The following is a 337277-nucleotide window of genomic DNA, read 5'->3' as shown; positions in this document are numbered from 1 at the left end:
ACAGACCCGCAAGCGGTTTTTTCAAAAAACATACCAGACCACCAAAGTTTTTTCCAAAACCCCTTATTTTATGGGCATTCACGACAAAACTTTCTGCGCAAACACCGACAAAAATTCCAAAATCGCAGGGAAAGAGCGTGAATCACCGCGCCAAAACCCGACTCGAAATCGCGATTCCGCACCCCAAGACAGACAAATCGCCAAAAAGAACCCCCGCGAAGATCAAAAATATCCCAAAAAGACAGCGCAACAGCCAGAAAAGCCACAGCCAGACAAGGCAAAGACAACGCGCAGCGACATGCAGGGCTTGGCGCATCTTGGCGGGGACCCGCCGGAAATAGCAAAGGGCGGGGTCTCCCCCGCCCTTTGCCACTTATCGCATCAGCCTCATCGCTTCGGCCTCATCACATTGGCGCTCAGCCAAGAGAGCGCCGGCGGTCAGGCGTAGCGCACGTCTTCGCCTTCGCTCTCAATCGGCTTCAGCGCTTCGATCGCATCATCCAGAGACACCGCCCCCAAAGCCTCGCCCTTGGCCGAGATCACCGGACAGGTGTGATCTGGCGCCTTGGTCAGATGCGGCAGCGCTTCTTCGATCGACATGCCGCCCCTGAGCGGTGCCCCCTCGCCCGTCGCGCCCTTGCGGGCAATCGAGCGCAGACGCACCACCTTGGCGCGGTTGATGTCCTTGATGAAGTCGGTGATGTAGGCATCGGCCGGCTTCATCAGGATATCCTGCGGATCGCCGGACTGGATGATCTCGCCATCGCGCAGGATCGCGATGGAATCGGCGATATTGAGCGCCTCATCGAGATCGTGGGTGATGAAGATGATGGTCTTGTGCAGCTCTTCCTGCAACTCGAGCAGGATCGACTGCATATCCGTGCGAATGAGCGGATCAAGCGCCGAGAAGGCTTCGTCCATCAAGAGGATATCCGCGTCCGTCGCCAGCGCCCGGGCCAGGCCCACGCGTTGCTGCTGACCGCCCGAGAGCTGCGAGGGATATTGATCCTCGAAACCTGCAAGACCGACCCGGTCGAGCCATTTGCGGGCCCGCTCGTCGGCCTCCCTGGCGGCGACGCCCTGGATCTCCAGACCGTACATGGCGTTCTCCAGCACCGTGCGATGCGGCAAGAGGCCGAATTTCTGGAACACCATGGACATCTTGAAGCGGCGCAGATCGCGCAGTTTCGTGGCATCCATCGCCAGCACATCCTCGCCATCGATCCAGATCTCACCCGAGGTGGGTTCGATCAGGCGGTTCAAATGGCGAATGAGCGTCGACTTGCCCGAGCCCGACAGGCCCATGATCACCTGAATTCCCTTGGCCGGGATATCCAGGTTGATGTTGTTGAGGCCCAGCGCATGGCCGTGCTGATCCATCAGATCGGGTTTCGACATGCCGTCTCGGACATGGCCCAGCGCCTTGCCCGGGTCATCGCCGAAAATCTTGTACAGATCGCGGATCGAGACTTTGACGTCAGGATTTATCTCAGTCATGTCCGCTCTCCCGATAGGCTTGCAGGCGTTTGCCGTAGGTCTGGCTGACCCGGTCGAAGATGATCGCGAGCGCGACAATCGCCAGACCGTTCATCAGGCCCAGCGCCAGATATTGGTTGGAAATGGCGCGCAACACCGGCGTGCCGAGCCCCTTGACGCCGATCATCGAGGCAATCACCACCATGGAGAGCGCCATCATGATCGTCTGGTTCACCCCGGCGAAGATATTCGGCAGCGCCAGCGGGATCTGAACCCCGAAGAGCTTTTCGCGCGGGCTGGCGCCAAAGGCATCAGCGGCCTCCATCACATCCTTGTCCACGAGACGAATGCCGAGGTTGGTCAGGCGCACGATCGGCGGCAGCGCATAGATGCACACGGCCAGCAGCCCCGGCACCTTGCCGATGCCAAGAAGCATCACCACCGGGATCAGATAGACGAATGACGGGATGGTCTGCATCACATCAAGGATCGGGGTGACGATCCTCTGCGCGATATTCGACCGCGCCATCAGGATGCCGATCGGAATGCCCACCGTGATACAGAGCGCCGTGGCGACCGAGATCATGGCGAGCGTCGCCATCGTGTCTTCCCACATGCCGAGATAGCCGATGGCCAGAAAGGCCAGGATCGTGCCCAGGGTGATTTTCCAGCTGCGCGCGCCCAGCCAGGCCAGAAGCGCCACCGCCCCGACGACCAGCGGCCAGGGCGCATTGGTCAAGAGATGTTCAAACCAGATGAGAAATTTGAGAAGCGGTTGGAAGAACGCTTCAAGTTCGTCGCCAAAGGCCCGCGAGAAGGCACGAAACCCTTCATCGATCATTTGGCGGAATTCCGACAGGTCTCGGCGACCCATCGACGGAAAGTCTATCAGCCAGTCCATAAAGATGTCCTTGTGCTATAATGAGGGCCACGCCATAGGCGCAGCCCCCTTTTCATGATGCTCAAGGCCACCCTTACAGAGCGTCTTTCACTTTTTCCGCGACATCGGCCGGCACCCAGGCGCCCCAGATGTCCTCACGCGTGGCGAGGAACTCATAGGCCGCATCTTCGCCGGTGGCCTGGTTTTCATTCATGTAAACCAGCATGGCGTTCATCGCGTCACCCGGGAAGACCCGCTTTTCGAGATAGCCCATGGTCACGGCGTTGTTCTTGGCGAAATCTGCGGTGACAATGGAATGCACCTCGGATTTGGTCCAGCTCGACGGCTGCGGATCGGCGCATTCGTCCACCGATTTCACCATGCAACCGTCCCAGTTGTCGGCCCCGCCCCATTCGGCTTCGAACGGCAGCATCTGCAGGTCGTATTTGCCGATGATCGCAGTCGGGGACCAATAGTAGCCGAACCACGGCTCATCGCGGTCTACGGCCTTGGCAATCGAGCCGTCGAGACCGGCGGCAGAGCCCGGGTCGACCAGCGTCCAGCCTTTTTCTTCCATCTCGAAGGCGCGGAACATATTGGCGTTCACCAGCTGGCAACCCCAACCCGCCGGACAGCCCATGAAGGCGCCCTTGCTTTCGTCCTCGACATAGGGGACCAGCTCCGGATGGGCGAGCATCTTCTCGACCGTATCGATCTCCGGGTGGTCTTCCTTGAATTTCTTCGTCACCCACCAGCCTTCGCCAAGCCCGGTGATCGGACCATCGATGGCGGAGACCAGACGGCCCTCGTCCATCGCCTTGAACAGCGGCTCACGCACCGCGTTGATCCAGAGCTCGGGCGCCAGATCCGGTTCGCCCTTTTCGTTCATCGAGGTAAAGGTCGGTGTGGTGTCGCCGGTGATGATATCCACATCACAGCCGTAGCCTTCTTCCAGGATGATCGCATCGACATTCGCGAGCAGCGAGGCCGAGGCCCAGTTCATCTCGGCAATCTTGACGCTGCCGCAGTCCTCGGCAAAGGCGCTTCCGGCCGCGCCTCCGAGCACCAGAACGCTGGCCGCAAATAGTTTCGTAGTGTTCATAAGGGGGACTCCCGCTTACTTCGTGTGTGTGTCTGCCGGTCAAGGTCTCTGTGCGACCTCTCGCTGACCGGTCACCACCCCGAATTGGGCGATTTCTCCGCGCTTGCCGTTCGCCGCCCTCGAAGGGCGCCTCAGTGCGCTCTTACACATGTGAAAACACAGGCTGAGGCACGATCCGGCGGAGCGTGGCCATAACCCATCATATTGCCTCCCGCGATGCAAGGAAGTTCCTGCCAAGCGCGACGAAGAACCACCCCACACCGAACTTACCCCACGTCACCCGAAGATGTGCCAACAGTTGCGCGCGCGAGCCCGTCCGACTATCTGTCATCTCAGCTTCAAGACATGACATCTATATAAGGACGGACCATGGCCGCTGACCGCACCCTTCAGGACGCCGCCGAGCGCGAGAAATCGAAACGCATCGGCGCGCTCAGAGAGCTCTGGCCCTTCATCCGTCCCTATAAACGCCTGATGCTCGCGGCCTTCGTCGCGCTGGTGGTCACCGCCTGTATCTCGCTGATCCTGCCGCTCGCGGTGCGCCGCGTGGTCGACGGGTTTCAGGGCGCAGGCGTCGTGCTTCTCGACAAGTATTTCGGTGCCGCCCTGATGATCGCGGCGGCCTTGGCCCTGGGCACCGGCATGCGCTATTACCTCGTCACCCGTCTGGGCGAACGCGTCGTCGCCGATATCCGCAAATCCGTGTTCGACCGAATGATCCGCATGTCGCCAGCCTTTTACGAACGCATCATGACCGGCGAAGTACTCTCAAGGATCACCACCGACACCACACTCATTCTCTCGGTGATCGGCTCCTCGATCTCGGTCGCGCTGCGCAATGCGCTGATCATGATCGGCGGGCTGGCCCTGATGCTTTTCACCTCGGCCAAGCTCACCGGGCTGGTGCTGTTGATCGTGCCGGTGGTCATTGTCCCGATCATCACGCTCGGGCGACGCCTGCGCAAACTGTCGCGCGAAAACCAGGAATGGATCGCCTCATCCTCGGGCTCTGCCTCCGAGGCGCTCTTGTCGGCGCAGACCGTTCAGGCCTTTACCGGCGAGGCGCAACAGGCCGAACAATTCGACGCGGTCACCGAGAAGAGCTTTGTCTCCGCCCACACACGGATCAAGACCCGCGCGGCGATGACGGTGATCGTGATCGCGCTGATTTTCTCCGGCGTGGTCGGCGTGTTGTGGATCGGTGCCCGCGATGTGCGCACCGAGGTCATGACCATCGGCGAGCTGGTGCAATTCGTGATCTACGCCATCATGGTGGCCGGCGCTGCCGGCGCGCTGTCGGAAATCTGGGGCGAATTGCAACGTGCCGCCGGCGCCACCGAACGTCTGGTCGAGCTTCTGCGTGCCGAAGACCCGGTCAAGGACCCCGCCAATCCGAAACCCTTCCCGGAACCGGCCAGAGGCGCGATCCGGTTCGACAATGTGCGCTTCTTCTACCCGTCGCGGCCCTCGGTGCCGGCGCTCGATGGCGTGTCTTTCGAGGTGCAGCCGGGCGAGACCGTGGCGCTTGTTGGACCCTCGGGCGCCGGAAAATCCACCATCATCCAGCTGTTGCAACGGTTCTACGATCCGCAGGAAGGTATGATTTCGGTCGATGGCATGGCGATTTCCGAGATGGCGCGCGGCGATTTCCGGCGTCATCTGGCGCTGGTGCCACAGGACCCGGTGATCTTCGCCGCCTCCGCCGCCGACAATATCCGCTTCGGCCGTCCCGAGGCCTCGATGGAGGAGGTGATTGCCGCCGCCAAGGCCGCCGCGGCCGATGAGTTCCTCACCAAACTGCCCGAAGGTTACGACTCCTATGTCGGGGAGCGAGGCATCATGCTCTCGGGTGGCCAGAAGCAACGCGTCGCCATCGCCCGCGCGATCCTGCGCGATGCGCCGATCCTGCTTCTGGACGAAGCCACCTCGGCGCTCGATTCCGAATCCGAACTGGCGGTGCAAAAGGCGGTCGAGGACATGGCCCGCACCCGTACCACGCTGATCGTCGCGCACCGGCTCGCCACGGTGAAAAAGGCCGACCGCATTCTGGTCTTCGAAGACGGCCAGATCGTCGCCACCGGCAGCCATGACGAGCTGGTCGCCCAGGACGGGCTCTATGCCCGCCTGGCACGCCTGCAGTTCAGCAATACCTGAGACGGCCGCGGCAAGGGGGCGGGGGGCACAGCTTTTCCCCTTTTCATTTCCGTCACGTCCCGCTGTTATGACAGGTGAAACGAGACCGTTACATAAGGAGACACGGGATGGGGCTGTTCAGCTTTGTGAAAGACGCGGGTAAAAAGGTCTTCGGCAAAAAGGCCGAGGAACCGAATGCCGATGACCTTCTGGCCGAGATCAAGGCCCTGGGGCTCGAGGCCGAAGGCGTCGAAGTCGCCGTGGAGGGCGACAAGGTGGTGCTGGGTGGCACCGTGGCCTCGCAGGAAGTGAAAGAGAAAATCATCATGGCCGCCGGCAATGTCGAAGGCATCGCCTCCGTTGAGGACACGCTCGAGGGCAACGATCCGGTGTTCCACGAGGTCAAGAAGGGCGACACGCTCTGGGCCATCGCCAAGGACGCGCTCGGCGACGGCAACCGCTACAACGAGATTTTCGAGGCCAACAAGCCGATGCTGTCGCATCCGGACAAGATCTACCCGGGCCAGATGCTGCGCATCCCGCAGAACTGAGACGCGCTGAAACATCCAGAACAAGAGGGCGCCCCGGCGATGGGGCGCCCTTTTTCGCTCAAATGCGGCCCTGTGATGCGTTGCCGATGGAGCTCCCCCCGGCAAGCGGCTAATCTTTTGCAAGAGCGAAATGGGAATCGGGCCGCGATACGTGGGTGCGAACGAGAAGAAACAGACCGAATTGGAAGAACGGATCGTCGAGCGGCTGCTTGTCGACCGTCAAGCGCCTGTCGATGTGCTGCGCGATGTGATGGCCGGACCGGATGCGCCGGACCCGCTCGAAGCGGTCTTCGCCCTGACCACGGTCGCCAGCGACATGAGCACCTGGCACGAGGAAGATCTGCGCGAACTCTCCGAACATTGTTTTCAGGATGCGGCGCTGTTCATCTGCGAGCTTTGGGCCGCGGGCTATGAGCTCAAGGCGCCGGAAGGCGTAAGGAGGGCGATGCCCTCCCCCGCCTCAGATCCGGATCAGAGCTTTTCCAGCACAACAGAGCCGACCGAGTAACCGGCGCCGAAAGAACAGATCAGCCCCAGATCGCCTGGCGCGAGCCCCTCGCCATGCTGGGCAAAGGCGATGATCGACCCGGCCGACGAGGTATTGGCGTAATCCTGAAGAATATTCGGCTGTTCTTCCGGTTTTGGTTCGCGACCCAAGACCTTCTTGCCGATATAATCGTTCATCGACTTGTTGGCCTGATGCAGCCAGAGACGCTTGAGCGCGGTCGGGTCCTGTCCCTCCTCTTCCATATGTCCGGCGATATGTTTCGCGACCAGCGGCAGCACCTCTTTGAACACCTTGCGGCCGTTCTGCATGAATTGCATGTCGCGGCGGTCGTCCATCTGGTCATGGGCGCGACGCAGGAAACCGTTGTTGTTGCGGATATTGTTGGAGAATTGCGTGGCGCAGCGGGTCGAGAGCACCTCGAATTGCGGGTTTTGTGCAATGTCTTTCGCCTCGAGCAGAACCGCGGTTGCCACGTCGCCGAAAATGAAATGACAATCGCGGTCGCGCCATTCGAGATGGCCTGAGGTGATCTCCGGGCACAAGACCAGCGCGCGTTTGATCGAACCGGCGCGGATCATGTCCGTCGCGGTCTGGATGCCGAAAGTGGCCGAGGAACAGGCGACATTCATGTCGAAGGCAAAGCCCCCTGCCCCCAGAAGATCCTGAATCTCCACCGCCATCGCCGGATAGGCGCGCTCCATATTGGAAGCGGCGCAAAGGATGAGATCGACATCGGCGGCGTCGACATCGGCCATGGCCAGCGCCTCTTGCGCCGCTTTCACGCCGATCTCGGCCATCATCGACGGCTCATCATCGGCGCGCGGCGCGTAGTGCGGGCACATACGGGTCGGGTCGAGAATGCCATCCTTTTCCATCACATAGCGGCGCTCGATGCCGGAGGCGGCAAAAATGAACTCCGAGGAGGAATGCGCCTTGGGCGCCACCGTCCCGGCCTCGATCTCGGCGGCATGCTCCGCGTTATACAGATCGACATAGGCGTTGAAGGACGCCACCAGCTCATCATTGGAAATCGAGTAAGGCGGGGTGAATACACCGGTGCCACTGATTACGACATTCTTCATCTCACCCATCCTTTTCTTGCATCCGCACTTGCGGCAGAGGTGGAGGCAACCTAATCCGGTCCCAGGCGCAGGTCCACAGCCCGCGAAGCGCGGGCACAGGTGCTGACGTGGCGTCGAAGCGGGAAAATTGTCCCGTGACGCTACGTTGCGCGCCCCCCGCATGACCTTGCGCGGGTCTGGCTTTGGCCGCATCATGACCGCCGAGGACGCGAGGAGGCCGGGCCCAACCGGTCCTTCGACATGGATTGGGAGGAAGACATGGCATCCGATTTCAGCTCGCTCGAGGCGCGCAACAGGATTGACGCGGAAATGCCGTGGGAGGACCGCGACCTCCCCGGTACGATCTATGCCCGGCTGACGCAGACCGCGCAGTCCTATCCGGACCGTCCGGCCTTTTCCTATCAGATCACCTCGGGCCCCAAGGACAAGGCGGAGACGCTGACCTGGCGGCAGACCCATGAGATGACCACCCAGGCGGCGAATATGTTCCGCGCTCTGGGCATCCATGAGACAGACGTGGTCGCCTATATCATGCCCAATGCCAACGAGACGGTGCTGGCCTTTCTCGGCGGCATGGTCGCGGGGATCGTCAACCCGATCAACCCGCTTCTGGAACCCGAACAGATCGCCGCCATCCTGCGCGAGACCAATGCGAAAGTCGTGGTGACGCTGAAAAGCTTCCCGAAAACCGATGTGGCGCAAAAGGTCGCCGAGGCGGTGCGCCACGCGCCCAATGTCAACACGGTGCTCGAGGTCGATCTGCTGCGCTACCTGACACCGCCCAAGAAATGGATCGTGCCGTTCATCCGGCCGAAAAACCCCACCGCTGTGGCGCATCACGCCGATCTTCTGGATTTCAACACGGAGCTGGCGAAATACCCGTCGGACCGGCTGACCTTCGAAGACAGCAAGGGCGACCGGGTCGCCGCCTATTTCCACACCGGCGGCACCACCGGCATGCCGAAAGTGGCACAGCACAAATATTCCGGCATGATCTATAACGGCTGGCTCGGCGCGCGTCTGCTCTTCTCCGAAGAGGACACTATCATGTGCCCGCTGCCGCTGTTTCACGTCTTTGCCTGTCAGGTGATCGTGATGAGCCAATTGGCCTCCGGTGCGCATGGCGTCTATCCGACACCCGCGGGCTATCGCGGCGAGGGCGTGTTCGACAATTTCTGGAAGCTCTGCGAGCGCTGGAAGATCTCTTTCATCATCACCGTGCCGACCGCCGTTTCGGTCCTCATGCAGCGCAAGGTGGATGCCGATATCTCCTCCGTCCGCATGGCATTTTCCGGCTCCGCGCCGCTGCCCGTCGAGCTTTACAAGCGCTTCGAGTCCGCCGCCGGCGTCGAGATCGTCGAGGGCTACGGGCTCACCGAGGCCACCTGTCTGGTCTCCGTCAACCCGGTCGGCGGGATCAAGAAAATCGGTTCGGTCGGCATTCCCTTCCCGCATACCGATGTCAAAATCCTGCGCGCGACCAAGGACGGGCCGGTGGAATGCGCCATCGACGAGGTCGGTGAGATCTGTATCGACAGCCCCGGCGTGTTCGAAGGGTCGACCTACACGGAGCAGGACAAGAACCACGACCTCTTCCATCACGACATCTATCTGCGCACCGGTGATCTGGGCCGGATCGACGAGGATGGCTATCTCTGGATCACCGGGCGCGCGAAAGACCTGATCATCCGCGGCGGTCACAATATCGACCCCGCCGAGATCGAAGAGGCCCTGGCCGGTCACGAGGCCGTCGCCATGGTCGGCGCCATCGGCCAGCCGGATGCGCATGCGGGCGAGATCCCCTGTGCCTATGTCGAGCTGGTTGAGGGCGCCAGTGTGAGCCCGGAAGATCTCATGGCCTATGCCAAGGTGCATATCCACGAGCGCGCCGCGATCCCGAAACATGTCGAGATCATGGACGAGCTGCCGAAAACCGCCGTCGGCAAGGTGTTCAAACCCGATCTGCGCAAACGCGCGATCGCCCGCATCTACAACGCCGCGCTCGAGAAAGAGGGGCTCACGGCGCGTGTGCTCGAAGTCATCGACGACAAGAGGCGTGGTCTCGTGGCCCGGGTCGACCCGCGCGCCAAGGCGGAGGCCGAGCAGATCGGCCATGTGCTCGGCCGCTTCACCAACCCGTGGGAATGGGTCGAATAACGCCCCGGACCCTTGCCAATCCCCTTGCCAATCGTTTTGAAACCCCGCCACTCCGGCGGGGTTTTTCATGCGAACACCCCCTGTGAAGACGTCGTGAGGCTCCGGCCTGCGCGCCCTGCCCAGCGCCTTCCCCGGACTTTTCCGGGCTTTCCCCAGCGTCCGGGTCATTAAGATTTAAAGAAAAGCCGACTCTCTTAACAGATCAGCAACTTTCGAATGCCACGTTTGTGCCTGAATTCGGGCCCAGCAAAGGAAACAGCCGCTTCGCGTCCGATGCATCAAATGCGCATATAAACGCGCTTGTGTTGGATCATGGCTGGTCTGGCCGCTGCGGCCTAGGATGCAGTTGGTTCAGGGAATGAAACCCCGGAATTGAGAGGATGGGACATGATTGTCGGATTGCTTTTCATCTCTACACTCGCCGCCGCACTGGCCACGGCCTTCGGGATTGCTCTGGGCATGCCCGTCTGGCTTGGGCTGATCACCTTTCCCGCCGTCGGCTCTGCCACATTGCTTGTGTCCGCCGCCGCGATCTACATCCTGCGCAGCCCGGCGTCGCCACCCGAGGCCAACGGCTCCGACATGTCCCGCGAGGACCATGTGACGGCCTGAGCCGTTGCACCCTCCAATAGATCAAACACCGCCAAGCCCCGCTCAGCGGGGCTTTTTCATGCCTGAAAGCTGCGCCAAACGAGTTGCACCAGATGAACTGCGCCAGGTGAGCTGCGCGCTTCGCCGGATCAGCCCCTCTGCTGGTCGAGATAACATTCCGCCATGGCTTTGGCGGTGCGGGCAAAGCTCGGATCGCGCGCATGTTGCGCCGCGACGATGGCGCCATCGAACAAGACCGCGATCGAGCGCGCGGTCTCGGTCACATCCGGGGCCTTCATTTCCATCGCCTGGGCTTTCAGCCAGGTCAGCAGATGCTGCTTGTGCAGATCGGCAGCCTTGCGCACTGCATCATTGCCGGTGTCGAATTCCGCCACCGCATTGATGAAGGGACAGCCGTAAAACCCGGGATCGGCAAACCAGTCCTCAAGAATATCGAAGACCGCGAGGATACGATTGCGTGCCGGGCCCTTGACCTCGGAAAGCCGACCAAAGAACCAGCCGCGCCAGGTTTCGCCCTCCGCCTCGAGCACCGCGGCGATCAGCTCTTCCTTCGATTTGAAGTGATGATAGAGCGTGGCTTTCGCCGTGCCCGCCCGGGTCAGGATCGTATCGATGCCGGTGGCCGCAAATCCGTGATTGCAGAACAGGTGCGAGGCCGCCGACATGATCTTGTCGCGGGCATTCTTCGGCGGGATCGCGGCAAAGCTCCAGCCCGATCCGTCCAGCGGGCAAAACTCCTGCACATTGTCTTCCATTGCTTGCACTCCCGCAGTCCTCATTCACGTCATCAATACCTTGGCCCGAGCCGCCCACGCCGTTCTTGCGGGGCGCCTTCACACCACTACGTCCGACCGGGTCAGGATCTATCCTCTCCAAAAGGAATCGACCTCCCCGTCGGGCTTCAGAATCTGAGTCACATATATATACCCAAAAAACAAGACCGTTCTGTCTATAGTTTTCGAGATGCAGATTCTCGGCGACAGGGCCCAGCTCAGGCCTGCCCGCGGCCCATCCAAAATCCGGATTCGCGGCAAATCTCACCGCCTTTCGCCCGGATACGGGCAGTCTACCTCAAATTTTGCTGAATATTTGGACGCAAATATAAGTTTTGTCATTTTGGACATTTGCCCATTGCCCGACCATTGACGGATCGCGCCCCATGTCGCTCGATAAGACAGAACGGTTTGTACAGTTCGATAATTTCAACCCGGAGCGAGAAGAGATGTCCGTGACCAGAATGAAAGATCAGACCCCTTCCCCGACGCCTCACAACGGCGCTGCGCCGCGGGTTCTCTCGGGGGCGCATGTGGCGGTGAAAGGGCTGAGCCATTCCTATCGCAAGGCCGATGGCCACGTGCTCGAAAACATCGATTTCGAGATCCATCAAGGCGAGGTTATCGCGCTTTTGGGCCGCTCGGGCTGTGGCAAATCCACGCTCCTGCATATGCTCGCCGGGTTGACCCACCCCTCCGAGGGCGAGGTGGTGATCAATGGCAATGTCATCGAACATCCGTCACCGAAATGGGTGATGATGTTTCAGGCGCCGTCGCTCTACCCGTGGATGAGCGTGGCGCAGAATGCCGGCCTCGGGCTGAAATTCACCCGCCGCAGCCATGAGATCGGCAAACGCGTGCCCGAGGTACTCGAACTCGTCGATCTCGCAGCTTTCGCCACCCGCAATGCCCAGGAGCTTTCCGGCGGCCAGCAACAACGCGTCGCTCTGGCCCGCTCGCTGGCGCCGCGGCCCGAGATGCTCCTGCTCGACGAACCGTTTTCCGCGCTCGACGCCTTTACCCGCCGCGCCTTGCAGCAGGACGTACGCAAGATCGCCAAGGATCTCGGCCTGACGCTGGTGATCGTCTCTCATGACGTCGGCGAAGCCGTGCGTATGGCCGATCGGGTGCTGGTGCTGCAAGCCAACCCGGGCCGGATCGCCGAGGATATCGAGATCCCCCTGTCCGACGAGGACCGCAGCGGCGGCAGCGAGGCTTTCAGCCGGGAACACGCCCGGTTGATGAGCATCTATTCCCGCGTCGCCGATCAGGACGACGCGCCGGTCGAAAACGATTTCACCCAGCTTTGACAGAACAAGAACCAACAGGGACCTGCCATGACTGACACTCACAAGAAGACCTGCGGCCACGGCCATCACGACCTCCACGCCAATCTTCATGGCGCTTGCTGTGGCGGCGAAACCGACTTTGATGCCGGGCGCCGCTCGACGCTCGATCTTCTCGCCAAGGGCGGTCTGGCCGCAATGCTGGGCGGATTGCCCTCGCTCCTGCCGCGCGCGGCGCAGGCCGCGGACGACGATGTGTTGCGCATCGGTTATCTGCCAATCACCGACGCCACGCCGCTGCTGGTCGCCCATGCCATGGGCTATTTCGAAGAAGAAGGCATCAAGGCCGAGAAACCGACCCTGATCCGCGGCTGGTCGCCGCTGATCGAAGGCTTCGCCGCCGGCAAGTTCAACCTCGTGCATTTCCTGAAACCGATCCCGGTCTGGATGCGCTACAGCAACAATTTCCCGGTCAAGGTCATGGCCTGGGCCCATACCAACGGCTCGGCGCTGGTGGTCGGACGTCACACCGATATCGAGAATTTCGCCGGTCTCGGCGGCAAACAGGTGGCGGTGCCCTTCTGGTATTCGATGCACAACATCGTGCTGCAATATGCGCTGCGCGCCAATGGCATCAAAGCCGTGATCAAACCGCAGGGCGAGCCGATCGCCGCCGATGAATGCAACCTTCAGGTTCTGCCGCCGCCGGAAATGCCCGCCGCCTTGGCCGCCAAGAAGATCGACGCCTATATCGTCGCCGAGCCGTTCAATGCGCTTGGCGAACTCAAGGCCGGCGCCCGGATGCTGCGTTTCACCGGCGACATCTGGAAAAACCACCCCTGCTGCGTCGTGTGCATGAACGAGGAAACCACGGCGGCGAAACCCGAGTGGACCCAGGGCGTGATGAACGCGGTTGTGCGCGCCTCGATCTATGCCTCGCAAAACAAGGAAGAAGTGGCGGAGCTCCTGTCCAAGGATGGTGCCGGCTACCTGCCCGCCCCGGCGCCCGTCGTGAAACGCGCCATGACGCTCTACGAGCAGGACGCGGAGTATATCGCGACCGGCGCAATCAAGAACCAGGCGGAATACAAGAACGGCCGGATCGATTTCCAGCCCTGGCCCTATCCGTCGGCAACCAAGCTCATCGTCGAGGCGATGAACGAAACGGTGGTTTCGGGCGAGACCACCTTCCTCGACGGGCTCGACCCGGAATTCGTGGCCAATGACCTCGTCGATTACGACTTCGTCAAATCAGCACTCGAGAAATACCCCGAATGGAAGGCCGATCCCTCGGTGGCCACTGGCGGTGACCCCTACACCCGTGAGGAGATCTTCAAACTATGAGCGATGCACCCCAGTTTTCCGGCCAGCTTTCGACCCGCGGGTCGGGCATGAGCTTTTCCCTGCCAAATCTGGGCCGGTTCCGCGGCCTGATGAACGCGGGCCTCGGCATCGCCCTGTTGCTGGCGGCATGGTGGGTCGGCGGCTGGGTCGTGCAAAACAGCGACGATCTCTATGCGTTTGCCGATTTCGCCCCGGCGCCGACACTCTCGCGGCTCTGGCAGATGATCGGTGACGGCGAGGTGATCGCCATGTCCGGGCCGTCGCTCGGCCGGGTCGGCATGGGGCTGGTCTATGCCATCGCCATCGGCGTGCCGGTGGGGATCATGATCGGTCGGATGAAACGTCTCAACGAGGTCACCAATGTGCCGTTCCAGTTCCTGCGGATGATCTCGCCGCTGTCCTGGATGCCGATCGCGGTCATGGCCTTTGACAGCTGGGACGGGGCGATCGTGTTTCTGATCTCCATGGCGGCGATCTGGCCGATCCTGTTCTCCACCGCCGGTGGCGTGCGCCGGATCGATCCCGCCTGGCTCAAGGTGGCGCGCAACCTTGGCGCCAACCCGCTGCACATGCTGTTCTCCGTGATCCTGCCGGCCATCGCCGTGGACATCCTCTCGGGCATTCGCCTCGCTCTTGGGGTGGCCTGGGTGGTCTTGGTGCCTGCCGAATATCTCGGCGTCACCTCCGGGCTTGGCTACGCGATCAACGATGCGCGGGACACGCTCGAATACGACCGGCTGGCCGCCACGGTGGTGGTGATCGGGGTGATCGGTTTCGCCCTCGACGCCCTCGCCGGCCAGCTCATCCGCAAATTCAACTGGGTGCGCTCAGACGGGCACTGAGGCCCTGCGCTCCCGAACCTCTCAACCCACCAGACGAAAGGAATTCTTATGTCTGACTCCGCAACCGCCCCGGCAACGGCCCTCACCGGCTGCCTTGCGCCGGACACCGACGGCCTGGACCCGATCTCGAAAGAGGGGCTCGAGGCGCTCATCGCCTCCGGCAAGGCCGATCCGAAAGCCGTCAAAACGCTGAAATGCAAAACCGTTGCCGAAGGCCGGTTCCGTCACGCCAACTACATCCGTGACCTGCAACCCTACATCGTGGACGAGCCGCCGGGGCTTCTGGGCGACGACACCGCGCCAAACCCGTCGGAGGCCTCGCTGGCCGCTCTGGGCTCCTGCGTCGCCGTCGGTCTGCACGCCAATGCCGTGGCCCGTGGCATCAAAGTTCAGAAGCTCGAGCTCGAGCTCGAAGGCGATCTGAACATCACCGCCGTCTGGGGCACGGGGGACGTGTCCGAAAAACCGGTGGGCTTCACCGATGTGCGCATCGTGGTCGACATGGAGGGCGACTGCCCGAAAGAAGAGATCGACGCGCTGGTGCAGCATGTCATCCAATGGTCGCCGGTGTTCAACACCTTCTCGCGCCCGGTGAACATGGTCGCAGAAACCAAATAAGCCCAAACACTCCCTTTTGGCGGGGCCGGCACTGCTACGCGCACGGTTTCGGCCCCGCCTTCCCCCACACACCAATTCAGGAGATATGAGATGAACGTCGCAACGTCGCTCACAGGTTTTGATTTCGACGAAATCGACCGAATTTCCCGCGAAGACCTCGCCGCCATCGTCAACAAGATCGATGACGAGCGGATCTACGCAGAAGACATCATGCGCGCATATGGCAAGGCGGGCGCTTATGGCACCCATGTCGGCGGTCTCGACGGCAATGTCGATCTGAGCTCTGCCGTGCTGTCCATGGCCCGCACCTCCGAGGAGTGCCTTTCGACCGGCTTCTGCGTCTGGTGTCAGGACACGCTGGCCTGGTATATTTCCTCCTCGGACAATGAGTTTCTAAAGACCGAGATCCTGCCCAAGGTCGTGAAAGGTGACGCGCTCGGCGGCACCGGCATGTCGAACCCGATGAAAGCCATGGGCGAGATCGAAAAGATGCGCCTCAAAGGCACCAAGGTCGAGGGCGGCTATACCGTCAAAGGCCTCCTGCCCTGGGTCTCCAACCTGGTGGACGACGGCTATTTCGGCACCATGTTCCATGTCGATGTCGAAGGCGAAGAGACCCCGAAACGCGTCATGGCGATTTTCCACGCCGGCTGGGAGGGGATCAAGCTCAAGCTCGACCACGAATTCGTCGCCATGGGCGGCACCGCGACCTGCAATGTGCAATGCCGTGACGTCTTCGTCCCCGATGAATATATCCTCGGCGATCCGGCGATGGATTTCGTCAAACGCATCCGCCCCGGCTTCACCATCCTGCAATGCGGCATGGCCGCTGGCATCATCAAGAATTGCATCGATCTGATCAAACAGGTCGAAGCGCCGCTGGGCCATGTGAACCAGTATCTCGACAAGCAGGCCTCCGATCTCGAAGCGGAATATGACGCGCTGGTCGGCGAGGTGCTCGAGCTTTGCAAAACGCCCTACGATCTGTCGGACGACTTCTACATCCGCGTGCTCAAGGCCCGTCTCGCCGGTGGCGAACTGGCGATGGAGGCCGCCCATTGGGCCCAGCTCCATATGGGGGCGCGCGGCTATGTCACCCATGGCGCCGCCCAGCGCCGCCTGCGCGAGGCCTATTTCGTCGGCATCGTGACCCCGGCGACCAAGCATCTCAAGATGCTGATCGCCCAGATGGAAAGCTGAATTTCCCCTCGGGGGAGAGATGCCTCTCCCCCGCAATAACCAAAAACTGACGACATGACTTGAAACGGAACCAACAAAGGGAGCCGAGTGATGGACTCTGCGCTGATTACGCCAACTGAATTGAAAACGCTCGCCGAGGCCGATCTGGCCGTCATCATCGACACGCGCGATCCGGAAAGCTTTGCCGCCGGGCATATTCCGGGCGCGGTGAACATGCATGACATCTTCACCTTCCTCGCCACGTCGGATGCCTCCGGCATGGCGGCGCTGAAGGAAAAATTCGCCGCCGAATTCGGTGCCGCCGGTCTCGACGGCGCAAAAACCGCGGTGATCTACGAGGCCGCAATGGACGGCGGTTTCGGCCAGTCCTGCCGTGGCTTCTACCTTTTGTCCTTCCTGGGCTATCCGAAGGTCAAAGTGCTGCACGGCGGCTATGCCGCTTGGGCCGCCGATGATTTCCCGGTCTCCACGGCTGCGGTCGCCCCGACACCCGCCAGCTTCGAAATCGATGCGGCCGCGGGCGCGATCATGATGGATGTCGAGGACATGAAGGCCGCGATCGAGGACCCCGCCGCCGTGATCCTCGACGTGCGCGACATCGACGAATGGATCGCCACTTCGTCCTCGCCCTATGGCGTCGACTTCTGCCCGCGCAAGGGCCGCATCCCCGGCGCCGTCTGGATCGAATGGTACCGGATGATGAAACCCTCCGCCCATGGCAAGATGATGAAATCCAAGGAAGAAGTGCTCGCCGAATGCGCCACGGTCGGGATCACCCCGGACACGCCGGTGAAGCTCTACTGCTTCAAGGGTGCGCGCGCCTCGAACACCTTCCTCGCGCTCAAGGAAGCCGGGATCAAGGATGTCGCGATCTATTTCGGCTCCTGGAACGAATGGTCGCGCGACATGTCGCTGCCGATCGAAGAAGGCCTGCCATTCGGCGCCTGAGCCTAGCCCTCACATACCAAGCATCTGAACATACGGAGAAATACAGATGACCACCCGTGCAGAACTCACCGAGAAAATCGTCGCGCACAAGACCTATCACGGCAAGAAATGGGTCGATGTCGCCGCCGCCGTCGGCCAGTCCAAGGAATGGACCACCGCAGCGCTTCTGGGCCAGCTCTCGCTGTCCAAGGAACAGATCGCTGCCGCCTCCGGTGCCTTGGATCTCGAATTTTCCGAAGAGGAAATCGCGCTCCTGATGACCCCGCCCTATCGTGGCTCGCTGCCGACCGCGGTCCCGACCGATCCGCTGATCTATCGGTTCTACGAGATCACCAATGTCTTCGGCTCGACCATCAAGGCGCTGATCGAAGAGGAATTCGGCGACGGCATCATGTCGGCGATCGATTTCACCATGGATATCGAGCGCAGCAAGGACCCGAAAGGCGACCGGGTGAAAGTCACGCTCGACGGCAAGTTCCTGCCCTACAAAATGTACTGATCCGGACGGGCGCGGGATCTTCTCGCGCCCTCATTCCATCTGCAAGACCGCCTGATGAGGTTCTCATGACACATATCGCCGTGATCGGCGCCGGCCAGGCCGGCTCCGCGCTTGCCGCCAAGCTTCGCGCCCTGGGCTTCGATGGCCAGCTGACGCTCATCGGGTCGGAACCCGTACCGCCCTATCAGCGCCCGCCGCTGTCGAAAAAATACATGTCGGGCGAGATGCAGCTCGACCGGCTCTTCCTGCGCCCGGAAAGCTTCTACGAAGAGCATCAGATCACGCTCCTGACCGGCACCCGGGTCATCGGCATCGCTCCCGACACGATGACGCTCGCCATGGAGAACGGGCCGGAGATCTCGGTCGATCAGATCGCGCTGACCACAGGCGCCGATCCGATCTGCCTGCCGCCTGCCATGGGCGGCGGCGCGCCTGGTATTTACACGATGCGCAGCCTCCGGGACGCCGATGCCATGGCGCATGAGTTCACTCCCGGCCGGCATGTGCTGATCGTGGGCGGTGGCTATATCGGGCTCGAAGCCGCCGCCGTGGCCGCCACCAAAGGCTTGCAGGTCACGCTGGTCGAGATGGCGCCGCGCATCCTCGCCCGTGTCGCCGCCGAGGAGACCTCCGACTGGGTGCGCGCACTGCATCGCGCACATGGCGTCGATATTCGCGAGGGCTGTGGCCTCGACAGCCTCACCAGGCCCAACCTGACCACGTTCAGCGCTGGGCTCAGCGACGGCAGCATGCTCGAGGTGGATTTCGTGATCTGTGGCATCGGCGTGCGCCCCGCTACGGCGCTGGCCGAGATGGCCGGGCTCGAGATCGACAACGGCATCAAGGTGGACGCATTCGGTCAGAGCTCGCGTCCGTTGATTTTTGCCGCCGGCGATTGCGCCTCTTTCCCGTGGAAAGGCACGCGCATCCGGCTCGAAAGCGTGCCCAACGCCATCGATCAGGCCGAGGCCACGGCGGCCAGCATGCTCGGTCAGGGCGCGCCCTATGTGGCCAGGCCGTGGTTCTGGTCGGATCAGTTCGACGTCAAGCTGCAGATCGCCGGGCTCAACAGCGGGTATGATCGCGTGATCACCCGCCCCGGCGAAAAGCCCGGCACCCAGAGCCATTGGTATTTCGCCGGCGACAGGCTTCTGGCGGTCGACGCGATGAACGATCCGCGCGCCTATATGATGAGCAAACGCCTCATCGAGGCCGGCAAATCGCCCAGAACCGATGCCGTCGCCGACCCGCAGGTGCCGCTCAAATCCCTGCCACTCGTCGAAGACGCTGCGGCCTGACACCCTTTGCAAGCCATCCCTCAGGACACCCCATGATCAAAGCCATTTTCACGGCGCCCGGCGGCACCACGATCGAAACCGACGCCCGCGACGGGCTCTCGCTGATGGAGGCCGCGCGTCTGGCCAATGTGCCCGGCATTCTCGCGGAATGCGGCGGCGCCTGCAGCTGCTCGACCTGCCATGTCTATGTCGATCGCGATTGGATCGGCAAATTGCCGGAAAAGGACGAGATGGAGACCGATCTGCTGGATTTCGCCGATGAGGTCGACGAGGCAACCTCGCGCCTGTCCTGCCAGATCAAGCTCAGCCCCGAGCTTGACGGCATCCGCGTTACCGTCCCCACCCGACAGGGCTAAACGACCAGGGCCGCAACGAAGGTCCGCAACGGTCAGCCCTTCTCAGCAACGCGCCGGCCTCAGCCGGCGCGGCTTTCTGTGCATCCGGACGCCGGCGCCGACGCGCCAGAAGAAACACAGCCACGCAGGAGCTGTGCCAGACATCATGGGTATTGGGGTGAAAATGGTGCTGCTGGAGGGCATTGAATGCCACAATATATAGAAATCAGCCTCTATCAAACATTATCGCAGCCTCTTGAATACTTTGTGTTTAGAGCCTTATATCCAATCAAGCCCCATCACCCGAAATCACGCCATACTACATCTAGTAGGGGGACCAAAGCGGGGACTGGGATATTGAGCCGCAAAGGTGGACCGGAATATGAGGACCAGAAATCGACTGAGCGCAAAGGGAGCCGCATCGCTAGGCGCGGGTAAGTTTGCCGATGGGGCGGGCCTGTGGCTTTACAAGCAAGAGCGTGAGCGCGGGAAATGGGTGTTCCGTGTCACTGTGCATGGAAAGCGCCGCGAAATGGGCCTTGGGGCCTTTCCTGACGTATCCCTTGCCGATGCCCGCAAGAAAGCCGATGACGCCCGCGCCATGGCGCAAGACGGGCTGGACCCAATCAAGGAACGCGAAAAGGCCAGACGCAAGGCAGAGCGCAACATGCACTTGCTCAATGACATTGCCTTGGATGCCTTCGAGGCACGCAAGGCCGAACTCAAGGGCGATGGAAAGGCGGGCCGCTGGTTTAGCCCTCTGGAAATCCACGTCCTTCCCCGCCTTGGCAAAATGCCCGTGGCCGAGATTGACCAGATTGATATTCGCGACACGCTGGCCCCGATCTGGCACGACAAGGCCCATACGGCAAAGAAGGCCCTAAACCGCCTAAGCCTGTGCCTGAAACATGCCGCCGCGCTGGGCCTTGAGGTTGATCTGCAAGCCCCGGAGAAAGCCCGCGCCCTTCTCGGCAAACAACGCCATGAGACAAAGAACATTCCCGCGATGCCATGGCCGGAGGTTCCTGCCTTTTACAAATCCCTGAATGACGGGACCGTAACGCACCTTGCCTTGCGGCTGCTCATTCTGACCGGATTGCGTTCTGCCGCGATCCGCTTTGCCCGTCTGGATGAAATCGAGGGTGATGTTTGGACCGTCCCCGCCGAGCGCGTCAAAGGCCGCGTGGGGGCAACTCAGCCTTTTCGGGTCCCTCTATCTGGTGAAGCCCTCGCCGTGATTGAACAAGCCAAGCGCCACGCCCGCGACGGGTTCCTGTTTCCGAGTGTGCGCAAGGGCGTCATCTCGGGCGCGACCATGAGCCGCCACATGGAACGGCTGGGCATGGAATACCGCCCACATGGGTTCCGGTCATCGTTTCGCGACTGGATTGCCGAATCCACGAACACGCCGCACGATGTGGCGGAGACCGCAATCGGGCATACCGTGGGCGGGGCTGTTGAACGCGCTTACAAGCGCACGGATTTTCTGGAACAACGCCGGGCGCTGCATGAGCGTTGGGCGGGATATTTGACCGCGAAGGCGGATAATGTGGTGAGGATTGGATAATTGTCAGATTCGTGGGGGACATGGGGCTATGGCGTAGGGCTTTCACAAGAGGACTTGTGGAGACTATCGGATAGTCTTTCGGTAATTGACGCAGCCATATTGATTACTGGCAACAACCCGGAAGAAAAATCGGCAGACTACGACGATTATGGCGATGCCATAGGCCAGTCACAGCGTCGAGACTATGCTGGCTATGAGGCCGTATTTAAGGCACTTCGAGCTGCAATACTCTCTAACAAGCTGAGAGCAGATGTGCGCCACTCAATGCGAGGCACTCGTTACGGTACAGATACCGATTACGATGGGGTTCCATATGAAATCGTCCAAATGCCCCATGAAGAACAATTGTCATACGAATATTTAATTGCGCGGCAAGAAACATCAGACAACGGACGGCACCCGCTAAATTACGGTGGCAAAACACGCTTAAATTTCAGTGTTGATGATATTCGTCAGGATAGATTTTTCTATATCCATAAAGAACCAAACTGGGAGCAAACACTTATTGCCGTGGACGACCTGAAAGACTGGCTATCAGAGCGCGGCATTCATCCCCCGTTCTTTTTCCCTCAAGGCAAATCCGAAGGCTTTCGGGACAAAAACCATCCGCGCTATGCGCCTAAATTGGCAACCGCTGTGGCGGCGTGGGAGGCAGTTACTACAGCCTCAGCAAACGCAAGTGTGAAACAAACACTTGCAACATGGATACAAAGCAACGGCGTAAAATACGGGCTAGGGGATGAAAAGGAGATTGTTTCTGCGACCGCCGCCGATGAAGTTGCCAAAATTGCAAACTGGAATCTAAAAGGTGGAGCTAACCCTACCGCAGTTAACGAGGACCTACCCAAAGACGAAAAGCGCGAACCCATAGAGAACTATAAATTTGGCTATCCCGAATATAAAAAGGATGATGATAGCGCCTATGACGAAGGGGGAGAAATACCCTTCTAGGCAAGTTGCCCAAACCCACCCCATAGTTATTAGCGCAATGTTATTAAAGATTTTTTTCCAAGATTTGATGACTTTTGTCTCCCACGCGCCATTAGAAACCCGGCGACATTCTCGGTAATCCAAGGATATATTTTCTTTACCTGCCCGCCTATTTGTTTGCGTTTCGTTCTCGCACTCTCTCAGCCAATGTTAAACCAAACACAGGCTGAGAAATGACCATCACCGACCCCCTCTTGAAAGCCCGCGAAGCCGCTGCGCTTCTCGGCATTTCCGAACCGACCTTCTGGCGTCACGTGGGCAAAGGCACCTTGCCGAAGCCCGTCAAGCTGGGCGCATCGTCTCGCTGGCCGCAGTCGGAACTTCTCGAAGTGATTGAAAAGGCAAAGGCAGACCGCAACGCCGCCTAACGAAACCGCCACCCTTGGGCATGAGGGCGGCGGCGGTATTCGTTTGCGGCTGTATGGATAGCCCAAACATAGCCCCCAGCGCCCCGGCTCGCAAGAATTGAGGCCGAGCAATGGCACAGAAGAAATGGGGACCACACCCCTACCAAATCACCGACAAGACCGGGGACCGCCGCACAGTCATCTTGAATGGCCGTGTGCGCTGGGCAATCGAGGAATTGCGCAAGGCGGGCCGCACCGGGCGCGAAGCCTTGGGGCCACGTTGGGCCGCGTATATCTTTGACGCAATCCACGTTCACGGCATTCCGATCCGCGACGAATGGGAAAAGCACGAAGGCGAACACCCCGGACGCCACAAGCGTTGGTGGCTTGATTGTGAAATCCACCCTGTCGCTCTGACGGAAGGAGGTGAAGCATGATCCACCCCGCCCGACTGACCGCGCATCGCATCGCCTATCTGGCGCATAAATGGGGCGTGACGCCCGACACCGCCGCCATGCTGGCCGCTCTGATTTTCGGGGAGGGCTGCGCATGACAGATGCAAAGACCATCACACACGCAAATGCCGCGTCCATCGTCTTGGGGAACTATTGGCGCGGCATTCACGGAACATATCGGGACAATATGAAGTGCTCCCGACTTTGTAGAAAAGCTTACCCTGCGTCAACATTTTTCCGGGATGCTCTCTCCAATTGCATCACGCCACTTTCAGACATGAAGGGGAGCTTGCAATGAGCGCGGATGCAAAGACCCTAACCGTTGCGTTGAATGGCGTCTGGCATGGCTCTTACGGGCTATGCCGCTGTCCGGCACATGGCGACCGTAACCCGTCCCTGAGCCTCAAAAACGGGAATGACGGGCGCTTGCTGGCGCATTGCCATACCGGGTGCAGCTTCACCGACATTCTGGATGCCTTGCGCGGCATGGGATTGATCGAAGGCAACGGAACCGTGCCACGCATGGACCCTGCCGAGATTGCCCGCCGCGAAGCCGAGGCCAAGGCCCAAGCCGAGAAGAAGGCCCGCCAAGCCTCCGCGCTCTGGAAAGAGGCCGTGCCGATCTGTGGCACCTTGGCCGAAACCTACCTCAGAGGGCGCGGCATTACCTGCGACTTGCCCGACACGCTGCGTTTTCACCCCGAAGCATGGCACCCGACCGCCAAGCGGTTTCCGGCGATGTTGGCGCGTGTGCATGGAGGGCAAGGTTTTGCTGTGCATCGCACCTATTTGGCAACAACAAAAGGCGGCTCAAAAAAAGCGAGTGTGACACCGGACAAAGCCATGCTGGGAGCCGTCAAAGGCGGCGCTGTGCGGCTTACTGAGGCACAGGGGCCGCTTGTGGCGGCAGAGGGCATAGAAACCGCCCTGAGCCTCGCCTGTGGCCTTCTGCGCACCCCTGCGACCATCTGGGCCGCTCTCAGCGCGTCCGGCATTCGAGGGTTGAGCCTTCCCGCCAAGCCGCACCGCCTGACCATCGCCACGGATAGCGACGACAACGGCGCGGGAAAAGCGGCGGGCCTCGCCCTTGCCGAACGCGCCACATCTCTTGGCTGGACTGTCTCGCTTTTGCCCGCGCCAGACGGGCGCGACTGGAACGATATTCTTTGCATGAAAGGGGCCGAAGCATGAACGCGCCCACAAACACACCCGTGACACCGATTCCTTTCAATGCCGAAGGGCCGCAGCCGCTCTTGCGTGAAATCCCGAAGGGGGAGCCGTATCCTGTTGAGGCTCTGGGGCCGCTCAGGGAGGCCGTGGAAGCCGTTGCCGACATTACCCAAGCCCCTGTGGGTCTGGCCGCGCAATCCGCGCTCTCTGTGGCGTCTCTGGCCGTGCAAGGGCTGGCCGATGTGGAAACCTTGGGCGGGGATGCCCCTTGCTCTCTGTTCTGCCTCACCATCGCAGAAAGCGGGGAGCGGAAAAGCACATGCGACCGCCTCTTGATGAAGGGTGTTCGGGACTTCGAGGCCGAGCAGGAAACCGAATATCGCGAAGAATATGAGGCTTTCGAGGTTGCCCATAAGATCTGGACCGAGAAGCGAAAGCGCCTGATTTCTGAGGCCGCCGGAGCAAAGCGGGAAAAGGCAACCGCCGCCGAAGCCGATTTGCGAGCGATGGGACCAGAGCCGCGCCCGCCGCTCTTTCCAAAACTGACCGCGATGGACCCGACCTTTGAAGGGCTGATGAAACTTTACGGTATCGGACGCCCTGCGCTGGGCCTGTTCTCGGATGAGGCGGGCGGATTTATCGGGGGCCACGCCATGAACTCTGACAACCGCCTGAAAACCATGGCGGGCCTGTCGAACCTGTGGAACGGGGAACCGATCGACCGCACCCGTGCCGGGGATGGAGCCAAGACCTATCGGGGCCGGAGGCTGGCCGCACACCTCATGGTGCAGCCTATCGCCGCCGCGCCCCTTCTTTCTGACCCGGAGGCACGGGGCCAAGGCTTTCTCGCACGCTTCCTGATGACCGAGCCGCCCAGCGCGATTGGCACACGATTGCGCCGGGACCACGCCCCGCACAGCCGATCTAAAGTAGAGGCATTTAGAAACTGCGCCTTGGACATTCTGGCGATGGATTTGCCGACCGATGCCCACCCGCAAGAACTGACACCGAAGCGGCTCACCCTCTCACCCGCAGCCCGTGAATTGCTATTCCGGTTTCACGATGCTGTAGAAGCCTCTCAGGGCCGTGGCGGGGAGTTTGAAACCGTCCGGGCCTATGCGAGCAAGTCAGTTGAACAAGCCGCTAGAATTGCAGGAGTATTCGCGCTTTGGGCGGACCCTCTGGCCGATCTGATAACGCCGGAGAACATGGCGCACGGGATTAGCCTGTCTCAATTCTATCTTGGGGAAGCCAAGCGCCTTTCGGATGCCGGAGCCATTACCGCAGACACCGCGAAAGCCGAGGAGCTGCGTCTCTGGCTTGTCGAGAAATGGACGCACAGCGAAATCATGCCGCGTGAGATTGTCCAATTCGGGCCGAACCCTCTGAGGGAAAGCAAGGCGGCAAGGGCAGCTCTGGCCGTTCTCGAAAAGCACGGCTGGCTTACCCGCCTTCCTGAAGGTGTCGAGGTGAGAGGAGCGACCCGCAAAGAAGCCTATCAAATCGTGAGGCCGCAGCATGTTCTTTGATGTGAAAGCCAATCTGGCAGAGGTTCTAAAACAAGAGGCTACCCCTGCTACACCCGCTACATCCGCTACACAGGGGACCAATGTAGCAAGTGTAGCGGATGTAGCAGGGGGACACCCTGAAATTCAGAAAACCGAAAGCCCGCCCCGCGCCGTTGTTTCCGCAGCCGATCCGCACGACACCGCCCAACCTGCACGGCTCTCTGTGGGAGGCTCACCCTGCACATGGACAGGCAAGGTTGTCTCACTTGAGGAATGGAAGCGCCTGACCGACTGGGAGCGCCACGGGCCAAACGGGCGGCACTGGAACGCGCTTTCTCGGAAATGGGAGTATCCCGCATGACCGGAACCGAACTCGCAGCAATCCGCAAGGCTGCTGGCCTTTCACAAACCGAACTCGCCCAGCGCGTCGGGATTGGTCGCCATGCTGTCAGCTATTGGGAGAACAAGCCGGATGTGGATTTACACGCTCATGCGGTGAGCCAAATGGCGCGGGTTCTGCCCCTGCCTGAGCCACCAAGCTATTCACGCGAAAGCGCGTCATGGGATGAAAGCTACGCCGAACGCTTGCGGGAGAGGGACCGCCAACACCGCGCCCGCCTCATGGCTCAATATGCCGCCGTAATGGAACGCGCCCGCGCAAGGGCCGAAGCCATGGCCGCAACGCGCCGTGTGACCTGTGGCGCAAAGACCCGCAAGGGGACGCCGTGCCGGATGAAATCAGAGCCGGGAAAACGCCGCTGCAAATTCCATGGCGGCAAAAGCACGGGGGCCAGAACGCCAGAGGGTATAGAGCGTATCAGAGAGGCACAGAGAAGGCGCTGGGCAAGGTGGCGGGCAGAGAGAGACGCCGAGCGCGACTGAGGCCCTTGCCGCAAAGAGGTTGATAAAACATGACATTGCCAAGCCTTGTGCGCGTCATGGGCTGTTAGGGCGTCTCTTGGAAAACAATGAAGATATTCAAGCTGCCCTGCCGCTTTGGAGCGCAATACCCGCGCGCGTGGGGAGAGGGGGGCTATCAAATCTCTGAAAGCCTGCCCTGAGAACTGGCGCTGTTCCGTGAATTTTTCATGCGGACGAAATCAAGACAGTTTTCTTGAGGCCACGGAGAGCGGGCAATGTTGCGCTTTCTCGGACCAATACGCGCCCGCGTGGGGATGGGCTGTTAGACTTGCCGCCAACCACCCTAAGATTACCCTAATGCGCTCGGCGGGCCTGATGGGCTGTTACTCTGGCTTATTCGGCGGCGTGGATTACGGGCGCAGCGGTAAGGCGCAACCCCATGGCGGACAGCACTTTGAGCACAGTGGAAAGCTCAGGGTTTCCCTTGTCGCTGAGGGCTTTGTATAGGCTTTCACGGGAAAGCCCTGCATCTTCTGCAATTTGCTTCATACCTTTTGCGCGTGCCACAACGCCCAGCGCGTCCGCGATGAAGGCAGAGTCGCCCGTTTCGAGAGCGTCAGAGAGGTAATCCGCAATAGCCTCGTCATTGTCGAGGTATTCGGCGGGGTCAAAGAGTGTGGTTTCAAGTGCCATTTCTAACCCTTCCATTCCTGCGCAAGTGCTTTTGCGTTCTCTATATCCGCTTGCTGGCGCTTTTTGGTTCCGCCACAGAGAAGCACAACAACAACCTTGCCGCGCTGGATGAAGTAAACACGGTATCCCGCGCCTTCATCTATGCGCATTTCACTAACGCCAGCCCCCACGGGCTTCACATCCCCCATGTTTCCAAAAGCCATACGGCGCACACGGGTGGCAATCTTCTGTTTGGCACGGGCATCTTTCAAACCCGTTAACCAGTCGTGAAACTCATTGGTTTGGCGAATTTCAATCATGCTGTCATGTAGCCTGTAGGATACACCATTTCAAGGGGAATGACACAGCATGAAGCCGCGCGATATGCCCCGCCCAGCGCGGGGTTTTCCATTTGCGCTTTCCTGAAGGCAGGAAAGAGAGGACAACCCAGCCTGTAAATCGCTGTATTAACAGAGCCAAGTGCAGGGTTTGCGCTGTCTCAAAGCGCCCAGACCCCCACCCCCTATTTTCTCAAAAGATATTGCACACGGAGGGGAGCGCGGTTTTCCAGATCGAAAAGCCCCGGAGACTGACCTACCCCCTACCTCTGCAACCCGTTCAATGCCACGTCACAGAAAAATTCGAGACTGCAAGCAAACGCCCAAAAGGGGACTAATAGGGGGACTGGCGCACAAGTCATCCGCATAAGCACATGATTTTTATGGATAATTTGATTTTAAGTGGTGCTGCTGGAGAGAATTGAACTCTCGACCTCTCCCTTACCAAGGGAGTGCTCTACCTCTGAGCTACAGCAGCGCCGCGGTGCGGTGGTGAGCGGTGTCACCGTCGCCGTGGGCGGCTAATTAGACGTGATCGCGGCGCGGTGCAAGCGCATTTTCGAGAAAAATTTCACCTCGGCCAAAGTTTCTTTCCCCGAGCCCTCCGCCCGTCATCTTTCCGTTGCCGCATAATCGCGTGAAACCCCAGCACGGCTTGGCTCCACGGCTGAACTCTCAGGCTGGACGCCAAGACTGGGCGCTAAGACTGGACTGGGCGCGGCGCTTTGGCTACACGGAGCTTTATGGACAACAAGACCGATCCCAACCGGAAATCTGCGAAACCCGCCCCCAAAAGCCGAGATGATCGGCTGAAAGCCGCGCTGAAGGCCAATCTTCAGCGTCGCAAGGCGCAGGCGCGCGCCCGCAGTGCTTCGGACAAGGGGGTCGCAGAGGACGAGTGAGGCGAGCATATGGATTCGATTCTGGTACGGGGCAACGGGCCTCTCAATGGCGACATCGAGATCGCGGGGGCCAAGAACGCCTGCCTGGCGCTGATGCCGGCGACGCTTCTGTCGGATGAACCGCTGACGCTGACCAATGCGCCGCGGCTCTCGGACATCAAGACGATGACCGCGCTTCTCGCCTCTCTGGGCGCCGAAGTCACCGCGCTGCAGGACGGCAAGGTGCAGGCCATGTCCTGCCATGGCGAGATCAACCCGGTGGCGGATTACGAGATCGTGCGCAAGATGCGCGCCTCGAATCTGGTGCTCGGCCCGCTTTTGGCGCGTCTCGGCCATGCGGTGGTGTCGCTGCCGGGCGGCTGCGCCATCGGCGCCCGCCCGATGGATCTGCACACCACCGCGCTCGAGGCCTTGGGCGCCGAGATCAGCCTCAAGGACGGCTACCTGCACGCCAAGGCCGCAGGTGGTCTCAAGGGCGCGGTGCACAAGATGCGCTTTCCTTCCGTGGGCGCGACCGAGAATTTCGTCATGGCGGCCTCGCTCGCCAAAGGCACATCCGTGCTGGAGAACGCCGCGCGCGAGCCGGAGATCGTCGATCTCTGCGACTGTCTCAACAAGATGGGCGCCCAGATCGAAGGCGCCGGCACCTCGCGGATCGAAATTCAGGGCGTCGACCGGCTGCATGGCGCCACCCACCCGGTGGTCACCGACCGGATCGAGCTTGGCACCTTCATGCTGGCGCCGGCGATCTGCGGCGGCGAGGTCACTTGTCTCGGGGGCAAGCTGTCGCTGGTCGAAAGCTTTGTCGCCAAGCTCGAAGAGGCCGGGATCTCGGTCGAGGAAAACGCCCGAGGCCTGACGGTGTCGCGCAAGGGCGACCGGGTGAAAGCGGTGGATGTAACCACCGAACCCTTCCCCGGCTTCCCCACCGATCTGCAGGCCCAGATGATGGCGCTTCTGTGCACCGCCGAGGGCACCTCCGTTCTGGAAGAGACCATTTTCGAGAACCGCTTCATGCATGCGCCGGAGCTCATTCGCATGGGCGCGGATATCGAGGTGCATGGTGGCCACGCCAAGGTCCACGGCGTCGAAAAGCTCAAGGGCGCACCGGTGATGGCGACCGATCTGCGCGCCTCGGTGTCGCTCATCCTCGCAGGTCTTGCCGCCGAGGGCGAAACCGTGGTGTCGCGGGTCTATCACCTCGACCGCGGCTATGAGTTCATCGAGAAGAAACTCTCCGGCATCGGCGCGCAAATCGAAAGGATCCAATCCTGATGGTGGAAGATGCAAAGTTCGAAGACGGCGGCGAACGCCCGGTCTATCTCAAAGCGCTCGACAGCGACGATCTGACCGTGATTTCGGCGCTCTGTCAGGATGCCGTGGTGCCGATGGGTGAAATATCCTATGACACGAGCCGGCGCCGCTTTGCGCTTCTGATCAACCGCTTCCGCTGGGAAGATGTCGAAGCCGCCGAACGCCGCCAGCGTCCGGTCGAACGGGTGCAGGCCGTGCTGGTGTTCGACGATGTGCTGGCGGCGCGCTCCTCGGGTGTGCCGGCGGACGACAAGGAGATGATCCTGTCGCTTCTCGCCCTCACGTTCACCCCCACGCAGGACGGCATGGGCCAGATCGAGATCACGCTCGCCGGCGACGGCGCGATCGCGCTCGAGGTCGAGACCTTGGATGCGACCCTGAAAGACGTCACCCGCCCCTATGTGGCGCCGTCGCATCACGTCCCGAGCCACGACGACTGACGAAGGCGCCCGAGGCCTCAGGCAATTTCCCGTTGCAAATTGCGCGGAGCGACTGGCGCTTGAGACCTGCGCTTAGCCGCGCTATGTCGGTCTCATCAAGGAGACCGACATGCCCCATTTCCTGTCCACCACGGATGCCGATTTCGAGACCCGCTTTGCTGCGCTTTTGACGATGAAGCGTGAGGACAGCCCGGATGTCGACGACGCGGTGGCCGCGATCATCGCGGATGTGCGCAACCGCGGCGACGCGGCGGTGCTGGAGCTGACGGCGAAGTTCGACCGGATGGAGCTCACCTCTGAGGCGCTGCGGTTCTCGGATGCCGAAATCGACGCACTCTGTGCCGAGGTGTCCAATGCGGACCGCGTCGCCCTCGAATTGGCCGCCGAGCGCATCCGCGCCTATCACGTGCGTCAGATGCCCGAGGACCAGATGTGGACCGATCCCGATGGCGCCACCCTCGGCTGGCGCTGGACGCCGGTGTCTGCCGCCGGGCTTTACGTGCCGGGCGGTCTCGCCTCCTACCCGTCCTCCGTGTTGATGAACGCCATTCCGGCCAAGGTCGCAGGTGTGCCACGTCTTGCCATCACCGTGCCGACCCCCGACGGCATCGCGAACCCGCTGGTCCTGATGGCGGCGCGGATCGCCGGCGTCGATGAGATCTACCGTGTCGGCGGGGCGCAGGCTGTGGCCGCGCTGGCCTATGGCACCGAGAGCATCGCCCCCGTCGACAAGATCACCGGCCCGGGCAATGCCTTTGTCGCCGCCGCCAAACGCCGGGTCTTCGGCAAGGTCGGCATCGACATGATTGCCGGCCCCTCCGAGATCCTTGTGATCGCCGACAAGCACAACGATCCGGACTGGATCGCCGTCGATCTGATGAGCCAGGCCGAACATGACGAGAGCGCGCAGTCGATTCTGATCACCGATGACGCCGCCTTTGGGCAGGCCGTGGCAGACGCCGTCGAAAAACGCCTCGAAACCCTCGAACGCCGCGCCATTGCCGGCAAGTCCTGGGAAGAGTTCGGCGTGGTGATCACCGCGCGCGATCTCGACGAAGCCGCCGCCCTGTCGGACCGTTTCGCCCCCGAGCACCTCGAGCTCTGCGTCACGGAGCCGGAGGCGCTCTCCGCCAAGGTGCAGCATGCCGGCGCGATTTTCATCGGCGCCTGGACACCCGAGGCGATCGGCGACTATGTCGGTGGGCCGAACCACGTCTTGCCCACCGCCCGCTCGGCGCGGTTTTCCTCGGGCTTGTCGGTTTTGGACTTCCTCAAACGCACGACCTTGGCCAAGATGTCTCCAGAGGCGCTCAAGGCCATCGGCCCGGCGGCGGAACGTCTGGCGAAATCCGAAAGCCTCGAAGCGCATGGTCTCTCCGTGCGTGCCCGGCTCGACCGGTTGAACGAGGCCACTGGCGAGGACATGTGATGAGCAAACTGGTTTCCGTCACCATCGACGAGAAGGGCCTCGCGCCACCGACGCCCGAGATCGAACAGGAGCGCAAGGTCGCGATCTTCGACCTGCTCGAAGACAACAGTTTCACCCTGCCCGCCCGCGATGACCGCGATGTTCCAAACGGACCATTCAAACTCGGCCTGGCGATCCGTGAGCGGCGTTTGGTATTCGATTTGTCTACGGAAAAGGATGAGAAGGCCGCCGAGTTTCACCTTTCGCTCGGGCCGTTCCGGCAGGTGGTGAAAGACTATTTCCAGATCTGCGAGAGCTATTTCGACGCGGTGAAGAAAATGCCGCCCAGCCAGATCGAAGCCATCGACATGGCCCGCCGCGGCATCCACAACGAGGGCGCACGGGTGCTGCAGGAACGGCTCGAAGGCAAGGCCGAGGTCGATATCGACACCGCGCGGCGCCTGTTCACCCTGATCTGCGTCTTGCACTGGGGGTGACGGGTTTGGCGACAGGTATCCCGCATTCGATCCTGTTCTGCTGCGACCATAACGCGGTGCGTTCGCCCATGGCGGAAGCGCTGATGAAGAAATTCTACCCCGGCCAGGTCTATGTCCAATCCGCCGGGGTGCATTCCGATCTCGATGTCGACGGGTTTGCCGTCGCCGTCTGTGACGAATTGGGCATCGAGCTGCACCGCCATCAGGCCCGTTCTTTCGACGATATGAAAGAATGGGGCGACGATATTTCCTCCTATGATCTGGTGATCGCGCTCTCACCCGCCTCACAGAGACAGGCCCTTGAGCTGACCCGCTATTACCATCTCGAGGTCGAATATTGGCCGATCATGGACCCCACGGGCATCGGCGAGAGCCGCGAGGCCAAGCTCGACGCCTATCGCCAGGCCCGCGATCAGATTATCGCCAAGATGCAGTCCCGCTTCGGCACCCCCAAAGACTAAGGATATCCCATGAGCCAGACCCGCGCGGAAACCCTCGCCCTGTTGAGCCGCTATTACGACGCTTTCGCCGAGCACGACCATCAGGCCATGCTCGATTGCCTCTCCGACAATGTCGAACACCGGATTAACCAGGGCCCCGTGGAGCATGGCAAGGCGGCTTTTACCGCCTTCATGCAGGCGATGGACACGGCTTATGAAGAGACCCTCACCGAGATGGTGCTCTTTGCCAATGACGCCGGCAGCCGCGCCGCCGCCGAGTTCCGCGTCCTGGGCAAATATCTCAAGACCGCCGAAGGCTATCCGGAAGCCCATGGCCAGCGCTACAACCTGCCGGCGGGCGCGTTTTTCGACATCAAGGACGGCAAGATCGCCCGCGTCTCGGTCTATTACAATGCCGAGGACTGGGTGGCACAGGTCTCGTGAGGCGGACCCGATGACACTCTCCTTCCGCACCCTGCGCGGGGCCGATGTCGAAAGCGCGCTCGACGATCTGGCAAATCTCCGGATCACCGTGTTCCGCGACTGGCCTTACCTCTACGATGGCGATCTCGAGTACGAGCGTCGCTATATGGCGAGCTACGCAGGCAATGAGAATGCCGTTCTGGTCGCGGCGTTCGACGCGGACAGGCTGGTCGGCGCCGCCACCGGATCGCCGCTCCTGGGCCACGCCGAGGATTTCGCCGAGGCCTTCTCGCATCACCACTGGCCGATGGAAGAGATTTTCTACTGCGCCGAATCCGTGCTTCTGCCCGCGTATCGTGGCCTGGGCGCGGGCCACGCGTTCTTCGACGCGCGCGAAGACCATGCCCGTCGGCTCGGGCTGACATATTCCGCCTTCTGTTCGGTGATCCGGCCCGAGGATCATCCGCTCCGCCCCGAGGGCGCACGCAGCCATGACCGGTTCTGGCGCGGCCGCGGCTATCACCCGCTCGCCGGCGTCATCGCCCGCTTCGGCTGGAAAGACGTGACCGAAGACAGCGCCTCTGAAAAAGAGTTGCAATTCTGGGGCAAACAATTGTGAGACTGATCGCCGCGACCTGGCAGCCGATCTGGCACGACACGCCCGAAGGTTGGCTCACCCGTTACCGCGAGGCTCTGACCGCGCTCGAAGCCGATCGCGACACGCTGATGGTTTTCCCCGAATATACCGCGCTTGAGGCCACGTTCTACGGCGAGGTCACGCGCGATGCCCCGCTTGATGCAAAAGCCTGGATGGCCCGCGGCGCGGATCATTTCGACGCCTATTGCGCGGGGATTCGCAGCCTCGTGCAAGACACCGGAGCGACCATCCTCGGCGGCTCGGGCTTTGCCCGCAAGGGCGACGCTTTCGTCAACCGTGCCCTGTTCTGCGCCCCCGAGGGGGAGGCCTGGCTCGAAAAGCAAATGCCGACGCCATATGAGCGCGCGCTCGACATGGTCGCTGGCGACGCGATGCCGGTGCTCGACACCCGCTTTGGCAAGGTTGCTGCGGTGATCTGTTACGACAGCGAATTCCCCTTGATCTCAAGGCGCTGCGCCGAGGCCGGGGCCGAGATCCTTCTGGTGCCGTCTTGCACCGACACGGAACAAGGCGCCAGCCGGGTCGAGATCGGTTGCCGCGCCCGGGCGCTTGAGGGCCAGATGATCGTCGCCATGGCGCCGCTCGTTGGCGAGGTGCCGCAATGCGAGGTGATCGATGTCAATCTCGGCCAGGCCCGCGTGTTCTGTCCGCCCGACGGCGCCGCGCCCGCGGACGGGACCCTGGCCCGCGGACCCCGCAACGCGCCCGGCTTCGCCATTGTCGATGACCTGAGCGAGTCGCTCGCCATGGCCAAGGCCAGCGTCGAAGTCAGCGTCTCCCGGCATTGGCCGGAGAGCGAAACCGATGCAAACCCGGGCGTTTTGCCGGTACTGTGTCTGAAATAACGCGAAATCCACCTTGAAAATCGGCCATTAAAGGCGCATTTACTAGCGCGCCCCGTACATCAGGCGGGTGAAACCAACTATGGAGTGACCATGGCCAAGGAAGAAATGCTCGAATTTCCCGGTGTCGTTAAGGAACTCCTGCCGAACGCGACATTCCTGGTCGAGCTGGAAAACGGCCATACGATCATCGCGCACACGGCAGGCAAGATGCGCAAGAACCGCATCCGCGTTCTCGCTGGCGACAAAGTGCAGGTCGAAATGACCCCCTACGATCTGACCAAAGGTCGGATCAACTACCGCTTCCGCTAAGAGCGCAAGCGACCCTATGAAACTGATCCTCGGTTCAGGCAGCCCGCGCCGGAAAGAGCTTCTGGCGCAGCTGGGCCTCACCCCCGACGAGATCCGATCTCCCGACATCAATGAGGACCCTTTGAAGGGCGAATTGCCCCGGCCCTATTGCGCGCGCATGGCGCGTGAAAAGGTGCTGGCGGTGCCGCGCGCCGAGGACGAGATCGTGCTCTGCGCCGACACCACGGTGGCCCTTGGCCGCCGTATCATGGGCAAACCCGCCGATGAAAAGGAATGCGCCGAATTTCTTTTGGCCATGTCCGGGCGTCGCCATAAGGTGATCACGGCTGTGGCCGTCGCCCATGGCACGCAGGTCTGGGAGCAGGATGTCGTCACCACGGTGAAGATGAAGCGGCTCTCGGATCTGGAAGTGAACAGCTACCTCGCCTCGGGCGATTGGCACGGCAAGGCCGGGGGCTATGGCATTCAGGGCCCGGCGGGCGCCTTTATCCCATGGATTCAGGGCAGCTACACCGCCGTGATGGGCCTGCCGGTGGCGGAAACCGCGAACCTGCTCTTGGCGGCGGGATATCCCGTGTACGGAGACGGGTCATGAAAGGCACACGATGAAAGGCACTGTCATTGCATTGGGCGAAGTTCAGGGCAAACGCGCTGCGGCGCTGATCCGCGACGGCCAGCTCGACGATCTTCTGGTGGATGCCCTTGATGACGCCCCCGCCGCCCCCGGTGCGATCTACCGCGCCAAGGGCGGGCGCAGCCTCAAGGGCATGGGCGGTGCGCTTCTCGATCTGCCGAATGGCGAGCAAGCCTATCTGCGTGGCAACAAGGGGCTCAAACCCGGTGCGCCGATGCTGGTGCAGGTCACCCATATTGCCGAGGATGGCAAGGCGGTGCCGGTGACCACGCGGCTCCTGTTCAAATCGAAATACGCCATCGTCACCCCGGACGCCCCGGGGCTGAACATTTCGCGCCAGATCAAGGAAGATGACGCACTCATCCGCCTGCACGATCTGGCGGAAGACGGCATGGAGGGCGCCGATGAAAGCCTGGGGCTGATCCTGCGCTCGGCCTGCGAAGGCGCGTCCGACGCGGATGTGGCCGACGATATCGCCGCCATGCGTGGCCTCGCCGAAGCGGTGCTCGCGGATGTGAACGGCGCGCCGGAATTGCTGGTCGACGGGCCCGATGCCCATGAGGCCGCCTGGCGTGACTGGGCTGATGCGGATCTCTTCGATGACAGCGAGGCGGCCTTCGACAATCACGGCGTTCATGAGCTGATCGATGCCGCGCTCGACAGTCGCGTTCTGCTCAAGGGCGCCGGCTCGGCCTTTATCGAACCCACCCGGGCCTTTGTCTCCGTCGATGTGAACACCGGCGGGGATTTCTCGCCTGCGGCCGGGCTCAAGGCCAATATCGCGCTCGCCCGCGACCTGCCGCGACAGCTGCGCCTGCGCGGGCTGGCCGGCCAGATCATTCTCGATCTTGCCCCGATGGCGAAAAAAGACCGGCGCCAGTTCGAACAGAGTCTCAAGGCCGCCTTCAAACCCGAGGGCCAGGACGTGGTTCTCGCCGGTTGGACACCCTTGGGCAATTTCGAGATCCAGAAAAAGCGCGTGCGCACGCCGATCTCCGATATTCTCTCGCCAGAGGTGCTCTGATGGCCTGTCCGATCTGCGGCAATGAGGCCGTGCAGAAATACCGTCCCTTCTGTTCCAAACGCTGTGCCGATATCGATCTGGCGAAATGGATGAACGGATCTTACGCCGTGCCGAGCGGCCGCGAAGAGGACCCGGAAGAGATCGCCGAGGCCTTTGAAGAGGCGATGCGCGAGCAGTTTGAAGCCGCTCCGAAAAAACCTCACTGAAGGGGCAATTTTCCTCTGGACACTCCCGCCCCCCCCGACTAGAAACCCGCTACCCGAACGAGATGTCGTTCAGCGAGAAATCGCTCCCGGTGCCCGGGTAGCTCAGGGGTAGAGCAGTGGATTGAAAATCCTCGTGTCGGTGGTTCGATTCCGCCCCCGGGCACCATTTAAACAACTGAAAAGTAAATGGATTTTAGTCATCTGATAAGCTCCTCTTGTCAGGGTTTGACGCTTTTTTCTGTGGGTTTGACACTTTTGCCTGCTTGGCACGTCGTTCGTATTCCTCTTCCCAGACCTGCATCGTCTTCCGGTTCTTACGGGCCAGCGCGGCATTCTTGGAATAATGCAACCCCATGACCTTCGAGTCCTGAGCCAGCAGATCGGAGATTTCACGTTCGTCCCTCCCGGCCTCCCTAAGCCATGTCGCCATTGTGTGCCGCAGCCCCTTCGGGGTTAGGCCAGGTGCGACTTTGCCATCCTTTTCAAGCTTTGTACGAAGTCGCTGCCAGGCGCTCGCGAAACCGTCGTAAGTCCATGGCGTACCTTTCGAGCTGGCGAGAAGCGTGGGCGCATCATGCGCAGGCACCCTTGCCAGTTCAGATATTAGGACGTTGCTGATCGGGATTGCCGCGCCGACATTGGTTTTATTGCGGCCTTTCCAAATCACGCCATCGCCCACCTGATCCTTGCGAAACTCCAAGGCATCGGTCGGATCCTGCCCGGTGCAAAAGATCGTAGCCAAAGAGGCTCTTAGCTGAGGTGAAGCTGCATCGAGGACGGTTTGCACCTCTGCGAATGCCCATGTCCTATATGCCTCTGGAGCGTCCTTTGGCCGGGGTTTTTTGATAACGTCTTCGGCGAAATTCTTCGATATCAATCCCTTTGGGATGCAAAATTTGAACACTTGGATGAGGAAGTTGCGCACACGGTTCGCCTTGTCCCAGCTGTACTTCCTCGCCAATTTGTCATGGATGGCAGCGAGCAACGGTGTATCTATGGATGAAACTGGTGTGTCTTTGATGGGCTCTAGTATTCCGGCACACATTCGATATTCACGTTTCGTCGCGCGTGAGCGCTCCAAAAAATGCTCTTCGGAAAAATACACTGACATGAGCCCTCCAAGAGTTCCGGGCTTTGGTTCCTGCTGTTTGAGGGCTTCTGCCACTGCCGAAATTCTGGCGCATTCAGAAAAGAACTCAGCCGACCCAATCGGAGTTTTTTTCAGGTCAATTTTCCGACCGGTTTGGCGATGATAACACCTCATCTGTCCATGCCTGTCAGAGAAGATTTTGAAGCCTTTCACGCGAACTAAAGTCATCAAAGTCGATCCAGGATGGCGTTTTGTGAAGCGTTATCAACATCAGCTTTCAAATTATCCAACCACTTGTCTAAGTCGATTCTGTCGTATTGTTTGTACTTCGGTGGCATCAATACGGGTCGCACAGGACAGAGTGTCTTAAAGTGCTTAACGGCAATGCCACAGTAATGAGCGGCTTCAGTCGCGTTCATCATACGCTTTTCGATCACGCTTATATTCAGGCTGGTTGTGCTCATCTAACGAGTCTCTCAAATCTAAAAGGGGCTTTGCCGGAGCTATAGGAGTGCGCAGGTTCGGTTCGTTGTTTTAGGATCCAGAGTTTTCCCGACCACTTGTCGCCAACGGTTCGATCATGTTTCGCTCGACGTATTCAGAGATCGCGCTACTGGGCAAAAGATAACTTGTACCGACACGTACATGGCGCAGATGACCCGAGCGAAGTAGGTTGCGGATGCGGCGTTCCGGCCAGCCACTAATTTTTGCGAGTTCTTTCGGGGAATACAGGTCTGGTGTGTTCATTTTGGGCCTCTGGTCTTGCCAACTTCGCCACGAATGTGGGAAGAATTAGTGCGCATAGGTACGGGAACGACTGTATTGGAACATACGTGTCAAAATCAACACGAAAATGAAACTATCGCTGAGCGCCTGCTCATAGTCAGGCGACGCGCGGGGCTTTCGCAGAGTGATTTTGCCAAAAGTGTAGACGTGATTCCTCGCTCGTACCGGAACTACGAAGCGGCTGTCCGTGACGTTCCGCTCGCACTCGCTATCAATGTCCATCGAAAGTTTGACGTGGACCTAAATTGGCTGCTCTTGGGCATGTCTCCATCGGTTACACTTCCGGCACCCGATGTGTACGAGAAGATCTTGTTGGCTATGGAAGGCTTCCAGAGAACAAGGGCAATCGAATTCTCACCTCATAAGAAGGCAAAGCTGATCAGCTTCTTGGTCGGGCAATTCGCAAGTGGTCGTGAGATGTCTGAAGCCGAAATTTTTGACTACCTCGAAACAACTGTGTGAAGAGAAATGGATAAAATCATTGTGTTGGAAAGAAATGTCATGATCCGCGTATTGCCGATACTGACAGCGCTACTTGTCCTTGGCGCAGCTTCCTATTTTGCAGCAATATTTACTGAATACGGTACCGTCCTCCAAGGCATATCTGCGATAGCCAGCCTGATCTCTATGTCAGTGCTTATCGGAGCTTCAGTCGCGTTGCTTATCCTTCAATTTGGCCTGCAACGTCTGCGCTATGGTCTCTAAAATACAAAAACTGGTGCTTCCCAAGTGATTACTGGCAATATCAAATCTCAAGTCGACCAAATCTGGAACGCCTTCTGGTCGGGCGGTGTCTCCAATCCGCTCTCTGTGATCGAACAGATCACCTACCTGCTCTTTATCAAGCGGCTCGACGAAATCCACACGCGGGAAGAGGCCAAGGCCAACATGCTGGGCACAGCGATGGAGCGGCGCATCTTCCCAGAGGGCACCTTCACCTACAAGGTCAGCGACGATCCGAAAGATGACGAAACCATCGAACGTCCTTACGACGATCTGCGTTGGCAACGGCTGATCAACTTTGAGAACCGCGAGAAGATGAAGCTGATGGATCAGCACGTCTTTCCCTTCATGCGGACGATGGCGGAGGAAGGAACAGCTTTCGCCACCCACATGAAAGACGCGCGTTTGGGTTTTTCTAGCCCGGCTCTCCTCGACAAAGTCATGCGGTTGCTCGACGGCATCCAGATGGACGACCGCGACACCAAGGGCGACGTCTACGAATACATGCTCGGCAAGATCGCCAGTGCCGGGCAAAACGGCCAGTTTCGCACCCCGCGCCACATCATCGAGCTGATGGTGCGCCTGATGGCCCCCACACCCAAGGACACGATCTGCGATCCTGCGGCGGGCACCTGCGGTTTCCTTGTCACGGCAGGGGAGTATCTGCGCGAAACACATTCTGAAATGCTGCGCAACCCCGAACAGCGCCAGCACTTCCATAACAACATGTTCCACGGGTTCGATTTTGACCCGACCATGCTGCGCATCGGGTCGATGAACATGGTTCTGCACGGGGTCGAAAATGCGGATGTCGCTTATCGTGATAGTCTGGCCGAAGAACATGGGGCCGACACGGGCGCTTACTCCCTGATCCTTGCCAACCCGCCCTTTGCCGGGTCGCTCGACTACGATGCGACGGCCAAGGACCTCCAGAAGGTCGTGAAGACCAAGAAGACGGAACTGCTGTTTCTTGCCCTCTTCCTGCGCCTCATGCGCACGGGTGGGCGCGCGGCGGTGGTCGTGCCGGACGGGGTGCTGTTTGGCTCTTCCAAGGCGCACAAGGACATCCGCCGGATCATCGTCGAAGAACAAAAACTCGACGCAATCATCAAGCTGCCCTCGGGCGTGTTCCGCCCCTATGCCGGGGTGTCCACCGCTATCATGATCTTCACCAAGACCGAAAGCGGCGGCACGGATAATGTCTGGTTCTACGACATGGAGGCCGACGGGCTGAGCCTTGATGACAAACGCACGGAGCTGTTGCCGACTGAGAAGCTGGGGCCGGTGCCTGCCGAGGCGCTGACAGAGGACGAACATGCCAAGAACAACCTACCGGACATTCTGGCCCGCTGGGGTGCGTTAGAGGCAGAGGCCGAGCGCCCCCACACTGCGCAAAGCTTCATGGTGTCTCTGGCGGATATTCAGGCCACGGGCACATGGGACCTATCGCTCAACCGCTACAAGGAAGTGGCCCATGAGGAGGTCGACCATCAACCCCCAAAAGAGATCATCGCCGAACTGCGCGCGATTGAGGCCGAAATTGCCGAAGGGCTGGACCGGTTGGAAGGGATGCTCGGATGAATTCGGAGTCTGTGGCGATTGGCGAAGTTTGTGAGTTGTTTACTGGAGGCACACCTGACAGGAAAAATGACGCGTTCTATGAGGGTGGGGACGTACCTTGGCTTGTGTCCGGCGATATTCACAACCCAGAGATTAAGTCGTGTGAGGGTCGGATAACGGATGCTGGCTTGCAAAGCTCTGCCGCAAAATACTTGCCCGAAGACTCTGTCTTGATTGCGCTTAACGGCCAAGGGAAGACGCGCGGAACGGTTGCTAGGCTCAAGATGAAAGCGACTTGCAATCAGTCTCTTGTGGCTATCCATCCAGTGGACTGCAAACGGCTAGATTCCAATTTTTTGTTTCGTAATCTTCAAGCACGCTACCAGGAAATTCGACACCTGACGGGTTCCCAAGGTAACGAGCGACGCGGACTCAACATGGGTCTGATCAAGGGCATCAAGATCCCCCTCCCGCCGTTGGAGGAGCAGAGGCGGATTGCGGGGATACTGGATCAGGCGGACGCGCTCCGCCGCCTCCGCACCCGCGCCCTCGACAAACTGAACACCTTCGGCCAGGCGATCTTTCATGAGATGTTTGGTGATGTGCGAAGTGAGCAAGCATCAAACGCATTGCTTGGCGATTGCGCTGATTTTTTCTCTGGGAACACTTTGCCCGAAGGAGAGGAATTTGTTGACCAGAAAGACGGCTACCTGATCCTCAAGGTCTCAGACCTTAACCGCCCAGGAAACGCCCGAGAAGTACACGAAGCGGCGTTGTGGAGCTCTGTTCCGGGTTCCAAAGCAGCAACGTGTCCGGCCGGTGCGATTGTGTTTCCAAAGCGGGGCGGAGCCATTGGTACAAACAAAAAACGCACCTTGATGCGTCCTGCCATTCTTGACCCAAACTTGATGGGAGTGCTGCCCAGATCAAACGTCATCAACACGGACTTTCTTGCTGGTTGGTTCTCATTGTTCACGCTGTCAGACATCGCTTCGGGGTCCTCCGTACCCCAGTTGAACAAGAAAGACCTTTCTCCACTCCGTTTGAGGGTGCCTGAGATGACCCTTCAGGAACAGTACGGCGTGCAACGTGAGAAGTTACAACACGTTTGGCAAAGAGCAAATGCTGACTTGGCAGCTCAAGAATTTCTGTTTGCCTCCCTTCAACATCGCGCTTTTCAGGGGGAACTCTGAGATGCGGGGCGAGATCATAGGTGTCTGGTCCGAAATGTGGCGGCAGGTTTGGAGCAAATTGGCCAAACATAACGATGCGCCAGAAGACCTGTTTTGCGAGCTTTACCGCGAACTCAACAAGTCTTTCGTCGTAAAGCTGGACCCGGCCACATCCCTTGCTGCGATTGTGGATGACAAGGACGAGGCCCGCATCGCCTTCCGCGACACCAAAGTAACCGCGTTGAACGGAGAGCTATCAGCCGTCGAATTTCTCGAGCGCGCCCACACAGTCATCGAAGACTTCGGCAGCGAGGCCCTGACCAACAGATATTTCCTGCTGATCCGCGATTTTCTCGACAAGTACAGCCTCCGCTATGACCTCCGCCGCCCCTTCAGCCTGCACCCGACCCTCCCCGGCGTGTTCGCCCGCCTGATGCGCGACTTACGGCATGTCACTTCTCAGGACGCAGCTCTTGCGGCGCTCATGCATGATTTCGAGGAATGCGTTCGCGATCTGAAAGGTGATCAGTCTCCGAGAAAGGTAAAACAGTGCATCTCCGCGCAGTTTAATCTTCTCGAGGCGCTGTTCAAACAACACCCTGATGTGGTTGCCTTCAACGCTACGGCTCGCCGCGAAGCTAATACCTTCGGCGCGATGTGTGATCGAACATCCGTTTGGCCGCACGAGCAGATCAAGGAATCTGCAAAAGGCATCTATCGCTTTGCCAATGACTATCCCGGCATCCGTCACGCAGGCACAGCCGCCAGCCAGTTGCGCGAGATTGAAATGCGCGATTTGGTCTCTGTGACCATCATGCTTGCTGGTTTCACACCCTATTTCACCGATGCCCTGGACGCCGGGCACGCCTATTCAGATTAATTCCAATATCGAGTTCGTTACCATGAAAGCTACCGATGCCAACCTCCTGAACTTCATCAACAGCGCGCCGCAGTTTGTCATTCCGATCTATCAGCGGACCTATTCCTGGACCGAGCGCGAGTGCCGCCAGTTGTGGGAGGACATCCGACGTGCGGGACGCAGTGGGCATATCCCGGTACATTTTCTTGGCTCGGTCGTTTATATCGAAGAGAGCCTGTCCAACACGTCCAGCCGCGCGCCGCTGCTTGTCATCGACGGCCAACAGCGCCTGACCTCGGTCACGCTGCTCCTCGCCGCGCTGTCGCGCAAGGTAGGCGACGATGAGCCGGTCGACGGCTTCTCGTTCAAGAAAATCCGCAACCGATACCTGATGGACCCGGACGAAAGCGGGGAACGTGCTTTCAAGCTGTTATTGTCCAAGACCGACCGCACGACGCTGAACGCGGTGGTGTCGGGCGATGACCTGCCCGAGCCGCATTCGATGCGTGTCGCCGAGAATTTCAAGATGTTCTCACGTTGGCTCGACCAGGACGATGCGGCTGTGTCGGAGGTTTGTTCTGGCCTTGCCAAGCTGATGATTGTGGACGTGGCGCTCAGCCGGGAACATGACAACCCTCAGCTGATTTTCGAAAGCATGAACTCGACGGGCAAGGAGCTGTCGCAGGCCGATCTGATCCGCAATTTCGTTTTGATGGGGTTGGAGCCGAAACTGCAAACGCGGCTCTATGAGCAATACTGGCGGCGCATGGAAGAAGGTTTTGGTCAGGCTGCCTATGCCTCGCACTTCGACGGTTTCATGCGGAATTATCTGACGGTCGTGACCGGGTCGATCCCTAGGCTTGATGATGTCTACGATGCGTACAAGGCGTATTCCCAGGAACAAATTGGCGGTGGCCGTGAGGTGGAAGACCTCGTGCGGGAGGTCTGGGAATTCTCGCAGTACTACGGGGCGCTCGTACTGGGGCAAGAGAAAGATAAGGCCTTGGCGCTCGGCTTCAGGGATCTGCGAGAGCTGAAAGTTGATGTCGCCTACCCATTCCTTCTGGAGGTCTACAAAGACTATAAGACGGGCGCATTGAGCGCTGACGATTTCCTTGAAGTGGTCCGCTTGGTCGAGGCCTATGTCTTCCGTCGCGCGATCTGTTCCGTGCCCACGAACTCACTCAACAAGACTTTCGCAACGTTTGGCCGGGAGCTGAAAAAAGACCGCTACCTGGAAAGCGTCAAAGCACACCTGCTCAACATGAAGTCATATCGCCGGTTTCCGCGTGACGAAGAGTTCATTGCGCGCATTCAAGATCGCGACCTCTACAACTTCCGTAGCCGCACTTACTGGCTTCGGAAATTTGAGAACTTCGGAAGAAAAGAGCGCGTCGAGGTCGACGATTACACGATTGAGCACATCCTGCCGCAGAACGAGAACCTATCAACAGAATGGCAAGCCGCCCTTGGGGCTGACTGGGCTGCCGTGCAGGAGAAATGGCTTCACACGTTGGGGAACCTGACGCTTACCGGGTATAATTCCGAATACAGTGACAAGAGTTTCGCTGAGAAGCGCGACATGGCCGGCGGTTTCAAAGAAAGCCCGTTGCGGGTCAATAAAGGGTTGGGTGTGTTGGATACATGGAACGAAGCTGCGATCGAGTCGCGAGCCCAACAGCTTGCGCAGCAGGCTGCTGAAGTCTGGGCCGCACCTTCTCTGAGCGCCGAAATCCTGGCGACCTATCGCACCCCGACTGAAGAGGCCAACGGTTATACCATCGAAGATCATCCCCATCTAACATCAGGCAAGATGAGAGACCTCTTCGAGCAGTTTCGTCGCGAAGTGATGGCGCTGGACCCGAGTGTAAGCGAACAGTTCCTCAAGCTTTACGTGGCTTACAAGGCCGAAACAAATTTCGCGGATGTCGTGCCACAGGCCAAGGCGCTCAGGATTTCTATCAACATTGAACCTTATGAACTCAACGATCCGCGCGGGATGGCGGTCGATGTCACAGATGTAGGTCGATGGGGCAATGGAAATACCGAGGTCAAGCTAACGGACCACGAGGACCTACCATATGTTTTGGGGTTGGTGCGGCAAGCACTGGACCGTCAACTCGGAGCGGATGAGCCAGCATGACCCAATTCGTTTTCTTGACTGCCGATTTCCCCGACCTTCTAGCCCACGCGAAAAAGGCTGAGAGTGCGGCACTATCCGACCCACGAGGCGCATGCTTCTGGGCGCGGTTGACCTTGGAAACAGCGATAAAATGGATTTATCGCAACGACCCGTCGATGCGCTCGCCCTACCAGGACACTCTAGCGGCGTTGATTGCTGAGCCGTCGCTCGGCCAACTCACTGGCCCGGCTATCGTCACCAAAGCGCGATTTATCAAAGATCATGGCAACCGGGCGGCGCATGACAGCGGTAAGCCGATCAAGCCTCAGGACGCCGCCGCTGTTGTACGTGAGCTGTTCCATGTCTGCTATTGGATGGCGCGGACCTATGCAAAGGATGCGAAGCCAGACTCTTCGTTGCAGTTCGATGCCTCAAAGTTGGAAAAAACCCTGACGATTAGTGCCAGCACAGTTGCACAAATCCAGGCATTGAAAGAGAAGCACGACGCCCATGCCAAAGCGCTAAAGGACGCTGAAGCCGCCGCGTTCGCATCTGAGGAAGGTCGAAAGAGGCTCGAGGCTGAACTCGCGCAAGTGCGGGCTGAAATCAAAGAAATTCGCCAGGCCAACACTGCGGTACAAGATGACCACGACTACAATGAGGCCGCGACGCGCGATGCTTTCATTGATCTGCTGCTGAACGAGGCTGGGTGGCCGCTCGACCAGGACCGCGACCGGGAATTTCCGGTATCAGGCATGCCTAATGACAAAGGCGAAGGCCTTGTCGACTATGTGCTTTGGGGAAACGATGCCAAGCCACTCGCCTTGGTCGAAGCAAAACGAACCAAGAAGGACAGCCGGATAGGGCAGCAGCAAGCCAAGCTTTACGCCGATTGCCTTGAAGCGATGTATGGGCGCCGTCCGGTAATTTTCACGACGAACGGCTATGAACATTGGCTCTGGGACGACCAGATGTATCCTCCGCGTCGTGTATCGGGCTTCCTGAAGAGGGATGAACTCGTCCTGCTCCACCAACGTAGAGGCACCAGAAAATCGTTAGATGGGGTGTCCGTAGACCAGGGTATTGCTGGGCGCTTTTACCAGCAGCGAGCCATTCGCCGGGTAGGAGAGGCTTTTGAACGAGACCGGCAGCGGAAGGCCCTGCTTGTAATGGCGACTGGCAGCGGCAAGACGCGAACTGTCATTGCGCTGATCGACCAGCTCATGCGAGCGAATTGGGTGCGGCGTGTTCTCTTCCTCGCGGATCGCGTGGCCCTGGTGAAACAGGCGCATAATGCCTTCAAGACACACTTTCCGACGGCGGCAAGTGCAAACCTGCTGAAGAAGCATGACCCGGCCAGGAACGATCATTCTGGTGCTCGTATTTTTCTATCGACCTATCCCACGATGATGGGGCTGATCGACGACGTCAAAGGCGGTGAAAAGCAGTTTGGCCCCGGCCACTTTGACTTGATCGTGATCGACGAAGCGCACCGCTCTGTCTATCGGAAGTACCGTGCCATCTTCGACTATTTTGATGGACTCTTGGTCGGCCTCACGGCGACGCCGCGCGAAGAGATTGACCGTGACACATACTCACTCTTTGAGCTGGAACGCGGAATACCAACGGACAGTTATGACTTAGAGGATGCGGTTGCGGATGAATATCTCGTGCCGCCTAGGTCGATCTCGGTCCCTTTGAAGTTTCAACGCGACGGTATCGACTACGATAGCCTTTCTGACGAAGAAAAAGCCGAGTGGGACGCGATCGAGTGGGATGATGATGGCACGGTTCCAGATCGGGTGGAGTCGGCTGACTTGAACCGCTGGCTGTTCAACAAGGATACAGTGGACAAAGTCCTTGAGCATTTAATGACCAACGGCATTAAAGTCGCCGGAGGCGACAGACTTGGGAAGACCATCATTTTCGCTAAGAACAGCGATCATGCGAAGTTCATTGTCGAGCGCTTCGATGCCAATTACCCAAATTACATGGGTCAGTTTGCACGTCTCATCGACTATAGTGTCACCTATGCCCAATCGTTGATCGACGATTTCTCAGAAGCGGAGAAAGCCCCCCATATCGCGGTCTCCGTCGATATGTTGGACACAGGCATTGATGTGCCGGAGGTCGTGAATCTTGTCTTTTTCAAGATTGTTCGTTCTAAAACGAAGTTCTGGCAAATGGTTGGTAGAGGCACCCGAACTTGCGAGGATCTGTTCGGGCCAGGGCAAGACAAAGAAGAGTTCATCATCTTTGACTTCTGCCAAAACTTAGAGTTTTTCAATGAGAACCCCCAAATCACGGATGGCCCCGCAGCGCGACCAATCGGTGAACGCCTTTTTGTCTCGCGTGTCGACTTGGTAAACACCTTGGTCGAAAGCGGAAACGAGAGTTCATTGGCTGGCGATATCAAGGACCGTCTGCACCAAGAAGTTCTCGGGATGAACCTTGAGAACTTCATTGTGCGTCGAGTGCGCCGATCCGTCGAACGCTTTCAAAGGGCTGACGCATGGGACGTGCTTGACCTCGATGCACGTCTTGCCCTGACTGAGGAGGTTGCAGGGCTTCCCACAGCCTTCGAAGATGGCGGTCTGGCAGCAAAGCAGTTTGATCTTCTAGTGCTCAATGCTCAGTTGCTTCTGCTTCACGGCGACGCCGCCTTTGCCAACCTTCAGCGGCGGATTGTGTCATTTGCCTTCGCTTTGGAGGGCCTTTCCAACGTTCCGGCGGTCGCACAGGAGCTTGAGCTTGTGTTGGCAATCCAAACGGACGAGTTTTGGCAGGACATCACGCCTGAAATCCTCGAAGACATCCGTCGGCGTCTGCGAAACCTTGCTGAACTGATCCAGCCTAAAGAACGAAAGAATGTTATAACGGATTTCGAGGACAGTATTGGTGAAGCGACGACCATCGACATGCCCGAAGTTGGGAGTGGTGTGGATAAGGTACGGTTCAAGGCGAAAACGCGGAAGTTCATAGAGGCCCACTTAGACCACATAGCGATCCAGAAAATCAGGCGCGGTGAACAACTGACGCCTGCTGATCTTGAAGAACTAGAACGGATGCTGATTTCTGAAGGTGTTGCCGATCAGGAAATACTAGACGGGCTTCAGAACGAAGGCGGTCTGGGGGTATTCCTGCGCTCTCTGACTGGTCTAAGCCGATCTGCCGCAAAAGACGTATTCAGCAATTTCGCGGCAACCAACCAGCTTTCGGCAAATCAAACCGAGTTTATCGAGCTGATCATCAACAGTCTCTGTGAAAACGGTGTGGTCGATCCCAAAAGCTTCTATGAGAGCCCATATACTGATCTAGACGACATGGGCATTAATGGACTTTTTGATCCGACACAAACAGCTCAAATCGTCTCATTAGTTCGGAGCATCAATGAAACAGCTGCTGCTTGACCAGCTTCATAAAAGCATTCGCAGTGGTAGTATTTAAGGTTTGAAATGATGACTAAAATTGTTGTGCGACCGCCAAGTGGCAGGAGCATCCCAACATCGACAAAGCACACCTCTTCAGGCCAACGAGAAACGCTTGAGTCGATTCTGGCCAACTTGGGCGCTGCCTTGGGTATAGCTGAGATCGAAAAGGCGACCAGTGCGCGAGGCTCAGATTTCTATCGGCCCATGGGCACGACAACCTTTCAAAGCGCAACAAACACTATTCTGGAACTGTCCGAGAAGTTAGCCAACCGTAGCGGGTAGCTGCTTTTTACCGTGGTCTGAAATCCCAAAACAGTGCGTCTATTGATCGGTGTTTTCTGGCTTTACCAACTCAACATGGCTGACATCAAGCGCCTGAGCAAGTTCGTAGAGCGTGATCACGGTAGGGTTGCGCTTTCCTCGTTCCAGACCGCTCAGATACTGCTGGCTAAGGCCTGAACGCTCCTCAATCTGCTCCTGTGTCAGGCCTTTTTCCCGACGCAGGCGTGCAAAATTTCGACCGACCAGTTTGCGCATATCCATGCGCGCCAAGGTCGCGGTTTACATACTTTAATGTTATCAACTATAATATGTAATTGATTGATTTTCTCGTTTATAGAAAGGCCGCCACATGATCCTCAAACATCTACCCGTGAGCCTGATTGCTGCTCTAGTCACCTTACCAGCCCACGCAGAGGACTCACTGGCGGTCATGCCAGCGCCTGCCGAACGCCCGTATCCATACGAAATCCTCGGCCTGCAACCGGGCGATCCTCTGGACGATGTTCTGGCCGTTTACGCAGAACGCAGCGACGCTGCCCCAACAAGCGAGAGCGAAGTTCTGCGGGTGCAATCTCCGGATGGCTCTGTGTTCGAGTTTACCTATCAGCTTTTCACACGTATTGGGGATGTCGGCATCAATGGGCGGCTCGCCAAGGTCGCACAGGATCAGGTGACTGCCACGCTGTCGTCGGATGTCATGGAGCAACGCCCGATGGCGATCCATCGCAGCATTCGCCAGCCAAGCGAAGAGTTGCCGGAGCCGCTGGCGCTCAAGGCACAGATCGAAGAGACTTATGGTCCGCCTTCGCGCGTCGAGATCAATGGGCGCGAAATGGTTCTCTCTTACGCTTGGAGCACAGAGGGCTTTATCGCTGATCTTGATGCACTTGGTTCGATCACCCACGAGGAAACAACGTCCTCAGGTGGCAAGAGCATCACGGAATACGAACTTTGCGGCTCAGCCAGTCACTATCGCAACACCGTCGAATATCGCTTTGAGTATCCGCGCGACAAGCTCATCAAACCGGGCTGCCTCGCCACATTCACCGTCAGCTATCACGGCGATCCCGGCATGACCTCCATCGGCTTTTCACTGGTGGATTACGAACTTGGCCGTCAGCACATGGCAGAGCTGGATCGTCAGATCGTCGAAGCCCTAACCGGCAAGACAGTCGAAGCCTCAGATATGGACCTGTAGTCGTGGATGGCCAAATCTCTCCATCTGCGCTATGAAGCCCACATGATCACAGCACGCGCACATATCACCCTGATTTAGCGCCCGCGAAACGGCGGGCGGCTTCGAGCTGTTCGCCGATAGATGATCTGACATCACCGCAACACCTCCGACGCCGCCGCCATCAGGCTTGACGGAGACAAGGACATGACCAACTGGTATACGGCGGACACCCATTTCGGACATGACAAGGTCATCTCGCTTTGCGGGAGGCCCTTTCGCAATGCCGGTCACATGGACACGGTGATGATCGAGAACCTGTGGTCCAAGGTTCGTCCAGAGGATGACCTCTGGATCATTGGTGACTTTGCTTTTGGCCCCAAAGCCAAAGAGGCAAGCTATCTTGAAGCTATCTTCGGGCAGCTTCCGGGCGGGCGTAAGCACTTGGTGATCGGTAATCACGATCTGGAACCGACTTTGGCTTTGCCATGGGATAGCATTTCGCACCTGGCGGAGGTCAAGGATGGCTCCGACAACCTAGCGCATACTCTGTGCCATTACCCCATGATCACCTGGAACCGCGCCCGGCGTGGTGCTCTTCAAATCTTCGGGCACGTCCATGGGCAATGGAAAGGGTCGCGCAACAGCGTCAACGTGGGCGTCGATGTCTGGGACTTCATGCCAGTTCGCTTCGAAGATTTCGTCCGACGTGCCAAAACCCTTCCCGTGAACAAACACTGGATCGATGTCGAGCACAATGCGAGGGAGATCTGAAATGTTCCGGCCACATGTTAGTACAGCGATATGAGGGGGATCTTCGCTGTTCAATAGTTTGCAATGCGAAACGCCTTGGTGAACCAAAACCTGAACAGTATATTTTGCCATGCCAAGTATCTTGCGATAAGTAACACTTACATTTGTTCTAAGGTGATGTAGCGACGATATGAGCTCGAAATCTGTTACCCTGAAAGATGTTGCCGCAGCGGCAAACGTATCGCGGGCGACAGCTGCACGGGCGTTGAACGGGTATGGATATGTCGGGAAAGAAGCTGCGGAACGCGTGCGTGTGGCTGCTGGTAAGCTTGGCTATCGTGGTAACCGTATTGCGCAGGCACTTCGGCAAGGGGAGCTACCTCTGATTGCTTTCGTGCCTGGAGATATTTTAAACCCTTTCTTCAGCCAAATCGCTCATGACCTCGAAACAGAATTGAGAGCCTATCAGTCCAATCTGATTATTGCCTCCAATCAGGAGGATGTGGAACTCGAACAGCAGGTGCTGACCAATATTCTGGCACTTAATGTAAAAGGCATAATTGTTGCGCCAGCTAGCAATGAGAAAACTCCACAGCTGTCCAAACTGATCGAGGATAAATACCCACTCGTCGTGATCGACCGCGTTCCGGAAGGTCTGCTCTGCGACAATATCACCGTAAATAACCAGCAGGGTGCGGAGGAGGCCGTCGAGTTTCTGATCGAGCATGGGCATCGGCGTATCGCTGTCATCCACGATGATTCTCGCATCGCCTCAACGCGTGACCGCTTGGCCGGGTACCGGCTGGCCTTGAAGAATAGGTCGATCAGCTTTGATGAAACGCTTGTTGTCGAATCAAAATCGACTATTTCGCATGCAATTGATGCAACAATTAGACTTTTTCATCAGGAAAACAAACCAACTGCGATCTTCACAACTGATAGCTTGATGACCAAAGGCGCACTCCTTGCGCTGCGCACACTCGGCGTTAAAATTCCTCATGAAGTTTCGATCATTGGCTTTGATGACTTCGATATGGCAACCTTTTCAGATCCCCAAATTACTGTTTTATCCCAACCGGTTGATAAGATAGGTCCGCTTGCAATTAAGATGATTATGGAGCGCATTGCGGGCAGTCAGGCGCCCGTGAAATCCATTCAGTTTCCAACGCAGTTAATCGTCCGCGGATCCGTCTTGAACATTTAAAACGGCGTCGGAAGTTCCGTGGGTACCCCGCACATTTTAGTCTTGTCAGGTATTTTTTAATATGGCTTCATGGGTGTGAGATCGATCTCACTTCTTGCTCAAGGGGATATTCCCCTTTTCTTTTGGACGAAATGTGAGATCGATCCCACAAAAACACGTGCCGCGATATTTTCTGCGTTTCGCGGCAAAAAGGAGACAAAGAAGTGAATGTAAGTGTGGAAACCAAGAGCACTAAAATGCTGAATTTTGATCGCGACCGGTTTGTAAAAATTCAGGCAGGCGCTGCAGCGATTTCTGAAACAGCGCGTTCGATGATGAAAGAGTTCCTGGAAGACGGTGTTGAACGCATCTACTTCATGGGGACCGGGGGCGTGCAGCTTTTGACACAACCCGCCATCGATCTGGCAAAAAAGTACAGCAATTTTCCCGTTGAGGCCTGCTATCCAGCGCAGGTCGTTATTGATCCGCCGTACGGGCTTGATGAAAAGGCACTGGTGATCCTGCCGTCACTTTCCGGGACGACAAAGGAAAGTGTTGCACTTTTGGAATTTCTTAAATCGCGAGAAGTCAAAACCCTCAGCCTCACTGGGCATGCAAATACGCCTCTCGCAAAGCAGGCCGATAAAACCTACACGAATTTTGCCGAGGATGATACATCGTCTGAATCGTTCTATCTGCAGACGATGACGCTTGTTCTTGCGTTGCTAGCTGAGACGGGGGCAATTTCGAATTACGACGAGATCGTTGATGAATTCGCTAAACTCCCTGAGCTCCTAGCCGATGCGAAGGCAGCATATGAGGCCGAGGCCGCAAGGCTTGCCGATGAAATTCAGAATGAAAAATATCACATTTTCACAGGTGCGGGTTCTGTATGGCCAGAAGCCCATTATTACGGCATGTGCATTCTCGAAGAGATGCAGTGGATCAGGACGCGACCTGTTCATGGCGCAGATTTCTTCCATGGCACGCTAGAGTTGCTGGAACCCGGTGTAAGCCTCTTCCTGTTCAAAGGGGAGGACGAATTCCGACCTCTCGGCGACCGTGTCGAAGCCTTCGCAAAACGTTACACCGATAAGCTGCATGTTCTGGATGCGGCATCTGTGGATCTGCCGGGGATTTCTAACAGCATTCGAGCCATGATCTCGCCTGTCATCCTTGCAACCTTGCTGGAACGACTGAGCGCGCATCTGGAAGTGCTGCGAGACCATCCACTGACGACCCGTCGCTACTACAAACGCGTTGAATACTAAAAACTAAAAGCGTGTCACCAACAGGAAAAGGAGAAGAAAATGGAAGTGTTTTCAAAGACAACTGCTCTGGCGCTGATCTTCGGATGTGCATCGTTGCCTCCCATGGCAGCACAAGCCGAAATGGCTGATCCGAATGCAACCGTCGAATATTCTGGAGAGCTCAGCATTCTGACTAAGTTCGGAATGCAGCGCCTACAGCCCTATTTCATTGAAATGGCTAAGAAATACGAAGCGTTGCACCCTGATGTCAGCATCAGCTTGATTCAGGAAGATGACGACAGTGTTAAAGGGAAAACCAAAACGCTGGTGGCTTCGAATTCGCTTCCTGACATCTTCTTTTCCTGGACGGGGACTTGGGGCGGGAACTTCGTTCGGGGTGATCGGGCCGTAGACCTTAGCCCGGTCATTGGACCAGACACGGACTGGGGGAAGACATTTGCCCCGGCTGCGGTCAGCGCCTTTATGTATAACGACAAATACTACGGCATACCGCTCTATCTCGATGCCAAGTTCATGGGCTACAGCAAACCGATTTTTGATGAACTGGGCATTGATGTTCCGAAATCACATGCCGAACTCATTGAAGCCTGTAAAACCATTGATGCTGCAGGATACTTGCCTGTTTCTTTCGGCAACAAGGAGCCATGGGCTGGCTTGCATTATCTCGGTCAGCTTCTTGCTTACAACGTGCCCCAGACTGTTCTCGAGGCCGATTATGATCCGGCCACTGCAACATTCGACGACCCGGGCTATGTAGCTGCCCTTAACCAATTTCGTGAGTTTCAAGACGCCTGCACGATTGGTGCCGATGTAAACGCCATCTCCTACAAAACAGCGATCCAACAGTTCAGCGATGGTGTGTCGGCAATGTATTATCAGGAGATTATCGAGTTCGATTCCTCAGCAAAACCGACCACAAAATTGACGCCTGATGATTTCGGTTTCTTTGTTCTACCTCCTGCGGAAGATGCTGCAGGGGATCACATGGCACTGGAAGGTGCCCCCGAAGGATACATGATTTCCTCTGCATCGGAGAATATCCCGCTTGCCATCGATTTCATGAAATTCGTCACGAAACCGGAAAATGCACGAATCCTTTCTGCACCACCTTTTGGTCAACCGCCGGCAGTTCAAGGTGGAGCTGATTCCGAAAACATGAACCCGTCCGTGGTTGAAGGGCTCGATGATATTGCTGAAGCGTCCTACTTGATCCAGTGGCTGGACACGGTCAATCATCCTCGTGTGGCATCAGAATGGCTGTCCTCTTTTCAGGCATTCGTTGGTGGGACAAAATCGGCCGAAGACGTTGTGGCTGATGTTCGCACTACTGCCCATTCCATCCGGAACTAATTGGAATGGCTTGGTTGAATGTTCATGAGACGAGTGGGGCCAGCTATGCTGGCTCCACGCCTTACTCACGATACAAACATCTTGCCGCAATGATGCTTGAATGGCGGTGGGTGCTACCGGCATTCATTATCGTGGGTTGGTTCGTCTATTATCCGATTATCGAGAACTTTCGTGTCAGTACGACAATGCAGGACATCTTTACGGGTGAAGTCGAAAACGTCGGGCTTGAAAATTACACACGCCTTTTCTCGGATAAGGTTGTCTGGAGCGCGCTAAGGAATAACCTCCTGTATGCAATAATCTCCATTGTTTTTCAGGTCTTCGGCGCCTTCATCGTCGCGGCGATCATCGAGGATCTATCCTCCAGAAAAATGCGGAATTTTTGGCGTGCAGTTTATTTCGTTCCATCCGCGATATCTACGACCGTAACGGGGCTTCTGTTTTACTTCATCTATCAGCCCGATATTGGCCTGTTGGAAGAGGTCATGAAAATACTTGGCCTCGGGGCCTACGCAAAGGCGTGGTTGGGCGATGAAGATACCGCGATTTATGCGATCATCGGGATGAGCCAATGGCAAGGATTTGGCTACTCCGCCCTACTGTTTACCATCGCAATCCAAAAAATTCCAAAAGAACTCTATGACGCCGCCCGCATGGACGGCGCCGGGGCCCTACGTCAACTCTGGTCGATCACTCTACCGATGACCCGTGAGATGACTGGTATGATGATCATTGTCACGATCACCGGTGCATTTCAGGTGTTCAACGAGATCATGGTCATGACGGGCGGCGGTCCGAACAATTCCTCTCAGGTGCTTGGGACGTGGCTTTACGAGATGGGTTTTACACAAAATGACATGGGCTACGCTGCGGCAATCGGATCCTTGATCTTTGTTGTCACCACGATGTGTGGCCTTGCCCAGCTTTGGTACACAAAACGGAAAAGGGTGAACACATGAGCACTCAGAACATCATTCCGGAAGTCGCGCACAAACCGAAACCAAACCCTTGGGTCATTGTCGGACGGGGTGTTTTACAATCCTTTCTGGTTTTGTTGGGCATTGTCGTGCTCTACCCGCTCCTTTGGATGGCGTTAAGCGGCTTCAAAAGTAACACCGAAATTTTCAACAGTCCGTTTGCTCTGCCACAAAACTGGTCATTCAGTTCCTATGTTGACGCCTGGAATAATGGTGTCAGCCAGTTTGTCGTGTCGAGCCTCATCGTGACTGCGATGTCAATTGTCGCAACAGTGCTGATCAGTGCATGGACCGCTTTTGGCCTGACGCGAACCAAAATCCCAGGAAAGCCGCTTCTCGTGGGCTTTGTGTTGGGGGGGATGATGCTCAGCCCGACCGTGGCTCTGGTCCCATTGGTGCGCATGATGCAAAGCTTTGGGATTTATGACACGCACTGGGCTTTGATCCTGCTTTACACCGCGTTTCGCATCCCATTTACGACCTTCTTAATCCGGGCCTACATGCTTGATTTGCCCTATGATTTGGACGAGGCCGCCCGCATGGACGGGGCAACTGAGGGCCAGATTTTCCGAAAAATAATCCTGCCCTTGTGCCAACCGATCATAGTATCTTGCGTGATCCTGCATGTTCTATTTGCATGGAACGAATATCTCTTTGCTATGATTTTCACGAGTTCGGCAGACACCCAGACATTGCCTGTTGGTCTGACATCGCTGATGTCGAAACATGGGACAGATTTTGGACAGGTCTTTGCTGCGATGACCATCTCGGCACTGCCGATTGTGATCATTTTCTTCCTGACCCAACGCTACTTTATACGCGGGCTAACTGACGGGATGGGAAAATGAAGCATCGTTTATCTGATGTCCCGTTCTCGCGAATATTGGGTTCAAATTTCTCGTTCCAACATGCGCCTTTTGAACTCTTCGCGAAGGAAATGCACCGCAGTGGTATGACGCGCATAGAGCTCTGGGCCGTGGCACCGCATCTTCATGTTTCGACGGCGAACAAATACCGGATCAGACATCTTAAAAACTGTCTGAGGGAAAATGATTTGTCGGTGCATTGCCTGACGCCAGAACAGGTCATGTATCCCGTCAATATCGCGTCGAAAGATCCGGAGTTGCGTGCAAATAGTATCGACTATTTTTGCAAAGCAGCCGAATTCTGTGCTGAGCTCGGGGGAGAATATCTTTTTCTGACCTCAGGGCGCGGTTGCGAGACCGAAAACATTGAAGAGGCATGGTCCCGGTCCCTCGAAAGCCTGTCGCAGATTACAGAATTTGCCGCATCTCTTGGGCTGAAATCTCTGCTCGAGCCGCTACAGCGCTGTGAAAGCAATCTGGTCATATCTGCGGCGAGTGCTCTGCAAATGCTCAAGCAACTGTCGCGGGACGACATCGATGTTGTGCTTGATTTTGTGGCAATGGCGACGGCGGGGGATGACATTGCCACGTATATAGAACTGTTCGGAGATAGGTTGGCGCATGTCCATCTTGTTGACGGCAAGCCCTCTGGTCACCTCGCACTAGGCGATGGTGAACTCAATATCCCTCAATTTATGCATGAACTTACAGACGGAGGATACACAGGCACGTTTTCCTTTGAGCCCTTCGGCGACGGATCCTATGCGCTTGATCCCATTGCCACATGGCGCAGGAATCTGTCTGCGATTTCTCCGTGGATCAACATGGAAGAGAGTTTCCAATGAATTCCGATATATCTCATCGCGATCTGATCGCCGTTGGCGATAATTGCCTTGATGTTTACCTGACACAAAACCACATGACCGTGGGAGGTAACGCACTGAATGTAGCTGTAAACTGGCATTTGTCCGGCTTGTCCGCAAGTTATTTCGGGAAAATTGGTTCGGACCCGGAAGGCCAGATCGTGGCAAATGCGCTTGCCGAGGTTGGTCTTGATATCTCCTCCCTTGAAGTTGCACAGGGAAGCACGGCGGTCACTCTTTTAACGGATGAGGAAGGGGACCGGAGTTTCCTTCTCGAAGATTTGGGCGTGGGGGCAGAGTATATTCCGGCGCTTGCGCAATATGAGCGTTTGCTCGAAGCGGATTGGGTCCACCTCGGAACCAATAGCAGCCCGGAGCTGCTGAGGCGTTTGCGCCGGGACAACGTGGCTTTCAGCATCGATGTTTCGACACAGCATGATGCACTGGACTTGCAAGGTATCCCTTTGGTTTTCGCGGCAGGTTCCGAGAGACCGGATGTGACCCCAGAGGAGCTTTTGACGATATTCATCTTGAAGGGAGCCCAACAAGTCGTGGTGACCTGCGGCAATAAGGGCGCCTGGTTTCACGATGGGCGCAACATCCATCATTGTCCGGCAAAAAACATTCAGGTTGTGGACACCTGCGGTGCCGGAGACAGTTTTATCGCCGCCTTTCTCAAGGCCTATATCATTGAGCAAATTGCAGCGGAGGCAGCGCTTCGACAGGCGACAAACGCAGCGGCGATCACCTGCAGCTATCCTGGCGGCTTCCCACAGGAGATGGCCCCAATCCCGAGTTGGCTGATCGAAAAATACGCAGACATTATTGAAAAGGCGGAGATCTGAGATGAAGAAATACCGACTCGCGGCACCGGAAATTTGTGCTCCTGAGCAAAGATCTTTCTGGCTGCAAGATGCTGGTGGCTCTGTGGCGACACAAGCCCTTGTTGGCAACGAAGAGACGGATGTTGCGATCGTCGGAGGCGGTTTTTGCGGACTATGGACTGCATTGCGTCTGCGCGAAAGGGATCGCAATTTGAAGATCACGATCCTTGAAGCGGACTTCTGTGGCTCTGGCGCGTCCGGGAGGAATGGCGGACAGGTCCACAGTTGGTTTGCTGAGATCGATCTTCTGGAGAAACTCGTCGGTCCCGAAGAAGCACGTTCTTTGTGTAACGCGAGTGTTGATGCAATCGATGAACTGGCAGAGCTCCAAATGTCAGGACGTATCGATATGAAGCTGCGTCTCGACGGTTGGTACTGGACTGCAAGTTCGAAAGCGCAGGAGGGCGCATGGCAAAACGCCGAAGGGTTGTGTGCGGCGCAGGGCATCAAACCTTTCGAAACGTGTGATGCCGCGACTCTTCACAAAGAAACGGGGTCTTCTGCATCTTATCAAGGCATTGTGGAAAAACATGCTGGAACGGTTCAGCCGGCGTGTCTGGCGTTGGGGTTGCGCGATCTTGCCTTGTCTCAAGGGATTTCGATCCACGAAGCAAGTCCCGTCCTTTCACTGCTGCAAGGTGAAACGTGGCAGCTCTCATGCCCTCAAGGGCAGGTGCAAGCTAAGAAAGTTGTCATCTGCAACAACGCATGGGCCTCGGCGATCCCCGAATTGAGACGATATCTTTATGTTGTTGCCAGTCAGGTGATCGCGACAGAACCGGCGGCAGATATTCTGGACCGACTTGGGTGGAAGGATGGAAAAGCGATCTGCGATTCTCAGGCGAATGTCCTATATTATCAGCGAACCCAAGAGGGGCGCGTCATCTTCGGCCGCGGAAGCGGCGAAGTGGCGTACAAGGGGCTGATGGGCCCCGAATTCAATCAAAGCCCAAATCATGGAAGCGACAATAAGAAGGAATTGAGGCGCGTCTACCCAGAGCTTGCCAATCTCTCCGTGACACATGATTGGGCTGGACCGGTTGATTGCATGGTAGAGCATTTGCCGGTTTTCGGAGAAATGGAAGATGCCCCCGGACTTTTCTATGGCGTCGGGTTCAATGGTACGGGAATAGCTCAAACACCTGTTGCTGGCCACATCCTCGCAAGCCTAGTGCTTGGAGCCGATGACAAATGGAGCCGAAGTGGTCTTGTTGGATTAACCCGCCGAACAGCTCTGCCGCCGGAGCCTCTGCGCTATCTGGGCGCACGTGTTGTCCGACATGCAATCTGCAAGCGCAACGATCTGGAAATTCAAAACAAAAAGGTCGGCTGGATAAATCGAAAAATATCGGAACTCGCGCCGAGTGCGTGACCTGACGGTAAATCCAACAGAAGTGAGAAAAACATGGCTGAAATTAAACTAAGAAATATTCGAAAAAACTATGGCACAGTGGAAGTGTTACATGGTGTTGATCTCGACATCGAGTCCGGTGAGTTTGTTGTATTCGTTGGGCCATCAGGTTGTGGGAAATCGACGCTGCTTCGAACGATTGCAGGTTTGGAAGAGATTTCATCAGGTGAATTCCATCTTGACGGAAAACTGATGAACTACGTGAAGCCCGCTAATCGTGGAATTTCCATGGTTTTTCAGTCATATGCGCTCTACCCTCACATGTCCGTTTTCGATAATATGGCATTCGGATTGAAGATTGCCGGGGTTTCAAAAGATCAAATTCAGAAACGCATCGAGAAAGCTGCCGCGAGTTTGCATCTTACCCCTTTCCTTCAACGTCATCCGAAGGCTCTGTCTGGCGGCCAAAGGCAGCGGGTCGCGATCGGACGGGCCATTGTACGCAATCCGAAAGTCTTTCTGTTTGACGAACCTCTTTCAAACTTGGATGCAGCATTGCGCGTGGCCACTAGAATTGAAATCGCGAAATTGAAACAGTCTATGCCTGATACAACAATGATCTATGTAACACATGATCAGGTTGAAGCGATGACCCTTGCAGATCGTATTGTTGTCTTGAAAGACGGCAAAATCGAACAGGTGGGGACGCCTATTGAGCTGTATAGAGAGCCAGCGAGTCTTTTTGTGGCTCAGTTTATTGGTTCTCCAGCCATGAATCTCATACCAGCTCGCCTCACCAAAGCAGGTAATGAAACAGAGGTTTGTACCAAAGATGGCAATACCATACGCATTCCAGTGTCCTCAGGGGGGGAACTCATTGATTCATCTGTCATGCTAGGAGTTCGCCCAGAAGATGTCTGGCTAGCTGAAGCTGGCTCTGGCTTTTTGAAGGGGTGCATTTCCCTTATTGAGCAGCTGGGAGAGGTTCAATTAGTATATCTCGAAGGTACATTCTTTGACCAACCCCTGATTGCAAAATTGCCAGGGACTACGGAACTCGAAGTTGGCATGGAGATTGAACTGTCTGTAAAACCGGAACTTCTACATGTTTTCGATCAAAATGAAGCTCGTTTGAAACGGGCGGATTTTACCCAGCATTCCGAACCCGCTGTCTACGCATGATACCATGGCTGTAGTGTGGAGGGGCTTGTCAGAAGAAATTCGGCAAGTACAGGCAGAGACGTCTCATAACCATGGTCAATCCCTCGTTCATACTTAAAGACCGAGTACGGCTCTATAACGCAATAGTTTCATACCTTGATAGCTCTGTTGCGTTTCGCAGGCCCGCCGGAAACCCCACAATCGCTCGATACATGGCGTCTCGCTCATGTGGATTTTCCGGCTACCGTCGCACTTCCGGCCTCGCCTGACATCGCCTCCCCACAAGGCAGGGGAGGGCGTGGCCGAAAGTTGACAGTGAAGGAATATCCGCTTCACGACTTGTCATGCGAGCGGTCCGTATCCTTCGGCGCCTCCGTTTCCTGTGCCTGCGGCGTTTCCGCCTTCTCTGGCGCTTGGGCAAGCTCATCCAGAAATCCAGAATCTTCCATGTCTCGCACGGTGTCCTGGATTTGCGCCACGATCTGATCGATGAAGCTCTTTTCTGTGCTCATGGTCATGTCCTTTCGTTTGCTTAGAATTTCGGGTCATAAGAGAAGGGCGCGGATGCCGTGCCTCTCCGCTTAGGTTTGCTCTGCTTAACTTCGTTCCGCTGCGCAGATCGCCGGGTCAGCCAGCCTCCAACAGACGCCGCAATTCCGCCTGCTGCCGCTCCAAGACGGTCAAGCGTTTCTCCAAGTCGGTCGCGAAGCGATTGAATGCGTGATGCAAAGTCTCGAACTCGTTCGGCGAGGCGCTGGCGCTCTTCAAACCAGCCTCGAATGTCGTGTTCAGTCCTTCGACAGCGCGCAGCAATGCGGTCTCGAATGGCGTCAGTTGCGGGTGTGACATGGTCTACCTCGTGGTTGCGGTCTCGACGCAAACTTCGCCGCCGTTCAGGTTTGGGATCGGACAATCGGCCAGCGTGACGCCGCGCGGCAGGCTCAGCACCTGGCCAAGGCCGCCAGGGCCACGGCTCACCCTCGCCCTTTCGAGACCGAACAGTGCCAGCCCCGGCTTCGCCGTCGTGTTCTGTGGTTCGGGAAAGGTCAGCTGCACCGCCATCAAGAGCACCCAGAAGGTCAGCAAGACCCCGATCAGGTAGGTCGGCAGCATGGTTTTCCACGTCACAGTGCGCCATTCCTTCCGGCTGGCTTCCAGCTCGACTGTCGCCTGCCGTATCTTGCGGGCCTGTTCCTCGACCTGGGTGGCCGTCCGGTCGTGGATCAGCTCGCTCAGCTTTTCGAGGTCGTGCATATCGCGCATGATTTTTTGCTGCGCGGCGTTCAACGCTTGCGACAAACGCTGCTCGAAGTCGTTCAACATCTCCTGGGTTTGCGCTTCGGTCGTCTGGTTTTGTGTCTCGACCTTCGCTTGCAGGCTTTGCAGCAAAGTATTCATCTGCGGTCCAGTCTTCATGGAATATCCTGTCTTCAAGGCGGAATGTGTGCAGGCTGTCCGAGGTGCCAGTGACGCGCATGGTGATGCGGCTGTCACGCCTGCGGCGCTTGCCGCCTCGGGCCTCCTCCGCATCGGCCTTGCGGCGTTTCTCAAGCTGTTTGTCAGTCAGTGGTTTGAATTCGAGGCCGTCCAGTTCGGCGAGCGCGGCTCGGACATGGGCGTGGTTGCTGATCTCACCGGCTTCGATCCGCTGGATGATCAGCGTTTGGATCGTTTCCTTGATGCCCTGCCGGTCACCAAAATCGAACACCGGCTTCACCATGCGCTTACGGGAGGGGGCCTCCGGGCTGATCCAGCACGCGCGGGCATTCCAATAGTCTCGAAAGGCGTTGAAATATGCCTCAGACTTCGGGGGAGCCGGGTTGAACGAGCGGTTGCCGTAAAGTTCGACGCGCGGGATCAGGAAATGCAGCTCGACATTGCCCATATGCCGATGGCGCACCCAGAGGATATTCGCCTGATCCCTCTCCAACCCTGCAAAGGCGGCTTTCTCGAAATCAGCCATCACAGCCGCCTGATCCGCTTCGGAGGGATCATCCTCCGCATGGAAGGCCACGACACCGCTGGTATAGCGCCACTTCCGGGTGTTGCTGTCGATCAGGGCGCGTGTCAGATCCGGATCGCCTGACAGCACCTCTGGCAACACATCACGGCGAACGGTCTGGCCTGCGATGCGCTCGCGGTCTTCGGTATAGGCCGCGACCTCCTCGGCCAGCAGGTATTCCACTGCCGCACGCCCCGAGCCATCACCATGTGTAAAGAAGCGCACCATCATCGGGAATGCTCCGCGACGATCTCGGCAAGCTGTCGGTCCAGCGCCATCAAGAGCGTGCGCACCGCGATCAGGTCGATAGCGCGCCCCGCCTTGCGGTCTGTGTTGATGGCGCGAGCGATCTGGTTGAGATTGTTGCCCGCACGTCCGACGGCCGCCAGCAGCACGGGATCGACCTCCGGCGGTCGCGCCCGTCTCTGCGTTGGTGCATCCGACAGAAGATGGCGGGCGTAATCCGACAGGGATCGCTCCTGAGCGCGGGCTTTACGCAGCCACGCAGAACGCTCCTCCTCCGTGCAGCGCACCCGCAAAACCAGCTTCCGCACCACACGCGGTTTCGGCTCTCGCTTACTCATGCCAGCCACCTGACGCGCGCCGGGCTTGGGGTGAAGGGGAAAGGGCTTGCCCATTCCCTTCCAAGGTGCATGTCGCGTAGCTACATGCGTAACCTTGCTCTCTCTCAACAGGCATCGCGTTCTCCATATTTTGATGCTGCGAGCAACGTCCAATCGTCAGCTATCAGCCAGTTGCGCCAAGCAGCCCAATCATTTTTGTTGGTTGGGGGGAACTTGGCAGGCAGCCAATAGCCGCGCTCACCGTTTTCAATGACTTCGGGGAGTATTCGGTCGATCCAATCACCAAACATTCGTTCGGTGAATTTCTCCCATTGGCGGCAACCAAAGGACTGGCGAGCAACAAAAACGGTTTCCGTAGCACGGCCCTCGCGCGCCGAGCCGGATGGCCCTCCATCCGGTATATCCGGCTCAAGCGCGTTTTTTTGTTCTTTGGATTGTTCCTTCCTTATATTGGAAAGATCACCCATGCTCCCTTTGTCTGTCACGAATGACCCCTTTCTCTCTTCGGAAAGGCTCATCGGCGCACCCTTTTTCTTCGGACGAAACGGGATAATTTTTGCAGGAGCGCGAAGGTCGTATTCGGTATGATTGCCCGCGCCGCGTCCCTCAGTACGAAACAGCCAGCCCAACTCAACAAGCTGCTTCAAGCAACGTTTGATGGTAGCAAGCGACATACCAGCCAGGAACTCGTCTAACGTCTTCAGGGAGGGGTTCAATTGCCCTGTCTTGTCATTTGCAAACTGGACTGAGAGCGCGGAAGCAACAGCTTTTGTTGACGAGTTGAGTTCAGCGCATTGCAAAACGGCCTTCAGCCATTCGAAACGATTAAGCTTAGGCATGCGCACCTCCCCCGTTTGCGGTTCGGTCGTTTTTTTGATACATAGAGAAGGCAGATAGAATTGCATTACCGTTGAGGTGGGTGGCAGCCCCCTCAGCGGTTTTTCTTTGGGTGGGTAACCCCGAGGATAGGTTTGACAAATGGCGGCTAAGTCTTTGATGCTTGGTTGCCGGTTTGACAATCTCAACTGAGCTAAGCAGCTGAATATTATTATTTAGTTCTGGATTGAAAATCCTCGTGTCGGTGGTTCGATTCCGCCCCCGGGCACCATCCTTATTTTTTATTGTTACTTGTCAGCTACTTAGGTTGCGATTTTGTCCCACCGGGAACAACCGCCATCGAAAGTGGGACACTTTTGTCCGGCTTTTGTTCTCCTGAGAAACGGCGAAGCGCGCTTTCGGCACGGGTCTTTTGACTCGCTGCGCGGGTGTATCTGGTGACTTCCTTACTGGTGGTGTGGCCAGTGATTGCCATGATCTCCTGTTCCGTGCAGCCCAGTTCGGCCAGACGCGCGGCTGCCGCCTTTCGCAATCCGTGGACAGAGCAATTCGGAAGGCCCGCTTCGTCGCACCATTTGCGGAAGCGATTGCCAAACCCGTTGGACGTGAAAGGCCGATTGAAGGCGGTGACAAGGAACGTCAGATCGCCCGTAGGGGTGGCGTCGATAATCTTCTGCAATTCGGGGATGACGGGGATCTCCATGCGCACGGGCTTGTGATTTCGCCCCTTGTGCTGCGTGAAGGTCAACCACCCATCCCTGACGTGTTGCTTTCCAAGCGTGACCAAATCGGCGCGGCGCTGTCCCGTGTAGAGGGCCAAAGCCAAAGCGAGGCGCGCCGGGGTCCCTACCGGGTGGGCGTCTTCATATTTCTCGATTTCGCCCAGAGACCAAGAATGGAAGCCGTCCGGGTTGCCCTTCAGGTATTCGACCTTTTCAGCGGGGTTGTCGTCGTGGTGGTCATAGCGCAGCGCATAGCGGTAAAGCTGGCGCAAGGCTTTCACCATGCCGTTGGCCGCCTCGGGACGGTCTGCCATCTCATCGCGGCGCACGCGGATGTGACGCGGCAACAGAAGTGCGAACGGCTTGTCGCCATCGTTCTTGTGCTGGCAAAACCGTTCCAGAATGGAGCGCCGGACCTTTTGTGTCCGTGGGTCCAGTTCGGTGAACATGGCGCTTTTGTAGTATTGAACGCAGAGCCATTTGACGCTGCGCGGCACCACGCGCCCCGGCTTGGCGGTCGTGGTCTTTTTCTCTTTTTGTGGGTTCGCCGCACGGCGGTAATCGGCCAGAAATTCAGGCGACCCGACAGGCCCGCGCAAGCGGATCTTGCTGCCGTTGTGCCGGTAATAGAGCCGGACGTTGCCGTGCCGGTCGGTGTCTTCGACCACGTACTTCAAACGAAATTTCATCGAATCCTCGGGCATCTATTCATCCCACGGATTGTGGTCTGAGTCGTCACCACCGGGCAAGGCATCAAAAAAGCTGTCCAAAGCCCGCACATCCCAGACCCTTCGCCCGTCTATTTTCTTAGGCTTAGGCATCCTTCCGTCCGTGACCATCGCGTCAAATTTCGATGCGCCTACGCCGATATATTCCGCAGCCTCCACGCGCGACAGGCCACGCCGCGTGGGCGGCGGTAGCACAGTGCGCATATGGGGAGAGGCTGCGGGCATCACATCAATCTCAGAGCTGAATCAGCTTCACAGCCACAGAGCCCACCGACGCGCCTGCGGCTTCGGCCGCGGTCCCGAGTCGGGTGTTGTCGGTTGCCGTGATCGTCACCAGTTCCGCGCTGTCGTCCCAGTAGAGCGGTGCGCCAAGCTCAATGTCATCAGCGCCCACCTTAGAGAGCGTCCAGACGCCCGAGGTTTTCACGTCGAGGTCAGCGCCGGCCAAAGCATCGCCTTGCGCAATGCCCACGATATTGCCAGCGATCACGATGCCGCCGGAAAGCACATCAAACGGGGCAGGAATGGTGAGCGTGTCACCGGGTTGGATAAAATTGGTAGCCATTTTCAAAGCCCTTTCGAAGTTTGGAAGTGAATTGTCGAACTTGCGGGCTTGCTGAGCCTGCGGATTTCCGAGTCGATCGAGGCCAGGGCGGCGCGCATCTCGGAATCGGATTTGTAGGTGACTTCCTCGCCATTGGAGTCGCGCACGGTTCTCACACCTGAAAAACGAGCGTCTTGTAGGTCGTCACGCCATGTCTGAAGTTGAGCGAGCGTTGCCATCGTTATGCACCGGCACTGTGATAGACGCCGCGCCAATCGAGCCAGCCGCAGCCAAAATCAAGGAAGGCCCGGTATTTCAATCCCAACGTATCCCAAGCCTCAGCACGTTGAATTTGGACGCCTTGCGCACTGGCAAGATAGCCGTACTGGATCGACGGCACAGACGCCGGGTCGGCCGCAACAAACCAAGCGTTGCCTTCAATGCGAGGTTCGACAACGAGGGTCAGCTTGCCCGCGAAGGCGTTCACATCATCGGCAGTGGCGGCATAGATCGCAGCCAGCAATTTCTCAGCGGAGGTTTCGAGATCCGGCCCCACAACAAGATACTTGGGCTTCACTGCGATGATGGTTTTGCCATCGAGCCCCTTCACCGTCCGTAGGTGTTTGCGGGCGTCAGAAATCGCGGTTTCGGACAAGGCCACCGATACAGTGTTCGAACGGGAAGCATCAAACACCGGCGTGCCGTCAGACAGATCGGGATTGCCTGTGAAGAGTGCCACAAGTTCTTCCGCTTCGGTCTGCGCCGCAGCCTGCCCCATTGCAGAGGTCATATCGCCCAACAGGCCAAGATCATCGTCGATAATCAGCTTGCGGGAAACATTGATCGCGCGCCCAAAGGTGCTGAGCGCCATAGACTCGCCCGCTTCGGCTCGCGAGGTGTGTTTAAACTCGCCGTGTTCATTCATCTCTTCGAGGCGGCCCATTTCGCCCAAGCGGATTGCCGTCGACTCTTTGAAGTTCGAGAGGGTGCGCTTGCGGGCCAGAGCCTTGAGCGGCGACTCCGCAGCCTGATAAGCCTGAGCCGCCACTTTGCCCATCGCATTGGACACAAGAAGCGGAAAATCAGAGCTGCCGTTAGACCGTTGCAAAACGTCGTCCGCAGACATGCCGCGAATAGAAACGCCCGATCGGGTCAATGCGTCCTTGGCGTGATCGACAAGAGACATGCCGACAAACTCGCGGGAGGCTTCGGGCAGATCGCCGCCAGCCATGCGGAAAGCCAGCGCGTCGGCAGCGCGGGTTTGAATTTCGGCGGGGTTGGTATGATCGCGTGTAATGCGGATCTGAGGCGCGTTGCGTTTGAGCATCGCTTCACGGGCTGCTTCGCGAACTTCGGTGTCCGTTACAGCCTCTTCGGTGAGGTCTTCGCCCCAAGTGTCAGGCAGGCCGCAAGCGGTGCGCAGCGTATCAACCAACGCCATGCGGGTTTCGAGGTCAAAAGGCATATCATTCTCCATGCTTCTGTGAATAGTGGCGTTTTGATCGGCAGGAATTGGCGTCAAAGAGACTTCGCGCAGACGCCAGCGGATTGCCGTCTTGGTCCGTTGGCGGGTTTCAGGGTCGATGGTTTCGCGCCATTCGAGGACGGCATAGCCTGCGGAAACGTGCTTGAGCACATCGTCGCGAATGCGTTGCACAAGGGGCTCCACGTCATCGACGTTGGCGAGGCGCAGCGAGGCAAGAACCCTGTGGCCATCCACTTCCAAGCCATGCACACGCCCGACAGTCTCGCGCGCGGCGGGGCGGTGATCAGTCAAGAGCGGGAAATCGGCACCGGCTTCAATCTCAAGGCCGTTCGGGTCCAGCACTTCCAGAAATGGCCCCTTTGCATCCCGGCGTTGAACCGGCGTAGCGGTCGCAATGGTTGCGCGGAACGTGCGGGAGGCTTCGTCAAACGCGCCCTCGCGCGGCATGGCGCGATTGAACCGCTCACCCAAACTCCGATCGGGTCGCGTTGGGCTAATTTTGCTTGCGTTTGCAAGGTTTCCCGTCAGTCGTTTGTTCATGATTTGGATTCCATTTGTTCTTTCAGAGGCACGCTAAATTCCAAACCAAGGGTGGTTTCCCGCTCCCGGTCGGCTGCAATCTCGGCGTCCAACTGTTCGATCGAATAGCCCAGCTCTGCCACGGCCTGCCTTCTCGACATGAGCCCATTCTCAATGAGCGAGATTGTGGCAGAACTGTCCTTTTGTGGGTCAACCCAAGGCTGTTTTGGCGCGATCCACTCCACCTCAAAAAGCGCGTCATCGAGTTCAAGCCCGAGATCCAGCGCGGTCAGGGTCGCAACACGGTTCCAAACAGGATTCAGGAATTGCGGCACAAGCGTTTGCCACTGGTAACGCTCAATACGCTGCCTGTAGGCCACCATTGCGGCCCGCAGGCTAGAGTAATTTGCGTCCGACACGTTAGCGTTGACGAGATGCACAGGAACACCAACCCCGGCGGCAATGCGTCTGGATAGGTGCTGCAAGAAAGCCTCTGCCTGTTGAGTTTGCTGGGGCGCGATTGCGTCAACTTTCCAATTCCCGGCCATGCGGATCATTGCGCCCGGCTCAAGGGACTGCCCTTCTGTGAAAGGGTCTTCGGCTGTGATGTTGTTTTGATCGCTCAAGATCACAGAAAGCAGCGCCGCCACCTTCGATTGCGTCAAAAGCGCGTCTTCCAGCCCATCGAGTTCGGACAGGGTGAGCAACACAGGCGAAAGAGCCGACACGCCCCGGATTTGGCCCGGTCCTCGGGTCTCGAAAATATGCAGCATCTCGGAGGCAGCAACGCGGACAGGTGGCGCATAGGTGGCTTGAATGCCATCGGGGCGGCTTGGGTGCACATGAAAAGCAATGGCTTGGCTGTCGTCGCCCAGTTCCACGCCTGCGGCGATGGTGTCTGTTGTGAGATCAGCAAGTTGTTCGGGCGGCAGGTGCAAGAGCTTCCCGCCCTGCCACATCACAAAGGCTTCACCGTCGATCCGTTCGGCCCGCACGACTGCGGCTTGGATGCCCGCGAAATCTGAGCGGCCAGAGGCATCAGCCCGCTTCGCCCAGTTGCGAAAGCCTGTATCGAGTGCGGTACGAATTGCAGGGTCCGGGTGCTGGCTTGTGGGCATCAGCCCCGGCCCGACGGCGGAATCTGTCCAAGCGGCAATGGCTGCGGCTGCAAGGGCATTGTTCTCTGCGGAATATCGAGCCCGACTACGAATCATGGGGCCAGCCGCTACGGTTTCCGGGCCGTAGGCAGAAAAGCGCGATTGCCCAGCCTGAAACCGACGCGGGGAAGAGGTTGCAGCGTCATATGAGCGCGTTTGCGGCGCTTGTTCAGAGCGGCGGAAGAGGCGGGGCAGCTTCATGGGTTAATCTTCCTCGGGAATCAGATCGAGAAGCGGGCGGATCAGATCAGAGGCGGGAATGATCACCATTCCGCGCGGGATTTCGCTGTAAAGAAGATCCACAGCTGCGGAGGCTCTGCGGGACTCCTCCCACTTTTCCCACCGCACCCAAGGTGAGATGCGACGTTTCCCGTCTTGGGTGAGCGTGAAGCGAACACGAACGTCCCAGTTCTCACCAGCGCGCGTCCCCCGGATCAGCGTCCGAAGGCCATTCTCATAAAATGTGCCACCGTCAACTTTCGCGCTCGGAGGTGTGAGAATACCGGCTTTAGGGGGCTCATTGAGAGCATTGTTGAATGTTGCGAGTTCAGGACCCGTCAAGCCGCAGTCGCGTGCAGCCAAGAGCAAGCGCGCCCGTGCAAGTTCTTCTGCGGCATACTCGGCGGCGCTGGTGCGGCCTCGCCCAGGCTGTGCAGAAAAAAGAACCTTAACCGCTGGCCCCCGAAGGACGTTGTGGAGGGCATCGGCTTCCATTGCCTCATGGGCTGCAAGTTTGTTGGCGATCTCTGCGAGGCGCATGGTTGTCTCCTGTAATTTTCTCTCGAATAACACACTAGCACAAAGTTGTGCAACAAATATCTTGCACAGAGTTATGCAAGAGTGTTAGTAAGGTTCTATCGAAAGCTCAAATCGGCTATCTGCATCCTTCTCTGAGCCGACGATGATGGTGGAAAATTGCGACTGGGCGGCACGTTCGGCCAGTCGTACACACCCGAAACAGAGTTGGCGTATGAGGATTTCGGCCTCCTCGCACGCCCGGCCGGCCATCCTTTCTGAGAGTGGGGTGGTCGGCTATTTTGTTAAAGGAGGGTTCCGATGACAGACGAACCTAAGACATACGTTCTCTTGAAAGCTGCGGCAGAGCACCTGGGGTGCAGTCAGTCTGAATTAGGCAGACCCATTCGTCGCAAGCCTTGGCGACATGGCAAAATGCGGCAAGCCTTCATTCCCTATTCGAAGTATGTGGAAGCGTGCAGTGCCAGAGGGATTACGCCAGCGGCTCTAACGCGGCTGTACTGGGAGGACGGTCGATCCTATGCTGTCACCGATTGATTCATTGTTTTGAAGGGGATTTGTGAAGATGCAGGAATTCGAGAGAATACGAGAAATCGTACAGCAACCGGTGGAAACTCTAGACTTCAAATCGTCAAACAACGAATTGGAAATGCTTTGCGGCACCTTGTACGAAAAGTATGATGACGCGTTCGCACGCCTGAGCGATGACACCAAATGCGTCTCGGTTGAATATTTCTATGGCAAGCTCTTCACCATGAAAGATGCAGCACAGAAATACCTGAAATGCCGTTCTAACTTTGGAAATGATTGCGAGCGCTATTATCTCACCTTTGACGACTTCGCATACCAATCTGAGGGAATTCTCAGAGATTGCGTTTAAGCGCCGGAGAGCCAGCGACTCCGGATAACCCGTTCCTGTTTCTTCGGTGCGGCTGCGCTGGCAAGTTCTTCCGCCCGCAGATCAAGCCTTTGGTTGATCAGTGATCGAACTGCCAACGCGTAAACTGAAGCGTCCAGCGACTCCGCGCGTTTGCCTTTGATCCTTTCGAAGCGTGGTTGCGGCTTCCCGTGCGCGTATCTGAGAACCCGCTTTTCCGAAGCGAATTGCTCGAAAAATACAGGAGAAAGGTCCTCGGAAAAGCGGATTCCCTCTTTCCGGGCTACGCGGGTAAACAACTGCGATTTTGCAGCATCTACGCCACAAAGCCACAAGTGCTGGCCTCTCGTGCCGGACTTTTGCAGCAACGCGCGAGAGAACCCCGGAACACCTTTAATCGGCACGACACGCCGCGAAAACCGGGGTTTTGCGAACCCCATTACAGTTTCCAAATGGCCACCGTCCCCACTGTCGATTGCGCAAGCATCAACTCGAATTGTTCCGCCCTTGGGATGCGGCCAGCTTTCACGCAACAGGGAATCGAGGTCCTGCCAGACGGCTTCTCCATCAATAGGCCCCCAAAACACTCTGTGATCGAGGATAAGCCAATCTGTTTCCGTGTGGCCCATCAGAACCAGTTCGAGTCTATCGTCCTGACAATCTACGCCAAGAGTCAAAAACAAAAGTTCGGGCGGCAGGTTTTCTATACTGAACGATTCCCGACGCCCGAAGAGTTCGTGCTCGTCGAAATCCTCACCCTCTGTTTTCCAAGGCTCGCCCAATATGGTGTTGGTGAACACTTGCAGCGTCTCGGGGCTCTTTTTCGCTGTCAGAAACTCAGCGGCCAGATTGCTCCAGCGGGCGTTGTGGTGCGGGCTCACAAGGCAATTGATCTTGAAACCAGCGTGACCTTTTACCTCGGGCTTGGTTGCGCGCCAACGTCCATTTGCCACCATTTCGGGCTTGTGTCGTTCTTCGATCACGCAGCCGTTATTAGGGCACACCCAATGCGCGGACTCTGGATCGCCTTCGCGCCAGCGAATATCGGCCCATTTGATCTCGGAATACTCCCCGCAACTCGGGCATTTGCATTCAAACACCCGTTGATCGGATTCACTGTAGAGCCGGGTAATCGGGCCATAATCGAAGACAGGTGTTGAGCCTGCCAAGATTTTTCGGTCACGAAAGGTAAGTGTCCTCATCTCCGCTAACTTGATGGGATCGCCCTCTTGCGTGATCTCATAGCCATCGACCTCATCCATCGCGAGGAAGCGCGTTGTGTGGCGCCGCAGATTGCGAGGCGACTTGGCCGCTAGAAATTTGAGCGAGCCACCGGGGAACCGTCTCGCGAGCATCGTGGAGCGCCCATTCGCATCATCATCGGTCAGAAGGCCCCGCAGTTCGGGCGAGGCTTCAAACATAGATTCAAGTTCCACGCTGAAATCCCGCGCATCGTCGCTGGTGGGTTGTAGGGCAATGATCGGAGCGGGCGCGTTCGCCACGAAATGAGCCAGCGAGGCGGAAAGCCATTGCGTGTACCCAATGCGAGCGCCCTTGGCGATGGTGATGCGCTCAATCTCGGGATCTTCGAGGGCTTCGCACCAGCCGCGCTGGAACGGCCACAGCTTCATTTTCCCCGGCAAGGCCGATGCACTCGCGGGAATATAGACGTTGGACTCGATCCAGTCCGCAAGCGGCACGTTGGGTGACGGTAGTAGAGCTTTCAAGGCTTCGCGGCGAACCTGTTCAATCTGCATCGGCCAAGCCCTCCAAGGCGATTCTGATTTCCTGTTCCATTGTGGAAATGTCTGTCGCGGTGAGATGAGGCAGGCTGGCGCCGCAGCGGCTGGGAACGGCCAGGAGAGCGTTGCGCAGGTCTCGGAGCAAGCTGGCCCATTCTCGCACCACATCGGCGATCGGGACCACCTCTCCGCGCGCCTGCGAGGCTTTTAGTTCTGCAAGGTCAGCTTGCGCGGCTTTGAGCCTCGCCGCAGCGGCCTTCACTTCATCCGATTGCAAAGACGGGCGGCCAGCCCGTTCGGCGGCCTCTCGCAGCCGGGCGCAGTAGGCTGTCACGCTCGCGGCAACGTCATACCAGCCGCGCCGCGATCTAACGATTGCGCCATCCTGCGCCAGCGTGCGCACTCGGCTACCCGTTACCCCTAACAGGGTTGCCAACTCACCTTCGCGCATTTCAACCGGCAATCCTTGCTGCGAGGTTGCGGGCTCGTCGGAAGAGAGGAGTGCAGTTAAATCAGAGTGCATTTCTGACTCCCATCATTTGAAAATTTTGAATCGGCTAAAGAGTCGCGGTTCCGAGTCTCCGCGATGCACCGGCCCCTAAAGGGACCCAATGTGTGACCGAGTATATATGCCCAGCCTTTTGCCCGCTTGATCTGAGCGCGGCTGTGCACCCTTGCACCCTGTGCACCCACTTTTCCATACTTTTCATAGGCGAGCCCGAGACACCCAGTAGCACAGTCTCTGTTCTCTCCCGAAACTCTTAGGGTTTTTAGGGTGCACAGGGTGCACAGGGTGCACATTGCTATCAAAGCGTTGGTATTTAACAGTTTTCGTGTGCACCCTCTGAGAATTTCTAGGGTGCACAAGGCTGCACAGGGTGCACAGATCATGACGTGGGCCTCCTGTGTATTATCTGTTGCCCGTATTCAGGATGACGTTTGCGCCCTTCCTTGATCCATCCAAGCGAAGCAATGGCTCTGCCGATCTTGGTGAGTTCGGACTGAGGGGGCACACCTTTATTGCCAAGCATTTCGCGCCATACAGCCAGCCCGCACACTTCGTCCCTGTATGTCGGTTGCATCGGCGCTGCGTCCAAGTCGTCAAACCCGTCGCCAAGTGGCGTGTTGAGCCAGTGTTCGATTTGCCCGGCCAATACATCGCTCTCGCTCTCTTTGCGCCGAGATTTTTGAAGCCTGCGGGCGTGGCTCTCTGCATCACCGGTTAAATGGAGGGGTAACGGCCCTTCGGGTTGCTGCGTCCGCATCTGCTTATAAATGGCTACAGCTTCGGCCCAGATTGAAGGTATCTCTCTAGCAAGTTTCTCGGTGTCCGTCTGTTCGACCTGAGCCGGTATCGGCCAAAATCTGCGGTTCTCATCGTCGACCAAGTAATCACGATCATTCGTGGTGCCGATCATGACGAACTGTCGCGCCACCCGTTGACTTTTGCGCCCATACGCCTCTCGTGCTTTATCGTGTGTCCGTGAAATGGCAGCTTTAATCACGTTCACCTCGGCTTTGCGCAGCCCGGTGAGCTCTCCTAGCTCCAAAAGCCAGATACCTTGTGTTTGCTCTAGGACGTGCTTGTCTTCGGACCAGTCAATCTGTGGATCGCCGTACCAATCCGCCCTTGGACACAGCGTCTTCACAAAGGTCGATTTCCGAATACCTTGGGCACCTTCAATGATCGGGGCGAAATCGAACTTGTGGCCCGGTTCAAAAATCCTTGCTACAGCCGCGACAAGTAGCAGTCGGGCGGTGTCTCTGAAATAAGGCGTATCCGGGCAACCTAGGTAATCAATGAAGAGCGTTTCAGCCCGTCGCTGCCCGTCATGATGCAATGAGGAAAGCCAGTCGCGAACAGGGTGATGAGGGTGCTTTCTCGATAAAGCGGCAATTGCGTCATTGGCGTCTGATTTTGAAACGCTGTGCAATGGGCAGGAAGCGTACGTAATCCCAGCCTGTTCGATCCAGATTTTGATTTCAGTTTGATCGGCGTCTGTGACTTCACCGCGCAGCCATTCCTCATTCCGCAAAAATTCATTGAACTTTAGGCCCAGATTCCTCTCAGCGTTCACCTTGATCAGAAAGAACATGGTTGCCGAAAGGGAGGGCTTCATATTGCCATTGGCGAAAGTTGCAAGATTTAGTTTTTCGCCTGCCTCGAAGGCTGGGCTTTGCACTTGCAAATCGTCGAAGTCGTCTGCGGTGTAGAGCAGCGGGAAATCGGAAACAGGCTTGCGCATTCCGTCATTCCAGGCGCGGTCAAAGGTTGCCTCAAATTCACTCTCGGGCAGCCCGTTCGCAAAACAGGCTTCCAGTAGAAGCTCGCGCGTCTCTTCGCGATCAAGCATACCATGCGCACCAACCCCGCCCGCCCAGAGTACGGTCTCATTTAGAGTCGACTGGCGCGACCCTTCCGAAAGGGCGGCAAGGTCATCGGCCAGCATTGTGAGCCTGTCCGCAGCCCATTGGCACTGATCTGGGGAAGCTACTGTGAGAAGTTCAATTGTGGGCCGCTCAGGTTCCGGCTCAGGGATCAGTGATTCAGGAAAGGGTGGCAGCTCAGTCTCACCCAAAGGGGCGCCCATCTCGGCATATTGAGTTGAATCCTTGTATGAGCCAGGTGCGATGACAAACTGTCTGTTGTTTCGAATGTCCAAACCTTCGCCCAGCCGTCCCACTGTGCCTTTGAGTCCAGGCTGGTATTTAAAGAAGAGGTGCCAGCCACCGGAAGGCGATCGGCTGCGAACCGGCGTCATCTTGTCCAGATCAGCGAAGCCCAGCTCAGCAAGAGAGGCGACACCATCCTTTCCGTTCTTCATATCTACGTCGATCACGGTTAGCCCGTTAGCTTCACCGGTCAGAAGGCCCACGCGCGCATCAGGCCACATCGCCCACCAAGCACGGATCTGGTCGAGATCGCGTGTAGCCTTCTCTGGAAATCCCTTAACCGGTTTCCATGCTTCACCATCTCCCCAATTGCGGACAGGAAAGACAGAGAAGCCGCGCCTAGCGAGGTCTGCGGCTGCCATAAGATTGCTGGGCAGGTCGGAAAGCAGGCCTGTGAGGTTGCCTGTAGAGGGTTGATTCTTTGGGATATCGAGGGTATCTTTCATCACATCACGCCTATTTTGGACCCGCTAGGAATTGCCGTTCCTGCGGGTCTTTTCGTTTGAGGTTTTGAAAGGATGTGCTGGCAGCCTGTGCAGTCGGAATCCCACCCAAAATGGTGGGACAATTTTCCCGAAAAACCTAATGAAACTATGGGAAGATCAAGTGTCCCACTTTTCACTAAGTCTTTGTTTTAAGAAACTTTATGCACTCCGCCCCCGGGCACCATTTTATACCCCCTGAAATTCACCCCTCGCCTCTCTTTTGTGGGTTCACTCCGCTGGCTGTGGCTGCCATCCGCTGGTCCGGGTAGGTCCCCTGCCCCTTTGTCCGACGACATCCCAAAGAGAAAGCGGGCGCCGTTTCCGGGCGCCCGCGTGTTTGCTTCTGCAGTCAGATGAGCTCAGGCGAGATCGAAGCGATCTGCATTCATCACCTTGGTCCAGGCGGCGACGAAATCACCCACGAATTTCTCCGCATTGTCATCCTGCGCGTAGACCTCGGCATAGGCGCGCAGGATCGAGTTCGAGCCGAACACCAGATCGGTGCGCGTCGCGGTGTATTTCACCGCGCCGGTCTTGCGATCGGTGATCTCGTAGATCCCGCCCTTGGCCGGCACCCAGGTGTAGGCCATGTCGGTCAAGGTGACGAAGAAGTCGGTGGTCAACGCACCGGGCCTGTCGGTGAAGACGCCGTGTGTGCTGCCGCCGTAATTGGCGCCCAGCGCCCGCAGGCCGCCGACCAGGACGGTCATCTCATTGGCAGTGAGCCCCATGAGCTGGGCCCGATCCAAGAGCATCTCTTCCGGCGCCACCACATAGTCCTTCTTGAGCCAGTTGCGGAAGCCGTCCGCCAAGGGTTCGAGCACGTCGAAACTCTCGGCATCGGTCATCTCCGCTGTGGCGTCGCCCCGGCCCGGTGCAAAGGGCACGGGGATGTCGAAACCGGCGGATTTGATCGCCTGTTCGACGCCCAGGTTGCCCGCCAGCACGATCACGTCGGCAATCGAGGCACCGGTCTCTGCGGCAATCGGTTCGAGCACCGAGAGCACCTTGGCCAGACGGGCCGGTTCATTGCCTTCCCAATCCTTTTGCGGCGCCAGGCGGATACGGGCGCCATTGGCCCCGCCGCGCATGTCGGAGCCACGATAGGTGCGGGCCGAATCCCAGGCCGTGGCCACCATCTCGGCAACCGAGAGGCCGGCCGCGGCGATTTTCGCCTTCACCGCATCGACATCGTAGGCAGTCGAGCCCGCGGGCACCGGGTCCATCCAGATCAGATCTTCGGCGGGCACATCCGGGCCGATGTAGCGGACCTTCGGCCCCATGTCGCGGTGGGTCAGCTTGAACCAGGCGCGGGCGAAGGTCTCGGCGAAATAGTCGGGATCGGCGATGAACTTCTGACAGATCTCATTGTAGATCGGGTCGACCTTCATCGCCATATCGGCGTCGGTCATCATCGGGTTGTGACGCTTCGTCGGATCGGAAGCGTCGAGCGGCTTGTCCTCTTCCTTGATGTCGACCGGTTCCCATTGCCAGGCGCCGGCAGGAGATTTGCGCAGCTCCCAGTCGTGACCGAACAGCATGTCGAAGAAGCCCATGTCGAACTTCGTCGGTTCCGAGGTCCAGGCGCCTTCGAGACCGGAGGTCACGGCATTGGCGGCCTTGCCCATCTGGTTCGGGTTGGACCAGCCAAGCCCCTGCATTTCCGGGCCGGCGGCTTCCGGGTCGGCGCCCAGCACCGAGGCGTCGCCATTGCCGTGGGTCTTACCGACCGTGTGGCCACCGGCGGTAAGCGCCACGGTCTCTTCGTCATTCATCGCCATGCGGGCAAAGGTCTCGCGCACCTGCGCCGCCGTCTTCATCGGGTCGGGTTTGCCGTTCACCCCTTCCGGGTTCACGTAAATCAAGCCCATCTGCACGGCCGCCAGCGGGTTTTCCATCGAGGCCGGGTTTTCGACATCCTCATACCGCGCGTCGGACGGCGCCAGCCATTCCTTTTCCGCGCCCCAATAGGTGTCTTTCTCCGGCTGCCAGATGTCGGGACGACCAAAGCCGAAACCAAAGGTCTTCAGCCCCATGTTCTCATAGGCGATGGTGCCGGCCAGAGCCAGAAGATCGGCCCAGCTGACCTTGTTGCCGTATTTCTTCTTGATCGGCCACAACAGGCGCCGCGCCTTGTCGAGCGAGACGTTGTCGGGCCAGGAGTTCAGAGGTGCAAAGCGCTGGTTGCCGGTGCCGGCCCCGCCCCGCCCATCGGCCAGACGATATGAGCCCGCAGCATGCCAGGACATGCGGATCATCAGACCGCCGTAATGGCCCCAGTCGGCCGGCCACCAGTCTTGGCTGTCGGTCAGAAGCGCATGCATATCCGCCTTGAGCGCGTCGAAATCGAGGCTCTTGACCGCATCGGCATAGTTGAAATCCGGCCCCATCGGGTCGGTTTTCGTGTCATGCTGATGCAGGATGTCGAGATTGAGCGCATTCGGCCACCAATCCATGACCGAGGCCCCGGTCTCGGTATTGCCGCCATGCATGACCGGGCATTTGCCGGTTGTTTTTACATCGTTTCCGTCCATGAGATCCTCCGCTGAACAGGTCTTTCAAAATTGCGATCCGCTTATGGCGGACCGACCGGCGCCCGGGGGTGTCTCTGCCCCGGAACCAGGCTTCCCTGAAAGAGCTATCAGGCGGAGGTGATAATTATAAATTCTATTAATTACTGTATGTGATAATAAAAATTTATACCAAGCCGCGCCTTGCCCCGAAGGGGCAAATACCGCCCGCCCCCAATCCCGTGACCGATCCAGATGACCTAAGTGTTTCAGGAGGTCCGGATGATCCGGGTCCTATTGGGCGCATTCCATATGGCGCGATACATTGCCGGAGGCCGAGGACAGACAGGTCGGATCCGGCACATCGACCCCCACCGTCTCGAGATAATGTTCAATCGCCCCCAGAGCGATTTCGCCATGCAGGATCGGGCGCAGCTCCGCCAGCGGGTCTTCGGGGGTGCCGATCTTGCGCTTCAGCCGCTCGATCTCGGCCTGATCCCCAATCATCGCCGCCGCCGCCAGAAGCACGATCTCATATTCCGGCTGTTTCTGGCCCGCGTAATGGTGCCGCGCCATATCGACCAGACGGGCGTTCTTGTGGACCAGCCCGGAGACCATGAGCGGAAAATAGAGATAGGGCGCGGGATCGGCGCTCAGACGCACCGCCGTCTGCGCGGCCTCGCGCGCCTCGTTGAGCAGATCCGCCGACAGGTAGGCATAGGCCAGAACCCCGTGTGCGGTCGGGTTCGCCGGGTTCAGCTCGACAGCGGTTTGCAGGCTGCGGATCGCCTGCTCGGTTTCGCCACGCACATTGCGCATCGCTCCCAAGAGGATGAAGCTCGCATCCAGAGACGGGTAGAGATCTGCCAAAGTCTCGGCATAGCGCATCGCCTCATCTGCCGTGGACAGCATCTCCTTCGGCAAGCCGGAGACATCCATGAAATGGAATTCCGGCACGGAATGCATCATCAGCGTGCCCAAAGCCGCCTGCGCCGCAGGATCATCGTCGAATTCTCCCTCGAACCGCTCGAAACAACGATAGGCGGCTTCGAACTCCGCCGGGTCGTAATCCGTCAGAAAGACGTCGGTGAGCACGACGCAGCGAAACACACCGAGCCGTTCCTGATCCGGGCGACCGGGGCTCCGGGCAAACATTTCCTGATTGAGCGCGCTGAGGAGACCGCCCTGCGCGGTCAGGTTGCCGGTCACGATCTGCGAGATCTTACGCAGCGCGGCATCGTAATCGCCGTCCTGGTCATCGCGGGTGATCCGCGTTTTCATCAACACCGCACCGCTTGCGGCATCCGAGAACACAAGCGCCAGATCGACCGACCCTTCCAGACTCAGGATCGACCCGCGCAGCAGGTAATCGGCGCCGGCGGCCTCCTCTTTCAGATCGGCGGAAAGGATGTGCACCCGCGCCCGGCCGAACCGCTGGAAATCCCCGGCGATCTGCCGCGGAATACTTTTTTCGAACACGTCATTGGCCGGGTCCTTGGTCAGGTTGGTGAAAGGTGCGATCGCCACGATCGGATACCCGGACGGGGTCCGGGTCTGCGCGGTCTCCGGCACCGGCGACGATCGCATCCAGAACACGGTTGCGATCAGGGCAATCGCGGCGATCGACAGCAGGCCGAGCGCGGCAAACAGCGCGCGTCGAACCAGACGCCCTGTGGCCGGGCCCTTACCAGCCCCCTTGCCCGCCGGATCGTCTTCTCCGCTCGCAATCTGTGTCCCGGCCTCATCGGTCGCTCCACCAGCCTCCCCGGCCCCTCGATCGGTCGTCACCGCCGCCACCTCCAGAGCCGGCTCGGAGCCCTCCGGGGGCGCCACGGCCATCTGCTCCGTGGCGACGGCCTGTCCGGTTGCCCCCCCAGGACCGGTGAGCGAGAGCATATAGGAGCCGCGCGGCAGGGCGATCTGTGAGGACCGTTCGGGATGGGCGCTGTAAAAGCTCGCGATCGCCTCGCGCAGGCGCCGCATCCGCACCCGTACGATCGGGTCAACGGAAGGATCGAAACTCTCCGTACGCCCCAACAGATCCTGTGCAATCGAATATTCGCTGATCGCGTCGCCCCGCCCGGCCAGATCCTCATCCGCCAAATATTTCAGGAGCGAGCGATTGGCTTTGGAGCGTTGAAAGGCCGGACTTTCAAGAAGTGCTTCGACTTCTTGCTGCATCCTCGCAGTCCGTTCCGCGCCAATCAACATGGACGCCCCCCTCACGCATCAGTAATTGCTGACCTCGCGACTGTAACATGTTTCATTTGCAAAAAAAGAAGAGCGTGCAAAAACAGCAGCTCAGAGGCGGAAATCGCAATAAAATTGCGCAAATTTCGCACATAACGCTGAGATACCCTCACCTGTTACCAGATGTTACATGACCATGGCCGAACGTGTCGCGCGAAACATCGCGTGATACGGCGCCATGAAACCCTTTGTTTCTGCCCTTCGAAATTCCGGCTTGTAAACAGCAGGCAGAAAAGGAGCAGACCATGTCCATCTCATCTCGTCCCACGTCAGATTTCTCGCTCGCGCGAGATTCAAAGCGCTTTGATGTCGCGCGCCACATAATGCACCCCGCCACGACGCCTTCCAATGCGCCGCATGCCAGCGCACATCGCCCGCTTCCGCGGGACACCTCTTCCGACGGCAGTTTTGCCGATGCGGCGGAACATGAGGCAGAGACCGCGCCCGGCGCGACGGCCTCGAAAATGCGCAAACCCATATCGGAATACGATATCTTGTTGCTGAGCCGGGTTTCGCCGGAAGAAAGCCTTGCACGGCGCGCCGCAGAAGGGTTGAATCCGCGTATTGCAACCTGCACGGAGGAGCTCTGCGCCCATCTGGAAACCGAACGGTTCAAGCTTGTCGTGGTGGAATGCGAACAAGGGGACACCGACATGGTGCGTCTTGCGCTTGAAACCCATCGTCAACTGCCGTCTGATGACAGAACGGCCCTGATTGCCTTTGTCCCGACGCCGGAAGGAGGGCTGGACTTGCTGCGCTACACACCCGATGCCACCGCTTTCGCCTTTCTCGCTGCGCAGGAACATCAACTGCGGGCACATTTCCTGAAACTCCTCAACGCCTGAGCCTGCGGCTCGGGTTCACCCACGAATGTCTCCCCCAAGGATTTCTCACTCAAGGATTTCTCATGGCACACGACGGATCGGATCAAACGGGCCCCCGCGACAAAGCGCTCTCCGCCCTGCGGCACGGCCGGAAGCGGCGGGTCGAGATTGCCCTCCCTGCGGAGGTCTGTTCGCTGGCCTTCACCCGCGACATGCCGGTTCAACCGGTCCCCGGCAACATCCCGAGCGCGCCCTTTACGGAGGCCCGGAACGGCAAGACCGCAGGGCGCAAGATCCGCAGAACGCCACAGGCCGGAGAGAATCGGCAGACGCACCAGCCCCTGCCCGCGCTTTCGGCACAGGAACACAAGACGATCCAGAACCTGCTGGACGCCTGTACCGATCTTGAGCGTCAGGGGGAAAATCAGATGTCGCAATTGGTCGACCGGATCGGCATGACCATGATGCGCTCCTATCTCGACCGCGCCCGCGACGGCCGAGGCGCGCCCTCCAACGGGTAAACTCACGCGGATAGGCTCACACGGGTAAATTCACACAGGTCTCAGACATGAAAGCCCCGACCCGAGGCTGCGCAGGAAGGGACGATCCGCGCAGCCCCCTGGCCGGGGCTTTTCCTGTTTATCCTTTTCCTGTCTCGCCCTGTTTCCTGTCTCGCCCTATATTCGGCGCCCAGTGGTCCGCAGCCTGTGTTCGGCGGCCTCTGGCCCCGATCCGAGCAAAGGGGCGATCAGTTCGGGATCACCTCCTGGCGCGGGCGCGGTGTGCTGGCCGTTTCGGCGGGCAGCACCGGCGTCGTGATCTCGGGCATGCTGCCGGTGAGCGCGCCCAGAAAGGCCACGATCTGATCGGTATCTTCCTCCGAGAGCGCCTCGCCGAGCTGGCTTTCGGCCATGATCTTCACCGCCACATTCAGATCCCAGACCTTGCCGGAATGGAAATAGGGGGCGGTGAGAGCGATATTGCGCAGCGGCCCGGCACGGAAGACATATTCGTCATCCACGGTCGCGGTCACGGCAAACCGGCCCATATCGCCTTCCGGCAGGATGTCGGAGCCCGGTTTTTCGATCAGGCCGAAGGGATAATAGCCCTCTCCCCCGACATTGACGCCGGAATGACAGGCCACGCAGCCCTTGTCCATGAACAGCGCAAGCCCGGCCAGTTCGTCGGAGGACATCGCATTGTCATCGCCATTGAGCCAGGCGTCAAACGGCGCCGGCGTCAGCAAGGTGGCTTCGAAGGCTTCGATCGCCTTGGCCATATTGTCGAAGCTGACCGGGTCGCCCTCTTCCGGGAAGGCCGCGGTGAACCAGTCGACATATTGCCCCATGGAATTCAGCGTCGCGACGACATTCTCCGGCGTATTGGCCATCTCGACACCGGCCTGAATCGGCCCTTTGGCCTGGGCTTTCAGATCCGCGGCACGCCCGTCCCAGAACTGCGCCTCGTTGAACACTGCATTGAACACGGTCGGCGAGTTCCGCGGACCTTTCTGCCAGCCATGGCCGACCGAGGTTTCCATATTGTCATCCCCGCCGGTGGTCAGGTTGTGGCAAGAATAGCAGGAGAACACGCCGGAGGCCGACAGGCGCGGATCGAAGAACAACGCCTTGCCGAGGTCGATCTTCTCCTCGGTGATCGGATTGTCGGCCACGGCCGGAACCGTGGAAGGCAGCGGTCTGAAATACTCTAGCGCGGTCTCGCGCAGCTCGCTGGCCGAAGCCCCCACGCCCATGGCCCCGAGGCTCATGGCTGTCGCGCTGGTCAAAAATAGAAAGCGGGCAAATTTCATCTGTCTCTCCCTGGCATCGATGATGCTGTTGAAATGTCGCGCGCACCCCCGACCCTAGGACAGCACCGCGGACAGGCTATGATTTAGATCAATTCTAATTCTAAGCCTTTTCTTGATCAGCAGAGTCTTGCCAAGCCCCCGGCCAAACGCGTAAGCCCAAAGACAAACTTGTCCGACCGGGGCCGCACGCTTGTTCCTCTATCGCTTTCTCCTGACCTGTCTGAGCCCGCTCTTCGCGCTTGTCCTGCTGCGCCAGATCCTGCGCGGGCGCGAGCGCCTGTCGGATCTTGCACAACGGTTCGGCGCAGACCTTCTCAAACGCCCCCCCTCTGCTGCTCCGGTGCTCTGGGTGCACGGGGCCTCGAATGGCGAGTTGACGGCCGCCCGCGGCATGATCGAAGAGGCGCTCCGCCGTGCCCCCGGGATCGAAGTGCTGGTCACCGTCAACACCGTCTCGGCCCGGCGCATGGTGCGCAAATGGAAGCTGCCCCGGCTCACCGTGCGGCTGGCGCCGATGGATCTCCGCCCGGTGCTGACGCGTTTCATCGACACGATGCGGCCGGCGGTTCTGGTCTCGCTCGAGAACGAGATCTGGCCCAACCGGTTCACGCTTCTGGCCAAGCGCGGCATCCCGGTCGTCGTGGCCGGCGCACGGATGTCGGAAAAGACCGCTGGTCGCTGGGAAAAACTGAGCCCCCTCTTCGGCGGCGTGACCCGGCGCACGATCACGGCCATCAGCCATCTCGCGGCACAGGACATGGCCTCGGAACAGCGCCTGTTGCAGCTCGGCCTGCCCGCAGAGGTGCTGTTGCCGCGGATGAACCTTAAGAGCACCGTGGAGATCGATGAGACACCTTCGGCCGAGTTTGACGCGCTGGTGCCGCAGTTCGCGCGCGAGACGACCTGGCTTGCCGCCTCGACCCATGCCGGTGAAGAACGGCTGATCTGCGATGCCTTTCAGGCGCTGCGGCGGCAGAACCTCTCGGCCCGGTTGATCCTCGCTCCACGTCACCCGGCCCGGGCGGATTCCGTGATCACCGAACTGAAACAGGCCGGGCTCACCTTTGCCCAGCGTTCGAAGGGCGAGGCACCCGGCTCCGCGCCGGTCTATCTGGCCGACACGCTGGGCGAAATGGCACTGTGGTATCGTCTGGCCGGGATCTCCTTCATCGGTGGCTCGCTGGTCGAACGCGGAGGCCATACCCCCTATGAGCCGGTGCAATTCGACACCGCGATCCTGCACGGGCCGCATGTCTCCAACCACCATGCCGCCTATCGCGCCCTCGACGAGGCCGAAGCCGCGCGGCTGCTCACCGATGCCGACGGGCTGAGCGCCGCGGTCGCCGGGCTGATGGCCGATCCGAAAGCCGCTGCGGAAATGGCGCAACGCGCCCATGCCGCGCTGGCGCCGCTGCGCGAAGACCAGATGCGTCAGGAAGCCTTCTGGGCGGCGCTGGCGGATCTGCCGAAATTACAGGCGCTGGCCTGAGCCTTCGCGACCGGGATCAGTCCCTGAACGTCGAATTTTCTTTCCAGCTGTCACATAGCTTTGATACGGATCATTCAGTCTGATGCGATCATCGGGTTTGGGAGGAGCCGGAAATCGGTCGGACGCAGGAGGGTCAGGACACGTGTCATTGCTGAGAACCAGACAGCACCCGGTCAAACTCGGACCCGGCACCAAAACCGGTGTCCGGACGCAGTTCGGCGCGCTGGTCTGGCGCTGGCGCAAGGACAAGCTGCAAGTTCTCCTGATCAAATCGCGCCGCCGCAAACGCTGGATCATCCCCAAGGGCTGGCCGATGGACGGTCAGACGCCGGTTCAGGCTGCGGCCACCGAGGCCTGGGAAGAGGCCGGCATCAAAGGCCGTCCCGCCCCGATCTGCATCGGGCTCTATTCCTATCTGAAATATCCGCGCGACGGCGATCTGCCGATGCCCTGCGTCGTCGCGGTGTTTCCCCTGAAAGCCCGCTGGGTCTTTGACGAATACCCCGAAGCCGCCGAGCGCAAACGCAAATGGGTCTCCGCCAAGAAGGCCTCGAACATGGTCGATGAACCGGAACTAGCCCAGATCATCCGCCATTTCGACCCGCGGGCCTATCGTCTCTGACCCCATTCCGTGATTTGCAAAGGATTCCGAGCGAGGCTATGCTGTGCCTCTGCACATTTGGAACACCCTCTCGATGATCCGCTACATGCTCAAATGCTCCGAGGAGCACCAATTCGAAAGCTGGTTTCGCTCCGCCGAGGCCTTCGAGAGCCTCAAGGCCTCGGGCCAGGTAAGCTGTCCGGTCTGCGGCTCGTCCGAGGTGCAAAAGGCAATGATGGCGCCCCGCGTCAGCACCGCCCGCAACCGCGCCGAAGGCACGGGGGCATCCGTCGAACAGCAGCATCAACATGCCTCGGAACATCACGGGGCGCCCCAGCCGCCGGATCTTCCGAAACCCGAGCACGGTCTCCCGATGACCGCGCCGGTCCCCAGCGCCAAAGAGGTCGAACAGGCGGTGGCAAAGCTGCGCGCCGAGGTCGAGGCCAACTCGGATTACGTCGGCGTCGAATTTGCCAAGGAAGCGCGCAGGATCCACGAAGGCGAGACCCCCGCACGTTCGATCTATGGCGAGGCCAAGATCGACGAGGCCAAGGCCCTGCTGGAAGAGGGCGTACCGCTCCTGCCCCTGCCCTTCACACCGAAGCGGAAGATGAACTGAGCCAAATAAGCGCCACACACGTCCCACGGCTTCGCGCCTGTGGCTGATGTCAGGCGTTGAAGGCGGGGGTGCGTTGTTCGAAAGCCCCATCCGTTCGCGCACATCGGGGTTTCACAGACGGGCGCCCTGCCGCGCTTGACCTGCAGACCGCTTTCCCACGACCATGCGCACAAACATGTTCTCCGGGAGACCACATGATGCCCACAGCTCTGATCACCGGTGCCTCGCGTGGCATTGGCGCCGCCATGTCCGTTGCCTTGACGACCCGAGGCTATGAGGTGATCGGCACCTCGACCAGCGGAAGCGACACCCTCCATGCGCTCGATGTCAAAGATCCGGCGGCGATCAAGGAGCTGGCGGAGAAACTGTCCGACACGCCGATCGATCTGCTGATCTGCAATGCCGGACTTTATCTCGACAGGGGGCAGTCGCTCGAGAGCGATTATCCGGCAGACATGTGGGCCGAGGAACTCGCGGTCAATGTCACCGGCGTGTTCCTGACCATTCAGGCCTTTCTGCCGGCGCTCCGAGCCGCGCAAAATGCCAAGATTGCGATCATCTCCTCGCAAATGGCCTCGCATACCCGTGCCCCGGGTGGCAGCTATATCTACCGCGCCTCGAAAGCCGCCGCGCTCAATCTCGGGCGCAACCTCGCCACGGATCTGAAACCCGAGGGCATCGCCGTCGGCATCTACCACCCCGGCTGGGTCAGGACCGACATGGGCGGGAGCGCCGCCGATATCACGCCGGAACAGGCGGCAGGCGGGCTCTGCGACCGTTTCGAGGGGCTGTCGCCCGCCACCACCGGCTGTTTCGAGACCTGGGACGGAAAACCCCACGCCTATTGAGCGAAAAACACCGTCAAATCCCTTTGGAAAGCCCGCGCACCCTTGCGCTTTGGGCCCAAGCCTCTTAGGAAGCCGGAACCAATCTGTTGACGGGGGAACAGGGCAAAAGATGCCAATTCTCGTGATGAAATTCGGCGGCACATCCGTCGCCACGCTCGACCGCATCCGTCGCGCCGCCAAGCGCGTCGGCCGCGAGGTTGCCAATGGCTATGATGTGATCGTCATCGTCTCCGCCATGTCCGGCGAGACCAACAAGCTCGTGGGCTATGTCTCCGAGACCTCGCCGATGTATGACGCGCGCGAATATGACGCCGTTGTTTCGTCGGGCGAGAACGTGACGGCCGGGCTGATGGCGCTCACATTGCAGGAAATGGACGTGCCGGCGCGCAGCTGGCAGGGCTGGCAAGTGCCCTTGAAGACCAATTCCGCCCATGGCGCCGCCCGGATCGAAGAGATCCCGACCGACAATCTCATGACCAAATTCGGCGAAGGCATGAAAGTGGCCGTGGTCGCGGGTTTTCAGGGCATCAGCCATGAGGGCCGGATCACCACGCTGGGCCGCGGTGGCTCCGACACCACCGCCGTCGCCTTTGCCGCCGCTTTTGGCGCCGAGCGTTGCGACATCTACACCGATGTGGACGGGGTCTATACCACCGACCCGCGCGTCGAGAGCAAGGCCCGCAAGATGGAGAAAGTCTCCTTCGAGGAAATGCTCGAACTGGCCTCTCTGGGCGCCAAGGTGCTGCAGACCCGATCTGTGGAACTGGCCATGCGTTTCGGCGTGAAACTGCGCGTGCTTTCGTCTTTCGAGGAATATGACCCCAATGCCGGCACCCTGATCTGTGCCGAGGAGGAAATCGTGGAAAACAAACCTGTTTCGGGCATCGCCGCCTCCCGCGAAGAAGCCAAGATGACCCTGGTCTCGATCGCGGACCGTCCCGGCATCGCCGCCAGCATCTTTGGCCCTCTGGCCGAGGCCGGTGTCAATGTCGACATGATCATTCAGAACATCTCGGAAGAGGGTCGCACCGACATGACCTTCTCCTGTCCGGTGGATCAGGTGAACCGCGCCAAGGCGGCGCTCGAAGAGGCCAAGAGCGCAGGCAAGTTCAACTTTGAAGAGCTGATCTCCGACACCGATGTGGCGAAGATCTCGCTGGTCGGCATCGGCATGCGCTCGCAATCGGGTGTCGCCGCCAAGATGTTCCAGGTGCTCTCCGACGAGGGCATCAACATCAAGGTCATCGCCACCTCCGAAATCAAGATTTCCGTGCTGGTGGATCGCAAATACACCGAATTGGCCGTGCAGGCGCTGCATGACGCATTCGAGCTCGACAAAGCCTGATCGAGACAGCCGCCGGGCTCCGGCCCCGACAAATCTGCAAACCCCGGTCCTCGCGGATCGGGGTTTTCTTTTGCCCGGCCTCTTCGCATATCCGAGAGATGATTTAACGGAAGGAATTTGAACCATGATCCTCTGGCAGCGTTTCGAAGGCGGCGTTATATTTTTTGCGACATCGATCGCGCTGTGGCAGATCGGTCTGCCATTGCCGCTCTGGGCAGCGGCGCTGCTGTTCTTCACACCCGACCTGTCCTTTGCCGCCTATGGGGCCGGCCCGCGTGTCGGGGCCGTCGTCTACAACCTCCTGCATCTCTATGCCTTCGGAGCCTTGGTCGCCCTGATCGGCTGGCTCACCGCCGCGCCTGTCGCGCTCTGTCTCGGGCTGTTGTGGATTGCGCATGCCGGTTTCGACCGGGTGCTGGGATATGGGCTGAAGTCCTCGGAAGGCTTCGGCGTGACCCATTTGGGACGGATCGGGCGCAAGCCTGCCTGAGCCGCCTCAGCGGGTATCTTTCTGCACCTGCACAATCAAGCCACGGATTTTTCTGCACTTTTTCCACGCAAATATCGGCTCATGACACAGCCGATGGTTGATTTTCTCTGGGCAAACCCCACATCGGTGCTCTAAAGCGTTGCATAAGAGAAGACGCAAACAACGCCAGCAAGGCGCGTGATCAGGACCGGCGGGGACATGCCACAGCATTTGGAGAGCGAAAGCCGGAAGCTTCTGGGCCGGCTCAGGGACACTCTGGCCGAGGACAGTGCCGGCCAGACCCGTCTGGATCGCATCACCCATCTGATCGCCGACAGCATGCACACCGAAGTGTGCTCGATCTACCTGTTCCGCGACGAGGAAACCCTCGAGCTTTGCGCCACCGAAGGTCTCAAGTCAGAAGCCGTGCACCAGACTAGGATGCGGATCGGCGAAGGCCTCGTTGGCCGTGTGGCGCGCACCCGCTCCATGGTCAATACCGCCGATGCGCCCTCCGAGCGCGGTTTTCGCTACATGCCGGAAACCGGCGAAGAGATCTTTTCCAGCTTTCTGGGCCTGCCGATCCAGCGGCTGGGCGAGATCCTCGGCGTCCTGGTCGTGCAATCGAAAGAGGCCCGCGCCTTTACCGGTGACGAGGTCTATGCGCTCGAAGTGGTCGCCATGGTGCTGGCCGAGATGACCGAGCTGGGCGCTTTCGTCGGCGACGATGGCGGCATTCCGGCCCTGCATCAGCACCCGGTGATGTTCCGCGGCGCCACCGGTCAGGAGGGCGTCGCCGAGGGTCATGTCTACCTGCACGAGCCGCGCGTGGTGATCACCAACCCGGTGGCGGACGATCCGGAGGCCGAAACCGTCCGGCTGCGGGACGCGGTCGATCACCTGCGGATCTCGGTGGATGACATGCTGGCCAATGTCGAACCCTCCGAGAAAGACCAGCGCGAGGTTCTGGAAGCCTACCGGATGTTCGCCAATTCGCGCGGCTGGATGCGCCGGATGGAAGAGGATATCGCGAGCGGTCTCTCGGCCGAGGCGGCGGTGGAAAAGGAACAGGGCGCAGCGCGCTCGCGCCTCGCCACCGTGCCCGATCCCTATATGCGCGAGCGGCTGCACGATCTCGACGACCTGTCGAACCGGCTGCTGCGCATCCTCACCGGTCAGGGCAAGGAAACCGGCGCGGCGATGCCCGAGAATCCCATTCTTGTCGCCCGCAATATCGGTCCCGGCGAATTGTTGGACTATGGCAAGGATCTCAAGGGCATCGTGCTTGAACAAGGTTCGGTCGGCTCGCATGCCGCCGTGGTGGCGCGCGCCTGGGCGATCCCTCTGGTGATCCATGCCGAGGGCATCACCACCGAGGCGCTCAATGGCAATGCCATTCTGGTCGATGGCGATCAGGGGGTCGTGCATCTGCGCCCCGAGGACACGGTCGCCACGGCGTTTCGCGACAAGATCGCGATGCAGGCCGAGGCCCAGAAACGCTTTGCCGGTCTCGTCGGCCTGCCCGCGACGACGCAATGCGGCCGACGCATCGCCCTGCATATGAACGCCGGTCTGATGGCCGACCTGCCCTCGCTGGCCACCTCGGGCGCCGAGGGCGTCGGGCTGTTCCGCACCGAGCTGCAATTCCTCATTCGCAACAAGGTGCCGCGCCGGGGCGAGCTGGCCTCGCTCTATGCCCGGGTGATGGATGCGGCGCGCGGCAAGCGCGTGGTGTTCCGCACCCTCGACATCGGGTCCGACAAGGTGCTGCCCTATATGAAGCCGCAGGACGAACCGAACCCGGCGATGGGCTGGCGCGCGATCCGCGTCGGGCTCGACAAGCGCGGGGTGATGCGGATGCAGTTGCAGGCGCTCATCCGCGCCGCTGCGGGCCGTCCGCTGACCGTGATGTTCCCCTTCGTGGCCCAGTTCGACGAATTCCGCGAAGCCCGGGAGATGATCGAGGACGTGATGGAGAGCGAACGCAAGCTCGGCCATGTCGTGCCTTCCAAGCTGGAAGTCGGCGCCATGCTCGAGACCCCGTCACTGGCCTTTGCCCCCGACCTGTTTTTCGAGCAGACCGATTTCATCTCGATCGGCGGCAATGATCTCAAACAGTTCTTCTTTGCGGCCGACCGGGAAAACGAGCGCGTGCGCCGTCGCTACGACACGCTCAATTATTCCTTCCTGAGTTTCATCCGCCAGATCGTCACCCGCTGCGATCAATTCGACACGCCGGTGTCGTTTTGCGGCGAGGATGCCGGGCGCCCGCTCGAGGCCGTGGCGCTCGCGGCCATGGGGGTGCGAACCCTGTCGATGCGGCCCGCGTCGATCGGACCAGTCAAGGCATTGTTGCGGCGGCTGAATCTGGATGAGGTGGCCAAGGTCATCGACAGTGCGGCCAACGACGGCGCGCAATCGGTGCGCGGCGAACTGTCGACTTACCTTGCCAGCCAGGGCTACATTGCCTGATCGACGAGCCCGCTAGCGCTGCATTTCCTGACGCAGCATCTCTCTGAGCTGCTCGAAGCCGAGATCGCTGTCCTCGGCCATGCGCATCATCGCGAAACTGACATGGGCCATGTCCTGATAATAGGCGGTATAGGCGTAATTCGTCGCCGCCCCGGCAAAGGCCCCCAGAACCGGCACGGTCTGCGCCGCGAGTTTCTGACCGAGCACCACCGAGAGCCGTGGCGCCACCTTGGCGATGATCGAATTCAGCGTTGCCCCGGTGACCGTCGTCCGGGCGGCGAGAAAGCCGAGATCGGCGCCGTCATCGTCGGCCAGCGGCCCGGCAGCGGCAAAGACCTGGATACAGGCCTTGCGCACGTCTTCGCGTTCGGGATCGAAACCGTGATCTTCCGCGACGCTCTGAATGGCGTGCAAGAGCACGGTGGTGGTGACCGGCAGTTCCGCCAGCGCCGTGGGCAGCCCCCCTGCCCCACCGACCGCACCCAGCCCCGAGGTCACCGCCCGCGACAGCCATGTGCCGCCCCGGACCGTCCGGCGCCCGCGCGCCGCGCCGTCAAAGGCCAGTTCCAAAGCCGAGAGCGTCGCGCTCTCCAATTGCCCCCGCACCGGGCCGGGCAGCTTGCCGAACAAGCCGTCGGCGGTGCCGCCCACCATGTTCAAAAGCTGCATGCCGGGATGATTGGCGCGCTTGAGGCGCCGTGCCAGCGCCCGGATCGCCGCGGGCGTCGGGGCCTGAAGAATGGCATTGGTGCCATCCTCAAGAGGGGGCAAGGGTCTGGTCATGAGGCATATGTGGGGGCTTGAGGGTGATCGGACAAGGTGACGGATCTTCGGGACAGGGGGTGTGGGGGCGGTCCGGCGCACGCCCGGGCCACTTCGCGGCGCTTCCGGGCAAGTATGCGACGTTGCGGACGCGCCAGAGGGCTCTGAACCACCACATGCTCCACACCTCTCTCCATAGCTCCCCAGACGTAAAACGCCCTGACCGGGGGGGGTGGTCAGGGCGCGATATGATCACTCACATGTGGCACAAACAGCGTCCCTCTCCGGGGGACGTAGCGACACTTAGCTAAGGATCCTTTCGAAAGGGGTCATGCCCCTTCGAATTCGCAAAGCGCGTGGATTTCATATCCGAGCGCATCGAGCTTGGCGCGGCCACCCAGCTCCGGCAAGTCGATGATGAAGGCACAGCCGACAATCTCGCCGCCCAGACGCTCCACCAGCTTGATGCCCGCCTCCGCCGTGCCGCCGGTCGCCAGCAGGTCGTCGACCACGAGGATCTTTTCGCCCGGCTGGATCGCATCATCATGGATCTCGACCACCGCCTCGCCATATTCGAGCTGGTAATCCTCGGAGATCACCGCGCCCGGCAGCTTGCCCTTTTTGCGGATCGGCACGAAGCCAATGGACAGCTGATGCGCGATGGCGCCGCCGATGATGAAGCCACGGGCCTCGAGCCCCACCACCTTGTCGATGCGCTGCCCGACATAGGGATCGAGGAGCTGATCGATCGCCAGCCGCATGCCGCGCGGATCGGCAAATAACGTGGTGACATCGCGGAACATGATCCCCTCATGCGGGAAATCGACGATGGTGCGGATATAGTCTTTGACGGTTTTCATAGGTCTTTCCTTGAGGATTTTCCGGTCTCAGGCACGGCGCAGCGTGGCGGTCACGGCGCTCATGCCGAGAAGCGCGATACCACCCGCCCGCGTCATGTTGCGCAACACCCGCGGACGCTGGATGCGCTGGCGCATCCGATTGGCAAGGAGCGCATAGGCCAGGGCATTGAGGGTGGCGAGGGTGACGAAGGTTGAGATCAGCACAGTGAACTGAGGGGCGATGGGAGTGCCCGGCGTGATGAACTGTGGCACGAAGGCAATGAAGAAGCCGATGGATTTCGGGTTCAGCGCAGTGACGGCGGCGGCATGTGTGAAAACCTGTTTCGAGCTGACATGGCCCATCTGTTCGACAGTGCCGAGAGAGGCGTGGGGGGCGGATTTCAGCATCTTGACCCCGAGGTAGAAGAGATAGACGGCGCCGACCCACTTGAGTGCGGTGAACGCTGTGGCAGAGGCCATCACCAGCGCACCGAGCCCCAGAAGAGAGGCGGTCATGGCGATGAAATCGCCCAGGGCGACACCGAACGCTGTGGCGACGGCGACGCGTTTGCCTTGGGTCAGTGCGTAGGAAAGCACCAGGAGGATCGTCGGGCCGGGGATCATCAGCAAAGCGGTGGAGGCGGCGACAAAGGCCAGCCAAAGTTCGAAGGGCATCGGATTATCCTTTCAGAACACGACCCGCGACGGTCGAGAGCTTTTCGATCAGCGCCGCATCGCGTTTGTCGGGCGCGGTCATGATGGCGTATTCCAAGGCTCTGTCACAGCCATGTTCACAGGGGGCATAAGCGGCTTCCAACAGCCCGGGCAGCGCCGCGACCAGAGATTTCGCATGGGCCGTATTGGCCTTCAGCGTCGCGATGATATCGGTGATCTGCACCGCGCCGTGATCCGGGTGCCAGCTGTCGTAATCGGTGACCATGGCAATCGAGGCGTAACAAATCTCCGCCTCGCGGGCGAGTTTCGCCTCCGGCATATTGGTCATGCCGATAACATCGCAGCCCCAGCTTTCGCGATACATCTTGCTCTCGGCAATCGACGAGAATTGCGGGCCTTCCATGGCCAGATAGGTGCCGCCCTTATGCACGGTCACCCCGGTCTGACGCGCCGCCTCATAGGCCAGCCCCGAGAGCCGCTCGCAGACCGGGTGGGCGACCGAAACATGGGCGACGCAGCCGGTGCCGAAGAAACTCTTTTCGCGCGCAAAAGTCCGGTCGATGAACTGATCGACGATGACGAAATCCCCCGGGGCCATTTCCTCGCGGAAACTTCCGACGGCAGAGACGGAGACGAGATCGGTGACCCCCGTCTGTTTCATCGCATCGATATTGGCGCGGTAATTGACGGTCGAAGGCGACTGCACATGGCCGCGGCCGTGGCGCGGCAGAAAGACCATTTTGACGCCGTCGAGCGTCCCTGTGAGCAAAGCGTCCGACGGATCGCCCCAGGGCGTCGTCACCTCTTGCCATGTGGCATCTGCCAGCCCGTCGATCTCATAGACCCCCGATCCGCCCATCACGCCAATGACCCGCTGTTGTTCCGCCATGTTCTGCCTCATTCTCTGATTTGCCCGCGCCGACTTTGCGGCGCTGTGGCATGTGGTGCAAGGGGCAATACGCTGCGGCAGCGTCGCGGCCTGTTGCGTCATCGCAACTGACCTTTTTCTGATCATCTCCTTTCACCTTTCGCCATTTGGGCATTCAGGCTATGAGGGGCCAAACGCATTTCCTGACATCTGGGAGTTCCCCGTGATCCAATCCGCACTCGCGTCCTTCGCGAAGAACATGTCTATTTCGTCATCCTCCTCCTATCCGCTGACACCGAAGCAGGCAAAGACGGATCTTTTATCGGGGCTGACCGTGGCACTGGCGCTGGTGCCCGAGGCGGTGGCTTTCGCTTTCGTCGCAGGCGTCAACCCGCTGGTCGGTCTCTATGCCGCGTTCATCATGGGCTTGGTCACCGCTTTGATCGGCGGTCGTCCGGGGATGATTTCCGGCGCCACGGGCGCAATTGCCGTGGTACTGGTGAGCCTCGTCGCGGAACATGGCGTCGAATATCTCTTCGCCACCGTGGTGCTCATGGGCGTGTTGCAGATCCTCGCGGGGATTTTTCGCTTGGGCAAATTCATCCGGCTGGTGCCGCATCCGGTGATGCTCGGCTTCGTCAACGGCTTGGCGATCGTGATCTTTCTCGCTCAGATGACGCAGTTCAAAGTGCCGGGCGCCGATGGCACTCAGACCTGGATGGCCGGCGGCCAGCTTGTGATGATGCTGGGCCTCGTCGCACTCACCATGGTCGTGGTGCATTTCCTGCCCAAGGTGACCAATATCATCCCGGCACCCTTGGCCGGCATTCTGGTCACGGCGGGCGTGGTGCTGGCCTTTAATATCGATGTGCCTCGCGTCGGCGACATGGCGGCGATCAAGGGCGGCTTGCCGCAGTTCCATATCCCGATGGTGCCGATGTTCGAGAGCACGGATCAGTTCATGGCGGTGCTGACGATCATCTTCCCCTATGCGCTGATCGCGGCCTCTGTCGGCCTGATCGAGAGCCTTTTGACCCTCAACCTCGTGGGCGAGATCAAGGGCGAACGCGGTGGCGTCTCGCAGGAATGCATCGCCCAGGGCACGGCCAATGTGATCACCGGTTTCTTCGGTGGCATGGGCGGCTGCGCGATGATCGGCCAGTCGATGATCAACGTGAAATCCGGCGGCCGCACCCGTCTGGCGGGGATTTCTGCCGCGATCTTCCTTCTCCTGTTCATCGTCGTCGCCTCGCCGCTCATCGAACAGATCCCGCTCGCCGCGCTCGTTGGCGTGATGTTCATGGTGGTGATCGGCACCTTTGCCTGGAATTCGTTCAACGTCATGCGCAAGGTGCCGCGGGTCGATGCTTTCGTCATCGTGCTGGTGACCGTGGTGACCGTGTTCGAGGACTTGGCGGTGGCCGTGGTCGTCGGTGTGATCGTCTCGGCGCTGGCCTATGCCTGGCAGAACGCCTCGCGCATCCACGCGAAGAGCTACGAAAGCCCGGAAGGCGCCAAGGTCTATCAGGTGCAAGGCCCGCTGTTCTTCGGCTCGGCCGAAGGCTTTCTGGAACTCTTCGATCCGGCCAATGACCCGTCGATGGTGATCGTCGATTTCGCCGACAGCCGTGTCGCCGATCAGTCGGCTTTGAACGCGATCGAGAGCCTCGCCGCGAAATACGAGGCGCAGGGCAAGGAAATCCAGCTGCGTCATCTCAGCCACGACTGTCATGCGCTGTTGAAAAACGCCGGTCACCTGATGGTCGACAGTGACGATGACCCGGATTACCAGATCGCCACCGATTACGGCGTGCGCACCGGGGTGCTCGGCGCCGGGCATTGAGATCGCAAAAGTTGTATTTTGAAAAGAAAAGGGGCCTGAGCGGCCCCTTTTTGCTATGGTGAGAGCAGGAAACGGCAAGGAATTGCATGGTCATGATCACCGAGATCGAAGAGTTTTTCAACCTGGGATGCGGGCGTTGTAAGCGCTTCGCCACGCCCGAGTGCTCGGTGCAACTCTGGTTGTCGGGGCTTCTCGCGCTGCGTCGCATCTGTCGCGAGGCGGGGTTGGAGGAGCATGTGAAATGGGGACATCCTTGTTATATGCATGCCGGGCGCAACATTGCGCTCATCGGGGCGTTTCGAGGTAATTTCCGTCTGAGCTTCATGAATGCCGCGCTGCTCAAGGACCCGGAGAATGTCCTGCGCCGGCAAGGGGCGAACACGGCGCATCCGGATATGCTCTGTTTCGAAGAAGCCGGGAAGGTCGATGAGATGGCGCCGGTGATCCGGGCCTATCTGAAAGAGGCGATGTCCTATGCCGAACGGGGGATCAGACCCGACGCGACACCGCGCGAGGTCGCGCTTCCGGATGAGCTGATTGAGGCGCTCGACGCCGATCCGGAACTGGCCGAGGCCTTTTGGACCCTGACGCCGGGGCGCCGCAAAAGCTACGCGATCAATCTCAACGCAGCCAAGACATCAGCGACCCGCTGCGCACGGATAGCGAGGTTTCGCGATAAGATTCTCGCCGGCAAAGGCGCAACGGAGCGCTAGCTCCGTTTCATGGTCAGTCGTTCGGGCGGGTCAGTTCGAACACCTCGGTGACCTCGGCATAGTCGCGATAGCCCAGCCGGCTGAGCATGCGGGCATGAACCACGTCAAAGCGGCCGTCGATGATACAATCCGGGCGGATGTGAATGCCGACGACCTCGCCGAAAATGGCAAAATTCTCCTGACCCTCGAGTTTGACGATCTGGGTCATCCTGCATTCGAGAGAGGCCGGCGCATCTTCGACGCGGGAACAGGCGATTTCGCGACAGGGCGCACGCAGGGCACCGGAATGGGAAAATTCGTCCTCATGTCCGTCGAGCGCGGCGGAGGTCGCATTCATCACCGACACCAGATCCGCCCCCACCAGATTGACACAGAATTCCCGGGTCTCGCGAATATTGGAGAGGGAATCCTTGTCACCGACCGAGGCAAACATCACCTGTGGCGGCGTATAGGCGACGGCGTTGAAAAACGAATAGGGCGCCAGGTTTTCGTGACCGGAAGAGGAACGGCTGGAAATCCAGCCGATGGGACGCGGCGACACGATGGCGTTGAACGGGTTATGCGGCAGACCATGTCCGTCGCTCGGGCGATAATACATCTTCGGCTGTGTCCTCTACTTCGCGTTGCCCCTCATTTAGAGCCGTGATAGCAGAATTTCGAGCCAAAATCCGCATGGGGAACACTGCGGTGAGAAAGGGATGGGCGTGTATCAACTCGAGGTCGAAACAGCGGAGGATCTGTGGGAGGTCGAAGCCCTCTATGACACCTGTTTCGCACCGGGTCGGGAGCTTCTGTCCTCTTACCGTCTGCGCGACGGGGTGCCGAAGGTCGCGGATCTCTGCCTGATCGCCCGTGACGAGACCGGTGTGCTGGCCGCCGCGATCCGGTTCTGGCCGATTCGCATCGGTGCAGGCGAACATCGCGCCTTGCTTTTGGGTCCCATTGCCGTGCACCCGACCCGTCAGGGTGAGGGCCTGGGCGGCTTGTTGATGACCGAAGCCATGGCCGAGGCGGTGCGCCTGGGCTGGCAGCGGGTCATGTTGGTGGGCGATGCGCCCTATTACAGCCGGTTCGGCTTCGAGAAGCTCCCCCATGTGGAAATGCCGCCGCCCACCAACCCCGACCGGGTGCTGGGCGTGGCGTTGCGCCCGGGCGCCTGGGACGGGGTCGCAGGCCTCGTTCACAAGGACGATTGAGCCGGGGCTTCGCGCCCTCAGCCGCGCAACACCGCCCCCGGGTTCATGATGCCCTTGGGATCGAGCGCCGCCTTGATCGCCCGCATCGCCGAGAGTTTCGCCGGATCGCCATAGCGTTCGAGATCCTCGGCCTTGAGCCGCCCCACCCCGTGTTCGGCCGAAAACGACCCGTCATAGGCCGCCACCAGATCATGCACCACACGCTTCACCTCGGCGCGGATGTTTTCATAATCCGACCGATCCCGCCCTTTGGCCGGAAAGACATTGTAATGCAGGTTGCCGTCGCCCAGATGGCCAAAGGCATTGACCCGCACATCGCCCAGTTCGGCAAGCCGCGCGACCCCGTCCGGGATGAACTCCGCGATCCGTGAGAGCGGGATGGAGATATCATGCGACGAGATCGAGCCGACGCGTTTGTTGCCCTCGGGAATGCTTTCGCGCATGGCCCAGAAGTCCTGACGCTGCGTCTCGCTTTGCGCGATCACCCCGTCGGTGACCAGCCCGGCCTCGAAAGCGTGTTCGAAAAGGTGCGCCAGCATCTCGGCCGGGTCGGCCCCACCGGAGACACCGAGATCGATCAGCACGGACCACTCGGGCGGCACATCGAAAGGCTGGCGCAGATCCGGCATCTTCTCGGCCAGAAAGTCCAACCCGACGCCGGAGATCAGCTCAAAGGCGGAGATCCCCTCCCCCGCGATCCCCTGCGCCAGGTTCAGAAGCTGTAGCGCCGCCGCCGGCGAGGGGACCGCAAGCACCGCCGCCGCCTCCTGTTCCGGGCGCGGGTAGAGCCGCATCGCCGCCGCCGTGATCACCCCCAGGGTGCCCTCGGCACCGATCAGCAGGTTCCTGAGATCATAGCCGGTGTTGTCCTTGCGCAGACGTTTGAGCCCGTGGAAAATCTGCCCGTCCGGCAGCACCGCCTCGATGCCGAGGCACAGCTCGCGGGCATTGCCGTAGCGCAGCACGTTCAAACCGCCGGCATTGGTCGAAAGATTGCCGCCCAGCCGACAGGAGCCTTCGGCCCCGAGCGACAGCGGGAACAGCCGATCCGCCTCGACAGCGGCCTCCTGTACAGAGGCGAGAATGGCGCCGGCCTCGGCGACGATGACATTTTCCTCAGGGTAGACCCCGCGAATGCGCGTCATCCGTTCGAGCGAGAGCACCACGGGCGCCGGTCCCTCATAGGCCACCTGCCCGAGCACCAGCCCGGTGCCGCCGCCCAGGGGCACCACCCCCACGCCTGCCGCGTTGCAAAGCCGCAGGATGGTGGCGACCTCCTCCACCGTCCCGGGCCGGGCCACCGTCGCGGCCTGTCCGTGATGGCGGCCACGCGGGTCTTCCAATTCGCCTTCGCGCCGGGCGCGCAGCGTGACCGGCGGCAGGGCGGCCTCAAGTGTGGCAAGGAATTCGGGCGTGGCAGGTTGGGTCATCGGCGGCTCCTTTGGCCAAGATGTAGCCCATCCCCGCGCCGCTCCTCAATCGGAAAGCCACTCAGGCTCCAGAACCATGATCGTCGGTTGTCCCGGCAGGCGATCGAGCGAGACCAGAAGCTCGGCCCCCTGGGTTTCGACCACCGGGAACTCGTCTTCCATCTGCGTGAGAAAATCATCGAGCCCATAGCGCGAGAACCAATGCATCGGGATGATGATCGAGGAGCGGAAGCGCTCGACGATCCTGACCATGGTCGCGCGCGGCACGGTATAACCACCATCGACCGGCGCCATGACCACGTCGAGCCGTCCGATGGCGGCATATTGTTCCTCGGTCGGTTCATGATGCAGATGGCCGAGATGACCGATACAGAGCCCGCCCGCCTCGAAAATGAAGATCGAATTGCCATTGGGCTCGCGCCCGTCGCCCAGCCGGATATCGGTCGGCACGTTGCGGATGCGCATGGCACCAAGATCGAGATCGTGGCGGACACCTTCGCCGAAAGCCCCCCAGCCCTCGAGGATATGCGCGACATCACCATGCACATTGTTGGTGTAATGGCTGGTGTGCGCCTGATTCATCGTCACGACATCGGGGGACCAGAGGGTCTCGCCGATAAAGCCGTTGTAATCGGTGACAACGGAGACATCGCCAGCCTCGAGAGCGAACATCGCATGACCGATGAAATGGAGGCGTACAGTGTCCTTGGGCAGGGGCGCCCCGACCGAGGCCTTCCAGAGCCGCTCCGGCGGCTGGGCCTGCACCAGAGACCGGCAATGGCTGGGAATGCGCTCCGCCTCCTGCGCCAGAGCGCCCTCTGCACCACCCATGCCCGTCAAAACGCCCAAAAACCCGCTGAACACCATCGGTTTCATCGCCATATCTCCAAAATCTTCGGATCAAATCGCGATCAGGATAGGGGCGAATCCCCCATTCGCCGCATCACAGAACCGTGCGCCCGGGATCGGCCGTTGACCGCCCCGCATCTTGGGCGACCTGCTAAGGAGTGTCCTGGCAGCCAAAGCGCGCCCGACACGCTTGCCTTTTCGTCACGCCTGTCCGAGCCGAACCAGGCGTTCAGCACCGCACGAGCGAAGGTCCGGAGAGCGGACGGAGGGGACATTGGCCACTCTGTCGCTGAGCTGTGACCAGCCTGCCCGTGGGGTGGCGCTCAAACAATTGAGCGGAGCACTTTATGGCGCGAATACGTCCATGATTTGAGGTCTATGCGCGGAGGACAATGCGCCTCCCCGCCGAGACGGGCAGGCGCAGGCGCGGCGGCCCTCGGCCTTGTTCCGCGCCAAGTAGGTGAATGTCCCCAAAGGGCTCTTTCCTGCCCTTCGCCGCACAGAGCAAGAACGTCCCATCTTTGATCACATGAAATCTGGCTGCGGATCTGAGGACGCGGGTCAGGCGAGACCGATCGACGTCGGACCACGCCGGTCCGGATGCAACGCGGAATAGAGCACATGGTTGCGCCAGCGGCCGTTGATCTGCAGATAGGCCTGCGCCACGCCTTCGTATTTGAAGCCGGCCTTTTCGAGCGCGCCGCGCGAGGCGACGTTTTCAGGAAGGCAGGCCGCCTCGATCCGGCTGAGCCGCATATGGGTGAAGGCGTGATGCACCAGGGCGGCGATCGCCTCTTTCATATAGCCCTGACGGGCATAGCGCGCGCCGGTCCAATAGCCGATGGTGCCGGCCTGTGCCGGGCCGCGACGGATATTGTCCAGCGTGATCGCCCCGACCAGCTCACCGGTCTCCCGGTTGATCATGAAGGCCGGCAGGCCGGTATCGGCCTTGTAGGTCCGTTCGGCCCAGAGCACCCGGTTGGTGAAAGCCTTGCGCGTCAGGTGATCGCGCGACCAGGTCGGCTCCCAGGGTTGCAGGAACCCGCGGCTCTCGGCGCGCAGGCCCGACCAGGCACGGTAATCCGAATGCTGCGGCAGCCGCAGCGTCATCCGCTCCGTCTCGATCCTCACCTTCGGACGACGCAGGAGCATCAGGCGGCAAACCTCTCGCGCAGATGTTCCAGCTCGGGCGCGGCTTTCACCGGGCCGTAGAGCGCCATCGAGGCCTTGCCCATGCCGGTGTTCATCAGGAAATGACGCACATTCTCGAGCGTCACCGCATCGATCCGCTCGACCGTTTCCTCGAGCGGCGGAATGCGGTCCCAGATGCCGATCATGCGCGCGTTGCGCTCGGCCCGCGACGAGGGGCTTTCCAGGCCCATCAGCAGGCCCGCCTTGATCTGTGCCCGGGCCCGATCGACCTCTTCCACGGTCATCTCATCGGCGGCGCGTTTCAGCTCGTCGATGGTGACCTCGGCCAGTTCGGCCACCTGATCGCCGGAGGTGCCGGCATAGATCGTGGTCAGGCCGGTGTCGGAATAGGCGCTGGTCTGGGAATAGATCGTGTAGCAAAGCCCGCGTTTCTCGCGCAGCTCCTGGAACAATCGCGAAGACATGCCGCCGCCCAGAGCGGTGGTCGCGGTCTGGGCGATATAGATGTCCTCATCACGATAGCCCGGGCCTTCGAAGGCCAGAGTGAAATGCGCCTGTTCGAGTTTCTTGACCTTGCGAAACTCACCGCCCTCGAAACGCGCCGGATCGGCATGATCGCGGCCGTGCGGCTTGAGCCCGCCGAAAATTTCGGAGGCCTCGGCAACGATCCGATCGTGATCGATATTGCCGGCGGCCGACAGGATCATCCGTTCCGGGCTGTAATGCTCCTCGACAAAACCGGCGAGATCGTCGCGACCAAAGCCGCGCACCCGATCGGCCGGGCCGAGAATGGTGCGGCCAAGCGCCTGCTTCGGGAAGGTCGCCTCTTGCAGCCAGTCGAAAATCACGTCGTCGGGCGTATCCAATGCCTGGCCGATCTCGGACAGGATCACGCCGCGCTCAAGCTCGAGCTCCTGCGGATCGAAAATCGGATTGAGGACGATGTCGCCGATCACATCGAGCGCCAGCGACACATCGTCTTTCAGCACACGGGCATAATAGGCCGTGGTTTCCTTGGTCGTATAGGCATTGAGATAGCCACCGACATTCTCGAGCGCTTCGGCAATCTCCAGCGGGCTGCGCCGATGGGTGCCCTTGAACGCCATATGTTCCAGAAAATGCGCGATGCCATTCTGTTCGATGCGCTCGTGACGCCCGCCGGCCAGCACCCAGACACCGATCGACGCGCTCTGCATCGAGGGCTGCATCTCGGTGACGATACGAAAACCGTTGGGCAGGGTATGAATACGCGGGCTCAAGCGAGACGCTCCTTGATCAGGCTTTTCAGGCCTTCGAGATCGTTGGGCACGACGGTGAAGCGCTCGTCGCGCTCGAACAGATCGGCCATGTGCGGCGGAAGCTCCGGATGCACGCCACAGGCCGCTTCGACGGCGGCCGGGAATTTCGCCGGATGCGCGGTCGAAAGCGAGATCATCGGCACCTCCGTGAGGTTCTCTTCGCCGACCTTCACCGCCACCGCCGTGTGCGGGCAGAGCACCTCATTCGTGCGCGCGAACATGTCCTTGATCGTCGCCGTGGTTTCCTCTTCCGAGGCCCGGCCCGATTTGAACGTGTCACGCAGACGGTCCATTGCGCCTTGGGAAATGGCGAAAGAGCCTGCTTTCAGCTCGTCCATGAGCTGGGCAATCGCGGGACCTTCGCGGTCATAGACATCGAACAGCGCGCGTTCGAAATTGGAGCTGACCTGAATGTCCATCGACGGCGAGATCGAGGGGGTCACCCCCTCTTTCGTGTAGGCGCCCGTCACCATGGTGCGGTGCAGGATGTCGTTCTGGTTGGTGGCGATCACCAGATTCTCGATCGGAAGCCCCATGCGCTTGGCGATATAGCCCGCGAAAATGTCACCGAAATTGCCGGTGGGCACGGTGAAGGAGACCTTGCGATGTGGCGCCCCCAGCGAGACGGCGGAGGTGAAATAATAGACCACCTGTGCCAAGACCCGCGCCCAGTTGATCGAGTTCACGGCGGCGAGCTTCACGCCCTCGCGGAAATCATGATCGGCGAACATCTCTTTCAGAGCCGCCTGACAATCGTCGAAATCGCCCTCGACCGCCAGCGCATGCACATTGCTCTCGGGCGGCGTGGTCATCTGACGCCGTTGTACGTCGGAGACGCGGCCATGCGGGAACAGGATGAAGACATCGACATTCGACAGGCCTTTGAAGGCCTCGATGGCGGCCGAACCGGTGTCGCCGGAAGTGGCGCCGACGATGGTCACATGTTTGCCGGAGCGCGACAGCGCGGCCTGAAACAGCTGGCCGATCAGCTGCATGGCGAAATCCTTGAACGCCAGCGTCGGACCGTGGAACAATTCGAGCAGGAAATGATTGGGACCCAGCTGCACCAGCGGCGCGCGGGCGTCGTGTTTGAAGCCCTGATAGGCCTTGGCGATGATCTCCTCGAACTCCGCGTCGGTGAAGGTGTCGCCGATGAACGGCTTCATCACCGTGAATGCCACCTCTTCATAGGACAGCCCGGCCAGCGCCGCGATCTCTTCTTCGCTCATGGTCGGGATGGTCTCGGGCACATAGAGCCCGCCGTCAGAAGCGAGGCCGGTCAGCATGGCCTCTTCGAAATTCAGCACCGGCGCTTGGCCGCGGGTCGAAATATAGCGCATTATCTTCGCTCTGTGTCCGCTTTTACTCTGTTCGGGTCCAGATACGCCAAAGAAGGAACAGAGTCATCCCAAACCAGACAAGGCACAGCGAAAACCATGTGAGCGCATATTGCAGGTGATCGTTGGGAATGCCCTCTATACCGACGGGGATCGGATCGATGCCTTCCCCGGTGCTCTGCCGCGCGACGATCAGGACAGGTTCTGTGTGAAGCGCGGCGGCCATCGCCGGGATGTCACGCCCGAACCAGATGTTGCGGCCCAGATCCGGCGCCGGTGTTGAGCTGTTCATATCATCAGGCCAATGCAGATTGCCGACGATGGTGGCGGGGCCTTTGGCGCGCGGCGCGTCCTTTTCCATGTCGCGCACGAAACCGCGGTCCAGAAGCACCCGGCGCCCGTCCTCGGTCTCGAAGGGCGCGATGATCAAAAAGCCCGCACCGATCTGTTTGCGCGACACAAGAACGTGCAGTTCTTCGGCGCCAATCCTGCCCATCGCCGTCACCGGCAGGTATTTCATCGACGGGTCGATTTCGGCGGGGAGCGGCACCGGGGTGGCGGCGATTTTTGCCTCGATCTCCGACAGGATGCCCTGTTTCCACTCGAGCCGCGCGAGCTGCCATGTGCCGAGCCAGATCAGGATGGCGCAACCGGCAAGACCGATCACGATGGGGAAGATCATCCGTTTGAGCATTGTGCCTCCGCTCGCCATGAAAAAGGGCGCGACCCTGCGCGCCCTTCTATCCGGTCTTTCCTGTCGTGGGAATATCGCGGGAGCTTACTGGCCCCAGATATAGACCACGACGAAGAGGAAGAGCCACACCACGTCGACGAAGTGCCAGTACCAGGCGGCCGCTTCGAAGCCGATGTGATCGTCCGGGGTAAAGTCGCCCTTCATCGCGCGCACCAGACAGATGGTCAGGAAGATCGTGCCGATGATCACGTGGAACCCGTGGAAACCGGTCGCCATGAAGAAGGAGCCATAGAAGAAGTCGCCGCCGAACGTGTAGCCTTCGTGCACGAAGAGCTCGTAATATTCATAGGCTTGGAACACGGTGAAGAACGCGCCGAGACCGATGCCGATGGCGAGGCCGGCGACCAGATCCTTGCGGATATTGCCATGCACCAGCGCGTGGTGCGCCCAGGTCACTGCGGCGCCGGAGCACAGCAGGATCAGCGTATTGATCAGCGGCAGATGGAAGGCGTCGATCGGGATGATCTCCGGCTTCACATATTCCGTGCCCTGATAGGTCCACATCGGGTAGAGCGCGTTCTTGAAGAAGGCCCAGAACCAGGCGGCAAAGAACATGACTTCGGACATGATGAACATGATGAAGCCATAGCGCAGGCCGATCCGCACCACCGGGGTGTGATCGCCGACCTTGTTTTCCTTGATCGTATCGCCCCACCAGCTCCACATCACGTAGAGCACGCCGATCAGGCCGATCAGGAAGATGAAAGGCGTGCCGGAGGCTTCCGGCGACATCCAGTGCACCGCACCGAACAGCATGACAAAGGCCGAAGCGGCCCCCATCAGCGGCCAGGGCGACGGCTGAAGGATGTGGTAATCGTGGTTCTTTTCATGCGCCATTTTCGTGCGTCCCTCTCCCTAGGAGTGCCCGTTCGGGCTTAGTTTAAACTGCGATCCGAGGCGCTGCCGTCGTCCAGCGCGGCGTAATCCTCGGGCAATTCGGTTTCGTGAAACGTGTAAGACAGGGTGATGCGATGCACGTATTTGGCATCCCTGTCGGTGGTGATTTCCGGATCGACATAGAAGGTCACCGGCATCAGCACCCGCTCGCCGGGCTGCAGCACCTGTTCGGTGAAACAGAAACAGTCGATCTTGGTGAAGAACCCGCCGGCCTCGAAAGGCGCGACATTGTAGGAGGCGGTGCCCGCGATCACCCGGTCGGTGGGGTTATAGGCCTCGTAGAAGGCCAGCCCGGTCTCGCCGATCCGAAGCTCCATGACATTGGCCACCGGCTTGAAGATCCAGGGCATATCCGGGTCGGTATTGGCGTCGAAACGGATCTTGATCGTCTCGTCGAGAATGACATCCGAGCCTTCGCTGGCGACATCCGTGGTGCCGCCAAAGCCGGTGACGGCACAGAACCAGCTGTAGAACGGCACCGACGCCCAGGCCAGCCCGCCCATGACGGTGACCACCGTCACGAGTTGCAGCACGGTTTTCTGGGCACCCTTGATGGCCATTACTGCTGTGCCTCCCGGGCTGCGGCGGCGCGCGCCGGATCGAGCACGGTCACCTTGACCACGGTCAGGCTCAAAAGCAGCAGGACGAAAACGCCCAGCGCCAGCCCGAGCCCGACATTGCGGGACCGGCGCCGGTCATGAATGTCGTGAAGTTTGGTGATCGCCATCTCAGAACGGCCCTCCCACGCCATAGGCAAACAGCGCCTTGTCGGCCATCAGCGCCATGAAATGCAGGAACGTATAGGCCAGTGACAGTTTGAAAAACGCCCGTTCCGCCTTGTAATTGTCCGCCTCGGCCTGGGTCTCGTCGCGGCGCCAGAGCGTGATCGCGCCTTTGACGAACAGCGCGTTCATCACCACGGCCACCACGAGATAGGCCCAGCCCGCCAGCGGCGTGGCGAACATCGCGGCGGCAAAGCCCGCCAGCAGGAGCGTGTAGATCAGGATATGGTTGCGGGTCGCGCGCTTGCCGTGCGTCACGGTCAGCATCGGCACTTTCGCCTTGTCGTAATCCGCGTTCATGAACAGCGCCAGCGACCAGAAATGCGGCGGCGTCCACATGAAGATCAGCATGAACATCAGAACCGACGACAGCGTGATATCGCCGGTCACCGCGGCCCAGCCGATCATCGGCGGCAACGCGCCAGAGGCACCGCCGATCACGATATTCTGCGGCGTCGCGCGCTTGAGCCACATGGTATAAACCACGGCGTAGAAGAAGATGGTAAAGGCCAGAAGCGCCGCCGCGACCCAGTTGGTAGCGAGCCAGAGCATCACCACGGCAAAGCCCGAGAGCGTCAGCCCGATGCCGAGCGCCTCTTCGCGACTGACCTTGCCGGCCGGGATCGGCCGCGACTTGGTGCGTTTCATCACCATGTCGATGTCGCTGTCATACCACATGTTGAGCGCGCCCGAGGCGCCGCCGCCGATGGCGATACAGAGAATCGCGAAGAAGCCAAGGAACGGGTGAATGCCGCCCGGGGCGACGATCAGCCCGGCAAAGGCGGTGAACACGACGAGAGACATGACGCGCGGTTTCAACAGCGCGAAATAATCGCCGAAACCGGCGTCACGGCTGTCCTCCAAAATGATCGTCGCGTCAGTCATTCGCGTATCTTCCAGTCATAGGGCTTGCGCCCGTGGGTCTTCCGGTGGGTCGTCCGGTTGTGAGTGTGCCCCCCGTCGGGCATTTTTGCCTCTTTGGGGGGCGCTTTCGTGCGTGGTCTTACGTGGTCTTGCGTGCGTGGGTCTTAACGGATGAGCGGGGCGGTTGATCCGCCCTCGCCCGAAAACTCTTACTCGGCAGAGGCCAGTTTGATCAGGCTCGGCGCGGTGTCGTTGGAGGCGTAGAGCTCCTTAGCGGTCTCGAGCCAGGCGTCATACTCGTCCTGTTCCACCACCTGCACCGTGATCGGCATATAGGCGTGGTCCTTGCCGCAAAGCTCGGAACACTGGCCGAAGAAGGTGCCGGTTTTCTCGGCCTTGAACCAGAGCTCGGCCACGCGGCCCGGCACGGCGTCCTGTTTCACGCCAAAGGCCGGGATGGTCCAGCTGTGGATCACATCGGCACCGGTCACGCCCATGACGATGGTCTTGCCGACCGGCACGACGACCTTGGTGTCGGTGGCCAGCAGGAACTGATCCTCGCTGTACCCGGCTTTCACCAGCTTGGCGCGCATCGCATCGTTCAAAACGTAGTTCTTGCCGCCGGCGTCATAGTCCTCATCGGTCATGGTCGCCGGGTGGCCAATCAGATAGCTGTCGAAGGCGATGCCCTCGTCGACATATTCATAGCCCCAGAACCACTGATACCCGGTCACCTTGATATAGATGTCGCCTTCCGGGATTTCCTGTTGCTTGAACAGAACCGGCAGCGAGAAGGAGCCGATGACCACGAGGACCAGCAGCGGAACCAGTGTCCAGGCCACCTCGATCGGAGTGTGGTGGGTGAATTTCGCAGGCGTCTTGTTGGTCTTGGAATTGTACCGGACGATCACCCAGAGGATCAGGGCACAGACCAGGGCGACGATCACCGTGATGATCACCAGCACCATATGATCGAGGCCGTGAATGTCGCGGGCCAGTTCGGTCGCGGCCGGCTGAAAGCCCATCTTTCCGGACACCGGCGCGCCAAGAAGCTCGCCCTTATCCTGAGCCTGGGCTCCCGCCGAGGCGAATGTTGCGAAAACGGAGGCCGCAAGGGCAGCCCAGAGGGTATGTGTGCGCATTGTCTCTTCCCATCGTTGCAATCAGGCGTTTGCCAGCTGCCGCCCCGGTATTCCGGGTGCATTTTCATTGAGTCTTCCCTATCAAAAACCATATTAGGCGTGATGGGACAAGAATTCCCAACCGCATTGAGCGGTTTTTTTGATCTAGATCAAGCCCAAAGGGAGAAAATCTGTGTCTTCGCGACGTTTTGACCCATTTACAAATACGCTAGAGCTTGAAAATGCCCTCGCGACTCTACGTGGCGCCGTTCAGGGCGCCGATGACGGCGAACTGTTTTTGGAACGTCGCACCTCCGAAGGTCTGGTTTTGGACGACGGCCGGATTCGCACCGCCTCCTATGACGCCTCCGAAGGCTTCGGGCTGCGCGCCGTGCGCGGCGAGACCGCGGGCTTTGCCCATTCGACCGAGATTTCCGAACAGGCGATCCGGCGCGCCGCCGAGACCGCACGGCTCGCGGTCGGCGATGGCGGCGGCACCCTGGCCGAGCCGCCCCGTCCAACCAATGTGCATCTCTACACCGAGGACAACCCGCTCGAAGGCGCGGCCTTCGACGTCAAGATCGAGACGCTCAGAGAGATCGACGCCTATCTGCGCGATCTCGACTCGCGTGTCGTTCAGGTCACCGCCTCGCTCGCCGCCTCGCATCAGGAGGTCTATATCCTGCGTCCCGAGGGCGGGCTCGTGTCCGACATCCGGCCGATGGCGCGGCTGTCGATCTCGGTCATCGTCGAACAGAACGGTCGGCGCGAGAGCGGCAGCCATGGCGGCGGCGGGCGGTTCGGCCTCACCGGCCTCATCGCGCCGGACCATTGGCAAGGGGTGGCGCGCGAGGCGCTGCGCATTGCCGTGGTCAATCTCGATGCCGTGCCGGCGCCGGCGGGCGTCATGGATGTGGCGCTCGGACCGGGCTGGCCCGGGGTGTTGTTGCACGAGGCGGTGGGTCATGGGCTCGAAGGTGACTTCAACCGCAAGAAAACCTCCGCCTTCGCCGGGCTGATGGGCCAGCAGGTGGCCGCGAAAGGCGTCACCGTGCTGGACGATGGCACAATCCCCGACCGGCGCGGTTCGATCTCCATCGATGACGAGGGCACGCCCTCGGAAAAGACCACGCTGATCGAGGACGGTGTGCTCGTCGGCTATATGCAGGACCGGCAGAACGCCCGGCTCATGGGGGTTCCCCCCACCGGCAATGGCCGCCGCGAAAGCTACGCCCATGCGCCGATGCCGCGGATGACCAACACCTATATGCTGGGTGGCGATACCTCTCCCGACGAGATCATCGCCGATATGAAGGACGGCATCTATGCGGTCGGCTTCTCCGGCGGTCAGGTCGATATCACCAACGGTAAATTCGTCTTCAACTGCACCGAGGCTTATCGCGTGGAGAATGGCCAGATCGGCGCGCCGGTAAAAGGTGCCACCCTGATCGGCGACGGCGCCACGGCGATGAAACATATCCGTGCCATCGGCAATGACATGGCGCTCGACCCGGGGATCGGCAATTGCGGCAAACAAGGCCAATGGGTGCCGGTCGGCGTCGGTCAGCCAACCCTGTTGATCGGCGGGCTGACCGTTGGCGGCTCTGCCACCTGAACGTCGGAGCGACTTCTCTGCGACAGATGAATCAGGGGCGGAGACGCCCCCGATTCAGCGCCAAGTTGCATTGTGAAAAGGCCACAAACGGCGCGCGGTTAAACTTGATGACCGCAACAGCAGCGAATTCGGCCGAAAATTCAGTGTGGTTTTGGAAAAACTTACATCGAAAACGTATAAATTTGTATCTTTTCGGGCCTCAGTAACGGCTCATTAACCATTCTGGGCGAGAGTAAAGGGGCAAGAGACGGAGAGAGTTGATCCCTTGGAGTTCATCCCTTCCCACCACCCCCTCACCCCACCCCACCCCGTGGAAGTTCGGGCCGACTGGCTCCGCCTCTTGCGCTCTCGCCGTGTTGGCATCTCCACCTTTTACCGATTGTTGCGCGAGCACGGCACCGCTGCGGCCGCGCTCGAGGCCCTGCCCGCGATCGCCCGCAAGGCCGGTGTTTCCGGCTATCAGATCTGTCCCGAAAGCGTGGTCGAGGCCGAAATGGCCGCAGGCCGCAAACACGGTGCGACGCTGATCCTGCGCGGGGAGCCCGATTACCCGCCACTTCTCACTCTGATTGACGATGCGCCCCCCGCGATCTGGGTCAAGGGGGATCTGTCGCTGATCGAACGTCCGACCCTGGCGCTTGTGGGCGCCCGCAACGCCTCCTCGCTGGGCGCGCGCTTTGCCCGCAGCCTGACCCGCGATCTCGGAGCGGAAGGTTTTGCCATCGCCTCCGGCCTCGCCCGCGGCATCGATGCGGCGGTGCATGAGGCCGCGCTCGAGACCGGTACGCTCGCCGTGCTCGCCGGCGGGCTCGACATGATCTATCCGCAAGAGAATGAGGCGCTCTATCATGCGATCGCCGAACGGGGTCTGCTGATTTCCGAGCAACCTTTCGGCATGAAACCGATCGCGCGGCATTTCCCGATGCGCAACCGCATCATCTCAGGTCTGGCGCGGGCGACCATCGTCATCGAGGCGGCGGCGCGCTCCGGCTCGCTTCTGACCGCCGGCAATGCGCTCGATCAGGGGCGCGAGGTCATGGCCGTGCCGGGACACCCGTTCGATGCCCGCGCCTCCGGCTGCAATATCCTGCTCAGGGACGGGGCGACGCTCATTCGCGGCTCTCGCGATGTCCTGGACGTGCTGGCGGCCGCCTCGCCGCTGGCCCGCACCGCGTTGGAAGTCCCCGACGAGGCGATCGCCATTCCCGAGGCGGCGCCGGAGACCCGCAGCCTTGCCGATCATGCGGCCCTGCATCGCGAAATATTGTCGCGCCTTGCCGGCAGCCCGCTGCCCGAGGACGATCTCATTCGCGATCTCGGCGCACCTGCCGACCGGATCAGCTCGGAAATCCTGACACTCGAACTCGAAGGACGCATTGCCCGCAAACCCGGCGGCATGCTGTCCCTCGAATGAGCACCCCGCATCGAGAGGGCCGCTCAGTTGGGACAATAGTCCGCGAGGATCGCGGGGAATTCCCGGCAAAACGGCTGGGCGCCGAACCAGACGTCGGTCGCACCGATCGAATACTCGACAATGCCCCATTGATCGCCTTCGCGGATCATCAGCGCAATGAAATCGAGACCGCCGACCTCTTTGAAATACCATGGATCGTCACCGAGATCGCGGACCATCGGGGTGGTATCGATGTCGATCTCTCCGCCGCCGGGGCGCTGTGGCGAGACGATCGCGAAAGCGTGATCGGATGTCGCACGCAATTCATGCACGACGAATTCCACCGGTGCACCCAGATGCCATTCCACCAGCGGCCGCATGGCATTCATCAGCCGCGCCCGCTCCGCCGTGCCGCGCGCCGGCTCATGCCAATCCTGCGCCAGCACTGGCATCGGAAGCCCCAATACGCCCACCAGTGTCCCCACCAGTACACCCGCCGAAATCACCCTCCGAATTCTGGCCCACATGATGACCTCCTCCTGCCTCCGGCATCTGCCCGATCCTTGCTCACTCAGCGCCTCGAGACAACAATAATAGCGTTGACGCATTGACAATCCGGCCTTCGTCAGCCCATTTTCCGCCGCCATAAGACCCTGTTTCCAGAAATCCAAGGACCTTCCATGCCAGTTGTTGTTGTCGAATCCCCGGCCAAGGCCAAAACGATCAACAAGTATCTTGGCAAGGATTACACGGTCCTGGCGTCTTACGGCCATGTGCGCGACCTGCCGGCCAAGGACGGTTCGGTCGACCCGGACAACGAATTCGACATGACCTGGGAAGTGGGAACGGATTCGCGCAAACATGTCAAAGCCATCGCCGATGCGCTGAAAGACGACGATGAACTGATCCTCGCAACCGACCCCGATCGCGAAGGCGAAGCCATCTCGTGGCACCTGCAGGAGGCGCTGACCAAGCGCCGGGCGATCAAGAAATCGACCGCCGTGTCGCGCGTCACGTTCAACGCCATCACCAAGCCGGCCATTCTCGAGGCGATGAAACATCCGCGCCAGGTCGATGTGCCGCTGGTCGATGCCTATCTGGCGCGCCGGGCGCTCGACTATCTCGTGGGCTTCAACCTCTCGCCGGTTCTGTGGCGCAAACTGCCGGGCGCGCGTTCGGCCGGGCGTGTGCAATCGGTCTGCCTGCGGCTCATCGTCGAGCGCGAGCAGGAAATCGAGGCTTTCAACCCGCAGGAATACTGGTCGGTGCGGGCGATGCTCGAGACCCCGCGCGGTCAGAGCTTTGAGGCGCGTCTGACCCAGCTCTCCGGCAAGAAGCTCGACAAATTCGACCTGAAGGACCGGATGGCCGCCGAGATGGCGGTGCAGGCAGTCTCCTCGCGAGCGCTCAAGGTGGCGTCTGTCGAGGCGAAACCCGCCTCGCGCAACCCCTCTGCCCCGTTCATGACCTCGACCCTGCAACAGGAAGCCTCGCGCAAATTCGGCATGGGGGCACGTCAGACGATGAACGCGGCGCAGCGGCTCTATGAGGCCGGCCTCATCACCTATATGCGGACCGACGGCATCGACATGGCGCCGGAGGCAGTGACCCAGGCGCGTGACGCGATCAAATCCCGCTATGGCGACAGCTATGTGCCGTCGAGCCCGCGGATCTACAAGAACAAGGCCAAGAACGCCCAGGAGGCGCACGAATGTATCCGTCCGACGGATATGTTTGCCGCGCCGGACAAGGTGAACCTCTCCGAGGCCGATCAGCGCAAGCTCTATGACCTGATCTGGAAACGCACCATCGCCTGCCAGATGGAAGGCGCCAAGCTCGAGCGCACCACGGTCGATATCGCCTCCGACGACAGTGAAGTGGTGCTGCGCGCCACCGGTCAGGTCGTCGTCTTCGACGGGTTCATGGCGGTCTATACCGAGGGCCGCGACGATGTCGAAGAGGATGACGAGGGCCGCCTGCCGCAGATCATGCAGGGCGAGGCGCTGAAGAAGGTTGCGGGCGGGCTCAAGGCGCAGGCCGCCGAGAAGGAAGCCGTGCTGGGTGGCGAAGATGCCGTCCTGGGGCTTCAGCACCACACCAACCCGCCGCCGCGCTACACCGAGGCCACCCTCGTGAAACGCATGGAAGAGCTCGGCATCGGCCGTCCCTCGACCTATGCCTCCGTGCTCTCGACCATCGTCGAGCGCGAATATGTCCGCAAGGAACAGAACCGTCTGATCCCCGAGGACAAGGGCCGGATCGTCACGATCTTCCTGATGAATTTCTTCCGCAAATACGTGGGCTATGAATTCACCGCCAATCTCGAGGAAGAGCTCGACGAGATCTCGGCGGGCGATCTCGATTACAAGGCGGTTCTGGCGAAATTCTGGCGCGATTTCCATGCCGCGATTTCCGGGACCTCGGATCTGCGCATCTCGGAAGTCCTGGACAAGCTCGACGAGGCGCTCGCACCGACGCTCTACCCGCCGCGCGAAGACGGCTCCGATCCGCGGATCTGTCCGAAATGCGGCACCGGGCAATTGCACCTCAAGACCTCGCGCACCGGCGGTTTCGTCGGCTGCGGCAATTACCCGGAATGCACCTACACCCGGCCGATTGCCGGCGAAGGCGCCGAGGGGGACGAGCGGCTTTTGGGCGAGGATGCAGGCGATGAGATCTGGCTGAAATCCGGTCGCTTCGGCCCCTATGTGCAACGCGGTGAGCCGACGCCGGAGAACAAGAAACCGCCGCGCGCCTCCCTGCCGAAAGGCTGGTCGAAGGACGATATGGATCTCGAGAAGGCGCTGACGCTCCTGAGCCTGCCACGTGAAGTGGGCGAACATCCCGAGGGCGGCATGATCAAGGCCAATTTCGGGCGGTTCGGCCCCTATCTCATGCACCAGCTGCCCGACGAGGCAAAACCCGTCTATGCCAATCTCAAGGACCCCAACGATGTCTTTGAATGCGGCATGAACCGCGCGGTCGAGCTGATCACCGAGAAACGCAACAATCCGGGGCGCGGCCGGGCGGCTGCGGCGAAACCGCTCAAGGAATTGGGCGAACATCCGGAGGAAGGCGGCCCGATCCAGGTGCTCGACGGGCGCTATGGCCCCTATGTGAAATGGGCCAAGGTCAACGCCACCCTGCCGAAAGAGATCAAGCCCGAAGACGTGACCATGGAACAGGCGCTGGACCTCATCGCCGCCAAGGCCACGAAGGGCGGCAAGAAGAAGACCGCCGCCAAGAAGGCACCGGCAAAGAAGACCACGGCCAAGAAAGCGCCGGCGAAAAAGACAAGCGCAGCCAAGAAGACCGCGGCGGATTGATCCGAAGAGACATCGGCTTGAAATACGAAAGGGCGCCACAGCGGGCGCCCTTTTTCGTTTTGCTTCGCGTCAGAGCCGCTCGGCTCAGAGCCATTGGACGGTGTCAGGCGGATTCAAGAAAAGGCGCCTCGAGCACCCGTACCGGGAGAATCCGACCGCCCTCATTGCGGATCGCCCCGCCGACGGTGGCATCGAGATAGACAAGGGCGCCGCGTTTGACAACGAGGTTGCCGCCGACAACGCCCTGAAGCCGCAGCTCGACGCCTTCCTGCACGACCGCGTCCCGCGCGATCAGCCCGTCGTAGCTGCCGCTTTCGGAGAATACGCGATCCTCGTCCATCACTCGTCTCAGATTGATCATTTCAAATCTCCTCCCGCAAAAAGATTGTGCCTTTAGCCTACACGATTTCGGATCATTTTCGAAGTCACATCGTGGCGACAGCGTTTCACGAAAGTCACGGAAAACAATTTAAAGTTGCATTTTCGACCGCAAACTCTCCGCCCTAAAACCATGATTAACCCGGTATTAATAACATATTAGGCAGGGGTTCTTTTCGCCTCCGCGAGCGAACGAAATATCGCGCACGATCACAACTCAACTTAAAAGTGTAAACTCTGAATTGACGTTTCTCTGTCTCACAGCGCTTTTAAAGCCGTGAAATTTGATCGCCCCCAGCAGAGCCGCCGCCCCGGGCCAGATGCAGCGGGCCGATCTCGCGCGGTGAATCCGCTGCCGGAGAGTGGTGCGAGCGAGACCGAGGACCTTGCGCTCTCCATTCCGAAACGTGGTTTCGTCGGGACGTCGCCCCGGCGGACCGGCCCGCGACAGGGGCGCATTCCGGTGGCGCATTTTTGAGCAATAACGTGCCACAGACACGGCGGGACGCGTCGCAGGACATGCCGCGTTCCGTCGCGCAGCAAGAATCACCTGCCAGAGATTACCCGCGGAATCTCACTTGGCCGACATCTTCGCAGACCAACGGGCCCCGCTTGTCGCGAGGCCCGTTTCAGTCCAGATTCATGTCAGTTTCAGACCAGTTCAAGGCCAGTTTCAAACCGGTTCCGGGTTCTTCTTCGAAGCCGCTCCCGGCGCGGGAAGCTCCACAGGCTCCGGCGAGATCAGCAACTCATCAATCAGCGCCACCACGAGTTGCGTGCGGTTGCTGACCCCGGCTTTCTTGTAGATCGTGCTGTTTTGCGACTTCACCGTGCCCTGACTGGTGGAGCGCGCTTGGGCGATCTCGGCCACGGTGAGCCCTTTCGCGGTCAGAAGCGCGATGTCGCGCTCGGCCGCGCTGAGGCCCCATTGGTCGAACTGGGTCTGGATCATCGCGGAGAACTCGCCGCGTGCCGCGCTCAGCAACCGCTCGACCTCGCCATTGCGCGCCTGCACAAGACGATGGCCGCGCCAGATGAACAAACCGCCGATCACGAAACCGACGAGGACCGCCAGCTCCGTGATCTCATGCACGATCCAGGTCGATCGATAGAAACCGATGCCGAAGATCTCCCGCATCAGCTCATGCAGGAAGACGAGGGCGGAAACGAGGTAGAGCACGAGCCCCAGACGGATCAGATATCTCAGGGTCACGCGCTCTCCTTCCGTTGCAGGGTCTTCACAGGTTGTGACCGACCGGCTCAGTCATCGTCGCCGTCGTCGCCATCATCATCGCCGCCGTCATCACCATCGTCGCCGCTGTCGTCATCCCGATCATCATCGCGGTCATCGTCCCGATCATCGTCCCGGTCGTCGTCGCTGCTGTCGTCGTCGCTGCTGTCGTCATCGGAGGAATCATCATCCCTGTCATCGTCACGATCATCATAGCTGTCGTCATCGCTTTCGTCGTCATCATAGCCATCATCATAAGACGTGCCATCGGAGTATTCGGCCCCATCCCCGTCCTCATCGTCATTCTCTTCATAGCGGTCGCTGAGCACGTCACCGCGTTTGCCCAGAACGATGCTGCGTTCGCCCTGCGGGCCTTCGGCGTCGATGATCGTGTTGCCGAGCAGCGAACGACGGATATGGATTTCACGATAGCCTTCGCCGGCCAGCATCTCGATCACCTCGTCCTTGGTGACCTCTGCGGCGGCGGGCAGCGCCAGAACGGCCAACAGGCTCGCGGCTTTGAGTGTCTTGAATGTCATGTCTTGGCTCCTTGGGCATTGCGTTTCGCAGATGTGCGTCAGATGCCGGTAACCTGGGTTGCCAAATCTTAACAAAACATTCCCATTTGGATGAAACGGCCCCAATCCATCCAAAGTGGTAAGGCCTTTTTCGAGAAAATTGGGCGCAATCCCGCGTTGAAACCGCGTGTTGCAGTTTGCGACCCCCGAATGCCGGCCCGATTGCCCGTCAGAGTTCGCCCCGGCGCCGGCACCAGGCGCACATATTGTGCGCAATGCGAACAGGTTTCGTTGCACCGCAGCATTCCGTTGACAGCCACCGGCTGTTCCCGGTTAATCGTGCCAAAGAATTCGCGGAGGAGTGATATGAAGAAAGTATACGGATCGGCCAAGGAGGCGCTCGACGGGTTGCTCGAGGACGGCATGCTGATCGCGGCGGGCGGTTTTGGCCTGTGCGGCATCCCCGAGCTGTTGATCGACGCCATTGTCGAGAGCGGCGTCAAGGATCTGACGGTGGCATCCAACAATGCCGGCGTCGACGGGTTCGGTCTCGGCAAGCTGCTGGAAACCCGCCAGATCAGGAAAATGATGTCGTCCTACGTGGGCGAGAATGCCGAATTCATGCGGCAGTATCTCTCGGGCGAGCTGGAGCTTGAATTCAACCCGCAGGGCACGCTGGCCGAGCGCATGCGTGCCGGTGGTGCCGGCATCCCCGGCTTCTACACCAAGACCGGCGTCGGCACGGTGATCGCCGAGGGCAAGGACCACAAGGACTTCAACGGCGAGACCTATATCATGGAGGAAGGCATCTTTGCCGATATCTCCATCGTAAAGGCCTGGAAAGCCGATGCGACCGGCAATGCGGTGTTCCGCAAGACCGCGCGCAACTTCAACCCGCCGGCGGCGATGTGCGGCAAGATCTGCATCATGGAGGTCGAGGAAATCGTGCCCACCGGTTCGCTCGACCCGGATTGCATCCATCTGCCCGGCGTCTATGTGCACCGTGTGATCCAGGGTGAGCACGAAAAGCGCATCGAGCAGCGGACCACGCGCCCGCGCCCGGCCGCGTAAAGCGCCCTCGCGCATTGGGCTCGCCCTACGATCACCTGCCAAGCTCCGCCTTCTGGCGCAGCGGCGTTGCCGAACAGGATCCGGCAGCGATCGAGACGTTGTATGTCCCGAAATTTCCGGTCACGCCGGACATGCGGATCATGACGGCGGGCAGCTGTTTCGCCCAGCATGTGCATCGCAATCTCGCGGCGCGCGACTGGGCGGTGGTCGATACGGAACCCGCGCCCGCAGAGATGGCGATGGAGGATCGGGCCAGACATGGCTACGGGCTCTATTCGGCGCGTTACGGCAATGTCTACACGGTGCGGCAGATGTTGCAGCTCCTGCGCGAAGCCGCGGGAGAGGTGACACCCGCCGAGCCGGTCTGGCAGCGCGACGGGCGGTTCTTTGATGCGCAGCGGCCCAATATCGAACCGACGGGATTCGAAAGTGCCGAGGCGGTCATGGAGGCACGCAACTCGCATTTGCGGGCGGTGCGTGAGGCGATTGGCCAGGCGGAGGTTCTGGTCTTCACCCTCGGGCTGACCGAATGCTGGCAACATCGTGACAGCGGCACGGTCTACCCGACCGCGCCCGGGACTTTGGCTGGGACCTATGATCCGGACATATACATGTTCCGCAATTTCACCCTGCCGGAGGTCCGCGACGATCTGATCGCGCTGCGCGATCATGTCACCGCCTGCGCACCGGGGATCAAGATGGTGCTGACCGTCTCGCCGGTGCCGCTCACGGCGACCGCGACCGGAGGACATGTGCTTCCCGCCGCGGCCTATTCCAAGGCGGTGCTCAGGGGCGCTGCGGGCGAGATGGCCCAGCGGTTCGAGGATGTGGATTATGTCCCCTCGTTCGAGGTGATCACCAACCCGGCCGCCAAGGGCCGTTATTACAAGGCCAACCTGCGCTCGGTCACCGAGGAGGGCGTGGCCGCCGCGATGCGGATGTTCTTCGCAGCGCATGAGACAGACACCACCGAGGCTGCAGATCCTGCGGCCCGGATGACACATTGATTTGGAGATGATCGAGGCCGCGCCCCGCATATGCGCGGAGGCCTCGAGAAAAACGGAGGAAGATATGGCTTGGGATCGCAATCAGATGGCGGCACGCGCCGCCCAGGAACTTGAAGACGGCACCTATGTGAACCTCGGGATCGGCATCCCGACCTTGGTGCCGAATTTCATTCCCGAAGGCGTCACCGTGACGCTGCAATCGGAGAACGGCATGCTCGGCATGGGCCCGTTTCCCTATGAGGGCGACGAGGATGCGGATCTCATCAACGCCGGCAAACAGACCATCACCGAATTGCCCAACACGGCCTATTTCGACAGTTCCTTCAGCTTTGGCATGATCCGCGGCGGCAAGATCGCCATGGCGATCCTTGGCGCGATGGAAGTCGATGAGAAGGGCGATCTGGCGAACTGGATGATCCCCGGCAAGCTCGTCAAGGGCATGGGCGGCGCGATGGATCTCGTCGCCGGCGTCGGCCGTGTGGTGGTGGTGATGGATCACACCAACAAGCACGGAGACTCGAAGCTTTTGCACGAATGCACCCTGCCGTTGACCGGTCAGGGCGTGGTGGATCGGGTGATCACCAACCTCGGTGTGCTCGATGTGGTCGAGGGCGGTTTGAAGATCGTCGAACTGGCCGATGGCGTCACCGAAAACGAGCTCCGCGCCGCCACCGAGGCGACGATTGTGGGCTGAGCCTGACCCAAACCGATCAAACCGAAACGCGGCTCCCATCGGGGCCGCGTTTTTTCGTCCGGATCTGACCTTCCGCTTTTGGTGCCAATTGTCTCGAAAACCGAAACAGCATCATATTCTTGCCCAAATTGTTTTTTAACCCTTACGGCGAACAGATCGAGTCATGAGACGTCAGAGAGAATGATCACCGTGCCGTTTCAAACTGAGAACAGCAGACAGGACCTTTGCGATGGCCTGGAATAATCTCACCTATGCCGGCTGGGGGCGCGCCCGCAGCGCCAGTGGCAAGGTCGCCCGCCCGGAACGCCAGTCGGCGCTGAGCCGCGATGTGGCCACGACCCCTGCCCCCGCCTTCGGGCTTCGCCGCTCCTACGGCGATGTGGCCTTGAACGATGGCGGCACGGCCTATGATATGTCCCGGCTCGACCGGGTGCTGTCTTTTGACGCCGAGACCGGCGTGGTCGAGGTCGAGGCCGGGATGCCGGTCGGCGCGCTCGCGCGCAGCTTTGCCAAGCACGGCTGGCTGCCCGCGGTGATGCCCGGCACCGGATTTGCCACGGTCGGCGGTTCGATCGCCAATGACGTGCATGGCAAGAACCACCATACAGAGGGCACTTTCGGCCAGCATGTGACCGAGATCACCCTGTTGCAGGGCAATAGAGTCGAGATCATCACACCCGAGAGCGGGACGATCTGGCAGGCGACAATCGGCGGCCTCGGGCAGACCGGCGTGATCGCCAAGGCGAAATTGCAACTGATGCCCTGCCCCGGTGAACTGATGAAACTCAGGGAAACCCGCATTGCAAACCTTGATGCCTTTCTCAAGGCCTTCGACGACAGCGACGCGCCCTATGCGGTCGGCTGGATCGACGCCACGGCCACCGGCGACAGGCTCGGCCGTGGGATTTTCGAGGAAAGCGAACTGGTCGCGGGGCGAGATGCCGGCAAGGAACACAGCCGCGCCGTGCCGCTGAATGCCCCGGGCTGGGCGCTCTCCGCTCCGATCGTGCGGCTCTTCAACGAAGCCTATTACCGCCGCATCCCGGCACGCGGAAAGACCTCTGTCAAACCGATCTGGGATGTGCTCTTCCCACTCGATGCCATCCATGACTGGAACCGGCTCTACGGCAAGCGCGGTTTCAACCAGTTCCAATGCGTGATCCCGCCCGAGCGCGTCGACATGTTGCGCACCATGCTGGAGCGGATCGGCGCCTCGCATCTCGCCTCGCCTCTGGCGGTGTTGAAAAAGATGGGCGCGGCGCGCGGCGGCTACATGTCCTTCCCGATGGCGGGTTACACGCTGGCCGTGGACTTTCCCAATCGCGACGGCGCAACAGAGCTGATTTCGGACCTCACCGACATGACCCATGACGCCGGCGGCCGGATCTATTTCGCCAAGGATGGTGTGGCCGAGGCGGCGCAGGTCAAAGGCATGTATCCGGAGCAAGGGGACTGGGTCAAAGCCGCGGCCAAGGCCGATCCCGGAAACCTGTTTGAGACCGATCTGGTGCGCCGGCTCGAGCTGCGCGACATCGCGCATATGGCACAAGACGAGACGGGAGCCTGAGATGACACAGACATGGATCATTCTCGGCGCCACCTCGTCCATGGCCCGCGCCATGGCACGCCGGTTGGCGAAAGACGGCGCAAGACTGCTGCTCTGTGGCCGCGACATGGACGATCTTGCGGCCTCCGCCGTCGATTGTCTCGCGCGCGGGGCGGCGAGTGCCGAAGCGCTGCGCTTCGATGCCCGCGACCACGCCACATTCGCGCCGATCATCGACAAGGCGGCCTCTGAGGAGGGCGAAATCAACTGTGCGGTTTTCGTCGGCTCCATGCCGGACCAGGCGGAGATCGACGCCGACCCGGCGCTCCTCGACGGGGTGGTGCAGGACAGCTATATCGGCCCGGCCACCTTCCTCACCCTGCTGGCCCCGCATATCGAGAGCCGCGCCCGCGGCACCGTCGTGGGCGTCACCTCGGTCGCCGGGGATCGCGGTCGCATCGGCAATTACGTCTACGGATCTGCGAAGGCCGGCTTTGCCACCTATCTCTCCGGACTGCGCAACCGGCTCACCCGCGCGGGCGGCCATGTGGTCACCGTGAAACCGGGGTTTGTCGACACAGCGATGACCTGGGGGATCGAGGGCATGTTCCTCGTCGCCACACCGGATGCCGTGGCGAAAGACATCATGCGCGCCGTGGCGAAGAAGCGAAACGTGATCTACACACCCTTCTTCTGGCGCTACATCATGCTGATCATCCGGCATATCCCGGAGTTCATCTTCAAGAAAATGTCGATCTGAGGTGATTGGCGACGGCGACTTTGAGCCATGTCGGCATTGCCCCTTCAGCTTCAGCCGTGACAAGCCTGCCTGTAGGTTGGCGCTCTGACGACCGGACTGCGCAGTTTATGGTGCAAAAGACCTCCATGATCTGAGGGGCTTTGCATGATCAGAGTGCGCCAGCCTGCGGGGACAGGCAGGCGCAGGCGCGGCGGCTTCGCCTTGTTCTGCGCCCGAGAGTGGTTTGTTCCAAAGGCCGCGAGGTCCGTCAAGCCGCCTCAAGTCCTCACTTCTCCGCCCGCACCGCGTTGGTGGCAAAGACACAGCCGTCATAATAGAGTTCCGGCGGCGTGAGGCAGAGCCCGCGGGCGACCTGCCAGGCGGCCAGAACTTTCGGCACATAGGCGCGGGTCTCGGCATAGGGCGGCGGGCCGTCATTGCTGCGCACCGCGTTTTCACCGGCATTGTAACCGGCCAGGGCCAGCGCCAGATCGCCGTTGAACTGTTTGAGCAGCCAGTCGAGATAGGCGATGCCGCCTTTGATATTCTGCTCCGGCTCCGTGGCATCGACCCCGAAACGCTCGGCGGTGGCCGGAATGAGCTGCATCAGCCCCTGTGCCCCGGCCTTGCTCTCAGCCGTCGCCTCGCCCGAGGATTCCACCGCGATCACCGCCAGAGCCAAGGCCGGGCTGACCTGTGTGCCGACGGAATTCAACAGGATCGCCGTGCCGTAATGGTTGGCGATATCGGTCAGGTTCTGAAATGTCGGGCGGGGAATGGATTTGCCCTGCTCCAGATCCAACGCCGCGAGCGCAGCGGCAAAGCGGCTCGGCGCAGCGCCGGCCAGATCGTGCGGCACCGCCTCCCAGTACCAATCGAGCAAATCGACCGATACCGCCTCCGCCAGCGGGTCCGCATCGGACGCGTCTTTCGGCGGGACGGACACCGTTTTCTGCGCCGAGCGGATCTGAATGTCGATCAAACCTCCCGCGCCGCCGTCCGGCACACCGATTCTTTTCGTCCGCACCTCGGGCCAGGGGCGCGGATCTGCCGGCTCCTCCGCCCGCAGGCCGCCCGCAGGCCCCAGGGAAAAGCTCAGGCAGAGCGCCAAAGCCAAAACGCGCATCGCAACCCCTGCGCCATGGGCGCGACACCCCGGAACAGGCCGGACGGGAGAGACAGGAGGGATCAGAAACATGGTTAAGCTGCTCTTTAGCTCATTTTGTGACCGGCTTTGCCGTGTCGATTGCCGCCATTTTCGCAAAAATACCCGCTTTCTTCCAGTCACTTGATCCGTTTTCGAATAAATCGACTTTGAGTATTAACCGATTAAGTCGATCAAAAGCATTTTCTCCAAAAATAGTTAAAATTTTTTAAGACTTAAAATCAAACGGTTAACCGGCAATATCGTTCAAATTTTTGCATTTCCAAAATCGTACCAATGCTGCCCAACTCTTGCCCCAGTTCACAGGCCATATAGCCACATCGAAAGCGCGAGAGGGCGATACACGGTGAGGGAAACGCCGCGCTCTGACCGCCAAGACGTGGAAACTGAACCGATATATCTCCTTGGAGGGACCTCTGATGAAATTTTTCAAACTTGCTAACAAATTCTCCCGCGACGAAGACGGTGCCGTGACCGTTGACTGGGTTGTGCTCACCGCAGCCGTCGTCGGCCTCGGTATTGCCGTTCTGACCTCCGTCTCCGGTGGCGTCAAAACCCTCGGCGGGAAAATCTCTGACGACCTGGCTTCCCGCTCCGTCGTTTCCTACTAAGCCCTATTTCAGGAGAAATCTGATGAAATTCTTCAAACTTTCCAACAAATTCTCCCGCGACGAAGACGGTGCCGTGACCGTTGACTGGGTTGTGCTCACCGCTGCCGTCGTCGGCCTCGGTATCGCCGTTCTGACCTCCGTCTCCGGTGGCGTCAAAACCCTCGGCGGAAAAATCTCTGACGATCTGGCCTCCCGCTCCGTGGTTGCTTACTGAGCGAGCTCGGGTCACGGGCGATCTCAAATCGCCTAAGCCTTTCAAAACCGCGCTTCTGTCCGGAGGCGCGGTTTTCCTTTTGGCTCGTCTCAGCCCCAGCACCAGCCTTCGCGACGCCCAGTTGCACTCGAGGCGAAGCTGAGCGGCTTGCGGCGCCAGGACCACGAACAGATTCTCGCAAATGCGCGGTTTGTCGCGATACCGGCATAAATTCACATGTATGCCGGGGAAAGACCACCAAACCGCCGCATTTCAACGACAGATTGGCAAGGTGTTCGCAGAGGGGTGAGGCGCGAAGCGGCTTTGCAGACCCCGAAAGCAAGGGAACGGAACTATGCGTATCATTTTCGGATTGGTGCTCGTGATTGGTGTCGCTCTGGCCGGCTTTGCCGTCCATATGACCCGCGGGTATCTTTCAACTTATCAAGCCGAGCTGGACCGCGAAAAGTCCATGCGCGCAAACGCCATCCGCACCGAAGAGATCTTCATCGCGACCAAACAGATCGGCTATGGCCAGCCGATCCTGCCGGATATGGTCAAGAAGGTGCGCTGGCCGGTGGAAGCCATGCCAAAAGACGCCTTCCACAGCGAAGAAGAGATTTTCCCCGAAGGCCCCGAGACCCCGCGCGTGGCGCTTCGGAGCATCGAACCCATGGAACCCCTGATGGCGGTCAAGGTGAGCGATCCCGGCGAGGCCGCCGGCGTGGCTTCTCTGCTGTCGAAAGGCATGCGTGCCTTTGCCATCCGCGTCGATGTCACCAGCGGCGTATCGGGGCTGTTGCGCCCGGGCGATCGCGTCGATGTCTACTGGTCGGGCCGCCTGCCCGGCTCGGGCGTGGAAGTCACCAAGCTCATTCAACCCGCAATGTCGCTGATCGCCGTCGACCAGACCTCGGACACGGAACGCCGGTCTTCCTTCATCGCCCGCACGGTGACCGTCGAGGCAACCCCGACCCAGGTGGCCGCGCTTGCGACGGCACGGAACTCCGGGCGTCTGTCGCTCGCCCTCGTTGGCCGCAACGATGACACCGTGGTCAGTGGGGTCGAGGTCGACAAACGCGCTTTCCTTGGCATCGAGGAGCAAACCGTGGCAATCGTTCCGAAGGAAGAGGTCTGCACCGTCCGGACCCGCAAGGGCGGTCAAATCATCGACACGCCGATCCCCTGCACCGACTGAGCCAGGATCGAGCCGCGCGCCCACACGTGCCCCCACACCGGGCGGCCACACTGGGCGACCCCGCAAAACATGAACAGGCGCACCTCCCGCGGGTGCGCCTTTTTCGTGTCGCAATCAAGGGCTTGCCGCTCTGCGCACCTCTCTCATGCCATCTGCGGCTGTGACTTATCCACATCATCAACACCGGCCAAGAGATTGATTCTTGCAAAAAAAGTAAATTTAACGCATCCTCTCTCCAAATGGGCCGAAAGAGCCCGGTTTTGAGGCGTGGTCGACAGAGGCAGGATCACATGAAAATGTTGAATATCGTCAAAGCGGCCCTGATCGGGGTCGCGGTAATGAGCGTAACCCCATACGGGGCCTATGCAGAGAAACTTCGTGTCATGACAGGGTCCCCGTCCGGGGTTCTGAACGTGCCGATGAACCGCGCCGTGGTGGTCGAGAGCGATGAGCCTTTCGCGGAAATCTCGGTTGCGAATGCGGATATCGCGGACATCTCCACCCTGTCGGATCGCTCGATCTATGTTCTGGGCCGGTCTCCGGGTCTGACCACGATGACGCTTCTGGCCCCCGATGGCTCGCTGATCACCAATGTCCAGGTTCAGGTCACTCCGGATGTCACCGAGTTCAAGGAACGCCTGCGGCAGATCATGCCGAATGAAAAGATCGAGGTGCGCACCGCCAATGACGGTATCGTGCTCTCCGGCGTGATTTCTTCGATCACCATGATGGAACGCGCGGTCGAGCTGGCCAATCGCTATGCTCCGGACCGGGTGTCCAACCTGCTGAACATCGGCGGCACCCAACAGGTGATGCTGAAAGTACGCTTTGCGGAAATGTCGCGCTCGGTGTCGAAGAACCTGTCGTCCTCGCTGGGGTTTGTGACCTCTGGTGGCACCAACTGGAGTGGCGGCGAAACCGGCACCTTCCTATCCGGCTCAAACTCCCCGACCGGTGCGATTACCACCCAAGATGGTGCGCTTGGCGCCCTGAAGCTCGGCGGCTCCATCGGCGGCACAGAACTCTCCATCCTGCTCGAAGCGATGGAACAAAAAGGCGTTGTCCGCACCCTGGCGGAACCGAATCTCACCGCCCTGTCCGGTCAGCAGGCGAAATTCCTCGCCGGTGGCGAATATCCGATCCCGGTTTCCGACAATGACGGCATCACCATCGAATACAAACCTTTCGGCGTCGAGTTGGAATTCGTGCCCCGTGTGGTCAATGGCGATCAGATCAATCTCGAGATGCGCGCCGCCGTGTCGGGCGTCGATTCCTCCGTCAACTATTCTCTGGACGGTTTCACCGTCAGCTCTTTCAAACGTCGCGAGACCTCGACCACCGTCGAGCTGCGCGATGGCCAGAGCTTTGCCGTCGCCGGCCTGTTGCAGGACGATTTCGAAGATCTCGTGGGCCAGGTGCCCTGGCTCGGAGATATCCCGGTGCTGGGCGCGCTGTTCCGCTCCACGGATTACAGCCGTCGGCAATCTGAGCTGGTGATCATCGTCACCCCGCATCTGGTCTCCCCGACCAACGGTCTGGCGCTCAGCCTGCCGACCGACCGGGTGAAAATCCCCACCGAGGCCGACCTGTTCCTGTTCGGCAAGACCTTTGGCGGCACCTCGGCGCCGAAATCCGGCGCCGCGGCGGAAGTCGCGAAACAGGATTTCTCCGGCTCCTATGGCTATGTGATGGAGTAAGACCATGCGCAGCACTCTGAAACTCACCCTCGCTGCCTCGGCACTTCTCGCCCTGGGCGCCTGTTCCGACCAAAAGGCCTTCTCGTCCTGGTATCAGGAAGCCGGCGGCTATCTCGACGGCGGCACCTTCGGCAATTCCACGATGAACAACACGCTGGTGCACACCGGTCAGCTGAACTACGTGATCGATCTGAACGAACGTTTCGCCTCTGCCGTGCCAGCGACGGTAAATTTCGAGTTCAACTCGGCCATTCTCGATGGCGTGGCCCGTGACGCGATCCGCAAACAGGCGCATTTCATGGCGCAATTCCCGGAAGTCCGCTTCCGCGTCTATGGCCATACCGATCTCGTCGGTTCCAACGCCTATAACAAATCGCTCGGTCTGCGCCGCGCCAAGGCCGTGGTCGCCGAACTGGCCCGCAACGGCATCTCGCGTTCGCGTCTCGAAGCCATGGTGTCTTATGGCGAGACCCAACCGCTGATCGTGACCCAGAACCCGGAACGCAAGAACCGCCGCACCGTGACCGAGGTCTCGGGCTTCGTGGAGAATTCGAAACTGGTGATGGACAGCCGTTACGCCGAAATCATTCACCGCGAATATATCGAAAGCGCCACAGCGGAATCGGCCCTGGTCAGATTCGGCGCGCGTGAAATCGGCAACTAAGGCCGCAGCCCGCACTGCGGCAGGGAGCATCGTCCCGATTTAGCGAATTATTACGCGATTTCGGCCCTATTGTTGCCCCACTTGCCCGGCACCTTACCCCCAATGGGAGCAGTATGTCCGACGAAAGAGTCGGTCACACGCGCCAGGGGAAAAAGGGCCGGGCAAGTGTTTTTAGTGCTTCAGGTCACTTTGTAAGCCTGGCGTTCGATGAAAAGGACGCTTTGAGCAATGACGAGTGAAGCTCAGTTGCAATCAGAACCGGCGCCGCTTGCGGCCTGTACGATCAGCCGGGATGTGCAGAATTTCGATCTCTTGATCGAGGATATGGAAACCGAACTGGGCGAAGCCTGGGGGGACCTGTCCTTTGACGATGCACGCCAGTTCTTTCGCCAACCGGAGAGCGGCGGGTTGAAATTCGTTGCCCTGGCGCTGGACCACGAGGACGAGGGTCTGTTGGCGATGATCGCCGACCTGATCAAATCAGCCAAGGTTCAGGGCATCAAGGTGATCCTGGTCGCCGATGAGATCTCCCCCATGGCGCTGCACCAGCTGTTGCAGATGGGCGCGGAGGATTTCATCCCCTACCCGTTGCCTGAAAACGCGCTGCACGACGCCATCGAACGGCTGGACCAGCCGAACAAAGCCCCGGCCGTCGACTTTCTCGACACCGCGACCACTCCCGCCCCGAAACAGGGGCGCAACGGCATCGTCCTGCCGGTTCAGGCGATCTCGGGGGGGGCAGGCGCCACCACCGTCGCGGTCAACCTCGCCTGGGAATTGGCAAATGTCGAGAAAAAGGGCCCGCAACCCCGGGTGCTGCTGGTGGACATGAACCTGCAATACGGCTCGGTCTCCACCTATCTCGACCTGCCCCGGCGCGAAGCGGTCTATGAGCTCTGGTCCTCCACCGAGATGATGGATGACGACGCGTTCAAGAGCGCCCTGATGAATTTCAACGACAAACTGTCGGTTCTGACCGCCCCGCCGGAAATCCTGCCTCTGGATTTCATCGAGCCGGCCGATGTCGAGCGGTTGCTGGAAAAGGCGCAGGCACATTTCGACTATGTCATCATCGATATGCCGACCACGCTGGTGGCCTGGACCGAAACCGTTCTGATGGCCGCCGAATTCTACTTTGCCCCGATTGAGCTCGATCTGCGCTCGGCCCAGAACATCCTGCGGCTGCGTACCGCGCTGCGGGCCGAGGATCTGCCCTTCGAGAAACTGCGTTTCCTCCTGAACCGCGCTCCGAAAGGCATGGATCTGGCGGCCAAGGCACGCACCAAGCGCATGGCGGAAAATCTCGAGATCGCCATCGATGTGCAATTCCCCGATGGCGGCCGGCCGGTGCGCGAGGCCTGCGACCAGGGCGTGCCCTTGGGCATCGAAGCCACGAAGAATCCGCTGCGCAAGGAAATCCAGAAACTCGCGGCCAGCATCCATTCACGCCAGACGGAACAACTCGAAGCGGCACAATAGGGCCGGAAACCGGGGAAGAGGTGAGGGAAAAACATAATGTTTTCAAGATACAAGAAATCTGACGCGCGCAAAGCCGATCCCGTCAGCGCGCCACAGGCCTCGCCCAGAGCCGCCACGACCGCGCAACCGCAGGCCACGGCTTCGGCCGCGCCGTCAGCGCCGCCGCCTCAGCCCAAGGCCAAGCTGGCCACGCCCGCCCCGAAAGCCGTGCGGCGGGAAGGCCGCGCCGCGCAGGCCGCGCCGATGGACAAGGAGCGCCGTCGCAAGGAGCGTCTCAGCGAGATCAAGGTCGAGATGCACAAGCGTCTGCTCGAGGACCTGAACCTGTCCGCCCTGGAGACCGCGCCGGAAAAGGAACTGCGCGCGGAGATCACCAATATCACCGCCGAATTCCTCGCCGAACAGGGCCAGGTCCTGAACCGCGACGAACGTATCGCGCTCAATCAGGATCTCTATGACGAGGTCCGCGGCCTCGGCCCGCTGGAGCCGCTTCTGAAAGACGAGAGCGTCAACGATATTCTGGTCAACGGACCGCAGCAGATCTTCATCGAGCGCGCCGGCAAGCTGGAGCTGTCGGACATCACCTTCAAGGATGAGAAACACCTGTTGCGGATCATCGACAAGATCGTGTCCGCCGTGGGCCGACGGGTCGATGAATCGAACCCCTATGTCGACGCCCGTCTCGCCGACGGGTCGCGTTTCAACGCCATGGTGCCCCCCGTCGCGGTGGATGGCTCTCTGGTGTCCATTCGTAAATTCAAGAAAGACAAGCTCGGGATCGACGATCTGGTGAAGTTCGGCGCCTTTACCGAGGAAATGGCCGCCTATCTCCAGGCCGCCGTCTCGACCCGGCTCAACGTGATCGTCTCGGGCGGGACCGGCTCCGGTAAGACCACGACGCTCAACGCCTTGTCGTCGTTCATCGACAATGACGAACGCATCCTCACCATCGAGGACACGGCGGAACTTCAGCTGCAACAGACCCATGTCGGTCGGATGGAAAGCCGCCCGGCCAACGTCGAGGGCAAGGGCGCGGTGACCCAGCGCGATTGTTTGCGCAACGCGCTGCGGATGCGCCCCGACCGCATCATCGTCGGTGAAACCCGCGGCGAAGAGGTGATCGACATGTTGCAGGCGATGAACACCGGTCACGACGGCTCGATGACCACGATCCACGCCAACTCGGCGCGCGATGGCGTGTCGCGTCTCGAGAACATGATCGCCATGGCCGGGATCGAAATGCCGCTGAAGGCCGTGCGCTCTCAGATCGCCTCGGCCGTGAACCTGATCGTCCAGGCCTCGCGTCTGCAGGACGGCTCGCGTCGCATGGTGTCGATCACCGAGGTGACCGGCATGGAGGGCGACGTGATCTCGATGCAGGAAGTCTTCCGCTTCCAGCGCACCGGCCTCACCCCCGACAACAAGATCATCGGTCATTTCACCGCCACCGGTGTGCGCAGCCATTTCTCGGAACGCTTCCGGATGTGGGGGTATGACCTGCCGCCGGCGCTGTTCGAACCGACCAACCCGCGCTGAGACAGGAGCATCATCTCATGATCATTTCCATGGAACCGATCATCTACGGCGCGATTTTCGTCGCCGTGTTGCTTCTGGTCGAAGGCATCTACCTGACCGTGTTCGGCAAGTCGATCTCGTTGAATTCGCGGGTGAACCGGCGGTATGAGCTGTTGGAAAAGGGTTCGGGCGACCGCGAAGAGGTGCTCAATCAGCTGCGCAAGGAGATGAGCCAGCACCTCAAATCGCGGCAGATCCCGCTCTATTCGATCCTGGCCGAGAAAGCCCAGAAGGCCAATATCGCCTTCTCTCCGGTACAGCTCCTGATGATCATGGCGCTGCTCGGGATGGTGGCCTTTGTCGGGCTGTCCATCGGCACCTCCGCCTCGGTGCCGATCCGAATCGCGGTGGCGGTCGCCATGGGGATCGGCGGGGTCTATGTCTGGATTCAGGGCAAGGCCAAGAAACGCCTCGCGCTGATCGAGGAACAATTGCCCGATGCGGTGGAACTCATGGTCCGAAGCCTGCGGGTCGGCCACCCGTTCTCCAACGCGCTGACCATCGTCGCAAAAGAGGTCCCCGATCCGCTGGGCACGGAAATGGGCGTGATCGCCGATGAAAGCGCCTATGGCCGCGATGTCGGCGAGGCTCTCAAAGACATGGCCGAGCGGCTCGACATGCAGGATTTGCGCTTCCTCGCCGTCGCCGTGTCGATCCAACAGCAATCGGGCGGCAACCTCGCCGAGGTGCTCGACGGTCTGGCCAAGGTGATCCGCTCCCGGTTCAAACTGTTCCGCCGGGTGAAAGCGATCACCGCCGAGGCGCAATGGTCCGGTAATTTCCTCTCGGGCTTCCCGCTTCTGGCGCTTTTGCTGATCTCGCTGATGAAGCCCGACTATTACGATTCCGTCAAAGACACCGCCGCTTTCATCCCCGCCTGCCTGGTGGTCGCCGGCTTTCTCACCGCGAATATCTTCGTGATGAAATCGCTCGTGAACATCAAGGTCTGAGCCGGAAAGGACGACAGATATGCAAGAGATCTTTTCCTCCATTCTCGGCGATCAGCTGGGTCCGTTCGGCCCGCTGATCGTGATCGGGACCCTCGGCGCGGTGCTGATCCTTGCCGCCCTGCCGGCATTGTTGAAGCGCAAGGCCGATCCGATGGAGCGGCTGCGCAAACAGACGCAGTCCAAGGGCGGAGGCAGATCCCCGGCGCGGCTGCGTCAGGAAAACAGCAAAAGCGGCGCCAAGCTGGAAAAATATTCGGCCTTTCTCGAACCCCAGAGCGAAGAAGAATATTCCGCCGCCCAGCTGAAAATGATCCAGGCCGGCTACCGGACCAAAAACGCCGTGCGCATGTTCCATTTTGCGCAATTCGCCCTGGGGCTCGGCGCGCTTGCGATCGGTCTGCTCTTGGCCTTGCTGAAATCCTCGCAACAGGAAATGACGCCGAAATCCCTGATCCTGACCGTGCTCCTGCCGGCCTGTATCGGCTATATGGCGCCAAAATACTGGATCACCCGCCGGATCGAGAGCCGCAAGGAAGAAATCACCAACGGCTTTCCGGACGCGCTCGATCTCATGCTAGTCTGCGTCGAGGCCGGGCAATCTCTCGATCAGGCCATCATTCGCGTCGCCAAGGAAATCCGCTCCGGCTTTCCGGCGCTGGCCGACGAGTTCGAAATCGTCTCCTTCGAGATCAAGGCCGGCAAGGACAAGACCGTGGTGCTCAAGGACATGGCCGAACGCTGTGGCGTGCCCGATGTCGCCTCTTTCGTCACCGTGCTGATCCAGTCGCAGCAATTCGGCACCTCGATTGCCGACGCGCTCCGGATCTATGCCGCCGAAATGCGGGACAAACGGGTGATGCGGGCGGAAGAGGCCGCAAACAAGTTGCCTACCAAGATGACCCTTGCCACAATGATGCTGACCGTGCCGCCGCTTCTGATCATCCTGATCGGTCCTTCGGTCTATGACATCTACGTGCTGCTCAGGGAGACGAAGTTCTAAACCGTCTGCCGCGGGGAGCCCCAGACCACAAGGGACACCATGTCTCATCCAGGATTGCGCCGGGGCCTGGGCCCCGCGCTGCTTCTCTCTCTTCTGGCCGCCTGTCAATCGGGCGGCCTCAAACCTTTGGCCGAGGACGGCGCCTATGCACCGCCCGGCATCGACACCCACGAGCGCTCGGTGGACGGGCTGATTGTCGGCCACCGGCTGATGGCCGCGGGCGAATTCGAGCTGGCGCTCAAGGCCTATTACCGCGCGGCGGCACAACAGGGCATGACGGTCGACACGCTTTCGGCCATCGGCTCGGCGAAGCTCAGGCTCGGACGTCTGGGTCAGGCCGAGCGCGATCTGCGGCAGGCGATCGAGCTCGATGACACCTTCGTCCCGGCCTGGAACAATCTCGGCGTGGTGCTGATGGAAACCGGCCAATACGGCGAGGCCGAACGGGTGTTCCGCACCGCCTTCGCATTGGACAGTGGCCAATCTGCCGAAATTCGCGACAATCTGCGCTTGGCACTCGCAAAACTCGAAAATCCCGCGTATATTGACGAAAACAAGAGCGATTTCACCTTGGTGCGCCGCGGAACCGGAGAGTATCTCCTGCTGTCGCGCTGAAACGGTCAAAGACCCGGAGCAAAGACCCGAAAACGGGCGAGCGCTCGGAAACGAACCGTCAAAGAGGTGTGTAGAGTGAGGCAAGACGGGGCAAAGAGGCGCAAAGCCCGACGCCCCGAGCAGATATGAGGCGACAGGCACCATGACCACCATTTCCGTGCGCAACATTCATGTGATCACCCTGCTGTTGGCGGGCACCGTCGGCCTTTCGGCCTGTCAAAAGCCCTTTGGCGGCGATGTGCGCCGGGCCGACACCTCGGTCAATGCGATCGATGGCACCGGGCTCTCGGACATCATGCTCAACGCCGCCGATCCCAGGGAATCCGTCTCCTATTTCTCCCGGGCCGTCGGTGAGAAACCCGAACGCACCGATCTCAAACGTGGCCTGGCGAAATCGCTCATTCGCGCCGGGGAGCCTGATGCTGCGGTCGCCGCCTGGAAGACAGTGGTGGCGCAAGAGGATTCCAGCCTGGATGACAAGGTGGATTATGCCGACGCGCTGATCCGCACCGGCGACTGGAAAACGGCCGAACAGGTGCTCGATTCCGTGCCGCCGACCCATGAGACCTACAAGCGCTACCGGCTCGAGGCCATGGTCGCCGACAGCAATCAGGAATGGAAGAACGCCGACAGCTACTATCAGACTGCCGTCGGCCTCACCACCCGCCCTTCCGGCGTCTTGAACAACTGGGGCTATTCGAAACTGACCCGCGGCGAATATGCCGAGGCTGAAAAGCTCTTTGCCCAGGCGATCACCTACGATCCGTCGCTGTTCACCGCCAAGAACAACCTCATTCTGGCGCGCGGTGCGCAGGGAAAATACGACCTGCCGGTGATGGAAGTGACCCAGACCGAACGGGCGCAGCTTTTGTACACGCTCGGTCTGGCGGCGGTGAAAGCCGGCGATGTGAGCATCGGCAAAGGCCTGATCAAGGAAGCGATCGACGCCCATCCGCAGCATTTCGAAGCCGCCGTGCGCAGCCTGCGCGCTCTGGAAGCCAACGTGTCGAACGGCTGATTTTCCGATGCTCGCCCTGCCCGCTCAGGCCGCGATCTGGTTTCTCGGCCCCGTCGCGCTGGTGTCCTTCCTCGCCGCGTTCAATGATCTTAAGCGGATGAAACTGCCCAATCCGGTGGTTCTGCTGCTTGCTGCGATCTACCTGGTGATGGGGCCGTTTCTGTTGCCCTTCGCGCAATATCTCTGGGGCTTTGCGCATGCGTTCGTGATGTATTTCGTCGGCATGTTCGCCTTTGCCTATCTCGGCGTCGGCGCTGGCGATGGCAAATTCGCCGCCGCCATGTCGATGTTCATTCCCTTTGCCGATCTGGGCGCGGTCCTGACGCTCTTTTCCGCCTTCCTGCTCGGAGCCTTTCTGGCCCATCGGGCGCTCCGGGCCCTGCCCCTTATCCGTCGGGCAACGCCGGATTGGATCTCCTGGGAGGCCAGGAAATTCCCCATGGGTCTGGCGCTTGCCGGCACCATGGTCAGCTATCTCGGACTGGCCGCGGCCTTTTGAGCCATCCCTCCAATGAGCCCCCCTCTCCGAGCGCGGCCGGGCAAGACCGCGATCACTCGCGGATGATCGGATAGACCAGCATCATCGGATCTCTGAGCGGCGGGCGCAGTTTCAGCCCCGCCATCTCCAGAGCCGCCAATGCATTGCGCTCGATCTCGGTGTCCAGCGGGCAGGTCGGCACGATGATGGCATCGGCATGTTCGATCCCCGGCGTGCCCGAGTAATACCAGGGCGCACCGCCCTCGAGCGGCTCGAAGCCGCCGAGAATCCACACCGCCGAGGCGATATCGGCCATGAAGAACTGACTCTCCGGCGGGAAGTTGAACGGCGGTTCCTTCAACCGGTCCGCCATGTAGCGATGCAGCGCCAGATCACCGGCCTGCAGGCTGCAGCGCGGCAGGGTCTCGCCCAGAAATGTGACCGGTTCAAACCGTTCATCCTCGATCACATAGGGTTTCAACCCCTCGTAGCGATCCGCCAATGCCGTGCGTCCGAGCACCATGCCGCTGCGTTGCGACATGACGAAAAGATCCCCGAGCTCCGGCACCTCCGCGAATTGCGGCACATAGTCCTCGGTCTCGAGCGCCATATGCCGAAACGGGCTGGTGACGATATTTTGCAGAGACGGCACGATCAGGGCAAAGGCCACCAGCGCCAGCGCCGCGATGGCGTTGCGGGCATCGGCGTTGAACAACACCCGCGCGCCACGATCCGGGCGCTGCGTCATCAGGAGAACGCACAGCAGAAACAGCCATTTCGGATCATTGCCGAAATTCTGATAGGTGACATAGACAAAGCCCGGCGCCAGCAGGAAAAGCAACAGGCCGAGACGCTCGGCGCGGGCCTGGCGCAACACGATGACCGAGAACACGAGGGTGAGCGTGGCGACCAGAAAGCGCGGCGCGTTGAGAACCTTCAAGAGCGGCAGCCCCGGTGCCGCCCGGGTCTCGGAGCGGGTCACGCTCAGCAGATCCCCGACATAGGCGGGCAGGAAGTCGATGCCATAGATCCCGATCATCGCCAGCGCGACGAGCAGCCCCGCAAGCACCCCGGCGGAGAGGCTGCGCCAGGCGCCACGGGTGGCAAATCCAAACGCCACGGGAAGCACGAAACCCACGAAATAAGTGGGTTTGCTCAGCGCCAGCAGCGCCAGCATCACACCCGCGATGATCCCGTCGAGCCGGGGCGCCGCACGCTCCGGCACCGGCGGCAGGACTGCCAGCAGGATCGCGACATAGGCGGCGGCCCAGGCCCAGCGGTTGTAATACATCGACACGGAGATCGCGGTGATCGCCTCGCCATGGACCAGCGCCAGGATCATCGCCACGCTCACCGCCCCATAGGCCCAGGCCCCGAGCCCGGTGAGCCGTGAGGTGCCGACCCGCCAGATCGGCAGGGCAAAACACAGCGCGACGAGGATCTGCCCCGCGATGAAGGCTTCGCCGATGCCGAGCCCCAGCTTGCTCATCGCAACGATCGGCAGAAAGGCGAAAATCCCGATCGGGGTCGAGAAATCGAGATGCGGCAGCTGGCCCTGCACCATACGCAGAATGATCTCGACCATATGCGCGGCGTCGCCCTCGTGGCGGTCGATGTAAAGCCCGCCCCTGGCAAGCCCCAGACCGCCGAACAACAGGATCAAAACCAAAAGAAATCCGGCATACCTGCCCAATGAAATCTTATTCATACTGCCCGCCTCGAAATTTTCCGAAAGCCTAGGATCAAACAGTCCTGATTGCAAAGGCGGCGCGGAGAAATTTGTCGAATTTCTTGGCTTTGACCACAAGCCTCCATAGACTTGCCGCAAACTGGCCTTAACCACGGATCAAACGACCGGCGGGAGGCGCAGAGCCGCCCGCAGCCGGCGCGGACCAACACGCCTGTACACGCATGGAAAAGAGCAGAGCCACATGACCCTGGACAGCACCCCGAATGTGATCGCCCCCGTCACCCCCCGTCACGCCGAAGACACCGGGCTGTCCCCCGTGATGATGCGCGACATCGTGTTGAAGACCATGTTCCGCACCAATCTCGAACAGGTCTCGCGGCTGTCAGAGGTGCTGGCCATTCCGGTTTCCGTCACCCAGGATCTGATCGACCGGGCCCGTGAACAGGGGCTCATCGAAGCCACCGGCACGCTGCACGCGGGCGCCGGTTCCGAGATGGGGTTCCGCCTCTCCGACAGCGGCAAATCCCGCGCCCTCGATGCGCTCAGCCAATCGGAATATTACGGCGCCATGCCGGTGCCGCTCGAGATCTATGCCGAACAGGTGAAACGCCAATCCGTGCGCAATATGAAAGTGACCCGTGATGCGCTCCTCGGCGCGATGGGACATCTCATCCTGCCGCCGGATCTTCTCGATCAGCTCGGACCGGCGGTGGGCGCCGGGCGTTCGATCCTGATGTACGGCCCGCCGGGCAACGGCAAATCCTCGATCTCCAACGGCATCCGCGATGCGCTTGGCGATCTGATCTATGTGCCGCGCGCGGTCGAATACAACGGCTCGGTGATCACGGTCTACGACCCGCTGATGCATGTGAAACGCGAGGATGTCGAGGATGACGCCATGGCGCTCAGAAAGACCGCCAACCGGTTCGATCGTCGCTATGTGCGTTGCGAACGCCCCTCGGTGGTGACCGGCGGTGAGCTATCGCTCGACATGCTCGATCTGGTCTATAACCCCACCGCGCGCACCTATCAGGCGCCGTTGCAGCTCAAATCCACCGGCGGGATCTTCATCGTCGACGACCTTGGCCGTCAGGAAGAGCCGCCGCAGAAACTCGTCAACCGCTGGATCGTGCCGCTGGAAGAGAGCAAGGATATTCTCGCGCTCCAGTCCGGTGAGAAATTCGAAGTGCCGTTCGATACGCTGGTGATCTTCTCCACCAACTTCCATCCGAACAAGATCTTCGATACCGCCGCGCTGCGCCGGATCTTCTACAAGATCAAGATCGACGGCCCGGATCAGGAGGGCTTCCTGAAAATCTTCGCCATGGTGGCGCGCAAGAAGAAGATGCCGCTCGATGAGGCCTCGCTGGTCTATCTGTTGAAAGAGAAATACCCGACCATCGACAATGTCTACGCCAATTATCAGCCGGTCTTCCTGATCGATCAGATCATCTCGATCTGCGAATTCGAGGGCATCCCCTATCAGATGACCCCGGATCTCATCGATCGGGCCTGGGCCAACATGTTCGTCGAGGAAAGCGAATTCGCGCATTGACGCGATGCCCCGAATGAGGGGCTTTCCAAAGCTTCGCGCACCCGGCATCCTCCCGATCAAAAGGGAGGACTATCATGCACAATACCGAACAGGCCAAGATGGGGCTGACCACGATTGGACTGGCAGGCGTCGGCCGGATGGGTCGCGGCATGCTCGCCAATATGCTCAAAGCCGGGATCGAGGTCGCCGGGTTCGACATTCGCCCGGAAAGCGATTTTCCCGGTCTGCCGGTCACCTCGGATGCGGATCGCTTTGCCGAGCGGCTCGAGACGCTTTTCACCGTGGTGCGCGATGCCGATCAGACCGACGAGGTGCTTTTCGGCACGCAGGGCTTTGTCACCCGCGCCAAAAAGCTCAAGACCGTGGTGATCTGTTCGACGCTGTCGCCCAATTACGTGCGCGAACTGCGGGCGCGGGTGCCGGATCATATCGCGCTCGTCGATGCGCCGATGTCCGGCGCCCAGGTCGGCGCCCGCGAAGCGACACTGGCCTTCATGATCGGTGGTGCGGAGACGGATGTCGCCGCCCTCATACCGATGTTTCAGGCCATGGGCACGAATATCCACCATATGGGCGGGTTTGGCGACGGCATGCAGAGCAAGGTCTTGAACAACCTGCTCTGTTCCTCGCATACCGCCATGGCGCGGCTGGTACTTGATTGGGCCGACAAGACCGGGGTCGACCGGCAGAAGCTTCTGAACCTGATCGAAACCGCCACCGGTCAGAACTGGTTCACCTCGCGCTTCGACCAGATCGAGTTCTCCCGCCACGGGTTCGAACCGGACAACACCATCGGCATTCTGGTGAAGGATGTCACCTGTGCTCTGGATGCCGCGCCCGAAGGCGCCGATACATCTCTGCCGGAAGTGGTGCGCGAGGCGATGCGAGACCTCAAGCCGATTGCATAAATCACACGAAAAAGGCCCCTGTGCTGCACGCGGGGCCTTTTGACATGTAGGTTTCCAACATGCGCCGATTTAAGGTTTCAGGCGGTCAGCCCCTCGGGTTCCGCCAGCCCATGCACCCGGCAACAGGCGGTGAGCGTATTGGCCAACAGACAGGCGATGGTCATCGGCCCGACCCCACCCGGCACCGGGGTGATCGCGCCGGCGACGTCTTTTGCGGCCTCGAAATCGACATCCCCCACCAGCCGGGTCTTGACGCTGCCATCTTCATGGCTGCCCTTCTCCGGCGCCGGGATGCGGTTGATGCCGACGTCGATCACGCTGGCCCCCGGTTTGATCCAGTCGCCCTGCACGAAATGCGCGCGCCCGACGGCGGCCACGACGATATCGGCACGTTTCACCACCTCGGGCAGATCCTTGGTCCGGCTATGCGCCACGGTGACCGTGCAACTGTCGCCCAGAAGAAGCTGTGCCATCGGCTTGCCGACAATATTGGAGCGCCCGATCACCACGGCGTTGAGCCCGGACAGGCTGCCATGGTGATCGCGCAGCATCATCAGGCAGCCCAGCGGTGTACAGGGCACCATGGCCTTTTGCCCGGTGCCCAAAAGCCCGACATTGGAGATATGGAACCCGTCGACATCCTTGGCCGGATTGATCGCATTGATCACCAGCGCCTCGTCGAGATGCGCCGGAAGCGGCAATTGCACAAGGATGCCATGCACATCCTTGTCGGCATTGAGCCTCTCGATGAGGGCCAGAAGGTCTTCTTCGGAGGTTTCCGCCGGCAGCTTGTGCTCATAGGAGTTCATCCCGACCTCGACGGTCTGTTTGCCCTTGGAGCGCACGTAGACCTCGGAGGCCGGATCGTCGCCGACCAGCACCACGGCGAGGCCGGGTGTGATGCCCTGTGCCTCCTTGAGCCGCGCCACATGGGTTGCCACCTTGCCGCGTACGGTCGCGGCGAAGGCCTTGCCATCGATCAGGGTTGCCGTCATGTCCGTCTCCACTTCCCAGCCTATCCTATGCGTCGCGCCCGAGCACCCGGTCCTCGCGGGCAATCATCTCTTCGATCATCAGGGCCCACATCTGGCGGGCCAGAACCGGTTCGAAACCTTTGTCTTTCGCCTCGGCCTCGACCTTGTCGAGAACATCGAGCACCCGGGCTTCGATCCGCGCCGGCAGACCTTCGCCGGGTTTCAGCTCGGCGGCGCGGTCGATATGCGCCTGGCGCAGCGACAGAAGCGCGATGAGCTCGCGGTCGAGCGCGTCGATCTGCAGCCTGAGATCGGCCATGGTGGTGATGTCGGCTGGCGGTTTGAGCGTCATGCGAGTCCCCTTTGCGGCGGCTTTAACATGCGGTCGCGCCCGGGAAAAGCTCCGGCTTTGCTCCTCAGGTTTTCCTCAGGGTCAGGAAAAGCCGTTTGAACGGGAACCAGACGCCGCCGCCCTCCTCCAAAGGATAGGCCTCACCCAGCGCAGCATCATAGGCGGCGAGATACTCTGCCTCGCGCCCCTCGGCCTCGAAATGCGCGAGATAGGGCCGCAGATAAGTCGACCGGGTGAACTGGCGCACCGGATGGCCTTCGGCTGCGGGTGGCAGGTTCTGCATATACTCCGTCATCCAGACCCGGACCTCTCCCAGAGGCGCCAGCAGCGCGGCATAGGTGCGAGGCGCGCGCACATGAGGTTTGGCCCTGGTCTCCGGGAAGGCCTTGGGCGCGAGATCATGCGCCACCTGACGCGCCAGCGCATGCGAGGGGGCATCGTGCTGATACGGCACCTGCGTGGCGAGCCAACCGCCGGGAACAAGCCTCTCGATCAGCCGCGGCAGCAAGGTCTTGTGATCCGGCAGCCAGTTGAGCGCGGCATTGGTGAAGAGAAGCGCATTTCCTTCTCCGAGATCATGGCGGGCGATATCACCGCCCTGCACCTCAGTGTAAAGCGACAGCGCACGGGCCTTGGCCCGCATCGCCTCGGACTGTTCCACCCCGATCAGGACCCGCTCGGGAAAGCGCGCCCGGAGCAGCGGGGCCACCGCCCCTGCCCCGCAACCGAGGTCGCGGATCTCGCCTTGGGGCAGCTCCCCGACCGCGTTCAGCAGGTCCAGAGCCGGCCGCAGGCGCAGATCGGTGAAACGCGCATATTGCTCCGGGTTCCAATCGCTCATGCCGGCTCCTCCCTGTGGCACGTCAAAGAAAAACCGCGCCGGTGAGGGCGCGGTTTCATGTTTCTGCCGATCAGGCCGACGGTTCCGGGTTCAGCCCGCCGTCCGATTTGGGCTTTTTCTTGGTCTTCGGAATGGCCGTGACCGAGGCGCTCTCATCCTTGCCGGAGGCACCGCCGTCGCCATCCTCGCCCGGATGCGGCGGTTCGCCCTTGATCACCCGCATGATCTCTTCGCCGGTCAGGGTCTCGTATTCCAACAGCCCCTGGGCCAGACGATCGAATTCCTCGGCATTCTCGGAAATGATCCGGTAAGCCTCGGCATAGCCTTCGTCGATGAAGCGTTTGACCTCTTCCTCGATCAGCTCCTTGGTATGGGCCGAGACCGAGAAACCGGCAGTGTTGCCCGAATAGCCCTCAGCAGCTTCCGCGTAGTCGATATTGCCGACCTTGTCGGACATGCCGTAGCGCATGACCATGGCGCGCGCCAACTGGCTGGCCTGCTGGATGTCGCCGACCGGGCCGGAGGAGACTTCGTCCTCGCCATATTTGAAGATCTCGGCCGCCTTGCCCGCCATGGTCATGGCGATGCGTTGACGGGCCTCGTCCTTGAACATCTGCAGCTTGTCCATCTCCGGCAGGCTCATCACCATGCCCAGAGCACCTCCGCGCGGAATGATCGTGGCCTTATAGACCGGATCGCATTTCGGCAGCTTGAGCCCGACGATGGCATGCCCCGCCTCGTGATAGGCGGTCTTTTCCTTTTGCTCGTCGGTCAGGACCATGGACCGGCGTTCCGCGCCCATCATCACCTTGTCCTTGGCCTGTTCGAAATCGTCCATCGTCACCTGACGACGCCCGATCCGGGCGGCCATCAGCGCAGCCTCGTTGACGAGGTTCGCCAGATCGGCGCCGGAGAAACCTGGTGTGCCGCGGGCGATCACGCGCAGATCGACATTCGGGCCGAGCGGCACCTTGCGGGCGTGGACGTTGAGGATTTTCTCGCGGCCCTTGATATCCGGATTCGGCACGGTGACCTGACGGTCGAAGCGGCCCGGACGCAGAAGCGCGGGGTCCAACACGTCACGGCGGTTGGTCGCGGCAACGATGATGATGCCCTCATTGGCCTCGAACCCGTCCATCTCGACCAGAAGCTGGTTGAGCGTCTGTTCACGTTCGTCATTGCCACCACCGTAGCCGGCGCCACGGGCGCGGCCGACGGCGTCGATCTCGTCGATGAACAGAATACAGGGCGCATTTTTTTTCGCCTGTTCGAACATGTCGCGCACGCGGCTCGCACCGACACCGACGAACATTTCGACGAAATCAGAACCGGAAATGGTGAAGAAGGGCACGCCCGCCTCGCCCGCAATGGCGCGGGCCAGGAGCGTCTTACCGGTGCCCGGAGGGCCGACCAGCAGAGCGCCTTTCGGGATCTTACCGCCCAGCGCGGAGAATTTCTGCGGGTTGCGCAGGAACTCGACGATCTCTTCGAGCTCTTCCTTGGCCTCGTCGATGCCGGCGACATCGTCAAAGGTCACGCGACCCTGTTTCTCGGTCAGGAGTTTCGCCCGCGACTTGCCAAAGCCCATGGCCCCGCCTTTGCCGCCGCCCTGCATCCGGTTCATGAAATAGATCCAGACCCCGATGATCAGGAAGATCGGCAGGAAGGAAATGATGAACGGCATGATGCCGCTCTGTTCCTGCGGCTTGCCCTCAACCGTCACGTTCTTCGCCAGAAGCTCGGAGACGAGCGCGTTGTCGCCCGGGTTGATCGTATATTTACGGCGATTGTCGGCGCCGGTGAAATAGACTTTCTCCCCGTCGATGTCGACCGAGGTGACGGTGCCGTCATCCACCTGCGACATGAACTGGGAATAGGGGACGACTTCCGACGACATCGTGTTCTGATTGCCGCCCAGCACCTGAAACAGCGCCAGAACCAGCATCAGAAGCACGAGCCAGAAGGCGAGATTACGTGCATTGCCCAAGGGGGGTTCTCCTCGAAATAATCATGCCCACGCATGGGAACGCGAGCTTTCCCTCTAAAATAGGCATGAACGGGCTAAGTTCAATGCGATAAAAGCGCCGTAAAGAAACCACCTTTCGGATGGATCAACCGCGCGCTTGCCCCGCCCATGCCCGCGAGCGGCGCAGAGATCAGGGTGTTTCCGTCAAACACAGCGGGCGAGGCGGCGAGCGTTTCGCGGGACGGCGCATCCTTGTCGCGCTCGCCCAGTTGCAACAGCCCGTCTTCGCCCAGAGCGCGAATGACAAAATCTTTATTCTCAACACCTTCAACGATCCAGCGCCGGTCCCAGAGACTGCCCACCGTGGCCGTGACACCGGCAACGGCGGCATGTTCACGGGTCAGACGAAACGTATCCTTTCCGCCCAGAAGCCGCACCCCGTGCAGCGTCGCATCGCGGCCGCGCATCATTGCCGAGAGAAATTCCTGCAGCTTCATGCCGCGCGGACCGTAATCGGCCGAGGCAATCCACCGCAGGGCCTGGGCGACAAGCCGCCTGTTCACCTCGGGCGCCGCCTCGGTGAAGCGCCGACGATCGATGACCAGATCACCACCATCCTCGCGCACGCATTCGAGCGCATGATCATGCGTGGCGAAATCCAGCGCCGAGCGCACCTGGCTCAGGTGATCCATCACCCGCCCCACCACATGCACGTCGATGCCGAGTTTCGACAGTTCCTCCATGGCGCGGCGCGCCTTGACGCGCTCGAAGGCCTCATCGTCATTCGACGGGTCGTCGATCCAGGGTTCGCGCAGCTCGCGCAGATATTGCCGGAGCTCGAAACGCTCCTGCATCAACAACGGCCGCACCCAGGTGATACCATCGGAGACCCGACGCCGCTGCATGCCGGTGAGCCCGTCGATGCCGGAGGTCCGCGCCAGGCGCATGAAGAAGGTCTCCGCCTGATCGTCGGCGGTATGCGCCAAGGCGATGGTCGAAATCTCCCGCACCTTGGCCCAATCGGCCATCAGCCGGTAGCGCGCGCGTCGGGCGGCATCCTGAAGATTGCCCTCGCCCTTGTAGCCGGTCCAATTGAGCGTGGTGTGTTTGACCTTCAGCCTCTGCGCCACCTCTGCGGCGAACCTGGCCTCCTGTGCCGCTTCCGGCCGCAGCCCGTGATTCACCGTCACCGCCTCGAGCCGGACCTTTTCCTCGGCCGCCCATTCCGCCATCAGGTGCAAAAGCGCGATACTGTCGCCACCGCCGGAGACCGCCACGGCCAGATGGTCGGGCTTGTCAAAGGCAAAGGCGGTCGCCACGAAATGGCGCAGCATGGCGTGGCTGGCGAGTTTTTCATCCATGGGCGCGGCGCCTTTCTCGGGCATACATCTCAGGCAAACGGATCAGGGACAGTTTAGCTTCTGGGCCTCGATCACGGACTGCGCAGCCGCCTCGGAGCCCGGGAAACGCGCGCCCACTTCGCCGAACATGACACAGGCCTTGTCGCTCTGCCCCAGCTCCCCCAGAGAGCCCGCCAGTTTCAACAGCGCATCCGGGGCCCGGTCGCCTTCGGGGCTGCCGGAGAAACTGTCGAGATAGGCCCGGGCCGCATCCGCGGTCTGGCCCATCGCGTGCAACGCTTCGCCGCGCATGAAATGCGCCTCGCCGGTGAGATAGCCGCCGGTGTAGGTCTGGGCGAATGTGGCAAAGGCCGTGGCCGCCTGTTGATAATCGCCGGCCTCATAGAGCACCTTGGCCGCATCGAAATCGCCCTGTTCGGTCATGGCGAATTCGCCATCGCCTTCCAGCGGCACATCCGTCGCCGGCCCCGTCACCACCAGATCGGTGGCGCCCATGTCACCGCCGATCGGCTTCAAAGGCGGCAGGTTGCCGATGTCACAGCCTTCTTCCAATTCGCAGAGCCGGAAATTCAGGTCGTCGAGCTGGTTGGTGCCGTCCTTCACCACCCGGTCGACGCGGAACTCGAGATTTTCGATCTTTGCCGTCAGCTTGGCGAGCGCCGCCTCCAGGAGATCGACCCGCTCCAGCGTGCCGGTGCCGGCAAATTGCGTGTTCGGCGCGCCGGTGGTCGAGAGCTCCTGCTTGAGCTTGCCCAACTCGACCGAAAGCACCGCGGCCTGTTGCCGGATATCCGCGAGCGTCTCGGCGTCCTGTGCAAAGGCGGCACCGGAGCCCAAGATCAGGGAAAGGGCCAGCACAGAGCCCCGGATCATCGCTTTCATCGCTGGTCTCCCCTTCGCCTCTTACATGCCGGCGCCGGCGGCCAGCACGGTCACGGCACGGCGGTTCTGACTATAGCAGCTCTCGTCGGAACAGATCGCGATCGGGCGTTCCTTGCCATAGGGAATGGTCTTGAGCCGCGACGGGTTCACCCCCTGGCTGATCAGATATTCCTGCACCGAGGCGGCACGACGGGCCGAGAGCGCGAAGTTGTAGTCGCGCGTGCCCTGCTCATCCGCGTGGCCTTCGATGATCGCGGTATAGGCCGAATTGTCCAGAAGCCAGCTCGCCTGACCGGCAAGAATGGTGCGTGCCTCATCCGAGAGCGTGCTCTGATCCACGGCAAAGAGCACGCGGTCCCCCACGGTCTGGTTGAAATAGGCAACCGAGGTCGGATCGGAAGCCGATCCGGCCACCATCGCGTCGGCGCCGGTCGCGCCCGCGCCGGCTCCCGCGCCGAAACGGCCCGGGTTGGTACAGGCCGAGAGGCCCAGAGCCGCGACCAGAAGAAGCGCGCGGGAGGCGGAAGAGGTGATGAATTTCGACATTGAGAAGGTCCTTTACGGAAGCTCGATACTGCTCAGGCTTGATTTGGTTAACCGGACTATAGCATCCTCCCCGCGGCTTGGGGAGGTGCCCTTCGTTGATTTCGCGGCGCTATTTCAACAGCGGCGACCAGGCCGGATCGGAAGCGCCGGCATTGGTCGGCACGCGTTTGAGATTGCGACCGGTGATGTCCACCGTGTAGAGCGCGCTCTCACCGCCTGCGCCCTGGCTTTCGCGGGCGAACATGATCACCCGGCCATTCGGCGACCAGCTCGGGCCCTCGTCCAGGAAAGACGCGGTCAACAGCCGCTCTTCCGAACCATCGGTGCGCATCACGCCAATGTGGAAGCGGCCCTGGTTCTGCTTGGTGAAGGCGATGAGATCGCCGCGCGGCGACCAGACCGGCGTGCCGTAGCGGCCCATGCCGCTGGAAATCCGGCGCGCCTCACCGCCCGACGCGGGCATGATATAGAGCTGCTGGGTGCCGGACCGGTCGGATTCAAAGACGATCTGAGAGCCATCGGGAGAGAAGGACGGTGCGGTCTCGATCGCCGGCGTGTTGGTCAGGCGCGTGATCTGTCCGGAGCCGATCTCCATGCGGTAGAGATCGGTATTGGTGCCGGTCGCCATCGAATAGACGATGGCCTGGCCATCGGGCGAGAACCGCGGCGCAAAGGTCACGGCCTCGGCCGGCACCGGCAGACGACGGCGCGTCACCGTGCCGACGTCGAGCATCATGATCTGCGGCGTGCCGCTCTCATAGGAGGTGTAGAGCACCCGGTCGCCGGTGGGCGAAAACCGCGGCGCGAAGACGATGAAATTGTCGTCGGTCAGATATTGCAGCCCGGCGCCATCGTAATCCATCACCGCGAGGCGTTTCTTGCGGTCATTCTTCGGCCCGGTCTCGGAGACAAAGACCACACGGCTGTCGAAATAGCCGCCTTCACCGGTGATCCGGCTATAGACCACATCGGAAACCTTATGGGCGATCCGGCGCCAGCTTGCGGTCGAGCCGCCAAGTTGCAGCCCCGAGCCCAAAGGCGCCTCGGCATAGACGTCGAACACGCGGAATTTCACCGCCAGATTGCCCGAAGCATCGAGCCCCACGGCGCCGGTCACCAGACCCTGGGCATTGATCGCTTTCCAATCGGCATATTGCACCGGAGTGGTGAAATTCGCCACTTTGGAAATATGCGCCGAGGGCGGGATTTCCCGGAACAGCCCGGTGCCCACGAGATCGGCGGCGATCACATCGGAGATCTGTTTGGCGAACTCTTCCGCCTGTGGCGTCTCGGCGATGAAATCCGGGATCGCCAGAGGCAGGGGTTCGATCACGCCGCGGGTGATGTCGAGTTTCAGGGGGCCCGGGTCCTGCGCCAATGCGGGCACCGCCACTCCAAGAGAGAGCGCGGTCGCACAGGCACAGACCAGAGAACGGACCAAAGCAGTCGGGCGTGTCATTTGAACCTCATTTGTTCAGGATCGAACGTCATTTCGATATTGCGCCAATGGGCGAATTTTTCCACCGGCAATGGGAAGCCGCGGGCGCCGCAGCGGATAATCGCCCGCCGGGCCACGGCAAAGGCCTGATCGGCGGCGGTTTGCGAGCCGCCATCGAAGGACAAAAGCTTGATCGAGCCGTTTTGCGGCGTGCCATCTTCGTTCATCGCGACACCGACCGTGATCGTGGTGCGCATCGCCTCCGACGACATGGCGCCGACGTTCCAGCATTGCGACACCGCAACCCGCATGCCTTCGCGCTCGCCACGGGTGAGCGGCGGGCCGGCGGGGCGTTCGGGGGCCGCGGGTTTGGCAGCGGTTTCGGCGGCCAGAGCGGCAGCCGCAGCGGCAGCGGCTTCGGCCACGGCGTCGGAACTCTCCGGTTGCGGCTCGGGCTTGGCCTCCGCCGCCTGTTGCGCCGCGCGCTCGGCCTCGCGCTGCTGCTCGGCCAGAGCGGCGAGATTGGCCGGTCGCGCCTTCGGGCGCGGCGAAGAGGACAGGCCCGACGGCTTCTCGGCCTCGGTCACGATCTCGGTCGTGGTCTCTTCCGGGGCGGATTGTTCCACTTCCTCTTGCACCACCTCGGGGGTCTCGGCCTCCGGATTGGCGGCCTCCACGGGCGCGTCGGAAATCTCCGGCTGCGGCTCCGGCGTGTTGACCACCTGATCGGCGATGCGCGGCACCGGGCGCGGTGTCGGCGGTGTGTCGGCCACATCCGGCAACTGGGCGCCCGGATCTTCGAGCGAGATTTCCGGATCGACCTGCGGTTCCGGCGGGGTGGGATCGAGTGCAACCGGCGGGATCAGCGTGGCCGGGGTCTCGGGCTGCGGTTCGGCGGCCTCTGCGGGCGGCGCTTCGGGCGTGACCGTTTCCGGCGCAGCCTCTTCGACCGGACGCAGCACCGGCGCCGTGTCGCTCTCCGGGGCCTGCAGGGTCGGAGCCTCATCAAAGGTCTCCGGCGCGGTGCTTTGGTTCACCATGGCGTTGAACTCGGCCTCCGAGATCAGCGCAACCTCCTGTACAGCCTCTTCGCGCGGCTTTTGCGGATGCAAGAACAGCCCCCCGAAGAGCATATAGGCGATCAGCGCCAGATGGCCGCCACCAGAGATATATTGGCCCGCGTTCACGCTGCCTGCCCTCAGTTCCCGGAGCCGTCGAGACGCGGCCCGCCCTGTTCGGTCACCAGACCGATCTTGCGAAACCCGCCGGCATTGAGCGCGCCCATGACCTCGGCCACCTTGGCATAGGGCACGGCGCCATCGGCGCGCAGGAAGATCTTGTCATCCTGACGTTCCTCGGCGATGGCGCGAAGCTTCGCGACCAGATCCTCTTCCGGCGTCTCGTTCGACATCAACAGCACCTGCCCCTCGGCGGTGAGCGTGATGGTCAAGGGTTCCTGTTCTTCCTGCGGCAGCGCGGTCGCGGCGGTTTCCGGCAGTTCGACCGGCACGCCGACGGTCATCATCGGCGCCGCCACCATGAAGATGATCAGCAGCACCAGCATCACGTCGACGAAAGGCGTGACGTTGATCTCGCTCATCGCGGCAGGGCGACGGCGGCGACCTCTGCGCCCCCCGCCCCCTGATTTCTGTGCAACTCCCGCGCCCATGTCAGCTGTCCAATTCGCGCGAGAGAATGGTGGCGAACTCGTCGGCGAAAGCCTCGTAGCCGCCAAGGATGCGATCACTGTCGGCGTTGAGCTTGTTGTAGAAAATCACCGCCGGGATCGCGGCGAGAAGACCAAGCGCGGTGGCCAGCAGCGCCTCGGCGATGCCCGGCGCCACAACCGCGAGGTTGGTCGATTGCGCTATGGCGATGTCTTCGAACGCGGTCTTGATGCCCCAGACGGTGCCAAAGAGGCCAATGAACGGCCCGGTCGAGCCGACGGTGGCGAGGAAGGAAAGTCCCGAGGTCATCTCTTCGCTTTCCTTGGCAATGGCCACGTCCATCGAGCGGTCGATCCGCGATTGCGCGCCGGCAATGAGCCCGCCATCGGCCTTGTGCGAACGCCGCCATTCGGTCATGCCGGCGGCAAAGACCCGCTCCGGCGCGCTCATCGCGCTGCCCTGGATCTGATCGTAAAGCTCGTCCAAAGGCTCGCCGGACCAAAAGGCCTGATCGAACACCGCAGCTTCGGCGCGGGCCTTTTTATAGGCGATGAATTTCTGGATGATGATCGACCATGACCAGAACGAGGCCACGATCAAGAGGATCATCACGATTTTCACAATGAAGGTTGCGCGCATGAAAAGCGCCAGCAAGGAGAAATCGATCTCCTGCGCCATCGCAAGGGTTGTCTGGTCCATGAACCTGCTCTTTTAATCGCCTGTCGGCCGCATCTACACGGCTCTATCATTACGCAGGATTCTATCGCATCGGCAGCCCACACGCCAACACGAACATGTGAAAGACACGCGAATTTTTCCGGTTTTCGGCGATTTCGGGGCGGCTCAGTGCAGATTTCGGCGGAGAACCGCCGGAAGACGCGCCGGATGACCGGTCGCGGTGAGGGCGACAAGGGTGACTTGCGAGGTGAAAAGCAGCTCTTCCCCGCGTTTGACCACCTGAGCGAGCACGATCCGGGCACCGGTCATCGCCTCGAGCGCGGTCTCGACGGTGAGATCGTCGTCGAACTTCGCGGGGCTGAGGTAATCCGCCTCGACCCGGCGCACGGCGAAAACCACGCCCTCTTCTTCCTTCAGCTTCACCTGATCGACGCCGAGATCGCGCACCCATTCGGTGCGCGCGCGTTCGATGAACTTGAGGTAATTGGCGTAATAGACGATGCCCGCGAGATCGGTGTCCTCGTAATAGACATGAACGGGAAATCTGTGGGTCATCTGCGCTCGCCTTTTGCTTCGGGCCGGTTTGCGCCAAGCCTATTTGCTCAACGGATAGCTCGCAAGCACCTCATATTGCGCGCCTTCCTGGGTCAGCAGGGATTCGACCATCTGACAGGCCTCGGGCCGGAACCCCGGCCATTGAAACCCGCCCTGAAGGGTGAGAAAGCGTTCCAGTTCATCGCGCTCGAAAGGCGCGAGACGGTTGAACCGGCGGAGCGTCACATGCGGGCGAAACCGTTCGTGCGGCAGGGTGATGCCAACCCGTTGAACCGCCTGCCGCACCTTGCGCCGCAGCTCTGTGAGCGCCTCATGCGCGGTGACAGAGGCAAAGAGCAGACGCGGTTTCGCGCCCCCGAACAGGTCCAGGCCTTCAATCGCGATCTCCGGTTGTGGCAGGGTCATGGCGCTCAGCGCCTCATGCAGTTCCGCCAGAACCTCTTCGGGTTGATCGTCGAGAAAGGCCAGCGTGACATGCATATTTTCCGCCGGCACCGCGCGGCCCAAGCGCAGGCCACTCGCCAGATCTTCGAACCGGTCACTCAGGTCTTCCGGCAGGGGAATGCCGACAAAGGCGCGCATCTCACCCCGCAATGACCCGGGCATAGAGCCTGAGCGCATGGGAGGCGTCGCGGGCCGCGGCGGGCAACATCGGGTCATAGGCGGCCCGCAGCACATTCGCCACATCCGGGCGCACCACCGTGCCCTCGGCAGTCTCTGCCAAGGGGCTGTCTTGGGTGAATTCGACGTCCGACCACAGAAGCATCGCCTGCACCGCCTGACTCAATGCGATCACCTCGGCGGGCACATTATCCATGGCCCCGCCCATGCGCACAAAGGTAAAGCACGCCTTGATCGCGCCCTGATCGTCGAACCGGAAGGCCCGATATTGATGCGCATTACGCTCCTGTAGCTTGGCGACCTTGGCCTCCAGATCGGGGATCAGATCGCCCATATGCGGCACGTCCAGAAGCTCCGCCCAGTCGGACAGGAAGAACACCATCAGGTTGGTGCCCAGTTCCGGGTCCATTTCCTCGATCCGGTGTCCGGCGATGGCGACACAGGCCTCGATCGCCGATTTCACCGTCACCAGCGTCTCGTCCTCGACACCGAACACGACGGGCGCGATCGGGCGCCCCCAGCGGGCAAAGACATAGTCGCCATTCGAGCGGGTAAAAAACTCTTCGATGTGTTCCGGTGTGATCTCGCTCATGTCGCCCTCTCGCGTCCTCGTCACCTTTGCCCGCCCTTTTGCAACGCAACGCCTTGCGCGGCAACCCCCGCTCCGCGTAGCTTGGCCGCAAAGACACATGAGGCGCATCATGAGCAAGACGATTTACATCCTGAACGGCCCCAACCTGAACCTTCTGGGAAAACGCCAGCCGGAGATCTACGGCGCCGACACGCTCGAAGATGTCGAGGCGCTCTGTGCGACCGAGGCCTCCGCGCAGGATCTCGACATCGTTTTCGCGCAGTCGAACCATGAGGGCGAGATCATCGATCTGATCCACGAAGCGCGCGACAAAGCCGCTGGGATCGTCATCAACCCAGCGGCCTATACCCACACGTCTGTGGCCATTCTCGATGCGCTCAACACATTCGAAGGCCCGGTGATCGAGGTGCATATCTCACAGGTCCACAAACGCGAAGCCTTCCGCCACCATTCCTATGTCTCCATGCGCGCGGATGCGGTCATGGCCGGCTGTGGCGTCAATGGCTACAAGCTGGCCGTCGCGCAGATGGGGCATCTGCTGGGGTGACTACTCGTCCTGCGCCTCATACATGCGGATGAATGCTTGGATCACGTCATTGTCCTCGCTAGCCATAAGCAACATCGGTTGCTGTATATTACCATTCTTTCGCTGAACCGCCGCTGATACCCGATCACCATCCTTGTGGAGCATGAGAACGCCACGAAGCTCGTCGCAAGCGTCAGCTTTGCAGCCCTCCGCAACCAACCAGTCGCCGTCCCAAAAGAAGAGGCTGGCCTGCTCGAACAGTCCGCGCAGCTCCAGCAGCCCGACGGGACCAACGCGTTTCAAGAACCATGCCTCCCACGCCGGATCGTCGACCAAACGCTTTGGATGCATCCCCTCCCATTGGGTCACTTGGGTAAAGCCCAGTGATTTCAACGGCGCCTGCGCCTCATGGACCTCATGCCCTTCGAGCCAGTAGCGCACATCCCCGCTCTGCCCCAGATCGGTCGCAGGAGAGATGACCTCGATCCCCCGCTCCGTCCTAAAAGCCTGCGCATCGTCGTGGCATGTCCCGAATGGTTCCGACACCCAAAGGGGGTCGGCCCCGGCATCGAGATAGACCCACATCTTTGGACAGGCCGTCCCGCCCGAAGCCAAGAGGATCAGCAACAAATCCTCGTCCTGTGCGGCAATGTCGAGATGATCCACGGCAAGCGGCAAAGCCACCGCCTCATCGGCAATCCAAAGTGCATTCGTCTCAAGGGGCCCAAGCGGCAAAATCTCGGCCACGCCCGCCGAGGTCTCCACCCGGTCCGCCGCAAGAGCACCAAACGAAAGGGCGCTCAAAACGAACGACAAACAGAAGCGCCAAACAGGCACACGCCTCATAGATACTTGCCCCATTTGCGCGCAAAAGCCTCTGCCAAATCAACGCCTTCTGTCTCCGCCAAAACGGCCAGAAACCCCAAAAGGTCCGCCAGTTCGTCCTCAAAATCGCGCCGCAAGGCCTCCGGGTCGCCAGCCGCGCCCCGCGCGCGTCCGTGGAGTTTGAGATAGGCCGACGCCACTTCCCCCATCTCCTCGGTCATCTTGCCGATCAGCATAAGCCCGTCCCGGGTGAGATCGAAAGTCTCGACATAGATGTCATTCACGACCTTCGCCTGCCGCTGCAACTCTGTCAGCTCCATCGCGATCTCATCTCCTGCCCTCTACTTTCCGAACAGATCGCTTTGATCCGGCGCTTTCGGCGCCTCCAGGCCGAGATGTTTCCAGCTCTTCTGGGTCAGCATCCGACCACGCGGGGTGCGCTGAATCAGACCTTGCTGCAACAGATAGGGCTCGATCACATCCTCGATGGCGTCGCGGCTCTCGGAGAGCGCCGCCGCCAGCGTCTCCACCCCGACCGGTCCACCACCGTAATTCTCGGCGATCATGCTCAAATACCGCCGATCTGCGCCGTCGAGGCCCAACAGGTCGACGCCCAGACGAGTGAGCGCACCATCGGCCAGCGGCTTGGTGATCCGCCCGTCGCCCTCGACCACGGCGAAATCGACCACGCGGCGCAGGAGACGCCCGGCGATCCTTGGCGTGCCACGGGCGCGTTTGGCGATCTCATGCGCCCCGTCGGGATCGGCGGGCACCCCCAAGAGGCGCGCACCCCGGGTGACGATCTCGTGCAACTCTTCGGTGGTGTAGAACTGGAGCCGCGTCGGGATGCCGAAACGGTCGCGCAAGGGCGTGGTCAACAGCCCCAGACGCGTGGTCGCGCCGACCAATGTGAACGGCTGCAACTCGATCCGCACCGTGCGCGCGGCGGGGCCTTCACCGATCACCAGATCGAGCTCGAAATCCTCCATCGCCGGGTAGAGCACCTCTTCGACCACCGGGTTCATCCGGTGAATCTCGTCGATGAACAACACGTCGCGGGCCTCGAGATTGGTCAGGATCGCCGCCAGATCGCCGGCTTTCGCCAGAACCGGTCCCGAGGTCATCTTGAAATTCACGCCCAACTCACGCGCCATGATCTGCGCCAGCGTGGTTTTACCGAGCCCCGGCGGGCCGTGGAACAGCACGTGATCCATCGCCTCTTCGCGCATCTTGGCGCTCTCGATGAAGACCCGCAGGTTGGCGCGGGCCTCGTGCTGGCCGATGAATTCCTCGAGCGCCTGCGGTCGCAACGCGCGGTCGGCATCGGCGCGCTCATCTTCCGGGCGACGGTCCGGGCGCAGGGTCGGATCGGGGCTTTCCATTCACTTACCCTTTCGGTGCCAGAAGGCGCAGCGCGGCCTTGATCAGCGCGGAGGTGTCGGCCTCGGGCGCCTCTTGTGCGGCTTGTGCCACGGCCTGCGCCGCATCGGAGGGAGAATAGCCGAGGTTCTGAAGCGCGGACAGGGCTTCGGCCTCGGCACTTGCATTCGCCTTCGGAGCAGCTTTCTTTGGCGAAGATTTCGCGGTGGGTGCAGCGCTTTCGATCACCTCACCCGTCTCCGGCGCTTCCAAAGTCTTTGACAGCGATCCGCCCATGGACATCACCGTGGGCGCCTTGTCCTTCAGCTCGTTGACCACGCGCTGCGCAATCTTCGGCCCGACGCCCGGCGCGGCCTTGACCGCGGTCCAGTCGCCCAGCGCGATCGCCCGCCCCGTGGCTTCCGGCCCGAGCGTGCCCAGGATCGCCATAGCGGCTTTCGAACCGATGCCCTGCACCGAGATCAACAGGCGATACCATTCCTTTTCCAGGCGTGAGGTGAAGCCGAAGAGCTGCAGGTTGGTCTCCTGCACCAGCATATCGGTGTAGAGCGCCACCGGCGCCCCCTGCCCCGGAAGCGCCATGCGGGTGCGTTCGGAGATATAGACGATATAGCCGACCCCGCGCACATCGATCATCACGTGATCCGTGCCGATATAGTCGATGACACCGGTGAGCTTTCCAATCATAGGCGTTTCCCGATCATGAGGCGGCTTTCCTGATCGCATCCTGCAAACGGCTTGCGGATTGCGCGTGGTAAGAATGGGTGATGGCGATGGCCAGCGCGTCGACCGCGTCCGGGCCTTCGAGCCTGGCGCCCGGCAATTGCAGCTTGATCATATGCTCGACCTGTTGCTTGGCGGCGTGCCCAACCCCGACGACGGTCTTTTTCACCGCATTGGGGGCATATTCCCCGATCGGCAGCCCGGCACGGGCGGGCACCAAAAGCGCGACGGAGCGCGCCTGACCGAGTTTCAGCGTCGCCACGGCGTCCTTGTTGACGAAAGTCTGCTCAACCGCGGCGCAATCGGGGGCGTAGGTTTTGACAATCTCGGTCAGCTGATCGAACAGCGACAACAGCCGGGTGGCCAGATCATCGGAGGAGGCCGAGCGGCAAATGCCATTGGCCACATGGCTGATCCGCGGCCCGGCGACATCGATGATGCCCCAGCCCATATTGCGCAGCCCCGGGTCGATCCCCATCACACGCATGCTCTCACCTGCTCGTTTATTCGTTGCAACCGAGTTAGCACGAAACGAGAACATTTGCCAAGCGGAGGTTTCATGCCATCGTGGCCCCGATCGCAATTCGCCCCGGCCGCGGCCACGGCGCGGGCCAAACCAAAGAAAAACCCGCACCGGCGAGGCGGTACGGGTTTCGACGTGGACGGGTCCGGGCGGCCTAGAGGGAAAAGGCCATTCTCACGGAGCCCAAAATTTCCGACAACTCACTTCAGGAGCATCTTCCCCTGCGTGGCAAGCCAGACGGTCAGACCATCGGCATGCATGAGCCAGCCACCAGCGCGTTCGATCGCCGTCCCTTCGGACAGGGTTGCGACCCGGGCGTTGTAGGTGCCTGCGCCGATCGAGGCAAAGAGCATTGCCTTGAACAGCAAGACCCCAACGAGGGCCACGATCACGAGATGCAGCGGACGCCGCATGCCACGCCGACGCGGACGGGCAATGATCAGGCCATCCTGGTTCACCGAATACACGGCACCATGAGACAAGGCGCGACGCCGCGCTTCGATCTTGGTCAGCCTTTTTTCCAATTGCTGCGAGCCGGCATATGCCATGGCAGCCTCCTTGTACGCCGGCCCCCACCGACCATGACAAGATTGCGGCAAAATGTGGCGCAAATGTGGCAAACAAGGCATTTTTGGGTGTTTTCAGGCTTCCCGCGCCATAGTCAGCGTCGTCCAGTCAACAATCTCTTGGCGGTCAACGAGATTGAACCCGTTGCGTGTATAAACCTCGACAACCTCATCGGCCTGCGGATTGAGAATCCCCGAGAGAATCACATACCCACCGGGCTTCACATGCGCCGCCATGTCGGGGGCGAGCGCCACCAACGGCCCCTTGAGGATATTGGCAAAGACCAGATCGAACGGCGCCACTTCGGCCAGCACAGGATGGTTGAAGCCCGCCGCTTCGAGACAGTTCACCTGCCCGGTCAGACCATTGGCATCGACATTCGATTGCGCCACCTCGACCGCCACCTCGTCGATGTCGGAAGCATAGACCAGCTGATCGGTGAATTTCGCCGCCGCCATCGCCAGCACCGCGGTGCCACAGCCGATATCGGCCACCTTGTCAAAAGAGAGCCCGTCGCCCAGCAACCGGTCGAGCGCCTTGAGACAGCCCAGAGTGGTCCCGTGATGACCGGTGCCAAAGGCCATCGCCGCCTCGATCAACAGACCGATCTTGTCAGAGGGCAGCTTGTCCGCGTCATGCGAACCATAGACAAAGAACCGCCCGGCCTCGACCGGCGCCAAGTCGCGACGCACCTTGGCAACCCAATCGGTCTCCGGCAGTTCGGAAATGACGAAATCCGGCGCGTCATGCGCCTTCGACAGAAGCGCCAGCGCGATCTCGTCGGGGGCTTCGGTGAAATAGGCGCCGACTTCCCAGAGCCCGGAGCCGTCTTCGATCTCGAAAACACCCACGCCCGTCGGTTCGGGCTCGAGAAATTCAAGCGCCTCGCCAATGGCCTCGGCGGGGGCCTTGCCCCGGGTCTTGGTGAAAGCAGTAAATGTGGGCATGGCGGCGCTCCTGATAGGTTTGTCCCCGCTTACCCCTCCGGCGCGATTTACTCAAGCACAGGCTCGCAGGAGACAGACCGAAGCAGTCAAAGGCAAAGGGCGCCCAAGAGCGCCCTTTCAAACCCCATATCATGACAATGATCCTGCCTGTGCTTTACGGCGCGTCGGATTCGCCGCCGAGTTTCGCGAAAGGCTCGACCTGATCGGTCCATTTGACCTTGGCGCCCATGACCAGACCTATGGGACAGGACACTCCCGTGCCGCCGATGCCGCAATAGCCCGCAGGATTCTTCGCCAGATATTGCTGATGATAAGCTTCCGCGAAATAGAAGGCGCCGGCCGGCAGGATCTCCGTGGTCACGGCACCAAAGCCTGCGTCCTGCAACAGGAAGTCATAGCCCGCGAGACAGGCCTCGGCGGCCTCGTGCTGGGCCTCGTCCATGTAATAGATGCCGGAGCGGTATTGCGTGCCCTGATCGTTGCCCTGGCGCATGCCCTGGGTCGGGTCATGATTTTCCCAGAACAGCTTGAGCAGCTCCTTGTAGCTGACCTTCGCCGGGTCGAACACCACGCGCACCACCTCATTATGTCCGGTCTTGCCGGTGCAGACCTCTTCATAGGTCGGATTGGGGGTGTAGCCGCCGCTGTAGCCCACGGCCGTGTTCACCACGCCCGGCACCTGCCAGAAAATCCGCTCCACACCCCAGAAACACCCCATGCCAAAGATCGCCTCGTCGCAGCCCTCGGGCACCTCCGCCTCGAGCGGCACATGCAACACGAAATGCTCCGCCGCCGTCTCGATCGGTTCGGCGCGTCCGGGCAAGGCCTCATCCGGGCGGGGCATGGTCAGTTTCTTGGTCAGGCTCATGGTCAGTGCTCCGAACATCCGCAACTCTCCTCCAGATCGCGTTTCACACGCAATATAGGACAGATTGTCGCAATCTCCAAACTTGCTCTTTACAGTCGACGCGCGGGATCAATCCGCCCGTTCACTCCGCCGGGGTCGCGCTGCGCGCCAGCGGCAGGAGCCGCCATTCATTGCCCTTTTCCGGATGGCGCGGGATCAGCGCGGCAAGCGCAAGCGACGCCATCGCCATCCCCGCCGCCAGGGCAAAGACCCCGCCCGGCGACACCACCCAGAGATAGCCCAGAAGCGCCGGCAGAAACACCGCGGCGATATGGTTGATGGTAAAGGCCACGGCAGCGGTCGGCGCGATATCCTCGGGGTCCGCGATCTTCTGGAAATAGGTCTTGAGCGCAAAGGCCAGCCCGAACAGCATGTGGTCGATCACATAGAGGCCAGCGGCGATCACCACGCCCCAGCCCAACCAATAGATCCCGCCATAGGCCAGGAACACCAGTGTCAGACCGACATATTCGAGCATCAGAACAAAGCGTTCACCCTTACGGTGCACCACTTTGCCCATGAAGGGCGCAATCACCATATTGGCCACATAGTTGATCAGGAACAGCGCCGTCACCTGATGCACCTGGAACCCGAATTTCTCGACCATCATGAAGGCCGCGAAGACGACAAAGATCTGGCGCCGCGCCCCGGACATGAATTGCAGCGCATAATAGAGGCCATACCGACGTTTCAGAATGATCTTCTTGACCTGCGGGTTGGGCGCCTCGAATTGCGGATAGGCCATCAACGCAAAACCGGCGACCACCGCGGTGAACCCGCCGGAGATCACATAGACCAGCGCATAGGAGAGATCGAATGTCTTCCAGGTCAGCACCAGCACGCCATAGGCGATGAGCGAGGCGGCAGAGCCCGCCGCCATCAGCCGCCCGATGACGATCGGCGCACGGTCCTTGGACAGCCATTGCAGCTGCAGCGACTGGTTGACCGTCTCGAAATAGTGAAAGCCGATGGAGGACAGCATGGTCACGGTCAGAATACCGCCCAGAGACGGGAAAAACGCCGTCACCGCGGTCGCCACGCCCAAAAGCAGAAGCGACACCACGCCCAGAACCTGCTCGCGGATCACCATGATCAGAGCGATCACCCCGATGGCGAGAAAGCCGGGGATCTCCCGGATCGTGTGCAGCCAACCGATCTCGACGCCGGTGAAGCCCGCCACCTCGATGACGAAATTGTTCAACAGCGCGTTCCAGGTGGCAAAGGCCACCGGCATGGCGAAAGCCATCAGGAACAAAAGCGACTCGGGCCTGCGCCAACGCGGCAGGTGCGAGACCTCGGCGAGAGGGGTGGGTGCATGTCTCATAATTCGCCTTTAGGTGAGAAAAACGATATTGAATAGCCGGAATTCCCGCACAGCCGCTGCGCGGAGGACACGACGGGCTGGACCGCACGCCCGGCGCCTTCGGCTTGTTCCGGGCAAAATGGCGCTTGGTGCAAACGTCCTCTCCGTTCGCGAAGCCATCCTCAGAGCATTGCTTCATCTTTCGCGAACACCTGCGAACACATTCTGCCATTCGCACCTGTGTGATTCAGATCAAGGCAAAATGCCGATCCTCTTCTAGACTTGCTCAAATTTTGCGCGCGAAAGGAACATGGCCCATGGATATTCTGGCCCTTGTGGAACGTATCGGCGAAAGCCCGGCGGCTGCTCTGTTCGGCCTGATCACCGGGCTTATTTTTGGCGTCTCGGCGCAACGCTCGCAATTCTGCCTGCGTGCCGCGACGGTGGAATTTGCCCGGGGCAAGCTCGGCCCCAAGGTCGCGGTCTGGTTCCTGACGCTCTCGACCGGCATCGTCTGGGTGCAGGCGGCGCAGATGCTCGGCTTCTTTCGCGGCGCCGACAGCCGGGTGATGGCGGTGCCGGGAAGCTGGTCCGGTGCGATCATCGGCGGCACATTGTTCGGCATCGGCATGGTGCTCTCGCGCGGCTGTTCCGGCCGGCTTCTGGTCTTGGCCTCCACCGGCAACCTGCGCTCCGTCGTCTCCGGGCTGATCTTTGCCGTCACCGCCCAGATGAGCTTGCATGGGCTGCTTTCGCCACTGCGGGACCGGCTCGCGTCGCTCTCGATCACCGGCTCCGAGAACGTCAACCTGTTGCACGCGCTGCATCTGCCCGATGGCACCGGCCTGGCGCTCGGGCTGATGTTTGCCGCCCTGGCGCTTTATCTCGCCGCCAAGAACCAGATCGGGCCGAAGACCTGGATTTTCGCCTCGGGCGTCGGGTTTTCGGTCGCGGTCGGCTGGGTGCTGACCTGGCAATTGGCACAGATGGCCTTTGATCCGGTGCCGGTGACCTCGGTGACCTTCTCCGGGCCGTCGGCCAATACGCTGATGTATTTCCTGGACCGCAATGCCATTCTCGAATTCGACGTGGGTCTTGTGCCGGGCGTCGTGCTCGGTGCTTTCGCCGCCTCGATGATCAATGGCGAGTTCCGCTGGCAGAGCTTCGACTCGGTGCCGGTGATGCGGCGCTCGATGATCGGTGCGGTGCTGATGGGCTTCGGCGCCATGCTCGCCGGCGGCTGCGCCATCGGCAATGGCGTCACCAACAGCTCGGTCTTTGCCGCCACCGCCTGGCTTGCGCTGTTCTGCATGTGGATGGGGGCGATCGTCACCACGTTGATCGTCGACCGTCAGGCCGATCCGGCGCTGGCCTGCTGAGCCTGAGCCGGACTGTTCTCAGGGCGCGCCCCACTACCAGAACGATTGCGGGTCGATATCGATCTGTAGCCGCACGTTATTGGGCAGCTTGACCTGTCGCACCCAATCCGAGAGCGCCACTTGCAGCGGCGCGCCTTTTTCCGCCTTGACCAGGAGCCTTATGCGATGCCGCCCGCGCACCCGGGCAATCGGCGCCGGGGCCGGGCCGAAAAGTTGTGCGCCGACGCGTTGCAAGGGCATGGCACTCCGCGCCAGATGATTGGCGACATCCGAGACCACCGCGAGGTCCGGCCCAGAGAGGATGATCCCGGCCATGCGGCCATAGGGCGGCACACCGGCCATTTTCCGCTCCGCCGCCTCGGCGCGCCAGAAGCCCTCCTCGTCGCCCGCAAGAATGGCGCGAATGACCGGATGTTCCGGCTGATAGGTCTGCAACAGCGCGATGCCCTTTTTCTCGGACCGCCCGGCCCGTCCCGCCACCTGTCGCATCAGCTGAAAGGTCCGCTCGGCGGCCCGCAGGTCCGAACCTTGCAGGCCGAGATCGGCGTCGATCACGCCCACGAGAGTGAGGTTCGGAAAATTATGCCCCTTGGCCACCAGCTGCGTGCCGATGATGATATCGGTGTCGCCCTCGGCGATCAGCCGGATCTGTTCCTTCAACGCCCGCGCCGAGGCAAAAAGGTCAGACGACAGCACGGCGCATTTCGCCTCCGGGAAGCGCTCCGCCACCTCTTCGGCCAGACGCTCCACCCCCGGCCCCACCGGCGCCAGACGCCCCTCGACACCGCAGGAGGGACAGGCCTCCGGCATCGGTTTGGTTTCCCCGCATTGATGGCACATCAGGCGCTTGAGGAACCGATGCTCGACCATCCGCGCGTCGCAATGATCGCAGGCGATCTGGAACCCGCAGGCCCGACAGATGGTGACCGGGGCATAGCCACGCCGGTTGAGGAACAACAGGCTCTGCTCGCCCTTCTGCATCCGCATCCGCACCGCATTGGCGAGGCGCTCCGAGATGAACTGCGTCGCCGGCAGCTTGTCCACCCGCATGTCGAGCGCCTGCATGTCGGGCATCACCGCCGGGCCATAGCGGCTCTCCAGATCGAGACGTTTGTATTTCCCCGCCTCGACATTGGCCCAGGTCTCCAGAGAGGGTGTGGCCGAGGCCAGCACCACCGCGGCGGAACACAAGGACGCACGCAGCACCGCCATGTCGCGGGCATTGTACATCACCCCGTCTTCCTGCTTGTAGGAGCCATCGTGTTCCTCATCGACGACGATCAGCCCAAGGTTCTGAAACGGCAGGTAGAGCGCGGACCGCGCGCCGATCACCACCTGCGCACCGCCCTGGCCCACCATTTTCCAGACCCGGCGCCGCTCGGTCATGGTCACGCCGGAATGCCATTCGGCCGGGCGTGCCCCGAACCGGTCCTCGAACCGGGTCAAGAACTCCGAGGTCAGCGCGATCTCCGGCAGAAGCACCAGCGCCTGACGACCATGTTTGAGACATTCCGCGACCGCCTCGAGATAGACCTCGGTCTTGCCGGAGCCGGTCACGCCCTTGAGAAGCGTGGTGGAATAGGCCTGCGCTGCCACCGCAGCCCGCAGCGCCTGCGCGGCCTCGCCCTGCGCCTCGGTCAGCTCCTTGCCCGGAGCGTCGGCATCCAACCGGCGATAGGGCAGATCGCGCGGCGTGTCCTCCTCGACAATCGCGCCCGAGGGTAAAAGGCCCTTGATGACCGAAGGCGTGACATCGGCGGCATCGGCGAGCTCTTTGAGGGTAAAGGACAGACCGCCGTAATCGTCCAGCGTGTCGAGCACGCGTTTGCGCGCCTCGGTCTCGCGCGGCGGGAGGCCGGTGCCGCGCCGATAGATCTTGCGCATCCCCGGCGGGTTCATCAGCCCCGGCGCGCGGGTGGCCAATCGCAGCATGGCGGGCATTGGCGTGAGCGTATAGGCGGCGACCTTTTCCAGAAAGCTCCGCATCTCGTCGCGCATCGGCGCCACGTCCAGCACGGCGGAAATGCGGCGCGCCTTCGACAGGTCAAACCCACCGAGGCCCGCCCCCCAGACACAGCCCAGGACCTTGCGCGGACCGAGCGGCACCTCGACAAAGGCGCCGCGTTCGACCCCGCCCTCGGGCGCCTTGTAATCGAGCGTCCGGTCCAGCGGCTCGGCGGTCAAGACGGTGACCAATGCGCCTTCGGGGTAGAAATCTGCCTCATCCATGCGGATGTGATAGGGATTTTCGTGCGCGCAAGCCAGCGCTTTCCAGTTCTCATTCAAAGCCCCTGTCACTGCCCCCTTTCTATGCGCGCTAACATGGATTAAAAGGCCCACGAACGCAGGCGAAAGGAGACGCGCCCATGAAATTCTTTGTCGATACTGCCGATGTTGCGGCGATCCGCGAACTCAACGATCTTGGCTTTGTGGATGGGGTCACCACCAACCCGTCGCTGATCAAGAAATCCGGTCGTGACATTCTCGAAGTCACCAAGGAAATCTGTGACATCGTCGAGGGTCCGGTCTCCGCCGAGGTGATCGCGCTCGACTATGACAGCATGGTCACCGAGGGCCGCAAACTGGCCACCATCGCCGACAATGTCGTCATCAAGCTGCCGCTGACCCTCGACGGGCTCAAGGCCTGCAAGACGCTGTCGGGCGAAGGTCACAAGATCAACGTCACGCTGTGTTTCTCGGTCAATCAGGCCATCCTGGCGGCAAAAGCCGGCGCGAGCTTCATCTCGCCCTTCATCGGTCGTCTCGACGACATCAACCTCGACGGGGTCGACCTGATCGAGGACATCCGCACCGTCTATGACAATTACGGGTTTGAGACCGAGATCCTCGCCGCCTCGATCCGTACGGTGAACCACATCACCGAATGCGCCAAGATCGGCGCCGACGTGATCACCGCGCCGGCCAATGTGATCAAGGCCATGGCCAATCACGTGCTGACCGACAAGGGTCTGGCACAATTCGTGAAAGACGCCGAGGACGCCGGGATCAAGATCGTCTGATCGCCCCGGATCATATTCTCTGCAACACTTGAAAAATGCCTTCGTTCCGAAGGCATTTTTTATGGAAATTTTAGGTCCAGCTGTTGCAACATGGCGGTGACAAAGAGGCGCTCCTGTCCGAAACGACCCGGGCGGCCCGATAATTTTAACGCGGCGAGAAACCGACCGCGGCAAGAGCAATGAGCAGGTATTTCGATATGGACAAATACGCGTATTCCGAAAAGATCAATGTCCACGGGATCGACGTCCCCTTCGTCAGCGGCATCATCACGCCGAAGATCGAACGCCCGATGCGCAAAGGCCATTATGAAGCCGGCGAGGTCGGGTTCATGCGCGACATCCTGCGCCCCGGCGACCGTCTTCTGGAGCTCGGGGCGGGTGTCGGTGTCGTTTCCTCCGCCGCCGCCAGCATCGACGGTGTGGACGCGGTGCTCTCGATCGAGGCCGACCCCACCTTGTTGCCGATGATCCGTGAGACATGGCGCCTCAACGGAATTGAGAATGCCGAGCTGCGCAACGGCGTGGCCATGGCCGAGAGCGATGCCAAAGATGCCCAAGAGGTGAACTTCTATGTCCGGCAGGATTTCTGGGCCAGCTCGATGGAGCCGGATTCACGCGCCTATGAACGGGTCGAGAAAGTGCCTGCCGCCGGGGTCGAGACCCTGTTGAAAGAGTTTCGGCCGACGGTCCTGTCCTGTGACATCGAAGGCGCCGAGCTCGGGCTTCTGGACGGCGCCGATCTCTCCGGCATCCGCCATATCATCATGGAGATTCATCCGAAGGTCTACGGGCCGGAGGGCGTGCGCAGAATCGTCGACATGCTCGGCGCCAAGGGGTTTCTGCCATCGCCCGAGGCGACCACCTCCGGCTCCGTCAAACGCTTTGACCGGGTTGAGGTGGATGGGCGGATGACCGAGGAACAGGGCATCCCCCAGCGGGTCTACAAGAGCTGGCCGGTCGAGACCCCGCGCATTCTCATCGTCACCTGCATGAAGAACGAAGGCCCGTTCATCCTCGAATGGCTGGCCTGGCACCGTGCGGTTGGCGTCACCGATTTCCTGATTTTCACCAATGACTGCACCGATGGCTCGGACAAGATGCTGGACCGGCTCGACGATATGGGGCTGGTGCGCCACATGCCGAACCCGGCGCTCGCCTCGGGCAGCGCGAATTTCCAGCCGCAGGCGCTGCGGTATCTGCATTACACCCGGCAAATGCGCGAGGCCGATTACATCATCTCGATGGATGTGGACGAATTCATCAACATTCATGTCGGCGAGGGCAAGCTGACCGACCTGTTCGAGGCCACGGGCGAATTCGACGTTCTGTCGATGTCGGAAATGAACCACGGCTCGAACGACAGGCTCGCCTATGAGCGCGACTGGGTCACGGCGCTGTATCCGGGCCACGAAAGCCCGTCGCCGGGATGGCGCAAGGCCCGCAGAGGAGTCAAAAGCATCACCCGGCTCAGCCCGCGGGTGCAGGCGATCCGCAACCACCGGCCCGACATCTCTCCGGATCTGGGCGAGGTGAAATGGCTGGACGGCTCGGGCCGCGCCCGCAATGAATTCATGGCAGAGGCCGAGGACAATGGCTGGGACAGCCGCGACAGCTACGATCTGGTGACCCTGGACCATTTCCCGCTGCGCTCTCTGGAATGCTATCTGGTCAAAATGCATCGCGGCGACGTGGTGGTGGCCAATAAGAGCGTCTCCAACCGCTATTGGCGCACCCGCAACAAGGCCGAACATCACACCTCGGACCTCACCCGCTTCCGGCCGCAGGCACAGGCGGAATATGACCGCCTGTTGCAGGATGACATATTGGCGAAATGTCATGACGACAGCTGTGCCGCCCATGAGGCCCGGATCAAGTCGCTCGAAGGCGTGCCGGCGTTCGAGCAGCGCAAGATGTGGATTTTCTCGGAGGCCTGGAAGGGCGAGATCCCCGAGCCCTACCGCAGCCGGGTTGCAGAGCAGTAGACCGCCCGCGAGGCCAAAGCGGCGCAGAAGGACGCGGCGACAAGCGACGCCGAAGACTGACCAGGCCCGCCCGGAGCGGTTTCGACCGGCGACCGGGCGCAGGATCGGAACAGAGACCGGGCAAGGCGCCCGGCGAGAAACCCGGCGCCCACGGACCTCAGACCACAGGCCGCCTTCCGCACCGTCTCCTTGCGGAAGGCGCAGCGCGCCCTCGGTTCCGGCGCATGGGGCGCATGGCAAGAGGCTTGAAACGACGCCCCCATCCGGGCATAACTTGAGCAACGACCGGACAACCGGCGCATCGAGCAAGTGAACGAGGCAGCATGAGTACCCAACTCCCCCGGGCCATATCCCCTATGGCCGAAGAACTCCGTGAAAAGATCATTTCCGACCCGGATATGGTGCTCGACGATCTCGACGTGATGCGGGCGCTGATCGCCGCCAATGAGAAAGGCGCAGGCTCGAATGTGGTCGATCTGCGCGGTCTGGCGATGGAACGGCTCGAGGAACGGCTGGACCGGCTCGAGGACACCCATCGCGGCGTCATTGCCGCCGCCTATGAGAACCTCGCCGGCACCAATCTGATCCACCGCGCCGTGTTGCAATTGCTGGAGCCCAGGGATTTCACCGGCTTTCTCACCCTGCTCTCCGGCGAGATCGTGCAATCCCTGCGGGTCGATGCGGTGCGGCTGATGCTGGAAACCCGGATCGAGAGTCAGGAACCGGCGATCAAGCAGTTCGAAAATGTTCTGGTCACCGCCGAGCCGGGCTTCATCGACCAGTATATCACCTATGGCCGCAACATCCCGGTGCGCCAGATCACGCTCCGGCAGGTCGCCCCCGCCACCGACATGGTCTATGGCGAAGAGGGCGAGTTCATCCGTTCGGAAGCGCTGATGAAACTCGATCTCGGCGAGGCACGCCTGCCCGGGCTGCTGATTTTCGGCTCCGAGGACCCGCATATGTTCCGCGCCTCGCAGGGCACGGATCTGTTGAAATTCTTCTCCGATGCTTTCGAGCGGATGATGCGCCGCTGGCTCGGATGAGCCGCGGCTCCGATCCCGTCACCACATTGGCCCTCTCGCCCGGGATGCGCGATCGGCTGGCGCAATGGCTCACCCATGAGCGCGCGCTGAAATCCGCTTCCGAACACACGATCACCGCCTATGCGCGCGATGTCTCGGGCTGGCTGGCCTTTCTGGCGCAACATGAGGGCGGCGGCTTCGGCCCGGCCCATATCGCGACGCTGAGGATCACCGATATGCGGGCCTGGATGGCGCATGAGCGGGCGCGTGGCGTGGCGCCCCGCTCGCTGGCGCGGTCCCTGTCGGCGGTGAAAAGTTTCACCCGCTGGCTCTCCGAGCGCGACGGGTTCGATGCCACCGCGATCCTCTCCACCCGCTCGCCGAAATTCCAGAAGAAACTGCCGCGGCCTCTGGCGCCCGAGGCGGCGCGCGGCATGCTCGCCACGGTCGAGCTGCAAAGCGAAGAGCCCTGGGTGGCGGCCCGCGACGTCGCCGTGGTGACGCTGCTCTACGGCTGCGGGCTGCGGATTTCCGAGGCGCTGTCGCTCACCGGCGCGGAGGCACCGCTGGGCGAGGTGCTCCGGATCGTCGGCAAGGGCAACAAGGAGCGGATCGTGCCGGTGCTGCCCGCGGCAAGGCGCGCCGTGGCCGACTATGTCGCGCTCTGCCCCCATGAGCTGGCGCCCGAGACGCCGCTGTTTCGCGGCAAGCGCGGCGGCGCGCTCAATCCGCGGATGATCTCCAAGGTCACCGAAGCCGCACGCATGCAGCTCGGCCTGCCCGCCTCGGTCACGCCGCACGCCATGCGCCACAGCTTTGCCACCCATCTGTTGACTGCCGGTGGCGATCTGCGGGCGATTCAGGAGCTTCTGGGGCATGCCTCCCTGACCACGACACAGGCCTATACCGCGGTGGACAGCGCCCATCTGCTCAAGATCTACGAGGCCGCGCATCCGCGGGCAAAGCGCACTTAAATCAACGGTTTTGCCAGAGAACTCACCATTTGTTCACTTCTGCCCGGTTACATTCGGCGGGAGCGAGACGGAATGGGACAATGACATGTCGGACAATGAGCACGGGCCAGAGACCTCTGCGGCGGGACCAACCGATGGACCCGGATCGTCCCCCATCGGTCCCCGCGAAGTCGCGACAATCACCCGCATCACCCAGGAAGATTTCCTCGCCCAGCTGGCACAGGCCCTCGCCCTTTACGATCAGGACGGTGACGGCGATCTGAGCGAAGAAGAATGGAAATGGGTGGAAGATGCCTTCAAGGATGCCGGCTAATCACGCCCGTCCGCGCAATTCCTTATAATCTTAATAAAATATTAGACAGAAACGCCGCCCGCCGCGCCTCTCGACGCGGTGGGTCTTAACGTTTCTCAACCTTTTCGCGCCAGCCTGTCCTCGCGTTCGCTCAGACATCCAGAAAGGACTACGCTATGAACGTTTCAATGACAGGCGCGCTGTCGGCCTATGACAGCATCGCGGCGCAAATGCCGCCCCCTCCGCCCCCGCCCCCGGGTGGTTCGGATGACGACAAATCCTCGTCGCGCTTTTCCATCGATACGCTGCTCAGCACGCTCGACAGCGATTCCAGCGGCGGGCTCTCCATGGACGAGCTCAGCGACAGTGCGTTGTCCAATTTCATCAATGAGGACAACTGGGCCGATATCGACAGCGACGGCGATGGCGCGCTCTCGGCAAGCGAGCTGCGGACCCGACGCGACGCCATGGTGGAAGCCGGCGCCGGTCTGGCGGCTCTCACGCAGATGGCCACTCCCTCGGCCGCCGACCCGATGGCGATGTTCGAAAGCCTGATCGACCAGCTTTCCCCATCCGGCACGGAGAATGACACCTCCAACCGATATGCCGAAGATCTCTATTCGGCGATGGGTTCAATCTTGAATTCACGTGCGGTCTGATCCCCCCAGACCGTCCATTTCCACGCCACTTCCTCGTGGCTCGGGCGGACGCCTTGGCCCGATATCCCAAAGACCCTGCGGCAGGGGCTCGAAAGACTCTCTGCCGTTTTGCCGCCCCTTCCTTTCGCGCAAGATGCGCGACGGACGATTTCCTTCGGGAATAAATGTCGGCACGGCGCGGCTATCCCTTGCCTGACGGCGCAAAGACAGGCATTGCAGACCGATGTCACAGCTCCAGTTCAAAGCCTATTTCGTTCATCTGTTCACCGCGCTCGGGGCGGCCTGCGCCATGCTCGCCGCTTTTTCCGCCGCCGAGGGCGATTGGCACAGGATGTTCCTGTGGATACTCGCCTCGATCATCATCGATGGCATCGACGGCCCGCTGGCCCGGCGCTTTGACGTGCGCACCCATGCCCCGCGGATCGATGGGGTGATCCTCGATCTGGTGATCGATTTCATCACCTGGGTGTTCATTCCGGTGTTTGCCCTGTTCCAATCCGGGCTGATGACCGGTTGGACCGGCTGGGTCGCAGCCCTTTTGATCACCCCGGTCTCGGCGCTCTATTTCGCCGACACGCGAATGAAGACCGATGACGGCTCCTTCGAAGGATTCCCCGGCGCCTGGTCGATGGTCATTCTGGTATTTTTCGCCCTCACCCCGCCGGTCTGGCTGATGCTGGCGGTGATCGTGGTCCTGACACCGGCGATGTTCCTGCCCTTGCGGTTCATCCATCCGATGCGCACCAAGCGCTGGCAGATCGTGACCCTGCCGGTGACGCTGGTCTGGATTTTCTGCGCCGCTGCGACGCTTTTGCGGCTGGAAACGGCTCTGACACAATGGGGACTGGGGCTGAGCTCGGCCTATCTTCTGACCATCGGCATGGTGCAGCAGCTGTTTCCGGCGAGACGGTGACCCGCGAAGGTCCGGTTTGCGGACTTTCCTGCCATTTGAACGAAGCGGTGTTCGGCGCGGAACAAGGTCGAAGGCCGCCGCGCCTGCGCCTGCCCGTCCCGGCGGGCTGGCGCATTGTCATCCGCGCGCAGACCCCAGATTATCGATGTATTTTGCACCATAAAATGACCCGCTCAGCCGTTTGAGCGCCACCCCACGGGCAGGCTTGTCACGGCTTGAGCAGAAGGGCAATGTCCCCAAAGGGCTCACACCCACCTTTCCCCCCAAACCTCAGCAACAAAAAGGGCGCCCGAAAGCGCCCTTTTCTTCATTCTGTCAAACAGCTGATCAGCCCAGCGCCTCGTCGCAGCGGCCACAGACGCCATCATGGCCATGCGTGCCGACATCGGGGAGGATCTTCCAGCAGCGCTGGCATTTCTCGCCCTCGGCCTTCTCGAACACCACGCCGATCCCATCGACCTCACCTTCGAGGCGGAAGGCCTCGTTGGGGGCCGGGTCGCCGGTCAGCGTGATGCCGGAGGTGATGCAGAGATCATCGAAATTGACGGTCTTGAGCGCCGCCAGGATCTCGGCATCACCGACATGCACCACCGGCGCGGCTTCGAGCGAGGCCCCGATCACCTTGTCGCGGCGTTGCACTTCGAGCGCGGCGGTGACCACACGGCGCGCCTTGCGGATACCGGCCCATTTCGCGGCAAGATCGCCATCGAGCCAGCCCGGGGTCGGTGCCGGGAAATCGATGAGATGCACGGAGCTCTGCGCGCCCGGGAAGCGCTCCAGCCAGACCTCTTCCATGGTGAAGGTGAGGATCGGCGCCAGCCAGGTGGTCAGACGATGGAACAGGATGTCCAGCACGGTGCGCGCGGCACGGCGGCGCATGGTGTCGCCATCGCAATAGAGCGCATCCTTGCGGATGTCGAAATAGAAGGCCGACAGATCCACGGTGGCAAAGTTGAACACCGCCTGCCAGACGCCGGAGAAATCGAAGGTCTCGTAGCCCTCGCGCACCACGGTGTCGAGCTCCGCCAGACGATGCAGCACCCAGCGCTCCAGCTCCGGCATATCGGCGCAATCGACACGATCGGCTTCGGTGAAGTCGGCAAGCGAGCCCAACATGAAACGCATGGTGTTGCGCAACCGGCGATAGCTGTCAGCGGTGCCTTTGAGGATTTCCGCCCCGATCCGCTGGTCGGCGGTGTAATCCGTCTGTGCCACCCAGAGCCGCAGGATATCGGCGCCGTATTGTTTGACGATCTGCTCCGGCAGGATGGTGTTGCCCAGGGATTTGGACATTTTCATGCCCTTCTCGTCGAGCGTAAACCCATGGGTCACAACGTTCTTATAGGGCGCACGGCCTTTGGTGCCGCAGGCCTGCAACAGCGAGCTGTGGAACCAGCCACGGTGCTGGTCGGTGCCTTCGAGATAGACATCGGCGATGCCATCGGGCGTGCCGTCTTCGCGGTCGCGCAGCACAAACGCATGGGTCGAGCCGCTGTCGAACCAGACATCGAGCACGTCATAGACCTGATCGTATTCGCTCGGATCGACGATGCCCTCCAGAACGCGCTCCTTGAACCCGTCCTCGTACCAGATATCGGCGCCCTTCTCTTCGAAGGCCTCCGCGATGCGGGCATTGACCTCATCGTTGCGCAGCAGGAAACCATCCTCGGTCGGCAGCAACCCCTTCTTGGTGAAACAGGTCAGCGGCACGCCCCAGGCGCGTTGACGCGAGAGCACCCAGTCCGGGCGGTTCTCGATCATCGAGTACAAACGGTTGCGGCCGGTCTGCGGCGTCCATTTCACCAGCTGGTCGATGGAGTTCAATGCGCGCTCGCGGATCGTGTCGCCATAGGTGCCCATGCCATCGTCGAGTTTCTTGTCGACGGCGGCAAACCATTGCGGCGTGTTGCGGAAGATCACCGGCGCTTTCGAACGCCAGGAATGCGGGTAGCTGTGCTTGATCTTGCCACGCGCCATGAGCCCGCCAACCTCGGTGAGTTTGGCGATCACGGTGGCGTTGGCATCGCCCTCCCAATCGCCTTTCTTCGGCTTTTCGCGCAGGATGCGCTTGCCGCCGAAAAACGGCAGATCGGCACGGAAGGAGCCGTCGTCCATGACGTTGTAGGTGATGACCTGCTCGAGCATGCCGAGATCGCGGTAAAGTTCGAACTCTTCCATCCCGTGCGACGGCGCACAGTGGACAAAGCCCGTGCCCTCGTCATCGGTCACGAAAGGTGCGGCACGGAAGTCGCGCAGCCCGTCCCATTCGCCATTGCCGCCCTCAGCCCCCGCCAGCGGGTGCAGAAGCGACAGGCCCTCGAATTCGGAGGTCGGCACATCGCGGACGCGGGTCCACTGATCCTCGGCAAGGCGCGCCTTGGCAAAGCACTGCGCGGCAAGCTTGTCGGCCAGAAGGTATTTCTCGCCAACCTTGAGCCAGCACTCGTCCGGCGTGCCCGTCACCTCATAGAGGCCGTAATTATAGTCGGCACCATAGACGACCGCCTTGTTCGACGGGATGGTCCAGGGCGTGGTCGTCCAGATCACGACATAGGCGCCCTGAAGATCCGCACCCTCATTGGCGACCGCGAATTTCACCCAGATGGTCGGGCTTTCCTTGTCGTGATATTCGACCTCCGCCTCGGCCAGCGCGGTCTCTTCGACCGGCGACCACATCACGGGTTTGGAGCCCTGATAGAGCGTGCCGTTCATCAGGAATTTCATGAATTCCTCGGCGATCACCCGCTCGGCGTGGAAATTCATGGTGAGGTAAGGATCATCCCAGGTGCCATAGACGCCGAGGCGTTTGAATTCCTCGCGCTGGATACCCACCCATTCCTCGGCAAAGGCGCGGCATTCCTGACGGAAGTCCACGACCGGAACCTCGTCCTTGTTCTGGCCTTTTTCGCGGTATTTCTCTTCGATCTTCCATTCGATCGGCAGACCGTGACAGTCCCAGCCCGGCACGTAACGCGCGTCGAACCCCATCATCTGATGCGAGCGCGTGATGATATCCTTGATCGTCTTGTTCAGAGCATGACCGATATGCAGGTGACCGTTGGCGTAGGGCGGGCCATCGTGCAGCACGAAAGACGGGCGCCCCTCGGCCTTGCCCTTTTCCCGCAGCCGTTCATAAACGCCGATCTCCTCCCAGCGCTCCAGCCAGGCAGGCTCGCGCTTGGGCAGGCCCGCGCGCATCGGGAATTCGGTTTTCGGCAGGTTCAGTGTGTCTTTGTAATCGGGTGTGGTCGTCTCGGAACACATGTCGGATCGGTCCTTGGGAGGGAGGGTGTCAGGTTCGAATTCGGCGCGGGTCTCCATACGCCTTGTCCCGGCGGCTCGTATCTTAGAGCGCCGGGCTGATAATTCGAATAATGATCGCCACGAATGTCATAAGCGCCTTATAGGAGCGCAAACCGCGTTGAGCAAGCACACATACATGGCGCTCTCGCCCCTTACCGCGCTCTGGGCAGCTGCGTGATTGCCGCATTGCAGCTTCGTCCTATCTGACGCAGGATCGCGCCCGCGCAACCCGAGAGGCCCCGATGACTGACAGCCACCCCGACACCCGCTCCGCCCTGCCGCCGAAATTCGAGATCTCGCATGAGGAGATGGACCGGGTTCTCAAACGCTTCTACGCCGGCGTGCGCCAACATCCGGAGCTTGCCCCGGTGTTCGGCGCCCATGTCGAGGACTGGCCGGCGCATGAGGAAAAGATCGGCCGGTTCTGGCGCAACGCGATCCTGCACGAACGCAATTACGACGGCTTCCCGCAACGCGTGCACCTGATGGCGCCGGAGGTGAAGGAGCATCATTTTGCCCTCTGGCTCGCCCTGTTCGACGAGACCGTGCAGGCCGAGCTCGACCCGGAGACCGCCGCAAAATGGTCCGCCATCGCGCACCGCATCGGCCGCGCCTTTCGCATGGGCATCGTCAGCCGAGATCAGCCAAAAGACGCGCCGCCAAAGCTGTTTTGAGACATCGGGCAATGACGCGAAGACAGGGCAAGCCCCTCAGAATTGCCATCACGGGCGCCGGGATCGGCGGGCTCACCGCCGCCGCGTTGCTGTCCGATCAGGGCCATGAGGTCACGCTCTTCGACCAGTTCGACAGGCCGCGCCCGGTCGGGTCGGGGCTGGTGATTCAACCGGTGGGGCGGCGGGTTCTCGACGCCATCGGCGCCGGAGAGATGGCGCGCGCCCATGGTCAGAAAATTCAGCGTATGCTCGGGCGCGACGCCTTCAGCGGGCGCCGCGTGCTCGATGTCAGCTATGGCAAGAGCTATGGCTTGGCGATCCATCGCGGGGCACTTTTCAACAGCCTGCTCGACGCGGTGCAGCGCCGCCATGTGCCGGTGTGTCCGGATCACAAGGTGACAGGGCACATGATGACGGATCGCGCGGGCACGCGGCTTGTCTTTGCCGATCGCAGCCTCTCTGCAACCTTTGATCTGATCGTCGATGCCAGCGGGGCACACTCCACGCTGAGCCCGCTCAAGGCACGCCCCCTGCCCTATGGGGCCATCTGGACCACCGTCGATTGGCCGGACACGGGCCTGCCGCAGACGGAGCTGTCGCAGCGCTATCGCCGGGCCGACCGGATGATCGGCATCATCCCGATCGGCACCCTGCCCGGAGAAAACCGGCCAAAGGCCGCGCTGTTCTGGTCTCTGCCGCGGAACGGCTACGACAGCTGGCGTAGTGCCGGTCTCGCGGCTTGGAAAGACGACGCACTGTCGCTCTGGCCAGCGCTCGTGCCCTTTCTCGATCAGATCACCGACCCCGATCAGATGATCATGGCGCGCTATTCCCATGGCACGCTGCGCCGCCCCTATGGCGCGGGCATCGTCCATATCGGCGACGCGGCGCACCGGGCCTCGCCGCAATTGGGACAGGGCGCCAATATGGCGCTGCTGGATGCCTGGGCCCTAGCGCAGGCGTTGCGGCACTTTCCGCTCGAGAAAGCCCTGCCGGCCTATGCTCGGGCGCGACGCGCCCATGTCTTTGCCTACCAATGGATGTCGGCGGCTTTCACGCCGCAATACCAATCGGACAGCCGCATCCTGCCCGTCGTCCGGGATCGCATCCTGTTTCCGCTCTCGATCCTCCCACCCGCGAAACAGCTCCTGACCCTGCTGGTGAAAGGCACGCTCCTGCCACCGCTGGGCTATCTCACGCCGACAGGGTAAGGCGCCGTCTCACTCCCCCCGATCGAACAACCCGGTCAGCGCCCGCTTCACCGTGCCGGACACGGACGGTTTCTTGGCCTTCATGAACGGCAGCGGGCGGCAGACTTCGATGGCGGCCACGCCGACGCGGGCGGTCAGCGCTCCGTTGACGACACCCTCGCCAAAGCGGCGCGAGACTTTCGCCATGACGCCGCCGCCAGCCATGGTGCCAATCAGATCGTCGCCGACGGCAACGGCGCCAGTGGCCACGAGATGGGTTAAAACCGACCGCGTCACCCGCCAGCTGCCCAGCGTCCCCGACCGCCCGCCGTAGATCTCGGCGATCCGCCGGATCATCCGCAGGTTGGCGGTCAGCGCGGTGAAGACATCGGCCAGCGCCAGCGGCACCAGCGCGGTCACCGTGGCGACCTGACGTGCGGCGGCCTCGACCTCGCGCCTTGCGGCGGCATCCAGAGGCACGAGCAACTCGGTCTCCGCCAGCCCCAACAGCCCGTCGGCGTCGAAAACCTCGCCCTGACGCTCCTTGAACCGCTCCTTGCCCCAATTGAGCTCATCGCGATGCCCATAGACCGACAGAAGCTTGCCGGTCACATCCTTGGCCGCGCTCAGATCGGCGGCGGCAATCGCCTCGCCTGCCGTCTTTTGCAGCGTGTCGATGCGTTTGAGCCGGGCGAAGGCGGAGAGCTCCTTGAGCGCAATCGCGGCCAAAACAAAGAGGAACGCACCGGTGAGGCCCAGCGCGGCATAGCCCAGCACGGTATTGCGGGCGATCAGCCCGGCGATGAAATCATAGGCCGCCAGCGTCAGCCCGAAGGTGAAGAGCGCCGCGAAGAGACGCCAGAACCACCGGCCCAGCGCCGAGGGCCTGCGGGCGGCCAGTACGGCAACCCGTTCCATCGCCGCAGGTCGCGTGAGCGGCGCCAGATCCGGCACCGGGTCGGCCATGGACGGGTTCACCGTCTCATCCGCTTCCAACTCGATCAAAACCGGGCCGCGTTTCCCCTCTGGCGTGTCAGTCATAGCTTGTCTCCGATCAGGAACTCGGCGGCGCGGTCGAGGCGGATATGCGGCGGGCCTTCGCCGGGGCGCAGGGTGAGCTTCGCGGGGCGGAATTTCATCACCTCGTAAGACCCGTCGAGCCATTTATCCGCACCCTTGCGGGCGGGCGAGAGGATATGCGACGGATCTTCGGGTAGCTCACCCGGATAAAACGCCGCCTGTTTGCCGGTCTCGGTGGTGCCGCGCACCACATCGAGGCTCTGGCCCTCGTGCTCCATCGTCTCCTCCACCGTGGCGCGGAGCGCCGCCAGTGACATGGCCATGGTCGAAGCACCGGCGAAATCGGCCCGGTCGCGGGCCTCGCGTAGCATCGCCTCCATGATCGCAGTCAGGCGCGGGTGCTGACTGTGATGAATGTGATCGGCCTTGGTGGCGGCAAAGAGGATCTTTTCGACCTTGTGCTGGCCCAAAAGCGACATGATCCGCCCGACGCGGCCGGGACGGAAGGCGGCAAGGATATCGGCCATGGTGCGCCGCAGATCCTCGACCGCTTTCGGCCCGGCGTGGATCGCGCCCAAGGCGTCGACCAGCACGATCTGGCGATCAATGCGCGAGAAATGATCGCGAAAGAACGGCTTGACCACCTCGCGCTTGTAGGCCTCGAACCGGCGCTCGAATTCGCGATGCAGCGAGCCGCGCGGCGCCTCGCCCGCGGGCAGAGGTGCGAAGGTCAGGACGGGAGAGCCGTCGAGTTCCCCGGGCAACAGAAACCGCCCCGGCGTGCAATCGGAATAACCGTTGGCCCGGGCCGATTGCAGATAGGCGGTAAAGCTCTGGGACAGCGTTTTCGCGACGGGCTCTGCATGCTTTTCGGTCGCATCGACGGCGGCGAGCGCCTCGAGAAAGGACGCGCCTTCGGAACGCGCCCCGGCCGCCTCGAGCGCCTCTGCCGACCACTCGGCATAGCTTTTTTCCATCAGCCCGAGATCGAGAAGCCATTCGCCGGGATAGTCCACAATGTCGAGATGCACGGTGCGCAACCCGGTGAGCCCGCCCAAGAGCCCGGCGGGGCGGATCTTGAACGACAGGCGCAGCTCGGAGACGGCGCGGGTACTCTCGGGCCAGTGCGGCTCCGGCCCGCTCAGCGCCGAGAGATGGCTCTCATAGTCGAAGCGCGGCACGGTATCGTCGGGTTGCGGTTGCAGATAGGCCGCCGTGATCGCCGTGCCCGGCCCGAATTGCGGCATCCGGCCCCGGTCCAGCAGATTGGCAACCAAAGAGGTGATGAACACCGTCTTGCCGGCGCGCGACAGCCCCGTCACGCCCAATCGGATCACTGGCTCGAACAGCGCCTCGTGCACGCCATCCTGCACCGTCTCGACGCCGCGGAAAATCCGGTCTGCAATATCGTTCAGGATCAAGCCTGTCGCCTCTCTCGATGTTTATGGCATCAACATAAGCATGGACAGACGCACATGTAAGGGAGAAACACTGGACGACTTCCCCGCAGCGCGCTAAAGCGCCCCCATGCCCAGATACGCCCTCAAGATCGAATATCACGGCGCACCCTTTGCCGGCTGGCAGCGCCAGAAAGAGCATCCTTCGGTTCAGCAGGCCGTCGAGGAGGCCCTGCGCAAATTGGAACCCGATTGTCCCGGGATCGGCGCCGCCGGGCGCACCGATGCGGGGGTGCATGCCACGGGCCAGGTGGCGCATTGCGACATGGCCAAGGATTGGGACCCGTTCCGGCTCTCTGAAGCGCTGAACCATCATCTGAAGCCCAACCCGGTGGCGATTCTCGAAGCCGCCCGCGTGGATGACGACTGGCACGCGCGGTTTTCGGCCCGTGAGCGGCGCTACATGTTTCGGCTGATCTCGCGCCGCGCACCTTTGGTGCACGAGGCGGGGCTGGCTTGGCGGGTCAATCATGAGCTGGACGTCGAAGCGATGCAGGCAGGCGCAGATCGGCTCATTGGCCTGCACGATTTCACCACGTTTCGCTCGACCATGTGTCAGGCCGACAGCCCTGTGAAGACGCTCGATGAGGCCCGGGTCGAGGTCGCGGACATCCCCTACGGTCAGGAATTCCGGTTCTATTTCCGGGCGCGGAGCTTCCTGCACAATCAGGTGCGCAGCTTCGTCGGCACGCTGGAACGCGTCGGCTCCGGCGCCTGGACGCCCGAAGACGTCACCGAGGCGCTCGAAGCGAGGGACCGTGCCGCCTGTGGCCCGGTCTGCCCGCCCGAGGGGTTGTATCTTGTCGGGGTGGGCTATCCGGACGACCCGTTCACAAGTTAACGCAAGGTCAAGACCGACTTCCCAAAGCCGCCCGATACCTGCCCCATTTCAGCCCGATTTGCCTGTCAGCGATATCCTCGTAGACACGGGAGCATTGCCATGGATCTTTCTGCCATCACTTTCGACCAGCTGGCATTGGCCGTCATGGCCACCATCGCGATCCGCGAAGTCATGATCGTCGCACTCCCCGATCGCATCGCCGGCCCCGGCGGCTGGCTGATCGATACCGCTCTGGGCGATCAGGTTTCCTGAGCCACAGCTGCCAAACCGACATTGGCCAGACAGCGAGTCTCTCCGGATGAGCGCATCTGAAACATGCGTTTCAGAGGGCCAAATCACAGGGCATAAATCCGAAACCGTTTCGACTGCCGCATAATTGTGCAGAATACAAACGTCACGCCCCCGTCCCATGGGTATTTGCACATCGAAAGTGCAATTCCCCCCTTTCCCTCCATTGAACCTCACTCTCCGGTCTGCTCTACCGAAAGAAAAGATTAACGGAAGGGGACGCCCGATGGCCAAACCGTCTTCTCAATTCAAGTCCAGACTCTGCGCGCTGATCGGACAGATTTACCCGAATCTGGACGCGACTGCATTGAGCCAACAGATCATCGACGCGTTCTGGCCCGAGGGCCATGGACAGCGCGCCCGCGCCCGCGCGCCCGGCCACAACCTGTGGAACGAGACCGACACGCTGGTCATCACCTATGGCAACTCGCTGGTCGACGGGCAGCATAAGCCGCTCGATCTGTTGCGTGATTTCCTCAATCGTTACCTGCGCGGCACGGTACACGGGGTGCATATCCTGCCCTTCTTCCCATTCACCTCGGACGACGGGTTTGCCGTCACCGATTACCGGGCGGTGAACAGCCAGCTGGGCGACTGGGCCGATATTCAGCGCATCGGCAGCGAATTCCGGCTGATGTCGGATCTGGTCCTGAACCATGTGTCCTCAATGTCGACCTGGTTCTCGGAATATCGTCAGGGCCACGAGCCCTATGACAAGTTCTTTGTCGAAGCCACGCCCGAAGACGACCTGAGCCAGGTGGTGCGCCCGCGCACCTCGCCGCTTCTGCGCGAGGTCAATACCGCCAACGGCCCGAAACATGTCTGGTGCACCTTCAGCCACGATCAGATCGACGTGGATTTCAAGAATCCCGAGGTGCTCCTCGAATTTTTGCGCATCATGCGGCTGCATATGGACAACGGCGTGCGGATCATCCGCCTGGATGCCGTGGCCTTCGTCTGGAAGGAACTCGGCACCTCCTGCATCCACCTGCCCCAGACCCATGCCATCGTCCGGCTGATGCGGCTCCTGTGCGATTATGCCGAGGAGCGCGTGGTGCTCCTGACCGAGACCAATGTGCCCAATGCCGAAAACCTGAGCTATTTCGGCAACCGCAACGAAGCGCACATGATCTACAATTTCTCGCTGCCGCCGCTGTTGTTGCACGCGCTCTTGTCGGGCACCTCGACCTATCTCAACAAATGGGTCATGCGCATGCCGCCGGCGCAGCTGGGCTGCGCCTATCTCAATTTCTCCGCCTCGCATGACGGCATCGGCGTGCGCGGCGCCGAAGGGCTTCTGGAGCCCGAGGAACTGGGGCAAGTGATCAAATGCGTGCGCGATTTCGGCGGGCTGGTGTCGATGCGGGCGCTGCCGGACGGCTCCGAGAAACCCTATGAGCTCAACATCACCTATTTCGACGCGCTCAAGGGCACGATCGACGGCGGTGAGGATGACTGGCAGATCGATCGGTTCATCTGCTCCCAGACCATCGTCATGTCGCTCGAAGGCGTACCCGCCTTCTACATCCATTCGCTTCTGGCCACCCACAACGATCATGCGGGGGTCGAGAAGACCGGCGTCAACCGCGCGATCAACCGCCACCGCTGGGATTACCCGGAACTGCGCGCGCTCCTGGACGATCCGGAGAGCCAGAACGCACAGGTCCTGTCCGAGATGAAACGCCGGATCGGCATCCGCACGGCGCAAAAGGCCTTTCACCCGAATGCGACGCAGTTCACCATGCAGCTGGGCGATCAGATGTTCGGCATCTGGCGCCAGTCGCCAGCCCGCGATCAGTCGATCTTCTCGCTGCACAATCTCACCGCCGAAACCGTCGAGGTGCCGCATATCGCGATCAACCTGATCGATGGCGAGGTCTGGTACGACCTGCTGACCGGCGAGCAAATCGATCTCTCGACACCCAATATCACCTTCGCCCCCTATCAGAGCCGCTGGATTTCCAACCGGGCGTGAGGGGAGAGGCGGCGAGACGACGGGCCAGATGTCTGCTTTGCGGACGAAGCTGATGTTCGAACCAAGAGCAACGAAGGGCGTGCGCTGGCCCGTGGGGGAGCGCGTCAACAGATGTGGTCTTTGCTTTATCCCGACCAAATCCGTGAAAGTTCAATCTGCTAAGCGCGGGGGCCAAATGCGCTCGCCCGCCGGGACGGGCCAGCGCACGCCCGGGCCACTTCGTGGCTGTTCCGGGCGGGTGCGCAAAGTTCAAATGTCCCCAAAGGGCTCCATCCCCCTCACCCCGCCAACCGCATCACCCCGATGCCGGCGACAATGAGCGTCGCGGCGAGCACCCGCATCAGATTCAACGCTTCGCCATGCAGCACGATCCCGGCGATGAACGCCCCGACCGCGCCGATCCCGACCCAGACCATGTAAGAGGTCCCCAGCGGCAGGCTTTTCATCGCCACGGCCAGGAGGCCGAAGGAGGCGAGCATGGTGACGACCGTCACCACGCTCGGCCAGAATTGGGTGAAGCCCTGCGAGGATTTCATCGCCGTGGCCCAGACCACTTCCAACAGCCCCGCGATGGTGAGCAAGATCCAGGCCATGGCCGCTCCTCTGATCAGTCCGGGAAAATCCCCGGCGAGGTCTCCGCCCCATCGTCGAATTGCGACAGGTAGTCGACGATATATTTCTGGTTGACCGCAAAGCCCTTGTACTCCGCCAGATCGGGGTCGATGTCGCGCAGCACCCGGTGCAGGCGGCGCCCCCATTTCGGCTGGGACGCGATGTCTTCCAGATTGGCGAGATAACAGCGGATCGGAAAGGCCAGCGCGTTAGAGCGCGGCAGCCGCCAGAAGGTCTGCAGCTCCACCCGCAGAAACTGCTTCTTGCCGACATTTTCCGGCGTCACCGTGCGCTTTTCCGGGCCCCATTTGTGATAGTTCTCGGGCGAGGTGTCGAGCCGCGGGTTCACCGTCATGGTCCAGTTCAGCCGACGATAGCTCTGGTCCTGCCCCACCGCGAGCAAGAATTTCAGCGCCTTGTCGAACACGCCCATCTTGCGGGCCTTCGGCACCGGCGCGTGCCATTCGAAGAAATTCATCCCGACATCGAAATCCAAGGACCAGTCGGCCTGCGAGGTGATCATGCCGGCGTCGAGCCAGAGATTGCCCTCGCGCTCGTGCAGGAGCGCAAAGTCCCCCTGTGCCTGACGGGTGATATATTCCATCGGGCCGCAAGGCAGCGTGGTCGGATCGAGGAAGGTGAAGCGTTTCTCGATGCCCAGCGGCTTGTTGACCCAATGCCAGTCATTGCCATCGCGGGTGAGCTTGAACAGCTCGGGATAATCGCGCGCCTTCGACACCATGATCAGCTCCAAGAGATCCCAGCCCGCCAGCTCCATATGCGGCAGCGACTGACAGCGCATCGGGTCCCCGGCCAGGGTGATCTCGCGATCCTTCATCTCGGCCACGTAATGTTCGTCGACATCGAAGGCGAACTCAAATGGCGATCCTTTCGGACCGCCCGGATGTTGCTCGATGTTCACCGAGTACATGTAGCTGTCCTGATCGAAAGGAAACGGGAAGCGTTTCACCGCCGCCGGCGAATTGAAATAGCTGTAATCGCCGCGAAAGGTCTCATCGTTGAATTGCATCGTCATCTGGTCTTCTCCTCAGAGATCAAGCTCAAGGCGCGTGCCTTTGAAACGGGACATGCAGGGCATGATGTCTTGCTGCGCCGCGCGTTCACCCTCGGACAGCCAATGGTCATTGTGCAGGATGCGACCGTCGCAGGCGGTGACCTTGGTGTGACAGCGGCCACAGGCGCCACCGCGACAGGAAGAATCGATCTCGACCTTGGCCGCTTCCAAAGCTTCCAAGAGGCTCTGATCGGCCTTCACGGTCACGGTCTGACCGGTGGAGGCGATCACCACCTCGAAAGGCTCGCCCGGCGGCGGCGCGGTGAAGGCTTCGGAATGCACCGCCGTCTTCGGCCAGCCCAGACGCGCGGTCTGATCGGCCACGGCCGTGATCAACCCGTCGGGACCGCAGGTATAGACATGGGTGCCCATCGGCTGGCCGTCGAGAATGGCGCCAAGATCCATGCGCGCGCCCTCTTCCGAGATATGCACATGGATATGCGCCGCCTCCTGCAACAGTTTCAACCCCGCCGCCTCTTCGCGCGAGCGCGCCGCGTAATGCAGCTCGAACGGTTTCTGCTCCATCTCGAGCTGTTTCAATTGCGACAGGAACGGCGTGATGCCGATGCCGCCACCGATCAGCACATGTTTCTTTGCGCGCAGATCAAGCTGGAACAGGTTCGAGGGCAGGGACACGGTGATGTCGTCGCCCTCGGCCACTTTCGTGTGCATGTAGAGCGAGCCGCCGCGACCCCGGTCCTCGCGCCGCACGGCAATCTCATAGCCGGTGCCGTCATAGGGATCGGAGATCAGCGAATAGGAATTGCGACGGATCGCATCCTCTTCGGGCATGTCCACGGTGATATGCGCGCCCCCGGAAAACACCGGCAGAGAGGCGCCTTTCGGGTCCTCGAAACGGAAGCGTTTGACGAGCGGTGAAAGCTGTTCGACCTCGGTCACTTTCAGAGCGAGTTTCATGCGCGGATCTCCACGGTTTCGGGCACGACACCCGGGGTTTCCGCGTCGACACAGACGCCCTGGAACACGCCCAGCCGGCGCGAAAAGTGATCGCGGACGAACAGTGTCAGCCCGCAATGCGAACAGGTGAAGGGATCGGTGGTCACGTCCTCGGTGATGCCCTTGCAATGCACGCATTGCATGCGCCGCGCGATCGAGCCGCGATGTTCCATCTGGATCGCCTCGAGCGGCATGCCGGCGGTCGTCGCCAAGGCCGAGACATGGCCCATCAGCCCTTCGGAGCCGGCGAGGTAAAGCTGCGTGCCCATTTTGGCACTGTCGAGAAGCTGGCTCACCAGCGGCGTCGCGGCCTCAAAGTCCGGCGCCTCATGCAGCGCCTTCGGGCCGAGATCAGTTAGTCTTGCCGCCATGTCCGGCGCTTTCGCGACCAGGATGACATGGGCATGATCCATGACAGAGGCATCGGCCGTGGCAAGATCGATGAGCGCCGCAGCGCCGGCCGCATCGGCGACCATGATCGCGGGCGCGGCCCCTTGCGAGGAGAGCCCGGCATAGGTCGGCCGGCTATCGATGGAGGGGGAAAATTCAGTGTTGGGCATTGTGAGGTCCCGTCGGTCTTCCTGTTGGTCTCAGGAGGCGGGCACCGAATTGCCCCCGCCTCGTAAGTCTTTGTGCGTTCGTATTTTTATCAGCCCTTGGCGGTGCGACGCTTCTTGTCGACGTCGTAGAAGGGCATCGGATGCGCAATTGCCTTGATCTCGCCATCGGGGTTCTTGACCGTGAGCTCCACACCTTCGACGGCGCACTCGACCGGCATACGCGCGATGCCGACATTGTGCTCATTGAGGGGCGAATACATGCCGACGGTCACGACACCGACCTCTTTGCCGTCTTTCAGCAAAGGCGCACCTTCGGCGGCGGGTTCGGTGCCTTCGAGTTTCACACCGTAAATTTTGAAGCGCTCTTTGCCCTTCAGACGGTAATGCTCTTCGGCGCCGCGGAACCCGGTCTTGCCCGGCGAGACGGTAAAGTCGAGACCCAGCTCCCACAGCGTGTCGCCGGCGGCCTCGTCCTTGAACGGGTACATTTCCGAATTGTCATAGGGGAAGAACAGCAGATAGCTCTCGGCCCGCAGCCAATCGAGCGTGGTGAAGCGCGTCGGGATGATGCCCATCGCTTCGCCCTCGGCGACAATCGTGTCCCAGATCTCCACCGCGTCCTGACGACGGCAGAAGATCTCGTAGCCGCGCTCGCCGGTGTAACCGGTACGCGAGATCATCACCGGCTTGCCAAAGAGCGTGGTCTGGAGATGGCTGAAATAGACCACGTCGCGGATGCCCGGCACGTGCTTCTCGAGATAATCGACGGCCAGCGGCCCTTGCAGCGAGATGTCATGCAGCTCGTCGTCGAAGATCACCGCGACATTGCGCCCGGCGGCGTATTTGGTCAGTTGCTCATGGCCCGCGCCGGACCCGTGCACCACCATGAAATTCTGCGGCCCGAGCCGGTAGATCACGCAGTCATCGACGAACTTGCCGGCATCATTGAGCATGGTGGCATAGGTCGAACGACCGGGTTTCAGTTTTTCGATATTGCGGGTCGTGGCCTTGTCGATCACATATTGCGCGTGCGGGCCGACGACATAGACTTTCTTCAGGCCCGAGACATCCATGACGCCCGCTTTCGTGCGGATCGCCAGGTACTCTTCCGTCTGATCCTTGTCATAGCTCCAGGCGGTGCCCATGCCGCTCCAGTCTTCGAGAGCGGAGCCCAGGGCGCGGTGCCGGTCCGCCAGTGCGGAAAATCTCCATGAGGTGATCATTATTCTGTCCTTCGGGTCGTGTATTGAATTTGGGGATTTTCGGGGTGACCCGGCAACGGGAAGCGCCGCCGGGCCAGAGGAAGGGCGTGAAACCCTGTCTCTTTGAACCAGTTTCGGTTCTTATTTTTTCTCTGTCGCCTTGTAGGCGTGTTCCTCGTGGCGCCAGCCAAACACGATCGCGATCACGACCATGGCCAGCACGAGAAGGAGCCAGAGACCTTCGACGGAGCCGTAGCCAGCGTAGATGGCGCCGGTGATGCCGTCCCAGGAGGTTGCGTCAAACGGAGCTTCCATTGGATTATCCTTTCCTTGTCAGAGGGATCACTCGGCCGGGCTGACCGACGGGTGAAGCGCTTCGGGATAGGCTTCGGCAGGCACTTTGACCTTGTCGAGACCGAGCAGTTCGGCTTCTTCGGGCACCCGGAGCTGGCCGGTCACCTTCAGGATGAAGGAGATGACATAGCCCGGAACGAAGCCCAGAAGCCCCATGGTGACGGCGCCGACGAGCTGACCCATAAACGAGGTCTCGATCACGTCTTCCCCGAACATCGCCGGGTAGCCCTGGGCCGCGATACCGACCGCCAGGAGGCCCCACATGCCGAGAAAGCCGTGCACTGCAAAGGCGCCAACCGCATCGTCGATGCCGCGTTTCTCGATGAAGGAGGCGACGAAGGGCATCATGCAGGCGCCGATGAAACCGATGGCAAAGGCCATGGGCGGATACCACAGGTCGAGACCGGCAGCGGCCGAGATGATCCCGCCGAGAGCACCGGACATCATCCAGAACGGATCGCGAGTGACCATCCAGGCCCCGATGATGCCGCCGGCAAAGCCCATCAGCGTGTTGAAAGTCATGCCGGAAATGGTCATCGGCGTGCCGTAGATCGTCGCTTCGATCTCGGTGCCCCAGGACCAGGCTTCGCCCGGAACGATGACACACCCCATCAGGAAGCCCCAGAACCCGGCGATGATCAGCATGAGACCAATCAGCGTCATCGGCATGGAGTGACCCGGGATGTTGTTGGCGGAGCCATCGGCGTTGAATTTGCCGATGCGCGGCCCGAGGTTGATCAGAACACCCAGCGAGAAGAAGCCCGCGATCATGTGCACGACGCCAGCCGCACCGAAATCATGATAGCCGAACTTGGTCACCAGCCAGCCATCCGCATGCCAGCCCCAGGCGGCCGCGAGGATCCAGACGAAAGCGCCCAGTGCGATGGCCAGAACGACAAAGCCGGTCAGCTTGATGCGTTCGATCACCCCGCCAGAGAGGATCGAGGCGGTGGTGGCGGCAAACAGCACGAAAGCCCCCCAGAACACGCCGGAGGCGCGGTCATCGAGGTTCGGGCCCATGTACTGGCTCCACGGCAGGGCCACGTCATTGGCATAGGCCAGACCGGAAATGCCCATGGCACCTTCGGAAAGCGTGAGGCCCGTCGGGAAGGCCCAGTAGATCCACCAGCCGACAAAATAAAAGAACGGAACGATCATCGCGAAGGCGAGAATGTTCTTGATACCGGAGGCCAGCGCGTTCTTCGACCGCGATGCGCCCATTTCATATGCGAGGAACCCGGCATGGATCAGCACCATGAGCGGGATCGTCAGAAAGTAGAAAGTCTCGGAAAACGTACCGTTTGTCGCGGCATGATTTCCCTGTAGCTCCGCAACCGCGGCAGCCAAGGATGCAAGATCCTGTTCCAAGTCGTTCTCCCTGTCCTGAAGTTGACTTTTCGATTCAAAGCCAGCGGTCCATTTTTGGTTCGGACCAATTGTGCGAACTGGCTCACTCAGTCCCTTTATCAAGGCGAACAAATCACCATGGGTCAAACTTTTTTCCTGACAGGAATTAATCCGGCGGCGACGCGCGCCGTTTTTTAGGTCAAAGACCCGCGGGATTTTCCAGGAAAGCTGAATTTATGGGCGCAGGGAGAATCTTTTCAGAGAAAATTGGTCTGTTTCGCCCCAAGGACCTCTCCGCCGCCGCGCGCAGGCAAGCCGGATTTTCATGGAGATTCGGCAGGATTTATGGACCGTTCGGTCAGAAAATCGCGCCGAAAATCTCACCGACAGACCAGAACAGAACCAATTTGGATTGGTTGGGCCAATCACGACATTCGGCCCTTGTCATGAGCCACCAGACACAGGCGGTCACGGCCATCATTCCGCTCCGGCGCGGCCTCCGCCGAAAACAGCGCGTCAGACCTCGGTCCCGCTGCGTCAGTCTTCCTGAAGCAACAGGCGCTGATCCTCGATCAGGGCGAGCTTCATGAATTCCGAGGCCTCTTCGATGTCCCGCGCCGCGATCGCATTGAACAGACCGTTATAACCGCGCTGATAGATCTCGATCCGGGCCGGGGTCATGTGCCGCCGATACATGGCGCTGCGAAAGGCCTGGCGCCGGGCGTCGAGCACCAGATTGTAACAAGCCACCAAAAGCGGATTGCCGGTGCCCTCGGCAATCAAACGGTGGAATTCTTCCTCGAGCCGCATAAAGGCGCTGGCATCGGCCTGCACCCCCTCCATTCTGGAGAGCACGGTGGAAAGCGCTTCGATCTGCCGCGGCGACATGTTGACGATCGCAAGACGCACCATTTCGGGTTCCAGAATGCCGCGCATCACCTGCAATTGCAGCGGCCCGGTCTCGGAGGCCACGGGCGAAAGCGCCGCGCCATTGCCATCGGGATTATAGGTGACAAAGGACCCGGCACCGGCGCGCCGACGGATCATGCCGCGGGTCTCGAGCTGATCCAGAGCCTCGCGCACCGTGTTGCGCGCCACACCCAGTTCCTGCGCCAGCTGCCGCTCCGAGGGCAGGCGCTCTTCGGTGGCATATTCCTGGGTCACGATCCGCGTCGACAGCGTTTCGATCACATATTTCACGGTCGCCCCCGGCAGGGAGCTCTGGCCGGGTTGAGTTGAGGAAAGTGGGGAATTGGGCACGAAGTCAGTCCTTGGGATTCGCCCCTATTAGACCAATTCCGAAGGATTGGTCCAGAGCCCGCGCTTTGGAACCGAAACCGGAAACGAAAAGAGGCGCGGGAAAACCGCGCCTCTGATCGGGTTTGCGATGTCGGGTTGGATCTTTGCCCGGGTCTCGCACGCTATGCGGGCGCGGCCCCTGCCCGGCCCTCGCAAGGGGGCTCGGGTCTTCCCTACCCGGCCCTCGCAGGCGTGCTCGGGCGTTCGGCGCTTCCATCGCTCCACTGGAGCGATGGATCGGCCCATATGGGCCGACCGCTCCTCACCCCATCCGTTCCGACGAATAGCTCCCCGGCGAGGCCTGGAACACCACGGTCTTGTTGCCGTTGAGGAACACACGGTGGTTGGCATGAGCATGGATCGCGCGGGCCAGAACCTGGCTTTCCACGTCACGGCCGAGGCTGACGTAATCATCCGGGCTCTGCGCATGGGTGATCCGCACCGTGTCCTGTTCGATGATCGGGCCCTCGTCGAGATCCGCAGTCACGTAGTGAGAGGTCGCCCCGATCAGCTTCACGCCACGCGCATAGGCCTGTTTGTACGGGTTCGCGCCCTTGAACGACGGCAGGAAAGAGTGGTGAATGTTGATGATCCGGCCGGACATCTTGGTGCACATCTCGTCGGAAAGGATCTGCATGTAACGCGCCAGAACGATCAGCTCGGCCTCGGAATCCTCGACCACTTTCATGATCGCGGCTTCGGCCTCCGGCTTGTTCTCCTTGGTCACCTTGATGCAGTGGAACGGGATGTCGCTGTTCACCACGACCTTCTGATAATCCATGTGGTTGGAGATCACCGCGACGATTTCGACCGGCAGGGCGCCGATGCGCACACGGTACAGCAGATCGTTCAGACAGTGGCCGAAACGGCTGACCATGATCACCACTTTCATCTTCACGCTCTCGTCGTGGAAGGCAAACGTCATGCCGAACTCTTCGGCGATCGGGGCGAATTCCTTTTCCAGCGCGTCCTGCGCCTTGCCCTCTTCCGAGGTGAAGCTCACGCGCATGAAGAACTGACCGGTTTCAGTGTCGTCGAATTGCGAGCTGTCGGTGATGTTACAGCCATGATCGGCGAGATAGGTGGCGATGGCGGCGACGATCCCGCGCGTCGTTGCGCAGGCCACGGTGAGACAATATTTCGTCATGTTTACTCTCCAGACGAGAAGCGCTCCCCTGATCGCGCTCCCCGGGTGTTGGTTTGTCTATTGGTTGTTGATTTGGATTTTTATCGTTGGGTCGGGCCTGAGATCCTATAAGGGCCCTATGCGTATTTAGGCTGTGAGCCCTTCGGGCTCGGGAAGATCATTGGCGCGACAGGCCGCCGTCACCGTATTGGCGAGAAGACAGGCGATGGTCATCGGACCGACGCCGCCCGGCACCGGGGTGATCGCACCTGCGACCGCGGCGGCGCTGTCAAACTCGACATCGCCCACCAGTTTCATTTTCACCGAACCGTCGTCCCTGAGACCCTTTTCCGGCGCCTCGACACGGTTGATGCCCACGTCGATCACGGTCGCTCCTGGTTTGACCCAGTCGCCCTTGATCATTTCCGGGCGTCCGACCGCGGCAACGAGAATATCGGCGGTGCGGCACAGCGCTTCGATCTCTTTCGTGCGACTGTGCGCGATGGTCACGGTGCAGCTGTCGCGCAGCAAAAGCTGGGCCATCGGCTTACCCACAATATTGGAGCGCCCGACCACCACGGCATTGAGACCGGAGAGGCTGCCCAGATGATCGCGCAGCATCATCAGGCACCCGAGCGGCGTACACGGCACCATCGATTTCTGACCGGTCCCCAAAAGCCCGACGTTGGAAATATGGAACCCGTCCACATCCTTGGCCGGATCGATGGAATTGATCACCAGATCGCTGTCGAGATGATCCGGCAGCGGCAGCTGCACGAGGATGCCATGCACCTCCGGATCGGCATTCAAACGCTCGATCAGCGCCAGAAGATCCTCTTCCGAGGTCTCCGCCGACAGCTTGTGCTCATAGGAATTCATCCCGCATTCGACGGTCTGTTTGCCCTTGTTGCGCACGTAGACCTGGCTGGCCGGGTCTTCGCCCACCAGCACCACGGCCAGGCCGGGGGTGATCCCGTGCACCTCTTTCAAACGTGCCACATGGGCGGCGACCTTTTCCCGGACGGTGGCGGCGAATGCCTTGCCGTCGATGATCTGTGCAGTCATGTTTCAGTCTCCCAGTCAGTCTTCGAGGCGCTCAGGCCTCAAGGCGGCGGGCGGCCACGCTCAACGCATGCCACAGCGATCCCGCCAATGTGCGCATTCCGATCACCGCCAACCGGTCTTCGGCCCGGCGGATCAGGAAAACAGTCATATGTTCAAGCCCGGTACGCGTCACCTGCCCCGGCCCGAAAGCTTTCGGATCGAGATTGACCAGCTTGGCCATCAGCGCCTCGAGCGGTCCCGCGCCGTTTGCCGAAGCAATCTCGAAAGCGACGAACCCGTCGGTCTGCTCGGTCACCGAACAGTCTGGTGCCTCGGATTTCAGCATCGCGGCGAAATCCACCTCACCCTTGCCCTGAGCCTCGATCATCCATTGATCGCGCCCGGTCCAGAAAGCGCCGTACGCCCCCATGGCGGTGGCCTTGCCGACGCCGGGCAGCGGCAGACCAAAGACCTGCGGCGCCTCCTGGCCCTTTTCGGCACTCTTGCGCAGGCTCAGCGAGGCCAGGCCAAGCCCGGCATTCTCCGAAAGGCTCAGCGCGCCGAAACTTTCGGACCGTGCCACGGTGCCGCCAAGGGCGGTGATAGGTGTGAGATCAGTCACAGCATTAGTCGCATAATCAATCACGGAGACGTCCTCCTTCGGGATCGACGAAATGGGCGGAGACCACTTCGGCCATGAGCGTTTTACCTTCGAGCGGGTTGGCGGCGGTGATCTGTTCGCCGATCCGCGTATCGCCCTCCTCGAGGTAACCCAAGGCGATATAGCTCTTGAGATGCGGCGAGTAGCAGGACGAGGTGACCCAGCCCTGATCCGTGCCGGTCTCCTGCGCCGTGCCGCGGGTGAAAAGATGCGATCCGGCCATGATCTGTTGCTGCCCGTCGATCGGTTTCAACCCGACCAGACGGCGCTTGTCCTCGGCGAGACCGCCGCGGCGCGACATCACCGCACCGACACTGTCCTTCTTCATTGAGACCATCTTGCCCAGACCCAGCATCTGCGCCGTAGTCTGACCGTTGAGCTCGGCCCCCGCCGCATGGCCTTTCTCGATCCGCAGCACGCCCAGCGCCTCGGTCCCGTAAGGCGTCACGCCGAGATCCGCACCCTCTTGCATCAGCCGCTCCATCAGCGCCTGACCGTAACGGGCGGGCACAGCCACCTCATAGGCCAATTCACCCGAAAACGAGATCCGGAACAGCCGGGCGCGGAGCCCGCCACAGATCGTCAGCGCGGCACAGCCCATGAAGGGGAAGCCTTCGTTCGAGATGTCGAACTCATCGACGATCCGCGACAGAAGCTCGCGCGATTTCGGCCCCGCCACGGCGATCTGCGCCCAGGCGTCGGTGGTCGAAATCAGCTGCACATCGAGCTCCGGCCAGACGCATTGATGGAAGAATTCCATCTGGCGATAGACCAGCCCGGCATTGGCGGTGGTCGTCGTGACCACATAGTGATCCTCGAAAAGCCGCGCACAGGTGCCGTCGTCATAGAGATGCCCGTCCTCGCGCAGCATCAGACCGTAGCGGACCTTACCAACCGCAAGCGTGCCCATCATATTGGCATAGACCCGGTTGAGGAATTCACCGGCATCGGCGCCCTGCACATCGACCTTGCCAAGCGTGGTCACGTCACAGATCCCGACGCCCGCACGCACGGCAAGAACCTCACGGTCCACCGCCTGCCGCCAATGGGTCTCACCCTGGCGCGGGAAATATTGCGCCCGCATCCACTGGCCGACCTCGACGAATTCGGCACCGAGTTTCTCGGCCCAGTGATGGGTCGGTGTCAGACGGCTCGGGCGGAAATTGTTGCCCGTATCACCGCCGCCCAGAACGGAAAGCGACACACCGGTGTAGGGCGGCCGGAAAATCGTGGTGCCCGTTTCGGGAATGCTCTTGCCGGTCAGCTCGGCCATCACGGCCAATGCCGAAATGTTCGAGGTCTTGCCCTGATCCGTGGCCATGCCGAGCGTGGTCCAGCGTTTCAGATGTTCGACCGGCTTCATGTTCTCCTTATGCGCCAGAGCGATATCCTTGACCGTGACGTCATTCTGGAAATCCACCCAGGCTCGTTTGTCACCCGGCACATGCCAGAAGGCGGCCTGGTCCGAGGCGGCATTCTCGGCTTTCGGCAGCGCGATCTCGGAGGCGGTGACATCGATCTCGGAGAGCGCTTCGATCGCCGCGCGCATGCCGTCGGCCAGCGCCTCCGCCGTGCCGCCCTTGCCCGCCGCAGCGCCCGCCGGGATCAGCCCTTTCGGACCATCGGCGGAGGGCACGAAGGCCAGAAGCCTGTCATCCCAGACCGGGCGCCCGCGATGATGCGAGGCCAGATGCACATTGGGGTTCCAGCCGCCGGCCACGCCCAGCGCGCCGACATTGTGCCATTCCGAGGTGCCATTGCGGGTGATCTCGATCGAGGTGAGGCCCAGACGCCCCTTGGTGCCTGTCACGGTGGCACCGGCAAAGAGCTTGTAATCGCCCAAGGCTTCCGCCCCGGCCCGGGCATCGATCACGCCCAGCACATTCGCGCCCTTGGCGATCAGGTCCATCGCCGTGCGGTGGCCATCGTCGCCATTGGTGAAGATCGCGATCGCATCGCCGTCGCGTTTCACCGGGCTGGCGGCCCAGCGATTGGCATAGGCGCGCATGGCCCCGGCCATCATCACGCCCGGACGATCATTATCGGCAAAGGGGATATGCCGCTCGGTCGCGCCCGCCGCCAGAACCGCGCGTTTCGCGGTAATCCGCCAGAGCGTCTGACGCACCTTCGCGCCCGGCTCTTTCAAATGATCGGCAACGCGTTCGACCGCACCGAAAATGCCATGATCATAGACCCCGAACACCGTGGTGCGGGTCATGATGCGGACATTGGGCAGGCTCTCCAACTCGGCTTTCACGGAGGCGATCCACGCCGCGGCCTCGGCCTCGTCGAGCGTATCGCTCTCCATCGTCAGCCGCCCGCCAAGGGAGAAATCCTCATCGGCGAGGATGACCTCGGCCCCTGCCCGACCGGCGGTCAGCGCCGCCGCGAGACCGGCCGCACCGGCGCCCACGATCAACAGATCGCAATGCAGGAAACCTTTGTCATACTGATCCGGGTCCGGCAGCATCGACAGGCTGCCAAGCCCCGCCGCCTTGCGGATCGCGGGCTCGTAGAGCTTTTCCCAGAACGCCTTCGGCCACATGAAGGTCTTGTAATAGAAGCCCGCCGCGAAAAACGGCGACATCAGGTCATTGACCGCCAGAAGGTCGCGATTGAGCGGCCCCATGTGGTTTTGCGAGCGCGCGGAAAGCCCGTCATAGAGCTCGGCCATGGTGGCCCGCGTGTTCGGCTCCTGACGAGCGCCGGTGCGCAGCTCGACCATGGCGTTGGGCTCTTCGGAACCTGCCGCCACAACGCCGCGTGGACGGTGGTATTTGAAGCTGCGGCCCATCAGCTGGACGCCATTGGCCAGCAGCGCCGAGGCGAGCGTATCGCCTTCGAAACCTCTGTAGGACTTGCCGTTGAAGGTGAAATTCAGTGGCTTGGAGCGGTCGATCAGACCACCAGAAAGACGGGTCATTGCGCAGCTCCCAGTTTCACATCGGATGCCAGCTCGGCGCCGAGAATTTCATGCGTGGTGGTGTCGCGGGTGACGACGAGCCAGGAGCGGTCGCCCTGTTCGTGGAACCACAACTCGCGATGCACACCCGCCGGGTTGTCGCGCAGAAAGACGTACTCGCAGAACGCCGCTTCGGCATTCTCCGCCGCCGGATCGGGGCGGTGCATCAGATTGGCATCGCCGAGATAGGTGAATTCCTGACTGTCGCGCAGTCCGAGAAGGGGATGAGGGATCAACATTTTCTCTACCTCAGTGCAGGTTCGGTTGGGCGCCAACGCCCTTTTCATCGATGACATGACCACGGTTGAACCGGTCGAACCGGTAACCGGTTGCGGTCTCATGCGGGCGGTCGGTGGCGAGCAAATGCGCAAAGGCATAGCCGGAGGCCGGCGTCGCCTTGAACCCGCCGTAGCACCAGCCACCGTTGAAATAGAGCCCGTCGATATCGGTCTTGTCGATGATCGGCGAGCCATCCATCGACATGTCCATGATGCCGCCCCAGCTGCGCAACAGCCGCGCCCGGCCGATCATCGGCATCAGTGCCATACCGCCTTCGAGCACATCCTCGACCACCGGCAGGTTGCCGCGTTGGGCATAGGAATTATAGCCGTCGAGATCGCCACCGAACACCAGCCCGCCCTTGTCGGATTGGCTGACATAGAAATGCCCGGCGCCAAAGGTGATGACACCCGGGATGGTCGGCTTGAGCCCCTCGGAAACGAAGGCCTGCAGCACATGGCTTTCCATCGGCAGGCGCATCCCCGCCTTTTGCATGACGCGGGAAGAGGACCCCGCCACCGAGACCCCGACCTTTTTCGCACCGATGAAGCCGCGCGAGGTCTCAACGCCCAGCACCTTGCCATTCTCGATCTTGAAGCCGGTGACTTCGCAATTCTGGATGATGTCGACACCGCGCTGATCGGCGCCGCGGGCATAGCCCCAGACCACGCCATCGTGGCGCGCCGTGCCGGCGCGCGGCTGCATCAACCCGCCCTTGATCGGGAAGCGCGCGTTGTCATAGTTGAGAAACGGCACCATCTCCTTTAGCTCGTCACGGCCCAGAAGCCGCGCATCGGCGCCCGCCAGGAGCATCGCATTGCCGCGCCGGCGATAGGCGTCGCGCTGACCGTCGGTGTGAATGAGGTTGATGATGCCGCGCTGGCTGACCATCGAGTTGAAATTGGTTTCCTGCTCGAGATTTTCCCAGAGCTTCATCGAGAATTCGTAGAACGGCTCGTTGCCCGGAAGCAGGTAATTGGAGCGAATGATCGTGGTGTTGCGACCGATATTGCCGGAGCCGAGCCAGCCCTTTTCCAGCACCGCCACCTTGAGCTCGCCAAATGTCTTGGCGAGGTAAAAGGCGGTGGCCAGACCGTGCCCGCCGCCGCCGACAATCACGATGTCATAGGCGGGTTTCGGCTCCGGGTTGCGCCACAGCGGCTGCCAGCCCTTATGCCCGGTGAGGGCCTCTTTCACGACTTTGAAACCAGAGAATTTCATGCATTGCGCTCCTTCGTCTCAAAATGTTGTAACGGCGATTTTCACCCTGTTCTTTCATATTCAGGACGTATATTTTTCAATACAGGACGCAAATGAGGAAAATACCCGATGCGGAGAATCGCCTTTCTGCTGATCGACGATTTCGCGCTGCTCTCGACGGCCGCCGCGCTCGAGCCCTTGCGCGCCGCCAATGTCTTTGCCCCCGAGATGCCCTATGACGTGACCCTGCTGTCGCACAGCGGCACGACATCCACCGCCTCTCTCGGCGCCCGGTTCGACGGGCGGTTTTACCGCGATGCCCTGCCGCTTTACGACATGATCTTCGTGGTTGCGGGCGGCAATCCGGCACGCATCACCGACCCGGCGCTGTTCTCCTGGCTCAGACAGGCGGACCGCAATGGCTGCGCCCTCGGCGGCATCTCCGGCGGCGCGGTCATTCTCGCCCGAGCCGGGCTGTTGCAGGACCGGCGTTTCACCGTGCACTGGCACCATTACGATGATTTCGAACGCCTGCCCGGCCCCTGGCTGCTGGAGCGCAAACTCTTCGTCATCGACCGCGACCGCTACACCTGCGCCGGCGGTTCCGCGCCCCTCGACATGATGCATGCGATCATCGCCCGCGATCACGGCACACGGTTTGCCGGGCGGATCTCGGACTGGTTCATCCAGACCGAGGTGCGTGGCGCCGAAGCGCCGCAGCGGACGTCGCTGCATTCCCGCTATGGCGCCCTGCCGCGCGCGGTCGAGGCCGCGCTGGAGCTGATGGAAAGCCATATCGCCGATCCCTTGGATCAGGACCAAATCGCCACGCTTTCGGGCCTCTCGACCCGGCAATTACAACGCCAGTTCCGCGAGGGGCTGGGCCATTCGGTGATGGAGGAATACCGCCGCATCCGCCTCGAGACCGGCAAGGACCTGATCAGTTCGACCCGGCTCTCACTCGCGGAAATCGCCCAGATGACCGGGTTTTCCTCACAGGCGCATTTCTCCGACGCGTTCCGCAAGACCCACGGCATCGCGCCCTCCGAGCTGCGCAAAAAACGGGCCCGGCGCGAACCGGACCCGTCTGGGACAGCGAAAGCCTGACGGCTTCCACAGGGAAATCCAAACCTCAGATGTCGAGCGTGTTGTCTTTTTCCCAACGCGAGAAATGCGACACAAACGCGTTCCACTCCTGATGCTTCATCTTGATGTAGGAGGCGGAGAAATCATTGCCCAGCATCGCCTTCAACTCCGGATCGGCGTCATAGGCGCGGATCGCATCGAGCATATTGAGCGGCAGTTTCGGCGCGCCTTCGATCTTGTGGCCTTCGGCATACATGTCGATGTCATAGCGCGGCCCCGGATCGGCCTTGGAGGAAATCCCCGAAAGCCCGGCCGCGATGATCACGGCCTGCAACAGATAGGGGTTCACCGCCCCGTCCGGCAGGCGCAGCTCGAACCGGCCCGGGCCGGGCACGCGCACCATGTGGGTGCGGTTGTTGCCGGTCCAGGTCACGGTGTTCGGCGCCCAGGTCGCGCCCGACATGGTGCGCGGCGCGTTGATGCGTTTGTAGCTGTTCACCGTCGGGTTGGTGATCGCGGCCAGGGCTTCGGCATGTTTCATGATGCCGCCGAGGAAATAGCCGCCCTGTTCCGACAGGCCCACTTCGCCGATCTGGCCCGCCGCCTTGCCGGCGAAGGCGTTGGTCTTGCCCTCGAGATCCCAGACCGAAATATGCGCGTGACAGCCGTTGCCGGTCAGCCCCTCGATCGGTTTCGGCATGAAGGTGGCGCGGAAACCGTGCTGTTCGGCGACCGATTTCACCATGAACTTGAAGAAGCTGTGGCGATCCGCGGTGATCAGGGCGTCGTCGAAATCCCAGTTCATCTCGAACTGGCCGTTGGCGTCCTCGTGGTCGTTCTGATACGGGCCCCAGCCAAGCTCCAGCATGTAATCGCAGATTTGCGCGATCACGTCATAGCGGCGCATCACCGCCTGCTGGTCGTAGCAGGGCTTTTCCGCCGTATCGAACGGGTCGGAGATCTGATCGCCCTCGGGGGTCAAAAGGAAGAATTCCGCCTCGATCCCGGTCTTGACGCGGAGCCCGGCCTCGGCGGCTTCCTTCACCAGTTTCTTCAAGACGTTGCGCGGCGCCTGTTCGACCGGCTCGCCTTCCATCACGCAATCGGCGGGCACCCAGGCCACCTCGGGTTTCCACGGCAGCTGGATCGCCGCGTCCGCATCCGGCACCGCGAGCATGTCGGGGTGCGCTGGCGTCAGGTCGAGCCATGTGGCAAAACCGGCAAAGCCCGCCCCGTCCTCTTCCATATCCGCGATCGCCTGCGCCGGCACCAGTTTGGCGCGCTGACCGCCGAACAGGTCGGTGTAGGAGATCATGAAATATTTGACGCCTGTTTCCGCGGCGAATTTAGCAAGTTTGCTCATTTTCCTATTCCCTGTTGGTGAATGAGGGGCCAGAGGCCCCTCAAATATGTGCGTTTTTGAGATCAGAAGCCCGGCTTGCCCGGGTACCAGTTGGTCCCCGCAAGCGGAACTTGTGCCATGGCAGCGGCCTCCATGGTCAGCGCACAGAGATCTTCCGGCTCAAGGTTGTGGACATGGTTGTGACCACAGGCGCGTGCGAGCGTCTGGCATTCCAGCGTCAGCACATTGAGGTAGTTGCGCAGCTTGCGGCCCGCCACTTCCGGATCGAGGCGCTTCATCAGCTCCACATCCTGGGTGGTGATGCCCGCCGGGTCGCGGCCCTCATGCCAGTCGTCATAGGCGCCCGTGGTGGTGCCGAGTTTGTTGTACTCGGATTCCCATTTCGGGTCATTGTCGCCCAGAGCAACCAGAGCGGCGGTGCCGATGGCCACTGCGTCGGCGCCAAGCGCCAGAGCTTTCGCCACATCGGCGCCGGTGCGGATACCGCCGGAGACGATGAGCTGCACTTCGCGGTGCAGGCCCAGATCCTGAAGCGCCTGAACGGCGGGGCGGATACAGGCCAGCGTCGGCTGACCGACATGTTCGATGAACACGTCCTGGGTTGCCGCCGTGCCGCCCTGCATCCCGTCGAGGACGATCACATCGGCGCCCGCCTTACAGGCCAGAGCGACGTCATAGTAAGGCCGCGCGCCGCCAACCTTGATGTAGATCGGCTTTTCCCAATTGGTGATTTCGCGGATCTCGAGGATCTTGATCTCGAGATCATCCGGGCCGGTCCAGTCCGGGTGACGACAGGCGGAGCGTTGGTCGATGCCCACCGGCAGGTCGCGCATGCCGGCGACGCGTTCGGTGATCTTCTGACCCAGCAGCATGCCGCCACCGCCCGGTTTCGCGCCCTGACCCACCACGATCTCGATGGCATCGGCACGGCGCAGGTCGTCCGGGTTCATACCGTAGCGCGACGGCAGGTATTGGTAGACCAGTTTTTCGGAATGGCCGCGCTCTTCCTCGGTCATACCGCCGTCACCGGTGGTGGTCGAGGTCCCCGCCATGGAGGCGCCGCGACCCAGAGCCTCTTTGGCGTGGCCCGAAAGCGCGCCAAAGGACATGCCGGCGATGGTCACCGGGATTTTCAGCTCGATCGGCTTTTTCGCGAACCGCGTGCCGAGGGTGACCGAGGTGTCGCATTTCTCGCGATAACCTTCGAGCGGGTAGCGCGACATCGAGGCGCCGAGGAACAGCAGGTCGTCGAAATGCGGCACGCGGCGTTTCGCGCCCCCGCCCCGGATGTCGTAGATGCCGGTGTCGGCAGCACGACGGATTTCCGAGTTGATCGAGTTGGAGAAGGTCCAGCTCTGGCGCGGCTCAGTCATAGGTGTCTTGTCCATATCGCGCTCCTCAGTATTCGTCGGCGTGATCGATGTTGAAATTATAGAGCTTGCGGGCCGAGCCGTAGCGCTTGAACTCTTCCGGCTTGGCGTCGGCGCCGGCTTTCTCGAGCAGCTCCTTGAGGATCTCGAGATGCTCCGGACGCATCTCTTTCTCGATGCAGTCGGCGCCCAGCGATTTCACATTGCCGCGCACGAACAGACGCGCTTCATAGAGCGAGTCGCCCAGCGCATCGCCGGCATCGCCCAAGACAACGAGATTGCCCTTTTGCGCCATGAAGGCGGACATGTGGCCGATGTTGCCATGGACGACGATATCGATGCCTTTCATCGAAATGCCGCAGCGCGAGGAGGCATTGCCCTTGATGTTCAAAAGTCCGCCATGACCGGTCGCGCCGGCATATTGGCTGGCGTCGCCTTCGATGGTGACGACACCGGACATCATGTTTTCGGCAACACCCGGACCGGCAGAGCCTTCGACCGTCACCGTGGCTTCCTTGTTCATGCCGGCGCAATAGTAGCCGGTGGACCCTTTCACCACGACATTGAGCGGGCCATCGAGACCACAGGCCATGGCGTGGCTGCCGCGGGCATTGGTGATGACATATTGCTCGTTTGCCTTGGATTTGGCGGCGGCTTGCAGCGTCGAGTTCACCTCGCGCAGCTCGGTGGTCGCCATATCAAGCGTGGTGGCCATATCTTTCGCCATATCTCAGCGCTCCCAGAAATAAACAGTTGCGGGTTCCGGCTCCCAGACACGCGCGGTCTCGATGCCGGGCAGATCGGCAAAGGCGCGGTATTCGGAGGCGAAAGCGACGTAATCCTCGGTCTCGGCCATCACGGCCGGCTTGCAGGCGATCGGGTCGCGCACCACGCCGAACCCGTTCTTGGTGCCGGTGACAAAGGTGAAGAACCCGTCGAGATCCTCGAGCGTGCCTTCGAGCGCTTCGCCAAGCGATGCCCCTTCGGCAATGCGCGAGGAAATATAGGCCGCGCCCACTTCCGTGTCGTTCTCGGACCGGGTGAAGACGCCCTTTTTCGCGAGCTTGCGACGCATCTGGTTGTGATTCGACAACGAGCCGTTGTGCACCAGGCACTGGTCATCGGCGGTGGAGAACGGGTGAGCGCCCATGGTGGTCACGGCCGACTCGGTCGCCATGCGGGTGTGCCCGATGCCATGGGAGCCGCCCATCGCGCGCAGACCGAAACGGGCCGCGACGTCCTTCGGCAGGCCGACCTCTTTGTAGATTTCCATCGAGGCGCCGGAGCCCATGATCCGCAGACCCTTTTCCTCAAGGAAAGCGATGGCCTCGGCCTCTTTCGCCTCGGGCAGGGTCAGAACCGCATGGGTATCGACAACCTTGATCTCCACCGGCGCGTCGATCGCGGCACAGACGGCAGCGTCGAGATCCGCGAAGGCCTCGGCCGGCGTGTCGGATTGCACGGTGATTTTCACAGAGCCTTCGGCCTCGTCACCATAGATCGCGATCCCGGCACTGTCCGGGCCACGGTCGGTCATGGTGATGAGCATATCCGTCAGCAGATCGCCCAGCTGCGGGCGCATTTCGTCCTTTTTCAGGAACAGGCCTACGATGCCACACATAGGTTCCTCCATTCGGGGTTGATCTCGGCGATTCCGTCGCCGCTCACCCCTCACTACCGGGAAACCTATTTTCCCTTCAAGAAAGTTTTTATCCCCTTTGGAAAAATACCTCACTCACAGGAAATCTGATTAATTTGCAGTCAAAACCGACCCGCATCGGATGGATTTGCCCATAAATTCATCAAAAGTGAATCCAGCCCCTCTTGTCGAGCGGCGCGGACTGCTCAGCGCGCCTGCGGATAGGTGATCACCGACAGGTATTTCGCCGGCAGTTCGACAATTTCCTCCGGCCCGTGCGGCGCATCGGAATCGAAGAGAAGCGAATCCCCCGGCTCCAGCAGATAGGTCTGATCGCCATGGCGGTAATTCACCGTGCCCTCGAGCATGTACAAAAGCTCGATCCCCTCGTGCTGAAACGCCGGGAACCGGTGCGAGGCGTCATCCAATGTGATCAGATAGGGTTCGACCACCACGCCCGAGTTGTTCGAGCCGATATGGCCCAGAAGATTATACTGATGCCCGGCCCGGGTGCCGGCGCGTTCGATCTCGACCCCTTCGCCAGCTTTCACATGCATGCAGCCGCGCTCTTCCTCATAGCCGGAAAACAGCTGCACCAGCGGCACCCGCAGCGCATGCGCCAGGACCGAGATGGTGTTGAGCGAGGGCGAGATCACCCCGTTCTCGATTTTCGAGAGCATGCCGACCGACAGCCCGGTCTGCGCCGCCAGATCGGCACCGGTAAGGCGCTGGCGCTTGCGCAGCTCGCGCACCTGTCGCCCGATCGCCACTTCGAGATTCTTTTCCCGCTGTTCCTTCACCGCATGCGGGTTCTGCCGCAGCGCCTCTTCATTGGCTTTCAAATCCATCTCTCCTGTCGTCACCGTCTTATTCATCCGTCTCTATAACTCCCGTGTTCCTGCGACCTCAGCCCCGGGCCAGCGCGCGCGCCCAATCGGCCTTGCCGCGCTGATGCCAGAGCTGACCCAGAGCGCCAAGCTCCTGCATCAACCGGCCGCCATGTGTCTCAAGCCAGGCCAGCACCGACCCGAATTCCTGGATCTGCGCCTTGCCGTCGCGGATCGCCACCACCGGCCAATCGCCAACCAGCGCATTGTCGATACCGTAGACCTCGGTGCCCCACCACGAGGCCAGACCGAACGCATGCGGCATCTTGCGGCCGCGTTTGAGCGCCACGAGGACGGAGGCGGTCGCGAGACTGTCCGCGGTCTCCACCGCCTCATGCCAGAGATCAAGGATCGACGCATATTCCCAGCTTACCGCGGTCCAATGCTCCGGATAGCGCTCATTATAAGTGTCGAAGAACGCCTTGGGCCGGCGAAAGAAAAACGCCGTTTCGGCTAGGTCCGCATCGTCGAAATCCGGGAATTGAAAGGTGAACCGCTCCATAAAGTCTGGCGAGGTCCGCGCGATCATCCGGGGATAATGGTCACAGGTACAGGCGAGGATCTCGCCCTGAAACCCCATCTCATAGGCGGCAACGGTCAGCTCCTCGATCATCGCCGGTGCCGAGGAGCACCAGCAGAGGATATCCGGCGCGCTCTCGAGCATCTCCGCCACGATCCGCCGGGCATCCCCCGCCTCCGGATCATAGAGCACCTCTTGCACCACCTCGCGCCCGGCGACATCGAAAGCCGCCCGGTAGGTGGCCAGTGACGGCAGGCCCAGAAGGTCGGTCTGGGAACAGAGCGCCACGCGCCTCGCCTCCGGGCGCTGCCGGGTCAGCCAGTCGACCCCGGTAACATTGAAAAACGGATGCACCTCCGCCGGCGCGATCAGATAGGGCGCATCGGGTGAAAGATCCGAGGGCAGAAGCGTCGCGGTCAGGATACGGCGGCTCATCAGATAGGGCAGCGCCAGCGCCATGTCGCTGCCGCCCAATGTCAGCACCAGCCGCACCCGCTGGGTCTCGACCATCTGGCGCGCCGCCTCGAGTGTCGCCTCGGCGCCGCCGGCGCAATCGGTGACCGAGAGCTCCACCAGATGCCGCCGCCCGCCAACCATCATACCGCCATGGGCATTGATCCAGTCGACCCAGATCTGACAGCCCTCGACCCCCGGTCGGCCCCAGGGCTCTTCCGGCCCAGACAAGGGCACCAATGCGCCAATGCGAATGGGCGCCCGGTCCTGCACGCTCAACCGCGGCAGCGATCCCGCGACGGCCAGCCTTTGCGCCAAGGAGTCTGTGCTCATTTTTTAACCTCACGCCCAATATTGGGACAAAACCATCTCCTGTTCGGTGAATCTCATATTCCTCTAAAGAAAATTCGTTGACCACCAGAAAATTTTTGGACCATACCGGAGCAAATCAAAAGGAACCAATTACAAATATTGGTCCATACCAGAACGCAACGCACAGACTGATCTGAAAACGGATCACACGAAAACACCAACAACCAACGGGAGTTCCATCCATGACCAAACGAGTCGCCGTCATCGGCGCGGGCCCTTCCGGCCTCGCCCAGCTTCGCGCCTTCCAATCCGCCGCCGCCCAGGGCGCCGAGATCCCGGAAGTCGTCTGCTTCGAGAAACAGTCGAACTGGGGCGGGCTGTGGAATTACACTTGGCGCACCGGCGTCGATGAGAATGGCGAGCCCGTACATGGCTCGATGTATCGTTACCTCTGGTCCAACGGTCCGAAAGAGGGGCTGGAGTTTGCCGACTATTCCTTTGAGGAACATTTCGGCAAACAGATCGCCTCCTACCCGCCGCGCGCCGTGCTCTTCGACTATATCGAGGGCCGGGTAAAAAAGGCCGACGTGCGCAAATGGATCCGTTTCTCTTCGGTGATCCGCTGGGTCGAATATGACGCCGAGAAGGGCGATTTCGAAATCACCGTACACGACATGGAAAAGGACACGGTCTACAAGGAACGCTTTGACAATGTGATCATCGCCTCCGGTCACTTCTCCTCGCCCAACGTACCGGAATATCCAGGATTTGCGCAGTTCAACGGCCGCATCGTTCACGCCCATGATTTCCGCGACGCCCGCGAGTTCGAAGGCAAGGATGTGCTGGTGATGGGCTCGTCCTACTCCGCCGAGGACATCGGCTCGCAATGCTGGAAATACGGTGCCAAATCGATCACCAGCTGCTACCGCTCCGCCCCCATGGGTTTCAACTGGCCCGACAACTGGGAAGAAAAACCGGCGCTCGAACGTGTCGAGGGCAAGACCGTGTATTTCAAGGACGGCACCACCAAGGATGTCGATGCGATCATCCTGTGCACCGGCTACAAGCACTATTTCCCCTTCCTGCCCGACGATCTGCGGCTCAAGACCGCCAACCGTCTGGCGACCGCCGATCTCTACAAGGGCGTGGTCTATACCCCCAATCCGAAACTCTTCTATCTCGGCATGCAGGACCAGTGGTTCACCTTCAACATGTTCGACGCCCAGGCCTGGTATGTGCGTGACATCATCCTCGGCCGGATCGAGGTTCCGACCAACAAGGCCGTGCTCGATGCCGATGTCGCCGAGCGCGTCGCCCGCGAAGAGGCCGATGACGATGTGAAATACGCGATCAAATATCAGGCCGAGTACGTCAAGGAACTGGTGGCCGAGACCGATTACCCGTCGTTTGACATCGACGGCGCCTGCGAGGCCTTCTTCGAATGGAAGAAACACAAGGCCAAGGACATCATGGCTTTCCGCAACAATTGCTACAAATCGGTGATCACCGGCACCATGGCCCCCGTGCATCACACACCGTGGAAAGACGCGCTGGACGACAGCATGGAAGCCTATTTGCAGAACTGATCCCTGACGAGTACGCCCGGCGCCAAGAGGCCGGGCGTGCCTCTTCTCCCCTGATCCGGGGGACTTTGTGTGCCCCCGGATTTTTTTCTTCTTCAGCGATGGAGTTTCCAGTGATCCTAGATCCTTCTGGCCTGCCTTTCCGATCCGGCGCCCCTCTGGCGTCCCAGCCGCGGCGCGCCGGCGCCTATCGGCTCGCCCCCAACGAGGAACGTCATACCGTGCAAGGCGGCGGGGCAGCGCTTCTGGAGCTGAAACCGGGCGACCGGATCACCGTGACCAACACCGAAGGCGGTCAGCGTTGCGAAATGCTGGCCGCGCATCTCGACGGGCGTGTCGACGCGGGCGTGCTCGGCTGGTCCGCCGACAGCCCGGGCGAGGGCCTGCGCGCCACATTGGACAGCACGCTGCCGGGCATGGCGCGGCTGCGCCTCGGCCTCGCCAAACGCGGCATCGCGCTTGCCGGTGCCAAGGTCATCGGCCTGTTCTCCGGCACGAGCGCGGCGGGCGAAGGCGTGAGTTTCACCGCACAGGCGGCGGGCTGGGTCCTTGTCACCGCACCCGCGCCCGAGCCGGATTTCGAGGCGCAGACCACCGCCACGCCGCTCACCGTGCTGATCACCCGCGCCGAGGCCCGTCTCGCAGGGGCCTTCGCCCTGCCCGACCCGCTCGCCGATCCGCTGCAGGAGATCCGCGTCGCCTCGGCGACGGCGCAGGCCTACCGGGTCAGGAAGGGTGAATTCATCCAGATCATGGATGTCGATGGCCGCCAATGCACCGATTTCCAGTGCTTCGATGCACGCAAGGTGGACAAGGGCATTTTCCACCCGCTCGACGTCACCACCACCCGCACGATCCAGGGCCACGCCTATCCGATGCCGGGTCTGCACGCGAAGTACTTCGATCATGACCTGACGCCTTTGGTCGAGGTCGTCCAAGACACCTGCGGTCGCCACGACGCTTTTGGTCTCGCCTGTAATGCCAAATATTACGACGACATCGGCTATCCCGGTCACGTCAATTGTTCCGACAATTTCAACGCGGTGCTCGACCCTTACGGCATTCCCGCCCGCCCCGGCTGGATGGCGGCGAATTTCTTTTTCAACACCGCGATCGACGAACATGGCGTGATGCTGGCCGATGAGCCGTGGTCGCGGCCCGGCGACTATGTGCTCCTGCGCGCTTTGACCGATCTCATCTGCGTGTCCTCATCCTGTCCCGATGACACCTCCGCCGCCAATGGCTGGCACCTCACCGACATCCATCTGCGCACCTACGGCGCCGAGGAACGTTTCTCCCGCGCCACCGCCTGGCGCCCGACCCCTGACGAGGATCCGATCATGACGCGTGAAAGCGGTTTTTACGATTCCTTTGCCACGATGACCCGCGACTTTGCCGATTATAACGGGTTCTGGCTGCCGAACTCTTTCCCGGAATGCGATCCCGTGGAAAGCTACTGGGCCTGTCGCGAGGGCGTGGTGGTCATGGACCTCTCGGCGCTGCGCAAATTCGAGGTCACCGGCCCCGATGCCGAAGCGTTGATGAACTGGGTCCTGACCCGCAATGTCGAAAAACTCGCCATTGGTCAGGTGGTCTATTCCGCCATGTGTTACCCGCACGGCGGCATGATCGACGACGGCACCCTGTTCCGTCTGGGCGAGCATAATTTCCGCTGGATCGGTGGCTCGGACGAGGGCGGCGTCTGGATGCGCGAAGAGGCCAGGCGCCTTGGCCTCAACGTCATGATCCGCTCCTCCACCGATCAGATGCACAACCTCGCCGTCCAGGGGCCGAAGTCGCGTGATTTGATCAATGATCTGTTTTGGACTGCACCGCATCATCCCGATTTGATGGAGATGGGATGGTTCCGCTTCACCCCCGCGCGTCTCGGCGATCACGAGGGCATCCCCGTGGTGATCTCGCGCACCGGCTACACCGGCGAGCTGGGCTATGAGATTTTCTGTCATCCGAAACATGGCGCGGAGATTTTCAAAGCGGTCTGGGAGGCAGGTCAGAAGGTCGGCATGAAACCCATGGGCCTCGCCGCTCTGGATCTGGTGCGCATCGAAGCCGGGCTGGTGTTCGCAGGCTATGATTTCTCCGATCAAACCGATCCGTTCGAGGCCGGCGTCGGCTTCACCGTACCGCTGAAATCCAAGACCGCCGATTTCGTCGGTCGTGACGCTCTGCTGCGCCGTAAGGAAACGCCATCGCGCAAATTCGTGGGCCTTGAGATCGACGGTCAGAATGCCGTGGCGCACGGCGATTGCATCCGCATCGGGCGCGCGCAGGTGGGCGAGATCTGCTCCGCCATGCGGTCTCCCCGCACCGGTCAGTGGATCGCCCTCGCCCGCGTCGACGTGGCGCATGCAGAGCTTGGCACAGCGGTCGAGGTCGGCCAACTCGACGGGCATCTGAAACGCTATTCCGCCCGCGTCGCCCCCTTCCCGCATTACGATCCGAAAAAGGAACGCCCGCGTTCCTGAGCGCGGAACATCTCCCCAAGACAAAAGGCCCGCTGGATCGCAGCGGGCCTTTTCATATTTGATTTTGATAATTTAGAGCGTTTTTCCGGCTTCAATGACCAGATCATTGAGCCCCTCGCCGCCCTTCCCAAGATAGGCCTTGAGCTGCGTGAGCATGCGCGGCTCCCAGAAATCCTTGAGATGGGCGGCCACGCCGGCGGCCTGATCGCCCCCCGGCTGGGTGGCAAAAAACGCCGCGATCTGATTGGCCATCAGCACCATTTTCGCATCGGTCATGCGCAATCTTCCTTCTCATCCGTATAGGCCACCACCGCCTCGCGGCGCAGCACCATCAAGGTCATTCCGGTCTCCCGCGCCAGCTCCACCGCCGCGCGGGTCGGGCTGGAGAGCGCGAACAGGCCGGAGATCCCGGCCCGGGCGCATTTCTGCACCAGATCGACGGAGAGCCGCGAGGTGATGATCACCGCGCCGCCGCTCACATCCGTTCCGCTCAGCGCCCCGATCAACTTGTCGAGCGCGTTGTGCCGCCCGACGTCTTCGCGCAGCGCGATCAGCCCGTCCTTGGTAAAGAACCCGGCGGCATGCATCGCACCGACCTGATCGCGGCGCTTCTGCCCAGCGTTCAACGCCTCCAAGGCCGAGCGCGCGTCCCCCTCGAGCCCCACCGCCATCGGCGCCACCCTGCCCGGAAAGGCCGTGGCCTGCTCAAGGCTTTCGATGCCGCACAACCCGCAGCCCATCGGCCCGACCGAGGCGCGTCTGCGCGCGTCCATCATTGTCGACCGCGCCTCCGGAATGCGGCCCCGGACCTCATAGCCATGCGCATGCTTGATCGCGGAGATTTCCGTGACTTCAGACGGATCGTCGATGAGTCCTTCCGATACCGCAAACCCCACCAAAAACTCCGAAAGATCAAATGGCGACGCCATCATCACCGCCGCGGTCGAGCCGTTATAGACCAGCGCGACGGGGGCTTCTTCCGGCAGGGCGTCGATCACCGCTGTCATTCGGCGGCCTCGATCCGGCGCGATTGCTCGGCCTGTGCGGCGTAGTCTTTCTGCCATTCCGACGGCCCGTTCGAGGGCGAGACCTGCACCGCCGTCACCTTGTATTCCGGGCAGTTGGTCGCCCAGTCGGAGTAATCCGTGGTGATCACATTGGCCTGGGTATCCGGGTGGTGGAAGGTGGTGTAGACCACGCCGGGGCTGACCCGATCGGTGATCTTGGCGCGCAGCGAGGTTTCGCCGGAGCGCGACGCGAGCCGCACCCAATCGCCATCGCGAAGCCCACGGTTTTCGGCGTCATGCGGGTGGATTTCCAACACATCCTGATCGTGCCAGACGGAGTTCTCCGTCCGCCGGGTCTGTGCCCCGACATTATACTGACTGAGGATGCGTCCCGTGGTGAGCAGGAGCGGGAAACGCGGGCCGGAGCGCTCATCGGTGGCGATATATTCGGTGACGATAAAGCGGCCCTTGCCGCGCACGAATCCGTCGACATGCATGAGTGGCGTGCCCTCGGGCTGCGCCTCGTTGCAAGGCCATTGCACGGAGCCTTTCTCTTCGAGAAGCGCGTAATCGACACCGGCGAAAGACGGCGTGGTGGCGGCGATCTCCGCCATCACCTCGGCCGGGTGAGTGTAGGACCAGGGCTTGCCGCCGGTCTCTTTCAACACCGCATTGGCGAGCATCTGGGTGACTTGCCAATCTTCGTAGCCATTCTTCGGCGCCATCACCTTGCGGACCCGGTTGATCCGGCGCTCGGCATTGGTGAACGTGCCTTCTTTTTCCAGAAAGCTCGAACCCGGCAGGAAAACATGTGCGTAATTTGCCGTCTCGTTCAGGAAGAGATCATGCACGATGACGCATTCCATGGCGGCGAGGCCGGCGGCCACATGTTTGGTGTCCGGGTCGGATTGCAGGATGTCTTCGCCCTGACAATAGAGCCCTTTGAAGGTGCCATCGACGGCGGCATCGAGCATATTGGGAATGCGCAGCCCCGGTTCCGGGTCGATCTCCACACCCCAGGTGTCTTCGAAAATCTTGCGCACTTCCGGCAGTTTCACATGGCGATAGCCCGGCAGTTCGTGCGGGAAAGAGCCCATGTCGCAGGAGCCCTGCACGTTGTTCTGACCGCGCAGCGGGTTCACGCCAACGCCTTCGCGGCCGATGTTGCCGGTCATCATCGCAAGATTGGCGATGGCCATGACCGTGGTCGAGCCTTGCGAATGTTCGGTCACACCGAGACCGTAATAGATCGCGCCGTTGCCACCCTGCGCATAGGCGCGCGCGGCCTCGCGCAGTGTGGCTGCGGGAACACCGGTGAGCGCTTCGGTGGCTTCCGGTGCATGGCGCTCATCCGAGATGAAGGACTTGTAATCTTCCCAGGCATCGAGATCGCAGCGCTCTGCGATAAAGGTCTGGTCATAGAGCCCCTCGGACACGATCACATGCGCCAGCGCCGAGACCACGGCGACATTGGTGCCGGGTTTGAGCGGCAGGTGATGCGCCTCCCCCAGATGCGGGGTTTCCAAGAGATCGATGCGACGCGGGTCGACCACGATCAGCTTGGCGCCTTCGCGCAAACGTTTGCGCAGGCGCGAGGCAAACACCGGATGCCCGTCCGTCGGGTTGGCGCCGATCACCACCACGACGTCGGATTTTTCGACCGAGTCGAAATCCTGTGTCCCGGCCGAGGTGCCAAAGGTCTGGCCCAAGCCGTAACCGGTCGGCGAATGGCACACGCGCGCACAGGTGTCGGTGTTGTTGTTGCCAAACACCGCACGGGTGAGTTTCTGGACGAGGAAGGTTTCCTCATTGGTGCAACGCGACGAGGTGATCACGCCGATGCTCTTCTGACCGTATTTCTCCCGAAGGCCCACGAGTTTCTTGGCGGCGAAAGACAGCGCCTCGTCCCAGGAGACCTCGCGCCATGGCTGATCGACGCTGTCGCGCACCATCGGGCTCAAAATACGATCCTTATGCGTGGCGTATCCATAGGCAAATCTGCCTTTGACACAGGAATGACCGCGGTTCGCCTTGCCGTGTTTATAGGGCACCATGCGGACCAGTTGATCGCCCTGCATCTCCGCCTTGAAGCTACAGCCGACGCCGCAATAGGCGCAGGTGGTCACCACCGAACGGTCCGGCGTGCCCATCTCGATCACCGATTTTTCTTGCAGCGTCGCGGTCGGGCAGGCCTGAACACAGGCGCCACAGGACACACAATCGGAGGCGAGGAAATTCTCCGCGCCAACGGCGACCCGGCTGTCGAAGCCGCGGCCCTCGATGGTCAGGGCAAAGGTCCCCTGCACCTCTTCGCAGGCCCGCACACAACGGTTGCAGACGATGCATTTCGACGGATCATAGGTGAAATACGGGTTGCTGTCGTCTTTCGGCAGCCATTCCGCATTGACCTCGCCCGAGGTGTTCCGCGCCTCGAAATGGTTCGCCAAGGGCGCGTTTTTCGGCGCCTCATAGCGCACATCGCGCAGGCCCACGGCGCCCGCCATATCCTGCAATTCGCAATCGCCATTGGCGGCACAGGTCAGACAATCAAGCGGGTGATCGGAGATATAGAGCTCCATCACGCCCTTGCGCAGCTTGCGCAGCTTGTCGGTCTGGGTGTGGACCTTCATGCCCTTATGCACCGGCGTGGTGCAGGAAGCGGGCGTGCCGCGCCGCCCTTCGATTTCGACGGCACAAAGACGGCAGGAGCCGAAAGCCTCGAGATTGTCGCTGGCGCAGAGCTTCGGCACCTGAATGCCCAGCTCGGAAGCCGCCCGCATCACCGAGGTGCCCTCGGGCACGGTGACCTCCACCCCGTCGATGGTCAGCGTCACCGGTTTGCCGGATTTCGCCGGCGTGCCCCGGTCGATATCGTCCTGAATGCCGGTCCCGTTTTCCCAGGGAATGATAAAGTCTTTCATTCTGCGGCCTCCTTCTGAGAGGTGAAATCTTCGGGGAAATGACGCAGCGCGGACATGACCGGGTAAGGCGTGAAGCCGCCCAGCGCGCAGAGCGAGCCATCCACCATGGTTTCGCAAAGATCGGTCAGAAGCGGGATGGCGCTCTCGTCGCCTTCCTTGATCCGGTCGATGGTCTCAACGCCGCGCACCGCGCCGATGCGGCAGGGGGTGCATTTGCCACAGCTCTCGACGGCACAGAATTCCATCGCGAACCGTGCCATGGACAGCATATCCGCCGTGTCGTCGAACACGACGATGCCGGCATGGCCGATGAGCGCCTTTTGCCCGTCGAATTCCTCATAGCCAAAGGGTGTGTCGAATTGATCCGGGTGCAGATAGGCGCCCAGCGGCCCGCCGACCTGCACCGCCTTGACGGGCCGACCGGAGGCGGTGCCGCCGGCGATGTCATTGACCAATTCCCCCAGCGACATACCGAACGCGGTTTCGAACAGCCCGCCGAATTTCACGTTGCCGGCGATCTGGATCGGCATGGTGCCTTTCGAGCGGCCGAGACCGAAATTGGCATAATGCTCCGCGCCCTTGGCGAAGATCACCGGCACGGTGGCCAGAGAGATCACGTTGTTCACCACGGTCGGACGGCCCAGGAACCCCTCGAGCGCCGGAAGCGGCGGCTTGGCGCGGACCACGCCGCGTTTGCCTTCGAGCGAGTTCAGAAGCGAGGTCTCCTCGCCGCAGACATAAGCGCCGGCCCCCACGCGCACTTCCATATCGAACGCACGCCCGGAGCCCAGAACATCGGCGCCAAGCACGCCCGCGCCGCGCGCGATCTCGATCGCCCGGCGCATCACCGCCACGGCATCCGGATATTCCGAGCGGGTGTAGACATAGCCCTTCGTGGCGCCACAGCCCAATCCCGCAATCGCCATACCTTCGATCAGGGTGAAAGGATCACCCTCCATGATCATCCGGTCGGCGAATGTGCCGCTGTCGCCCTCGTCGGCGTTGCAGACGATGTATTTCTGCGGCGCTTTCGCCAGTCGCACCGTGTCCCATTTGATCCCCGTGGGGAAACCCGCACCGCCACGGCCCCGCAGGCCGGAGAGTTTCACCTCATCGATGATCGCGTCTTGCGGCATGGCGATGGCGCGTCTCAAACCCGCGAGACCGCCATGCACCTCATAATCCGCCAGCGACAGCGGGTCGATGAGACCGCAGCGTCCAAAGGTCAGACGGGTCTGACGGGCAAAGAACGGCATATCCTCGACCTTGCCCAGCGCCTCGATCTTGCCATCGAGGAGCGCCGGAACGTCGTCCTCGGAGATCGGGCCATAGGCCAGACGCTCCCCGTCCATGTCGATCTCAACCAGGGGCTCGAGCCAGATCATGCCGCGCGTGCCGTTGCGCACGATCTCGGCCTCAAGCCCGCGCATTTCCACCTCGGCGCGGATTGCCTCCGCCACCTCGTCCGCCCCCAGCGCCTTGGCCGCGGAATCCATGGGAACGTAAATCTTCATGCCGAGACCTCCGCGCCGGTGGCTCTGACCCCGACCGATTTCAGCGCCTTGTTCAGACGGCTTTCATCCAGGCGCCCGATCAGGGTCTCATCCACCATCGCGGCAGGCGCACAGGCGCACATGCCGAGGCAATAGACCGGCTCGACGGTGAGCGCGCCGTCGGGCGTGGTGCCGTGCCAGTCGAGGCCGAGTTTCGCCAGAAGGTGTTCCGCCATCGCCGTGCCTCCGACCGATTGACAGGCCTCGGCCCGACAGATTTTCAGAACATGCCGCCCATGCGGCCTGTCCTTGAAATCATGGTAGAAAGACAGCACGCCCTTGAGCTCCGCTGCGGTGATTTTCAGCGCCTTGCACAGAGGCGCATGCGCCTCTGCCGGAACATAGCCGAATTCATCTTGCAAAGCGTGGAGCATCGGCAAAAGCGGGCCTTCGAGATGCGCATGGGCAGAGATGATCCCGGCGATTGTCTCTGTGGTGGCCCCGGCATCTGCGGGCTGGGTTGGCGTCATGGCTGACCTCTCCGAATACGATCGTATACTTGAAACCCATGAGATCATGCCAGATATCGCGAAATCAATATCGAAAATCCGTCAATCGATAGGATTTAACTATCAATCGATGTTCAGGATCAGAGCGCCGACATGCGTCCGGCCTCGGCCAGCAAAGCGGCGAGCACCGGCGTATTGGGATCGCGGTGCGGCGCGATCAACCCGACGCGATGGCCGACCTCGCCACCCTCGAGCGGGATGAGTTCGAGCGGCTTGCCCTCGGTCAGAAACCGCGCGATGCCTTCGGGCAGGACGGTGATCCAGCCGCCGCTCTCGACATGGGCGATCAGCACCACGGTGGAATTCGATTCGACGCCGACCCGCGGCAGCACACCCACCGCGTTGAGATTGCGGTCGATGATCCGGCGGTTCTGCATGTCCGGCGACAGGAGGCAGAGCGGCTGCTCGGCCAGATCGCTCCAATGCAGGCGCGCACGCCCGGAGAGCGCATTGCCCGGCGCGGCGACCACCATATAGCGCTCCTCGTAGAGCGGCACGGTGCTCACCCGCCCCAGCGGCTCATTGTCGAGATAGGTCAGCCCGGCGTCGGCCTCGAGATCGTCGAGCATCGTGAGAATCTGCATCGAGGGGCGTGACAGGATGGTCATCTGTACATTCGGATGCGCCTGGGTGAACGCGGTCGAAAGCGTCGCCGCCCAGGTCAGCGCCGTAGGGATCGCCGCCAATCGCAATTGCCCGGACAGCCCGTGCTTGGTCGCCCGCATCTCGTCGCGCAATTGCCGGCTGTCGGCGGTGATCTTGCGCGCCCAGGTCAGCGCGCGCTGCCCTTCCGGCGTCAATCCGCCGAAGCGCGACCCGCGAAAGATCAGCTGTACGCCCAATTGATCCTCGAGCTGTTTGATTCCCGTGGAAAGACTGGGCTGGGTGATGCCGAGCGACTGGGCGGCACGGCCGAAATGGCCCTCCTTGGCCACGGCAATGAACATTTCGAGCTTGCTCAGCATCCCAGTTTTCCGATCAATATCCAATCTCACGATAGGAATATCATATCGACCGTGGACAAGCCACGCCCCCTCTTGGCGCCGCCTCTCCCGGAGGCTAAGACAGGTCTTCCGACAGGAGGACATGAGTTGAGCACCGTAACCGATCCGCAGACATCCGCCCGCATCGCCCGTATCATCGCCACCGATATCGCCGCCAAGGACGCGCAGGTGACGGCGGCCATCGCGCTTCTGGACGAGGGCGCCACCGTGCCTTTCGTGGCGCGCTACCGCAAGGAGGTCACCGGGGGGCTGGACGACACGCAGCTGCGCCTCCTGAACGATCGGCTGTCCTATCTGCGCGAGCTGGAAGCCCGGCGCCTGAGCATCCTGAAATCCATCGAGGATCAGGGCAAGCTCACCGACGATCTCAAGCGCGCCATCGCCGGGGCCGAGAGCAAATCGACGCTCGAGGACATCTACCTGCCCTACAAGCCGAAACGCCGCACCAAGGCGATGATCGCCCGCGAGAACGGGCTCGATGCGCTTTTGGACGCGATCAAATCGGACCGCTCTGCCGTACCGGAAAGCCTCGCCGAGGGTTTCATCACCGAAGCCGTGCCGACGGTGAAAGACGCCCTGAACGGTGCCCGCGACATCGCCACCGAGGAGCTGTCGGAAAATGCCGAGCTTCTGGGCAAGCTGCGCGATTTCATGCGGCGCGAGGCCTATGTCACGGCCAAGGTGATCGCCGGCAAGGAACAGGAAGGCGCGAAATTCTCCGACTATTTCGACCATTCCGAAAAATGGTCCGATATCGCCTCGCACCGGGCCCTGGCGATCCTGCGTGCCGCCAAGGAAGAGATCGTGACCATGGAAATCGCGCCGGAGCCCGAGACGGGCGCCGACCGCGCCATCGCAATGGTTGCCGCCACTTTGGAAGCCGGCACTGATCAACCGGGGGACGTGTGGCTGCGTACCGTGGCGCGTTGGGCCTGGCGGGTGAAATTCGCGATTTCGCTGCATATCGATCTCTTGGGCGAGTTGCGCCAGCGCGCCCATGAGGATGCGATCACGGTGTTTTCGCGCAACTTGAAGGATCTGCTTTTGGCGGCGCCTGCGGGGGCCAAGGCGACGCTGGGGCTCGACCCGGGCATTCGCACCGGCGTGAAGGCCGCCGTGGTCGATGCCACCGGCAAACTGTTGGAGGTCGCAACGCTCTATCCGTTCCAGCCGAAAATGGACGTGCGCGGCGCCGAGGCCAAGATCATCGATCTGATCACCCGTCATGGTGTCTCGCTCGTGGCCATCGGCAATGGCACGGCGAGCCGCGAGACCGAGAAGCTCGTCGGCGAGACGCTGAAGCTCCTGCCACCCTCCGTGAAAGCGCCGACCAAAGTGGTGGTCTCGGAAGCCGGCGCCTCGGTCTATTCCGCCTCAGAACTGGCCGCCTCGGAATTCCCCGATCTCGACGTCTCTCTGCGCGGCGCCGTCTCCATCGCGCGACGTTTGCAGGACCCGCTGGCCGAGCTGGTGAAGATCACGCCCGAAAGCATTGGCGTCGGGCAATATCAGCATGACGTCGACCAACGCCGCCTGTCGCAGGCGCTCGAAGCCGTGGTCGAGGATGCGGTGAACGCCGTCGGCGTCGACCTGAACATGGCCTCCGCGCCGCTTCTGGCGCAGGTTGCAGGTCTCGGGCCGTCCTTGGCGCAATCGATCGTGCTGCACCGGGATATCCACGGTGCGTTTCCCTCGCGCAAGGCGCTGCTCAAGGTCTCGGGTCTCGGCCCGAAAGCCTTCGAGCAATGCGCCGGCTTCCTGCGCATCCGGGATGGCGAAGACCCGCTCGACGCCTCTTCCGTGCACCCGGAAGCCTATGATGTGGCGCGCAAGATCGTCTCCGCCTGCGGCCGCGACATTCGCGACATCATGGGCAGCCCGGCGGCGCTCAAGGGGTTGCACGCAGAGCAATTCGTCTCCGGCGACTTCGGCCTGCCCACGGTGCGCGATATTTTCACCGAATTGGAAAAACCCGGTCGCGACCCCCGGCCCGAATTCAAGACCGCCACCTTCACCGACGGGGTCGAGGACATCAAGGATCTCAAGCCCGGCATGCGGCTCGAGGGCACGGTGACCAACGTGGCCGCCTTCGGGGCGTTTGTCGACATCGGCGTGCATCAGGACGGGCTGGTCCATGTCAGCCAACTGGCCGACCGTTTCGTAAAAGACCCGCATGAGGTGGTGAAAGCCGGCGATGTGGTCACGGTGAGCGTCACCGAGGTCGATATCCCGCGCAAACGCATCGGGCTGTCGATGCGCAAGGATGGCGGCAAATCGCAGGACCGCGCCCCCCGCAATGACGGCGGAAACCGCGGCAAGCCGCAGGGTAAGTTCCAGGGCAAAGCTCAAGGGGCCGCTCAGGGCAAATTCCAGAACAAACCACGGAGCAATACCCGCCCCGGCAACGGTGGCGGTCGAGACAACAGCCAGGGCGCCCTCGGCGCCGCGCTCCTGGATGCGATGAAGAAGAAACGCTGAGCCCGCGCCGCTTTTAACGCAAACACGCATCCCGAACGCCCGCCAGAGCTTGACTCTCGCGGGCGTTTCGCTTTTGTGGGCGCGTTCAAGTTCCGGCTTCAGCGCCGGATGAAAAGGGAACACGGAATGACCGATCGGCGCACGCCGAAAGATCAAAGCCGTGGCTGCCCCCGCAACTGTGAACGGCGAGCGAGGCCAAATGACCACTGGGGAGACGCCCCGGGAAGGTTGGCCAAAGCTTTGACCCGTGAGCCAGGAGACCTGCTTGGATGTTCACCCTTTTCGGACGCGGGGCGCGTTGCGAAAGCGGCACGATCCGCAGCGGTGACGCTCTCACTGTCTGCGGAGTTCCCTCCTCAGATGCGACCCGTCTCACGGGGGACCGGCCCGACCGCCTTCCCCGTCGCATAAGGACCAGACCCATGCGTGCTTGCAGCACCCTGACCATTTTGCGGCTCTCCACCGCCGCGCTCGCCCTTTCTCCCCTCGCCGCCACGCCGGGCCTTGCCCAGAGCTTCGAGGACACGCCGTTTCTCTTGGACGAAATCGTCGTCTCCGGCAGCCTCACCCCGGTGGCCAAGAGCAAGACCGGCGCGACTGTGGAGGTCGTCGATGAGGAGGCGCTCGAAACGCCGAGTAAACCGGTGTCGCAAATCCTCGACAGCCTGCCGGGCATCAGCCTGACCAAGAACGGCGGCGCCGGCGCCTCGACCAACCTGCATATTCGCGGCCTTGGTGCCGAATATGTCGGCGTGCGGATCAACGGCATCGACGTTTCCGATCCGTCCAAAACCCAGAGCCAGTTCGATTTCGGCGGGCTGATGGGCTTTGGCATTTCCTCGCTCGAAGTGCTCAAAGGCTCGCAATCCGCGCTCTACGGCTCCGAAGCCATGGCCGGTCTGATCGACATCCGTACCGATAGCCCTGTCACCCCGGGCTACAACACCACGGTGCAGCTCGAGGCTGGCAGCTACGGCACCTATGCCGCAGGCCTCTCCACCGTGATGGAAAGCGACACCGGCAAGGTCTCTTTCAGCCTGTCGCATCTGAGCACCGACGGCTTCTCGTCGCGTGCCAGCGACACTGAGGACGACGGGTTCGAGGAAACCACCCTCACCTTCGGAGTCGAGCAAGACCTGAGCGATAGTGTGACTTTGGGCCTTTCGGGTCTCTACACCACCTCGGACAGCGAGTACGATCTCTCCACCACGGACAGCTCCGGCGAGACCGCCCGCGATCAAAAGGGGCTGCGCGCCTTTGCCCGGGTACAGGGCGATCTGATCACCCATGAGCTTTCCGCCTCGCTTTTCGACACCGAGCGCAGCTATCCCGGCGGCTATACCGAGGACTTCTCCGGCAAACGTCGTGAGCTCGCCTATCTCGGTTCCGCCGATCTCTCCGCCGCCTCGACGCTGACCTTCGGCCTCGAATATACCGAAGAAGAATTCAACATCGACGGGCTAAGCGAGAAAGATCACAACTTTGCCGCTAAGGGGGAATGGCTTCGGTCCCTCGACGGCTTCGATACCTCCGTCGCCCTGCGCTATGACGACCATTCCGATTTCGGAGACCATCTCTCGGTGCGTGTCGCCAACGCCATTACGCTCGCACCCGACTGGACCCTTCGGACAGTGTTCGGCACCGGTTTCCGCGCGCCCTCGCTTTACGAACGCTACAGCGCTTCAGGCAATCCGGATCTGAAAGAAGAAACCAGCCGCAGCGCCGAGATCGGTCTCGAGCGCAGCTTCGGCGGCAGCGACTTTGCCAAGGCGACGCTGTTTTACACCGAAATCGACGATCGGATCGACTATGTATCCGGAGCCACCGGATGCGCCAGCCCTTGGGGCTGCTACGCTCAGGTCGACGGCACCACTGTCTCCAAGGGTCTCGAACTATCCGGTCAATATACGCTTTCCGAACGGGTCACACTCACCGGCAACTACACTTATACCGCGGCCGAAACGGCAGGTGAGCGTGCCGAGCGCATCCCGCGTCACGATCTGGTCCTCGGACTGGACGCTCTTGTCACCGATCGTCTGAGCGGTCGCTTCGAGGTGCAACATGTCGCGGACGTGCTCCCGAGCGCCTATGCGCCCGCAGACAACAAGGTCGGTGATTATACCCTCGTCAACGCCGGGTTCAGCTATGAGTTCAATGACGCGACGTCCCTGACCCTGCGGATCGACAACCTCACGGATGAGGATTACGAGACCGCCGGTGGCTACAACACCCCCGGACGTTCGGCCTATATCGGCCTCAAGGCCTCGTTCTAAATGCGCCTGAGCGCGATCATACCATTCGCCGCTGCCCTTTCCGGGGCGGCGGCTTTTGCCGGGCCGGTGCCTGAAACGACCCCGCCCCAACGTGTGGTCTCGATCAATCTCTGCACCGATCAACTGGCGATGATGCTGGCCGCCCCCGGGCAACTCCTCTCCATTACGGCGATGGCAAGCGACCCGCGTGCCTCGGTGATGGCGGAAGACGCCACCGCCTATCCGAGCAACAACGGGCTGGCCGAAGAAATTTATCTCCTGGACCCCGATCTGGTTCTGGCCGGACAGTTTACCGCGCGGGCCACCGTGTCGATGATGCGGCGCCTCGGCATCGAGGTCATCGAATTCGCCCCGGCCCGCTCTTTGAGCGATGTCTCCGCCAATATGCGCAAGATGGGCGAAGCCCTGGGACGCGAGGCACAGGGCCGGCAGATGGCCGAGGATTTTGCCCGACGCTTGTCCGACATAAATCCGACGCAAATCCGACCGCAGGATCAACCGCAGAATGAACCAGAGCCCGCCCGCCCCACAGCCGCGACCTATGCCGTCAACGGCTATAGCACCGGCGCCGAGAGCCTGTCGGGCGAGATCATCGATGCGGCCGGGTTTCACACGCTCGCCACCGAGCTTGGCCTGCCCTATGGTGGCTTCCTGCCGCTCGAGGCGCTGATCATGGCCGATCCCGATCTGGTGATTTCCGGCTCCGACTATCCCGGTCAGGCCCGGGCCGAAGAGGTGCTCTCTCATCCCGCGCTGACCGAGCTTACCGGCGGCCATATGGCGATGCAGGATCGCGACTGGATCTGTGGCCTGCCCTCGGTTCTGGGCGCGATCGAAAGGCTCAGCGACGAGCGCGCGCGCCTGGAGGTACCGCAATGACGTACAAGCTGCTGCTTTCTTTGCTCGGCCTCACGGTCGTGGCTCTGTTCACCGCCTCGCTACTGATCGGCGTGGCGGATCAGCCGGTTGGCGCCTCGCTCAGCGCGCTCTTTGGCGGTGGCGAAGGCCCGTTGCCGATGGTGATGCGCGAGATCCGTCTGCCGCGCGCCATTCTCGGGATCATGGTCGGTGTGAGCCTCGGGCTCTCCGGCGCGGCGATGCAGGGATTTCTGCGCAACCCGCTGGCCGAGCCGGGCGTGATCGGCATTTCCGCCTCCGCCGCTTTGGGGGCGGTGCTGGCCTTGCAAACCGGCTTTGCCACCACATTCGCCCTCGCCCTGCCACTCTCCGCCCTGATCGGCGCCGGGGGCTGCGTCGCGCTGATCCTGCTCCTGGCAGGGCGTGGAGGCGGCACGCTCACGCTCATTCTCGCCGGCATCGCCGTCTCGGCTCTGGCCTCGGCGCTGACCGCGCTGGTGCTGAACCTGTCGCCCAATCCTTTCGCCGCCAATGAGATCATTTTCTGGATGATGGGCTCGCTGGCGGATCGCTCCTTTACCCATGTCTGGACCGCCCTGCCGGTGATGGCCATGGGCTGGGTCCTCTTGTCGCTCACCGGGCGCGGGCTCGACCGGCTGACACTGGGCGAAGAGGCCGCCGCCTCGATGGGCACCGATGTCAAACGCCTGCGGCTGATGCTGGTGATCGGCGTCTCGGCCGCCGTGGGCGCCGCCACCGCCGTGGTCGGCGCGGTGGGCTTCGTCGGTCTCGTGGTGCCGCATCTTCTGCGCCCGCTGGTGGGCGCGCGTCCCGCCCGGTTGCTCTTTGCCTCAGCACTTGGCGGCGCAGCTCTGGTGCTCGCCGCCGATATCGCCGTGCGGCTGGTCCTGCCCGGGCGAGATCTGAAACTCGGCGTCTTGATGGCGCTCATCGGGGCACCGGTGTTTTTCCACCTGATCTGGCGGATGCGGGGGCGGACATGAGCCTTTTGTCACTCAGAGACCTCAGCGTCACACGGGGCGGCCGCAAGACGCTCGATCATGCCACGCTCGACATCGCCCCGGGCGAGTTCGTCGGCCTCATTGGTCCCAATGGTGCCGGCAAATCGACGCTTCTGCGCGCAGCGCTCGGGTTGATCGAAGCCGAAGGCGAGAGCAACCTTGCCAAGCTCACGCCCGCTGCCCGGGCCAAAGCCGCCGCCTGGCTGCCACAGGCGCGCGAGATCGCCTGGCCGATCCCGGTCGCCGATCTGGTGGCCCTGGCGCAGGACGGCGATACCGAAGCACCACAGGTCAAAGCCGCGCTCAAACGCATGGATATGGCGGGCTTCGCCACCCGCCCCGCCACCTCGCTCTCGGGCGGTGAACAGGCCCGCGTGCTGATCGCCCGGGCGCTGGCGCAGGACACGCCGCTTCTCATGGCCGACGAACCAGTGGCCGGGCTTGACCCGGCGCATCAGATCGGTTCGATGCAGACTTTCGCGGAACTCGCCGCCGAGGGGCATGGTGTCATCGCCTCGCTGCATGATCTCGGGCTGGCCGCCCGTCATTGCACCCGGCTCATCGTGATCTCGCACGGTCGCATCGTCGCCGATGGCACGCCGCGCGAAGTACTGACCGAAGAGCTTCTGGCCGAGGTCTTTGCCATTCGGTGTCACTTGACCGAGACCGCCGACGGGGTGATCGTGCAGCCTCTCGAACAGATCAGGTAACAGCTTCAACAAAGCCACGCTCTCCGCATGACCGCTCCGCTTCTCTCCGTTACACTGGCCAGACCCTGGCTCGTCGCCGAACTCGGCGCGCCGCAGCGCGTGCTGAGCTTCGCGCCCTATCGCCCGGGCTTTGTCACCACGTCCCGCATTGTCTGGCGCGAGCTCAGGAATGCCGATCTGCCACCGGATCTGTCGATCGAGGATTTCACCCGCCGCGACATGACCGAGGCCGGGTATCAGGACGCCGTGGGGCTTTTGACCTCGCGCGATATCGGCAAGTTTCAACGCACGGAAGTCGAGATCGAGGGCAGCCGTGTCGCCTGTGTCGCCACCGTGGGGCTGGGCAATGCCGAACGCATCGGCACAAGGACCGAGCGGGACTGGGGCGTCGAGCAATATGGCACGATCAATATCGGCGTGCAGATCGCCGATGGTCTGACCGAAACGGCACAAATTGAGGCGCTCACGATTGCGGCCGAAGCCCGCACTGCGGCGGTGATGGAGGCGGGGCTGCATCTCAGGGGGGCGCCGGTGACCGGCACCGGCACCGACTGTATCGCCATCGCGTCCCCCGCGGGCGACGGCGCTTATGCCGGGCTGCATACCGCTCTGGGCGAGGCCATCGGGCGTGCCGTCTATCAGGCGGTCGCGCAAGGGGCGGCGCAATGGGTGTCCGAGAACCCGATGATGATGCAGAAGATCTTTCGACCGGACCGGGAGTTGGGACAGAATGGCTGAGGTGACGATCCTTGATGGCGGGCTGGGCCGGGAATTGATCCGCTTCGGCGCGGAGCTGCGACAGCCGGAATGGTCGGCGCTGGCGCTGCTCGAACATCCCGATGCCGTGCGACAGGCGCATGAGGCATTCTTTCGCGCCGGCGCCGAGATCGCCACCACCAACAGCTATGCGGTGGTGCCGTTTCACATCGGCGAAGACCGGTTTGCCTCGGACGGGTTGCGGCTTGCCGATCTCGCCGGGCGGCTGGCGCGGGAGGCCGCAGAGAACACCGGAACCACCGGCGGCGGGCGCGTCGCCGGCTGCTTGCCCCCGGCCTGTGGCTCCTATCGACCGGACGCTTTCGACCCGAAAAAGGCGCGCGACATCCTCGCCACGCTGGTCGACGGGCTCACGCCGCATGTCGATTTCTGGCTGGCCGAGACCATGAGCAGTCTTGAGGAAGCCCGCATCACCGCCAAAGCCACGACAGGAACCGGCAAGCCACTGTGGATCTCCTACAGCCTGCGCGACGATGTGGCGGATCGCGATCCGGTGCTGCTGCGTTCGGGCGAGGCCGTGTCCGACGCGACGGCGCTGGCGGTGGAGCTCGGCGCCGAAGCGCTGTTGTTCAACTGCTCCATGCCGGAGGTGATGGAAGCGGCGGTGCTCGAGGCGCGGAACACACTGACCGAACGCAGCAGCACGATCCCGATCGGCGTCTATGCCAATGCCTTCACCGCCCGTGGCGAGGCCGGCGCCGCCAATGAGACACTGGCCGGGACACGCGATGATCTCAGCCCCGAGAGCTATCCCGATTGGACGGATCGCTGGGTGACGGCGGGCGCCACGCTGATCGGTGGCTGTTGCGGCATCGGTGCCAGTCATATCGCGGCACTGAAAGCGCATTACGCCGCGCGAAGCAGCTAAGCGCCCCCCTTGCCCCCTCACCCCCCTCAGATCGAAGACAGGCCCGCATTCCGGTTCAGCAGGAATTGCGAAAAGATCGGACCGCTCGCCGCGCCGATGGCACGGGCGTTTTCACCGACCCCGCCGGCGACGATCTTTGGCGCGATGAGGCCGCGCTTGTCCTGGGTCACGAGATAGCGTTCGACCCGTTCGACCAGTTCGGCACGCACCTCCGCCGGGAAGGCCCCGTCGATCAGGATGGCTTCGAAATCGATCACCGAACAGATCGACAGCGCCGCCTTCGCCAGTTCCTGCGCGGTCTCGCCGATCCAGGGCTCGACATAGCGCGACAGCCCGCTCCAATCCTGCGGCTGTCGCCAGAGCACCGAGGCATCGAGCCCGGCCTCGACCAGACGCCGCTCCAGAAGATGGATCGAGGCAACATCGATCAATTGCCGGCTTTCGCCCAGAGGCCCGGTGCTCGGCATCGACCCCAGCGCCCCGGCGTTGCCCTGATTGCCCTCGAACACCGTGTCGTTGAGCACCACGCCACCGCCGACGAAAGAGCCGATATAGAAATAGGCGTAATCGCCGAAGTCCCGCCGCGGACCATAGAGATGTTCGGCCCGGCAGGCGGCCGTGGCGTCATTGACCACAAAGACCGGAAGATCGGAAAACGCGGCCACCGCTTCGGGAATATCGAGGCCGCGCCAGGCATCGAACGCACCTTTCGGGGCGCCCACGAGCGCATGCCATTTCCACAGCTCGAAGGGCAGTCCAATGCCGATGCCGCAAACCCGCTCGCGCAGCTCCGGCGCGATCTTTTGCAACAGCTCCTCCATCCCCTGCTCGAGAAAGGCGAAGAGCGCATCGGGCAGCGGATAGGCATAGGCGGTATTGACCTGCGCGCGCACCGCGCCGGCAAAATCCAAAAGCAGGAGATTGGCACTGCGCCGGCCGATCTTGAGCCCGAAGGACAAAAGCCCGTCGGGGTTCAGCTCCATAGGGATCGAGGGTTTGCCGACCTTGCCGCGCATCGGTTCGCCCCGGCGCAACAACCCGTCGCTCTCGAGCTTGCGCAGGATCACCGATACGGTCTGCGGCGACAGACCGACGAGACGCGCCAGATCGCTGCCGGGCATCGCGCCGTGGCGCTGGATCATCGAAAGCAGAAGACGTTCGTTATAGTCGCGAACCCCGGTCTGGTTCACGCCGCCTGTCCCGCCTTTTCTCAAGCCTCCATCCATATGCACAGCAATACTTGCCTCCTCCGCATAAGAAAAGATGCCACGCGCCCTATTAATAAATCAAGTTTATTTATTAATTGACAGGCGGCATGGAATCGGGCCTTTCTAAGGCATCCCGATGCGGGGGAAGCGCATTGGGCGTGAGCGGGTTGGAGGACCCGGCTGACGAGTAATTACCCTTGGGAGGACCTTATGAAAAAACTTCTGACCACATCCGCTCTGGCCCTGGCCGTCACCGCCGGTGCCGCCGCGGCTGAGGACATCACCGCCTGCCTGATCACCAAAACCGACACCAACCCGTTTTTCGTGAAAATGCGCGAAGGCGCCGCGGCGAAAGCCGAGGAGCTGGGCGTGACACTGAAATCCTTTGCCGGCCGGATCGATGGCGACCATGAAACCCAGGTCGCGGCGATCGAGACCTGCATCGCCGATGGCGCCAAGGGCATCCTGCTCACCCCGTCGGACACCTCCTCGATCGTCAGCTCCGTGCAAAAGGCGCGTGACGCGGGCCTCGTGGTGATCGCGCTCGACACGCCGCTCGACCCGATCGAGGCCGCCGATGCGACCTTTGCCACCGACAATTTCCTCGCTGGCGAGTTGATCGGCCAATGGGCCGCCGCCAAGCTCGGCGATGAGGCCGCCAATGCCAAGATCGCCATGCTCGATCTGGCGGTGAGCCAGCCCACCGTCGGCGTGCTGCGCGATCAGGGCTTCCTGCAGGGCTTCGGCATCGATCTCGGCGATCCGAACAAATGGGGCGACGAGACCGACCCGCGCATCGTCGGCAATGACGTCACCGCCGGCAACGAAGAAGGCGGCCGCAAGGCGATGGAGAACCTCTTGGCCACCGATCCGATGATCAACGTGGTCTACACCATCAACGAACCCGCCGCCGCCGGGGCCTATGAGGCGCTCAAGGCTTTCGGTCGTGAAGATGACGTGCTGATCGTCTCGGTTGACGGCGGCTGCCCCGGCGTGGCCAATATCAAGGACGGCGTGATCGGCGCCACCAGCCAGCAATACCCGCTGCTGATGGCCTCGAAAGGCATCGAAGCGATCGTGGATTGGGCCAAGAACGGCACCAAACCGGCGCTGACCCCGGGCAAGGATTTCTTCGACACCGGCGTGGCGCTGGTGACCGATGAGCCGGTCGAGGGTGTCGAGAGCATCGACACCGATGAGGGCACCAACCTCTGCTGGGGGTAAGGCGCCGCCAGTTTCAATGACATCGAGGGGCGAGCGCAAGCGCGCCCCTCTCCTCTCAACTCTGGCCACCTGTCCGGCCGGCAAGTTCGAGACGGAAGCGGAGGAGCACCATGTCTCAGACACAACATTTCGAAACCAGCGCCGCGGGAAGCCCCGACAAGGTCGCCGAGTTCGACTACAAGGCCTCATTCGGCAAGCGCATTCAAAACGCCCTGCACGACACGCCCTCGCTCGTGCCGATGGTCGTTCTGTTCGTATCGATCGCGATTTTCGGGCTTTTGCTCGGGGCGAAGTTCTTTTCGCCCTTTGCGCTGACGCTGATCCTGCAACAGGTCGCCATCGTCGGCATCGTCGGCGCGGCGCAATCGCTGGTCATTCTGACCGCCGGGATCGATCTCTCGGTCGGCGCGATCATGGTGCTCAGTTCGGTGGTGATGGGGCAATTCACCTTCCGCTACGGCCTACCGGTGGAATTTTCCATTCTCTGCGGTCTCGGCGTCGGCACGCTGGTCGGTTTCGTCAATGGCTGGCTCGTCGCCTTCATCAAACTGCCCCCCTTCATCGTGACGCTCGGCATGTGGCAGATCGCGCTTGCGATCAATTTCCTCTATTCCGCCAACGAGACCATCCGCAGCCAGGAGATCGACGAGGTGGCGCCGCTGCTGCATTTCTTCGGCGAGACGGTCAAAATCGGCGGTGCGGTCTTTACCTTCGGCGCGATTTTCATGGTGCTGCTGGTGTTGCTGCTGGCCTATGTGCTCCGTCAGACCGCCTGGGGCCGCCATGTCTATGCCGTGGGCGATGACCCGGAAGCCGCAGAGCTGTCGGGCGTCAATGTCAAACGCATGCTGATCTCGGTCTATATGCTCTCGGGGCTGATCTGCGGCTTTGCCGGCTGGGCGATGATCGGTCGCATCGGCTCCGTCTCGCCGACCTCGGGCCAGCTCTCCAACATCGAAAGCATCACCGCCGTGGTGATCGGCGGCATCTCGCTCTTTGGCGGGCGCGGCTCGATCATGGGCATGCTGTTTGGCGCGCTGATCGTCGGTGTCTTCACCCTCGGACTGCGGCTCTTGGGTGCGGATGCGCAATGGACCTACCTGCTGATCGGCGTGCTGATCATCGGCGCGGTCGCGGTGGACCAATGGATCAGAAAGGTATCGGGCTGATGGAACCTATTCTCAAAGGACGCAATCTGGTCAAACGCTTCGGCCGTGTGACCGCGCTGGACAATTGCGATTTCGACCTGATGCCGGGTGAGATCCTCGCCGTCATCGGTGACAATGGCGCCGGCAAATCCACCCTGATCAAGGCCGTCTCCGGGGCATTGATCCCCGACGAGGGCGAGATTTTCCTCGAGGGCGAACAGGTGAAGTTCCAATCGCCGATCGACGCCCGCGAAGAAGGCATCGAAACGGTCTATCAGACCCTCGCCATGTCGCCCGCGCTGTCGATCGCCGACAATATGTTCATGGGGCGCGAGATCCGCAAACCGGGCTGGCGCGGCAAATATCTTCGTCAGCTCGACCGCAAGGCGATGGAGACCATGTCGCGTGACAAGCTCAACGAATTGGGGCTGATGACGATCCAGAACATCAACCAGGCGGTGGAGACGCTTTCGGGCGGCCAGCGCCAGGGCGTCGCCGTGGCCCGTGCCGCTGCCTTCGGTTCCAAGGTGATCATCCTGGATGAGCCGACCGCGGCACTTGGCGTCAAGGAAAGCCGCAAGGTGCTCGAACTGATCCTCGACGTGAAATCGCGGGGCATTCCGATCATCCTGATCAGCCACAACATGCCGCATGTCTTCGAGGTCGCCGACCGCATCCATGTGCACCGTCTCGGCAAAAGGCTTTGCGTGATCGATCCGAAGGATTACACCATGTCGGACGCCGTGGCCTTCATGACCGGGGCAAAGGAACCACCGGCAGAGGCGGCATGAGACACGATAGTTTGCACGACGGTTTGATCGAGCAGATCAGCGCCGCTCCGAAAACGGGGCGGCGCAAACTCATCGCCCTGGCCGGCGCCCCGGCGAGCGGCAAATCCACATTGGCGGAAGATCTAGCCCAAGCGCTCCGCAGCCGTGGCGAGCGTTGCGAGGTGGTGCCGATGGACGGGTTCCATCTCGACAATCGCGTGCTCACCGCGAAGGGCCTCTTGCCCCGAAAAGGCGCACCGGAAACCTTCGATGTCGGCGGATTTCTCGCCCTCGTACCGCGGCTCCGTCACGAGGCGGAAATCTACATCCCGATCTTCGAGCGCGCCCGCGATATTGCCATCGCCGGGGCGGTCCTGATCGACGAGAGCTGTGATACGCTGATCCTCGAGGGCAATTATCTCCTGTTCGACCAACCACGGTGGCGCGATCTGGCGCCGCTCTGGGACCTGTCGATCCGGCTCGACGTACCGGAGGAGACACTGCGCGACAGGCTGATCCAGCGCTGGCTCGATCACGGTCTCACGCCCGAGGATGCGAAGACACGCGCCGAGGGCAATGACCTTCGAAACGCGCAGGCGATCGCCGCGCATCCCCTGCCCGCCGATGTGACCCTCCGTTCCTGACACCTTGCCCGCACGCCGCGGGTCAGTGCCCCGCCCCGCCTGCCCCGGCCCGCGGCGGACGCATGGCGAGCGCCAGGACGGCCAGCCCGGCAAACAGCGCGGTGATCAGGGTGAACACATCGATGAAGGACATCACGGTGGCCTGTTGCGCCACCCGACCGGCCAGCTGGGCCAGCGCCCCGGTCTTGCCATCGACCCCTTGCGCCTGAAGGTTCGCGGCCATCATGTCGAGCTGGCGCAGCGCTTCCGGATTGGACCATGTGAGCGCCTCGTTGAGCCGCGCCGTATGGAGTGCGCTGCGATCCGTGAGCTGCGTGTTGATCATCGCGAGTCCCACCGCCCCGCCAAGGTTGCGCATCAGGTTATACAGGCCAGAGGCGCTTTTCATCTTCTCGGGCGGCAGCGTGCCCAGCGCGAGATTGTTGATCGGCACCATGCAGATCATCAGCGACAGACCGCGCAGGATCTGCGGCACCAGAAGTTCCTGGAAATCCCACTCCGCCGTCATGCCTGTGAGCATCCAGGACGAGGTGCCGAAACCGAAGAACCCGATCAGGAGCATCAGCCGCAAATCGATCTTCGAGGACAGGACCCCGGCCAGCGGTGCCGCGACAAACATCGCAAGCCCGGAGACGAACACCGTCTCGCCGATCATCAGACTGTCGTAGCCCCGGATGGCGGAGAGATAGAGCGGGTAGAGATAGGTCATGCCATAGAGCCCTATCCCCATGACGAAGCTGAAGATCGATCCGACCGCGAAATTCACATTGCTGAAGGCCGAAAAATCGACCACCGGATTGCTGCGCGAGAAGGCGCGCCAGAAGGTGACGATCCCGCCCACGACCATCACCACGAACATCACCGCGACGATCTCGTCGGCGAACCAGTCATTGCCCGGCCCCTCCTCGAGCACATATTCCATCGCGCCGAGGAAACAGGCCAGCGCACCAAGCCCGATCCAGTCGAACCGGTCGAAGAGCTTCCAGTCCGGCTTGTCGAAATCGACCAGCGCCAGAACGCCGATGGTCACCGCGATCCCTGCGGGCACATTGACCAGGAACAGCCAATGCCAGCTCATCGCATGGCTGAGATAGCCGCCGACGGTCGGCCCGACGGTGGGCGCCAGCGTGGCGATGAGACCGATGATCGGCGAGACGATATTGCGCTTCGAGGCCGGAAAGATGGTGAAGGCCGCGGCAAAGACCGAAGGGATCATGCCGCCGCCGAGAAAGCCCTGTACCGCGCGCCACAGGATCATCTCATTGATCGAGCTGGAGGTGGCGCAAAGAAAGGAGGCGATGGTGAACCCCGCGGCCGAGGCGGCAAAGAGATACCGCGTCGACATCATCCGCCCCAACAGGCCGGAAAGCGGGATCATGATCACCTCGGCGATCAGGTAAGAGGTCTGGACCCAGCTGATTTCATCCGCCGACGCCCCCAGCCCGGCCTGAATCTCCGCCAGCGAGGCCGAGACGATCTGAATGTCCAGAATCGCCATGAACATGCCGAAGACCATGACCATGAAGGCCGCGACCCGACGCGGGGTCAGCTCCGGCTCCTGCGATGCGGGCGCAGGCGTGCTCATTTCAGCGCCTGTGCCACCGCCGTGCCGGCCGGTGCCGTGCGCTGATCGATCTCGACCACCACCGAAAGCCCTGCGCGCAGGCCCGGGGTATCCGCCGGCAATTCGATCCGCACCGGAACGCGCTGCACGATCTTGGTGAAATTGCCCGTGGCATTGTCCGCCGGCAAGAGCGAGAAGACAGACCCGGTGGCCGGCGAGACCGAGACGACACGGCCCTCGACTTCATGGCCATCGAGCGCGTCGATGCTCACCATCGCGATCTCGCCCGGGGTGATCCCGGCCAATTGGGTTTCCTTGAAATTCGCTTCGACATAGAGGCCGCGATCGGGCACCACGGCCGCTAAACGGGCCCCGACGCTCACCAGCTCGCCGGATTCGATGGCGATATTGGCGACCGTGCCGTCGAACGGTGCGCGCAGCACCGTGTGATCGAGATCGAGCTGCGCCTGATCGATATCGAGCTGCAGCGCCTGACGGCTGGTTTCGGTCTCGGCCCGCTGGGCTTTCAGCACCTCGACCTGGGCCTGAGCGCCGGCGATTGCGGCACGCGCGGCGGCCTGATTGGCCTCGGCGGTGTCCAGCGCCTTGTTGGCGTCATCGAGCGCGGCTTGTGAGGTGACCTTGCGATCCGCCAGCCCCTGTACCCGCGCCTGCGTCGTCCTGGCGGTGCGCAGCGCGGCTTCGGCGGCGACCTGTTGCGCCTGAGCCTGGGTCACGCCGGCCTCGGCAGCGATGATTTCCGCATCGATCCGCGCCAGGGTGCGCGCGAGCGTCGGCAGTTTCGCCTGTGCCTGTTGCAGCGCGATCCGATAATCCCCATCCTCGAGCCGCACCAGCACATCGCCCTTGAGCACATGCTGGTTCGCCTCGACCGGGATCTCCGCCACATAGCCCTGCAGTTTCGAGGAAACGAGCGACAGATCGGCCTGCACATAGGCATCATCGGTCTCGACCATGAACCGGCCGTTGGTCCACCACTCATAACCGGCAGAGCCACCCGCCAGAAGCGCCAGCAGCGCGATACCGCCGAAAATACGTTTCTTGCGGCCGGCAGGTTTCGGCGCCTCGGCCGCGGGCGCTGTGGTCGCCTCCGGCGTTTCAGCCGGTTCGGAAGAGGGGGTGTCGGTGGCGTCGATGCGATCGTGGCGAGTCATGGGCAACCTTTCGGACAGCGGCGTAAATTTTCGGATAACTGCAGAGAACAGCGAGGTAGAAACGGATCGAACCACCTGGTTCGACACCAGATAGGCGGAGCCCTGAATAAAATCAAGACTTCATCGAACCGCTTGGTTCGATTATAGATGCACATATGACCATTCAGACTCACACAGAGCTGGCCGAAACACAGGCCGAAACACAGGCGCAAAAACGCCGTCACGCGGCCGGCCAGGACCCGGAAAAACGCGGTCAGATCCTCAACGGCGCCTGGAAGGCTTTCGTCGATCAGGGATTTGATGCGGCCACGATGAACAGCATCTGCAAGACTGCAGGGGTCTCGAAAGGCACGCTCTATGTCTATTTCGAGAACAAGGAAGACCTGTTCGTCGCGCTGGTCGAGGAAAAGCGCAAAACCTTCTTCAACGGCATTTCCGAACAACTCGCCAGCGCCGGCACGCTCGAAGAGCGGCTTCTGGCCTATGCCAACGGGCTGGCGACCCAGCTCACCTCCGAGGACGTGATCCATGCCCAGCGCATCGTGATCAGCGTCGTCGAACGCATGCCGGATCTGGGCAAGCGGTTCTACGACACCGGCGCCCGGCATTTCCTCGGCTGCCTGCAGGAGTTTCTGCGCGGCGAGATCGAGGCCGGCAATCTCGTGATTGAAGATCTCGAACTGGCGGCGACGCAATTCGTCGAACTGTCCACCGCCGGGATCTGGCGCGCCCGCATGTTCGGTCGCCGTCACGACGTACCGGCGGCCCAGGAGACCACGGCAATCGCCCGAGAGGCCGTTCGCATGTTCATGACCCGCTACGGGGCCTGACCACCGCGTCCTGGCCATGTTCCGGCCACGTCCTGGCGGAGCCCCGGCCAGATCCGCACGGGATCTCTGGCCCCTCGACAACACAGCGACCAAAACCAGCCGTCAAAAATACTTTACAAAAATAATCATCTAATATATCGACTCGTTGCAAAGCAGCGAGCGCCCCTCTGGTAGCCAGCGAAAATCATCGCACAGCTTCTCCTTGGGGATCTTATGAACACGCGCACTCAGCTTCTGGCGGGGGCGGCCTTCGTGGCCGTTCTGCCGACATCTCTTCTCGCACAAGACCTGCTTTTGGGCACCATCGAACTGGGCGAAAGCCTGCGGGGGCTTCAGACCGACACCGCCACCTCCGAAACCATTCTGAGCCAGGATGAGCTCGACGCCCGCCAGGCCGCCACATTTGCCGAATTGATGGACACGATCCCCGGGGTCACCGTCTCCAACGGCGCCACGCCGCAGGGCTCGACGCTCAATATCCGCGGTCTCGGCTCGGATGCCGGCACCTACGGTTCGAACACCAAGGTGTCGGTCGTGGTCGATGGCGTCGCCAAGGGCCAGGAAGAACTCTACCGCCAGGGTGGCACCCTGACCATGGAGCCGGAGCTGTTCAAAGAGGTGAAAGTGATCCGGGGTCCGGGCGAAAGCTTTCGCTTCTCCTCCGGCGCCATCGGCGGCACGGTCGAAGCCGTGACCAAGGATGCGGCGGATTTTCTCGAAGACGGCGACACATTCGCGCTGCGTCAAAAACTGTCCTACCAGAACAATGGCGAAAGCGGCGCGAGTTCGACCATTCTCGCCTGGGCGCCGGATGACCGGCTCGATGTCATTGCCTTCTACGGCTATCGCGACGCCGGGGAGTATGAGACCGGCGACGGCGTCACCGAGGCCGATACCGGGTACAAGCTCTCCTCGGCCATGCTGAAGGCGAGCTATCAGGCCACGTCCGATTTGAAATTCACCGCCTCCGTCTCGCAGACCAAGGATCAGCTCCGGGATGTCAGCTATGATTTCTTCGGCTCCCTGTTCGATGTCCGTGTGGATGCGGATGTCGAGGACACCACCGCCTATCTGGCGATGCAGTATGCGCCGCTCGGCAATGATCTGATCAACAGCACGGTGAAGCTGGTCTATTCGGACGAGCTGATTTCGAACCTCTCCGGCACCACCTCTTCGACCATTTACAACGCCGACAACCGCACCGAGCGTCTGGCGCTGATCGCCGAGAACGAGGCCTATTTCACCACGGGCGCGGTGGATCACACCCTGCTGACCGGGATCGAGATCGGCCGGCGCGAACGCAGCTCGATCTCCGACACCGGCGAGAATGCCGGCTCCACCCCGGGCGGCACCGATGACTATATCGCCGCCTATGTCACCGATGAGATGCGCTTCGGCGCGCTCACCCTGACGCCACAGCTGCGCTATGAAAGCCAGACCATCACCGGCGAGAACAACGGGCTTGCGACCGATGGCACCGATTACAAGGCCGACGACTGGGCCGGGGCGCTGGCAGCGCGGTATGAGATCACGCCCGAGTTCGCCATCTTCGGCACCATGGCCTATAATACCAACCTGCCGATCATCGATGACCTGACCAACGCGACCAAGATCGAGACCACGGAAAAGGCCGTGACGCTCGAGGCGGGCCTGTCCTTTGACCGGATGGATGCCTTTGCCGCCGAAGACCGGTTGCAGGCCAAGCTCACCGCGTTCAACACCCGGGTCTGGAACAACACCACCTATACGAATTACAATTCGGGTGCGGACCAGCATATCGAGCTCGACGGGGTCGAAGTCGAACTGTCCTATGCACATTCGGCCTTCTACGCCGATTTCAACGCCGCGCGCATTCGCGGCAACTGGGGCGACGGCAGCTGGTTCAACAATGCCCCCGCGGATTCGGCGCGGCTGAGCCTGGGCAAACGCTTCCTGCAGGATCAGCTCGATCTCTCGATCGAAGCCCGCCACGACTGGTCGACCGACCGCAACGTGCAATTCGACAGCAGCAGCAGCAAGTCCGACAGCTTCACCGTCTACACGCTCTCGGCCGCCTATACGCCGGACAGCGGCGTGCTCAAGGGCACGGAGTTCCGCGCCTCGGTCGAGAATGTCTTTGACGAGACCTACCAGCCCTACCTGTCCTCGCGCACCGCGCCGGGGCGGAGCCTCACCCTTTCTCTTGCCAAGGTCTTTTGACCTCTGGCCGGCGGTCTGCGGGGTCTTCCTTCGTGCCTCGCAGACCCTCTGCCTTCAACACACAGCTTCATTTCAAAGGAAACGCCATGAACAAGCCCCTCTCCGCCGCCGAGATCCGCGCCGCCAAATCCGCCAACACCGACAAGCGCGACCGCGATCTTGCCGCCGCGCTCGGGATCTCCGAAGCCGAGCTGATCGCCGCCCATATCGGCGGCACCGACGGCATGAAGGTCACCCGTATCGCCTATCACCCGGATGAGGTCATGCCCCGGCTCACGTCTCTGGGCGAGGTGATGTCGCTCACCCGCAACGCCTCTTGCGTGCATGAGCGCGTCGGCACGTTCGAAGAATATAAATCCGGTCAGCACGCCTCGATGGTGCTGGGCAAGGAAATCGACACGCGGATCTTCCCGAAACACTGGGCCTTCGGTTTCGCCATCGAAAACGAGACCGCGAAAGGCCTGCGCCGGACCCTGCAATTCTTCGATCAGGCCGGCGATGCGCTGCAAAAGATCTTCCTGCGCGAAACCTCGAACCATGAGGCCTGGAAACCGCTGGTGGAGGTTCTGACCCTCGAGGATCAGAGCCCGGAGCTCGCGGTCGAAGAGCGCCAGCCCACCGAGGGTGCCAAGATCAACGCGGACAAGCGCGAGATCCTCATCGACGAGTGGCAGAAGATGACCGACACACATCAGTTCAATCGACTGGCCGCCAAGCTCGGCATGAACCGATTGGGCGCCTATCGCCTTGCCGGGGCGCCCTTCGTGCGCCGGATCGATCCGGCCGCGGTTGAGACATTTCTCAACGTGACCTCCGAGGCAGGCCAGAAAGTCGTCCTTTTCGTCGGCAATCGCGGCAACATCCAGATCCACTGGGGCACGCTCGACAATATCAAACCCATGGGGCCGTGGCTCAATGTGCTGGACCCGCGTTTCAACCTGCATCTGCGCGGCGATCATCTGGCCGAGGTCTATGTCGTCGAGAAACCGACGAAACGCGGCCCGGCGATCTCGCTCGAGGCTTTCGATGCCGAAGGCGGGCTGATCTTCCAATGTTTCGGCCAACGTAAGAGCGAAGCCGACGATCTGGCGCAATGGCATGGCATTCTCGCCGATCTGCCGGAGCTTGTGCAATGACGCGTCATCTGTTCAGAAACGCGCTCGCAGGTGCGGCGATGCTCCTGCCGCTCTCGGCCCAGGCCGGGAGCTCCGCCCAAGCGACGACGACGGCGACAATGACGGCCACGGCCATCGTCTCTGTCGGCGGGCCGGTGACGGAAACCATTTTCGCTCTGGGCGAAGGCGATCGCGTGGTCGCCCGCGATTCCACCTCGCTCTTCCCGCCCGAGGTCACCGCCCTGCCCGATATCGGCTATATGCGTCAGCTCTCTGCCGAAGCGGTGCTCTCGACCGGTCCGGATCTGATCGTCACCCGCGACACCGCCGGCCCGCCCGAAGTGCTCGACCAGCTGCGCGCCGCCGCCGTACCCATGGTCGAGACCCACGACGGGTTCAACGCCGAAGCCGTGCTCGACAGCGTCCACAAGATCGGCGCGGCCCTGGGCGTTCCGGAGAAATCCGACGCCTTGGCCGTCGGAATCGAGGCCGATTTCAAGACCCTTGCCGAACAGGTCCGCACCGGCACCGCGCCGCGCGTCATGTTCATCCTGTCCAATCAGGGCGGGCGATTGAATGTCGCGGGTCGCGGCACCGGCGCCCATGGCATTCTCGAACTGGCCGGGGCCGAAAACGTCTTTGCCAGCGACTACCAAGGCTACAAGATCGCCTCGGATGAGGCGATCATCGCCGCGGCACCCGATATCATCCTGATGATGGAACCGACCGGCGAGGAGGAACACGACGCGCGGCGCGCCGACACGCTCGCCCTGCCCGCCATTGCACAGACACCGGCCGGCGAAAACGGCGCCTTCGTACTCGTGCCGCCCGCCGCCCTCGGTTTTGGTCCGCGCACGGCCAAGCTCGCGCTGGCTCTGCGCGCCGATCTTCTGACCGCGCTCGGGGACTGACATGGTCGAGCTGACACAGGAGCGGTCGCACTCGGTGCAGATCGGCGCCGGCGACCGCCGCGCCAAGGCGGCACGCCTGCGTGTCGTGCTGATCGTGGCGCTCATCCTTGCAATGCTGCTGGGGCTCGGTTGGGGCGCGGCGGGCGACACGGATGTGCCGCGCGCTCTGGCCGCCGGGCTGGGGCTGAGCGAGGCCTCGCTGCGCGACATGACCATCGTCTGGGATATCCGCATGCCGCGGGTTCTGACGGCCACGCTCGTCGGTGCTGCGCTGGCCGTTTCCGGCGCGGTGATGCAGGGGCTGTTTCGCAACCCGCTGGCCGATCCCGGTCTCGTCGGCGTCTCCGCCGGAGCGGGGTTCGGCGCGGTGGCGGCGATCGTGCTGGGGGGCTTGCTGCCCGCCGCATTGGCCGCCCTTGCCGGCCCCTATCTGGTGCCGTTTGCGGCCTTTCTCGGCGGCTGGGCTTCGACGCTCATTCTCTATCGCATCGCCACCCGTGGAGGTCAGACCTCGGTCGCGACCATGCTGCTGGCCGGGATTGCCCTGGGCGCGCTCACCGGCGCGCTCACCGGCTTCATCGTCTACAAGGCCGATGACAACCAGCTCCGCGATCTGACCTTCTGGGGCATGGGCTCGGTCGCCGGCGCCACATGGGCCAAGATCATGGTCGCCGGGCCGATCATCCTCGCCGCGCTTCTGTGCGCGCCGTTCCTGGCCCGCAGTCTCGACGCGCTGGCGCTTGGCGAACCGGTGGCCCGCCACATGGGGATCGACACCCAACGGATGAAGCGGATCGCCATTGTCGCGGTCGCCGCCTCGGTCGGCGCCTCGGTGGCGATCACCGGCGGCATCGGTTTCGTCGGCATCGTCGTGCCGCATCTGCTGCGGCTCCTACAAGGGCCGGAACACCGCAATCTCTTGCCCAATGCCGCGCTCCTGGGGGCGGTGGTGCTGTTGCTCGCCGATATGGTCTCGCGCATCGCCGTGGCCCCGGCAGAGCTGCCCATCGGCATCGTCACCGCCTGTCTCGGTGGTCCGTTCTTCTTGTGGATCCTGTTGAAAAACCGCGCGCTTCTGGAGGGGGACCGATGATCCACTGCCATGACATTTCGGTGCGGCTCGGGGGGCGCAAGGTGCTCGACCGGGTCAGTTTTTCCGCCCGCGCCGGGGCGCTCACCGCCATCGTCGGCCCCAATGGCTCCGGCAAGACCACGCTGCTGCGCACGCTCACCGGCGAACAGCACTATGCTGGCGAGATCCTTTTCGACGGGTCTCATCTGAAACGCTTCTCTCCGCTCGATCTCGCCGAGCGCCGGGCGGTGTTGCCGCAATCCGGATCTCTGGCCTTTCCCTTCACCGTGCTCGAACTGGTGCGTCTGGGTCTGAGTGCCGGGGTGGCCACCGGGCGCGCCGACACTACCGCCCTGCCGTCTCAGGCACTGGCGCGCGTTGGGCTGGCGGGTTACGAGGGCCGGCTGGTCCAGGAGCTTTCGGGTGGCGAGCGTCAGAGGGCGCAATTGGCCCGGGTGCTGGTGCAGATCTGGGAGCCGATCCTGGACGGACATCCGCGCTGGCTGTTTCTCGATGAACCGGTCTCGGCGCTCGATATCGGCCATCAGTTGCAGATCATGCAGCTGGCGCGCGACTATGCCGAGGCCGGCGGCGGCGTCATCGCGGTGATGCATGATCTCAACCTGACCTCGATGTTCGCCGATCACGTCACCCTTCTGGGCGAAGGCCGGGTCCGCGCCTCGGGCACGCCGGAGGAGGTGCTGACCGATCACGCGCTCTCGAGTTGCTATGGCTGTCCGTTGCGCACCAATACGCCGCCCGCCTCGGGCCGTCCCTGGATCCTGCCGCAGGCCAGCACCTTGACCAGCCCCCCCGTCGGGGCCTCGTGAACGGCCATGCCCCATCCGGTTCCCCCAGATTTCCCCAACCTCTCGTATCTCAGGAGATTTGCCATGCATCGCCTCTTCGGCCTCGGGATCGCCATGATCTCGGCGCAGGGCCTCGCCGCCGACAGCAGCCCCGCCGCGCTGCGCTTTGAGCTCAATGCCATCGAACAGGTGGAAACCGGCTGTCGTCTGAGCTTCGTCGCCGAGAACGGCCTGTCCGCCGATATCGGCGGGCTGGTGCTGGAAACCGTGTTCTTCGACCCGGATGATCGGGTCACGCTGATGACCATGCTCGACTTCGGGGCGCTGCCGCACGGGCGGTCGCGGGTGCGCCAATTTGCGCTGGCCGGGCAGGCGTGTTCCGGGATCGGGCAGATCCTGTTCAACGGTGTCGAAAGCTGCGACGGCGCCGGGATCACCCCCGACAGCTGCGAGGCCGCACTCACCGTGTCGAGCCGGACCGAGATCGGGGTGGCACGATGATCGGACAGCTGAGAGAAACCCTCACCCGCATCGCCGATCTCGGCGGGCCAGTGGTGCTGATCCTGATCGCCGTGTCGGTGCTGACCAGCACCGTCGTGCTTTACAAGCTCTGGCAATTCGCCCGGGCCCGGGTCGGGCATCATCAGGCGCTCGGCGCCGCTCTGGACGCCTGGGACCGGGGCGATGTCGCCGCCGCGAAAACCCATCTGTCGCAATCGCGGAGCTACCTGCGCGATGTGCTGAGCCTCGCCATGAACGGACAGGAGGACGGCGCCCGGCTCGAAGCCGAGGCGGAAACCCGCTTTGCCAGATTGGAAAGCGGCTTTCGCCTGTTGGACAGCGTCGCGCAAATGGCGCCGCTTCTGGGGCTGTTCGGCACGGTTCTCGGCATGATTTCGGCGTTTCAATCCCTGCAGGAGGCGGGCGCCCAGGTCGATCCCTCGATCCTCGCCGGAGGCATCTGGGTGGCGCTTCTGACCACGGCCGTCGGCCTCGCCGTCGCCATGCCGACCTCCTTGATCCTGAGCTGGTTCGAGGCAAGGATGGAGCGCGAGAGGGTCTTTGCCGAACGGGCCGTTCACACGGTGCTGTCGCCCGCCGGAGCCAGCGCCAATGCGTAAGCCCCGCCGCCGCAGACGCCTGTCGATGACCTCGCTGATCGATGTCATCTTCCTGCTTCTGCTGTTCTTCATGCTGACATCGACATTTTCGCGTTTCTCCGAGGTGGAACTCGCCGCCAGCGGCCCCGGTGCCGCGCCAACAGAGGCGCAGACCCCGCCGATCTTTGTCCAGCTCAGCCCGGAGCAGATCACCCTCAACGCCAGAGAAACGACGCTCGAGACTCTGCCGATCCGGTTGCGCGCCGATCGGGCGACGGATGAAACGGTCACGGTCATCCTTGCGCTCAAGGGCGCCGTGACGGCGCAGCGCCTGACCGATCTTCTGGTCACCCTGCGCGGCATCGACGGGGTCAGACCGGTCATTTTGGGGGCAACATGAGACGCAAGAGCCGCGACAAACCGGAGCCGACCATTGCCCTGATCAATGTGGTCTTCCTGATGCTGGTATTCTTTCTCGTCGCCGGCACGATCGCCCAACCGCTCGACAAGGATCTGAGCCTGGTGCGCACTGCCGATCTTGACCCCTTGGCGCCGCCGGATGCCTTGGTCGTCGCCCCGGACGGAACGCTGAGCTATCGCGGCGAAGCTCTGGACACGGTCAGCGCCTATCTCGCCCGCATTAGGCCGCAAGAGGCAGAGACCCTGCGGATCGTTCCGGATCGCGATCTGCCGGCCGCGCGTTTGATCGAGATCGGTGCAGAGCTGCAAGCGGGTGGCGCCCAACGGGTGATGATCGTGACGCAGCGGGGAACAGAAGGGAACATGCCATGATTGCCTCGTCCCGCCTTGTGAAAATCGGCGCCGGCCTGCTTGCCATCTGCGCCCATGGTGCGTTCGGGCTGGCCGTGGTCTCCGCGCCGCCGCCGGTCAGGATGGAGGGGCAGACCGGAGCGCTGGACGCCCGGCTCGGGACCTCCTTTGCCGATATGGTGGCGGGCAGCCTGTCGCCGCAAGCGCCAACCGACACCGCGCTGAAGCCGCTCACCCCCGCGGCGACAGAGCCCATGACCGCGGAGCCGCCGGAAACCGCCGCGCTTACGCCGGTGGAGGCTTCGCTCCCGCCCGAACATGCCAAGATGCCGACGGCGCCAGCGGTCGTCCCCCATGCGCACCCGACTGTCACACCCGTCTCGGCGCAGGAGGTGGCCCCCGAACCCGCCCCCCGGCACGACAGCGCCGCACCATCCTCCAAGATCACACCGGTGACCCGTCCCGCGCCCCCGGAAAGCCCCGCGAAACCGGCCGAAAAAAACCGGCCGAAACCAAAAGCCGCGCCGCCCCCTGCGGGCAATGCAGAGACCACGGCGCGGGCCGGTCAGGTCACCGGGCATGCTGCGGCGAAAGCCAGCTCAACGGGATCGGGTGGGGCCAAGAAAACCACCGGCAACGCGGCGGTGTCGAATTACCCGGGACAGGTGATGCGCCGGTTGTCACGCGTGTCGCGACCGCGTGTCTCGGCGAGGGGCGCGGCGCTCGTGTCCTTCAGGCTTGCGAGCAGCGGCGCGCTGGCCGGGTTGTCGATTGCCCGCAGCTCCGGCTCTGCCGAGCTGGACCGCGCCGCGCTCGACGTCGTTCAGCGCGCCGCGCCTTTCCCGCCGCCCCCGGCAGGGGCGAGACGGGCGTTTTCGGTCGAGATCAAGGGCCGGTGAACAGGCCGGTGAACAGGCGAGTGAACGGACCTGCGAGCGGGCGGTGGTCGCCCCTCTTCCCTCGCGTGGCGAAAAGCTTGGGCTCAGAGCGCCGCTTTGAAAGCGGTGGAGAGTTTCTCCACCAGCTCGCCGATCTGCGCCTCTTCGAGGATGAAGGGCGGGGCGAGCAACACGTGATCGCCGTGCTGACCATCAATGGTGCCGCCCATCGGGTAACAGATCAGCCCGGCCTCGAAAGCCGCTTTCTTGACCTTGGCCGCCTTGCCTTCCGACGGGTCGAAGGGCGTCTTGGTCGCGCGATCCGCGACGATTTCGAGCCCGCGGAACATGCCGCGACCGCGGATATCGCCGATATGCGGATGTTGGCCGAAGGCCTCATGCAGCGCAGCGTCGAGCTTTTCGCCCATCTCGGCGGCGCGGGCGACCAGCCCGTCCTCGGTCAGACGCGAGAGCACCGCACCGGCGGCAGCGCAAGCGGTCGGATGGGCATTGTACGTGTGACCATGCTGGAAGAAACCAGAGCCATGCTCGAACGCGTCATGGATTGTCTTACTGCAAAGAGTCGCGCCGATCGGCTGATAGCCGGCACCGAGCCCTTTGGCGATTGTGATGATATCCGGTGCGATGCCGTCCTGTTCGCAGGCAAAGAGCGTGCCGGTGCGGCCCATGCCACACATCACCTCGTCGAGGATCAACAAGATGCCGTGGCGGTCGCAGATCTCGCGGATGCGTTTGAAATAGCCGGGCACGGCGGGCACCGCGCCCAGGGTCGCACCGACCACCGGTTCGGCGACAAATGCGATCACCGTTTCGGGGCCGACACGTTGCAGCTCCGTCTCAAGCTCGTCGGCGACACGTCCCCCATAGGCCTCGAGGCTCTCGCCCTCCATCTGGCCGCGATAGGCATAGCAGGGCGCGATATGGCTGGTCTCGATCAGCAGCGGTGCGAATTTGGCCTGACGCCAGGCATTGCCGCCGGTCGCGAGCGCGCCGAGCGTATTGCCGTGATAGCTCTGACGCCGGGCAATGAAACGCCTGCGCTGCGGCTGGCCGATTTCGACGAAATACTGCCGCGCCATTTTCAAGGCCGTTTCCACCGCTTCGGAGCCGCCGGAGACGAAATAGGCGCGATCGATCCCCTCGGGCGCCAATTCGATCAAGCGATCCGCCAGCGCTTCCGCCGGGTCAGACGAGAAGAAACCGGAATGGGCAAAGGCGATGCGATCGAGCTGCGCCTTGATCGCATCGATCACTTTCGCATCGGAATGGCCGAGGCAGGACACTGCCGCGCCGCCCGAGCCGTCGAGATAGCTTTTGCCCGAGGCATCGAAAATATAGGCGCCCTCGCCACGCACCGCGCGGGGCGGCGTCGCCCGCGACGAGCGGTGGAAAACATGGGAGGGGGTGAGTGCGGGACTGGTCATGCGAATCTCCGGAAACGGCGCGTGTCTGCGTTTCATTGTTGAAACATATGTTTCACATGTTGACAAGATATGAAACACCTGAAACGCTGAGTCTCAGTCACGCCACAACACCGGGGATTCTCTTGCAGCGAGGTTTCGAACACAGGCTTGCCGCGAAATACGGCGAGTTGAGCACCCGCTTGCAACAGGCCGGCGACTATCTTGCCGCCAATCCGCTGGACACGGCGACGCGCTCGCTGCGCTCTGTCGCCGACGAAAGCGGCATTGCGCCCGCCACCTTCAGCCGACTGGCCCGCGCGCTCGAATTCGAGGATTTCGAAGAGCTGCGCGAAGCCATGCGCAAACAGCTGGGCCGCCGGGTCTCGAGCTTTGCCGAGCGCGCCGATGACCTGCGTCAGAGCCAGGCCGAAGAATCGCATGTGTTTCTGAAGACCGCCCGCAACAGCGCCGTCGCCAATATCGATCAGCTGATCGCGGACAGCGAGCCGGAACGGTTGGAACAGACCGCGAAACGCCTGTCCGAAGCGCGCAATGTCGTGCTTCTGGGCGCGCTGGGGTCCACCGGGATTGCCGAATATGCCGGATATATGGGCAATTTCCTGGGCCCGAACTGGAAACAGGCCGGGCGGATGGGCGCTTCGATCGGATCGGCGATCTGCGATCTCGACGCCCAGGATGCGCTCATCGTCATCACCAAAGCACCGCACGCCACGGTGTCGATCCGCGCCGCCGAGGAGGCCCGCAAACAGGGCGTCTACGTGGTGGTGATCGCCTCGAGCCACACCTGCCCGGCGCTCAAGGGGGCCAACAGTGGCTTTATCGTCCCCTCCGAGGGACCGAATTTCTTTTCATCCTATGTTGCGACGGTGTTCCTGTTGGAAACGCTGATCGCCATGGTCGCCCGGATCTCCAGCCCGGAAACCTCTGAACGTATCGCGGAAATCGAACGTCAGAGCCACGTTCTGGGGGAGGTTATCGGGTAAAAACCGGGGAAAATTCCCCTAACCTTCGTACCTTGGGTACGATCAACTTTTCTGAAGACAAACTCAACGGGAGAAAGAGACATGTCGAAACAGATGAAACTGGGCTTTGCCACGCTTGCGGCGGGTGCGATGCTTGCGAGCGCGGCGGTGGCCGAGGAATTCGTGACCATCGGCACCGGCGGTGTGACCGGCGTCTATTACCCGACCGGCGGCGCGATCTGTCGCCTGGTCAACAAGAACCGCAAGGAAACCGGCGTGCGCTGCTCTGTCGAATCCACCGGCGGCTCGGTCTACAACGTCAACACGATCAAGGAAGGCGAGCTGGAATTCGGCGTCGCCCAGTCCGACATCCAGTACAACGCCTATAACGGCGTCGTGCAGTTCGAAGGCGAGCCGTTCGAAGGTCTGCGCTCGGTGTTCTCCGTCCACCCGGAACCCTTCACCGTCGTGGCCCGCGCCGATGCCGGCGTGAAAACCTTTGAAGATCTCAAAGGCAAACGCATGAACATCGGTAACCCGGGTTCCGGTCAGCGCGCCACCATGGAAGTGGTGATGGACAAGCTCGGCTGGACCACCGATGACTTCGCTCTGGCGACCGAGTTGAAGCCCGCGGAACAATCCGCAGCCCTGTGCGACAACCAGATCGACGCCATGGTCTACACTGTGGGTCACCCGTCGGGCTCCATCCAGGAGGCCACCACCGCCTGTGATTCCGTGCTCGTGGAAGTGTCCGGCCCGGCGATCGACGAACTCGTCGCCGACAATCCCTACTACCGCACCGCCACCATCCCGGGCGGCATGTATCGCGGCAATGACGAAGACGTGAAAACCTTCGGCGTCGGCGCCACGATCGTGACCTCGGCCGATGTCTCCGAAGATGCGGTCTACGCCGTGGTCTCCGCCGTGTTCGAGAATTTCGACGACTTCAAGGGCCTGCACCCGGCCTTCGCCAATCTGAAGCCGGAAGAGATGATCAAGGACGGTCTCTCCGCCCCGCTGCACCCGGGTGCAATCAAATACTACAAAGAAAAAGGTTGGATGGAATAATCCACCGACCCTATCGTCAACATACGATAGACCCGGAGGGCGGCGCGCCCGCCCTCCGGCCTGAATTACAATAATCATTCAACAGGAAAATTGGCTGACCGCTCAGGCAGAGGCGTGCAGCCGGGACAGGGGGCCATATGTCCGAACGCGAAAATCGCGCATTGAACGAAGAGGAACTCCAGGAACTCGTTGCCGCATCCGACAGTGGCGGACGCACGGTTCCCGGCGCAATTGGCACATTCATCGCCGCCGTTGCGCTGATATGGTCGGTATTTCAGGTGCTGCTGGCCTCGCCCGTCGCGCCCTATATCCTGCCCGGAGATCTGATCAACAACTCGCGGCAGATCCATCTGGCTTTCGCCATCTTCCTGTCGGCCATGGCCTATCCGCTCTACAAGAGCGCGCCGAAAAACCGCGTGCCATGGTATGACTGGGTGCTGGCGATCGGCGGCGCCGTGCTCGCTATGTACGGCTATATTTTCTACGAGAAAATCGTCGGCAACGGCGGTCTGGCCGATGCCTCGGATGCGCTCTTTGCTCTGGCCGGCCTGACATTCCTGTTCATCGCCGCCTATCGGACCCTTGGCCCGGTGATGGTGGCTTTGGCCATCATCTTCCTGCTCTATGTCTTCTTCGGCTCCTCCGAAGCGGTGCCGGATCAGATCCGCTGGGCCGGTGCCTCGCTGCGCAAGGCCATGTCGCATATGTGGGTCACCTCCGAGGGCGTGTTCGGCATCGCTCTGGGCGTGTCGACCAAATTCGTCTTCCTCTTCGTGCTGTTCGGTGCGCTGCTCGATAAGGCCGGCGCTGGCAACTATTTCATCAAGATGGCCTTCGGTGCCCTGGGCAGCCTGCGCGGCGGCCCGGCAAAAGCCGCCGTGGTCGGCTCTGCCGCCACCGGGCTCATTTCCGGCTCGTCGATCGCCAACGTGGTCACCACCGGCACCTTCACCATCCCCTTGATGAAACGCGTCGGCTTCACCGCCGAAAAGGCCGGCTCGGTCGAGGTGGCCTCTTCGGTCAACGGTCAGATCATGCCGCCGGTGATGGGCGCCGCCGCCTTTCTGATGGTAGAATATGTCGGCATTTCCTATTTCGAAGTGATCACCCACGCCTTCGTGCCGGCGATCATTTCCTATATCGCGCTGGTCTATATCGTTCACCTGGAAGCGGTGAAGAACAACATGCCGACATTGGGCGACAAGACCGTCTCGCTCGGGCGCACCGTCGGTGGCATGTTCCTGTTCTTCGCCGGTTTCGCCTTGCTCTGCTATGCCACGCAATTCCCGGTGCGTGCGATTGTCTCACTGGTGCCCGAAGGCTCCGGCTGGGTGCTCGCCGTGTTGCTGGGTGCCGTCTATGTCGCGCTGGTGAAGCTCGCCGCCTCGGTCGAGGAGCTCGAAGCCGACGACCCGAATGCCGAGATCGTCGAACTGCCGGATATCTCGAAAATCTGGAAAGCCGGGCTCTACTACCTGATGCCGATCATCGTTCTGGTCTATTTCCTGATGATCGAACGCAAGTCTCCCGGTCTCTCGGCCTTCTGGGCGACCTTCCTTCTGTTCTTCATCCTGATCACGCAAAAGACGCTCAAGGCGTTCTTCCGCGGCGAAGCCAATGCGATCTCGCAGCTCCGTGACGGTTTCATCGATCTCGTCAACGGCATGATCGACGGCGCCCGCAACATGATCGGTATCGGCCTCGCCACCGCCACCGCGGGCATCATCGTCGGCACCGTCTCTCTGACCGGCATCGGCCAGGTGATGGCGGATTTCGTCGAATTCCTCTCCGGCGGCAACCTGATGCTGATGCTGTTCTTCGTGGCGGTCCTGTCGCTGATCCTCGGGATGGGCCTGCCGACCACGGCGAACTACATTGTCGTCTCCTCGCTCATGGTCTCCGTGGTCGTGGAGCTTGGGGCGCAATCGGGCCTCGTGGTGCCGCTCATCGCCGTGCATCTTTTCGTGTTCTACTTCGGTATCATGGCGGATGTGACGCCCCCGGTGGGGCTGGCGAGTTTCGCCGCGGCGGCGGTGTCGGGCGGCGATGCGATCCGCACCGGCTTCACCGCCTTCTTCTACAGCCTGCGCACGGTCGCCCTGCCCTTCGTGTTCATCTTCAACACAGACCTGCTGCTGATCGATGTGACCTGGTATCAGGGTGTGATCGTCTTCATCATCGCCACGGTCGGTATTCTGGTCTTCACCGCGGCCACAATGGGATTCTACATCACCAAGTCGAAGATCTGGGAAACCGTGGCGCTGCTGCTCGTGGCCTTTGCGCTGTTCCGCCCGGGCTTCTTCATGGATCAGATCCAGCATCCCTATCACCTGACGCCGCCGGCCGAATTCGAAACCGCGCTGACGGAGGCCCCTGCGGGGTCGCAGCTTCGGGTGGTGATCTCGGGGCCGGATTTCGACACGCTGGAGATCAAGGATCTCACCGTCGTGCTCGATGTGGCCGAGGGCGATCTTCAGACCCGTCTCGATGCGCTCGGGCTCATGCTGATGCCCGAGGGCGACAAGATGATCCTCGAGGAGCCGATGTTCGGCACGGCGCTCTCCGACAAGCTGGCGAGCTTCGATTTCTACGGCGATGAGCCGGTCGAGATCACCCTGGTTCAGGCGCCGAGCGATCAGCTTCCGAAAGAGCTGATCTTCATCCCGGCGCTCTTGCTTCTGGGCCTCGTCACTGTCCTGCAATCCCGCCGTGCGGCCGCCAGAAAAGGAGTTCCGGCATGACTATTGAAACCATCCTCTGTGCCATTGACGTGAACCGCGCAGCAGACGAGGCGAAAGTCCTGCAACGGGCCTACCGCCTTGCCGAGCTCGAAGGCGCCCAGCTCGATGTCATTTCGGTCATTCCGGATTATGGCATGAGCGTCGTCGGCGGCTTCTTCAAGGAAGGCCATACCGATGACGCGCTCAAACACGCCAAGACCCTGATGAAGGAAATCGTCGCCAAGGCGCTCGGCGCCGAGGCCAATGACAAGGTCCGCCATATCGTCGGCGTCGGCACCGCCTATCACGAGATCCTCGAGGTTGCGGAAAAGGACGGGGCCGATCTGATCGTGCTTGGCGCCCATCGCCCGGACCTCAAGGATTATCTCCTGGGTCCGAACGCCGCCCGCGTGGTGCGCCACTCCAACGCCTCGGTCTATGTCGTGCGCTGAGGGGCAACCGATCTGAAAAGACAGGCAGGCGGGGCGCAGAGCTGCACCCCGCCTCTTTTTTGTCTTGCGCATGTTTTGTTTGCACACGGGCCTGGCAATCTTTTGACCGGCGCGGGCGTCCCCTCCCCCGTCAAAATATCTCATGAATTTGAAGGGCTCAGCGCAATCTTGCTTTACGAAAAAGAATCTTCATGATTGAGATATATTATGAGGAATGACCCGAACGAATATGGTGCCGCGCGGCGGTTGGGAGCCGCGATGTTGCGTTTCATGCAGCAGATCGAGGCGGTCTATGAACACAGCGCACATTCGAGCGGCATACACCCGACCGACTTCCGCACGATATGTCTTTTGGGGGAGGCCGAGAGAGCCATGAGCCCGAAAGAGATCGGCCAAGCGCTCGGGCTGACATCGGGGGCCGTCTCCGCCCTGATCCTGCGGCTGGACGCGGAAAAGCTGATTTCCCGGATGCCGAATCCAAGGGACCGACGCGGCGTCCTGATCTCGCTGAACACGGCAAATGCTGCGCCTTATTTACAGGACTATTACGCCCTGCACGCGCATTACACGGAGCTCACGGAGGACTTCACCCCTGCCGAGCTGGAGGTGGTGACGCGCTATCTGGAAAAAGTGCGCCGGGTGACCACCAGACACCTCACCCTCGCAACCTCAGAGCGCCCCGGGGCGCTCGAAAAGCTCACGGCAACAAAATGAAAAGAACATTCATCGACATTGCCCAAGAGGCCACAGGCAGACGCGCCGCAGGGCCGCGCAGTGCCTTTCAGACATGGGGATTTCAATGAAACGACAATCGAAATGGCTGGTGCTCGGAGCCGCGATCCTGGCGCTGGCCGGCTGGGCCGCCTTCGGGCGTCTTTCGACAAACGTGCTTCCTGCGGGCATCATTCAGGCCAATGGCCGGCTCGAAGCCGTGGACATCGATATCGCGGCCAAAACCGGCGGTCGGCTCGACGAGGTGTTTTTCTCCGAGGGTGATTTCGTCACATCAGGCGATGTGCTGGCGCAGATGGACACCACCGAACTCGAGGCCCTGCGAGCCGAAGCAAAGGCACAACAGCGCCGGGCAGAGATTTCGGTGAAAACCGCGACAAGCCTGGTGGCGCAAAGACAGGCGGAATTTGCCGCCGCCGAGGCGAATGTCGCCCTGCAACAGGCGGATCTGGATGCCGCCACGGCGCGCCTGGAACGCTCCCGGCAACTGGCGCAGAGCAACACCGTCTCACAACAGACCCTCGACGACGACCGCGCGGCGGTACGCCGGGCCCGGGCCGCGCTTGCGTCGGCGCAGGCCTCACAGGCCGCGGCAAAAGTCGCCATCGGGACCTCAGAGGCGATGATCATCGACGCCGAGGCGGCGGTCGAGGCGGCGCAGGCGTCGGTCTCCCGGATCGCGGCGCAAATCGCCGACGCCACGCTCACCGCACCGCGCGACGGCCGGGTGCAGTACCGCGTCGCCGAACCGGGCGAAGTGCTGGGCTCGGGCGGGCGGGTGATCAATATGATCGACGTCTCGAGCGTCTATATGAATTTCTTTCTTCCGACCGAAGAGGCCGGGCGCATCGGCATCGGCACGGAGGTGCGGCTGGTGATGGATGCCGCGCCGGGCATCGCGATACCGGCCAGTATCTCCTTCGTCTCGGGGGTGGCACAATTCACCCCGCGCACGGTGGAAACCGAACAGGAGCGGCTGAAACTGACCTTTCGCGTGCGCGCCCGGATCGATCCGGAGCTGTTGCAGAACTATATCACCCAGGTGAAGACCGGCCTGCCCGGGATGGCCTATGTCCGGCTCGATCCGCAAGCCGAATGGCCTGAGTTTCTGCAACAGACCCTGGCCGAATGACCCCCGGCGCCGCCCTCGCCTCTGCCGTCGCGGAGATACGCGACATCAGCCTGTCGTACCGCAAGGTGAAGGCGCTTGACCGCGTCTCCGCCGAGATCCCCGCGGGCTGCATGGTCGGGCTGATCGGACCGGACGGGGTGGGCAAATCCAGCCTTCTGGCGCTGATCTCCGGCGCGCGAAAGATGCAGGAGGGCACGCTTCGGGTTCTGGGCGGCGATATGCGTTCCGCCCGCCACCGCCAGGATGCCTGCCCGCGCATCGCCTATATGCCGCAAGGTTTGGGGAAAAACCTGTATGAGACGCTGTCGGTCTTCGAGAATGTCGATTTCTTCGGGCGGCTGTTCGATCAGGACCGCGCCGAGCGCGAGGCCCGGATTTCCGAGCTTTTGACGGCCACCGGTCTGGCGCCGTTTCGCGATCGTCCGGCGGGCAAGCTCTCGGGCGGGATGAAACAGAAGCTCGGCCTGTGCTGCGCGCTGATCCACGACCCGGACCTGTTGATCCTCGACGAACCGACCACCGGCGTCGACCCGCTGTCGCGGCGCCAGTTCTGGGACCTGATCGACCGCATCCGCACCGGGCGCCCCGGCATGAGCGTGGTGGTGGCGACCGCCTATATGGAAGAGGCGGCACGGTTCGACTGGCTGATCGCGATGAATGCCGGTCGGGTGCTCGACACCGGTGCGCCCGCGGAGCTCATGGCCTGCACGGACACCACGACGCTCGACGCGGCCTTTATCGCGCTTTTGCCCGCCGAGGAACGTGCCGCGCATATGGAGGTGGTGATCCCGCCGATCCCCGAGGCGACCGGCGATTACGCCATCGAAGCCGAAGGGCTGACCAAGCGTTTTGGCGATTTCACCGCCGTAGACCGGGTCAGTTTCCGCATCCCCAAGGGCGAGATCTTCGGTTTTCTCGGATCCAATGGCTGCGGCAAGACCACGACGATGAAAATGCTCACCGGGCTTCTGGAAGCGACGGAGGGCGCGGCCAGGCTGTTCGGCAAGGAAATCGATCCCGGCGATCTCGATGTGCGGCGGCGGGTCGGCTACATGAGCCAGGCGTTTTCGCTCTATTCCGAGTTGACCGTGGCGCAGAACCTCGACCTGCATGCCCGGCTGTTCAGCCTACCGCCCGAGGAGATCCCCGCCCGCATAGACGAGATGATCGCGCGGTTCGATCTCGCCGATGTGCGGAACGTCCGCCCCGACGCCCTGCCCCTGGGGCTGCGGCAACGCCTGTCGCTGGCGGTGGCCATGATCCATGCGCCGGACATCCTGATCCTCGACGAGCCGACCTCCGGCGTCGATCCGGTGGCGCGCGATGCCTTCTGGCAGATTTTGGCAGATCTGTCGCGCAACGACGGGGTGACGATCTTTGTCTCGACCCATTTCATGAACGAGGCGATGATGTGCGACCGCATCTCGCTGATGCATGCGGGGCAGGTGCTGGTCTCCGACCGCCCGGCACAGATCGTCGCAGATTCCGGAACCGAGACGTTGGAAGAGGCCTTTGTCCAGCATCTCGAAGAGGCCACGGGCGAGCGTGCCGCGGAGGAGCTGCCCGAGACCGTCGCCGTGCCAGAGCCGGACAGGACCGCCGCGCGCCCCGCCACCTTCGGCCTGCGCCGGATGCTAAGCTACGCGATGCGCGAGACGATGGAGCTGCGCCGTGATCCGATCCGCGCCATACTTGCCGTGTTCGGCTCGCTGCTTTTGATGCTGGTGATCGGCTATGGCATCAACATGGACGTCGAGGATTTGCGCTTTGCCGTGCTGGATTCCGATCAGTCCACGGTGAGCCGCGATTACATCGATCAGATTTCAGGCTCGCGCTATTTCATCGAACAGCCCCCGATCACCGGTTACGACGATATGGACCAACGCATGCGGGCAGGCCGGCTCGATCTGGCGCTGGAAATCCCGCCCGACTTCGGGCGCGACCTGTCGCGAGGCCGCGATGTCGAGGTTGGCGGCTGGATCGACGGCTCGAACCCGACGCGGGCAGAAACCGCGATGGGCTATGTCCAGGGCATGCATCAAAACTGGCTGATCTCCGGCATGCGCGAGGCCTACGGTCCCGCAGCGGTGGCGGGCGATTTCGGGCTCGAGCTGCGCTATCGCTACAACCCCGACATCAAGAGCATCGTTGCCATGGTGCCGGCAGTGATCCCGATCCTGCTCCTGCTCATTCCCGCCATGCTTTCCGCCCTGTCGGTGGTCCGCGAACGGGAGCTGGGCTCGATCACCAATTTCTACGTCACCCCGGTGACCCGGCTGGAATTCCTTCTGGGCAAACAACTGCCCTATACGGTGCTGGCCATTGTCAATCTGGTCCTGCTCACGCTCATGGCGATCGTCCTGTTCCGGGTGCCGTTCACCGGCGATTTTCTGTTCTACACCCTGGCGGGTGTGCTCTATGTGGCCACGGCCACCGCCATGGGGCTTGTGATCTCCGCCTTTGTCAAAAGTCAGCTCGCGGCGGTTTTTGCCACAGCACTCGGGACGATCCTGCCGGCCATCCAGTTTTCCGGCATGATCACGCCCGTCTCCTCGCTGAATGGCCTCAGCGCGCTGGTGTCGCGGACCTATCCCACGACGCATTTCATGGCGATCTCGCGCGGCGCCTTTTCCAAGGGGCTGGGGTTTGCCGAACTGTCCTCCGCGCTCTGGCCGCTGGCGCTGGCGATCCCGGTGCTGATCGGTCTCGGCGCGCTCTTGATGCGCAAACAGGAGACGTGAGATGGATCTGAGCAATATCTTTCATCTCGGCATCAAGGAAATACGCGGTCTGCTGCGCGATCCGATCATGATGTTCCTGATCCTGTTCTCTTTCTCCGTACAGATCACCGCCTCGGCGAACTCGGCGATGGAAACGCTGAACCATGCGCCCATCGCCATCGTCGACGAGGATCAGTCACCTCTGAGCCTGCGCATCGAACAGGCGTTTCAGCCACCGTTCTTCAGCGCGCCGCGCCGGATCGGCTGGACCGAGATGGACCGGCGCATGGACGAAGGGCTCGACACGTTCGCGCTCGACATCCCGCCGGATTTCCAGGCCGATCTTCTGGCCGGAAAACGCCCCGAGATCCAGCTCAACGTCGATGCGACGCAAATGGCCCAGGCCTTTTCCGGCGCGGGCTATGTCCAGAGCATCGTCTCAGAGGAAGTTTCGGAATTCCTCGAGGGCACACGCACGGACCCGCGCCCACCGGCCGATCTGCAACTGCGGGCCCGGTTCAATCCGGAACTGAACGCCGGCTGGTTTCAGGCGGTGATGGGGATTGCGAACAGCGTGACCCTGCTGGCGCTGATCCTCGCCGGCGCCGCACTCATCCGCGAGCGCGAACACGGCACGATCGAGCACCTTCTGGTCATGCCGGTGACCCCGCTCGAGATCATGATCAGCAAGCTCTGGTCGACCTCTCTCGTGGTGCTTCTGGGCACCCTGTTTGCGCTCGAGGTGATGTGTCGCGGCGTTCTGGGCATCCCTCTTCAGGGCTCGCTTGCACTGTTCATGCTGGGCACGGCGCTGCATCTTTTCGCCACGGCCTCTCTGGGGATTTTTCTCGCGACCTTCGCCCGTTCGATGCCGCAGTTCGGCATCATGATGATCCTCGTGCTCCTGCCCTTGCAGGTGCTCTCCGGCGCCCAGACCCCGCGCGAGTCGATGCCCGAGCTGGTGCAGAACATCATGTCGATCGCGCCCAACACCCATCATGTGATCCTGTCGCAATCGGTGCTGTTTCGCGGTGCCGGTCTGGATATCGTCTGGCCGCAGTTGCTGTGGCTGAGCGGTATCGCGGTGGTCTTTTTCACCGTCTCCCTGCGCTCCTTCCGGCGTTTTCTACGGTAGACGCCCCGCCCCACCCCCGGTCTCGGAGCATCGGAAAAGAGCCCGCCAGAACCCCGGGCCGACACGTCAACGGCGGTTTTACGCGCGATCTGGCTTCGGAGCGGATAGGCCCGATTGACCCGCGAGCAGGTTACCAACGCGCCTTGCATCGGTTTGCGCCACAGGAACGGGATCGGACAGTCTCCCGTCCGACATGACGGCGATTTTATCGGACATCTCGAAGATTTCATCGAGATCCTCACTGATCAAAAGGACGGCCGCCCCCCTGTTCCTGCAGTCCATGATCTTGCTGCGGATATCGGCGACCGATGCAAAATCCAGGCCGAAACACGGGTTGGACACGATCAGGATATCCACATCGCCGGACAGTTCACGTGCCAGCACGCTGCGCTGGACATTGCCCCCGGACAGGGTCTCGATCGGCGCATCCGGTGAGCTGGTCTGCACATTGAACTGTCGGATCAGCTCGGCCCCCCTGCGTCGGATGCCCGCCGGCGAGATCAGGCCGAAGCGCCTGGCAACAGGAGGTTTATCAAAGCTGCGGAAGGCGATATTCTCGGCCACGGACATCCGCGGCACCACGGCATTGCGCAGCGGTTCCTCGGGCAGGCCGAAGACCTTGAACCGGTCGAAGTTGCGCCGTGTCGGCTCGAAAACGGCACCATTGACCCGCAGCTCGCCGCGCGCCACCGGGCGCTGCCCGGACAAAAGCTCCACCAGCGCACTCTGACCATTGCCCGAGACCCCGGCAATGCCGAGGATCTCACCGGAGCGCACGTTGAAGGACAGATCCGAGACCAGCGCCCGCCCCTCCTCGTCGCGCGCCGAGATGCCACGCAGCTCGAGCTCCGGCCCCTCCGGCACGGTCGGTTCACGGATCGCGGGCGGGCGCACCCCGGCATCGCCGATCATCATCGCGCTGAGCTCGGCAACATTGGCGTTCCGGGCATCACCCGAGCCTGCGAACTTGCCGCGCCGGAGCACTGTGAAACTGTCGCAAAATGCCGTCACTTCGCGGAATTTATGCGAGATCATCAGCACAGAGACCTCGCCGCGACGGGCCATCTCGCCCAGCACGCCCAAGACCTCATCGGCCTCCGCCGGGGTCAGCACCGAGGTCGGTTCATCGAGAATGAGAAAACGCTGATCGAGATAGAGGAGCTTGAGGATTTCGAGCTTCTGCTTTTCGCCGGCCGAGAGCGTCGCCACCTGCGCGTCCAACCGCACCCGAAACGGCATGGTCTCCATGAAGGTCTCAAGCTGTGCCCGTTCGGCGGCCCAGTCGATCACCATCGGCGTGTCCGGGCGCGAGATCACCAGATTCTCCGCTGCGGTAAGACAGGGCACGAGGGTGAAATGCTGATAGACCATGCCGATGCCCAGCGCATGGGCCTCGCGCGGGCTCTGGATCTGCGCCTCCTTGCCGGAGAACAGCAGCTGGCCCTTGTCGGCCTGATAAAATCCCATGATGCATTTCACCAGCGTGGATTTCCCGGCACCGTTCTCGCCCAGAAGCGCATGGAACGAGCCCGCGTCCACCTTGAGCGTGACATCGTCGAGCGCCTTGTTGCCGCCGAAACTCTTGCTCACATGCAGCGCCTCGAGCGCCGGGGCGCGGGGCTTTGTGTTTGCTTTGATCATGCTTTGCCCCTCATTTCACGGCCCTCATTTCACGATCGACAATTCGCCGGGCGCCTCATGGGCGGCCTTTTGCGAGCGCGCCGAGAGCACCATGATGACGAGCGTCAGGATATAGGGCGCGGCGTTGAAGAAATAATAGCCCTTGCTGAAGCCGATGGATTGCAGCGCCGGGCCGAGCGCGCCGCTGGCCCCGAACAGAAGCGCCGCCCAGACACAACGGATCGGGTTCCAACGGGCAAAGATCACCAGCGCCACCGCCATCAGCCCCTGACCGGAGGACAGGCTCTCGCTCCAGCTGCCGGGATAGTAGAGCGACAGGAAGGCGCCGCCGATACCGGCGAAAAACCCGCCCGCCGAGGTGGCGAGAAGCCGGACCCGGTCGACCGACACGCCCATGGCACGGGCCGAGGCGGCGCTGTCGCCGGTCATCCGGATGATCAGCCCCCAACGGGTGTTTTTCAGCATCCACCACAGGAGCACGGCCAGCCCCAGGCCGACGAAGAACAGCGGATTGACCTTCAGCGCCTGCTGCACCTGCGGGTTCGACGACCATGCCCCCAGCGCGATCGCATCGAGTCGCGGGGCCGTCGGCTGAATGAAGGGTTTGCCGAAGAAAAACGCCAGCCCGGTGCCGAGGTTCATGAAGGCGATGCCGACCGCGATGTCATTCACCTTCGGCAATTTGCAGATCCAGCCATGACCGGCGCTCAGCACCATGCCCGCAAGCCCCGCCGCCAGCACGCCGAGCCATGGGCTGCCGGTGGAATACGACGTGGCATAGGCGATCATCGCGCCCAGAACGAGATTGCCCTCGAGCCCGAGATTGATCCGGCCGGATTTCTCGGTCAGCGTTTCACCCAATGCAACCAGCAGGAAGGGGGTCGAGACCCGGATCGCGCCCCCGAGCATCGCCATCAGCACCATGAAGATCGCATCGCTCATGTCCGGTCCCCCGCTTGTTCCGTCGAGAGAAAGGGCAGACGGCCATAGAGCGTCTCGCTCACCAAGAGCGTGACGAAAATGATCCCTTGCAGCACCAGCATCGTGGCGTCGGGCATGTCCATGCGCCGCTGGATCAGCCCGCCCGACGCGCCCAGCGCGCCAAAGAGCAGCGCCACCGGCACCACGGCCAGCGGGTTCTGCCGCGCCAGAAAGGCCACGAGAATGCCGGTGAACCCGTATTGCGCGGCGAGCGAGGCATTGGCCTGTCCGTGCACGGCGGTGACTTCGAAGAACCCGGCCAGCCCGGCACAGGCCCCTGCGATGGCACAGCTCGCCACCGCCAGCTTGCCGACGGCCAGACCCTGGGCCTGCGCGGCGCGCAGATTGCCTCCGGCGATCCTTGCGGCGAAGCCAAAGGTGGTCCGTTCCATCAAGACCCACAGAAGCACAGCGATGATCACCCCGGCGGCGAGCCCCCAATGCACCGAGGTGCCCGGCATGTCGCCAATGCGCCAGTCGGGTCCCAGCGGCATGGTCGAGGCCTTGTTGGTCGAACCGGGATCGCGGAACACGCCCTCGACCAGAAAATTCATGATCGCCACGGCGATATAGGTCAGAAGCAGCGAGGAAATGGTTTCATTGACGCCCCGGTAGTGACGCAGCCAGCCGGCGATGCCCATCCAGACCCCGCCCACCGCCATGGCCGCGAGCGCCATGATCGGCAGGCCGAGCCAGACCGGCCAGCCTGCCAGCACCATCGGGATGGCAACCAGTGCCGAGGCGAGACCGCCCAGCACCAACGCCCCTTCGGCGCCCAGAAGCGTCATGCCGATCCGCGCCGGCACGGCAAAGGCCAGACCGGTGAGGATCAGCGGTGCCGCCCGTTGCAACGTGTTCTGGAACGAAAAGCTCGACGCCACACCGCCGGTCCAGACCAGAGCGAAGAAGCGGATCGGGTCCTTGCCCAGCAGCGTCAGAAACAACGAAAAGATCAGCGCCGAGGCGAGCAGAGCCGCCAGCGGGATCACGGAGGCCTCGATCAGGGCCGCGCTGCGCGGATCGAGGCGCAGCTTGCGACGCGCGGGGAGGTCAGATGTGGCGGAAGAGAGCGACATGAAGGCAGATACGGTCCAATACGAAAGTCAAAGCCGCCAGGGCCCGAAACCCCTGGCCGGCCAACAGCGGCGCCGGGCCGGCCCGATCGACCGCCCCGGCGAAGCGATCATGTGGTCGAGCCGATGACACCGTCGAGCAGGTAATTCATCTTTTCGAGCTCCGGCGCGTAATTGTCCATCTCGCCTTCGATGACAAGCTTGCCGGTGTTGTCCTTCAGCGGGCCGACATAGATCGGCTTGCCGCCCTTGAGCGCCTCGATCGCCGCGCCCGCCGCCGTGATCGCCTCCGGCGTGGCGCCGGCGCCAAAGGGCGTGTTCATCACCATGTCGTTGTGATAGCCGCCGGCGATCAGGTTCGGCACGGTTTCGCCGCTCATCAGCGCCTCGGCATAGATCTTGTAGGTCGTCGACCATTTGCTCTCCGCCCCGGTGATGAACCCGTTGGGCGCCAGCGCGCGTTGATCGGCATTGTGGCCACAGCTTTTGACGCCGCGCGCCTCGGCGGTCTCGATCACCACTTTCGGACTGTCGACATGACACGAGATCACATCGCAATCGGCATCAATGAGCGCATTGGTGGCCTCGGCCTCGCGCACCGGCATCGACCAGGAGCCGGTGAAGATCACCTGCACCGTGGCATTGGGATTGACGCTGCGCGCGCCCAGAAGGAAGGAGTTGCAGTTCGACAGCACGGTCTGAACCGGTTTGGCGGCGATGAAACCGAGCTTGCCCGAGGCGCTCGAAAGACCCGCGGCGACACCGTTCACGTAATGCGCCTGATTGAGATAGCTGAAATAGCTGCCGGCGTTTTTCGGGTCGGTGTCCGGGTTCCAAAGCGGCGCGCAATGGCGCAGCTGCACCTCCGGGTATTTCGCCGCAACGTCGAGCACGAAAGGATTGTAATAGCCAAAAGACGTCGCAAGGATCAGGTTGGCCCCGTCAAGATTGATCATCGACTCCATCGACTTGGCGACGGCGTCGGTCTCTGGCACATTCTCCTCTTCGACCACGCTCACCCCCGGCACTTCGCGCAGGATATCCATCGCCGCCGCGTGAGATTGGTTCCAGCCGAAATCATCGCGCGGGCCGACATAGATGGCGCCGATGGTGATGCCGTCCTGGGCCCGCGCCGCACCGAGCGGCAGGGCAGAGGCGGCAAGGGCCGCAGCACCGCTTTTCAAAAGACTGCGGCGGGAAAGGGATGTCATGGTCATGGGTGTCTCCGTCTGTTGGCTGCCGGATTTCGGCATATTATGATTTTGTCGGTTGCGGGTCACGCGTTGGCGATCCCGTTGGCTGTGACACGCGCGAGCCGGTCGCGCGCATCTCTGTCTCTCCTCCCAGGGCTCTCCTCCCTTGCAGACCGGCGGCCCGATGGCAGCCCGGCCTAGCTCGCCTTCGCAGCGAGAATCTTGTCTTTCAGCTCTTTCAGGAACCAGATGCTTTCGAACTGTTCGGGCAGCACAAGGTCCCAGTTCACCCCGCCCGGCTGCGGCCCCTTCGGCCGGGTCTCGATCGCCTCCTCTTCGGTGACGATCCAGTTCAGCAGCGAGTCATGTTCCATCACCGGCAGGCGCGCGTCCTCGACCACCATCGAGGAATGCACCGTGGTCACGATTGGGGTCCCGGCATCGATCTTTCCAAGATCGCGGAACAGGCCCAGTTCGAGATCGGCAAAGCCGCCGCCCTTGCCGGTGCGGCCGCCGGCGCGGGTCACGGCGACACAGCCACAGACCGCCAGATCGATCTCGGGCAGATCCTCGAAAGAGAGTTTCGGCCCGACCTGCACCGCCCCCACCGAGGTTGCCGCCAGTTCGAATTGCACGCCCTGGCGTTCGAGTTCTTTCGGGTCGAGCAGCACCCAAGGCAGATCCCCCGTGCCGAATTCCGGCACCGGCATCAGCACGGTCTTACCGTCGTAGAGCGCGCGCAGCCGCACCGGAATCTGCGGTGGATCGGGGTTGCATTTCACCACCTGCGCCGCGGACCAGATCCCGAGCTGCGACAGCCGCTTGGCCGCGACATCGGCGCCGACCCAATTCGAGATCCGGCTCCAGACCGGGCCGACATTCATGCCACTGTCCTCCAGCGCCTGCCAGATCTCCTGGCGCAGCCGATCCTTGTCGGCATTGCGCCCGGCCCAGCGGCCGGATTTCTCGGCCTCTGTTGCCACCAGCGTCGATTGCATCGTGGAATGTGTCATTCTGCGTCCTGCTGCTTTCTGTCCGGCGCACGCTCATGGCGGCGCCCGTGTTTATTTCGCGTATGCAGAAAGACTAGAATCCCGCCGCCGCGTCCGGGAGTCGGCGAAGCGGTAAATACTCTATATCGTTTTCGATATAGTCCCGGCCGAAACTATATGGATTTCAATTCACGGGCCACGGCCATCACCTGTTGCCGCAGCCAGGTATTGCGGGCATCGGCCTGAGCGCGTTCGTGCCAGAGCAGGTAGAAATCCAGACTGCCGCATTCCGCCGGAGCCGGCCGGCTCGACAGCGGCAGGATCGAGCTCTGATATCGGGCGAAATTGGCGCTGCTGGTAAAGACCAGCTGGCCTTTCATCAACATATGCGGGATCAGGTTGAACTCCGGCAGCATCACCCGGATATCGCGTTTGAGGCCGGCCTCTGCCAAGTGACTGTCGATCGGCCCGGGGTCGGCTTTCGAGCGCGCCACCGGCGCCAGATGATCGGCGGCGAGATAGTCTTGAAGCGTGATCCTTTCCTGCCCGGCGAACGGATGTTCCGGACCGAAGAGACAGACCACCTCCTCGCTGAGCAGCCGCGCGGTCTTCAGATGCTGCGGCGCCCCGGGCCAATTGCTGATCACCACATCGAGCTCGTCGCGCTCGAGCGCGCCGGCGTAATCAAAGGCCTGATCAACCGCGCGGACAACCACGCGCACCCCGGGGGCCGCGGACTGCAGCCGGGCAATCAGGGACGGCAGGATGATCGCCTCCATGCAATCGGCAGAGGCGATGCGAAACTCGCCGGTCGCGGTCGTCGGATCGAATTGCGCAGGGGGGCCGACGATCGCATCAACCCCTTTGAGCACATCGCGCAACGGCGCGATCATCTGTTCGCCGCGGACCGTGAGAACCAGTTTCGCGCCGCTGCGCACGAGGATCGGATCGCCGGTTGCCTCGCGCAGGCGTTTCAGCACCAGGCTGACATAGGGTTGGTTCAGATCGAGCGCCTCGGCGGTCCGCGTCACGCTGCGTTCCTCGAGCAGGTGCAACAGGACATGAAACTCACGGGTGGTCAGAGGCTTGCCGCCATTCATCTGGATCTCCTCGCGCCAGACAGGCCATCAAATTCGGTGTCGCCCTGTCTTCGACACGCGCCGGATCGCGTGTCAACTCCGCAGCCGTGAGCGCCGACCGCAATCGATGCGGCGGACCATCATTTCCCAATTGCTCATCAGGACCCCGCGCATTCGCACAGAATTGTATCGCAATTTGATTTCCGCTCAGCTCTCTCATATCAGGCCGCCGACGGACCCAGATGATCTGTCGTCGGATCGTCGCAAACCGGAGAAAATATCGCTGGGCGCAGGTGAATTTCTATGGAGCCGTCTCCAACAGGAAGCTCCCCAGATCGGTTCAGATTCCCGGTTGCCGGTCTCCCTCAACCTAGATATTCAAGTGATGTGATGCTTCACATTAACTCGTGGGGAGATATGTCGCTCAACTTATCTCAGGCGCGTTTCATTCAGTTCTGTCGCCGACAAAGCGGCGATTTGATACGCGAAGCTGACTATAGTTTTCTCACCTGCGGAGGCGGAGCATATGCATAACTTTAATGATCTCAAAGTTTTTTTGATCAATCTGGACTCCAGTGATCAGCGTTATCAGTCCGCCAAAGAGCAATTGGATGCAGCGCATATTCCATTTGAACGCCTTTCCGCGTTCGACGGAAGGCAGGCAGATCCTCTGAGTTTTCCCGAATATGACGAACGCAAAGCTCGCGCCTGGTTTGGGCGAAAATTGTCAGGTGGCGAGTTGGGCTGTTATTTCAGCCACATCAATGCGGCAAAGCGTTTCCTCGCCTCAAGCGCCCCTTATGGACTGAGCCTGGAAGATGATCTTTTGCTCAAGCCCGACGCCGGTCCGACACTGTTGCACCTACTCGAGCATTTCGAGGCCGGACATGAACCGGGATGGCACATGGTCAACCTCGGACGTCCCGTGAAACGTTTCGGCAGCCAGGTTGCAGAGTTTGTCTCCGGGGCTGAAACCCGGGTCCTGTGCCGCGCGCATTACTTTCCCGATACGACGACGGCCATTCTTTGGTCGCGTGAAGGCGCCACCCGGTTTCTGGAAACGGCGCATCACATCTACATGCCGATCGATCATTTCCTGCGTCGCTGGAATTGCGAGACCGATGCGGGATATGGTTTCATCGAACCGCCGATCACCACAACAGGGACCGATAGCGATATTGCGCGCTCGAAAGTGGGACAAGACACATCGCGGGCGCAGTTCTATCATTTCCGCAAACATCGCCGGCTCTGGGCCGACAAACGCGCCGCCAAGAGAAATCTTGCGTCCTATAGGCATTAGGCCGTAACAAGCCTCAGCCAAAGCAGCCCGGATTTGTCGGGCAGCAAACACGACAAAACGACGCCCATAACGCTAATCCGCAGGCGCAGAGGCCGCGCTGTCATCATGCGATGCAACCGCCGACTTTTGGTATGGAATACCCAAGTCGTCCAGTATCTCTACAAGATGTAACAAACTGCTTTGATAGAGGGCTTCGACCTCCGGCGTCTGATCATGAGGCGTGCGCAAAACTTTGTTCAGCGCTTCCGAAAGCGCATCAATGTCGCCAGCAGGCGCAAAATCGATCAGCTCTTCAAGCTCGGGAAATTCACCCTGATTGACCACATCTTCCGAAACCACACGTGCACCAAAGGACAGGCACTCAGAAACCCGCGTGGTTTCAAGTATCGCCCTTTGAGATCGATGAATATTCAAAACAACTTTGGCTCGCGCCAGCTTGTCTTTTAGAGCCTGCCCGAAGAGGTCGGTTACAACTTCGATATCGTGCGTCTTTTTCAGCTCGTCCAAGATTTTACTGCGATAGGGGGTCATCGCACCGTAAAACAATATACCCTCTCGATCGGCATATGTGTCGCCCTGAGGCATAGGTGCAATCGGGTAAAAAAATATGCGCTTGATCAGAAGCTCGCCTGGCGACAACCAAACACAATCCAAATTGCGCAAAAACTCTATATTCTCTCGCGAGTAATCGATAACCGCCAAAGACTCGTTTAAGCCGGCCAAATAGAGGGGGGTAAAGTAATGTGTTTGCTCTTTTTGCTCCACCTGAAAGGCAATCCGCTGTGACGCTGGAGGGAGAGTCTCATGATGAAACAAGGAAAAAACAATGTAGAGAGCAGTTGGATCATGTGCATCTGCGCTATAGTTCGCCACTGTCCTGCAAACCACCCCCAATTGTGTCAATTGCGCCGCCAGCAACTGCGCGATGAAAGATGTTTGCGGAGGCGTTACAATCACAATCTCTGAGAAATTGGAAAAATCTACAGACGCGTTTTCGGCGTATTGCTGATATCTCTTACCAACAGGCTTTGGCAAAGCGCGCTCAAAACTACGGCGAAACCCAGGAAAGGCATAGAGGAGCTTAATCCCCGATTTCAGCTGCATTTCTTGCGTTAGAAAATTCCGCACAAAATAGCCCCTAGGCGGGCCTGCTTTCTTAAAAAAAATCCGGCAAAGAATAGGTGTTTTGCGTGACATGCTACGATCCGACAATATCAATCTCATAAGCACCTAACTTGGAACCAAAGCTCTTACAAGCCGAGGTACATGCTCGCTACCCAAAAGCCGCAATGATGGCGCAGATGATCAGCTCCGTGCTCGCGCCCAGATCAGCGCTTAACACGACGACCATAACCATCACCGAGCACCTACATTCTAACCTCGACGGGCTCACACCCTGGGAATATCATCAATGGTCAAAAGAGGACAAAAACCTGAACAGCGCGAGCTTATAAACGTGAAATCCAAGGGGCAGGCCAGACACTATCTAAATGCCTCCATAAACCTCTTGATGTAACTCGTCGTATTGGTCAGGTATCTTCAGAAGTGAAACCGCCAAAACGAAAATCTGTTAGGGCATAAATAGCATCGCCCAAAGACACTCTAGGAGTTTATTGATGCCCCAAACACTATTGCTTACAAATCATCTTTTCCAATGGAGCGGTAGCGAAACTATTATTATTGAACTTGCAGAGGCGCTGACAAAACGAGGCCATAAAGTTACCATTTTTGCAAATGAAGTCAGTGATTTGATTGTCTCCCCATTGAAAGATACCGGCATCAGCATTGCAACCAAAAGCAACGATATAGCAATCGCAGACTTCGACATTGTCTATTGCCAACATCAAATACTTTCACAGTTCGCAGACCAGCTAATAAGCCTAGAAGCAAAACAGGAGTTGCCGAAAGTTATTTACGCCCATCTGTCACCGTTCTTTCCATTAGAAAAGCCTGGCCCAGTGGTGGAGCCGAGGTTTGCTGACGTCATCTTGTGCAATAGCGAAGAAACCATTAACTCCCTGAAAGAACTAGGAATATCGGACGCAAGAGTGCGGATTTTTCCTAATCCGGCACCTGACGAATTCTACAAGGAGCCTGTAACAGGAAATCCCCCAAGAAAGATTCTTGCGATTTCCAATCATTTTCCAAACGAAGTAATTCGCGCTCTAGACAAGCTAGAAGCCAACGGCTTTCAAGTAACAAGACGCGGCATAGAGTATAAAAATCAAAGAGTTACTCCGAACGAAGTCATCGAGAATGACCTGATCCTCTCAATTGGGAAATCGGTTCAATACGCCATTGCCGCAGGCCGCCCGCCTTATGTATACGATTATTTTGGTGGACCAGGATGGTTGAATTCCGAAAATTTCAAAAATGCCGCAAAGTTCAATTTTTCCGGGAGATGTTGCGGTAGGAAGGTAAATGCCGAAACGATTTTCGACGAAATAGTAAATGGTTATACTGATGCAGTTGCAGAGCTCAAAAGCTTTTCAAATGCCCGCGAGAGTTTTCGGCTTGAGAATTATCTAAACGAATACTTTGAAGATGACCGCAAATTCCTTACTGCTCCGAAGTCGACAATAGGTGAGAGAAAAGTTTTCGACGATAACGCCTGCCTAAGAGAACAGGCTATGGCGCAAAGTTTACCCGTCCTACCTCGAAGCGCAGCTCACGTTGACGTCGACCATGTAATGATCGACTTTTTTTCACGGAATAGGTGTGCCTACATACTGCTATGGCTATCTTCACGTATTGGAAAGCGCGAACATCGAGGGCCCTTACGAATGACTTACCGCATCGCTCGCAAACGGCGGAAAAGCTGACCTGCCACTGAACTTTCATCCATTCGCGACCGGAGTTCGGCAGTTGCTTACGCCATTTGGCGCGGGATCGGCATGGGCTCAGTGTTTCGAGCTGTGCCGAGTGACGAGCCTCGCTCCAGACTCGCGGACTTCGTTTCCACAACAGAGGTTCCGTCTGGTTGTCATGTCAACGCCGGCTATATTTGGGACGTAGAGAAGAATGTCATCCTACCGAGCAACGAGTTTCATACCATATGCGGCACTTCCTTACTTGTTTCTGTCGATTTCATGCGAGGGCGCGGTCCGGTCATGAACGGCCAGGACGAGGCATTCATCTCGGATCTCGGAAGCCATATAACTGTTGTTCATCGCGCAGTCCGCGAAGATTTGCCCTTTCGCCCGATCCCCTTTGCTGGTGCCGTCTATCGGATGGGAAGCACAAACTCCGATAGTAAATTCGGGGCCGCATCGACATCAGGCTCGCAGGTCCCCCCCCCGAAAAAAGAACGAAAATTGAAACTGTTTGAACGCCGCATACGACATGCCCAAAAGGACCTATTTGCTCGACTTGCTCTCGAAAAATCTCAAAGGGACATTCCATATCAGAAATTCCAAACGGAATTTCTCGGTCAAAATTCAATACCCGAAATCGAAATGATATGTGACAGCCAAAATCGATTGCCACTGAGATTTCCCAATGGCCCTGTCGCAGATTTTCCGCACGACAATTGACGGAAAAATATGCGACCTGCGATTGCTCCTTCGAGGCGTCCTTAAATTTGTAGACGCTTTGCTTGGTTATTTTGGAAACAAAGAAAAATGCAGGGCGCCATCGGACACAGGGGCAAGGCCGCTTTCGAGGCGATCTGTCATGGTGAAGGCGGCCATTCGGCGCTGACGCCCCTGTTCACCAATGCCCTGCATCTCGCGGCGGACTTCATCACCCGGCGCAGGGCGCGGTCTGCGCCATCATCCAATCCCGCGCGGGTTCCGGCAGTCGCGGCAACAGGCGCGCCCGGACTTGCGCATGATAGTCATCGAGCCAGCCGCGCTCCTGATCCGTCAATGCCCCCACATCGAACAGCGCAAGCGGGATCGGCGCCATGGTCAGCGGCGCGAAACGGCAGAACCCCGGAGTGTCCGGATCGGCGATCACCTCGACCTGATTTTCGATTCTGAGACCGAACTGCCCTTCGAGATAATAGCCCGGCTCGATCGTCATGATATGACCGGGCAAAAGCGGATAGGGATTGGCCCGTTTGCCGAAGCGGTGCGGATGCTCATGCACCAGAAGATTATGCCCCACGCCATGGCCGGTGCCGTGGTCGTAATCCAACCCCATCTGCCACAGAGGCGCGCGGGCCAACGCATCGAGATGATGCGGAAAGCTGCCTTCCGGGAACCGCGCCGAGGACAGGACGATGAAGCCCTTGAGCACCGCCGTGGCGATCCGCCGGATGTCCTCGGACACAGGCGCAAAGGCTATGGTCCGGGTGGCATCCGTGGTGCCGTTGACATACTGTCCGCCGCTGTCGAGCAGGTAGAGCGCGTCCGGCGTGATCGGGACATTCTCCGCCCGTTTCGGCGCATAATGGCACATGGCGGCGTTCGACCCGGCGGCAGAAATCGAGTTGAAACTGGCCTCCAGAAACCCGTCCTGCTGGCGGCGCAGCCGGAGGATCTCATCCGCCGCCTCGCATTCCGTCACCGGATCTCCCGCCTCAAACTGCGCGGGCACAGCCTTGGCCAGCCAGGTCATGAAGGCGGTCCAGGCCACACCGTCTTTCACATGTGCGTCGCGATAGCCGGCAAGTTCCACCGCATTCTTCGCCGCCTTCAGAGCTGTGACAGGATCGTCCCGCCGAACTGCCGTGCCCCCTGCACCGGCAATTGCGGCCTCGACCGCCTGCGGCGCGAAATTGGGATCGTGGCCGAGGATCTTGCCCTTGGCGATCTGCGCAAGACGCGCAAGAAACCGCTCGGGCGGCGTGATCTCGATATCGGGATCAGGGGTCACCTGCCCCAATGTCAGTTTTTCCTCAGAAATGGCCCAAACCATCGGGCCCTCGACCGGCAGGATCGCGAAGGACAGCGGCACCGGATGCATCGGAATATCGCGCCCTCGTGTGTTGGTCAGCCAGGCGATGTCATCGGGTCTCGTCACCACCCAACCCGCAAGCCCCTGTTCGCGCAAATGCTGCCGCACACGCGCGCGTTTATGCGCCCCGCTTTCCCCGGCCACATCGTTCGGCATCTGCCGCAGCGCCCCCTTGGGCGCGGCGGGGCGGTCCGGCCAGATGTCTGAGAAGGGATCGGCAGCGAGCGCAACAAGCCCATGCCCTGCGGGCGCAATCGCGTCTGCCAAGTCCTGAACCTGCAACACGGTCCAGAGCATCGGGTCGTACCCGACCTGCAGGGGCTCAGAGAAGCTGCGCAAAACGGCCTCGGGCGGAGCATCGTGCAAATGCGCGATCTGCCACAACGTGGGATCGACTTGCCGGGCGGCCTGCACCTGATAACGACCATCGACGAAAAGGATCGCCCGCTCCGCCGTCACCAGAGCGCGCCCGAGAGACCCGGAAAACCCGCTGAGCCACGCCAAGCAACGGTCGCGCTCCGGGCAATCCTCGCTTTGATGGGCATCGGCGGAGGTGACGAGACAGGCGGAAAGGCCGTGATCCGTCATCCAGCCGCGCAGGGCGGCGAGTCTGTTGGCGGGGGTCATTGCAAACCTCTTTGCACCATGTCGAACAGGCGCTGAAGCACGCGCGGATCGCGGCGCAGCCCGTCGTGTTCATATTCATTGGTGACCCAGGCGCGCAGGTTGCCAACCCGATCCGCCGTGTCCAGAGACAACCCGGCATCGACATACATGTCGTCGTAATAGACGACCGCCGCCACCGGCACCTCATTGTCCCGCAACCGCGCCAGATCGTAGAATGGCGCATCGAACCGGCGCCGGGCCAGCGCATCCGTAGCGTCCCGGAACGGGCGCAGGGTGCGGATGTCCTCGAACATCCAGGGGAACATCATTTCGCCGGTGAACATCAGAGGTCTCTGGTCGGTGGCGAACTCCGGATGCGCCTCCCGCGCCCGCTGCGCCGCCCAGTCTGAGACATTGCCGCTTTGGGCATAGATCGTCTCCTGCAGGGCGGCGAACAGCGGATTGGAGGCAAAGCCCGTGCGGGTCATGACCTCAAACAGGAACGTGTCGCTGAGGACACCCTCCGCAGTGAAAGCCTCGTCCAGCAGCCAATGCAGGTTTTCGAAACAGGGCGCCATGCCGAAATCCATGCCAAGCGTCTGGAACCGCTCGACGCTCAGCCGGTCGCCATCGGGCAGCCGGACATCCTCTTGCGTCAGAAGATCGGCAATGCGGGCGACGGTTTCGACATCCTGCGGGTAACGGGCGTAGAAGGTCTCCGTCTTGGCCTTCACCCGCGGGAAGGTGCGGGCGTAGACATCATCGGCATGGGCTTCGAGCCCCGGCAAGCCGCCGGTCACGTAACAGGCCTCCAAAGCCTCGGGCGCAAAGGACAGGTAGGTGAGCGTCAGGAAGCCACCGTAGCTCTGGCCCAGCGTGGACCATTTGCGCCCGCCGAAAAGGGTTTTGCGCAGATGTTCGGCATCGCGAATGATGCTGTCGGCGCGAAAACAGGCGAGGAAATCCGCGCCTTTTTCCGCCTCCGAAAACTGCGCCATATGACGCCCCTCAACCGGCGACGAGCGCCCGGTGCCACGCTGATCCATCAGGATCACCCGGAACTGTTTGAGCGCCACGTCGAGCCAGGGCGGCGTGCCGTCCTGGGGCCGGTTGGACTTGCCGCCGGGGCCGCCCTGCAGAAACAGAAGACAGGGCAGGTCCTCATGCTTGCGCATCGGATCGACGACCTCACGGGCGAACAAGGTGATGGCCTCGCCCTCGGGCTGCGACCAATCGAGCGGCACGGCAAGGCTGTGATCCGTGAGGACCAGACCGGGGATGGAATAAGACAAAGACGACATGGGGACCTCAGCGTGTACGTGGATCGAGCGCCGCGTAGAGCAGGTCGACCAGAATGTTGGAAATGACGATGAACAGCCCGCCCAAAAGGACGACACCGATGATGATCGGGCGGTCCTGATTGCGCACGGCCTGGACGGCCATGGAGCCGACGCCTTGCAGCCCGTAGACCTGTTCGATGACGATCACACCGCCGAGCATGACGGCAATATCGGCGCCCAATTGCGTGACCAGAGCGGTCAGGGTCGCGCGCATGCCGTGTTTGTAGATCACGCGGCGCTCGCTCAGCCCCTTGGCGCGGGCGGTGCGAATGTAATCCTCGCCCAGCACGGACAAAAGCTGGCCACGGGTCAGCCTCGCATAGATCGCCGCCGTCACCAGCGCCAGCGTCAGCCACGGCAGGGTCAAATGCCAGGCCCATTTCAACGGATCGTCGAGCAAAGGCGCATAGCCGCCGGGCGGGAACAGCACGACGCCATTTTTACGTGGCAGGAAATACAGCGTGTAAAGCGCCAGCATGCCCAGAACGAAGGTCGGAAAACTCAGCCCGATCAGGATGAACACCTGCCCCAACCGATCGCGCAGCCCGCCGGCAAACCGCGCCGACATGATGCCGATCGGAATGCCGATGGCGAGCCAGACCACGACACCGCCCAAGACCAGGGATACGGTGACCGGAATGCGCCGCACGATCAGGTCCACGACAGGCTGTTGGTTGCGATAGGAGAAGCCGAGATCGCCCCGCAGCGCATCGCCCAGAAACGACGCATATTGCACCAGAATGGGCCGGTCGAGGCCAAGATTCTCTCGGATTTGCGCAAGCTGCTGCGCAGTGGCCTTTTCGCCCGCGATCATCCGCGCGGGATCGCCCGGCGCGACGTAGAACAGCAGGAAGACGAAGGCGCTGAGCGTGAAGAGCACCAGAACCCCGAAAGACAGGCGGCGGGTCAGAAAGGCGATCATTGCGCGGTCTCCTTGCGAGTTGTAGAGCGATTTTTGCGGGATTTGCGGCGGCGGACGATCTTGCGCCCTTTCGGGTCCAAAGCATCGCGCAGCCCGTCCCCCAGAATGTTGAACGCCAGCGTGGTGAACAACAGGGCAAAGCCCGGAAACACCACCAGCCACCAGGCCACGAGGTAGATCGAATTGGCCCCCGCATCGGCCAGCATCCCGCCCCAGCTCGGCGTCGGCGGCACGATGCCAAGACCCAGAAAAGACAGCGTCGCTTCAAAGACGATGGAGGACGGGATCATCATTGTTGTGTAGACGATGATCGGCACCGCCAGATTGGGCAACACATCGCGGATCAGGATCGACAGGTTCGACGCCCCCATCGAGCGGCTGGCCTGAATGAATTCACGCTTGGCAATCGAGGCGCTTTCGGCACGGATCACCCGGCCGATGGTGGTCCAGCTGAAAAACACGATCACCGAGACCGACAGGCTCAGAGACGGGCCGAAGACAGACACCAGTGCCAGCGCGCACAAGAGGAACGGCACGCTCATCACCAGATCCATGATCCGGCCCAGAACCGTGTCGACCCAGCCGCCGAAGAACCCCGCACACATGCCGATGGTGACGCCAATCGTCGCCGCCGCGAGCGAGGCCAAAACGCCCACCGCCAGAGAAATCCGCGCGCCGTAAGCCAGACGCACGAAGACATCGCGGCCAAGCTGATCGGTGCCCATCAGGAAGGTTCCATTGGGGCCCACGGGCAGGCCCATCGCCGTCATACCGGTCTCGCGATATTGCTCAATCGCGCTATGACCGGTCCAGATCTCGGTCAGCGGGGCAAAAATGGCGAAGAGGCTCAGCAGCACGATAAAGGCGAAGGCGATCAGCGTCGCCGGATCGCGCAGCAAGCGCCGCATGGTGAGGGCAAAGGCGCCGCGCTGGACGATCTCAGGCTGGACGCTCTCCGGTTGAACAATCTCTGGGGCATCTGCATGGCTCATACCAAAGCCTCCTGTGTCATAAAGGGCGTTTCCGCAATCAGGCTGCGCGTGTCCACTCCGGTCAGAGCGGGCGGATGATGGGTGGCCCCCAAAAGCTCGCGGGTGAACGGATGTTCGGGCGCGCCGAACAGCTTCTCGGCGCTGGCGCTTTCGACGATCTGGCCTTTGTCCATCACCGCGATCCGGTCGCAGATGTGACGCACCACCGAGAGATCATGGCTGATGAACAGATAGGTCAGGCCCAGATCGCGCTGCAGCGCCTGCAAGAGGTTCAGAATCTGCGCCTGGATCGAGACATCGAGCGCCGAGACCGGTTCATCGAGGATGATCAGCGCGGGTTCCAAAGCCAGCGCGCGGGCGATGCCGATCCTTTGCCGCTGACCACCGGAGAACTCGGAGGGGAAACGGTTGAAATGTTCGGGATTCAGCCCGACGATTTCCATCAGCTCCTGCACCCGCGCCTTGCGCGTGGCCGCCGTGCCGATGTCATGGATGCGCAGCGGGTCACTGATGATCGCACCGACGCGGCGGCGCGGATTGAGCGAGCCGAAAGGGTCCTGGAACACCATCTGCACCCGCCGTCGCATCGCGCGCCAACGCGCGGCGGTAAGGCTGGCGATGGGTTCGCCCTGAATTTTCACCTCGCCGTCGGTCGGCACCGCCAGACCGGCCAAGACACGGGCGAGCGTGGACTTGCCACAGCCGGATTCGCCCACCAATCCCAGCGTCTCGCCCTTGCGCACGGTCAGGTCCACGCCGTTCAAAACCTGGTTCTCAACCGCGCGGCCAAAGCCCTTTTTCGTGCGGTAGGTGAGCGACAGGCCAGAGGCCTCGACCACATAGCGCCCAGATTTTCGCGACGCGGGGGGGCTGGTGGCCAGTTCTGACACAGGCGCTGCCTCAGGCAGGCTCGCCGTGAAATGGCACAGCGCCTCGGTGGCGTCACTATAGCGACGCAGCGGTGGGGGCGACATGTGGCAAAGATCGGTCGCCTGCGCACAGCGCGGCGCGAAAACACATCCACGCGGGCGCGCCAACAGGCTCGGCGGCTTGCCGGCAATCGGGATCAACGCACGGCCATCGCTGTCGGCCGCGGGAGAAGAGCGCAACAGGCCCAGCGTGTAGGGATGCGTCGGCATGGCAAACAGCGCCCCGGTCGCGCCGATCTCGAGCCGCGTGCCGGCATACATCACCATCACATGATCGGCGACCGAGGACAAAAGCCCGAGATCATGGGTAATCATGATCACGGTCGTCCCGAAACTGCGGCGCATCTCGTCGAGCAGCTCGACGATCTGGGCCTGCACCGTCACATCGAGCGCCGTGGTCGGTTCGTCGGCAATGATCAGCGGCGGCCGCAGGATCAGTGCCATGGCGATCATCACACGCTGCCGCATGCCGCCGGAAAATTCGTGAGGATAGGCCTCGTATCGTTTGTCCGCCTCCGCAATGCCGACCCGTTCGAGCATCTCGACAACGCGCCGTCTCGCTTCGGTTTTGTCCACCTTTTCATGTGCATGAATCATTTCGGCGATCTGCGACCCGATGGTGTAGAACGGATGCAGGCTGGAAAGCGGGTCCTGAAAGATCATTCCGATCTGTGCACCGCGCAGGGCACGTCGCTCGGCCTCGCTCATCGTCAGCATGTCGTGGCCGTCGAACAGCACTTCGCCCTCGATCTCGGCCCCGGGCAAAAGCCCCGCGATGGCCTGCATCAGGACGCTTTTGCCCGAACCGGACTCGCCCGCGATGCCGAAAAGCTCGCCTTCTTCGACGGAAAAGGAAACCGAATTGGCGGCATGGACCACCCCGTCTTCGGTTGGGATACGGATGGTGACGTTGCGCGCTTCTATCAGTGCCATTTCAGGTCCATTCGGTGGTTCCGCGGCCGGTGACCCTGCGAAACTCTGTTGTTGGTTTTGAAAGTCAGACGGGATTGCAGCCGGGGGACACCGGCTGCAATCCGTGGTTCAAGCCAGAGCGACCGACTGTCAGCGGTTCAGCCAGACATTGGTCCAATCGCCCTGCCCGCCCAACGCATAGGGTTGGAAATTCTCGACCGCAGGGCCGCGGTAGAGCACGACCTGTTCGGAGTAATAGGGCACCACCGGCGCATCGGCCATCACCAGCTCATCGACCTCGGCCCAGAGACGCGCCGCCTCTTCGGGCGTGGTGGCGTTGATCGCCTGCTTGGCGACCTCATTGGCCTCCGGGTTGTTGTAGTCGGTGTAGTTGTAGGTCTGATGGCGACCGTCAAAGGTGAACTGCGGCTGGAAGACCGAGCGAGCAGCACCACCGACCCAATCCGGCGCCCAACCGACCGGCGCGATGTCCCACGCCCCCTCTTCGGTGTTGCGCGGGTTGGTCATGAATTTGGAATAGTAATCCGAGGCCGTCACCGGTGTCAGTTCCAGCGTGATCCCGGCCTCCGCCATGGCGGCCTGAATGGTCTGGGCGATCTCCGGTTGGTTGTTCTGATTGCGATAGGGCATCTTGAGCGTGATCCCGTCCGGATAGCCCGCCTCGGCCAGAAGTGCGCGGGCCTTCTCGGGATCACCGGCATCCCCTTCGGACGGGTAGAGATCGAAGTCGTGATAGCCCAGAACGCCGGCGCCGAAGATGCCGCTTTGCGGTTGCGCAATGGCAGGCCCGCCCATCTGTTGCACCAGCGCCGCCTTGTCGATGGCGTAGTTCAGCGCCTGACGCACGCGCAGGTCTTGCAAGGCGCCATCATTGTTGTCGGACACGGTGTTGATGAACAAGAACGCGGTGCGCCCGGCCGACATGGTCATCACTTTTTCATCCGCCGTCATCGTCAAAAGCGACAGGATCGCCGGCGGGATGGTGATGTCATAGACCATATCCGCGTCGCCGGCCTGAAGCTGTTGGATCGCCGCATCCGGCTGAATGCCAAAGGTGATCTCGATCGTGTCGACATTGGCGGCGCGCAGCGGATCGGCCTCGGCACTCCAGGCCGGGTTGCGCGCAAGCGTCAGCGAGGCGTCAGGGACATAATCCACCGGCGTGTAAGGCCCAGAAGCGATGAAGTTTTCGCGATACTCCGGCCCATCCGGCATATAATCAAGCACTTCGATCGGTGCGGGGGCAGAGGTCGGCAGGGACACCATGTAGATGAAATCGCCCGCCGTCTCGGACAGGGTGATTTCGACCGTCAGATCGTCCGGCTGGGTGATCCCCGCGATGTCGTTGTCTTCGATATAGGCCTTCATCGCCTCGACGGTCGGCTCAACCTCGGCGAAACCGTCGCAGAACGTGTCCATCCCGTCGATCAGCGACACGAAATAGGTCAGCATGGCGGAGCCCAGCGCCGGGTTGCACATGCGTTTCATGCCGCGTTCGAAATCGGCGGAGGTGATCTGGCGCGCGCCACCCGGCGTATTCCACATCGCACCATCGCGCAGATGGAACGTGTAGGTCAGACCGCCATTGGTGGGCTGTGGCACCTCGGTGGCGAGATCGCCCACCGGGCGGATGCGCTCTTCTTCGTCGGTGGAGGCGTGATAGCTGATCAGCGTGCGTTGCGTGGCGCGCAGAAAATTGTTGGTGGTCACCAGCGCCGCGCTCGTCGGGTCGAAGTGATCGAGATCCGCAGTGCCGACAATCTTGAGTGTCCCACCCGTTTGCGCGTCCTGGGCCAGCGCGCCCCCGGCCAGTGCCAGTGTCATGGCCGTGCAGACCGCCGTGTTTCGGAATGCGCGTTGCGAGAACTGTATCCGTTTCATGTGACTTCCCTGTTTGTTCATTCTGTCGCCACGCTAGCAACACCGCCGCTCGCAATCCAGAATAAAATACTATTTGTATTTTAAATGTAGATTAAAAAATTTCGGCGCGTATTTTTTAACATCTGCGCAACCTGCGGGCAGGAAAAAGAAAACGCCCTGACCTGCGAAAAACAGATCAGGGCGTGGAAAGTCGCAGTTACGCGAGGTCCTGCGGCAGAACACCCGCCGGAATGTTCTGATAACAGACCGGGCGGAGGAAACGGCGAATCGCCATCGTCCCCACAGAGGTGGCTCCGAAATTGGTCGAGGCCGGGTAAGGCCCGCCATGCACCATACTGTCGCAGACCTCGACGCCGGTCGGGAAACCGTTGGCCATGACCCGGCCCGCCTTGCGTTCGAGAATGGGCATGAGTTGGCCCGCCAGCGCCATATCGGCCTCATCCATATGCAGGGTGGCGGTGAGCTGCCCCTCAAAGGATTTCGCCACCTCGATCATTTGCGCCATGTCTTTCACGGTGACAATCAGACCGAGCGGGCCAAAGACCTCTTCCGACAGGGTTTCATTCGCCAGCCAATCTTCGGCCTTCACTTTGAACAGGAAGGGCTTCGCCTCGCGGCGATCACACATCTGGGTCAAAAGCTCCTGCACGCCCAGCTGGGTTTTGATCTTGTCACCACCTTTGACATAGGCACTGGCAATCCCTTCGGTGAGCATGACCTGCGCCCCGGTGGCGGTGAGCGCCGCGAGCGCGGCCTTGGTAAAGGCCTCTTCCTCAGCGCCCTCAATCGCCACCACGATCCCCGGATTGGTGCAGAACTGCCCTGCCCCCATCGCCAGAGATCCGGCCCAGCCTTTGCCAAGCTCCTCGCCCCGTGCGGAAAGCGCCTCGGGCAATAGGAACATCGGGTTGACCGAGCCCAGCTCGCCAAAGAACGGGATCGGATTGACCCGCTTGGCACAAAGATCGAACAGCGCGCGGCCACCGGCGAGAGAGCCGGTGAACCCGACCGCGTTGATCAGCGGATGCTGGACCAAAGCGCCGCCGACCTCATGCGCGCCGCCATGCACCATGGAGAACACGCCCGCCGGCAGGCCGCATGTTTCAATCGCCGTCTTGAAGGCTTCGGCGACGATCTCGGAGGTCGCGGGATGCGCCTCGTGGCCTTTGACCACAACCGGACAGCCTGCCGCCAGGGCAGAGGCCGTGTCCCCGCCCGCGACCGAGAAGGCCAGCGGAAAGTTCGAGGCGCCGAAGACCGCGACCGGTCCGATCGGGCGCTGCATCAGCCGCAGGTCGGGGCGCGGCAGAGGGGCACGATCCAGCAGGGCTTCGTCATGGCGCCGGTCCAGATAGTCCCCCTTGCGGATGTGATCGGCGAAAAGTTTGAGCTGACCGGTGGTCCGCCCGCGTTCGCCGACAAGACGCGCTTCGGGCAGACCACTCTCGGCCATGGCCGTAGGGGTGATCAGATCGGCGCGCGCCTCGATTTCGGCGGCGACGGTCTCCAGAAACACCGCGCGCTCTTCCCGCGTCGTGTAACCATAGGTCCAGAACGCGTCTTCGGCGGCTTGCACGGCTTTGTCGATCAGCGCGGGCGTGCCCTTGGAAAAGCTCTGCCCCTCGCCCGTCACCGGCGTGGACATGAAAGTGTCCTCCCCCGCGACCCAGTCGCCTGCAATCAGATGTTTCCCATGCGGGGTGAATGTCATGTCGTATCCTTTCAGAATCTCAGAACAGCCGACGCCGCGCACGACACCTCAGACCACGGCAAACCCGTGTGCGTAGGGGTCGCGGTCGTCGATGAAGATGGTGTTGAACCCGGTTTGACGCGCCCATCCGCCGATCGAGGGGATGATCGCGTCGCGCTCTCCGTCCTTGGTCCCGACCTTGACCGCCGCCTCGACCCGGCCTTTGAACAGGCTGCCGATGATGCTTTCGTGGATGAACTCATCGCCCGGCTTGAGCCGGCCTTTGGCGGCCCATTGCGCCATGCGCGCGGATGTGCCGGTGCCGCAAGGCGAGCGGTCGATGGCCTTGTCGCCATAGAACACCGCATTGCGGGCCGTTGCACCATCGACCGTCGGGGCGCCGGTCCACATGATATGCGACAGCCCGTTGATCTCGGGCTTTTCGGGATGCACGAAATCGTATTTCTCGTTGAGCGCCCGGCGCAGCGCCCGGCTCATCTCGATCAATTCGCCCGCCGTGTAATCGGCCATGTCGTTAAAACAGGCCTGCGGTTCGACGATGGCGTAGAAATTGCCGCCGTAGGACACATCCACCGTGACCTCGCCCAGCGCGTCGATCTCGGCGGTCATCCCTTCGGCATAGAGGAACGCGGGCACATTGGTGAGCCGCACCTCTTCGACAAAGCGGCCTTCCTGGCGATAATCGATGGCCACCGGCCCGGCGGGCGTATCGAGCATGAGCTTGCCCGGCTCTTTCGGGGTCACCAGCCCGTTCTCGATCGCCATGGTCACCGTGCCGATCGTGCCGTGACCGCACATCGGCAGGCAACCGGAGGTCTCGATGAACAGCACAGCGACATCGCAATCCTCGCGCGTCGGCGGGTAGAGGATCGAGCCGGACATCATGTCATGGCCGCGCGGTTCGAACATCAGCCCGGTGCGGATCCAGTCGAATTCGCGCAGGAAATGCGCGCGCTTCTCGATCATGTCCGCGCCTTCGAGACGCGGGCCACCGCCCGCCACGAGACGCACGGGATTGCCACAGGTGTGGCCGTCGATACAGGTAAACGTGTGATTGGTCATGCGCGATATCCGGCAAATCTGGTGGGACGAAACGGGGTGAGATCGAGAGGCGGTGTGCGCCCGGCGATCAGATCAGCGACCACCCGGGCGGTTCCCGCAGATTGCGTGAGCCCCAGGTGGCCATGGCCAAAGGCGAACACCACGGAAGAGGTGTCGGGATGTGCGCCGATGACAGGGAGGGAGTCGGGCATGGAGGGGCGGAACCCCATCCATTGTGTGCCGCCTTCGGTGTCGAGTGTCGGCAGGAAGCGTTTGGCCTTGGTCAAAAGCGCCCCGGCGCGGGCCATGCGCGGCGGCAGGCGCATCCCGCCCAGTTCGACCGCACCGCCGACCCGTACGCCTTCGCCGATTTTCGTGACGACAAAGCCATGGTCGGAGAAGGTCAGATGGGTTTTCAGATCAAACGCGCCCGCCGGCAGCGTCGTGTTATAGCCGCGCTCGGTTTCGAGCGGCAATTTGAGACCAAGAGATTTCAGAAGCGGATTGCCATAGGCACCCGCGGCCAGAACCACCTTATCGAACCGCTCCGCGCCTTCCGCAGAATGCACGATTGCGCCCTGGTCCACCGGTTCGATCCGGGTGACCTCGCGGCGGGCGAAACTGGCGCCCAGACGCTGCGCCTCTTCGGCGATGCGACGGGTCCAGAGCGCCGGATCGGTGACGTTTTTCCAGTCGGGCGTGAAGCCGGCATGGGTGAAGCGCGGGTCGATCCCGGGTTGGATCTCGGCAATCGCCTCCGCGCCTGTCAGAAACTCGAATTTCACCCCTGCGCGCTTGCGCTCATCCCAGCCCTTTTGGCTGGCTTGAAACGCGGTCTCGCCTTCGTAGAGCTGCATCTGGCCCTCGGGGCGGATGAGATCGGCGAGCTGCAGATCGGCAACCAGCGCATCGAGCGCTGCTTGCGAGAGGCGCATCATCTCGGACTGCGCCTTGAGCGCTGCGGCATAGCGGTCACGCCAGCTCGCACGCCAGTAGCGGATCAGCCAGGGCGCGATGTTCAACGCATAGGCGGGCGGAATTGAGAGCGGCCCGAGCGGGTCGAGCAGCCATTTCGGCGCTTTCTTCATGATCCCGGGCGTGGCCAGCGGAATGACATCGGCAAAGGCAAAGGCGCCGGCGTTGCCGCTTGAGGCCCCCGCAACCACGCCTTCGCGGTCCAGAAGCGTCACATCATGGCCGTCACGCGACAGGGCAAACGCGGCACTGACGCCGATAATTCCCGCTCCGATGACACAAACCTGCATGAAAACCGCCCTTTCCCAATCTCGGCCACAAGACGCTAACATTCTGCATTTGTTTTGTCGACAATAAAAATTTTATAAAGGGGATGGCGCCGTATTCCCAGTTTATGCAAACTTGTTCCACACCGAGCCAAGGATCTGTTCCGCCATGACCAAACCCAAAGAAAAAAAATCCGAGCACCCGCCGTTGAAGCGCGGGTCCGGGGTGACCCATGTTTACGAGACCCTTCGCAACGAGATCATCGAGTTGAAACTCACCCCCGGCTGCTGGATGAGGGCCGCCGTATCCTGCGGCTCTATTATTCGTCCTTCAATGACAAGCTGCCGGAACAATATGTCACCGAACATGAGGACATGATCCGCGCCATCGTCGACCGTGACGTGGCCCGCGCCGATGAACTGGCCCGCGCCCATGCCGACCAGATCGTGCGCCAGATTCAGTCTTATATCGCAGCCGACACGCGCCCGAATGCGCTCCTGGCGCTCTGACCCCATAACAGAACATCCACTATTGCGCTTTCAAGAGCGGCCCGGTGAGGCCGCTCTTTTCTGTTCACGAGAAACCTTCGAAACCCTCTGGTTTTACGCCGTTTTTGGGCCAATTTGCTTTTTTGAATTTTATTTGTCGACAAAAAGTCGGCTCAATGGTATTTCAAAATTCGACAAGGTTGGACTCACCGTCGGCAGGCCGCCGTGCAGGCAGTCCAGCACCGCATCGCAAGACACTGGCAGACGGTCCCGGCACAGGCGGCATGGGGCACGCACCTGCTACGAACACTTTGAAAGGACCGCAAATGAGCGACACGATCTTTACCGGCTGCATCCCCGCGCTGATGACCCCCTGCACCGAGGCCCGAGAGCCCGATTACGCCGCGCTGGCCCGGAAGGGGCAAGAATTAATCGCGGCGGGCATGTCGGCGGTGGTCTATTGCGGATCGATGGGCGATTGGCCGCTCTTGACCGACGCGCAGCGGATGAAGGGCGTCGAGGCTCTGATCGAGGCCGGCGTGCCCGTGATCGTCGGCACCGGCGCAATCAACACGCAATCCGCCGTCACCCATGCCGCCCATGCCGCCAAGGTCGGTGCAAAAGGTCTGATGGTGATCCCGCGCGTCCTGTCGCGCGGCTCCTCCCCGGCGGCCCAGAAGGCGCATTTTTCCGCCATCCTGGAGGCCGCGAAAGACCTTCCGGCGGTGATTTACAACAGCCCCTATTACGGTTTCGCCACCCGTGCCGATCTGTTCTTCGAACTGCGCACCGCCTATCCGAACCTGATCGGCTTCAAGGAATTCGGCGGCGCCAAGGATCTGACCTATGCGGCCGAGAATATCACCTCCGGCAATGACGATCTGACCCTGATGGTCGGTGTCGATACCCAGGTCTGCCATGGCTTCATCGATTGCGGCGCGACCGGTGCCATCACCGGCATCGGCAATGCCCTGCCCAAAGAGGTGCTGCACCTCGTGGCGCTCAGCGAGAAGGCCGCCACAGGCGATGTCGAGGCCCGCAAGAAGGCAAAGGAACTGGAACAGGCGCTGATGGTGCTCTCCACCTTCGATGAGGGCCCCGATCTCGTGCTGTATTACAAGCGCCTCATGGTCCTGACCGGCGACGCGGAATACGCGCTGCATTTCAACGAGACCGACGTGCTGTCGCCGGCGCAGAAAGCCCATGTGGACGGCCAGTACGCCCTCTTCCGGGCTTGGTACGACGCCTGGAAATAATCTCCGGTCATGCCAGCAAAAAAGGCGGGCGCTTCGAGCGCGCCGCCTTTTTTCGTTAGAACATGCGATTGACTGAGAATGCCGGCGCGCGGCCTTCGGGTCAGCCGTGATGACGGTCGAGGAAGCGCTCGAGAAATTCCAGAAGCTGCCGGGCCGCGAAACTCTGATGCCGGGTGAGGGAATGGCTCAGATCCAGAAGCGTCTCGATCCGGCTCTGCGGGGTAAAGGGCCGCATCACCAGATCGCCATTGTCGATCTCGCGCTGCACCGTCATCTGCGGCAGGATCAACACCGCGGACCCGCGCCGGGCCAGATCCTTTTGCAACTCCAGAGACGAGGTGGTGAAGGCCGCCTCGGACGGCTCGTAGCCCTGCGCGCGCAGCCGGGCGTCGAACTGGCGGCGCACTCCGAAACTGCGGTTCGGCAGCGCCAGACGGCACCCGACGAGATCGGAGATGGACAGCTCTTCGCGTGCCGCCAGAGGATGCTCGGGTGACAGGATCGGTTCGTGTCGCACCGGCATGCGAAACCGAATGACCACCCTGGCGTCGACCGGCGCGAACATGGTCACCGCCAGATCGGTCTGACCGGTGGCCACCGCATCCAGCGCCGCCTGCGCGGAAGACACCACCACCTCGATCGAGATCTGCGGATGCAGACCGGAGAATTCGGAAATCGCCGGAGCGAGGATCGAACTGATCGCGGCGCCGTTGACATGGACCGAGACATGGCCGCGGCGCAGGCCTTTCAACTCGTCGATCATCTGCCGCGTCATCGACAGCTCGCGCGCCACATTGTGCGACCGGGCCACGACCACTTCACCCGCCGCCGTCAACCGCACCCCGCGTGGCGTGCGTTCGACCAGCGGCGTTCCGAAAGCGTGTTCGAGCTTGTCGAGCTGCCGGGTCACCGCTGTGGGGGACATGCCGCTGAGCTCGGCCGTCTGGCGGATCGAGCCAGAGCGCGCGAGCTCCTGAATCAATTCAATCGTTGCCAAATCCATGGGCGCCCCGCTGAGTGCAACGATTTTCGCAGCACAGTGACTTTGCATTTTTGGTTTTCAAGACACTCGATCTGCTCTTTCATCTGAAGTCAAGATGTGACGAAGATCACAAAGAGATACGCAAACAGGGAACCGACATGTTTTTCACTCTCCGGGCCACATTCCAGACCTTTACCCGCTCCGCCTCTGCCGCCGCGCTGCTTGCCGCTGGTGCGCTTGCCCCCCATGCCGCGCTGGCCGCCGGATCGGTCAGCTTCATCCAGGCGGTGGAACCCGCCGGCCTCGACCCGACCGAAGGCTCCCCCGTGGCTGCCGGTCAGGTGACCTGGCAGAACGTCTTCGAGGGGCTGGTCACCATCGATCGCGACGGTGTGCTGCAACCGCAGCTGGCCACCGGCTGGGACATCTCGGAAGACGGGTTGAGCTATACATTCGCTCTGCGGCCGGGGGTGAGTTTCCACAACGGTGCGGCCTTCGACAGCGCCGTGGCCAAGTTCAGCCTGGAGCGCATTCTCGCGGAAGACTCCACCAACGGCCAGAAGGCCCTCTATTCGGTGATCGACAGTGTCGAGGCCCCCGATCCGGCAACATTGGTGCTGCATCTGTCGCACCCGGCCTCGGATCTGCTCTATTGGCTGGGCTTTCCGGCGGCGGTGATGGTGGAACCGGGATCGGCCGAGAGCAACGGCCGCACCCCGGTCGGCACCGGGCCGTTCAAACTCGACGAATGGCGTCAGGGCGACCGGGTGATCATGAGCGCTTTCGACGGCTACTGGGGCGGGGCACCGGCGCTCGACACTCTGACCGCGCGTTTCATTGCCGATCCGCAGGCCCAGGTCGCCGCGCTGCGCTCGGGTCAGGTCGACGGCATCGCCGAATTCGGCGCGCCGGAGCTTTTCGAACAATTCACCTCGGACAAGGGGTTCACCACCCATGTCGGCACCGGCGAAATGGAAGTCGTGGCGGGCATGAACAATGCAAAGCCGCCCTTCGATGACGTGCGGGTCCGCCGCGCATTGATGATGGCGGTGGATCGCGCGCTTCTGGTTGAGGCGGTCAAATCCGGTTTCGGCACACCGATCGGATCGCATTTTTCGCCGGCCAGCCCGTTTTACGAGGATCTCACCGATGCTTTCCCTTATGACCCCGAGGCCGCCAAGGCGCTCTTGGCCGAGGCGGGCTATGCCGATGGGTTCGAATTTACCTTCAAAGTGCCCACCCGCACCTATGCCCAGCGCTCCGCCGAGGTGCTTCAGGCCTATTTCGCGCAGATCGACGTGACCGCGAAGATCGAAAGCTCGGATTTCCCGGCGGCCTGGATTCAGGACGTGTTCAAGGACACCAATTACGACATGACCATCATCGGCCATGCCGAACCGCTGGACATCAATATCTACGCCCGCCACCCCTATTACTTCAATTACGAGAACCCCGAATTCGACGCGACCATCGCCGAGATCGCCGAGGCGGCGACGCCCGAGGCCCGGGCCGAAGGCTATCGCGCGGCGCAGGAGCTTCTGGCCCAGGATGTCCCGGCGCTGTTTCTCTATTCCGAACCGAAACTCGGGATCTGGAAATCCGGCCTCACCGGGGTCTGGGAAAACGGTCCGGTGCCCGCCAATGACATGACCGACGCGCACTGGGTCGAGTGAGCCCGCGCGGGATGGGTGGCGCGACGATTGAACACGCCGCCGCTCTCCCCTTCGCCTCCGCCCCCCGCATCGCAACAGAGATAGGAACAGGCCTCCTCGTAGGTCGAGAAATGCCATGCCCGCATTGAAGAAACTGTCCCGGCAGATCGGCGGCCTTGTGATCACGCTATGGATCGCATCGCTGGTGATCTTCCTGCTGATCGAGGCCGCCCCCGGCGATGCCGCCTCGATCATGCTGGGCACCAACGCCGCGCCCGACACGGTCGCCGCGCTGCGCAGCGAACTCGGCCTCGACCGGCCGCTCCTGTGGCGCTACGCGGGCTGGCTCGGCGGTGTGCTCTCCGGCGATCTTGGCACGTCCTACACCTATGGCGTGCCGGTGGCCGGGCTGATCGCCGACCGGCTGGCGGTGACCGTGCCGCTGACGCTGATCGCGACCCTGCTGTCGATCCTGATCTCGCTGCCGCTCGGCGTCTGGGCCGCCAATCGTCCGAACGGGCCGGTGGACACGCTCGCCTCGCTGTTTTCGCAGGTGGGCATCGCGGTGCCGAATTTCTGGATCGGTCTCTTGCTCATCCTCGGCGTGGCGCTCGGGCTCGGCTGGCTCACCCCCGGCGGCTTTCCCGGCTGGCAGGCCGGGATCGGAGCTGCGTTCGAGGCGCTGATCCTGCCCTCAATCGCTTTGGCCGTGCCGCAATCGGCGGTGCTGACCCGGGTCACCCGCGCCGCGGTGATCGAAGTGACGAATGAGGATTTCGTCCGCACCGCCCGCGCCAAGGGCCTGAGCCGCGGTCGCGCGCTCTGGCGTCACACCGTGCCCAATGCGCTCCTGCCCGTCGTCACCATGCTCGGGCTGCAGATCCCCTTCCTGATCTCGGGCGCGGTGCTGGTCGAGAATGTGTTCACCCTGCCCGGCATCGGGACGCTGGCCTATCAGGCGCTGTCGCAGCGCGACCTGATCGTGGTGCAGAATGTGGTGCTCATGTTCACCCTGATCGTGATGGTGGTGAATCTCATTGTCGACGCGCTCTATACCGTGCTCGACCCAAGGCTGAGGGGGCGGGTATGAAAAGATTTCCCATCTCCCTGATCCTCGGTGGCCTGATCACAGGCGCGCTCATCGGCGCGGCGCTTCTGAGCCGGGTCTGGACCCCCGCCGATCCGACCGCGATGAATATCCTCAACCGGCTCAAGGGGCCCGGCGAAGCCGGGCTTCTGGGCGCCGATCAGATCGGCCGCGATGTCTTTTCGATCATCATGGCCGGGGCCTGGACCTCTCTGGGCATCGCCATGACTGCAACCCTCTTGGGTGGCGCCATCGGCACGCTGATCGGGGTGTCCGCCGCCGCGAAAGGCGGGGTGTTCGAACGCCTCGCCATGGCGATCAACGGCGTGCTGTTTTCCTTTCCGCCGATCCTCTCGGCGATCCTGCTGGGGGCGTTGATGGGGCCCGGGGCGCTGACCTCCATCACCGCCATCGGCGTGTTCATGATCCCGGTCTTCGCCCGGGTGAGCCGTGGCGCGGCGCTTCAGATCTGGTCGCGCGATTTCGTCCAGGCGGCACGGATGGCGGGCAAGGGCCCGGCGCTGATCACCCTGCAACATATCCTGCCCAATATTTCGGCCCAGATCATCGTGCAGCTGGCGATCCAGACGGGCCTTGGCATCCTCTCCGAAGCCGGGCTCAGCTTTCTCGGCATGGGGGTCGCCCCGCCGACGCCGAGCTGGGGCCGGATGCTGGCCGATGCCCAGACCTTTCTCTCTTCGGCGCCCCATCTCGTGCTCGCCCCGGGGCTTGCCATCGCACTCGCCGTGCTCGGGCTGAACCTCCTGGGGGACGGGCTGCGCGATCTCACCGACCCGAGACGGAGGCAGGCGTCATGATGCTGTCCATCGAGAACCTGCGCGTGTCTTTTGCGCGCGAACATGGCGATCCGGTCGAGGTGGTGCATGGCATCAATGTGACTCTGGACAAGGGCGAGACCCTCGGCATCGTCGGCGAAAGCGGCTCGGGCAAGTCCGTGCTGTCGCTGGCCACCATGGGATTACTGCCCCGCACCGCGACCGCCAGCGGCAAGATCCTGCTCGACGGTGAGGATATCCTGAGCATGTCCGAGCGCCAGCTCTGTCGGGTGCGCGGCCGCAAGATCGGCATGATCTTTCAGGAGCCGATGACCGCGCTCAACCCGTCGATGCGGGTCGGCGCGCAGATCGCCGAAGGGCTGCGCCTGAGCCAGGGCCTGTCGCGCCGCGCCGCCCGCGCCGAGGCGCTGCGGCTTCTGGACATGGTGAAAATTCCCCGCGCCGCGGATCGGATCGACAGTTTCCCACACGAAATGTCCGGCGGTCAGCGGCAACGCGTCGGCATCGCCATCGCGCTCGCCTTGAAGCCCGAACTGTTGATCGCCGATGAGCCGACCACCGCGCTCGACGTGACGGTGCAGGCCGAGGTGCTCGACATTCTCGACGAGCTGGTCAGCGAGCTGGGGATCTCATTGATCCTGATTTCGCACGATCTGGGCGTCATCGCGCGCATCACCGACCGCACCCTGGTGATGTACCGCGGCGACGAGATGGAGCAGGGCGAGACCGAACAGGTGCTGCGCCGCCCGGCGCACGCCTATACGCGCAAACTGATTTCTGCCTTGCCGAACCGGGTGCGCAGCGCGCTGGAGACCCCCGATGGCTGAAATCCTCAAGGTCCAAAACCTGTCGCGCCACTACACGCTGAACGGCACCACCATAAAGGCGCTGGACGAGGTGACACTCGGCCTCGAAGAGGGGCGCATTCTCGGTGTGGTCGGCGAAAGCGGGTCCGGCAAGTCGACACTCGCCAAGCTGGTCATGGCACTCGACCGGCCCACCTCGGGCGAGGTACGTCTGGACGGGGACAACCTGTTCGATCTGTCTCCACGCCAGTTACGCGCCGCACGGCGCAATTTCCAGATGGTGTTTCAGGATCCCTACAGCTCGCTCGATCCGCGTCAGACCGTGGAAAAGATCATCGCAGAACCGCTGCATCTCGACCCCGACGCCCCAAAAGGGCGCGCGCGACGCGACAGGGTCGGTGAGCTGCTCGAGGATGTGGGCCTGTCAGCCGCCGATGTCAGCCGCTACCCGCATGAATTCTCCGGCGGCCAGCGCCAGCGCATCGCCATCGCCCGCGCCCTGATCACCAAGCCCCGGCTGCTGGTGGCGGACGAGGCCACCTCGGCGCTCGATCTGACGGTGCAGAAACAGATCCTCGAGCTGATCCTGAAACTGCGCGCCGAGCATGGCATCAGCGTGCTGTTCATCACCCACAATATCGGCGTGGTCGATGAGATTTGCGACGAGGTGGCGGTGATGCAACACGGCCGGCTGGTCGAAACCGGCCCGGCCCGTGCCGTTCTGGACAGCCCGGACAAGGCCTACACCCGCCAACTTCTCGCGGCCGAACCGACCCTCGAGGTCATCGGTCGCAAGGCCCGCCGCACCGCGACGCGCTGATCACGATATCTTCGAAAGGTTCCTCCCATGTCTGAAATCCTGGATGCTTCCGCCCGCGAGACGCTGACCGCGTTTGCCACCAAAACGCTGTCGCCGGTCGAGTATATGCAGGCGCTGATCTCCCGGATCGAGGCCAGCGAACCCCAGATCGGCGCGCTCTATGCTTTCGAGCCGGAGCGTTCCTTGGACGAGGCCAAAGCCGCCGAAGCCCGCTACATGGCAGGCAGGCCAAAGGGGCCGCTCGACGGCATGCCGGTGACGATCAAGGAGCTGATCGCGGTCAAGGGTGAACCGGTGCCGATGGGCACGGCCGCCATCGACCCGGTACCGGCGGCGGCGGATGCGCCGATCACCGCCCGGCTGCGCGAAGATGGCGCGATCATGTTCGCCAAGACCACCTGCCCCGATTACGGCATGCTGTCTTCCGGCCTGTCGAGCTTTCACCAGCTCGCCCGCAACCCCTGGAAACTGTCGGAAAATCCCGGCGGCTCCTCGGCGGGGGCGGCCTCTGCCGGGGCGGCGGGCTATGGCCCGTTGCACATCGGCACCGATATTGGCGGATCGGTGCGGCTGCCGGCGGGCTGGACCGGGCTGTTCGGCTTCAAACCCTCGCTCGGGCGCATCCCGATCGATCCCTATTACACCGGACGGTGCGCCGGGCCGATGACGCCACGGGTCGAGGATGCGGCGCTGCTGATGCCGACGCTCACCCGCCCCGATTGGCGCGACGCGACCGCCCTGCCCTATCGGCCGATCGACTGGGAGATGCCCGCCGCCGATGTGCGCGGTCTGAAAATCGGTCTGATGCTGGACGCGGGCTGTGGTCTCGAGGCCGAGCCGGAGGTGGTTTCCGCGGTGCAGGCCGCGGCCGCGACCTTTGCCGAACATGGCGCCGAGATCGTGCCGCTCGCCCCGGTGCTGAGCCGCGAGATGCTCGACGGGCTCGACATCGCCTGGCGGGCGCGGTTCTGGGGCATGATGGAGGGGCTCTCGCCGGCAAAGCGCGACCTGATCCTGCCCTATATTCTCGACTGGGCCGAGGCCGGTGCAAGCGCCTCGCCGGTGGCCGTGGCACAGGGGGTCGATCAGACCTTTGCCATGCGCAAGACCACCGCCGAAGCCTTTCAACAGGTCGATGTCATCCTTTCGCCGGTCAATCCGACGGTCAGCTACCCGGCCGACTGGGCCTCGCCGACCAACGATCCGGCGCGGCCTTTCGAACATATCGCCTTCACCGTGCCCTGGAACATGGGCGAACAACCGGCCTGTTCGATCAACTGCGGCTTTTCGGCGAGCGGCATGCCGATCGGGCTGCAGATCGTCGCCCCGCGCTTCGAGGATGCGCAAGTGTTCGCTTTGGCCAGGGCCTTTGAGCTCTGGCGCGGTCCGATTGCCAACTGGCCGCGTCTCGACCCTGTGATCGCCGCGGCCTGACCCGATCCGGATCCCCTGACCTTACGGCCAGGGGTACTCCGCAACGGCGATCCCCATCTCGGTCAGCTCATCGACGACGAGACGGCGATAAGCCACCACGTCGGGCACCTCGATGGCGCGGCGGCGGGAGACCTCTTCCTCGGAGAAATACGCGGCACTCTCGCCGCCCTCGGCCTCGCCCCAGACATCAAGCACGTAGTTCATCACCTCGGCGATCTCACGATTGTTCAAGGACGCCCCGACCACGCCGGGCACGTGCATCATATAGGTGCGGCCCATCTCGGTACCGGCGATATGGCCGACGCTGCCCGGAAAGGCGGGAATGCCCCCCTCCGGCGTGCCGCCGCCTTCGAACCCGTGACAACCGGCACAGCGCAGGATGTAATTCGTATGCGCCGTGCGGCTTGGCTGATCCGCCGCCGCGAGCGCGGCGGGCAGAAGTGCGAGCGCGAAGCTCAGAGGTTTCAGCATGGTCCTTCCTTTCATCCTCGGGCTCAATCCAAAGCCGGGCTCAGTCCACAGCCGGTCGCATCGCCCGCAGATCGGCATGGCTCGGACGGGTCGCGCGTGCCGTGTCCAGAAGCTCCTGGCTCATCGCGCTTTCGGTCTCGCCAAGGGCCTGAAGCACCCAGGTGCCGATCTCAATGAGCTCTTCATCCGTGGTGCTGGCGACCGGCGGCATGATCAGGCCGATATACATCTGGCCCTGAATCTCAAGTTTGCCGGCCATCCCCGAAATCATCACCCCGGCCAGATAATCGGGCGCGGCCTCCCCAAGCGCCTGCCAGAACACGGGGCGGTTGAGCGGCGGGGCCAGACCCGGATTGCCGATGCCGCCCGTGTTATGACAAGCGGCGCAATGGATCTCGAACAGCTCTTCCGGGGTCTCGGCAGAAACCGCAACGACCGGGAGGGTGAGAAGGGCCATGGCAAACGCCACAGCCCCTTTGCGTGTCAAAGTCAGGCGCAATTCCGGTTACTCCGCAAGGCCCACGACCACGGAAACCGTGCAGTGATAGCCCTTGTCGGTGTTCGCCATGCACCAGTTGATGTCGTTGTAGAGCCCCATGCGATAGCCCGGGCGTTCGCCTTCGGAGGTGTAGCAGAAAGTCGCGGAGGCCACCGAGGGTTTGCCGCAGCAATCGTTATAGGCGACGAGGTAATCCTTGCCGTCATCCGGGTTGGAACAGGTGCCGACCCAGGACACCGACGAGGCGGACGAACCCGGAGGGCATTGCGTCAGCGAGCCACCGGAGGTCGAGCACAGGTTGCCGTCCAGCGCACAGTGGCGCCAATAGGAACATTCGTCCTCCGGCAATTCGGAGGCGTGGGCACGACGATCAAAGGGCAGGATCGGGGTCGCCACGGCAGCGCCGAGAACCGAAGCCCCGGCCTTTGCCATGAAGCTGCGGCGCCCGAGGCTGCGCGCGGCGGTGCGGGCACCGGTTTCGACGCGTTTGTCGAGAGTCTTGAGAAGTGTGTCGATCAGTCTGGTCATAATCAGATCCTTTCGGAGGAAAATTGAGTGGCGCCCATCTGTTGGGCGACCGCAGCCTGGTATGAGGGAATGCCGGTCTCGGAGGCGGTGAACAGGCTTTCGAGCTGTTCGCGGGAGTTCACGAGCCCTTTGGCGCGCACCTTGCCATCCGCTCCGATGAGCACGGCAAAGGGCAGTTTTGCGACCTTGAAGGTCATGCCGAGATCGGAAGAGAGCGCATAGGGGAAGGATGTGAGGTCTTCCGCCTCGATGAGCCGCCGATGCGCTGCTTCGCGCCCGTCGGAGGCCAGCGCGACATCGAGCCAGCCCTTTTCATCGTCCCGGATCGATTTGATCGCGGGCAAAAGCGCCTTACAGATCGGACAGGTGGTGGAGAGGAAGAACACGAGCTGTGCCCGCCCTTCCGGTCCGCCCAGAGCAAACTCCGGCCCGTTGAGATTGGGCAAGGCCATCTGCGGCACGGTCTCGCCGATGTCCGGCCCGCTGTCAGAGATCATCGCGCCCACCGGGGAGACCCGTTCGAACAGGATGCCGATCTGGCGGGCCAGCGCGAAGATGATCGCGATCTGCACCAGCACGACGACCCAAAGCGCGATGTTGGAAAAGATGAGTATGTTCATATTGTTCTGTCCTCTTTCATCCGACCTGACGTCATCCGGCCCGACGGATGTGGGGGAGATGGGAGGCGAGCTTTTCGGCCACGCCGTAGATCGCGAAAAGCGTGATCCCGGCGGTGATCGCCATGAGCGCACCCGCAGTGCCGACCGGCCCGGTGGCGATCATCGCGACAGTCAGCGCCATGACGGTCAGAACGGCATTGCGCCCGAGGGTCAGCCCGGAGACGATCTGCGGCGCGCCTCCGCAGCCGCAGTCGATCTCCCTCTGCCCCCGAAGCAAAGCCGCCGCCATCAGCCCGCCATAGCCCGCAAACAGTCCCGCCGCCATCAGCCCGCCAACCGGGCGGGTGATGGGCACGAGGAGTGCGAGGACGGTGAGGGTCTCGACCCCCATCAACCCGCGCACGATCGTGGGCACCATATGGCGCGGCACAAGCCCGTAGCCCTGCGCAAACCCCACCGTCTCATAGAAGGCCTGTCCCTTGTGCCAGGCCGCGCGCGCCAAGACGAGCACGAGAAAGCTCGTCAGGCTTACCGAGGTGAGCTGCGACAGGTCTCCCATCAGCGATCCAGCTCCATGATGGTCGGCCAGCCGGCGATGTCGAACTCTTCCGTCATCTCGAGAAAGACCTCGTCGCCCATCTCGACGGAGTAGAGATAGACCGCGCCTTCCTCATTCGCGCCGTAGAGCATCGGCTCTTCGGTCTGGGTCACGGCCAGCCCGTTTTCGTGATGCGCCTCGGCGCGCCCCACGACGGTCTTGCTCGCCATATCCACGGCCCAGATCTGTTCGGCGCCATTCTTGTGGGACCCATCATAGGCGCCGGAATGCATCAACACGAAAGCGGTGTTGGTCGGGGCGTTATAGGCAATCAGCTCGGAGCCCGACGGCGCCCATTTGCCCAGCACGCCTTCGGTCAAGGCGATGGTCTCGCTCAGCACCGGCACATCGCCGCTGTCATCGACGACATAGAGATTGCCATTGTAGGACACGTAAACGAGGGTCTCGCCGATCCGCACGCCATTGGTAAAGAGCGCGTCGTCGTCGACATCAAAGATCTTTTCCGACTTGCCCGGATCTCCGAATGTGCCATCGGCGGCGTAAGCGTAGGTCTGGAATGTGCCGTCACCGCAGATCGTGGTAAATTTCATCCCCGAGGTGGAGGGGAAGATGCCCCAGCAGCCGGGGGTGGGCACCTCGGCAATGGCTTCACCGGCGGCGATATCGATCACCGACACGGAGGTCGCCGGCGTGGCGTTCTGGGCCAGCGCATAGGCCTCGTCCGAAGACAGCGCGAGCAAAGCAGGCTGGCTTTCCACATGGGCCATTTTCACGCCGAATTCGAATTCGCTTTTGACCTTGAGCGTGTCGACGTCCCAGCTGTGGAAGACGTTGGTGATCGGGCCGTAGGTATAGCGCTCGAAATAGACCGAGGTGGTGTAGAGCGTCTTGCCATCAGCGGAAAGCACCATCTGTGCGGTGGTGCCCGGCCCCATATTGCCCTTCATCGCGAAGTCTTCGGCGCCCAGCACGTTGACCGAAGACGGGCCTTTCCAGGCCTGGTCGAGCACGAAAAGGTTCGGGCCTTCGTCGATCGTTTCCTTGACGGTGAGGGTTTCGGGTTCAATGGCGTCTTGTGCGAAAGCCGGTCCGGTCAGCGCAGCAAGCGCCACGAAAGCGGCGGTTGTGGATTTCATCATCTGTCTCCTGGTGATGGTCTCAGCACCAGAATAAGAGCCGTTTTTCAGTCCGCGCTATCCGCCTCCGGCCGAAAAATTGGCCCATAAAATATGCAGCGCGTGAATCTTACCGTTTCTCGCCCCGCCATGCTTGTCTTTCCCCGGAACGCCTCGCTCAGAATAAGAAAATCAAAACATTTCGGATAGTTACAATGCGCACAGACGGCATGACACGCAACCGCGTGAAAGAGGCCCGGTTCGACAGTTTCGTCGATCAGGAACGCGGCCTTGACGGTTGGCATCAACTTTACCGGCAATTGTCACCGGGGGCATTCGAGGGTCATATCACAGCTCTGGAATGGGGGGATATCACGCTCTATCGCGAGACCGTGAATCAACGGATGGAAAACATCTATCGCGTTCCCGACGGCTATCTCTGCGTCGGGTTTTCGCTCGGAAAACCGCTCACCATGGCCGGGCTCCCCAATGCCATCGGCACGGGCACCGGCATGATCCATGTCGCCGGCGAAGATTATCACATCTTCACCGACAGCCATGCCGATTACATCATGCTGACCCTGCCACAGGACAGCTTGCCCGAGGATATCGCCTGTGGCACCCGTCCGGTGCCAAAGGAGGCGGGCCAGGGCATTGCGGATTGGATGCTGACCCTGATGGAAAGCGCACGCCTGGGCATCGCGCAACAGGCCGTTCTCGACCTCGCCCCGGATCTGTTGCTCGACCGGATCTCGCTCTGGGCGCGCGGGGCGGCGCGGCAAACAGCGCACAAACTGCCCCGCAACCTGATGGCGGATATTCTCGAAGCCTGCGACACCCTGCCCTTCGACAAGCTGAGCGTGAGCCATCTGGCGACCCATCTCGATCGCGATCGCGCGCAATTACGCACCGCCTGTCTGGAGCGCACGGGGATGTCACTCGACAACATGCTCAAGGGACGCCGGCTAAGCGAAGTACATCGTCGTCTGCGCTTCTCCGACGCCCGGACCACCCGGGTCTCCGATGTCAGCATGGAATTCGGCTATTATCATTGGGGACGTTTCGCCCAGAACTATCGCACCATGTTCAACGAACGCCCCTCGGAAACCCTGCGCCGCACACCACCGCGACAACATTGAGCCTCCCCCCGCTCCGCTATGCTCTGGTTGGCGAGGCTACTCACACGCTCCGATATTGAGATGGTGATTGTTTCGGTCGCCGCCCCGAACCCGGCCGCCCTGCTTAAGTTTGCAGGTTGCCGGTCTGTGTCATCCCGGAGGCCATATAGCCACCATCCACCGTCAAGACCTCGCCATTGACGTAAGACGCGGCAGGGCTTGCGAGATAGGCCACGGCCTCTGCGATATCCTCGGGCTGCCCGCGCCGGCGGGTGGGAACCATCTCAAGAACGCGTTGCCATGTTTCCTCGCTATAAGCGGCCATCGTCATAGGGGTCTCGATCACCCCCGGCGCGATGGCGTTGGTGGTGATGCCACGCGCGCCGAGTTCCAGCGCAAACTGCCGGGTCAGACCGAGAATGGCGGCTTTCGAGGTGCCGTAGGCGGTGCGTCCGACACCGGCACGCAGGCCGGAGATCGAGGCGATATTGATGATCCGCCCATAGCCGCGCGCGGCCATGCCGCGGGCGATGTGCTGGCTCACCCGAAAGGTGCCGGTGACATTGACGTCGATCACCTTGCTCCAGGTCTCGGGGGCGAAGTCCAGCAGCGGTTCGACAAGAATAAGCCCGGCGCTGTTCACGAGAATGTCGATGGGACCAAGCTCGTTTTCGGCCTCAGCAACCGCATCGAACAGGGCGGCGGCCTCCGCGACATCGAGGGCGAGCGCAATCGCTGTGCCGCCCTGTGCGGTGATCTCGCGGGCAGCGTCTTCGGCGGCCTCAAGGCGCAGATCCGTGACGGCCACACGGGCCCCCAACGCGGCCAGCCGCAGGGCACTGGCGCGCCCGATCCCTGAACCGCCGCCGGTGATGAAGGCGGTGCCGTAATCCGTTCGTTGTGTCATGGGAAATTCCTTGGTCATCTTATCGGGCCATCATCGTGTCGGGCAGCCAGGTGATGATGGAGGGGAAGGCGAACAGAAGGACGATGGTCACCATCTCGATCGCCACGAACCAAAGGGCTCCGCGGAACACGTCCGGCAGGGGCGTGTCGCGATCAATGCCCGCGATCACGAAGCAATTGAGGCCGACGGGCGGGGTGATCAGCCCGATCTCGCACATTTTCACGCAGAGGATGCCGAACCAGATCGGATCGAAACCGAGCCCGGAGACGGTCGGAAATACGATCGGAAGCGTGATCACCATCATCGAGAAAGCGTCGAGGAACATGCCCAGCGGGATGTAGAGCAGCAAGAGCACGGCGACGATCAGATGGGGCGGAATGCCGCTTTCGGTGATGGCGCCGGCAATCATCTGCGGCACTTGCACCAGGGTCAGGAAAAAGCTGAAAATCCCCGCGCCGATCATGGTGAAGAGGATCATCACCGTGGTGGTGGCGGTCGAACGGAAGCTCGCGGACAGCGCGTGGCTCAGACGCCCGCGCGCCGATGTCGCGAAGACCAGCATCAGCAGGGCGGCGAGCGCACCGATGGCACCGGCTTCGGTCGGGGTGACGAGGCCGAGGTAAATCCCGCCCAGCACTATCACGAACAGGACGAGCACCTGCCAGGCCTGCGTCGTCGAGGACAGCCGCTCTCCCCAGGAGGCCCGGGGCGCGCGGGTGGAGTGGTGCTGGACCCGGTGGCCGATGAGGGCAACGCCGATCATGAAGGCCACCGTGGTGATCAGACCGGGCACGAAGCCCGCGATCAGCATCTTGCCGGCCGAGACTTCGGTCAGGGCGGCATAGAAGATCAGCAGGACAGAGGGCGGGATCAGCACGCCCAGCACACCTCCGGCGGCCACGGCGCCGGCCGCGAGACGCGGATCGTAGCCCTTTTCCTTCATCTCCGGGATGGCGACCGCCCCCACCGTGGCCGCTGTCGCCACCGAGGACCCCGAGGTCGCGGCAAAGCCCGCAGAGGTCAGGATGCTCGCCATCGCCAACCCGCCCGGCAGGTGCCCGACCCATTTGTTGGCGACATGGAACAGACGCTTTCCGACCTGCGCATGATGGGCGAAAGCCCCCATGAGGATGAACAGCGGGATGACCGTAAGTGCGTAGCTGGCGGTATGGCTGAAGGAAAAGGATTTCAGCCGCGCAAGAAGGAAGGCCAGGTTTTCCACCATGACGATGCCGACGGCGCCGGAAAGGGCCAGCGCGGCGAAAACCGGCGTGCCCAGAGCCATGAGGAAAAAGATCAGCCCGACGGCGAGCAGGGTGATGAGTGTCACATCCATTGTCGATGTCCTGTGAAGTGCAATGTCGCGGTCCCGGCGGCATGCGCCGGGACCTTTCTGGGCGCGTGGCTCAGTGCAGGGGGGTGTCCCCCGCATCGGGGGACGCGGCGTCGAGAGGCGGCAGCGCGATCTGCTTGAGCGCGATACGCAGGCTGTGCAGGGCGGCTTGCAGCGCGGCAAACCAGAGCCCTGCGGCCACCCCGATCTTGGCCCACCAGATCGGCACCTGGAAATAGCCCCAGCGGAATTCCCTGATCGAAAACGAATAGACCGCCTCCTGTGTTGATGGCCAGGCCAGCATCAGGAACGTCAGCGCGGCGAAGCCCCACGCCAGTGCGGTACAGCCGCGCGAAAACGGCCCGGGCAACGCATCGGTCATCATGGTGACGCGGATGTGGCCGTCATCGAGCAGGGTCGCACCCAGCCCCATGAAGACCACCATCACCATGGACATTTCCGTCATTTCGAACAGACCCGGCACGGCGCGCCCGAAGGCGGCGCGGGCCACCACATCCAGGGTGATGGCCAGCATCATGAAGGCGAGGAACCCCAGCGCCAGCCATGATGTGATCCGGGCGATCCCGTCGAACAGGCGGTTCAGCCACGCCAGCATCGGCTTACAGGCCTGCCGCGATTTCGACCGGACGTTTCATCGTCCCGGTGCCCGCGTGACGCGCAATCGCCTCTTCGACGACCGCCTGCATGGCCGCCCCGTCGATGCCGTTGGGCTTGGCCACGGTGTCGATCCACTTGTTGACCTGCGCGGGCTGCACGATCGACTTGGTCCGGGCCTTTTCCGCGTCGGAGAGCGACGAGAGCACCACGCCCTCGGCCTGCGCCTTCTGCACATATTCGGCCAGCACCCCGTTGTAGATCTCGGCGAATTTTCCGGCGTAGAGCTCATCGGCCAGATCGGTGCAGATCTGCTGATGTTCGGCCGGCAGGCCCTCCCAGACACGGCGGTTCATGATCGTGACGGCGGGGGCGTGCGGGCCATCGCCGATGTCGTAGAAATTCGGCGCGATCTCATGCAGCTTATAGGCGACGGCGGTGACGAAATCGAAGCCGTAGACGCCATCGAGAACCCCGCGTTCGAGCGCCTGATAGACCTCGCCCGCCGCCATCGGCACGGCAATGCCGCCGAGGCTTTCGATCACATCGGTGGCGACGCCGTAACCGCGGATCTTCTTGCCCTTGATGTCCTCGAGCGAGGTGATCGGATCGCGCATCACCAGAGGCGCGTAATTCCAGTTGGTCCAGTAGAGCACCTTGCTGCGGTGACGCTCTTCCCATTCCTGGCGCAGCGGCGCGAAATTCTCGTAGACATCTCGGCACACAAGCTGCAGTTCATCGGCGCGCTCCATGCGGAAATACCATTCAAGACCACGGGTGACCGGCAGTTCCGCCTGATAATAGCCCGGCGCGATCAGGGTCATTTCGCTGGTGCCGTCGCGCACCGCGCCCAAATGTTCGCCGACCTTGTTGAGGCTGCCGGCCCAGTAGTATTTGACGCCGATCTCGCCATTGCTGCGATTAGCCAGTTCCTCGAGGAACCAGCGGTCGACCCAAGACGGTCCCGCCGTTTCGCTCACATAGCTGTCGAATTTCAGTGAGGTCGCGGCATGGGCAAGACCGGGCAGGCCCGAGATCAGCCCCGCGCCTGCGAATGCCCCTGTGGATTTCAGAAAGTCACGTCTTTTCATGGTTGTCTCCTCCGTTGGTGCCGGGCTCCTCCTGCCCGGAGATGTTTTGACTTATGCCGGTGTCGGCTCATTCCCCGTGCGGGACCTGAGCTCGGTTTTCAGGACCTTGCCGTAGCTGTTCTTCGGCAGCTCCCGGACGACCGCGTAGCGTTTCGGGCGTTTGAAGGCGGCGATCTGCTGGCGACACCAGCTGTCGAGTTCGGGCACGCTGGCGCTCTTGCCGGGTTCGAACACGACATAGGCCACGACCTGTTCGCCCCAATCCGGCTCCGGCTCGCCAATGACGGCGATCTCGAACACCGCCGGATGGGCCAGAAGCGCCTCTTCGACCTCGCGCGGATAGATGTTGGTGCCACCGGAAATGATCACATCCTTGGAGCGGTCGGTGAGATAGAGAAAGCCATCCTCATCGAGATGACCGAGATCACCGGTGTGCAGCCAGCCGCCCGCGAGTGCCGCGGCGCTGGCGGTTGGATTCTGCCAGTAGCCGGTCATCACCGTCGGGCCCTGAACACAGATTTCTCCGGTATGACCGGCGGGCAGAGGCTCTCCGTTGGCTCCAAGCACGGCCAGTGTCACCGCGCCCTGTGCGATGCCCACGGAGGCGCGCCGGGCCTGCCAGCGCGGATGGCTCTGATCGGCGACCAGATCGCGCGGCAGCACCGAGATGGTCATCGGTGTTTCGCCCTGGCCGTAGATCTGCACGAACCGCGGGCCGAAACAGGCGAGCGCCTCGTCGATGTCATGGGCATACATCGGCCCGCCGCCATAGATGATCGTGCGGATGCCGTCGCCGGCATATCCCTGCAGCTTTGCGGCGGCGATCAGGCGCTTGACCATGGTCGGGGCAGCAAAGAACACCAGATTGCCACGGGTCTCGGCAAGCGCGATGATCTCGGCGCAGTCGAACCCATGCGAGGCGGGAATGAGATGCGCGCCCCCCGCCCGGATCTGTGCAAACATGTAGAGCCCCGCGCCATGGGACATCGGCGCGGCGTAGAGCATGTGGTCCTCCGCCCGCGCCGCGTCGACATCGAGCGCATAGCACAGCGTCATCTGCCGCAGGTTGTCATGACTGAGCATGACCCCTTTTGGCGTCCCGGTGGTGCCGGAGGTGTAGAACAGCCAGGCCAGTTCCTGTGCCTCGACCGCTTTGGGCGGCGTGATTTTGTTCAGATCGGGAACCGGGGTCGAGAGCACCGCCTCAGCGATATCCTCCTGTTCCGCGAAAACACGCCCGCTCTCCGTCAAGGCCAGCGCCGCCCCTGAATCACGGATGATCCACTCGGCTTCACGGGCATGCAATTTGCAATTGACCGGAACAACGACGGCCCCGAGCCACCAGCAGGCATGCAGCACCTCGATATATTCCGGGGCATTCTTGGCAAAGATCGCGACCCGATCTCCGCGACGAATGCCATGTTCGTCACTCAGCCAGGCGGCCCGGTTGCAGATCGCCTGCAAGAGTTCGGAATAGCTCTGGCGCAGGGTGTCTCCGTGATAGAGCGCCGGGCGGACGGGCCAGGACAAGGCGGTCTGATACAGCCAATTTGCGATATTCATTGTCTTCACAATCCCCGGATCATCTTCAGGCACGATCGGCTTGCAAAATCGTCGCGTAATTGGCGACGGCCGCGCCCCCCATGTTGAAGGCGAGCCCCCATTCCGCACCCGGTTGCTGGATGTCTCCCGCACGTCCGGTCAATTGCCGGAAGCCCAGCGCATGCATCGACACGCCGGTGGCACCGACCGGATGGCCTTTGGCCTTCAGGCCGCCAGACAGGTTCACCGGGGTGCGCCCGCCCGCATAGACCGTGCCCGCGTCGAGGGCCTGCACCCCCTGTCCCTTCGGGGCGAGCCCCATCGCTTCGTAAATCAGGAGCTCCGCCGGGGTGAAACAGTCATGAACCTCTGCGAAATCCAGATCCCCGACGGTGATCCCGGCGGCCTCATAGGCCGCACGAATGGCGCGCTCCGGCCCTTCGAAGGCAACGAAATCGCGGCGGCTCATCGGCAGAAAGTCGGACACATGTTCAGCGGCGGCAATCCGCACGCGGGCAGAGGCATCCTCGGCATGCGCGTCAGACGCACTCAAAACGATCGCGGCGGCGCCATCCGTGACCAGAGAGCAATCGCTCAAGCGCAAAGGCGGCGCGATCAGCGGGTTTCTCTCGCTCACCTCGCGACAGAACTCATACGTCAGCGGCTTGTGCATATGCGCCAGCGGGTTTTTCATCGCGTTCTCATGGTTCTTCGCCGCAATGCGCGCCATCGTGTCCAGCGGATCGCCATAGCGCGCCGCATATTGTTCCGCCGCAATGGCGAAGACTTGCGGAAAACTCAGGGCCGCTTCTACCGCATCATTCTGATACCCCGCGCCGGCCAGAGCGGTGGTGACATCTTCCGTGGAGCGATGGGTCATCTTTTCTGCGCCAACAACAAGGACGTTGCGCGCCCGGCCCGCCCGAATGGCGTTCAGCCCGGCATGGATCGCAGCCGCGCCGGACGCGCAGGCGTTTTCGCATCGCGCGGCAGGGGTAAAGCGAAGATCGGGATGCGCCTGAAGGATCAGCGAGGAAGCAAACCCGTCGGGGACAAGCCCGGAATTGAAATTCCCGAGAAAAACGGCGTCGATCTCAGCCGGCGGAATCTGTGCTTCCTCAAGCGCGTCACGCGCCGCCTCAACAATCAGCGTTTCGAGCGTCGCATCAAGGCGGCCAAACCGGGTGTGGCCGGAGCCTGTGATATAAATTTCGTGGGTCATGTCACGTCCTCCCGCAACAAGGGTGATGCAAAAAACACATGGCAGCCATCCGTGGAACTACGTATAAATCTACGTATGCCCTACGTAGATGCAGATGCAGCAAAAGGAAAATCCCATGGATTATGACCGGATATCTGAGACGGACCTCGACCTGACGGGGTTCATGGATGCTCCGATCGGCCTCATGGTCCTTTCGAATCGAACGATTCAGCGTGTGAACACGGAGATGGAGCGCATTTTCGGCTGGACCCGCGACGAGCTCGAAGGGCAATCGATCCGCATTCTCTATCCCTCCAGCGTCGATTACGAAAAGACGGGCACCCGCTGGCGGCGCTGGCTGGACGGTCGTCCGCGCTACACGGACGAACGCTTCATGCAGTGCCGCAGCGGCGAGATCATCTGGACCCGAGCGTCAGGCCGGACGTTGACCCCGACCGATCCCTTTCGGCTGATGGTCTGGACGTTCGAGCATCTGGAAAACCGCCCACCGAATTCCGCCACGCTGACGCCCAGAGAGCGTGAGGTCGCCCGACATATCGTGAATGGCTTCACCAGCAAGGAAACCGGCCTGGCGATGGGCATTTCCCCCCGCACCGTGGAAGTTCATCGCAGTTCGGTGATGAAGAAGCTGGGGGTGCAGAATGCGGCGGAACTCGTTGCGAAGATGATTGTTCAGAACTGACGGGTGAGATTCAGCGGGATGCACGTGTCGCGGCCATTCGCGATCGTTCTGCGGCCTCTGATCCGTCAATGAAGGCCGGGAACGGGCCAAAAGCGACAGCGGGCAATTGGGATGGCCCCCTGTCATGCGGGGCGCGTAGAAAAGTCTTCTTCGAGAAAAGCCTTCATCGATATTCGTGAAATCGGACACTCTTCTTTGCCAGGAGCTGCGCCCATCCCCCAGCAAAGAGGTTTCGGGATGAAGTCTTATACTTTAGTCTTTTAGTTTGTTATTGGGGCTGTTATCAGCATCAGGAACCTTTCACGCTGCAAGCCGTCGCCAGTAGCAATCAACCTGAACGAGAGATTTGCTATGTTTGGAGCTGTTTTCAAAGGCGTAGCCCTGTCTGCCTGCCTGTCCACCGCCGCGATGGCGACCGAGTTGACCACGTTTTCCGGCCCTGTTTCCATCGCTGAGCCCCCGAAGACGGTGATCAGCTATGATCTCGGTGTGCTCGACACCCTGACCGCGCTCGGTGTCGATGTCGCAGGGATCACGGATCCGCTCCTCGTGCCGGCGCTCGGCGGGCTCGATGACGGCAGCCGGGTCAAAATCGGCACTCTGTTCGAGCCCGACTTCGAACAGGTCTTTGCGCTCAAACCCGATCTCATCATCGCCGGGCCGCGCAGTCGCGCACAGATCGATGCCCTGGCGAAAATCGCTCCGACCGTCGATCTCAGCCCGTTCTCCGAAGACATCGAGGAAGTCGTGCTGACCCAGACCCGCGAATTGGGCGCCTTGTTCGGCAAGGAGGCGAAAGCCGCCGAGCTGACCGACCATCTGAGCCGCTCTCTCGACGAGCTGCGCGGATTGACCAATGGCGCGGGAAAGGGGCTGATCGTCATGACCAACGGGCCGAAACTCTCGGTCTTTGGCCCCGGATCGCGCTTTGGCTGGGTTCATGCCACGCTGGGCGTGGAACCGCTGATCGCGGATGTCGAGGCCCAGACCCATGGCGAGGCGATCAGCTTCGAGTTCCTGCATGAGGCCAATCCCGACTGGCTGATCATCTTTGATCGCACGCGCGCCACGCGAGGTGACGGGCCGACCGCCGACGAGACCCTCGACAATGAGCTGGTGGCCCGGACCACGGCGATGCAAAAGGGGCAGGTGATCTATGTCCACCCGGCCGATTTCTACATCGCCACCACTGGTGTGCGGTCGCTGCAGGATACGGTCGATCAGTTCATCGACGCCTTCAGGGCCGCACAGTAAAGCCGGCCGACCATGCGCGTGCTGTCGCTCCATATGATCCTCGCCCTGCTTTGCCTCTTGGTCATGGCGGGGCTGAGCCTGTTCATAGGGGTCGCGGATCTCGATCTCGGGGCGGTGCTGCGCGGGGACGGCGGCGATGACGCGCTGATCCTTCTGGTCAGCCGCATTCCGCGCACGGTTGCGATCATCCTGACCGGGGTTTCGATGGCGATCTCGGGGCTCATCTTTCAGATGCTCACCCGCAATAAATTCGTCGAACCCTCGACGACAGGTACCGCGGAAAGCGCCGGTCTCGGCCTGTTGATCGCGGTGTTCTTTTTCCCGGCCGCGCCGCTGTTGGCGAAAATGGCGCTGGCCGCGGGCTGTGCCATTGCCGGCACCCTGTTGTTCCTGCGCATTCTCGACCGCTTGCCGCCGCATGAGCCACTCTTGGTGCCGCTGGTCGGGCTGATGCTCGGCGGGGTGATCGGCGCCGTGGCGACGTTTTTCGCCTATCAGGCGGATCTGCTGCAATATCTCGGCATCTGGACCACCGGCGAATTTTCCGGCGTACTGCGCGGCCGCTATGAAATCCTCTGGCTCACCGGGGCACTGGCGCTGGCGGGCTATCTCTATGCCGATCAGTTTTCCATCCTGGGCATCGGCCGTGATGCCGCAATCACCCTGGGGCTGAATTTCCGCGCCGTGATGTGGCTCGGCTTGCTGATCGTCTCGGTCACCACGGCGCTGGTCGTGGTCACGGTCGGAGCGATCCCGTTTCTCGGGTTGATCGTGCCCAATATCGTCAGCCGGATCATGGGCGACAACCTGCGCGCGGCCGTGCCCTGGGCGGCGAGCCTCGGCGCGGGTCTGCTGCTGTTTTGCGACATCATCGGACGGGTCATCCGCCAACCCTATGAGATCCCGATCGGCACGATCTTCGGCGTACTGGGCTCGGCGGTCTTCCTCTATCTGCTGCTGGGACGCAAAAGCCATGCCGTCTGAGACCAGCCTCTCTTCTCCCCTGCCGCGATTGCGCCTCTCCGGTGAAAGTCGGACCTTGCTGATCCTCGCGGCTTTGGCCCTGCTCGCCATTCTGCTGTTTCTCACCCTCGGCGTGCCCCGGGGGGCGTGGGAATTTGCCCTGAGCTTTCGCGCGGGCAAGCTCGCGGGGCTCATCCTCGTGGCGTTTGCCATCGCCTGTGCGACGCAGCTGTTCCATGTGGCCACCCGCAACCGCATCCTGACCCCGGCGATCATGGGCTTTGACGCGCTCTATCTGATGATCCAGACCAGCTTGGTCTATGTGCTGGGGGCCATGGCCACGCTGGATCTCGACCCGATGGTGAAATACGGCGTAGAGGTGATCGTCATGATGGGGTTTTCCACCGGGCTGTTCCTCTGGCTTTTCGCCGCGAAAGCGCGCGACCTGCATCTTCTGGTTCTGGTCGGGATTATCTTTGGCACGTTGTTTCGCAGCCTCTCCGGTTTCATTTCCCGGATGATCGATCCGAATGATTTCGTCGTCGTCCAGGGCGCGATGTTCGCAAGGTTCAACGCGGTGGAAATCGATCTTCTGACCGTCGCCGCGGGGCTCACCGCGCTCACCCTGCCGCTTTTGTGGCATATGCGGCACCAATTCGATGTGCTGGCGCTGGGGCGCGACGTGGCGATCGGGCTGGGGCTGCGCTACCGGCCGGTGATGTTCGTGACCTTTGCGATGATCGGGCTTCTGGTCTCTGTCTCGACCGCCTTGGTCGGGCCGGTCACCTTCTTTGGCCTGCTGGTCACCCATCTCGCCTACCACCTGCTGCCCGGCGCGCGATTCGCCCCGACGCTCGCCGCCGGTACACTCATCGCCATCGTGACCCTCGTCGGCGGACAGGCGATTTATGAACATGTGCTGGGGCTGCAGGGCACGCTCTCGGTGATCATCGATACGCTCGGCGGCATCACCTTTCTCTATCTGCTTCTCAAAGGGGCCAGACGATGATCGAGATCTGCAATGTCAGCCATGAAATCCAGGGGGCGAAGATCCTCTCGGGGATCGATCTGCGCCTGCCGAAGGGCGGCATCACCGCGCTGATCGGCCCCAATGGTGCGGGCAAGTCCACGCTGCTGTCGCTGATCGCCCGGCTGGAAAAGCTACAGGGCGGCACGATCCGGGTCGATGGTGCGGATGTCAGCCAGACCGCCACCGCTGAGCTGGCGCGCAAACTGTCGATCCTGCGGCAGGACACACAGGTCGCGGCCCGGCTCACCGTTGCGGATCTCGTCGGCTTTGGCCGCTACCCGCATCACAAGGGCCGCCCCGGCCCGGAAGATCACGCCCAGGTGGAACAAGCGCTTGCAACCATGGCGCTGACGGGGCTGCGCGACCGGTTTCTCGATGCGTTGTCCGGCGGCCAGAGGCAACGCGCCTTTGTGGCCATGGTGCTGGCGCAGGATACCGATTACGTGCTGCTCGACGAGCCATTGAACAATCTCGACATGAAACATGCGCGCGAGATGATGCAACAGCTGCGTCGGGCCGCCCATGAGCTGGGCAAGAGCTTTGTCGTGGTGATCCATGATATCAATTTCGCCGCCGCCTACGCCGATCATATCGTCGCGCTGAAAGACGGTGCCGTGCAGGCCCAGGGCCGCCCGGACGAGATTGTCACCCGCGCCAGCCTGCGCGAGATCTTTGATCTCGACATCGAGGTCGAGACGGTCGCAGGACATCCTTTTGCCTTGCATCAGATCACCCCGTCCTCGCACCGCTGAACAGCACCGGCGGCGCAGGCAATGCCGGAACGACAGACCTCTCTGGTCGAAAAGCGAAACCTGACGCGATCATCGGCTGACCGGCCTCACGGCCCCCGCCGATGGCGGAGGGCAGCAGACAGTTCTTCGGTCTCACTCGGCCTCTTCGGCGCCGCCGGCACCTCTTTTGACCGAGCCCATTGCTGAGACAAACCCGTCCAGACTCGGCGCCACGTGGCATGTTTGCCGGCTTGGCTGGTCAGGTAGATTGAATTGCGGTCTGCGCGAGTGCCACCCGGCTGGACAAGACCGTGGCCGAGTGTAACAAGCATGCGGCCAAAAGCGAGGAGCCCGAGTAAGACAAAGGGTCGACCACCTGCAACCGTTCTCTCGGGGCCCCTCAACACAAACCGGAGCCCTGTGTCGCGCCGCTTGCCAAGGGGGCACTCTACGCGGTCCGTGTTTACCTACCTCGGCGACCTGGGCACCTATGCCGGTTTGAAAACGAACGCATACGCGCAGGTGCTTTGTGACGAGGGCGAGCCGATCAAGGACCTCAAATCCGCCAGGAGCGATGCGGTCTCGAACATTGGGAGGCAACGCCCCGGGCGGTGAGATCACCCTGCGGTCCGCGCTGACCTTCGGCTATATCGTGGCCCGCCACAGGGCAGCCCCGAACAGCCAATGCACGAAGAGACCCGCCATCGCGGCTCCGACAAAGACCAAACAGCCCCGGTGCATCCCGCCTGCGCCGAAGCCATTTCTTAGTCTTTGAGCGCTGTCAGAAGCCGTAGGCCCGCGCGCGTCCTGGCACAAGCGCCAGCTGAACCGGCTGCCCCACCTGCGGCGGCGTCAGATCCGCGCTGCGCCGGATCGCAATCTTCATACCGTCGCCCAGATCGACGTCGCACCGCATATGGTCGCCGTGGAAGATGAGTTCGACGACACGCCCCTCGATCACGTCGCAGCCCTCGGCAGAGATCACATCCTCGAGGAATGACACATGTTCGGACCGGACAAAGACCTGCGCCCTGTCCCCGGCAACCGCGTCGAAACACAGGGTGGCTCGGGTGCGCCCGGACGTTCCGAGCCGGATCATCCCCTCGGTCCCTGCGACGCTTTCGACGATGCCCTCGACACGGTTGTTGTTGCCGACGAAACCGGCGACGAATGCCGAAGCCGGTGCGTCGTAGAGCGCCTTGGGACTGTCGAGCTGTGCGATCCGGCCCCTGTCGAAAACGGCCACGCGGTCGGACATCGTCATGGCTTCGTCCTGATCATGCGTCACGTAGATCACCGTCAGCCCAAGTTCGCGCTGAAGGTGCACCAGTTCGATCTGCATGTCTTCGCGCAACCGACGATCCAGCGCGCCCAAGGGTTCGTCCATCAGGATAAGCCGAGGCTCAAAGACCAGCGCACGGGCGATCGCAACGCGCTGTTGCTGCCCACCCGACAGATCCGACGGATAGCGGTCGCGCAGCGCCGTCAACTGTACCCTCTCGAGCGCCCGGTCGACCTTGGCCGCAAGCTCCTCGCGGCCAAGACGACGCACCGTGAGAGGGAAAGCCACGTTGCGCTCGACGGACATGTTCGGAAACAGGGCGTAGTTCTGAAAGACCATGCCGAAACCGCGCTGCTGCGGGGTCTCGCGGGTGATGTCGCGTCCGGCATAGAGCAGCCGGCCCGATGACGGGGTCTCGAAACCCGCAACCATCATCAGCGTTGTCGTCTTGCCACTTCCCGAAGGGCCGAGGAGACTGAGGAATTCGCCCTCCCTCAGTGACACGGAGATGTCGCGCGCGGCGAAATGGTGACCGTCATAGGATTTCGAGAGAGTCTGAAGATCGAGCAGGGGAGGATTGTCGGACATGTTTCTTTCCTGATTGGCCATCGGCCCGCGCATCAGCGCGTTTTCTTTCTGCTGAGAAGGTGCATGGTCATGGTGAAGGCCAGCGACAGAACGATGAGGATGGTCGCCGCCACCGCCATGACCGGGCTGTCGCCGTCCTTGATCCCCGAGAACAGACGCAGCGGCAGGGTGCGCTGCTCGGGACCGGCGAGGAAACTCGAGATCACGACCTCATCCAGCGACAGGGCAAAGACGAAGAAGCTGCCCGAAAGCACACCGTTGAAGATCACCGGGAAGGTGACCAGACGGAAGGTCGTGAACCGCGAGGCACCGAGGCTCCAGGCGGCGCGGCTGAGCTGTTCGTCATATCCTTCGAGGACGGCCGAAACCGTCAGCACGATCAGCGGGGTTCCGATCGCCGTATGGGCAATGATGAGGCCGAGATAGCTCCCGGCGAGACCAAGCGGGGCGTAGGTCAGAAAGGCACTGACCGCGAAGACCACCGTCGGCGTGATCAGCGGCATGGCAAAGACCACCCGCATGATATTGGCCCCGCGCCGCGACAGCCGCTTCAGCCCGAGGGCGGCCATCGTGCCCAGCGTCGCGGCCAGCACGGTCGCGGCACTGGCCACGATCAGCGAATTGCCAAGGGACATCAGCCACGACGGCGAAGAGGCGAAACCGCGCCACCATTCGAGCGAGGCCTTGGCAAAGGGCAGGTCCAGAAACCGCGTCGGGCTAAAGGACAACAGCACAATCAGCACGACCGGCAACAGCAGGTAGACAAGGATCAGCAGACAGAAGGCCCCGATCAGGGACCGGCCAAACGTGACGGTCTTCATGACTTTCGCCCCCGTGTCAGAGCAATCCCGTAGAGCGCGAAAAGCACCATGGTCGTCAGCATCAGCCAGAACGACAGGGCGGCCGCCATCGACCAGTTGCTGGTGCGTGTGGTGAACAAGGCGATGAAGGACGCCATCATCTGGTCATCGGTCCCGCCCAGGATCAGGGGCAGCACGTAATTGCCCAGAGACAGCGCGAAGATCAGCATCCCCGAGGCCGCGATCAGCGGCAGAGTGTGCGGGAAATAGACGCGAATGAAAGCCTCGACATTCGAGGCGCCCAAGGAGCGGGCCGCCCGCATGTAGGAGGCCGGTATGTTCTGCATCCCCGAATACATCGGCAGGATGGCCACCGGCATCAGAAGCTGCACGAAACCGATATAGACCGCCGTGCGCGTGAAGAGCAGCGTCCCCGGATCGAGCCCGAGCGCCCCGGTCGCGGCGTAGAACCCGCCACCCTGTTTCAGAAAGGCGAACCAGGCAAAGGAATTGACCAGCGTCGAGGTCCAGAAGGGCAGGAGCACAAGCAGGAAGAGCGCCTCTCGCAGGCGGGCATTGCGCATCGTCGCCATGAAATAGGCGACCGGATAGCCCAACAGCACGGCAAGCGCCGCCGTGACACCGCTGACGGTGAGCGAGCGGAGGAGGATGCCGCGATAGATGGCGCGTTCGGGCTCCACCGAGGTGAGACCGCTCTCCGTGATCTCCAGATCGATGGCCCGCAACAGGAACTGGGCGGTAAAGGGTTTCGAGGAGGCGCGGATCGCAGTCCAGACCTCGGGGGCTTGCCAGGCGTCATCCACAGCCAAAATGGCCTCGCGCGCCTCGGCGGCGGGGACTTCGGGCGCCCGGCGCAGGGCGCGGGCCGTGCGGGACATGACGGTGCGAAAACCGCTCACCTCCTGGGCCAGGCGCGACGACGCGCGTGAGATATCTGCGGCCCCTGCCTGCCCCAGGTCGGTGTAGAGCGCCAGGAAGACATCGTCCGGCGGCATCTCCGCGCCGTCCCACTCCGCGAGGGCTGTGACGGTGCCCGGCAGCGCCGCCTGGACGTCCCGGTCGAGCACCGAGCGCGACAGAAGCGTGGCGACCGGCAGGAAAAAGGCCAGAAGCAGAAACACCAGCAACGGCGCGCACAGAAGCGCCGGAGCCAGGTAATGCCGAAGGCCGGCGGACCGAAATCCGCCGACATCCGCAGGGACCGAAGCCTCGGTCATTGCGACGCCCATTGTTCGAAGCGCTCGGTCAGCATCTCGACATGGTCGACCCAGAATTCGGTATCGGTCGCGATGGCATTCTCGATATTCTCAACCGCGCTCGGCAGATCCTTGGCGCGCTCGGCGTCCACAAGATCCAACGCTTTGGAGTTGGCGGGGCCGTAGTCCTGGCTCGCCACGAAATTCGCCTGAACCTCAGGGCGGGCCCAGACCGACAGGAACTCCTGCGCGACATCCTGCGGTGCCGTGGCCGCAACGACCCAGTAATCGAACTGATAGAAGCTTTCGTCCCACATCAGGCCAAGGTTGATCCCGTCCTGCCGCGATTTCAGAAAGTCAGGGCTGTAGATGGCGCTCAGCACGGTATCGCCCGAGGCCAGCGTCTGGATCGGCTGCGTCCCGCCTTCCCAGAAGATCAGCTCGTCCTTGATCGTGTCGAGCTTGGCAAAGGCACGGTCGACCCCCTCGTCGGTGGCGAGCACGTCGTAGATCTCGTCCGCAGGCACCCCGTCGCCAAGCAGGGCGATCTCCAGGGCGTATTTGGGACCGCGGCGCAGCGATCGTTTGCCGGGGAAGGTCTCAAGGTCGAAGAAATCGGCCCAGCTGTCCGGCGCCTCGCTGACGTTGTCGCCGTTCCAGCCCAGACCGATGCTCCACAGGATGCTGCCGACACCGCAGTCCTTCACGGCCTCGGGGATAAAATCACCGGCGACACCGAGGCCTTCCCAGTCGATTTCGGCCAACAGGCCGTCGGCACAGCCAAGCGCCTGTTCCTCGGCTTCGACTTCGATGATGTCCCAGCCGGACACGCCACTTTCCAGCCGTGCGCGCAGGTTGCCGTAGCCGCCCTGCCAGGTGTCGAGCACGACATCCACGCCGAATTCTTCGGCAAAGGGATCGTAGACGGAGGCCTTGAGGCCAGCCTGGAAGTCACCGCCCCAGTCCACAATCGTCACCGTGTCGGCGGCATGCGCCGAGGCCGTCATCAGAAGCGCCGCGAAAGCCGCGGAGGTCATTTTTCTCATTTTTTGTCTCCTTGTTGGTGTTTCGCCGTCTTGTGCGTGCGGCTTTAGTAATCGGTTGTGGAAAGCGCCCTGATCTGAGGAAGAACACGATCGTAGGAGCGGCGCAGACGTTCGACCAGAGCAATCAGGTCGCCCTCTTCCACGATCAGAGGCGGGCAAAGCACGACAGCATCGTGCACCGCCCGGACGACGGTTTTTTCCGTCTCATAAATGTCCCGGGCCCAGAGCGCACCCGCTTTGTCCGCAAAGCTGCGACGCGGATCGCCCTCGGGGGCCAGTTCCACCGCCCCGAGCAATCCGACACCCCGGACCTCGCCGACGTGCTCGGCGCCTGTGAATGCCTCGCGCAGTGCAGCGTGGAACACCTCGGCCTTCCTTGCGACACCGGCAACGATGTCGCGTTCGTCGTAGATGCGGATGGCCTCGTTGGCGACGGCGGCGCAGACCGGATTGCCGGAATGGGTGAACCCGTGCGAGAACCCGCCGCTGCGCGAAGTCTCGGTGGCAATCACGCTGTAGATCTCGTCGGTCATCAGCGTCGCCGAGATCGGAAGATATCCACCGGACAGCTGTTTGCCGCAGACCAGAATGTCAGGTTCGATGCCGCAGAGTTCGGACCCCCAATAGGTCCCGGTCCGGCCAAAGCCGCAGATGATCTCATCGGCGATCAACAGGATATCGTGCTTTTTCAGGACCGGAACGATCTTGTCGAAATACGACGCGGGCGGCACGATCACGCCCCCTGCCCCCATGATCGGTTCGGCGATGAAGGCCGCGATGGTGTCGGGTCCCTCGCGCTGGATCATCTGCTCCAGCTCGTCCGCCAGCCGCGTCGCGAAGGCCTCCTCGGTTTCGCCGGGCTTGGCGTGGCGCCAATGGTGCGGGCTGCCGGTGTGAAGGATCGGCCCGAGCGGCAGGTCGAACCCGCTGTGCATGTTGGGCAGACCGCAGAGCGACGCGGCCAAGGCCGTCGATCCGTGATAGGCATCCCAACGGGCGATGATCTTTTTCTTCTGCGGGCGTCCCAGAACGTTGTTATACTGCCAGACCGCCTTGACCGCGGTCTCGTTGGCCTCGGAGCCCGAGGTCGAAAACCCGACATGAGCCAGCTGCCCCGGTGCACGCGCGATCAGCGCCTCGGCCAGTTCGCGCACCTGCTCGTGCGAGGATGACATGAAGATGTGATAGAACGGCAGCGACTGCAGCTGCCGGGTTGCCGCGTCCGCGAGGCGTTTTTCGGAGAAGCCGAGCGAGACGGACCAAAGGCCAGACATGGCCTCGAAATACCGTTCGCCATCATCCCCGATCACGTAGAGCCCATCGCCTTTCGCGAAGGTCCGGATCGGTGCAGGGGCCGTCTGTGAGAGGTTGGTAAAGGGATGAAGAATGCTGTCGGATGCTGTCGTCATTGAAGGAAGTCCTGTTAGGTTTCGCCTAAACTACGGGCAACGCCTCCCCCCGAACTATCCGATTTGCGCACGGTCTCGGCCCTGAGCTTGCCATTTTGCAATGCCAGCGATCAGATGGGACAGACCTTGGAACCATGACGAGACGCAGAAGAGTGCCCGAGATGCAGCTTGAACCCGTTCACCTGATTGCCGAAGAACTGAGCGGACAGGAACGTCTGCTCGACCAATGGGACCAGCAATACCAGCAGATGTCTGCGGGCCGGTTCCGCGGGGAACTGTGTCAGCTGGATCTGGGGTCCATCCGGCTGGCCCGCGAACGCATGAATGTCGCCGTAGATCAACAGGCGACGCCCCCGAAGGACTGGGTCGCCGTCTCGATCCCGATCAACGGCTGTCGGCTCTTGCGGTGCAACATCGACAATGGCGTCGCCCGCGGGTCCGGCTTGCATCAGGTCATGACCGAGGGCGGACGCTATCGGGCGATCTCGGACCAGAACTCGGACATCATGGTGGTCATGATCTGCCGCGACTTCTTTGAAACGGCGCTGAACAGTTACCGACTTCCCGACGGGAACATCCGGCAGGTTTTCATGGACATCTCGGACCGGATCGCGACCAATCTGTCGCATCTTCTGAGCGCGCAGCACGGCAAGCCGATCGCCGATGCCGACGGCATGGCCCGGCATGTCCTCGACCAGCTGGCCAATGGCCGGATCATCACCCCGTCGCAGGCCGAACGCAGTCGGCAATGGCGCATCGACCGGCAGACCATCGTGCGCAAGGCCTGCGAGGCGGCCGAAGCAACGGGGCTGGAAAGCGCCGATCTGGCACTGATGTGCGACGCGACCGGGGTCAGCCTCAGGCTGATCCAGGTCTCGTTCCGCGAAGTTCTCGGGATCTCTCCCGGCCGCTGGCTGCGCCTGCAACGTCTGAACCTCGCGCGCCGCCGCCTCTGCATGGACGGCGAGGACAATATCACGAGGATCGCGCTCGATCTGAACTTCTTCCACCTCGGACGGTTCTCGCAGGAATACCGCCAGCTGTTCCTCGAAACTCCCAGCCAGACGCTGCGCCGAACCCGCGGAACCGCGTGACACCCGGCGCAGCACAAAGTCTGACGCCAGCGCCAATGGCGCAGTTTAGGTTGATTTGATAGGAGAGGGTTTCCGGCTCATCGCCCCCCAAGGAGTGAAGATAAGACAGAAATCCGGAACCACGCAGAGCCCCGGCGCGAGGATTGTTGAGGGCATCCGCCGTGGGCTGCCCTGTGTCGTGGAGATCACATGGCTTTTTGCGCGCCACTTGCTTCCGGAGTGTTTCCACTTTGCGTGGCCCCTCGAACGTAGCCTCCACGTAGCACCGGCTCGCAGGCGTAGAAACGCGGAAAGCGCCCCTTTTGGCGCCATTTCATTGATATTATTTCATAGTACATTAGCTGCGGGAGCGCACAGCCGCTGTCACCGACCTCAACCGAGTTGCTGCGCTTGAGGCCGACCGAACTCAGGCAGAGCGAGTTCCATTGCCGCGCCAAACACAAACGCCTCAAATGGGCAGGAAGAGGTTCAAAGCCCTATTTCGCTGCAGCTACACGAATGGCCGCGATCAGACACGAAAGCAAAATCAGTCGTTTCCGCCCTTGACGAAAACGTATGGAAGGCGGTCATTCCCTTAGGGGCGAAGCCCAAGAACGCTGTGATCGATCTAGAGTTGGCGGTGTCCATCATAAAGAGGCCAATTCCTGGTAGGACCTAGAGAGCCGTTCTAGCTTATCAACACCTCCGCCAAGGAATCAGCAAGTCTTGCGGCGATGGTCAAAAGGTTTTGAATCCTCAACTCTCCCACACGTAATTGGGGCAACCGAGTTGGGTTGATATGCGCTCGGCGGCCTCAGAAACGGCCCGTATCTGCATAGGATCAGGCGGAGTTTCGATATACTGCGTCAGACTGACGATTGCGATCGTCGCAACCGCGGTCCGGTCTGCATCGAAAATCGGGCAAGACAACGCATTCAGTCCCAGCATGGCTTCGTTTGGTGCAGTCGCCCAACGTTGATCGCGAACCGTGTTGATATGCGCCCAGAATTCATCTCGGTTCGTGATGGTGAACTGCGTGGCAGCCGGCAACTTTGAGGGGATCAATGCCGCGCGGTCCTTGTCAGACATTGCCGCCAGCGCGACTTTGCCTTGTGCTGAATTTGTGAATCCCAGCAACGAACCGGGCCGGACACCCACTTCGATCTGCATGTTGCCGGCCAGCGTGTTGAGGATACGGATGCCGTCTTGTTCGACCCGTCCAAGGCTAACAGCATGCCCGGTAGCATCCCGAAGCGCACGCATGTGTGGCAGGGCCACGGATGACAGGTCAGCCGATCCTGACGCAGCCTTTCCCAGAGCGATCAGCCGTGCGCCGATTCGGTAGCGTTCGGTTTCTTCGGATTGCGAAATGTAACCTAGGGACACCAGTGTGCGCAGATGCCGGTGAATCCGGCTTTTGGTGGTTCCCAGCGCCGTCGCCAGCGCGGTCACACCAATGTCGGCGTCTTTATCCGCAAGTGTTTCAAGTATTTGCAACGCCATCGCAACACTTTGGATCACATCTGCTTTGTCATCATGCCCCGATTTCAAATCGCCATGCTCCTTGCTCATTGTCCGCAACAGTCCGCTTAGAACACATCAGAATGCAATGCTTGACAACGCGGATCGTCGGTATTTATGTTCCATTACAAGAAACATCGTATCGCATAGCGAGACAAAATCAAGAGAAAGAGACGCAAACGTCGGCCATCTTTCAGGTTTTTCACGCGGCCCTTTTTGCCGCCTGCAATAAGGATTGATCCATGTACGACAAATCCGATCCGCGCGCGTCTTTGGCGCCCAAGGCTTCGGCCGGCACAATTGCCCAGACGGGATTGGTTGCGGAACAACAGGAAGGGTATTTCTACGCCTCAGCCCCACTGATTTCAGACGCGACAGGCATGACATGGATGCATCGCGGTCATAACTTCCTTGTGGCCTATACTGAGGCCCAGCCGGGCGCGATGTTCGAGCGCGTTGCGCAAGCGGATGAATATGCGGTGTTGCTGCCTCAGGCTGGTGCCGTGATAACATGGGGTGGCACACACGAAGACGTCCCCGGCAACAGTCTTGCCTTTGTGCCGCCCGGTGACAGCACAGTGACACTGCCCGGGGGCGGTGTTCTGGTGCGGCTTTTTTCCACGCAAAACACTGATCTGGCCGAGGCCTGCGGCAACGCACGCGCTTATGATGCGCCCCGCCCCCATATCCCGCCGTTTCAACCGTGGCCTGAACCCACAAGTGGTTGGAAAATCCGCGCCTACAGTCTGGATGTGCCGTCTGAAGAAGGCCGCTTCGGCCGCATCTTTCGATGCACCACGCTGATGATCAATGTGCTCGAACCCTTTGATGGCCCCCGCGACCCTTCCAAGATGTCGCCACATCATCACGATGATTTCGAGCAGGGATCTTTGGCACTGAACGGCGAGTTCACCCATTATCTGCGCTGGCCCTGGACCAGCGATATGGCCGATTGGCGCGAGGATATGGCGATTGAGATGGCCTCGCCCTCGATGCTGGTGATCCCGCCGCCGGTCATCCACACCACGCGCGCGACGGCGCCCGCCAGCAATGAGCTGGTCGATATTTTCAGCCCTCCGCGCATGGATTTCTCAATGAAACCGGGCTGGGTGCTGAATGCCGAAGACTACCCTATGCCCGAGGATCAGCCTGCAGGACGAGACGAACGCAGCTGAGCGCATCTCAGCGCGGGAATAGGAAAACACGATCACTTGGGAGGAGAAACCGATGATCACGAGAAGGACTCTTTTGCGCACAGGCACGGCCGCCTTTGTGGGCGCCTTGGCGTCACCACATGTGGCCCGGGCTGCGGGTAAATCCATGAAAATCGCCCATAGCGCCAACGAGGTACACCCAGGGCACAAACTCGCCACCAGCTTTGCCGAGTCTCTCGAAGACCTGATGCCGGGCGCTTTCAACATCAACATTTTCCCCAACCGACAGCTGGGCAGTGACAAGCAACTGTTAGAGGGCACTGTTGCGGGCACAATGGATGTGACTGCCGTGTCTGGCGTGCTGATCCCGTTGGTGACCGGACGCCAGGCAATGAACGCGTGGCAATTACCATTTCTTGTCCGGGATTATGATCACTTTGGCGAACTGGCCTTGGGTGAGGTTGGCCTCAAAATTCAGGAAGATCTGCGTGACGCTGGGCTGATCAGCCTGGCCACCGCGGATACCGGTCAGCGTCACTTTCTGTCGGTCAAGGATCCGGTGACCTCGTTGGAGGATCTGTCTGGTCTGAAAACCCGAATAGTGCCCGTGGCGCTGCATAAACAGATCTGGGAGACGCTGGGCACCGCCCCGGTCGGTCTGCCTTACGGAGAAATTTACGGTGCGCTGGAAACCGGTGTTCTGGACGCTGTTGAAATCAACGTTTCCTCGATGCTGGGCGAGAACCTGTGGGAAGTCGGCAAGAACTTCACTCTGACGGGACATTATCCTTGGCACATGACCACGATCATGTCGGATCGCTACTGGAATTCCCTGAGCAACGAAGAAAAAGCCGTCGTGACCGAAGCCGGACGCCGGTCCGTTTCGGCAACTCTGGACTACGCCAAAACCCAAGACGCCGAGGGGCGTGAGACGCTCAAGGCCAAAGGCGTCGACGTGTTGGAACTTGCCGATCTGGACGTCATGCGCGCCAAGGTGGCGGGCATGACCTCGGAATGGGCGGCAAAGGATCCACTGATCGCCGAATTGGTCGCCGCCGCCGGATAATCGGTTGGCAAAGCAAACAGTGTCTCGCGCGGCTGATGCTGATGTCGCGCAGAGATACATTTTGAAAGGCAAGCTATGACGACTGCTTCCCACCCGAAACCTCCACTTATCATACGCGGCTACTTGCAGACCGTGCGCGTTTTGGCGGGCCTGTGCATGGCGTTGATCGTGGGCATCATGATCGCGCAGGTCTTTGCCCGCTACGTGGTCGGCGATTCCCTGATCTGGGCAGAAGAATTGTGTCGCTACTTATTGATATGGCTGACATTTCTCGTTTTGGGGCTGGCCTATTCGCGTGGAGAGTTCGTCGCGCTGGATTTCGTGCCCACGCTGTTGTCGCCGCGTTGGAAATGGGTGCTCAGCGCAGTGATGGCGGTGCCAATTCTGTTCTTTCTGGGGCTGATGGCGTGGAATGGATATGACTATGCTGCCCGTTTTGATCGCCAGACGATCCCGGCGTTGGATTTTATCTGGGAGTCGTTGACCGGTGCCCCATTGGGCCTATCGATACGCTGGGTTTATGTGTCGGTCACAGTCGGGCTGTCTCTCATGGCTCTGCATGTGATCGCCGATCTGATCGTCCGATTTAGACCGGAATTCCTGAACAACTTTGACCCCAAAGACGCGGCACCGGCCCCGTCAGGAGACCTAAGCTGATGGGCAGTTTTTTCCTCGTTTTTGCCGGGCTATTAGCCAGCGGCATTCCCATCGCCCTTGCTCTTGGTATCGGCGGAACGGTTTACCTGTACCTGTCCGGCAATGGCATGATGGCACTGCTGCTGCCGCAACGGATGATTGCCGGGATCGACCAGTTCGTACTGCTGACCATCCCGCTGTTCCTTCTGGCCGGAACGCTGATGAACGTAGGTGGGGTGACCGATCGCATCGTCAATTTCGCACGCGCCATGGTCGGACACCGGCGCGGAGGGATGTCGTCAGTGTCGATCCTGTCTTCGGGCTTTTTTGCCGGGATTTCTGGCAGCGCCACGGCCGAGGCCTCGGCGCTGGGAACCATCCTTATCCCGACAATGTCGAAACAAGGCATGCCCCCGGCCTATGCGGCGGCGCTGATTGCCGTGAGCTCGGTCATGGGGCCGATTATCCCGCCTTCCATCACCATGATCATTTACGGAGTGCTTTCCGGAGCGTCCATCGGGCAACTTTTTCTGGCCGGTGTGGTGCCGGGAATTGGCATCGCCGTGGGGCTGCTGACCTATGCCAGCTGGCGCGCCCGCCGCGATGGCTTTCCGGTGACGGACAAGATGACGCTGGCAGACCGGCTGACGGCCACACGCCGCACCTTTCCCGCGCTGGTCCTGCCGCTGATCATTCTGGTGGGGATCAAGGCCGGTATCTTTACCCCGACCGAAGCCGCCGCCGTCGCCGTCGCCTATGCACTGGTCATCGGGTTCATCTACAAGGACCTGACGGTCGAGCGCGTCTGGAACGCGCTGATTGCCACAGCACTTGTGTCGGCCTCAATCCTGTTCATCACCTCAATGGCGAGCATCGTGTCCTTTGTCTTTACTCTTGAGCAGGTCCCGACCCTGATCGCGGAAGCAATGCTCCAGATCACCGAGAACCCATGGCTGATCCTGCTATTTCTGAACATTTTCCTTCTGATGCTGGGCATGTTTCTCGAACCGATCTCGATCCTGATCCTGACCATGCCGATCCTGCTGAAAATGCAGGCCCTGATTGGCATGGACCCTGTGCAGTTCGGCACAGTTGTGGTGCTGAACGTGGTGATCGGCATGGCCACGCCACCGGTGGGCATATTGCTCTTTATCGCCTCAGCCATTTCGGGCGAACCGGTTACCCGTGTGATCCGCGAGGCGCTCCCCCTTGTAGGGATCTGTCTGGCCGTGCTGGCCCTGATTGCTCTGGTGCCGCAGCTCACCCTCTTCATTCCCCGCGCCGTGTTCTGAGAGCCGATATGACCAAACCCAAAATCATCATCACCTGCGCTGTCACCGGCGGCATTCACACCCCGTCCATGTCCCCGCATCTGCCAATCACCGCAGAAGAGATCGCCACCGCCGCGCTCGAAGCGCGCGAAGCCGGCGCCGCGATTGTCCATCTTCATGCCCGCAACCCCAAAACCGGACGCCCGGACCAATCGCCCGAACGGTTCGAACCGTTTCTGAAAGTGATCAAACAACGCTCGGACGTGGTGATCAACATCACCACTGGTGGTTCCCCCCAGATGAGCGTGCAAGAGCGCTTGCGCCCCGCCGCAACCTTCCAGCCCGAAATCGCATCCCTGAACATGGGCACGATGAATTTCGGCTTTTACCCCATTCTCGACAAGATGAAGGACTTCAAATTCGACTGGGAAGAAGACTACATCGAAGGGTCGCGGTCGCGAATTTTTCATAACAGTTTTGCCGAGATCGAACATGTTCTTAAGACCTGCTCGGCCAGCGGCACACGGTTCGAGGTGGAATGCTATGACATCGGCCATCTTTATACGCTGCATCATTTTGTCGGGCGGGGCCTGATCGAACCGCCGTTCTTTGTGCAAAGCGTCTTTGGCATTCTGGGCGGGATCGGCGCTCATCCCGAAGACGTCGCCCATATGCGCCGCACGGCGGATCGGCTGTTTGGCCAGGATTATCATTGGTCGGTTCTGGGGGCGGGGCGCCACCAGATGTCCGTCGCCATGCAATCTCTGATCCTGGGCGGGAACATGCGTGTTGGTCTGGAGGATTCACTCTTTGCCAAACGTGGGGAACTGGCTGTCAGCAATGCCCAGCAGGTGACCATGGCACGTGAACTGGCCGAAAGCCTTGGCTTTGAGATTGCCACCCCGGACGAAGCCCGCGCCATGCTGAACCTCAAAGGTGCCGATCGAGTGGAGTTCTAGGCTATGGGGAGCAAGCGCAACATTCTGATTGTCGTGGCCCATCCTGCGCCGGGCTCTTTCAACCATGCCCTGGCCGGTGCCATGGCCGAAGGGCTGCGCGGGGCCGGGCATCAGGTGACGATTTCCGATCTGGCCGCGGAGGGGTTTCGCGCCGATATTGGCCGCCATGACATGCAGGGCATGGCCGACCCGGATCAGTTTCACATTCAGGCCGAACAGGCCCATGCGGCGCGCCAGAATAGCTATGCTGCCGATATCGCCCGGGAGCAGGCGCGCGTGGCCGAGGCCGACAATCTGATCCTGCAATTCCCTTTGTGGTGGGGTGGCGCGCCAGCCCTGATGAAAGGCTGGATCGACCGGGTGCTGAGCTATGGTTTCGCCTATGTCGATGGGCGACGCTTTGACACCGGGGTGTTCAAGGGCCGCCGCGCCATGATCAGCGTCACCACAGGTGGCACGCCCGCGCGGTTCTCGGACACGGGCGTCTATGGCCCGATCGGGCCGTTGTTGACGCCTATCCGCAAACATGCGCTGGAATATATGGGATTCGACGTGGCCTCCCCCGTTGTCAGCTACGGTGTCCCGCGCACGGATGAGACAGCGCGCGCGGCCTATCTGGACGCCGCCACCACAGCCGCGTTGGCTCTTGCCGCCCAGCCCGTTCAGCGTACCGACGATTGGCGCACAGCGCTGGACACCGTGCCCGACCGGGCATGGGCCCGCAAAGGCGGTCCCCGTGACACACCATTTCAAACAGCAACAGGATCGGAAGGCCCTCATGAGTAACATCGAAAACATCGTGACCGAACAGGCCTCAAGGATTGCCGATATCTTGACCGGCGCGGTCGACCCGCATGTGCATTCCGGCCCCTCGATCGCACCGCGCGCGGTGGATCATCTGGAACTGGCGCAGATCTACTCGGATAGCGGATTTTCTGCCATGGTGACCAAAGATCATGACTATTCCGGCGTGATCTGCGCGCAGATGCTGCAGGATCACTATCCCGATCTGAAGACAAAGGTTTACTCGGGCATCGTGCTCAACAATGTTGTGGGCGGGATCAATCCTTATGCGGTCGAACACACCGCAGCCATGGATGGAAGGATCGTCTGGCTGCCGACGCTGGCCGCAGAAAACCATCTGGAATGGGAAAAGACCTCCGGCTGGGTTCATCCGGCCTCGACCCAGAAAATACGCCCGGCCACCGCGGTCCCCCTGTTTGATGATGGTAGGCTGCGACCCGAGGTGCTGGACCTGCTGGATGTCATGGCCGCCACCGGAATGGCACTGGCCAGCGGTCATATTCATGTGTCGGAAACCAAAATCATCTTTGCCGAGGCCCGTAAGCGCGGTGTCGAGCGACTGATTTTCACACACCCCGAGGACATCGTCGGCGCCTCTATGGCGGACACCAAAGAAATCGCCGATATGGGGGCTTATGTGGAACACTCGCTGGCCTTTTTCGTCGAAGGCTCGAAGTTCAGAAACCGAACCGATGAAGAGCTGCGTGAGCATATCGACCTGGTCGGGGCCGAGCGCACAATCCTGTGCTCCGATCTGGGGCAGGTCGGCACGTTGACGCCGCTTGAGGGGTTCCAGAACGGTATCGCCGCTTGTATCGGGCTTGGCTATTCCGACGCGCAAATTCACCAGATGGTCGCCGGAAATGCCGCCGATGTCATCGGCCTAACAGGCTAAAGAGCGGAGCAGAGAATGGCACAAGACCTCAGAGCACGGATCAAGGCCAAAGAGCTGTTGATCGGCACGTTCATCAAGACCCCCGCCCCCCAAAACGTCGAAATCCTGGGGCAGGCCGGACTGGATTTCGCTGTCGTTGATCAAGAGCACGCGCCGATCGGCATAGAACAGATGGACAGGATGGCCCTGGCCTCGCGCGCGGCGGGATTGCCGTTGTTGTCGCGCCGTTGGGGCGCGACGCGGGACTGGATCGCTCCGCTTCTGGATCTGGGGATGGCCGGGGTGATGGTCCCACATGTGATGGACGGCGCGGATGCCGAAACTGTGTGCGATGCAGTACGATTTGCGCGCGGCAAGCGCGGGCTTTCACCGTCCCCCCGTGCCGGAAACTACGGTGGCATGGGGGGGCCTGAGTATCGAGAGGTTTGCGATGCTTCAGGTGTGGTCATGGTGCAGATCGAAGACGCCAGCGCGCTGGATCATCTGGACGAGATCTCCGCGATCGAAGACGTCGACATGATGTTTGTCGGTCCCGCCGATCTGTCTCAGTCGATGCAAGTCGGCTATCCCTCGCCGGAACTGGACGATGCGATCATGCGTATCGTGGCGGCCGGTCAGAAGGCGGACACACCTATTGGCCTCTTCGTCGGAAATGCACGTCAGATCCCGGATTGGCATGCCAGGGGCGTGACACTTTTCGTGTGCGGTTCAGACCAGTCCATGCTTAGAAGCGCCGCGACCCGTCTGGCAGCAATCGAGCGCAGCTGAAACGCACTCAAATTCAGATGAAACATGCGCGTTCCTGGCTTGGTGCCAGGCGGCGGCCGTGCAACATCCCACCGCATGGCGCGGCTTAACGGTGTTTCGCGGCTGCACCACCGTTCGGTGACAGCTCCAGGGCGCCAGACGGACATCTGAACGCACCGAACGCAACAAGCTGTTTTGCGTGGCGCGTAGACTTCGCTGCAATCATTAAGATAATAAAAATCGACAATGCTGAGGTACCAGATAGGAATTCACATGCCTCTTGGAGATGAACAATGATCAATCCTCAAAACCTGAGCACAGAGTTTCTCCGGGCTCACGAGACCGGATCTCGTTTCATCCCGAAGGAGCGCGCCTTGTCGCGCAGCGACATTCTCGACATTCAGTCAGAGGTCATGGCGCCCCTGGGCGATGTCGCCGGGTTCAAGGTGGGACGTCAGCCCGACGGTCCGCCGATCCTCGCTCCGATCCCCGCGCGTTACCGCGTGGCAAACCATGGCAGCCGCGCCGTTCGGGACCGGCTCGGGATCGAGCTGGAAGTCGGATTCGAACTTCTGCGACCCCTGCCCGGCGGCGACCTGCCGGAAGATATCCAAAACTATTTCCGACCCTGCGTCGTGCTGGAACTCGTCGGCACCCGGATCGAAGGCGTCCTGGCGGAGGACCCCGATTACAAATTCGCGGATTTCCAGATCAATGCCGGGCTGGTCAAAGGCAACGATCTGCCCGGTTGGGACGGGTCGGATTTTGGCACATTGAACGCCCGGCTTCTGGCAAACGGCGCCCCGGTGCTTGATGGCGAGACCACGGTGCCGGGCGGCTCCGCACTGGCCAATCTCGCCCTTCTGGTGGCGCATCTCGGCACGCATTGCGGCGGCTTACAAGTCGGACAGGTCGTCATCACCGGCTCGATCTGTGGCCTGCCCTATTTCGGGCCGGGTACGGAGATCGAGGGCGAAATCGAGGGGCTCGGTCGCGTCACGCTCAGCCTGACGTGAAGGCAAACTCCGGCCAGCGGAATGGTGCCACCATGGGCTCGACCAGATCGAGCAACCGCCGCTCGGCGCCTGCCGGGCCGATGAGTTGCATGCCAATCGGCAGCCCCTGTTCCCGGGACGCCGGGAAGGCCACGGCAGGAAGCCCTGCCGCATTCACCCAGCCGGTATAGACCGCATGGCCGCGCGGCCCGACCATATGTCCGTCGATCACCGGCGGATGGCTCTCGCCGGCGGCCCAGGGCTGCGCGGCCGAACTCGGCATCAGGATAGCGTCATAGCCCCAGAGATCGATGGCGGCATGGCGCAGCGCATAGATCGCATCGAGAATGGCATAGAGCTCCGTGGCCGAGACCTCCGCCCCGCGCGCGGCCATGTCGCGGTATTTCGGCGCGGCCGTTCGGGCAACCTCCGGGTCGTCGCGAAAATATCGCGCCAGACCGATCTCCGCGATCCTGGTCCAGCCGGCATTGAGGGCGGAGAGGTCGTAGGGCAGCGGAGCTTCCTCTACCTCATGCCCTTCGACCCGCAAGGCCCGCACGGTCTGTGCGAAAGCCGCGCGGATCTCCGGATCGCAAGGCGCCTCCTCCAGGGTCGCGATGGCGAGGATGCGTGCAGGCTTCTGGGAGTGCCCTGCGCAGCTCCGACCGGTCAACGCGGCGTCGAGCAACCGCAAGTCGCGGATCGAGCGCGCGATGGGACCCACGACTTCGAAGTCGAGAAGCACCTGCGCCAGCCCGCCGCCGCGCGGCACATGGCCGATGCCGGGCTTGAGGCCGACCAACCCGGTGTAACCGGACGGGCGACGGATCGAACCGCCGCCATCGGTACCAAGTCCTGCAGGCGCAAGCCCGGTGGCGATCGCCACGACCACACCGCCGGAAGAGCCGCCCGGAGTCAGGGCCGGATCGAACGGGTTGCGCGTCACCCCAAAGGTGAGATTGTCGGTATAACCCTCGACCGCGAATTCGGGCGTATTGCCCTTTCCGATCACCAAGGCGCCCCTGTCCCGCAGTGCCGCGACCGGGCGCTCATCATGGGCCGCAACACGTTTCGCCAAGGTCGCATTGCCCCAGGCGGCGGGCAGTCCGGCACTGACGAGATTGTCCTTGAAAATGAGCGGCAGACCGTCGAGCGGCCCCGCGGGTGCGCCGAGCGCCCAGCGCTTCGTGGCCGCCTCCGCTTCGGCGCGCAGGGTGTCCGAGAGCGCCGAATAGGCATTCAACACCGGATCAAGAGCCGCGATCCGCGCCAACAGGACCTCGACAAGCGCGCTTGGGTTGCTCTCGCCGCTCGCGAACCGATCGAGGAGCGCGGTGCAATCGGCCTGCCAGATCATCGCATGACGCTTTCCGGCAGCCATGTCGCGATCCCCGGCACGGCGATCAGCAACAGGGTGAAAAGCAACATCAGAACTGCATAGGGCACCGCGCCGCGCACCACATCGGAAAACGGACCGCCATCGGTGCGCACGCCCTGCACCACGTAAAGGTTCATCCCGACCGGCGGGGTGATCATCCCCAGCTCGCTCATCAACACGACGAAGATGCCAAACCAGACCGGATCGATCCCGGCGGCCATGATGATCGGCACGACGATCGGAATTGTCAGCACCTGCATCGACAGCACGTCCATGAACATGCCCAAGACGACATAAAAGACCATCAGCGCCAGCAAGAGCCCCGTGGGGCCAAGCCCGAGGCCCGCCACCCAGTTGGAAATCACCCCGGTGATGCCGCCAAGCGCCAGCGTGACATTGAGGGTGAAGGCCGCCGCGATGATCAGCAGGATCATCCCCGTGGTCTTGGCGGTCTGGCGAAAGCAAGTGTCGAGAAAGGCAAAGCTCAACCGCCCTTCGCGCCAGACGAAAACCAGCGCCACGATGACGGCCAGCGCCGCGCTCTCGGTCGGGGTGGCGATGCCGAGATAGATCGAGCCCATGACGATGGCAAAGACCACCGCCGCAGGCACGAGATGGATGAGCGCGCGCAGCCGATCACCGAGCGGCAGTTTCACTTCGACCTTGGAGGCGTCGGGCAGGCCTTTGGACCGGCGATAAAGGCTCTCAATAATGACGAAAGCCATGAACAGCAGGGTGAGCAGGATGCCCGGCAAGATTCCCGCCATGAACAGCTGCCCGACCGAAACAGAGGCGAGTGAGCCATAGATCAACAGGTTCACCGAGGGTGGAATCAGGATGCCGAGCGTGCCTCCGGCGGCCAGAGAGCCCAGCGAGCGCGCCGGCGCATAGCCACGCTCGCCCAGCGCCGGCAGGGCCACGGTGCCCACGGTCGCCGCCGTCGCCACCGAGGAGCCGGAGGTCGCGGCAAACAGCGAGCAGGCGCCGATATTGGTGTGCAACAGCCCGCCCGGCAGCCGCCCGAGCCACAGCGCCAGCGCACCATACATGCGATCCGCCAGCCCCGAGCGCAGCAACAGCTCGCCCAGAAGGATGAACAGCGGGATCGCGGTCAGCACGTTCTCGTTGGAAACGCCCCAGAGCACCGGCCCCATGGATTTGAGCAACACCGGCCCGTAGAGGATCATGCCCCCCAGAACGCCCAGCGCGACCATGACCACGGCCACCGGAAGCCCGATGAGCAGCAACCCCATCATCACGGTGAAACCGACAAGAATATCGACAATGCTCATGGCTCTGCCCTTTATGCTCAGCGGCCCGAGAGCTGGTCGAGTTCCTCGGCCAGTTCCTCTTCCGCGGTTTTGGGATTGAATGCGTGGATCACCTCATGGATGCGCCCGGCCAGCACAAGGCGCAGTGCGCGCAGCGACAGCCAGAAGGAACAGAGCGCGAAAAGCGCCAACCCGGCATACCAGGCCGCCTGCGGGTAGATCAGCGGCGTGCGCCAGGGTGTCGCGGCGGTAGATTTATAGGCGATTGTGTCCTCGATCACGAACCAGCCGACATAGAGGAAAAACAGCCCGAGCAGGCCCAGGGACAGGACCGCAGCGAAATCGATCCAGGCCTGAAGCCGCAACGGGAACCGCTGATGCACCACATCGATCCGGACATGCGCCCGGTCGATGAGCGCCACCACGAAAGCCGCTGACGCCCCGAAAGCGAGGACATAGCCGCCCAGCTCATCGGCGCCCTGAAGCGAGGTGTTGAACAGTTTGCGCAGGAGCGTCTCGAGCGCCACGAAGCCCGACAAGAAAAGCAAAGCCACGCCGAAAAGGCGCGAAATCCACTGGGCGATCCGGTCCATCTGTCTCTCCTGTCCGGCTGGGAAAGCCGCGCCCGGTTCGAACGGGCGCGGCGGGTTTTCTCGCAATCAGAAATCGTAAGCGGTGCCAACGGTTTCGAGCCAGGAGGCGGAACAGCCTTCGTCCACCGCGTCACAGGCCTCTTTCCACGCCGGGAAGGAGACCTCGGTCACGGCGGTCCCGATCAGGGTGACATCGGCCTTGGACGGTTCAACCAGCGTCAGATCGTATTTCGTACCGGTCTCACAGGTATCGCCACCGGTGTTGCAGGACACGGCATCGACAAACAGCTCCTCGGAATAGGACCAGATATCCGCCGACAACTTGTCGAAGGCGGCCTGAAGCTTGTCCTGATCTTCCGGCGACAGCTTGTTCCAGGTGTCGAGATTGATGCCATAGCCGTTCATCGCCAGCTGGAAAGCGATCGGCATCATGTATTTGCTGACTTCCGGCCAGCCGGCGGAATTGGCCGAGGACGGGCCTGTGATGGCACAGTCGACAACGCCACGCGCCAGGGATTGCTGCACTTCCGGGAAGGAGATCGGCACCGGCGTGCCGCCGACGAGCGAAACAAAATTCGCGAGGTTCTGGTCATAGACCCGCACCTTCAGCCCCTTGAGATCAGCGAGCGAGGCAATCTCCGGCTCACAGAACAGCACCTGTGGACCAAAAGGCCAGACGCCCAACAGTTTTGTATTGAATTTCTCCTGCAGCGCCGCATCGACAACCGGGGCGAATTTCTCGGCGGTGGCGGCGCCGGTGGCGTAATCCGGGTTCAGACCGACGAGGTCGAGCCCCAGAATGGTCGGCTCATCGCGCGAGACCTGAGACAGGCGCAGCGAGATGATGTCGAACAAGCCGTCCTTGAGAATGCGGAGCTGTTCGGTGTCCTTGATCCCGGTGACATCGACCGGCTGATAATCGGCGGAAAAATCAAGCCCGGTTTCGGCGGCGAAATTCTCGAAAAACGGCTGTTCGATGTTCTTCTGGATCAGTCCGGTGGCCACGGGTTGCCCCATGACGCGCAGGCTCTCGGCACTGGCCGCACCGCTCAGGAGCGTCGCTGCGGCCAGGGCCGCGGTGATGGTTTTGGTGACAGTCATAGTCAATCCTCTCTGTTGGGGTCAGGCTCTGATCGGCCCTTTGGGTGTGAAGGTTCTGGATTAGGGAAGGTCGGAAAACCGCTGAAACACGGAGCCCCAGCCGGTCACGCGCGCGGGATCGAGCCCCATTTCACGCATGCAATGTGCCGCCGTGACGGCAATGGAATCGAGCACGGGAATGCCCGTTTCCGCTTCGATCCGTTGCGCCACGGGGGCGCCACGGAAATTGGTACAGACGATGGCGATGGCGTCGGGCTTTGCGGCAGCCACCTGTTCGATCATCGCGCCCACCTGTTCGGGCGGATAGGTCGCGAAGGAATAATTGCCCTTGTCCTCGAGCCGCGCCTCGGCAACGGTCTCGACCCCCTGCGCCGCGTAATTGGCGATGATCCGGGTCTGTATCTCACCGATGTAGGGCGTGACGAGGCCGAGACGCTTGACCTGCATGCCTTTGAAGATCCGATCATAGGCCAGCATCGTCGAGGTGGCGGGCACGCCGGTGACGTGTTCGATCTCGGCACAGAGCGCGCGGTCCTTGTCGAGCCCGAGCCAGGAGGCCGAGGTGCCGTTCCAGGCGATGAGACGCGGATGTGCCTCGGCCAGACGCTCGGCTGCCTCCAGAATCGGCGCATTCTGAAACTGGGTCTGCGAGGCTTCCGACATGGAGATTTCCACCACCCGGAACCGTCCGAAATGCGCCGAGGCCTCATCGCCGAAAGGCGCGAACATCGCCGCCGTATAGGGTTCGAGCGCAGTGTTCGACGAGGGCGTCAACATGCCGACGCGGGCGCCATCGATCAGGGGGGCGGTCACAGAGAAGCTCATAGCAGGACCTCGGGGGCGCTGCGCGCGATATGGGCGCCTGTCGGCACACCCGACACATCGCCCTCGTGCATCACCGTCTCTCCGCGCAGGATGGTACGTACCGGCCAGCCGGTGACAGTGAAGCCTTCCCAGGGCGTATAATCCGAGCCGTGATGCAGATCGTCCTGACGGATCTCCCGGGTCATCTCCGGGTCCCAGAGCACGATATCGGCGTCCATCCCGACCATGATCGCGCCTTTGGTCTTGAGACCGTAAAGCCGCGCGTGATTGGTTGCGGTGATCGCCGCGAAACGTTCGAGCGAGATCCGTCCCTTGCTCACCCCTTCGGAGAACAGGATCGGCAGACGGGTTTCGACCCCGGGAATGCCGTTCGGGATGTTGCGAAAGCTCGTGCGCGCGCCCGGTGCATCCTTGCCCGCCGGATCTGCGAAACGGAACGGGCAATGGTCCGACGAGAACAGTTCGAAATCGCCATTGCAGATGCCGGACCAGATCGCCTCCCAATCGGAGGCTGCCCGCGGCGGCGGCGAACAGACGTATTTCGCCCCTTCGAACCCGGCGCGGTCGAGATCCGCCGCCGTCAGGGTGATGTATTGCGGGCAGGTCTCGGCAAAGACCTTGGCGCCACGTGCCCGGCTGCGCCGGATTTCCTCGAGGCTCTCACCATTCGACACATGGACGATGGTCAGCGGCACATCGGCGATCTCGGCCAGGGTGATGGCACGATGGGTGGCCTCGCGTTCGACCGGCACAGGGCGCGTCCGGGCGTGAAACAGCGGGTCTGTCTGGCCCTCGCGCTCCGCCTTGTCGCGGAGGAATTCGATCGCATCTTCGTTCTCGGCATGCACCATCACCAGAGCGCCCTGCTCTTTCGCCACGGACATCACCTCGAGGATTTCGCGATCCGAAAGCGCCAGCCCCTGATAGGTCATGAAGACCTTGAAGCTCGTATGCCCCGCCGCGATCAGCGCGGGCAGATCCTGACCCAGCGTGACCGGATCGGTCGCCTTGACGATCAGGTGAAAGGACACATCGCAATGGCAGTTGCCCGCCGCCTTGGCATGATATTCCGCCACCGCCACGCGCAGGCTCTGGCCGTCTTCCGGCAAGCAGAACGGCAGCACAGTGGTATTGCCCCCGGCCACCGCCGCCCGAGTGGCGGAGCCGAAATCATCGGCCATCTCGATGCCCGGCCCCGAGGGCTGGGAAATATGCACATGGCTGTCGATGCCGCCCGGCATAGCGATGAGCCCCTCGGCCTCGATGATCTCGGTGGCTTCGCCGAGCGACAGGCCGAGCGCCGCGATGCGCCCGCCGGAAATGCCGATTTCGCAGCGCGCCACACCGGCAGGGGTCACCACGCGCGCGCCCCGGATGATCGTGTCGAAACACACTGGGCTCATTGCACAGTCTCCGTGGCGATGATCTCCGCCAGCGCCGGCGACAATCCGACTGAGGATTTCGCAGCGGGTTTGCAAGTCCGTCCGGCAAATTGCACCTGAAGCGAAGCAAGCGTCATCGCCTGTGCTACGGCGGCCGAAATCGGGTCGATGACGATCGCCGGAACGTCGTCCGCGATCTCTGGCGCCAGCCCGGCGAGCGGCGCGCCGCCCAGAATGACCACATCGGCCCCGTCTTCGCGCACCGCCTGATTGGCCAGATCGACCAGATCGCCACGCAAGTCGGTAACAACCCGCGTGACATCCACCGCACGCGTCTCTGGCGTGCAAACCCCGGTGAAGCGAGAGGCCAGTCCGGTGTCCTCGACGCAATCGGAATACCAGGGCGTCATCAAGGGCGAAAAGGTCACGACCGAGAAGCGCTCGCCCAGCATGGCGGCGGTCATCACCGCAGCTTCGGCCATGCCGACGACCGGCAGATCGAACAACTCGCGCGCGCCAGCCAACCCGGGATCGCCAAAGGCCGCGATCACCACCGCATCGATGCCGTCAAGGTTCTCAGCGATCATCTCGAGCGCGATGCCGCCCGCGATCTGCGCCTCGGCGCGCGAGGCGATATAGGGGAAACCGCGTTGGGCGGTCAGCGGCACGATCTCGGCCCGACTGCCGGCGATCTTGCGGGCGATGGCGGCCATCTTGTCGGTCATCGCAACCGTCATGTTCGGGTTCACAAGGAGAAGACGCATACGGGTTTCTTTCTGTCTCTTTCGCTCTTCTGGCCCGGAACAGATCCGCACCAGAAAAATGGAATGCCATTTTAGATGGCGCAGAGACAGGCGGTCTTTCGAGGCTATTTCTCGAAATATTCGGAATAATTTATGTCATATCCAAAAAACAGGCAGAATTATCGCGCTCGCGCCGCTTTCATAAGCGTCACAAAAACCAAAATGGCATTCCATTTTTTCAAAAGGACAGCGACGCCTCACCCAATCTCTGTGCTCTGGCGTGCAATCCCGGCGGGACGCGCCGGCGCGAATCGCAAGAATGAAGGTCGGATGCGTGTTTAGGCTGGTTCGGACTCGGCGAGCACATCCGCAAGCGTTGCGCCGGTATGCAAAAGATGGGCGCGCCAGATCTGCGCCACCGCCCCGGTATCCCCCTGACGCAGCGCCGCCATCAACGCCTCGTGTTCGGACACCGCTTCGGTCAAACGCTCGGGTCGCATGATGGCGAGGAACCTGCCCCGCCGCGCCCGTGCCATCAGCCGTTTATGGGTCTCGATCACGATCGGATTGCCGCAATGCGCGATGATGAAATCGTGGATTTCCGAATTGGTATCGAAATAATCCGTGTGGCTGCCGATCTTGTGAAAGACCATCATCCGGTCATGCAGCTCTTCGAGTGTTTCGAGCCGGGCCGGAGTGAGCGCTTCGGCGAACCGCTCCGCCGCCAGGCTTTCCAGCACGGCGATGACATCGAAGATCTCGCGCGCCTCTTCCGGCCCGAATTGCAGAACCTGCGCCCCCTTGTTGCGGGAAATGCCGATCAACCCGTCTGCATCGAGCAGCTTGATCGCCTCGCGCACCGGCGTGCGCGACACCGCGAGCTCGGCGGAGATCTTGCGCTCCACCAGACGCGCGCCTGGAGGATAGCTGCCCTTGACGATCCGGTCGCGCAGCACATCGGCGACCCATTGCGCAATCGCGGTGGGTTCGCTCGGTGCTGTATCCTCGATCTGTGGCCCGGTTTCGTCGGTCATCATCTGCTCATCGCTCAATTTGGCATAGCATTTCCCATAGCCGAACCGAGGGCAATAGAAAGATGACGGCTTGCAAGGGCGCACTCAGTGCTGCGCCATCGCCGCCTCGACCTCGGCGAGCATCGCCTGCATGGCTTCGGACAGATCCTGCGCCAGCATGCCGGCAACCCGGGGCAGAACCCGTTGCGCGCTGATCGCGATGCTGATGCTTTGCGGCACGATCTTCTGGCCTTTCACCGGCAGGGCCACCAAACGCCCGTCGAGCAGCTCCGGCGCCACATCGAGCACGGAGGTCAGCGCGACATGCCGCCCTGCCACCACCAGATGTTTCAGAAGCTGTAGCGAATTGGTCACCACCGGCGGCGGGCCTTCGGAAAAGATCCAGCTGTGCCGCGCCTCGAGCATGCGCCGGATCGCCAAAGCCCGGCTCTGCACCACAATGGCATGGCTGTTCACCTCGCTCAACGTCACCTCGCGCCTCGCCGCCAGCGGATGATCCGGGGCCGCGACGCAATGCAGCGGCAGCGGCGTGCTCCAGATCACATGGATATCGCGCTGCGGCCGCAGGTTGAAGGCGATCGCAATGTCTGAACGCCCTTCGGTCAGCGCCGTTACCGCATCATCCGGCGTTGCGACATCGACATCGACCCGGACGCGCGGATAGCGGTCGGAAATCCGGGTCAGGAAATCCGGCACGATGCCGTTCATCAAACTGTCCATCGCGACCAGACGAAAATGGCCGACATCGAGCCCCTGCATCTGCTTCACATCGGACCAAATCCGGTTCTCATCGGCCTGCCAGCGACGCGACAGGAGCACCATCATCTCGCCGACCGGGGTCAGCGTCATGCCCGTGGTGATCCGATCGAAAAGCTGCACGCCAAGGCGATCCTCCAGCAGCTTGATCTGTCGATCGATGGCCGAAGCGGCGATGCCAATGGCCCGCGATGCGGCCTGAATCGAGCCATGTTCGGCCACGGCCTCGACATACTGCAATCCGCGCGGCACCAGATGAAGCGACATTATGCATCCTAATAATTAGTACGATCAATTGCCCACAATATCATGGATTGGAATGGAGAGTTACGCCTAACTTTACTCAACAGCAAAAGAGACCAACGCATATGACACAGACGAGTTCCGCCTTTCTGACAGAGATGAACGCCGCGCCACGCGACGCTGCCCTGCGGATGATCGCGCCGATGGCCGAGCGTTCGGACTGGGTCGCCGAAGCGGTCGTGGATCAACGCCCCTTCGCGGATGACATGACACTGGCCTTGGCTCTGGTCGAGGCGCTGCTCGCCGCTCCCGCCCCCCGCCGCACCGCGATGTTTCGTGCCCACCCTGAGCTGGCCGGGCGTGAAGCCATCGAAGGCTCGATGACCGAAGCCTCAACCGGGGAACAGGGCCGTCTGGGCCTGTTGTCGCTCGATCCCCGCAGCCATGCCCGGCTCTCCCGGCTTAATGCCACCTATCGGAGCCGCTTCGGCTATCCGTTCATCATTGCGCTGCACCGCGTGCCGGATCTCGACACGCTGTTTGCCCGTTTCGAGGCCCGGCTCCATGCCGATCCGGTCGAAGAACATGTCACCACCCTGGCGGAGATCGCCTCGGTCATCCGCGCCCGCACGATCCAAGTTTTTGCGTCCAATTCCCTCCCTCTCGAAACACAAAACATCTGACACACTGGAGTAACTCATGAAACGCTTCCTCCCCCTCCTCGCCACTTCCGTGCTCGCCCTCTCCGCCGTCACGGCAGAGGCCAAGGAAACCATCCGCGTCGCCGGCAATTTCGCGACCGAACATTCCTCCTCGCTCGCCATGGTGAAATTCGAAGAAGAGCTCGAACGCCTCTCCGGCGGTGAGATCGACGTTGACATCTTCCCGGCGCAGCAGCTCGGCGGTGCGGCGGAAAACGTGCAGGCGGTCAAGATCGGCGCCATCGAGTTGATGTGGGTCGGCACCGCCTATCTCACCCGCACCGTGCCCGAGCTCGAAGCCATCGGCTTGCCGTTCCAGTTCGGCAGCCGCGAAGAGGCCTTTGCCATTGTCGACGGTCCCGTGGGCGCGGCGCTCGATACCAAACTGGCCGATGAGGGCATGACCTCGATGGGCTATATGGAGTTGGGCTTTCGCCAGCTCACCAATAACACCCGCCCGATCGAGAGCGTCGAGGACATCGCCGGGCTGAAAATCCGCCTGCAGCCGAACGAGACCCATCTCGCCACCTTCCGCGCTCTGGGCGCCAACCCGGTGGCGATGGACGTCAAAGAGCTCTATTCCGCGCTCGAACAGGGCGTGATCGACGGTCAGGAAAACCCTTTCGCGATCATCAATGTCGCGGGCTATGCCGAGGTGCAAAAATACGTCTCCAACACCGGTCATTTCTTTGATTTCATCTCGGTGATCAGCAACAAGAAATGGTTCGATGGGCTCGACGCCGACACCCAGGCGATGGTGAACGAGGCCATGGCGACCGCGATCGCCTATCAGCGCGAGCTGGCCGCTGAGCAAGACGCCGCCGGCTTGTCACAGCTTGAAGCCAAGGGCATGACCTATACCGAGGTCTCGCCGGAACTGGCCAAGGCCCTGCGCAGCCAGACCGCTGGTGTCGCCGCCGAAACCAAGGCCCGCCTCGACCCGGCGCTGGTGGAGCTGCTCGACGCAGAGACCGCCAAGCTCGGCATGTAAGCCTATGCCGGCTGATCGGCTCCTGACCGCGATCCTGACGCGTGCCGACAAGGGCACGCGTCTCATCGTCATGCTCGGCGCCGCGACGATGATCATTGTCGTCTCGGCCCAGGTGGTGATGCGCTACGTGTTCAACGGCTCTTTCGACTGGGCTGATGAAGTCTCGCGGATCGCCTTTGTCTGGACCACCTTTCTGGCCATCCCTCTGGGTGTTCGCGACGGCAGCCATGTCGGGATCACGCTCCTTGTCGACAGGCTTCCGGTCAGGACGCGCGACCTCATCGCCCGGCTGATGAACCTACTGGCCGCTGCAATGATGCTGGTCGTGTTCTGGACCTCGATCGAGGTCGCCGCCGCCACATGGTCCGAACGCCTCGGCGCGATCAATATGACTTCAAGCGTCTTCTTTATTCCCGTCATCCTCGCATCCGCGCATTCAGCGTTGCACTTGCTACAGAGCGCGCTGAAGCCGGTGCCCCGACATCCAATCGAGGCCGTGTCATGAGTCTCTTTGTTATCATCACCTTTCTCGTCCTCGCCTTTTTCGGAATGCCTCTGGCTTTTTCCCTCGGGGTTTCCGCGCTGGCGGGGCTTTGGATGTCGGGGTTTGACCTGGCGGTCCTGCCGCCGCGGCTGATGAATTCGGTCAACTCTTTTCCGCTCATGTCGATCCCGCTGTTCATGGTCGCGGGCGAGTTGATGCTCAAGGGCGGGATCATGGACCGGCTCATCGGCTTCGCCAACGCTTTCATCGGTCGCGTGCGCGGCGGGTTGGCACAGGTTGCGATCATCTCCGGCGCGGGTCTTGCCTCGGTCTCCGGCGCCGCAGTGGCGGATGCTTCCGCCCTGTCCTCGACCCTCGTGCCCTCGCTGAAAAAGCAATACGGGCTCGGGTTTTCGACCGGCATCGTTGCCGCCGCCGCCAATCTCGGCCCGATCATCCCGCCCTCTGGTGCGATGATCGTCTATGCCTTCATGGCCGGTTCCAGCGTCTCGGTCGGCGGCATGTTCATGGCCGGTGTCGTGCCCGGTCTGATCCTGTTCGCCGCCCTCATGGCCCTGTGCTGGTTCATCGCCTGGAAACGCGATTATCCGCTCGCCGGCACCGAATTTTCCATCGCCAATGTGCTGCGCGAAACCCGCCGCTCGCTTCTGGTCTTCCTGATGCCGGTGGTGGTCATCGGCGGCATCGTGATCGGCGCCTTCACCCCGACCGAAGGCGCCGCCATCGGCGTCTGTTATGCACTGTTCCTGGGCTTTTTCGTAACCCGGAAACTGAGGCTTTCAGACCTGCCCGAGGCGCTATTGACCGCGGCGAAGACCTCGGCGCTGGTCGGGGCGATGATCGCCTTTGCCTCGACCGTCACCTTTCTGTTCACCATCGACATGCTGCCGATGAAACTCGCCGCATTGATGCAGGACATCACAGACAGCCCGTTGCTGTTTCTCTGCCTGATCTCGCTGATGCTTCTGGTGGTCGGCATGTTCCTCGAATCCAATGCCGCCTACATCATGCTGGTGCCGCTGTTTCATCCGATCGCCCTGCAATACGGCATCGACCCGCTGCATTTCGGCTTCATCTTCGTGCTGAACCTGGTGATCGGTATGCTGACCCCGCCGGTCGGTGTAGTGCTTTTCGTCGTCACCGGCATCACCGGAGTCAGGATGGGCGAGTTGGTGCGCGAGAGCTGGCCGTTCATCGCCGCAATGTACGCCGTGTTGCTGCTGTGCATGCTGGTGCCCGGTGTCGTCACCTGGCTGCCCGAGAGGCTTGGCTACTAGGGAAGCAAAAGGGGCGCGTGATTTCGGTCGCGGTGACGCCAGAAAATCCAGACGGTCTTTTGGGCAGTTGCGCGCATCAGCCTCAGCGCTCAACTGAAAGACTGCAATGAGCGATCGCCCCCCTAAAAAATGGCGGGCCCCTACGGCGACAAGTCCGCCATGATCACCCGGGCAATTCCGGCACTGTAGGAGATCTACGGCGAGAACACCCGTCGACCGCCGCGGAACTGCCCAGGCGTTACCTCCTACCAGTTGATGCGCAGACCTGCGGTTGCAGAGAACCCGTTATTTGTCCCGTCGGGCCCGTCCAATGCGGTTCGGTATGAGGCTTCCCCATAGAACATCGTATTCTCGTCCGAGGCGAAGGAGGTGCCAATGCCAACTTCTCCCCAATTCCGCGCCGTCCCCTCGTTCAGATCGAGGCCGGCAACCTGTACGGTACTCCCCTCGGAAAAATCATGCAGGAGATTGCCAATCGCATAGAGCTTCGCGTGGCCACCTGCCGCATCGTCTGAGCGTTCGTATTCATAGGCGAGGCCGAGGCGACCGGTGAGGCCGGAACTGGACCCGAGATCAATCGCGTTACCCTGGCTGTCGGTGAAGGCCGCGCCCCCGACATACCCCTGGCTCATTTGCGCCTGCGGCACCAAAGCCCGGCTCTGATCCAAGGCGAAGCGGTACCCGGTTTCAATGCTGGCGGCATAGGCATTCGCCCTTTCGCCCGTCGCAAGCACCCCGACCGAGGAGGAGGAGAAGTCGCTGCTGATCCATGACACTTGCCCCTGAAGGTCAGCATAGAGGCCATCATTCCCATACCAGGTTGCCGTTGCCCCTATCCCATAGTTACTGGAGCTGACCTTGCCGGCACCGGACGCCATGGACACGCTGGCGTTTTGAGTGCCGTACTGTGCCGTCACCCCGATGACCCACTGGCCGGTTTCACTGGGCTCCAGACGCTCATCCCAGCCAGCCTGCAGGCCCCAGCGATGGTCGGAGATGTTGCTGCCGGAGTTGGTGGCCATGTCGCTGCTGTCGCCATAGAACCGGATCCAGCTCCCTGATGCCGTATCTGATCCGGTCAGTTCGCGTTCCCCCACACGCTGTTCCAGCGTCGGCAAGCGATTGAAACCCGCCAGGATCAACGGCGCCGCCTCATACATCGCGCCAATGCTGTTCAGAGACCCGGCCAACACGAAGGTCCCCGGCTGATAGATCAGGTCGTAATCATAAGCACCGACCGTCAGCGGTCCGCCGGCCAGCACGAAGTCGCCCTCCGCCGTTGCGCCAGTGACATCGACCAGAACCACATCATTGCCCGAGATTGGCCCGCTCGTCACATCATTGACCATAATGGTCGTCGTTCCACCTGTCACATCCCCGTCAATCACCAACGCATCGCCAGTGCCAGAGGCAAGGTCGGCATCGAACAGCAATTGCCCATCGCCGGAATAATCGCCACTGATCGTCAGCACATCGCCAGTCACACCGTCATAAGTCGTGATCGTACCGCTATTGAGAACGGTGCCATTGATATTGTAAACGCCTGCGCCCGCACCGGTGCCGGTAAATTGAGAGGTGCCATCAATCTGCAGATTGCCATTGAGCGTCAGCGCGTCGAGTGCCTCAAGCTCCGAGCCATTGGTCAGGAATACGCCAGAGCCTGTGGCGCCATCAATGCCAACGTCCCAGAGACCATCGGAGATGGTCAGTGCCGTCGCATCGAGATTGGCCACCTCCCAGTTGACGATATAGGTGCCATTGGCGCTCACTGTCAGGCCGTTCAGGTTCAGCGTGTCGCTGTAACCATCGCTCGTATACGCGTCATCGCCACCATCGAGCATTTGTGTACCGTCATACTCAGAGGCCGAGACCGTAACCGTATCGGAGCCGTAAGTCGGGAACCAATCTAGCCCATCGTACCAGTCGCCATCGCCGTAAACGCCAATACCGATCGTACCGCCTGACCAGTTGATCACGTCATCTCCATCATATCCCTTGATCCGCCTTCCCACCGAGCCGCTATAGATGTTGATCGTGTCCCGGTCCTGATCGCCCGAGATTTCCCAAGCCACATGCCCACCGTCCAGGGTGAATACATCATCAACGCCCGTGCCAAAATTCTCGAGGTCTCCGAGAAAAACATTGGAGCCCACTGAACCGGCCACGAGTGTAAAGTTGTCGGAGCCGCCGCCGAAACGGAGATCACCAGCCAGCGTCACATTGGTGAGGTCGAGGATCTGGCTTTCATCACCATTCCCCCAGACGACGCGATTGATCACCGTGCCACTGAGCAGATTGATCGTGTCGACACCGTCCCCTCCGGAGATGTTCCCCACTGTCACCATGCCATCGAGCGTGATGGTATCATTGCCGGTAAAGCCACTGACATTGGCTCCCCCTGGATCATTGGCCGCATCGCAAAGTATTATGTCATCCCCAGCAGTGCCCGCGTTGGAAGGGCTGCACGCCGCCCATGCCGCCCCCGCTCCGCCAGTGATCTCGGAGGGCAAAAGTACAGGCGCGACGGAAAGACCCGCGGCCAGCGCCAGCGCGGAAACGGTAGGCGCGCTGAAAAGCCGTGGAAAGACGACCGACGGCCTCACAAGGGCTGGCGCACAGCTTGCCACCTCACCCTTGTATTTGGTCATCCGTCCGCCGGATAAGATATGGCTGCAAAACATCACTGCGGTGCCATTTTCTGAAAATTCAATTGCACTCATCATTCTACCTTTGTGTTGTTGGTCGCGCTGCCAATCACAGCGCAAGCTCTCACCTGTCATCTGCCTCCAGGAGCAAAGAAAATGCTCCCCACGCCAGTGCCGCGGCTATCACCCCGCAACTCGTCGATGCTCACGGACAACTTCCGTGAGCACAGTTTTCATATCGAACGGAACTTTGGGTTTGCCGGCTCGGCCAGCCACGATGCGCTCCGCGTTCGTCAGAAGCGCGTCGAAGGTGTTTCGGGCCGCCCTGCTGTCGCGCCAGACACCAATCTCAAGACTTCCCGAACGGCCCGTCGAAAACCGAACGGGCAGCGCAAAATGAAGGGTGTCATAGGATTTTATCAGACCAGAATTCGCATGCATTTGCAGGAGTTCGGCGGCATCGCCATTTTGGATAGCCAAGCGCTCTTCCCGAGATGCCTGCTCTGACACCGCATATTGAGAAAGATGTTGGTCTATCTCGTGCGAGAGACACGCTATCAACGCTGCGAGCCCAAGATCGCTATCGATCAGAAGAGCGGCATTGTCAGCGGTATAGGATACGTGCGTGCTTTCGGCGATGCGGAAGTCTCCATGATCGAGCAGCAAACCCACTGCGGCATACATGCCTTTGCAGCCTTTGATGGCGGACAAAAACGGTCCATATTCATTCGCTTCTTTGTAAGCGACGTGGGCGTTCGTGAATGGGTTGCTGGCATTCTCCGTGAGCTCATACTCATTGGTTCCGTGTACCTGCCTGACCCATCCGACTCGAACCAAGGTCTGAAGCGCCCGCCAAATGCTGACACGCGGTATCGCCAGAAGCACGTCGAGTTCCGCAAGAGAAAGCGGCCCTGCGGCCGCAACCGCATGGGCCGTTTGCAGAATACGATCACCAAAATTTGGGCTATTGTCTGCACGCCTTGCTCTGGAGGCCTCAACTCCACTCAACCTACTGTTAACATTCATTATACTTTACCTTCACATCACCGCAGAGGACAGACCACCAGCCCCAGCACCTAGCATTCCGCTTCATATTTGATTTTCTGGTTTTCTGATTTTGAAGCAGATCGTAATAATCTCCGCTGCGCATCCCGCCCATTCCGCGTGGCGGAATGGGGATCTGAAAGCACGACGACCAGCCATCCGCGCCCCCGGATGGTCCAAGGCACCCGCGTGGCCGTGCGAACGGCTGTTGGCACGACCGATCAGGGCAACCGGTGAGGGAATGAGCTGCAGGAGCACCGAGAGATGAACCGCGCCATCTCGCCGTCGCCAAGGCCACGTCTCTTGGGGCACCTCCTGTTTCAGAACAGTCTTGGCCTCGTGTGCTTCTTGTGGCGAACGGTATTCTGGTCATGCCGAGGCCCTCTGTACGTCCCCTTGCCCTCGCCGATTAAATGATCTGTGACGAGGAAGGCCGGGAAAATCCGATGGATTACAATCATCACCAGCGTCACTTATTGGGAAATAAGCGGGGGAATGCTTGGCCTGGAGAGAGCCGTGCGGACCTATGATGCCCAGTTTCTGAAGACAGCCACACTGGAAGAGTTCGGGCATCGCATCTGAGCTAGGGCCATCCGAACTCCGCTTTGATGTGCCCCCACTGAAGTGGTCCGCGGCTATGCTTGGAAAACAGAGGATGCACGATGCGAAACAAGCGATCTAAGCCAGAGGAAATTGTCACGCAGCTACGGCAAGTTGAGGTGCTTGTCGGACAGGGAATGGCGCTGGCTCCGCCCCCTCTGCATCCGTCCCCCCCAAACGCAGAAAGCCGCCCTATGGGCGGCTATATCGTTGATATTATATGGGTATTTAGTTGTTCGACCTTGGTTGCGGGAGTAGGATTTGAACCTACGACCTTCAGGTTATGAGCCTGACGAGCTACCGGGCTGCTCCATCCCGCGCCAGGGTCGACTATATTTGATTTCATCGATTGAGAGATTATTGGCTCTTTATTAGGTTTGGCGGTGACCTACTCTCCCACGTCTTGAGACGCAGTACCATTGGCGCGAACGTGCTTAACGGCCGAGTTCGGGAAGGGATCGGGTGTTTCACTGTTGCTGTGACCACCAAACCGAATAAAGAGCCAAGT

General features: G+C 61.4%; 321 protein-coding genes, 3 tRNA genes, 1 rRNA gene, 1 pseudogene and 1 riboswitch. Of the genes and pseudogenes, 170 read left to right on the top strand and 156 right to left on the bottom strand.

Translation table 11 applies throughout. The features are described from left to right. Positions 1 to 448 (top strand): hypothetical protein (locus BM151_RS21675; protein WP_177213159.1); only part of this gene is annotated, 448 nt, incomplete at its 5' end. On the opposite strand, the gene BM151_RS14485 is transcribed toward BM151_RS21675, so the two are convergent. The 3 genes from BM151_RS14485 to BM151_RS14475 all read right to left on the bottom strand — a co-directional run bounded on the left by BM151_RS14485 (position 439) and on the right by BM151_RS14475 (position 3458). Further along, complete coding sequence (locus BM151_RS14485) at positions 439 to 1497, bottom strand: quaternary amine ABC transporter ATP-binding protein (RefSeq protein WP_090061434.1); 1059 nt, start codon at positions 1495 to 1497, stop codon at positions 439 to 441. The genes BM151_RS21675 and BM151_RS14485 overlap by 10 nt on opposite strands. After that, the gene (locus tag BM151_RS14480; protein WP_090061433.1) at positions 1490 to 2377 is read right to left on the bottom strand and encodes an ABC transporter permease; all 888 of its coding nucleotides are present in this window, start codon (positions 2375 to 2377) and stop codon (positions 1490 to 1492) included. The genes BM151_RS14485 and BM151_RS14480 overlap by 8 nt, the downstream gene beginning before the upstream one ends. A gap of 73 nt (positions 2378 to 2450) precedes the next feature. Beyond that, complete coding sequence (locus tag BM151_RS14475) at positions 2451 to 3458, bottom strand: ABC transporter substrate-binding protein (RefSeq protein WP_090061432.1); 1008 nt, start codon at positions 3456 to 3458, stop codon at positions 2451 to 2453. A 369-nt stretch (positions 3459 to 3827) separates the two neighbouring features. On the opposite strand from BM151_RS14475, the gene BM151_RS14470 reads away from it, so the two are divergent. The 3 genes from BM151_RS14470 to BM151_RS14460 all read left to right on the top strand — a co-directional run bounded on the left by BM151_RS14470 (position 3828) and on the right by BM151_RS14460 (position 6650). Beyond that, the gene (locus tag BM151_RS14470) at positions 3828 to 5612 is read left to right on the top strand and encodes an ABC transporter transmembrane domain-containing protein (RefSeq protein ID WP_090061431.1); all 1785 of its coding nucleotides are present in this window, start codon (positions 3828 to 3830) and stop codon (positions 5610 to 5612) included. A 107-nt stretch (positions 5613 to 5719) separates the two neighbouring features. Beyond that, complete coding sequence (lysM, locus tag BM151_RS14465; RefSeq protein ID WP_090061430.1) at positions 5720 to 6142, top strand: peptidoglycan-binding protein LysM; 423 nt, start codon at positions 5720 to 5722, stop codon at positions 6140 to 6142. Between the two features lie 151 nt (positions 6143 to 6293). Further along, positions 6294 to 6650 (top strand): hypothetical protein, encoded by a 357-nt coding sequence (locus tag BM151_RS14460; RefSeq protein WP_177213158.1) that lies wholly within the window; start codon positions 6294 to 6296, stop codon positions 6648 to 6650. Here the strand turns inward: BM151_RS14460 and BM151_RS14455 are convergent. After that, on the bottom strand, positions 6614 to 7732 hold the full coding sequence (locus BM151_RS14455) for a beta-ketoacyl-ACP synthase III (RefSeq protein ID WP_090061465.1): 1119 nt from the start codon (positions 7730 to 7732) through the stop codon (positions 6614 to 6616). The two genes, BM151_RS14460 and BM151_RS14455, sit on opposite strands and share 37 nt — an antisense overlap. A gap of 258 nt (positions 7733 to 7990) precedes the next feature. On the opposite strand from BM151_RS14455, the gene BM151_RS14450 reads away from it, so the two are divergent. Both BM151_RS14450 and BM151_RS14445 read left to right on the top strand, forming a co-directional pair. Beyond that, on the top strand, positions 7991 to 9889 hold the full coding sequence (locus tag BM151_RS14450; RefSeq protein ID WP_090061464.1) for an acyl-CoA synthetase: 1899 nt from the start codon (positions 7991 to 7993) through the stop codon (positions 9887 to 9889). A gap of 387 nt (positions 9890 to 10276) precedes the next feature. Continuing rightward, complete coding sequence (locus BM151_RS14445; protein ID WP_090061428.1) at positions 10277 to 10501, top strand: hypothetical protein; 225 nt, start codon at positions 10277 to 10279, stop codon at positions 10499 to 10501. Between the two features lie 128 nt (positions 10502 to 10629). Here BM151_RS14445 and BM151_RS14440 read toward each other — a convergent pair whose 3' ends face one another. After that, positions 10630 to 11256, bottom strand: coding sequence for a TetR/AcrR family transcriptional regulator (locus BM151_RS14440; protein ID WP_177213157.1), 627 nt, complete (start codon positions 11254 to 11256; stop codon positions 10630 to 10632). Positions 11257 to 11738: 482 nt separating this feature from the next. On the opposite strand from BM151_RS14440, the gene BM151_RS14435 reads away from it, so the two are divergent. The 16 genes from BM151_RS14435 (at position 11739) to BM151_RS14365 (ending at position 26563) form a co-directional block, all read left to right on the top strand. Beyond that, on the top strand, positions 11739 to 12584 hold the full coding sequence (locus tag BM151_RS14435; protein WP_090061463.1) for an ABC transporter ATP-binding protein: 846 nt from the start codon (positions 11739 to 11741) through the stop codon (positions 12582 to 12584). Positions 12585 to 12611: 27 nt separating this feature from the next. Beyond that, positions 12612 to 13904 carry an ABC transporter substrate-binding protein gene (locus BM151_RS14430; protein WP_090061426.1) on the top strand — a complete coding sequence of 431 codons (1293 nt, stop codon included), beginning with the start codon at positions 12612 to 12614 and terminating at the stop codon, positions 13902 to 13904. Continuing rightward, positions 13901 to 14746 carry an ABC transporter permease gene (locus BM151_RS14425; protein WP_090061425.1) on the top strand — a complete coding sequence of 282 codons (846 nt, stop codon included), beginning with the start codon at positions 13901 to 13903 and terminating at the stop codon, positions 14744 to 14746. Before BM151_RS14430 ends, BM151_RS14425 begins: the two co-directional genes overlap by 4 nt. 48 nt (positions 14747 to 14794) lie before the next feature. Then, positions 14795 to 15364: an OsmC family protein gene (locus BM151_RS14420; protein ID WP_218151373.1), complete on the top strand. Its 570-nt coding sequence runs from the start codon at positions 14795 to 14797 to the stop codon at positions 15362 to 15364. Between the two features lie 90 nt (positions 15365 to 15454). Further along, positions 15455 to 16564 (top strand): acyl-CoA dehydrogenase family protein, encoded by a 1110-nt coding sequence (locus BM151_RS14415; RefSeq protein ID WP_090061424.1) that lies wholly within the window; start codon positions 15455 to 15457, stop codon positions 16562 to 16564. A gap of 90 nt (positions 16565 to 16654) precedes the next feature. Next, positions 16655 to 17512, top strand: a complete 858-nt coding sequence (locus BM151_RS14410; RefSeq protein ID WP_090061423.1) for a sulfurtransferase — start codon at positions 16655 to 16657, stop codon at positions 17510 to 17512. A gap of 46 nt (positions 17513 to 17558) precedes the next feature. After that, positions 17559 to 18011 carry a cyanase gene (cynS, locus tag BM151_RS14405; protein WP_090061422.1) on the top strand — a complete coding sequence of 151 codons (453 nt, stop codon included), beginning with the start codon at positions 17559 to 17561 and terminating at the stop codon, positions 18009 to 18011. 65 nt (positions 18012 to 18076) lie between these two features. Beyond that, on the top strand, positions 18077 to 19309 hold the full coding sequence (locus BM151_RS14400) for an NAD(P)/FAD-dependent oxidoreductase (RefSeq protein WP_090061421.1): 1233 nt from the start codon (positions 18077 to 18079) through the stop codon (positions 19307 to 19309). Positions 19310 to 19341: 32 nt separating this feature from the next. Continuing rightward, on the top strand, positions 19342 to 19665 hold the full coding sequence (locus BM151_RS14395; protein ID WP_090061420.1) for a 2Fe-2S iron-sulfur cluster-binding protein: 324 nt from the start codon (positions 19342 to 19344) through the stop codon (positions 19663 to 19665). A 361-nt stretch (positions 19666 to 20026) separates the two neighbouring features. Beyond that, entirely contained in the window at positions 20027 to 21211 is a 1185-nt protein-coding gene (locus tag BM151_RS14390) for a tyrosine-type recombinase/integrase (protein WP_090061419.1), read from the top strand. Further along, entirely contained in the window at positions 21212 to 22162 is a 951-nt protein-coding gene (locus tag BM151_RS21485; protein WP_143093113.1) for a hypothetical protein, read from the top strand. It begins immediately after the preceding gene. A gap of 212 nt (positions 22163 to 22374) precedes the next feature. Then, positions 22375 to 22569 carry a helix-turn-helix transcriptional regulator gene (locus tag BM151_RS14385; protein WP_090061418.1) on the top strand — a complete coding sequence of 65 codons (195 nt, stop codon included), beginning with the start codon at positions 22375 to 22377 and terminating at the stop codon, positions 22567 to 22569. Between the two features lie 110 nt (positions 22570 to 22679). Further along, complete coding sequence (locus tag BM151_RS14380; RefSeq protein ID WP_090061417.1) at positions 22680 to 22985, top strand: winged helix domain-containing protein; 306 nt, start codon at positions 22680 to 22682, stop codon at positions 22983 to 22985. Positions 22986 to 23297: 312 nt separating this feature from the next. Then, positions 23298 to 24194 carry a DUF7146 domain-containing protein gene (locus BM151_RS14375; RefSeq protein WP_090061416.1) on the top strand — a complete coding sequence of 299 codons (897 nt, stop codon included), beginning with the start codon at positions 23298 to 23300 and terminating at the stop codon, positions 24192 to 24194. Next, complete coding sequence (locus tag BM151_RS14370; protein ID WP_090061415.1) at positions 24191 to 25702, top strand: YfjI family protein; 1512 nt, start codon at positions 24191 to 24193, stop codon at positions 25700 to 25702. The genes BM151_RS14375 and BM151_RS14370 overlap by 4 nt, the downstream gene beginning before the upstream one ends. A 336-nt stretch (positions 25703 to 26038) precedes the next feature. Then, positions 26039 to 26563: a helix-turn-helix domain-containing protein gene (locus tag BM151_RS14365; protein WP_177213156.1), complete on the top strand. Its 525-nt coding sequence runs from the start codon at positions 26039 to 26041 to the stop codon at positions 26561 to 26563. 372 nt (positions 26564 to 26935) lie between these two features. Here BM151_RS14365 and BM151_RS14360 read toward each other — a convergent pair whose 3' ends face one another. From BM151_RS14360 to BM151_RS14350, 3 genes are all read right to left on the bottom strand, one after another. Beyond that, the gene (locus tag BM151_RS14360) at positions 26936 to 27235 is read right to left on the bottom strand and encodes an addiction module antidote protein (protein WP_090061413.1); all 300 of its coding nucleotides are present in this window, start codon (positions 27233 to 27235) and stop codon (positions 26936 to 26938) included. A 2-nt stretch (positions 27236 to 27237) separates the two neighbouring features. After that, a complete protein-coding gene (locus BM151_RS14355; protein ID WP_090061412.1) occupies positions 27238 to 27534 on the bottom strand; it encodes a type II toxin-antitoxin system RelE/ParE family toxin in 297 nt (98 codons plus the stop codon). A gap of 421 nt (positions 27535 to 27955) precedes the next feature. Next, positions 27956 to 28030, bottom strand: a tRNA-Thr gene (locus BM151_RS14350). Positions 28031 to 28295: 265 nt separating this feature from the next. On the opposite strand from BM151_RS14350, the gene BM151_RS21670 reads away from it, so the two are divergent. From BM151_RS21670 to BM151_RS14285, 14 genes are all read left to right on the top strand, one after another. Then, positions 28296 to 28454, top strand: a complete 159-nt coding sequence (locus BM151_RS21670; RefSeq protein ID WP_177213155.1) for a hypothetical protein — start codon at positions 28296 to 28298, stop codon at positions 28452 to 28454. Positions 28455 to 28463: 9 nt separating this feature from the next. Beyond that, positions 28464 to 29729 (top strand): UDP-N-acetylglucosamine 1-carboxyvinyltransferase, encoded by a 1266-nt coding sequence (gene murA / locus BM151_RS14345; protein ID WP_090061411.1) that lies wholly within the window; start codon positions 28464 to 28466, stop codon positions 29727 to 29729. Continuing rightward, positions 29729 to 30208, top strand: coding sequence for a DUF2948 family protein (locus BM151_RS14340; RefSeq protein WP_177213154.1), 480 nt, complete (start codon positions 29729 to 29731; stop codon positions 30206 to 30208). Before murA ends, BM151_RS14340 begins: the two co-directional genes overlap by 1 nt. A gap of 109 nt (positions 30209 to 30317) precedes the next feature. Next, the gene (gene hisD, locus BM151_RS14335; RefSeq protein ID WP_090061410.1) at positions 30318 to 31637 is read left to right on the top strand and encodes a histidinol dehydrogenase; all 1320 of its coding nucleotides are present in this window, start codon (positions 30318 to 30320) and stop codon (positions 31635 to 31637) included. Further along, positions 31637 to 32113 carry a UPF0262 family protein gene (locus BM151_RS14330; RefSeq protein ID WP_090061409.1) on the top strand — a complete coding sequence of 159 codons (477 nt, stop codon included), beginning with the start codon at positions 31637 to 31639 and terminating at the stop codon, positions 32111 to 32113. The genes hisD and BM151_RS14330 overlap by 1 nt, the downstream gene beginning before the upstream one ends. 68 nt (positions 32114 to 32181) lie before the next feature. Beyond that, the gene (locus tag BM151_RS14325) at positions 32182 to 32574 is read left to right on the top strand and encodes an arsenate-mycothiol transferase ArsC (RefSeq protein WP_425429559.1); all 393 of its coding nucleotides are present in this window, start codon (positions 32182 to 32184) and stop codon (positions 32572 to 32574) included. Positions 32575 to 32583: 9 nt separating this feature from the next. Continuing rightward, positions 32584 to 32997, top strand: a complete 414-nt coding sequence (locus BM151_RS14320; protein WP_090061407.1) for a ketosteroid isomerase-related protein — start codon at positions 32584 to 32586, stop codon at positions 32995 to 32997. A 10-nt stretch (positions 32998 to 33007) separates the two neighbouring features. Then, positions 33008 to 33595, top strand: a complete 588-nt coding sequence (locus tag BM151_RS14315) for a GNAT family N-acetyltransferase (RefSeq protein ID WP_090061406.1) — start codon at positions 33008 to 33010, stop codon at positions 33593 to 33595. Next, complete coding sequence (locus tag BM151_RS14310) at positions 33592 to 34479, top strand: nitrilase-related carbon-nitrogen hydrolase (RefSeq protein ID WP_090061405.1); 888 nt, start codon at positions 33592 to 33594, stop codon at positions 34477 to 34479. The genes BM151_RS14315 and BM151_RS14310 overlap by 4 nt, the downstream gene beginning before the upstream one ends. Positions 34480 to 34569: 90 nt before the next feature. Continuing rightward, positions 34570 to 34788: a translation initiation factor IF-1 gene (gene infA / locus BM151_RS14305; protein ID WP_009573923.1), complete on the top strand. Its 219-nt coding sequence runs from the start codon at positions 34570 to 34572 to the stop codon at positions 34786 to 34788. 16 nt (positions 34789 to 34804) lie between these two features. After that, positions 34805 to 35383 (top strand): Maf family protein, encoded by a 579-nt coding sequence (locus BM151_RS14300; protein WP_090061404.1) that lies wholly within the window; start codon positions 34805 to 34807, stop codon positions 35381 to 35383. Positions 35384 to 35393: 10 nt separating this feature from the next. Further along, positions 35394 to 36446 (top strand): ribonuclease E/G, encoded by a 1053-nt coding sequence (locus BM151_RS14295; protein WP_090061403.1) that lies wholly within the window; start codon positions 35394 to 35396, stop codon positions 36444 to 36446. Next, positions 36446 to 36652 carry a DNA gyrase inhibitor YacG gene (locus BM151_RS14290; RefSeq protein WP_090061402.1) on the top strand — a complete coding sequence of 69 codons (207 nt, stop codon included), beginning with the start codon at positions 36446 to 36448 and terminating at the stop codon, positions 36650 to 36652. The genes BM151_RS14295 and BM151_RS14290 overlap by 1 nt, the downstream gene beginning before the upstream one ends. 91 nt (positions 36653 to 36743) lie before the next feature. Continuing rightward, positions 36744 to 36818: transfer RNA gene (locus BM151_RS14285), tRNA-Phe, on the top strand. A 27-nt stretch (positions 36819 to 36845) separates the two neighbouring features. On the opposite strand, the gene BM151_RS14280 is transcribed toward BM151_RS14285, so the two are convergent. The 3 genes from BM151_RS14280 to BM151_RS22025 form a co-directional block, all read right to left on the bottom strand. Next, positions 36846 to 37970 carry a tyrosine-type recombinase/integrase gene (locus tag BM151_RS14280; RefSeq protein WP_090061401.1) on the bottom strand — a complete coding sequence of 375 codons (1125 nt, stop codon included), beginning with the start codon at positions 37968 to 37970 and terminating at the stop codon, positions 36846 to 36848. Next, positions 37970 to 38206, bottom strand: coding sequence for a hypothetical protein (locus tag BM151_RS14275; RefSeq protein WP_090061400.1), 237 nt, complete (start codon positions 38204 to 38206; stop codon positions 37970 to 37972). Before BM151_RS14275 ends, BM151_RS14280 begins: the two co-directional genes overlap by 1 nt. 70 nt (positions 38207 to 38276) lie before the next feature. Then, positions 38277 to 38489, bottom strand: coding sequence for a helix-turn-helix domain-containing protein (locus tag BM151_RS22025; protein ID WP_090061399.1), 213 nt, complete (start codon positions 38487 to 38489; stop codon positions 38277 to 38279). A 75-nt stretch (positions 38490 to 38564) separates the two neighbouring features. Here BM151_RS22025 and BM151_RS21480 point away from each other — a divergent pair, with 75 nt between their 5' ends. The 7 genes from BM151_RS21480 to BM151_RS14230 are packed head-to-tail and all read left to right on the top strand — an operon-like array spanning position 38565 to position 48374. Then, positions 38565 to 38990: a helix-turn-helix domain-containing protein gene (locus BM151_RS21480; RefSeq protein ID WP_177213153.1), complete on the top strand. Its 426-nt coding sequence runs from the start codon at positions 38565 to 38567 to the stop codon at positions 38988 to 38990. Positions 38991 to 38996: 6 nt separating this feature from the next. Then, a complete protein-coding gene (locus BM151_RS14255; RefSeq protein ID WP_090061396.1) occupies positions 38997 to 39233 on the top strand; it encodes a hypothetical protein in 237 nt (78 codons plus the stop codon). Positions 39234 to 39257: 24 nt separating this feature from the next. Next, on the top strand, positions 39258 to 40832 hold the full coding sequence (locus BM151_RS14250) for a type I restriction-modification system subunit M (protein WP_090061395.1): 1575 nt from the start codon (positions 39258 to 39260) through the stop codon (positions 40830 to 40832). After that, positions 40829 to 42004 carry a restriction endonuclease subunit S gene (locus tag BM151_RS14245; RefSeq protein WP_090061394.1) on the top strand — a complete coding sequence of 392 codons (1176 nt, stop codon included), beginning with the start codon at positions 40829 to 40831 and terminating at the stop codon, positions 42002 to 42004. Before BM151_RS14250 ends, BM151_RS14245 begins: the two co-directional genes overlap by 4 nt. A 1-nt stretch (position 42005) precedes the next feature. Beyond that, positions 42006 to 42863 (top strand): hypothetical protein, encoded by an 858-nt coding sequence (locus BM151_RS14240; RefSeq protein ID WP_090061393.1) that lies wholly within the window; start codon positions 42006 to 42008, stop codon positions 42861 to 42863. A gap of 22 nt (positions 42864 to 42885) precedes the next feature. Further along, positions 42886 to 44985, top strand: a complete 2100-nt coding sequence (locus BM151_RS14235; RefSeq protein WP_090061392.1) for a DUF262 and DUF1524 domain-containing protein — start codon at positions 42886 to 42888, stop codon at positions 44983 to 44985. Then, positions 44982 to 48374 (top strand): DEAD/DEAH box helicase family protein, encoded by a 3393-nt coding sequence (locus BM151_RS14230; RefSeq protein WP_090061391.1) that lies wholly within the window; start codon positions 44982 to 44984, stop codon positions 48372 to 48374. Before BM151_RS14235 ends, BM151_RS14230 begins: the two co-directional genes overlap by 4 nt. Before the next feature lie 342 nt (positions 48375 to 48716). On the opposite strand, the gene BM151_RS14225 is transcribed toward BM151_RS14230, so the two are convergent. Further along, on the bottom strand, positions 48717 to 48932 hold the full coding sequence (locus tag BM151_RS14225; protein WP_245781218.1) for a helix-turn-helix domain-containing protein: 216 nt from the start codon (positions 48930 to 48932) through the stop codon (positions 48717 to 48719). A 94-nt stretch (positions 48933 to 49026) separates the two neighbouring features. Between BM151_RS14225 and BM151_RS14220 the strand changes: the two genes are divergently transcribed. The 11 genes from BM151_RS14220 to BM151_RS14170 all read left to right on the top strand — a co-directional run bounded on the left by BM151_RS14220 (position 49027) and on the right by BM151_RS14170 (position 60531). Beyond that, a complete protein-coding gene (locus BM151_RS14220; protein ID WP_143093110.1) occupies positions 49027 to 49875 on the top strand; it encodes a hypothetical protein in 849 nt (282 codons plus the stop codon). Positions 49876 to 50058: 183 nt separating this feature from the next. After that, positions 50059 to 50625: a metallophosphoesterase gene (locus BM151_RS14215; RefSeq protein ID WP_090061388.1), complete on the top strand. Its 567-nt coding sequence runs from the start codon at positions 50059 to 50061 to the stop codon at positions 50623 to 50625. Positions 50626 to 50794: 169 nt separating this feature from the next. Continuing rightward, positions 50795 to 51808, top strand: coding sequence for a LacI family DNA-binding transcriptional regulator (locus tag BM151_RS14210; RefSeq protein WP_090061387.1), 1014 nt, complete (start codon positions 50795 to 50797; stop codon positions 51806 to 51808). 236 nt (positions 51809 to 52044) lie between these two features. After that, positions 52045 to 53058, top strand: a complete 1014-nt coding sequence (locus BM151_RS14205) for an SIS domain-containing protein (protein ID WP_090061386.1) — start codon at positions 52045 to 52047, stop codon at positions 53056 to 53058. Positions 53059 to 53097: 39 nt separating this feature from the next. After that, positions 53098 to 54408 carry an ABC transporter substrate-binding protein gene (locus BM151_RS14200; RefSeq protein ID WP_090061385.1) on the top strand — a complete coding sequence of 437 codons (1311 nt, stop codon included), beginning with the start codon at positions 53098 to 53100 and terminating at the stop codon, positions 54406 to 54408. A gap of 5 nt (positions 54409 to 54413) precedes the next feature. Then, entirely contained in the window at positions 54414 to 55367 is a 954-nt protein-coding gene (locus tag BM151_RS14195) for a carbohydrate ABC transporter permease (protein ID WP_090061384.1), read from the top strand. Continuing rightward, entirely contained in the window at positions 55364 to 56233 is an 870-nt protein-coding gene (locus BM151_RS14190; protein WP_090061383.1) for a carbohydrate ABC transporter permease, read from the top strand. The genes BM151_RS14195 and BM151_RS14190 overlap by 4 nt, the downstream gene beginning before the upstream one ends. Then, entirely contained in the window at positions 56230 to 57096 is an 867-nt protein-coding gene (locus BM151_RS14185) for a sugar phosphate isomerase/epimerase family protein (RefSeq protein ID WP_090061382.1), read from the top strand. The genes BM151_RS14190 and BM151_RS14185 overlap by 4 nt, the downstream gene beginning before the upstream one ends. Beyond that, positions 57093 to 57959: a PfkB family carbohydrate kinase gene (locus tag BM151_RS14180; protein ID WP_090061381.1), complete on the top strand. Its 867-nt coding sequence runs from the start codon at positions 57093 to 57095 to the stop codon at positions 57957 to 57959. The genes BM151_RS14185 and BM151_RS14180 overlap by 4 nt, the downstream gene beginning before the upstream one ends. 1 nt (position 57960) lies before the next feature. Continuing rightward, complete coding sequence (locus BM151_RS14175) at positions 57961 to 59370, top strand: NAD(P)/FAD-dependent oxidoreductase (protein ID WP_090061380.1); 1410 nt, start codon at positions 57961 to 57963, stop codon at positions 59368 to 59370. Positions 59371 to 59403: 33 nt separating this feature from the next. Continuing rightward, positions 59404 to 60531: an ABC transporter ATP-binding protein gene (locus BM151_RS14170; RefSeq protein WP_090061379.1), complete on the top strand. Its 1128-nt coding sequence runs from the start codon at positions 59404 to 59406 to the stop codon at positions 60529 to 60531. 311 nt (positions 60532 to 60842) lie between these two features. Here BM151_RS14170 and BM151_RS14165 read toward each other — a convergent pair whose 3' ends face one another. From BM151_RS14165 to BM151_RS21880, 3 genes are all read right to left on the bottom strand, one after another. After that, positions 60843 to 61022, bottom strand: coding sequence for a hypothetical protein (locus BM151_RS14165; protein ID WP_143093109.1), 180 nt, complete (start codon positions 61020 to 61022; stop codon positions 60843 to 60845). 115 nt (positions 61023 to 61137) lie between these two features. Continuing rightward, positions 61138 to 61359, bottom strand: coding sequence for a hypothetical protein (locus BM151_RS21885; RefSeq protein WP_090061377.1), 222 nt, complete (start codon positions 61357 to 61359; stop codon positions 61138 to 61140). A gap of 3 nt (positions 61360 to 61362) precedes the next feature. After that, positions 61363 to 61926 carry a hypothetical protein gene (locus BM151_RS21880; RefSeq protein ID WP_245781217.1) on the bottom strand — a complete coding sequence of 188 codons (564 nt, stop codon included), beginning with the start codon at positions 61924 to 61926 and terminating at the stop codon, positions 61363 to 61365. Between BM151_RS21880 and BM151_RS21875 the strand changes: the two genes are divergently transcribed. After that, positions 61925 to 62596, top strand: coding sequence for a hypothetical protein (locus BM151_RS21875; protein WP_090061375.1), 672 nt, complete (start codon positions 61925 to 61927; stop codon positions 62594 to 62596). The two genes, BM151_RS21880 and BM151_RS21875, sit on opposite strands and share 2 nt — an antisense overlap. Positions 62597 to 62739: 143 nt before the next feature. Here BM151_RS21875 and BM151_RS14145 read toward each other — a convergent pair whose 3' ends face one another. The 8 genes from BM151_RS14145 to BM151_RS14105 all read right to left on the bottom strand — a co-directional run bounded on the left by BM151_RS14145 (position 62740) and on the right by BM151_RS14105 (position 69848). After that, complete coding sequence (locus tag BM151_RS14145) at positions 62740 to 63096, bottom strand: plasmid mobilization protein (protein WP_177213152.1); 357 nt, start codon at positions 63094 to 63096, stop codon at positions 62740 to 62742. Positions 63097 to 63200: 104 nt separating this feature from the next. Further along, on the bottom strand, positions 63201 to 63935 hold the full coding sequence (locus BM151_RS14140; RefSeq protein WP_090061373.1) for a helix-turn-helix domain-containing protein: 735 nt from the start codon (positions 63933 to 63935) through the stop codon (positions 63201 to 63203). Between the two features lie 296 nt (positions 63936 to 64231). Next, positions 64232 to 65359 carry a tyrosine-type recombinase/integrase gene (locus tag BM151_RS14135; RefSeq protein ID WP_090061372.1) on the bottom strand — a complete coding sequence of 376 codons (1128 nt, stop codon included), beginning with the start codon at positions 65357 to 65359 and terminating at the stop codon, positions 64232 to 64234. A gap of 259 nt (positions 65360 to 65618) precedes the next feature. Continuing rightward, positions 65619 to 65948: a DUF2190 family protein gene (locus tag BM151_RS14125; RefSeq protein WP_090061370.1), complete on the bottom strand. Its 330-nt coding sequence runs from the start codon at positions 65946 to 65948 to the stop codon at positions 65619 to 65621. A 2-nt stretch (positions 65949 to 65950) separates the two neighbouring features. Next, positions 65951 to 66166, bottom strand: coding sequence for a phage head-tail joining protein (locus BM151_RS14120; RefSeq protein ID WP_090061369.1), 216 nt, complete (start codon positions 66164 to 66166; stop codon positions 65951 to 65953). A gap of 2 nt (positions 66167 to 66168) precedes the next feature. Then, the gene (locus tag BM151_RS14115) at positions 66169 to 67953 is read right to left on the bottom strand and encodes a prohead protease/major capsid protein fusion protein (RefSeq protein ID WP_090061368.1); all 1785 of its coding nucleotides are present in this window, start codon (positions 67951 to 67953) and stop codon (positions 66169 to 66171) included. Further along, complete coding sequence (locus tag BM151_RS14110) at positions 67950 to 69290, bottom strand: phage portal protein (RefSeq protein WP_090061367.1); 1341 nt, start codon at positions 69288 to 69290, stop codon at positions 67950 to 67952. Before BM151_RS14110 ends, BM151_RS14115 begins: the two co-directional genes overlap by 4 nt. Before the next feature lie 3 nt (positions 69291 to 69293). Beyond that, positions 69294 to 69848, bottom strand: coding sequence for a hypothetical protein (locus BM151_RS14105; RefSeq protein ID WP_090061366.1), 555 nt, complete (start codon positions 69846 to 69848; stop codon positions 69294 to 69296). A 562-nt stretch (positions 69849 to 70410) separates the two neighbouring features. Between BM151_RS14105 and BM151_RS14100 the strand changes: the two genes are divergently transcribed. Then, complete coding sequence (locus BM151_RS14100; RefSeq protein WP_090061365.1) at positions 70411 to 70725, top strand: hypothetical protein; 315 nt, start codon at positions 70411 to 70413, stop codon at positions 70723 to 70725. Here the strand turns inward: BM151_RS14100 and BM151_RS14095 are convergent. The 5 genes from BM151_RS14095 to BM151_RS14075 all read right to left on the bottom strand — a co-directional run bounded on the left by BM151_RS14095 (position 70722) and on the right by BM151_RS14075 (position 80313). Continuing rightward, on the bottom strand, positions 70722 to 72479 hold the full coding sequence (locus BM151_RS14095) for a phage terminase large subunit family protein (protein ID WP_090061364.1): 1758 nt from the start codon (positions 72477 to 72479) through the stop codon (positions 70722 to 70724). The genes BM151_RS14100 and BM151_RS14095 overlap by 4 nt on opposite strands. Next, positions 72469 to 72987, bottom strand: a complete 519-nt coding sequence (locus tag BM151_RS14090; RefSeq protein ID WP_090061363.1) for a terminase small subunit — start codon at positions 72985 to 72987, stop codon at positions 72469 to 72471. Before BM151_RS14090 ends, BM151_RS14095 begins: the two co-directional genes overlap by 11 nt. 364 nt (positions 72988 to 73351) lie before the next feature. Then, positions 73352 to 75583, bottom strand: coding sequence for a VapE domain-containing protein (locus BM151_RS14085; RefSeq protein ID WP_090061362.1), 2232 nt, complete (start codon positions 75581 to 75583; stop codon positions 73352 to 73354). Between the two features lie 398 nt (positions 75584 to 75981). Further along, positions 75982 to 78156 carry a catalase/peroxidase HPI gene (katG, locus tag BM151_RS14080; protein WP_090061361.1) on the bottom strand — a complete coding sequence of 725 codons (2175 nt, stop codon included), beginning with the start codon at positions 78154 to 78156 and terminating at the stop codon, positions 75982 to 75984. A gap of 270 nt (positions 78157 to 78426) precedes the next feature. Next, complete coding sequence (locus BM151_RS14075; RefSeq protein ID WP_090061360.1) at positions 78427 to 80313, bottom strand: tetratricopeptide repeat protein; 1887 nt, start codon at positions 80311 to 80313, stop codon at positions 78427 to 78429. A gap of 257 nt (positions 80314 to 80570) precedes the next feature. Between BM151_RS14075 and BM151_RS14070 the strand changes: the two genes are divergently transcribed. Continuing rightward, positions 80571 to 81227, top strand: a complete 657-nt coding sequence (locus tag BM151_RS14070; RefSeq protein WP_143093107.1) for a hypothetical protein — start codon at positions 80571 to 80573, stop codon at positions 81225 to 81227. 62 nt (positions 81228 to 81289) lie between these two features. Continuing rightward, positions 81290 to 81727 (top strand): hypothetical protein, encoded by a 438-nt coding sequence (locus tag BM151_RS14065; protein WP_090061358.1) that lies wholly within the window; start codon positions 81290 to 81292, stop codon positions 81725 to 81727. A 227-nt stretch (positions 81728 to 81954) separates the two neighbouring features. Here the strand turns inward: BM151_RS14065 and BM151_RS14060 are convergent, their stop codons facing one another. Beyond that, positions 81955 to 82974 carry a cytochrome-c peroxidase gene (locus BM151_RS14060; RefSeq protein ID WP_090061460.1) on the bottom strand — a complete coding sequence of 340 codons (1020 nt, stop codon included), beginning with the start codon at positions 82972 to 82974 and terminating at the stop codon, positions 81955 to 81957. Between the two features lie 232 nt (positions 82975 to 83206). Here BM151_RS14060 and BM151_RS14055 point away from each other — a divergent pair, with 232 nt between their 5' ends. The 7 genes from BM151_RS14055 to ptsP all read left to right on the top strand — a co-directional run bounded on the left by BM151_RS14055 (position 83207) and on the right by ptsP (position 90859). Further along, entirely contained in the window at positions 83207 to 84505 is a 1299-nt protein-coding gene (locus BM151_RS14055) for a 3-deoxy-D-manno-octulosonic acid transferase (RefSeq protein WP_090061357.1), read from the top strand. A gap of 142 nt (positions 84506 to 84647) precedes the next feature. Further along, positions 84648 to 85127 (top strand): NUDIX hydrolase, encoded by a 480-nt coding sequence (locus BM151_RS14050; protein ID WP_090061356.1) that lies wholly within the window; start codon positions 84648 to 84650, stop codon positions 85125 to 85127. Between the two features lie 73 nt (positions 85128 to 85200). Then, positions 85201 to 85725 carry a DUF1178 family protein gene (locus BM151_RS14045; protein WP_090061355.1) on the top strand — a complete coding sequence of 175 codons (525 nt, stop codon included), beginning with the start codon at positions 85201 to 85203 and terminating at the stop codon, positions 85723 to 85725. A gap of 194 nt (positions 85726 to 85919) precedes the next feature. Then, a complete protein-coding gene (locus BM151_RS14040) occupies positions 85920 to 86573 on the top strand; it encodes an SDR family oxidoreductase (protein ID WP_245781216.1) in 654 nt (217 codons plus the stop codon). A gap of 109 nt (positions 86574 to 86682) precedes the next feature. Next, complete coding sequence (locus BM151_RS14035) at positions 86683 to 87918, top strand: aspartate kinase (protein ID WP_090061354.1); 1236 nt, start codon at positions 86683 to 86685, stop codon at positions 87916 to 87918. A gap of 124 nt (positions 87919 to 88042) precedes the next feature. Beyond that, entirely contained in the window at positions 88043 to 88408 is a 366-nt protein-coding gene (locus BM151_RS14030; RefSeq protein WP_090061353.1) for a DUF4260 domain-containing protein, read from the top strand. 198 nt (positions 88409 to 88606) lie between these two features. Continuing rightward, positions 88607 to 90859 (top strand): phosphoenolpyruvate--protein phosphotransferase, encoded by a 2253-nt coding sequence (gene ptsP / locus BM151_RS14025; protein ID WP_090061352.1) that lies wholly within the window; start codon positions 88607 to 88609, stop codon positions 90857 to 90859. A gap of 12 nt (positions 90860 to 90871) precedes the next feature. On the opposite strand, the gene BM151_RS14020 is transcribed toward ptsP, so the two are convergent. The 4 genes from BM151_RS14020 to BM151_RS14005 all read right to left on the bottom strand — a co-directional run bounded on the left by BM151_RS14020 (position 90872) and on the right by BM151_RS14005 (position 94024). Continuing rightward, positions 90872 to 91642, bottom strand: a complete 771-nt coding sequence (locus tag BM151_RS14020) for an EcsC family protein (RefSeq protein ID WP_090061351.1) — start codon at positions 91640 to 91642, stop codon at positions 90872 to 90874. A 308-nt stretch (positions 91643 to 91950) separates the two neighbouring features. Next, on the bottom strand, positions 91951 to 92481 hold the full coding sequence (locus tag BM151_RS14015; protein ID WP_090061350.1) for an adenine phosphoribosyltransferase: 531 nt from the start codon (positions 92479 to 92481) through the stop codon (positions 91951 to 91953). Positions 92482 to 92508: 27 nt separating this feature from the next. Continuing rightward, positions 92509 to 93135 carry a LysE family translocator gene (locus tag BM151_RS14010; RefSeq protein ID WP_090061349.1) on the bottom strand — a complete coding sequence of 209 codons (627 nt, stop codon included), beginning with the start codon at positions 93133 to 93135 and terminating at the stop codon, positions 92509 to 92511. A gap of 4 nt (positions 93136 to 93139) precedes the next feature. Further along, positions 93140 to 94024, bottom strand: coding sequence for an S-methyl-5'-thioadenosine phosphorylase (locus tag BM151_RS14005; RefSeq protein WP_090061348.1), 885 nt, complete (start codon positions 94022 to 94024; stop codon positions 93140 to 93142). A 238-nt stretch (positions 94025 to 94262) separates the two neighbouring features. Here BM151_RS14005 and BM151_RS14000 point away from each other — a divergent pair, with 238 nt between their 5' ends. Together BM151_RS14000 and BM151_RS13995 are read left to right on the top strand one after the other, a co-directional pair. Next, positions 94263 to 95846 carry a SulP family inorganic anion transporter gene (locus BM151_RS14000; protein WP_218151371.1) on the top strand — a complete coding sequence of 528 codons (1584 nt, stop codon included), beginning with the start codon at positions 94263 to 94265 and terminating at the stop codon, positions 95844 to 95846. 86 nt (positions 95847 to 95932) lie between these two features. Then, positions 95933 to 96559: a YdeI/OmpD-associated family protein gene (locus tag BM151_RS13995; protein ID WP_218151370.1), complete on the top strand. Its 627-nt coding sequence runs from the start codon at positions 95933 to 95935 to the stop codon at positions 96557 to 96559. A gap of 13 nt (positions 96560 to 96572) precedes the next feature. On the opposite strand, the gene BM151_RS13990 is transcribed toward BM151_RS13995, so the two are convergent. Next, positions 96573 to 97157, bottom strand: a complete 585-nt coding sequence (locus tag BM151_RS13990) for a flavin reductase family protein (RefSeq protein WP_090061346.1) — start codon at positions 97155 to 97157, stop codon at positions 96573 to 96575. Positions 97158 to 97263: 106 nt separating this feature from the next. Between BM151_RS13990 and BM151_RS13985 the strand changes: the two genes are divergently transcribed. Beyond that, positions 97264 to 97755: a GNAT family N-acetyltransferase gene (locus BM151_RS13985; protein WP_090061457.1), complete on the top strand. Its 492-nt coding sequence runs from the start codon at positions 97264 to 97266 to the stop codon at positions 97753 to 97755. A 17-nt stretch (positions 97756 to 97772) separates the two neighbouring features. Here the strand turns inward: BM151_RS13985 and BM151_RS13980 are convergent, their stop codons facing one another. The 11 genes from BM151_RS13980 to coxB all read right to left on the bottom strand — a co-directional run bounded on the left by BM151_RS13980 (position 97773) and on the right by coxB (position 108260). After that, positions 97773 to 99185, bottom strand: a complete 1413-nt coding sequence (locus BM151_RS13980) for an FAD-binding oxidoreductase (RefSeq protein WP_090061345.1) — start codon at positions 99183 to 99185, stop codon at positions 97773 to 97775. A 45-nt stretch (positions 99186 to 99230) separates the two neighbouring features. Then, positions 99231 to 100016, bottom strand: coding sequence for an MBL fold metallo-hydrolase (locus BM151_RS13975; RefSeq protein WP_425429558.1), 786 nt, complete (start codon positions 100014 to 100016; stop codon positions 99231 to 99233). A gap of 579 nt (positions 100017 to 100595) precedes the next feature. Next, positions 100596 to 101186: a GNAT family N-acetyltransferase gene (locus tag BM151_RS13970; RefSeq protein WP_090061344.1), complete on the bottom strand. Its 591-nt coding sequence runs from the start codon at positions 101184 to 101186 to the stop codon at positions 100596 to 100598. Then, positions 101186 to 102445: a M16 family metallopeptidase gene (locus BM151_RS13965; RefSeq protein WP_090061343.1), complete on the bottom strand. Its 1260-nt coding sequence runs from the start codon at positions 102443 to 102445 to the stop codon at positions 101186 to 101188. Before BM151_RS13965 ends, BM151_RS13970 begins: the two co-directional genes overlap by 1 nt. Next, a complete protein-coding gene (thrC, locus tag BM151_RS13960) occupies positions 102442 to 103824 on the bottom strand; it encodes a threonine synthase (protein WP_090061342.1) in 1383 nt (460 codons plus the stop codon). The genes BM151_RS13965 and thrC overlap by 4 nt, the downstream gene beginning before the upstream one ends. 22 nt (positions 103825 to 103846) lie before the next feature. Then, a complete protein-coding gene (locus tag BM151_RS13955; protein ID WP_090061341.1) occupies positions 103847 to 104515 on the bottom strand; it encodes an SURF1 family protein in 669 nt (222 codons plus the stop codon). Between the two features lie 84 nt (positions 104516 to 104599). Continuing rightward, positions 104600 to 105412, bottom strand: a complete 813-nt coding sequence (locus BM151_RS13950; RefSeq protein ID WP_090061340.1) for a cytochrome c oxidase subunit 3 — start codon at positions 105410 to 105412, stop codon at positions 104600 to 104602. 38 nt (positions 105413 to 105450) lie between these two features. Further along, entirely contained in the window at positions 105451 to 106032 is a 582-nt protein-coding gene (locus tag BM151_RS13945) for a cytochrome c oxidase assembly protein (protein ID WP_090061339.1), read from the bottom strand. After that, a complete protein-coding gene (locus BM151_RS21470) occupies positions 106032 to 106199 on the bottom strand; it encodes a cytochrome C oxidase assembly protein (RefSeq protein ID WP_143093106.1) in 168 nt (55 codons plus the stop codon). Before BM151_RS21470 ends, BM151_RS13945 begins: the two co-directional genes overlap by 1 nt. A gap of 1 nt (position 106200) precedes the next feature. Next, positions 106201 to 107139, bottom strand: a complete 939-nt coding sequence (cyoE, locus tag BM151_RS13940; protein WP_090061338.1) for a heme o synthase — start codon at positions 107137 to 107139, stop codon at positions 106201 to 106203. Between the two features lie 188 nt (positions 107140 to 107327). After that, positions 107328 to 108260 carry a cytochrome c oxidase subunit II gene (gene coxB, locus BM151_RS13935; RefSeq protein ID WP_090061337.1) on the bottom strand — a complete coding sequence of 311 codons (933 nt, stop codon included), beginning with the start codon at positions 108258 to 108260 and terminating at the stop codon, positions 107328 to 107330. 172 nt (positions 108261 to 108432) lie between these two features. Here coxB and tldD point away from each other — a divergent pair, with 172 nt between their 5' ends. Continuing rightward, a complete protein-coding gene (gene tldD / locus BM151_RS13930; protein WP_090061336.1) occupies positions 108433 to 109854 on the top strand; it encodes a metalloprotease TldD in 1422 nt (473 codons plus the stop codon). 274 nt (positions 109855 to 110128) lie between these two features. After that, complete coding sequence (dprA, locus tag BM151_RS13925) at positions 110129 to 111268, top strand: DNA-processing protein DprA (RefSeq protein ID WP_483862377.1); 1140 nt, start codon at positions 110129 to 110131, stop codon at positions 111266 to 111268. 23 nt (positions 111269 to 111291) lie between these two features. On the opposite strand, the gene BM151_RS13920 is transcribed toward dprA, so the two are convergent. Next, entirely contained in the window at positions 111292 to 111774 is a 483-nt protein-coding gene (locus BM151_RS13920) for a hypothetical protein (RefSeq protein ID WP_143093105.1), read from the bottom strand. Positions 111775 to 111927: 153 nt separating this feature from the next. Here BM151_RS13920 and topA point away from each other — a divergent pair, with 153 nt between their 5' ends. Further along, positions 111928 to 114573 carry a type I DNA topoisomerase gene (gene topA, locus BM151_RS13915; protein ID WP_090061333.1) on the top strand — a complete coding sequence of 882 codons (2646 nt, stop codon included), beginning with the start codon at positions 111928 to 111930 and terminating at the stop codon, positions 114571 to 114573. A 103-nt stretch (positions 114574 to 114676) separates the two neighbouring features. Here the strand turns inward: topA and BM151_RS13910 are convergent, their stop codons facing one another. The 3 genes from BM151_RS13910 to BM151_RS13900 all read right to left on the bottom strand — a co-directional run bounded on the left by BM151_RS13910 (position 114677) and on the right by BM151_RS13900 (position 116721). Continuing rightward, a complete protein-coding gene (locus BM151_RS13910) occupies positions 114677 to 114934 on the bottom strand; it encodes a hypothetical protein (protein WP_090061332.1) in 258 nt (85 codons plus the stop codon). Between the two features lie 690 nt (positions 114935 to 115624). Beyond that, positions 115625 to 116164, bottom strand: a complete 540-nt coding sequence (locus BM151_RS13905) for a helix-turn-helix transcriptional regulator (RefSeq protein ID WP_090061331.1) — start codon at positions 116162 to 116164, stop codon at positions 115625 to 115627. Between the two features lie 47 nt (positions 116165 to 116211). Beyond that, positions 116212 to 116721: a hypothetical protein gene (locus tag BM151_RS13900; RefSeq protein WP_090061330.1), complete on the bottom strand. Its 510-nt coding sequence runs from the start codon at positions 116719 to 116721 to the stop codon at positions 116212 to 116214. A 345-nt stretch (positions 116722 to 117066) separates the two neighbouring features. Here BM151_RS13900 and BM151_RS13895 point away from each other — a divergent pair, with 345 nt between their 5' ends. The 5 genes from BM151_RS13895 (at position 117067) to BM151_RS13875 (ending at position 121778) form a co-directional block, all read left to right on the top strand. Further along, positions 117067 to 117771: a CoA transferase subunit A gene (locus tag BM151_RS13895; protein ID WP_090061329.1), complete on the top strand. Its 705-nt coding sequence runs from the start codon at positions 117067 to 117069 to the stop codon at positions 117769 to 117771. A gap of 14 nt (positions 117772 to 117785) precedes the next feature. Continuing rightward, positions 117786 to 118778 carry a GSCFA domain-containing protein gene (locus tag BM151_RS13890; RefSeq protein WP_090061328.1) on the top strand — a complete coding sequence of 331 codons (993 nt, stop codon included), beginning with the start codon at positions 117786 to 117788 and terminating at the stop codon, positions 118776 to 118778. A 64-nt stretch (positions 118779 to 118842) separates the two neighbouring features. Beyond that, positions 118843 to 119472 carry a 3-oxoacid CoA-transferase subunit B gene (locus BM151_RS13885; protein ID WP_090061455.1) on the top strand — a complete coding sequence of 210 codons (630 nt, stop codon included), beginning with the start codon at positions 118843 to 118845 and terminating at the stop codon, positions 119470 to 119472. A 229-nt stretch (positions 119473 to 119701) separates the two neighbouring features. After that, on the top strand, positions 119702 to 121039 hold the full coding sequence (locus BM151_RS13880; RefSeq protein ID WP_090061327.1) for an FAD-binding oxidoreductase: 1338 nt from the start codon (positions 119702 to 119704) through the stop codon (positions 121037 to 121039). A 1-nt stretch (position 121040) separates the two neighbouring features. Continuing rightward, positions 121041 to 121778: an SDR family oxidoreductase gene (locus BM151_RS13875; protein ID WP_090061326.1), complete on the top strand. Its 738-nt coding sequence runs from the start codon at positions 121041 to 121043 to the stop codon at positions 121776 to 121778. A gap of 265 nt (positions 121779 to 122043) precedes the next feature. Here BM151_RS13875 and BM151_RS13870 read toward each other — a convergent pair whose 3' ends face one another. Continuing rightward, entirely contained in the window at positions 122044 to 122883 is an 840-nt protein-coding gene (locus tag BM151_RS13870; RefSeq protein ID WP_090061325.1) for a lytic transglycosylase domain-containing protein, read from the bottom strand. A gap of 458 nt (positions 122884 to 123341) precedes the next feature. Between BM151_RS13870 and BM151_RS13865 the strand changes: the two genes are divergently transcribed. From BM151_RS13865 to BM151_RS13810, 12 genes are all read left to right on the top strand, one after another. Continuing rightward, positions 123342 to 123533: a Flp family type IVb pilin gene (locus BM151_RS13865; RefSeq protein WP_090061324.1), complete on the top strand. Its 192-nt coding sequence runs from the start codon at positions 123342 to 123344 to the stop codon at positions 123531 to 123533. A gap of 22 nt (positions 123534 to 123555) precedes the next feature. Then, on the top strand, positions 123556 to 123747 hold the full coding sequence (locus tag BM151_RS13860) for a Flp family type IVb pilin (RefSeq protein ID WP_090061323.1): 192 nt from the start codon (positions 123556 to 123558) through the stop codon (positions 123745 to 123747). A gap of 334 nt (positions 123748 to 124081) precedes the next feature. Continuing rightward, complete coding sequence (gene cpaB, locus BM151_RS13855) at positions 124082 to 124924, top strand: Flp pilus assembly protein CpaB (RefSeq protein ID WP_090061322.1); 843 nt, start codon at positions 124082 to 124084, stop codon at positions 124922 to 124924. Positions 124925 to 125214: 290 nt separating this feature from the next. Continuing rightward, positions 125215 to 126621: a type II and III secretion system protein family protein gene (locus BM151_RS13850; RefSeq protein ID WP_090061321.1), complete on the top strand. Its 1407-nt coding sequence runs from the start codon at positions 125215 to 125217 to the stop codon at positions 126619 to 126621. A gap of 4 nt (positions 126622 to 126625) precedes the next feature. After that, on the top strand, positions 126626 to 127285 hold the full coding sequence (locus BM151_RS13845; protein WP_090061320.1) for an OmpA family protein: 660 nt from the start codon (positions 126626 to 126628) through the stop codon (positions 127283 to 127285). A 228-nt stretch (positions 127286 to 127513) separates the two neighbouring features. Further along, positions 127514 to 128764 (top strand): CpaE/TadZ family protein, encoded by a 1251-nt coding sequence (locus BM151_RS13840; RefSeq protein ID WP_090061319.1) that lies wholly within the window; start codon positions 127514 to 127516, stop codon positions 128762 to 128764. 36 nt (positions 128765 to 128800) lie between these two features. Beyond that, complete coding sequence (locus BM151_RS13835) at positions 128801 to 130300, top strand: TadA family conjugal transfer-associated ATPase (RefSeq protein ID WP_090061318.1); 1500 nt, start codon at positions 128801 to 128803, stop codon at positions 130298 to 130300. A gap of 17 nt (positions 130301 to 130317) precedes the next feature. Continuing rightward, positions 130318 to 131289 carry a type II secretion system F family protein gene (locus BM151_RS13830; RefSeq protein ID WP_090061317.1) on the top strand — a complete coding sequence of 324 codons (972 nt, stop codon included), beginning with the start codon at positions 130318 to 130320 and terminating at the stop codon, positions 131287 to 131289. Positions 131290 to 131308: 19 nt separating this feature from the next. After that, positions 131309 to 132289, top strand: a complete 981-nt coding sequence (locus BM151_RS13825; protein WP_090061316.1) for a type II secretion system F family protein — start codon at positions 131309 to 131311, stop codon at positions 132287 to 132289. A 39-nt stretch (positions 132290 to 132328) separates the two neighbouring features. After that, entirely contained in the window at positions 132329 to 132904 is a 576-nt protein-coding gene (locus BM151_RS13820; RefSeq protein ID WP_090061315.1) for a tetratricopeptide repeat protein, read from the top strand. A gap of 142 nt (positions 132905 to 133046) precedes the next feature. Then, the gene (locus BM151_RS13815; RefSeq protein WP_090061314.1) at positions 133047 to 133922 is read left to right on the top strand and encodes a tetratricopeptide repeat protein; all 876 of its coding nucleotides are present in this window, start codon (positions 133047 to 133049) and stop codon (positions 133920 to 133922) included. Positions 133923 to 133929: 7 nt separating this feature from the next. Beyond that, positions 133930 to 134421, top strand: a complete 492-nt coding sequence (locus tag BM151_RS13810) for an A24 family peptidase (RefSeq protein ID WP_090061313.1) — start codon at positions 133930 to 133932, stop codon at positions 134419 to 134421. 52 nt (positions 134422 to 134473) lie between these two features. Here BM151_RS13810 and BM151_RS13805 read toward each other — a convergent pair whose 3' ends face one another. Continuing rightward, positions 134474 to 136108, bottom strand: coding sequence for a glycosyltransferase family protein (locus tag BM151_RS13805; protein ID WP_090061312.1), 1635 nt, complete (start codon positions 136106 to 136108; stop codon positions 134474 to 134476). A 223-nt stretch (positions 136109 to 136331) separates the two neighbouring features. Here BM151_RS13805 and BM151_RS13800 point away from each other — a divergent pair, with 223 nt between their 5' ends. Both BM151_RS13800 and BM151_RS13795 read left to right on the top strand, forming a co-directional pair. Then, complete coding sequence (locus BM151_RS13800) at positions 136332 to 137645, top strand: P-loop NTPase family protein (RefSeq protein ID WP_090061311.1); 1314 nt, start codon at positions 136332 to 136334, stop codon at positions 137643 to 137645. A gap of 74 nt (positions 137646 to 137719) precedes the next feature. Then, positions 137720 to 138553: an NAD(P)-dependent oxidoreductase gene (locus tag BM151_RS13795; protein ID WP_245781214.1), complete on the top strand. Its 834-nt coding sequence runs from the start codon at positions 137720 to 137722 to the stop codon at positions 138551 to 138553. A 77-nt stretch (positions 138554 to 138630) separates the two neighbouring features. On the opposite strand, the gene folD (BM151_RS13790) is transcribed toward BM151_RS13795, so the two are convergent. The 14 genes from folD (BM151_RS13790) to BM151_RS13725 form a co-directional block, all read right to left on the bottom strand. Then, complete coding sequence (gene folD / locus BM151_RS13790; RefSeq protein WP_090061310.1) at positions 138631 to 139548, bottom strand: bifunctional methylenetetrahydrofolate dehydrogenase/methenyltetrahydrofolate cyclohydrolase FolD; 918 nt, start codon at positions 139546 to 139548, stop codon at positions 138631 to 138633. 25 nt (positions 139549 to 139573) lie between these two features. Continuing rightward, positions 139574 to 139879, bottom strand: a complete 306-nt coding sequence (locus BM151_RS13785) for a chorismate mutase (RefSeq protein ID WP_090061309.1) — start codon at positions 139877 to 139879, stop codon at positions 139574 to 139576. Between the two features lie 64 nt (positions 139880 to 139943). Continuing rightward, positions 139944 to 140720 (bottom strand): methyltransferase domain-containing protein, encoded by a 777-nt coding sequence (locus BM151_RS13780; protein ID WP_090061308.1) that lies wholly within the window; start codon positions 140718 to 140720, stop codon positions 139944 to 139946. Between the two features lie 70 nt (positions 140721 to 140790). Beyond that, the gene (ftsH, locus tag BM151_RS13775; protein ID WP_090061307.1) at positions 140791 to 142707 is read right to left on the bottom strand and encodes an ATP-dependent zinc metalloprotease FtsH; all 1917 of its coding nucleotides are present in this window, start codon (positions 142705 to 142707) and stop codon (positions 140791 to 140793) included. 80 nt (positions 142708 to 142787) lie between these two features. Then, a complete protein-coding gene (gene tilS / locus BM151_RS13770; RefSeq protein WP_177213150.1) occupies positions 142788 to 144047 on the bottom strand; it encodes a tRNA lysidine(34) synthetase TilS in 1260 nt (419 codons plus the stop codon). 42 nt (positions 144048 to 144089) lie between these two features. Continuing rightward, positions 144090 to 144929 carry a tol-pal system protein YbgF gene (ybgF, locus tag BM151_RS13765; protein WP_342714576.1) on the bottom strand — a complete coding sequence of 280 codons (840 nt, stop codon included), beginning with the start codon at positions 144927 to 144929 and terminating at the stop codon, positions 144090 to 144092. 21 nt (positions 144930 to 144950) lie between these two features. Next, the gene (pal, locus tag BM151_RS13760) at positions 144951 to 145475 is read right to left on the bottom strand and encodes a peptidoglycan-associated lipoprotein Pal (RefSeq protein WP_090061305.1); all 525 of its coding nucleotides are present in this window, start codon (positions 145473 to 145475) and stop codon (positions 144951 to 144953) included. Positions 145476 to 145584: 109 nt separating this feature from the next. Further along, the gene (tolB, locus tag BM151_RS13755) at positions 145585 to 146934 is read right to left on the bottom strand and encodes a Tol-Pal system beta propeller repeat protein TolB (protein ID WP_090061304.1); all 1350 of its coding nucleotides are present in this window, start codon (positions 146932 to 146934) and stop codon (positions 145585 to 145587) included. Beyond that, complete coding sequence (locus BM151_RS13750; RefSeq protein WP_090061303.1) at positions 146931 to 148100, bottom strand: hypothetical protein; 1170 nt, start codon at positions 148098 to 148100, stop codon at positions 146931 to 146933. Before BM151_RS13750 ends, tolB begins: the two co-directional genes overlap by 4 nt. A gap of 11 nt (positions 148101 to 148111) precedes the next feature. After that, a complete protein-coding gene (gene tolR / locus BM151_RS13745; protein ID WP_090061302.1) occupies positions 148112 to 148582 on the bottom strand; it encodes a protein TolR in 471 nt (156 codons plus the stop codon). 1 nt (position 148583) lies between these two features. Beyond that, positions 148584 to 149279: a protein TolQ gene (gene tolQ, locus BM151_RS13740; RefSeq protein WP_090061301.1), complete on the bottom strand. Its 696-nt coding sequence runs from the start codon at positions 149277 to 149279 to the stop codon at positions 148584 to 148586. Between the two features lie 144 nt (positions 149280 to 149423). Further along, entirely contained in the window at positions 149424 to 149813 is a 390-nt protein-coding gene (gene ybgC, locus BM151_RS13735; protein WP_090061300.1) for a tol-pal system-associated acyl-CoA thioesterase, read from the bottom strand. Between the two features lie 39 nt (positions 149814 to 149852). Further along, positions 149853 to 150419, bottom strand: coding sequence for an RNA 2',3'-cyclic phosphodiesterase (thpR, locus tag BM151_RS13730; RefSeq protein WP_177213149.1), 567 nt, complete (start codon positions 150417 to 150419; stop codon positions 149853 to 149855). Further along, positions 150397 to 151026, bottom strand: coding sequence for a hypothetical protein (locus tag BM151_RS13725; protein ID WP_090061299.1), 630 nt, complete (start codon positions 151024 to 151026; stop codon positions 150397 to 150399). Before BM151_RS13725 ends, thpR begins: the two co-directional genes overlap by 23 nt. Positions 151027 to 151135: 109 nt before the next feature. Between BM151_RS13725 and aroQ the strand changes: the two genes are divergently transcribed. Continuing rightward, complete coding sequence (aroQ, locus tag BM151_RS13720; RefSeq protein WP_090061298.1) at positions 151136 to 151573, top strand: type II 3-dehydroquinate dehydratase; 438 nt, start codon at positions 151136 to 151138, stop codon at positions 151571 to 151573. On the opposite strand, the gene BM151_RS13715 is transcribed toward aroQ, so the two are convergent. The 9 genes from BM151_RS13715 to BM151_RS13675 form a co-directional block, all read right to left on the bottom strand. Then, positions 151574 to 152299, bottom strand: a complete 726-nt coding sequence (locus BM151_RS13715; protein WP_143093104.1) for a hypothetical protein — start codon at positions 152297 to 152299, stop codon at positions 151574 to 151576. 95 nt (positions 152300 to 152394) lie between these two features. Beyond that, positions 152395 to 152697 carry a pyrophosphohydrolase domain-containing protein gene (locus tag BM151_RS13710; protein ID WP_090061296.1) on the bottom strand — a complete coding sequence of 101 codons (303 nt, stop codon included), beginning with the start codon at positions 152695 to 152697 and terminating at the stop codon, positions 152395 to 152397. Positions 152698 to 152718: 21 nt separating this feature from the next. Then, complete coding sequence (gene ruvB / locus BM151_RS13705) at positions 152719 to 153759, bottom strand: Holliday junction branch migration DNA helicase RuvB (RefSeq protein WP_090061295.1); 1041 nt, start codon at positions 153757 to 153759, stop codon at positions 152719 to 152721. Positions 153760 to 153763: 4 nt separating this feature from the next. Further along, on the bottom strand, positions 153764 to 154444 hold the full coding sequence (gene ruvA / locus BM151_RS13700; RefSeq protein ID WP_090061294.1) for a Holliday junction branch migration protein RuvA: 681 nt from the start codon (positions 154442 to 154444) through the stop codon (positions 153764 to 153766). A gap of 13 nt (positions 154445 to 154457) precedes the next feature. Continuing rightward, positions 154458 to 154967, bottom strand: a complete 510-nt coding sequence (gene ruvC / locus BM151_RS13695) for a crossover junction endodeoxyribonuclease RuvC (protein WP_090061293.1) — start codon at positions 154965 to 154967, stop codon at positions 154458 to 154460. 236 nt (positions 154968 to 155203) lie between these two features. After that, positions 155204 to 155551, bottom strand: a complete 348-nt coding sequence (locus tag BM151_RS13690) for a hypothetical protein (protein ID WP_090061292.1) — start codon at positions 155549 to 155551, stop codon at positions 155204 to 155206. A gap of 93 nt (positions 155552 to 155644) precedes the next feature. Further along, complete coding sequence (locus tag BM151_RS13685) at positions 155645 to 156517, bottom strand: 50S ribosomal protein L11 methyltransferase (RefSeq protein ID WP_090061291.1); 873 nt, start codon at positions 156515 to 156517, stop codon at positions 155645 to 155647. A 154-nt stretch (positions 156518 to 156671) separates the two neighbouring features. Then, positions 156672 to 157403 carry a peptide-methionine (S)-S-oxide reductase MsrA gene (msrA, locus tag BM151_RS13680; protein ID WP_218151369.1) on the bottom strand — a complete coding sequence of 244 codons (732 nt, stop codon included), beginning with the start codon at positions 157401 to 157403 and terminating at the stop codon, positions 156672 to 156674. Positions 157404 to 157506: 103 nt separating this feature from the next. Further along, positions 157507 to 158748: an MFS transporter gene (locus BM151_RS13675; protein ID WP_090061290.1), complete on the bottom strand. Its 1242-nt coding sequence runs from the start codon at positions 158746 to 158748 to the stop codon at positions 157507 to 157509. A gap of 296 nt (positions 158749 to 159044) precedes the next feature. Here BM151_RS13675 and BM151_RS13670 point away from each other — a divergent pair, with 296 nt between their 5' ends. Next, positions 159045 to 160106 carry a YeeE/YedE family protein gene (locus BM151_RS13670; protein ID WP_090061289.1) on the top strand — a complete coding sequence of 354 codons (1062 nt, stop codon included), beginning with the start codon at positions 159045 to 159047 and terminating at the stop codon, positions 160104 to 160106. A 33-nt stretch (positions 160107 to 160139) separates the two neighbouring features. On the opposite strand, the gene BM151_RS13665 is transcribed toward BM151_RS13670, so the two are convergent. Then, the gene (locus tag BM151_RS13665; RefSeq protein WP_090061450.1) at positions 160140 to 162335 is read right to left on the bottom strand and encodes a primosomal protein N'; all 2196 of its coding nucleotides are present in this window, start codon (positions 162333 to 162335) and stop codon (positions 160140 to 160142) included. Positions 162336 to 162472: 137 nt separating this feature from the next. On the opposite strand from BM151_RS13665, the gene fsa reads away from it, so the two are divergent. The 7 genes from fsa (at position 162473) to BM151_RS13630 (ending at position 168971) form a co-directional block, all read left to right on the top strand. Beyond that, positions 162473 to 163126, top strand: a complete 654-nt coding sequence (gene fsa / locus BM151_RS13660; protein WP_090061288.1) for a fructose-6-phosphate aldolase — start codon at positions 162473 to 162475, stop codon at positions 163124 to 163126. A 179-nt stretch (positions 163127 to 163305) separates the two neighbouring features. Further along, positions 163306 to 165108 carry an FkbM family methyltransferase gene (locus BM151_RS13655; RefSeq protein ID WP_090061287.1) on the top strand — a complete coding sequence of 601 codons (1803 nt, stop codon included), beginning with the start codon at positions 163306 to 163308 and terminating at the stop codon, positions 165106 to 165108. A 323-nt stretch (positions 165109 to 165431) separates the two neighbouring features. After that, positions 165432 to 166154: a DUF484 family protein gene (locus BM151_RS13650; RefSeq protein WP_090061286.1), complete on the top strand. Its 723-nt coding sequence runs from the start codon at positions 165432 to 165434 to the stop codon at positions 166152 to 166154. Next, on the top strand, positions 166151 to 167107 hold the full coding sequence (locus BM151_RS13645) for a tyrosine recombinase XerC (protein WP_090061285.1): 957 nt from the start codon (positions 166151 to 166153) through the stop codon (positions 167105 to 167107). Before BM151_RS13650 ends, BM151_RS13645 begins: the two co-directional genes overlap by 4 nt. Before the next feature lie 85 nt (positions 167108 to 167192). Next, the gene (locus BM151_RS13640; RefSeq protein ID WP_090061284.1) at positions 167193 to 167420 is read left to right on the top strand and encodes a hypothetical protein; all 228 of its coding nucleotides are present in this window, start codon (positions 167193 to 167195) and stop codon (positions 167418 to 167420) included. A 155-nt stretch (positions 167421 to 167575) separates the two neighbouring features. Continuing rightward, positions 167576 to 168058 carry a penta-EF hand family protein gene (locus BM151_RS13635; RefSeq protein WP_143093103.1) on the top strand — a complete coding sequence of 161 codons (483 nt, stop codon included), beginning with the start codon at positions 167576 to 167578 and terminating at the stop codon, positions 168056 to 168058. Positions 168059 to 168281: 223 nt separating this feature from the next. Beyond that, positions 168282 to 168971 carry a CDP-alcohol phosphatidyltransferase family protein gene (locus BM151_RS13630; protein ID WP_090061282.1) on the top strand — a complete coding sequence of 230 codons (690 nt, stop codon included), beginning with the start codon at positions 168282 to 168284 and terminating at the stop codon, positions 168969 to 168971. Between the two features lie 327 nt (positions 168972 to 169298). Here BM151_RS13630 and ileS read toward each other — a convergent pair whose 3' ends face one another. Next, on the bottom strand, positions 169299 to 172235 hold the full coding sequence (gene ileS, locus BM151_RS13625; protein ID WP_090061449.1) for an isoleucine--tRNA ligase: 2937 nt from the start codon (positions 172233 to 172235) through the stop codon (positions 169299 to 169301). A gap of 281 nt (positions 172236 to 172516) precedes the next feature. Here ileS and BM151_RS13620 point away from each other — a divergent pair, with 281 nt between their 5' ends. Together BM151_RS13620 and BM151_RS13615 are read left to right on the top strand one after the other, a co-directional pair. Then, positions 172517 to 172948, top strand: coding sequence for a group III truncated hemoglobin (locus BM151_RS13620; protein WP_090061281.1), 432 nt, complete (start codon positions 172517 to 172519; stop codon positions 172946 to 172948). Between the two features lie 11 nt (positions 172949 to 172959). Further along, positions 172960 to 174159 (top strand): FAD-dependent oxidoreductase, encoded by a 1200-nt coding sequence (locus BM151_RS13615; RefSeq protein ID WP_090061280.1) that lies wholly within the window; start codon positions 172960 to 172962, stop codon positions 174157 to 174159. A 9-nt stretch (positions 174160 to 174168) separates the two neighbouring features. Here BM151_RS13615 and BM151_RS13610 read toward each other — a convergent pair whose 3' ends face one another. Together BM151_RS13610 and BM151_RS13605 are read right to left on the bottom strand one after the other, a co-directional pair. After that, positions 174169 to 175179: a YcjF family protein gene (locus BM151_RS13610; RefSeq protein WP_090061279.1), complete on the bottom strand. Its 1011-nt coding sequence runs from the start codon at positions 175177 to 175179 to the stop codon at positions 174169 to 174171. Then, positions 175176 to 176579 (bottom strand): YcjX family GTP-binding protein, encoded by a 1404-nt coding sequence (locus BM151_RS13605; protein ID WP_090061278.1) that lies wholly within the window; start codon positions 176577 to 176579, stop codon positions 175176 to 175178. Before BM151_RS13605 ends, BM151_RS13610 begins: the two co-directional genes overlap by 4 nt. Before the next feature lie 106 nt (positions 176580 to 176685). Here BM151_RS13605 and truA point away from each other — a divergent pair, with 106 nt between their 5' ends. The 3 genes from truA to BM151_RS13595 all read left to right on the top strand — a co-directional run bounded on the left by truA (position 176686) and on the right by BM151_RS13595 (position 179719). Further along, entirely contained in the window at positions 176686 to 177456 is a 771-nt protein-coding gene (gene truA / locus BM151_RS13600) for a tRNA pseudouridine(38-40) synthase TruA (RefSeq protein ID WP_090061277.1), read from the top strand. Between the two features lie 99 nt (positions 177457 to 177555). After that, a complete protein-coding gene (locus BM151_RS21665) occupies positions 177556 to 177708 on the top strand; it encodes a hypothetical protein (RefSeq protein ID WP_177213148.1) in 153 nt (50 codons plus the stop codon). Between the two features lie 262 nt (positions 177709 to 177970). Beyond that, the gene (locus tag BM151_RS13595) at positions 177971 to 179719 is read left to right on the top strand and encodes a sugar phosphorylase (RefSeq protein ID WP_090061276.1); all 1749 of its coding nucleotides are present in this window, start codon (positions 177971 to 177973) and stop codon (positions 179717 to 179719) included. Between the two features lie 278 nt (positions 179720 to 179997). Here the strand turns inward: BM151_RS13595 and BM151_RS13590 are convergent, their stop codons facing one another. The 14 genes from BM151_RS13590 to BM151_RS13530 form a co-directional block, all read right to left on the bottom strand. Further along, on the bottom strand, positions 179998 to 180312 hold the full coding sequence (locus BM151_RS13590) for a DMT family transporter (RefSeq protein ID WP_090061275.1): 315 nt from the start codon (positions 180310 to 180312) through the stop codon (positions 179998 to 180000). Between the two features lie 14 nt (positions 180313 to 180326). After that, positions 180327 to 181367 carry a heme-dependent oxidative N-demethylase family protein gene (locus BM151_RS13585; protein WP_090061274.1) on the bottom strand — a complete coding sequence of 347 codons (1041 nt, stop codon included), beginning with the start codon at positions 181365 to 181367 and terminating at the stop codon, positions 180327 to 180329. A gap of 12 nt (positions 181368 to 181379) precedes the next feature. Next, positions 181380 to 182324, bottom strand: a complete 945-nt coding sequence (locus BM151_RS13580; protein WP_090061273.1) for a PDR/VanB family oxidoreductase — start codon at positions 182322 to 182324, stop codon at positions 181380 to 181382. Beyond that, complete coding sequence (locus BM151_RS13575; protein ID WP_090061272.1) at positions 182321 to 182923, bottom strand: dimethylamine monooxygenase subunit DmmA family protein; 603 nt, start codon at positions 182921 to 182923, stop codon at positions 182321 to 182323. Before BM151_RS13575 ends, BM151_RS13580 begins: the two co-directional genes overlap by 4 nt. Before the next feature lie 89 nt (positions 182924 to 183012). Then, entirely contained in the window at positions 183013 to 184146 is a 1134-nt protein-coding gene (locus BM151_RS13570) for an aminomethyl transferase family protein (RefSeq protein ID WP_090061271.1), read from the bottom strand. Between the two features lie 120 nt (positions 184147 to 184266). Then, complete coding sequence (locus tag BM151_RS21660; protein ID WP_177213147.1) at positions 184267 to 184440, bottom strand: hypothetical protein; 174 nt, start codon at positions 184438 to 184440, stop codon at positions 184267 to 184269. A gap of 27 nt (positions 184441 to 184467) precedes the next feature. Next, positions 184468 to 185847, bottom strand: a complete 1380-nt coding sequence (locus BM151_RS13565) for an ammonium transporter (RefSeq protein ID WP_090061270.1) — start codon at positions 185845 to 185847, stop codon at positions 184468 to 184470. A 516-nt stretch (positions 185848 to 186363) separates the two neighbouring features. Further along, complete coding sequence (locus BM151_RS13560) at positions 186364 to 187086, bottom strand: FadR/GntR family transcriptional regulator (protein ID WP_090061269.1); 723 nt, start codon at positions 187084 to 187086, stop codon at positions 186364 to 186366. A 301-nt stretch (positions 187087 to 187387) separates the two neighbouring features. Further along, on the bottom strand, positions 187388 to 188272 hold the full coding sequence (gene purU / locus BM151_RS13555; RefSeq protein WP_090061268.1) for a formyltetrahydrofolate deformylase: 885 nt from the start codon (positions 188270 to 188272) through the stop codon (positions 187388 to 187390). Between the two features lie 126 nt (positions 188273 to 188398). Then, complete coding sequence (folD, locus tag BM151_RS13550; RefSeq protein ID WP_090061267.1) at positions 188399 to 189316, bottom strand: bifunctional methylenetetrahydrofolate dehydrogenase/methenyltetrahydrofolate cyclohydrolase FolD; 918 nt, start codon at positions 189314 to 189316, stop codon at positions 188399 to 188401. 31 nt (positions 189317 to 189347) lie between these two features. After that, positions 189348 to 189941: a sarcosine oxidase subunit gamma gene (locus BM151_RS13545; protein WP_245781213.1), complete on the bottom strand. Its 594-nt coding sequence runs from the start codon at positions 189939 to 189941 to the stop codon at positions 189348 to 189350. Beyond that, the gene (locus BM151_RS13540) at positions 189934 to 192879 is read right to left on the bottom strand and encodes a sarcosine oxidase subunit alpha family protein (protein WP_090061265.1); all 2946 of its coding nucleotides are present in this window, start codon (positions 192877 to 192879) and stop codon (positions 189934 to 189936) included. Before BM151_RS13540 ends, BM151_RS13545 begins: the two co-directional genes overlap by 8 nt. After that, a complete protein-coding gene (locus BM151_RS13535) occupies positions 192876 to 193157 on the bottom strand; it encodes a sarcosine oxidase subunit delta (RefSeq protein ID WP_090061264.1) in 282 nt (93 codons plus the stop codon). The genes BM151_RS13540 and BM151_RS13535 overlap by 4 nt, the downstream gene beginning before the upstream one ends. 10 nt (positions 193158 to 193167) lie before the next feature. Next, positions 193168 to 194418: a sarcosine oxidase subunit beta family protein gene (locus BM151_RS13530; protein WP_090061263.1), complete on the bottom strand. Its 1251-nt coding sequence runs from the start codon at positions 194416 to 194418 to the stop codon at positions 193168 to 193170. Between the two features lie 108 nt (positions 194419 to 194526). Here BM151_RS13530 and BM151_RS13525 point away from each other — a divergent pair, with 108 nt between their 5' ends. Then, positions 194527 to 195504 (top strand): GlxA family transcriptional regulator, encoded by a 978-nt coding sequence (locus BM151_RS13525; RefSeq protein WP_090061262.1) that lies wholly within the window; start codon positions 194527 to 194529, stop codon positions 195502 to 195504. Positions 195505 to 195529: 25 nt separating this feature from the next. On the opposite strand, the gene glnT is transcribed toward BM151_RS13525, so the two are convergent. The 6 genes from glnT to BM151_RS13495 all read right to left on the bottom strand — a co-directional run bounded on the left by glnT (position 195530) and on the right by BM151_RS13495 (position 202048). Beyond that, positions 195530 to 196846: a type III glutamate--ammonia ligase gene (gene glnT / locus BM151_RS13520; protein ID WP_090061261.1), complete on the bottom strand. Its 1317-nt coding sequence runs from the start codon at positions 196844 to 196846 to the stop codon at positions 195530 to 195532. Between the two features lie 62 nt (positions 196847 to 196908). Continuing rightward, positions 196909 to 198234, bottom strand: coding sequence for an FMN-binding glutamate synthase family protein (locus tag BM151_RS13515; protein WP_090061260.1), 1326 nt, complete (start codon positions 198232 to 198234; stop codon positions 196909 to 196911). 10 nt (positions 198235 to 198244) lie between these two features. After that, entirely contained in the window at positions 198245 to 198943 is a 699-nt protein-coding gene (locus tag BM151_RS13510) for a GltB/FmdC/FwdC-like GXGXG domain-containing protein (protein WP_245781212.1), read from the bottom strand. A 3-nt stretch (positions 198944 to 198946) separates the two neighbouring features. Then, positions 198947 to 199837, bottom strand: a complete 891-nt coding sequence (locus tag BM151_RS13505; RefSeq protein ID WP_090061259.1) for a class II glutamine amidotransferase — start codon at positions 199835 to 199837, stop codon at positions 198947 to 198949. Positions 199838 to 200061: 224 nt separating this feature from the next. Next, positions 200062 to 200730, bottom strand: coding sequence for a helix-turn-helix domain-containing protein (locus BM151_RS13500; RefSeq protein ID WP_245781211.1), 669 nt, complete (start codon positions 200728 to 200730; stop codon positions 200062 to 200064). A 31-nt stretch (positions 200731 to 200761) separates the two neighbouring features. After that, positions 200762 to 202048 (bottom strand): ABC transporter substrate-binding protein, encoded by a 1287-nt coding sequence (locus BM151_RS13495; RefSeq protein ID WP_090061257.1) that lies wholly within the window; start codon positions 202046 to 202048, stop codon positions 200762 to 200764. Positions 202049 to 202269: 221 nt separating this feature from the next. Here BM151_RS13495 and BM151_RS13490 point away from each other — a divergent pair, with 221 nt between their 5' ends. Together BM151_RS13490 and BM151_RS13485 are read left to right on the top strand one after the other, a co-directional pair. Further along, the gene (locus BM151_RS13490) at positions 202270 to 203613 is read left to right on the top strand and encodes an NAD(P)-binding domain-containing protein (protein ID WP_090061256.1); all 1344 of its coding nucleotides are present in this window, start codon (positions 202270 to 202272) and stop codon (positions 203611 to 203613) included. Positions 203614 to 203726: 113 nt separating this feature from the next. Continuing rightward, complete coding sequence (locus BM151_RS13485; protein ID WP_425429557.1) at positions 203727 to 206096, top strand: trimethylamine N-oxide demethylase; 2370 nt, start codon at positions 203727 to 203729, stop codon at positions 206094 to 206096. A gap of 72 nt (positions 206097 to 206168) precedes the next feature. Here the strand turns inward: BM151_RS13485 and BM151_RS13480 are convergent, their stop codons facing one another. The 6 genes from BM151_RS13480 to BM151_RS13455 form a co-directional block, all read right to left on the bottom strand. Further along, positions 206169 to 206372 carry a formate dehydrogenase subunit delta gene (locus BM151_RS13480; protein ID WP_090061254.1) on the bottom strand — a complete coding sequence of 68 codons (204 nt, stop codon included), beginning with the start codon at positions 206370 to 206372 and terminating at the stop codon, positions 206169 to 206171. Beyond that, positions 206369 to 207103 carry a formate dehydrogenase accessory sulfurtransferase FdhD gene (fdhD, locus tag BM151_RS13475; protein ID WP_090061253.1) on the bottom strand — a complete coding sequence of 245 codons (735 nt, stop codon included), beginning with the start codon at positions 207101 to 207103 and terminating at the stop codon, positions 206369 to 206371. Before fdhD ends, BM151_RS13480 begins: the two co-directional genes overlap by 4 nt. After that, positions 207100 to 210024, bottom strand: coding sequence for a formate dehydrogenase subunit alpha (fdhF, locus tag BM151_RS13470; protein ID WP_090061252.1), 2925 nt, complete (start codon positions 210022 to 210024; stop codon positions 207100 to 207102). Before fdhF ends, fdhD begins: the two co-directional genes overlap by 4 nt. Then, entirely contained in the window at positions 210021 to 211538 is a 1518-nt protein-coding gene (locus BM151_RS13465) for a formate dehydrogenase beta subunit (protein ID WP_090061251.1), read from the bottom strand. The genes fdhF and BM151_RS13465 overlap by 4 nt, the downstream gene beginning before the upstream one ends. Continuing rightward, positions 211535 to 212047, bottom strand: coding sequence for a formate dehydrogenase subunit gamma (locus tag BM151_RS13460; RefSeq protein WP_090061250.1), 513 nt, complete (start codon positions 212045 to 212047; stop codon positions 211535 to 211537). The genes BM151_RS13465 and BM151_RS13460 overlap by 4 nt, the downstream gene beginning before the upstream one ends. Positions 212048 to 212166: 119 nt before the next feature. Continuing rightward, positions 212167 to 213051 (bottom strand): LysR family transcriptional regulator, encoded by an 885-nt coding sequence (locus BM151_RS13455; protein ID WP_090061249.1) that lies wholly within the window; start codon positions 213049 to 213051, stop codon positions 212167 to 212169. Positions 213052 to 213177: 126 nt separating this feature from the next. Between BM151_RS13455 and BM151_RS13450 the strand changes: the two genes are divergently transcribed. The 7 genes from BM151_RS13450 to BM151_RS13420 all read left to right on the top strand — a co-directional run bounded on the left by BM151_RS13450 (position 213178) and on the right by BM151_RS13420 (position 222076). Further along, positions 213178 to 215568 (top strand): Tex family protein, encoded by a 2391-nt coding sequence (locus tag BM151_RS13450; RefSeq protein WP_090061248.1) that lies wholly within the window; start codon positions 213178 to 213180, stop codon positions 215566 to 215568. Between the two features lie 70 nt (positions 215569 to 215638). After that, positions 215639 to 215851: riboswitch (cobalamin riboswitch) on the top strand. 139 nt (positions 215852 to 215990) lie between these two features. Continuing rightward, on the top strand, positions 215991 to 217841 hold the full coding sequence (locus BM151_RS13445; protein WP_177213146.1) for a TonB-dependent receptor plug domain-containing protein: 1851 nt from the start codon (positions 215991 to 215993) through the stop codon (positions 217839 to 217841). Continuing rightward, positions 217842 to 218720 carry an ABC transporter substrate-binding protein gene (locus BM151_RS13440; RefSeq protein WP_090061247.1) on the top strand — a complete coding sequence of 293 codons (879 nt, stop codon included), beginning with the start codon at positions 217842 to 217844 and terminating at the stop codon, positions 218718 to 218720. Next, the gene (locus BM151_RS13435) at positions 218717 to 219703 is read left to right on the top strand and encodes a FecCD family ABC transporter permease (RefSeq protein ID WP_090061246.1); all 987 of its coding nucleotides are present in this window, start codon (positions 218717 to 218719) and stop codon (positions 219701 to 219703) included. Before BM151_RS13440 ends, BM151_RS13435 begins: the two co-directional genes overlap by 4 nt. Then, positions 219700 to 220431, top strand: coding sequence for an ABC transporter ATP-binding protein (locus BM151_RS13430; RefSeq protein WP_090061245.1), 732 nt, complete (start codon positions 219700 to 219702; stop codon positions 220429 to 220431). The genes BM151_RS13435 and BM151_RS13430 overlap by 4 nt, the downstream gene beginning before the upstream one ends. Positions 220432 to 220458: 27 nt before the next feature. Further along, positions 220459 to 221169, top strand: a complete 711-nt coding sequence (locus BM151_RS13425) for an adenosylcobinamide amidohydrolase (protein WP_090061244.1) — start codon at positions 220459 to 220461, stop codon at positions 221167 to 221169. Continuing rightward, positions 221162 to 222076 (top strand): homocysteine S-methyltransferase family protein, encoded by a 915-nt coding sequence (locus BM151_RS13420; protein WP_090061243.1) that lies wholly within the window; start codon positions 221162 to 221164, stop codon positions 222074 to 222076. The genes BM151_RS13425 and BM151_RS13420 overlap by 8 nt, the downstream gene beginning before the upstream one ends. Positions 222077 to 222102: 26 nt before the next feature. Here the strand turns inward: BM151_RS13420 and BM151_RS13415 are convergent, their stop codons facing one another. Beyond that, on the bottom strand, positions 222103 to 223302 hold the full coding sequence (locus BM151_RS13415) for an ROK family transcriptional regulator (RefSeq protein WP_090061242.1): 1200 nt from the start codon (positions 223300 to 223302) through the stop codon (positions 222103 to 222105). Between the two features lie 192 nt (positions 223303 to 223494). Here BM151_RS13415 and BM151_RS13410 point away from each other — a divergent pair, with 192 nt between their 5' ends. From BM151_RS13410 to BM151_RS13395, 4 genes are all read left to right on the top strand, one after another. Then, positions 223495 to 224508 (top strand): sugar ABC transporter substrate-binding protein, encoded by a 1014-nt coding sequence (locus tag BM151_RS13410; protein WP_090061241.1) that lies wholly within the window; start codon positions 223495 to 223497, stop codon positions 224506 to 224508. Between the two features lie 110 nt (positions 224509 to 224618). Beyond that, complete coding sequence (locus BM151_RS13405; RefSeq protein ID WP_090061240.1) at positions 224619 to 225677, top strand: ABC transporter permease; 1059 nt, start codon at positions 224619 to 224621, stop codon at positions 225675 to 225677. Continuing rightward, the gene (locus BM151_RS13400; protein WP_090061239.1) at positions 225677 to 226447 is read left to right on the top strand and encodes an ATP-binding cassette domain-containing protein; all 771 of its coding nucleotides are present in this window, start codon (positions 225677 to 225679) and stop codon (positions 226445 to 226447) included. Before BM151_RS13405 ends, BM151_RS13400 begins: the two co-directional genes overlap by 1 nt. Next, on the top strand, positions 226444 to 227070 hold the full coding sequence (locus BM151_RS13395) for a nucleoside triphosphate hydrolase (protein WP_090061238.1): 627 nt from the start codon (positions 226444 to 226446) through the stop codon (positions 227068 to 227070). The genes BM151_RS13400 and BM151_RS13395 overlap by 4 nt, the downstream gene beginning before the upstream one ends. 22 nt (positions 227071 to 227092) lie before the next feature. On the opposite strand, the gene BM151_RS13390 is transcribed toward BM151_RS13395, so the two are convergent. Then, complete coding sequence (locus BM151_RS13390) at positions 227093 to 228655, bottom strand: DHA2 family efflux MFS transporter permease subunit (protein WP_090061237.1); 1563 nt, start codon at positions 228653 to 228655, stop codon at positions 227093 to 227095. Next, complete coding sequence (locus BM151_RS13385; protein WP_090061236.1) at positions 228652 to 229809, bottom strand: HlyD family secretion protein; 1158 nt, start codon at positions 229807 to 229809, stop codon at positions 228652 to 228654. Before BM151_RS13385 ends, BM151_RS13390 begins: the two co-directional genes overlap by 4 nt. Positions 229810 to 229964: 155 nt before the next feature. On the opposite strand from BM151_RS13385, the gene BM151_RS13380 reads away from it, so the two are divergent. The 11 genes from BM151_RS13380 (at position 229965) to BM151_RS13330 (ending at position 239515) form a co-directional block, all read left to right on the top strand. Then, complete coding sequence (locus tag BM151_RS13380) at positions 229965 to 230639, top strand: TetR/AcrR family transcriptional regulator (RefSeq protein WP_090061235.1); 675 nt, start codon at positions 229965 to 229967, stop codon at positions 230637 to 230639. Between the two features lie 213 nt (positions 230640 to 230852). Beyond that, complete coding sequence (locus tag BM151_RS13375; RefSeq protein ID WP_090061234.1) at positions 230853 to 232838, top strand: TonB-dependent receptor domain-containing protein; 1986 nt, start codon at positions 230853 to 230855, stop codon at positions 232836 to 232838. Positions 232839 to 232924: 86 nt separating this feature from the next. Further along, positions 232925 to 233974, top strand: coding sequence for a hemin-degrading factor (locus tag BM151_RS13370; RefSeq protein ID WP_090061233.1), 1050 nt, complete (start codon positions 232925 to 232927; stop codon positions 233972 to 233974). Continuing rightward, complete coding sequence (locus tag BM151_RS13365) at positions 233971 to 234864, top strand: heme/hemin ABC transporter substrate-binding protein (protein ID WP_090061232.1); 894 nt, start codon at positions 233971 to 233973, stop codon at positions 234862 to 234864. The genes BM151_RS13370 and BM151_RS13365 overlap by 4 nt, the downstream gene beginning before the upstream one ends. Before the next feature lies 1 nt (position 234865). Further along, complete coding sequence (locus tag BM151_RS13360; protein WP_090061231.1) at positions 234866 to 235957, top strand: FecCD family ABC transporter permease; 1092 nt, start codon at positions 234866 to 234868, stop codon at positions 235955 to 235957. Beyond that, the gene (locus BM151_RS13355; protein WP_090061230.1) at positions 235954 to 236766 is read left to right on the top strand and encodes a heme ABC transporter ATP-binding protein; all 813 of its coding nucleotides are present in this window, start codon (positions 235954 to 235956) and stop codon (positions 236764 to 236766) included. Before BM151_RS13360 ends, BM151_RS13355 begins: the two co-directional genes overlap by 4 nt. 63 nt (positions 236767 to 236829) lie before the next feature. Beyond that, entirely contained in the window at positions 236830 to 237246 is a 417-nt protein-coding gene (locus BM151_RS13350; protein ID WP_090061229.1) for a hypothetical protein, read from the top strand. Further along, entirely contained in the window at positions 237243 to 237866 is a 624-nt protein-coding gene (locus BM151_RS13345; RefSeq protein WP_090061228.1) for a MotA/TolQ/ExbB proton channel family protein, read from the top strand. The genes BM151_RS13350 and BM151_RS13345 overlap by 4 nt, the downstream gene beginning before the upstream one ends. Continuing rightward, the gene (locus tag BM151_RS13340; protein WP_090061227.1) at positions 237859 to 238245 is read left to right on the top strand and encodes an ExbD/TolR family protein; all 387 of its coding nucleotides are present in this window, start codon (positions 237859 to 237861) and stop codon (positions 238243 to 238245) included. Before BM151_RS13345 ends, BM151_RS13340 begins: the two co-directional genes overlap by 8 nt. After that, the gene (locus BM151_RS13335; protein WP_090061226.1) at positions 238242 to 238637 is read left to right on the top strand and encodes an ExbD/TolR family protein; all 396 of its coding nucleotides are present in this window, start codon (positions 238242 to 238244) and stop codon (positions 238635 to 238637) included. Before BM151_RS13340 ends, BM151_RS13335 begins: the two co-directional genes overlap by 4 nt. Continuing rightward, positions 238634 to 239515, top strand: a complete 882-nt coding sequence (locus BM151_RS13330) for an energy transducer TonB family protein (RefSeq protein ID WP_090061225.1) — start codon at positions 238634 to 238636, stop codon at positions 239513 to 239515. Before BM151_RS13335 ends, BM151_RS13330 begins: the two co-directional genes overlap by 4 nt. Positions 239516 to 239598: 83 nt before the next feature. Here the strand turns inward: BM151_RS13330 and BM151_RS13325 are convergent, their stop codons facing one another. Continuing rightward, on the bottom strand, positions 239599 to 240939 hold the full coding sequence (locus BM151_RS13325) for an aspartate aminotransferase family protein (RefSeq protein WP_090061446.1): 1341 nt from the start codon (positions 240937 to 240939) through the stop codon (positions 239599 to 239601). 56 nt (positions 240940 to 240995) lie between these two features. Between BM151_RS13325 and BM151_RS13320 the strand changes: the two genes are divergently transcribed. The 8 genes from BM151_RS13320 (at position 240996) to BM151_RS13285 (ending at position 251860) form a co-directional block, all read left to right on the top strand. Then, on the top strand, positions 240996 to 241922 hold the full coding sequence (locus BM151_RS13320) for a MurR/RpiR family transcriptional regulator (RefSeq protein ID WP_090061445.1): 927 nt from the start codon (positions 240996 to 240998) through the stop codon (positions 241920 to 241922). Between the two features lie 81 nt (positions 241923 to 242003). Beyond that, a complete protein-coding gene (locus tag BM151_RS13315; protein ID WP_177213145.1) occupies positions 242004 to 242969 on the top strand; it encodes a TAXI family TRAP transporter solute-binding subunit in 966 nt (321 codons plus the stop codon). A 137-nt stretch (positions 242970 to 243106) separates the two neighbouring features. After that, entirely contained in the window at positions 243107 to 245710 is a 2604-nt protein-coding gene (locus BM151_RS13310) for a TRAP transporter permease (protein WP_090061224.1), read from the top strand. After that, positions 245707 to 246141, top strand: coding sequence for a universal stress protein (locus BM151_RS13305; RefSeq protein WP_090061223.1), 435 nt, complete (start codon positions 245707 to 245709; stop codon positions 246139 to 246141). Before BM151_RS13310 ends, BM151_RS13305 begins: the two co-directional genes overlap by 4 nt. A 270-nt stretch (positions 246142 to 246411) precedes the next feature. Further along, positions 246412 to 246855 carry a MarR family winged helix-turn-helix transcriptional regulator gene (locus BM151_RS13300; protein ID WP_177213144.1) on the top strand — a complete coding sequence of 148 codons (444 nt, stop codon included), beginning with the start codon at positions 246412 to 246414 and terminating at the stop codon, positions 246853 to 246855. A gap of 85 nt (positions 246856 to 246940) precedes the next feature. Further along, positions 246941 to 248005: an HlyD family secretion protein gene (locus BM151_RS13295; RefSeq protein ID WP_245781210.1), complete on the top strand. Its 1065-nt coding sequence runs from the start codon at positions 246941 to 246943 to the stop codon at positions 248003 to 248005. After that, a complete protein-coding gene (gene rbbA, locus BM151_RS13290; protein ID WP_090061220.1) occupies positions 248002 to 250746 on the top strand; it encodes a ribosome-associated ATPase/putative transporter RbbA in 2745 nt (914 codons plus the stop codon). The genes BM151_RS13295 and rbbA overlap by 4 nt, the downstream gene beginning before the upstream one ends. Position 250747: 1 nt before the next feature. Then, entirely contained in the window at positions 250748 to 251860 is a 1113-nt protein-coding gene (locus BM151_RS13285; protein WP_090061219.1) for an ABC transporter permease, read from the top strand. Positions 251861 to 251938: 78 nt separating this feature from the next. On the opposite strand, the gene BM151_RS13280 is transcribed toward BM151_RS13285, so the two are convergent. The 6 genes from BM151_RS13280 to BM151_RS13255 all read right to left on the bottom strand — a co-directional run bounded on the left by BM151_RS13280 (position 251939) and on the right by BM151_RS13255 (position 258840). Then, on the bottom strand, positions 251939 to 253501 hold the full coding sequence (locus BM151_RS13280; protein WP_090061218.1) for an ABC transporter ATP-binding protein: 1563 nt from the start codon (positions 253499 to 253501) through the stop codon (positions 251939 to 251941). A gap of 24 nt (positions 253502 to 253525) precedes the next feature. Continuing rightward, the gene (locus BM151_RS13275; protein ID WP_090061217.1) at positions 253526 to 254443 is read right to left on the bottom strand and encodes an ABC transporter permease; all 918 of its coding nucleotides are present in this window, start codon (positions 254441 to 254443) and stop codon (positions 253526 to 253528) included. Further along, the gene (locus BM151_RS13270; protein ID WP_090061216.1) at positions 254440 to 255558 is read right to left on the bottom strand and encodes an ABC transporter permease; all 1119 of its coding nucleotides are present in this window, start codon (positions 255556 to 255558) and stop codon (positions 254440 to 254442) included. Before BM151_RS13270 ends, BM151_RS13275 begins: the two co-directional genes overlap by 4 nt. Positions 255559 to 255665: 107 nt before the next feature. Next, positions 255666 to 256772, bottom strand: coding sequence for a BMP family ABC transporter substrate-binding protein (locus BM151_RS13265; RefSeq protein WP_090061215.1), 1107 nt, complete (start codon positions 256770 to 256772; stop codon positions 255666 to 255668). A 173-nt stretch (positions 256773 to 256945) separates the two neighbouring features. Continuing rightward, on the bottom strand, positions 256946 to 257761 hold the full coding sequence (locus BM151_RS13260; RefSeq protein WP_245781209.1) for a 5-formyltetrahydrofolate cyclo-ligase: 816 nt from the start codon (positions 257759 to 257761) through the stop codon (positions 256946 to 256948). A gap of 152 nt (positions 257762 to 257913) precedes the next feature. Further along, positions 257914 to 258840 carry a LysR family transcriptional regulator gene (locus BM151_RS13255; RefSeq protein ID WP_090061213.1) on the bottom strand — a complete coding sequence of 309 codons (927 nt, stop codon included), beginning with the start codon at positions 258838 to 258840 and terminating at the stop codon, positions 257914 to 257916. A gap of 505 nt (positions 258841 to 259345) precedes the next feature. Here BM151_RS13255 and BM151_RS13250 point away from each other — a divergent pair. Beyond that, positions 259346 to 260119 (top strand): glycosyltransferase family 25 protein, encoded by a 774-nt coding sequence (locus tag BM151_RS13250; RefSeq protein WP_090061212.1) that lies wholly within the window; start codon positions 259346 to 259348, stop codon positions 260117 to 260119. Between the two features lie 72 nt (positions 260120 to 260191). On the opposite strand, the gene BM151_RS13245 is transcribed toward BM151_RS13250, so the two are convergent. Continuing rightward, positions 260192 to 261316: a glycosyltransferase family protein gene (locus tag BM151_RS13245; RefSeq protein WP_090061211.1), complete on the bottom strand. Its 1125-nt coding sequence runs from the start codon at positions 261314 to 261316 to the stop codon at positions 260192 to 260194. A 419-nt stretch (positions 261317 to 261735) separates the two neighbouring features. On the opposite strand from BM151_RS13245, the gene BM151_RS13240 reads away from it, so the two are divergent. The 3 genes and pseudogenes from BM151_RS13240 to BM151_RS21870 all read left to right on the top strand — a co-directional run. Then, complete coding sequence (locus tag BM151_RS13240) at positions 261736 to 262941, top strand: glycosyltransferase (protein ID WP_090061210.1); 1206 nt, start codon at positions 261736 to 261738, stop codon at positions 262939 to 262941. Positions 262942 to 263229: 288 nt separating this feature from the next. Beyond that, positions 263230 to 263652: a hypothetical protein gene (locus BM151_RS21770; protein WP_218151368.1), complete on the top strand. Its 423-nt coding sequence runs from the start codon at positions 263230 to 263232 to the stop codon at positions 263650 to 263652. Positions 263653 to 263739: 87 nt separating this feature from the next. Then, positions 263740 to 263829: pseudogene (locus tag BM151_RS21870) on the top strand (hypothetical protein); the annotation flags it as partial. A 31-nt stretch (positions 263830 to 263860) separates the two neighbouring features. Here BM151_RS21870 and BM151_RS13230 read toward each other — a convergent pair. The 9 genes from BM151_RS13230 to BM151_RS13190 all read right to left on the bottom strand — a co-directional run bounded on the left by BM151_RS13230 (position 263861) and on the right by BM151_RS13190 (position 276638). Continuing rightward, complete coding sequence (locus BM151_RS13230) at positions 263861 to 265645, bottom strand: aminopeptidase P family protein (protein ID WP_090061209.1); 1785 nt, start codon at positions 265643 to 265645, stop codon at positions 263861 to 263863. After that, on the bottom strand, positions 265642 to 266925 hold the full coding sequence (locus BM151_RS13225; RefSeq protein WP_090061208.1) for an alpha/beta fold hydrolase: 1284 nt from the start codon (positions 266923 to 266925) through the stop codon (positions 265642 to 265644). The genes BM151_RS13230 and BM151_RS13225 overlap by 4 nt, the downstream gene beginning before the upstream one ends. A gap of 7 nt (positions 266926 to 266932) precedes the next feature. Next, positions 266933 to 267886, bottom strand: a complete 954-nt coding sequence (locus BM151_RS13220; RefSeq protein ID WP_090061207.1) for an ABC transporter permease — start codon at positions 267884 to 267886, stop codon at positions 266933 to 266935. Then, entirely contained in the window at positions 267883 to 268878 is a 996-nt protein-coding gene (locus tag BM151_RS13215) for an ABC transporter permease (protein WP_090061206.1), read from the bottom strand. The genes BM151_RS13220 and BM151_RS13215 overlap by 4 nt, the downstream gene beginning before the upstream one ends. Further along, positions 268875 to 270740: a dipeptide ABC transporter ATP-binding protein gene (locus BM151_RS13210; protein WP_090061205.1), complete on the bottom strand. Its 1866-nt coding sequence runs from the start codon at positions 270738 to 270740 to the stop codon at positions 268875 to 268877. Before BM151_RS13210 ends, BM151_RS13215 begins: the two co-directional genes overlap by 4 nt. Positions 270741 to 270869: 129 nt before the next feature. Next, positions 270870 to 272621, bottom strand: coding sequence for an ABC transporter substrate-binding protein (locus tag BM151_RS13205; RefSeq protein ID WP_218151367.1), 1752 nt, complete (start codon positions 272619 to 272621; stop codon positions 270870 to 270872). Between the two features lie 196 nt (positions 272622 to 272817). Further along, positions 272818 to 274332 carry an aldehyde dehydrogenase (NADP(+)) gene (locus tag BM151_RS13200; RefSeq protein WP_090061204.1) on the bottom strand — a complete coding sequence of 505 codons (1515 nt, stop codon included), beginning with the start codon at positions 274330 to 274332 and terminating at the stop codon, positions 272818 to 272820. A 48-nt stretch (positions 274333 to 274380) separates the two neighbouring features. After that, positions 274381 to 275394 (bottom strand): 4-hydroxyproline epimerase, encoded by a 1014-nt coding sequence (locus BM151_RS13195; RefSeq protein ID WP_090061203.1) that lies wholly within the window; start codon positions 275392 to 275394, stop codon positions 274381 to 274383. Then, positions 275391 to 276638, bottom strand: coding sequence for an NAD(P)/FAD-dependent oxidoreductase (locus BM151_RS13190; RefSeq protein ID WP_090061202.1), 1248 nt, complete (start codon positions 276636 to 276638; stop codon positions 275391 to 275393). The genes BM151_RS13195 and BM151_RS13190 overlap by 4 nt, the downstream gene beginning before the upstream one ends. Positions 276639 to 276783: 145 nt before the next feature. On the opposite strand from BM151_RS13190, the gene BM151_RS21465 reads away from it, so the two are divergent. The 3 genes from BM151_RS21465 to BM151_RS13180 all read left to right on the top strand — a co-directional run bounded on the left by BM151_RS21465 (position 276784) and on the right by BM151_RS13180 (position 278359). After that, positions 276784 to 276993, top strand: coding sequence for a hypothetical protein (locus BM151_RS21465; protein WP_143093101.1), 210 nt, complete (start codon positions 276784 to 276786; stop codon positions 276991 to 276993). Further along, a complete protein-coding gene (locus BM151_RS13185; RefSeq protein ID WP_342714579.1) occupies positions 276900 to 277124 on the top strand; it encodes an FCD domain-containing protein in 225 nt (74 codons plus the stop codon). Before BM151_RS21465 ends, BM151_RS13185 begins: the two co-directional genes overlap by 94 nt. 305 nt (positions 277125 to 277429) lie before the next feature. Then, the gene (locus BM151_RS13180) at positions 277430 to 278359 is read left to right on the top strand and encodes a dihydrodipicolinate synthase family protein (protein ID WP_090061201.1); all 930 of its coding nucleotides are present in this window, start codon (positions 277430 to 277432) and stop codon (positions 278357 to 278359) included. 100 nt (positions 278360 to 278459) lie between these two features. Here BM151_RS13180 and BM151_RS13175 read toward each other — a convergent pair whose 3' ends face one another. Continuing rightward, the gene (locus BM151_RS13175) at positions 278460 to 279362 is read right to left on the bottom strand and encodes a LysR family transcriptional regulator (RefSeq protein ID WP_090061442.1); all 903 of its coding nucleotides are present in this window, start codon (positions 279360 to 279362) and stop codon (positions 278460 to 278462) included. 137 nt (positions 279363 to 279499) lie between these two features. Here BM151_RS13175 and BM151_RS13170 point away from each other — a divergent pair, with 137 nt between their 5' ends. The 6 genes from BM151_RS13170 to BM151_RS13145 all read left to right on the top strand — a co-directional run bounded on the left by BM151_RS13170 (position 279500) and on the right by BM151_RS13145 (position 285937). Beyond that, complete coding sequence (locus BM151_RS13170) at positions 279500 to 281014, top strand: ABC transporter substrate-binding protein (RefSeq protein ID WP_090061441.1); 1515 nt, start codon at positions 279500 to 279502, stop codon at positions 281012 to 281014. Between the two features lie 115 nt (positions 281015 to 281129). Continuing rightward, complete coding sequence (locus BM151_RS13165) at positions 281130 to 282083, top strand: ABC transporter permease (protein ID WP_177213143.1); 954 nt, start codon at positions 281130 to 281132, stop codon at positions 282081 to 282083. Further along, positions 282080 to 282898 (top strand): ABC transporter permease, encoded by an 819-nt coding sequence (locus tag BM151_RS13160; protein WP_090061200.1) that lies wholly within the window; start codon positions 282080 to 282082, stop codon positions 282896 to 282898. Before BM151_RS13165 ends, BM151_RS13160 begins: the two co-directional genes overlap by 4 nt. Beyond that, complete coding sequence (locus BM151_RS13155; RefSeq protein ID WP_090061199.1) at positions 282895 to 283704, top strand: ABC transporter ATP-binding protein; 810 nt, start codon at positions 282895 to 282897, stop codon at positions 283702 to 283704. Before BM151_RS13160 ends, BM151_RS13155 begins: the two co-directional genes overlap by 4 nt. Further along, positions 283697 to 284503 carry an ABC transporter ATP-binding protein gene (locus BM151_RS13150; RefSeq protein ID WP_090061198.1) on the top strand — a complete coding sequence of 269 codons (807 nt, stop codon included), beginning with the start codon at positions 283697 to 283699 and terminating at the stop codon, positions 284501 to 284503. The genes BM151_RS13155 and BM151_RS13150 overlap by 8 nt, the downstream gene beginning before the upstream one ends. 27 nt (positions 284504 to 284530) lie before the next feature. Then, positions 284531 to 285937 (top strand): amidase, encoded by a 1407-nt coding sequence (locus tag BM151_RS13145; protein WP_090061197.1) that lies wholly within the window; start codon positions 284531 to 284533, stop codon positions 285935 to 285937. Between the two features lie 21 nt (positions 285938 to 285958). Here BM151_RS13145 and BM151_RS13140 read toward each other — a convergent pair whose 3' ends face one another. The 6 genes from BM151_RS13140 to BM151_RS13115 are packed head-to-tail and all read right to left on the bottom strand — an operon-like array spanning position 285959 to position 289750. Beyond that, positions 285959 to 286408 (bottom strand): cytochrome c family protein, encoded by a 450-nt coding sequence (locus BM151_RS13140; protein ID WP_090061196.1) that lies wholly within the window; start codon positions 286406 to 286408, stop codon positions 285959 to 285961. Positions 286409 to 286448: 40 nt separating this feature from the next. Next, complete coding sequence (locus BM151_RS13135) at positions 286449 to 286865, bottom strand: c-type cytochrome (RefSeq protein WP_090061195.1); 417 nt, start codon at positions 286863 to 286865, stop codon at positions 286449 to 286451. Between the two features lie 48 nt (positions 286866 to 286913). Further along, positions 286914 to 287435 carry a methylamine dehydrogenase light chain gene (locus BM151_RS13130; protein WP_090061194.1) on the bottom strand — a complete coding sequence of 174 codons (522 nt, stop codon included), beginning with the start codon at positions 287433 to 287435 and terminating at the stop codon, positions 286914 to 286916. 2 nt (positions 287436 to 287437) lie between these two features. Continuing rightward, positions 287438 to 288055 (bottom strand): redoxin family protein, encoded by a 618-nt coding sequence (locus BM151_RS13125; RefSeq protein WP_090061193.1) that lies wholly within the window; start codon positions 288053 to 288055, stop codon positions 287438 to 287440. Between the two features lie 31 nt (positions 288056 to 288086). Then, the gene (locus BM151_RS13120) at positions 288087 to 288614 is read right to left on the bottom strand and encodes a MauE/DoxX family redox-associated membrane protein (protein WP_090061192.1); all 528 of its coding nucleotides are present in this window, start codon (positions 288612 to 288614) and stop codon (positions 288087 to 288089) included. Continuing rightward, positions 288614 to 289750, bottom strand: coding sequence for an amine dehydrogenase large subunit (locus BM151_RS13115; protein WP_177213142.1), 1137 nt, complete (start codon positions 289748 to 289750; stop codon positions 288614 to 288616). The genes BM151_RS13120 and BM151_RS13115 overlap by 1 nt, the downstream gene beginning before the upstream one ends. A gap of 209 nt (positions 289751 to 289959) precedes the next feature. On the opposite strand from BM151_RS13115, the gene BM151_RS13110 reads away from it, so the two are divergent. Next, a complete protein-coding gene (locus tag BM151_RS13110; protein ID WP_177213141.1) occupies positions 289960 to 290868 on the top strand; it encodes a helix-turn-helix domain-containing protein in 909 nt (302 codons plus the stop codon). A 103-nt stretch (positions 290869 to 290971) separates the two neighbouring features. Here the strand turns inward: BM151_RS13110 and BM151_RS13105 are convergent, their stop codons facing one another. The 6 genes from BM151_RS13105 to BM151_RS13080 form a co-directional block, all read right to left on the bottom strand. Further along, the gene (locus BM151_RS13105; RefSeq protein WP_090061439.1) at positions 290972 to 291754 is read right to left on the bottom strand and encodes an SDR family NAD(P)-dependent oxidoreductase; all 783 of its coding nucleotides are present in this window, start codon (positions 291752 to 291754) and stop codon (positions 290972 to 290974) included. A 19-nt stretch (positions 291755 to 291773) separates the two neighbouring features. Then, on the bottom strand, positions 291774 to 293090 hold the full coding sequence (locus BM151_RS13100; RefSeq protein WP_090061189.1) for a TRAP transporter large permease: 1317 nt from the start codon (positions 293088 to 293090) through the stop codon (positions 291774 to 291776). A 70-nt stretch (positions 293091 to 293160) separates the two neighbouring features. After that, positions 293161 to 293703, bottom strand: a complete 543-nt coding sequence (locus BM151_RS13095; RefSeq protein WP_090061188.1) for a TRAP transporter small permease — start codon at positions 293701 to 293703, stop codon at positions 293161 to 293163. 4 nt (positions 293704 to 293707) lie between these two features. After that, a complete protein-coding gene (locus BM151_RS13090; protein ID WP_090061187.1) occupies positions 293708 to 294793 on the bottom strand; it encodes a C4-dicarboxylate TRAP transporter substrate-binding protein in 1086 nt (361 codons plus the stop codon). A 51-nt stretch (positions 294794 to 294844) separates the two neighbouring features. Continuing rightward, positions 294845 to 296356 carry a class I adenylate-forming enzyme family protein gene (locus BM151_RS13085; protein ID WP_090061186.1) on the bottom strand — a complete coding sequence of 504 codons (1512 nt, stop codon included), beginning with the start codon at positions 296354 to 296356 and terminating at the stop codon, positions 294845 to 294847. Positions 296357 to 296381: 25 nt separating this feature from the next. Beyond that, positions 296382 to 297557 (bottom strand): thiolase domain-containing protein, encoded by a 1176-nt coding sequence (locus tag BM151_RS13080; protein ID WP_090061185.1) that lies wholly within the window; start codon positions 297555 to 297557, stop codon positions 296382 to 296384. Between the two features lie 115 nt (positions 297558 to 297672). Here BM151_RS13080 and BM151_RS13075 point away from each other — a divergent pair, with 115 nt between their 5' ends. From BM151_RS13075 to BM151_RS13055, 5 genes are all read left to right on the top strand, one after another. Then, a complete protein-coding gene (locus BM151_RS13075; protein WP_090061184.1) occupies positions 297673 to 298239 on the top strand; it encodes a LuxR C-terminal-related transcriptional regulator in 567 nt (188 codons plus the stop codon). 351 nt (positions 298240 to 298590) lie between these two features. Continuing rightward, positions 298591 to 299493: a siderophore ABC transporter substrate-binding protein gene (locus tag BM151_RS13070; RefSeq protein WP_090061183.1), complete on the top strand. Its 903-nt coding sequence runs from the start codon at positions 298591 to 298593 to the stop codon at positions 299491 to 299493. Positions 299494 to 299505: 12 nt separating this feature from the next. Continuing rightward, the gene (locus tag BM151_RS13065; RefSeq protein ID WP_245781208.1) at positions 299506 to 300477 is read left to right on the top strand and encodes an ABC transporter permease; all 972 of its coding nucleotides are present in this window, start codon (positions 299506 to 299508) and stop codon (positions 300475 to 300477) included. Continuing rightward, positions 300467 to 301465, top strand: coding sequence for an iron chelate uptake ABC transporter family permease subunit (locus tag BM151_RS13060; protein ID WP_090061182.1), 999 nt, complete (start codon positions 300467 to 300469; stop codon positions 301463 to 301465). The genes BM151_RS13065 and BM151_RS13060 overlap by 11 nt, the downstream gene beginning before the upstream one ends. Next, entirely contained in the window at positions 301462 to 302238 is a 777-nt protein-coding gene (locus tag BM151_RS13055) for an iron ABC transporter ATP-binding protein (protein ID WP_090061181.1), read from the top strand. Before BM151_RS13060 ends, BM151_RS13055 begins: the two co-directional genes overlap by 4 nt. A gap of 760 nt (positions 302239 to 302998) precedes the next feature. On the opposite strand, the gene BM151_RS13050 is transcribed toward BM151_RS13055, so the two are convergent. From BM151_RS13050 to BM151_RS13030, 5 genes are read right to left on the bottom strand one after another with little or no spacing between them, the layout of a single operon-like run. Beyond that, a complete protein-coding gene (locus BM151_RS13050) occupies positions 302999 to 304087 on the bottom strand; it encodes an ABC transporter ATP-binding protein (RefSeq protein WP_218151366.1) in 1089 nt (362 codons plus the stop codon). Between the two features lie 32 nt (positions 304088 to 304119). Beyond that, entirely contained in the window at positions 304120 to 304908 is a 789-nt protein-coding gene (locus BM151_RS13045; RefSeq protein ID WP_090061180.1) for an ABC transporter permease, read from the bottom strand. Then, complete coding sequence (locus BM151_RS13040) at positions 304905 to 306125, bottom strand: ABC transporter permease (protein WP_177213139.1); 1221 nt, start codon at positions 306123 to 306125, stop codon at positions 304905 to 304907. Before BM151_RS13040 ends, BM151_RS13045 begins: the two co-directional genes overlap by 4 nt. Further along, the gene (locus BM151_RS13035) at positions 306122 to 307150 is read right to left on the bottom strand and encodes an extracellular solute-binding protein (protein ID WP_090061178.1); all 1029 of its coding nucleotides are present in this window, start codon (positions 307148 to 307150) and stop codon (positions 306122 to 306124) included. The genes BM151_RS13040 and BM151_RS13035 overlap by 4 nt, the downstream gene beginning before the upstream one ends. A 44-nt stretch (positions 307151 to 307194) precedes the next feature. Continuing rightward, the gene (locus BM151_RS13030) at positions 307195 to 308559 is read right to left on the bottom strand and encodes an aminotransferase (protein WP_090061177.1); all 1365 of its coding nucleotides are present in this window, start codon (positions 308557 to 308559) and stop codon (positions 307195 to 307197) included. Between the two features lie 161 nt (positions 308560 to 308720). On the opposite strand from BM151_RS13030, the gene BM151_RS21970 reads away from it, so the two are divergent. Continuing rightward, positions 308721 to 309653 carry an AraC family transcriptional regulator gene (locus tag BM151_RS21970; protein ID WP_177213138.1) on the top strand — a complete coding sequence of 311 codons (933 nt, stop codon included), beginning with the start codon at positions 308721 to 308723 and terminating at the stop codon, positions 309651 to 309653. A gap of 735 nt (positions 309654 to 310388) precedes the next feature. On the opposite strand, the gene BM151_RS13020 is transcribed toward BM151_RS21970, so the two are convergent. Next, positions 310389 to 311204, bottom strand: a complete 816-nt coding sequence (locus tag BM151_RS13020) for an IclR family transcriptional regulator (protein WP_090061175.1) — start codon at positions 311202 to 311204, stop codon at positions 310389 to 310391. Positions 311205 to 311395: 191 nt separating this feature from the next. Here BM151_RS13020 and BM151_RS13015 point away from each other — a divergent pair, with 191 nt between their 5' ends. The 9 genes from BM151_RS13015 to BM151_RS12975 all read left to right on the top strand — a co-directional run bounded on the left by BM151_RS13015 (position 311396) and on the right by BM151_RS12975 (position 319701). Next, complete coding sequence (locus BM151_RS13015; protein ID WP_090061174.1) at positions 311396 to 312328, top strand: cupin domain-containing protein; 933 nt, start codon at positions 311396 to 311398, stop codon at positions 312326 to 312328. 52 nt (positions 312329 to 312380) lie between these two features. Next, positions 312381 to 313373, top strand: coding sequence for a TRAP transporter substrate-binding protein (locus BM151_RS13010; protein WP_090061173.1), 993 nt, complete (start codon positions 312381 to 312383; stop codon positions 313371 to 313373). Between the two features lie 75 nt (positions 313374 to 313448). Further along, complete coding sequence (locus BM151_RS13005; RefSeq protein ID WP_090061172.1) at positions 313449 to 314030, top strand: TRAP transporter small permease; 582 nt, start codon at positions 313449 to 313451, stop codon at positions 314028 to 314030. Further along, a complete protein-coding gene (locus BM151_RS13000; protein ID WP_090061171.1) occupies positions 314030 to 315301 on the top strand; it encodes a TRAP transporter large permease in 1272 nt (423 codons plus the stop codon). The genes BM151_RS13005 and BM151_RS13000 overlap by 1 nt, the downstream gene beginning before the upstream one ends. Before the next feature lie 8 nt (positions 315302 to 315309). Then, complete coding sequence (gene kce / locus BM151_RS12995) at positions 315310 to 316239, top strand: 3,5-dioxohexanoate:acetyl-CoA acetone transferase (RefSeq protein WP_090061170.1); 930 nt, start codon at positions 315310 to 315312, stop codon at positions 316237 to 316239. 3 nt (positions 316240 to 316242) lie between these two features. Beyond that, positions 316243 to 317025, top strand: coding sequence for an NAD(P)H-dependent oxidoreductase (locus BM151_RS12990; protein WP_090061169.1), 783 nt, complete (start codon positions 316243 to 316245; stop codon positions 317023 to 317025). After that, positions 316976 to 317938: a DUF6282 family protein gene (locus tag BM151_RS12985; RefSeq protein ID WP_245781207.1), complete on the top strand. Its 963-nt coding sequence runs from the start codon at positions 316976 to 316978 to the stop codon at positions 317936 to 317938. Before BM151_RS12990 ends, BM151_RS12985 begins: the two co-directional genes overlap by 50 nt. Positions 317939 to 317953: 15 nt before the next feature. Then, on the top strand, positions 317954 to 318706 hold the full coding sequence (locus tag BM151_RS12980; RefSeq protein WP_090061167.1) for an HpcH/HpaI aldolase family protein: 753 nt from the start codon (positions 317954 to 317956) through the stop codon (positions 318704 to 318706). 353 nt (positions 318707 to 319059) lie between these two features. Then, a complete protein-coding gene (locus BM151_RS12975) occupies positions 319060 to 319701 on the top strand; it encodes a hydratase (RefSeq protein WP_143093100.1) in 642 nt (213 codons plus the stop codon). Here the strand turns inward: BM151_RS12975 and BM151_RS12970 are convergent. From BM151_RS12970 to BM151_RS12930, 9 genes are all read right to left on the bottom strand, one after another. Continuing rightward, complete coding sequence (locus BM151_RS12970; RefSeq protein ID WP_245781206.1) at positions 319688 to 321061, bottom strand: amidase; 1374 nt, start codon at positions 321059 to 321061, stop codon at positions 319688 to 319690. The two genes, BM151_RS12975 and BM151_RS12970, sit on opposite strands and share 14 nt — an antisense overlap. Beyond that, positions 321034 to 322350 (bottom strand): TRAP transporter large permease, encoded by a 1317-nt coding sequence (locus tag BM151_RS12965; RefSeq protein ID WP_090061164.1) that lies wholly within the window; start codon positions 322348 to 322350, stop codon positions 321034 to 321036. Before BM151_RS12965 ends, BM151_RS12970 begins: the two co-directional genes overlap by 28 nt. A gap of 17 nt (positions 322351 to 322367) precedes the next feature. Then, positions 322368 to 322922, bottom strand: coding sequence for a TRAP transporter small permease subunit (locus BM151_RS12960; RefSeq protein WP_090061163.1), 555 nt, complete (start codon positions 322920 to 322922; stop codon positions 322368 to 322370). Between the two features lie 66 nt (positions 322923 to 322988). Further along, complete coding sequence (locus BM151_RS12955; protein ID WP_090061162.1) at positions 322989 to 324023, bottom strand: TRAP transporter substrate-binding protein; 1035 nt, start codon at positions 324021 to 324023, stop codon at positions 322989 to 322991. A 60-nt stretch (positions 324024 to 324083) separates the two neighbouring features. Continuing rightward, positions 324084 to 324848: a maleate cis-trans isomerase family protein gene (locus BM151_RS12950; protein WP_090061161.1), complete on the bottom strand. Its 765-nt coding sequence runs from the start codon at positions 324846 to 324848 to the stop codon at positions 324084 to 324086. Beyond that, positions 324845 to 326251: a dihydropyrimidinase gene (hydA, locus tag BM151_RS12945; protein WP_425429553.1), complete on the bottom strand. Its 1407-nt coding sequence runs from the start codon at positions 326249 to 326251 to the stop codon at positions 324845 to 324847. The genes BM151_RS12950 and hydA overlap by 4 nt, the downstream gene beginning before the upstream one ends. Then, the gene (locus tag BM151_RS12940) at positions 326248 to 326994 is read right to left on the bottom strand and encodes an aspartate/glutamate racemase family protein (RefSeq protein ID WP_090061160.1); all 747 of its coding nucleotides are present in this window, start codon (positions 326992 to 326994) and stop codon (positions 326248 to 326250) included. Before BM151_RS12940 ends, hydA begins: the two co-directional genes overlap by 4 nt. A gap of 317 nt (positions 326995 to 327311) precedes the next feature. Further along, positions 327312 to 328007 (bottom strand): GntR family transcriptional regulator, encoded by a 696-nt coding sequence (locus BM151_RS12935; protein ID WP_090061436.1) that lies wholly within the window; start codon positions 328005 to 328007, stop codon positions 327312 to 327314. An 84-nt stretch (positions 328008 to 328091) separates the two neighbouring features. Then, positions 328092 to 329030 carry a LysR family transcriptional regulator gene (locus tag BM151_RS12930; protein WP_090061159.1) on the bottom strand — a complete coding sequence of 313 codons (939 nt, stop codon included), beginning with the start codon at positions 329028 to 329030 and terminating at the stop codon, positions 328092 to 328094. Between the two features lie 101 nt (positions 329031 to 329131). Here BM151_RS12930 and uraD point away from each other — a divergent pair, with 101 nt between their 5' ends. The 4 genes from uraD to BM151_RS12910 are packed head-to-tail and all read left to right on the top strand — an operon-like array spanning position 329132 to position 332480. Next, complete coding sequence (gene uraD / locus BM151_RS12925) at positions 329132 to 329689, top strand: 2-oxo-4-hydroxy-4-carboxy-5-ureidoimidazoline decarboxylase (protein ID WP_177213137.1); 558 nt, start codon at positions 329132 to 329134, stop codon at positions 329687 to 329689. 16 nt (positions 329690 to 329705) lie between these two features. Next, positions 329706 to 330698, top strand: coding sequence for a TRAP transporter substrate-binding protein (locus BM151_RS12920; RefSeq protein ID WP_090061158.1), 993 nt, complete (start codon positions 329706 to 329708; stop codon positions 330696 to 330698). Positions 330699 to 330702: 4 nt separating this feature from the next. Beyond that, positions 330703 to 331203, top strand: a complete 501-nt coding sequence (locus tag BM151_RS12915) for a TRAP transporter small permease (protein ID WP_090061157.1) — start codon at positions 330703 to 330705, stop codon at positions 331201 to 331203. Next, positions 331200 to 332480, top strand: coding sequence for a TRAP transporter large permease (locus tag BM151_RS12910; protein ID WP_090061156.1), 1281 nt, complete (start codon positions 331200 to 331202; stop codon positions 332478 to 332480). The genes BM151_RS12915 and BM151_RS12910 overlap by 4 nt, the downstream gene beginning before the upstream one ends. 245 nt (positions 332481 to 332725) lie before the next feature. Here the strand turns inward: BM151_RS12910 and BM151_RS12905 are convergent, their stop codons facing one another. The 4 genes from BM151_RS12905 to rrf form a co-directional block, all read right to left on the bottom strand. Continuing rightward, positions 332726 to 335200, bottom strand: a complete 2475-nt coding sequence (locus BM151_RS12905; protein ID WP_177213136.1) for an autotransporter family protein — start codon at positions 335198 to 335200, stop codon at positions 332726 to 332728. A 108-nt stretch (positions 335201 to 335308) separates the two neighbouring features. After that, positions 335309 to 336151, bottom strand: a complete 843-nt coding sequence (locus BM151_RS12900; RefSeq protein ID WP_090061154.1) for a helix-turn-helix domain-containing protein — start codon at positions 336149 to 336151, stop codon at positions 335309 to 335311. An 861-nt stretch (positions 336152 to 337012) separates the two neighbouring features. Continuing rightward, a tRNA-Met gene (locus BM151_RS12895) sits at positions 337013 to 337089 on the bottom strand. Between the two features lie 55 nt (positions 337090 to 337144). Then, positions 337145 to 337259, bottom strand: a 5S ribosomal RNA gene (rrf, locus tag BM151_RS12890). Between the last annotated feature and the right edge of the window lie 18 nt (positions 337260 to 337277).

The organism is Celeribacter neptunius, from assembly GCF_900113955.1.
Taxonomy (GTDB): Bacteria; Pseudomonadota; Alphaproteobacteria; order Rhodobacterales; family Rhodobacteraceae; genus Celeribacter; species Celeribacter neptunius.
The sequence above is the reverse complement of the archived record's forward strand: the minus strand, read 5'-3'. Positions and strand labels throughout refer to the sequence as shown.

What these genes read in the sequence shown, in the direction of transcription:
- BM151_RS13380 (WP_090061235.1), top strand. Translation starts at nt 229,965, where the DNA reads ATGACCATTCAGACTCACACAGAGCTGGCCGAAACACAGGCCGAAACA.
- BM151_RS14075 (WP_090061360.1), bottom strand. Translation starts at nt 80,313, where the DNA reads ATGCAGCAAGAAGTCGAAGCACTTCTTGAAAGTCCGGCCTTTCAACGC.
- BM151_RS13170 (WP_090061441.1), top strand. Translation starts at nt 279,500, where the DNA reads ATGTTTTTCACTCTCCGGGCCACATTCCAGACCTTTACCCGCTCCGCC.
- BM151_RS13340 (WP_090061227.1), top strand. Translation starts at nt 237,859, where the DNA reads ATGCGTAAGCCCCGCCGCCGCAGACGCCTGTCGATGACCTCGCTGATC.
- BM151_RS14315 (WP_090061406.1), top strand. Translation starts at nt 33,008, where the DNA reads ATGACACTCTCCTTCCGCACCCTGCGCGGGGCCGATGTCGAAAGCGCG.
- BM151_RS13345 (WP_090061228.1), top strand. Translation starts at nt 237,243, where the DNA reads ATGATCGGACAGCTGAGAGAAACCCTCACCCGCATCGCCGATCTCGGC.
- BM151_RS13980 (WP_090061345.1), bottom strand. Translation starts at nt 99,185, where the DNA reads ATGACCCAACCTGCCACGCCCGAATTCCTTGCCACACTTGAGGCCGCC.
- BM151_RS13175 (WP_090061442.1), bottom strand. Translation starts at nt 279,362, where the DNA reads ATGGATTTGGCAACGATTGAATTGATTCAGGAGCTCGCGCGCTCTGGC.
- BM151_RS13320 (WP_090061445.1), top strand. Translation starts at nt 240,996, where the DNA reads ATGTTGACAAGATATGAAACACCTGAAACGCTGAGTCTCAGTCACGCC.
- BM151_RS14255 (WP_090061396.1), top strand. Translation starts at nt 38,997, where the DNA reads ATGGATAAAATCATTGTGTTGGAAAGAAATGTCATGATCCGCGTATTG.
- BM151_RS13430 (WP_090061245.1), top strand. Translation starts at nt 219,700, where the DNA reads ATGAGCCTTTTGTCACTCAGAGACCTCAGCGTCACACGGGGCGGCCGC.
- BM151_RS14390 (WP_090061419.1), top strand. Translation starts at nt 20,027, where the DNA reads ATGAGGACCAGAAATCGACTGAGCGCAAAGGGAGCCGCATCGCTAGGC.
- BM151_RS13125 (WP_090061193.1), bottom strand. Translation starts at nt 288,055, where the DNA reads ATGAACATACTCATCTTTTCCAACATCGCGCTTTGGGTCGTCGTGCTG.
- BM151_RS21470 (WP_143093106.1), bottom strand. Translation starts at nt 106,199, where the DNA reads ATGGCGATCACCAAACTTCACGACATTCATGACCGGCGCCGGTCCCGC.
- BM151_RS13050 (WP_218151366.1), bottom strand. Translation starts at nt 304,087, where the DNA reads ATGTCCGACAATCCTCCCCTGCTCGATCTTCAGACTCTCTCGAAATCC.
- BM151_RS14060 (WP_090061460.1), bottom strand. Translation starts at nt 82,974, where the DNA reads ATGAGCCTCGGGGCCATGGGCGTGGGGGCTTCGGCCAGCGAGCTGCGC.
- BM151_RS14295 (WP_090061403.1), top strand. Translation starts at nt 35,394, where the DNA reads ATGAAAGGCACTGTCATTGCATTGGGCGAAGTTCAGGGCAAACGCGCT.
- BM151_RS13160 (WP_090061200.1), top strand. Translation starts at nt 282,080, where the DNA reads ATGAAAAGATTTCCCATCTCCCTGATCCTCGGTGGCCTGATCACAGGC.
- ruvB (WP_090061295.1), bottom strand. Translation starts at nt 153,759, where the DNA reads ATGGAAAGCCCCGATCCGACCCTGCGCCCGGACCGTCGCCCGGAAGAT.
- BM151_RS14340 (WP_177213154.1), top strand. Translation starts at nt 29,729, where the DNA reads ATGGTGGAAGATGCAAAGTTCGAAGACGGCGGCGAACGCCCGGTCTAT.
- BM151_RS13465 (WP_090061251.1), bottom strand. Translation starts at nt 211,538, where the DNA reads ATGAAGATTTACGTTCCCATGGATTCCGCGGCCAAGGCGCTGGGGGCG.
- BM151_RS14105 (WP_090061366.1), bottom strand. Translation starts at nt 69,848, where the DNA reads ATGCGCCTCGCAGAGATCGCCAACAAACTTGCAGCCCATGAGGCAATG.
- BM151_RS13595 (WP_090061276.1), top strand. Translation starts at nt 177,971, where the DNA reads ATGGCCAAACCGTCTTCTCAATTCAAGTCCAGACTCTGCGCGCTGATC.
- BM151_RS13825 (WP_090061316.1), top strand. Translation starts at nt 131,309, where the DNA reads ATGCAAGAGATCTTTTCCTCCATTCTCGGCGATCAGCTGGGTCCGTTC.
- BM151_RS13710 (WP_090061296.1), bottom strand. Translation starts at nt 152,697, where the DNA reads ATGGAGCTGACAGAGTTGCAGCGGCAGGCGAAGGTCGTGAATGACATC.
- BM151_RS13330 (WP_090061225.1), top strand. Translation starts at nt 238,634, where the DNA reads ATGATTGCCTCGTCCCGCCTTGTGAAAATCGGCGCCGGCCTGCTTGCC.
- BM151_RS13275 (WP_090061217.1), bottom strand. Translation starts at nt 254,443, where the DNA reads ATGAGCGATGCGATCTTCATGGTGCTGATGGCGATGCTCGGGGGCGCG.
- BM151_RS14275 (WP_090061400.1), bottom strand. Translation starts at nt 38,206, where the DNA reads ATGAGCACAACCAGCCTGAATATAAGCGTGATCGAAAAGCGTATGATG.
- BM151_RS14485 (WP_090061434.1), bottom strand. Translation starts at nt 1,497, where the DNA reads ATGACTGAGATAAATCCTGACGTCAAAGTCTCGATCCGCGATCTGTAC.
- msrA (WP_218151369.1), bottom strand. Translation starts at nt 157,403, where the DNA reads ATGTTCGGAGCACTGACCATGAGCCTGACCAAGAAACTGACCATGCCC.
- BM151_RS13900 (WP_090061330.1), bottom strand. Translation starts at nt 116,721, where the DNA reads ATGACATTCAAGACACTCAAAGCCGCGAGCCTGTTGGCCGTTCTGGCG.
- BM151_RS13410 (WP_090061241.1), top strand. Translation starts at nt 223,495, where the DNA reads ATGAAAAAACTTCTGACCACATCCGCTCTGGCCCTGGCCGTCACCGCC.
- BM151_RS13385 (WP_090061236.1), bottom strand. Translation starts at nt 229,809, where the DNA reads ATGACTCGCCACGATCGCATCGACGCCACCGACACCCCCTCTTCCGAA.
- BM151_RS14170 (WP_090061379.1), top strand. Translation starts at nt 59,404, where the DNA reads ATGGCTGAAATTAAACTAAGAAATATTCGAAAAAACTATGGCACAGTG.
- ileS (WP_090061449.1), bottom strand. Translation starts at nt 172,235, where the DNA reads ATGTGTTCCGAGACGACCACACCCGATTACAAAGACACACTGAACCTG.
- BM151_RS14400 (WP_090061421.1), top strand. Translation starts at nt 18,077, where the DNA reads ATGACACATATCGCCGTGATCGGCGCCGGCCAGGCCGGCTCCGCGCTT.
- BM151_RS13225 (WP_090061208.1), bottom strand. Translation starts at nt 266,925, where the DNA reads ATGTCGTCTTTGTCTTATTCCATCCCCGGTCTGGTCCTCACGGATCAC.
- BM151_RS21875 (WP_090061375.1), top strand. Translation starts at nt 61,925, where the DNA reads ATGGAATATCCTGTCTTCAAGGCGGAATGTGTGCAGGCTGTCCGAGGT.
- BM151_RS13420 (WP_090061243.1), top strand. Translation starts at nt 221,162, where the DNA reads ATGGCTGAGGTGACGATCCTTGATGGCGGGCTGGGCCGGGAATTGATC.
- BM151_RS14280 (WP_090061401.1), bottom strand. Translation starts at nt 37,970, where the DNA reads ATGACTTTAGTTCGCGTGAAAGGCTTCAAAATCTTCTCTGACAGGCAT.
- BM151_RS14015 (WP_090061350.1), bottom strand. Translation starts at nt 92,481, where the DNA reads ATGAAAACCGTCAAAGACTATATCCGCACCATCGTCGATTTCCCGCAT.
- BM151_RS13305 (WP_090061223.1), top strand. Translation starts at nt 245,707, where the DNA reads ATGACTATTGAAACCATCCTCTGTGCCATTGACGTGAACCGCGCAGCA.
- purU (WP_090061268.1), bottom strand. Translation starts at nt 188,272, where the DNA reads ATGACGAAATATTGTCTCACCGTGGCCTGCGCAACGACGCGCGGGATC.
- BM151_RS13805 (WP_090061312.1), bottom strand. Translation starts at nt 136,108, where the DNA reads ATGAATAAGATTTCATTGGGCAGGTATGCCGGATTTCTTTTGGTTTTG.
- katG (WP_090061361.1), bottom strand. Translation starts at nt 78,156, where the DNA reads ATGGACGGAAACGATGTAAAAACAACCGGCAAATGCCCGGTCATGCAT.
- BM151_RS13665 (WP_090061450.1), bottom strand. Translation starts at nt 162,335, where the DNA reads ATGGATGAGGCAGATTTCTACCCCGAAGGCGCATTGGTCACCGTCTTG.
- ptsP (WP_090061352.1), top strand. Translation starts at nt 88,607, where the DNA reads ATGCCACAGCATTTGGAGAGCGAAAGCCGGAAGCTTCTGGGCCGGCTC.
- BM151_RS13460 (WP_090061250.1), bottom strand. Translation starts at nt 212,047, where the DNA reads ATGACGCCAACCCAGCCCGCAGATGCCGGGGCCACCACAGAGACAATC.
- BM151_RS14125 (WP_090061370.1), bottom strand. Translation starts at nt 65,948, where the DNA reads ATGGCTACCAATTTTATCCAACCCGGTGACACGCTCACCATTCCTGCC.
- BM151_RS13300 (WP_177213144.1), top strand. Translation starts at nt 246,412, where the DNA reads ATGCAGCAGATCGAGGCGGTCTATGAACACAGCGCACATTCGAGCGGC.
- BM151_RS13195 (WP_090061203.1), bottom strand. Translation starts at nt 275,394, where the DNA reads ATGACCAATCACACGTTTACCTGTATCGACGGCCACACCTGTGGCAAT.
- BM151_RS14100 (WP_090061365.1), top strand. Translation starts at nt 70,411, where the DNA reads ATGCAGGAATTCGAGAGAATACGAGAAATCGTACAGCAACCGGTGGAA.
- BM151_RS13220 (WP_090061207.1), bottom strand. Translation starts at nt 267,886, where the DNA reads ATGATCGCCTTTCTGACCCGCCGCCTGTCTTTCGGGGTTCTGGTGCTC.
- BM151_RS13205 (WP_218151367.1), bottom strand. Translation starts at nt 272,621, where the DNA reads ATGAAACGGATACAGTTCTCGCAACGCGCATTCCGAAACACGGCGGTC.
- BM151_RS13990 (WP_090061346.1), bottom strand. Translation starts at nt 97,157, where the DNA reads ATGTATTATCGCCCGAGCGACGGACATGGTCTGCCGCATAACCCGTTC.
- BM151_RS13885 (WP_090061455.1), top strand. Translation starts at nt 118,843, where the DNA reads ATGGCTTGGGATCGCAATCAGATGGCGGCACGCGCCGCCCAGGAACTT.
- BM151_RS13255 (WP_090061213.1), bottom strand. Translation starts at nt 258,840, where the DNA reads ATGAATGGCGGCAAGCCTCTGACCACCCGTGAGTTTCATGTCCTGTTG.
- lysM (WP_090061430.1), top strand. Translation starts at nt 5,720, where the DNA reads ATGGGGCTGTTCAGCTTTGTGAAAGACGCGGGTAAAAAGGTCTTCGGC.
- BM151_RS13840 (WP_090061319.1), top strand. Translation starts at nt 127,514, where the DNA reads ATGACGAGTGAAGCTCAGTTGCAATCAGAACCGGCGCCGCTTGCGGCC.
- pal (WP_090061305.1), bottom strand. Translation starts at nt 145,475, where the DNA reads ATGTCGAAATTCATCACCTCTTCCGCCTCCCGCGCGCTTCTTCTGGTC.
- BM151_RS14195 (WP_090061384.1), top strand. Translation starts at nt 54,414, where the DNA reads ATGGCTTGGTTGAATGTTCATGAGACGAGTGGGGCCAGCTATGCTGGC.
- BM151_RS13540 (WP_090061265.1), bottom strand. Translation starts at nt 192,879, where the DNA reads ATGACCCGTCTTTCTGGTGGTCTGATCGACCGCTCCAAGCCACTGAAT.
- BM151_RS13250 (WP_090061212.1), top strand. Translation starts at nt 259,346, where the DNA reads ATGCATAACTTTAATGATCTCAAAGTTTTTTTGATCAATCTGGACTCC.
- BM151_RS14095 (WP_090061364.1), bottom strand. Translation starts at nt 72,479, where the DNA reads ATGCAGATTGAACAGGTTCGCCGCGAAGCCTTGAAAGCTCTACTACCG.
- BM151_RS14090 (WP_090061363.1), bottom strand. Translation starts at nt 72,987, where the DNA reads ATGCACTCTGATTTAACTGCACTCCTCTCTTCCGACGAGCCCGCAACC.
- BM151_RS14205 (WP_090061386.1), top strand. Translation starts at nt 52,045, where the DNA reads ATGCTGAATTTTGATCGCGACCGGTTTGTAAAAATTCAGGCAGGCGCT.
- BM151_RS13140 (WP_090061196.1), bottom strand. Translation starts at nt 286,408, where the DNA reads ATGCTGAAACCTCTGAGCTTCGCGCTCGCACTTCTGCCCGCCGCGCTC.
- BM151_RS14380 (WP_090061417.1), top strand. Translation starts at nt 22,680, where the DNA reads ATGGCACAGAAGAAATGGGGACCACACCCCTACCAAATCACCGACAAG.
- BM151_RS14360 (WP_090061413.1), bottom strand. Translation starts at nt 27,235, where the DNA reads ATGGCACTTGAAACCACACTCTTTGACCCCGCCGAATACCTCGACAAT.
- BM151_RS13030 (WP_090061177.1), bottom strand. Translation starts at nt 308,559, where the DNA reads ATGACGACAGCATCCGACAGCATTCTTCATCCCTTTACCAACCTCTCA.
- tolR (WP_090061302.1), bottom strand. Translation starts at nt 148,582, where the DNA reads ATGGGCGCGGGAGTTGCACAGAAATCAGGGGGCGGGGGGCGCAGAGGT.
- BM151_RS12950 (WP_090061161.1), bottom strand. Translation starts at nt 324,848, where the DNA reads ATGAGCTTCTCTGTGACCGCCCCCCTGATCGATGGCGCCCGCGTCGGC.
- BM151_RS13870 (WP_090061325.1), bottom strand. Translation starts at nt 122,883, where the DNA reads ATGCGCGTTTTGGCTTTGGCGCTCTGCCTGAGCTTTTCCCTGGGGCCT.
- BM151_RS14395 (WP_090061420.1), top strand. Translation starts at nt 19,342, where the DNA reads ATGATCAAAGCCATTTTCACGGCGCCCGGCGGCACCACGATCGAAACC.
- BM151_RS13005 (WP_090061172.1), top strand. Translation starts at nt 313,449, where the DNA reads ATGACGACTGCTTCCCACCCGAAACCTCCACTTATCATACGCGGCTAC.
- BM151_RS13860 (WP_090061323.1), top strand. Translation starts at nt 123,556, where the DNA reads ATGAAATTCTTCAAACTTTCCAACAAATTCTCCCGCGACGAAGACGGT.
- BM151_RS13155 (WP_090061199.1), top strand. Translation starts at nt 282,895, where the DNA reads ATGATGCTGTCCATCGAGAACCTGCGCGTGTCTTTTGCGCGCGAACAT.
- BM151_RS12935 (WP_090061436.1), bottom strand. Translation starts at nt 328,007, where the DNA reads ATGACCGACGAAACCGGGCCACAGATCGAGGATACAGCACCGAGCGAA.
- cpaB (WP_090061322.1), top strand. Translation starts at nt 124,082, where the DNA reads ATGCGTATCATTTTCGGATTGGTGCTCGTGATTGGTGTCGCTCTGGCC.
- cyoE (WP_090061338.1), bottom strand. Translation starts at nt 107,139, where the DNA reads ATGACTGACGCGACGATCATTTTGGAGGACAGCCGTGACGCCGGTTTC.
- BM151_RS13725 (WP_090061299.1), bottom strand. Translation starts at nt 151,026, where the DNA reads ATGAGCGAGATCACACCGGAACACATCGAAGAGTTTTTTACCCGCTCG.
- BM151_RS14225 (WP_245781218.1), bottom strand. Translation starts at nt 48,932, where the DNA reads ATGCGCAAACTGGTCGGTCGAAATTTTGCACGCCTGCGTCGGGAAAAA.
- BM151_RS21665 (WP_177213148.1), top strand. Translation starts at nt 177,556, where the DNA reads ATGGATCTTTCTGCCATCACTTTCGACCAGCTGGCATTGGCCGTCATG.
- BM151_RS14120 (WP_090061369.1), bottom strand. Translation starts at nt 66,166, where the DNA reads ATGGCAACGCTCGCTCAACTTCAGACATGGCGTGACGACCTACAAGAC.
- BM151_RS13210 (WP_090061205.1), bottom strand. Translation starts at nt 270,740, where the DNA reads ATGGCACTGATAGAAGCGCGCAACGTCACCATCCGTATCCCAACCGAA.
- BM151_RS14175 (WP_090061380.1), top strand. Translation starts at nt 57,961, where the DNA reads ATGAAGAAATACCGACTCGCGGCACCGGAAATTTGTGCTCCTGAGCAA.
- BM151_RS14190 (WP_090061383.1), top strand. Translation starts at nt 55,364, where the DNA reads ATGAGCACTCAGAACATCATTCCGGAAGTCGCGCACAAACCGAAACCA.
- BM151_RS14140 (WP_090061373.1), bottom strand. Translation starts at nt 63,935, where the DNA reads ATGCCTAAGCTTAATCGTTTCGAATGGCTGAAGGCCGTTTTGCAATGC.
- BM151_RS13610 (WP_090061279.1), bottom strand. Translation starts at nt 175,179, where the DNA reads ATGACTGACACGCCAGAGGGGAAACGCGGCCCGGTTTTGATCGAGTTG.
- BM151_RS14180 (WP_090061381.1), top strand. Translation starts at nt 57,093, where the DNA reads ATGAATTCCGATATATCTCATCGCGATCTGATCGCCGTTGGCGATAAT.
- BM151_RS21465 (WP_143093101.1), top strand. Translation starts at nt 276,784, where the DNA reads ATGACCAAACCCAAAGAAAAAAAATCCGAGCACCCGCCGTTGAAGCGC.
- BM151_RS13785 (WP_090061309.1), bottom strand. Translation starts at nt 139,879, where the DNA reads ATGACGCTCAAACCGCCAGCCGACATCACCACCATGGCCGATCTCAGG.
- cynS (WP_090061422.1), top strand. Translation starts at nt 17,559, where the DNA reads ATGACCACCCGTGCAGAACTCACCGAGAAAATCGTCGCGCACAAGACC.
- BM151_RS13950 (WP_090061340.1), bottom strand. Translation starts at nt 105,412, where the DNA reads ATGGCGCATGAAAAGAACCACGATTACCACATCCTTCAGCCGTCGCCC.
- BM151_RS12955 (WP_090061162.1), bottom strand. Translation starts at nt 324,023, where the DNA reads ATGACTGTCACCAAAACCATCACCGCGGCCCTGGCCGCAGCGACGCTC.
- BM151_RS14300 (WP_090061404.1), top strand. Translation starts at nt 34,805, where the DNA reads ATGAAACTGATCCTCGGTTCAGGCAGCCCGCGCCGGAAAGAGCTTCTG.
- BM151_RS13120 (WP_090061192.1), bottom strand. Translation starts at nt 288,614, where the DNA reads ATGGGAGACCTGTCGCAGCTCACCTCGGTAAGCCTGACGAGCTTTCTC.
- BM151_RS12970 (WP_245781206.1), bottom strand. Translation starts at nt 321,061, where the DNA reads ATGGCTGCCGGAAAGCGTCATGCGATGATCTGGCAGGCCGATTGCACC.
- BM151_RS13535 (WP_090061264.1), bottom strand. Translation starts at nt 193,157, where the DNA reads ATGTTGATCCCTCATCCCCTTCTCGGACTGCGCGACAGTCAGGAATTC.
- BM151_RS13240 (WP_090061210.1), top strand. Translation starts at nt 261,736, where the DNA reads ATGCCCCAAACACTATTGCTTACAAATCATCTTTTCCAATGGAGCGGT.
- BM151_RS13315 (WP_177213145.1), top strand. Translation starts at nt 242,004, where the DNA reads ATGTCGAAACAGATGAAACTGGGCTTTGCCACGCTTGCGGCGGGTGCG.
- BM151_RS13525 (WP_090061262.1), top strand. Translation starts at nt 194,527, where the DNA reads ATGCGGAGAATCGCCTTTCTGCTGATCGACGATTTCGCGCTGCTCTCG.
- BM151_RS14200 (WP_090061385.1), top strand. Translation starts at nt 53,098, where the DNA reads ATGGAAGTGTTTTCAAAGACAACTGCTCTGGCGCTGATCTTCGGATGT.
- BM151_RS12960 (WP_090061163.1), bottom strand. Translation starts at nt 322,922, where the DNA reads ATGGACCGGATCGCCCAGTGGATTTCGCGCCTTTTCGGCGTGGCTTTG.
- BM151_RS13065 (WP_245781208.1), top strand. Translation starts at nt 299,506, where the DNA reads ATGCGCGTGCTGTCGCTCCATATGATCCTCGCCCTGCTTTGCCTCTTG.
- BM151_RS13405 (WP_090061240.1), top strand. Translation starts at nt 224,619, where the DNA reads ATGTCTCAGACACAACATTTCGAAACCAGCGCCGCGGGAAGCCCCGAC.
- BM151_RS13800 (WP_090061311.1), top strand. Translation starts at nt 136,332, where the DNA reads ATGACCCTGGACAGCACCCCGAATGTGATCGCCCCCGTCACCCCCCGT.
- BM151_RS14325 (WP_425429559.1), top strand. Translation starts at nt 32,182, where the DNA reads ATGGCGGAAGCGCTGATGAAGAAATTCTACCCCGGCCAGGTCTATGTC.
- BM151_RS14475 (WP_090061432.1), bottom strand. Translation starts at nt 3,458, where the DNA reads ATGAACACTACGAAACTATTTGCGGCCAGCGTTCTGGTGCTCGGAGGC.
- BM151_RS13655 (WP_090061287.1), top strand. Translation starts at nt 163,306, where the DNA reads ATGAGCAGGTATTTCGATATGGACAAATACGCGTATTCCGAAAAGATC.
- BM151_RS13190 (WP_090061202.1), bottom strand. Translation starts at nt 276,638, where the DNA reads ATGCAGGTTTGTGTCATCGGAGCGGGAATTATCGGCGTCAGTGCCGCG.
- BM151_RS13810 (WP_090061313.1), top strand. Translation starts at nt 133,930, where the DNA reads ATGCTCGCCCTGCCCGCTCAGGCCGCGATCTGGTTTCTCGGCCCCGTC.
- murA (WP_090061411.1), top strand. Translation starts at nt 28,464, where the DNA reads ATGGATTCGATTCTGGTACGGGGCAACGGGCCTCTCAATGGCGACATC.
- BM151_RS13100 (WP_090061189.1), bottom strand. Translation starts at nt 293,090, where the DNA reads ATGGATGTGACACTCATCACCCTGCTCGCCGTCGGGCTGATCTTTTTC.
- BM151_RS14430 (WP_090061426.1), top strand. Translation starts at nt 12,612, where the DNA reads ATGACTGACACTCACAAGAAGACCTGCGGCCACGGCCATCACGACCTC.
- BM151_RS13245 (WP_090061211.1), bottom strand. Translation starts at nt 261,316, where the DNA reads ATGTCACGCAAAACACCTATTCTTTGCCGGATTTTTTTTAAGAAAGCA.
- BM151_RS14115 (WP_090061368.1), bottom strand. Translation starts at nt 67,953, where the DNA reads ATGAACAAACGACTGACGGGAAACCTTGCAAACGCAAGCAAAATTAGC.
- BM151_RS13285 (WP_090061219.1), top strand. Translation starts at nt 250,748, where the DNA reads ATGGATCTGAGCAATATCTTTCATCTCGGCATCAAGGAAATACGCGGT.
- BM151_RS14135 (WP_090061372.1), bottom strand. Translation starts at nt 65,359, where the DNA reads ATGCCCGAGGATTCGATGAAATTTCGTTTGAAGTACGTGGTCGAAGAC.
- thrC (WP_090061342.1), bottom strand. Translation starts at nt 103,824, where the DNA reads ATGCGCTATATTTCGACCCGCGGCCAAGCGCCGGTGCTGAATTTCGAA.
- BM151_RS13075 (WP_090061184.1), top strand. Translation starts at nt 297,673, where the DNA reads ATGGATTATGACCGGATATCTGAGACGGACCTCGACCTGACGGGGTTC.
- BM151_RS14215 (WP_090061388.1), top strand. Translation starts at nt 50,059, where the DNA reads ATGACCAACTGGTATACGGCGGACACCCATTTCGGACATGACAAGGTC.
- BM151_RS14455 (WP_090061465.1), bottom strand. Translation starts at nt 7,732, where the DNA reads ATGAAGAATGTCGTAATCAGTGGCACCGGTGTATTCACCCCGCCTTAC.
- BM151_RS13830 (WP_090061317.1), top strand. Translation starts at nt 130,318, where the DNA reads ATGATCATTTCCATGGAACCGATCATCTACGGCGCGATTTTCGTCGCC.
- BM151_RS13350 (WP_090061229.1), top strand. Translation starts at nt 236,830, where the DNA reads ATGCATCGCCTCTTCGGCCTCGGGATCGCCATGATCTCGGCGCAGGGC.
- BM151_RS14035 (WP_090061354.1), top strand. Translation starts at nt 86,683, where the DNA reads ATGCCAATTCTCGTGATGAAATTCGGCGGCACATCCGTCGCCACGCTC.
- BM151_RS13635 (WP_143093103.1), top strand. Translation starts at nt 167,576, where the DNA reads ATGAACGTTTCAATGACAGGCGCGCTGTCGGCCTATGACAGCATCGCG.
- BM151_RS14185 (WP_090061382.1), top strand. Translation starts at nt 56,230, where the DNA reads ATGAAGCATCGTTTATCTGATGTCCCGTTCTCGCGAATATTGGGTTCA.
- BM151_RS13440 (WP_090061247.1), top strand. Translation starts at nt 217,842, where the DNA reads ATGCGCCTGAGCGCGATCATACCATTCGCCGCTGCCCTTTCCGGGGCG.
- tolQ (WP_090061301.1), bottom strand. Translation starts at nt 149,279, where the DNA reads ATGGACCAGACAACCCTTGCGATGGCGCAGGAGATCGATTTCTCCTTG.
- BM151_RS14365 (WP_177213156.1), top strand. Translation starts at nt 26,039, where the DNA reads ATGACCGGAACCGAACTCGCAGCAATCCGCAAGGCTGCTGGCCTTTCA.
- uraD (WP_177213137.1), top strand. Translation starts at nt 329,132, where the DNA reads ATGACACAGACGAGTTCCGCCTTTCTGACAGAGATGAACGCCGCGCCA.
- BM151_RS13920 (WP_143093105.1), bottom strand. Translation starts at nt 111,774, where the DNA reads ATGTGGGCCAGAATTCGGAGGGTGATTTCGGCGGGTGTACTGGTGGGG.
- BM151_RS13650 (WP_090061286.1), top strand. Translation starts at nt 165,432, where the DNA reads ATGAGTACCCAACTCCCCCGGGCCATATCCCCTATGGCCGAAGAACTC.
- BM151_RS21885 (WP_090061377.1), bottom strand. Translation starts at nt 61,359, where the DNA reads ATGTCACACCCGCAACTGACGCCATTCGAGACCGCATTGCTGCGCGCT.
- BM151_RS13845 (WP_090061320.1), top strand. Translation starts at nt 126,626, where the DNA reads ATGCGCAGCACTCTGAAACTCACCCTCGCTGCCTCGGCACTTCTCGCC.
- BM151_RS13895 (WP_090061329.1), top strand. Translation starts at nt 117,067, where the DNA reads ATGAAGAAAGTATACGGATCGGCCAAGGAGGCGCTCGACGGGTTGCTC.
- BM151_RS13530 (WP_090061263.1), bottom strand. Translation starts at nt 194,418, where the DNA reads ATGAAATTCTCTGGTTTCAAAGTCGTGAAAGAGGCCCTCACCGGGCAT.
- BM151_RS14480 (WP_090061433.1), bottom strand. Translation starts at nt 2,377, where the DNA reads ATGGACTGGCTGATAGACTTTCCGTCGATGGGTCGCCGAGACCTGTCG.
- BM151_RS13425 (WP_090061244.1), top strand. Translation starts at nt 220,459, where the DNA reads ATGACCGCTCCGCTTCTCTCCGTTACACTGGCCAGACCCTGGCTCGTC.
- BM151_RS14290 (WP_090061402.1), top strand. Translation starts at nt 36,446, where the DNA reads ATGGCCTGTCCGATCTGCGGCAATGAGGCCGTGCAGAAATACCGTCCC.
- BM151_RS12930 (WP_090061159.1), bottom strand. Translation starts at nt 329,030, where the DNA reads ATGTCGCTTCATCTGGTGCCGCGCGGATTGCAGTATGTCGAGGCCGTG.
- BM151_RS14355 (WP_090061412.1), bottom strand. Translation starts at nt 27,534, where the DNA reads ATGATTGAAATTCGCCAAACCAATGAGTTTCACGACTGGTTAACGGGT.
- BM151_RS13995 (WP_218151370.1), top strand. Translation starts at nt 95,933, where the DNA reads ATGGTCATGATCACCGAGATCGAAGAGTTTTTCAACCTGGGATGCGGG.
- fdhD (WP_090061253.1), bottom strand. Translation starts at nt 207,103, where the DNA reads ATGACAGCGGTGATCGACGCCCTGCCGGAAGAAGCCCCCGTCGCGCTG.
- BM151_RS14065 (WP_090061358.1), top strand. Translation starts at nt 81,290, where the DNA reads ATGGCACACGACGGATCGGATCAAACGGGCCCCCGCGACAAAGCGCTC.
- BM151_RS12910 (WP_090061156.1), top strand. Translation starts at nt 331,200, where the DNA reads ATGAGTCTCTTTGTTATCATCACCTTTCTCGTCCTCGCCTTTTTCGGA.
- BM151_RS13015 (WP_090061174.1), top strand. Translation starts at nt 311,396, where the DNA reads ATGTACGACAAATCCGATCCGCGCGCGTCTTTGGCGCCCAAGGCTTCG.
- BM151_RS14240 (WP_090061393.1), top strand. Translation starts at nt 42,006, where the DNA reads ATGCGGGGCGAGATCATAGGTGTCTGGTCCGAAATGTGGCGGCAGGTT.
- BM151_RS13150 (WP_090061198.1), top strand. Translation starts at nt 283,697, where the DNA reads ATGGCTGAAATCCTCAAGGTCCAAAACCTGTCGCGCCACTACACGCTG.
- BM151_RS13415 (WP_090061242.1), bottom strand. Translation starts at nt 223,302, where the DNA reads ATGGATGGAGGCTTGAGAAAAGGCGGGACAGGCGGCGTGAACCAGACC.
- BM151_RS13325 (WP_090061446.1), bottom strand. Translation starts at nt 240,939, where the DNA reads ATGACCAGTCCCGCACTCACCCCCTCCCATGTTTTCCACCGCTCGTCG.
- ruvA (WP_090061294.1), bottom strand. Translation starts at nt 154,444, where the DNA reads ATGATTGGAAAGCTCACCGGTGTCATCGACTATATCGGCACGGATCAC.
- BM151_RS13570 (WP_090061271.1), bottom strand. Translation starts at nt 184,146, where the DNA reads ATGATCACCTCATGGAGATTTTCCGCACTGGCGGACCGGCACCGCGCC.
- BM151_RS13020 (WP_090061175.1), bottom strand. Translation starts at nt 311,204, where the DNA reads ATGAGCAAGGAGCATGGCGATTTGAAATCGGGGCATGATGACAAAGCA.
- BM151_RS14030 (WP_090061353.1), top strand. Translation starts at nt 88,043, where the DNA reads ATGATCCTCTGGCAGCGTTTCGAAGGCGGCGTTATATTTTTTGCGACA.
- ybgC (WP_090061300.1), bottom strand. Translation starts at nt 149,813, where the DNA reads ATGACCCACAGATTTCCCGTTCATGTCTATTACGAGGACACCGATCTC.
- BM151_RS13515 (WP_090061260.1), bottom strand. Translation starts at nt 198,234, where the DNA reads ATGGACAAGACACCTATGACTGAGCCGCGCCAGAGCTGGACCTTCTCC.
- BM151_RS13095 (WP_090061188.1), bottom strand. Translation starts at nt 293,703, where the DNA reads ATGCTGGCGTGGCTGAACCGCCTGTTCGACGGGATCGCCCGGATCACA.
- BM151_RS13975 (WP_425429558.1), bottom strand. Translation starts at nt 100,016, where the DNA reads ATGGGTGGTGCAGAGGGCGCTCTGGCGCAGGAGGCGGAGCGCATTCCC.
- BM151_RS13400 (WP_090061239.1), top strand. Translation starts at nt 225,677, where the DNA reads ATGGAACCTATTCTCAAAGGACGCAATCTGGTCAAACGCTTCGGCCGT.
- BM151_RS13395 (WP_090061238.1), top strand. Translation starts at nt 226,444, where the DNA reads ATGAGACACGATAGTTTGCACGACGGTTTGATCGAGCAGATCAGCGCC.
- BM151_RS21660 (WP_177213147.1), bottom strand. Translation starts at nt 184,440, where the DNA reads ATGGAAGCTCCGTTTGACGCAACCTCCTGGGACGGCATCACCGGCGCC.
- BM151_RS13850 (WP_090061321.1), top strand. Translation starts at nt 125,215, where the DNA reads ATGAAAATGTTGAATATCGTCAAAGCGGCCCTGATCGGGGTCGCGGTA.
- hisD (WP_090061410.1), top strand. Translation starts at nt 30,318, where the DNA reads ATGCCCCATTTCCTGTCCACCACGGATGCCGATTTCGAGACCCGCTTT.
- BM151_RS13390 (WP_090061237.1), bottom strand. Translation starts at nt 228,655, where the DNA reads ATGAGCACGCCTGCGCCCGCATCGCAGGAGCCGGAGCTGACCCCGCGT.
- BM151_RS13490 (WP_090061256.1), top strand. Translation starts at nt 202,270, where the DNA reads ATGACCAAACGAGTCGCCGTCATCGGCGCGGGCCCTTCCGGCCTCGCC.
- BM151_RS13230 (WP_090061209.1), bottom strand. Translation starts at nt 265,645, where the DNA reads ATGACCCCCGCCAACAGACTCGCCGCCCTGCGCGGCTGGATGACGGAT.
- BM151_RS12940 (WP_090061160.1), bottom strand. Translation starts at nt 326,994, where the DNA reads ATGCGTCTTCTCCTTGTGAACCCGAACATGACGGTTGCGATGACCGAC.
- BM151_RS13505 (WP_090061259.1), bottom strand. Translation starts at nt 199,837, where the DNA reads ATGTGTGGCATCGTAGGCCTGTTCCTGAAAAAGGACGAAATGCGCCCG.
- BM151_RS14085 (WP_090061362.1), bottom strand. Translation starts at nt 75,583, where the DNA reads ATGAAAGATACCCTCGATATCCCAAAGAATCAACCCTCTACAGGCAAC.
- BM151_RS13105 (WP_090061439.1), bottom strand. Translation starts at nt 291,754, where the DNA reads ATGACACAACGAACGGATTACGGCACCGCCTTCATCACCGGCGGCGGT.
- folD (WP_090061267.1), bottom strand. Translation starts at nt 189,316, where the DNA reads ATGACTGCACAGATCATCGACGGCAAGGCATTCGCCGCCACCGTCCGG.
- BM151_RS14000 (WP_218151371.1), top strand. Translation starts at nt 94,263, where the DNA reads ATGTCTATTTCGTCATCCTCCTCCTATCCGCTGACACCGAAGCAGGCA.
- BM151_RS14245 (WP_090061394.1), top strand. Translation starts at nt 40,829, where the DNA reads ATGAATTCGGAGTCTGTGGCGATTGGCGAAGTTTGTGAGTTGTTTACT.
- BM151_RS14040 (WP_245781216.1), top strand. Translation starts at nt 85,920, where the DNA reads ATGATGCCCACAGCTCTGATCACCGGTGCCTCGCGTGGCATTGGCGCC.
- infA (WP_009573923.1), top strand. Translation starts at nt 34,570, where the DNA reads ATGGCCAAGGAAGAAATGCTCGAATTTCCCGGTGTCGTTAAGGAACTC.
- glnT (WP_090061261.1), bottom strand. Translation starts at nt 196,846, where the DNA reads ATGAGCAAACTTGCTAAATTCGCCGCGGAAACAGGCGTCAAATATTTC.
- BM151_RS13130 (WP_090061194.1), bottom strand. Translation starts at nt 287,435, where the DNA reads ATGACCAGACTGATCGACACACTTCTCAAGACTCTCGACAAACGCGTC.
- BM151_RS13585 (WP_090061274.1), bottom strand. Translation starts at nt 181,367, where the DNA reads ATGACGATGCAATTCAACGATGAGACCTTTCGCGGCGATTACAGCTAT.
- BM151_RS13685 (WP_090061291.1), bottom strand. Translation starts at nt 156,517, where the DNA reads ATGCCCACATTTACTGCTTTCACCAAGACCCGGGGCAAGGCCCCCGCC.
- BM151_RS13970 (WP_090061344.1), bottom strand. Translation starts at nt 101,186, where the DNA reads ATGCTCCTGCGTCGTCCGAAGGTGAGGATCGAGACGGAGCGGATGACG.
- BM151_RS13355 (WP_090061230.1), top strand. Translation starts at nt 235,954, where the DNA reads ATGATCCACTGCCATGACATTTCGGTGCGGCTCGGGGGGCGCAAGGTG.
- BM151_RS13815 (WP_090061314.1), top strand. Translation starts at nt 133,047, where the DNA reads ATGACCACCATTTCCGTGCGCAACATTCATGTGATCACCCTGCTGTTG.
- BM151_RS13835 (WP_090061318.1), top strand. Translation starts at nt 128,801, where the DNA reads ATGTTTTCAAGATACAAGAAATCTGACGCGCGCAAAGCCGATCCCGTC.
- BM151_RS13630 (WP_090061282.1), top strand. Translation starts at nt 168,282, where the DNA reads ATGTCACAGCTCCAGTTCAAAGCCTATTTCGTTCATCTGTTCACCGCG.
- BM151_RS14410 (WP_090061423.1), top strand. Translation starts at nt 16,655, where the DNA reads ATGGACTCTGCGCTGATTACGCCAACTGAATTGAAAACGCTCGCCGAG.
- fdhF (WP_090061252.1), bottom strand. Translation starts at nt 210,024, where the DNA reads ATGAAAGACTTTATCATTCCCTGGGAAAACGGGACCGGCATTCAGGAC.
- BM151_RS13200 (WP_090061204.1), bottom strand. Translation starts at nt 274,332, where the DNA reads ATGACATTCACCCCGCATGGGAAACATCTGATTGCAGGCGACTGGGTC.
- BM151_RS13620 (WP_090061281.1), top strand. Translation starts at nt 172,517, where the DNA reads ATGACTGACAGCCACCCCGACACCCGCTCCGCCCTGCCGCCGAAATTC.
- BM151_RS12915 (WP_090061157.1), top strand. Translation starts at nt 330,703, where the DNA reads ATGCCGGCTGATCGGCTCCTGACCGCGATCCTGACGCGTGCCGACAAG.
- BM151_RS12920 (WP_090061158.1), top strand. Translation starts at nt 329,706, where the DNA reads ATGAAACGCTTCCTCCCCCTCCTCGCCACTTCCGTGCTCGCCCTCTCC.
- BM151_RS14220 (WP_143093110.1), top strand. Translation starts at nt 49,027, where the DNA reads ATGATCCTCAAACATCTACCCGTGAGCCTGATTGCTGCTCTAGTCACC.
- BM151_RS14045 (WP_090061355.1), top strand. Translation starts at nt 85,201, where the DNA reads ATGATCCGCTACATGCTCAAATGCTCCGAGGAGCACCAATTCGAAAGC.
- BM151_RS13085 (WP_090061186.1), bottom strand. Translation starts at nt 296,356, where the DNA reads ATGAATATCGCAAATTGGCTGTATCAGACCGCCTTGTCCTGGCCCGTC.
- BM151_RS13945 (WP_090061339.1), bottom strand. Translation starts at nt 106,032, where the DNA reads ATGGCCATCAAGGGTGCCCAGAAAACCGTGCTGCAACTCGTGACGGTG.
- BM151_RS21880 (WP_245781217.1), bottom strand. Translation starts at nt 61,926, where the DNA reads ATGAAGACTGGACCGCAGATGAATACTTTGCTGCAAAGCCTGCAAGCG.
- BM151_RS13045 (WP_090061180.1), bottom strand. Translation starts at nt 304,908, where the DNA reads ATGAAGACCGTCACGTTTGGCCGGTCCCTGATCGGGGCCTTCTGTCTG.
- BM151_RS14165 (WP_143093109.1), bottom strand. Translation starts at nt 61,022, where the DNA reads ATGAGCACAGAAAAGAGCTTCATCGATCAGATCGTGGCGCAAATCCAG.
- thpR (WP_177213149.1), bottom strand. Translation starts at nt 150,419, where the DNA reads ATGCCCGGGTCATTGCGGGGTGAGATGCGCGCCTTTGTCGGCATTCCC.
- BM151_RS13640 (WP_090061284.1), top strand. Translation starts at nt 167,193, where the DNA reads ATGTCGGACAATGAGCACGGGCCAGAGACCTCTGCGGCGGGACCAACC.
- BM151_RS13000 (WP_090061171.1), top strand. Translation starts at nt 314,030, where the DNA reads ATGGGCAGTTTTTTCCTCGTTTTTGCCGGGCTATTAGCCAGCGGCATT.
- BM151_RS13910 (WP_090061332.1), bottom strand. Translation starts at nt 114,934, where the DNA reads ATGATCAATCTGAGACGAGTGATGGACGAGGATCGCGTATTCTCCGAA.
- BM151_RS13880 (WP_090061327.1), top strand. Translation starts at nt 119,702, where the DNA reads ATGGCCTGGAATAATCTCACCTATGCCGGCTGGGGGCGCGCCCGCAGC.
- BM151_RS13110 (WP_177213141.1), top strand. Translation starts at nt 289,960, where the DNA reads ATGACACGCAACCGCGTGAAAGAGGCCCGGTTCGACAGTTTCGTCGAT.
- BM151_RS13090 (WP_090061187.1), bottom strand. Translation starts at nt 294,793, where the DNA reads ATGAAAAGACGTGACTTTCTGAAATCCACAGGGGCATTCGCAGGCGCG.
- BM151_RS13675 (WP_090061290.1), bottom strand. Translation starts at nt 158,748, where the DNA reads ATGAGACATGCACCCACCCCTCTCGCCGAGGTCTCGCACCTGCCGCGT.
- BM151_RS13500 (WP_245781211.1), bottom strand. Translation starts at nt 200,730, where the DNA reads ATGAATAAGACGGTGACGACAGGAGAGATGGATTTGAAAGCCAATGAA.
- BM151_RS13295 (WP_245781210.1), top strand. Translation starts at nt 246,941, where the DNA reads ATGAAACGACAATCGAAATGGCTGGTGCTCGGAGCCGCGATCCTGGCG.
- BM151_RS13080 (WP_090061185.1), bottom strand. Translation starts at nt 297,557, where the DNA reads ATGACCCACGAAATTTATATCACAGGCTCCGGCCACACCCGGTTTGGC.
- BM151_RS13180 (WP_090061201.1), top strand. Translation starts at nt 277,430, where the DNA reads ATGAGCGACACGATCTTTACCGGCTGCATCCCCGCGCTGATGACCCCC.
- BM151_RS21770 (WP_218151368.1), top strand. Translation starts at nt 263,230, where the DNA reads ATGAACGGCCAGGACGAGGCATTCATCTCGGATCTCGGAAGCCATATA.
- BM151_RS14415 (WP_090061424.1), top strand. Translation starts at nt 15,455, where the DNA reads ATGAACGTCGCAACGTCGCTCACAGGTTTTGATTTCGACGAAATCGAC.
- BM151_RS13335 (WP_090061226.1), top strand. Translation starts at nt 238,242, where the DNA reads ATGAGACGCAAGAGCCGCGACAAACCGGAGCCGACCATTGCCCTGATC.
- BM151_RS14210 (WP_090061387.1), top strand. Translation starts at nt 50,795, where the DNA reads ATGAGCTCGAAATCTGTTACCCTGAAAGATGTTGCCGCAGCGGCAAAC.
- BM151_RS14320 (WP_090061407.1), top strand. Translation starts at nt 32,584, where the DNA reads ATGAGCCAGACCCGCGCGGAAACCCTCGCCCTGTTGAGCCGCTATTAC.
- BM151_RS13375 (WP_090061234.1), top strand. Translation starts at nt 230,853, where the DNA reads ATGAACACGCGCACTCAGCTTCTGGCGGGGGCGGCCTTCGTGGCCGTT.
- BM151_RS14385 (WP_090061418.1), top strand. Translation starts at nt 22,375, where the DNA reads ATGACCATCACCGACCCCCTCTTGAAAGCCCGCGAAGCCGCTGCGCTT.
- BM151_RS13455 (WP_090061249.1), bottom strand. Translation starts at nt 213,051, where the DNA reads ATGCTGAGCAAGCTCGAAATGTTCATTGCCGTGGCCAAGGAGGGCCAT.
- BM151_RS13165 (WP_177213143.1), top strand. Translation starts at nt 281,130, where the DNA reads ATGCCCGCATTGAAGAAACTGTCCCGGCAGATCGGCGGCCTTGTGATC.
- tolB (WP_090061304.1), bottom strand. Translation starts at nt 146,934, where the DNA reads ATGACACGCCCGACTGCTTTGGTCCGTTCTCTGGTCTGTGCCTGTGCG.
- BM151_RS13865 (WP_090061324.1), top strand. Translation starts at nt 123,342, where the DNA reads ATGAAATTTTTCAAACTTGCTAACAAATTCTCCCGCGACGAAGACGGT.
- BM151_RS14010 (WP_090061349.1), bottom strand. Translation starts at nt 93,135, where the DNA reads ATGCCCTTCGAACTTTGGCTGGCCTTTGTCGCCGCCTCCACCGCTTTG.
- hydA (WP_425429553.1), bottom strand. Translation starts at nt 326,251, where the DNA reads ATGAGCCCAGTGTGTTTCGACACGATCATCCGGGGCGCGCGCGTGGTG.
- BM151_RS13510 (WP_245781212.1), bottom strand. Translation starts at nt 198,943, where the DNA reads ATGGCGAAAGATATGGCCACCACGCTTGATATGGCGACCACCGAGCTG.
- BM151_RS14230 (WP_090061391.1), top strand. Translation starts at nt 44,982, where the DNA reads ATGACCCAATTCGTTTTCTTGACTGCCGATTTCCCCGACCTTCTAGCC.
- BM151_RS14470 (WP_090061431.1), top strand. Translation starts at nt 3,828, where the DNA reads ATGGCCGCTGACCGCACCCTTCAGGACGCCGCCGAGCGCGAGAAATCG.
- BM151_RS13215 (WP_090061206.1), bottom strand. Translation starts at nt 268,878, where the DNA reads ATGAGCCATGCAGATGCCCCAGAGATTGTTCAACCGGAGAGCGTCCAG.
- ruvC (WP_090061293.1), bottom strand. Translation starts at nt 154,967, where the DNA reads ATGCGTGTGATGGGGATCGACCCGGGGCTGCGCAATATGGGCTGGGGC.
- rbbA (WP_090061220.1), top strand. Translation starts at nt 248,002, where the DNA reads ATGACCCCCGGCGCCGCCCTCGCCTCTGCCGTCGCGGAGATACGCGAC.
- folD (WP_090061310.1), bottom strand. Translation starts at nt 139,548, where the DNA reads ATGACGGCAACCCTGATCGATGGCAAGGCCTTCGCCGCGACCGTACGC.
- BM151_RS14420 (WP_218151373.1), top strand. Translation starts at nt 14,795, where the DNA reads ATGTCTGACTCCGCAACCGCCCCGGCAACGGCCCTCACCGGCTGCCTT.
- BM151_RS13575 (WP_090061272.1), bottom strand. Translation starts at nt 182,923, where the DNA reads ATGCCCAACACTGAATTTTCCCCCTCCATCGATAGCCGGCCGACCTAT.
- BM151_RS12905 (WP_177213136.1), bottom strand. Translation starts at nt 335,200, where the DNA reads ATGAGTGCAATTGAATTTTCAGAAAATGGCACCGCAGTGATGTTTTGC.
- BM151_RS13590 (WP_090061275.1), bottom strand. Translation starts at nt 180,312, where the DNA reads ATGGCCTGGATCTTGCTCACCATCGCGGGGCTGTTGGAAGTGGTCTGG.
- truA (WP_090061277.1), top strand. Translation starts at nt 176,686, where the DNA reads ATGCCCAGATACGCCCTCAAGATCGAATATCACGGCGCACCCTTTGCC.
- BM151_RS14425 (WP_090061425.1), top strand. Translation starts at nt 13,901, where the DNA reads ATGAGCGATGCACCCCAGTTTTCCGGCCAGCTTTCGACCCGCGGGTCG.
- BM151_RS14440 (WP_177213157.1), bottom strand. Translation starts at nt 11,256, where the DNA reads ATGGAAGACAATGTGCAGGAGTTTTGCCCGCTGGACGGATCGGGCTGG.
- fsa (WP_090061288.1), top strand. Translation starts at nt 162,473, where the DNA reads ATGAAATTCTTTGTCGATACTGCCGATGTTGCGGCGATCCGCGAACTC.
- BM151_RS14375 (WP_090061416.1), top strand. Translation starts at nt 23,298, where the DNA reads ATGAGCGCGGATGCAAAGACCCTAACCGTTGCGTTGAATGGCGTCTGG.
- topA (WP_090061333.1), top strand. Translation starts at nt 111,928, where the DNA reads ATGCCAGTTGTTGTTGTCGAATCCCCGGCCAAGGCCAAAACGATCAAC.
- BM151_RS13145 (WP_090061197.1), top strand. Translation starts at nt 284,531, where the DNA reads ATGTCTGAAATCCTGGATGCTTCCGCCCGCGAGACGCTGACCGCGTTT.
- BM151_RS13310 (WP_090061224.1), top strand. Translation starts at nt 243,107, where the DNA reads ATGTCCGAACGCGAAAATCGCGCATTGAACGAAGAGGAACTCCAGGAA.
- BM151_RS14370 (WP_090061415.1), top strand. Translation starts at nt 24,191, where the DNA reads ATGAACGCGCCCACAAACACACCCGTGACACCGATTCCTTTCAATGCC.
- BM151_RS14020 (WP_090061351.1), bottom strand. Translation starts at nt 91,642, where the DNA reads ATGACCAGACCCTTGCCCCCTCTTGAGGATGGCACCAATGCCATTCTT.
- aroQ (WP_090061298.1), top strand. Translation starts at nt 151,136, where the DNA reads ATGAGCAAGACGATTTACATCCTGAACGGCCCCAACCTGAACCTTCTG.
- kce (WP_090061170.1), top strand. Translation starts at nt 315,310, where the DNA reads ATGACCAAACCCAAAATCATCATCACCTGCGCTGTCACCGGCGGCATT.
- coxB (WP_090061337.1), bottom strand. Translation starts at nt 108,260, where the DNA reads ATGCGCACACATACCCTCTGGGCTGCCCTTGCGGCCTCCGTTTTCGCA.
- BM151_RS13690 (WP_090061292.1), bottom strand. Translation starts at nt 155,551, where the DNA reads ATGGCATATGCCGGCTCGCAGCAATTGGAAAAAAGGCTGACCAAGATC.
- BM151_RS13070 (WP_090061183.1), top strand. Translation starts at nt 298,591, where the DNA reads ATGTTTGGAGCTGTTTTCAAAGGCGTAGCCCTGTCTGCCTGCCTGTCC.
- BM151_RS13365 (WP_090061232.1), top strand. Translation starts at nt 233,971, where the DNA reads ATGACGCGTCATCTGTTCAGAAACGCGCTCGCAGGTGCGGCGATGCTC.
- BM151_RS13670 (WP_090061289.1), top strand. Translation starts at nt 159,045, where the DNA reads ATGGATATTCTGGCCCTTGTGGAACGTATCGGCGAAAGCCCGGCGGCT.
- BM151_RS13875 (WP_090061326.1), top strand. Translation starts at nt 121,041, where the DNA reads ATGACACAGACATGGATCATTCTCGGCGCCACCTCGTCCATGGCCCGC.
- BM151_RS13280 (WP_090061218.1), bottom strand. Translation starts at nt 253,501, where the DNA reads ATGATCAAAGCAAACACAAAGCCCCGCGCCCCGGCGCTCGAGGCGCTG.
- BM151_RS13035 (WP_090061178.1), bottom strand. Translation starts at nt 307,150, where the DNA reads ATGAGAAAAATGACCTCCGCGGCTTTCGCGGCGCTTCTGATGACGGCC.
- BM151_RS12980 (WP_090061167.1), top strand. Translation starts at nt 317,954, where the DNA reads ATGGCACAAGACCTCAGAGCACGGATCAAGGCCAAAGAGCTGTTGATC.
- BM151_RS13645 (WP_090061285.1), top strand. Translation starts at nt 166,151, where the DNA reads ATGAGCCGCGGCTCCGATCCCGTCACCACATTGGCCCTCTCGCCCGGG.
- BM151_RS13270 (WP_090061216.1), bottom strand. Translation starts at nt 255,558, where the DNA reads ATGTCGCTCTCTTCCGCCACATCTGACCTCCCCGCGCGTCGCAAGCTG.
- BM151_RS12965 (WP_090061164.1), bottom strand. Translation starts at nt 322,350, where the DNA reads ATGAGCATTGTCGATATTCTTGTCGGTTTCACCGTGATGATGGGGTTG.
- BM151_RS13260 (WP_245781209.1), bottom strand. Translation starts at nt 257,761, where the DNA reads ATGACACATTCCACGATGCAATCGACGCTGGTGGCAACAGAGGCCGAG.
- BM151_RS13445 (WP_177213146.1), top strand. Translation starts at nt 215,991, where the DNA reads ATGCGTGCTTGCAGCACCCTGACCATTTTGCGGCTCTCCACCGCCGCG.
- BM151_RS22025 (WP_090061399.1), bottom strand. Translation starts at nt 38,489, where the DNA reads ATGAACACACCAGACCTGTATTCCCCGAAAGAACTCGCAAAAATTAGT.
- ybgF (WP_342714576.1), bottom strand. Translation starts at nt 144,929, where the DNA reads ATGAAAGCGATGATCCGGGGCTCTGTGCTGGCCCTTTCCCTGATCTTG.
- BM151_RS13435 (WP_090061246.1), top strand. Translation starts at nt 218,717, where the DNA reads ATGACGTACAAGCTGCTGCTTTCTTTGCTCGGCCTCACGGTCGTGGCT.
- BM151_RS13780 (WP_090061308.1), bottom strand. Translation starts at nt 140,720, where the DNA reads ATGAGCGATTGGAACCCGGAGCAATATGCGCGTTTCACCGATCTGCGC.
- BM151_RS13265 (WP_090061215.1), bottom strand. Translation starts at nt 256,772, where the DNA reads ATGACCATGACATCCCTTTCCCGCCGCAGTCTTTTGAAAAGCGGTGCT.
- BM151_RS13060 (WP_090061182.1), top strand. Translation starts at nt 300,467, where the DNA reads ATGCCGTCTGAGACCAGCCTCTCTTCTCCCCTGCCGCGATTGCGCCTC.
- BM151_RS13795 (WP_245781214.1), top strand. Translation starts at nt 137,720, where the DNA reads ATGCACAATACCGAACAGGCCAAGATGGGGCTGACCACGATTGGACTG.
- BM151_RS21970 (WP_177213138.1), top strand. Translation starts at nt 308,721, where the DNA reads ATGCAGCTTGAACCCGTTCACCTGATTGCCGAAGAACTGAGCGGACAG.
- BM151_RS13360 (WP_090061231.1), top strand. Translation starts at nt 234,866, where the DNA reads ATGGTCGAGCTGACACAGGAGCGGTCGCACTCGGTGCAGATCGGCGCC.
- BM151_RS13495 (WP_090061257.1), bottom strand. Translation starts at nt 202,048, where the DNA reads ATGAGCACAGACTCCTTGGCGCAAAGGCTGGCCGTCGCGGGATCGCTG.
- BM151_RS13135 (WP_090061195.1), bottom strand. Translation starts at nt 286,865, where the DNA reads ATGGCCCTTCTCACCCTCCCGGTCGTTGCGGTTTCTGCCGAGACCCCG.
- BM151_RS12990 (WP_090061169.1), top strand. Translation starts at nt 316,243, where the DNA reads ATGGGGAGCAAGCGCAACATTCTGATTGTCGTGGCCCATCCTGCGCCG.
- BM151_RS13010 (WP_090061173.1), top strand. Translation starts at nt 312,381, where the DNA reads ATGATCACGAGAAGGACTCTTTTGCGCACAGGCACGGCCGCCTTTGTG.
- BM151_RS14005 (WP_090061348.1), bottom strand. Translation starts at nt 94,024, where the DNA reads ATGGCGGAACAACAGCGGGTCATTGGCGTGATGGGCGGATCGGGGGTC.
- BM151_RS13820 (WP_090061315.1), top strand. Translation starts at nt 132,329, where the DNA reads ATGTCTCATCCAGGATTGCGCCGGGGCCTGGGCCCCGCGCTGCTTCTC.
- BM151_RS13115 (WP_177213142.1), bottom strand. Translation starts at nt 289,750, where the DNA reads ATGAAATCCACAACCGCCGCTTTCGTGGCGCTTGCTGCGCTGACCGGA.
- BM151_RS13040 (WP_177213139.1), bottom strand. Translation starts at nt 306,125, where the DNA reads ATGACCGAGGCTTCGGTCCCTGCGGATGTCGGCGGATTTCGGTCCGCC.
- BM151_RS12900 (WP_090061154.1), bottom strand. Translation starts at nt 336,151, where the DNA reads ATGAATGTTAACAGTAGGTTGAGTGGAGTTGAGGCCTCCAGAGCAAGG.
- BM151_RS21670 (WP_177213155.1), top strand. Translation starts at nt 28,296, where the DNA reads ATGGACAACAAGACCGATCCCAACCGGAAATCTGCGAAACCCGCCCCC.
- tilS (WP_177213150.1), bottom strand. Translation starts at nt 144,047, where the DNA reads ATGGATGAAAAACTCGCCAGCCACGCCATGCTGCGCCATTTCGTGGCG.
- BM151_RS13955 (WP_090061341.1), bottom strand. Translation starts at nt 104,515, where the DNA reads ATGCTCAAACGGATGATCTTCCCCATCGTGATCGGTCTTGCCGGTTGC.
- BM151_RS13615 (WP_090061280.1), top strand. Translation starts at nt 172,960, where the DNA reads ATGACGCGAAGACAGGGCAAGCCCCTCAGAATTGCCATCACGGGCGCC.
- BM151_RS14445 (WP_090061428.1), top strand. Translation starts at nt 10,277, where the DNA reads ATGATTGTCGGATTGCTTTTCATCTCTACACTCGCCGCCGCACTGGCC.
- BM151_RS14435 (WP_090061463.1), top strand. Translation starts at nt 11,739, where the DNA reads ATGAAAGATCAGACCCCTTCCCCGACGCCTCACAACGGCGCTGCGCCG.
- BM151_RS14145 (WP_177213152.1), bottom strand. Translation starts at nt 63,096, where the DNA reads ATGAGTAAGCGAGAGCCGAAACCGCGTGTGGTGCGGAAGCTGGTTTTG.
- BM151_RS14110 (WP_090061367.1), bottom strand. Translation starts at nt 69,290, where the DNA reads ATGAAGCTGCCCCGCCTCTTCCGCCGCTCTGAACAAGCGCCGCAAACG.
- BM151_RS14450 (WP_090061464.1), top strand. Translation starts at nt 7,991, where the DNA reads ATGGCATCCGATTTCAGCTCGCTCGAGGCGCGCAACAGGATTGACGCG.
- BM151_RS13580 (WP_090061273.1), bottom strand. Translation starts at nt 182,324, where the DNA reads ATGAAACTCGCTCTGAAAGTGACCGAGGTCGAACAGCTTTCACCGCTC.
- BM151_RS14235 (WP_090061392.1), top strand. Translation starts at nt 42,886, where the DNA reads ATGAAAGCTACCGATGCCAACCTCCTGAACTTCATCAACAGCGCGCCG.
- BM151_RS13480 (WP_090061254.1), bottom strand. Translation starts at nt 206,372, where the DNA reads ATGACCGATGCGAAAATGGTGCTGATGGCCAATCAGATCGCGGCGTTT.
- BM151_RS13370 (WP_090061233.1), top strand. Translation starts at nt 232,925, where the DNA reads ATGAACAAGCCCCTCTCCGCCGCCGAGATCCGCGCCGCCAAATCCGCC.
- BM151_RS14330 (WP_090061409.1), top strand. Translation starts at nt 31,637, where the DNA reads ATGAGCAAACTGGTTTCCGTCACCATCGACGAGAAGGGCCTCGCGCCA.
- BM151_RS13055 (WP_090061181.1), top strand. Translation starts at nt 301,462, where the DNA reads ATGATCGAGATCTGCAATGTCAGCCATGAAATCCAGGGGGCGAAGATC.